Consider the following 458,500-nt stretch of genomic DNA (forward strand, 5'->3'; position numbering starts at 1 on the left):
GATGGGCCGCGCCGCGGTGCCGTCGGGCGCGTCGACGGGTTCGCGTGAAGCCATCGAACTGCGCGACGGCGAAACCGGCCGTTACGGCGGCAAGGGCGTGCTGAAGGCTGTCGAGCACATCAACACCGAAATCTCCGAAGCGATCATGGGCCTCGACGCTTCCGAGCAGGCTTTCCTCGACAAGACCCTGCTGGAACTCGACGGCACGGACAACAAGTCGCGCCTCGGCGCGAACGCGATGCTGGCCGTCTCGATGGCCGTCGCGAAGGCCGCCGCTGAAGAAGCCGGCCTGCCGCTGTACCGCTACTTCGGCGGCTCCGGCGCGATGCAGCTGCCGGTGCCGATGATGAACATCGTCAACGGCGGCGCGCACGCCAACAACAGCCTGGACATCCAGGAATTCATGATCGTGCCGGTCAGCCAGCCGACCTTCCGCGAAGCACTGCGCTGCGGCGCCGAAGTGTTCCACGCGCTGAAGAAGATCCTGTCGGACCGCGGCATGAGCACGGCAGTGGGCGACGAAGGCGGCTTCGCGCCGAACTTCGGCAGCAACGACGAATGCCTGTCGACCATCCTGCAAGCCATTGAGAAAGCCGGCTACCGCGCCGGTGAAGATGTGCTGCTCGCGCTCGACTGCGCAGCGAGCGAGTTCTACCACGACGGCAAGTACCAACTGGCCGGCGAAGGCCTGCAACTGTCGTCGACGGAATTCGCGGACTATCTCGCAAACCTGGCCGACAAGTTCCCGATCGTCTCGATCGAAGACGGCATGCACGAAAGCGACTGGGCCGGCTGGAAGACTCTGACCGACAAGCTCGGCAAGAAGGTGCAACTGGTAGGCGACGACCTGTTCGTCACCAACACGCGCATCCTGAAGGAAGGCATCGAGAAGGGTATCGCCAACTCGATCCTGATCAAGATCAACCAGATCGGTACGCTGACGGAAACTTTCGCGGCGATCGAAATGGCCAAGCGCGCCGGCTACACCGCGGTGATCTCGCACCGTTCGGGCGAAACCGAAGACTCGACGATCGCGGATATCGCGGTCGGCCTGAACGCCGGTCAGATCAAGACGGGTTCGCTGTCGCGTTCGGACCGCATCTCGAAGTACAACCAGTTGCTGCGCATCGAAGAAGACCTCGGTGATATCGCCAGCTACCCGGGCAAGTCGGCGTTCTACAATCTGCGCTAATGACTGGTTCGCTGGCGCTGACCGATGAGCCGGTTATCCTTCGTTTCTGATTGACCCCGCCGCCCTGCGTATAGCGCAGGGCGGCGTGTATTTATTGTGCTTACTTCATGCGGCTTGTCACTGCTGTCCTGATCGTTCTACTGGCGCTGATCCAGTACCCGCTCTGGTGGGGGCACGGCGGCTGGTTGCGCGTGCACGAGTTGCAGCAGCAACTCGCGCAGCAGGTGCAAAAAAACGCCGATTCGAAACTGCGTAACGAGCGCATTCAAGGCGAAGTGCAGGATTTGCAGAACGGCACGGCCGCTGTCGAAGAGCGCGCGCGTTATGAAATGGGTATGGTGAAGGACGGCGAAGTGTTCGTGCAGTTTGTCTCGCCGAACGCGCCGTTGCCGTCGGCGAACACGCCTTCGGTCACGACCTCCACGCGGGGCGAGATGTCGGCGGCGCCGCTGCATATGGTGCCGAATCCGGAGTCGCGCGCGAAGCCGGATCGCAAGCATGGTGGTAAGGCGGCTGCTGCGAAAGACAAGAAGCCTGCGCACTGAGCGTCGCCGTAGCACGACAACGGTTCAGATCGGCGGATGCAAAAAGGCACGGTGAGAACCGTGCCTTTTTCTTTGACCTCGTCCCGGCGCGACCAGGCGCGATTGCCGCCGCTCACCAGCCGTAATAGGACCCGTAGCCGACGCCGACGCCCGTACCCCAGCCGCGTCCCCATCCACCGCCGTAATAGCTGCCGTAGACGGTGACAGGCGGCGTGTAGTAACGCGACCACGCCTGCGCCGCGTTATCGGCTGCAATCGCCTGATTCTGCTCGGCCATCACCTGGCGGTCGATCGCGTCATAGCGCTGGCGTTCTTCAGGCGTCAGCGGTTGGGTGGCGGCCACGCCAGACTGGTCGGCGGGCAGCCGGCTATAAATCGGCGACGGGCCCGGCGGATCCATCATGCAACCCGCCAGCGCGCCACTCCCGATCAAAACAGCCAGCACAGTGACCGAGCGCGCACGGCGCAGCAGTGGGATCAACGAAGTAGGGTGGTTCATGTTCGATCTCCATCGGCCGGATGCCTAAGTAAATCATGCGCCGCGCGCACCGCCAATGACTCAACGCAATGATCAAAGATACTGCGCCGCCCGTGCCCTGAAAAGGCAGCGGGCGGCGCGGTATTTTTACTGCCGTGATACGGACGTGATGAGCCTCCGTTTCGCGCATGTCAAATGCGCGCCGAATGGCGGCTCGTTTAGTGCCGCTGTTCAGCCGCGGGCGTCACACCTTGTGAGAGCGCTTCGGCGACGAAAAGTTGCGCCACGTCGACCGGATCGAACTCGTAACGCTGATTGCAGAACTCGCAATGAATCTCGACATGGCCGCGCTCTTCGAGCACGCCGTCGACTTCCTCGCGGCCCAGCATCTTCAGCATGCCGCCGACTTTTTCGCGCGAACACGTGCACTCGAAGCGCGCCGTGGCCGGTTCAAAATGCTGGACGTTTTCCTGCCAGAAGAGGCGCCGGAAGATCGTCTCCGGTTCTTCCTTCAGCAGTTCGTCTTGTGACATCGTGCCGCCCAGCGTGCAGACGCGCTCCCACGTATCCGCGTCCAGATCGCCCGGATGGGGCACGATGCCGCCGTCGCCCGGCAGTTTTTGCAGCAGCATGCCGACCGCGCGCTCGGTGTTCGCCGCGAGCCACAGGCGCGTGTCGAGCTGCTCCGAGTGATGCATGTAATGCTCGAGCACTTCGGCCATCGAGTTGAGCGGGCCGTCCACGCCCGACAACGGCACGATACTTTGATACGGCTGCTGACCGGGCTGCTTGCTGGCCGGGTCGAGCGTGATCACGCAGCGGCCGTGGCCGCTCGCGTTCAGCAGGTCGACCATGCTGGCCGTCTCGCCGATTACCTTGTCCGCTTCGCCGGACAGCTTGGCGGTTGCGCGCATCGACAGATCGGAGCCGCATTGCACCACCAGCATCTTGACCGGGCCGTCACCGAAAATCTGCATGATGAGCGTGCCGTCGAACTTGAGATTCGCCGACAGCAGCGCGCACGCCGCCATCATTTCGCCCAGAACCGTGCGCACCGGCGCCGGATAGTCGCGGCGCGTCAGCACTTCCTGCCAGGTGTTGCGCAGGGAAACGATCTCGCCGCGCACCGGCGCCGCGCTGAACATGAATTTTTGCAACTGGTCGCTCACAACTTTTCCTCGGTCGAATGACGCAGCATGATGCCGCGCCGTGCGCGCCGCGCGCTCCGGCTGGTTAGCCGATGCGCACGAGCTGCGCCTTGTAATATTCGCGGCGCTCGGCATAGGTTGCAGCGCCGCGCTGCATGTTGGCGATATCCGTCTCGGTCAGTTCGCGCACCACCTTGGCGGGCGCGCCGAGAATCAGCGAATTGTCGGGAAAGACCTTGCCTTCGGTGACGACGGCGCCCGCTCCGACCAGACAGTTGCGGCCGATTACCGCTCCATTCAAGACCACGGCCTGAATTCCGATCAACGAACCTTCCTTGATCGTGCAGCCGTGCAGCATGACCTGATGACCGACTGTCACGTTTGGCTCGATCGTGAGCGGAAAACCGGGGTCGGTGTGCAGCACGGAATTTTCCTGCACGTTGCTGCCGGCGCCGATGGTGATCGGCTCGTTGTCGCCGCGAATCGTCGCGCCGAACCAGACGCTGGCGTTCTCCTCGAGCGTCACGTTGCCGATGATGCTCGCCGAATCCGCGACAAAGACGCTTTCATGGATGGTCGGGGCGGCTTCGCCAAGCTTGTAGATGGTCACGGTGTCTCCTCTTGATCGCTCGCTATGTGCGCAGGCTGGCGCGCCGAACTGGCTGGAACGTTTTGCCTTGCGGGCTGTTCCGCCTCGCTGGCGCCTCGGGCGCGTTGGATGGTCGAATCGGGTATTGTAAACGGTTGTGTGGTTCGGTCGCTTGGTCCGGCCGCAGGGCGCTCGCTTCGGGGCTGGGGTTGAGATCTGTATCGATGCGGTGCGGAGCGTTTCCTCGCTACCTAGCCGCGCTGCTATTCGAGTCGACGTTCACGCAATGGCTACGCGGCCGCGCCTGGACGGCCAATTCGGTGCTCAGGCGGCTGTTCGCGCGGCTGCGCCGTGGGACCGCCTCGACCTCCGCATGCTGCCGCGTCGTCTGCCGAAAGTTTTGTCGTTTCTGTTGGCCATGCCGTTTGTGGCTTTCTTTGCTGTTTCCTCGTCGATCCGTTTGCCATGATGTCCGCCGCACCGTCCGTTTCGCCTGATTCACCGGCCGCTGATCCCACGCGCCAAGCCCCTTGCGCGCGCGCCGCAGCGCTCGCCGCATTGCGCGAAGCCGATCCAGCCGCCAAGGCCGCTGCCGCCCGCGCGCTCTACGCCGCGGTGCTCGACGGCAGCATGACATGCGCCGCTCACGCCGAACTCGCCGAACCGTCCGGCCTGCCGGGCCGTCCCGCGCGCCCCGACCTGGTCGATCCACGCGGTCTGAAGCGACGCAGCATGCAAGCGCCACAAGGTCGCGCGGTTCTGCTGCATGCACTCGCGCACATCGAATTCAACGCCATCAATCTTGCGCTCGACGCGGTCTGGCGCTTCGCCGGCATGCCCGCCGCGTTCTACACCGACTGGCTCAAGGTCGCCGCCGAAGAGGCCTACCACTTCTCGTTGCTGAGCGCGCGCCTCGCGGAGTACGGCCACGTCTACGGCGATTTTCCCGCCCACGACGGCCTATGGGACATGTGCGAACGTACGCGCGGCGACGTGCTGGCGCGCATGGCGCTGGTGCCGCGCACGCTCGAAGCGCGCGGCCTCGATGCCTCGCCGCCGATCCGCGCGCGTCTGCTGCAGGCCGGCGATCAAGCGTCGGCGGCGATTCTCGACGTGATCCTGCGCGACGAAATCGGCCACGTGCTGATCGGCAACCGCTGGTTCCGCCATCTGTGCGACGCCGGTGGCCTCGACCCTCACGAGACTTACACGCGTCTCGCCGACCAGTATCACGCACCGAAATTGCGCGGACCGTTCAATTTCGAGGCGCGCCGCGACGCCGGTTTCGACGAAGCCGAACTGGCCGCCTTGGCGGGCTTGGACGCGCAGGAAGCGACGCCGCCTCCCGCCGGCGACTGAAACTTCCCTCGCCATCCGGTCCCGCGCATCAACGGGCTATCTCGTTATAATAGAACGACCATTCTTTTTTGGACGTGCCGTTCATGAACACTTCCCAGTCTGAATTCGTTGCCGTGCGCGGCATCCGTCTGCATGTGCGGCGGTGGGGCAATCCGGATGCGCCGACGCTCGTCATGCTGCACGGCTGGATGGACGTGGCCGCGTCGTTCCAGTTCGTCGTCGATGCGCTGGGCGGCGACTGGCAGGTACTGGCGCCGGACATGCGCGGTTTCGGTCTGTCGGACTGGCCGGTGGCCGAGCACGGCGGCGGCAACTACTGGATTCAGGACTATCTGGCCGATCTCGACGCCTTGCTCGACCACTACGCGCCGACCGGCGAAGTGAATCTGGTCGGCCACAGCATGGGGGCGAACATCGCCTGCGTGTATGCGGGCGTGCGGCCGGAGCGGGTGCGGCGGGTGGTCGATCTGGAAGGCTTCGGTCTGGCGCCGTCGCACTCGGCGCAAGCGCCCAAACGCCTGCGCAACTGGCTGGACGAATTGCGCGATCCGCCGCAATTGAAGCGCTACGCGTCGCTCGACGACGTCGCCGCGCGCCTGATCAAGACCAATCCGCGGCTCGACCCGCAGCGCGCGCGGTTTCTCGCGCAGCATTGGTCGAAGCCGGACGGCGAAGGGCGCTTCATGCTGCTCGCCGATCCCGCGCACAAGCTGCGCGGCCCGGCGCTGTACCGTCTCGACGAAGTGATGGCGACCTGGCGCCAGGTGAGCGCAAAGGTGTTGCACGTGGAGGCGGCCAACTCGCCGACGCTCGCGCAGATTGCCGGCGAAATTCCGCTCGACGAATTCAAGGCGCGTTTTCAGGCGTTCCCGGATTGGCGCGAAAAGATCATCGACGAAGCGGGGCACATGGTGCATCACGACCAGCCGGAGCAGGTGGCCGCGCTGATCGAGGGATTCTGCGCCTAGCGCTTTCGGACAGTTCGACGGTTTCCGACGCGGCGGCTTCCGCGCGTTCGTTACGAGATAGCTCTGCGTCCGCTTACTGCGTTGCAGTAAAATAAGTGCAGAACCTTTTCCAGACAACGATGAACGCCGACCTCCACTGTCACTCCACCGTTTCCGACGGCCAGTTCGCGCCGGCCGACGTCGCGCGCCGCGCGCATGCGGGCGGCGTGACGCTGTGGGCGCTGACCGATCACGACGAACTGGGCGGCCAGCACGAAGCGCGAACCACCGCCGAATCGCTCGGCATGGACTATCTGAGCGGCGTCGAAGTTTCGGTGACCTGGGCTTCGCGCACGGTGCACATCGTTGGGCTGGGCATCGATCCGACCAGTTCGATCCTGATCGACGGCCTCGCGCGTACGCGCAACGGCCGCGCCGCGCGGGCGGAGGCGATCGGCGAGCAACTCGCCACGCTCGGCATTCCCGACGCCTATCAGGGTGCGCTCAAATACGTGTCGAATCCGGACATGATTTCGCGCACGCATTTCGCGCGCTTCATGGTGGAAAGCGGCTACGCCAGTTCCACGCAGGACGTGTTCGGCCGCTTTCTCGGCGACGGCAAACCGGGCTATGTAGCGCACCGCTGGGCCAAACTGGCCGACGCGGTCGGCTGGATCCGGGCCGCCGGCGGTGAAGCGGTCATTGCGCATCCGGGCCGCTACGCCTATTCGCCAGTCGAATTCGACGCATTTTTCGCCGAATTCATCGATCTCGGCGGCAAAGCGATCGAGGTGGTGACGGGCAGCCACACGCCGGATCAGTACCGCGAATACGCCGATGTCGCGCGCCGTTTCGGTTTCGAGGCGTCGCGCGGGTCCGACTTCCACGCACCCGGCGAAGGCCGCGTCGATCTCGGCACGCTGCCGCCGCTGCCCGCCGATCTGAAACCCGTCTGGGAACGCTGGCTGTGACCGCGCCGTGCCGTCGCGGCACGTCATGCGCGACAACGGGCCGTGCGCCGCGTGGGCCTGGGTCCGATCTTCCGCGCGTTTTTCAGCCGCAATTCAATTTGCCGTCGACCCGCTTTCATCCGTGAACCAACGTTAGCCGCCATGTCCCAATACTTCCGGCTTCATCCTGATAACCCGCAGCCGCGCCTCGTCAAGCAGGCCGTGCAGATCATCAACGATGGCGGCGTGGTCGCGTTGCCGACGGACTCGAGCTACGCGCTCGCCTGCCATCTGGACGACAAGGACGCGGTCGAGCGTCTGCGGCGCATTCGTGGACTCGACGAGAAGCAATTGCTGTCGCTGCTGGTGCGCGACCTGTCGGAGCTCGCCAATTTCGCCATGGTGGACAACCGCCAGTACCGGCTGATCAAATCGGTGACGCCGGGGCCGTACGTGTTCGTCCTGCAAGCCACCAAGGAAGTGCCGCGGCGCCTGTCGCATCCCTCGCGCAAGACCATCGGCCTGCGCGTGCCGGACCACGCGATCACGCTGGCGATTCTCGAAGAACTCGGCCAGCCGCTGCTCGGCTCGACGCTGATCATGCCGGGCGAAACCCAGCCGTTGAACGACCCGGAGGAAATCCGTGAGCGCCTGGAAAAACAGCTGGATCTGGTGATCGACAGTGGTCCATGCGTGTGCGAGCCGTCCACGGTAATCGATCTGACCGGCTCGGAGCCGGTGCTGGTGCGGCCGGGGCGCGGTTCTCTCGCACCGTTCGGCCTCGCAGAGACGGCATGAGTGAAAGCGGACAGACGCACGCAATCGCGTTGTTACAATAACGAGCTATGGATTCTTCCCTGATACAGACCATTGCGGTGTACGCGCTGCCGGTGATTTTCGCCATCACGCTGCACGAAGCCGCCCATGGCTACGTCGCGCGCTGGCTTGGCGACAATACCGCCTACGTGCTCGGCCGCGTCTCCGTCAATCCGATGCGGCATATCGATCCGCTCGGCACGATCGCGATTCCCTTGTTGCTGTACTTCGCCACCAGCGGCGCGTTCATGTTCGGTTACGCCAAGCCGGTGCCGGTCGCCTTCGGCAACCTGCGCAATCCGCGCTGGGGCAGCCTGTGGGTTGCGGCGGCAGGTCCGGCCTGCAACTTCGTGCAGGCGGTGATCTGGGGGCTGTTCGGTGTCGCGCTTGCGGTGCTGAACGTCGACGAGCCGTTCTTCACCCGCATGGCGGGCGCGGGCGTCGGCGTGAATCTCGTGCTCGGCGTGCTCAACCTGTTTCCGCTGCCGCCGCTCGACGGCGGCCGAGTGCTGATGGCGCTGCTGCCGCCGCGGCAGTCCATCACGCTGTCGCGCCTCGAACCGTACGGGTTTTTCATCGTGATGGCGCTGGTCATGACGGGCACGCTCACGCGATACTGGCTGAACCCGCTGGTCACGATCGGCTACAGCGCGATCACCGCCATTCTGACTCCCCTTGTTTCGCTTTTTTAGATAACCATGTTCCCAGACCGTATCTTCTCCGGCATGCGGCCCACCGGGTCGTTGCACCTCGGCCACTATCACGGCGTGCTGAAAAACTGGGTGCGGCTGCAGTCCGAATACCCGTGTTTCTTTTGTGTGGTCGACTGGCACGCGCTGACGACGCACTACGAAACGCCCGAAGTGATCGAAAAGAACGTCTGGGACGTGCTGATCGACTGGCTGGCCTCCGGCATCGATCCGGCGCAGGCCACGCTGTTCATTCAGAGCAAGGTGCCGGAGCACGCCGAACTGGCGCTGCTGCTCGGCATGAGCACGCCGCTCGGCTGGCTCGAACGTGTGCCGACCTACAAGGAGCAGCAGGAGAAGCTGAAGGACAAGGATCTGTCCACTTACGGCTTCCTCGGTTATCCGGTGCTGATGGCGGCGGACATTTTGTTGTATCGCGGCTCGCTCGTGCCGGTTGGCGAAGACCAGGTGCCGCACGTTGAAATGACGCGCGAAATCGCGCGCCGCTTCAACTACCTGTACGGCCGCGAACCGGGTTTCGAGGAGAAGGCCAGCGACGCCGCGAAGAAGCTCGGCGGCAAGCGCGCCAAGCTCTATCACGAGTTGCGCAACGCCTACCAGCAGGAAGGCGACGACGAAGCGCTCGAACAGGCGCGTGCCATGTTGCAGGAATCGCAGAGCCTGTCGATGAACGACCGCGAGCGCCTGTTCGGCTACCTCGAAGGTTCGCGCAAGATCATTCTGGTCGAGCCGCAGGCCATGTTGACCGAAGCGTCGCGCATGCCGGGTCTCGACGGCCAGAAAATGTCGAAGTCGTACGGCAACACGATCGGCCTGCGCGAAGACGCGGAGACCATCACGAAGAAAGTGCGCACCATGCCGACCGATCCGGCCCGCGTGCGCCGCACCGATCCCGGCGACCCCGACAAGTGCCCGGTGTGGCAGCTCCATCAGGTCTACACGGACGAAGCCACCCACGAATGGGTGCAGAAGGGTTGCCGCACCGCGGGCATTGGGTGCCTCGAGTGCAAGCAGCCGGTGATCGAAGGCATTCTGCGCGAGCAGCAGCCCATGCTCGAGCGCGCGCAGAAGTACATGGATGATCCGTCGCTGTTGCGCGCGATCGTCGCCGACGGTTGCGACAAGGCCCGCAGGTTCGCCACGGAAACGATGCGCGACGTACGCGAAGCCATGGGGCTCTCATACAACTGACACAACTGACGAGCCGCGTCCATCTCATGAGTAGTCCCGCAACCTGCGCCGTGCATGGATTGGGCGAGCCGTCGCCGTGGGTGCGCGAATGGGCGCATCTGGTCGCGAAAGGCGGTCCCGTGCTCGATGTCGCGTCCGGCGCGGGAAGGCATGTGCGTTTCTTCGCGTCGCTAGGACATCCCGTCACCGCCATCGACCGCGACGCGGCGGCGCTCGACGCGCTGCGCGGTGAACCGCTCATCACTGCGCTCCAGGCCGACATCGAAAGCGCCGCGTGGCCTCTGCCCGCTGACGCAAGATTCGCCGCTGTCGTAGTGACGAACTATCTGCACCGGCCGCTCTTTCCGCAGCTTTTGCGCGCGCTCGCGCCCGGCGGCGTACTGGTTTACGAGACCTTCGCGCAAGGAAACGAAAGCGTCGGCAAACCCTCTAATCCGGCGTTTCTGCTGGCGCCCGGCGAGCTTCTCGACCGCGTGCGCGGCCAACTCCGGGTGGTCGCTTTTCAGGACGGTTTTCTCGCGCAGCCGCGCCCGGCCTACGTCCAGCGGATCTGCGCAATTCTGGAGGCGGAGCGCTCAGACGACCCCGCGCAGGCGGCATCTCCGCCTTGTTACGGGTTGGCTGGCTAATCCGCTACAATCGCGGTTTACCTGATCAAATTCATGGCGTTTCATGACTAACGGCAACCAAAGCAGCAAGCTCGGCAGCAACGACAGCGTTCAGATTCGCGGCAGCATTCCCGCCATCATCACCCCGATGCTCGAAGACGGCGGCCTCGATCTGCCGGCGTTTCGCAAACTGATCGACTGGCACATCGCGGAGGGCACCAACGCTCTCGTCGTGGTCGGCACGAGCGGCGAGTCGGCCACGCTGTCGGTCGAAGAACACGTGCTGATGGTCAAGACCGCGGTCGAGCACACAGCGGGCCGGATTCCGGTGATCGCGGGCTCGGGCGGCAACTCCACGACGGAAGCCATCGAACTCACCCAGCAGGCCAGGGAAGTCGGCGCCAACGCCACGCTCCAGGTCGTGCCGTACTACAACAAGCCGACGCAGGAAGGCATCTACCGCCACTTCGCGAAGATCGCCGAAACCGTCGATCTGCCGGTGATTCTGTACAACGTGCCGGGCCGCACCGTTGCCGACATGAGCAACGACACCATTCTGCGTTGCGCGCAGGTGCCGGGCATCATCGGTGTGAAGGAAGCGACCGGCAATATCGATCGCGCCGCGCATCTGATCAAGTCCGCGCCCGCGCATTTCGGCATCTACAGCGGCGACGATCCCACCGCGATCGCGCTGATGCTGCTCGGCGGCCACGGCAATATTTCGGTCACCGCGAACGTCGCGCCGCGCGCGATGAGCGAACTCTGCAAGGCCGCCCTGGCCTCAGACGCGAAGACCGCGCGTGAAATTCATCTGAAACTCCTGTCGTTGCATAAGAACCTGTTCATCGAATCGAATCCGATTCCGGCCAAATGGGCGCTGCAGCAACTGGGTCGTGTGCAGGGCGGAATCCGCCTGCCGCTCACGCCGCTCGACGCGCAATACCACGAAGTGGTGCGCGGCGCGTTGCGCGAAGCGGGCCTGCTGGGGTAGGCGGACAGCGTCCGCGGCACCCACAGCGCCAACCAAAGCCTGCCACCGGCACTCCCTTAACCGACGTCGATCCAGCCCGCGTTCCCGGCACACAGAACCAAGGCACCGCGTTCCAGCATCACGAAGGACCTCATGAAACGTTCCGCACTTTCCCTCCACGCAACCCGCATGGCGGCGCTGGCGCTTGCCCTCACGACGCTCGCCGGCTGTGACACGCTGAACGACTGGTTTGCTTCCGACCGCGTCAACTACAAGGGTGCGGGCAGCGCGCCGCCGCTCGCCGTTCCGAACGATTTGAGCACGACCAAGACCGAGGAGCGCTATGTCGCGCCGCCGGCCAATCTGGCGTTGGGCGGCGCGCAGACGCGCGCGGTGACGGCCGCCGGCAATGCGACCGAAGGCCAGCCGAACGCGCAGGATCCGCTCGGCATGCATATCGAACGTGACGGCGATCGCCGCTGGCTGGTCGTCGACGGCCGCTCGCCGGAACAACTCTGGCCGCAGTTGCAGGAGTTCTGGCAGGAAAACGGCTTCGCGCTCAAGACCGACGCGCCGGCCACCGGCATCATGACGACCGACTGGGCTGAAAACCGCGCCAACATTCCGGACGACTGGTTCCGCCGCACGGTCGGCAAGGTCATCGATTTCGCGTATTCGTCGGGCACCCGCGACAGCTTCCGCACGCTCGTCTCGCGTGCGCCGGGCGATACGACCGACATCTCCATCACGCACAGCGCCATGGAAGAAGTGTTGACGGGGCAGGACAAGACGTCGTCGCGTTGGGAAGAGCGCCCGCGCGATCCGGCGCTCGAGGCGCTGTTCCTTACGAAGCTGATGCAGAAGTTCGGCCTGACCGAAGCGCAATCGAAGCAACTGCTGACCGACGCGCGTACGGCTGTCGCGCCGGCCACGATCGACCAGAGCGCGGGTGCATCCACGCTCGACCTGCCGGAGTCGTTCGACCGCGCATGGCTGCGCGTGGGCCTCGCGCTCGACCGCACCAACTTCACGGTCGACAACCGCGATCGCGCGAAGGGCATCTACTACGTGCGCTATGCGGACTCGATGCAGGAGCTCAAAAAAGAAGGTCTGCTGGGCAAGCTGTTCTACAGCGGCAATTCGTCGAAGAAGCCGAGTCAGGAATTCCTCGTCAACGTGCGCTCGAAGGGCGACACGGTCACGCAGGTGGCGGTGCTGACGGCGAACGGGCAGGTCGACAATTCGTCGGACGCGCAGCGCATCGTGACGCTGCTGCACGCGCAACTGAACTAAGCGGACCGTGAGGTTCGCCAGTCTCGGAAGCGGCAGTGAGGGCAATGCGTTGCTGGTGGAAGCGCGAAGCGGCGCGACCACCACGCGCGTGCTGCTCGATTGCGGTTTTTCCGCCAGGGAAGTCGAGCGGCGGTTGACGCGGCTCGGCGCGAGCGTCGAAGGTCTCGACGCGATTCTAATTACGCATGAGCATAGCGACCACATTGGCAGCGCGCTGACGCTGGCGCGCAAGTGGTCGATTCCGTTGTACATGAGCTGGGGCACCGCCCGCGCGGTGGGCGCCGACGAGGCCGACGTCGACCTGCAAGTGCTGTGGGGCGACGAAGCGGTCGCGATCGGCGACCTCAGCATTCTTCCTTACACCGTTCCGCACGACGCCCGCGAGCCGCTGCAATACGTGCTCTCGAACGGCGCGAGCCGGCTTGGCGTACTGACGGATGTCGGCACGTCCACGCCGCATATCAGCTCAGTGCTGAGCGGTTGCGACGCGCTGGTGCTCGAATGCAATCACGACGTGCGGATGCTGGCGGGCAGCCGCTATCCGCAGTCGCTGAAGGCGCGCATCGGCGGCAATCATGGGCATTTGAACAACGACGCGGCGGCTGAAATTCTCGCTTCGCTCGACCGTTCGCGATTGCGCCATCTGGTTGCCGCACATCTGAGCCAGCAGAACAATCTGCCTGAATTGGCGCAGGCCGCTATAGCCGGTGTGCTAGGCGCGGCGCCGACGGAAGTGGTGGTGGCTTCGCAGGATGAGGGGTGTGCGTGGCTGAGCGTGTGATCCGCGTCTGACGCTTGACTCTCTTGCGCAGCAGACGCCGCGGAGTCATGAAAAAAGCCCATACCGATTGCTCGTTATGGGCTTTGTCTTTCAGGGCGGCGGGTTTCGAACGCCGCGCCCCGAATCAGGCTTAGTTGCGATTGCCGCCGAAGATGCCGAGCAGCGCCAGCAGGTTGACGAAAACGTTGTACAGATCCAGGTAGATCGCGAGCGTGGCGGTGATGTAGTTCGTTTCACCGCCGTTCACGACGCGCTGAACGTCGAACAGCATGTAGGCCGAGAAGATGACGATGGCCATGACCGACACCGTGAGCATCAGCGCCGGCAAATGCAGGAACACGTTCGCGACCGATGCGAGCAGCAGCACGATCACGCCCATGAACAGCCACTTGCCGAGCCCCGAAAAGTCGCGCTTGCTGACCGTGGCGATGGTTGCCATCGACGCGAAGATCACACCAGTGCCACCGAAGGCGAGCATGATCAACGACGGGCCGTTCGAAAAACCGAGCACGAAGCTCAGGATGCGCGACAGCATCAGGCCCATGAAGAACGTGAAGCCGAGTAGCACGAACACGCCGGCCGCGCTGTCTTTGGTCTTCTGGATGGCGAACATGAAGCCGAAGGCGATCGCGAAGAACGCCAGCATGCTCATGGCGGGACTCGTGGCGGCGAATAGCGAGAAGCCGGTGGTAAGGCCCACCCACGCGCCCAGCACTGTCGGAATCATGGACAGCGCGAGCAGCCAGTAGGTGTTCCGTAGCACGCGGTTACGCGTTTCGACCGTGCTGACCGCGCCATTGCGGCCAAAGCTATACGGATGATCGTTCATGGTCTCTCCTTACCTCAGAAGCGTGTTGCGTATGGTTGTGATGCGGGTTAAAGCGGGTTGTAGCGAGTCGTGCAGCGCCGGTGGGGTTTCCTGCCGCCGGCCGCGGCGCTCTCATCCCTAAGATTGGCGCGCGGGCAGGGAGTTTCAATGCCCTGAAAATACCCACACGGCTACGCTACCAGTAATCGGAAACTCCTGCTTGGAGTCTTTCAGCACTGTAAGGGTTCAATCGCAATCATACACGGGAACATGCTACAATAGCGGATTCATTTGAATCTGTAACCTCTTAATTTTTTGGAGTTTTTATGGCGATCGAACGCACCCTGTCGATTATCAAGCCGGACGCAGTGGCCAAGAACGTGATCGGCCAGATCTACAGTCGTTTCGAAAACGCTGGTCTGAAGATCGTGGCTTCGCGCATGGTTCACCTGTCGCGCGCCGACGCGGAGAAGTTCTACGCTGTGCACGCCGCACGTCCGTTCTTCAAGGACCTGGTCGAATTCATGATCTCGGGCCCGGTGGTCGTGCAAGCGCTGGAAGGCGAAAACGCCATCCTGAAGCACCGCGACCTGATGGGTGCAACAGACCCGAAGAAGGCGGAAAAGGGCACGATCCGCGCCGACTTCGCTGACAGCATCGACGCGAACGCAGTGCACGGTTCCGACGCTGCTGAAACGGCAGCAGTCGAAATCGCGTTCTTCTTCCCGCAAGTGAACGTCTACTCGCGTTAAGCAGAACTTGCCTCGCGCGATTCGTGCAGCCGACTGGTTTTATCGCACGAATCGCCCGGCAAAGTAGTAAGGTAAAAGCAGCAGGAATGGGCGCGAACGGCATTGCGTTCATGCAGCTTGTTGCATGAACGTAGTCTCGCACTGAAATGGCAGGATTCGATATGACGAGCAGTCCCACCGTCAACCTTCTCGACCTCGACGCCCAAGGGCTCGTCGCCTACTGCGGCAGCTTGGGCGAGAAGCCGTTTCGCGCCAAGCAGTTGCAGCGCTGGATTCACCAGTACAACGCTGCCGACTTCGACGGCATGACCGATCTCGCGAAGTCCTTGCGCGAAAAGCTCAAGGGGCGCGCCACGATCTCGATGCCGGGCATCGTCAGCGACAATATTTCTACCGACGGCACACGCAAGTGGCTGATCGACGTCGGCAACAGCAACGCGGTCGAAACCGTCTACATCCCCGAAGAAACGCGTGGCACGCTGTGCGTGTCGTCGCAGGCCGGGTGCGCGGTCAACTGCCGTTTCTGTTCGACCGGCAAACAGGGTTTCTCCCGCAATCTCACCACCGCCGAAATCATCGGCCAGTTGCGCATGGCCGAGTTCGCGCTGCGGGCGTCGCGCGGCGTCGATGGCGGCCGCGCCACGGGTGGCGACGGCAAGGGCGAGCGGGTCGTGACGAACGTCGTGATGATGGGCATGGGCGAGCCGCTGCTCAATTACGACGCGGTCGTGCCGGCCATGCGCCTGATGCTCGACGATAACGCCTATGGCCTGTCGCGCCGCCGTGTCACGCTGTCCACCTCGGGCGTCGTGCCCATGATGGACCGGCTCGGCGCCGATCTGCCGGTAGCGCTCGCGGTCTCCTTGCATGCGCCTAGCGATCCGCTGCGCGACATGCTGGTGCCGCTGAACAAGAAGTATCCGCTGCGCGAACTGATGGCGGCTTGCCAGCGCTATCTGAAGGTCGCACCGCGCGACTTCATTACGTTTGAATATTGCATGCTCGACGGGGTCAACGACAGCGAAGCGCAAGCGCGCGAATTGCTGGCGATCACGCGCGACGTGCCGTGCAAGTTCAACCTGATTCCGTTCAATCCGTTCCCCGAGTCGGGCCTCATCCGCTCGAAACCGGAACAGATCAAGCGGTTTGCACAAGTGCTGATGGACGCGGGCGTCGTCACCACGGTGCGTAAAACACGCGGCGATGATATCGACGCTGCCTGCGGTCAGCTGGCCGGCGCGGTGAAAGACCGCACCCGCCTCGCTGAGCGCACCGGGAAGGCAGCCAAGGTGATCGAGGTTCGCGCCGTGTAATCGCGCGGGGACGGCAGGGCGCCGGTGTCCGGAGAAAACTCCGCGAATGCACGACAACTTGCTGTGCCGGCGTCGATTGAAAAGAAAGTTTGCAGAAGCGATCGGAAGCGGCGCACAAGGCCGCACATTTTGTTATAAACGGTCTGCGATTCGGACGTGAGGCTTGAGCCCGTCCGGGTTGCACGAGTGAAAAAGAATCGACGCGAAAGGATTTGGGATGAGTGAGCCGCAGCACCCGCAGCCGCAGGACACAGACACGAACGAAAGCCATCCGGCGCCAGTCGCGCGGGCGGCGGTGCAGCCTGTTGTGCAGCCGGGCATGGATTCGTTGGCGGCGGTTGGCGCGCGCTTGACCCAATTGCGTGAATCGAAAGGCTGGACAATCGACGACGTGTCGGCGCGTCTGAAAGTGTCCGTCATCAAGTTGCGCGCGCTCGAATCGGGCGATATCAGCCACTTGCCGGATACGACCTTCGCGCTCGGCGTGGTGCGCAGTTACGCGAAAATGCTCGGTGCGGATCCCACGCCGTTCACGGCGGCGCTGCGCCGCGAAAAGGGTGTGCCCGCGCCGGACCTGTCGATGCCCGCGTCATCGGGCAGGGATTTGCCGCGCGGCAAGGTATCGCTCTCGCTGGGCGGCAGCGGGCAGAAGAGCCGCTCGTGGTTATGGGGCGTGGCGGCGGTGATCGTCGCGGTGATCGCGCTTGGCATGTGGCATACCAATGGCGGCGATTCGTCGGCTTGGCTGGCGCGCTTGAAAGCGAGCGCGAACGGCGCCACAGGCGGCTCGACCGGCGCATCGGGCGCGGTGGCGCAGGGCCAGTCGGCAGGTTCGGAAGCGGCTGCGGACGAGGCTGCTTCAGCGACGGACACGCAGACGGCGGCGGAGAATGCAGCGTCGGCTACGCCGATGCCCGCGCCGCTTGCCACGGGTGCGGCACCTTCGTCGGCGCCGGCAGTCACGGCAATGACCGCCGCGCCGAAGACGGGCTCACAAGCACCGGCTGTGGCAACGGCGCCGGGCGCGAGCGCACCGGCGGCTACGGTGATGCCGGCTGCAGGCCAGTCGATCGTCGCGTTGAGCGTCAAGCAGGATAGCTGGTTCAGCGTGCGTGGCAAAGATGGCAAGGAAGTGTTCTCCGGCCTCGTGCACGCAGGCGATACCAAGGCAGTAACGGGCGAAGCGCCGTTCAAGGTCACGCTCGGCAACAGGGCCGGCCTCGACTCGCTGACGCTCGATGGCCAGCCGGTCGATTCGTCGAAATATGCGGCGGCCAAAGGCAACGTGGCGCGTTTCGCGCTGCCTTGACAGATACGGTATGCGCCGCGGCCAACCGGTCCGCGGCGCTTTTTCAATTCAGGCGCGACGTCTTTTGTGTGGCGCATGCGGCGTAAATGGGTTTTTCGATGCAATCCGAAGCTCAATCCCAATCCAGTAGCAAGATCGTTTCAACCGAGCCGGTGTTCGGCGGCCACGCACCGCGGCGCAAGTCGCACGCGGTCGACGTCCGTTGGGGCGGCCAGCTCGTTACCATCGGCGGCGACGCACCCGTGCGCATCCAGTCGATGACCAACACGGACACCGCGGACGCCATCGGCACCGCGATCCAGATCAAGGAACTGGCGCAAGCCGGCTCGGAACTGGTCCGTATTACCGTGAACACGCCGGAAGCGGCCGCGGCCGTGCCGGCCGTGCGCGAGCAGCTCGACCGCATGGGCGTGTCGGTGCCGCTGGTCGGCGACTTCCATTACAACGGCCATCTGCTGTTGCGCGATTACCCCGCGTGCGCGGAGTCGCTGTCCAAGTACCGGATCAATCCAGGCAATGTGGGCCACGGCGCGAAACGCGACACGCAATTCGCGCAGATGATCGAAGCCGCGGCAAAGTACGACAAGCCGGTGCGGATCGGCGTGAACTGGGGCAGTCTCGATCAGGACCTACTCGCGAAGATGATGGACGAGAACGCCGCGCGTGCCACGCCGTGGGAAGCGCAAAGCGTGATGTACGAAGCACTCATCCAGTCGGCGATCGGCTCGGCGGAGCGGGCGGTCGAACTCGGCCTGTCGCGCAATCAGATCATTCTGTCGTGCAAGGTCAGCGGCGTGCAGGATCTGATCGCCGTGTACCGCGAACTTGCGCGCCGTTGCGACTTCGCGCTGCATCTCGGCTTGACCGAGGCGGGCATGGGTTCGAAGGGCATCGTGGCGTCGACCGCGGCGTTGTCTGTGTTGCTGCAGCAGGGCATCGGCGACACGATCCGCATTTCGCTCACGCCGGAACCGGGCGCCTCGCGTACCGGCGAAGTGATCGTCGGCCAGGAAATCCTGCAGACCATGGGTCTGCGCTCGTTCACGCCGATGGTGATCGCGTGCCCGGGTTGCGGCCGTACCACCAGCACGTTGTTCCAGGAACTCGCATCGCAAATCCAGACCTATCTGCGCACGCAGATGCCGGTGTGGCGCGATCAGTATCCTGGCGTCGAGAAGATGCATGTCGCGGTGATGGGCTGCATCGTCAACGGTCCGGGCGAGTCCAAGCAGGCGAATATCGGCATCAGCCTGCCGGGCTCGGGCGAGAACCCGGCCGCGCCGGTGTTCATCGACGGCGAGAAGGTCAAGACGCTGCGCGGCGACAACATCGCGCAAGAATTCCAGCAAATCGTGAGTGACTACGTCGAGCGCAGCTATGGCCGCGCCACGGTAGCCAACTAAATATCGGCTCTCGAAATACAGATGACTGAACAGAAGAAAAAGCTCGAAAAGCTCTCCGGCGTGAAGGGCATGAACGACATCCTTCCGCAGGAAGCCGGGCTGTGGGAATTTTTCGAAACGACCGTCAAGTCGATGCTGCGTTCGTACGGATACCAGAATATTCGCACGCCGATCATCGAGCATACGCAACTGTTCAAGCGCGGTATCGGCGAAGTGACCGACATCGTCGAGAAAGAGATGTACAGCTTTACCGACGCGTTGAACGGTGAAAATCTGACCATGCGCCCGGAAAACACGGCAGCGGTGGTGCGCGCGGCGATCGAACACAACATGCTGTACGACGGCCCGAAGCGCCTGTGGTACATCGGCCCGATGTTCCGTCACGAGCGTCCGCAGCGCGGCCGCTATCGCCAGTTTCATCAGGTCGGCGTGGAGGCGCTTGGCTTTGCCGGTCCGGACGCCGACGCTGAAATCATCATGATGTGCCAACGTCTGTGGGACGACCTCGGACTGATGGGCATCAAACTCGAAATCAACTCGCTGGGCCTCGCGGAAGAACGCGCGGCGCATCGTGTGGAATTGATCGCGCACCTCGAAAAGCACATGGACGTGCTCGACGAGGAAGCGAAACGCCGTCTCTACACGAACCCGCTGCGCGTGCTGGACACGAAGAATCCGGCCATGCAGGAAGTCGCGCAGAACGCGCCCAAGCTGATCGATTTTCTCGGTGAAGAATCGCGTGCGCACTTCGAAGGTTTGCAGCGCATTCTGAAGGCGAACAACATCCCGTTCACGATCAATCCGCGTCTCGTGCGCGGTCTCGATTACTACAATCTGACCGTGTTCGAATGGGTGACCGATAAGCTCGGCGCGCAAGGCACTGTCGCGGCGGGCGGCCGTTATGATCCGCTGATCGAACAGCTCGGCGGCAAGCCCACGGCGGCATGCGGTTGGGCAATGGGCGTCGAGCGCATTCTCGAATTGCTGAAGGAAGAGCAGCTCGTGCCGGAAGACGAAGGTTGCGACGTGTACGTGGTCCATCAGGGCGACGCGGCGCGCGAGCAGGCCTTCATCATCGCCGAGCGTCTGCGAGACACCGGCCTCGATGTAATCCTGCATTGTAGCGCCGACGGTCAAACGGCCAGCTTCAAATCGCAGATGAAGCGTGCCGACGCAAGCGGCGCCGCGTTCGCTGTGGTGCTCGGTGAAGACGAGATCGCCAACGGCACGGTCGGCGTGAAACCGCTGCGCGATACAAATGCTAACGGCGGTAAAAACGAGCAACAAAACGTGCCGGCCGAAGACTTGACCGAATTTCTAATCAATGCGATGGTTGCAACCGCCGAAGACGGCGACGACTGATCGCGATGTCGTCGAGCCGGTTGGGTGCCGATCGGGTTCGACACGCACACGTAGCAAGAAAGAGGAAATCGCCGGGCAATGAGTTACCACGACGAACAAGAATCGATTGAAAGTCTGAAGGCATGGTGGACGCAGTGGGGCAATGCAACCACATGGATCGTGCTGGTGGCACTGGTGGCCGCAGCCGGCTGGAACGGCTGGAATTTCTGGCAACGGCGCCAGGCGGCGGATGCCGCCGTGCTGTATGACCAGGTGCAGCAGGCCGTGGCGTCGGGCGACAAGGCGAAGATCACGCGCGTCGCCACCGACATGGAAGACAAGTTCAGCCGCACCGCGTATGCGCAAATGACCGCGCTGGGCGCCGCCAAGGCGCTGTACGCCGCGGGCGACGAGGCCGCCGCCAAGGCGCAACTGCAATGGACCATCGATCACGCGAAAGATGACGAGTTCAAGCAGATCGCCAAGCTGCGTCTCGCTTCGCTGCTGCTCGACGACAAGGCTTACGACCAGGGCCTCGCGTTGCTGGCCGAACCGCAGTCCGACGCGTTCAAAGGCATCGTGGCGAACGGCCGCGGCGATCTTCTCGCCGCTCAAGGCAAGCGCGACGATGCACGCGCGGCCTACAAGCTCGCGCTCGATTCGCTGTCGAAAAACGATAGCTCCGCACGCCAGTTGATTCAGTTCAAGCTGGACGCGCTGGGTGGCTGATCGCCGCATATGAGCGCCGCAATCGGCGCCGCGTGCAACGACCAACCGCTCTCCTTTAATTAATTTCCTGAATGCTTCGTCCACCGATGAATCTGCTGAAACGTTACGCTGTGCCCGTTGCCTGTGCGATGACCGTGTTCACCATGGCGGCTTGCTCATCCACGAAAGACGAGCGCCGCGTGCCCACGCCGCTCACCGAGTTCAAACCCGTGCTCGACGTGCAGCAGGCCTGGAAGGCAAGCGTCGGCAAGGCGGGCCGTTACCTGTTCTCGCCGGTCGCGGTGGGCAATGCGGTGTATGCGGCTGGCGCGAACGGTTCGGTTGCGAAGATCGACGCGCAGACCGGTCAGGACGTCTGGCGCGTCAAGCTCCACGACGACCTCTCGGCGGGTGTCGGCAGCGACGGCACGTTGACAGCAGTCGGCGGCCTGAAGGGCGACGTCTACGTGCTCGGCGCGGACGGCAAGCAACTCTGGACCGCCAAGGCGCCGGGCGAAATCATTTCGCCGCCGCTCGTCGGCAATGGCCTCGTGGTGGTGCGTACGGTCGACGGCCAGATCACCGCGTTCAACGCGCAAACCGGCGAGCAGAAGTGGAACTACCGCAATCGCGCGGTGCCGCTCAATTTGCGCGTGTCGTCGGGCATGACGTTCGCCGGCGACGCAGCCGTGCTGGCCGGGTTCCCTGGCGGCGCGTTTGCCGCGATCAACGTGCAGACGGGCGACAACTACTGGCAAACGCCGGTGTCCTATCCGAAGGGCGTGACGGAAGTCGAGCGCATCAACGACGTGACCGGACCGCCCACGCTGGTTGGTTCGGAAACCTGCGCGGTGACGTTCCAGGGCCAGATTGGCTGTTTCGACGCGAACTCGGGCCGTGCCGTTTGGGAGAAGGCGTTCTCGAGCACGAGCGGTCTGGCGCAGGATGAGCGCGCCGTGGTCGCGGCGGACGACTGGTCGGTAGTGTCGGCGTTCGACACCAACAGCGGTGCGCTGCTGTGGAAGAACGACAAGTTGAAGAATCGCGACCTGAGCGTGCCGTTCATTCTGGGTCACGCCGCCGTGCTGGGCGACTATCAGGGTTACGTGCACTTCCTGTCCCGCGACGACGGCACGCTCGTCGCGCGCGTGAAGACCGACGGCAGCCCGATTACGGCGGCACCGGTACTCGCCGGCGAAACGCTGGTGGTGCTCACGCACGACGGCGACCTGTACGGCTACCGCCCGCGCTAATCGCGCGCGGCAATCGCCGTCTGGCGTGCAGGCCGGCTTTGCCGGCCGCACGCGTTTTTGTAAGTGCTGGTGCTAGTTCGAGTTGACGTTGCAGGGCAGAGTAAGTAGAAGAATTACGCCGGGCTGGCTGGTCCGGCGAGTCGGATCAGACATGGCGTACGGCCCACGTGGCTATCGGTGAGTGCTTGCGGCACCACCCTCGGCGGCATCTTCGCCAATACCGCAGAGAATCGTATTCGAACCGGCGTGCGAGCCGTCGAGCAGTAAAGACTGAATCTGGCGGCCCGCTGGCGTCGCCCATACAGCCAAACCCCCGTCCGCCCGGGCGTGCATATTGACAGCACATCCGGGGCTGGCCGAATTCGTGATAATTTTCGTCAAACGCTGCCGTGTAGCGGCCGCATGGCGTCGCTACGCGGCCGGTCGATTTCGATCCCGCGTTTCACCGTGAACAACATCTGATGAAACCCGTTATTGCCCTCGTCGGGCGCCCCAATGTGGGGAAATCCACGCTATTCAACCGGCTCACGCGCACGCGCGACGCGCTGGTTGCCGACCTGCCCGGTCTCACGCGCGATCGCCATTACGGCGAAGGGCGAGCCGGCGATCGGCCGTATCTGGTCGTCGATACCGGCGGTTTCGAGCCGGTCGCGAAAGACGGCATCCTGCACGAAATGGCGCGTCAAACGCGTCAGGCGGTCGAGGAGTCGGACATCGTCGTGTTCATCGTCGACGGCCGCAATGGCCTCGCGCCGCAGGACAAGTCGATCGCCGACTATCTGCGCAAGGTCGGCCGGCCGATCTTCCTGGTCGTCAACAAGGCGGAGGGCATGAAGTACAGCAACGTCGCCGCCGACTTCTACGAGCTCGGCCTCGGCGACCCGCGCGCGATTTCCGCGGCGCATGGCGACGGCGTCACCGAAATGATCAACGAGGCGCTCGAAGTCGCCTACGCCGGCCAGCCCGAAGAAAGCGACGAAGAGAAGCAGACGCGCGGCGTGAAGATCGCGATCGTCGGCCGTCCGAATGTCGGCAAGTCGACGTTGATCAATGCGCTGGTGGGCGAAGAGCGCGTGATCGCATTCGACATGCCGGGCACCACGCGCGACTCGATCTACGTCGATTTCGAACGCGGCGGCAAGCCGTACACGCTGATCGACACCGCCGGTTTGCGCCGCCGCGGCAAGGTGTTCGAAGCGATCGAGAAATTCTCGGTGGTGAAGACGTTGCAGTCGATCTCCGACGCCAACGTCGTGATCCTGCTGCTCGACGCGCGCCAGGACATTTCGGAGCAGGACGCGCACATTGCCGGCTTCGTGGTGGAGCAGGGCCGTGCGCTGGTGGTCGGCGTGAACAAGTGGGACGGTCTCGATCCGCATGTGCGCGAGCGCACCAAAGCGGACCTCGAGCGCAAACTAAAATTTCTCGACTTCGCCAAATTCCACTTCATTTCCGCCGCGGAAAAAACCGGAATCGGCCCTTTGATGCGTTCGGTCGACGACGCCTACGCAGCCGCCATGGCCAAGCTGCCGACGCCGAAGCTCACGCGCGCGTTGATCGATGCCGTCGAATTCCAGCAGCCGCGCCGACGTGGTCCGGTGCGCCCGAAACTGCGTTACGCGCATCAGGGCGGACAGAATCCGCCGATCATCGTGATTCACGGCAACGCGCTCGACGCGATCACCGAAACGTACAAACGCTACCTGGAAAACCGCTTCCGGGAAACTTTCAAGCTGACTGGGACTCCATTGCGCATAGAGTTCAGATCGTCGACGAACCCTTACGCGGATAAAGGCTAATTCCAGGCTGAAACCCGCGTGTGTGCTGGCTTTGGCCGCCTGGCCAGGCCGCCCGCGCAAAAATGAAAATCGGCTATAGTGTAGCGTTGACGGTGGATCTCTTTTTCTTCCTCGTCAATTAAGTCAACCTGCAAAAAAATACGGAGTTTGCTATGAGCAACAAAGGGCAATTGTTACAAGACCCGTTTTTGAACGCACTGCGTAAAGAGCATGTGCCGGTGTCGATCTACCTGGTCAACGGCATCAAGCTTCAAGGGAACATCGAATCGTTCGACCAGTACGTCGTGTTGCTCCGGAATACGGTCACCCAGATGGTCTACAAGCACGCAATCTCGACAGTCGTGCCAGCCCGTCCGGTGAATTTCCACCCGGATTCTGAACAGTCCTAACCCCCGTCGCGGCCGGCGTAACGTCGCCCGTTGGCGATTACTCCCGGCCGCCTCATTTTGATACCCTCCAATTTGATCAATGCAGCGCTTGTCGGCATCGACTTCGGTAAGATCGATTTCGAAGCCAGTCTGGAAGAACTCAGCCTGCTCGCGCAAAGCGCGGGCGCGAATCCCTTAGTCACCCTCACGGGGCGCCGGTCCAGTCCCGACGCCAAGATGTTCGTCGGCAGCGGCAAGGCCGAAGAACTGCGTCTTGCGTGTGAGGCGAACGACATCGAACTCGTCATTTTCAATCACGCTCTGGCGCCTGCGCAGCAGCGCAATCTGGAGCAAGCGCTTAATCGGCGCGTGATCGATCGCACCAGTCTGATCCTCGACATTTTTGCGCAACGCGCCCGCAGCCATGAAGGCAAGCTGCAGGTGGAACTCGCGCAACTGCAGTATCTGTCGACGCGGCTAATCCGCGCATGGACCCACCTGGAGCGGCAAAAAGGCGGTATCGGCTTGCGCGGCCCTGGCGAAACGCAGCTCGAAACCGACCGTCGGTTGATCGGCGAGCGCATCAAGGCGCTCAAGACGCGGCTCGAGAAACTGCGTCGTCAGCACGGCACGCAGCGCCGCGCGCGCAGCCGCAATCAGACCATGTCGGTGTCGCTGGTCGGTTACACGAACGCGGGCAAGTCCACGCTTTTCAACGCGCTCACCAAGGCTCAGGCGTACGCCGCCGACCAGTTGTTCGCGACGCTCGATACCACCTCGCGGCGCGTCTATCTCGGCGACGAAGCGGGGCAGGTAGTGGTGTCGGATACGGTCGGTTTCATCCGCGAACTGCCTCACCAGCTGGTGGCGGCATTTCGCGCCACGCTCGAGGAAACCATTCACGCCGACCTGCTGCTGCACGTGGTCGATGCGTCGAGCGCGGTGCGTCTCGACCAGATCGATCAGGTGAACGAGGTATTGCACGCAATCGGTGCGGACACGATCCGCCAGGTGCTGGTCTTCAACAAGATCGACGCGGTGCCGGAGTTGGCGGCCCGTGGGGACGCGGTTGAAAGGGATGAGTATGGTAATATTTCGCGCGTCTTTTTGAGCGCGCGCACGGGGCAAGGGCTGGACACACTGCGCGCTGCCATCGCTGAAATCGCTACTGCCGAACCTCTTCCCGAAACGCTGGTCGATCTCTCGGAAGAAGACCGGTCGGCAGCACCACGCGACGACCGCAAGGTCCCAGAACTCGGGCACTGACCCGTTCCAATTGCACTGACCCGCTGTCTACTCTGGTGAACGAACACAGGTGAACGATTACAACGAGCGGAGTATCTGGCTGCGCATGCGCGCCATGCTGTCATTGAACGATCCGCGCTGGGGCCGGGGGGACGGCAATGGCGAGCGGCAACGTCCCAACGAGCCGAAGCGTCCGCCGACCAAAGACGGCGAGGGCCCGCCCGATCTCGACGAGATGTGGCGCGATTTCAACCGTCGTTTGAGCCGGGTGTTTGGCCGCAAGGGCGGCGGTGCGGGCGGCGGCCGTCCCGACAACGGTCGTAGCGCGCGCATCGGCGTGGGCATCGTGATCGGCGTGCTGCTGGCCATTTATCTCGGCAGCGGCGTGTTCGTCGTGCAGGACGGCCAGGCCGGCGTGGTGATGCAGTTCGGCAAGTATCGCTACACGGCGGGGCAGGGTGTGCACTGGCGTCTGCCGTATCCGTTCGAAGCGCACGAGCTCGTCAATATCGGCCAGATCCGTCAGGTGGAAGTCGGCCGTAACAACGTGGTGCGTCTCGCGAATGTGAAAGACGCCTCGATGCTCACGCACGACGCTGACATCGTCGACGTGCGCTTCGCCGTGCAATATCAGGTGAAGAAGCCGACCGACTATCTGTTTCGCAGCGTCGATCCCGATCAGGGCGTCATGCAGGCGGCCCAGGCGGCGGTGCGCAGCATCGTCGGCGCGCGCAGCACGAATGACATCCTCTATCAGGATCGCGAAACAATTCGCCAGCAACTCATGGCGGCGATCCAGCAATCTCTGGATGAATATCAGTCCGGCCTCGCCGTGACCGGTGTGACGATCCAGGGTGTGCAGGTGCCCGACCGGGTGCAGGCCGCATTCGACGACGCCGCCAAAGTCCGTCAGGAAAACGACCGCGCGAAACGCGATGCCGAAGCTTACGCCGCGGACCTTTTGCCGCGCGCGCAAGCCGACGTGGCGCGCCAGATCGACGAAGCGAAAACCTACAGCGACAAGACTGTGGCTCAGGCACAAGGCGACGCCGAGCGCTTCAAGCAGGTCTACGCGCAGTACTCGAAAGCGCCCGCCGTGGTTCGCGAGCGCCTGTACCTGGACACCATGCAGCAGATCTATTCGAATACGACCAAGGTGTATGTGGACAGCAAGAGCGGCAACAACGTGCTGTATCTGCCGCTCGACAAGCTCGTCGAGCAGACCCGCCAGCGGGTCGCCGACGCTGCCGCCGCCTCGGGTGCGGCCGCAGGCGCCGCGGCCGCTGCCGCGCCGCAAGCGGCGAGCAGTGCTGCGTCGCCTTTGTCCGCACCGTCTGCCTCCGCCACCAGCGCGGCGGCCTCGGCGCCTGCCGCCGCCGCCGCGCCGGCCAGCCAGGCCGCATCCGGCAGCGACCCGCTGCGTTCACGCGACTCCTTCCGCAGCCGTATGCGCGAAGACGACGTTCAATAAGGAGCGCACATCATGAACAAGATCATTGCGCTCGTCGTAGCTGTCGTCATCGTGTTGTTCGCCGCTTCGTCGATGGTGTTCGTCGTCGATCAGCGCCACATGGCCGTGCTGTCCTCGCATGGCGACGCGGCGCCGAGCCTGCTCGGCCCCGGCCTGCATGCGAAATTGCCGCCGCCGTTGCAAACGGTCACGCTGGTCGATAACCGCATCCAGTCGCTCGACGCACCGGACGAAGACCGTTACGTGACCTCCGACAAAATCGATCTGCTGGCCAACCCGGTTCTGAAATATCGCGTGACCGATCCGCTCAAGCTGCTCGCCGAAACCCGCGGTGATGCGCAGAGTCTGCCGGACCGGCTCGCGTTGCTGTCGCGCGGTGCGCTCGGCGAGGCGTTCGCGAAGGTCACGCTGTCCGACGCGCTTGCGCGGCAACAGGCCGTCGCCGACGAAGCGCGCGCCGCGATGGACAAGGCAGCGGCATCGCTCGGCGTGTCGGTGGTCGACGTGCAATTGACGCGCGTCGATTTCCCCGCGTCGATGGCGGACTCCGTCTACAAGCGCATGATCGCCGCGCGCCAGCAGGTCGCGGCCGACGAACGCGCGAAGGGCACCGCCGAAGCCGACAAGATCAGGCAGGACGCGATCGGCCAGCAACAGGCAATTCTCGCGGACGGTTATCGTCAGGCGCAGACCATCAAGGGCGAGGGCGATGCCAAGGCAGCGCAGATCGCCGCCGACGCTTACGGCAGCGACCCGCAGTTCTACCAGTTCTATCAAAGCATGCAGGCGTACAAGAACACCTTCAAGCCGGGCGACGTGATCGTCGTCGATCCGAGCAACGAGTTCTTCCGCTTCATGCGTAGCTCGACCGGCGGCGCAGCCCCGGACGCTTCCGCGGCTTCGCGCAAACCCTGATAACCGGAACGCCGCGGCATCCGCATCGCGGCGCTTTAATTCGCATGGATATAGCCGGCTCATTACTGCTCGCGATCGCGTTGATGCTGATTATCGAGGGAATGTTTCCCTTCGTTTTTCCGAGCGCCTGGAGCGACACGTTCCGTAAAATAGCGGAACGGCCGCCGCATCAGATTCGCGTTGGCGGCCTGATCGTGATGGTGCTCGGGCTGATCCTGCTGTTTATCGTGACTTGATGGGGCCTGGTGGCCGATGGCCTCGCGGTCCGGCGGCACGTGCGATCAACCGCGCAAATGTGATCAGCCGCGCTTGCCCGTAATCACCGCAGCCGGATGCGCCCCGCCGCCATGGTCCGCGGTGCTCTGAACGCCGCGTCGTGCATCGCCCCGCGGCCAAAAGCCGGATGCGGCGGTTGCAAGCAATCCAGACGCCCGCGATGGCCGCCAAAATCGAGCCGCCGCCCGCCATTCACTCTCACTTACCGGCGCACCCAGCCGCCGTGTTCAACGTCGTAGGACTGTATCGATGTCGACCTGGTTACTTCCCGAAAATATCGCCGACGTGCTGCCGTCGGAAGCCCGCAAGATCGAAGAACTGCGGCGTCATTTGCTGGACCGTTTCCGTTCGTACGGCTACGAGATGGTCATGCCGCCGTTGCTCGAATACATCGAGTCGCTGCTGACCGGCGGCGGCCACGATCTGAATCTGCGGACCTTCAAACTGGTCGATCAGCTGTCCGGGCGCACGCTCGGTCTGCGCGCGGACATCACGCCGCAGGTCGCGCGTATCGACGCGCATCTGCTGAATCGCCAGGGCGTGACGCGTCTTTGCTATGCGGGCAACGTTGCGCATACGCGTCCGCGCGGCCTGCATGCCACGCGCGAGCAGATCCAGATCGGCGCGGAAATCTACGGTCACGCGGGCCTCGAAGCGGACCTGGAAATCCAGCAACTGATGCTCGACGCGCTGCGTCTGGCCGGCCTCGCGAAAGTGCGCCTCGATCTGTGCCACGCGGGCGTGCTCGCGGCGCTGATCGAAGCCGAGCCGGCCGCGGCCGAACTCGGGCAGTCGCTTTACGACGCGCTGGCGGGCAAGGACGTGCCGCGTCTCGTCGAATTGACGGCGAACCTGACACCGGTGATCCGCGACGCCTTGCGCGCGCTGCCCACGCTGTACGGCGACGCGTCGGTGCTCGACGAAGCCCGCGCCCGCTTGCCGAACGCGCCGGCCATCGCCCGCGCGCTCGACGACCTCGCGTTCCTCGCAAGCCAGGTGGACGGCGCCGAAGTGATGATCGATCTCGCCGATCTGCGCGGCTATGCTTACCACAGCGGCGTGATGTTCTCGGCGTACGTGGACGGCGTGCCGAACGCGGTCGCGCGCGGCGGCCGTTACGACCACGTGGGCCAAGCGTATGGCCGTGCGCGCGCGGCAACCGGCTTTTCGCTCGATCTGCGCGAAGTGGCGCGAATTTCTCCGGTCGAAGCGCGCAGCAGCGCGATTCTCGCGCCGTGGCAGCACGACGAAGCACTGCGCGTGAGTGTCGCCGCGTTGCGCGATGCCGGCGAAGTCGTGATACAGGCGCTGCCCGGCCATGAACACGATCTTGACGAATTCGCATTCGACCGCGTGTTGGTCGAGCGCAACGGCAACTGGATCGTCGAAGCGCGCGCCTGAGCGCGTTCCGGCAGACCGGTGCGAGGGTGAACCTCGGCGCCTCTCAGACGGCATCGAACGTATCGTCAAAACGCGGTGCGGCCACCGGCCGCACTACTTTCGCAATACCCAACATAACGTGCATACCGTTGAGCGGAAACGGAAAAATTCGGAAGGTTCCGCGAACCTAGGTAGAATACGTTTTTAACCAGCTTACGAAACAACATGTCTGCCAGCGCAGTGAATGTGAACCCCGGGCGTAACGTCGTCGTCGTGGGAACCCAGTGGGGTGATGAAGGCAAGGGCAAGATCGTCGACTGGCTGACGGACCACGCCCAAGGCGTCGTTCGCTTTCAGGGCGGTCACAATGCCGGTCACACGCTTATTATCGGCGGCAAGAAAACCATCTTGCGTCTGATTCCGTCGGGCATCATGCATCCCGGCGTCGCGTGCTACATCGGCAATGGCGTCGTGTTGTCGCCGGAAGCACTGTTCAAGGAAATCGGCGAGCTCGAAGCCGCCGGGGTCGATGTCCAGAATCGCCTCTTCATTTCCGAAGCCACCACCCTGATCCTGCCGTATCACATCGCCATCGACCAGGGCCGCGAAGCGCGCCGTGGCGCGGGCAAGATCGGCACCACCGGCCGCGGCATCGGCCCGGCTTACGAAGACAAGGTCGCGCGCCGCGGTTTGCGCGTGCAAGACCTGTTCGAGCCGGAAACTTTCGCCGAACGTCTGCGTGAAAATCTCGATTATCACAACTTCGTGTTGACGCAATATCTGGGCGTCGCCGCTGTCGACTTCCAGCAAACGCTCGACACGATGCTCAGCTATGCCGACCGTCTGAAGCCGATGGTCACGGACGTGTCGCGCCGTCTGTACGACGCGAACGCGGCCGGCAGCAACCTGCTGTTCGAAGGCGCGCAAGGCACGCTGCTCGACATCGACCACGGCACGTATCCGTACGTCACGTCGAGCAACTGCGTGGCGGGTGCGGCCACGGCGGGCGCGGGCGTCGGTCCGCAAAAGCTGAACTACATTCTCGGCATCACCAAGGCGTACTGCACGCGCGTCGGTTCGGGCCCGTTCCCGAGCGAACTGTACGACGCGGATAACGCCGCCCGTCAGGAAGCGATCGGCCTCGAACTGGCTACCGTCGGCAAGGAATTCGGCTCGGTCACCGGCCGTCCGCGCCGCACGGGCTGGCTCGACGTCGCCGCGCTGCGCCGCTCGATCCAGATCAACGGCGTGTCGGGCCTGTGCATGACCAAGCTCGACGTGCTCGACGGTCTCGACGAAGTGAAGCTGTGCGTCGGCTACACGGTCGACGGCAACCATGTCGATCTGCTGCCGCGCGGCTCGTCGGAAGTCGCTCGTTGCGAGCCGGTGTACGAAACCTTCGCGGGCTGGAAGGAAAGCACCGTCGGCATCAAGGAATGGGACAAGCTGCCCGCGAATGCGCGCGCTTATTTGTCGCGTGTGCAGGAAGTCGCGGGCATTCCGATCGACATGGTGTCGACCGGTCCGGATCGCGACGAAACGATTCTGCTGCGTCATCCGTTCAAGGTTTAAGCCATGGTGCAAGGTGTACCCATGATTGCGATGAAAGATCCGCGCAACGACGACAAGAACCTCTGGGTCGGCTGGGACGAGTATCACCGGCTGATCGAAATGCTGGCGTTGCAGGTCCACGAGTCGGGCTGGAAGTTCGACAAGATTCTGTGCCTCGCGCGCGGCGGTTTGCGCGTCGGCGATCAGCTCTCGCGCATTTACGATCTGCCGTTGGCGATTCTCGCCACGAGTTCGTATCGTGAAGCGGCCGGCACGGAGCAGGGCGAACTCGACATCGCGCAATACATCACCATGACGCGCGGCGAGCTGCACGGCAACGTGCTGCTGGTTGACGACCTGGTCGACTCGGGCGTGACGCTTGCGCGTGTTCAGCAGCATCTGAAAGAGCGTTATCCGGCGATCACCGCGGTGCGTTCCGCGGTGCTCTGGTACAAGGGCTGCTCGAAGGTGAAGCCCGATTACCACGTGCAGTATCTGCCCACTAATCCGTGGATTCATCAGCCGTTCGAGGAATGGGACACGGTGCGTCCGCATAACCTCGGCGCGTGGATCAAGCGCGGCATGCAGCAAGCGCAGGAGTCGTCGGAGAAGTGATGCGCACTTCCGCGCCGAACGTGTTGCATCTTCGTCGCGCCGTACCCTGCGTATCTCGCAAAACGGAGCCCATTGGGCTCCGTTTTTTTATGTGCGGGCCATGCGCGCGCTTCGCAAACCGCGCATCGCCGGTGCCGGCAATGCCGCTCGCGCAGCAGACGCGCTTATATCGCAGTGCTACACTGCGCGGACCCATCACGTGGTGTATCCACAACAAGCCGGGCGGCGCCATGCTGGCAGTTTAGAATGGCGGTCGTTTTTCCGCTCAGGGAACGGATTTCCTCGCGTTTATGACAGATAACAATCACGTGCACAAACAGCCTCTGCCTTCCCTCGCTCTCGCCGCGATCGGAGTGGTGTTCGGCGATATCGGCACGAGCCCGTTGTACTCGCTGAAGGAAGCCTTCAGCCCCTCTCACGGCATTCCGCTGACCGATCAATCAATCCTGGGTGTGATCTCGCTGCTGTTCTGGGCGATCGTGATCGTGGTCGGCATCAAGTACGTGTTGTTCGTGATGCGCGCGGACAATAACGGCGAGGGCGGTGTGCTCGCGCTGATGGCGCTGGCGCTGCGCTCGCTCGACGAGAAGTCGAAAATGGCCGGCGTGCTGGTGATGCTCGGCATTTTCGGCGCCTGCATGTTCTATGGCGACGCGGTGATCACACCGGCCATCTCGGTGATCTCGGCAGTCGAGGGTCTGGAAATCGCCGCGCCGCATCTGTCTCATCTGGTGCTGCCGCTCACCATGGTGATCCTCGTGCTGCTGTTCTGGATTCAGCGGCACGGCACGGCGATGGTCGGCCGCCTGTTCGGTCCGATCATGGTGGTGTGGTTCGCGGTGCTCGCGGTACTCGGCCTGTGGCATATCCTGCAGTCACCGAACGTGATCCGCGCGCTGAACCCGTATTACGCGTACACCTTCATGGCCGCGCACGTGCTGCAAGCTTACGTGGTGCTCGGCTCGGTCGTACTGGTGCTGACCGGCGCCGAAGCGCTGTACGCCGACATGGGCCACTTCGGCGCCAAGCCGATCCGCATGGCGTGGTATTTCCTCGTGATGCCTTCGCTGGTGCTGAACTACTTCGGCCAGGGCGCGCTGCTGATGCACGATCCGAAGGCCATCGAAAATCCGTTCTTCCTGCTCGCGCCGGACTGGGCCTTGCTGCCGCTCGTCGTGCTCTCGACCGTGGCGACCGTGATCGCCTCGCAGGCCGTGATTTCCGGCGCTTATTCGCTCACGAGCCAGGCGATCCAGCTCGGCTACGTGCCGCGCATGAAGATCCTGCACACGTCGGAACTGGCGATCGGCCAGATCTATGTGCCGGTGGTGAACTGGATGCTGCTGTTCATCATTCTGTGCATCGTGATCGCCTTCAAGAGCTCGGACAATCTCGCGGCCGCGTACGGTATCGCGGTGACGGCCACCATGGTGATCACCACGATTCTCGCCTGCGTCGTGATGGTGAACGTGTGGAACTGGAACAAGCTGCTGGTGGCGCTGATCATCGGCGTGTTCATGACGGTCGATCTAGGATTTTTCGGCGCGAACCTGCTGAAAGTGGAAGAAGGCGGGTGGTTGCCGCTCGGCATTGGCGCGCTGCTGTTCTTCCTGCTGATGACCTGGTTCAAGGGCCGCATGATCGTCAAGGAACGCACGGCCGCGGACGGTATTCCGCTCATGCCGTTCCTGCAGGGCTTGCTTGCGCATCCGCCGCATCGCGTGTCGGGCACGGCGATCTATCTGACCGGCAGCGATTCGCTCGTGCCGGTGAGTCTGCTGCACAATCTGAAGCACAACAAGGTGCTGCATGAGCGCACCATCTTTCTGACCTTCGTGACGCGCGATATTCCGTACGTGAACGACTCGGAGCGTGTGACGGTCAAGGATATCGACGGCGGGTTGTATCTCGTCAAGGCGGCCTACGGCTTCAACGAAACGCCGGACGTGAAAGCTGTGTTGCTCGAAGTCGGACGTACCCGTGACATGACCTTCGAGATGATGGACACGTCGTTCTTCCTCGCGCGCGAAACGGTGGTGCCGACGCAGTTGCCGGGTATGTCGGTGTGGCGCGAACGTGTGTTCGCATGGATGCATCAGAATGCCGCGAAGCCGACGGACTTCTTTAGTATTCCGGCTAATCGGGTGGTGGAGTTGGGGACCAAGATCGAGATCTGAACTCAGCCGCTGATAGTCGAGCGCGTCACGCCCGAGGTGTAAAGAAAAAGCCCACGCAATGAATGCGTGGGCTTTTTCTTTGGCGCTGGAGCGAGCAATCGAGTGACCGGCACCGCGCGGTGCTCGACAAGCTCAACAAGCTCAACAAGCTCAACAAGCTCAACAAGCTCAACAAGCTCAACAAGCTCAACAAGCTCAACAAGCTCAACAAGCTCAACAAGCTCAACAAGCTCAACAAGCGCGCGAGCGAATCACGCGCCTCTAACGCAGCGAACTTACTTCTGCTTGAGCTTGGCGAATGCAGCCGCCATCGCGCCGCCCGCTTCCGGCTCACGCGAGCGCTGTTGCTGCGCGCCGCGTCCACCGCCGCCTGAACGGCCCGCGCCGCCGCGATCCTGCTGCGCGCCGCCGCCGCTGCGTGCGGCCGCCACACCGACCTCGTCGTCCATGCGCATCGTCAACGCGATACGTTGGCGTTTCACGTCCACTTCCAGCACCTTCACCTTGACGATCTGACCGGCCTTAACGACTTCGTGCGGGTCTTTGATGAACTTCGTCGACATAGCCGACACGTGCACGAGTCCATCCTGATGCACGCCGATATCGATGAACGCGCCAAATGCCGCCACGTTCGTCACGACGCCTTCGAGCACCATGCCCGGCGTCAAATCGCTGACCTTTTCGACGCCTTCACGGAACGTCGCGGTCTTGAACTCGGGACGCGGATCGCGGCCGGGCTTTTCGAGTTCGAGCAGAATATCGCGCACGGTCGGCAGGCCAAAACGATCGTCGACGAATTCCGCGGGCGAGAGGCCGCGCAACGCTTCGCGATTGCCCAGCACTTCGCCGACGTGCTTGCTGATTTTCGCCAGCATGCGTTCGACGACCGGATACGCTTCCGGGTGAACCGACGAGCGGTCGAGCGGATTCTCGCCGTTGTTGATGCGCAGGAACCCGGCGGCCTGCTCGAACGTCTTGTCGCCCAGACGCGGCACCTTGCGCAAATGCTCGCGCGACGGGAACGGACCGTTCGCATCGCGATAGTCGACGATATTGCGCGCCAACGTGGCGTTCAGACCCGACACGCGCGCGAGCAAGGCGACCGACGCCGTATTCGCATCCACGCCGACCGCGTTCACGCAGTCCTCGACCACGGCATCGAGCGAACGTGCCAATTCGCGCTGATTCACATCGTGCTGATACTGGCCGACGCCGATCGCTTTCGGCTCGATCTTCACCAACTCGGCGAGCGGGTCTTGCAGACGCCGCGCAATCGACACCGCGCCGCGCAGCGACACGTCCATGTCGGGGAATTCCTTCGCCGCAAGTTCGGAGGCGGAATACACCGACGCGCCCGCTTCGGACACGACGATCTTCTGCAACTTGAATTCCGGATGACGCGCAATCAGTTCGCTCGCGAGCTTGTCCGTTTCACGCGACGCCGTACCGTTGCCGATGCTGATCAATTCAGCCTGCGTCTGCGCGCAGATGCGCGCGAGTTTCGCGATCGAGCCGTCCCAGTCGCGGCGCGGTTCGTGCGGATAGATCACGTCGGTGGCGAGCACCTTGCCGGTGCGGTCGACCACGGCGACTTTCACCCCGGTGCGCATGCCGGGGTCAAGGCCGATCACGGCCTTCGGGCCAGCGGGCGCCGCCAGCAGCAGGTCTTTCAGATTGCGCGCGAACACGCGAATCGCCTCGTGCTCGGCTTCGTCGCGCAGATTGGTCAGCAGTTCGTTTTCGATATGCGGCTGAACCTTCACGCGCCAGCACCAGCGGCACACGTCGGAGAGCCACTTGTCGGCCGGACGGTTCTGATTCGCGATGCCGAAGTGGCGCGCAATCAGCGCTTCGCCCGGATGCGGCACCTGCGCGTCGAGTTCTTCGCCCAGCCCCAGCTTGACCATCAGCACGCCCGCATTGCGGCCGCGGAACAGCGCCAGCGCGCGATGCGACGGTACGGTGCGGATGGTTTCCGAGTAGTCGTAATAGTCGCGGAATTTCTCTTCTTCGGCGTGTTCCTTGCCTTCCACCACTTTCGACGACACCACGCCCTGGTTGAACAGGTAGTCGCGCAGCTTGCCGAGCAACTCGGCCGTTTCGCCGAACTGTTCCGAGAGAATGTCGCGCGCGCCGTCGAGTGCGGCCTTGAGGTCGGCGACGCCTTTCTCGGCGTCCACGTAAGCGGCGGCTTCGGTTTGCGGGTCGAGCAGGGGATTGGCCAGCAACGCGTCGGCGAGCGGCTGCAGGCCGGCTTCGCGGGCGATCTGCGCGCGCGTGCGGCGCTTCGGCTTATACGGGAGATACAGGTCTTCCAGCACCTGCTTGCTGTCGGCGCCTTCGATCGCGGTGCGCAGCTCGTCGGTGAGCTTGCCCTGTTCGTCGATGCTGGCGATGATCGCGGCGCGCCGGTCTTCCAGCTCGCGCAGATACAGCAGGCGTTCCTCGAGGTTGCGCAGTTGCGTGTCGTCGAGATTGTCGGTCACTTCCTTACGGTAGCGGGCGATGAACGGAACAGTCGCTCCTTCGTCGAGAAGTTGCACCGCGGCCGCGACCTGGCGCGGCTGGACGGACAGTTCGGCGGCGATGCGCTGTACGATCTTGAGTGCTACGGTTTCCGTCATAAGGTCTTGGTGTTCCTGCGGACTCAGTTCGGGGGCCGCGCGCTGACGCTACGTGAGGGCCACGTGAGGCACGTCGGGGCACGCCGGGCGTGCACGCTGCGACCAGGTTGCTGGAGCGGGGCATTTTGCCATAAATGCAAAAGGGCTCAACCGCAGGGTGATAGAATTTCGGGCATGTTCCGCTGACCCTCTACGACGTTGCCGATCTCCTTGTTCCTCAACCGCCTGGGCTCCCGCTTGGTCTCTCGCTTGTCACAACTGCCGCCGTTTTTGTCGCCGGGTCTGGCACCGGGTTCGCCACGTTCTTCGCTCTCTTCGCTCGTATCGGCGCCGCGCTCCGTGTTCGTCTCGCGTGGCGTGTTTTTAGCGTCGTGCGCTTCGTGCGTACTGGCCGTGGCGCTGGCGATGTCCACGCCGGCCATGGCGCAGTCCGTGACGCCGGCGAGCAATAGCGGCGCGCGGCCCGCAGGCGCTTTGACGCCGGCCGCCGCGTCGGGTGCGCAGGCCACGACGGCAAAAGGCCCCACGAACGCCGAGAGCACGGACAGCGCAGGGAACGCGGTAATGTCGGATAGCGACTTCGACGCGCGGCAAAAAGCCCTCGATCAACGCACCGAGGAGAACAACTACCGCTACGGCGTCGCGGAACACGACTGCTATAGCAAGTTCTTCGTCAACTATTGCCTGAACAAGGCGCGCGACAGCATGCGTACGGTGCAGGCCGATATTCGCAAGGAACAGCTCGCGCTCGACGGCGAACAGCGCACCCAGCGCGCTCGCGTGCGTGACGAACAGGCGGCGATCAAGCGCGCGCAGGACGAAGCGAGCGCGCCGCAACGTGCCGCCGACGACGCGCGCAACGCCCAGGCGTACGAAGACAAGCAGAAACAGCATCAGATCGATCAGGCGCAGCGCGCCGCCGAGGCGCCGCAGCGCAGCGCGAATGCGCAGGCCTATCAGGACAAGCTGCGTCAGCACGCGCTGGATCAGGCTCAGCGCGGCATCAGCCCGTCGCAGGCGGCAGCCAATCAGCAGGCGTACGATCAGAAGCAGGGCGACTTCCAGCGCAAGCTCGACGAGGCGCGTGCGCAAGGCGCGCAGAAGGCACAGGAGCGCGTGGAGAAGCAGCAGAGCTTCCAGAAGAAGCAGGCGGACGCCGCGCAGCACAAGGCCGACGTCGAGGCGCGTCAGAAGCAGGCGGCCGAGAAAGCCGAGCAGAAGCGTCAGGACGCGTTGAAACAGCAGCAAATCGAAGAGCAGCAAAAGCAGCAGCAACAACAGCAGTAAGCGTGCTGAAGAGGCCCTGAGCGAGCGTGGCAGGGCCGTAGCCGCCGTAACGCGTTTTAAGCCGGACAGCAACCTCAGGCATCGGGCCGTACACGCGGCTCGCGCCGTACACGAGAGGAGGCGAGCATGCGCGATCAACATCACGTCATCAACGCGGACACACTTCGCGACCGCATTCTGCAACTGGAATCGGAGCATAGTGGGCTCGATCGCTTGATCGACCGAATGTCGGATGAGCCCGGCATCGACGACTTCGAGTTGCAGCGCCTGAAAAAGCGCAAACTCAAAGTCAAGGACACCATCATCTTGCTGCAATTGCAGCTCGAACCGGACGCACGCGCCTGAGTTCGCGGCCTGGCAGGCGCCGGGCGCGCGCCGCGCGAGCCGGACTTTGCAGGAAACGCTTGCTTTGAATTCACCGCTTGAAACTTCATCCCGTGCCACGCCGGGCGACGCATCTGGAGCCGGTACTCCGGCGCCGCGTCCTGCCGCGTCAGCACTGAGCGCGTCGCTGAATCCACGCCGCGTCGCCGAACTGGACGAGATCTTCGCCGCCAATGGTTTGCTGGCCCGTCAGATCGACGGCTACCGCTCGCGCGCGTCGCAGATCGAAATGTCGCGCGCCGTGGCCGCCGCCATGGAAGCGTCGGGCCGCGCAATGCCCGAGCCCGCCATGTTCGAGGCGCAGAAGCGTCCGGCGCGGCGTCTGCAGGGGGCAGGGGCCGATGCCGCCGCCGAGGCCGCTGGGGACGCTGAGGGCGCCGATTCGGGCGGACTCGACGGCAGCGAAAACACGCTGATTGTCGAAGCCGGGACCGGCACCGGCAAGACCTATGCGTACCTGGTGCCGGCCATGCTGTGGGGCGGCAAGGTGATCGTCTCGACCGGCACGAAGCATTTGCAGGATCAGCTCTTTCAGCGCGACATTCCGACCGTGCGCGATGCGCTCGCGGTGCCGGTCTCGGTCGCTATGCTCAAGGGCCGGGCGAATTACCTGTGCCACTACTATCTGCAGCGCACCGCGGATAGCGGCCGTCTGCCGTCGCGCCAGGAAACCTCGTACCTGCAGGATATCGTGCGCTTCGCCAAGATCACGCGCACCGGCGACAAGGCCGAATTGGCGAGCGTGCCGGAAACGGCGGCGGTGTGGTCGATGGTCACGTCCACGCGCGAAAACTGTCTCGGCCAGGAGTGTCCGCATTACAAGGACTGCTTTGTAATGCAGGCGCGCCGCGAGGCGCAGCAGGCGGATATCGTGGTGGTGAATCACCATCTGTTTTTCGCCGACATCATGTTGCGCGATACGGGCATGGCCGAGTTGCTGCCCACCGCCAACACCGTGATCTTCGACGAAGCGCATCAGTTGCCCGAGACAGCCACGCTGTTTTTCGGCGAAACGCTTTCAACCACGCAGTTTCTCGAGCTCGCGCGCGATTCGGTGGCCGAAGGCTTGGGCCATGCCCGTGAGACGGTCGACTGGGTCAAGCTCGGCGCCACGCTCGAGCGCGCGGCGCGCGATGTGCGGCTCGCCTTCAAGGAAGACTCGGTGCGCTTGTCGATCGGCCAGTTGGCTGACGATCATCCGTTGTTCTCCGCGCTCGAAACGCTCGAAACCGAACTCGATGCATTGGCGTCCGCGCTGGCCGGTCAAGCCGAGCGCGCGGAATCGATCGGCGCGTGTCTGCGCCGCGCACGCGAGCTGCAAGGCGTGCTGGCCGGCTGGACCACGCCGCCCACGCCGACAGAGCGCGAAGCCGCTGACGGCGCCTCTACTGACGGCAAAACCGAGCGCGCCGATCCGAACGAAAAAGTGCGCTGGATCGAAGTCTTCTCGCATACCGTGCAGTTGCACGAAACGCCGTTGTCGGTCGCGCCGATTTTCGCGAAACAGCGTGCCGGTGTGCCGCGCGCGTGGATCTTCACGTCGGCCACGCTGTCGGTGCGCGGCGATTTCACGCACTACGCGGCGCAGATGGGCCTGAACGCCAAGCGCTCGATGACGCTGCCTAGTCCCTTCGACTATCCGACCCAAGGGCTACTCTACGTGCCGCGCAATTTGCCGCAACCATCTTCGCCGATGTTCACCGACGCCGTATTCGACGCCGCGTTGCCTGCGATCGAAGCATCGGGTGGCGGCGTCTTCATGTTGTGCACGACGCTGCGCGCGGTAGACCGCATCTCGGCCAAGCTGCGCGACACGATCGAAGCGCGCGGCTGGGACTATCCGCTGCTCGTACAGGGCGACGCGAGCCGCACGGAATTGCTGGATCGCTTCCGCTCATACGGCAACGCGATCCTGGTGGGCAGCCAGAGCTTCTGGGAAGGCGTGGACGTGCGCGGCGACGCTTTGTCGCTGGTGGTGATCGACAAGCTGCCGTTCGCGCCGCCCGACGATCCGGTGTTGTCAGCTCGACTCGAAGCGCTCACCAAGAAAGGCTTGAGCCCGTTCGCCGTGCATCAGTTGCCGCAGGCCGTCATCACCCTGAAGCAGGGCGCAGGCCGTCTGATTCGCGCTGAGACCGATCGTGGCGTGCTGATGATCTGCGACACACGACTCGTCGACAAACCGTATGGGCGCCGTATCTGGCAGAGCCTGCCGCCATTCAAACGCACGCGTGAGATCGAGGTAGTGCGCGAGTTTTTTGAAGAGAGCACCGCGCCGGCGCAAGAGGCCGATCAGGCTGATTAGAATCAGTGAATGCCGCTATAAAAAAGCGGCGCTTAAATGACAAAACGCCACGGATATGAATCCGTGGCGTTTTGCTTCACTGCCCGGAAAATCGCGATGATTTCCCGATGCAGTTTTCGCCCAGAGGCGAACCCTATGCGACAGCTTACTGGCTTGCGCCCGAAGCCGGAGCAGCAGCCGAGGCAGCAGCGTCCGAAGCAGCAGCGCCTGCGTCCGAAGCAGCGGTCGTAGCCGAAGCAGCAGCGTCGCTCGCAGCAGCAGCAGCACCCGAAGCAGCAGCAGCCGAATCCGAAGCAGCAGCAGCCGGTGCCGAAGCAGCAGCTGCGTCGCTAGCCGGGGCAGCGGCTTGGTCGTTGCTCTTGTTGCATGCAGCCAGTGCCACAGCTGCCAACAGGGATGCTACGAGGAGGGATTTCTTCATGATCACGTCCTTTTATGGTTTAAAGGTAAGCAACAGCGCAAAATAAAACCGGTAATGTGCTCCAACACCGACCTGGGCCGCTGGTGGAGAAGCTCTTTTGGCGAGCTCGAATCTTCCCTACGGCTTGGGCGGAAATTATATGCACTTTCGTACTGACAATCCATAAATCCGGGGTCAATACGTTGTCTTTCTCATACAAAATTTCACTGTACGGTATAGCAGGCAGGCAGAGTTACGCAAGCTCGCCCACTTGTATCCAGCCCGCACAATACCACTCGTGTAGCCGTGCTGTCACCGACGAATCGTGTGAGAGTGTTACAAAGCGTTTCGCACTCATGCAGCGGTGATTTGCGAGGTCAAACAACCACTTTTTCGCGCCTTCGAATGACGTTTCCTCTCCATTTACGAAGAAAAAACGGCGGTTGTACAACAAATTAGTCTTGCGGTCCAGCCGAATACCTGACTTCGAAGCCTGACTGATGAAACGGGCTTCATTAAGCGGCCTTTGCGGCGGATCAAAGACGACACTCGGCTTGGGTTCGCTGAGATACGTGCCAAGGAACGACGCAATATCCTGCTCATTCCATTTAATGCCAGCAAGGATTGCGCCAACCCTTTCGACCAACGCCGCGGGGAGCTCGGCCGGACGCTCCACGGCGGGTTGCTGCGGATCGCGATAAAGCCCGCCCGGCCGACCCGCCGAGTCGCCGCGCTCGGCCAGATGGTAGAGGAACTGGCCGGTCAATTCGCTCGCCGAAGGGGCGCGAAAACCGATCGAACAGGTCATGCATTCGCCTTCGGCGATGCCGTCGTGAGCGATGTGCGGCGGCAGGTAAAGCATGTCGCCGGGTTCGAGCAGCCACTCCTCTTCGGGCTGGAAATTCTGTAAAACTTTCAAAGGCAAGCCGGGTTGCAGTGTCAGATCTTTCTGCGCGCTAATGCGCCAACGGCGCTTGCCTTTTACTTGCAAAAGAAACACATCGTAGGAATCGAAGTGCGGACCTACGCCGCCGCCGTCGCTTGCGTAGGAAATCATCAAGTCGTCGAGACGCGCGTCCGGCACGAAGCGGAAACGGTCGAGCAGGGCGCGCGCGCGATCGTCGTGGAGATCGACGCCTTGCACGAGCAGCGTCCATGCGCGCTGCTTCACCGAAGGCAGTTCGTCAGGCGCGAACGGCCCGTGTTCGAGCTGCCATTTATTGCGGAAATGCGTGATCAGGCGCGCTTCGACTTCGTCCTGATCGGCCAGCTCGAAAAATTCGTCGCGTGAAAGCGGCGCCTCGACGTTCGGAATAGCCTGGCGAATCAAGAGCAGCTTTTTTTGCCAGTAGCGGCGCATGAATTGCGACGGCGTCAGGTTGCCGAGCAACGGTGTGGGCGTGTCTGACGAAGGCGGGAGAACCGGAACAGCCGGCTTTGAAGCCGGCGACGAATTCCGTGCCGAAGCTGCGTCGGCCGGGTGGTCAGTGGGCCGCTTGGGCATCGTATAATGTGAGTTGTATTCTGGAGAATCGAATGAAAATCGCAAAGAACACCGTCGTGTCGGTCGCTTACAAGCTGTCGGATGCGCAGGGCAATCTGATTGAAGAAAGCGACGAGCCGATGGTCTATCTGCACGGCGGCTATGATGGCACGTTCCCCAAGATCGAGGAAGAGCTCGACGGCCACGAGGCCGGCTTCGAGACCCAGATCCAGCTCGAGCCGCAAGACGCGTTCGGCGAGTACGACCCTGATCTCGTGAAGATCGAGCCGCGCAATCGCTTCCCGGAACCGCTCGAAGTCGGCATGCAATTCGAAGGCACGCCGGAAGAAGGCGACGAGGATCTCGACTCGCTCGTCTATGTGGTGACCGACGTCGCCGAAGACAAAGTCGTGCTCGACGGCAACCATCCGCTTGCCGGCATGGCGCTGCGTTTCGCGCTGACGGTGAAAGACGTGCGTCCGGCTACCGAAGACGAAATCCAGCACGAACACGCGCATGGCGCCGACGGCCTCGAAGTCCTCGACGAAGACGAGGACGACGAAGAAGAAGGCAAGTCAGGGCCCACGCTGCACTGAGCTTGCAGGCATGCCGGGCACGCTTGAAGAAGCGCCCGGCATGCGTGGCTGAGTGGCCGAAGCGGGCGGCGTCGACGTGGCCGGCCCGTAACCACCGCCACCCTGATCCGCCGGTATGCGCGGTTGCTGATCCAGTTGCGACTCTCCGGGCGTCTGCAACAGTGGCGGCAATTCCGAGGCGGGTCCGAGCGCCGGCACAGCCGGCATCGAAGCAGCCGGTTCATCGCGCGGCAACACGGGTTGCGCGGTGGGCATCGGTATTTGCTTCGGCACATCGCGCACACTTACGCGGAACGGCGGTTTTCTGCCGAAATCCGCGTCCACCTGAATCCACTGGTTGAGACGATCATGCGGCGCGAGCGCAACACGCGTGAGATTCGTCACCAGCATTCCTTTGTCATTGCGTAGCGGCTGATCGATCACGAAGCCGGCGCTTGCACGTTCGTCGTCGCAATGAATCACAAGCACCGGTCCGCGGAAAATCTGCGCGAGCTTCACGAGGCTGCGTTTGAATTCCAGAAAACCGTCGCGGCGGGTGTTGCGCGCAAAGCGCAGCCACGCGAAACGGTCGGGCCGTTCGTAACGCTCCGGGTCCGGATCGCCCTGGATGAACACGACGATCGCACGCGCGTCGCGGCGTTTCGCATATTCGCCGGCATGTTCCAGCCAGAATGCATTGGCGATCACGCGGTCTTCGAACTCGCCGTTGCGTCCGCCCGCGGTCAGATAGTGATTGTTCGGACTCGGCGCATTAAGGCCGACGAACACCGTATCGCCCACTTGCCAACGCACGTTCTCGCGATACGGACGAAAGCGCGAGACTTCGCTTTCACGCGTCAACCCGATCGGGTTCTGGCCCATCGAGGTGGCGTCGGCAAAGAGCGTTTGGCGCAACTGGTCGAGCCGTTCGGTCGGATCGAAGCCGCCCGCTTCGGCCGTGCCGCAATCGGCCCAGTCGTGCTGGCCGGGCATGAAAAAGAGGGCGGGCCGCGAGGTTTCGAGCAGCGCGTGGCGGCGTTCGTAAAGTGCGTCGCGGCAAGCCTCTTTCGCGCCCTTCAGATTGCCGTCGTACACGATGAACGACATGTCGCGCTCGCGGCTGATCGCTTCGATCAACCGCTGCGTGGGCGCTTCGTCGGCGACGCTCTGCATCGTATTGGCGATGACCGCGAAGGTGTAGCGTGAAGTGTCGGCGTACGCCGACGGCGCGAATCCTGACAACCCCGCGAACAGTCCCGCGAGCGGCACGCCGCCGCCCCAGAGTGTGAGGGCGAGGGTCAGCGCCGCGCGGAGTTTGCGCAGCCGCTGCGGGGGCTTGTGTGAGTCAATGATCCGCATCCGGCGCGGCGGCCAGTTCGTGCAATTCGTACAGCAGATCGAGTGCTTCGCGCGGCCGCAGATCGTTCGGATCGATGCCGCGCAGACGCTCGACGAGCTCCTGCATGCCAGGCGGCACCGCGGGCTCTGCCTTCGCATCGCGCTCGTCGTCCGCGTCTTCGAGCAGCATCGGCATGGGCGTGGCGAACAGATCGAGTTGCGGCGCGGGTTGCGCGGCCGACTGCTGTTCCAGATGCGCAAGATGCTTACGCGCCGCGCGAATCACCGCGTTCGGCACGCCGGCGAGTTGCGCGACCTGCAGCCCGTAGCTCTGATTCGCCGGACCTTCGCTGACCGCGTGCAAGAACACGATGCCGTGGCCATGCTCGACCGCCGACAAATGCACATTGGCCGCCTGCGGAAACTCCGCGGGCAACTGCGTCAACTCGAAGTAGTGCGTGGCAAATAGCGTATGGCAACCGTTGTGCGCGAGCAGATGCCGCGCAATGGCCCACGCCAGCGCGAGCCCATCGAACGTGGACGTGCCGCGGCCGATCTCATCCATCAGCACGAGACTTTGCGGCGTGGCGTCGTTTAGGATCGCGGCGGCTTCAGTCATCTCGACCATGAAGGTCGAGCGGCCGCCGGCGAGGTCGTCCGCCGCGCCGATGCGCGTGAAGATGCGGTCGATCGGCCCGAAGGCGGCGCGCCGCGCGGGCACATAACTGCCCACATAAGCGAGCAGCGCGATCAGCGCGGTCTGGCGCATGAAGGTCGATTTACCGCCCATGTTCGGGCCGGTGATCAGCAGCAGTTTGCGCTCGGGCGTGAGCGAGCAGTCGTTGGCGATGAACTGCTCGACCTGCGCCTCGACAACCGGATGCCGCCCCTGTTCGATTTCGATGCCAGCGTTTACCGAGAAGGTCGGCGCGACCCAATCGAGCGCGCGGGCGCGCTCGCCGAAGGCCGCCAGCAGATCGAGTTCGGCGAGCGCCGAGGCGACCCGCTGACAATCCGGGATGAAAGGCAGCAGCACCTGCAGCAGCGCGTCGTAGAGCGAGCGTTCGCGGGCGAGGGCGCGTTCCTGCGCGGACAGGGCTTTGTCCTCGAACGTTTTCAGTTCCGGCGTGATGTAGCGTTCGGCATTCTTCAGTGTCTGGCGGCGGCGATAGTCGTCGGGCACCTTGTCGGTCTGGCCGCGCGTGACTTCGATATAAAAGCCGTGCACCTTGTTGTATTCGACGCGCAGATTGCCGATGCCTGTGCGCGCGCGCTCGCGTGTCTCGAGGTCGATCAGGAACTGCCCGCAGTTCTCCGAAATATCGCGCAGTTCGTCCAGTTCCGCGTCGTAGCCGCGCGCGATCACGCCGCCGTCGCGCACCATGGCCGACGGTTCCTGCGCAACCGCACGCCTGAGCAGTTCCACGCAGGCTTGCGGCGGTTCCAGAGAAGCGTCGATGCGCGCCAGCGAATCCGCATTCGGCGCAACGGCTGCGAGTTGCGTGCGCAACTCGGGCAACGCGATGAAGGTATCGCGCAGACTCGATAGATCGCGAGGCCGCGCGGACAGCAGCGCGAGACGCCCGGTAATCCGCTCGATGTCCGAGATCTGCCGCAGCGCGCCGCGCAACGAATCGACGCTCGCGCCCGGCGGCGCGTCGAGCAAGGCGCCGATCGCCTGTTGACGCGCCTGCGCCACGGCCGATTCGCGCGGCGGATGATGCAGCCAGTGACGCAGCAGCCGGCTGCCCATGGTCGTGCAGCAAGTGTCGAGCAGCGAACACAGCGTGGGCGATTCGGTGCCGCGCAGTGTTTCCGTGAGTTCGAGGTTGCGGCGCGTGGCGGGGTCGAGGCCGATATATTCGGATTCGTATTCGACCTTCAGGCTGCGCACGTGACGCAACTGCTGACCTTGTGTGGCCGCGGCATACAGCAGCAGCGCGCCGGCCGCGCCGCATGCGCAGGTCAGCGAATGCGCACCGAAGCCGTCGAGGCCCGCCACTTCCAGCTGATCGCACAAGCGTTGCGTGCCCGAGGTGACGTCGAAGTGCCAGACCGGCACGCGGGTGAGGGCGCCCGCATTGACCGGCGGCGTCCAGCTTGCCGCGTCGCTGGGCGTGTCGGCCACCAGAATTTCCGCGGGACGAATGCGCTCGAGCGCAGCCGCCACCTGGTCGGGTGCGACTTCGGCGAGGCGCAACGCGCCGCTCGCCAGATTCAGCCATGCAAGGCCGACGCTGGTCGCCACGCCGCGCCGGTTATGCGCGACGCACATGGCCAGCAGATAGACATCGCTCTTGTCCGACAGGAGCGCTGCGTCCGTGAGCGTGCCGGGCGTGACCACGCGCACCACTTTGCGCTCGACCGGGCCCTTCGACGTGGCCGGGTCGCCGATCTGCTCGCAAATCGCGACGGATTCGCCAAGCTTCACGAGCTTGGCGAGATACTGTTCGACCGCGTGATGCGGCACGCCGGCCATCTTGATCGGATTGCCCGCCGACGCGCCACGCTGCGTGAGTGTCAGATCGAGCAGGCGCGCGGCTTTTTCCGCGTCTTCGAAAAAGAGTTCGTAGAAGTCGCCCATCCGGTAGAACACCAGCGTGCCCGGATGATCCGCTTTGATGCGCAGATACTGCTGCATCATTGGCGTGTGCTGTGCGACGTCGTTGGCCGCTGCGGTTTGAATGCCCATCCTCGGTATCTTCTTGCGTAAGCTGTTCAGGGCGTGAGTTTAACCTGCCGGCGCAGCGAGCGGACCCTGGCCGGATGGCCAATCTGAATAGTCACTCGGCATTGCAGACCCCGCGCGCGGCGGCAAATTCTGCGCGAGCCGCGCCGCTCCCGCCTCACCCGCAAAACCACGTCATTCTTCCACCATGGCCCGCATGTCCACTGTGCGTTCATTCACCGTGCTACGCCGCTTTGCAAGCCACATCATGAAGGTGATGAACGTGCCGAACACCACGATGATCCACTGCGCCGGCATCTTCGCCGTAAGCAGCAGCGCGTAGACGCCGAGCATCAGCAGCACGGCGAGGTTCTGGTTGAAATTCTGCACCGCGATCGAATGTCCCGCGGAGAGTAGCGTCGCGCCGCGATGCTGAAGAATCGCGTTCATCGGCACGATGAAAAAGCCCGATAGCGCGCCGAGCAGAATCATCAGCGGATAGGCGAGCAGAATGTAAAACGGCAGCACGTATGTGCCGATTCGAATGCCCGAGCCCGGCGGGAACAGATCCTTGTTGTAGAAGGCCATGGCGATCGCCACCGCGCCGGTCAGAATGCCGACCGGCAAGACGCGCAGCGATTTGCGCAACGGAATCAGCGCGGCCGCCGCCGCTGCGCCGACCGCGATGCCGAGACCCGTGACGCCTTGCATGACCGCCGCCTTCGAGAGCGACAGCCCGAGGTTCACGTTGGCCCACTTGAGCACCAGCAATTGCAGCGTGACCGCGCCGCCCCACATCAGGGTCGTCACCCACAGCGCGATCTGCGCGAGTTTGTCGGCCCACAGCACGTTGAAGCAATGATAGAAATCGCCGACCAGTTTTTTCGGTTCGCTCAGGCGACTTTCATAACGCGCGCCCGTGTCGGGAATGAAGATGTTGATCGCGGCGGCGATCGCATAGGTCACCATCGTCGCGAACATGGCGAGATCGGCGGAGGAACGGATCAGCGGCAGATGCGCGTGCGCGACGAATTTGTCGGCGAAGGTGCTGATCAACGCGCCGCCCACCATCGTGCCGACGATGGTCGACAGCACGGTGGCCGATTCGAGCCATGCGTTGGCCTTGACGAGTTTTTCCGCGGGCAGCAGTTCAGTGAGGATGCCGTATTTGGCCGGCGAATACGCGGCCGCGCCGAAGCCGACCACGCCGTAGGCAATCATCGGGTGAACGCCCGCGATCATCATCAGGCAGCCGCTCGCCTTCAACGCGTTGGAGATGAACATGACGTGCCGCTTTTGCATCGAGTCGGCGAAAGCGCCGACGAACGGCGCGAGCAGCACGTACGAAACGGTGAAGAAAATCTGCAGCAGCGGCGTGACCCAGGCGGCCGAGCGAATCACGGAGAGCAGCGCGATGGCCGCGATCAACAGTGCATTGTCCGCCAGCGACGAAACAAACTGCGCCGCGATGATTGTGTAGAAGCCTTTTTTCATGAAGCGGATTGGAAGCTGCGCGAGAAGTCAGGCGCAAAGCGGGGCGCAGCGAAAAACGCGCGAAACGCAGCCGGCAATGACGTGCGCCGGCGCGGCATCCCGCTTTGTAGCACGAACGCCCGCCGCATGCAGGCGCGCCAACGAAAAAGCGGCCGAAGCCGCTTTTTCATGTTCCGCTTGCTGGCGCCGCCCTCGCAGGGCTTATGCCGCTTGCTGACGCGTGCGGCTGTAGCGCGACAGGATCGGGATCATCTGCGCGTAGACCTTCGCGTTGCCCGCGACGATTTCGCCAACGTGCAGGAAATCCGAATCGCCCGTGTAGTTGCCGACCAGGCCGCCGGCTTCCGTGATCAGCAGGCTGCCCGCGGCAACGTCCCACGCATTCAGGCCTTGCTCGAAGAAACCGTCCATGCGGCCGGCGGCGACGTTCGCCAGATCGAGGGCGGCGGCGCCCGGACGGCGCAGGCCGGCGCAGGCTTCGGTCATTTCAGCGAACTGGCGGCCGTACGCTTCGAGGCCGTCTCTTTCGCGGAATGGGAAGCCGGTGCCGATCAGGCCGTCGGCCAGACGATCGCGCTTGGCCACGCGGATGCGGCGATCGTTGAGGAACGCGCCGCGGCCGCGCGAGGCGGTGAACAGGTCGTTGCGGGTCGGATCGTAGACCACGGCCTGCGTCACGATGCCCTTGTGAGCGAGCGCGATCGAGATGCAGTAGTACGGAAAACCGTGGATGAAATTGGTGGTGCCGTCGAGCGGATCGATGATCCACTGGTATTCGGACTCGTTATCCGACTTGCCGGATTCTTCGGCGAGGATCGCGTGATCGGGGTAGGCGGTCTTGAGCGTGTCGATGATCGCCGCTTCAGACGCTTTGTCGACCTCCGTGACGAAATCGTTGTGCTGTTTCTTGCTGACCTGAACCAGATCGAGATCGAGCGAAGCGCGGGTGATGATCTGCGAAGCGCGGCGCGCGGCTTTCACAGCGATATTGAGCATGGGATGCATGAGACTGGATCCTTGTGCCGGGGCAGCACGGCTGCTGGCCGGTAATTGAGCGCTAACCTGCGCTAATTGGGCGCCCTCTAAGAAGCGCGAAAACAGCACGGAACACTCGCCCGGTACAACCGGTGCGCATTCCGCCGACGGAGACGAATTGGATAAGAACGAGGCGTTCATGCAGTGCCGAACGGCAAAGCAGGGCGCGAATTCCGGTATTTTACCTGAGTCCGGACGCCGCGGCAGCGTTTGCGGGCCGGCGGCCAGCCTGATGAAGTTTTACGCGGCTCGGCCCGGCATTGGCAGGCGCATTGCCGTACGCATCGGCATGCGCATCTGCGCCGATTTCGGACCGCCAGCGGCGTTGGCGCTACCATACGCGTCTTTAGCTTGCAGAATTCCATTGTGGACCACACCCACCATTCCTCCGATCCTGCCGTAGCCGAACTGCGCGGCGGCTTCACCTCGACGCGCTTCGTGCTGGTCGAGCCGAGCCATCCGGGCAACGTCGGCGCTGCGGCGCGCGCGCTGAAAACCATGGGTTTCTCGCGACTCGTCCTTGTGTCGCCGCGCGTGCCGCACGTGCAAAGCGATCCTGAAGCCATCGCCATGGCAAGCGGTGCCGACGAAGTGCTGGCGTCCGCGCACGTTGTGCCGACCCTCGCCGATGCCTTGAGCGGCGTGCACTGGTCGATCGCGCTGACCGCGCGGCTGCGCGAATACGGGCCGCCGCAATGGACGCCGCGTGCCGCGGCCGGCATTGCGCGTGAACAGGCGGTGCATGGCGAGATCGCGCTGGTGTTCGGCAACGAGCGCACGGGTTTGTCGAACGAGGATGTCGAGCGCTGCAGCGCGCTTGCGCATATTCCCGCCAATCCGGCCTATAGTTCGCTCAATCTCGCGCAGGCCGTGCAGGTGCTGGCGTATGAACTGCGCACGATGTATCTGTCGGCCGAGAGCGGCGCCGCTGCGGTGCAAGCCGCGCCTCAGGCGGCAGCGGGCGATGGCGAGCCCGTCGGTGCGCGCGCCGCGAGCGACGAAATCGAAAGCATGTTCACGCATCTGGAAAGCGCGCTGGTCGCGCTCGGCTTTCTCGATCCGGCCAATCCGAAGAAGCTGATGTCGCGCCTGCGGCGTCTCTTTGCGCGCTCGGGTCTCGAGCGCGAGGAAGTGAATATCGTGCGCGGCATCGCCAAACACATTCTGTTGAAAAGCAAGTCCAAGGACGACGCGTCCTGAAGGCTGCGTGCCGTACCTGAACTGAATGCTTCCCCGTTAGCCGGCGACGACCCCGCCGGCAGCGTGGACTTCCGGCAGGTTTTCCGCAATCCCCCTACAATCCCCAAGACGTTCTAAGCAAAGCTGCCGCCGTGCTATGCGGCGAGCCACGCCGTCGTGCGCGCCAGGTTGCGCGTGCGGCGCTTTCTCCCACAACACAGTCCCTGCCATGTTCACGAGACTTCGCGAAGACATCGCCACGATCCGCGAGCGCGACCCCGCCGCCCGCAGCGCCTGGGAAGTCCTCACGTGTTATCCGGGTCTGCATGCGCTCGTGCTGCATCGGCTCGCGCACGCGTGCTGGCAGGCGAGGCGCCGCTGGCTCGCGCGTTTCATCTCGCAGATGGCGCGCTTCACGACTGGCATCGAAATCCATCCGGGCGCGACGCTCGGGCGGCGCGTGTTCATCGATCACGGCATGGGCGTGGTGATCGGCGAGACCGCGCAGATCGGCGACGACTGCACGATCTATCAGGGCGTCACGCTCGGCGGTACCTCGCTCACGCGAGGCGCCAAGCGGCATCCGACGCTCGAGCGCGGCGTGATCGTCGGCGCGGGCGCGAAGGTGCTCGGCGGCTTCACGATCGGCGCGGACGCGAAGATCGGCTCGAACGCGGTGGTGACCAAGCCCGTGCCGGCGCGCGGCACGGCGGTGGGCAATCCGGCGCGGATCATTGTGCCGGCGGCCGCGGTGGCTTCGGAAGCGGCGGCCAACGCCGGTTCCAACGGCGCCGCGCGCGACGGCAAACGCGCCGCCGCGAGCAGCGGCTTCTGCGCATACGGCATCACACCGAACGCGGACGATCCGGTGTCGCTGGCGATTCATGGGCTGATCGATCACGCCGCGACGCAAGCTAAACGCATCGACGAAATCGTCGATGCGCTGGAGCGGCTGGGTACCAGTCTCGAAGGACTGCAAGGAGCGGATGCTGCGTTGCTCGATCTGCGACGGTTGTCGGCGGCGATTGCAGGGAAAGTGGACGCGGTGGCAGCGGAGCGGTGAAAGTTATTCGTGTGCGCGCCGCCGAGGCCAGCGCTAACAGCGACGCTAAACGTGGCGGGGAGCGAGAGTAGCCATAACAACGCCGGCACGCGTGGCCCGGAGCAGTGCCGAACTACCTTGCGCACGTGATCCATCGACACGGGCGCAATCAACCGCCGCCACCTTCAACCCAACGGCAACGCCCGAATCCCTTCAGCGTCGATACGCAAATACCCGCCACGGCGCTCGCCGTGGTCGAGATCCCAATCCGGCAGAACCCAGCGCGTGCCGCCCGGCTCGCGATGCCGCGCCGGCCGGTGCGTGTGCCCATGGATGAGAGTCGCCGTTTTCGACGACTTGAATAACGCAGCCACCGCCGACGCCGTCACGTCGTACTTCGGCGAGACCGGCCGCGCGCGGCCTTGCTCGCTTTTCGAGCGCATGTTCTCAGCGAGCTTCTGACGCCAGCGCAACGGCCACGCGAGAAACAGCATCTGCGCGAAACGGTTGCGCGCAAAACGCCGGAACGTTTGATAGCCGCGATCCGCCGTGCACAAGGCATCGCCGTGCGCGAGCACGAGGCGCGTGCCGAATGCGGTGATCACGAAGGGATCGGGCAGCCAGATCGCGCCGGCTGCTTTCATGAAGCGCTTGCCCAGGAGAAAATCGCGGTTGCCGTGCATGATGTAGAGCGCGATGCCGCGCTCCGACAACGTATGCAGCAGCGCCGCCATGCGCTCGGCGAACGGCTCGACGAGCATATCGTCGCCGATCCAGTACTCGAACAGATCGCCGAGTATGAACACCGAATCTGCCTGTTCGGCCGTGAAGCGGATGAAATGCTCGAACGCGGCGACCGTGTGCGGGATCGCCTCGCTCAGATGAATATCGGAGAGGAAAAAAAACGGGCGTGCGGCGTGCGGGCGTTTGCCCTCGCCAGGCACGCCCGCGGCGACGCTTCGCAGCGGCGTTTCTTGCAGCATTGAAGGTGCCTGATATCAGTTCGAACGAATCGATGCTCGCTACGACACTTAGTCGACGATCACAGCCTTTTCGATCACCACGTCGTCCGCCGGCACGTCCTGATGGAAGCCCTTCGAACCCGTCTTGACCTTCTTGATCTTCTCGACGATGTCGAGGCCTTCGACCACCTTGCCGAACACGGCGTAACCCCAGCCTTGCGGCGTCGGCGACGAGTGGTTCAGGAAGTCGTTGTCGTTCACGTTGATGAAGAATTGCGCCGTGGCCGAGTGCGGGTCGTTCGTGCGCGCCATGGCGACCGAGCCGTTGACGTTCTTCAGACCGTTGTTTGCTTCATTCGTGATCGGCTCGCCCGTCGGCTTCTGCTTCATGCCGGGTTCGAAGCCGCCGCCCTGGATCATGAAGCCGTCGATCACGCGGTGGAACACCGTGTTGTCGTAGTGGCCGGCCTTCACGTAGTTGAGGAAGTTCTCAACCGACTTCGGCGCCTTCTCAGCGTCCAGTTCGAGTTTGATGACGCCGTGGTTCGTATGCAGTTCAACCATGATGGAATCCTTTGATGAACAGGGTGGGTAAAAGGCGCGGCAAGTCGTCACGATTTGTCATGATTTGACTTTCAGCCGCGCCGGGGCGTGGATTGAGCGCTGACGCTTTTCTCGTGCGCGCGCCTGACTATGGCGCGCTGGTCCTGCGATTACTTGCCGACGACCGTGGCCGACTCGATCACGACCGGCTTTTGCGGCACGTCGCCCATCGGGCCGCGCGAAGTGGTGGGCGTGCCTTCGATCTTCTTCACGACGTCCATGCCGCTCGTGACCTTGCCGAACACCGCGTAGCCGTTGCCGTCCGGATTCGGATAGTCGAGGCCGGCATTGTCCACCGTGTTGATGAAGAATTGCGCGGTGGCCGAATTCGGGTCGCTGGTGCGCGCCATGGCGAGCGTGCCCGTCATGTTCTTCAGACCGTTACGGCTTTCGAGCTGAATCGGCGCGCGCGTCGGCTTCTCCGCGAAGCTCTGCGTGTAGCCGCCGCCCTGGATCATGAAGCCACGAATCACGCGATGGAAAATCGTGCCGCTGTACTGGCCGGACTTCACGTAGTCGAGGAAGTTGGCGACCGTCTTTGGCGCCTTCTCAGGATACAACTCGACGCGGATGTCGCCTTCCGATGTCTTGAAGAGGACGGACGGATGCGCGGCTTGCGAACCGGACTGGGCAAATGCGGGAGCGTTTGCGATCAGGGCGGCGCTGCCGAGCGCCAACATCAACCATTTCATGAAGATCCTCAGGGTTGGAAAAAACGTATTGCGCGAAGCGTAATGGCTTTACTTCGACGGCGCCATGTAGGGCGGCATGGCAAGCGAGCCATTCGCGCCGCCGTACTGGAAGCTCGGCGTTTGCGTCATGTTCGAGGTGGCGCGGGCGGTGTAGTCGTCTTCCGTGCTGGCGGCCTGTTTCGCCTGGGCCGCGGTTCTGACCGGCGAGATGACTTTCTGAATGTCCGCGAGACGCTGCGTGGTGGTGGGGCTCACCTTGCCGAGGCTCTGCGCGCGGCGATAGGCCTCGTTGGCCATGCGCAGATACAGGTCGCCGAGATTCTCGTAGGCGAGGCCGTAGCCCGGGTTGACCTTGGTCGCCGTTTCGAGCGCGGCGCGCGCTTCGGCATATTGACCATGCTTCGCGTAAAGCGCGGCGAGGTTGTTATAAGGCTCGGGCAACTCGGGGTACGTCTGCGTGAGTTCGGTGAACGCGGCGATGGCTTCGTCGTCGCGATTCAGGTGGGCGAGCACCGTGCCGCGCTTGAATTTGGCTTGCGCGTCGCGCGGATTCGAGGCAATGCGCGCGTCGAGCTGGGTCAGCGAGGCCGCCCAGTTTTTCTGCGCGATCGACGCGTCGATTTCCGGCGTGTTGTCGCGCACGGCGGGGCCCTGCGGCAGCGTGGCGGTCTTCTGCGCAAAGGCGGCCGCGGCCGGCACGGCCGCGAGGGCGAGCGCCACGGTGACGCGCAAGGTGAGGGCCCGCGTGGCGCTACCGAAGGCCGTCGCGGCGAGGGTCGCAGCGCTGCGCGCGCGGCCGCTTGAAGGTTTCATAGGCTCAGGTCTGGATGTTATACTCCGACCCATTCTAACAAAAGGTCTGCGCGTTCCGTCGAACCGCAAACTGTCTTTTCGCCACTCGTGGTCGTCTCCGCCTTGATCGCAGCCTGACCGCCGCACCAGGTGCACCGGTTTTGCTGTATGCGACACGCCCGCCGTCCGGTTCCTGACTGGCGGGGCGCGCCGCGCATGAAACACATTGCGGATTTCTTTCGGCCCACGCACCGTTCTCTATGGAATCACTGCGCATCTACAACACGCTCGCGCGTGACAAGCAAACTTTCGTGCCGCTGCAAGAGGGCGTCGTGCGGATGTACGTCTGCGGGATGACCGTGTACGACTATTGTCACGTCGGTCATGCGCGGGTGATGGTCGTGTTCGACATCGTGCAGCGCTGGTTGCGCACGCTCGGCTACGACGTGACCTACGTGCGCAATATCACGGATATCGACGACAAGATCATCCGGCGCGCTGTGGAGAACGGCGAGACCATCAAGGCGCTGACCGATCGCTTCATCAACGCATTGCACGAAGACGCGGACGCGCTCGGCATCCAGCGGCCCGACCTCGAACCGCGCGCCACGGATTTCATTCCGCAGATGCTCGGCATGATCGAGCAGCTCGAGGCGAACGGCTACGCCTATCAGGCGAGCGACGGCGACGTGAACTATGCGGTGCGCAAGTTCGCGAACTACGGCAAGCTGTCGGGCAAGTCGCTCGAAGATCTGCGCGCGGGCGAACGCGTCGCGGCGAACGACGCAAAGCAGGACCCGCTCGACTTCGTGTTGTGGAAGCAGGCCAAGCCGGAAGAGCCCGCGGATACGGGCTGGGATTCGAAGTATGGGCGCGGCCGCCCCGGCTGGCATATCGAATGCTCGGCAATGGGCTGCACATTGCTCGGCGAACATTTCGACATTCACGGCGGCGGCCAGGACCTGCAGTTTCCGCACCATGAAAACGAAATAGCGCAAAGTGAAGCTGCTACCGGTCAAACCTTCGTTAATTTCTGGATGCACAACGGCTACGTACAGATCGACAATGAGAAGATGTCGAAGTCGTTGAACAACTTCTTTACGATCCGCGAAGTATTGGCGCAGTACGATGCCGAGGTTGTGCGTTTCTTTATCGCACGCGCGCATTACCGCTCGCCGTTGAACTACAGCGACGTGCATATCGACGACGCCCGCAACGCCCTCGCGCGTTTGTACACCGCGCTGAAAGACGTCACGCCGGACGCCGCCGAACTCGACTGGAACGAAGCGCATGCGCAGCGTTTCCAGGCAGCAATGAACGACGACTTCAACACGCCGGTTGCAGTGTCGGTGTTGTTCGAGTTGGCAACAGAAGTGAACCGCACGCGCGACCCCGCGCTGGCCCGTCAATTGCGCTCGCTGGGCGCGGTGATCGGACTGCTCGGCCGCGAGCCGCGTGCATACCTGCAGCAGGCAGCGGGGGCTGCAGCTGAGGGCGCGCTCGAGCCCGCCGCGATCGAAGCGAAGATCGCGGCGCGCGTGGCCGCCAAGCAGGCGAAGGACTATGCGGCAGCAGACCGGATCCGGGCCGAATTGCTCGAGGCCGGCGTTGCACTTGAAGACAAACCCGGCGGGTCGACCGAGTGGCGGCGCGTGTGAGCGCACCTCGACTTACCCTTTGATCGACTCGCCAGGCAGGAGGCAGGATGGCAACGGCCACGAAGACGCCGGCTAAACGAGCCGCGTCTCAAACAAACGCGCCAGCCGCGGCAAAGTCGACACGCACGTCGGCTCGCACGGGCGGCGGCGTGGTAGGGAAAGCATCGTCGAAAGTCGCCGGGGTGGCGGCCAAGACCGCAGCGGGCGCAGCGAAAAAAGCCGCCGCGAAGCGCGCGCTCAACGGCGCGTCGGCGCATGCGCCTGTCGTGAAGCGCGCGAAGCCGCCGCGTGCGAAGAGCAATGGCGCGTTGCCGGCAGAACTGGCCGGCGACGTGCAGGAACTCGCCCGCATCACCGTCGAGGGACACGAAGGCGAAGTCGTGCGCAAGACACGCGCGTCGACTAGCGCGGGCGGCGAAGCGGCGAGCACGAGCGAAGTCGCGGTGCCGGTGCAGATCGCGGGTCTCACGCCTGAAGTCACGCGTCCGGCCTATTGGGACAAGGCGTGTGCCGACCTCGTCAAGCGCGATCGCATTCTGAAGAAACTGATTCCGAAGTTCGGCCCGGTGCATCTGCTGAGTCGCGGCGATCCGTTCGTCACGCTCGCGCGGTCGGTGGTCGGGCAGCAGATTTCGGTCGCGTCCGCGCAAGCCGCCTGGGCGAAGGTCGAGGCCGCGTGTCCGAAGCTGGTGCCGCAGCAGTTCATCAAGCTAGGTCTTGAAAAGCTGACCACGTGCGGGTTGTCCAAGCGCAAAGCCGAATACGTGCTCGATCTCGCGCAGCATTTCGTTTCGGGCGCGCTGCACGTCGGCAAATGGACGTCGATGGAAGACGAGGCGGTGATCGCCGAACTCACGCAGATTCGCGGCATCGGCCGCTGGACGGCGGAGATGTTCCTGATCTTCAACCTGTCGCGCCCCGACGTCCTGCCGCTCGACGACCTGGGCCTGATTCGTGCGATCAGCGTCAACTACTTCAGTGGCGAACCTGTCACACGCAGCGAAGCGCGCGAAGTCGCCGCGAACTGGGAGCCGTGGCGCACCGTCGCCACCTGGTATATGTGGCGTAGTCTCGACCCGTTGCCGGTCGACTACTGAGAAAAAGAAACGGGACTATTCCAAAAGCTATCAATCGTTATGAATTGATAGTTGCGAGATGGTTTTGACATCGGCGCGCGCGGTTAGAATACGCGCTGCCGGTAAGTCCAAGGATTACAAACAATGAAGACCACGTTTCTGGATTTCGAACAGCCGATCGCTGAACTCGAAGCGAAGATCGAAGAATTGCGCTTCGTGCAGGACGATTCGGCCGTCGATATTTCGGAAGAGATCGAGCGGCTGTCCAAGAAGAGTCAACAGCTCACCAAAGATCTGTACGCGAACCTCACGCCGTGGCAGGTTTCGCAAATCGCCCGTCATCCGCAACGCCCGTACACGTTCGACTACGTGAACGAACTGTTCACCGATTTCCACGAACTGCATGGCGACCGCAACTATGCGGACGACCTGTCGATCGTCGGCGGCCTCGCGCGTTTCAACGGCCAGGCGTGCATGGTGATCGGCCATCAGAAGGGCCGCGATACCAAGGAGCGCGCGCTGCGCAACTTCGGCATGCCGCGTCCGGAAGGTTATCGCAAGGCTGAACGCCTGATGCGTCTTGCCGAAAAATTCGGCTTGCCGATTTTTACGTTTATCGACACACCGGGCGCGTACCCGGGCATCGGCGCGGAAGAGCGCGGCCAGTCGGAAGCGATCGGCCGCAATCTGTACGTGATGGCCGAGCTGAAGACGCCGCTGATCGCGACGATCATCGGCGAGGGCGGTTCGGGCGGCGCGTTGGCCATCGCGGTCGGCGACAGCGTCCTGATGCTGCAATTCTCGACCTATTCGGTGATCTCGCCGGAAGGCTGCGCGTCGATTCTGTGGAAGAGTGCCGCGAAAGCGCCGGAAGCCGCGGAAGCGCTCGGCCTGACCGCGCATCGTCTGAAGGCGCTCGGCCTGATCGATAAGATCGTCAACGAGCCGCTCGGTGGCGCGCATCGCGATCCGAAAGGCATGGCCGCCATGTTGCGCCGTGCGCTCGCCGACTCGCTGCGCCAGTTCCAGGGCATGAGCATCAACGACCTGCGTCAGCGTCGTTTCGAACGGCTCATGTCGTATGGCAAGTTCAAGGAAACGACGCCGGGTGCTTAAGCCCGCGCGCGTTCTCTTTCGCCTTCAGCGCTTAACGCGCTAGCGACGTGACTCTCACCGCCGAAACGCCAGCCGACCGCCTCGTACTTGAGGCGGTCGGCTTTTCTTTATCTACGCTTTCAGCTAACGCGCGTATCGCGGTCGCTTTCAGTGGCGGCGTCGATTCGAGTGTGCTGCTTGATGCCGTAGTGCGTGTCGCGGGCGCCTCGCGTTGTATTGCGTTGCACGTGCATCACGGGCTGAGCGCGCATGCCGATGCGTGGCTCGCGCACTGCGAGGCGTTCGCGCGGGAGCGTGGCGTCGAGTTCGCGGCCGAGCGCGTCGAGCTGTCGCGTGACGCGGGCGTGAGCGTCGAAGCCACCGCACGCGATGCGCGTTATCGCGCGCTGGACGAGATGTGCGCTTCCCGCGGCGTCGCCACGCTGTGGCTCGCGCAACACGCGGACGATCAGGCTGAGACTGTGTTGTTGCAATTGCTGCGCGGCGCCGGTCTCGCCGGACTTGCCGCGATGGCGCCGGAGTATTTGCCCGCGGGGGCGCTGGCCACACGCGTGCGGCCTTTGCTTCATCTGCTGCGCGCGCAGCTCGAACAATACGCTAGCGAGCGTGCGTTACGCTGGATCGACGATGAGTCGAACGCCGATACACGCTACGCGCGCAATGCATTGCGCCACGAAGTGACGCCGGCGCTGGCCGTCCACTTTCCGGGTTTTCGCGACGCGCTCGCGCGCACGGCGGCGCACGCGGCGTCGGCGCAGCGTTTGCTCGACGCGCTGGCGCGCATCGATATGCAAGAAGCGTCACGCGACGCAGGACGCGCTCTATCGCACGATGCATTGTTAGCATTCGACGACGACCGCGCGCTCAATCTTCTGCGTTACTGGATGCGTACGTTGGGCCTCGTCGCCGCATCGAGCGCCCGTCTTGGCGATGCGCTGCGTCAGTTGCGTGAGATCGGCGCGGCGGGCGAGGGTCATGGTCTGCGGATCGATCACGCGGGCCAGGCGTTGCGCAGCTATCGCGGCCTGGTCTATTGGGAAGCGGGAGACAGCAACGATCCCGCCGATGAAACCGCGCTCGCCGCGCGCGCGGTCAGCGAACTCGCGTGGCAAGGCGAGTCGATCTGGCGCTTGCCGCAATGGCGCGGCACGTTCGTATTCGCCGACGCCGACGCCGCAGTTGGCGAGGGCGGCGCAACGATTCCCGTGAGCGTTTTGCAACGTGCCATGTTGAGCGCGCGTTCGCGCAGCGGCGGCGAACGCATGCGCACGAGCGACGCGCCTCGCGCACCGAACCGCACGTTGAAAAACCTGTTCCAGGAGCGCGGTATTCCCGCGTGGAAGCGCGACGTGCCGCTGCTTTACATCGGCGGCGATCTGCTGTTCGTGCCAGGGCTTGGGGTCAATCGCGCAGTGTTGCCGGAGCCGATCGACGAGGCCGAATCACGTGTCAGGATCGTCTGGCGCGAGGATCTGCTGATCGCCTGACCGGCCGGTCGGACGCCTCGACTGTTCGTGCGGCGAATCCGGAAATAGGGCACAAATCTCACACGAAACAGCCCTTTGCAGCGCGTATTCAGCGCGATCCAATAGCCTTTCCAGCTTGTCTTTTTGCGCTCGATCGGGTACGTTAACTTGTTTGCCCGACCCGATTTCGCCTTCGCTTTTGTTGAATTAGTCGGTTTTCGATCGTGATCCGTCGTTTCCGGTAAGCCATCAGCGATCATTCCCGGGCAAATCCGCGCGTGCTGCACGCGTGCTGCATTTACGCCGCCACACACTCTGCCGTCGTTCACAAGACGTTGCGCTTCTGTGCTTTTGTGCGGTCGTCTCCAGCGCGCCAGCGCGGTTTCTCCTCCAGTTCAGAACGACAATGGCACTCATCGTACACAAATACGGCGGCACCTCGATGGGCTCGGTCGAGCGCATCAAGAACGTCGCCAAGCGCGTCGCGAAATGGCACAAGGCTGGCCACAAGATGGTCGTCGTGCCGTCGGCGATGTCCGGCGAAACCAACCGCTTGCTCGGTCTCGCGAAAGAAATCACGGGTCAGCCGAGCCCGCGCGAACTCGACATGATCGCCGCCACGGGCGAGCAGGTCAGCTCGGGCCTGCTCGCCATCGCGCTGCAGGAAGCCGGCGTCGACGCGGTCAGCTACGCCGGCTGGCAAGTGCCGGTCAAAACGGATAGCGCGTTCACGAAAGCGCGCATCAGCGACATCGACGGCGAGCGCGTGCTGCGCGATCTCGACGCGGGCAAGGTGGTGGTGATCACCGGCTTCCAGGGTATCGATCCCGACGGCCACATCACCACGCTCGGCCGCGGCGGTTCGGATACGTCGGCGGTCGCAGTCGCGGCCGCGTTGAAAGCCGATGAGTGCCTGATTTACACGGACGTCGACGGGGTCTACACGACCGACCCGCGCGTGGTGGAAGAAGCGCGCCGGCTCGACCGCGTGACGTTCGAAGAAATGCTGGAAATGGCAAGCCTGGGTTCGAAGGTGCTGCAGATCCGCTCGGTGGAATTCGCCGGCAAGTATCAGGTAAAGACGCGTGTGTTGTCGAGCCTGACCGATCCGCTGATGCCGCTCGACGCTGAAATGAAGTCGGGCACCCTGATTACTTTTGAAGAAGACGAGACCATGGAAAAAGCAGTCATCTCGGGCATCGCGTTTCAGCGCGACGAAGCTCGTATCGCCGTGATGGGTGTGCCCGACAAGCCGGGCATCGCGTATCAGATTCTCGGCCCGGTGGCGGACGCGAATATCGACGTCGACATGATCATCCAGAACCAGAGCGTGGAAGGCAAGACGGCGTTCACGTTCACGGTCGGCCGCGGCGACTATCAGCGCGCCATGGACATCCTCACGAGCCAGGTGAAGGGCCACGTGCAGGCCGAGCAGGTGCTGGGCGATCCGAAGGTGTCGAAGGTCTCGGTGGTGGGCGTCGGCATGCGCTCGCATGTGGGTATCGCGAGCACGATGTTCCGCACACTGTCGGAGGAGGGCATCAACATTCAGATGATCTCGACCTCCGAAATCAAGATCTCGGTGCTGATCGACGAGAAGTACATGGAGCTCGCCGTGCGCGCGCTGCATAAAGCGTTCGAACTGGATCAGGCGTAAGTAGCTTTGAATAAACGGGGCGTACAAGAGCGTCCCGTTTGTTTTGCGTGGCCGAGGTGAATAATTTGCGTCGCCAAAGACGAAACTGGCACAAAAACTGTCCGCCAGTCATTGACCTTCGCGGTTCGGCCCGCTATTATCTTGGCTTCGTCGCGCTGACTCCCTGCGCGACCGAAAGTTTGGGAGACGTGGCCGAGAGGTCGAAGGCACTCCCCTGCTAAGGGAGCATCTGGGCCAAAACCTGGATCGAGGGTTCGAATCCCTCCGTCTCCGCCAGAAGTGGTAGAGAGAACCCCGCAGAGTCTAGGCTCTGCGGGGTTTTGTTTTTTGGGGCGTTGCAGTTCGGGCGGATCAGTACGAAGACGGGTCGCTTTAACCTCGCTCATGAGCGCATGCACGATCCGGTCCTCCCGCAACCAACATTTAGCTCAGCTTGTAAATCGCCGCAGCCGTGTCATGCAGGAGTCTTCGCTGCTCCGCAACGGTGAATTTCGCGATCACCTCGAAGTACGCGCCATACAGTTTTTCGAAGCTGCAAGCTAGCTTGCTGATCGGCATATGACTGGCAAACATGCATCGATCGGGGCCAAAAACTTCAATGGTTTCGAGTATCCAGGACCGGACCTGAGCGACCGTCCAATGAATGCCGAAGATGCACTCCAGCCCGAATATTTTCACCGCCACATTGGAACACGCGCCCACCGCGATCATTTCACGTTTCCATGCTGTCTGGCCTTCGCTGGTCAGATCGAGTGGCCAACCCATGACGGGCAGCACGAACTGAATGTCCGGAAACGCCGTCGCCAGTGATGCAAGGTCGGGCAGTTGCGGCGCGAACATTTCCAGTTCGCAGATCAGACTACGCCCGCGCAGCGACGCAAGTCCATGTCGCCATGCCGAGTCCGACATGAGGTCCGGCCTCGGCGCATAGCGAAGCATTGGGTTCGTCGGATGCCAGCCCAGATGTTGGCGAACGCAACGGATTCGTTGCGCTGACGCATACGCTTCCAGCGTGGCCGGCAGATCAGGACTCGAAAAATCGACCAGAGCGATGATGCCGTTTGGGCGTCCTGTGGCGTTCGCAAGCTCTTGGGCCCAGCATGCTTCGTTCACCGGGTCGGTCGAAATAAATTCCGCCCAGACTGTGCCCACGACATTCAACGTGCTCGTGTCGCGCGCGTAGTCGTCGGGCAAGTAGATGCGGGGGAGCGCGCCGTAGTCGCCGACAAGCGCTTCGAAGCCTTCGCTGCGCGTCGCGAACACGGGGTAATGGAGGCGTCGGGCGTCGTAGAAGTGTTGGTGACAGTCAAGGATCGGCAAGGCGGCGCAGTCCATTGTCCAGGTCTCCGTACGAGAGCCAGCACTGAAGCACAGTGCTTGTCCGGCGAGGTTAGCACGACTCGCTTCTGCGGGTCTGCCATTGATTAATGCCCCTCCAGATCACTCTTAAAACGCGGGCCTTAACCCCAACCATTCCCACAAACTGCAACGGCCTCGATGACCGGGTAGTATTCTGCGAATCCGCGGCCGCCGCCACCGCGTTAAATCGCGCGCCGGCGAGGTTCGGCAGGGATAGATAGGTAACCGAATTATTAAAGCGCAACGTGGTGTCGGACGAGTCGACATCGCGTGGGTGCACGCCGGTCGCCCATGGCGCGGCGACCAACTGGAAGCAGGGCGTGGTTTGCCTGCAGGTCGAACTCGCTCGCCTGCAGGTTGCCCTCGCTCATGCGGAAGTTGGCGAGACCGCGCTCATTGCCGAGAAAGAGGACACGTTATCGACGACACACTACAACGTGAGTTGCGCAAATACCATGTGCCTGGCCGTGCCTATACACAGCATGCCGAACCCATCGCTGCATGAGCGCGCTGCGAGCAGAACCGTCCCGCATTGCGCCTTGCTCTGATTACCACGCCATGGCTTTTTCACCAAAACCCTATCCGATGTAACGAGACGTAACCTGGCGACCATCCGCGCGATGTTATGCATCAGTTATTACAAAGTTGAAATACGCGGTGCGGCGCCTTGCGCTATATTTCCGCCAACAACACATTCTTCCAAAGGGTGATCAATGAAGTCCGCTCGTCTTGTTCCACTTTTGATCGGGGTATTCGCGCTGGGCGCGTCGGGTGCTGCAATGGCCGGCGGCCTTAATGTGGGTGTCAACATTGGCATCCCGGCGCCGGTTTATGTTGCGCCGGCACCGGTCTACGCACCGCCTCCGCCGCCTCCGCCGCCGGTCGTCTATCAACCGGCACCCGTGTACTACGGCGGCCCGGCGATCGTGATCGGCTGGCACGGCGACCGCTACTGGGACGGCCGCCGCTACTGGGCGCGTGATGACTGGTACCGTCATCATCCCCCGGGCCATTACAACTACGGCCGCGACCACTACGACAATCATCGCGGCTGGCACTAAGCGTCCAGGCCGCGGTTGATCGAATCGCGAGCTCAAAGAAAAACCGCCCAAGTGGGCGGTTTTTTTATTGGGCTTCTGCGACAAGCCCGCAAAACGGGCCGCGAGTACGAAGCGCCACGCACTCACGCGGACGACTCGTCAGGATGCGTTTGCCAGCGAGGAAACCCATGGAATCTCCCGGTCGGATCGACGCGCCGCGCCCGTCGACGTCGTGCGCAACAGACGTGCGGATCGCGCGGGTTTATTGGGTAGAATTCTCTCACACTGCACTTGCCCACTCACCAACAAGGCCCCTATGACAACTGGCTCGCGACGGGTTCCAACGCCTCATGCACTCTGGTGCAGCGTGATTCATAGACCCTCGCGTGCCGGCCTCGCGATTGCGCCGCGTACATGGCGCTCCGCCAGCACCGCGATGATGTGCGGCGTGCTGGCCGTGGCTGGTCTTCTCATGGCGCCTCAGGCGCATGCGGTCTATGCGATCGCGCAATACGGCGAGCCGAAGTATCCGGCGGATTTCAAGCACTTCGACTACGTCAACCCGGATGCACCCAAGGGCGGCACGCTGGTGCTAGCCAATCCGAGCCGCCTTACCAGCTTCGACAAATTCAATCCTTTCACGCTGCGCGGCAATACGGCGCCGGGTGTCGACCTGATGTTCGAAAGCCTCACCGTCGGCAGCAGCGACGAAGTGGCGTCCGCCTACGGGCTGCTCGCTGACGACATCAGCATCGCGCCGGACGGCCTCTCGGTGACGTTCCACATCAATCCGCGCGCACGCTTTTCAAACGGCGATCCAGTCTCCGCCGACGACGTCAAGTTCTCGCTCGACACGCTGAAAAGCCCGCGGGCCGCGCCGCAATTCGCCTCGATCTTCGGCGAAATCACGCGCGCGGTGGTGGTCGATCCGCATACGATCCGCTTCGAGTTTCACCAGCGCAATCGCGAGTTGCCTCTTCTCGCAGGCGGCCTACCGGTGTTCTCGCGCAAGTGGGGGATGAAGCCGGACGGCAGCCGCATTCCATTCGACCAGCTCGCGTTCGAAAAACCGATCGGCAGCGGGCCTTATCTGATCGAGCAATACGACAACGGCCGCACCATCACCTATCGGCGCGATCCGAATTACTGGGGCGCGGCGCTGCCGGTGCGCGTCGGCATGAATAACTTCGATCGCATCGTCTACAAGCTGTATTCGGATAACACGGCGCGGCTTGAGGCGTTCAAGGCGGGCGAGTACGACGCACTGGTCGAGTACGTCGCGCGCAATTGGGTACGGCGTGACGTGGGCAAAAAATTCGACAGCGGCGAACTAATCAAACAGGTGTTTCCTCAACATAACGGCACCGGCATGCAGGGCTTCATGCTGAACACGCGGCGGCCCTTGTTTCAGGACGTGCGCGTGCGCAAGGCACTCGATCTCGCGCTCGACTTTCAATGGCTCAATCGCCAGTTGTTCTTCAATCAGTACACGCGTATCGACAGTTTCTTCGCCAACACCGATCTGCAGGCGAAGGGTCTGCCTTCGCCGGGCGAGTTGGCCTTGCTCGAACCGTGGCGCGCGAAGCTCGATCCGGCCGTGTTCGGGCCGCCGCCGAAGCAGCCGGACACCGACCCGCCCGGCTCGCTGCGCGCCAATCTGCTGGAGGCGCGCGCGCTGTTGCAGCAGGCCGGCTGGACCTACCGCGACGGCGCGTTGCGCAACGCCCGCGGCGAGCCGTTCCGCTTCGAGATTCTCGACGACTCCGGTTCGTCCGCGCAGATGGAGCCGATCGTCGCGACTTTCATCCGCAATCTGCAGAAGCTGGGCATCCAGGCCACGTTTCGCGTGTCGGATTTCGCGGTCTATCAAAAGCGTCTGGACGCCTTCGATTTCGACACCACCACGATCCGCATGCCGGATGTGCAGGTGCCCGGCTCCGAGCAGATCGAACGATTCGGCAGCAAGGCCGCCGATACGCAGGGTTCCGATAACATGATCGGGCTGAAGTCGCCTGTCGTGGATGCGATCCTGAATGCGCTCGTGCATGCGCAAACACGCGAGCAACTGATCGACGCGACGCACGCGCTCGACCGTGTGCTGATGCATGGCTACTATGTCGTGCCGCATTGGTACAGCGCCACGCATCGGGTGGCGTTCAAGCGCGGTCTTGCGTGGCCCAAAACGCTGCCCCTGTACTATTCGGCGGAAGGCTGGATTACGTCGATGTGGTGGTTCGCGCAGCCACCGTCGCAATCGCAGCCGCCGGCGCAACCTTAACCCCGCTGACGCCTCATTCATTCACCGCCTTCGCACCGGAAACACCGCCATGTGGAGCTACATCCTCAAACGCCTGCTGCTGATGATCCCGACCTTGCTCGGCGTGCTGACGCTGACCTTCGTCGTGATCCAGTTCGTTCCCGGTGGCCCGGTCGAGCAGATGCAGCACGAGTTGCGCAAAGGCGCGGAAAACGGCGCGCCGTTCGGTCTGCGCGCGCATAACGGCGTCGACGCGCAGCAGATCGCGCAACTCAAAGCGTTATACGGGTTTGATAAACCGCCGCTCGAACGCTATGTGCTGATGCTCAAGCGCTTCTCCACTTTCGATCTCGGTCAGAGTTATTTCCGTCATCAAAGCGTGTGGTCGCTGATCGTCTCCAAGCTGCCGGTCTCGATCAGCATCGGCTTATGGACGTTCTTTCTGACCTATCTGATATCGGTGCCGCTCGGCATTGCAAAGGCGGTGCGCAACGGCTCGCGCTTCGATGTCGCAACGAGCCTCGTCGTGCTGGTCGGCTACGCGATTCCGGGCTTCGTGCTGGGCGTGTTGCTGCTCGTGCTGTTCGGTGGCGGCACGTTTCTGCAGCTGTTTCCGCTGCGCAATCTTACTTCGGACAACTGGGCGCAACTAAGCGTAGCCGGCAAGATTCTCGACTATCTGTGGCATATCGCGTTGCCGATCACGGCCTCGGTGGTGGGCAGTTTCGCGGTCGTCACCATGCTGACGAAAAACGCTTTTCTCGATGAGATCCGCAAGCAATACGTGCTGACCGCGCGTGCCAAAGGGTTGTCTGAAAAGCGCGTGCTGTGGAAGCACGTGTTCCGCAATGCGCTGTTGCCGCTGATCGTCGGTTTTCCGGCTGCGTTTATCGGCGCGTTCTTTACCGGCAGTCTGCTGATCGAAACGCTGTTCTCGCTCGACGGCTTGGGGCTGCTGTCGTACGAATCGGTGGTGCGGCGCGATTACCCGGTCGTGCTCGGCACGCTGTATCTGTTCACGCTGATCGGACTCGCGACCAAGCTGATCTCCGACCTCTGCTATGTGTGGGTCGATCCCCGCATCCAATTCGAACAACTGGAGCGCTGATGAATCGAGCCCGTCTTTCCGCCGATGCGTCGGCGCGCACCGAACCGGCGCGCGCGTTCGTCTCGCCTTCGCCGGCGCGCCGCGTGTGGCAGCGTTTTCGGCAACAGCGTCTGGGCTACTGGAGCCTGATCGTGTTCGTGGTGGCATTCGCGGCGAGTCTGGCCGGACCGCTCTGGTCGAACGACAAACCGTTGGTGGTTCGCTACGAAGGCCACCTGTATTTTCCGATGTTCAAGACCTACGCCGAGACCACCTTCGGCGGCGACTTTCCGACGCCGGCCGATTATCTCGATCCGTATATCAAGCATCGTTTCGACGCGCCGGGTAATTTCGCGCTGTATCCGCCGAATCGCTACTACTACGACACGCTGAATTACTTTTCGAAGGCGCCAAACCCGGCGCCGCCGTCGCGCGACAACTGGCTCGGCACCGACGACCGCGGCCGCGACCTGTTCGCGCGTCTGCTCTACGGCTTCCGGGTGTCGGTGGAATTCGGACTCGTGCTGACGCTGATCGGCACGATACTCGGCATCGCGGCAGGCGCCGTGCAGGGTTATTTCGGAGGACGTACCGATATCGTCGGGCAGCGTCTGATCGAAATCTGGAGCGCCATGCCCGAGCTTTACCTGCTGATCATCTTTTCATCGATATTCGAGCCGGGCTTCATTCTGCTGATCGTGTTGCTCTCGCTGTTCGGCTGGATCGGCCTGTCGGACTACGTGCGCGCGGAGTTTCTGCGCAATCGCCACCAGGACTACGTGCGCGCGGCACGCGCGATGGGGCTGTCGAACTGGCAGATCATGTGGCGGCATGTGCTGCCCAATAGCCTCACGCCGGTGATCACCTTTCTGCCGTTTCGCATGAGCGGCGCCATTCTCGCGCTGACGAGCCTCGACTTTCTCGGCCTCGGCGTGCCGTCGCCGACGCCGAGCCTCGGCGAACTGCTCGCACAGGGCAAGGCGAATCTCGACGCGTGGTGGATTTCGCTGTCCACCTTCGGCGTGCTGGTGGCGATGCTGTTGCTGCTGACGTTCATGGGCGACGCGCTGCGCAATGCGCTCGATACCCGCATCTCCGATGCGATGCGCGCCGGAGGCAATCAATGAGCGAGAACTTGCAAAACACGGCGTCACAGACCACGCCGCCGCTGCTCGAACTGGACCATCTGCACGTGCGTTTCGGCGACACCGTCGCGGTGAGCGACGTCACGCTCGCGATCCAGCGCGGCGAACGCGTGGCGCTGGTCGGCGAATCGGGTTCGGGCAAGAGTGTGACCGCGCTGTCGATCCTGCGGCTGCTGAGCGACGCGCAGGTGAGGGGTTCGATCCGTTTCGACGGTGAGGACCTGCTCGGCAAAACCGAGCGCGAGATGCGCGGTATGCGCGGCTCGGACATCGCGATGATCTTTCAGGAGCCGATGACCGCGCTCAATCCGCTCTACACGGTCGGCGACCAGATCGCGGAAACCATCGTCGTGCATGACGGCGTGAGCGCAAACGAGGCGCGCAAGCGCGCCGTGGCGCTGCTGGGACGCACGGGCATCGCCGAACCGGGCAAGCGCGTGAACAGTTATCCGCATCAGCTTTCAGGCGGCCAGCGCCAGCGCGCGATGATCGCCATGGCGCTCGCGTGCCGGCCGCGTCTGCTGCTCGCCGACGAGCCGACCACGGCGCTCGACGTGACGATCCGCGCGCAGATTGTCGACCTGCTGCTGGAACTGCAACGCGACGAGGCGGAAAAACGCGGCATGGCCGTGCTGCTGATCACGCACGACCTGAACCTGGTGCGCCATTTCGCGCAACGCATCGCGGTGATGGAGAAGGGCGTTCTGGTGGAGAGCGGGCCGGTCGAGCAGGTGTTCGAGTCGCCGCAGCATCCGTACACGCAACGTCTGCTGGCGAGCCGCCCGCAACGCACGGTGGTGCCGGTGCTGCCGATTTCGCCGGTGCTGCTCGAAGCGCGCGAAATCTCGGTCGATTTCAAAACGAAGCTGCCGGGCTTCAGCGGCTGGTTCCGTTCGGGGCGGTTTCGGGCGGTGGCGGACGCCAACGTGTCCGTGCGCCAGGGCGAGACGCTCGGAATCGTCGGCGAATCGGGTTCGGGCAAGTCGACGCTGGCGATGGCCTTGCTCGGCCTGCAACGCACCGTGCACGGCGAGATCGAGTTTCAGGGCAGGGCGCTCGGCAGTTATCGCGGCGCCGAACAGACCGCCCTGCGGTCGAACATGCAGGTGGTCTTCCAGGATCCGTTCAGTTCGCTTTCGCCGCGCCAGACCATCGAGCGGATCGTCGGCGAAGGGCTCGCGCTGCACCGGCCGGCCATGACGCCGCAAGCACGCCGCGACAAGGTGATCTCGGTATTGCGCGAAGTCGGCCTCGACCGCACGGTGCTGCAACGCTATCCGCATGAATTTTCCGGCGGGCAGCGTCAGCGGATCGCGATTGCGCGCGCGCTGGTGCTCGAACCGCGCATCCTGATTCTCGACGAACCGACCAGTGCGCTCGATGTTTCCATTCAACAGCAGGTGCTGAAACTGCTCGCCGGGTTGCAACAGAAGTACAACCTTGGCTTTGTTTTTATTAGCCACGACTTAGCGGTCATCGGGGCAATGGCGCATCGTGTCGCGGTCATGCAAAACGGTTCGATCGTCGAAAGCGGCGAGGTTGAGGAGATTTTTTCGACACCCGCCCACCCGTACACTCGAAAGCTGCTGAAAGCAGCACTGGACTATTGATTTACCGCTTTTTCACCAATTGGGTGCGTGTCTCGATTGTATTTTTCTATTTCTTTTGACATGTGAATACTTACTGGCTAGTATCGACCAAACTTTTTTCCGTAGACCCCTGATTTTTAGGCAAAAAATACCGACCAATGCAGCACAGAAACCTAACCCAGGCTTGCACGCGCGTCGTCGCCGGGATGTTCATTGGCGTCTTGATGGCAGCAGCTCCCGGCGCGTTCGCCGACGAAGTAAGCAGTTTCAATCAGAATGCCTCATATTCGACCCTCAACGGGTCGAATTCTTTGTCCGCTCCCAGTTCGCAAACCGCCGTTCCAGCTAGCGACAGCGGCGCCAAATCGTTCCTCTCCGGCATGGCCGGCAAGGCGGGCGACGTGGTCGTCGGCGCGCTGAACATGATCGGCGTGCGCTACCGCTGGGGTGGCAACACCCCGGATTCGGGGCTCGATTGCAGCGGCTTCGTGCGCTACGTGTTTCAGGACACGCTCGGTATGGCGCTGCCGCGCCGCGCTGAGGAAATGAGCCGTGTCGGCGAAAAGGTGCGGGTGAGCGACCTGAAACCGGGCGATCTGGTGTTCTTCAACACCATGCGGCGCACGTTCTCGCACGTCGGCATCTATATCGGCGACAACAAGTTCGTGCACTCGCCCTCCACGGGCAGCACGATCCGTGTCGACGACATGGATGACGGCTACTGGGAAAAGCGCTTCACCGGCGCGCGTCGGATCGAGGCGTCGTATCAGGACGGCCAGGATCTGCGCAAGCGCGTGAACGCGACAATCGGCGGCAATCAGTAAGCGATTGAGTCGGCGGTTCCCGGCATAAAAAAGCCTGCTTCGTTCGAAGCAGGCTTTTTTTCGTTTGAGTGGCGCACGAACCCGCTTCGTGGGCCGCGCGCGGACGCTCAGGCCGCGGCCCGGCTCGCCGCCGCCAGCTTGCGTTGCAACTCCGGCATCATCTTCGCCACCGCTTCCTCGCCGGCCAGAATTGCCGCGTTGCGCTGCGAGAAATCACTGCCGCTCATGGCGGCCAGATTCGGGCGGATTACGACGTCGGCGTATTTGTCGAGTTCATAGGCCTTGATCGTCTGACCCATGATCGTGAAGGTCTGCATCAGCACGTCGAACGAACTGGCCGTCAGGCCGCTTTCCGGGCGCTGCGAGATATCCACGGCGATCACGAAGTCCGCGCCCATCTTGCGCGCGAACGACGCCGGCACCGGGCTCACCAGCCCGCCGTCCACATACTCGTGGCCGCCGATCTTCACCGGCTCGAAGATCGACGGTACGCTGCACGACGCACGCACCGCGATACCCGTATTGCCGCGCTGGAACAGGATCGGCTGGCCCGACCTCAAGTCGGTGGCGACCACGCCCAGCGGCTTGGCCATCTTCTCGATGGGACGATTGTTGAGCGTCGTGTTGAGGTAGTTCTGCAGCGCGACGCCTTGCAGAAAACCGCGCGTGCGAAACGGCATGGCCCAGTCGCTGATCGACGCTTCGTCCATGGTCAGGGCGAGCTTGTTCAATGCGAAGCCGTTCATGCCGGACGCGTACAGCGCGCCCACCACCGAACCCGCGCTGGTACCGGCCACCAGATCGATCTGGATATTGCGCGCCTCCAGCCCCTTGATTACGCCGATGTGCGCGAAGCCGCGCGCGGCGCCGCCGCCGAGCGCGAGCGCGACGCGCAACGGCCGCTGCGGCTTGTCGAGCGGCGGCGTGATGGTGGGCGTAACGGGCGTGGCGGCGACGGGCGCAGTGTCGGTTTTGCCGCCGGTCGTGGTGCAGGCGGCCAGCACCGCGGAGGCGGCGGCCAGTGAAAAGTTGCGGCGAGCGAGGCTAGGCGATGAGGGCTTCAACGAGTTCTCCAGCAACGGCGCGAGCAACGCGGTCGGCGTCGCTGGTGGCCGCGATCAGGCGGATAGTCAAACGGACGGCATCGCCGGCGGCGATTCCATGCGCTGTGGATCCATCTCCGGCCGCAGCGCGCGCACATCATAAAGCAAAGCTTCCGGCGAGCGGCGGCGCGGTAATGAAACGTTGCAGAGGAAGCCCTCGGACGCTGTTCGGCGCCGCGTGCACGGCGCACCTGGCCGTTCGGACGAGGGCAGGTAAGACGCTTCTCGAAGGTATAATTCGCCTCTCGCATTTCTTTCCTTCGTGCCCATGCACGGCGCTGTTTTGCCGAATGGGCGCGCTCCGCTGCCGCGCTTTGCGGGCGATGTCCGCCCCGAGCGCCGGCGCCTGTCTTCCGAGTAACCGCTAATGACCACCTCCGTTCGTACCCGTTTCGCACCGAGTCCCACCGGCTTCATCCACCTCGGCAACATTCGCTCCGCGCTTTATCCGTGGGCGTTCGCGCGCAAGATGAAAGGGACCTTCGTGCTGCGGATCGAGGACACCGACGTGGAGCGCTCCACCAGCGAATCCGTCGACGCCATTCTCGAAGGCATGGCGTGGCTCGGCCTCGATTTCGACGAAGGCCCGTTCTACCAGATGCAGCGCATGGACCGTTACCGCGAAGTGCTCAAACAGATGCAGGATGCGGGGCTGGTGTACCCGTGCTACATGTCGACGGAAGAACTCGACGCGCTCCGCGAACGTCAGCGCGAAGCCGGCGAAAAGCCGCGCTATGACGGCACGTGGCGTCCGGAGCCAGGCAAGGTTCTGCCGGAGCCGCCGGCTGGCGTGCAGCCGGTGCTGCGCTTCCGTAACCCGCTCACGGGTGTGGTGGCGTGGGACGACGCCGTGAAGGGCCGCATCGAGATCTCGAACGAAGAGCTCGACGACCTCGTGATCGCGCGTCCGGACGGCACGCCGACCTACAACTTCTGCGTGGTGGTGGACGATCTGGACATGCGCATCACGCACGTGATTCGCGGCGACGATCACGTCAACAATACGCCGCGGCAGATCAACATTCTGCGCGCGCTCGGCGGCGAGCCGCCGGTCTACGCGCACTTGCCGACCGTGCTGAACGAGCAGGGCGAGAAGATGAGCAAGCGTCACGGCGCGATGAGCGTGGTGGGTTATCGCGACGCCGGTTTCCTGCCGGAGGCGGTGGTCAACTATCTGGCGCGCCTCGGCTGGTCGCACGGCGACGCGGAAATCTTCTCGCGCGAACAGTTTGTGGAATGGTTCGATCTGGAGCATCTGGGCAAGTCCCCGGCCCAATACGACCACGACAAGCTGGCGTGGCTGAACGCGCACTACATCAAGGAAGCGGATAACGCACGTCTCGCGGAGCTGGCCAAGCCGTTTTTCGCCGAACTGAATATCGACGAAGCCGCGCTCGCCCAAGGCGCCGATCTGGCGGCGGTGGTGGGCCTGCTGAAGGATCGCGCGTCGACGGTGAAGGAAATCGCCGAGAACGCCGCGATGTTCTACCGCACGCCAGCGCCGGACGCCGAGTCCCTCGCGCAGCACGTGACCGACGTGGTGCGCCCGGCGCTCGCCGATCTGGCCGCCGCGCTCAAGACCGTGGAGTGGACCAAGGAAGCGATCGCCGCCGCCTTGAAGGCGACGCTCGGCGCACACAAGCTCAAGATGCCGCAACTGGCCATGCCGGTGCGTCTGCTGGTGGCGGGCACTACCCATACGCCGTCGATCGACAGCGTGCTGATGCTGTTCGGGCGTGATGTCGTCGTGGGCCGTATCGAAAAAGCGCTGGTCTGAGCGCGTTCGCGCGCGCCTTGAGCGGGATTGCATGCGGCTTCTGAAAAAAGTCGCATGCAATTGCTCAAAGGGTATTTACAAAGCGCAAATTGGCCTCTAGAATCTCGTTTCTGTTCTGCAAGGGGGGTATAGCTCAGCTGGGAGAGCGCTTGCATGGCATGCAAGAGGTCAGCGGTTCGATCCCGCTTACCTCCACCATCAGAGCAGAGTGAAGTTGTTCCGAAGTCTGGAACTTGTAGCAAAAAAGACTTCACAAACAGCGGTAACGTAGTTAGAATATCGGTCTTTGCTGCTGGCGGAGCAGAAGTTGGCGTGAGTTAGCAGCAAGATAAAGACAAATCTGAAAAGATTATGTCCCCTTCGTCTAGAGGCCTAGGACATCACCCTTTCACGGTGAGTACAGGGGTTCGAATCCCCTAGGGGACGCCAAACATCAGCGTCGCTTTAGTGTTCGATTTATTCGAGTAGTAAGCAGCGCAGCTTGCAGAGAGAAAACCAACGCTCGCAAGTCATTGATAGGCAAACTGGAGCGGTAGTTCAGTTGGTTAGAATACCGGCCTGTCACGCCGGGGGTCGCGGGTTCGAGTCCCGTCCGCTCCGCCAGACAAAGCCCGTTCATACGAACTTGAACGGGCTTTTTCATTAAAGGTGTAAGCAGTACGTTGTCCCCTTCGTCTAGAGGCCTAGGACATCACCCTTTCACGGTGAGTACAGGGGTTCGAATCCCCTAGGGGACGCCAGCACATCGGCGTCGTTCCGTTGGAAGTTTGAACGGTGCAGCGGTAACGCAGTGGTGAATGAGCCGGTCTCATCAGCCACAGTGCAAAAATCTGGAGCGGTAGTTCAGTTGGTTAGAATACCGGCCTGTCACGCCGGGGGTCGCGGGTTCGAGTCCCGTCCGCTCCGCCAGATTTGAGAAAGCCCACTTCGAAAGAAGTGGGCTTTTTTATTCCACTGTCCAGCACGCCTGGGTATGCTCGGGACAAACAGCCATTGCCAGCGCGCGCGGCCTGTTTTACCGTTGACCCGACTCTCCCTTGTCGCCCCGCCATGTTCGATCCCACCGAAGCGCCGTTACCGTTTCATCTGCGCAAAGCCAGCATGGACGATTTCGAGTTCGCCGAGGCGCTGACTCGCAACAACATGGGCGGTTACTACCGCCGCCATCATCTCGTCTGGCGTGGCGATCTGTTTCTCGGCAGCTGGCGCGAGTCGGAAAATTTCATTCTCGAAATGGACGGCACGCCGATCGGCGTGTTGCGCATCACGCAAGAGGGCGATTCGCTGCATATCCGCGACGTGCAGATTGCCGAAGGCCATCGTCGGCTCGGCGCCGGCACGTATCTGCTCGATGTCTCGCATCAGTGGGCGCGCGAGCGTGGCTTGCGGGAGTTGCAATTGCGTGTGTTCGTCGACAACCCTGCGGCCCGGCTCTATCAGCGCAAAGGCTACAAGCTGGCCGGGCCGCGTCTTGCGCAACTTGGTGCGATTCGCCATTTGGCGCGACGGGTTTGAGGCGTGCGGAACAGACGCGAGGTCTGCCGCGCGGGTGTTCCGCACGCTGGTTTTGATGCGTCGAGTTTGACCGGCGGGGCCTGAGGCACTGTGATTCATCCGCAGCGTTTGCGACGCCGAGCTGGGCACGCCGCGTCTGAAGCGCGCGCTTCACGCCGCGGTTTCACTCTCTCACTCACCGCCCAGTATCGCTCTGCGCATCCCCGCGATCCCGCGCAATTTCGTCGTCCAGTTCCGTATCGCGGTGCTCGCCATTCCCCGCCCGATGTTCCGAGCCACGCTCGATGAACGCGCGCGGACTTTCGCCGAAGGCACGGCGGAACATCGCGGAGAACGCGCTCTGACTTTGATAGCCCAGTTCCAATGCGACATGCGAAAGCGGCCGTCCCTGGCTCAAAAGCGGAATCGCGCGCGCCAGAATCGCCTGCTGGCGCCATTGCGAAAAACTCACGCCCAATTCCTGACGAAACAGGCGCGCAATCGTGCGCGTGCTGGCGCCCACGCTGGACGCCCATTGTTCGAGCGACTCGCCATGCGTCGGGTCCGCGATCACCGCTTCGCACAGCGCGCGCAGACGCTTTTCGTTAGGCATCGGCACCGAGAGCGGCAGCGGCTCCGAGCGGGTCAGTTCGTCGAGTGCGAGGGCGCCCAGCAACTGCTCGCGCGTAGCCGAGATGCCGGGCGTGTCAAGCGCGGCAATTACTTCGCGCAGCAGATCCGAGACTTCGACCACGCGTGGCGTATCGAGGCCGGCCGGCACGGTGCTTTCGGTGATGTAAAGCGTGCGCAGGAACGCGTCTTCGACGGCGACCACTTCGTGCGTCACGTGCGGCGGTACCCAGATTGCCCGCGAGGGCGGCACCATCCACGTCGTGCCGGTGGTCGCGACCCGCAGCACACCGCGCGACGCGTAAGCCACCTGCGCCCACGCATGCGTGTGACGCGCGATGCGCCAGCCCGAGGGCATCTGCCGCGAGCGCACACGGATCGGATGCGTTTCGTTCGGCTGGAACTCGGGCGGAATATCGGCGAAGCGCACGAGGCTCGACAGGTTTGAATCGGCGGACGAAGTCATGGTGAAAGTCGATCCCGATAACGGAACGCGGGCTCCCAAAAGCACGCCGAAAGCGCCGCAAGGCAAAACCCGTGCGGGCGGGCAAACCGCCGCGGGCTTCTCATTGTAGGTGTTGCAAGGGACAGGGCGTTGCATAATGTCCCGACTACCGGACCCGAGGAGAACGCCATGAGCTTTGCCACAGCCGACTTGTGCGACGCGCACGAGGACCAACTGGCGCTCGGCACGTTGCGCGTGCTCGAGCCGGTCTTCCACCTCTTCAGCCGCGCCGAGTGTTTCAGCGGTGAAGCGGTGACGCTGAAGGTCTTCGAAGACAATGCGCTGGTGCGGGCCACGCTCGAGGAGAAGGGCGCGGGCCGTGTGCTGGTGATCGACGGCGGCGGCAGCCTGCGTTGCGCGCTGGTCGGCGGCAACCTCGCGCAGCTCGCGGAACAGAACGGCTGGGCGGGCATCGTGCTGAACGGCTGCGTGCGCGATGCGCTCGAGCTCAACGAGGTGAACGTCGGCATTGCGGCTTTGACCACCTCGCCGCGGCGCGGCCAGAAGCTCGGCACCGGCGAGCGCGACGTGGCGGTGCAACTGCCCGGCGCACTGGTGCGTCCTGGCGAATGGATCTACGCGGATATCGACGGCGTGCTCGTGGCAAGCGCGGCGCTCAAATGAACTGAAGAACTGAACCGCAACCGCGCCTCGAACGCGAACAGACCCAGCAACACACCCCACTCAACCCTGTTTCAAGGAGAGCAAACGACGATGCAGACCGTCTTTGTATACGGCACATTGCGCGCCGGTGAAGTGAACGACATCCGGCACGCCGCGGCGCGCAACGAAATCGCCGCGCCCAATCTGCTCGGCACGGCCACGGTCCGTGGCCACCTGTTCGACTTCGGCTTGTATCCGGGCCTCGTGGTCGACGAAGCTGGCATCGACGTGATCGGCGACGTCTACGAGATCGACGACGAACTGGTCGCCGTGCTCGACGAAATCGAGGCGGTCTATCCGGGCGTCGAGGATCGTTTCCTCGCGCGCGAAGTGATGGTGAAAGTCGACGGCAACGTCGTGAACTGCCGCTTTTATCCGGTTGCGCCGAATGTGGTGAAGGGCTTGCCCGAAATCAAATCGGGCGACTGGATCGAGTACCGCAGCACGCGCTGATCAAAACGCATGACACGCGCATAAAAAAACGGCCCGGCAGGCATACGCCTGTCGGGCCGTCCGGTCGGTCAGCCTTGCGACTCAAGCCACTTCGCGCCGCGTGCTAAAGACGCGCGAAAGCGGGCTTGTTACTGCGTCGTCCGTAACCCATGCATCCACGAGGCCTGACGCCAGCCTCAAATTTCTTCGTACAGCGGCAGGGTGAGGAAGTCGGTGAACTGCTCCGACGTCGACATCTCTTCGAAGATCTGCGCGGCGCGCTCATACGGCTTGGTATCGCCGCCCACGGCCCGCTTCACCTTCTCGAGTTCCTGCGCCGACAACTCGCGCACCAGTTCCGCCGTCACTTTGCGGCCGTCTTCGAGCTTGCCCTTCGGCGAGCGAATCCATTGCCACACTTGCGAGCGCGAGATTTCCGCGGTGGCGGCGTCTTCCATCAGATTGTGAATCGGCACACAGCCATTGCCCGCAAGCCACGCGCCCAGGTAATGAATGCCGACGTTGATGTTGTTGCGCAAACCGCCTTCGGTGATCGGCGCTTCCGGACGGAAGTCGGTCAGGTCGGTGGCCGTGACGAGCACGTCGTCGCGTTGCTTGCCGATCTGGTTCGGCTTGTCGCCGAGCACCTTGACGAACTCTTCCATCGCGATCGGCACGAGGCCCGGATGCGCGACCCAACCGCCGTCGTAGCCATCGCCGGCATCGCGCGCCTTGTCCGAGCGCACGCCGCCCATCGCCTTTTCGTTCGCGGCGGGATCGTTCTTGATCGGAATCAGCGCGCTCATGCCGCCGATCGCCGGTGCATTGCGGCGATGGCAAGTCTTCAGCAACAGCAGCGCGTAGGCGCGCATGAACGGCGAGGTCATCGTGATCTGCGAGCGGTCGGCGAGGCAGAAGTCGCGATCGGCCTTGAACTTCTTGATCGCCGAAAAGATGTAGTCCCAGCGGCCGGCGTTCAGGCCCGAGCTATGTTCGCGCAGCTCGTACAGAATCTCGTCCATTTCGAAGGCGGCGACGATCGTCTCGATCAGCACCGTCGCGCGAATCGTGCCGCGCGGCACGCCGACCGCTTCCTGCGCGGCGACGAAAATATCGTTCCACAGACGCGCTTCGAGATGGCTCTCCATTTTCGGCAGATAGAAGTACGGGCCCGAGCCGCGCGCGATCAGTTCCTTCGCGTTGTGCACCATGAAGAGCGCGAAATCGAAGATGCCGCCCGACACGCGCTTGCCGTCCACCTTCACGTGCTTCTCGTCCAGATGCCAGCCGCGCGGACGCACGATCAGCGTGGCGACCTTGTCGTTCAGCGTGTACGACTTGCCGTTCTGTTCCAGCGAAATCGTGCGGCGCACCGCGTCCCTCAGATTGATATGGCCGGTGATCTGGTTATCCCAGCTCGGCGCATTCGAATCCTCGAAGTCGGTCATGTAGGAGTCCGCGCCGGAATTGAGCGCGTTGATGATCATCTTGCGCTCGACCGGACCGGTGATTTCCACGCGGCGGCATTGCAGATCCTGCGGCAGCGGCGCGATTTTCCAGTCGCCGTCACGCACGCTTTTCGTTTCGGCGAGAAAGTCGGGACGCTCGCCCGCGTCGAGGCGCTTCGTGCGTTCCGCGCGCGCCTGCAACAACTGCTGGCGGCGCGGCTCGAACGTGCGATGCAGCGCGGCGACGAGTTCGAGCGCTTCGCCCGTAAGAATCGCGTCATAGCCCGGCTTGATTTCAGCCGTGATTTCCATGCCCTGCGGCAACTGCAACGATGAATGCGAGGACTGCGGGCTTGCCATGTTTTCTCCTTGGTCGGTCAGATTGCAAAGATGCAAATGTTGAAATGCGGTTTGCCATGCGTCGCGTTATCCGTGGTAACCGTCATGCGCCAGGGCTGTGGCGCGTGCGGCTGCCGGCGCCGCTGCTGCGGCCGGACGACGCGGGGTTCTTCAGAAAAGCGAGCAGATCGGTCATGCCTCCGCCCGCGCCGTGCGGTGTGACGCCCAGTTCTTCGGCTGGCGCGTTGTGCCGGTTGAGCCAGAAAGTGGTGAAGCCGAACCACGTCGCGCCCGTCACGTCCCAACCGTTCGACGACACGAACACGATCTCGCGCGGCTGCGCGTCGAAGGCTTGCGTGCCGAGCGCGTAAGCGGCGGGCGAGGGTTTGTAGGCGCGCACGGCGTCGACGGAAAGAACGCGGTCGAACAGGCGCGTCATGCCGGCGCTCTTCACGGCGATGTCGAGCATTTGCGGATTGCCGTTCGAGAGAATCGCGAGAAGCGGGCGGGTTGCCGGTGCGCCGCCGCTTGCGGAAGATCCGTCGCGCAACTGGCGCAGCGCGGGCACGGCATCGGGGAAAGCGGAGAGGCACGCGTATTCGTCCATCAGACGCTTCTCGGCCGTGCGCCCCAGCGAGAGCTGAAGCTTTTTCGCGGCGAAGCGCAACGCGTCGAGCGTGATGTCCCAGAACGGCCGATAGTGCGCACCGGGTGCGTCCGCCGAATCGGCGAGCGTGCGCAGCTGCGTGTATTCGATCTGTTTTTGCCGCCACAACTGCGAGAGCGCGTCGCCGTGGCTGGGGAACATCTGCTCCGCGGCAGCGACCACCGAATGCACGTCGAAAAGCGTGCCGTAGGCGTCGAAAATCACTGCTTTAGGGGAGAGTGTCGTTGTGGCCGACATTGCCGTGCACTCCTGTCAGAGGTCAGGATGGATTGTATTAGTGACGCCGGGCGCTAAAAAAGAGGCTAAACATCACTTGATCTTTTACTTTCACCCACCTAATCTGACGCGCACCCACCACTTTCCCGCCCAGGCGCGGCGCCCATCGCCCATGGACCGTTTCAAGCAGATCGAGACTTTCGTGACCGTCGCGGCCAAAGGCAGCCTGTCCGCCGCGGCTTCGGCTGAAGGCGTCGCGCCGGCCATCATCGGACGGCGCATCGACGCGCTCGAAGAGCGCCTCGGCGTCAAATTGCTGGTGCGCACCACGCGCAAGATCACGCTGACTTTCGAAGGCTCGGCTTTTCTCGAAGACTGCCAGCGCATCATTCACGAGATGCAGAACGCCGAAGCCAGCGTGTCGGCGGGCGGCGTCAAGGCGAGCGGACATTTGCGGCTGTCGGCGCCGGCGGGTTTCGGGCGGCGCCATGTCGCGCCGCTGGTGCCGGCCTTCACGGTCGCGCATCCAGACGTGTCGATCACGCTCGACCTGTCCGACCGCCTCGTCGATCTGGTCAACGAGGGTTTTGACTGCGCGGTGCGTCTCGGCGAGCTGCCGGATTCGTCGCTGGTGTCGCTCAAGCTCGGCGAGAACCGCCGTGTGTGCGTGGCGTCGCCGTCGTATTTGAGCCGGCGCGGCGCGCCGCACAGCCTCGCCGATCTCGCGCATCACAATTGTCTCGCGCTCGGCGCGAGCGCCAACCAGCAACGCGGCTGGATGTTCCAGCAGGGCGACAAGGTTGTGTCGATCAAGGTGTCCGGCACGATGGAATGCTCGGACGGCGCGGTGCTCCACGAATGGTGTCTCGAAGGCTACGGACTCGCGTGGCGCTCGTGGTGGGAAGTCGGCACGGACATCGCGGCCGGACGGCTCGTCAGCGTGCTCGACGAATTCGCCGCGCCGCCCATCGGCATTCACGCGGTGTTTCCGCAGCGCCGTCATTTGCCGCTGCGGGTGCGACTGTTTCTGGATTTTCTCAAGCATACGTACGGGCACCCTGACTACTGGGGTTGAATGCGGCGGCCAGGCGCGCCGCTGATGGCATCGCCGCGAACAAGGGGTTTCCGATATGCGGACAGACCCTCAACGAATTCATACGCTCAATTCCGCGACCTACAATCGATTCAAGCGGCTTGAAAGCCGAGCCTCGTTGGACGCTGAGGCCGCGCTCTGCGCAGCCGGCGACGGAGGGCATCATGTTCAGGCACATTCTGGTTCCGACCGACGGTTCCGACCTGTCACGCAAGGCGATCGACGGCGCCATCGATCTCGCGCAAGCCGTCAATGCCCACGTGACCGCCTACGCGTGCCTGCCGCAATACCCGTACTCGCCGTTCTCCGACGTCGTGGTCGAACCGCCCTCGGAATTCCTGCAACGCAGCGAGCGTGAAGCGCGCGTGCATCTGCGCGAAGTGGAGATGGCGGCGCGCCGCGTCGGCGTCACGGTCGACAGCCGGACCAGCGTGCACCCGGCGCCGTATCTCGGCATCATCGAAGCAGCGGAGCAGGGCGGCTGCGATGTGATCTTCATGGCGTCGCATGGCCGCCGCGGTTTGGGCAGCCTGCTGATCGGCAGCGAAACGCAGCGCGTGCTCACGCATACGAAGATTCCGGTGATCGTGTACCGCTGAAATCGCGGGCGAAAAAAACGCGCCGGCGGTGAGGCCGGCGCGCGCTGTGTTCGCCGCACAATCCGTTGTGCTGGCTTTCTTTCCACTGCTGCTGCGAGCTCTCCCAAGTTCCGCTGCGAGACTTCGGCTGTCGAGTGCGGTTTGATTCCCGCCCCGACAGCCTTGCTCCTCCCTGTGACGGCGGCTCTTTCACCGAGCCGTTTAGACCGTCTATCTGCCTTGTTCCAGCGATCAGACCGCGCGGTTGCTTACGCGACCTTCTTGTCGAAGAACTGTTCGTCTTCCGTCGATCCGTGCAGCGCGGTCGTCGAAGCCTCGCGTTCGACCGTTTGCGTCACGGCGTCGAAGTAGCCGGTGCCGACTTCGCGTTGATGCTTGACCGCGGTGAAGCCCTTTTCGGCCGCGGCGAATTCAGCCTGCTGCATTTCGACGAAGGCCGTCATCTGGTTGCGGGCGTAGCCGTGCGCGAGGTTGAACATCGAGTAGTTCAGCGCGTGGAAGCCGGCCAGCGTGATGAACTGGAACTTGTAGCCCATTGCGCCGAGTTCGCGCTGGAACTTGGCGATGGTCGCGTCGTCCAGGTTCTTCTTCCAGTTGAACGACGGCGAGCAGTTGTACGACAGCAGCTGGTCCGGGTACTCCTTGTGGATCGCGTCGGCGAATTTCTTCGCGAACTCGAGGTCCGGCTTGCCGGTTTCGCACCAGATCATGTCGGCGTACGGCGCGTAGGCGAGGCCACGCGAGATCGCCTGTTCGAGACCCGGGTTGGTGCGGTAGAAACCTTCCACCGTGCGCTCGCCGGTCAGGAACGGCTTGTCGTTTTCGTCGATGTCCGACGTGATCAGGTCGGCGGCTTCCGCGTCGGTGCGCGCCAACAGCACGGTCGGCGTACCGGAGACGTCGGCGGCCAGACGCGCGGCCGTCAGCTTGGCGATGTTTTCACGCGTCGGCACGAGCACCTTGCCGCCCATGTGACCGCACTTCTTCACCGAAGCCAGTTGATCTTCGAAGTGCACGCCTGCGGCGCCCGCTTCGATCATCGCCTTCATCAGTTCGAACGCGTTCAGCACGCCGCCGAAGCCCGCTTCCGCATCCGCCACGATCGGCTGGAAATAGTCCACGTAGCCTTCGTCGCCCGGATTCTTGCCTTCCGACCACTGGATCTGGTCGGCGCGCGTCAGCGTGTTGTTGATGCGCTTCACGACGAGCGGCACCGAATTCGCCGGATACAGCGACTGGTCCGGGTACATTTCACCGGCGACGTTGGCGTCGCCCGCCACTTGCCAGCCCGACAGATAGATCGCCTTGAGGCCGGCCTTGACCTGCTGCATGGCCTGATTGCCGGTCAGCGCGCCGAGCGAGTTGACGAACGGCTCGTTGTTCACGCTTTCCCAGAGCTTTTCCGCACCGCGCTTGGCGAGCGTGTGCTCGACTTGCACCGAGCCGCGCAGACGGATCACGTCTTCCGCGGTGTAAGTGCGCTTCACGCCTTTCCAGCGCGGATCGGTTTCCCATTGCTGTTGGAGTTGCTTGACTTGTTCTTGACGGGACATGGTGTGCTCCTTGGTTGCCTGTATGAATGGGTGACTCTTTTCTTCGTCGAAGCGGCCAGCCGGTTGAGGCGTTTCGTTTCGTGAAGTCTTGTATAAGAGTCTAGGCAAATCGATGATCGCGCAACAGCCGCCCGAACGGCCTTTTTGAATATTTAATTATATTTAAAATCAATGAATTGCGTTGAGTGTTTCACATTAAGAAAAGACTTTTTCCATGTTGCAATAGGCCGTCTTGTGCCGTGCAGCACGATTTTTTACGACGCAAAAAAATTTTCCACATCGTGAAATTTGGGGCGCGCCGATCGAAGGGCGAAAAAAAACCGGCGCATGAGCACCGGTTTCTTTCGACTGACGAACGGCGCGAGGCCGTCCGGGTCTTTTCAAGCTGACTGCTGACAGTACTGCATAGGCGCCGCAACGGACCGAAGGCCCTGAAGCAGAGTGGGCCCGTCTCAGTACTTAGCTGCCGCGACGCGCCGTACGCGGGCCGTCGCTGCGGCGTGCGCCGTAGCCACCGTCGCGCGAGCCGCCGTAGCCTTCTCGCGAACCGCCGCCGAAGCCGCCGTCACGCGAACCGCCGCCAGCCGACTTGCCGGCCCAGCTGCTGCCATTGCCGCTGCCGCTGCGCGCACCACCGCTACCAGCCGGCTTGCCCGAACCGCTACCAAAGCGACGGCCACCGCCGTTGCCGCCGCCCGGACGGCCGCGGCCGCCAAAGCCAGGACGGCCGTTACCCGACGGAGCCGACTTGCGCGGCTCGAAGCCTTCGACGACATTGACCGGCAGCGGCGTACGCACGAAACGCTCGATGCGTTTCAACGCGCCTTGCTCGGCGTGATGCACGAGGCTCACCGCGATACCCGAGCGGCCAGCACGGCCGGTACGGCCGATGCGGTGCACGTAGTCTTCGGCGAACTTCGGCAGATCGTAGTTGAACACGTGCGTGATGCCCGGAATGTCGATACCGCGAGCGGCGACGTCCGTTGCCACCAGCACGCGCACACGGCGCTCGCGCAGCGCACGGATCGTGCGGTTACGTGCGCCTTGCGGCAGATCGCCGTGCAGGGCGGCCGATTCGAAACCGGCGTCGGCCAGACGGCCGGCCAGCTGGTCCGCGTCCATCTTGGTTGCCGTGAAGACGATCGCCTGGTCGAGGCCTTCGTCGCGCAGCAGATGGTCGAGCAGACGATCCTTGTGATCGCGGTCATCCACGTAATGGACGGTTTGCGCGATGTTGGTGCGCTGTTCCAGACGCTGAACGATCTCGATGCGTTCCGGATCCTTCAGCAGGCGGCCCGTCAGCGAGGTGATCTTGCCGTCGAGCGTGGCCGAGAACAGCATGGTTTGACGCGTAGCCGGCGTAGCGGCGACGATCGTTTCGATGTCTTCGATGAAGCCCATGTCGAGCATGCGGTCGGCTTCGTCGAGCACGAGGATCTGCAGTTGCGACAGATCGATGCGGCCGCGTTCCAGGTGATCGATCAAACGGCCCGGCGTGGCGACCAGGATTTCCGGGTTCTTGGCCAGCAGCATTAGCTGTTGACCGTAGGCGACGCCGCCCAGAATGCTGACGGTGCGCAGACGCTTGAGGTGCTTGCCGTACGTGGCGGCGGCGGTGGTGACCTGCATGGCGAGTTCGCGGGTCGGCGTCAGAACCAGCATGGTCGGACGGGCAACCGGTTGCGGACGACGCGTGCGGGCGCCATCAGCCGGACGCGGTTCACGCGGCTGGCTGGCTTGTGCTTTTTGCAGTTGCGAGAAACGCTCGATAGCGGGCAGCATGAACGCGGCGGTCTTGCCCGAACCGGTCGGGCTCGAGACCATCAGATCGCGGCCGGCGATGCCAGCCGGGATTGCGCGTTGCTGAACCGGAGTCGGGTTTTGATAACCAGCGGCGGTCAGCGCGGAGACGACATCCGCGGAGAGACCAAGCGACGCGAACGACGGGCCGCTCGGCGCCGCGGCTTCCGCGACGACGGCTTCCGGAGCGGCAGCAACGGCTGCGGCTTGTGCGGGTGCGTCGGCGAGACCGAGGGCTTGATCGGCGATGGCGTTCAACGGGCTGCTGGGGGTATTGCTCGAAGTCATGAGAATCCTTGGTAAATCCTTGGTACACACGGAATTAAAACGTCGGCGCCAATCGGCATACCCAAGTCGTCGGATTCAGCGAGCAAAGAAGCAGCGAGCAAATCGAAAAACGGGGGCAGCTCGCGACAATGAAGGCGAGCTTTTCGTTAGAAGCTGTATCGGATGCGACATGCCAACACGGCGTGCCGCCAGCCTGGGACATGATCGCCCGTAGGGGGCTAGGCAGGAGGGGACAGGTTCTAAACTGGATTGGAGCTAAACGCTACGAGGCGCTGCGCCGCAAAGGCCGCTAGAGGAAAGCCGGGCAAAGCAGTGAAGCGCAGGCAGCATTGTATAGCCTTTTGTTGCACTGCGCCACTATTAGGAGTTTTCCTGGCGGAAAAAATTGTGCCGGGTGCTGTTCGGGCGGCTTTGATGGACGGTTGCATCGGCCGGCCATCGCAGCGCCGGCGTGGCTCAGGCCGCTTCTCCGAAGCGCGGCGCGGGGCGGGAGCGGCCGATTGCAGCCGCCCACGTCGATCTGGGGCGAGTCAGGCCGACGCACCGCTCTTGAGCGATTCGACCAGTTCGACGTATTGCTGCTTCGCGGAGTCCTGCGCGGTGCCTTTGAGTGCGGCCCAGGCGTCGTATTTGTACTTGCCGACGATATCGGTGAAGCCGGGTTTGTCGCCCTGGACGTCGCCGCGAGTGGCCTGCTTGTAGAGCGCGTAGAGGCGCAGCAGCGTGAGATTGCCCGGACGCTCCGGCAGTTGCTGGACGTCTTCGTGGGCTTGGGTGAACTGGGTGTCGATGTCAGTCATTGTCGTTGTGCCCGCCAGGCGGGATCGGTATTGAACTCGGCCGACGATCATAACAACTGGATGCCGCCGCGGGGGCCGAGAGCTTATTCCAAACACCGGACGGCGCTCCGGCGCAAGGCGGACGGTCTCGGGCGCGTGGCGGATTGGTTTCGCGCAAGCTGTACCGCGTGTAGACGCAAGCCATATGCCCTTCGCGTGTGGCAAACCGCTTTCGCGCGACGCAAATCACTAGGCGCACGGCAAGTCGCTTTCCCTTGACCCCGGCCACTTTGGCTCCAGGCAAACCACCCCGGCGCGACCAAAGCATCCTTGACGCATGCCAAACCACATTTGCGCGCGCCGTGCCGATTACAATACGGTCCATGACTCAAACTGTGCTCCTCGCCCTCGATACCTCGACCGAATTCTGCTCGGTAGCGCTTCTGTCCGCCGCCGGCAATGCGGCCGGCGCGACACCTGAAGAGGCACGCGCCGAACCGCGCCTGTGGGTGCGCCACGAGCAAACCGGCGCGGTTTCCAGTACGCGCCTGCTGCCCGCCATCCGCGAACTTTTCGACGAAGCCGGCTTGACACTAGCGGACTGCGACGCCATCGCCTTCGGTTCCGGCCCGGGCTCGTTCACCGGGTTGCGCACCGCGACCGGCGTTGCCCAAGGGCTCGCGTTCGGACTGAATCTGCCGGTCGTGCCGGTCAGCACGCTGCTTGCCTGTGCCGAGAGCGCCCGTCTGCGCGATCCGTCGGCGACGCGCGTGCTAGCCGCGCTTGACGCCCGCATGGACGAAATCTATTGGGCCGACTACGCCTGGGACGACGCGCAAGGTGAATGGCGCACGCTGCAGGCGGCTTCGCTCGATGCGCCGGACCGGCTCGTTTTGCCCGACGTGCCGTTCACGCTGGCGGGCAATGCCGCCGCGGCCTTCGGCGCGCGGCTGCCCGCGCTCGCCGCGGCGCGCAGCGTCGATAGCGAAGCGTTGCCGCACGCCGTGCCGCTCGCGCACGCCGCGCTGCGCGCGTTGCGCGCTGGCCGCACGGTGCCCGCCGATCAGGCCGCGCCGGAATATGTGCGCGACAAGGTCGCCCAGACCACCGCCGAGCGGGTCGCCGAAAAAGCCGAAAAAGCGGCGAAAGCCGCCAGGGCCGAACAGGCTGCCCGACTCGCGCACGACGCAGCGCAAGGCGAGGGCCGGCAATGAGTGGCGTGCTGCTCGCGGACCGCTACATGTCGCCGATGACTGAAGGCGATCTGGACGAAGTCGCCGCCATCGAAAAAATCGCTTATGAGTTTCCATGGAGCCGGGGCAATTTCGGCGACTCGCTGCGCAATGGTTACTTTGGCGTCTGTCTGCGCCATGTCACGGGCACGCTGATCGGCTATTGCGTGCTGATGCCGGTCGTCGACGAAATGCACCTGCTCAATCTGTGCGTGACGCCCGCGGCGCAAGGCGCCGGCGCCGGGCTCGCGCTGCTGCGCGAAGCCGTGCGCATTACCCGCGCTGAAAAACTCGAGGGGCTGCTGCTGGAAGTGCGGCCGTCGAACCATCGGGCGATCCGGCTTTATGAGCGCTTCGGCTTTGCGTCGATTGGCCGGCGCAAAAACTATTATCCGGCGCGGCATCGCAGCCGGGAGGACGCCATCGTGATGCGTTTCTCGTTTGCCACGGAGGGCGCAGATGGCGCTGCATGAATCGGTTCTGGAAGAGTTTGGACTCACACCGCTGTGGGTGCGTCGCGGGATGGCGGCGGCGCCGCAGCCGGTTGCCGAACAACCGCAAGAGCAGGCTGCAGCCGTGGGCGGGCAGGGTACGGGCGGGCAGGCCGCGCCGGGTGTACATCGTGATGAGGCGCCTGGCCCAACGCCGTCACCGACGCAACCACCGACGCAAGCCCGGATGCAAGCATCGGTCGAGGCAAACCAGCCGCGGACACCGCAGTCAACGCGCCCCCAGCAACCCCGCAGTCCCCAGCCGCCGACATTCGACGCGCCACCCAACGACGATTTCGCATGGTTCGACGATCTGCCGACCCAAGCCCCCGCGGACGCGCGCCACGAAGCCCCCGCGGCGCCGGCAATCCACACGCTCGACTGGGACGCACTGAGCGAGCGCGTCGCCGCCTGCCAGCTTTGCCGTCTGTGCGAGAAGCGCACGAACACGGTATTCGGCGTCGGCGATCGCGGCGCTGACTGGATGCTGATCGGCGAAGCGCCGGGCGAGAACGAGGATCGTCTGGGCGAGCCGTTCGTCGGCCAGGCCGGCAAGCTGCTCGACAACATGCTGCGTTCGCTGACGCTCGCGCGCGACACCAACGTCTATATCGCCAACGTGATCAAGTGCCGGCCGCCCGGCAACCGCAATCCCGAACCGGACGAAGTCGCGCGTTGCGAGCCCTATCTGCAACGTCAGGTCGCGCTGGTCAAGCCGAAGCTGATCGTCGCGCTCGGCCGCTTCGCGGCGCAGAGTTTGCTGAAGACCGAGGCGAGCATTTCGTCGCTGCGCGGCCGCGTGCACGAATACGAAGGCGTGCCCGTGATCGTCACCTATCACCCGGCGTATCTGTTGCGCAGCCTGCCCGATAAGGCGAAGGCCTGGGCCGACCTATGCCTCGCCCGCGACACGTGGCGGGCGGCGGGCGGTGCGCCGTCGAACGCGTCGAAGTGACGGCCGGCGAGGATCCGGCGGCCGGCTCCGCGGCGGCGCCCGGCATCGATGCCGCGAGCCGCGCTACGCTGCTCGACACCTTGCACGACGCTGCCGTGCGCGATCTCGCCTGGCTGCTGCTGAGCGCCGATCTGTTGCGCCCGCAACCACCGGTCGGCGCGCTGGCGAATCCCTTCGACACGCTACAGGAAGCGCAGGCGACCCTTGACTGGCTGCGCGCGCTGGACGCCGCGCCCGAACCCTTGCATCAGGAGCTCGCGGCGATGCGCATCACGCGCCTCGGCCGCTATGCCGAGCGGCTGCTCGGCTGGTTCCTGCAACAGGGTCCGGCGGCGCGGCTGGTGGCGGCAGGCGTGCCGTTAAGGCGAGCGGGCGTCACGCTCGGCGAATGCGATTTTCTGGTGCGGACGCGGCAGGGCGCGCGGCTGCATTGGGAGCTGGCCGTGAAGTGCTATCTGCATGCCGGCGAAGAGGGCGCGCAGTTGCCCGCCCGGTTATCCGACTACGTCGGCCCGAATTTAAAAGACCGCTTCGACCTCAAGCTCGCGCATGTGCTGAATCACCAGTTGCCGTTGAGCGCGCGCGAGGAGTTTGCTTCGGTCGGCTACGCGGGTCCGTGGACGCCGCAGATGTTCATCAAAGGCTGGCTGTTTTACCGGCTTGGCGAGACGCCGCTCGATCCGGTCGAGCTCGATCCGGCGCATGGCCGCGGCTGGTGGGTGACACTGAGTGATTGGCCAGCGTTCGCGGCGGCGCATGCGCGGAAATGGCGGATATTGCCGCGGCTGGAGTGGCTGGCGCCGCGACGCCATACCTCTCTTGAAGTGCAGACCGCGGGACTCGCGTTCGTCGATGTGGAAACGCTCGCCGGGCAAACGTCGCATCAGCACGCACCGTCGATGGTCGCCGCGTTCGCCGAAGACAGCGTGGGCAATCTGGTAGAACGCTCGCGCGGCTTTATCGTGCCGGACGAGTGGCCGGAGTTGGCGCAAAGCTATGCGCGGCAATAGCGGTGGGTGAACGGGACAGAAGCTGGACAGAGCTAGAGGCGTGGGAAAGGCCAAGGCGCAGACCTGGGCGCAGGCTCGACGAACACAGCCTGTGGGCTGCGACGCACAAGACCCGTTTTCACTATCGATAAGAGCACTAAGGCCGGGCAACACCGCAAGCCCGCTACAACTCACAAGCGCCACACAACCATCGGCCAAGCCCCTTGGACCTGGCGAACGCAATAAGACCACTGCAGCACCCAGCCGCGCTCACCACCACCGATAAAAATGATGCACCGGCCCCACGCCGCCGCCGACGTCGAGCCGATCGCTCGCCTGCAGCGCGCCGGTCAAATACAGCTTCGCATCGGCGACCGCGCTCGCCAGATCCGCACGCTGCGGAATCAACGCCGCAATCGCCGACGACAGCGTGCAGCCCGTCCCATGCGTATTCTTCACCGGCACACGCGGGCCACCCAAACGAAGCGTGCCGCTGTCCTGCACCAGCCAATCCGGACTATCCGTCGCGCTCAAATGGCCGCCCTTCATCAGCACCGCGCGTGCGCCGAGCGCGCGCAGCGCTTCGCCTTGCTCGACCATGCCGGCTTCATCGGTCGCGGCTTGCACGCCGAGCAACGCGGCCGCTTCCGGCAGATTGGGCGTCAGCAGATCGGCGAGCGGCAGCAATTCGTCGCGCACCGCGGCGACCGCGTCCGGCAGCAGCAATGCGTGGTTGCTCTTCGAAATCATCACCGTGTCGAGCACGATGTGCTTCGGCTTGTGCCGGCGCAGCGCGTCGGCGACCGCGCGCGCGATCGGCGCGTTCGCCAGCATGCCGATCTTCACGGCGTCGATGCGGATGTCGTCGAACACCGCGTCGAGTTGCGCGGTAATGAAGCCGGGGTCCGGCGCGTGAATCGCGGTGACGCCACGCGTGTTTTGCGCGGTGAGCGCGGTGATCACGCTCGCGCCGTACGCGCCGAGCGCCGAGAAAGCCTTGAGGTCGGCCTGAATGCCGGCGCCGCCGCCGGAATCGGAACCGGCGATCGTCAGCACATTGGGAATCGGTTGAGTCATGGCAAAGCGAGGAAGGAGGAGGGCGCGGGCTGCGACGTGAGCGGATGGCCCGCCGCGGATCAGTGCTTGACTTCGCCGATCAGCGCGACCGAGTCGAACGCGCGCTGGTTGGCCTGGTGACGCCGCATCACGAACCACATCATCACGCAGACGAAAGTGCCGAACAGCACGATCACCGCCGTGACCGGCACGTCGAGCCACACCAGCACGGCATAGAGGCACAGCATGACGAGCACGGAGAGGTTTTCGTTGAAATTCTGCACGGCGATCGAGTGACCCGCCGACAGCAGCACGTGCCCGCGATGCTGCAGCAGCGCGTTCATCGGCACGACGAAAAAGCCCGACAGGCCGCCGACGATCATCAGGAAAATGTACGCGACGATCAGATAGCCCGGCACATGCAGGCGGCCGAAATAGATGCCCCAATGCGCGGGGAACAGGTCGCGCGTGTAGAACGCCATCAGCATCACGGCAATGCCCATCATGATGCCGACCGGCAGCACCGAGAGCGACTTCTTCAGCGGCACGCGCGAGGCCGCGAAAATCGCGCCGGCCGCCACGCCCACGGCCACCACCGCCTGCAGAATGGCCGCTTCGGAGAGCGACATGTTCAGCGACACCTCGGCCCATTTCAGCACGATGAATTGCAGCGTCGCGCCGGCGCCCCAGAAGAGCGTGGTGACGGCAAGCGAAATCTGGCCGAGCTTGTCGCGCCACAGCACGAGGAAACAGTCGGCGAAATCGGTGACGAGTTTGATCGGGCCGCGTTCCTGTTTCGGATAGCGCGCGCCGGTGTCGGGAATGCGCAGATTGAACAGCGCGGCGATAACGTAGATGGCCATGATGACCAGCATCGCGGCCTCGGCGGGCGTGTTGACCGAGGGAATGTGGTGCCGCAGGATCGGCGCGGCGATGTGCGGGCTGATGAGCGCCCCGCCGAGCACGGTGCCGAGAATGATCGAGCCGACGGTCGTGCCTTCGATCCAGCCATTCGCGGCGACCAGCCGGTCAGGCGGCAGCAGCTCGGTGAGAATGCCGTATTTGGCGGGCGAGTAGGCCGCCGCGCCGAAGCCGACGATGCCGTACGCAAGAAGCGGATGCGCGCCCACCAGCATCGTGATGCAACCGACCACCTTGATGGTATTGGTGATGAACATCACGCGTCCTTTCGGACGGGAGTCGGCGAAGGCGCCCACGAAGGCGGCGAGAACGACGTACGACAGCACAAAGAACAGCTTGAGCAGCGGCGTCATCCAGTTCGGGGCGTGAAGATCTTTCAGCAGTGCGATAGCAGCGATCAGAAGCGCATTGTCGGCCAGCGACGAAAAAAACTGCGCGGCCATGATGGTGTAAAAACCTTTTTTCATCTGATGCGATGCTGTCCTCGCTGCGGTCTGTCCGCCCCGGCCGCTGGTTGAGCGTCCGGGCTTATGCCGTTCGTCGAAATGGGTTGTGCGCACGGCTTTATATCATGAAAATAGATGGATTCGGACTAGCAGAATCCTTGATCGCACCGCCCAGCGGGCTACCGAGCGCTGAAAACGCCCTGTAAGCCGCTGATTCGCAAGCGTCTTTACGAAAATATCCCATGCCGCGCCCGCTCTCAGCCACGATTCATACCTCCGCTCTCGCCAATAATCTCGCCGTTGCCCGGCGCTATGCGCCGAAATCGAAAATCTGGGCCGTCGTCAAGGCCAACGCTTACGGGCACGGCCTTGCGCGCGTTTTTCCCGGCCTGCGCGCAACCGACGGCTTTGGGTTGCTGGACCTCGAAGAAGCCGTGAAGTTGCGTGAATTGGGCTGGGCCGGCCCGATTCTTCTGCTCGAAGGCTTCTTTCGTCCGACCGATATCGACGTGATCGACCGCTACAGCCTGACCACCGCGCTGCATTCGGACGAACAGCTGCGCATGCTCGAAATGGCGCGTCTGTCCAAACCGGTCAATATCCAGTTGAAGATGAACACCGGCATGAATCGCCTTGGTTACACGCCGGAGAAGTTCCGCGCCGCGTGGGAACGGGCGCGCGCTGCCCAAGGCGTCGGCCAGATCACGTTGATGACCCATTTCTCGGACGCCGACGGCGATCGCGGCGTGGACTATCAGGTGCAGGCGTTCGAGCGCGGCGCGCAAGGCATTGCCGGCGCGCGCAGCCTCGCCAACTCGGCGGCCACGTTGTGGCATCCGGCTACGCACTTCGACTGGGTGCGCCCGGGCATCATCATGTACGGCGCGTCGCCCTCCGGCGTCACGGCGGCGATCGAAGGCACCGGCCTGCAGCCCGCCATGACGCTCGCCTCGGAACTGATCGCCGTGCAGACGCTCAGCGAAGGCAATACGGTCGGCTACGGGTCGTCGTTCAAGGCGCGCGGGTCGATGCGCATCGGCGTGGTGGCGTGCGGCTATGCGGACGGCTATCCGCGCGTCGCGCCGGAAGGCACGCCGGTGATCGTCGACGGTGTGCGCACGCGGATCGTCGGGCGCGTCTCGATGGACATGCTCACCGTCGACCTGACGCCGGTGCCGACCGCCAACGTCGGCTCGCGCGTCGAACTGTGGGGCACCTCGCTTCCGATCGACGACGTCGCGCAGGCGTGCGGCACCATCGGCTATGAGCTGATGTGCGCCGTGGCGCCGCGCGTGCCGGTGCGGGCGGAGTAAGGGTCCGCGACCCGGGTACGTAACCTAGGCACGCAACCCGGGCGCCCGCCTGGCCTTGCAGCAAGCGTTTCAATCCAAGAACAGCAACACAGGCAATAACGCGTGGCAAAACCCAAAACGTTGTACATCTGCAGTGAATGCGGCGGGCAATCGCCGAAATGGGCCGGCCAGTGCCCCTCGTGCAATGCGTGGAACACGCTGGTCGAGTCGGTGGCGGAAGCGCCGTCCACACATCGCTTCCAGTCGCTCGCGAAGAGCGCGCCGGTGCGCCGTCTCGCCGATATCGAGGCATCCGATGTGCCGCGCTTTTCCACCGGCGTGAGCGAGTTCGACCGCGTGCTGGGCAGCGGTCTGGTGCCGGGCGGCGTGGTGCTGATCGGCGGCGATCCGGGCATCGGCAAATCGACGCTGCTGCTGCAATCGCTCGCGGAGATCGCCGCCGACAAACGCGCGCTTTATATCAGCGGCGAAGAGTCGGCTGCGCAAATTGCGTTGCGCGCGCAACGGCTTTCGTTGCTGGAGCCGGGCTCGAAGGCAAGCGAGCTGCAATTGCTGGCGGAGATCCAGCTCGAAAAAATTCAGGCGACGATCTCCGAGCAGCGGCCCGATGTCGCGGTGATCGACTCGATCCAGACGGTCTATTCCGACGCGCTGACTTCCGCGCCGGGTTCGGTCGCCCAGGTGCGCGAGTGCGCGGCGCAACTCACGCGCATTGCCAAGCAGTCGGGCACCACCATCATCATGGTCGGCCACGTGACCAAGGAAGGCGCGCTGGCCGGGCCGCGCGTGCTCGAACACATCGTCGACACGGTGTTGTACTTCGAGGGCGACACGCATTCCTCGTATCGTCTGGTGCGCGCGATCAAGAACCGTTTCGGCGCGGTCAACGAACTCGGCGTGTTTGCCATGACCGAGCGCGGCTTGCGCGGAGTGGCCAATCCGTCGGCGCTGTTTCTGTCGCAGCACGAGCAGTCGGTGCCGGGCTCATGCGTGCTGGTGACGCAGGAGGGCACGCGGCCGCTGCTGGTCGAAGTGCAGGCTCTCGTGGACTCGGCCAACGCGCCGAATCCGCGCCGTCTTGCGGTCGGCCTTGAGCAGAACCGGCTCGCCATGCTGCTGGCGGTGCTGCACCGGCATGCCGGCATCGCGTGTTTCGATCAGGATGTGTTCCTGAACGCGGTGGGCGGCGTGAAGATCACCGAGCCCGCCGCCGACCTGGCCGTGCTGCTCGCGATTCATTCGTCCATGCGTAACAAGCCGCTGCCCAAGGGGCTGGTGGTGTTCGGGGAAGTGGGCCTCGCCGGCGAGATCCGGCCGTCGCCGCGCGGTCAGGAGCGCCTGAAGGAAGCCGCCAAGCTGGGCTTTTCGGTCGCGGTGATTCCCAAGGCCAATGCGCCGAAACAGCCGATCGAAGGCTTACAGGTCGTTGCGGTCGAACGGATCGAACAGGCCATCGACCGGGTCCGCACGCTTGAGTAGACGGGGTTCGGGCGTTCCGCGGCGCCCGACGTTCCGTAATGGCCGGTAAATATCTCCATATTGGCTGTAACCTACCCGACATTCCTTTTTCCTAAGCTGCAAGGGTATGCATCCCTTCTGATGCCCGAAAAAGGATCGCGCCTTGAAACAGTCACATGAAACCGGAGCCGAACGGCCGATACAGGTGCGCGGCTGCCGCGTCTCCGCGCCTATTCATCAGCCATGGGGCGGCGCTTGCCGGATTGTCGAGTGGATCGACACGGCAGGGCAAATCTCCCGGCGGGTGGTGGCGGAAGACGCCACGGCCGCCGAAGTCCGCGCGACGATCAATCGTCATGTGGAAGGCCGCAAGCATGTGCTTTACGACGACGAAAAGACGCCGCGTCAGACGTTGCCGCGGCAGACGGTGGCGCGGCGGTAACGGCTCTGGAGCGTGGACCTGCGCGTGCGGGTTGGGTGATCGGTTTGTGCCCCGGTTGCCGGTCGTGTCACTTCAGGCCAATGCCACAAACGGTCCGATGTGGCCAACTCCGCCAATGCGGCTGGTGAGGCCGGCTGCGGCTAGCGGGAGCGAACGTGCTTTGTGTAAAGCGCCGGTTGCCGACGAGCCTCGGCCGCACGCAAAACTAATTCACCCGCGCGCTAGCTAATCAACCTGTCTTCCTCGTCTGCACCGTCTGCGCTTGCCGTCTCGCAAGCCTGGGGATTGAACAGCGGATGACGCGCGGCTTCCGCCGCCGTCAGCACCGGCGAGACACAGCAGTCGAGCGGCTCCAGCAGCAAAACCCATTCTTGCAGCGGACGCTTGCCGATCACATCAGCGAGTTCCTGCGTGAGCGCGGCGGCGTCCGGGCCGCCGATCGCCTGGCCGAGACTCCAATGTCGCGTGGCCCACTCGGGCCGGTCGAGCGCCATGCAGAGCGTCTCCCAGAACTTCAGTTCGAGTGCGCCGACCGCGAGCCAGCGGTTATCGAGCGTGCGGTACAGGTTGTAGCAGGGCACACCGCCGTTCAGCAGGCCGGCGCCGACGCCAGGCGCCGCGCCATCATTGGCGAGCGAGACCTGTGCCACCACGTTGTGCGCGTAGGTGACATGCGTCATGGAGACATCGACGAAGCGGCCCTCGCCGCCGCGCGAAACATGCCACAGCGCCGCGAGGATCTGCGTGACCGCGCTCAGCGCGCCGCCGAGCAGGTCGGCAATCTGGAAATTCGGCAGGATCGGCGCGCCGTCACGGCCCGCCAGTTGATCGAGCACGCCCGCATAGCCGATGTAGTTCAGATCGTGTCCGGCATGGTCGACGAACGGACCGCTCGCGCCGTATCCGCTGATTGCGCAGTAAACCAGCCGGGGATTGTGCGCGCGCAGCGTTTCGTAGCCGAGGCCCAGCCGCTCCATCACGCCGGGCCGGAAACTCTCGATCAGCACGTCCGCTTCCGCGGCGAGCGCGCACAGCACGTTGCGTCCCGCTTCGGACTTGAGGTCGAGGCGCGTTTCGCGCTTGCCGCGATTCACCAGCCGGTAAAACGCGCCGGGCCGCCCGGCCACGCGATCGCTCGACGATTGCATCATCGTGCGGGTGGGGTCGCCCGCGCCGGGCGCTTCGATCTTCAGCACGTCGGCGCCCAATTCGGCGAGCCGCAAGGCGGCGACCGGGCCCGGCAGCAGGCGCGTGAGGTCGAGCACGCGCAGGCCTTGCAGCGGGGGTGGCGTGGGGACTGCCGGCGAAGTGGCCGAAGCCGATGCGGGTGAAGCAGCCGAAGATTTGGCCCGTGATGCAGCCGAAGATGCTGTCCGTGAAGTACCCGGAGATGCGGCCGAAGGGGCAGCCGGACCCCTGGCCGAAGCCGTCGCCGATGACCCAGCCGACGCCCCAGGCATTGAGACCGATGATGTCGCGGATGACAAAGCCAAGCTCCCGTCGATGCCGGCGCGGACCTGCAACAGCGTGCCGCTAGCCGATTTGTTCGAGTTCCTCATGAGTCTCGAGCCATTTGGCTTCGAGCGCTTCGAGGCGCGCGTTCACATCTGCCTGACGGCGGATTGCCTCCGTCAGTTTGCTTTTCTGCTCGGGCTCGTAACTCGCCGGATCGACGACGAACGCATCGAGCGTCGCCTTCTCCGCGTTGAGCGCGTCCATTTCCTTTTCGATCTTGGTGATCCGGCTTTGCAACGGTTTTTTCAGATGCGCGAGCTTCTGACGCGTTTCCGCTTCGAGGCGCCGCTGTTCTTTGCGGTTCACGCCGGTGTCCGCGCCATCGCCGCCATTCGCGCCGCTCGAAGCCGCGCCCGCCTTGAGCGCCGCGCGCTGCTCAGCCGCATGCTGGAGCAGCCAGTCGCGATAGTCGTCGAGGTCGCCATCGAATTCCTGCAGTCGATGTTTCGCGACCAGCATGAATTGATCCGTGGTGGCGCGCAGCAGATGCCGGTCGTGCGACACCAGAATCAGCGTGCCTTCGAACTGCGCGAGCGCCATGGTCAGTGCGTGACGCGTTTCGAGATCCAGATGGTTGGTCGGTTCGTCGAGCAGCAGCAGGTTTGGCTTTTGCCAGATGATCAGCGCGAGCGCGAGGCGGGCCTTTTCGCCGCCGGAGAAAGGCGCGATCTTCGAGGTCGCCATCTCGCCAGAGAAATTGAAGCTGCCGAGGAAGTCGCGCAATTCCTGCTCGCGCGTGTCCGGTGCGAGACGCGCGAGATGCTGCAACGGGGTGTCGTCCGGACGCAGCGTTTCGAGCTGATGCTGCGCGAAGTAGCCGATGCGCAGCCCCTTGCCTTCGCGCACATGGCCGCCGAGCGCCTCGAGCGTGCCGGCAAGCGTCTTGATCAGCGTGGACTTGCCTTGGCCGTTCGCGCCGAGCAGCCCGATGCGCTGACCGTTCTGGATCGACAGCATGACGTGCTTGACGATCGGAATCTCGATGCTTTCATTGCCTTCGACGCGGTAGCCGCAGCGCACGTCTTCCATCACCATCATCGGGTTCGGGGCGGAATCGGGCGTGCGGAATTCGAACGTGAAAGGCGAGGACGCGTGCGCCGGCGCGATCAGTTCCATCTTTTCCAACGCCTTGACGCGGCTCTGCGCCTGGCGCGCCTTGGTGGCCTGGGCCTTGAAGCGGTTGATGTAGCTCTGCAAATGCTCGACCGTGCGCTGCTGTTTCTCGTACGCGCTTTGCTGCAGCGCGATCTGCTGCGCGCGCAGCACTTCGAATTGCGAGTAGTTGCCGCCGTAGCGCTTGATCTGCTGCTGCTCCAGATGCAGCGTGACATTGCAGACCGAATCGAGAAATTCGCGGTCGTGCGAGATCACGATCAGCGTGCCGGGATAACGGGCCAGCCAGTCTTCCAGCCAGACGATCGCGTCGAGATCCAGGTGGTTGGTCGGTTCGTCGAGCAGCAGCAGATCGGAGCGGCACATCAGCGCCTGCGCCAGATTCAACCGCATGCGCCAGCCGCCCGAGAAGCTGCTGACCGGCTCGCGGGTCTGGTCGAGCGTAAAGCCGAGGCCGAGCAGCAGGGCTTCGGCGCGCGCGGGCGCGGTGTAGCCGTCGGCGTCGGCGAACGCGGCGTGCGCTTCGCCTTCGGCCGCGCCGTCGTGCGCGGCGGAGGCGGCGGCGATCGCCGCTTCGATCGCGCGCAAGGCAGCGTCGCCGTCCAGCGTGTAGGCGAGGGCGGTCTTGTCCGCGGCGGGCGTTTCCTGCGCGACGTGGGCGATCTGCCAGTTCGGCGGGATCGAAAAATCGCCGCCGTCCGCATGCAATTCGCCGAGCAGCACGGCGAACAGCGTCGACTTGCCCGCGCCGTTCGCCCCCACAAGGCCGGCCTTCTCGCCGGGGTTGAGGGTGAACGTGGTGTTGTCGAAGAGCGGCTTGGTGCCGCGCGCGAGACTGAACTGGTTAAAGCGGATCACGAAGAGGCCGGCCGAAGAAAACCGCTATTTTAGACTGCCGGGACTGACACCGGGCGCTCAACGGGCATCGGCCATTCGGCCGACTGTAGCGCCGAGGCTTTTGGCATAGACTGACGGCTTTCACGGGGGGAGCACATGACATCGATCTATTCGTTTTCGGCACACACGTTGGGCGGCGAGGAAGTCAGCCTTGGGCAGTACGAGGGCAAGGTTCTGCTGATCGTCAACACGGCGAGCGAATGCGGGTTCACGCCGCAGTACGCGGGCTTGCAGAAGCTGTACGACACCTACGCCGCACGCGGGCTCGCGGTGCTCGGATTTCCCTGCAATCAGTTCGGCAAGCAGGAGCCGGGCGACGCCGCGCAGATCGGCAGCTTCTGCGAAAAGAACTACGGCGTGACGTTCCCGATGTTCGACAAGGTCGACGTGAACGGTGCGAACGCGCATCCGCTGTTCCGCTATCTGACGGGCGAGGCGCCCGGTCTGCTCGGGCTGGAAGCGATCAAGTGGAACTTCACCAAGTTCCTGATCGGCCGCGACGGCAACGTGGTGAAGCGCTATGCGCCGCTGACGAAGCCCGAGGCAATCACCGAGGACATCGAAAAACTGCTGTAAAGCGGCGGCTAGAGGATTGGCGAGAAGAGACGCGCCACATGCATGAGCACGCGTTTGAAGGCGGTTGCCGTGCGGTATTCATTGCGGTCGATTTCGCGCGATTCGGCGAAGTCGGCCAGCAGCATCGTTTCGACCTCTTTGGCGAAACCGCGGTCCACGGTCAGCACCATGATCTCGAAGTTCAGCCGGAACGAGCGGTTGTCGAGATTCGCGCTGCCGATTGCGGCGGCCGCGCTGTCGATCAGCACGACCTTCTGATGCAGGAAGCCCGGCTGGTAGCGGAAGATCCGGATTCCCGCGCGTAGCGAGTCGTACGCATACAGTTTCGAGGCGGCAAACACCACGAGGTGATCGCGCCGGCTCGGAATCAGAATGCGCACGTCCACGCCGCGCAGCGCCGCGAGCCGCAAGGCCGAGAACACCGCCTCGTCGGGGATCAGGTAGGGCGAGGTGATCCAGACTCGCTCGCGCGCCGCGTTGATCGCTTCGACGAAAAAGAGCGAGCAGGTCTCCTGCTTGTCCGCCGGACCGCTCGGCACGACGAGGCAGTGCATGTTGTGTCCCGCTGCGGACCCCGCGGCCGGAGCGGGCGGCAAGTCGAACTCGGGCAACTGCTGCGTGGCCCAGTGCCAGTCTTCCGTGAACACGAACTGGATGCTGGCGACCGCCGGTCCGCGCACCTCGATATGCGTATCGCGCCACGGCGAGAGCGGCGGCTTGCCGCCGAGATATTCCACGCCCACGTTGTGCCCGCCGACAAACGCGCGTTCGCCATCCACCGAAACGATCTTGCGGTGATTGCGGAAGTTCAGTTGCAGACGGTTGACGAAGCGGCGATTGGTGGCGAACGGATGCGTCTCCACGCCGCCCGCGCGCAGCGCCGCCACATAACGATGCGGCAGATCGAAGCTGCCGATGCTGTCGTACAGGAAGTACACGCGCACGCCTTGTTGCGCTTTCGCGATCAGCGCATCTTTGAGCATCTCGCCGAGCGCATCGTCGCGCACGATGAAGAACTGCACGATGATGTAGCGGCGCGCGTTCTCGATGGCGTCGAAGATAGCCTCGAAGGTGGCCGCGCCGTTTACCAGCGTGCGCACCGAGTTGCCGGGCAGAAACGGCATGCCGCCGAGGTGCGTGAGCGAATGCACGAGACGGCCGCCGAGTTCCAGCGTCGGCAGTCCCGCCGACGAAGCGCGCGTGTCCCACTCCGGCGGATGCGCGCGCGTGCGCAGCAGTTCGTTTTCGACGCGTCGTGCGTCCGCATAGCCGGCAAACTTGCTGCGGCCGAGGAACAGATACGGCACGAGCGTCAGATAAGGCATCGCGACCAGCGACACGGCCCACGCAATCGCACCTTGCGAAGTGCGCGTGTTGAGAATCGCGTGACATGCCGCGGCCACGCCGAGAATATGGCAGAGGGCGACCAGCGTGCCGATGTGAAGCAGGTCGAATTGCATAGGCAGGCGTTGGGTTGGCGAAGCGCTGCTTGGACCGGCGCTCGATGAGTGCCGGGCAGCTGACCGCGCTCATCTTACCGAACGTGCGTGCGTTTGGGGGGGGAATGGTCGGGCTGCGCTCGGACCTGGACGGCGAGAGCCTGAATCCGGCGTGGTCGACGTGGCAGCACATCTTTGCGTTTGCTTCGTCGAAGGCCGCGAGTTGGCCTTGGGTAGTCGGGTCAGGCTGTGCGCTCGAATGCGGCGCTCGTGAAGGCGCCTTTGCTCGGAAGCGCGAGACGCCTCGATTACGGGCGATTGCGAACGACCGGGAAAGCGGCTTCACTCCGACGCGGTGCGCGGGATATGACAGCCCGCTGCGCGCACCGCGTCCGGAAGAAGCGACAAGAACTCAAACCGGCAAATCGGCCGCCTGGATCAGGAACACGTTGTCGTCGCCGGCACTGGTCGAGAGCCAGACGAGATCGAGCCCGCCGAATGCCGCTTCCACGTGTTGCCGCTCGTTGCCGATTTCGACGACCAGCACGCCTTCGTCGGTCAGCCAGTTGCGCGCGTCGGCGATGATCCGGCGCACGATGTCCATGCCGTCGACGCCGCCCGCCAGCGCCATGTCCGGCTCGTGCTTGTATTCGGCCGGCAGATCCTGCATCGAAGCCGCGTTCACGTACGGCGGGTTGCTGATGATCACGTCGTAGCGGCGCTCGGCGAGCGGCGCGTACAGATCGCCTTCGAACAGGGCGATGCGGTCATCGAGCTTGTAGTCCGCGACGTTGCGCGCGGCGACTTCCAGCGCGGGCGCCGACAGATCCACGGCGTCGATATCCGCATTCGGGAACGCGTGCGCGGCGAGAATCGCGAGGCACCCGGAACCCGTGCACAACTCCAGCACGGCGCTCACCTGCTCGGGATCTTCCACGTAGGGCTGCAAACCGTCCTGCAGCAATTCGCCGATGAACGATCGCGGCACGATCACGCGCTCGTCCACGTGGAAGCGGAAGCCGTGCATCCAGGCTTCCTGCGTGATGTAGGCAGCCGGCACGCGTTCGGTGGCGCGGCGCTCGATCACGTTCAGCACGGCGTCGATTTCAGCCGCGGTGAGACGCGCGTCGAGAAACGGGTCCAGCAGATCGAGCGGCAGATGCAGCGTGTGCAGGACCAGATAGACGGCTTCGTCGTAGGCATTGGCCGAGCCGTGGCCGAACGACAGTTCGGCCTGGTTGAAACGCGAGACCGCGAAACGCAGCAGGTCGCGAACGGTGGAAAACGGGAGCGTCATCGCAATAGTCCTTGGTTCAGGCGATCAGTTGTTCGAGCACGCGGCGATACACGTTCTTCAGCGGCTCGATGTGTGCGACTTCGATATGTTCGTCGATCTTGTGGATGCTGGCGTTCAACGGGCCGAACTCGATCACCTGCTTGCAGATGCGCGCGATGAAACGGCCGTCCGAAGTGCCGCCGGTGGTGGACAGTTCGGTGTTCAGGCCGGTCTCGTCCTTGATGGCTTTGGCGAGCGCGTTGGACAGATCGCCACGCGGCGTGAGGAACGGCAAGCCGCTCACGGTCCATTGCAGATCGTAGTCGAGATCGTGCTTGTCGAGGATCGCATGCACGCGGGCTTGCAGACCTTCCACCGTGCTCGCCGTCGAGAAGCGGAAGTTGAACATCACGTCCGCATGGCCCGGAATCACGTTGGTCGCGCCGGTGCCGCTGTGAATGTTCGACACCTGCCACGTGGTGGGCGGGAAATATTCGTTGCCGTCGTCCCAGCGTTCGGCCACCAGTTCGGCCAGCGCGGGCGCGAGCAGATGCACCGGATTCTTCGCCAGATGCGGATAGGCGATATGGCCTTGCACGCCCTTGACGATCAGCTTGCCCGACATCGAACCGCGCCGGCCGTTCTTCACCATGTCGCCGAACTGCGCGCTCGAAGTCGGCTCGCCGACGATGCAATAGTCCATGCGCTCGCCGCGCGCCTGCAAAACTTCGACCACCTTCACGGTGCCGTCGGTGGCGGGGCCTTCTTCGTCGCTCGTGATCAGGAAGGCGATCGTGCCGCGGTGTGCCGGGTGCGCTGCGACGAATTCCTCGCTCGCCACCACGAAGCCGGCGATCGACGCTTTCATGTCCGCCGCGCCGCGGCCGTACAGCTTGCCGTCGCGATGGGTCGGCTCGAACGGCGCCGAGCGCCATTGTTCGAGCGGGCCGGTCGGCACCACGTCGGTATGGCCGGCGAACGCGAGCAGCTTGCCCGCGGTGCCGTCGACGCCGCGTTTGACGGCCCACAGGTTGGTCACGCCGTTCGATTCGATGGTCTCGTGCTCGAAGCCGAGCGCGGCGAGGCGCTCGATCAGGAGGCGCTGGCAATGCTGGTCGTCGGGCGTGACGGACGCGCGCGCGATCAGTTGTTCGGTAAGGGCGAGGGTGCCGGACATGGATTCGATACAGCCACTTTGAAATGAAAAAATGCCGGCTGGCGGTTGACCACCGCAGCCGGCAACAGCTTTTTGAGTCACGCGGCCGGGCCGCGTTTTACGACATGGGGCGACACATTCGGCGCATGCACTGAGACTCGCGCCGAACTGGCCGCCTGCCCAGCTATCGGCACTGCACGCCAAACCAGGCGAGTCGCGCCTTACCTGAACAAACAGCACTTTTCTCAGGCAAACAGCGCCGTGTACTCGTCCGCGGAAAAACCGAGCGATTTGACCCGCCCGTTGACCACCAGCACAGGCCGCTTGATCACCGACGGCTTGTGGATCATCAACGCGATCGCGCCCGGTTGCGTGTCCGCGGCCGCTTTCATGTCGTCGGACAGCGCGCGCCACGTGGTGCCGCGCCGGTTCAGCAAGGCGTCGAGCTTCACGTCTTTGAGCCAGTCCTGCACGAGCGGTTCGGTCACGCCGTGTTTCTTGAAGTCGTGGAACTCGAACTCGACGCCGTGCTCTTCCAGCCACACGCGGGCCTTCTTCACGGTGTCGCAGTTCGGGATGCCGTAGACGACGGTTTTGGTGCCGCGCGCCATCAGTCGCCTCGCAGCAGCTCGTTCAGGCCGACCTTCGCGCGCGTCTTGGCATCGACCTTCTTGACGATCACGGCGCAGTAGAGGCTATGCGTGCCGTCTTTCGACGGCAGATTGCCCGCCACCACCACCGAGCCCGCCGGAATGCGGCCGTACGTGACTTCGCCGGTTTCGCGGTCGTAAATCTTGGTGCTCTGGCCGAGGTACACGCCCATCGAGATCACCGAGTTTTCTTCGACGATCACGCCTTCCACGACTTCCGAACGCGCGCCGATAAAGCAGTTGTCTTCGATGATGACCGGGTTCGCCTGCAGCGGCTCCAGCACGCCACCGATACCCACGCCACCCGACAGGTGCACGTTCTTGCCGATCTGCGCGCACGAACCGACGGTGGCCCACGTGTCGACCATCGAGCCTTCGTCGACATACGCGCCGATGTTGGTGTACGACGGCATCAGCACGACGTTCTTCGCGATGAACGAGCCGCGGCGCGCGATGGCGGGCGGCACCACGCGGAAGCCGCCGGCGGCGAAGTCTTCAGCGGTGTAGTTGGCGAACTTCGAGGGCACCTTGTCGTAGAACTGGCTGTAACCGCCGGCCGGCATCGGCGCGTTGTCTTCCAGGCGGAACGACAGCAGCACGGCCTTCTTCAGCCACTGATTGACGACCCAGTCGCCATCCTTCTTTTCCGCGACGCGCAATGCGCCCTTGTCCAGTTGCTCGATGGCGTGGGCGACGGCTTCGCGCACGTCGGCCGGAGCGGCCTTCGGCGACAGTTCGGCGCGATTTTCCCAGGCGGTGTCAATGATCTGCTGAAGTTGTTGCGACATATGCGTGCTTTATCGAAGAGTTGAAATCGGAAGAGGGGATGCGGTGCGCGGGGTTGCGATCAACGACACTCAGCCCGCCAGCGCGCGGCAAAAATCGACGATTCGCTGCGCGCCCTGCGTGCATTCGTCGACGCCGGCGACGAGCGCCATGCGCACGAAATTGCGGCCGGGGTTCACGCCGTGCGCAGTGCGCGCGAGGAACGAGCCCGGCAGAACCGTCACATTATAGTCGGCGTAGAGGCGCTGGGCGAACTCGGTGTCCGTGAGGCCCGTGCGCGAGACGTCCGCCCACAGGTAGAACGCGGCGTCCGGCAGGCGCACGTCGAGCACCTCGGCGAGCATTGGCGTGACGGTGGAAAACTTCTGCACGTACTTCGCGCGGTTCTCGCGCACGTGCGCCTCGTCGTTCCAGGCCACGATGCTGGCACTCTGGAACACCGTCGACAAGGCCGCGCCGTGGTATGTCCGGTATAGCAGGAAGTCCTTCAGAATCGCCGCGTCGCCCGCGACGAAGCCCGAGCGCATACCCGGCACGTTCGAGCGCTTGGACAGGCTCGACAGCATGACGAGGCGCTCGAAACCGCGGCCGAGCTTGTGCGCCGCTTCCAGGCCGCCGAGCGGCGGATTGGCTTCGTCGAAATAGATTTCCGAGTAGCACTCGTCCGAGGCGATCACGAAGCCGTAGCGGTCCGACAGCGCGAACAGCTCGCGCCAGTCGTCGAGCGTGAGCACCGCGCCGGTCGGATTGCCCGGTGAGCAGACATACAGCAGCTGCGTGCGCGCCCAGATGTCGGCCGGCACCGCGGAGTAGTCGCAGGCGAAGTTGCGCGCCGGGTCGCTATTCACGAAGTACGGCTGCGCGCCGGCCAGGATCGCGGCGCCTTCGTAGATTTGGTAGAACGGGTTCGGACAGAGTACGATCGCAGGCTCGCCGTCAGCATTCTTTTTCGGGTCGAGCACGGTCTGGGCGAGCGCGAACAACGCCTCGCGCGAACCCGACACCGGCAGCACCTGGGTGGCCGGATCGACCGGCGGCAGGTTGTAGCGCCGCGTGACCCAATTCGCGATCGACTCGCGCAGCGCCGGCGATCCGATCGTGGCCGGATACGACGACAACCCGCCGAGCGAGGCCACCACGGCGTCACGGATCAATTCGGGCGTGGGATGTTTCGGCTCGCCGATGCCGAAGCTGATATGCGCGAGGCCGGCGGCCGGCGTGACGTCCGCGAAAAGCGCGCGCAGCTTTTCGAACGGGTAGGGCTGGAGGGAGTCGAGGAGCGGATTCACGGGGCGGATCGAGCCTGATCGAAGATGGGCGAGAGACGGATGCGGAAAAGATGCAGCGAAAGCGGGGCACGCGCCGGCGGCGGTAAAACGCGCAAAACACGCTGAACGGCCGGCAGCAGCGGCGAGCGGATGATTATAGCGTGGCGAGCCTGGCATGGCGGGCATACGGTGGCGTGGCGGTTTGCGGGTAAACATGGCACGGGCGGCGTCGCGCAGGCGATTCTCGGCTGGCCGGTGAAGGCAAGGTGAAGCGTTGGGCAGTTGAGCACATGAAGGACAGCGCGCCGTCGAGCAACGGCGCAACCCGCCAGGCGGCGCAGGCAATGCGCTGCAGCGGGAACGACGCGAGCCGCCGACGGTTCGCGCAAGAAGAAGCAGGAGCAGCAATGTACGCAGCAGTCTTGGAGACATCCGGACACAACAGGCGCAGGAGCGCCGCGGTCCACGGCCTGAGCGCCACCGGCGGCTTTGCGAGAAACGCCATAGTTCCCGGCCGGAACGCCACCAGCACCTCAGCGAGAAACGCAGCAGTCCTTGGCCGGAACGTCACTAGCGCCTTCGCCGGAAACGCTGGGGTCCTCAAACGCAACGTCTCAAGTGCTTGTGCGAGAAACGCCGCGGTTCTCGGCGCAAGCTTCATCAGCGCCCACGCAACAAGCATCGCGGTCCGCGACAGCCACACCCCGACCACCTCCGCAAGGAGCCCCGCACCATGACCAACTGGCTTCGCAATGGTTGGCCGACGCTCGCGATCATGCTCGGGGCCTCGGTATGGGGGATGATCTGGTACCCCTTGCGCATGCTGAACGCGCTCGGCGTGACCGGCACGGCGGCGAGCGCACTGACGAGCGGCGCCGGCTGTCTATTCGTGCTGCTGGTGCGCTATCGCGCGCTCAAAACCGTGCGCTGGCACTGGCTGCTGCCCGCTCTTGCGCTGGCGGCGGGCATCACCAACCTCGGCTTCGTGTGGGGCTCGATTCACGGCCAGGTGATGCGCGTGCTGCTGCTGTTCTATCTCACCCCCGCGTGGACCGCGCTTTTCGCGCACTTCATCCTGCATGAACGCTTGACCTGGGGCGGCGCGGCACTCGCCGCGCTGTCGCTGGCCGGCGCGATGACCATGCTCTGGTCACCGCAATTGGGCATTCCAGTGCCCGGCAATCTCGCCGAATGGGCGGGTCTCGCGGGCGGCATGGGCTTCGCCATGAGCAACGTGCTGATTCTCAAGACGAGCCGCGTGCTGCCGGACATGAAGCCGGAAATGCGCACCGCGACGATCTTCGGCGGCGCGGCGCTGTTCAGTGCCTGCGCCTCGCTGTTCGAGGCGATGCCCGCGCCGCCCACCGGCGCGCATCTCGGCACGGCCGTCTGGCTGGTGCTAGGACTCGGCTTTCTGCTGGCGTCGAACAATATGCTGGTGCAGTACGGGCTCGCGCGCGTGCCGGCCAATCGCGCATCGATCATCATGCTGTTCGAGATCGTGGTCACGGCGCTGTCCGCGTGGCTGTTCGCCGGCGAGACGCCCGGTCCGCGCGAATGGGCGGGCGGCGTGTGCATCGTGCTGGCTTCGGCGCTGTCCAGCTGGGTGCATCGGACCAAGGCTATGCCGCCCGATCCGGCCATTCAGGAGGCCAGTCTCGCCGACCAGCGCGATACCGGGCTCGACGACCGTAAGGACGGCAAAAACCGCCCACGCGCGATGGTATGATTGCCCCTCATTAGCCGGCGCATGCCTCACCGCATGAAGCCGGCACCCGAGGCGCGAGGGTTCGCGGGCCGTGTCGCTCTGTCGGCGAACGGCTGGCGCGGCCTTCACGAGCCACCTATTTTTTCCCTTTTCAAACAGCGAAATCGCCGTGCGTCTGACCTCGATCAAACTCGCTGGCTTCAAGTCATTCGTCGATCCCACGCATTTCCAGGTTCCGGGCCAGCTAGTCGGCGTGGTGGGACCGAACGGGTGCGGCAAGTCCAACATCATCGACGCCGTGCGCTGGGTGCTCGGCGAATCGCGCGCCTCCGAGCTGCGCGGCGAGTCGATGCAGGACGTGATCTTCAATGGCTCGACCGCGCGCAAGCCGGGTAGCCGCGCCAGCGTCGAACTCGTGTTCGACAACGCCGACGGCCGTGCCGCCGGCCAGTGGGGGCAGTATGCCGAAATCGCCGTGAAGCGCGTGCTCACGCGCGACGGCACCTCGAGCTACTACATCAACAATCTGCCGGCGCGCCGCCGCGACATTCAGGACATCTTCCTCGGCACCGGCCTCGGGCCGCGCGCGTACGCGATCATCGGGCAGGGCATGATCGCGCGCCTGATCGAGGCGAAACCGGAAGAGCTGCGCGTGTTCCTCGAAGAAGCCGCCGGCGTGTCGAAGTACAAGGAACGCCGTCGCGAGACTGAGAACCGTCTGCACGACACGCGGGAAAATCTGACGCGGGTCGAAGATATCGTTCGGGAACTCAGTTCGAATCTGGAGAAACTGGAAGCGCAGGCCGTGGTCGCCACGCGCTACAAGGAACTGCAGACCGACGGCGAAGAGAAGCAGCGCCTCCTGTGGCTGTTGCGCAAGAACGAAGCCGGCGGCGAGCAGGAACGCCAGCAACGCGCGATCGAACAGGCCCAGATCGATCTCGAAGCGCACACCGCGAAGCTGCGCGAAGTCGAAGCGCAACTCGAAACGCTGCGCGTCGCGCATTACTCCGCCAGCGACGCCATGCAAGGCGCGCAAGGCGCGCTCTACGAGGCGAATTCGGAAGTCAGCCGGCTCGAAGCCGAGATCAAGTTCATCGTCGAATCGCGCAATCGCGTGCAGGCGCAGATCGCCGCGCTGAACGCGCAGCGCGAGCAGTGGCAATCGCAAGCGCAAAAAGCGCAAGACGATCTCGAAGACGCCGAAGAACAACTGGCCGTCGCTGAAGAAAAAGCCGCGCTCGCCGAAGACGAAGCCGCCGCCAAGCACGACGCGATGCCCGCGCTCGAAGCGCGCTGGCGCGATGCGCAAACGGAGTTGAACGCCGAGCGCGGCGGTATCGCGCAGACCGAACAGGCGCTCAAGCTCGAAGCCGCGCATCAGCGTAATGCCGATCAGCAATTGCAGCAATTGCAGGCGCGTCATGAGCGGTTGAAGTCGGAAGCGGGTGGCCTCGACGCCCCCGACGAAGCGCAGCTCGAAGACTTGCGCATGCAACTCGCGGAGCATGAGGAAATCCTGCACGACGCGCAAACGCGTTTGTCCGACGCGCAGGAAACGCTGCCGCGCCTCGACGGCGAACGCCGCACCGCGCAGGAGCGCGTGCAGGCGGAAAGCGCCCAGATTCATCAGCTCGACGCGCGCCTTGCCGCCCTCAAGCAACTGCAGGAAAACGTCCAGACCGAAGGCAAGATCCAGCCGTGGCTCGAAAAGCACGAGTTGGGCAGCCTGCCGCGTCTGTGGAAGAAGCTGCATGTCGAAGCCGGCTGGGAAGCCGCGCTCGAGGCCGTGCTGCGCGAGCGGCTCGCCGCGCTGGAAGTGTCGAACCTCGACTGGGTCAAGGCCTTCGCCACCGACGCGCCGCCCGCCAAGCTCGCCTTCTATGCGCCGCCCGTCGCCGGTCAGCCCGCCGCCACGCCGCCCGCATTGCGGCCGCTGCTGTCGCTGGTGCGGATCGACGACGCGGGCATCCGCGCGGTGCTGAACGACTGGCTCGGGCTCGCATTCGTCGCCGACGACCTGCAGCAGGCGCTCGCCATGCGCTCGCAGTTGCCGGAAGGCGGCTCGCTCGTCGTCAAGGCGGGGCACGTGGTGACGCGCGTCGGCGTGCAACTGTATGCCGCCGATTCCGAGCAGGCCGGCATGCTGGCCCGTCAGCAGGAAATCGAAAATCTGGCGCGCCAGGTTCGCGCGCAAGCCTTGCTCGCCGACGAAGCAAAGGCCGCCGCGATCCGCGCCGAAGCCGCTCACACGCAAGCCGCCCAGCTGCTGACCGATGCGCGTCAGCAGGCGGAGCGCGCTACGCAGCGCGTGCACGCCCTGCAAATGGACGTGCTCAAACTCACCCAGGCGCACGAGCGTTACACCCAGCGCAGCACGCAGATTCGCGAGGAACTCGCGGAAATCACCGCGCAGATCGAAGAGCAGCGCGCCATGCGCGCGGAGTCGGAAGCGAACTTCGAGCGTCATGATGGCGAACTCGCCGAATTGCAGGCGCGTTTCGAAGATCATCAACTGGCCTTCGAGGCGCTCGACGAACAACTCACCGCCGCTCGCGGCGAGGCGCGCGATCTCGACCGTGCCGCCACCGACGCGCGCTTCGCGGCGCGCAACATGGCGAACCGCATCGACGAACTGAAGCGCAGCATTCAGGTCGCGCACGAGCAGAGCGAGCGTGTCGCGGCGTCGCTGGAAGATGCGCGCGCCGAGCTGGAAACCATCAACGAGCAGACCGCGCACACCGGCTTGCAGGACGCGCTCGACATTCGCGCCGTCAAGGAAGAAGCGCTGCACGCCGCGCGCCTCGAACTGGACGATCTCACCGCCAAGCTGCGCGCCGCCGACGAAACCCGTCTGACCGCCGAGCGCGCATTGCAGCCGCTGCGCGACCGCATCAACGAATTGCAATTGAAGGAACAGGCGGCGCGCCTGAACGGCGAGCAGTTCATCGAACAACTCGCCGCGGCCGGTGTCGACGAGGCGCAATTGCAGGCCAAGCTCACGCCGGACATGAAGCCGTCGTATCTGCAGGGCGAAGTCACGCGCATCAACAACGCCATCACTGCGCTCGGTCCGGTCAACATGGCCGCGCTCGACGAACTGAAGGCGGCGACCGAGCGCAAGACGTTCCTCGACGCGCAATCCACCGACCTGAACAGCGCGATCGAAACGCTCGAAGACGCCATCCGCAAGATCGACGCGGAAACGCGCACGCTCCTGCAAGGCACCTTCGACCAGGTGAACCATCATTTCGGCGAACTGTTCCCGCGTCTGTTTGGCGGCGGCCAGGCGAAGCTGATCATGACCGGCGACGAAATTCTCGACGCCGGCGTGCAGGTGATGGCGCAGCCGCCAGGCAAGAAGAATTCGACGATTCACCTGCTGTCGGGCGGCGAAAAAGCGCTGACGGCGACCGCGCTGGTGTTCGCGATGTTCCAGTTGAATCCCGCGCCGTTCTGTCTGCTGGACGAAGTGGACGCGCCGCTCGACGACGCCAACACGGAACGTTTCGCGAACCTCGTGCGGGCGATGTCGGACAAAACCCAGTTCCTGTTCATCTCGCACAACAAGATCGCAATGGAAATGGCGCAGCAGTTGATCGGCGTGACCATGCAGGAGCAGGGCGTGTCGCGGATCGTCGCGGTCGACATGGAATCCGCCGCTGGTTTCGCCCAGAATATCGTTTGAGTTTGATTTGAATTGAGCCTCGCGGGTGTCCGCGTTCAGCGCAGCGGCCGGTGGTCGCGCGACACGTGGAGCGGGCGCAGAGCCGCGCAGATAAAAGAATTGCTGATGGAGCATGCATGGACGAGTTGACACTCGGTTTGATCGGCGCGGGTGCCGTGGTGGTCGGGGGCGTGGTCGTGTACAACGCGTGGCAGAGCGCGAAGGTGCGCCGCAAGATGCCGCGGCCGATGCCGGCCGAAGCCGCCGAGAATCTCGCGCGGGACGATCAGGAGGAACAGAGCCCGTTCATCGAACCGGCCCGGCCGACCACGCGCCGTGAGCCGGTAGTGGGCGCCGAAGCCGCGGAGCAACCCGCGGCGGCGCGCGTCGAACCAACGTTCGGCGGCCAGGCGGCCGGCACGGCGCCGCTCGACACGGCGGCCGATATTCAGGCCGAGACGACCACACCGAACGGCTATCCGGAAGCCGAGGGCGTGGCCGAAGCCGAACGCGACGCGAGCGCCGAGAGCGCGCAAGTCCGCCAGTCCGGCGAACCCGTCGAACCGATTCTGCCCGCCGCCACGACGATCTCGTCGGCGCCGCCGGCTATCGTCGATCGCCGCATCGACTGCATCGTGCCGATCCGTTTGAACGGTCCGGTCGCGGGCGACAAGGTGATTCCGCTCGCGCAGCGTCTGCGCCGCGCGGGCAGCAAGCCGGTGCATATCGAGGGCAAGCTCGAAGGCGGCGCGTGGGAGCTGCTGCAAAACGGCGCACGCTACGAAGAACTGCGCGCGGCCGCGCAACTGGCCAATCGCAGCGGCGCCCTCAACGAACTGGAGTTTTCCGAGTTCGTGACCGGCGTGCAGCAGTTCGCCGACGCGCTGGATGCGTCGCCGGAATTCCCGGACATGCTCGAAACCGTGGCGATGGCGCGCGAGCTCGACGGCTTTGCCGCGCAGTGCGACGCGCAGTTGTCGATCAACGTGCTCTCCGATGGCGCGCCATGGTCGGCCAACTACGTGCAGGCGGTCGCGTCGCAAGACGGCCTGCTGCTTTCGCGCGACGGCACGCGTTTCGTCAAACTCGACTCGAAGCAAAGCCCGGTGTTCATGCTGCAATTCGGCGACACCAACTTCCTGCGCGACGACCTCACCTACAAGGGCGGCCAGATGATCACGCTGGTGCTCGACGTGCCGGTGGCCGATGAAGACATTCTGCCGTTCCGTCTGATGTGCGACTACGCGAAATCGTTGGCCGAGCGCATCGGCGGGCGGGTGGTCGACGACGGCCGCCGTCCGTTGCCGGAAACCGCACTGCTCGCCATCGAGAAACAGTTGATGACGCTCTACGCGAAGCTCGAACAGGCGGGCATTCCGGCAGGCTCGCCGGCCACGCGGCGGTTGTTCAGCCAGTAAAGTTTCTACGTTTTATCGTTATCTCCGACGGCCGCACGATGTGCGGCCGTCGTCGTTTCAGGCCGCGGCTTCATACTCTGCGTTCGACCGGGCGGACAACGCGCCTAAACTGGCCATTCGGCCGATGTAAAGGGGCACGCTTCCTGCGATAATCCAACGTCTGAACTTCACTGACGAACCTTCCGACAGCATGGCCCGAACCTCCGCCTCACATCCCGCAACCAGCGCCCCGGCAGAGCGTGCCGCGTGGCTGCGCGCGGAACTCGAACGCGCCAACTACGCGTACTACGTGCTCGACCAGCCGGACCTGCCCGACGCGGAATACGACAAGCTGTTCAAGGAGCTGGAGCGCATCGAAACGGAGCATCCGGATCTGATCGTGCCGGATTCGCCCACCCAGCGCGTGGGCGGCGAGGCGGCGAGCGGCTTCGAGCCGGTCGTGCACGACCAGCCCATGCTGTCGCTGAACAACGGTTTCGCCGACGAAGACATCGTCGCGTTCGACAAGCGCGTCGGCGACGCGCTCGGCAAGAACGCGAGCGAGCCGCCGGTGCCGGTCGACTATGCGGCCGAGCTGAAATTCGACGGCCTCGCCATCTCGCTGCGTTACGTCGACGGCGTGTTCGTGCAAGCCTCCACGCGCGGCGACGGCACGACCGGCGAGAACGTCACCGAAAACGTCCGTACGATTCGCTCCATTCCGCTCAAGCTGAAGGGCAAACGCGTGCCGCACGTGCTCGACGTGCGCGGCGAAGTGCTGATGTTCAAGCGCGATTTCGAGCGGCTGAACGAACGCCAGCGGGCCGCTGAACAGAAGGAATTCGCCAACCCGCGCAACGCCGCGGCGGGGAGTTTGCGGCAGCTCGATTCGAAGATCACCGCGCAGCGGCCGCTGTCGTTTTTTGCTTATGGCATTGGCGTGCTCGAAGGCTTGGAGATGCCGGCCACGCATAGCGAACTGCTCGACTGGTACAAGGAACTCGGCTTGCCCGTGAATAGCGAGCGGGCAGTGATGCAGGGCGCCGAGGGCTTGCTGGGCTTTTTCCACGGCGTCGGCGAGAAGCGCGAGAAGCTGCCGTATGACATCGACGGCGTGGTCTATAAGGTCAACCGGCGCGATGAGCAGGATGCGCTCGGCTTCGTGTCGCGCGCGCCGCGCTTCGCGTTGGCGCACAAATTCCCCGCGCAGGAAGCGCTGACCAAACTCGTCGCGATCGACGTGCAGGTCGGCCGGACCGGTGCGATTACGCCGGTGGCGCGGCTGGAGCCGGTGTTCGTCGGCGGCGCGACGGTCACGAATGCCACGCTGCACAACGAAGACGAAGTGCGCCGCAAGGATATCCGCATCGGCGACACGGTGATCGTGCGGCGCGCCGGCGACGTGATTCCCGAAGTGGTGAGCGCGCTGCTCGACCGGCGTCCTTCCGATGCCCGTGAATTCGTGATGCCCGCGCAGTGCCCGGTGTGCGGTTCGAGCATCGAGCGCCTGCCGGACGAGGCGATCGCGCGCTGTACCGGCGGCCTGTTTTGTCCCGCGCAACGCAAGCAGGCGCTCTGGCATTTCGCGCAGCGGCGCGCGCTGGATATCGACGGCCTCGGCGAAAAAATCATCGACCAGCTGGTCGAACAGAACCTCGTGCGCACGCCGGCCGATCTGTTCAACGTCGGTTTTGCGACGCTCGCCGAACTTGACCGCTTTGCCGAAAAGTCCGCGCAGAATCTGCTCGACTCGCTCGAAAAGGCCAAGCACACCACGTTGGCGCGCTTCATCTACGCGCTCGGCATCCGGCACGTGGGCGAATCCACGGCGAAAGATCTCGCCAAGCACTTCGGCTCGCTCGATCCGATCATGGACGCTTCGGTCGAAGCCTTGCTGGAAGTCAACGACGTAGGGCCGGTGGTCGCGGAATCGATCCATCAGTTCTTCGCCGAGGAGCACAACCGCACGGTGATCGAGCAGTTGCGCGCGCCGGGCAAGGTCACGTGGCCCGAAGGCCCGCCGGCGCCGAAGGCGCCGCAAGGCGTGCTGGCCGGCAAGACGGTCGTACTGACCGGCACCTTGCCTAGCCTTGCTCGCGAAGAGGCGAAGGAAATGCTGGAAGCGGCCGGCGCGAAAGTGGCCGGCTCCGTATCAAAGAAAACGGACTATGTGGTGGCGGGCGCCGACGCGGGCAGCAAGCTGGCGAAAGCTGAGGAACTCGGCGTTCCCGTACTCGACGAAGATGGTATGCGTAAGCTCCTGGAGGGGCAGTTATGATCCGCGAAATTCTCAAGATGGGCGATCCGCGCCTTTTGCGCATTGCCGATCCGGTCGATCACTTCGACACGCCCGAGCTGCATGAGCTCGTCAAAGACATGTTCGAGACCATGCACGACGCGAACGGCGCGGGCCTTGCCGCGCCGCAGATCGGCGTGAATCTGCAGGTGGTGATCTTCGGCTTCGGGCACAACGAGCGCTATCCGGACGCGCCGCCGGTGCCGGAAACGGTGCTGATCAATCCGACCATCACGCCGGTCTCGCTGGATATGGAAGAGGGCTGGGAGGGCTGCCTGTCCGTGCCGGGGCTGCGCGGCGCGGTGAGCCGCTTTTCGATGATCAAGTACCACGGCTTCGATCAGTACGGCAAGCCGATTGACCGTGTCGCCGAGGGCTTTCACGCGCGCGTCGTGCAGCACGAGTGCGATCACCTGATCGGCAAGCTGTATCCGATGCGGATCAACGACTTCGCGAAGTTCGGCTTCACGGAAGTGCTGTTTCCGGATATGGATCCTAATAGCGACGATTGAGGCGGCTTGTGCTGCTTCGGGCACTGCGGCGCTGGCATCTTCGGCCTGGCGCAGCGCAGGGATAAAAAAACCCACGCGAAATGCGTGGGTTTTTTGTTGAGGCGTCGGTCAGCCCGAAGCGGGTTTAGAACGACTCGTCCGGCGACAGATAACGCCATTGGCCCGGCGGCAGCGCCCCCAGCATCACACGGCCCATACGCACGCGCTTCAGGCCGATCACTTCGAGGCCGACCAGTTCGCACATGCGGCGAATCTGGCGCTTCTTGCCCTCGCGCAGCACGAAACGCAATTGCTCGCCGTTCTGCCAGTTTACTTGCGCGGGCTTCAGCGGCACGTCGTCGAGCGACAGGCCGTGGCATAGCAGTTCAAGGCTTTCGGGCGGGAAGTGGCTTTCGACGTCGGTGGTGTGCTCGCCGAAAGCCACGCGCACCAGATATTCCTTGTCGATCTCAGAATGACCGCCGATCAGTTGCTTGGCGATCCGGCCGTCTTGCGTCAGCACCAGCAGGCCCGTCGAATCGATGTCCAGGCGGCCGGCCGGCGCGAGCTGGCGCAAATGCGCGACGGAGAAGCGGATGTCCGCGTGATCACCTTCCCAGCGATTTTCCGGCGTGACCAGCGTGATGGCCGGCTGATAGCCGTCCTCCGCCTGACCTGAGACCAGGCCCACCGGCTTATGGATCAGCACCGTCACCTGGCTCATCTGCGCGGCCTCGGCGGCGGGGTCGATTTCGATGCGCTGGTCCGGACGGACTTTGGTGCCGAGCGTGTCGATGCGCTCGCCGTCCACCATCACCCAACCTTTCTCGATCCACTCGTCGGCTTCGCGGCGTGAGCACATGCCGAGTTCGGACATCAGCTTGGACAGGCGCAGCATGCCTGGCGCGTCTTCGTAATCGCGACGCGGCGTGCGCGGAGCGGCATCGATTTCGCTGTCGCGCTCGGCTCGGGCCGCGCCACGCGGCTTGTCGGCATGCGCGGGACGGTCGTCGCCGAAACGGCGGCCGGCGGCCGGCAGCGTCTTGTCGAAGCTGCGGGCCGGGCGCTCGCCACGCTCGGTGCGTTCATTGCGCTCAGCGCTGCGCGCCGGGCGGTCGCCGAATTCGCGTTTGGCCGGGGCGCGTTCGCCACGCTCGTCGCGCGGAGCGCGTGCCGGGCGGTCGGCGCGGTCGCTGAAGCCGGCTTTAACGGGCTTGGCGAAGCTGCGTTCGCCGCGTTCGGATGAACCGCGCTCGCCTTCGAAGCGGCGCGGCGCGCTATCGCTGCGCGGCCCGCGTTCGCCGCCGCGGCGGTCTTGCGGCGCGCCACGGTCGCTGCTGAAACGCGGACGGTCGGATGCGTCGCGGTCACGGCGTTCCGGCCGCTCGCCACGCGGACCGCCTTCCGACGGACGGCCTGCGCCCGGACGCGCTCCGCTGAACGGACGGCGTTCGCCGTCGTCGCGGCGCGGGGCGCGATCGCCGAAGCTGCGCGGTGCACGTTCGCTGCGATCCGTGCTGCCTTCGAAGCGACGGGGTGCGCGTTCTGCCCGGTCACCGGTTTCACGACGCAGCGCGCGGTCATTGCGGTCGGCCGTGCCTTCGAAACGGCGCGGTGCGCGCTCGCTGCGATCTGAACTGCTTTCAAAGCGACGTGGAGCACGTTCGGAACGATCGCCTGCGCCTTCGAACCGGCGCGGTGCGCGCTCGGTGCGATCACCACCGCCTTCGAACCGGCCCGGCGCCCGTTCACCACGATCGCCCGCGCCTTCAAACCGGCGCGGTGCGCGATCGGCGCGATCACCGCCGCCTTCGAACCGGCCCGGCGCCCGNNCGGTGCGCGCTCACCGCGATCACCACCGCCTTCGAACCGGCGGGGCGTCCGTTCACCACGATCGCCCGCGCCTTCGAAACGACGTGGCGCGCGATCGGTACGGTCGCCACCACCTTCAAACCGGCGCGGCGCGCGTTCCGCATCGTCCCGACGCGGGGCACGGTCGCCGCTTCCTTCAAACTTGCGCGGCGCCCGTTCTCCCTCGGCGCGGCGCGGCGCGCGTTCGCTACGCTCATCGCCGCCTTCAAACCGGCGCGGAGCACGCTCACCATCATCCCGGCGCGGAGCACGCTCGCCGCCGCCTTCGAACCGACGCGGCGGTCGGTCCGACGTCGCGCGCGGGGCGCCAGCGGCGTCCCGATCGCGCGAAAACGACCCTTCAGCCCTTGCAGGACGCGCACCGGCGGCCGGCTTGCCAGCAGCCGCCGGCCGCTTGCCGCCGCCGGTTGCGCCGGCGCGTTCACCTCGCGCCCCGCCAGGAGCCGGCGTCGCCGGCCTGGGTCCCGCCGGGCGCGTCGGCTTGCGCGCCGACGTGCTACCGGTACGGACAGGGGCGCGTTCGGACGAAGCCGGCCGCGGGTGCTTGGCTGTTAATTTGACTCGCATGAAATCTCACACTGCGATCGCGCGCAGCAGTTCGGTCTCGACCTGAATTTGCAGGCGGTTGTCCGACAGACCGTGTCCATCCAGCAGGAACACGTCTTCGACGCGTTCGCCGAGCGTATTGATCCGCGCCGAAGCGACGCCGACCCGATGCTCGGCCAGCACACGCGCGATCGAATAAAGAAGGCCTGGCCGGTCGTTCGCCGACACGGACAGGATGTAATATTGGCCGCGCTCGTCGGCCCGAAGATCAACGCGCGGGGTCACAGGGAAGGTCCGCGACAGCCGCGACAAACGGCCTTTCGACGGTCCCGGAAGCAGGGTGCCGTCACCGGTAAGGCGGGCGGTCAGTTCCTGTTCGACCAGATTGGCAATATCGCGATAATGCACGTCTTCTTCGGTATGCGCGACGAGGAAATTATCGAGCGCGTACCCGTGACGGGTCGTGCTGACCCGCGCATCGAGCACCGACAGGCCGTTGCGGTCGAAATACGCGCAAATGCCGGCGAACAGATCGGGCTGGTCCTTCACGTACACGAGCACCTGAAGCGCCTCGCCGATCGGCGACGGACGGGCCCGCACGATCGGCGTCGGCGTTTCAACGTGGCGGTAGAGCACACGTGTTTGCCACGCGATATCCGCCGCGTCATGCCGCAGGAAATAGCCGATGTCGAGCTTGTCCCACAGCGCCTTCTGCGCGCCTTCCGGCACGGTTTCGAGGCGCAGCAGCGCGAGCGCTTCTTCCTGACGCGACTTCAGCTCCGAATGCGCATCCGGCCGCGCGCCGCCGAGCACTGCGAGCGTGGCGCGGTACAGGTCTTCCAGCAGCTTGCCTTTCCACGTGTTCCAGACTTTCGGACTGGTGCCGCGAATGTCTGCGACGGTCAGCAGATAGAGCGCCGTGAGGCGTCGCTCGGTGCCGACCAGTTCGGCGAACCGCTTGATCACTTCCGGGTCGCTCGTGTCCTGCTTTTGCGCGACCTGGCTCATGGTCAGATGTTGCTGAACTAGCCACACGACCAGTTCGCCGTCTTCGCCCGTGATGCCGTGATTGCGGCAAAAGCGCCGCGCGTCGGCCATGCCGAGCGTGGAATGGTCACCGCCGCGGCCTTTGGCGATGTCGTGAAACAGTGCCGCGACGTATAGCACCCATGGCCGGTCGAAGTTGGCGATCAACTGGCTGCAGAACGGATATTCGTGCGCGTGTTCGGCCACCGCGAAGCGGCGCAGATTGCGCAGCACCATCAGAATGTGCTGGTCGACGGTGTAGACGTGATACAGATCGTGCTGCATCTGTCCGACGATGCGCCGGAAGTTCAGCAGGTAACGCCCCAGCACGCTGGTCTGGTTCATCAGGCGCAACGCATGGGTAATGCCGGCCGGCTGCTTCAGGATGGCCATGAAGAGCCGCCCGTTTTCCGGATCGCGGCGCCAGTGCTGGTCCATTACGTCGCGGGCGTTGTAGATCGCGCGCAGCGTGCGCGCCGACAGGCCTTTCACCCCGGGCGTCTGCTCGTACAGCAGGAAGGCCTCGAGAATCGCGTTCGGTTCGCGCTGGAACACGTCGTCGCTGGCGATTTCCAGCATGCCCTGCTTTTCGACGAAGCGGTCCGACAGCACGCGCGTAATGCCGCTCGTGCTGGGGAAGAGCTGCGCTTCGATGTTCTGGATCAGGATCGTGGCGAGCTGCGTGACCGCTTTGGCGGACCAGTAGTAGCGACGCATGAGCTGTTCGCTCGCGCGCTTGGTCGCGGTCGGCTTGTAGCCGAAGCTCTCGGCCACCGCCGTTTGCAGATCGAACACCATGATGTCCTGACGACGCCCGGCGATCACATGCAGCCGGGCTCGCAACGCTTTCAGGAAACTCTCGTTGCGGCGCAGTTCGCGCGCCTCGCGCTCGGTGATCAGGCCGCGTGCCTCGAGTTCACGCCAGCTGCTGCCGAAACCAGCCGCCTGGGTGATCCACAGGATCAGTTGCAGGTCGCGCAGGCCTCCCGGGCTTTCCTTGATATTGGGTTCGAGCGAGTAGGGCGTGTCCTGGAACTTCGCGTGGCGCTGGCGCATTTCCAGGACTTTGGCTTGGAAGAAGGCTTTTGGGTCAAGCGCCTCGCGGTAGCGCTTCGCGAAGTCGTCGAACAGCTCGGCGCTGCCGGTAATGCGCCGTGCCTCGAGCAGCGAGGTGCGCACCGTGACGTCGTTGGCGGCCTCTTCGAGACATTGCGACACGCTGCGCACGCTGCTGCCGAGCTCCAGCCCCAAATCCCAGGCGAGGCTGATAAAGCGTTCGATGCGCGCTTCGAGATGCTCGATCGGCGCGTCCGGCAGCAGGACCAGGATGTCGATGTCGGAATGCGGCGCCAGTTCGCCGCGCCCGTAACCGCCCACGGCCACTAGCGCCAGCTCGGGCGGCAGTTCGCAGGTGTTCCAGGCCGCGCGCAAGGAGTCGTCGGTGGCGCGCGCCAGCGAGGCCATCAACGCGTCGACGTTGGTGGCCGTCCGGAAGCGTTCCAGCAGTTGGGCTTTGGCCACTTTGTACTCCGCCTTGAGCGACGTGGCAGGGGATTGGGCGACGGCTGGAACACTACTCATTGGCAGGGAGGCGCAGAGGTGGGAAGCGGGTCAGGCCGTGGCCGCGACGACCGGCGGGCGCGCGGGCGTGCCGGCGGACACGGTCAGCACGTCGTAGCCGGTTTCGGTGACGAGGATGGTATGTTCCCACTGCGCCGACAGGCTGCGGTCTTTGGTTTTGACGGTCCACTGGTCCGGCATGGTGCGAATGTCGCGGCGGCCGGCGTTGATCATCGGTTCGATCGTGAAGATCATGCCGGTTTGCAGTTCGAGCCCGGTGCCGGGGCGGCCGTAGTGCAGGATTTGCGGGTCTTCGTGGAATACCGTGCCGATGCCGTGGCCGCAGTATTCGCGCACCACGCTGTAGCCCTGGCCTTCCGCATGTTTCTGGATCGCGTAGCCGATGTCGCCGAGATGCGCGCCCGGGCGCACCTGGTCGATGCCGAGCCACATGCATTCGAAGGTGGTCTGCACGAGCCGCTTCGCCATGATCGAGCCTTCGCCGACAATGAACATGCGGCTGGTGTCGCCGAAATAGCCTTCCTTGATGACGGTGACGTCGATATTGAGCGCGTCGCCGTTCTTCAGCGTCTTGTCGCCGGGAATGCCGTGGCAGATCACGTCGTTGACGGAAATGCAGGTGGCCTTCGGGTAGGGCGGATAACCGGGCGGCTGATAGTTCAGCGGCGCTGGCACCGTGCCCTGTTCCTTCAGCATGTATTCGTGACACAGACGGTCGAGTTCGCCGGTCGTGACGCCGGCGGTGACGAACGGAGTAATGTAGTCGAGCACTTCGCTCGCCAGTTTGCAGGCGACGCGCATCTGCGCGATATCGTGTTCGTTTTTGAGCGTAATAGCCATGAGTCGGGCCTGAAATGCGATTTATTGCAGGATTATCGCACCATATTTCCGCCGCCGCAGGCTTTTGCGACCGGGCCGGTGGCTTTCGCGGAGTCCCGTGCGGGCTCGTTCAAGGCGGTCGGCGCTCGCGCGGGTGCAACCCGCCGGTCATAAACAGGGCTACCGGGCAGGTTGAGTCGTGCCATAGTCGCGTGCTATAATCTTTGGCTAAGTCGATCTCTGTCTTGCATTATTTGTCCATTCGGGCAACAAAAGCGGCAGGATTGGCTTCTCATGGCGCCGGTTGCCTGCGCCATGAGGTAATGCAGAAGCGAAAGCAGAAGCATAAAAAAGGCAGCACAAGGCAACAAAGGCAGCAGACTCGCAAGCCGGCGCACCCAGGGTGTCCGTCGCGTTCAGCCAGAGAAGATGGCAGCGTGGCCGATACGGCAGCCGGCTTAAGACCCAACCCTCGCGGAGATTTTCATGGCAGTTACCATGCGTCAAATGCTGGAAGCCGGTGTCCACTTCGGTCACCAAACGCGCTTCTGGAACCCGAAGATGGCCCCCTTCATTTTCGGTCATCGCAACAAGATTCACATCATCAACCTCGAAAAGACGCTGCCGATGTACAACGACGCGCTGAAGTACGCGCGTCAACTGGCAGCCAATCGCGGCACGATCCTGTTCGTCGGCACGAAGCGTCAATCGCGCGACACGATCGCTGAAGAAGCACAACGCGCCGGCATGCCGTTCGTCAACGCGCGCTGGCTCGGCGGCATGCTGACCAACTTCAAGACGCTGAAGGTCTCGATCAAGCGCCTGAAGGACATGGAAGCAGCGCTGGAAGCAGGCGAAACCGAACGCATGAGCAAGAAGGAAGCGCTCCTGTTCGAACGCGAAATGGCCAAGCTGGTCAAGTCGATCGGCGGTGTGAAAGACATGGGCGGCATTCCGGACGCGATTTTCGTGGTCGACGTCGGCTACCACAAGATTGCCGTGACCGAAGCGAACAAGCTCGGCATTCCGGTTATCGCCGTGGTCGACACGAACCACTCGCCGGAAGGCATCGACTACGTGATCCCGGGTAACGACGACGCCTCGAAGGCTGTCGCTCTGTACACGGCTGGCGTGGCTGACGCGATCGTCGAAGGCCGTGCCAACGCGGTCAACGAAGTGGTGCAAGCTGCACGTGGTGGCGACGGCGACGAGTTCGTCGAGGTCAACTCGGAAGCGTAAAGCTGCCCCGTGTCCGGCAAAAAAGGGGGCTTTCTACAGGCCCCCTTTTTTTAAGCCGCGACATTGTAGTGGGGCGCTGCCGACAGTGTCCGAAGCAGCGCTCGAGGCGTTCTCCGTAAAAAATACGCGGAATGCTGAAACGAATTCTTGCCGCCGGCATCGAAGTCCGGGCGGCGTGTGACAGACGGAACTCAAGGAGCAAATGATGGCGGCAATTACCGCAAGCATGGTTGCAGAACTGCGCGCAAAGACCGACGCGCCGATGATGGAATGCAAGAAGGCGCTGACGGAAGCCGACGGCGACATGGCGCGCGCTGAAGAGCTGCTGCGCGTGAAGCTGGGCAACAAGGCCAGCAAGGCAGCATCGCGCGTGACGGCTGAAGGCGTGGTTGCCTCGTTCATCGGCGGCAACGCGGGTTCGCTGGTCGAGCTGAACTGCGAAACCGACTTCGTTTCGAAGAACGACGACTTCCTGGCTTTCTCGAAGCAGGTCGCCGAGCTGGTCGCCACGCAAAACCCGGCTGACGTCGCCGCGCTGGCGGCACTGCCGCTGGAAGGCTCGACGGTCGACGCAGTGCGTCTGGCACTGGTTGGCAAGATCGGTGAAAACCTGTCGATCCGCCGTTTCGTGCGCTTCGAAACCTCGAACAAGCTGGCAGCGTACCTGCACGGCACGCGTATCGGCGTGCTGGTCGAGTACACCGGCGCGGACGAGCAGGTCGGCAAGGACGTGGCAATGCACATCGCCGCGATGAAGCCGGTTTCGCTGTCGTCGGACGACGTGCCGGCGGACCTGATCGCCAAGGAACGCAGCATTGCTGAACAGAAGGCCGCCGAATCGGGCAAGCCGGCTGAAATCGTCGCCAAGATGGTCGACGGCAGCGTGCAGAAGTACCTGAAGGAAGTGTCGCTGCTGAACCAGACGTTCGTTAAAAACGACAAGCAGACGATCGAACAGATGCTGAAGGCTGGCAATTCGAGCGTGCAGAAGTTCGCGCTGTTCGTGGTCGGAGAAGGCATCGAGAAGAAGCAGGACGATTTCGCAGCTGAAGTCGCCGCGCAAGTCGCTGCTGCAAAGCAACAATAAGTATCACGTAAGCTTCACTGCAATATCGTTGTACCCGCGGCGGAGCAAGACTTTGCCGCGGTCGGCAGCGTCGCAAGGCTGCGCGCGGGTTGACCCTCGTGGCGCACGCCGCCAGCGAACTCCAGGGTTCGTCAATTTGGCGACGCTTGCCCGAATCAGCATTTCACCCCTACATTAGTCCCTTGTTGTTGCCCTGTTCTGCGCGATCTGGATACCTCTATGCCCACTGCCTATAAACGCGTCCTGCTCAAACTCTCCGGTGAAGCTCTGATGGGCGACGATGCCTTTGGCATCAACCGCGCGACCATCGAACGAATGGTGGCGGACGTGGCCGAAGTGGTCCGTCTCGGAACGCAGTTGGCCGTGGTGATCGGCGGCGGCAATATTTTCCGCGGCGTCGCGGGCGGCGCGGCGGGTATGGATCGCGCCACGGCCGACTACATGGGCATGCTGGCCACCATGATGAACGCGCTGGCGCTGCAGGATGCCATGCGCCACGCCGGCATCGAGGCGCGCGTGCAATCGGCGCTGCGCATGGATCAGGTGGTCGAACCGTACATCCGGCCCCGCGCGATTCGTCAGCTCGAAGAAGGCAAAGTCGTGATTTTCGCGGCCGGCACCGGCAACCCGTTCTTCACGACCGACACGGCCGCCGCACTGCGCGGCTCGGAAATCGGCGCGGAAGTCGTGCTGAAAGCAACCAAGGTAGACGGCGTTTATTCCGCCGACCCGAAGAAAGATCCGAGCGCGACGCGTTACACCACGATTAGCTTCGACGAGGCGATCGGCCGCAATCTGCAGGTAATGGACGCCACGGCGTTCGCGCTGTGCCGCGACCAGAAGCTGCCGATCCGGGTGTTTTCGATCGTCAAACCGGGCGCGCTCAAGCGCATCGTACAAGGTGATGACGAGGGTACCCTCGTCCACGTGTAAACTCTCGTTCACATAACGTGGGCTTTAGCGCGAGCCCGGGCCGCCGCATCTTGCGCGCGCTGGCCGGCTCGCACCGTTTTGAAGGTTCGGAGGTTTAAAAATGTCTGTGGCTGATATCAGGAAGGGCGCTGAACAAAAGATGCAGCGCTCCATCGACGCGTTCAAGAACGACCTGTCGAAGATCCGCACGGGCCGTGCACACACGGGCCTGCTCGATCACATCCAGTGCGATTACTACGGTTCGCCGGTGCCGATTTCGCAAGTCGCGAATCTGACGCTGATCGACGCGCGCACGATCGGCGTGCAGCCGTGGGAAAAGAAGATGGTGCAGGTCGTCGAAAAGGCGATCCGCGAATCGGACCTGGGTTTGAACCCGGCCACGCAAGGCGACGTGATCCGCGTGCCAATGCCCGCGCTGACCGAAGAACGCCGCCGCGAACTGACCAAAGTGGTCAAGAGCGAAGCGGAAACGGCCAAGGTGGCGGTGCGCAACTTGCGCCGTGACGCCAACGAGCAACTGAAGAAGCTCGTGAAAGACAAAGAAATTTCGGAAGACGACGAGCGTCGCGCGGGTGACGACGTTCAGAAGCTGACGGACAAGTTCGTCGCCGAGATCGACAAGCTCGTCGTGACGAAAGAAGCCGAGATCATGACGGTCTGAGGCCGGCCGGCTCAGCTGCTCACGTTCTCCACTTCTTTTATTTGCAGTCACTGTCCCGACGGCCATGACCTATACCAGCTCAACCGTGCGCGTGCCTGATGTCGCCGCGGTGCCGCGACATATCGCGATCATCATGGACGGCAACGGCCGTTGGGCCACCCAGCGGCGCTTGCCGCGCGTGGCGGGCCATACGCGCGGCGTCGACGCGGTGCGCGCGGCCGTCGAGGCGTGCGCCCGTCAGGGTGTCGAATATTTGACGCTGTTCGCCTTCAGCTCGGAAAACTGGCGCCGTCCGAACGAGGAAGTCTCGTTCCTGATGCGTCTGTTCGTAACCGCGCTGGAGCGCGAGATCGGCAAGCTGCATGCGAACGGTATCCGTTTGCGCGTGGTGGGCGATCTGGCGCGCTTCGATACGCGTATCCGCGACTTGATCAAGCGCGCGGAGACCAAGACCGCGCGCAATACCCGCCTCACGCTCACGATCGCCGCGAACTACGGCGGCCGCTGGGACATCATGCAGGCCACCCGCAAGCTCGCCGAACAGTCGGCGCTGGCGGGCAAGGCGGTCGAGGTGACCGAAGACTCGTTCGCCGAACACCTCTCCATGGCTTATGCGCCGGAGCCGGACCTCTTCATCCGCACCGGCGGCGAGCGCCGCGTCAGCAACTTCCTGCTGTGGCAGCTCGCCTACACCGAGTTCTACTTCACCGACACGTTCTGGCCGGACTTCGACGCCGACGCGCTCGGCCACGCCATCGCTTCGTACGCGGAGCGCGAACGCCGCTTCGGCCGCACCAGTGCTCAACTCGAGCCGCAATCGCAAAACGTCGATTCGCTTCCATGCTAAAAACCCGTGTCATCACGGCGATCATCCTGCTGGCAGTGTTCCTGCCGGTCACGTTGTTCGCACCCGTGGGCGCGTTCGGCGCGCTGATCGCTTTTGTCGTCGTGTTCGCCGCGTGGGAGTGGGCGCGCCTGCTCAAGCTGGGCGGCGCGGGCCCGGTCATTTACGCGCTGATCGCCGCAGTGGCGCTGGTGGCCAGCACGCGTCTCGGTACCGGCATCGAACAAGCCAGGCCGCTCTTTGAAGCGGCCGCCATTTTCTGGGTGATCGCCGGACCGTTCGTGCTGCTGCGCAAGCCCACGCTTGCGCAGGGCGTCTGGCGTCCCTTCCTGTTTCTCGCCGGCATTGTGGTATTCGTCGCGTGCTGGCATGCTCTCGTCGCCGCGCGCACGCAGGGCGTGCCGTTCGTGCTGTCGCTACTGCTGTTGGTATGGCTGGCCGATATCGGCGCATACTTCTCTGGAAAAGCGTTCGGAAAACACAAGCTGGCGCCTGCCATCAGTCCGGGAAAGACTTGGGAGGGCGCGATCGGCGGCTGGCTGGTGGTGATGATCGTCGCGGCGGCGGCGGTCTTTTTGCATGCGTTCGAGCCGACCCTGTATTCTGCGCTGCTGGCGCATTGGGGCGCCGTGCGCACGCTGCTCGCGCTGACCCTGCTGGTGGCATTCAGCGTGGTGGGCGACCTGTTCGAATCGATGATGAAACGCCAGGCCGGTGTGAAAGATTCAAGCGGCCTGTTGCCGGGGCACGGCGGCGTGCTCGACCGCATCGATGCCTTGTTGCCGGTGCTGCCGCTTGCCATGCTGCTGCTCGGCTAGAGAAAGAGATATGCAAAAACGTCTGACATTGCTCGGTTCCACGGGCTCGATTGGAGACAGCACGCTCGACGTCGTCGCGCGTCATCCCGAGCGCTTTTCGGTTTATGCGCTCACCGCGCATCGCAACGGCGACAAGCTCGTCGAGCAATGCCTGCGCTTTCAGCCTGAAGTCGCGGTGGTCGGCGACGCCGACACGGCCGCGAACGTCGCGGCGAAACTGCGCGAGGCGGGTTGCAAGACCGAGGTCACGTACGGACCGCAGGCGCTCGTCGACGTGTCGAAGAGCGACGGCTGCGATACGGTGGTAGCGGCTATCGTCGGTGCGGCCGGCCTCGCGCCGAGCCTTGCGGCCGCGCGCGCCGGCAAGCGCATCCTGCTCGCCAACAAGGAAGCGCTGGTCATGTCCGGCGCGATCTTCATGGACGCGGTGCGCGACAACGGCGCCGTGCTGCTGCCGGTCGACAGCGAACACAACGCGATTTTCCAATGCCTGCCGCGCGAAGCCGCGCTGCACGGCGGCGTCTCCAAGATCATTCTGACCGCGTCGGGCGGCCCGTTCCGCACGCGCGAGCCGGCCACGCTCGTCGACGTCACGCCGGACGAAGCCTGTAAGCACCCGAACTGGGTCATGGGCCGCAAGATTTCGGTCGACTCGGCCACTATGATGAACAAGGGCCTCGAAGTGATCGAGGCGCACTGGCTGTTCAATCTGCCGGGCGAGCGCATCGAGGTGCTGATTCATCCGCAAAGCGTGATCCATTCGATGGTGTCCTACGCCGACGGCTCGGTGCTCGCGCAACTCGGCAATCCCGACATGCGCACGCCGATCGCGCACGCGCTGGCGTTTCCGGATCGCGTCGATTCGGGCGTGGCGCAACTCGACCTGCTGCAGGTCGCGTCCCTTTCGTTCGAAAAGCCGGATTACACGCGCTTTCCGTGTCTGGCGCTGGCGGTGAAGGCGCTGGCCGAAGGCGGCCTGGCAAGCGCGGCACTGAACGCCGCAAACGAGATCGCGGTTGAAGCGTTCCTCGCGCGCCAGATCGGTTTCATGGCGATTGCCCAGGTGGTCGACGCCGTGCTCAACGCGTTGCCGAACCGCAGCGCACACGCGCTCGAAGACGTGATCGAAGCCGATGCCGCCGCGCGTCGCGCCGCTGCCGAATTCATCGCGCGTCTGCCCGACGGCGCCCGTCGCACGGAACGCGCCGTCCAGTGAGGCGCTCATGAATCTGCTGATCGAACTGCTCGCCTTCGCGGTCGCGATTGGCGTACTCGTGGTCGTCCACGAATATGGACACTACAGCGTGGCACGCCTGTGCGGCGTCAAGGTGCTGCGCTTTTCGATCGGCTTCGGCAAGCCGCTGTTCCAGTGGGTGAGTCCGAAGACGGGCACCGAATGGACCATTGCCGCGCTGCCGCTCGGCGGCTACGTGAAGATGCTCGACGAGCGCGAAACGGGCGCCGAACCGATTCCCGCCGAAGCACTGCCGCACGCGTTCAACCGGCAGTCCGTGTGGCGCCGTTTTGCGATTGTCGCGGCCGGTCCGGTCGCGAACTTCCTGCTGGCCATCGTGCTGTTCGCGCTCGTCTTCGCCACCGGCGTGACGGAGCCGGCGGCGGTGGTCGCGGCGCCGGCTCCGAATACGCCCGCGGCTGTTGCCGGCTTCGACGGCGGTGAAACGATCGTTGCCGTGCGTGCCGAGAACGCCGGCGAATCCGAGCCGGTGCGTTCGTGGTCCGACCTGCGCTGGAAACTCCTCGGTGCGGCATTCGATCACAAGCGTGTCGTGCTGAGTGCAAAAGACGCGCACGGGACCTCGGATTTCCAGCTCGATCTGCGCGGCCTCACGGAAAAAGATGTCGACGACGACTTCATGTCGCATCTCGGTTTCGAACCGGGCGGTGGCAAGCTGACGGTCGCGGGTGTGCAGCCGGGTAGCGCGGCGCAAAAGGCGGGTCTTGCCGCGGGCGATCGTCTGCGTGCCGTCGACGGTATTCCCACCGATAACGCCACGGCCTTCATCGCTTATGTAAAATCGCACGCCGGCAAAGCGGTTACGCTGCAGGTCGAGCGCGGCGGCAAGGCGGCGGGCAAGCTCGAAGACGTGAACATCGTGCCGCAGGCACAGCGCGATGAAACGACCGGGCAGCAGATCGGCCGCATCGGCGCGGAACTGGCCACGCAGGTGCCGTCGATCGACGTGCGTTACGGCCCGATTGAAAGCCTCCAGTTGGGTGCGCGCCGTACGTGGGATCTTGCGGTTTACTCGGTGCGCATGTTCGGCAGGATGATCGTAGGCGAGGCATCGCTGAAAAATCTTTCCGGTCCGGTCACGATCGCCGATTACGCAGGAAAGAGCGCACGTCTAGGTCCTTCTGCATTCCTGTCGTTCCTGGCCCTTGTCAGTATTAGCCTTGGTGTACTGAACCTGTTACCAATTCCGGTATTGGACGGGGGTCATCTGTTATATTATTTGGTTGAAGCTGTGACCGGTAAAGTTGTCTCCGATCGCTGGCAACTCGTTTTTCAGAGGGCGGGTCTCGCCTGCATCGTCGCATTGTCGGCGATCGCGCTGTTCAACGATCTGGCTCGTTTAATCCATTTTTAAAGTGTTCGGCGGCGTTCACGATGGCGACCGCCCGACCTGATGCAGCTATACACACTGGGGAAGCACGTTGTTTAAACCTCATCGCTTTGTTCCAAAGACGGTTATAGCCGCGGCATTCGCCGCGCATGGGCTGGTTGCTCACGCAACGACGCCCTTCGTGGTGCAAGACATCCGGATCGAGGGATTGCAACGCGTCGAACCTGGTACCGTGTTTGCCTATCTGCCCATCAAGCAAGGCGACACCTTCAGCGACGACAAGGCATCGGAGGCCATTCGCGCCCTGTATGCCACGGGCTTCTTCAACGACGTCAAGATCGCGACCGAAGGCAACGTCGTCATCGTGCAGGTGCTGGAACGTCCGGCCATCGGCACGATCGACTTCGCCGGCATTCATGAGTTCGACAAGGAAAACCTGACCAAGGCGCTGCGCGCCGTGGGTTTGTCGCAAGGCCGTTATTACGACAAGGCGCTGGTCGACAAGGCCGAACAGGAACTGAAGCGCCAGTATCTGACGCGCGGCTACTACGCCGCTGAAGTCACCACCACGATCACGCCGATCGACCGCAATCGCGTGTCGGTGCTGTTCGCGGTGGCCGAAGGTCCGAGCGCGAAGATCCGCCAGATCAACTTCATCGGCAACAAGGCGTTCAGCACGGGCACGCTGCGCGACGAAATGCAGTTGTCCACGCCGAACTGGTTCTCGTGGTACACGAAGAACGACCTGTACGCGAAAGACAAGCTGACCGGCGACCTCGAGAACGTCCGCTCTTACTACCTGAATCGCGGCTATCTCGAGTTCAACATCGAGTCGACCCAGGTGTCGATCACGCCGGACAAGAAGGACATGTATCTGACGGTCACGCTGCACGAAGGCGAGCCGTACACGATTTCGAATATCAAGCTGGCGGGCAATCTGCTCGACCGCGAGCCGGAGCTGGCCAAGCTTATCAAGATCAAACCGGGCGACCGCTTCTCGGCTGAAAAGCTGCAGGCCACGACCAAGGCTATCGTCGACAAGCTGGGCGAGTACGGCTACGCGTTCGCCACGGTCAACGCACAGCCGCAGATCGATCAGGCCAACCATAAGGTCGACCTGACGCTGCAGGTCGACCCGAGCCGCCGCGTCTATGTGCGCCGCATCAACGTGGTCGGCAATACGCGTACGCGTGACGAAGTGGTGCGCCGCGAAATGCGCCAGCTCGAAAGCTCGTGGTTCGATTCGAACCGCCTCGCGCTGTCGAAAGACCGGATCAACCGTCTCGGCTACTTCACTGATGTCGACGTGACCACGGTGCCCGTGGAAGGCACGCCGGACCAGGTCGATGTGGACGTCAAGGTGGCCGAAAAGCCGACCGGCGCGATCACGCTGGGTGCGGGCTTCTCGTCGACGGACAAGGTGGTGCTCTCGGCCGGCGTGTCGCAAGACAACGTGTTCGGTTCGGGCACGAGTCTCTCGGTGAACGTGAATACCGCCAAGACGTACCGTACATTGACGGTCACGCAGGTCGACCCGTACTTCACGGTCGACGGCATCAAGCGTATCACCGACGTCTACTACCGTACGTACCAGCCGCTGTACTACTCGACGGACTCGAGCTTCAAGATCGTCACGATCGGTGGCGATCTGAAGTTCGGTATTCCGTTTTCGGAAGTCGACACGGTGTACTTCGGTGCCGGCCTCGAGCAGAACCAGCTGGATGTCGACGCGAACACGCCGGCGTCCTACCGGCAGTACGTGCAGGACTTCGGCCGCGTGTCGAACAACGTGCCGATCACGGTAGGCTGGTCGCGCGACGCGCGTGACAGCGCGCTGGTGCCGAGCCGCGGCTACTTCGCGCAGGCCAACGCGGAATACGGTACGCCGATCGGCAGTACGCAGTACTACAAGGCCGACATCAACGCGCAGTACTATTACTCGTTTGCGCGCGGTTTCGTGCTCGGCTTTAACTTCCAGGGTGGCTACGGCAAGGGTATGGGCGGCAAGCCATATCCGATTTTCAAGAACTACTACGCCGGCGGTATCGGTTCGGTGCGTGGCTACGAGCCGAGTTCGCTGGGCCCGCGCGATGCAACGACGAACGACCCGATTGGCGGCTCGAAACTGCTCGTGGGTAACATCGAGTTGACGTTCCCGTTGCCTGGCACCGGTTACGATCGAACGCTGCGTGTGTTCACGTTCCTCGACGCCGGTAACGTCTGGGCGGATGCAAGCAGCGCCGCTACGTCGACCGGCGCGAACGGTCTGCGCTACGGCTACGGTATCGGCCTTGCATGGATTTCCCCTATCGGCCCGCTGAAACTGAGCCTGGGCTTCCCGCTTGTGAAGCACACCGGCGACCAGTACCAGAAATTCCAGTTCCAGATCGGGACGGCATTCTGATCGGGCGGCGGAAGGCGCCCGGCGGCCGGCCCGGCCAAACTACAGTATCGAGAGGATGACTTTGTTAACCGGTATGTTTTCGAAACGTGTGGCGTGCGCACTGGCGCTGGCAATGACCTTGGGTGTCGGGGTCGCGCATGGGCAGGAGGCGAGGATCGCGGCGGTGAATTCCGACCGCATCCTGCGCGAATCCGCTGCCGCGAAGGCCGCGCAGGTCAAACTCGAGGCCGAATTCGCCAAGCGTGACAAGGACCTTGCCGACATGGCGCAGAAGCTGAAGTCGATGTCCGATTCGCTCGACAAGAACGGTGCGTCCATGTCGCCCGCCGACCGCGCGCAGAAGCAGCGCGATCTGTCGCAACTGGACACGGACTTCCAGCGCAAGCAACGCGAGTTTCGCGAGGATCTGAATCAGCGCCGCAACGAAGAACTGGCGGCGGTGCTCGACCGCGCCAACAAGGTGATCAAGCAGATCGCCGAGGCGCAGCACTACGATCTGATCGTCCAGGAAGCGGTGTACGTGAGCCCGCGCATCGATATTACCGATCAGGTGCTCAAAGCCTTGGCGGCGTCGGGTAACTGAACGCGGGTGCCGGGCCGAAGGGCCCGATAGTCAATCAGGCGCGGTGGACTGAGCGCAGTAACCATCGACACAGGAGACAGGATAGGCATGGCATTTACGCTCGAGGACATCGTCCAGCGGTTCGGCGGTGAAGTAGTCGGAGACGGTTCGCAGCGCGTCGGCGGTCTCGCGCCGCTCGACCAGGCAGGTCCGGACCAGCTGGCGTTCCTCGCCAATCCGAAGTACCTGTCGCAGGTCGAAACGACCCGTGCGGGCGCGGTGTTGATCAACGCCGACGACCTCGCCAAGCTCGCTTCCCGCGAGAATCGTAACTTCATCGTCACGCCCAATCCGTACGCTTACTTCGCGCGCGTCGCGCAAACCTTCATCGACCTCGCTGCGCCCAAGGCGGCGCCTGGCGTACATCCGAGCGCGACCATCGACCCGTCGGCGCAGATCGCCGCGAGTGCGGTGATCGGCCCGCACGTCACGGTCGAGGCGGGCGCGGTGATCGGCGACAACGTGCGGCTCGACGCCAATGTCGTGATCGGCCGTGGCACGCGCATCGGCGCTGGTTCGCATCTTTATCCCAATGTCGCGGTGTATCACGGTTGCAAGCTCGCCGAGCGCGTCATCGTGCACGCGGGCGCAGTGATCGGCTCGGACGGTTTCGGCTTCGCGCCGGATTTCGTCGGCGAGGGTGAGGCGCGTACCGGCAGCTGGGTGAAGATTCCGCAGGTCGGCGGTGTGTCGATCGCGGCAGACGTCGAAATCGGCGCGAACACCACCATCGACCGTGGCGCCATGGCGGACACGATCATCGAAGAGTGCGTGAAGATCGATAACCTGGTGCAGATCGGCCACAACTGCAAAGTCGGCGCTTATACGGTGATTGCCGGCTGCGCGGGCATCGCGGGCAGCACGACTATTGGCCGCCATTGCATGATCGGCGGCGCGGTCGGGATCGCCGGGCATGTCACGCTGGCCGACTATGTGATCGTCACCGCCAAGTCGGGCGTCTCGAAGTCGCTGCTCAAGCCTGGTATGTACACCAGTGCCTTCCCGGCCGTGAACCATGCAGACTGGAACAAGAGCGCGGCGTTGCTGCGCAATATCGACAAACTCCGCGATCGTATCAAGGCGCTTGAAAACGCCGCAGCTGAGAAGCAGGGCGGCCCGGCAAGCAATTCCGCGGGCAGCAAAAGCTGAACCTCAGGGCAACTCGCAGGGCAATTGACTCAGCAGACTCAGCATTTCGCCGGCCAATTTGCCGGCACCGCGTAAAATGGCGGGCAAGCATCAGGAAGCAAAGTCGGTTGCCGTGACCGGGTGGCGCGGCCGCCGGGTCACGGCGAGCGCCGGCAGCACGCTTTACCAATCCACCTGCACCAGCATCCGCAGTCATCACCGCGCAGTCAATGCGTGAGCAGAAACACCATGAGCACCGAAAAAATCAATCTCGACATTCATAAGATTCTCACGCTGCTGCCACATCGTTACCCGATCCTGCTGGTCGACCGGGTGCTCGAACTCGAGCCGCACAAGTGCATCAAAGCGTTGAAGAACGTGTCGATCAACGAACCGTATTTCCAGGGTCACTTCCCGACGCGTCCAGTGATGCCGGGCGTGCTGATTCTCGAAGCGCTCGCGCAAACGGCGGCCCTGCTGACGTTTTCGGAAGAGCCGAGCGATCCGTCGAACACGCTGTACCTGTTCGTCGGCATCGACAACGCGCGCTTCAAGCGCGTGGTGGAACCGGGCGATCAGCTGATCCTGAACTGCACGTTCGAGCGTCACATGCGCGGCATCTGGAAGTTCAAGGCGCGCGCCGAAGTGGATGGCGTGGTGGCGGCGGAAGCCGACCTGATGTGCGCGGTGCGGCACACGGACAAGGACGCTTAAGCGCACTTGAGCGCACTTGAGCGCGAGGCGCTTGAGCCAGCGTCCGGGCGGTCGGCGGCGTCATGCGCGCGCCGGCCTCCCGCCAGACGCCCATCCAGACAACGCAACAGAATCAGAAGCGAGGACGCATGAGCAGGATTCATCCCACTGCGATCGTCGAACCGGGCGCACAACTCGACGAATCCGTCGAAGTCGGACCGTATGCCGTGATCGGCGCACATGTGACGATCGGCGCGCGGACCACGGTCGGTTCGCACAGCGTGATCGAAGGTCACACCACGCTCGGCGAAGACAACCGGATCGGCCACTACGCATCGGTCGGCGGCCGTCCGCAGGACATGAAGTACAAGGACGAGCCGACCCGGCTCGTGATCGGCAACCGCAACACGATCCGCGAATTCACCACGATCCACACCGGCACGATGCAGGACGCCGGCGTCACCACGCTCGGCGACGACAACTGGATCATGGCGTACGTGCACATCGGGCACGATTGCCACGTCGGCAGCAACGTCATTCTGTCGAGCAACGCGCAGATGGCCGGTCACGTGACGATCGGCGACCACGCGATCGTCGGTGGCATGTCGGGCGTGCATCAGTTCGTGCGCATCGGCGCGCATTCCATGCTGGGCGGCGCTTCGGCGCTGGTGCAGGATATTCCGCCCTTCGTGATCGCCGCCGGTAACAAGGCCGAACCGCACGGCATCAATGTGGAAGGTTTGCGCCGCCGCGGTTTCTCGCCGGACGCGATTTCGGCGCTGCGCGCAGCGTATCGCGTGCTGTACAAGAACGGTCTCTCGCTTGAAGAAGCGAAGGTGCAGTTGCGCGAACTCGCGACCGCGGGCGGCGACGGCGACGCGCCGGTGCAGACGCTGCTCGCGTTCGTCGAAGCGTCGCAACGCGGCATCATCCGCTAAGCGATGGCATTACAACCCAGTCCCTTGCGCGTCGCGATGGTGGCCGGCGAGCCGTCCGGCGATCTGCTGGCGGCCTCGCTCCTCGACGGCCTCATGAGCCGTCTGCCCGTCGGCACCCAGTACTACGGGATCGGCGGCGCACGCATGATCGCCACGGGCTTCGACGCCCACTTTCCGATGGAAAAGCTCTCGGTGCGCGGCTACGTCGAGGCGCTGAAGCACATTCCCGGCATTCTCGGCATTCGCAACGAACTGAAGCGGCAGTTGCTGGCTGAACCGCCGTCGGTGTTCGTCGGCGTGGATGCGCCCGATTTCAATTTCGGGCTCGAGCATCCGTTGCGCGAGGCCGGGATTCCGACCGTTCATTTCGTGTGTCCGTCCATCTGGGCGTGGCGCGGCGGCCGCATCAAGAAGATCGCCAAGGCGGTCGACCACATGCTGTGCGTGTTCCCGTTCGAAACGGCGCTACTGGAAAAAGCGGGCGTCGCGGCATCGTACGTGGGCCATCCGCTTGCAGACGAAATTCCGCTCGTGCCGGACACGCTCGGCGCGCGCCGGGCACTCGGTCTCGCGCAAGACGGTCCGATCATCGCGGTGCTGCCGGGCAGCCGGCGCTCGGAGATCGATCTGATCGGCCCGACGTTCTTCGCCGCGATGGAAATGATGCAGCACCAGGAGCCGAATCTGCGCTTCGTGATGCCGGCCGCTACGCCGGCGCTGCGCGACATGTTGCGGCCGCTGGTCGATTCGCACCCCGGCCTCGCGTTGACGATCACCGACGGCCAGGCGCAACTCGCCATGACCGCGGCCGACGCAATCCTCGTCAAGAGCGGCACCGTGACGCTCGAAGCCGCGCTGCTGAAAAAACCGATGGTGATCTCGTACAAGGTGCCCTGGCTGACCGGTCAGATCATGCGCCGGCAGGGTTATCTGCCGTATGTCGGGCTGCCGAATATTCTGGCGGGGCGCTTCGTGGTGCCGGAGATCCTGCAGCACTTCGCCACGCCGCAGGCGCTGGCGGAAGCGACGCTGAAACAGTTGCGCGACGAGACCAACCGGCGCACGCTGACGGAAATCTTCACGGAGATGCATCACGTGCTGAAGCAGAACACCGCGCAGCGTGCGGCGGAAGTCGTGGCGAGCGTCATCGAAAAGCGCAGGGGGCGGTCGTGACTGCGTCACGCGCGCCGCGCCGTAAAAGCGTCGCAGGAGCGTCGGCGCAACAGGTCGGCCTGAACTTCGAGACGCCGGATGACATCGTCTGCGGCGTCGACGAAGCAGGGCGCGGCCCGTTGGCCGGCCCGGTCGTGGCCGCTGCGGTGATTTTCGACCCGTCCAGGCCGATGATTCGCGGCCTCGACGACTCCAAAGTGTTGACAGCAAAAAAGCGCGACGAACTGTACGACAAGATCGTCGACCGCGCGCTCGCTTACTGCATCGCTTCGGCCACCGTCGAAGAAATCGATTCTCTGAATATCCTGCACGCCACCATGCTGGCCATGAAGCGTGCCGTCGAAGGCCTGTCCGTCGTGCCGACGCTCGTCAAGATCGACGGCAATCGCTGTCCGACATTGAGCGTGCGCAGCGAAGCGGTGATTGGCGGCGACGCGCTCGTCAAAAGCATTTCGGCGGCGTCGATTCTCGCCAAGGTCACGCGCGACCGGATGCTGCTCGAATTGCATCAGACGCATCCCGTCTACGGCTTCAACGCGCATGCCGGTTACGGCACGCCGCAGCATCTCAAGGCGCTGCGCGAACATGGACCTTGCGAGCATCATCGGCGCTCGTTCGCGCCGGTGCGTGAGGCGCATCTGCGCATGGGCACGGGCGTGCCGCTGCCGGCGGGTGAAGTGATCGTCGTGTCCGAAGTGATGTTCGACGACGACGCCTTCGGCGAACGCGGCAGCGCCGTCTGAGCTTCACACGAGCGCCTTCCAAGCGCTGCGTGTGACCCACTTTTCCTCATCCTCACTGTCTTCTTCGCTGCCTGTGAAAGCCATCACCTCGCGGGACAATCCGCTCTACAAGCGCCTGAAGGCATTGGCCGGCTCGACGCATCAACAGCGTAAAAGCGGCCACGCGCTGCTCGAAGGGTTTCATCTCGCGAGCGCCTATCTCGACGTCGCCGGGCAACCGGAAATGTGCATCGTCACCGATGGCGCACTGCGCCACGACGAAGCGCAGGCGATCGTTGCTCGTATCGAAGATCATCGTGTCGTGACGCTGCCGGATGCATTGTTCGGGCAGTTGTCGAATGTCGTGCACGGCGTCGGCATTTTGCTGCTGGTTGAAAAGCTCGATACGCCGCTGCCCGACACGGTCGCGCAAACCTGCCTCGTGCTCGACGGCGTACAGGACGCGGGCAACGTCGGCTCGATTCTGCGCAGCGCGGCCGCCGCCGGCATTCAGCAGGTGTTCTGCGCGCCGGGTACGGCGTACGCGTGGTCGTCGAAAGTCTTGCGCTCGGGCATGGGCGCGCACTTCCTGCTGCAGATTCACGAGGACGTGGAAACGCAAGCGCTGATCGAGCGACTCGCGGTGCCGATCGTGATCACGGACTCGCACGGCGCCGAGGCGATCTACGATTGCGACCTGAGCGGTCCGCTTGCGTGGGTGTTCGGCAACGAAGGCGCGGGCGTCTCGCAGATCTGGCGCGACAAAGTTTCGTTGCGGGTGACGATTCCCCAGCCGGGCGGCATGGAGTCGCTGAATGTGGCGGCCGCGGCGGCCGTGTGCGTATTCGAGCAGTGCCGGCAGCAACGCGGCCGTAGTTGACGCAGGAGACGTGCGCGCTCCGGCGTTCGTCAGCGCTGGAGCCTGTTTCAGGCTGCGGGGCTCAGATCGCGCTTAAGCGGTGGCTCGACGACCACACGCAAGTCCTCGCGCGTGCCGATGTTCAAGGCCGCCGGGCTCGCGCGACCCATACGCACAGGCTCAATAAGAAGGCCTATCCAGCTTGATTTCCTGCAGGATCGTCGTCGCGATCTCTTCGATCGACTTGTGCGTCGACGACAACCATTTGATCCCTTCACGCCGCATCATCGCTTCGGCTTCGTTGATTTCATAACGGCAATTCTCCGGCGCGGCGTACTTGCTGCCGGGCCGGCGCTCGTTGCGAATCTCCGAAAGCCGCTGCGGATCGATCGACAAACCGAACATTTTCTGCCGATGCGCCAGTAACGGCGTGGGCAATTTGCCGCGTTCGAAATCTTCCGGAATCAGCGGATAGTTGGCCGCTTTCACCCCATACTGCATGGCCAGATAGAGGCTCGTCGGCGTCTTGCCGCTGCGCGACACGCCGACCAGAATCACGTCGGCGTCGGCCAGGTTGCGGTTCGACTGGCCGTCGTCGTGAGCGAGCGAGAAGTTGATCGCCTCGATCCGGTTCTTGTATTCCTCGGTGTCGGCGTTCTGGTGGCCGCGGCCCATCGCGTGGCTCGACTTCAGTTCCAGTTCCTGTTCGAGCGGCTCGACGAAGGTCTGAAACATGTCCAGCACGAGCGCATTCGAGCCTTTGACGATCTGATTCGACGCGCTGTCCACCAGCGTGGTGAAGACGATCGGACGGCGGCCGTCCTGCACGATCGCTTCGTTGATCTTTTCGAGCGTGGCGTAAGCCTTCTCGGTCGAGTCGACGAAGGGCACGCGAACCAGGCGGAATTTCTGGTCGAACTGGGAGAGGATCGAATGCGCGAAAGTTTCGGCAGTGATCCCGGTACCGTCGGAGACGATGAATACGGTGGGCGGCATCAGTGGGGCTGGGGAACGTGAGCGAAAAAAAGCGCTCGAATGAAACATCGCTGTGCGAACGACGCTGCCCGGTGGCTGACCGGAAACTGCAGCGGCGTCCGACCAGCGCGCCGTGAGCACCGCAACTGCGCCCGGATGGCGGCGGGGCCTCGCAAAAGCCCGCTGGCCGGTCCGGGGCGCGATTCGAGGCGCAATTCTCGTCCGACTGTCACATTTTCAAAGTCGGCACGGTAGAATAGCGGCAACCTGTTGGATAAGCAATTGCAGGCGATTGGCGTCTAACTCACCGCGAACGGTCGTTCAACGCCTCGCTTTTGGCCGGTATTTTGGTCGTTAAGTTGCCGGAAACGTGGTGGATCGATCGGTAAATCCATCCATTCGCCTTCTTCCTCGCGCTTCGAGCGATTGCTTCTCCAACAGGTTGTGCAAGACGCGAGGTCACGCTCCCAATGGGCGTCTCGCGTTCGAGCCCACTTGCACAGCCGTGAATTTCTTTCACACTTAGGGGCTTGTATGACTAACGCAGTTACCGTCGCAAAGGATAAGGCGTATGTAGTTCCGTTTGAGCAGTTGCGGATGACCGACGTGGAAATCGTCGGTGGCAAGAACGCGTCGTTGGGCGAGATGATCAGTCAGCTCGCCGAAGCCGGCGTGCGCGTGCCGACTGGTTTCGCCACCACGGCGCTGGCTTTCCGCGACTTCCTGCAGCACAACAACCTGACCGAACGCATCGCCAAACGTCTCGAAACGCTCGACGTCGACGACGTGAAGTCGCTCGCCGAAGCGGGCAAGGAGATCCGCCAATGGATCGTCGACGCGCCGTTCCAGCCGCAACTGGAGGCGGATATCCGCGCGGGCTTCGACACCCTGCAAAACAGCTCGCCTGAAGAGCTGTCGTTTGCCGTGCGTTCGTCGGCAACGGCGGAAGACTTGCCGGACGCATCGTTCGCGGGTCAGCAGGAAAGCTACCTCAACGTGGTCGGCGTGGAAGACGTGCTCGATCGCATGAAGCACGTGTTCGCGTCGCTGTACAACGACCGCGCTATCTCCTATCGCGTCCACAAGGGCTTTACGCACGCTGAAGTCGCGTTGTCGGCGGGCGTGCAGCGCATGGTGCGCTCGGACGTCGGCGCGGCAGGCGTGATGTTCACGCTGGACACGGAATCGGGCTTCAAGGACGCCGTCTTCATCACATCGAGCTACGGTCTCGGCGAAACCGTGGTGCAAGGCGCGGTGAATCCGGACGAGTTCTACGTCTACAAGACCACGCTCGCGCAGGGCAAGTACCCGATCATCCGCCGCTCCATCGGCTCGAAGTTGATCAAGATGGAATTCACCAAGGCGGGCGAAGAAGGCCGCGTGAAGACCGTGGACGTCGCGCACGAGCAGCGCAACCGCTTCTCGATCACGGACGAAGACGTGATCGAACTGGCCAAATACGCCGTCATCATCGAAAAGCACTACGAGCGTCCGATGGACATCGAGTGGGGCAAGGACGGCCGCGACGGCAAGATCTTCATTCTGCAGGCGCGTCCGGAAACGGTGAAGAGCCAGGCGGCGGGCAAGGCCGAACAGCGCTTCAAGCTGAAGGGCCAATCGAACGTGCTGGCCACGGGCCGCGCAATCGGTCAGAAGATCGGTGCGGGTCCGGTGCGCGTGATTCACGATCCGTCGGAAATGGACCGCGTGCAGCCGGGCGACGTGCTGGTCGCCGACATGACCGACCCGAACTGGGAACCGGTCATGAAGCGTGCGTCGGCGATCGTCACGAACCGTGGCGGCCGTACCTGTCACGCGGCGATCATCGCGCGTGAGCTGGGCGTGCCGGCGGTGGTCGGCTGCGGCGACGCGACCGACGTGCTGAAGGAAGGCGCGCTGGTCACGGTATCGTGCGCGGAAGGCGACGAAGGCAGGATCTACGACGGCCTGCTGGAAACCGAAGTCACCGAAGTGCAGCGCGGCGAACTGCCGGCCATTCCGGTGAAGATCATGATGAACGTGGGCAACCCGCAGCTGGCCTTCGACTTCTCGCAACTGCCGAACGCAGGCGTGGGTCTGGCGCGGCTCGAGTTCATCATCAACAACAACATCGGCGTTCACCCGAAGGCGATTCTCGAGTACCCGAACATCGATCAGGACCTGAAGAAGGCCGTGGAAAGCGTCGCTCGCGGGCACGCTTCGCCGCGCGCGTTCTACGTCGACAAGCTGACCGAAGGCATCGCCACGATCGCGGCGGCGTTCTATCCGAAGCCCGTGATCGTGCGTCTGTCGGACTTCAAGTCGAACGAGTACAAGAAGCTGATCGGCGGTTCGCGCTACGAGCCGGACGAAGAAAACCCGATGCTGGGTTTCCGCGGCGCGTCGCGCTACATCGCGGACGATTTCGCCGAAGCGTTCCAGATGGAATGCATCGCGTTGAAGAAGGTGCGCGAAGAGATGGGCCTCGACAACGTCGAGATCATGGTGCCGTTCGTGCGTACGCTGAAGCAGGCGGAACGCGTAGTCGGGCTGCTGGCCAAGTACGGCCTGAAGCGCGGCGAGAATGGCCTGCGCCTGATCATGATGTGCGAAGTGCCGTCGAACGCGATTCTGGCTGAAGAATTCCTGCAATTCTTCGACGGTTTCTCGATCGGCTCGAACGACCTGACGCAGCTCACGCTCGGCCTCGACCGTGACTCCGGCATGGAACTGCTGGCGGTGGATTTCGACGAACGTGATCCGGCAATCAAGTTCCTGTTGAAGCGCGCGATCGACACGTGTCTGCGACTGGACAAGTACGTCGGTATTTGCGGCCAGGGCCCGTCGGATCATCCGGACTTCGCACAATGGCTGACCGATGAAGGCATCAAGTCGATCTCGCTGAATCCTGACACGATCGTCGAAACGTGGCAGCAACTGGCGAAGTCGGCGAAGCAGTAAGGCGAATGGCGTGCCGCTTCCTAAGCGGCATGCATAACGTGCGATGCGGTAGGTCAAGCGCGCGTCGAATGCACGTGAAACCGTGCTGTATCGCCCGTTTAACGCGCTTGCTTCGTGCTATAAACACCCCGGTAGATCCGGGGTGTTTTGCTTTGTGGAGGTCGACGTGGCGCCAGGTGGATTGTTCTGGTGGATCGGGGCGGGTGTGCTGGTCGTGCTGGAGTTGCTCAGCGGTACGTTCTATCTGCTGATGATCGCGCTGGGCTGTGTCGCGGCCGCACTCGCGCATCTCGCGGGCGCGCCAGCCGACGTGCAATTCGCCGTCGCGGCTGTGGTGGCGCTGGCGGCGGTGTTGCTGCTCCGGCGTTCGCGGTTCGGCCGCAGAACGCGCAAGGAGGCGTCGCGCAACCCGGACGTCAATCTCGACATCGGTCAAACGCTCGCTGTGCCGGCGTGGCACGAGCGGCGAGCGCGCGCCGATTATCGCGGCGCGGCATGGGACGTCGAACTGGCCGCGGGCGAGCCGGAAGACGCGCATCTCTACGAAATTACGGAGTTGCGAGGCAGTTGCCTCGTGGTCGTGGCGGCGCGTCGTTCAAACACCCGGGCCACCACGGCATGAGCACCGACTGGGCACACGCGCGTCACACACAACTATTCGAGCTACGGACCGGAGGGCAGTAATGGATTCGACCATCGTCGGGGCGGTGCTTCTGATCATCGTGATCGTACTGGCGGCGCAGACCATCAAGATCGTGCCGCAGCAGCATGCGTGGGTTCTGGAGCGGCTCGGCCGCTATCACCGTACGTTGACACCGGGGTTGAGCTTCGCGTTTCCGTTCGTCGACCGGATCGCCTATAAGCACATCCTAAAGGAAATTCCGCTCGAAGTGCCGAGCCAGGTCTGTATCACGCGCGACAACACGCAGTTGCAGGTGGACGGCGTGCTGTACTTTCAGGTCACCGACCCGATGAAAGCGTCGTACGGGTCGAGCAACTTCGTGTTCGCGATCACGCAGTTGTCGCAAACCACGCTACGCTCGGTGATCGGCAAACTCGAACTCGATAAAACGTTCGAGGAGCGCGACTTCATCAACCACAGCATCGTGTCCTCGCTCGATCAGGCCGCGACGAACTGGGGTGTGAAGGTGTTGCGCTACGAGATCAAGGATTTGACGCCGCCCAAGGAAATTCTCCACGCGATGCAGGCGCAGATTACCGCCGAGCGCGAGAAGCGCGCGCTGATCGCCGCTTCGGAAGGGCGCAAGCAGGAGCAGATCAACATCGCGTCCGGCGGCCGTGAGGCGGCGATTCAGAAGTCCGAAGGCGAGCGGCAGGCAGCGATCAATCAGGCGCAAGGGCAGGCGTCGGCGATTCTGGCCGTGGCCGAGGCCAACTCGCAGGCAATTCAGAAGATCGCGGCGGCGATTCAATCGAACGGCGGGATGGAAGCGGTGAACCTCAAGGTGGCCGAACAATATGTGAACGCGTTCGGCAATCTGGCGAAGCAGGGCACCACGCTGATCGTGCCGGGCAATCTCGCGGACATGAGTTCGATGATCGCGTCGGCGCTGACGATTGTGAATAAGGGGAAGGGCGTGAACGAGGTGCGTTGAACGGGCCGGCCGCCCTCGATGCGATGGCGGGAGCGGGCTTACAGGCAGCTCGTAACGTACTGGCCGTGCCGCTTGCGTTGAGCGCTTGACTGCGGCGACCGTATCGAAAGCACGGAAAGCACGGAAAGCACGGAAAGCACGGAAAGCACGGAAAGCACGGAAAGCACGGAAAGCACGGAAAGCACGGAAAGCACGGAAAGCACGGAAAGCACGGAACGCACGGAACGCGTCGCCCAACGCTTTCGCGTGCTTGCAAAGAAAAATGGCCCGCGGACTATACGGGCCATTTACCTTTCAGCGCTTGTGAAGCACGCTTCCTTGCCACATGCGAGCTAATCGCAGCGAACGATTGGCAGACGAAACGCGGCATATCAACACACCGCCCACCATCAACCGTCGATCAAACCAGGCCGCTCATCAAGTCGGCGAGCGCATCAACCGCGCCTTTTCACGTTCCCAATCGCGTTTCTTTTCGGTCTCGCGCTTGTCGTGCTGCTTCTTACCCTTGGCAAGGCCAATCTCGCATTTGACGCGGCCGCCCTTGTAGTGAAAATTCAGCGGCACGAGCGTGTAGCCGCGCTGCTCGACCTTGCCGATCAGTTTGCTGATCTCTTCGCTGTGCAACAGCAGCTTGCGCGTGCGCACCGGATCGGGATTGATATGGGTCGAGGCTTCGGGCAACGGGCTGATGTGCGTGCCGATCAGGAACAGTTCGTTATTCTTGATAACGACGTACCCTTCCTTGATCTGGCCGCGCCCGGCGCGCAGCGCCTTGACCTCCCATCCTTCGAGCACGAGCCCTGCTTCATAGCGTTCTTCGACCGAGTAGTCGTAGAAGGCTTTTCTGTTGTCGATAATGCTCATGAATGGAAAGTGCCCAACTCGTTTAAAATCACGATTTTAGCAAAGCGGGGCAAGGAAAGCCCGCTGCGCTCGTCCACCCTTGCCACGCGCTGTTCAATTTATGGCAGATGTCCAGAAAACCGTGTTGATCCGCCATTCGGCGGAACAGATGTTCGACCTCGTCACCGACGTCGCCGATTACCCCAACTTCCTGCCGTGGTGCGGGGGAGTCGAAATCCGCCGCCGGGACGAAACCGGCATGGAGGCGAAGATCGATATCAACTTCAAGGGCATCAAGCAGCACTTCGCCACGCGTAACAGCATGGAGCGGCCCACGCGCATCGATATGGAGTTCGCGGACGGCCCGTTTCGCAAGTTCACGGGCTTCTGGCGTTTTACGCCATTGCGCGCAGATGCCTGCAAGATCGAATTCGCGCTGCACTACGAATTCACCAACATCATTCTCGAAAAGATCATTGGGCCGGTGTTCAATCACATCGCCAACACCTTCGTCGAATCGTTCGTGAAGCGCGCCGATCAGCGCTACGGTAAGGCATGAGCGCGCGCCTGTCGATTGAAGTCTGTTATGCGTCGGCCGGCGAGCAGGCGCTGATCGCGCTTGAATTGCCCGCGGGCGCCACGTTGCAGCAGGCGCTGGACGCCAGCGGCATCTTGCGGCGGTTCCCGCAAATCGATCTGGGCACGCAGAAAGTGGGCGTGTTCGGCAAACTCAAGCCGCTCGACGCGGTGCTGGCCGACCATGACCGGGTCGAGATTTACCGGCCGCTGCTGGTCGATCCCAAGGTGTCGCGTCAGCGGCGCGTCGAGAAGACCCGCAAGGCAGGCTCGATCGAAGGGCGCCGCTGGCAGAACAAGGATTCGCGCTGATATTTGGGCGGGTCGGGTGCCTGGCGGGGAGTTCGCGGTTCGTGTTTCCGTCATTCGCGGCCTGGCGCGACGGCTGCCGGGGATTTCATGTCATTTCCCGGCAAGGCTCAGGACGTCGAAACCTGAGGCTTCTTCTTTAGCTTGACGCCGGGCGGCGCGGCATCGGCGGAATCGTCGTCCGCATGCTGGCGCACTGACCAGCACACGCCGGCCACCAGCAGCAGAATCGCCGCCAGTTCCAGCGGACGCGGCAGTCGCTGGTCATAGATGAACGCATAAAGCAGCGCGAACAGCGTCTCGAACACGATCATCTGGCCGGAGAGCGTCAGCGGCAGCCGTTTCGATGCGGCATTCCACAGCCCGTTGCCGAGCCACGATGCGCCGATCGCGAGCCCGAGATTAAGCATCCAGAAGGTGTGCCAGCGCCCGTCGGCCAGTTCGCCTTGCGGACCGCCCGCCGGCAGCACGGCGATCACGAGCCACAGCGCCGCGCCGAGCGCACCCGTCACCACGCCCCACAAGACTGACCACTCATTGCCGCTGAAATGCGTCTGGCGCTGCAGATAGCGGGCGTTTTCGACCGCGAACCACGTCCAGCATCCCAAGGCGCCCACCGCGCAGGCGAGCCCGATCAGCTTGGTGACCACGCTGACCTGCGTGCTGTCCGCCACCGTAAAGACATCGATGTTGATGCAGACGATGCCCGCCATCACCATCGCGAGCGGCCAGGCGAGGCGGGCGAGCGGCACCGCGCCGTGATCGCGGCGGCCCAGCAGCGTCACCGTGACGGGCAGCACGCCGACGATCAGCGACGACGGCGCGATGCCGATCAGGTGCACGGCGGCCGTCAGCAGCAGGTAGTAGAGGAGGTTGCCGGCCAAAGCCAGCTTCACCAATGCGCCGAGATCCTCGCGGGTCAGCCGTTTGACGAGCGAGCGCGCCATGGGCAGCGCGGCGGCCAGCGAGACGATGCCGTACATCGTGTAGCGGCCCGCGCTCAGAAGCAGCGGCGAAAAGTCCGGCAGCACGCGCGGCACCAGAAAAACCATGCCCCATAAGGCCCCGGCCATTACTCCATATGCCACACCGCGCTGCATCGACTGCCCCTGCAAAAAAACTGGAATGGTCGGCAGAATAGCCGGTTGGCGGGCCGGGCGTCTTGTTCGATTCTGCAATTCGAGTCGCCGCCACCCGGTTGCGCCCGAACGCGCAAACGAAACCCGATTGAACCCGAGGCGAACAGCCAAGCGAAATAGAGGGGCCCGATGGTGCGAAAAAAACCGCCGGAAATTCGCTAAGCTGCTGTTAGTGCAGTGAAAACCAGGGAGGTATCGCGTATAATTCGCTTTTGCGCCTATAGGATTTGCCATGCGTCTGATCCAAACAGCACTCACGTTCGATGACGTGCTCCTCGTCCCGGCTTTCTCCGATGTTCTGCCGCGCGACACCAGCCTCAAGACCCGGCTGACCCGCAACATTTCCCTGAATATGCCGCTCGTGTCCGCCGCCATGGACACCGTCACCGAAGCACGCCTCGCCATTGCGATGGCGCAAATGGGTGGCGTGGGCATCATCCACAAGAATCTCACCGCAGCCGAACAGGCGCGTGAAGTGGCCAAGGTCAAGCGCTTCGAATCGGGCGTGGTGCGTGATCCGATCACGGTGCCGCCGCAAATGAAAGTGCGCGACGTGATCGCACTGTCGCAGCAGCATGGCATTTCGGGCTTCCCGGTTGTCGAAGGCGCGCAACTGATCGGTATCGTCACGAACCGCGACCTGCGCTTCGAGGAGCGTCTGGACGAGCCGGTGCGCAACATCATGACGCCGCGCGAGCGCCTCGTCACCGTCAAGGAAGGCACGCCGCTCGCCGAAGCCAAGGCGCTGATGCACAGCCATCGCCTCGAACGCGTGCTGGTCATCAACGACGCATTTGAACTGCGCGGCCTGATGACCGTCAAGGACATCACCAAGCAGACCGAACACCCGGACGCCTGTAAAGACGAACACGGCAAGCTGCGCGCGGGCGCGGCGGTCGGTGTGGGCGCGGACAATGAAGAGCGCGTCGAACTGCTGGTGCAGGCGGGCGTCGACGTGATCGTCGTGGATACCGCGCACGGCCATAGCCAGGGCGTGCTCGAACGCGTCAAGTGGGTCAAGCAGAACTTCCCGCACGTCGAGGTGATCGGCGGCAACATCGCCACCGCGGCGGCCGCCAAGGCGCTCGTCGAATACGGCGCGGACGGCGTGAAGGTCGGTATCGGCCCGGGCTCGATCTGCACGACGCGGATCGTCGCCGGCGTGGGCGTGCCGCAGGTCACCGCGATCTCCAACGTGTCCGAAGCGCTGAAGGGCACGGGCGTGCCGGTCATCGCCGACGGCGGCGTGCGCTTCTCGGGCGACGTCAGCAAGGCGCTGGCAGCGGGCGCGAATGCCGTGATGATGGGCAGCATGTTCGCCGGCACCGAAGAAGCGCCGGGCGACGTGTTCCTGTATCAGGGCCGCCAGTACAAGTCTTACCGTGGCATGGGCTCGGTCGGCGCGATGAAGGACGGCGCGGCGGACCGCTACTTCCAGGACAACTCCGCGAACATCGACAAGCTTGTGCCGGAAGGTATCGAAGGCCGCGTCGCCTACAAGGGTTCGGTCAACGCCATCCTGTTCCAGCTGATCGGCGGCGTGCGCGCCAGCATGGGTTATTGCGGCTGCCGCACCATCGCCGAGATGAACGACAAGGCCGAGTTCGTGCAGATCACGGGCGCGGGCTTGCGCGAGTCGCACGTGCATGACGTGCAAATCACCAAGGAAGCGCCCAACTACCACGTGGACTAAACGCCAATGAAACCACTGCTGCGCGCTGTACTCATCCTCGATGCCTTGTTGTTGCTTGCGTTCGGCCTGCTGTTTCTGCTGACGCCGTGGACTTCGTTGTACAACGCGCTGCTTCTGGTGCAAACCCAGCCGGCTCTGGTCGGCCAGGGGTTTGGCGTGGCGCTGATCGGGCTGGCCTGGCTGGCCTTCCACGCGTCGATCGACGGTGCGCTGACCACCACCGTCGCCAAGGTGACCGGCCACGTGAACTGGTTGACCGGCGTGCTGATGCTGATCTGGCTGCTCGGTCTGCATACGCCGGCGCTGACCGGTTTCGGGCAGATCGTCGCGGTGCTGACGGGCGTGGTGCTGCTGATAATCGGTCTGGGCGGCGTGCGTCTGGCAGGAGCCGTACGGCGGCGTGAAAGAGTGCGGCTTGCTGAAGCCGCCGCTGCCGAGCGCGCCGAAAAGCAGGCTGCCAAAGACGCCGCGAAAAACGCGGCCAATCGGCGCGAGCCGGGCCATGTCACAGCGGGCTTTCCGGTTTATCACGCCGAGCCGGTCGTCGAGCCCGTCGTGCCGGTTACGCGACCTGTCCGTTCCGTGAGTCCCGTGGCAGGGGCGCCGCTTCATCCGGTGGTCGACGAAGCCAGTCTGACGCCGTCCGAACGCGCAGCGCGGGCAGAAGCCGCCGTCGCGCGAGACGAAGCCCGCAACGGCGCGGCCGACGCGCCTGGCGCGCCCCGGCCGCCGTTTCATGGTTGATGCGCCGCGCGCCACACCGTCCGCTGAAGCACCCGGATTCCGTTTGCGTGCGTCGTGGGCAAGCACCCGCGGCGCGGCCCGCGCCAACCCGCTGCATCGTTACGTTTCATGCTCGATCGTCCCCACGTGGACCGCTTTGAATTCAACGCCTCGCATCGCGCGCGGCATTCCGTATCCGCTCACTTTTGACTCCGTCCGCTGCCATGCATGACAAGATCCTGATCCTCGACTTCGGTTCGCAAGTCACCCAACTGATTGCACGTCGCGTTCGCGAAGCCAACGTGTATTCGGAAATTCATCCGTACGACGTCGATGCGTCGTTCATTCGCGACTTCGCGCCGAAGGGCGTGATCCTCTCCGGCGGCCCGAGCTCGGTCACCGAAACCGATACGCCGCGCGTGCCGCAAGCCGTGTTCGAACTCGGCGTGCCGGTGCTCGGCATCTGCTACGGCATGCAGGCCATGGCCGAGCAGCTCGGCGGCAAGGTCGATATCGGGCATCTGCGCGAGTTCGGTTATGCCGAAGTGCGCGCGCGCAATCACACGAGCCTGCTGGAAGGCATCAGCGACTTCACCACGCCGGAAGGTCACGGCATGCTGAAGGTGTGGATGAGCCACGGCGACAAGGTGCTGGAAATGCCGCCGGGCTTCGCGCTGATGGCGTCGACGGAATCGTGTCCGATTGCGGCCATGGCCGACGAAAAGCGCCATTTCTACGGCCTGCAATGGCACCCGGAAGTCACGCACACCGTGCAGGGCCGCGCCATGCTCGAACGTTTCGTGCTGCAGATTTGCGGCGCGCGGGCCGACTGGGAAATGGGCAACTATATCGACGAAGCCGTCGCGAAGATTCGCGATCAGGTCGGTAACGAGCACGTGATTCTGGGGCTGTCGGGTGGCGTGGATTCGTCGGTGGCCGCGGCGCTGTTGCATCGCGCGATCGGCGATCAACTGACCTGCGTGTTCGTCGATCACGGCCTGTTGCGTTTGAACGAAGCCGAGCAGGTGATGGCGACCTTCGCCGATCACCTGGGCGTGAAGGTGATTCACGTCGACGCCAGCGAAGTGTTTCTGCGCAAGCTGGCCGGTGTGACCGATCCGGAAGCGAAGCGCAAGATCATCGGCGCGGAATTCGTCGAAGTGTTCCAGGCTGAAGCCGGACGACTGACCGATGCGAAGTGGCTGGCGCAAGGCACGATCTATCCGGACGTGATCGAATCGGCTGGCAAGGGCAAGAAGGGCGCGCAGACTATCAAGAGCCACCACAACGTGGGCGGCCTGCCTGAGACGCTGAATCTGAAACTGCTCGAACCGCTTCGCGAACTGTTCAAGGACGAAGTGCGCGAACTCGGCGTCAAGCTCGGTTTGCCGCCGGCCATGGTGTACCGCCACCCGTTCCCGGGCCCGGGTCTGGGCGTACGGATTCTCGGCGAAGTGAAGCGCGATTTCGCGGATCTGCTGCGCCGCGCGGACGCGATTTTCATCGAGACGCTGCGCACTTTCATCGATAAGGAAACCGGCAAGTCCTGGTACGATCTGACGAGCCAGGCGTTTGCGGTGTTTCTGCCGGTGAAGAGCGTTGGGGTGATGGGCGACGGGCGGACTTACGAGTATGTCGTTGCGCTGCGTGCCGTGCAGACGCTGGACTTCATGACCGCGCATTGGGCGCATCTGCCGCATGAACTGCTGGGGCATGTGTCGAACCGGATCATTAATGAAGTGCGCGGGATTAACCGGGTGGTGTACGACATCTCGGGGAAACCGCCGGCTACGATTGAGTGGGAGTAATTCAGACTGCTCTGCAGTAGTCTGCAGAGCATCGAAATCCTCCTGCTTTTCCGCGCGGAATCGTGGATTTATTGCCTGGCGCGGTCTGATGGAGACCGACAATAGCTGGTCGCTACCGAAGGCACGTCTGACCGTATAGCGATTTGTTCTATTACGCCGCGAGCAATTTAACGTGACACTGCCGTTCTACGTGAATCCCAAGCCGCGCGCGCGGCTCACCCACTCGCGTGCCACGCATCCCCGCCGGGCGCTTGCGCCACCGGGAGATCACGACGAAACGACTGGATGGGGCGGCACGGTGAATTGAACGATGGCGCCACGGGGCAGGTTCGCGCTTGCCCACAATCGACCGCCATGCGCCTCGATGATAGAACGGCAGATTGACAGCCCCATCCCCAGGCCAGTGGGCTTCGTGGTGTAGAACGGCGCGAACACGCGCTCGGCGCTCTGCGGAGCGAAGCCCGGTCCCGAATCGCGCACTGTCACGAGCACGGAGCCGGCGTCGACTTTCACGGTGGTGATGAACAGGTGCCGTACGCCGTCGCTGACGTCGTTCATCGCCTCAAGCGCGTTGATGATCAGGTTGAGGAGAACCTGTTGCAGTTCGACACGATCGCCTTCAATGGACGGCAAGCCCTCCGCGAGCTGCGTCTCCACCGAAGCGCCGCTCCTCGCGGCTTCGCTGCGGGTCAGTTCGATCACCTCATGAATCGCTGCGTTGATGTCCACCCGTTCCTTGCGCGGCGGCGCCTTGCGGATCAGATCGCGGATGCGGTTGATCACGTCACCCGCACGGCTGCCGTCGTTGACGATACGCTCGAGCGCCTGCCGGGCCTCGCTCAGATCAGGAGGTCGCGCGCTTAGCCATAACAGCGCCGCGCCGGCGTTGGCCACCGTTGCGGCGATCGGTTGCTTGACTTCATGAGCGATCGACGCCGCAAGCTGGCCGACCGTGGCCACCCGGTTGGCGTGCGCGAATTCGGCCTGCACCTCGCGGTAGCGCCGCTCGTTCTGGCGAGCTTGTTCCTCCACGCGCTTGCGCTCGCTCAGGTCGAGTACGAAGGCGACGCCTTCCTCGCGGCCCGCTTCGAAAGTCGCCAACCCGACCATGACGGGCACACGGCTGCCGTCTTTCCTCACGTATTCCTTCTCGTAGGGCGGGGCGCGGCCCGTTTGCACAGCCTCCCCGAGAGCCTTCTCGCTGCCCTGAAGCCACTCCGGCGGCGTCAGGTCCCGCCAGCGTACGCGACCCGACACGAGATCTTCCCGCTCATACCCCACCATCCGAAGAAAGGCGTCGTTGGCCTCGAGAATGACACCGCCGGCATTCCAGACCAGGATGCCGATAATGTTGGCGTCGACGAGGCGGCGGATCTTCGCTTCGCGTTCCGCGAGGTCGCGATACAGATAAGCGTTCTCCAGCGAGATTGCCGCCTGCGAGGCCACCAGCTTTAGCACCGCGAGCCGGGCGGGGCTGAAGGCGCCGGCGGTCAGATTGTTTTCGAGGTAGAGCACGCCGGTGAGTTGCGCCCGATTCATCAAGGGCAGGCAAAGCACGGAGCGGGCGTGATGCCGACGGATATAGGAATCCGCGGCAAATGGCGAGTCGCTTGCGGCATCGTCGAGAATGATGTTCTCGCGGGTGCGAAGGGCGTGGTAGAGGATCGATTCCGGCAGCGACGCGGCACTTACGGGCATGTCGCGCACTTGCAACCGGGTTGCATCGCCGTCGGCCGTCGCCTCCGCGGCAATCCACTGTTCGCCGCTGTTCGACCGGATCAGCAGGCCACGCTGCGCGCCGGCCTGTTCGATGGCCGTCCGCATGATCATATCGATCAGCTTGTCCAGCACGATGTCGCCCGAAGCGGCCTGCGACACCTTGATCACGGTCGCGAGGTCGAGGCGTTCGACGGGCGTTGCGATCGTGGTGGTCGGACCTGGCGCGAGTTCCTCCGTTCGCAGGTACGGAAAGCGCTCCTCGAGTTGGCGCACCTTGCCGTCGGCGCGCCAACGCAGGTAGCCGTAGCGGGCCTCCTGCAGATAGAGACGCGCGATCCTTGCAAAACCGCGCGCCGAGTAAAACCGTGACGCGAGTTCATAGGCAAGCGCCTCGTTGTGGACAAAGCCGCTTTCCTGCGCCGAGCGGATGGCTTGCTCGTAAAGGTTTTCAGCATCGAGCACGCGGCCTTCGATTCGCGCCATCTCGGCACCGACCAGTTCGGCGCGGTTGGCGAAATTCTCCGGGCAGTTGGCGGCCCATATCCGAAGCTGCCGGTGATGTGCGGCGACTGCGTTCAGGTGTTGTGTTCGTTCGCCGCCCGGAACGGCGTCGCACCACGCGGCACGAGCCAGCGCGGCGTAAAAGTGAAACTCGGCTTCCTCGAGGAACGACGCCGAGGTCCAGAGCAGCTGTTGCGCCTTCGATGCGGCGTCCATGGCGACGGCATAGTCGCCGGCGAGATAGCGCGCCTGCAGTTTCCGGATCCAGTACAGGCACGCGGCGAGCGCGAGGGTCGGATTGTTCGACAGATGCTCTTCGATATGACGCTCACTGAACTGCCCGTCGTCGAGGCAGCCGAACGTCGGGGTCTGGCCGCGCAGCATCCGGATCAGCGCGAGTTGCGTGCTGATGAAGTCGATGACAAGACCGAACCGCACCTTCTCGGCGTACGCAAGGCCGCGCTCGGCTTCTCCTTGCGCCTCGGGTAGCGGGTCGCCGGCGAACAGCAGGTTCGAGTTGAGGTGTTGGCAGGTGTAGGCTCCATACGTGAGATCGCCGATCCGGTTGGCCGCTTCGAGCGCGCGGCGCAGCAGATTGCGGCAAACCCGCACGTGTTTCATCCAGCGCACCACGAATACCGCGAAGCAGTGATAGGTGCTCGCCTCGAAGCGTTTGAGGCCGCGCCGCTCGACCAGTTCGTAGCCGAGCTGGCCGAAGAGAAAGCCGGCCTGGTAGTCGCCGAATCGCGGCCCGGCGATCCGGCAGAGCATGATATAGGGCACACATGAAGCATCGCAATTGCCCCGTTCGAGGCTAAAACTGACCGCTTTGCAGATCGTCAGGGAAGCGAGATTCGCATCCGTCTGCACGGCCGGCGGCAGGAGCTTGCTCAGAACCTCGGCGGTCGCGAGGGAGGCAGGGTCCTGCATGAGCGGCAGGTCGATGAGGGCCTCGATGGCGCGCTTCCCAAGCTGTGAGCCGATGCGTTCGTATTCGCGTCGAACCGCCTCGTCGTCCGGATGGGGGGGCCATTCGAAGCCGACACGCCGCAAATAGTCGAGACACACGGCCACCGCGCGATCGCTCCGGTCGAGCGTGGTACAGACATCCGTATGCAGGCACGCCACGCTGGCCTGTTCGACCGTGGTGGCGGCCCGCTGCGACAGCGACGCCAGACGCTCGTCGGCGGTTGATAGCTGCCCGGTCAGAAATTCGCAGGCGGCCCGGTTCAATTCCAGCGCGAGGATGAGTTCATGCTGGCGCTCCCAGCAATCGTCGTCCAGTAATCCGATACCGGCGACCAGATAGGTGAGCGCCGAGCCATAGGCCGCCGACGCTTTGGCGCGTTGGGCGGCGAGCAGGTTGAATCCGGCCAGTCGCTCGCGTTCGTCGCGTGACGTGATCAGGGCCGCGCCGCGATTGAGCTGCCCGACGATTTCGAAGATCGCTTCCTCGCGGTTTTCCGCTGGCGTCTCTACGGCAAGCAGCCGGCCGATCCGCAGATGCGCCTGCGCGCGCGAGGCTGGCGGGATCAATGAATAGGCGGCTTCGTGAATCCGGTCGTGAGCAAACCGGTACGAGCCGCCCAGCCGCTCGACCAGTTCCTGGCAGACCGCCTCCCATAACGCCGCATGGAGCTGCGTCGGCTCCACGCCGAGAACGGTCGAGAGCGTCGTGATTTCGGCGATGTTGCCGAGACAGGCCAACTGCTGCAGCGCCTGCTGCGTTTGCCCCTGCAGCCGGCTCAGCTTGCCGACCATGAGATCCACGATGTTGTCGGTGTAACCCGTGGCATGGATGCGGCCGGGATCCCAGCGCCACTGTCCGGCGTCGTGGTCGAAGCTGAGTAGATCCCGTTCGGCCAGTGCATGCAGAAACTGGATCACAAAAAACGGATTGCCCGCGGTCTTCTCATGGACCAGTTGCGCCAAAGGCTCGATTCGCGCCGGCTCGCAGTGAAGTGCTTCGCCGATCAACTGGCTGACATGGGCACGGGCGAGCGGCGCGAGCGTGATCTGATTGATCCTGACGCCGGCGTTCCCGATTGCCTGGAGCTTGCCCGTCAGCGGATGCGTGGCATCGACCTCATTGTCGCGATAGGCGCCGACCAGCATCAGATATCGCAGCTCCGGGCGGATCAACAGATCCTCGAGCAAATCGAGCGTGGCCGCGTCGAGCCACTGCAGATCGTCGAGAAAGAGCGCCAGCGGATGTTCGGCACGGGCGAATACGCCGATAAAACGCCGGAACACCTGCATGAAGCGATGCTGCGCCTGCTGTGGCGCAAGGTCCGGGACGGGAGGCGGTTCGCCGATGATGAGCTTCAGCTCGGGAATGAGGTCGGTCATGAGCCCGGCGTTGACGTCCAGCGCCGCGAGCAACGCGTCGCGCCAACTCGCCAGTTCGGCGTCGCGCTTGCCGAGCAGCGGCCGCACGAGGCTTTGGAATGCCTGCACGAGCGTAGCATAGGGGATATCGCGCTTGTACTGGTCGAATTTGCCGGCCGCGAAGAGTCCCCGCGGCTGCACCAGCACCTTGTGCAGTTCATTGACGACCGAGGATTTGCCGATGCCGGAATAGCCGGTCACGAGCACCAGCTCCGGCACACCGCTGCCGACGATCCGGTCGAATGCGGCGACCAGTATCTCGACTTCGTGCTCCCGGCCGTACAGCTTCTCGGGAATGAGCAGCCGGTCGGGGGTGTCGTGCTCGCCGAGCGGAAAGTCATCGATGCGGCGCTGACGCTGCCAGTCGGCGAGACAGACCCGCAGATCGCGCTCGACCCCGGCGGCGGTCTGATAGCGCTCTTCGGCCGTCTTGGCGAGCAGCTTCATGACGATATGGGAAATCGCGGCGGGGACGGTCGCAAGCCGCGCGCTCGGCGCCACCGGCTTTCTCGCGATATGGCAGTGCACCCATTCAGTCGGGTCGGCGGCCATGAATGGCAGCGCGCCCGTCAGCATCTGGTAGAGCGTGACGCCGAGCGCGTAGAGGTCGCTGCGCGAATCGATCGAGCGGTTCATCCGGCCGGTCTGCTCGGGCGCCATGTAGGCCAGCGTGCCCGCGATGGTCTCGGGCGGCTCGGGCGCTTGCCGCTCGCGCGGCAGACGCGAAGCGAGGCCGAAGCCGGTGAGCCGCACGCGGCCGTCGGCGCAGTTCACCATGATATGAGTGGGCTTGAGATCCTTGTGGACGAGACCGCGCTGATGAAGCCGCCCCAGCGCCGCGGCAATCCCGACGGCGAGCCGCAAAGAATCTTCTATGTCCAGCGGCGCGCCTAGCAAGTGCGCAAGCGGGCCGCCGCCCGGATCCTCGAGTACGAGCAGTGTCCGGCCACCTTCGCGCATCAGCTCCAGCGGCCGCACGGCCCACGCACTATCGAGTTCGTCCTTGAGGCCAAACTCGTGAGCTAGTTGATCGGCGCTGTCGGGCCGGGGCTGTTCGGCGGCGGGCCGCGCAAGCAAGACGTCGCGTTCGCCGGCCTCGCCTGCGCGCCGTTCTCGACTGACGACTCGCTGGCCGTCATTCCACACAATCTGAAGGCTGTTATCCATCGGCATCCGAACCCTATGCAGCCGTTATCCGCCGCACCGTGTCAGCACGTTGCTGCCCAGGTGAAGTTCGTTCGCGAAAGCAGTGTACGGCACGACTGCCCTGTGATCGCCACGCTGGAGAGGCAGGCATTTCGCAGGATACACCTCGGCCGTCAGCATCAGGACCGGCAGAAGGGGCGCAGCGCGACCGGCGCTTCGAGACGGATGCCTATATGCGGCCGCGCCGGCAATGGATCGTGTTCCTGCTATAACTTTATTCTATTTTTCCCGCATAGCCCCCACAACATAAGCTGCCCTAAGTAGGCTCCGAGCGGCGGTGCAGTCGACCAGATGACAAGTACATGACGCGCTGCGTGTATGCCGCAAAAACTAATCGACCCGGAATGGTGGCGACGATGACACTCGGCAATGGCAAGGCATCCAGAGCATCGCTCAGGGTTCTGGTGGCGGCGCTGGCACTCACTGCGGGATTTGCGGCGCAGCCTGCGGCGCACGCGGTGGACGCTCACTTCGTGTTGGTCAGCCACGCACCGGATTCGGACACGTTCTGGAACACGATCAGAAACGCGATCGAGCAGGCCGATGAGGACTTCAACGTCGAGACCGACTACCGCAACCCGCCGAACGGCGATCTCGCGGACATGTCTCGCCTGATCGAGCAGTCGGCGGCGCGCAATTATGATGGCGTGATCACGACGATCGCCGACTTCGACGTGCTGAAGAGTTCCATCGAAAAGGTGACAGCGAAGAAGATCGCGCTCGTGACGATCAACTCCGGCACCAATGAACAAAGCGCGCAACTCGCCGCGATCATGCACATTGGTCAGCCCGAATATCTGGCGGGCAAGGCGGCCGGCGAGAAAGCCAGAGCCGCGGGCGTGAAGACGTTCCTGTGCGTGAACCACTTCGCGACCAATCCGGTTTCATTCGACCGTTGCCGTGGTTTCGCGGATGCGATCGGCGCCGACTACAAGACTTCCACGATCGACTCGGGCCAGGACCCGACCGAGATCCAATCGAAGGTCAGCGCCTATTTGCGCAACCATCCGAAAACGGATGCGATCCTCACGCTCGGGCCGCCGCCTGCGTCGGCGACGCTCAAGGCTATCGACCAGATGGGCATCGCGGGCAAGATTTTTTTCTGCACGTTCGATTTCTCCGACGAAATCGCAAAGGCCATTCGGGATGGGACGATTGCTTTCGCGATCGACCAGCAGCCCTATCTTCAGGGATATATGGCGGTGGCGGTCCTCGCGATCGCGAAGAAGGAGCACACCACCGACCCCGTCAAGATCCGCCAGGCGCTCAAAGAGAATGCGAAATTCAAAGCGCGGTTGGAGATGTACGGCCTCGAACCGTCGTATGGGCCGAAGAACATTCGCTCGGGACCGAGCTTCATTACAAAGGCCAATCTGGACAAAGTGGTGAAGTACGCGGGCCAGTACCGTTGATAGCGCGCTGGCTATCGCCTTGGGCTTTTTGTCTGCATAAAGGGCGGCAGGCCACGCCGGCGACAAGATGCGTGAGCAACGTCATGATCAGGGGGCGGCCCGTTGCGCATCTGTCGACCGCCGTTTATAGCTGCGCCGACTTACAGGTTGATGAGCGCCTGGTCGACTGTCTGTTGAGTCTTGATTGTCTGTGAATTCGCCTGGTAATTACGCTGCGCGGTTATCAGGTCGACCAGTTGGTGTGTCAAGTCAACGTTCGAGTCCTCCGTTTGTCCACCGAGGAGAACGCCGTGATTGGTCGAGCCGGGACTCGATACTTGCGCCGCGCCGGAATCTCCCGTTTGGGCATAGAGGTTGTTTCCCATGTTCGCAAGACCATTTGGATTGCTGAAGGTTGCGAGGGCGACCTGACCGAGCACTAGCGTGGCGCCGTTCGAATAAGATCCGGTCAACGTGCCGTCTTCACCTACGGAGAACGCCGTCAGTTGCCCCGAGCTATTGCCGTCCGGTAGCAGCTGGGTTACGCCATTCTTGCCGGCATATTGTGTCGTGCCAGTCAGGTTCAACGTCAGATTCTGGGTCGTGGCGCCGTTGTCCGCGGCGTTGGGAATGTTGAATGTCAGAGCGGATGCATTTGGTGACGTGAGATGGCCTGAAGTGTCGAACGTGATGGTGCCCATGCTTCCAGAAGGATTGGGGCCCACAGGTGCGGGTGGATTTCCGCTGGTTCCGTAGACGTCGTATGAACCGGTTGCCTTCTTTACGAAATAGACGTTAATGGATTGGCTCCCACCCAGCGAGTCATAGACCGACATGGGCTGGCCGTAGCTATAGCTGCTGGGATCGGATGGATTGAACGGGTTCGTCGAGACCGGATCCTGAGAGTCGAGGTTGAACGCAGCCGAAATGGTTTTTGTCGCCGTGGGCGGCAGGCTAGCGGACGAGACCATGATCGGCCCAACGCTGCCCGTATTCATTTTCCCGTCGGGTCCGGGGGAGTAACCCATCAATGGCAGTCCTTGAGCATTCTCAATTACCCCGCTTTTGTCGAGATGGAACACGCCATTGCGCGAGTAGACCAGGGCGCCGTTGTTGGACAGCTGGAAGAATCCATTTCCGTTTATCGCAATGTCCAGTGGCCGATCGGTCTTCGTAAACGTACCGTTACTGAAGTCCTGTTCGACCGTGGATAAGCGCGTGCCGATACCCACCTGGTTATTGGCCGCGGTCATCACCGCGTTGGCATACATGTCGGCGAACTGCGCCGTCGAGCTTTTGAACCCGACGGTGTTCGCATTCGCGATGTTATTGCCGATCACATCGAGGTCCGTCGAGGCCGCGGAGAGGCCGCTAAGGCCGGTTTGATAGCTCATGAGTCACCTCAGTATTGGGAAGCTTCGTTCAACGTGGGCGTTGCCGCGCAGCGGCGCCTTTCCGTGATCAGTATTCCGACACTTGTCACCGTCGGCGGACGAGGAATAAGCGGTGAACCTCCGCCATCGACACTAAAACGAATTTCAATCCGCGTGGATATGGGAAAGCCGTGCTCGGCGAGAGAAAAGCTCAGCGTCCGCGGCAGCTTCTGGCCGATGTACCTCAAGTCCAATAACCCTAGATGTCGGTTGCCATGTCCGTCGTAAAGGTAGCCCGTTGTTTTAATCGGGTAATTGGACATCGCGATGGTTGTGACGGAGAGACTGAGTGTGTCGATGATTCCGTCATTACTCTCCGTATCCGCCTCGAAGCATGGGCCGCGTAAATCGACATTCCATCGGTCCACGCAAAGCGGACGTGTGTCGAAACCTTCCCATATCGAACCGGAACAAGCCGAACCGATGAGTTTGATCGGCTCAGGCGCGCTGCCGTTGCAGTCGTATCTGGATACAGTACCGGAAGCGGGAAAAAACTGCGCTCGCATGCTTTGTTCTGTGTCGAAAAAATTGAAGCGCGATTGTTCAATGAACGCGGACGTTTCGGTTGCACGCATCGGTCTCTCGATTCGTGAGGGCGGGTCGCTAACCCAGACAATGACGGTATCTGCGATGGGCCATGTTGCGTCTGAGATGTTTGCGACACCTTCGCCTTTCTCGCACTTATTGCCGTGCCTCTGCATACATTCAGGCTGAGCAGTCTCATGGCACGCAATGCGTTGCTATGCTAGTACAACAACAGTTCGCAAGGGCACGTCGAACGGCTGCAAAACCTGAATGTTCGACCGCGAGGTGCGTCTCGCCAGGCGCTGTTTCCGCCTGCGTCTTTGACCAGCGCGACTTCCAGCTGAGCTCTCTAATGAGCAAAAAAGTGAATGGAATATTTTGATCGCCCGTTGGATTAATAAGACTCTATGGCCGCGGTGGCTACAGTAGGATACCGGCATGTGCTTGTCGCAAATTCCGTGCAATGTGCTTGCGAAGCTCTTGTCGCAATCAACGCCGAAAGCAGGCTTCACACACTTTTTCTCAACCACATTGGAGGGGTCGATGGCCGTGATTCCGTCGTTGTCGTCGTTTTATTCGAACTTCGTCAATCAGGAAGCGAATCATTCGAAGCAGCAGCATTCGGTCGCGGGAAGCAGTGGGCAGTTTTCAGTCGATGCCGGAGCCGGCGCGAATTTGATCAAGGATGCGCAGAGCGCATCGGTACAAAACGCTCGAGAAAATGCCGAGATCACGCAAGAGAATGCGGTTGCCATCAGCGAGTTGGAAAAAAAGGGCTTTACCCTGACGCTCGGATCTTTTGTGGCGAGCTACAAAAATGAGGTTATGGTCGAGACGGATCAAAACAGCGACGGCACGATCTCGTTGTCCGAGCTTGGGAAGCAAGTGGTTGCCGGCGGCGGGACGAATGCTCAGGCTGTCGCAATGTACAAAGCCATGGATGAAAACGGCGATGGTTCTGTTTCAGCGCGGGAACTGGAGGATAGTTTGCCCAATCCATTCAACACCGCTGACTTCGTTGACCAGATGAAAGCCAGGGTCGGGCAATTCCAGAAGAGCGCTGATCCGAACGGAAGTATGACCGTCTCGCCGCCGGAAAGCAGCCCGGTTTCGGTAGACGCGGGTCTGGTCCTTGGCAGTCTCGCAATGGAGCTGGATACTGGCAGCCGAGCATCAAACTCCGGCAGCGGTCGATGATTCACGAACGGGTCAACGGTACCGAATGCCATTGTCCGCAAGGGCATATGCCATTCACGCGCACAAGGCCGGCGTCGCGACGGACGCCCAGAGCAGAATTGCGCCGGCCGCGCAGAACCACGAATCCAGACTCACGCCGCGATCCCCTCCGTCGAAGGCCGGATTGCGGTGGCGTTAAATCCGCTGAGGCAATTGAGATCGAGTGCGCGGACCTGGGCGGCCATGAAGTCGATAAATACACGGGTGCGCGTCGGCAGGTGTTGTCGGTTCAGGTAACAGATGTAGTGGCCGCGATCGTCGGGCGCATATCCGGACAACGCCACGACGAGTTGTTTGGCAACAATGTGATTGCTGACCTGATAGCCGGCCATTTGCGCAATGCCGGAGCCCTGCAGAACCGCGTGCAAGACCAGATCGGCATCGTTGAATGTGAAATGGGCCGTAGGCAGGTATTTGCGCACACGCCCATCGACCTTGAACTCCCATTCGAACACCCGCCCGCTGGAGAAGCGGAAGTTGATGCAATCATGCCGGCATAGCTCTTCCAGCGTATGCGGCAGGCCGTGCGCCGCCGCGTAGGATGGTGCGGCGCAGAGCGCCATCTGCATCGGAATCAGCTGCCTCGCGATGATGCTCGAATCCTCGATGCGCCCATCGCGGAATGCAACGTCGATCCGTTCGGAGGTAAAGTCCGTCGGCCGGTCGTCGAGCAGCAGATCGATGGCGATGTCGGGGTAGGCCTTGACAAACTTTTCCAACAGCGGCGCTACCACTTTCCTTCCGAAGCCCACCGTCGAGCTGATGCGCACCAGGCCGCGAGGCGGTCCCTCGCGAAGCTCCAGCATGTCGTTCATCGCCTCCACGAGGTGCGAGACACCCTGGTGGCAGTTCTCGAAGAACCGCTGGCCTTCACGCGTCAGTTGCGTGTTGCGCGTGGTGCGCAGGAATAGCCGCGTACTCAACTGCGTTTCGAGCTTCTGGACGTTGCGGCTCACAGCCGATCTGCCTACGCCCAGACGTTCGCCGGCCTTGGCGAAGCTCCCTTCGCTCGCCACCGCCATGAATGCCATGATGCCCGTATAGCTCGCGGCGATACTGGTGGACAGCGCGTCAGCGCGATTCGGCAAACCGAGGCGAAGGCAACGGTCCGACGTGTCCGAATGATTCATTCTTTAACCCCAAAAAGAAATTCGATGCGACCTGAGTTCACGTGTTTTGTGGCGTGTGCGCCGTCGTCACACGGGTGTCAGGTTTTTTTTTAACTGATTTGGAATTGCGCGGATGGTGATACTGCGATTTCACTTTGTATGACGGGATTTGCAGAGTCTTATCGCCGCGTACAGGCGCAGACAAGTGCCTTTGAAAGAAAGCGAAGTGCCTCTCGCGACTCCGGGTCAGAAGAGGTTGCGCGAAGAAAAAACTAGATGAAGGACTGGGAACATCGCCTGATGAGTCAATGCAGGACGCATGTCTATGTACATGTCGTCACATTCTGGTTTAACTATACGAACGCGCGCAATTCCGTTACTGGAGATTCGCGCACATCGCAAGCAAGGTTTTGGAAGCGTTCATGTGACTGCTTTGACTTGGGTTCTCGCACGGAGATGCCTCTGGGAGAGAATACGTTTGGATCGCAAGGCCTTGCGGTAACGACGTGAAAAGGGCTCTTCGTCACGAGCGGTTCTCCAGACCTGCCGTAGCGGCATGTCAGGTCCGCGTCGAATGACATCACATGCTGCGTGATAAGCAGAAGTTGAGTAGATGCTGCTTCGGGCGACAGCGGCGCGCGATTGTTTGTTGTAAACATTCATCGCCGCTGCCGCGCCTGGCAACCCTGCATCCGCGAACTCGGCGCCGGAGATCAGCCAAAGGACGCTTGCGGGTTCCCCGCAGCCAATGCCTCATTGCGATTTGGCGCTGGCGGATAGATCCACTGCGTGTTGATGATCTGCTTACGCGCCTTGCCTTCGGTGTGCGTCAATTTGATCTGCCGATCCCAGCCTTCCGAATAGATAGCACCCCATTCGCCGAGGTCGAGGCAAGTGGCATAAAACGGCTGCCGGTATTCGAGAGTCGGAACGCCAATCAGGTCCGCGGCGACATTGTGTCCGCCGAATTGCCCCATCACGATAGCGTGCTGACAGGACATTAATGCGTATCGTCCGTCATCGTCGCACCGCGCTCGCGCCACATCACCCGCCACAAACACGTCGGGTGCTTGCGGCACGCGAAGATCCGAGGCCACCTCAACGCGTCCCAGCGAATCAAGATGCGAGGAAACCTGCGCAGCCAATGAACTGGCGCGCATGCCTCCCGCCCAGATCACGGTCTTGGCCTCGATATGCGCTCCCGATGCTGTGCGAGCCCCATCCACGTCAATCGACACCACGCCCGATCCAAGCACGGCCTCGACGCCGAGTGAGTCGAAGGCTTCAGATACGAACGGGCGGGGATTAGGTCCGAGGTCGGGGCCAATCTCCGGCTGAGAGCCGACAACGACGACCCTGATAGCGGCATCAGGGCCAAACAGCTTGCGCATTCGCGCAGGCAACTCGGTCGCGACCTCGATCCCCGTGAAGCCGCATCCCACCACGACAGCGGTGTTGCGGGCGGGTGAATCCGGCAGTTTCGCCAACTCTTCCAGGTGGTGTTCGAGTACGACGGCGTCCTCGATGCAATCGACGGAAAAGGCATGATCCGCAAGCCCCGGCACCGGCGGTCTGTTCAGTTTGCTGCCGCTTGTCAGCAGCAGCCGGTCGTACGCGAGCGTGCGCTCGTGCCCATTTGCGGCCACCACGCGCACGGTCTTGTCGGCGACGCTAATTTCGTCGACAACACCCTCGACAAAGCCCACACCGATGGCTTCAAGCAGCGGCAGCAGCGGAGCGGCCATCCGCGTGGGCTCGCTTTCGTACAGGCGTGGCCGGATCTGCAGTTCCGGCTTCGTTGAAATCAGGGTGATTTCAACGTCGCGGGACGATACTCTTGCAGCATCGAGTACGCGAGCCGCGCCTAGCGCACCCCACACGCCGGCGAAGCCGGCACCCACAATCAGAATCTTCTGCGACATGATTTGCCTCTATTGGAGAGTTGCGGATTCAACGACAAGTAGCGAACTCACGACAACCGATACTCTGCTTCGTTACGCATTGATCAATCACACTACGGTTCGGTGACGCATCGCCGGAATAACGCCAGTGCCCTACGAGGCGAACGCTTGCGGATCAAAAGCGCCGCTGCCCCAAAGCACTCACTTCTCTGGCACGAGAACGGGCGCGCCCTTGTCCTTCAAAAGAAGCACAATGAACTTCGCAGGTTTAGTCTGGCTTGCGTTGCGCCCGACCACGTGCACATCGTTCGGGCCTTCATAGAAGGTCTGTCCGGGCGTCAGCGTCACTTCCTTGCCGCCTTTGACCTGCATCACGATCGAACCCTCGAGAACATAAACGAACGCGTGCGCATGATGCCGGTGCACGGGATCGACCGAACCCGGCGGATAAGTCACGGTGATCATCACGGCTTCCTTGCCGGGATAATCGTCGAGCGGCTTATTGAACAGTGGGCTGACAACGGCTTCGGGAGCGGCGGCGCGAGCCGTGCCGACGAGCATGCCGGCGAGAGCCAGCACGGCGATAGCGGTGTTCTTCAGGGTGGACATGGTGTGCATTCCAAATGGCGCGAGCCGTGCGCGGGACGACGATGACGGAGACCGGAACACATCGAGCGCTCAGGCGAGATTCGCCTTGTCGGCCGAACCCGGCACGGCCTTGAACGCGATGCTCGCGCGATTCCACCCGTTGATCGCCATCACTTCGAACGTCAGGTCCGACAGTTCCTTCTCGGAGAACTGGGTGCGCACGTGCTGGTAGATATCGTCGGAAACGCCATGTTCGGCAAGCTTCGTCAGAGCTTCAGTCCACGCGAGCGCGGCGCGCTCACGCGGTGCGAAAAGCGTCGACTCGCGCCAGATCGCGACATGGTGCAGACGCAGTTCGCGCTCTCCGTGCAAGCGTGCTTCCTTCACGTGCATATCGACGCAAAAGCCGCAGCCGTTGATCTGTGACGCCCGCACCGAAACGAGGTCGCGGATCGACTCTTCGAGCACGCAGTCCTTCAGCTGATTGCTGAATTCGAGGAATTTCTTGAAGAGTTCCGGCGATTGCTGGATGTAGTTGATACGCTGGGTCATGAACATCTCCTGAACGACGACGGTAAATATCCACTGTTAGCGGATGTCGTAAGCGGCAGTGCGCCGCGTGGAGGTATCGTAGGCCGGCGCGGCGTAGCGCGCTAGACGTGCAAATGGGCTCACGGTGTTGCCCCTTTGGCACCAATCAAAAGCAGACGGGTGCGTACCGAAGAGCGCATTGATCGATGCGCCGGTCGAGATGCCAGCGAGCATCTCGCTGTTGGCGATGATGTCGCATAGGCGGCAGTGGCGACACCTGCGGTAGCGGTCGTAATACATAGCGGTCGGCGTCCACTGGTGCCCACGCGGAAACGGAGCGTGTCCCTATACGTATCTACCACCGCAGGAAGCCGGCACCTATGATTTCCACCATGGCAGCGCGGTGACTCAACGGAGTTGACGGGTCGTCGAGGTCGCTTGTGGAGAGCACTATGTTTCGTCTCGCACCTCTGTTGATGCTGGTCGGCTGGATCACGATATCCATGGTCATTGTCGGACTTGCCATCGCACTCTCATTCAGCGGCATTCTCTGAAGCCGGATCTGCGGCGCCGGAATCGCGAATCTTGCGTTACCAACGCTGTGTGACGACAAAGCGAATCTGCTCGCTGGTGGTACTGAATTCATTGCAGATACGACATGGGTGGTTCGTCATGGAAACCGCAGAGATTGATTGCCTTGCAACGTCGCCGGCGTCGGCCCGAACAAATGGCTGCATCGAGGTCGGCGCTCATCTCGTGAGTGAGCGGGAAGGCTATACGCACCATGGAATATATGCAGGGAATGGACTCGTCATTCACTACGGAGGCTTTCTTCAATCCGTCAAACGCCGGCCCGTTGAATATATTGCGCTGCGCGACTTTGCGGCGGGGAACGGGATAAAGATTCAGCCTGAACCGGACGCTGTTTATAGCGGAATCGAAGCGGTGGAGAGAGCCCAGTCCCGTCTCGGCGAAGACCGATATCGATTGTTGACCAATAACTGCGAACACTTCTGCACGTGGTGTGTGCTGGGCTCCGGGCGTAGTCAGCAGGTGCGTCGATGCCTGAGGAATCCATGGGCAGGTGTCAAGACGCTGTTTGCGCTGGCGGAAGACAGTTGCCGCGATTTCGCGGCGCCGGTTCTTCGGGATGTTCAGCGGCTAACGCGCGCCTTGTGTCGCCAGCTTCGCAGCGAGTGTGCCACGCGCTTTTCCACGCGGAACTTCTTACGCAACTATCTGATGGGCGAGAGAATGAGCATTCAGTCAAACGCGAGACGGCGTGCGTCAGGCGCAGCGAAACCGGCTCTGTCTTTGATATTCACGGCGGCGCTATCGGCTTGCGTGAACTATGCAGGCATCCACGGCGAAGCGAAAACGGCCGAGCCGCAGCAGTTCGCAACGCGGCAAAGCCTTCCCGCCGAGCAAGGCCATTGGCCTGCCGCCAATTGGGCTGACCAGTTTGGCGATGCGCAACTGAGCTTGCTGATCAACGAAGCATTGGGCAGCAACCCGACGCTCGACCAGGCGCGTGCCCGCGTGGCAGCCGCCTTTGCCTACACCGAGACGGAGAAGGCGAGCACGATGCCGCGTGTTGATGCCAGCTATTCACTCACTCGCGAACAGTTGTCGAATACGACGTTCCTGCCGCCTCCGTTTGGCGGCTCATGGCAGACGGAGAACAGGGGCGTGCTGGGCGCCTCCTTTGATCTCGATCTGTGGGGCAAGAACCGCGAAGCGCTGAAAGCGGCAATCTCGCAGTCTCAGGCGAGCCAGGCCGATGCGCAAGTCGTCAAGCTGACATTGACGACGTCGATTGCCCGCGTCTACAACCAGCTTGCGCGCCTGTACGTGCTGCGCGATATCGCGCGAACGGAAATCACGCAGCGCGAGCGGATCGACCGCATTACCGCAGGGCGGATTGCGACTGGTCTCGACACGGAAGTGGAGCGCAAGACAGCGCAAGCCAATCTTGCGACAAGTCGCGCCTCTTTGAAATCGCTCGACGGACGAATCCTCACGACGTGCTATCAGATCGCCGCGCTGCTTGGCGCGGGTCCGGATCGTGGTTTGCAGATTGCACGCCCAACGCTCGGCGCGGGCGACGAAGTGCGCCTGCCCGACAACCTGCCCGCTGATCTCGTGAGTCGCCGCCCGGAAATCGTGGCCGCGCGTTGGCGCATCGATGCGATGGCGCACGACGTGAAAGAAGCGAAAGCGGAGTTTTATCCCGACATCAACCTCAGTGCCGCAATCGGGCTCGATGCGTTCGGCTTCGGCCGCTTTCTGACGGCGGCGAGCCGCACGGCGTCGGTCGGTCCCGCCATTCACCTGCCGATCTTCGACGCAGGCGAATTGCGCGCGCAGCTAAAGGGCCGCTACGCCGAGTTTGATTATGCCGTCGCGGCCTATAACCAGACGCTCGTGACCGCGCTGAGCGAAGTCGCCACGCAACTTGCGGACATGCATTCGACGGATGCGCAACTCGTCGATGCGCAGACCGCGCAGGAAGCGGCCCGCCAAGCCGACGAACTCGCGCTTATTCAATACAAGGCCGGCCTCACGAATCAACTGACCGTTCTGAACGTCGACCTGAACGCACTGTCCGCCGATCAGGCCGTCGCGAATCTGCGCATGAACCGCCGGGATCAGCAGATTGCATTGGCGTCCGCGTTGGGCGGCGGTTTCGTCGACGAGCCGAACACAGCCGCCGCGGCGGCGCCGCGCGCCAATGCCTCGGCACCCGGCGCGCCGGTCCTTGCTGTGCGCTGAGCCGTTACCCACCGAATCCGCCTGGAGAATTGAAGTGAGCGAAACCAACACAACGGAGTGTCCCGAGGCCCGCGCGGCAGCCACGAAGCATGACGCCGCAACGGCAAAGGGTGCTGTCGAAAACGCACCCAATCCGCGCAAGCGCAAGGTGCTGCTCGCGCTGCTTGGCGTGGCTGTCGTCATGTCGGCGGCCGCCTATGGTGCTTACTACATGACCTATGCGCGCTATCACGAATCAACCGACGACGCATACGTCAGCGGCAATCTCGTGCAACTCACGCCGCAGGTCACGGGCACGGTCGTCGCGGTGAACGCCGACGATACGCAGATCGTAAGGGCCGGCGACCCGGTCGTCGCGCTCGACGTTGCCGACGCGAAGGTCGCGCTCGGCAACGCTGAAGCAAACCTGGGCCAAACCGTGCGGCAGGTGAGCAGCCTGTACGTGAACAACCATTTCTACGCCGCGAACGTGGCGCAGAAGCAATCCGATCTGGTCCGCGCGCAGGCCGATCTGCGGCGCCGCCTGGCCGTCGCCGATACGGGCGCCGTGTCGGCCGAGGATATCGCGCACAGCCGCGACGCCGTGACGGCCGCACAGGCCGCCCTCGACGCCGCGCGTCAACAGGCCGAAGCCAACCGCGCGCTGACCGATCTCACCACGATCGAACAGCATCCCAATGTGCAGGCCGCCGCGTCGAAAGTGCGCGACGCCTATCTCGGCTATGCGCGCAACACGTTACCCGCGCCCGTCACCGGCTATGTCGCGAAGCGTGCGGTGCAGGTCGGGCAGCGCGTGTCGCCGGGCATGCCGTTAATGGCGATCGTGCCGCTCGACGGCGTGTGGGTGGATGCGAACTATAAGGAAAACCAGTTGCGCAATATGCGCATCGGTCAACCTGTCACGCTGACGGCCGACGTGTACGGAGGCAAGGTCAAGTATCACGGCCGGGTGGTGGGGTTCTCCGCGGGCACGGGCAGCGCGTTTGCGAGCTTGCCTGCGCAGAATGCGACGGGAAACTGGATCAAGATTGTCCAGCGTCTGCCCGCGCGCATCCAGCTCGACCAGAAGGAACTCGAAGCGCATCCGCTGCGGATCGGCCTCTCGATGGATGTCGACGTGGATACCCGTGACAACACGGGCCCGCAGCTCGGCGCGGCGACGAAGACGTCGTATCGCACGGATGTGTTCGCCGAATACGGCGCGCAAGCCGATGCGGAGATCGAGAAGATCATCGCGCGAAACATCGTCCCGTTGCATGCGGGATCCACGGGCAACGTTGCATCGTCGATGCCATCCGCGAAGCGCGAGGCAGGCGACAGGAGCGGCACCAGACAGCGCGCGGGCTAGACGACACGCCGGAGCGCGTCTCGCCGCGGCGTTCCGGTTCATTCAGTAAGCTGGCGGGCCGCGCGACTACGCGGTCCTGTCGAAAACTTCGGACTGGGAACGAGATGAATCCCTCGACGCAACTTGCACCGCCGCCGCTGACAGGCGGCAAACTGGTTCTCGCGACACTCGCCGTCGCGCTCGCGACGTTCATGAACGTGCTCGATTCGTCCATTGCCAATGTGGCCATTCCAACCATCTCGGGCAATCTCGGTGTATCCGTCGACGAAGGCACATGGGTGATCACGTTATTCTCGGCGGCCAATGCCGTGGCGATTCCGCTGACGGGGTGGCTGACGCAGCGGGTTGGTCAGATCAGACTATTCGTGAGCGCGATCCTGTTGTTTGTATTCTCGTCGTGGCTGTGCGGCGTCGCGCCGAATTTGATCGTACTACTCGCCGCGCGCGTCTTGCAGGGCGCGGTCGCGGGCCCGCTGATTCCGCTCTCACAGGCCATTCTGCTCGGCTCGTATCCCAAGGAAAGAAGTTCTACGGCGCTTTCCCTCTGGGCGATGACGGCGACGGTCGGGCCGATTGCGGGTCCGGCGCTGGGCGGCTGGATTACCGACAGCTATAGCTGGTCGTGGATCTTCTATATCAACATTCCCGTGGGCCTGTTCGCCGCCGCCGTGACCTGGATGATCTATCGCGACCGCGATTCGCCGACGCGCAAGCTTCCCATCGACAAGGTGGGCCTGCTGTCACTGATCGCATGGGTCGCGTCGCTGCAGATCATGCTGGACAAGGGCAAGGATCTCGACTGGTTCAATTCGCCGGTGATCTGCGTGCTCGCTGTCGTTGCCGGCATCAGCTTCCTGTTCTTCCTGATCTGGGAATTCACGGAGAAGAATCCAATCGTGGAGCTGCGTCTTTTCGCAGGGCGCAATTTCCGTGGTGGCACGATTGCGATCTCGGTCGCGTACGCCGTATTCTTCTCGAACCTCGTGATCTTGCCCCAGTGGATTCAGGGCTATCTCGGCTATCGTTCGGTGGATGCGGGTCTCGTGACGGCGCCGCTTGGCATCTTCGCGGTGCTGCTCGCCCCCGTGATGGCGAAGATCATGCCGAAGTCCGACGCACGGGTACTCGCGACTCTGGCGTTCCTCGGTTTTGCGGGCGTGTTCTTCATGCGTTCGCATTACACGAGCAGCGTCGATCCCTACACCCTGGTGCTGCCGACGCTGTTGCAAGGCATTCCGATGGCACTCTTCTTTACGCCGCTCACCGCGATCATCCTGTCGGGGCTGTCGCCCGAGAAGATTCCGGCGGCCGCAGGCTTGTCCAATTTCGTGCGCGTGTTCGCGGGCGGCGTGGGCACGTCGTTGATCTCGACGGGCTGGAACGACCGTACGATTCTGCACCATGCACAACTCGCCGAACAGTCGAGCGTGAATAACCCCGGCTACACGAGCGCTATTGCGAACCTCCAGACGACATTAGGCGGCAGCATGGAGCAGGCCACGGCGTTTTTCGAACGTTCGCTGAATGCACAGGCCGCGATGCTCGGGCTGAACGATATTTTCTGGCTCTCTTCACTGATTTTCATCGTGATCATTCCGCTGGTCTGGCTGACGAGACCCGGCAAGGTCAATGGCGGCGCGGCGGCCGGCGCGCACTAACGGCTCTCGATCTGCTAGTGGGATTCGAGATGATCCGCGGAATTGCGCAACGCTTGGCCGAATCAGATGAGCGCCAACGGGTCGAGCGGCGCGGTTGTTGCCGGTAAAAAATCCTTGCAAAGGCGCGCCTGCAGATCGGCGCGCCCGACGTCGATTTCCACAATGTCACTCACTCCCATTTCGGCAATTTTCTTGTCTTCAACTTTTCATGCATCTAGGAAAATCATACAAGTTGTCCGAGTTTCTGGTCTGGACCAGAAGGCAGATCTACGCGCTGTTCCTGTGGGGATCGGTACCGGTTGTTCTTTATAAAGCCCTGGGGTTTTCGTGGCTGTCCGTACCGCTGAGTGTCGTTGTTCTGCTCGGTACGGCAACATCGTTCATAGTGGGTTTCAAGAACGTTCAGACCTACAATCGGGCGATGGAGGCGCAGCAGATCTGGACTTCGATCCTGAGCGCCAGCCGACTCTGGGGCGTCATAGCCCGGGATTTCCCCATGGATGCGGAGGTCTCGAAAGCACTGGTTAACCGCCATCTGGCATGGCTCACGGCACTGCGTTACGAGCTCAGGCAACCGCGTGTATGGGAAAGTGCGGACAAGCCATTCAACGCCGAGTACCAACGCTTCTATCGTATTCCCGAGCGCGCGGTGGCGATCCAGGATCTACTCCCGTTGTATCTGCCTCCTGAGGAGACAAAGCAGGTATTGTCGAGTGCGAATAAGCCCACGCAGGTTTTAAGTCTGCAAGGTGCGGCTATTAGCCGATTGCTTGCTTCCGGAAAAATCAGCGTTAGCTTCTACATGGAATTGGAAAGAACGCTCCGGGATCTGATCGACCAGCAAGCGAGCGCGGAGCGACTCAAGAACTTTCCTTATCCCCGCCAGTACGCAACCATCAATACATTGTTCGTGCGGTTTTTTTGTCTGCTTTTCCCGTTTGGCTTGCTTCAGGAGTTCAACAAACTTAACGACGGCGTGACCGGGTTCATGCACGGCAACATGGTTTGGCTCGTCGTGCCGTTCAGCGTGGTCGTTTCGTGGATGTACACCTCGCTCGAGCAGGTCGGGGACAGCACTGAAAACCCCTTTGAAGGAGGCGCCAATGACGTGCCGATTTCAATGCTTTGCCGGACTGTCGAACGCGAACTCAAGGAGATGCTCGGTGATGCGGAGATGGCTCCCATGCCGGACCACGAGACTACTGTCGTGCTCTAGATTCGACGTTAATGGAACTGCGGGGGGCGGTGTGCGTGCGTTTGGGGCACATCCGGATCGACCCTGAGTGGCTTTGCAACAGCCCGTGTTGGAATGCGAGGAGTACGGTCATGTTTAAACCGAGATCCAGACGAATCTTATGCAACGTCACGCGCGGGCTCGTATGTGCGCTGATGCTGACGGAAGTCGGAACACCAGCGAACGCGGTCACGGCGATGCGTGCGGTAGATATGGCGGCCTCCAATGTCGCCCAATCCGCGCCAGTTTGTCCGTTCGTAGGCGACGATCCCGTTGTCGTTCGGGATAGGGTGGTGAATCAGCATGCGCATGCCGGGCCGCCTTCCTTCGGCAACCGCGTTCTGCGCTTCGTCCACCTTCCTGTTGGTAATGATCGATCCCGTCACGACTCGACGGAGTCTGGACTGGCTGACGATTTCACGTTTGTCGTACCCGTCCGGTATGGAATACGGTATCAGGCGGACAAGCACCGGTTGACGGTCAACGTCGATTTGTCCGGTGACGACGATCCAGCAGACATTCTGATCAAAAGAACAGTAAGCGGACCAAGCGGCCGAAAGCTTGTGGTTGCACCCGAAGCGCGGGCCAAGGGGTTCATTCAGCAAGTCGACGTAATCGAACTCGAGTCTGACAAGAGTAAGAAGACCACGGTTCGCGGAAGCGTGACGCTCTCCCCGGCCGCGTACGCGGAAACGGAAGGGGAGTACGCGATTGTCATCATGGGACATATGGTGTCCCCGTATTTCAGCGACCGGATCGATCATCGAGATCCTACGGATGACGAACCAACTGATATCACGACCAGAACTTCCCGCTTATACGCTGATATCAGCGCCATCTGGCTGATAAACGCAAAGCGAAGCGTGGTGCTGTCGAAGACGCTGCATCTGTCGAAGTAGCTGGAACACGCAGCATCGCTCCAATGCGGATGATCGTTTCGTCACCGCGTGAATGGGTATGCGTGTCTCACTCGACACGGTGGTGCATTTTCCTGGTGTTGTCGATTGTTGCCGGTCCGGCAACATGATGATTTCGTTCACGGGGCTACTGGAGTTCGCCAACCGCGCCTACGATTTGTCCTGACAGCGGCCGAGAATTGACCTGTCGATACGCCGCACCTCACTAACCGGGACACGACCTATGACAGAAGAAGATATCCGCAAGAACGCGTTTGCGATGCCGGTGCACAATCCCGCCTATCCGCGTCCGCCGTTCCGTTTCGTCAATCGGGAATACTTCATCATCTCGTATGAGACGGATATGAATGCGCTTGAGGCTGTTGTTCCCGAGCCGCTGATGGTCGACAAGCCGATCGTTCATTACGAGTTCATTCGCATGCCGGATTCTTCGGGGTTTGGCGACTACACGGAAAGCGGCCAGGTCATTTCAGTTCTCGACGCGGATGGAAATCGCGCCAATTTTACGCACGCCATGTATCTGGATGACGAAGGTCCTATCGCCGGTGGGCGGGAAATCTGGGGATTTCCGAAGAAACTCGCTTCGCCCAAGCTGTGCGTCGACGGCAAGGACACGTTGCTCGGCACGCTCGACTATGGGACGCAGCGTATCGCGACAGGAACGATGGGCTACAAATATCGCGCACTCGATACAGCCGCGGAATGCCGCAAGCTTGCCGACACGCCGAACTATCTGCTCAAGGTCATTCCCCATGTCGACGGGTCGGTGAGAATTTGCGAGCTGGTGCGCTTCTTTTTACGCGATGTCGAGGTTGTCGGTGCGTGGGAAGGTCCGGCAGCGCTCGAACTCAATCCGCACGCACTTGCGTCGGTCGCCGATCTGCCGGTTCGCAGGGTTATCGGCGCACGTCACGTCATTGCTCATCTCACACTCGATGTGGGTGAGGTGGCCTATGACTATCTTGCTCCCGCGGAGTCGATGAAACTCGCGGTCAACCAGTAAAACGTTCACGGAGAGAATATGGCACTGAATGATAAGGTCGCGCTCGTTACGGGCGCGGCAAGCGGCATCGGCGAGCAGTGTGCACGAAAACTCGCGGCGGACGGCGCGACAGTCGTGATTGCGGATCTGAATCTGGTGAACGCGCAAAAGGTTGCTGAAGATATCGTAAGGACCGGTGCTAAAGCCATTGCTATCGGTATGGATGTGACCAGCGAAGAATCAGTCAATTCCGGTGTGGCTGAAACGGTGAGGCGGCTGGGCGGCCTCGACGTTCTCGTCTCGAATGCGGGCATTCAGATCGTCAATCGGATTGAAGAATATCCGTTTGCCGATTGGAAGAAGATGCTTGCGATTCACCTCGACGGCGCGTTTCTCACAACCAAAGCCGCTATCAGGCACATGTACGCCTCCAAAAAAGGCGGCGCGGTGATCTATATGGGCTCGGTACATTCGCACGAGGCGTCGCAGCTCAAGTCCGCCTACGTGACAGCCAAGCACGGGCTTCTCGGTCTCGCTCGCGTTGTCGCGAAGGAAGGCGGTCCGCATGGCGTGCGCGCGAATGTCGTATGTCCTGGCTTCGTCAGGACACCGCTGGTGGACAAGCAGATCCCCGAGCAGGCCAAGGCTCTGGGCATTTCCGAGCAACAGGTGGTGAGCGACGTCATGTTGAAAGACACCGTGGACGGCGAATTCACGTCGCTCGACGATGTCGCCAACACGGTTGCATTCCTGGCCGGCTTCGAGTCGAGCGCGCTCACCGGCCAATCGATCGTGGTCAGTCATGGCTGGTTCATGCAGTAAGGAGGCCCTCATGAATGCGAGCCAGCGTAACGAGCTATTGCAGCCTTCAAAACTGAAACTCCCCTCGTATGACGAAATCGGACTCGTGCTCCAGGGAGGCGGTGCCCTAGGTTCATATCAGGCCGGCGTATATGAAGGCCTGGCCGAATCCGGTGTCGAGCCCACTCGCATCTCGGGCATTTCCATTGGCGCACTGAACACGGCGATCATCGCTGGCAATGCACCCTCGGATCGAGTAGAGGCATTGCGCGGTTTCTGGAACACGATCAGTCAGCCGTCGGATTTCTTCTCGCATGCCGGCGCGCGCGTTCCGGCGTGGCCGGGGTTTGAAGACATAGGCCGCAGATGGTCAAGTGCGTGGGCTGCGACCCGTACCCTGCTGGAAGGTCAGGAGGGCTTCTTCTCACCGCGCGCGCACATGTCTTTGGCGCCGTTCGGCAAAAAGCGCCCCGATCAAATCAGCTATTACGATACGTCCGCATTGCGTGAAACGCTTCTGAGATACGCGAACTTCGATCGAATCAACAACGGCAACGTTCGCGTGTCCGTTGGCGCGGTCAACTTGCGAACGGGCAATCTTGTCTACTTCGATAATTCGGCAATGCGGTTGGCCCCGGAGCATTTCATTGCATCCGGTGCTCTGCCACCGGGTTTTCCGGCGGTCGAGATCGACGGAGAATTTTACTGGGACGGCGGACTTGTCTCCAACACGCCGCTCACCGAGATTATCAAGGAGAGTCAGCACAAGGACACACTCATCTTCCAGGTGGATCTATGGAGTTCTCGCGGCAAATTGCCCGGCGACTTTCTGGACGTCAGCGAGCGTACCAAAGACATTCAGTATTCGAGCCGTACAAGAGCAATTACCGCCTTTATGTCGCAGAAGCAGAAACACGCACAGATGATCAAGGCGCTGCTCGAGCACGTTCCAGAAAACATCCGGCTTGTCCACCCGTTGCTTCGCGAGGCGCAGCAAGTGGCGGACGGCGGCGCGGTAAACGTTGTACACCTGATCTACAAGAACAAGGCGTTCGAGGGGCATTACAAGGACTATGAGTTCAGCAAAGGTACGATGCGCGAGCACTGGGCGAGCGGTCTCGCGGACATCCGCCGGTCCTTCCGACATCCCGAGTGGTTCGATATTCCCAGCCACGAGACTGGTTTTGTCACGCGCGATGTTCACCGCTACCGGCAGGATCATGACGACCTCGCCGGCCCGGTGAAGGACATTGCGCCGCAATCAAAGAGGTTGGCCGAAAAAGAACTATCAGGTGCGAAGTAGCGCTTGTCGGATCTCGTCATGGGGCGTTCATTTTGACTCGTCATAAATACATGAGTCGAACGCCCAGACCTTGACGGGCAGGATGCCAGTCAGTGCCGGGCTCGCTTCGCGCAGCCCGATCCAGGCGAAGCGATGATCGATCGTCAAGACGGGTACAAGTAAGCCGGAAGGAGAGCATCATGTTGTCGCATGAACTGATCGCACGGTATGGCGTGCTAGTCGTATTCCTGAACGTTCTCGGTTCATCGCTTGGCCTGCCACTGCCTGTCATACCGACATTGATCACGGTTGGCGCAGGCATTGCCCTCAGTGCACACGGTGCGTCGCCCATGCTCCTGCATTTCGCGACAATAGTCGGCGCGGCTGTGGCTGGTGGCGTGCTGGGCGATCTGGTCTGGTTTCAGGGCGGTAAAAGGTACGGCGAAAGTACGCTTCACATGGTTTGCAAACTGTCGCTGTCGCGCGAAACCTGCGTCCGCAAAACGGAGCGCTTCTTTGGACGCTGGGGAGTTCGTGTGCTAATCGTTGCACGATTCCTGCCCGGCTTGTCGCTGGTTGCCGTGCCGCTATGCGGTGCGATGGCAGTCAGGTTGCGTTCTTTTATCCTCTACGATTGCGCCGGCGTTGCGCTGTGGGCTTCGGCTGGCTCGACCGTCGGCGCACTGTTTGCGTCGCAGATCGATGGTGTTTTCGCGTTGATCTCTCATTTCGGCTGGGATACGTTGCTCGTGGTTGGCGTCGTGCTGGTGCTCTATGTAGCGTATCGGTACGGCCGCAGAGTTCTGTTGGCAAAAGCGCTCGAGAAGGCGCGGATCAGCGTGGGCGAGTTACATGCTTTGCTGGCCAACAAGCCGCGACCCATCGTGTTCGATATCCGCTCTGCCGAGCGCAGGATGCTCGATCCGTTTGTCATTCCAGGTGCCGTGCTTGTTGACGAACGGAGACTTCAGCAGATTGTCGAGAACTATGGGGCAAACCGGACTCTCGTCATTTATTGCTCGTGTCCAAACGACGTGTCGGCGGCGTGGATGGCCAAGCGGTTGCGACGGGCCGGAGTCAAACTTGCATTGCCGCTTTCCGGTGGCATTGGTGCCTGGCGCGACGCGGGCTTCGACGTCGATCCGATGGTGGTGGAAAACGACACTGCCATTAGTGGAGAAGGGGAGAAGCTCTTCGCGCATTAGTTGTTTGGCCGCGAATCTATTTTGGTGTGCGCCGATTATCCGCGCTTGGAAAAGCGGCGGACCATATCGCGAATGCCGGCACGGGTGCGTCCAAGCGGTACAACCACTATGCCTCTATGACTCGCGTTTTCCATGTCAGACTACTTGCCGCGCCCGACTTGGCGGCAATTGGCAATCGCCGGGTTTTATATCGTACTCGGCTAGCTCCAGGCTGTGAGGCTCTTGGCTTAAAGCGCTTATATAGGGACCAGGTTCAACCGGCGTCACTGCTTTCTGTCGCGATTCCGCCATTCATTTTTTTCTCGATGCATCTCGTGCGGCGAAGTCCCATCGGCAAAGGCGAAGCCGTCGCCGGGTTCTTTCGCAAGGCACTACTCAAGCCGAATCCTCAGTTTTTTCGGTGGCTCGAGCCGCCAGAGACTTCGTTTCCTGTAATAGCATAGCGCCGAATTTGCGTTGAAGAAGTGAGTTTATTTTGATCGTGACCAGAGGCGCGGCAATGAGGCGGAAAAAAGCGAGCGTATCGCAACCAAGAAAGTCACCCAGCCAGGCTCGCTCTGCAAGCACACTCGAAACAGTGTTGGAAGCAACGGTGCAAGTCATTCTGCTAGACGGTCCAAAGAAGCTGACGACCACTCGAGTAGCCTATCGTGCCGGATTTTCTGTCGGCACCGTCTACCAGTATTACGCAAATAAAGATTCGCTCCTCTATGCCGTCGTGCAGCGACATTTGCAGCGAGTGGCAAATGCGGTCGAAGGCGCGTGTCTTGGGCTTCATCGATGTTCACTCGAGCGAATGGTGGCCGGCTTTGTCGACTCGTTCTTTACGGCATCGACGGCGCAGAATCTGGAGGCGAGAGCGTTCTACCTCGTCTGGCCGGAGCTGGATACCGGTGAGCTGGTTCAGGAGACGTATCGTCGACTCGAGTCGGCAACCATTGCGATGCTGGAGAGTTCGAGCCGCCTGGAAGGCGAGCAACTGCCGGTCGTTGCGTTCATGCTGACTTCAACATTACTGGGATCGACACGTCTTGCTTTTGAGCAGCACGCGTCGGATCACCTGATGCAGCTGCTTCGCAAGCAATTGACGACGATGTGCGGCGCTTACGTGTCATCGATAGCCTCAGGACAGTCTCCCCTGAGTAAATGCGGAAACGAGACCTGTGTGAGCGCTGCCGCGCCGGAAGAAAAGAGCATCGACGCAGCGCGTGTCGAGCTGAAAACACCAACGATGGTACAGACGCAATCCTGATGAGTGAGCATGCGACGCGTTGGCATGCCGGCCTCTATTGACCGCTGCATCGAAATTCTCAAAGTCTATCCGGAGCACCGTACGGCCTGACGTGGCGCGTCACGCACGCCGTCCTCCACGCACGTTCCTTTTGGCTGTCTGCCATATTCGCTTACCTGATCTAATCCAAGGGTAAACGCGAGCCGTTGTGCAAGCCAGCATTTTCCCGATTAACTGCAGGCGCCGTGGTCTAGGCATCTAGCCTGCTGCGGTGCTGTCGGCTCCGTCCTGCAGCGCAGCGGAGTTGCAAGACCATGGAATTTATTCGACTCGTTAGCGTTAATGCACACAGGGGCCGTGCTTTCATACGGGATTCGTATTGAAGAGCAAAACTAAATCATTACACTCTCAGGTGGGCGCGCAAGCAGAGAGAGGCGTTAAGGCTCTATTGATCGCCTGATACACGTTTCGCCTGGCGTCGATTGCCGCCTGGCTGATGCCCGTCCACTCCAGTTAGCGGCGCGACCTTCCCGACTCACAAGGAACCGAAATGCCTTCGGACCCGAATTCGAATTCGACAAAAAACGGCGGCGATGCATCCGTTGTCTACGTCATCGACGACGAGGAGCCCATGCGGCTTGCCTTGAGTGCGCTGCTGCGCTCGATCGGCCTGAGTGTCGAGACGTTCGCGTCATCGCGGGAGTTCCTCGCTTTTCCGAAGCACGGCGGACCGAGTTGTCTGATTCTCGATGTCAGACTGCGCGGCGAGAGCGGCCTCGCGTTTCAGCAGGAGCTGGCGGGGAGCGGGTTGCATATGCCGATCCTGTTCATCACTGCCCATGGCGATATCGAAATGACAGTCAAAGCGATGAAAGCCGGCGCGGTGGATTTCATTCCCAAGCCGTTTCGCAACCAGGACCTGATCGATGCTGTGGATCAAGCGCTCAAGCGCGACCGTGAACGGCTTGATGTCGAGCAGGCGAACGGTGCGCTGCGCGCTGCCTACGAGTCGCTTACGCCGAGGGAAAAAGAAGTGATGGGCTTCGTCGTGATGGGACTGATGAACAAGCAGATTGCATCGGAAATGCATCTTAGCGAAATTACCGTCAAGATCCACCGAGGGCAGGCGATGAAGAAAATGGCGGCACGCTCTGTCGCGGACCTCGTACGCAAGGCGGAAGCGCTGAAAAACGAACCGCGCGCCACACGATAGCTGGTTGAGTGTGCGGCGGCCCACCGAGGGCAAGCGTCACGCTTTGCCGCAAACTTGCGCCAGCCAACCTGTAATGGTGGTCGCATCCACCGGTTTTTCTAAAAACGCAGACGCACCGTTTGCGCGAGCTCGTGCCTCGAGTTCAGGGGTTGGGAATGCCGTCACGAAGATGATCGGCGGCGCACAGCCGCGCGCCAGCAGGCGCTCGTGCATTTCGACGCCGGACATGCCGGTCATTTGCACGTCACAAATCAGACAGGCGAGGCGGCCGAGGGCGTCCGCGGCTTGCAGAAAATCCTCCGCGGAAGCGAAAACGCACGTTGGCCAGCCCACCGCGCGAACGACGCTCGCGGTCGCGCAACGGACGGCCTCGTCGTCGTCGACGATGCAGACAACCGGGTTGGTATCCAAAGCTCAGACCTCGACTGTCGCGCGCGAGGCCGCCGGCTCGGCAGGCTTGCGCCGTGAATGCTTAATCGTTACAGACTAGCCCGGAAGCGGCCGGCGCCAAATCATACAGACGTATGGGGGGGGCGCCGCGTCTTGAATTCGGGTGCGCGCAAGCAACAGGCCCGCCCACGTTGCGCTGAAAAAAGTGTTGCGCCAGTCGCAGACTCATCGCGTTAGCGCGCATAGGCTTCAGGACAGCCTCAGGCCGCCATTCCCGCTGCCGATGGTCGGGTTGCTTCAGCGTTAAACCCGCTCAGGCAGTTCAGATCGAGCGCGCGGATCTGCTCGGTCATAAAGTCGATAAAAACACGGATTCGCGTGGGCAAGTGTCGTCGGCTCAGATAGCAGATGTAGTGCCCGCCATCGTCGGGCACGTGCCTCGCCAGTGCCACGACGAGCTCATTGGCGGCAATGTGGTCGCGGATCTGGTAGCTGGCCATCTGCGCAATGCCCGAGCCCTGCAGAACCGCGTGCAAGACCAGGTCGGCATCGTTCAACGTGAGGCGGGCGGTCGGCAGGTATTTGCGCACGTGGCCGTCCACCTTGAATTCCCATTCGAACACCCGCCCGCTGGAGAGTCGGAAGTTGATGCAATCGTGCTGGCACAACTCTTCCAGCGTTTGCGGCAGACCGTGCGCTGCCACGTAGGATGGTGCGGCGCAAAGTGCCATCTGCATCGGAATCAGCTGCTTGGCGATGATGCTCGAATCCTCGATGCGTCCACTGCGGAATGCCACGTCGATCTGCTCGGAGGCGAAGTCCATCGGCCGGTCATCGAGCAGCAGATCGACGGCGATGTCGGGATAGGCCTTGATAAACTGTTCCAGCAACGGTGCCACCACTTTTCTGCCGAAGCCCACCGTCGAACTGATGCGCACCAGGCCGCGAGGCGGTCCCTCGCGAAGCTCCAGCATGTCGTTCATGGCCTCCACGAGGTGCGAGACGCCCTGGTGGCAGTTCTCGAAGAACCGCTGGCCTTCACGCGTCAGTTGCGTGCTGCGCGTGGTGCGCAGGAACAGCCGCGTGCTCAACTGCGTTTCGAGCTTCTGGACGTTGCGGCTCACGGCCGATCTGCCGACGCCCAGACGTTCGCCGGCCTTGGCGAAACTGCCCTCGCTCGCCACCGCCATGAAGGCCATGATGCCCACGTAGCTCGCGGCAATACTGGTGGACAGCGCGTCAGCGCGATTCGGCAAGCCGATTCGAAAGCAGCGTTCCGATGTGTCCGATTGATTCATTTTGCTTTCCAAAAAGGAGAACTGATGCGGCCCGCTGTACCGTCCGCCGCGGCATTCCTGCTGCCGTCACGTGCGCTTCGGTGTCTCGGGCGCGACTGCAGGCTTCCTTTTAATGAAGGGGTTTGCAGCGTCGGATTGCGGACGCCGCTCTTCGTGCGAGACTGGAAGTGATTTCGGCGTGCAACACCAGGTTTTCGCACGACTACCAATCTATGCTCTGGGCAGGGCAAAAAACATTCAACAAACGGCTGGTTTTGTACCTACGAACAAGTGGGGACCCTATACCTGGATATGAGCCGTCGGACATATTTCTGACACAACCAGGCGCAGCAGCTCCGCAGCCTGGTATCGCCATTACGGCTGCTAAGAGTGTGAGGAATGAGGACTGTATGGGGCAGTGCCGAGCCGCCCTCGCATTGAGCAGTGATGACCGGTGAAGCCGGCACAGAACGGTGCTTGAAAACACGGTACGAAGCAGAATGACGAAGTGAAGCGGTGCACGAACGAAGTCACACCTTGCCATGACGATCCGCGCCAATTGTGATTGACGTCGAGCTAATGCGAAAACAGCAAGCCGGCAGATCCAATTGACGATCGGCGTTTGCAAGGCCCTTCGTGCAAGAAGCCCGGTCACGACGATGCCGGTCCGCGACCGGAACGCTCCGAAGGCCCCAGCGAAAGAAGCGCATGCGGAGTCAGTCAACAACGGTCACGATATTGACGGCTCCCTGTCTGGCCATTTTTGCATACGGACACAGGCGCTCGGCATTGCGAACCAGCTCTTCCACGCGCTGTCGCTCAACGCCCGGCATTCGGACCCGGATGTCGATGGCTAATGCATAGCCTCCATCGACCGGATCGCGACCGAACGAAACCTGCACCTCCACGGCAGTATTGCTGATCTCCATCGCGGCGCGACTTCCAAGCAAGTTCAGCGCCCCGTGAAAGCATGCTGCGAAGCCCGCGGCGAACAACTGTTCGGGGTTGGTCCCGGTGCCCGGTCCTCCCAGTTCATTGGGCAGCCGCAGATCCAGAACGAGATTTCCGTCATCTGACCGGGCCACGCCCGACGCGCGGCCGTGCCCCGTCTCGCCACCGGAAACGGTGACAGTCGTTGTGTACAGCGGCTCGAAATCCTGGCCGCGATACCGGTCGAGGAGGGAAAGCGGTGGTGGTTGCAGCTTGTTGTTGTCCATGATGTCTTCTCGAGATCGGTGACTCGCGTTCTACTGTCCGCCGCCCATTCGTCGAAACCTACGGTGTCAGCACTGAAAGATGGTCAGGACGGCATCATCTTCGAATCACGGCAACGTGCGTCATTTCATCCAGGTGTTCACGGACAGCGCGATGCGTGGGTGAATCTCCTGAGGATCCCTGAGCCAATAGTAGTCGAGCGCAAATCATGGCGATAGTGCCGACCGCGGACTCTCGGTGTTTCCGGATTGGCACCAATCCAAATCAGCAGATGAAAGCGGAATACCCTCGCGGTGGTTGCACGCCTAGGCAACCGCCGCTGCTCCCAGCAGATCCGCTTCAAAATTAGCAACCGTCACGGACGCCGATGCGTCACATCACCCCGGCTAGCCACAGCGCGACATTGACACAATATCGATGGGTGTCCCGCAGCGCGTGCGGCTGTTCCCGCATTCCTCTGCCAGGCGGTTCAGTGACGAAACATGGACAACCAAGTTCGGTGGCCCAGTTGTAGTCGGCGAAATGATGAAAGGTGCTTTGGGCGACCGCGGGGCCTCCGCGAATCGACGGTTCGAATGCGACAGCAAGATTGAAGAGTTTCCCCGTCACCTTGCTTTTGCCTTGTGCGATGACTCGAGCATCTTCGCCATCGGGCGCGCAGACGGCGCCCTCGTGGGGGTGAGCTGGCAGGAAGCGGATCGAGCCGGTTGGCGAGTCAGGGTCCGTCAATAGCGGATGCGCGGGGGCGACGATCGATACTTCCTGAAAGTCGCCGTTTGCTCCCGAGTGAAAATTGGGCCAGGAAATGTGCGTCGTGTACTGATCATCGATCATGCGTCTGGACCGGTCGGGATCCAGATTGCGCGTGTGAAAATGATGTGCTTTGCCCACTCCGCCCAGACTGCAGAGCGAGCTGCCCAGGTCCATGTGATCCCTGGTCGCCAGCAAGCCACGGCCGGCCTCCCGGAACCGTGTAATTCCCGCGCAGTCCTCGGAAGTCAGCCCGTCCCCTTCGTCGACGGCAAACAGCCACAGTTGATCGAATTCGCTCTCATCGAGTCGAGAAAGAATAGGGTCCGGCTGTCCGCGCGACTCGCGGTCCCGAGCCACGACGTTGAACCTCACCTGCTCCTTGGGATCTCGATAGGTCCGCAATAATTCGGTCAATAGGCTAAACCGGGCTATCGACCAGTCGTCGGCCGTAAACGGAATGGTCGTTTGGAGCAGGATTTGAATGGTACGCATGATGGCGGGTCAATTGAATCAATCACGTCAATCAATCAGGGAGCACTAGCGGCTGCTTAATGAGCATTGCCGTGGATGGCATCCACACACCTTGGGACGGCGCAGCAGCAACCTCGTGGCCGTCCCGCCGCAGAACGGTCATGACTTGTGAGCTTGCCAGGCCTCTACTGCCGATGACGACGATCTTCATAACTCGTTCTCTTGCATTGGCGATCGGGACGACCCCCGCATGTGCGTCTCGCCGACTCGATGTGTCCAGAGCATGCGCGATATACACGTCGATATCGTAGTGCGGATGTCGGATGTTGCGATAGTCTCGCGGACGGTCACATGGTGTTGCCCGCCCCGCACCAATCAACGACGAAACTCACCGCGGCCAGCGGGCCACTTATTCGAACAGCCTCACGGCCTATATTCGGAGCGGCGCCGTTGCGCCGGTCAGATTTGACGTTGCACTCACGACAACGTAGTGGTTCCCCGAATCGATCTTCCAGGCCGCACTGTTGATGGATAGCGTGGGAACATTCCCACTGACGTATCTCTCACGGAGGTTGATATGAGGTCGACATTCTGTCTTCGCACGACGCTTTGCTATTCGGCGTTCATTGCGATGATGCCGGCGATAGCGATCGCAGCGCCATTTACCGTCAAAGTCGATGATCTGAATCGCGGCCAGTTCGCGAACGAACAGGTGTACGGAGGATTCGGATGTCACGGAGCTAACGTATCGCCGCACATTTCATGGTCCAACGTTCCGCGGGGAACCAAAAGCATTGTTGTAACGATTCACGACGTCGACGCGCCGACAGAGGGGCTCGGATGGACTCACTGGCAAGTCGCGAACATACCGGCGTCGGAGTCGTCGCTTGAGAAGGGTGCTTCGGGCACGGCCAGCTTAATGCCGACCGGCGCCGTCGAAACGTTGACGGATTTTGGCGAGTCCAAATACGGCGGACCCTGTCCTCCTCAAGGAGAGTCGCATCGTTACGTCGTGACAGCATCTGCTCTCGCTGTCTCCCATATCGATGTGAGTTCGGCATCGAGCGCTGCGCTCGTCGCTTATCAGATGCATGGCAAGGTTCTCGGCAGGGCACAGTATGTTGCGAAATACCGTCGGCCGCCGGGCTGAGCAGAGTGAATGCAAACTGGCCTGAGCGCGCTCGGCGCATATTCGAGTAGACGTGGAAAACTATGGCAGCGCCCTTGAAAGTTCGCTCAAGTCAGCCCAACAATCGAGGGTGCCTTACTGCCAGGTGTATTTGGCGTTGGCTAGCAGCGTTCGCCCATTGCCGAATGCGCAGACCGAGTACGATTGGCAGCCGCTGATGTAGTGGCGGTCGAACAGGTTTGCCGCGTTCAGCATGAAACGCCAGTCGCGCATCTGATAGTGGAGTGCCGCGTCGTACAGCGTATAGCTTGCGACCGTCAGCGAGTTGTCCGGCGCCCCCGCGGACGCGCTCTGGTAGCGAATCCCACCGCCGATCCCGAAGCCCGCGAGCGCTCCTGTATGCCATGTCCAGTCGGTCCACAGCGACGCCATCTGGCGAGGGCGGGGAATGTCGACCGGCCAGTTGTTCAGCGACGCGTCGTTCGCCTTTACGTTTTTCACGTCCTGATAGACGTACGACGCGATAACGGACAACTCGCGCGTCACGTTTCCGACCGCGCTCAGTTCGATGCCGCGTGAGCGCACCTCTCCCGTCTGCACGGAAGACGTTCCCGTGGGATCGAGATTCGTCGGCGCCGGTGTCACGACGTTGGTCTGGTTGATCTGATAGACGGCTGCGCTCAGCATCAGGTTCTTGCCGGACGGCTGCCAGCGCAGGCCGGCCTCGATCTGCCTGCCGCGCGTCGGCTCGGGCAATCCACCGCCGAACATCTTCACACCGATAACCGGATTGAACGATGTCGAATAGCCGATGTATGGCGACAGTCCATAGTCGCCCTCGTACGTGAGGCCGACGCGTCCGGAAAACGCGCTGACATCCTGTTTCGTTTGCGTACCGGCCTCGTGGTCGTCCAGATGCGTGTCGACCCAATCCTCGCGGCCGCCGAACGTCAAGGTCCAGCGATTCCATTTGAGCTGGTCCTGCGCGTACACGCCGAACGTGTTCATCGTGGTGTACTGATCCTGGCGGCCGAGCGACGCGGGGCTCGAGAAGATCGCACTCGTGACCGGCGTGTAGACCGGATTGTAGATGTTCAGCTCGGGCGCCAACGCGAGCCACACGCTGTTGGTCGCCGTCTGCCGGTTGTACTGAAACCCGAGCAGCACGATATGCTCGAGCTGGCCGGAACCAAAGCGTGCCTGCGCGTTGTTGTCGATGTCGAAGCGGCTGTAGTTGGGCTGAAACAGCCCTGCATAACGTGTTATATCGGTCGTGCTGCCCTGGGCAAGACCGCCGCCAAAGACCGACGCGTCACTGAGAGAAAGATGCATCCAGCGCAGGTTCTGGCTTAACGTCCAGATGGAATCGAGATCGTGCGAGAACTGGTAGCCGAGGGACCACTGCTTCTTGCGGTAGTCATTGAATGTAGGGTCTCCCGTGTAGACGTCATGCGATAACTGCCCATTCGGGTTGGTCACTACCGTGCCGTGCGCGGGCAGGAAGTTATGCGAAATATCATTCCAGTCCTGCAGGTAGGTCGCCGTGAGCGTCAGCGAAGTGCCGGAATCCGGCCGCCAGCGAAACGACGGCGCAAGCGCGACGCGCTGGTCCGCATTCGGTCCGGTCACCGCGTTGCCATCGCGCGCGTCGCCAACGAAGCGATACGCGTACTTGCCATCGGCGTCGAGCCTGTCGCCGATGTCGAGCATGATCTGCTTGCGCGCATAGTTGCCGAACTGCACATCCGCCTCACGCACGCGCTCGCCGTCGGCTCGCCTGGTTTGCACGTCGACGATCGCGCCGGGATCTCCGGCCCCGTACAGAACCGATGTCGGCCCACGTAGCACCGTGATGCTGTCGATCGTGTACGGGTCGATACGCCAACTCGCGATGGGTGTTGTATTCGGCGCTTGCAATCCGTCGATGAACAAGGTGGGCGTAAAGCCGCGCAGCACCGCATACAGGTCTGTGCGGCTGTCGGATCCGAACGATGCGAAGCCTGGCACGTAGCGCAGCGCCTGGTTGAGGTCGGTTGCGCCAGTCATTTCGATCTGCTGCTCGGTGACGACGTTGATCGTTTGCGGAACTTCGGTGATCGGCGTGTCGGTCTTCGTGCCGGTCGCGGTGCGTTTGCCGACGAGCCCGACCGACGCCGCGTTCGCCGCGTCTTGCACTTTGATCTCCGACAGCGTGACCTCGGGTTTCACCTTGTCGTTCGCTGATTGTGCCACCTGTGCATACGCATGACCGGCTGTCGCCGCGCAAACCATCCCGTTCACTGCCACTGTGATCGCACGCTGCCTTGCCCCGGTTGTCCATACCATCTTCTGCTGCTCCATTTTCTTGGCAGCCTGCCCGGCCGACCCATTTGTCAAAGAGCGGCAGCCGTCCGGCCGCCGCCTCATTTTTCCGCGGTGAGCGTCGCACGCTTCAGTGGCGTGGCTCTGTTCGTTGAATTGCGCACGAGTGTTTCGGGGATACCGGCCGAAGTTGCACTGGCTTGAAAGCAGCCAGGGCTGCGTTAGCAGGCGCGTGAGCCTTCGTACGTTTCGTGCGGTGCGAGAGCACGAGCCTCGATGGCTGGGAAATCCAACGCTTCGAGGCAATGCCGCATGTCGGTCAGAAACGCGACGCAGGTGGGGTGAGCGTTGGTCATGTTGTCTATCCATCGCTCGATGTCAGTCAGGCGTCCGTTCTTCGCAAGAACGGCCAGTTCCCGGCGATCGCTTTCTGGAGGAACGGCAACGGCGAGCCCGTGTTTGCGTTGTGAGCGAACAGGAATTGAACCGCCAGAAGCGTGCTCTACGATGTTCGACTGCAGCGCATCCTCATCTGCCGCAGATGGAACGATGAGGTCGAAGGTAAACGAGGTGCCGCGATGCGGCGCACTTGACACGCGCAAGTCGCCGCCCATGGTGTTGACAATGCGCTGCGCGATAATCAGGCCAAGTCCCGTGCTGCCGTTCACAGCCTGTATCCGGCGAAAAGCCGCAAAGAGTTTCGACTGCGCTTCGATGTCGATGCCGATGCCGGTATCAGAGACTTCAAAACTCATGTGCCATTGACCGTCCTGCAGGCGCGTGCTCACCGTCATCGTGACGAAGCCGTCACGGGTGAACTTTGACGCGTTCGAGAGCAGGTTGAGCAGTACCTGTTGTAGCCGGCGGCCGTCGATCGTCAGTCGGCGTGGCAACGGCGTCAGTGCCTGATAGTTGAACTGGTTGTTCAACTGCGAGCAGAGGGCGAGCGCGTACTCTGCAATGTCATCGAGAAGTGCAGGCAGGTCGGTTGCGACCGGAGCGATCTCCAACGGCTGCAACTCGGTTTTCGCATACCCGACCAGTTCGTCGATCAGGCCGAGTTGATAGTTCACGCTGCGCTCGATTGCCAGGATCGGCTTAACCTGCTTCGAATCCGCTAGTTCCCGCAGCTGTCTGGCATAACCCGTGATCGTAGCAAGCGGCGCACGGAGGTCATGACTCACGTAGCCCAAGGTTTCGATCAGTTGCTGGTTTTTCTCCTCGGCGTACAGCAATGCTTCGTTCAACTCCAGTGTGCGCTGCGCAACCTGTTCGCGTAGGCGGTCGTGTTCGGTTCTTTGCCAGTCTGCGAGTGCAGTTCTTGCCGCTATTCGCTGCTTTCCGACGTGGTTTATCCACGCTGCAAGCACAATGAGGTTGGTGGCCAAACCAATGATTGCAACGACGGGGTTCGGATGAATGTCGGACTTCAACCAGGCGAGCGCCGTCGGCAAAGAGCCAAGCGTTTCGAGCATGCGCAACGCAAAGCTGAACAGCGAGAAGATCATGACGAGCAGCATGATCCGCGCGGTGGGAGTTGACTGACGCGCGAGGTGTGCGGCAATAATCACCGTGAAAACGCCGAACAGTGCATTGACATACACACCGACTTGCGCGAACACGAATAGATTGCCGAATGCGGCGCCTATCGCTGCGACACACTCAAGCAGCGCAAACCCGAACAGTATGTAGCGTGCGGGCAGGTTGGCTTGTTCACTGCGAGAGATGCGCAAGATGAATACGATGAACAGCAGGACGGCAGTACATCCGAGTACCGTCACACTTCTGGCGCTCCAGCCGGTCGCGAACGGCCACAGATAAATCTTCGTATAGCCGCGATCCGCGGCTTCGAACAGTGCTGTCATGGCGCACAGCGCGGCCAGTACAAGGAACGAAACACTGCGGGAAAAATAAGCGATGAGCAACGCGCACCATGCGAGGGCGAGCGTGCCGCCAATCAATCCGCCGTCCCAGAGCGCTGCGCGCATCTGCAGCGCGTCGTATGCCGCTGCGGAATACAGTTTCGGTTCGAGTGTGAGCGCAGTATCGCTGGCTGCCCGGATGAGAAAGAGGCGCTGTTCACCCGGAGCAAGCGTGAAGTTCATCAACCGATACCGCGCCGCAGAGGGCTGGGGCACTGAGCGAGCGGGATCGATGCCGGCATATGTCCAGTGGTTGCCGGACCGGGACCCGGTGTAAAAGTCTACTGTCAAAAGGCGCGCGTCCGGGAACACGAGCACGAGTGGAAGGGCTGTTGAGCCACTATTGCTCACCGACATGCGCAGCCACCATGCCGAACGGGTGAACCCTGGCGTGAATCGACTCCGCTCCATGGGACGGAAGCCTGGCGCGGACCCCGCGGACAGTGTGAGGATATCGTCCAGGTTCATCTTGCCCGAGACGTCTTCGAATACCTGCAGTTGATCCAGAGTGGGAACTTCTTGTGTCCGCGCGCCCGAGGTGTCGAGACCGATGGCCGACGAATGGGTGGTCCACCAGCTCAGACACAAGAACAATAAGCGAAGCCACCGGGTCGTCGTCATGATGTCGTCACTCTGCCTCGAGGGCGGATGCCACGGTGTCAGCCAGATCCCGGCTGCGAAATTCCTCCCGATAGCTCGACGGTGGCATACCGAATCGTTCGCGAAACGCAGTGGCAAAATTCGCGGCACTGGAAAAGCCGATTTCTTCGGCAATGCTGGCAATGCTCAATGACGTGCTGCTCAACAGCTTTTGTGCGATCCGCAGCCGTTCGTCCCGAAGATGCTCGAAGACTGTCTTGCCGAGGTTGTCCCTAAACGCACGCGACAGTCGTTTTTCATTGGTCCCCACCAGGCGCGCGAGTTGTTCGACCGTCGGCGCGTCGTTCAGCCTCTGCGACAAGTGCCGGACGGCCGCACGAACGATGACGCTGTTGCCCGTGAAGTCCGAGACGGACACTTCCTGATCGGCATACCGGTTGCCGCGTGTTCGGGCGAGGTGAACGCGAATCCGTGCGAGTACCTCGTCTGGCTCGAAAGGCTTCAATACGTAGTCCACGCCCCCGATTTCCAGCCCGTTGATCCGATCCTGAAGGTCTCCGGCAACGGTGAGGAATATGACTGGAATCCCAGAAGTGCGAGGGTCCGCGGCAAGCAGCCGGCAGGCGGCGAATCCATCCATGCGTGGCATCCGGACGTCCATCAGGATCAGATCGGGTGAGATCGCGAGGGCCCGCTGATAAGCCTGTGACCCGTCGAATCCGACGCTGATCCGGCACCCGGCGTTGCGCAGCACGTCGATTAGCAATCGAAGCTGATCCGGCTGGTCGTCTACCAGAAGTAGATGGGCGTCCGTGAGGGCACTGTTTCGGGGCGACATCGTGTAGGCGAAATGAGCTGACGGGTGAACTTCTGATTAACGGCGGCGAATCGCGCGGCTTGAGTTTCGCGAGGATCGGTCGCCATCTTAGTGCCGCGAAGAGTACCAGATTGTTAATTCAATTTAAATCGAGCGGTTTGCGCACGAATAGCAAAAGAATTTTCCCTCCGGCAAAGCATTTCGTCCCTCCGGCAAAACGATTGCCGCAATAACGCTGCACATAATTCCTCGCGGCCTTACACAAAATTGCCAACTAATACATTTGTAAGCATGGGCGCAGTGGCGTGTTTCCGGCGGTAGAGCGGGACGGAGACCGGATATGGATCCTTTCATTGACTATCAGACAAGCGAGAGCGGAACGTAATGAACAAGAGCCGATATAAGTTGATTTGGAATCGTCGAGTTGGCACGCTGGTCGCTGCAGCCGAGACGCAGCGCGGCGTGCAGGGCGAGCCGGGGCAAGCAGAAATGGGTAAGATCGCTATCCCACTGAAATCAAAGGCGGCGCTGGCAGTACTGACGGCAGCGATACTGCTGCCGGTGGGGCAGGCGTACGCAGATAACCTCGCTGTCGGTGGCGAAAACGCTGGTCAGACTGCGACCGTCGGGGGCGCCACGGCGCCCCCCGCGAGCACGGGCGGAGTGTTCCCCGCGGTCGCTGGTGCGGACGGTTCAAGCCAGAATACGGCTGTCGGCATAAATGTTTCGGCGCAAGGCGGTGCCGCGACGGCAGTGGGTGATACGGTCACAGCGAATGGCACGAATGCCACGGCGGTCGGCGCCAATTCGGTCGCAAATGGCACGAGAGCCGTTGCGATCGGCGGCGGGGCGACCACGACGACCGGCGACGCGACTGCAATCGGTGCTCTTGCACACACTACTTCTGAATTTTCAACGGCTGTCGGTACCAATAGTTCGGCCGCTGGCGGAACGGCGCTGGGTTTCCAGGCAAGTGCGAACGCGTCTGACGCTACGGCAGTCGGTGTGGATTCCGTTGCATCGGGGATCGGTAGCGTTGCCGTTTCCCGCGCACAGGCAACTGCCCAGAACGCAATCGCTATTGGCGAGAATGCCTCGGCAATTGCTGTGAATTCCGTAGCAGTCGGCCCGGCGGCGACGGCAAGCAATGTAGGTGCTTTGGCAGTAGGCCAAGGGGCGAACTCGAGCGGCCTCGTCTCAACCGCACTGGGTTTCGCAGCGACGGCAAGCGGCAACAGCGCGACGGCGCTCGGCGACGCAAGCTTGGCGAGCGGGGGATCGGCCATTGCAATTGGTCAGTCGACAACCGCATCCGCCCTCACTTCTGTCGCGGTCGGATTTAGTGCGAAGGCAACATCGGCCGACGCGATTGCGCTGGGCACTGTCGCACAAGCGACAGGCGCCAACTCAATTGCGATTGGTAACGCGGCGGTGGCTTCGACTGCAGACTCGACAGCGCTCGGTTCCGGTGCGGTCACCCGTGCGGCCACGAACGTGAGTAGCGTCACGCTGAACGGCGTCACCTTCGGTGGCTTCGCGGGGGCGGCGCCGACCGGCGTCGTGAGTATTGGCGCGGTCGGTCAGGAACATCAGTTGCAAAATGTCGCCGCCGGTCGAATCAGCGCCACCAGCACGGACGCGGTGAACGGCTCGCAGCTTTTCTCGATCGCTTCGCAGGTTTCGGCGCTCTCGACCAATCTGGCGTCGATCACCACTACGATCGACAAGATCTCGACATCCGGTTCGAATGGCACGGCCACTGACGATACCGGCACCGCAGTGGGCAAAAATTCGGTGGTGTCAGTTCCGAACGGAACCGCCGTGGGCAACGGTGCGAACGTTTCGGGTCAAGACGGTACGGCCATCGGCACGAACGCGACAGTCACGGCTGCACGCGCAACCGCCATCGGCACGAATTCCAAAGTCACGGGGACGGACTCGACTGCCATCGGCACCAACAGCCAAGCCACCGCGAATAATTCGGTTGCCTTGGGTGCAAATTCAGTCGCGGACCGGGACAACACGGTTTCGGTCGGTGCGCCGGGTGCTGAGCGTCAGATCACCAACGTTGCAGACGGTACGGCTCCGACGGACGCCGTCAACGTGCGACAGCTGAACAGCGCGATCAACAGCGTTCGCGATGACATGCAGAAATATCGCCGTGACGCGAGCGCTGGCACAGCGTCCGCAATCGCCATGGCGAATTTGCCGCAAGCTGTATTGCCGGGTGAGAAGGTGGTCGCACTCGCAGGCGGCAACTACGGTGGACAATCCGCAATGGCTGTCGGGCTGTCGGTCGCGACGCAGAAGTGGATGGTGAAAGGCTCCGTCACGACGGGCGTTTCGGGTCACGGTTCCGTGGGGGCGGGTGCCGGCGTCGGCTACCGCTGGTAAATAGCTCGACTGTGTTCCGCTGCTGCCGCCCTTGTGCCGCAGCAGCGGCAGACAGGCAAGGAATAGAGAACCTGCCAGGCCGGCCTCCCGAATGGATTTCTTTTTCCTTCTCCTTAACTGCCTGGCATTTTTTAATGCACGTTGCTACACGCAAATGGCGTTAAAAAAATAGAGAAATAATTGCAGTTTTCCTGAAATGGTTGTCAGGAAATCCTGACCATTTCCGGAGTCGCTAATCGAGTTAATGGAATCCATTTGTCAGGTTTGGAAATAACCGGATATCGTCAAAGGCTTTTTGTAGACAAATGAAAAGACCTATGAGAGAGTTCGCGCGAGCACTCATCTTTCCTTTTATTACACGACTCAAATAAAGGGAGCCGCCACATTCCATGCGAATAGCGCGCCGGCCTTCGTCTCACATAGTGCTCGATGCGTTGCGAGAAAGAAAAAGCGGTACGTGTAGCCGGCGCAAGACGACTTGTCATGCCACGAGCCGGCGAAACGTTGCAAGAGGCTACTGAGGGGACAGTATCGATGAGCATCGCAGTCGGAACAGAGTCGGGCGCTGCCACGGCTAAGCGACCACATCAGCCTGGCCGGCAATTGGTGCTCCGCCATGCGATTGCCTTTCCTTTGCGTCTCCCCTTCGGACCTTCATAAACCAGACATTCGTCAAGCGTCCGGGGAGCCAGTGCTTCGAAAACCGGCGCTCTGATCGATTTTCGATATTTACTTAGTCATGCGAATCGCATTGTCGGCGTGGGAATGCGCTCGTTCTAGGGATTCATGATTCGCCGGCGGTAAGAGGAGTTTGCCGCGGATCCAACGTCAAGGCGACGCGCGCCGAAGCTAGACCAATTAAACACGATAAGTAGGCATCCTGATTATGTGGGGTGCATATCCATGCTCGTACTTGTGAACTTCGAATTTCAATTAACTGGTGAGGCAACGACATGAACAGAGCATATCGGACCATCTGGAACAAGGCGCTAGGCGCCTTCGTAGCCGCGTCGGAGCTGGACACGTCGCGCGGCAAGGGAAAGTCGGGAGCGGCTGCTTCCGTATGCGACGCACGCGGCGGCGAGCGGGATGCCGCGGTGTCGCCCGGTTCGGGACCGCGTGTCGTCACCGTGCTGTTGCTAATGGGTTTTGGGGGATGGGGCGCGCAGGCGCAAGCGCAGTTGAGCTGCGCGTCGGCGCCCTATAACTTCTATAGTGGCAGCACGACGTGCGTGGGCTTGGCGTCCATGGCCTCTGGCGGCGGAGCCACCGCGGTAGGTTATGGCGCCAGCAGTACGGGCATTAATGCCTTGTCCCTTGGCTTTCAGGCCATTGCTAATGGTATCAACGCCATTTACGTGGGGGCGCGCGCTGCTCCGGGCACCGGCGCAACCTCGCAATCGGCGATTGGCATCGGTACGGATGTCACCGCCAGCGGATCGTCGGCTATCGGGATTGGCGTCGATGTCGTCTCGAGCGGGAATGTGTCCACTGCTGTCGGTCCGTTGGCGAAAGCAACCGGGGACAACAGCGTTGCAATGGGTTCGAGTGCCAACGCTGCCGCCTCGGGCGCGGTCGCATTGGGCAGCGGAGCCACCGGCTCCCAGACGAACGGCATAGCCGTTGGCTCGGGAGCCAGCGCCACCGGTGCAAACGCCCTTTATCTGGGCGCGCGCACCGCGGCGGGCACCGGTTCGACCGGAACGGCCTCCATCGCCATCGGCACCGATGTCACCTCGAATGCCGATTATGCGGCGGCGATTGGCTTCCAGGCCGTGGCAAGCGGACCCGCAGCCGTCGGAGTGGGCTATACCGCCGCTGCTTCCGGGACGCATGCTGTCGCTGTCGGTTTCCAGTCCATCGCCAGCGGTCTGAACGCCGTTTATCTCGGACCGCGCTCCGTCGCGGGCACGGGCGCAACGGCGGCGGGCGCGATTGGCGTTGGCACGGACGTGACTGCGTCCGGTCCCTCGTCGCTGGCCGCGGGCACCGTGTCCAAAGCCACGGCGCAGAATGCCGTGGCTTTGGGCGCGGGCGCCGCCGCCTCAGGGCTCAATGCTCTCGGAATGATGAACGGCTCAAAAGCCACCGGTGCCAATTCGATAGCGTTGGGGTCATCCGATACCGTCGCGGAAGGCGGCGCGTCGGCACCGGCGACGGTGGCAGGCGCCGCAGCGTCGGGCATTCGTGCGATTGCGATCGGTTCCGGCGCGAGCTCGGCTGGCTCGTCGTCCATCGCGATAGGCGACTCGGCGCTGACGGGCGCCAACGCAAATGCGCTTGCCATGGGCACCTCCGCAACGGCTAACGCGGCCAATGCTTCCGCCATCGGCAATGCCGCAAGTGCGCTCGCCGCCTCGACGGTTGCGATCGGCGACGGCAGCACAGTCGCTGCCGCAGCCGGCGCGGGTTCGTTCGCCGGCGGCCACAATTCGCAGGTACTCGGCGGGACGGGCGCAGTCGCGCTCGGTCAGGCGCAGACCGCGAGCGGCAACGGCGCGGTCGCGATCGGCGATCCCAATACCGCGACCGGCAATGGCGCGGTCGCCGTGGGCGCGAACAATACCGCCACGGGCGACGGCGCGATAGCGCAGGGCAACGGCAATACCGCCAACGGCCAAGGTGCGGTCGCGCTGGGCAACGCGAGCACCGCGAACGGCGCGAGCGCGCTGGCGTTGGGCGATTCAGCGTCGGCCAACCAGACCCATGCGATTGCACTCGGTGCCGGCGCATCGACCAGCAACGCGAACGACGTCGCATTGGGCGCGGGCAGTACGACCGCGGCGCCCCATACGGGCACTACTGCGCTTTACGGCGGCACCGCGGCCGGCATTGCGAACGCGGCGAATGGCGTGGTGTCGGTCGGCTCCACCGGCAAAGAGCGGCAACTGCAGAACGTGGCGGCCGGTGTCATTTCGGCTGCCAGCACCGACGCGATCAACGGCTCGCAACTGAATACGGTTGTCGCCGGCGTCAATAATCTCGGCGCGTCGACGGCCGGTACGTTGGGCGGCGGCGCCAGCTATAGCGCGACGACCGGCGATATCACCGGCTTTAGCCAGCCGGTCAACACCGTCAGCGCTACCGGAGCAGTAAGCGGACCCAACCCGCAGACGACGGTTGCCGGCGCGTTGACCGCGCTGAATACGAATATCGACAACACCGCCAATATCGCGGTCAAGTACGACGCGGCGGGCGGAACGAAGATCACGCTCGGTGCGACCGGCGGAGCGGGAGCCGGGTCTGCGGTGACTATCACCAACATGGCGCCGGCCGCATTGAATGCCACGAGCACGGATGCGGTGAATGGATCCCAGCTGTTTGCCACCAACCAGCAGGTGTCGACCAATACCACCGCGATTGCCAACATCAACAATGGCGGCGGGATCAAATATTTCCACACCAATTCGGTGTTGGCTGACAGTGTCCCCACCGGCACCGACGCAATCGCGGTGGGACCGGTCGCCAATGCGTACGGTAACGGTTCGATCGCCCAGGGCCTGAATGCGGTGGCCGGCGTAAATGGCGCACCCACGACAGCTAACGACATAGCGTTGGGCAACGGGGCTCAAGCCACGGGTGGCGACTCGATCGCTCAGGGCAGCGGGGCAATTGCGAACACGGCCGGCGCCATTGCGATCGGTCAGACGGCAACCGCCACCGGCGGCAAGGCGGTGTCGATCGGCGTGGGCAATACCGCCAGCGGTAACGGCGCGGTCGCCATCGGCGATCCGAACTCGGCGATCGGGACCGGTGCGATAACCATGGGCGCGAACAATACGTCCAACGGCCAGGGCGCGGTGGCGCTCGGCAATGCCAATATCGCAACCGGCCAGGGCGCCGTCGCGCTGGGCAATGCATCGCAAGCGAACAACGCGGGTTCGATCGCGTTCGGCGACGCCGCAACGGTGTCGGCCGCGGCGACGCAAGGCGTGGCGATCGGCTCGGGCGCCGCGGTCACCAACGCCGGTGCTGTAGCTCTGGGTGCGGGAAGCACGACAGCCGCCGCGGTGGGGACGCCAGGCGCGACGATCAATGGGACCGCGTACACGTTTGCCGGCACCACGCCGGCGAGCACGGTCAGCGTCGGCAAAGCGGGCGCCGAACGCACGGTGACGAATGTCGCCGCGGGCCAATTGAACTCGGCCAGTACCGACGCGGTGAACGGCTCGCAGTTGTACGCGACCGATCAGGCCGTCGACGCGCTTGCCACGACGGTGACCGCCAACAAGACGCACTACTACAGCGTCAACGACGGCGGCACGCAAGGCGCCAACTATGCCGACGACGGCGCCACCGGCGTCAACGCGCTGGCCGCGGGTGTCGGCGCTCTGGCTTCAGGCGTGAGCAGCACGGCGTTGGGCAATGGCGCGCAGGCGCTGGCGAACAACGCAACCGCATTCGGACTGCAAGCAACGGCTTCGGTTGTCGGCGGCGTGGCGATCGGCTCGGGATCGGTTTCGGATCGTACGGTTCTGCCCGGAGCGGGATCGATCGCCAACGGCTCCCACGCGATTCCGTTCAATACCTCCGACGAGACATTGCTTGGCGCAGTGTCCGTCGGCAGCAGCACGGCCTACCGGCAGTTGACCAACGTGGCCGACGGCACGCAGGCGCAAGATGCGGTCACCGTCAGGCAACTGGCGGGCGCACTGTCGTCGTTTTCAGTCACGGGCACGAACTATTTCCACGCCAATTCGACGGCGGCCGATTCGCTCGCCGTGGGCGCGGAGTCGATCGCAGTCGGACCGACGACCGTCGTCAACGGCGACAACGGCGTAGGTGTCGGCAACGGGGCGGTGGTCGATGCAACGGCGCCCGGCGGTGTTGCGATCGGCCAGCAATCGCATTCAGCCGCGGCTGACGCAATGGCGCTTGGCAGCGGCGCGGTCGCGAGCGGCGCGCAATCGGTTGCGCAGGGCGCCAACGCGAATGCCGCGAACCAGGGCGGCGTGGCGATCGGCTCCGGCGCGCAAAGCAGCGCTACCGACGCGGTAGCGCTAGGTGCCGGGGCCAGCTCGACGTTCGCCAATAGCGTGGCGCTGGGCAGCGGATCGACAACGGCCGCGGCGGTGGCGACACCGGGCGTCACCATCAACGGCACGGCCTACACCTACGCGGGTACGGCTCCGACCAGCACGGTCAGCGTGGGCAGCGCGGGTCACGAGCGCACGGTGACCAACGTGGCGGCGGGCCAGGTGAGCGGGACCAGCACCGACGCGGTGAACGGTTCGCAGTTGTATGCGACCGATCAGGCAGTCAGCAGTCTGTCCACAGCGGTAACTGCCAACAAGACGCACTACTACAGCGTCAACGACGGCGGTACTCAGAGTGCCAACTACGCCGACGACGGCGCCACCGGCTTCAACTCGCTTGCGGCGGGCGTGGCTGCCAGCGCAACCGGCGCTGGCAGCGCGGCGTTGGGTCAGGGCGCAGTGGCGAACAACGCCAACGCGGTCGCACTCGGCAGCGGTTCGACCACCGCCGCGGCAGTGGCAACGACTGGCGACACGATCAACGGCACGGCCTACACGTACGCGGGGACTGCCCCGACGAGCACCGTGAGCGTGGGCAGCGCGGGTCATGAGCGCACGGTGACCAACGTGGCGGCGGCCCGGGTGAGCGCAACCAGTACCGATGCAGTGAACGGTTCGCAGCTGTACGCGACGGATCAGGCTGTCGACAACCTCGCCGGTGTAGTCACGGCCAGCAAAACGCACTACTACAGCGTCAACGACGGCGGCACGCAGGGTGGCAACTACAACAACAATGGCGCCACGGGCGTCGATGCGCTGGCGGCGGGTGTGGGGGCGACGGCCGTCGGGGCGAGCAGCTTCGCCGGCGGCAACGGCGCTGCCGCGCAAGCGGACAATGCGCTTGCATTGGGCGCGCTGTCGAGCGCGTCGGTGGCTGGCGGAGTCGCGATCGGCTCGGGGTCCGTGTCCAATCGCGCGGTCCTGTCCGGTATCGGTTCAATTGCGAATGGCACCCATGCGATTCCCTTCAACACGTCTGATCAAACCTTGCTCGGCGCCGTGTCTTTCGGCAGCGCGGCCGGCAATACCTATCGCCAGTTGACCAACGTCGCGGACGGCACGCAGGCCCAGGACGCGGTCACGATCAGACAGCTTGCGGGCGCGCTCTCGTCGTTCGCTGTTTCCGGGCAGATGTACTTTCACGCGAATTCGACGGCGGCGGATTCGCTGGCGGTCGGCGCGCAGTCGATTGCCGTCGGACCGACCACCGTGGTCAACGGTGACAACGGCGTGGGCATCGGCAACGGCGCCGTCGTCGATGCCACGGCACCTGGCGGCGTCGCGATCGGCGAGAGCTCGAACGCGGCACAGGCCGATGCGATTGCGCTCGGCAGCGGCTCGGTCGCAAGTGGTGCGCAGTCGATCGCACAAGGCGCGAACGCAAAGGCCGCCAACGCGGGCGGCATTGCTATCGGCTCGGGGGCGCAAAGCAGCGCCATCGATGCGGTCGCGATGGGCCCGGGCGCGAGCGCGACAATGGCAAACAGCGTTGCGCTGGGCGCGGGATCGGTGACGACGATTGGCGCGTTGAGCAATTACATCGCGTATGGATTGAGCAGTCCGCAGTCGTCCGCGGGTGAGGTCAATATCGGCAATCGGCAGATCACCGGTGTGGCTGCCGGCAAGGCCGGAACCGATGCGGTGAACGTCTCGCAACTGGACGCGGTGTCGACCCGACTGACCACGCTGATCGACCAGCGGACCACCAACAACGGCGGCAGCTTCTCGTCCTCGCCCGGCACGCCGACGCCACCGTCGTCCACGGGTTCGAATTCGTCGGCGGGCGGCCAGGGCGCATCGGCATCCGCGTCGAATAGCACGGCGGTGGGCAACAGTTCGCAAGCCAGCGCGACGGGCGCGACCGCTGTCGGGGTTGGCGCGGCCGCGAGTGGGAATAACTCGGTGGCGCTGGGTTCCAATAGCACGGACGGAGGCCGCAGCAACGTGGTGTCCGTCGGCTCGCTTAACGATACGCGGCAGGTGGCGAATGTAGCCGCGGGAACGCAGGGGACGGACGCCGTCAACGTGGACCAGCTCAATGCCGGGCTCGCGCAGGCCAACGCGTATACCGACCAACGCGTGGACCAGTTGCAATCGGGCATCAACTCGGTCGCGCGCAATGCCTACTCCGGCATCGCCGCGGCGACCGCATTGACGATGATTCCGGAAGTCGACAAGGACAAGACGTTGTCATTCGGTATCGGCACAGCGGGCTTCCGTGGGTATCAGGCCGTGGCGCTGGGCGGAACCGCGCGTCTCACCGAGAACATCAAGATGAAAGCCGGCGTCGGCATGAGCCCTGGCGGCACAACCTTCGGAATGGGCGCGGCCATGCAATGGTAGTGCGCGGACGCCTTCGCTCAAGCGCGGACAACGTGATCGCGCGCCGCACCGGGCGTGCGAAAAATAATATGGAGAACACAATGAAGCAGATTTCCGGATGGAGTTTGTCACTGAGCCTGATTTTTCTTGCGGGATGTTCGAGTGCTTCCGGGCCGACGTTTAACGCCTATACGATCACGGCCGCGGACGGCGCGCGGCTTCATCAGGTCGAATGTCATGGAATATTCGAAGGACCGGCTACCTGTATGAAAGTGGCCCAGAGGATTTGTCAGGGAGAGCCGGTTCGGCCTGTGCAGAAAGTCGGACGCCTCCTGCCGGACAATGACCAGGCCGATGTCACGCGGCGGCTCACATTCGCGTGTGGTGACGCGCCGGATACCGCGGCTTCTGCGGACTCGCAGCAGGCCGCACCTGTGGCGCAAACGGTCGATGAATTCGTGCTGCAAAGCGATGCCCTGTTTGCTTTCGGACAGTCGAGCCGCGCTTCGATCTTACCGGGCGGAGCGGCTGCTCTTGACCGGGTCATCGCGCGTATCAGGCAGAGTCGCGGCGTTCAGTTCATTTCTGTCGTAGGTCACACCGACCGTCTTGGGCCTGAAACGGTCAACTACCCGTTGTCCCTCGCGCGTGCCCAGACAGTGAGGGAGTACATGATTGATCATGGACTGGACGGTGAGTTGATTCACGCAACGGGGGTGGGCTCCCGCAATGCAACGACGCAATGTCCGGACGGCGGCGGCAAGTCGCTCATCGCGTGCTTGCAACCGGACAGGCGGGTTTCCGTTGAAGTTCGCGCAGAGTGAGATAGCCCGGCGCCGAACGAACTCGCGATGACCGGGCGAACGCTACACTGCGTATTTTCGCCGACAACTTTGCCCGGAGGATGCGCATGGACCGCATGGCGACGATGGAAACTTTCGTGACGGTGGTCGATGCGGGTTCATTCTCTGCCGCCGCCCGTCGCCTGAAACTAGGTCAGCCGGCTGTCTCAAAGGCGGTCGCCCAATTGGAGGAACGTCTGGGCGCCCGCTTGCTATTGCGATCGACACGCGGTCTGGCGCCGACGGCTGCCGGGCAGCGGTTTTACGAGCACGCACTTAGAGCCATCCATGAGGCAGATCAAGCCGAACAGGCAGTGCGCGAGTCGTCCGATGGCTTGTCGGGGCAACTGCGCATAGGCGCGGCCGTGACCTTCGCCCGGCTGCACGTTTTGCCGGCGCTAAAGTCTTTCCTCGATCAACACCCCAATCTGAGCATCGACATCGTGCTCGACGACCGGTCCGTCGATTTGCTCGAAGAGGGCGTCGATGTCGCATTGCGTATGGGCACGCTGGACGACTCGAGCATGACCGCGCGTCGCATCGCGAACGGACGGCGGCTCGTAGTCGGCACGCCGTCATATTTCGCGCAAGCCGGACTTCCGCAAACACCTCTCGACCTCAGCCGGCATCAGGCGGTCGTCTATTCGTTGCGAGGCGGCGGTGAATCGTGGTTGTTCAGCCGCGATGACGGATCGGATTCAACCGTGATGTTGTCCGGCCGAATCAGCGTGAACGCAGCTGAAGGCATGCGCACGGCAGTGCTCGCTCACATGGGCCTTGCTGTCGCATCGGAATGGATGTTCGCACCTGAACTCGCGAATGGCACGGTGCAGGCCGTCCTGACTGACTGGACCTTGCCGACCATCGACGTGTGGGCAGTTTTTCCCGCCGGGCGTATGGCGACAACGAAAGCGCGGGCCTTCGTCGCGTTCGTCGCGCACATTCTCAATGAGGACGCATCCAGCGACAAGCCAATCGCCTAGCCCCAGTGCAGCCGGGTTCGATTGGCCTCGATCCGCTCCCTTGCCGCGGGAATAGGAGCTATTCCCCGGCCACGACTACCGTACGACGCCACCTGAGCGGAGGATACGCATCAACCAATGCATTGAAGATTGGCTCTGATACAGCGGTCTCTTTTGGCAGTTCATGCCGGAGGACCGATTCAAAACCTACCCGTTGAGGAAAACCATGACTCAAGCTCTGAAAGGCAAACTCGCCCTCGTTACCGGCGCTTCGCGCGGAATCGGTGCAGCCATTGCGGCACGTCTTGCGCGCGATGGTGCATCCGTCATCGTTCACTATGCGTCGAGTGCGCAACGCGCCGAAGCAGTCGTCAAGGAGATCCGCGATGCCGGCGGCGAGGCTGAAGCCGTGGGCGCCAACCTGTCGAAACCGGAAGGCGTCAGAAGCCTCATCGACTCGCTGAACGGCGCGTTCGGCGGCCGTTTCGAAGGGCGGCTAGACATCCTTGTCAACAACGCGGGCACGGTCGAATACGGGCCATTTCTCGATTCTTCGGAGAGCTCATACGACACGCACTTCAACCTGAATGTTCGTGCGCCGATCGAACTGGCAAAAGACGCGGCGGCGCGCATGGTCGCGGCGGGCTGGGGGCGCATCATCAACGTCGGCTCGGCCTTTGGCGAAGCCGCGCCACTGCCTGGCGTGACGCTCTATATCGCGTCGAAGTTCGCTCTCAGAGGCTTCACCCGCGGGCTCTCGCGTGAACTCGGCAAATACGGCGTGACCGTGAATGCTGTTCAGCCCGGTCCGATCGATACAGAACTTGCTCCGCAGCCCGGCACGGAAGATCACGCGACGATGACAAAGCTCGCGAGCGTCGGCCGTTTCGGCAAACCGGCGGAAATCGCTGCGGCCGTCGCCTATCTCGCCAGCCCCGAGGCAGGCTACACGACCGGCGAAAGCCTGACGGTCGACGGTGGATGGATTGCCTGAGGCGGGCCAGGAAAATCTGCAAGATTGCCGATCAGCGGGAAGAACTGCGCGTGGCACGTCTCGACCACTCGAGTGCTTTCTCGCTGCCTAGCGCCGCTGCGGCCCCAACATCCGGGTCAGCGCACGCGCCAGTTCTTTCACGACCGGGTCAGCGGTCGGGCGATGCAGGAGGGCGATATCCATGGTCTTGATCGGCGGAAGCCCGCTTTTCGGCGTCAAGACGACGTGTTCCGCCGTGACGGCGCGCGCGGGCAGGAGGCTGACGCCGAGACCGTCCGCAACCGCGGCCTGGATGCCGCTCAAACTCGAACTGATGAAACTGAGCCGCCAGCGGCGCCCGAGTGCTTCGATCGTGTTGATCATGTCGTCGCGATAAAGGCCGCGCGGCGGAAACGCGACGAGCGGAACGGGATCGAGCTGGATAGAAGGGTTCTTTACGCTGTCGATCCACCTCAATTGCTCGGGCCAGGTCGCGACGGCTTCACGGCTGTTACGCCGCTGTTTGACGATGGCAAGGTCGAGGTCGCCGCGATCGAAGCTAGCGCTCAAGTCGCGGCTCAAGCCACTGGTGACTTCCAGTTTCACTTGCGGATGCTTGCGGTTGAACGTGGCGAGCACATGCGTCGTCGGTCCGCCAACGAAGTCTTCCGGCACGCCGAACCGGACAGTCAGCCCCACGGTCGCGCCCGACAGCGCTTCGATCATTTCATCGTTGAGCGCGAGCATTCGGCGTGCGTATCCAAGCAGCGTTTCGCCGGCATCGGTTGGACGCACATCCCGGCTTCCGCGATCGAGAAGTTTATGCCCGGCCATGTCCTCCAGCCGCCGCACTTTCTGGCTAACCGTGGACTGGGTGGAGTGGAGCCGCGCGGACGCGGCGGTGAATGTGCCGCAGTCGGCGACCATGACGATCGCCTTGAGCAGATCCAGATCGAACAGCGGCCTACGCGTTTTTGCACTGTTTGCCATCGAGCTATCTGATTTCCGAATGTCCTCGCCGACTTGTATCACGCATGGGGCAGGCCGGCAATATTGCACCGCCCCAACGAACCGCAAGCCTACGTTTCGTTTACGGGGCATCCGTAAGGTAACCAAAGAATAGAAACGTGTTCTCGCCGCTATTCGATTTCCAACTGGCTATCAGTGGAACATTTCATTTTTGAATGCGAGGTTGTCTAGATAACATCGGTGAGTGGCGATGCGGTGCATCGACCCAACCCCAGCTTCTGATCGAGCGTTCACGTCCTTCGCGCAAGGTTCATATGAAACTCCGACTCCTCCTCGCCGCGCTGCCATTCATTGGCATGTACTCGGGCGGCACGCTCGCGGAGCATCTGCCGATGCTCTTCGGGATGCCGTTCCTGCTGTCATGGAACCTGATCTGGATGGCCGGCACGGCTGCCGTTCTCGCTTTCATCCTTTACCTCGACACCCGCGATGAAGCGATGAATGCCGCCAACCCGAACGGAGGCCGGCAATGAACGTGGCGCTAATCATCATCATCCTGTTCGCCGCGTTTGCACTGGGGATCGGACTGTTCGCCCGCCGCGGCAAGAAGCTGAGTCTCGAACAATGGGCAGTCGGCGGCCGCGGCTTCGGTTCGCTGCTTACCTTCCTGCTGATGGCCGGTGAAGCATTCTCGACTTTCACGTTTCTCGGCGCGAGCGGCTGGACCTACAGTAAAGGCATTCCTGCTTTCTACATTCTGTCGTACGGCTGCCTCGCGTACGTGATCGGCTACTGGATGCTGCCCGCCATCTGGCGCTATTCGAAAGAACGCGATCTGGTCTCGTTCGCCGACTATTTCGCGTCGCGCTACGAGAGCCGTAGCATTGGCGTGCTCGTATCCATCGTCGCCGTCTTCGCGATGGTATCGCTGCTGATCATCCAGTTGCGCGGGCTCGGCATCATCGTGTCGGAGATGTCGTACGGCACGATCCCGCCGGCCGTCGCGATCTGGATCAGCGCGATTCTGATGACGGTGTACATGACCGTGTCGGGTATTCACGGCTCCGCGAGCATCGCGGTGGTGAAGGACGTGCTGATCCTCGGGCTAGCCATTTTCCTCGGCCTCTATCTGCCGCTGCACTATTACGGCGGCATCGGCGCCATGTTCACGCGCATCAACGAGGTGCATCCCGAGCTGCTGCGAATGCCTGAACACGGCTTCAACCTGAGCTGGTACAACTCGACGATCCTGCTGACTTCTCTCGGCTACTACCTGTACCCGCACGGCTTTACGGCCGTCTATGTGGCCCGCGACGCGAAGGCGCTGCGCCGCAACGTGGTGATGATGCCGATCTATCAGGTGCTGATCGCCTTCCTGTTTCTCGTCGGCTTTGCCGCCACCCTGACGGTTCACGGGCTCGAGGGCGCGCAAACCGATCTGGCGCTGCTTCGTCTCGTCAAGCAGACGTTCGCGCCGTGGTTCGTCGGCATTGTGGGCGGCGCCGGGCTGCTCACCGCGCTCGTGCCGGGTTCGCTGATCATGCTCAACGCGTCGACGACGATCGCGCGCAACATCTATCGCGAAGGCTTCGCGCCGCGCGCCACGGAGCAGCAGGTCGCTCGCGTTGCTCGCATCGCGCTGCCGCTGTTCACGCTGGTGGTGGTCTACTTCACGCTGGTCGGCGGGGCCACCTTCGTTACGCTGGCGATCTTTTCGTCGAGCCTGCTCACGCAACTGCTTCCAATGCTCGCTTCGAGTTTCCTGAAACGCCCGTTCGGCACCCGCGAGGCCGCATTCGGAGGGATTGTCGCTGGCGCTAGCGTGCTAGCGCTCGTAAGCTGGCGGGGCGTGACCCTTGCGTCCCTGTTCCCCGGCGCACCGGCCACGTTGACGTCCATTAATCCCGGACTCGTGGCGCTATTCGCAAACGCGGGGGTTTTCATCGCGATCAGCGCCGTGCAGCGCGCAGTGCGGGCCCGTATGGCTACTTCAATCGAATCGACATGACTTCTTCTCATTCTTCTCTCGTCATTTCCAATGTGCGGCTGGCCGACGGCCAGACCGTGGTTGTGTCGATCGCCGACGGCCGCATCGCCGCTCTCGGCCCGGACCTCGCGCCGCGACCGGGCGCCGTTGTGGAAGACGGCGGCGGCGCGTTGCTGCTGCCTGGTTTCGTCGAAGGGCACACGCATATCGACAAAACCAACTGGGGCAGGCCGTGGTATCGCAACGAGGTCGGCGCGACGCTGCTCGACCGGATCAACAATGAGCGGCGCTGGCGCAAGGAGTCGGGTCACGACGCGGGCACGCAGTCGCTCGCGCTTGCGCGTGCCTTCGTGCAGGCGGGCACCACGCGCCTGCGTACACATGTGGACGTCGATACCGACGCGGGTTCGCGCTACCTCGAAGGTGTGCTGCAGACCCGGCAGACGATGCGCGACATGCTCGACATACAGATCGTGGCGTTTCCGCAGTCGGGCGTTTTGGGCCGTCCGGGAACGGATGAACTGTTGGAGCGCGCGCTCGCCGACGGCGCGGACGTGCTCGGCGCACTCGATCCGGCCTTGATCGACGGCGATCCGGTCGCGTCGCTGAATCTGACGTTCGCGCTCGCCGAGCGTTATCGCAAGCCGATCGATATCCATCTGCACGAGCCCGGCGAGGTCGGCGCGTTCAGCCTCAAACTGCTGCTCGATCGTGTCGAGGCGCTGGGCATGCATGGGCAGGTCGTGGTCAGCCACGGGTTCTGTCTGGGTGCATTGCCGGAGCGCGAACGCGACGTGCTGCTCGAACGGATTGCGCGTCTGAATGTGGCCCTCCTGACCTCGGCGCCGCCGTCACGTCCGGTTCCGCCATTGAAGCTCTGCCGGGAAAAAGGCATCACTATCTTTGGCGGCAACGACGGCATTCGCGATACCTGGTCGCCGTATGGCTCGCCCGACATGCTCGAACGCGCGATGTTGATCGGCCTGCGCTACGACATGCGCCGCGACGACGAACTGGCCATCGCATTCGACTGCGTCAGTGCAGCGGCGGCGCGCGGCTGCGGCTTTCACGACTACGGGCTGCATGCCGGCGCGAGGGCGGACCTCGTGCTGGTCGACGCGGAGACCGTCGCGCAAGCGGTGGTCGGCCGGCCCAGGCGCAAGCTGGTGGTGGCCAACGGGCGCATCGTCGCGCGCAATGGTGAACTGGTCGCGGCGGCGTAAGGTGACGGCTTCAGAAGGACGATGCACACGGAGAGGATTCGCGTATGGACAATCGTGAACGGGTCGATGTACTGATCAAAAACGGCTGTGTGATCACTGTCGATTCGCAGCGTCGTGTGATTGAAGATGGCGCAGTCGCGGTGAAGGGCGAGCGCATCGTCGCGGTCGGCGAGACGTCGGCGCTTGCGTCGCAATACTGCGCGGAGCGCGTGATCGACGCGCGCCGCAAGGCCGTGCTGCCTGGGTTGATCGATGCGCACGCGCACGCCGGCCATGCGATGCTCAGAACCATCGGCGGCGCGGACGGCGATGCGTGGACCGATGCGTGCGAGACGATTTACACGCGAGCGTCCGACGAAACATTCTGGGAAGTGGAGTCGCACCTGACGGCGCTCGAGCGTCTGAAGGCCGGCGTGACGACCGGCGTGTCTCTGCTTGGCGGAGGGAATTCGATCATGCGCGTCGATGATCCGGTGTACGCGCGGCGTCATTGCGACGCGGTGGTCAGAACCGGTACGCGCTCGATCGTGGCGGTCGGTCCGTCGCGTCCGCCCGCGCCGCGTGCCTATACCCGCTATACAGCGGACGGCAGCGTAACGCGGGACGTCGATTTCGACACCATGTATGAGGTTTGCAAAGAAATCGTCGACACGTGTCACGGCGACGCGAGTGGTCGCATCGGCATTGCGCTGACCTTGCCCGTTTATGCACCGGAGCACTACCCTGAGCAGGCCGCGTACGAGCAGGAATTTCGCGCGCAGGCCGGGCAGTACATGGCGCTTGCCCGCGAACGCGGGCTGCGCTTCACCCAGGACGGACATCGGGCCGGTACGCTCGCCTTCGCCCATCGCGAGCTGGGACTGCTGAACGAAACATCGTTCATGTCACACGCAATCGATTTGACGGACGACGACATCGCGGCCTGCGTCGAGACCGGTGCGTCGATCGTGCACAATCCCAGCGCGATCATGTCGATCATCGGACGCTGTCCGGTGCCGGAGTTGATCGACGCCGGGGTCAACGTGGCGATTGCCTCGGACGGCGCGGCCCCCGATCGCGGCTACGACATGTTCCGCCATATGTGGCAATGCATGCATTACCATCGCCGCCATTTCCGCGACCCGGACGTGCTGCCGCACGGCAAGGTTCTCGAAATGGTGACCATCGACGCCGCGCAGGCGCTGTCACTAGATGACAGCCTGGGGTCGCTCGAAGCCGGCAAGCTGGCCGACATCATTCTCGTCGACCTGTTCAAGCCGCACATGATGCCGATGAACATGCCGGTGTATCGCGTCACCTGCTTCGCCAATGCCGGCGACGTGTGCATGACGATGGTCGGCGGCAAGATCCTGATGGAGGAGGGCCGCGTGTCGACAGTCGATGAAGGCGAGATACTGGAGCGCGTCACCGCGGCCGCGGAACAGATGCTCGAGCGCAGCGGCTTGCGTCACCTGCTCGACACGCCGTCGACGCTTTGGCAGCGTAGCCATTACTAGCGTGCGCCGTTGTGCGCCGCTCTGCGTGAAGCGCTGGGGCCGGTTACGATCACTGGGCTATCGAATTCACATGACTTTGATCCCGGCTTCGACTGAGGGTTACTCGCGGCTCTTGACCTTTCCGCGCGCACGAAAACGAATTCTTTTCAAACCCTCACGAGCAGTTTGCCGATGTTGCCGCCTTCGAACAGGCTATTCAGCGCAGCAGGCAGTCGTTCGAATCCATCGACGAAAGTCTCCTTGAATACGATCTCACCGCTCTTAACCCAGGGCGCCACTTGCGCCACCATTTCGTCCATACGATTGGTGTAGTCTCTGGCCAGCACGCCCTGGATGGTGGCGCGCTGAAAGAGCATGTGCTGTAAAAATCGTGGGCCGACGTCCGGCGTGTCCAAACCACCGTCGTATTGACTGATCGCTCCGCAAATCACGATGCGGGCCCGGCGCTTGATAAGCGGGATCACGGCATCCGTGATCGGGCCGCCGACGTTGTCGAAATAAACGTCCACCCCGCCTGTGGCCTCGATCAGCGCGCTCGTCAAGTCTTCGTGCGTCTTGTGTTCCCGATAATCGACCGCGCGATCCAGCTTCAGTTCGTCGAGCAGGAATCGGCATTTGTCTGGACCACCGGCAATGCCCACGACCTTGCAGCCCGCCTTTTTCCCGAACTGTGCAACCAGCGAGCCGACCGCCCCGGCCGCGCCGGAAACAACCAGAGTGTCGCCAGGGCGCGGCCGGCCGGCTTCCATGAGACCAAACCACGCGATACGCCCCGGCATGCCGAGCACACCGAGTGCTGTGGAAACCGGCGCGCTTGCCGGATCGAGCTTGGTCAGTTCGCTCTGATGGCACCGCGCATATAGCTGCCAGCCCGAATAAGCCGACACCCAGTCGCCCTTGGCGAACAGCGGGCTGGCCGACTCGACTACTTCGCCCACGATACCGGAGCGTTGCACGATGCCGAGGGGATGCGGCACGTCATACGTATTGCGCTCGTGCTGCTGGATGCGAATGTACGGGTCCACGCTGATATACCGCGCGCGGACGATCACTTCGTTCTCTGCCAACGGTCCCGGGATTTCGCTTTCACGAAGCTCGTAGTGTTCCGATCCGACGCGACTCGTGGGACGTTTTACATAGAACCATTGGCGATTCGAATAGGGTGCGTTCATGGATTGGATTTCCGGAGCGAATTGCGATGCCGTGGGGACGAATCACTTGAGTCGCACGAAGCCGTTGCGATGTGGGTATGACGGATTCAGCGAGGCGAGACATTCGTGCGCCGATATTTTAGTTTTATGGACAGCCGCCGTCTAATCATAATTTGTCCGGCTTGGCAGTAGTTTTTCTACTGCTTTGTCGCGATCGCCTGGCTGTTGTCGCTGCTTTTGGTTCATATTGAGCCTGCGTGATCAGCCAGTCTCGCATTGCCCGAATAGTCTCCGAGTCGCGCCGGTCCTCGGGATAGACGACGTAATAGCCGAGTGAGAGATGCAACGCGAAATCGAAGAGGCGGCACAGTCGGCCGGCGGCGAGATCCCGTTCCACGAGTTGCTCGCTGGTCAGAGCGACGCCTTGGCCCGATATCGCGGCATCGATTGCAAGGGAGGACTGGCTGAATCGAGGACCCTTACTCGCATCGACATGTCCTCCCTCGTTCAGCGCTTCGAGAAATTCGGGCCACAGGTTATGCGAATCATGCAGCAAGACGTGACGCTTCAGATCGGACGGCTTTTTCAGTGGTCGTCTCGCGTCGGCCAATGAAGGGCTGCAGACCGCGTAGATATCGACCGGAAAGAGTGGATCGGCAGCTAGTCCCTTACCGAAAGGCGGCTTGCCGTGGCGGATCGCAATATCGACACCGTCGCCCTTAAAAGTCGAGAGTTGTTGATCCGCGATTACGCGCACTTCAATGGATGGATGGGCGTCCGTAAACATCGCCAGCCGTGGGATGAGCCATTTCGACGCAAATGAAGGCGTCGTGCTGACCGTCAAACTCGATGCCCGGTGCGTGAGCGCTTCTGTTGCGTTCGCGATGATCGTCAGCGCGCGCTGCACCGATGAGAAGTAAATCGAACCATTCACAGTTAGCGCGAGCCCGCGTGGTAGGCGATCGAACAACTGATGTCCAAGAACAACTTCGAGATTGCGCACCTGTTGAGCAATCGCACCCTGAGTGACACCTATTTCCTCTGCAGCGACACGAAAGTTGAGATGACGAGCGGCGGCTTCGAATGCCCGCAACGCGTTGAGAGGGGGAAGGCGCGACATCTTGGTTGGGGACGGCATACAGAGGAAAACTACAGTCTTGGAGTAAGCGGTGATTCGACGCGATCGGCGCCTGGACGCGCTAAGTTAGCACATCGTGGTCCCGAACGTTGCTATTGCAATACCGAAACACATAGTTTCGCCAGCCGTTCGTCGAGCGAGCGGCCCTGAACGTCGATCTGGGCGCTGTGGAACTGGCTGAGTTGGGTCGACGGCTTATCGTATTCGATCGTCGTACCGCCCTGTGCGTTTTCGTAGACCATGATACGCAATGGCGCGTACAGTCCCGCCGCCATATTGACGCTGGTCATTTCGGTCGCGGTGAGAATATTGCCGGTGAAATACTCGGTGCCGTTCCTGCGCTGTCCTTTCAGCACGAGCCAGTCTCCGTGCAGACCAATGTAATGAATCACAAGACCGTCGTTGCCGGCGGCTTTCTGAAGGGCGGCACGCAATTCGCCGACCTTGTCCTGCTTCAGTAGCGTGCGGATATGATCGTCGAGTCGGCCGAGACGGCTCTCCAGATCCTGTTTGACGGCAGCGTAGGGTTTGCTGGAAGAGACGGTCACGTGATCGATAATCGTCTTTGTTTCCGATACCTCGACGGTCGCCGCGACCGCTTGCGTACAGAACACGTTCATGCTGATCGCGGCAGTCGCCGCCATAGACAATGCAACTCGTGAAGCAGTAGTACGTAAGTTAATCACTGTTGTCTCCTTGTTGGACAAATAGGTAGAGTGAGTGCGTTTTCTCGCGTCAGTGTTCCGACGCGGCTTCCGCGCCAAGGCCGCTTAGCATTCGAAGTTGCTGGGCGTCAAAGGAAGCGTCGGCGGCATTCTGGCGGGTCGTGACCGATCCGATCCAGCCCGCGATGAAGCCCACCGGAATGCTGAACAGACCGGGATTCGAGAGCCAGAAAGGCGGAGCGGAATCCTTGAAGATGATGCCTTTCGCGCCAATGACGGCCGGCCCCAGCAGTACGAGCCCAATCGAGGAAAGGGTGCCGGCGAGCACCGCGGCTACAGCGCCGCGATCCGTGAAACGCCGCCAGTACATCGAGAAGAGAATGACGGGCAAGTTTGCGCTGGCCGCAATGGCGAACGCGAGCCCTACGAGAAACGCGACATTGAACGTCTTGACGAGCAGCGCGAGCCCCATCGCGGCGATACCAAAGACTATCGTGGCGATCTTCGCGATCACGACCTGCCGGCGCTCCTTGTCGCGAGACGCCGAGAAGAGCTGGCCGAAGATGTCGTGAGAGATGGTCGAGGCCGAAGAAATCATGATGCCGGAGACGACCGCAAGGATTGTCGCGAAAGCAATGGCCGACACGCAGGCGAGCAGAAGTTCGCCGCCGGCAGAACCCGCACCCCCGCCGAGTGTCGTGGCGAGTAGCGTAATGGCGCTATTTCCCGAACTATGTGTGGCGAGAATCGCCGCAGGTCCTACGATTGCGGCGGCGGAAAATCCGAGCACGATCATCATTACCGCAAAAGACGTCATCACGATCAGGCCGATTTTCGCGGACTTTCGCGCCGCGACGGCGGACGGCACCGTGTAAAACCGGGTCATGACGTGCGGCAGTCCTGCTGTGCCCAACGCCAGGGCGAGCGTGAGCGATAGCGTATCCAGCGGATCCTTGAAGTAGCCGCCCGGCACGAAGTACTGCGCCGGATGCAACGACGAGAGGCGTGCCTTATTGAACAGCGCACCCACGTCGAAGGAAAAATGCGCGAGAGCGAGCAGCACGAGCACCGCGCCGGCAGTCCAGACGAGCACGGCCTTGACGATCTGCACGTAAGTCGCGGCCACCATTCCGCCGAACAGTACATACGCGATCATGAGTATGCCGATCAGCACGATTGCGGCGTTGGTGCCGATCGGTAGTAGCAGACTCGCCAGTGCGCCGCCGCCGACGAGTTGCGCGAGTAGATAGGCTAACGAAATGATCAGCGAAGAAACCGATGTGGCTGCTCGCACGCCGCGGCTGCGCAAACGCAGTGCGACCACATCGGAAAGGGTGTATTTGCCGCAGTTTCTGACCGGTTCGGCGACGATCAGCATGATCATGATCCATCCGGCGATAAAGCCGACCTGATACACGATGCCGTCGAATCCGAACAGTGAAACGAGTCCCGTCACACCGAGAAACGAGCCGGCGGACATAAAGTCTCCCGCCAGCGCGAGGCCGTTCTGAAACGGCGACAGATTGCGGCCGGCTACGAAAAATCCGGAGGTTCCGCGCGATCGGCGAGCGCTCCATCCGGTGAGAATGAGGCTGAGTCCGATAAATCCCACGAAAGCGATGATTCGAAGCCCGCCGTGACTGATCAGATTATTCATGGCGATCACCGTTCAATTGTGCAAACGCGCTGTGAAGCAGTTCGGCCGCTTTCGGGTCGTAGACTCGCTCTGCCCATGCGCAGTAGCCCCAGAAGGTAGCGATCGTTAGCGCGAATTGAACGACTACCGCGAGCAGCCCAAGATTGAGCTCGCCGTAGACGGATAGGGACATCGCGCCAGGAAACTCCAGTACTGCGATCAACAGGCCGAAATAGATTCCCAGTGAGGCATAAAGCAATGACCACACGAAGCGGTTCCGGAACTTTGCGAGCGCTCGCGTCTTCTCTTCGAGAGACAAGCCGGATGATCTGACTTTTGTCACGTTTTGCCTCTCGAACTCCGCGTTGATTGATTCCATCGATTGCATGTCGGGTCTCCTCCGTGATGGTGTTCATGACAGACAGCTGAAGCGGCGAATCGCTAGCGCTTTGCCGGCAAAACTTCTCCGCGGCTCTCTCCAAAGCCGATTCGAGCAAAGCCTGCTTTCTCACAGTGGCCGCGCAGAATAATGGCGTCGCCATCCTCTACGTACCCGCGCTTTTCGCCGGTATTCAGCGTGGCCGGTTCGCTTGCGTTGCGTGCAAGTTCCATCAGCGCGCCTGCTTCCGATTTCTCCGGACCCGAAATGGTGCCGCTGCCAAGCAGGTCTCCTGCGCGCAGATTGCAGCCGCCCACGGCGTGATGCGCGACCATCTGAGCGATGCTCCAGTACTGATGTCTGAAACTCGTGCGTGAGAGTTGCGCGGCCGGGAGATTCCCGGCTCTATGGCGAGAAGTTTCTATGCAGACTTCCAGCTGGATATCGATCGCGCCCGTCGTGCTATTGCGGTCGGAATCCAGATAAGGCAGCGGCTTTCCGTCGGTGTGCGGACGGGGCAGAGGTAGCCTGAACGGCGCCAGCGCCTCCATGGTCACGATCCACGGCGAGATCGTGGTGGCAAAATTCTTGGCCAGAAACGGCCCTAGCGGCTGCATTTCCCACGCCTGAATATCGCGAGCGGACCAGTCGTTGAGCAGACATAGCCCGAATACATGACTGTCGGCATGATCCAGATCGATCGGCTCGCCAGCCGCATTGCCTTGCCCAATGTAAATGCCGAGTTCGAGTTCGTAGTCCAGCTTGCGCGACGGCGAGAAGATTGGTGCATCTTCGCCTGGAAGCATGATTTGGCCCGCGGGGCGCCGGAACCGCTGGCCACTGAGCCCGATGCTAGAAACCCGGCCGTGGTACGCAATGGGGATCGATTTGAAGTTGGCGCCCACGCCGCTCAGGCCGAGTAGCTTGCTGATGTTGGTCGCGTGATGAATCGACGTATAGAAATCCGTGTAATCGCCGATCTGCGCAGGCAGGCCGTATTCCATTTCCGATTGCGGGATCAGACACGCCTCGAGCGCCGCGCGATCGTCCGAGGGGGCTCGCTCGTGGAGCGCTGCAAATAGCGCGTGTCGTACAGCGCGCCATGCGGACGGACCCATCGAGAAGAACTCGTTGAGCACGGGCTGAGCGCACGCCTGCGCAGCCTGGCCCGCAATGCCATTGAGACTGGCACGAGACGCCCAGGCCGCCATGTCGATCACCTGGTCGCCGATTGCGACCGCACCGCGGAACGCCTCATCGGAATGCTTTCTGCGGAAAACCGAAAACGGCAAGTTCTGGATTGGAAAGTCACACGCCGGTGCATTGGCGGACTCGACCCAACTGCGCGCAGCGGGATCATGCGTCTGATTCAGTGTGTGTTGCATGTTCGTCTCGATTCATTCGGTTAAAGCGCGAGCCGCTCGCGTCATGGCGGCGACGGTCAGTCGAACGGATGCGTGGGGCTGAGCCTGCTGAGAAGGATTCCGCGCTCCTGCAAATCCCGAATGAACGCCGCGCTGAGCTTGCGTTCGGAGAGCACTTCGGCGTTATGCTCGCCCTGGAAAGCTGGGCTGCCCGGCTGCGGTAACTCAGATTCGCTGAAATGCCACGGCGCGCCGGGCATGCGTGTCGTGCCGCCTGATCTGTCGTCGACATCGACTAGCGCACCCCATTCCTGCACCCACTCGGAATTGGCGAACTCGTTGACGCTCCGGACCACGCCGATAGCCAGTCCCGCTTCGCTGACTTGCGTCTGGAGCTGATCCAGGTCGTTGAACGTGAGAAGCCAGGCGCGCACTTCGGCCAGCAGATCTGCAATGTTTCGCCGCCGCAAAAGCGCCGTGCCGAAGCGGGGATCGCTCAGCAAATCGTTGCGACGCATCATCGCGCAGTAGCGCGAAAACATCGGCGTGTAGATCGGGCTGCCTGCGATGGTGAGTTGGCGTCCATCGGGCAAATCGAAGATGTGCGAATCGGGCGCCGAGAGAATGATTGGTTCGCCATCCGTATCGATTTCCGACAGTTGTGCGCCCACGCGTTCGTTCACCGATAGCATGGTGGCCGCCATCGAGACGTCGACGTGTTGCCCCTCGCCGGTACGCGCACGATGTTGAAGCGCGGCCAGAATCCCGATCACGCCATGAAGGCCGGTGTACATGTCGGCGTGGCTGCATGCGTCGTTGCGGACTTCGGTGAGCGCAGCGCCGAAATGGTGCTGGACGATGTCGGTCAGTCCCGACTCGGCTTGCACGGTCGGCGCGAACGCGGGACGATTGCGCCATGAAGTCGATTGTCCGTAGCCGCTCAAAGACGCGTAGATCACAGACGGGTTGAAAGCGCGCACCTGTTCATAGCCGAGTCCAAACCGGTCCAACGTGCCCGGGCGAAAATTCTCGACGATGATGTCCGCGTCCCGGCACATGTCGACCATGATCGCGCGTGCCTCGGGGAAGTTGAGATCGAGGCTCACGTTGCGCTTGCCGGCGTTCTGCTGCACGTAATACAGCGACATGTCGCCGATATGCGGCATGCTCACGCGGCCGATATCGCCGGAGGGTGGTTCGATCTTGGTCACGGTGGCGCCGAGATCGAGGAGCGTTTTGGTGCAATGCGGTCCAGCCAGTACTCGCGTGAAATCGATCACGCGAATACCTTCGAGCGGTGCGGACATGATCAATCTCCCTTGAATTCGGCGGTGGCGGGCCCGGTCGAAAAGAACGAAGCGAAACCGCGTTCGCGATCGCCCGTCTGCCAGATCAGGTTGTTAAGGTTGATCTGTTCGAGGTCCGCGCTGCGCACGCCGCCGTTGGCAGCGAGGTTCGCCTGCTGCTTGATGCCGTGGAGAACTTTGGTAGGGCCTGCCGCTAGTTGCCGGGCGAACGACATGGCGGCGGTCTGGAGTTCGGCTTCGGGCACGACGTGATTGATGATTCCCCAGCGCTCGAATGCTTCCGCCGCGTGCCGCCGTCCGATCAGTGCGATTTCCTTGGCGCGAACAATGCCCGCTCTCTGTACGAGTCGTTGCGTGCCGCCGAGCAGCGGAATAAGACCAACGATGTTCTCGACCTGGCCGAAGTACGCCGTGTCCGCGGCGACGATCATGTCGCACGTGAGCGCAAGTTCGAGGCCGCCGCCGAGCGCGGCGCCGTGAACGGCGGCGAGTGTCGGGACCGGCGCGTTTTCCAGCACGTCGAGAAACTCGAGGAATTGATCGGCGTTGTGCTGGATTGCCGTTTTGCCATCGGTAAATGAGTTCATTTCCGCGCCGGCGGAAAAGTGCCGCATGTCGCTCTTGAGCAGGATCGCGCGCGCGCCATCGTCGACCACGCCGTGATACGCGGCGAGCAGATCCGCGATCATCGCATCGTCGATCAGGTTGTGCGGCGGCTTGGCTAACGAAACGATTCCGACGGCGCCATCCATTTCAATCTTTACTGTGGTCATGGTTTTCTCTGCAATGTGCGATAGGCGAGGCAAAGGCCGCTGGCATCAGTCAGCGTGTTGCGTCGCGGCGTGGACGGGACCGATTGCGCCATCCACGATTGCAAGACGCGCGCCGATCAGGGTTGTCACTACTGTTGGGGTGGGTTGAATTGAGGGCTTCATGGCTTGTCTCCATCTGTTTTTCGGCATGCGCCGTTGATGGTTACTATCTCAGTGAGATGATTGAGCGGCAACGTCCAACCCTGCCAATTGCCGTGTCAAACTGTGCCAAACGCGCAAGACGAAGATTGGAAAAATATGCGAGCATGTTGGCAACTGGAGCGAGACATACCGTGCGACCACCTAAAATCATCACGCCATTGCATCCGGATCTCGACGCGCCGACGCAGAGTCTTCTCGGCCTGGCCGCGCTCGCCGCCGAACTCGCCGCCGAGGGCGTTTCGGTCAATAAACTGTTCGCGAATACGGGCGTCCATGCGAACCAGTTGGAGGATTCGCATGCGAGAATCTCGCATCGTCAGCGCCTCGCCATTTATCGAAACGCTCAACGGCTTGCAACACGAGCCGATGTTGGCTTGCTTGCGGGTGCGCGTCAGAGGATCAGCGACTTCGGCATATATGGCTATGCCATGGTCAGCAGCACGACCTTTGGAGACGCCCTGAAATTCAGCGTCGAAAATGTCAGGATGGCCGGCGCGGTTTTGCAGATCAGCTATTCCACGGAGGGAGACACCGGCATTCTGCGCAGCCACGGACTCGCATCGCTCGGCGACATGTTGCCGTTTGTCGCCGAATTCTGGCGAAGCTCGATGACCGTGTTATTCAGCCGCGTGCTGGAAGCGCCTTTTCCGTCGAAGCGCATGGTCATGGCATATCCGGCGCCGCCGCATTGGCGGAATTACGAAAGAATGTTTGACTGTCCTGTGGAATTCGGCGCGGATACGATGGAGTGGCATTTCGACGTGCATGTACTGGACCGTCCGTGTCCAAATGCGAATCCAATTACTGCGCAAATCTGCCAGCAATTGTGCGATCGCATTCTTGAAGAACGCGACGGCATTCCCGAACTTCCGCGCCAGATCCGCATGGCCTGCCTTAACGCACCGGGCGTGTTTCCATCCGCCGAGAAGATGGCCGCCCAACTCGGCATGTCGGTGCGAACTTTGCATCGACGTCTGGCCGACGACAACTACTCGTATCAAACCTTGCTGAACGATGTGCGCCGGTCGCTCGCCATCGAGTTTCTGGAGAACACGCGGCTTCCTATCGATCAGGTTGCCGAACGCATTGGATTTTCGGACGCGGCGAGCTTTCGCCGGTCATTCAGGAAGTGGACTGGAAACTCCCCCAGTCTTTATCGGAAGGGAATGGACAAGGATGGGTGACGGGAGTGGCGCGTCGATTATCCGGTCCAGTTGCAGACCTTAAACGCGTCGGTCAGAATTGGCGTCAATGTGCCCAAGCTAAGATTGCAAGTCGCACTCCGCCGTCGGAGCCGCCCCTGAATCCAAAAGAAAACATGAGACGACTATTCCTTGCTTCGCTCGCAGCCATCTCCTTCGCGACCTCTGTCCATGCGCAGAGCAACGCGGCTGGCCCGCTCGCCACGCCTTCGGGCGCACTGGAATTCGTGCGCGCCGACCGCGAATTCGTGGGGATGCTCGATAAGGAAGTATTCGATCGCTTCGGCGCGAACGCGCTCACGCATTTTGACGAGGTCGGTAACGTAAGCGACACCGTCACGCGCACGCTCGTGCAGACTAATGCCGGTCCGGTGCTGTACGACTTTCGCCATCGTCCGCCACTCGTGCAGCGCTCGGGTCAGCGCATGACGGTCAAGCGCGTGTTCTGGCAAGGCGATGAAGTCGTGATGCAAAGCTCGCAAGGCTGGTTCAGATTCAAAGGCGGCGTGCTGACGAAGCTGCAGTCGTCTACGACAACTTACCATTGATTGCGCGGGCGGCTTGCGCCCATGCCGGCGATAGATATCGCGAAGCAGCGCGACCCGCTGTTTTCTTAGTGCCGTACCCGGCTCCCATGCAGCCAGTTGATGCTTGCGAAGAGCAGCACGGCGAACACGATCAGCATCGTCGCCACGGCGAGGATCGAAGGATCGATCGAGTCGCGAATCCCGCTCCACATCTGCCGCGGCACCGTTCTTTGATCCGGGCCTCCAATGAACAGAATGACGATGACTTCGTCGAACGAGGTCGCGAAAGCGAAGACGCTGCCGGTTGCAACCGCTGGCGTGATGAGCGGTAAGGTCACGCGCCTGAATGTGATCCAGGGCGTCGCCCCGAGTCCGGAGGCTGCGCGCAGCAGGCTCTGATCGAACGATAGCAGCGATGCCGTCACGGTGATCACGACGAACGGCGTGCCGAGCGCCGCATGCGCGAGCACCACACCGGGGTACGAGTTCACGAGACCGAGCGGCGCGAAGATCAGATAGAAGCCCGCGGCCACAACCACGATAGGCACGATCATCGGCGAGATGAGGATCGGCATGATCAGCGAGCGCAGCGGAAACTGCGTGCGCGAAATGCCCAAGGCGGCCAGCGTGCCGAGACACGTGGCGATCAGCGTCGACGCCGCGCCGATGCCGATGCTGTTCAGCAGCGAACGCTGCCAGTCCGCGCTCGTGAGCGCTTGCTCATACCAGCGCAGCGAAAAGCCCTGCAACGGGTAGGAGAAGTACGAGCCCGAATTGAACGAGAGCGGAATGATCGCGAGAATCGGCGCGATCAGGAAGAACAGCACAAGCGCTGTATGCAGCCGTACCCAGCGCACGGCGACGCGTTCCGTCAGCACCTTATTGCGTTGTTCTTGCATGTCGTTCCCTGGTCGTATCAGCGTGTTTAACCGAAGCGCAAGCGGTCGATGCCGACGATGCGGTTGAACAGGAAATAGAAAATCGCCGTGAAGATCACGAGATACGCCGAGAGCGCACCGGCGAGGCCCCAGTTGAGTTGCGTGTTGGTCTGAATGGCAATGAGCTGGCTGATCATCTCGTCGCCGGCGCCGCCGAGCAGCGCGGGTGTGATGTAGTAGCCGAGCGCGAGCACGAACACGAGAAAGCAGCCCGCTCCCACGCCGGGCAGCGTCTGCGGAATGTAGATCCGCACGAATGCGGTGAACGGGTGCGCGCCGAGCGATTGCGCGGCGCGCACGTACACCGGCGATACGCTCTTCATCACCGAATAGATCGCGAGAATCATGTACGGCAGCAATACGTGCGTCATGCCGATGAGCACGCCCGCGCGGTTGAAGACGAGCGGCAGCGGATGCGTAGTGAGTCCGAGACCCATCAGCAGGCTGTTGATGACGCCGCCCGGTTGCAGCAGAACGTACCACGCGGTTGTGCGCACGAGCAGCGAGGTCCAGAACGGCACGATCACGAAGAGCATCAGACGGTTGCTGCTTTTTGCGGGCAGGTTCGCTAGCAGCCACGCGACCGGGTAGCCGAGCACGAGGCACAGCAGCGTGACTGTGGCGCTGATCGAGATCGTGCGCGCGAACGCCTGCCGGTAGACCGACGCGTTGTCCGGCACGAACGCGACCGCGCCTTGCGGTGTCACATGCGCATCGACGGCCGCTAGCAGATAGTCGGGCGTCGGCGACGAGGCGGCGCGCTTCAGCAAGCGCCAGATTTCCGGCGAATCCCAGCGCGGGTCGAGCTCGATGAGCGCCGGTTTCCATGCGGGCGGCGCGTCGGCGGGCAACTGGCGCGCGGTGCGCATCAACAGGCTGCGGAACTCGGCCTGATCGAAGTTCAGCCGCCGCGCGACCGTGCCGAGCTGGCCGCTTTGCTGCGCCTCCCTGAGCCCCGCGGCGAGCAGACCGAACATACGCTCGTCCGGCACGCCGCGGCCGTCCCAGGAATCGAGCGCGCGTGTGAGCGCGGGCATGCTGTCGGGCACTTCGTGGTTCTGTACGCTGCGCGCGAGGAGGAGCGCGATCGGCGCGATGAACGTCGACAGCAGAAACACGATCAGCGGCAGCGCGAGCAACAGCGCCTGCACCGATGCGTGGCGGCGCGCCTTTTCAAACGACGCGCGGCCGTCGGCTCTCGTCGGAGAGCCCGGGGCCGTGGCGCGGGCCGAAGCGGGCATGTGAGTAGTCAAGTCGGGCTCTCGTCGGACGGTTGTATTACTGCGTCAGCCACACCTGGAAGCGCTTGTTGATCTGGTCCGCGTTGTCGGCCCAGAAGTTCGCGTTGATCTGCAAGGCGCGCTTGAAGTTGTCGGGCGCGGTCGGCAGATCGGCGAGGCGTTGCTTGTCGATCAGCGCGATCGCGTCCTTGCGCGGCGGCGCGTAGGCGATGTACTTCGACAGATCCGCATACGCCTTCGGCTGCGAAGCGGAGGCGATGAACTTTGCGGCGGCATCGGCGTGCTTCGCGCCCGTCGGAACGGCCCACCAGTCGAAGTCGTAGACCTGCGCGTCCCACACGGTCTTGAACGGCTTGTTCTCCTTCTTCGCGGCGTCGGAAATGCGGCCGTTGTAGGCCTGCGTCATCACGACCGCGCCGTCCGCGAGCAACTGCGGCGCCTGGGCACCCGACTCCCACCACACGATGTTCGGCTTGATCGTGTCGAGCTTCTTGAACGCGCGATCCACGCCGGCAGGTGTCCCGAGCACTTTGTAGACATCCTTGGGATCGACGCCGTCCGCAATCAGCGCCCATTCCATCGTTACTTTCGGCGACTTGCGCAGGCCGCGCTTGCCCGGGAATTTCTGCAGATCGAAGAAGTCGTTGACGGTGGTCGGGGCGGTCTTGAGCTTGCTCGCGTCGTATGCGTAGACCGTGGACCAGACCATGCTCGCCACCGCGCAATCGCTGATCGTGCCGGGAATGAAGTCGCTCGTCTTGCCGATCGTCTTCTTGTCGAACTTCTGCAGAAGGCCTTCGTCGCACGCGGTGATCGCGTCGTTCGTTTCGAGGTCGATCAGATCCCACGTGGTGTTCTTCGCCTGCTCCATCGCGGAGAGCTTCGCGAGGCCGCCGTCATACGATTCGGTCGAGAAGCCGATGCCGGTGGCCTGGGTGAACGGTTCGAAATAGGCCTTTTTTGCCGCCGCTTCGTATGCACCGCCGAAGGTCACGACGGAAAGCGTCTCCGCTGCCTGGGCGGTCACGGTGGTCAAAGCGGCTGCGGCAAGTACTGCGAGTGCGACGTTTTGTGTTTTGACGAGAGTGCGCATTTTAGTTGGCTCCTGCAGGTGCGGTCGTGATGATGGAGGGTGAGAGCGGGGTCGATGCGGGGATCACGGGCGCGCTGCGCGGCGCGCTCATCGCGAGAATCTTGCAGTCGTCGTGGCGCCATGCGATTTCGATCTCGCTGCCGGGCGAAGGCAGCGCATGGCGCTGCGTATTGGGCACTTTCACGACGAAGGAATCGCGCGAGCCGAGCGCGAGGTGCACGCGGTGATGATCGCCGCAATACACCAGTTCCTGGACATGCGCGCACACCACGTTGCTGTGTTCGTCGACTTGCGCGCCTTCGGCGCTCGGGATATGCGCGCGCTCGGGGCGCAACGCGAGCATCGCTTCGTCGCCGGCGCGCAGGCCGGGTTCGCTGCGGCCGCGAATGACGCTGCCGTCGGACAGCGCGAGCGTCGCCCAGTCCTCGCCCACACTGACCACGCGGCCGGTCAAGCCGTTGTTCTCGCCGACGAAGTTCGCGACGAAGGCGTTCTGTGCGTTCTCGTAGAGTTCGCTCGGCGTGGCGGCCTGCTGAATCCGGCCATCGGAGAATACGGCGACGCGGTCCGACATGGTCAGCGCTTCGGCCTGATCGTGCGTCACGTACACGATCGTGAGCGACAACTCGCGATGCAAACGCATGATTTCGTATTGCATGGTTTCGCGCAGGCGCTTGTCGAGCGCGCCGAGCGGTTCGTCCATCAGCACGACGCTCGGCTCGAACACGAGAGCGCGCGCGAGCGCCACGCGCTGCTGCTGTCCGCCTGAGAGTTGCGCGGGACGCCGGTTCGCCAGATGCGGCAGTTCGATCATTTCAAGCGCGCGCTGCACGCGCTTTTTCTGCTCGGCACGGCTCACGCGCCGCACGGATAGCGGAAACGCTACGTTCTCCGCAATCGTCAGATGGGGAAACAGCGCGTAGTTCTGAAACACCATGCCGATGTCACGCTGATGCGGCGGCTTGTCGTCGAGCCGCCGGCCGTCGAGGCGAATCTCGCCGTGCGTGGGCGATTCGAATCCCGCGAGCATCATGAGCGTGGTCGTCTTGCCCGAGCCGGACGGGCCGAGCAGCGACAGGAATTCTCCCTTGCGCACGTCGAGGTTCAAGTCGTCGACGACGTATTGGGCGCCGTCGTACGATTTGCTCACGCCCGAGAACGAAATGAAGGAAGGGTTTGACATCGTGATCGCGTCCTGTCGATGGTGCGTCGTAATCAATGCGTGCCGGTCTGCGCGGCGCCGATCTTGCCGGCGATATAGCGCGCGAAGTCATAGTTGGGACGCTCGAGCGGGCTCAGGTGACCAGGCTTCGCGAGCGGCGCATGCACGCCGCGGAACACGGCTTCCACGCCGCGTTTGTCTTCCGCGTTCACTTCATCGAGCAGCTTCTTCAGCGTAGTCATATGGGCGTTGGCCTCGGGATCGGCGATGAACTCCGGTGCAAGGCCGCCGCCGAAGCGGATATGCACATGCTCCACGCCTTGCGGCTGCAGCACGAGATACCAGAAGTAACCCGGCGTGAGCGTGACGAGATGCGTCGGGTAGATTGCAAGCAGCGCCGTGGTCTTGCGCCAGTGTCCCGTGAGGCGCGTGTTCGCCGGATGCGCGTTGCCGATGGGCAAGGACGCTTCCTTGGTGATCCAGTGGTAATTGAAGGCGGGATAGCCCGGCGGGCATTCCATTTCCTCGAGCCGCGAATGCGGCCCTACCGTCGCGCGATGCAGCATGGGCAGGTGATAGCTTTCCATGAAGTTTTCCGCGAGGATCTTCCAGTTCGTGTTCCACACGTGCTCTTCATGGAAGGTCTCGATATAGTCCGACATACCGTATGCGCCGATCAGCTCGTTCAGTTCGGCGAGCTGCGTGCGAACGGGCGGCGCGTGTTCGTCGAGCGTCACGTAGATCCAGCCTTGCCATTCTTCACAGCGCACGCTAGGTAACCGATAGCTTTCCTTGCAGAAGCTCTCCTGCCGATCCATGAGTGGTGCGCCTTGCAGCGCGCCGTCCAGCGAATAGTTCCAGGCGTGATATGGGCAGACGATTCGACGCACGTTGCCGCGTCCTTCGAGCAGCACCGACATGCGATGCAGGCACACGTTCGACATCGCCTTGAGTTGCATCTGTTCGTCGCGCAATACGACGACAGGTTGCGCGCCGATGCGCGCCGTCATGTAGTCGCCAGGCGCCTTGAGCGCACTGGCGCGGCCGACGCATTGCCATTCGCGCTCGAATATAGCGCGCTCTTCCAGTGTGAGAAATTCGGGCGACGTATAGACGCCGGGCGGCATCGCATGCGCATCGCCGAATGGCCGTTCGCAACCCGCTTGCAGTTCGTCGACAAGTGCTTGCACTGCGATCGTGCTTGCCGGGTTGGCCATGGTGTCCCCCTTGATTCGTCACGGTGAGAGCGCGTCAACGCGAGGCTTGTACGGCGTGGCGCTCAACATGGACACCAATCTATCAAGCCAAATTGCAAGCCAAAATATTGTTTTCAGATACAAAGCAAAGCTTTTGCCTATGCAGCGTGCGCGCGCTTGACGCAGACAATCGCGCCTTCGTCATCATGCGTCGAAATGCAGCTTCTGGATATAGGTCTCGCAGAACGACGCGAAGCGATGCACAACCTGGCGCGGCTTCATGGTGCGCGATTGCGCGATGCCGAGCATCGTCGCATTGACGCTGTCTTTGAAACGCTTAATGACGAACTCTTCACCATCCACGGTGCGATTCGATTTGAGCGGAAAGTTCAGCAGGCTATAGCCCAGACCGTTGGCCACCATGCCGCGCACGACTTCCGGCTGCGAGGAACGAAACGCGGGCACGGGACGGCTGCCGACCGCATCGAAGAGTGCGGCGAAGTACTCGCGGCTGTGCGGCAGATCAAGCATCACATACGGTTCGGGCAGGAGGTCCGCGAGCGATACCTTGCGAGCGCGCGCCAGACGATGCGTCCTCGGCAGGATCGCATAAGGCGGCAGCGAGAGCAGCGGCGTGAAGGCGATGTCGTCAGTCAGGTCTAGGCTGTAGGTGAGGGCAATGTCGAGCGAGCCGTCGTGCAGGCCGCGCAACAGGCCGTCCTGATGCGCCTCAACCGTGCGAAACGAGATGCCCGCGTGTTCGTCGATGAATCGGCTGATGAGTCGCGGCATTAGCGGTGGCGCGAGCGACACCATGCAGCCGAGTGTGATGGCGCCGGTCATGCCGCCGTCCATTTCCTTCGCGGTGGTCTGCAACTCCTCCGCAAACTTCAGCAGGTTGCGCGCTTGCCCGAGCAGATCGCGTCCGGCTTGTGTGAGCGACAGGCCGCTCGCGTGATGCCGGATGAACAGCTGTACGCCGAACGACACTTCGAGATCCGCGAGCGCCGTCGAGATCGACGGCTGTGAGATGTGCAGGCGTTTCGCGGCGGCGGTGAAGGACAGTACTTCCGCGGTGACCACGAAATAGCGCAACTGACGCAACGAGTAGCGCAACGGGTGACTCTCCATCGACGACGCTCCGTGTTTCAGGTCTGTATTGCGCGGCATTGTGCAGCGGTCAAAAAGCCTTGCATAGGTAAATCCGATGCGATGCATTTTTTAAATATATTTTTCAAATTCTGAATGGGCGCGTAGATTTTCACGAGAGACAAACAGACGAGACAGCCGGACCAGGCGACAACGCACCGCCGCAAAACACTGCCGGGTCCGCAGCGATCGCGGGCGCTTAAAGCCGCGACGCCGCGATCGAATCGAAATATCCGCCTCTTTTAGAAGGACACAGCCATGACAGTGGAAACAACGTCAATCGACACGCTCGTAGTCGGCGCCGGTCAGGCCGGCGTCGCCATCAGCGAACATCTGAGCAAGCTTGGCGTGCCGCATCTCGTGCTGGAACGCGCCCGTATCGCCGAGCGCTGGCGCACGGGACGCTGGGATTCGCTGGTTGCCAATGGCCCCGCGTGGCACGATCGTTTTCCCAATCTCGAGTTCGCGGACTTCGACCCGAACGCATTCGCTTCGAAGGAGCAGGTCGCGGATTATTTCGTCGCCTATGCGAAGAAATTCGAAGCGCCGATCCGCACCGGCGTGGAAGTGAAGCAGGTGGTGCGCAATGCTGAGCGGCAGGGCTTCACCGTCGAAACCTCGGAAGGCACGATTGAGGCCAATCGTGTCGTGGTCGCAACCGGGCCATTCCAGCGCGCGGTCATTCCGCCCATCGCGCCGCAAGATCCGGATCTCACGCAGATTCATTCCGCCGACTATCGCAATCCTGATCAATTGCCCGAAGGGGGCGTACTGGTGGTGGGTGCGGGCTCGTCGGGCGTGCAGATCGCGGACGAGTTGCAACGTGCGGGCAAGCGCGTTTATCTGTCGGTCGGCGCGCACGATCGTCCGCCGCGCGCCTATCGCGGCCGCGACTTTTGCTGGTGGCTCGGCGTGCTCGGCGAATGGGATGCCGAGGTCATGAAGCCGGGCAGGGAGCACGTCACGATTGCGGTGAGCGGTTCGCGCGGCGGCCATACAGTGGACTTCCGCCGTCTCGCGAATCAGGGCATCACGCTGGTGGGTCTGACGAAATCGTTCGATGACGGCGTGGTGACCTTCGAAGCGGATCTCGCGGAGAACATCGCGCGCGGCGACGAAAACTATCTGTCGCTGCTCGACGCCGCTGACGCCTACGCCGAGCGCAACGGTCTCGATCTTCCCGAAGAACCCGAAGCGCGCGTCATTCCCGCGGATCCGGAATGCGTGGCGCACCCGTTGCACGATCTCGATCTGGCGAAAGCCGGCGTGACGTCGATTGTCTGGGCGACCGGCTATGCCGTCGATTTCAGCTGGTTGAACGTCAACGCGTTCGATGAAAAGGGTAAGCCGAAACATCAGCGTGGCGTATCGAAAGAGCCTGGCGTTTATTTCCTCGGTCTGCCCTGGCTGTCGCGCCGAGGCTCCGCATTCATCTGGGGCGTGTGGCACGACGCGAAGCACATTGCCGATCACATCGTCACGCAGCGCAAATACGCGGCTTATTACGGCGACGCGCAACAGCAGTCGCAGAGCCGCAGCGAGGAAAGCGTTGAAAACACCTCCGCCGGTTCGCGCGTCCACAAAGTCAGCGAGATGGGCGTGAGTTGATACGTACGCCTGTCTAATCCGCGATCCATTTCCTCCTAACATTCAGGTGCATTGATGAACCAGCCTACGCATACCCGTATCCGCATGTTCAACACGAAGGACACGTATCCGAACCAGACGCTCGACAACGATCTTTGCCAGGCCGTGCGCGCCGGCAACACGGTTTACGTGCGCGGTCAGGTGGGTACGGACTTCGACGGCCGCCTGGTCGGCATCGGCGATCCACGCGCCCAGGCCGAGCAGGCGATGAAGAACGTCAAACAGTTGCTGGAAGAAGCAGGCAGCGACCTGTCTCACATCGTCAAGACGACGACGTTCCTGACCGACGTCCGCTATCGCGAGCCGGTCTATCAGGAAGTCGGAAAGTGGTTGAAGGGCGTGTTTCCTATTTCGACCGGCCTGGTGGTGGTCGCGTTGGGTCAGCCGCAGTGGTTGATGGAGATCGACGTTGTCGCGGTCGTTCCGGACGGATGGACGCCGCCGCAAGCCTAAGGAGCGGGACATGACATTTTCAATCGTCGGACGTTGCCCCGAAACCGGGCAGCTTGGAATCGCGATCAGTTCGTCCAGCATCGCGGTGGGCGCCCGGTGCCCGTGGCTGCGCGCGGGAGTGGGGGCCGTCGCGACGCAAAACGTCACGCTGCCCGCGCTAGGGCCGCGGATTCTCGATCTGCTGGAGCACGAGCAGATCGATCCCGCCGCGGCATTGGAACGGGCGCTTGGCGCGAGCGAGTGGAGCGAGTACCGCCAGGTCACCGTGATCGATGCGCAAGGCCGCACGGCGTTCTTTAGCGGCAAGGAAGCGCTGGGCACGTATCAGGCCGCCGCCGGCAAGCAGTGTGTGGCGGCAGGCAACATGCTCGCGGGCGTCGAAGTGATCGAAGCCATGCTTCCGGCGTTCGAGCAGGCAGCGGGCACGCTTGCCGATCGATTGCTCGCGGGCATGCATGCCGCGATGGCCGCGGGCGGCGAAGCAGGGCCCGTGCATTCGGCGGCGCTCAGGATCGTGAGCGACGTGAGCTGGCCGATCGTCGATTTGCGGGTCGATTGGGCGGATGACGACCCCATCGGCCAGCTCGACGGTCTGTGGCAAGCGTATCGGCCGCAGATGCAGGACTATCTGACCCGGGCGTTGAACCCGACCGCCGCGCCGAGCTACGGAGTGCCTGGCAATGAATGACCGCTCCAGCCGCGCGCTGCTCGAACGGCTGATCGGCTTCGCCACGGTCAGCCGCGACTCCAATCTCGAGATGATCGAATTCATCCGGGGGTACCTCGATGAACTCGGTGTCGAGAGCGAGCTGTTCTACAACACCGAGCGCACCAAGGCGAATCTGTTCGCGACCATCGGCCCGCGTGAGGGCGGCGGCATCGTGCTGTCCGGCCATACCGACGTGGTGCCCGTCGAGGGCCAGGCATGGACCGTCGATCCGTTCCGTCTCACCGAGCGCGACGGGCGGCTATATGGCCGCGGCGCGGCCGACATGAAGGGCTATATCGCTTCGGTGCTGGCGGCGGTGCCCGGGCTGCGCGAGCGCGAATTGAAGCTGCCGGTGCACCTCGCTTTTTCGTATGACGAAGAAGTCGGATGCCTCGGAGTGCGGCCCATGCTGGCCGAATTGGCGCAGCGTGCGCACAAGCCGGCGCTGTGCCTGATCGGCGAGCCGACTGAACTCAAGCCGGTGCTGGGGCATAAGGGCAAGCTGGCGATGCGCTGTCAGGTGAAAGGCGCGCCTTGCCATTCGGCTTATGCGCCGTATGGCGTCAACGCCATCCAATACGCGGCGCGGATGATCGGCCGCCTGGAAGAGATCGGCGAGCAGCTGGCGCAGCCCGAACATCATGACGAGCGATTCGATCCGCCGTTCTCGACCGTGCAGACGGGCGTGGTCAATGGCGGCCGTGCGCTCAACATCGTGCCGGCCGAATGCGAGTTCGACTTCGAAGTGCGCGCGCTGCCTGGCTTCGACGCCAGCCGGGTAGCCGATGAGTTGCAGACCTACGCCCAGGATGAGTTGCTACCGAAGATGCGCGCAGTGAAGGCCGATACCGACATCCGCTTTCAATCTCTGTCCGCCTATCCGGGATTGGCCACGTCTCCCGACAGCGAAGCGGCGCGTCTTCTGGCGCTGCTCAGCGGATCTACCGAGTACGGCACGGTTGCTTTCGGCACCGAGGGCGGCCTCTTCGATGAGGCGGGCATTCCAACCGTGGTCTGCGGACCCGGCAGCATGGACCAGGGGCATAAGCCGGACGAATTCGTCACCGTGGCGCAATTGCGCGAATGCGATGCGATGCTGGCTCGGCTGGCGGAGTACGTTTCGGCCGCGTCCTGAGACGAGTGCATCAGGGACGCATCAAACCGGAATAAAGCGCTAAAGCGCCAACTCCGGTCGGCCGCTTTGCATGGGACCGGAGTAAGCGCTAAAGCGCTAACTCCGGTCGACATAAACAGAAGGAGACGAACTTGAATACTTCGGAACATAATGCCCCGGCATTGATCGAAAAACACACCATCGGTTATGTGCCGCCCGAAGATCGCCATGGCAAGGTGCGTGATCTGTTCACGCTATGGTTCGGCGGAAATATCGCTCCGTTGCCCATCGTCACCGGCGCGCTCGGCGTGCAGATCTTCCACTTGAACTTGCTGTGGGGCATCGTGGCAATCGTCGTCGGTCAGGCCGTCGGTGGTGTGCTGATGGCGTTGCATTCGGCGCAGGGTCCGCAAATGGGCATCCCGCAGATGATTCAGAGCCGCGCGCAGTTCGGTTCATGGGGCGCGCTGCTGGTCACGGTGATCGCAGGTGTCATGTACGTGGGGTTCTTCGCATCCAATATCGTGCTCGCAGGGAAGTCTCTTCATGGCATCGAAAAGGGTATTCCGGTTCCTGTGGGCATCGTGATCGGCGCGCTGGGCTCGGGGCTGATCGGCATCGTCGGTTACCGGATAATCCACATCCTGAATCGCATCGGGACCTGGGTACTCGGAATCGGCATCATCATCGGATTCGGCTATATCCTCACGCATATCGCGACAGACGACTTCCTGACGCGCGGCGGATTCAACATTGCCGGCTGGCTTGCGACCGTTTCGCTGTCGGCGCTCTGGCAAATCGCTTTCGCGCCGTACGTGTCCGACTATTCGCGCTATCTGCCGGCGAACGTGCGTGTCGCGTCGACGTTCTGGGCGACCTATCTCGGCTGCACGATCGGCTCGACGCTCGCGTTCGTCTTCGGCGCGGTCGCCGTGCTGGCGGTGGCGCCCGGCGCCGATGCGATGGACGCCGTCAAGCAGGCCACCGGACCGCTCGGGCTGCCGATGCTCGTGCTCTTCCTGCTGAGCGTGATCAGCCATAACGCGCTGAACCTTTATGGCGCGGTGCTCGCGGCCATCACGTCGCTGCAGACCTTCGCCTATCGCTGGATTCCCACGGCGAAAGCGCGGGCCGTGCTGTCGATCGCGATTTTGCTCGCCTGCTGCTATGGCGCGATCGGCGCATCGACGAATTTCGTCGGCAACCTGGTCGATCTCGTGCTCGCGTTGCTGGTCGTGCTGGTGCCGTGGACCGCGATCAATCTGATCGACTTCTATGTAATCCACAAAGGCAAATACGACATCCAGTCGATCTTCCAGGTGGACGGCGGCATCTACGGCCGCTTCAATCCACAGGCGTTGATTGCCTACGGGATCGGCATCGTCGTGCAGATTCCATTTATGAACACGCCGATGTATGCGGGTCCGGTGCCGAAATATCTCGACGGTGCGGATCTCTCCTGGGTTATCGGACTGCTGCTGACTTCGCCGCTGTATTACTGGCTCGCCTCGCGCGATACAGACTATCGGCGCAGACAAACGGCTGCCGGTGTTACCGGTTGTGCGGCGAGACAGTCGTGACTGTTGATGTGCCTGCGCATCGGAGAGGCGATACAAATGAAAAGAGGGCCTCTTCGACGCCAATGTGAAATCTGGCCCACGAGGCCGTAGCAACCGAGCACAGCGAATTGGCGTTTGCCGCACAGCGGCGCCAGTTCGCACGCGAGCGTCCAGATCGTGCTTTTGAGCGACACGTACTGATTACGTGTTTGCCACGACCCGACTCCCACCCGCATAGCCGTCGGCCACACGACGACACTTCGTCCCATCCTCGTCCCTCGAAGTCCGCTGAAACGCCCGTCAAACAAGGCTTGCTGAAATGTGGCATGGACTCTGCATGACATAGCGTCCAGCCGTAGCACGACCCGCCCATTCATCCGACCCGGATGTCCCGCACCGGATGCGCGCCTGGAACCCAGCTATCGCGCCCCGTTCGCGCCGATACGCACTCGACCAGCCCGCCGGCCGGAGGACACGTTGTTCATCTTGTTCATCTATCTATACCCGTTGTTGAGAAAGGCGCTTGACCGTGCTGAACATAATCGTCGTGACGCGTACCTCGCGTCCGCCGGCGATATGGGCGAACTCGAACGCCGCATGCATTGGACGGAGATCGACCGTTGAACCTGACCGTTGATGCAGCAAAAAATAACACGCCCTTTATCGAACAGTCTGGACGCCTGGACATGCGCGCCGGTGTTTCGATCATAGCCAGCCGCCCGCGCCGCGCCGATAGTGAGGACTTCTGCGCTCCGACATCCGTGCGCCCAACTCCGAGTTCGTGACCCCCCATGAATAACACTCTCAAATCGCAAGCCTTCTCGTCCGCGACGTCGGTGATCGCACTGCATTGCTCCGGCTCTGGAGCGGCCCAATGGCGCAAGCTCGGCGAAGCGCTCGGCCCGCGCCATGCGTTCGTCGCGCCCGAGCACTACGGCTGCGATAGCACGGGCCCGTGGAACGGCGAGCGCGCCTTCACACTCGCCGACGAGGCCGCGCGGACCATCGGCATCATCGACGCCTCGCGTGGCAAGGTGCATCTCGTCGGCCATTCGTATGGCGGCGGCGTGGCGTTGCGCGCGGCCGTCGAACGCCCGGAGCGCATCGCGAGCATTACGCTCTACGAGCCCTCGGCGTTCCATCTGCTGAAGGTGATGGGCGCCCACGGCGCGCACGCGCTTGCGGAGATCATCGATATCTCAAAGCGCACCGCCGATGGCGTGACTTGTGGCGACTATCGGGGCGCGGCGGCTTCGTTCGTCGATTACTGGGGCGGCCGGGGCGCGTGGGAAGCACTGCGACCCTCGGCACAGGCGGCGCTCACGCGTTGGGCGCCGAAGGCGCCGCTCGACTTCCGCGCGCTGCTCGACGAGCGCACGCCCGTCAGCGCCTACATGGGCCTTCGTGTTCCGGCGCTGATCATGCGCGGCCAGCACGCGCCCATCCCGACTCGCGCGATCGCCGAGCGGCTGCCGATGTTGTTGCCGGCGGCGCGTCTCGCAATCGTCGAGGGTGCGGGACACATGGGGCCGCTCACGCACGTTGAAAGCGTCAACGCGATGATCGTGCGGCATATCGCCGAAGCGGACGCGACGGCCTTCGAGGACAAAGCGCCGCTGTGCACCGATTAGATCTGGTTGGAACGCGTCTGCTTTTTCGTCTGGGCGCGCAACCACGCGTCCGAAAGCCGGGCGATGTTCTTGCGCGGTTCAAGCGCGTGCACGTGCGCTTGATCAGTTCCGCGACGCGGTCAGCATCCGCAGTTGCTCCAGCAGCTTCACTGCCGGGCCGGGCAAAATCCCCTGCCGCCGCCGGAAGGCCGTCAACGTGCGCCGTCCCACCACGCCGGCAATCGGCAGCGTATCGAACACGCCGGCTGCGGCCTCGGTGTCGTACATCGGCGTGGCCATCCAGCTCAGAAATCCCGCGCGCGTTACCAGGCTTTTGAGTACGGTGATCGAGCGCGTCTCGACCGCGATCGGCGGCATGCCGAAGCCGAGCTCCGCCAACACCTGTTGCATGTGCTCGAACGGACCCGTGCCGCGTGGCGGCACGCACCATCGCTGATCGAGCGTGTCGGCAAGGCACAAGTTTGCCTTGCGCCGCAGCGGATGATCGAGCGCGGCGACCACGTAACTCGTGTCTTCCCACCGGCAATCGGTAATCGCCGTGATCTCGTCGGTGTCGGGCACGGCCATGCTGAGCGCGAGGTCGATTTCGTGCTTCATCAGACTATCGGCAAGCCGATCCCACACACCCTCCATGATCTCCACGCGCAGATTCGGCCAGCGCGCGAGCACGCCGCTCACCGCGAGCGGCAGCACGAGCGTGGCGATGCTCGCCACCGCACCGACGCGTATCGTTCCCTTGGCGAGACCGCGCATGGCGTCGATTTCCTCGCGCGCGTGCTCGGCTTCGCGTTGCAACAGCGCGGCATGAGGCAACAGCGCGCTGCCGATCGCAGTCAGCTGCATGCCCTTCGAGTGCCGTTCGAACAGCGGCGCACCGACCTGATCTTCGAGCCGTTTGATGGTGCGGCTCAGCGCCGGCTGCGTGACGTGCAGCACTTCCGCCGCGCGGCCAAGACTGCCGCTCGCGACGATGGTTGCAAATGCATGTAATTGCTGGAGGTTGAAGGTCATGCTTAAAAGTAATGTCTTTTCCCCGAAAAAGCAATTTCCAGGCAACGTGGAGCTTCCGATAATGAGCCCTCAAGTAACGGCGCTCATCGACAGGAAAGAGGTATGACCAGCAACGCGCCCGTTCAGACGCATCGGGAACTTCGTCTGGGGCGGCAAGGCCGATAGCACGCTGATGCCCGCCACGCTGCCCGATCGAGCCGCTTGCGCGCTCACATACTGACGATGCAGCGTGACCACCGGAACATGACGACAACGACGCGTCGAGACACGCGCGGCTGCGAGATCGCGCGGACAAAACAGGAGACAGCTTCATGACGAGTTATGTACCGCCGGCCAACGCGGTGAGCACGGCAGGCGCCGCCGATACGCCATTCACCGGCCATCAGGCAGGTCTCGAAGAGGTTGGCCATGCGGTCGATATCGGCCGCACGCTCGACGAAGGGCCTTACACCGCAATGCAGAAAATCGTGGTGTTGCTCGCGGCGTTGTCGATCGTGCTGGACGGTTTCGACAGCCAGTTGATCGGTTTCGCGATTCCGGTGTTGATCAAGGAGTGGGGCGTCACGCGGGCCGCGTTCGCGCCGGTGGTGGCGGCCGGTCTGATCGGCATGGGTCTCGGCAGCGCCTGCGCCGGGCTGCTGGCGGATCGTTTCGGCCGGCGCTGGGCGGTGATCGGCAGCGTTTTGGTGTTCGGCGCGGCAACCTGCGGCATCTGCTTCGCGCCGGACATCGTGACGATCGCGCTGCTGCGTTTCATTGCCGGCCTCGGCATCGGCGGAGCGTTGCCCAGTTCCACGACCATGACCGCCGAATTCACGCCGGCTCGTCGCCGCACGCTGGCGGTCACCGCAACGATCGTGTGCGTTCCGCTCGGCGGCATGGTGGCGGGGCTGTTCGCGCACGAGATTCTGCCCGCCTACGGATGGCGCGGGCTGTTCCTGGTGGGCGGCGTGCTGCCGCTCGCGCTCGGCATCCTGCTGTTGTTCACGTTGCCCGAGTCGCCGCGTTTTCTCGCGCGGCGCCCGCGGCGATGGCCTGAACTCGAACGCCTGCTCGGCCGGATGTCGCGGCCGGTAGCGAGCGGCTGTGTATTCGCCGACGCACGCGAGCAGGCCGCCGAAAAACATAACGGTTTCACCGCGCTGTTCCGTGACGGCCTCGCGCGCGACACGGTGGCAATCTGGGTCGCGTTCTGCCTGTGCCTGCTGGCGGTCTACAGCGCCTTCAGCTGGCTGCCGACGATGCTCAGCACGCAAGGCCTGTCCGTCGCGGTTGCGGGCGCGGGACTGACCGCGTACAACCTGGGCGGCGTGATAGGCGCGTTGCTGTGCGCGGTCGTGATCGCGCGCGGCGGTTCACGACGGCCGCTGATTCTCTGCAGCGCGGGCGGCGCGGCGAGTGCCTTGCTGCTGCTCGGCGTGAATATTTCCGAGCACACTGGCTTGCTGATCTTCGGTCTCGGCGTGCATGGCCTGTTCGTCAACGCGGTCCAGTCGACGATGTTTGCGCTGTGCGCCTATGTTTATCCGACCCGTGTGCGGGCAACCGGCACCGCATCGGCGCTCGCCTTCGGCCGGCTCGGTGCGATTGCGAGTGCATTCGCCGGCGCGGTGGTGATCACGGCCGGGGGCGCTTCCTCGTACCTGTGGATGCTCGGCATCGCAATGGCGATCGTGATGATCGCGTTGATGGTCGTCAAGCGTCATATTCCCAGGCCCGGCGTTTGACGAAGCCGGTCCGCAAGGGCGCGGCGAGCGGACGCGACCCACGCTTCTTCGCCATCTGAAGCAGTCAACTTTCCAGCGTTGATGGGCGGCTTGTACAGCGCCCGGCCTCGTCACGCCTGTCATTAGTATCGCTACATAAAGATTTACGCATGACGTGCGCGTGGCTCGCTGCGCGCGGACGCATGAATTCATACGAGACCCTCATCAAGGACACGTGGAGACCATGAAATACCAACTCGCATTGGGCAGTGTGTTGTTCGGGATCAGCGCTTCATCGTTCGCGCAGAGCAGTGTGACGTTGTACGGGATCATCGATACCGGCATCGAACTGGTGACGCATGCCGACGCGGCGGGCGATCGCGTCGTGCGCATGCCGGGCATTACCGGCGAATTGCCGTCGCGTTGGGGCATTCGCGGCAAGGAGGGGCTCGGCGGTGGTCTGTCCGCGGTATTCGTGCTGGAAAGCGGCTTCAATACGAAGAGCGGCACGCTTAACCAGGGCGGCCGACTTTTTGGGCGGCAGGCCTATGTCGGGCTGGAGAGTCCGTATGGCACACTGACTTTCGGGCGGCAGTACACGATGACCTACTGGGCGATCCTGGATGCCGATCTGCTCGGCCCGGACATTTATGGCGGCACCGGATCGTTCGATCAGTACATGCCGAGCGCACGCAGCGACAACACGATCGCGTACAAAAGCAACTGGTCTGGCTTCACGTTCGGCGCGACGTATTCGTTCGGTCGCGATTCTGCGGGCACCGGTAATTCGCCGGGACAGGGCACGTGCACGGGCTCGATTCCGGGCAGTTCGCAAAGCTGCCGCGAATGGTCGGCCATGTTGCGTTACGACATGAACGGCTATGGCGTCGCGGGCGCCTACGACGAACAACGCGGCGGCCCGGGCGCGGCGGCGAACCTGTACGACGGCACGGCGCCCTTCGCCCTGACGAACTCAGGCGACAAGGACGTGCGGATGCAACTCAACGGCTACGGGCGCGTCGGTCCGGTAAGGCTCGGCGCGGGCTGGCTCGGCCGGCACGTGGAAACGGTGGCGCCCGCTTTGCCGGACGTCCGCTCGAATCTGTACTACGTGACGGCGGCGTATAACGTGACGCCTGCGTTTATCGTCGACGGTGGCGTATATCGCATCGTCAATCGGGCCGACGACACGCGCGGCACGATCACCGCGCTGCGCACCACCTATCTGCTCTCGAAGCGCTCCGCGGTCTACCTGCAGGGCGCCTATCTGTTCAACAGTGCCCATGCCGCGTACACCGTGAGTCAGGGCGGCGGAGGCACTACGCCGGCGCCGGGAATGGGGCAACTGGGTGTCATGGCAGGCATCCGCCACTCGTTCTGAAGAATAATCAGGTCCTGTCTATGACAATCCGGAGAAGTCGATCACTACCGGTGTTCGCCTCTCGCGACGCGGAGGCGATATGCGTGATAGACCGCTGCGCGAAGTGGCTGATCGACGAGATGCGCACGGAGCTGGCATTGGGGCACTTACTCGATAATAAAAAAACATTCAAATTGCTGAGTTATTTATACAGGATTCGAATCGCCGGAATATAAATGGAGCACAGACTTTTCTCGTTTCGTTCACATTGAGCCGCGATTATTCTCGCTGAGCGTCTTGCCAAGCCTGGCGTGGCTTGCTTCATAACCGGTTTCATGCGTGGGGACGCATGGCATTAGTTTCCTCAGACAAAACGATCGTCCTTTTTTATTTTCATCAAAAACAATAAACTTTTTTCGCGGTTTGTCGTTATAGCATTGCGCGACCTGAAAACGGCCGGCCCGTCATTTCATTTGAAAGAGCCAGGAATCGTGCTGGCGTCGTCGAGTGTGCTGCCGAAATGTCGTGAACATTCGGTGCACTGAGAGACTCGCGTTCGCCTGTGCAGTGTGAAAACGAACCATGGATCGAACAATCTACGCCACGAAAAGCACCAGATCCTCCCGCCACGCGCTAGTTCTGGTGCCCGCGCTGACCGTCCTGGTCCTCGGCATACTGTGGGTCACCATACTGTTGCGCCTGCAGGTCGAGAAGGCTTCCGTGATGCGCGACACGCGCGTGGCGGCCCGCACGCTGGCCGATGCTTTGGAAACCCATACGCTGAAGACCGTCCACGATGTCGACGAGATCGCGTTGCTGGTCAAATACGGTTACGAACGTACGCCGCAAAGCTTCGACCTGGCAGCGTACCGGGCATACGGATTGATTACTGCGGACACGGCCCTGCAGGTCACCATTGCGGGCGCCGACGGCCGCGTGATTACATCGACTTTGCCATTTACGGGTACGGTCGATCTCAAGGACCGGGAACATTTCCGGGTCCACCTGTCCCCTCAAAACATCGGACTCTTCATCAGCCAGCCGGTGATTGGACGTATTTCCAGGCAGTGGTCCATTCAGGCAACCCGGCGTATCGACCGTCCCGACGGCAGTTTCGGCGGAGTCGTGATCGTCTCGGAAGACCCGGCGTACCTGACCGACGGCTTCTACAATAATGCTGCGCTGGGCGAGCGCGGCATGATTGCCGTTTTGTCCGGTCGTGGTTTCATGGTGTCGCGTCGTGCGGGCAATTCGCCGAGCCGCTCTGGCGAGGCGCTGCCGAGCAGCTATGTGCCGCTCGGCAAGACGGGGCTGGCCGACTTCGTCGATCCGATCGATCACGTCGAACGTGTTGTGGCAAGCCGCCATCTCGAGAAATATGGTTTGACGGTCGTCGCCGGTCTTTCTGTGGATGAGGCGCTGGACGATTACTTCAGGATGCGCCGCGTGTATGTGACGATGGCCTCGACCATCACGTTGATGCTCGCCGCGCTATCGGCCTGGATTACTGCTCTGATCGTCAAACTCCTCAACGGCAAGGAAGAATTGCGGCGTCTTTCTCAAACGGACCGGCTGACGGATTTGCCGAACCGCGGCAAGATCGTGGACCTGCTCGACGAGGCGATCGCGGCGCCGGGTGCAGTCGGAAAAGTCGCTGTCGTTTTTGTCGATCTGGATAACTTCAAGGCGCTCAACGATACGTACGGCCACCAGTGCGGCGACGAGATTCTGGCCTTGGTGGCGGCGCGCCTGCACGCTACCGTACAGGCGCGTGGTGTAGTGGGACGCCTCGGCGGAGATGAATTCCTGGTTGTACTCGAAGTTCACGCTATAACCGGTGTAGTCGGGCAGATGGTCGTTGAATTGACGGCTGCTCTCCAGGCTCCCCTGATTTCACGCTGGGGGGTCGAAGCGGTCGGTGCGAGCTTTGGTATGGCTATTCTGGAAGCGGGCGAGGACTCCAATGAACTCATCAGGAAGGCCGACTTCGCGATGTACCAGGCCAAGAATCGCGATCCAGCTTGTCGAATAGACTCCAATACAGACCGCGTTCTTGCCGGATGAGCCTTTCATTGAGCGGAGCAAGAGAGGCAGCCTAGTTGACCGGCTCATCGGTCGGAGAGGGCGATTCATCGTCGGCGCGGTTTTGCGGACAAGCCAGTTAGAGCGGGGCGCCGGGATAGATCGCCATCCTAATCGATGCTTATCTGCCTTGAAGCAGCATGCCTGGCTTAGCGGGCGAGCCGGCGGCCACCGGAAATCACGGCGACATCGCGCGCTTCGACGCTACGCCAACGAGTTCGCCAGAGCGCGCAGAGTCTGGCTCGGCTCGTCTTCGATAGGCGAACCGTGCGACACGAGAATGCGTTTCAGCGACTGAAGCTCCGCCCATTCCAGAAGCTGGGCGCGCAGCGCCTCTTTATCCGCGACCAGTATCAACTTCACCGGCTTCGGAATATGCGGTTCATTGCCCGCGAATCCCATCATGCGCAGAAACCAGCCGCCGAATCCGGATTCATGGCGAATGTTGCCGACGAGATCGTTCAGCACCAACGTCGTGCCGTTCGGCGTGCGTATGACGAGTGCTGCCTCATGGCCACGCGTTCCAGGCACCGTCACGAACTGCACGTTCGGATCGCCGAAGCCTGGGTCCGTCGTGTCGACGTGCACCGCTTCTTCCACCTTGGTCCGCGAGCCTTCGGGCGCGACGACCTGCATCAAGGGGTAGCGCTCTTTCCAGATTTTCGCGTCCAGTCGATGATGGTCGTTGGGCACCACCAGAAAGGCGGGACGTCCGTAATCTTCGAGCGCTTGCATCTCGTCTTCATCGAGCGCGATGGCGCTGAATATCACCAGTCGCGAATCGTTCAAACGAGCCACGGTCATGCGGCGGGGAAGGTCGGTGAGCGGCATGTGGAGTTCGCCGGTCACGGTAAGAATGTTTTCGTCCACTTCCGTGAGCTTGCCGTGCGGCAAGACTTTCCACTGCTGAAAAGGCTTGGTCATGGTCGGGCTCCTTGTCTGAAGACGGTCGCTGTAAATAGGCAGTGTGCGCGCAAATAGAGAACGGTCAAGCGGACGATGTGAGCGACGCTCTTTTGCGAACCTGCGATTGCAAGCGAACTATTCGGCAATTCCGTTCGTCGCCTGGCTCCAGGTGCGATGTACACTTTCCTGCAGGGGCATTCCACGGTTTAACGACCGGGTAGAACACGCAGGATCATCAATGAAAAGAATCTACGGGTACAAAGGCTTTGAGGTCACCGTGGAGCTGGAGCCGGTTTGGGAGACCGCGGGCAGCGTGACGCTGTTGCCTCCGCGCGGCTTCGTCGCGGTCGTGCAGGTCAGAACGATGGGTGCCGTGGGCGCCACGCGCCCCGTGGTCGCGCCGATTCGCCTCGGCGCGACCATCCAGCAGCCGTTCCCGACCCAGGCCGAGGCGCTCATGGCCGGGTATAGCGCGGGGCAGCGCGTAGTGGACGATACGTTCGCGCGCTGACGATAGTGTGTGGACGAAAAAAAGCCGCAGCAATCGCTGCGGCCGGAACACACACGCCGCGCATGAGGCGCTGGCGTTGGATCTATCCTACACAATCGCGTTTCCGAAGCAATCAGGTGTCTCGTCTGAATATTGACGCGCGACCGCATTGCGGCATCCGCCGTGGCACGGGCCTGGACGGTCGCTGACGCGGGCGTTGCGCAACGGCCACACGGTTGCTCGTCCAGATCAGGCCACCGTATCTGGGTTATCTGGCCGGGACCTTCGCCGGACTTTCGTTCTGCCGGGTCAACGAACCAGGGTCGGTCATCGCGAGGTGATCTTCGCGCGCGTCGATCCACTCGATTGCCCATTGCCGCGCGACCTCGATTGCCTCGTCTTCGGTTTCGAACCATGCAAGATTGCGCTCGATGTGCATTTCAGTGTCCACATCGTCGTCAAGTGATGTTCTGATGATCCTCGCATGCGCGAAGAACTGACCAAGCGAGAAATCCGGGGTTGCGTCAATGACCCAGCCGCCGTACTCGTACTTCATGTTGCCTCCGATACCTGCTAACCGAGATTCGAACAGACAAAGCATGGATTCATCGGGTTGTCTTCGCTAAACCTCCACGGTTGAATGGCCGACTTTAAGGGCGGCCGGGCAGCGCGCAGCCTGGCCATTCCCGGCGCCTTATTGTTATAGATCAAGATCATTCGTGGTCGAGCTGGCCGCGCGAAAAAACGGGGCACCGCGGCGTGCACAAGCTATCTGTGAGACTTGTCGGCGGTACTTCTGGTTCTGGAAAAGACGCCGGGTCTTCAAAAAATTCAACCCGCCAAAACCGGCGAGCTTCTTAAGCGTGCTATGGCTGGCCGCACGTAGCACGATCGCGCGGCGGCACTCAGACACGCAGGCAGTTCAATTGTCGTCCGACCTGCTCGGCAGATGCTCGTGCGGCACCGGTTCCGCTGCTGCGGCATCGGGAACATCGGGCTTGGTGCGTGGCGCAGATTCAGTAGCCGGCGACCGGCTGCCCGGCGTTACGCCGCGGACTGGGTGGTCTGGAATTCCTGGCCGGTGAGTGGGGCGTGTGGGCGGGGTTGAAGGCATGATTTCCTCCTACGCAAACGTGACCAGCAACATCCATCATACCTCCGTCGACGACGAAGAACATGTCCGCCGGGGCAAGTATTTTGGCGGCCATCGGCCGAACGAGAGATGGCTGATTTGGACGCTGAATGCTCGCGAGCGCTAGCCTTCGGTTTTATCCGGCAATGCGCCGCCAAATGCTTCCGCTGTAATAAATGTTTCGCAATTTTGGGGTAATCATAACGACCACGCCGCGACTTATAAATATTCAATTCAAATATAAATCGACCAATAGCTTTCGGCAAATCCAGGTCGTTAAGTAAGTGAGCTATTAAAACAACAATATGTGAAATGAATCGATGAAAGCCTTGCTGGTAGGAGGTGACGGCAATGACGTGGGCAAATTGGAAAACCTGCGCGTCGGAATCCGTTATAAAAAGAAAACCGCTCGGCGCAAAAAAAGCATTTCACATATTGCGTTCAAAAATTGAACGGTTATGATGGCGTCTCCGTGATTCGATCTCTCGCATGATCGATTTACAGAGGGGCGGCAGGAAGAATTGCCGGCAGTCACGCAGGAGAGGTAATTCGTACTCTCCGCGTAGAGAGACTAAATCGAGGAGACGCAATGTTGAGTCCCCATGAATTCGCTACCTTGATGCTCATCAAGAGCGCACCGGACCAGATCGAACTGGATCGCGCCGAACTGGACACGCTGCTCGAGCGGCAACTTATCTCGCTGGAAAAATTTGCGTCAGGACGCCCGCGTGCTCACCTTACGAGCGACGGCGATTCCATTCTCAAAGCGGTCGCCCGGATGCGCTAGAGATTCGCGGCGCGCGCCTCCCGGCGAGCGCGCCGAAGACACAGTCATGAACGCAGCGGCGTGGCTGCGGGTTGATTTGCAGTGCCTGTTGATGTAACGACCGTCGAAGTTCTCGCGACGCATTCTGCCTGACAGGCGTCCTTGCGCTTCGATTTATCCACCATCGCGATCCGTCGCAACACACCCGTCAGATCGGGGGTTTCGTGCACCGGATCGAATTTGAGGAATTCAACCATGGCTCTATCGAGTCCCGACCAGGCCGCTGTCGTAAAGGCCAACCTCGACGCATTTTTCGGGTTGACCGGAAAGATCTTTGAAGGCGCGGAGAAACTGGCTGCGCTTAACCTGCAGGTCGTCAGGTCCACGCTGGCCGAGGCGCAGGAGAATATGACGAAGGCCCCCGGCACGACGGACCCGCTGCAGTGGTTCGCGCTGCAGTCAGGCCTCACCGGGCCTTTCGCTGAGAAATCGCTGTCGTACGGCCGCCAGGTGTTCGATATCGCATCGACTACGCAGGCGGAACTCACGCAATTCGCCCAGGCGCAGTACGAACGGCTCAACGCACGTGTGCAGGCATTCGTCGAGGAAGCGGCGAAGAATGCGCCGGCGGGTTCCGAAGCCGCGATCGCCGCGTGGAAGTCCGCGATCAGCGCCACGACCACGCTGTACGAAACGCTGCAGAAAACCGGGCAACAGGCCGTGCAGGCCGCCGAAAGTAATTTCAACTCGGTCACAGCCACGGCGTCGAAGGCCGCGCGACGGGCCGAGCAGGTTCCCGTAGCCGCTGGCGCGAAGGGATAAGGCCGACGCGGGCAGCGATGCCCGCGTTGCCGTTCTTACTCTATATGAAGGAATACTGAGGGAGAGGCGCAAACCGGTTTTCCAGTACATCAAGTTCTTGACTGAATGCAGTGTGGCTTCGGATATCTACGAAGCCAATTTTTGCGAGGACGATTCGATGGCAAAGCAGATCGCTGTGGTGACGGGCGGAATGGGCGGACTTGGTGAAGCAATCAGCATCAAGCTGCATGACGCCGGATATGCGGTCGTGGTCACCTGTTCGCCGGCCAACACTGGCGCGAACGAGTGGCTCGCACGCATGGAAGCGCAGGGACGGCAGTTCCGCGCATACGCGGTCGATGTCGCCGACTACGACTCGTGCGGCAGATGCGCGGCGCAGATCGCTGCCGAAGTCGGCCCGGTCGACATCCTGATCAATAACGCCGGCATCACGCGCGACGCGAGCTTCAAGAAGCTCGACAAGATCAATTGGGACGCGGTAATCCGAACCAACCTCGACTCGGTGTTCAACATGACCAAGCCGGTGTGCGACAGCATGGTCGAGCGGGGCTGGGGCCGCATCATCAATGTGTCGTCGATCATCGGCTCCAAGGGCGGCTTCGGCCAGACCAACTATGCGGCGGCGAAGGCCGGCATGCACGGCTTCACGAAATCGCTGGCGCTAGAGGTGGCGAAGAAAGGTGTTACCGTCAACACGATCTCGCCAGGTTATATCGCAACGAAGATGGTGATGGCGGTGCCCGAGGAAATCCGCGAGACGAAGATCATTCCGCAGATTCCGGTCGGCCGGCTCGGACAGCCCGACGAAGTCGCCGCGCTCGTGCTGTACCTGTGTTCGCGCGAAGCCGGTTTCGTGACCGGAGCCAACATTGCGATCAATGGCGGGCAACACCTGCAATGAAGCGGATAGTCAGCAACGGAGGTTCCGATGAATGAAGCAGTGGCAATCGTCGTAGGTTCATTCGTGATGGCGACCGCAGCCGTATTCGTCGCCGCTCACTATCACCAGGAGCAAATGCGTCGGAAGCGGCTCAGGCAGATGGGTCACCATCACTACTGGCCGCATTGGCGCAGCGCCAGGCATTGAGCACCACTACCGCGTCAGCGGCGCGGTGACGCGGCCACGGATTCCGCTGGTCCTCTCGACCAGCGGAATTTCCTTGAACCAGCGCAATGAATGCATTTTGCTCGTAACGCAACACGTCTACGCCTAATCCTCTTCCACGCGCGCCATCCTGCATAGCCGGTCACGAATCCGGATCGGAATTCTGCCGCAAACACACCAGTCTTCGTTTTCAGATCATGTTTTCTGGCGTTTTCCGCGCTATCGTGATGCATGGTAAGAGCAGCCCCCGTGACAGCGAGCCGCTGCACAACGAGGGGAGAAGCACGGTGCATGATGATCTGGCGGCGTCGCGCGAAACGATGGTCGAGCGGCAACTGATTGCGCGCGGCATCGCGGAGCCGCGCATTCTGAACGCGATGCGGCGCGTGCCGCGCGAGGCCTTTCTGAGTCCCGATCTGCGCGCGTGGGCTTATGCGGACGCAGCGCTTCCGATCGAGGCCGGCCAGACCATCACCCAACCGTTCATGGTCGCGCGGATGTTGCAGGCGGCGCGGCTCACGCCGGAAGACCGTGTGCTCGAGATCGGCACGGGTTCCGGCTACGCGGCGGCCGTGCTCGCGGAAATAGTTGCACGCGTCGATACGGTCGAGCGTCATCCGCAATTGGCTGAGAGCGCGATGGATCGTCTACGCGCGCTCGGTTACGACAACGTGAACGTCCACACCGCTGACGGCACGCTCGGGCTGCCGGCGCGTGCGCCGTTCGATGCAATCGTCGCCACCGCGTCCGGTCCAGGCGTGCCACCCGCGTGGAGCGCGCAACTCGAAATCGGCGGCCGGATCGTGATGCCGGTGGGTCCGGATCCGGACCATCAGCGGCTGATCCGGCTCACTCGCGACAGCAGCACGACCTACCACGAGGAAATGCTCGATCTCGTGCGTTTTGTGCCGTTGATTGGTGCTCAGGGCTGGGGTGACGTGGCGGGGCGGTAAATGGATGCCGGCGTAAGCGTCAACCGACGCTCGCCCCAGGCATTCGTCGGGCGGCCGGTGTCGGCAGGGAAGTTTTTACGCCTGTGCTAATGCACACGGACAAAAGTACGCGTCGAGCGCCCACGGGAGCGCGACCAGCCGGCCCACCATCGCCGCGAGTGAATCGGGCGACACCGCCGTGAACGTTATCGTCATTTCCTCGTAGCAGTGACGGCGGTCGACACGGATCCTGACGTGGTCCGCCTGTGGCGCCTCGCAGCCGAGAACTTGCCACGCGGCAACGACCCTCAGATGTCCTGCCTTTGCGCGTACGGTGAGCCGGTAACGATCATGCTGCCCCGGGGTGCTGTTTCCAACCGCCATCTCTTTCGTGGCGGGATCGTCCGGTGGCACTGCGATTTGCTCGTCGGTCGATTGCATTCTGAACTCCGAATGACCCAGTCGTGCGGGGCAGGGGCTTGAGCCGCTCGGCCGCTCGCAGGACGTTCACTGTATGAGTACCGTTATAGTCCGCAAGGTCACCGAACGTTAGGACTGTGCGCCGGAATCGGCGACGGTCTGTGTGCCAGGGGCCGCTGAATCTCTTGCCGATACTATGGTTTGGCGTGTCTTTGCCATGATGCGATTGCTCACTCGGGGAGAAGGGCAACCATCGACCCCTTAGCGGTTTATAGAAGAAACACGCGTAAGCGCGAATTTTTACGCTGCAGTGCAACTCGAGCAAGGCATCGGACGCCGCGTGATCGGCGCCACTCTCGCGACACATCGATGTGATCAGTCACAATCCCCACCATCAAGCATTGACGTCGCTAACGGCTGACGCGGCAACACCGCCATGTGTCCAGAGCCATGCGGGTATGGGCTTTGCTCGCCCTCACACTGCCGTTCTTTTTACGCAGCCGACTCACAGCCACACCGGCTCGCATCGCCGCACGCCATCTATTGCGCGCTGGGGCGACCATCTTTTACGGAGAAACGCAGCATGGACAACGATCTCGAAGCCCGCATTCGTACCCGGGCGTATCAGCTCTGGCAAAACGATCCGTCGCCGGATAACAACGCGGAAAAGCACTGGGAGGAAGCGCGCCGACAGATCGAAGCCGAGGGCGACGATTCGCCCGACAGCCCTGATCCGAGCGTCGATCAATCGGCGGAACGGGAGCGAGGCGGACGCAGCGCGCCGGAAGAGCAGCTGCAGGACGTAGCTGGCGATAATGCGAATGCGGCAAATCGAGAGAAGCGGTAGCGCCGTCGCTGCCGTGGCTTTCGGGGCGCACGGCTCGCGAATGCTGCTCGCTGGGTGATCGGACTATCCGAACTGCGTTGCGAGCGTCGACGGGATCACGTCGCGTTGACGCGGCTCGCGTGCGAGCAATTAACGCCGCACACTCGCCGCCTCCAATGTCAGTTTCACATCGTCCGTTTTGTAAGGGCGCTTCAATGTGCAGCGTTCAAGCGAGCCTTGACGTCCGCCGCGTTACCGTCTTTCGGCGTTTGACATAGCGAAGCCGTGACCTCCGCGCCGAAAAGAAAAACGATGGCGCAGAAATATAGCCACATCATCAACACAGCGAGCGAACCTGCTGCGCCGAATGCGCCCGCCGTCCCAGCGTGCGCGAGATAGAAACCGAACAGATGCCTGCCCACGGTGAACAGCAACGCCGCGATGGCCCCGCCGATCAATGCGGAACGAAAGTTGACCCGCTTGTCGGGGAGCCACTTGATCAGCGCACCGAGTCCGAACGTCAGTATCACGAGGCCGAAAATAGATTGCACGACGTCGGCGACGACGCTGAGCGTCGAGCTGCCGAAAACGGCGCTGCCGGCCGTCTGTAACGCGGCGTCGAGGACCAGCGAGACCACCAGCAGAAAACTGAGTCCCATGAGCAGGCCGAGCGAGACGAGTCGCGCCCGGATCACCCACGCGAGGCCGGCGAGGCCGTTAGGTGATTTCGCCGCAAAGACGACATCGAGTTCGTGAGCCTGCGTTGCGTCGCTGATATTCCATGCTGTTCTCCCGCCGGCTCGTCGCCTTCAGTGTCTTCGGGCCGAGCAATTTCCGAGCCGCCGGGACCTCGGATACACCTGTCTTGTCGGGGCCTAATGCAATTCGAGCCACATCGGCTGATGATCCGAGGCCTCGCTGTGCGCATCGACCTCGCAAGCCGCAATGCGCGATGTCAGGTCCTCGGTGACGAAAATGAAATCGCAGGCGAATGGACCCTCCGGCCACTGTTCGTGGTCATATACACCCGCAGTCGGGGCACGCGGCGCGCGAGGGTGCGCGCTGGCCCACGCATCGATAAAACGCGGGGCATCGCCAATCGGTTCAAGCATCCTGCAGTACGCGCTGCTTTCGAAGGCACTGTTAAAGTCACCACAGACAACCGCGCTCATAGGTCGCGCAGTGTCGGAAAACGGGCTGTCGATTTTTTCGGCCTTGGCGGGCGCTCGCGCGTGATCGCACGCTTCCCTGTGCAGTTCGCGCAACCTGGTGAGTTGCGCAAGCCTCTGCTTCTCCGAATAGAACTCGAGGTGCGTGGAGATCACCCGAACTGCACCGATATCGGTATCGATCACTGCTTCGAGCGCCACTCTCATCATCGACGGTTTGGCGGGATCCGCAGGCCAGGGCAGGGAGTGGCGCAACACCTGCCTGACGGGCAAGCGCGTCACGATCGCATTGCCGAATTGACGCCGATGGCGGCTCGCGCCGAGCGCCGGAAGATCGGCGCCCACTGCGTCGAGCACCGTGAACTGCGGAAGCAGCGCGGCCAGTTCGGCGAATTGATCGGCGGATGGCCCGCCGGCCAAACCGCCCAATGCCGGGTCCTCATGAAAACCGCGCGTGACTTCCTGCACGCAGAGGACGTCGAAATCGCACAACGCGCGCGCTTCGCGCACGATGCGGGCGAGGTCGACCCGGCCGTCCACGCCGCGTCCCCATTGAACATTCCAATCGACGAGTTTCATGACGGTGGGTTCTCCATTCGGCTTACACGGGCTGGTTTGTCTTGGATAGAGACTAGCCATCTGTGTCCGGACCGAGGTAGCCGGGCAGTCCCAGCGCCGCGTCGGTCTTTGCCAGCCTGATCGCTTCGTCCACTAGCGCGGCGAATTTCTCGTCACTGTCCGGTCGCGGCAGATTCGAGCGGAAGAAGTCGGCCCAACGGAATTCTTCCAACGGGACATTGGTTTTCTCGTAACCCCCGGCGTCGCGAACTGCCGCCGCGAGGCTGCGGTACTCGTCATCGAGCAGCGCCCAGATGTGTTCGGGCAAATCGGAAAACGGCCGACGTCTGCCTTCCGCGTCGAACGGGTACGTCCACCGTTCGTTTTCCATGCTGAGCCAGAATGAAGCCTGCGAATAAGAGCAAAGATCCCGCACCAGAACGATCGGTACGGACTTGACGCCCACGTGCCAGAGCGCGGCGGCCACGTGATGATGGTCGATCGCAAACGGCGTGTCGCCGGGACCGTAGACGACGGGTATCGGTTTCTCAGCGATGGCCATCTCCAGATCGTGCCCGCTCAGCGCTTTGTATTGCCTGATTTTCTCGCGGACCTCCCGCGCGCCGTGCGTCAGTTGGGTGGGACGCAGGCGTTCGATTTTTAGTGTGGTCATGCCGTCTCCCATGCAAAAAGCGGTTGGCCAGAGCCGGTGCTGCTTCAGTTCGTACGCAAGATGCATGCCGCTGTGAATAGCGGCAGGGTGCGCCAGGCCTGTGCCTTGCTCCGAGGGAGATCATGGTGCTGTCGGATAGCAGGCACTGCATCCTTCCACGCATCGCACGTTTGCAGGTCCTCAAAACCGATCATGTCAGAAGACAAACCGAAGATCCGTACCCGCGGCAGCACGCAGTCCGATCCTGATGTCGAGCGCGACCAGCAACCGGCGACTTTAGACGACTGCCGCCGTTGCCCGCTATGGCGCAATGCGACACAAGCGGTGCCCGGCGAAGGGCCGAAACATGCCGCCATCATGTTGATCGGCGAACAGCCGGGTGACGCCGAAGACTTGCAGGGCAGACCGTTCGTCGGACCGGCGGGAGCACTGCTCGATAAAGCGCTCGAAGAGGCCGGGCTGGCGCGCAAGAAAGTCTATGTGACGAACGCCGTCAAACATTTCAAGTGGACGCCGCGCGGCAAGCGTCGCTTGCACAAATCGCCGGGACAGCGGGAGATCGAAGCGTGCGGATACTGGCTCGAACGGGAACTCCGGAGTACAGGCGCGCTCGTGATCGTTGCGTTAGGCGCGACCGCGCTGAAGGCGGTGCTGGACGATTCGCACGCCCGGCTGCAGGACGCGCTCGGCCAAACGATCGAGCATGGCGAGCGGACGGTTGTTGCGACGTATCATCCGTCGTTCGCGTTGCGCGCGCCTGACCCCGCCACACGGCAGCGCGTGTATGACGAAATTGTCGCGGCCCTTCAACACGCGCACAAGCTGAGCGGTAAGCGCGGACGATCATCGAGCTGATGCTTGCGGTCCACGCTGAAAGCTGCCTTCCGCTTACGCCGCCGAATGCACTGCTTGTAAGCCGAGCCGTTCAATCAACCGCTGCGCGTCGAAGGGCGCATGTGTTTTGGCGTCGTTGTCGAAATAGCAGTACACGTCGCGCCGCGCGCGAGCCGGTGGATGACTATGCGGCGCGATCAGCCGCGCGTCCGTCGGCTGCGAACCGCGGCGCCATGCGTCGATCCGGGCGGCCCAGTCGTCAAGCGCTTCGTCCACGTATTCGCCGGAATACCGCGATTCGGTGCCGTGCAAGCGGATGTAAACGAAGTCAGCGGTAACGTCTTCCGCCGGCGGCCACGATTCGGTCGAGTCGGAGACAACCAGCGCGGTGTCGTACTGTCTGAGCAACGCGATGAAGGCAGGGTTCATAAGATTGGCATGCATGGCAGGACTGAATGCAGACGACGCGAGCAACCAGTGTTCCCGTAATAGGCCGCGTGTGCCAAAGTTCAGATCAAGACGTTTGAACGTCTGACAGCGAAGCGATCAGCAACGAACTCTCAGGGAGTAAGAAGTCGTGCCGAAAACCTCTGCATCCACTGCGTTTGGAATTTTCGAGCGGGTGGTCGTTAGCCTTTACGACGGCGGCGTTCTGTCGCCGGCGGTGCTGGAGCGCGTCATTGGCGCGTTCGCGCAGGCGGACGCCGACTGGCAAGGCAACCCGCGAGTCCGTTCCGTCGACGGCCGCTCGCTGCATGAAATCGTCGTGCGGACAATGCTTCCGGGCGATGATCTGCAGTCGGCTTCGATATCGTTTATGACGGTGATCGAACATATCGCGCAAGTCGCGCATTCGGCTGGCGCTGCGAGCGAAACTGCCAAAGAGGCTGAACCGCGGCGCGCCAGAAGCAGAAAAACCGCCGGCGCCGATGAAGACGAAGTCGAAGACGCCAACGCGGATGAACTGCTGGCGCAATTGTCCGGCAGCACACAATCAGGTAAGCGACGTCGTTCGAACAAAAACGACAGGCCGGCCGGGTCGGGCACCTTCAATCCGTTTCTGAATGCGGCGCTACCGCGAACGAAGAAGTCGTGACAGCCTGCGCGAAGCACAGGGGGCGGACCAAGGCAGCGTAGAGATCCACTGGCGCGTTACGGGCGAGGCGCACGAGCAGAGCGGCACGCAACGCCCGCCAAATACGCCGGATGAGACCGGGTTGCATGCACATTTTCAGGTAGTATTTGTGCGCGGTGATCTTCAACATCGATTAGAACAAGTCATGCATTTGGCGCGAGAACTCCTGGAGGATCCGCCATGAATACGAAGCAGGGTAAAAAAGTGCATCTCGATGCTGCTGCATCGCATCACGAGCAGGCTGCGCGCTTTCATCGGGAGGCATCGCAGTACTACGAGGCGGCCAAAAATTACGATCACGCCGCGCATCAGGCCGTGTTGGCGCAAGGCCATGCATTGTATGCCGTCGAGGAGTCCAATCTCGCCGCCAAACATACAGGCGCTCCATTGACGGCAGGCTCCGTCGATAGCGGCCTGACTGCCGCGCAACATCATGCAGCGGCTTCCGAACTTCATGGCCAGGCGGCGCAACATCTGCGGCGCGCGGCAAAAGTTTTCGATGAAGATCGCAGCGCTGTCGCCCATGAAACTCAGGTGGGATTTTCTCTTGCGTCACGGGCGCTCGCGCATGGCAACGAAGCGGCCAAACAATATGTCGCGTCGCTGCGGGAAAAATAGGAAGCCGGTGCATGGACGACGACGTACTTGCCTTTAACGGGCTGCGCCCGCGATTGCAGAAGATCGCGTATCGAATGCTGGGCTCCGTTGCGGAGGCCGAAGATATCGTGCAGGACGTCTGGCTGCGTTGGCATGCAACAGCCCGTGAAGCCATCGACAACGCGGAGGCGTGGCTGGTCGCGGTCACGACGCGGATGTCCATCGACCGGCTGCGCGCGGCGAAGATTCAACGCGAACACTACGCGGGCATCTGGTTGCCCGAACCGGAGATGACCGATTTCCCGGCTACGCCGGAGGAGGCCACGGAGCGCGCCGACGACGTCTCCGTTGCTTTTCTGGTGCTGCTCGAGCGCCTTACGCCTGAAGCCCGGGCGGCGTTCCTGCTGCGCGAGGTATTCGACGCCGACTATGACGAAGTCGCACGAGCCATCGGCAAGACGGAGGCGGCGTGCCGCCAGCTGGTAAGCCGTGCAAAAGCGCAGCTGCGCGACGAACGTCCGCGCTCCGACGTACCGCGCGAGACGCATCTGCGCTTGCTGCGAACATTCGTGCAGGCGCTGCAGCTCGGCGACTTTCACGCGATCAACGCATTGCTGGCCGAAGACGCAAAGCTGATCGGCGACGGCGGCGGCAAAGTCCAGAGCTTCCCGGAGCCGATGCTGGGCGGCCAGCGCATCGCGCAACTGTTCTACGCGTCGTCCCGGCGTTATGGCGACGAACTCAGCGTCAAGCTCGTGGTGCTCAACGGCCAATGGGCGCTGCTGCGGTTTATCGAAGGCGAACTCGAATCGGCACAGTCGTTCGAAACGGACGGCGAGCGCATCGTCCGTATTCATGTGCAGCGCAACCCTGACAAGCTCGCGCGCATCGCGGCGGCACACGCCAACGGCTGAACGCCGGTCTCTCCCCTGCACGGCGGCGGCTCGGCGCGCGATTGGTGCCGCGCGGACAACATGGTGAGCGCATCCGCAGGCCTACCATGACATCCCGCGCCCGCCTACGATGACTTTGTGCGGCTCAGTGCCGCGAACGGCACCCGCAAGGCGGGGTGGCCACTCATCGTCGCCAGGAGAAAACATGACGCAGCGTATCAACTATGTGCAGCAATCGCCGGAACTGTTCAAGAAGTTTTTCGAACTCAGCAATCTGCTGAAAGACAGCGCAATCGAAGAATCGATCCGTGACCTGGTGTCGATCCGGGCGTCGCAGCTCAACGGCTGTGGATTCTGTCTGGACATGCACGTGAAGGAAGCACGCCTGCACGGCGAGCGCGAATTGCGCGTCCATCACCTCGCGACGTGGCGCGAGTCGACGCTTTTCGCGCCGCGCGAACGCGCCGCGCTGGCGTGGACGGAAGTGCTGACCCGGCTTCCCGAGCACGGCGTGCCCGACGAGCTCTACGAGCGCGTGCGCACCCAGTTCTCCGAAAAGGAACTCTCGGACCTGACGTTCGAAGTGATGGCGATCAATGGATGGAACCGCGCGAACGTCGCGTTCAAGACGGTGCCGGGTTCGTCCGACAAGGCATTCGGCCTAGACAAGGCGAACCTCGTCTGAGCAGACGCGTTTCATCTTTGTCCAGTTCAGGCCCGCGCGAGCGGGCCGCGTTACTCTGGGACACACTATCATGCTTCGTTTGGGAAATACGGCTCTGGCCGCGCTCGTCGTCGTGAGCGCGTCGTTGAGCGTGGCCCGCGCCGAGGCGCCCGCCGCCATCGTCACGCCGTTGATGACACAGCCTCTTGACGACTATCCGGGCAAGGAAGCCCTGATGATCAGCGTCGAGTACCCGCCGGGTGCCGCCGACCCTGTTCATAGGCATCATGCGCACGGGTTTATCTATGTGCTGGAAGGATCGATCGTGATGCAGGTCAAGGGCGGCAAGGAAGTCACGCTGACACCCGGACAGACCTTCTATGAAGGTCCAAACGATGTCCACACGGTCGGACGCAACGCGAGCCAGACAAAGCCGGCCAGGTTCCTCGTGCTACTGCTGAAGGATAAGGGCGCGCCGGTTCTGGTTCCGGAGAAATAGCGCCTTTGCGCGCCGCCTTCGTTTAAAAAATCGCGGACCGTGTCACAAACGGCAGCGCTGATACGTCTAGTCGCTATGGACTTCACGAACCGCGCTTCCATGTCAGACGACCCATCACGCCGCCGCACCGCCGGCGCCGCCGACCCGTTCGCAAGCAGTTTCGCGACCAGCTACGCCGGCGTCGTTTCTTTTCTCGCCGTTGCCAACGAAGGCAGTTTTGCCCGCGCGGGCGATCGCCTCGGCATCGGGCGGTCCTCCGTTAGCCGCAACGTGCAGAAACTGGAGGCTCTGCTCGACGCGCGCCTGTTTCTGCGCACCACGCGCAGCACGTCGTTGACGCGCGAGGGCGAGTTGTTCTACGAGAACTGTCAGCCTGGCATCGAGCGCATCGCCCAGGCGCTGGAAGACATGCGGGAGCTGCGCAACGGGCCGCCGCGCGGCCATCTGCGCATCGTCTCGGCACCGGGCTTCGGCCGCAAGATCGTCGCGCCGCTGCTGCGAGGCTTTCACACGCGCTATCCCGAGATCGCCCTCGAACTGCTGCTGAACGATCGACCCGCCGACTTCACGACCGACCGGGTCGACGTATCGTTTCACGACGGGCGTCTGGAGGACAGCGGGATCGTGGCGCGCCAGTTGATTCCGATGCAGATGCTGGTGTGCGCGTCGCCGGCTTATGCACGAAGAAACGGGCTGCCACGGCATATCGATGAACTGGCGGATCATCGCTGCATCAACTTCCTGGCCGCGTCCGGCCGCATCAGTGAATGGGAGTTCAAGGTGAACGGCCTCCCGCAGCGGCGCCAGCCCGTTGCACAGCACACGTTCAACGACCCAGATCTGATCGTGCAGGCGGTGCTGGACGGGCTGGGCATCGCGCAGTTGCCCGCATATCAGGTATGCGACCTGCTGGCCGGCGGGCAGTTGCTCAGTTGTCTCGCGCAGCACGCGCCGGAAGATGGCGGCCACTACCTCTGCTATCTCAGCCGCAAGCAGCTTCCCGCACGGGTCCGCGTGTTCGTCGATTACATGACCGAGCACACGCGCGCGCTCGACCTGCAGTGTCTGACCACGATGACAACGCAATCGCCGTTAGCGACGCTCGCGTGACCGCATCTGGACGGCCTGGCGTCGATTGATGCGCTTCATGCAACACGGTGCGTCCCGCTGGGGCTCTACCGCGTGACGCGGTGCGTACCTACCATGTTTTCTGTACGGACGGCGGGTGAATCGCGGCACGTCCGGCGAAGCACCGGCATATTCATCCGCTCCGCATGTATCGCTTGTATCGCCTTGTATCGTTCGCGACGCGATGCAAAGCCGGAGTCGAACAACTGGCGGCGGCGCGAGAGCCACACGCCGCCTCATGGAGAAACATTGTGAAGATCGTCGTGATCGGTGGCACGGGACTCATCGGCAGTAAGGTCGTCAGGAATCTTCGCGCGCGCGGTCATGCGGTCGTTGCCGCGTCGCCCGCATCGGGCGTGAACACAATCACTGGCGAAGGTCTGAACGAGGCGTTGACGGGCGCGAATGTCGTGGTCGATCTGGCCAATTCGCCGTCGTTCGAAGACGCCGCCGTGCTCGAATTCTTCGAGACAGCCGGACGCAATCTGTTGGCGGCGGAGATTGCCGCGGGTGTGCAGCATCATGTCGCGCTCTCCGTCGTCGGCACCGGGCGGCTCGCGGAAAGCGGCTACTTTCGCGGCAAGATCGCGCAGGAAAAGCTGATCCGCGAATCGGGCGTGCCGTACACGATCGTTCATTCGACCCAGTTCTTCGAGTTTCTCGGCGGCATCGTGCAAGCGGGTAGCGACGGCCAGACCATACGGCTGTCTCCTGCATTCTTCCAGCCGATTGCGTCCGACGATGTGGCGGCAGCCGTCGCGGACTTTGCCGCCGGCGAACCGCGCAACGGCATCGCGGAGATCGCGGGCCCGGAACGCGTTCGGCTTGCCGGCATGGTGCAGCGTTTCCTCCTTGCGACTCACGATTCGCGCAAGATCGTCGAAGACCCGCAAGCCCGCTACTTCGGCGCAAAGCTGCAGGACGACACGCTCGTGCCGGGAGCAAATCCGCGTCTGGGCGCGCTGAACTTCGAGGCGTGGTTCGCCCAGACCCAGGCCGCGAAGTAAGCCACGAGCCGCCGAGGCGTGCCATGACCCGCTTGCGTCCACCGCCGCTGACACTGCTCGACAAGTATCACGGGCGAGATCCCCAAACGCTGTATTCGACCACCGTCACCGTAACAGGCGGCGACACGGGTCACGGTCGCGCGTCAGGCATCGCCCGTTCCGACGACGGCAATCTCGTCGTCCACTTGCGATTGCCGCAGGCACTGGGCGGGCCTGGCGGCGGCACGAATCCGGAGCAGCTATTCGCGGCCGGTTACGCGGCCTGCTTTCATGGCGCGCTGAGCCTGCTTGCGGCACGGGCGAGCATTCCGATTCCCGGTGCCTCGGTGCAAGTCACCGTCGATTTTGGCCGCGACCCGGTGGACGGTCTGTTCATCCTGACCGCGGAGACCCATATCCGTCTGCCCGGTGTCGAACGGGTCGTCGCCGAGGAACTGGTTCGCAACACCGAACGGTTTTGCCCTTATACGAAGATGGCGCGGCAGGGAATCGGGAATGTCGTCGCGCTGGTGAAGGAGGACGATACTGCGGAGCCGTAGCGTCGCGTGAGTCTTCGTTGTGAGCCGATTTTGGTTGACGGGGATTTGTTGATTTGTTGACCCGGACGGTTCGATAGATCGAATGACCTGAAGTAGCCATGCGCATTTGTTTCCAGATACAACGCCCGCTTGACCTGGCAACGTTCCAGCAGGAATGGATTCAGCGGTCTAACAGCGCGGAAGAGGGCGTTGCGGCGTCATCTGTCGTTCACTGCTGTTTCTTTGTGGTCGGTGTGGCGGATTCGGCCAGCTCACGCGCCCGGATAAGCGCGTTGCTGATTTCGGCCAATACTCTGTCGCGGTCCGCATCGGTTTGCTGCCGTAACGCGAACGACGGATGATAGGTGGCGATGCCCCAGCCGTCTGCCACCCTGAACGGTGCGTCGAGACGGTCTCTCAGGCTGACCTTCTCGTGCAGCAAGGCGGTGAGCGCGGTAGCGCCAAGCGTGACGATCACCGCCGGGCGCACTGTGTGCAGCTCCCTTTCGAGCCAGTAAGAACACGCTTCGATCTCACGCTGTCCCGGCGTCTTGTGCAACCTGCGCTTGCCGCGCGGTTCCCATTTGAAATGCTTCACCGCGTTGGTCAGATAAACCTGCTCGCGCGACAGGCCGGCGCGCGTGATCGCGGTCTCCAGTAATTGCCCCGCCGGCCCGACGAACGGCTGACCACTCAGATCCTCCTGGTCGCCGGGTTGCTCGCCGATCAGCATGATGCGCGCGTCGCTCGGCCCTGAACTCCCGACCGCTTGCGTCGCATGGCGCCACAGGTCGCAGCGCCGGCAGGTATCGAGCGACGAGGGTTGCTCGCGGGCCGGTTGCGCCATGTCCGCTTCGACCGGAATGGTTTTGCCGCCCAGCGCGCCGACGCCGCTCGCCTGCGCCACGCGGCGCGCGCCGCTTTTCGCTTCACTGATCATGGCGGGGATGAGATGACCCTCCGGCAAGCCTTTCCAGAAGCGTACCGGCATGTGCTGTTCGAGCGCCGCTTCGTTCAGCCGCGCCGGATTGAACGTGCTGCGGTAGTAGGCGAGCCATAGCGCCTCGGCTTCGTCCGCGCTATCGCAACGATGTTCGCCGGGCAACGCGTGGCGCTGCTCCAGATGCAGTTGCTCGCCGTCCCAGAAAGCCGCGCCGCGCGGCGTGGTGATCATCCAGGTCGCGCGTCCCATGCGTTGCGAGAAGTGTTCCGCGGCCCACGCCAGCACATCATGCTCGGGCTCGTACCAGGCGAGATATTCGGGTGTCCGCGCCGTCGATGCCGACGCCTGCGCCTGCTTGCGAAACCGCACGTAAGCGATCATGTCGTGCTTGGCGCGCCGCACGCTTTTGGCCATGCGATAGAGGCGTGCACCATCTTCGTCCGCCGGCGAGGCGACCGCGCGATCGCCATGGTGCCAGCGCCACAAGACCTTGTACAAAAACGCCCAGCGCTGTGATTCGCGGAACAGCGCGGCATCTTGCAAGAGCGCCGCCAGCTCCTTCGAAACACGCACGGCGGTGGAGCGAGGCTCCGCATCCTCGGACGTCGTGCCATAGTCGAACAGCGCCTGCCCTTGCGGTGACTCACGTTCCTGCTTGACGCGCCATTCAATCGCCTCCGGTGCCAGGCCTCCGGCTAGAGCGCCGAGCGATGCGGCGCGCCAGGCGACGAAATGGTCTTCGATAACAATGGAACGCATGGCGACGTTTCACAACAACGCCAGTTGCACCGGCGGCGCCAACACCCGGCGCAAGCGGGCCGACGACGTGTCATGCAGCGCCGCGCGATAGTCTTGCGTCACGACGAACGGCTTGATCTTTTCCAGCGGACAACGCAGCCGCACGAGATCCTCGTAGCGCACGCGGCGCGAACGCCGTAACTCGACCAGGCGTTTCGCATTGCGCATGCCGATGCCCGGCACGCGCGCGATCATGCGCAGCGGCGCGCGGTTCAGGTCGACTGGAAACTGGTCGCGATGCGCCAACGCCCACGCAAGCTTCGGGTCGATGTCGAGCGACAGGTTGCCGGGTTGTTCGAACAGTTCGTCCGCGCTGAAGCCGTAGCCGCGCATCAGGAAATCGGCCTGATACAGCCGGTGTTCGCGTAACAACGGCGGCGCTTGAGCGGGCAATGCGGATGGGCTGTCGGGAATCGGGCTGAAGGCGGAGTAGTAGACGCGCTTGAGCTTGTACGCTCCGTAGAGCGTAGCGGCGGTCTGCAAGATCGTGCTGTCGTTCGTCTGATCCGCGCCGACGATCATCTGCGTGCTCTGGCCCGCGGGCGTGAATTTCGGCGCCTTGGCGTCGCTATGCGCTTCTTCCTGCGCAAGGCGGATCGAGCCCATGGCGAGCTTGATGGTGCGGACGTTCTTTTCCGGCGCGAGCCGCGCGAGGCTGCTGTCCGTAGGCAGTTCGATGTTCACGCTCAAACGGTCGGCATGACGCCCGGCTTGCGCAATCAACTGCGGATCGGCATCGGGAATCGTCTTCAGATGAACATAGCCGCGAAACTGATGATCCTCGCGCAGCGACTGCGCGACGCGCACGAGCTGTTCCATCGTGTAGTTGGACGACCGAATGATTCCGGAACTCAGAAACAGTCCGTCGATGTAATTGCGCCGGTAGAAATCCAGCGTCAGCTCGACGACTTCCTCGGGCGTGAAGCGCGCGCGCGGCACGTTGCTCGAGCGCCGGTTGACGCAATACTGGCAGTCATACAAACAGAAATTGGTGAGCAGGATCTTCAACAGCGAGACGCAACGCCCGTCCGGCGTGAAACTGTGGCAAATACCCGCGCCGGTGCTGGCGCCCAGACCGGCAATGCCGCGCGAGCCGCGTTTGGGCGCGCCGCTGCTTGCGCATGACGCGTCGTACTTCGCGGCGTCGGCCAATACTTCCAGCTTTTTGAGCAGTTCCACGTTGCCACCGATACTGTATGAATGTACAGTATCGTACGTGGAGAGACGTGACTGCAAGCGGTTTTTTTAATGGGTAAGCGGGCGTTGGCTTCGGGGGCGCATCCGGCGAACGAGCGGGGCGCAAGCGCTGCAGCGGAAATGGGCGCGTGCGGGATTGCGCTGCATTTTTTGCTTGTAATGCGGCGCTATCTCAAGAGTAACGACCGGTTTGATAAAAGGCGATTGTGGAACCTCGCACAGTCGGGCGGTCTGCATAGATCAGATACGCGGGTGAGCCCGCACAATGAACGGAGATTCATCGACATGCCGGCTTTATCCGGTCAGGAACGCCATGCCTGAACAACTCTGGCTGCCTGGTCTTGAGGCGCCGCCAACGCTAACAGACGGCCTGTTCTTCGCCGTCTTTCCCGATGCGACCACAGCGGCCGGCATCTCGAAGCTCGCGCAAAAGCTTTGCGGCGAGACGCGCTCGCGGAGCAAGCCGCTTGCTGCGGGCCGTCTACATGTGACCTTGCATCACCTGGGAAATTTCGCGGGTGGTTTGCCGCAAGAGCGAGTCGATGCGGCGATGCAGGCGGCCGCGTCGATCGGAATGGAGCCGTTTAGCGTCGAATTCGACACGGCGGTCAGCTTTGCGTCGAAACCGCGACCGGGACCGCTGGTGCTGGGTGGAGGCGAGGGCGTCGCTGGCCTGCACGTGCTGCACGACGCCTTGGGCCGTGCGCTGCAAAGCGCCGGCTTTGGGGACCGCGCGGTTTCATCCGCGGCGCACTACACGCCGCATGTCACGCTAGCGTACGGGGTGCCGTGGGGCGCGGCACGTCCCGTCGAGCCGGTTTGCTGGAACGTGCGTGAGTTTGCGTTGATGCACAGTTTGCTCGGGCGTACGCGGCATGTCGCGTTGGCTCGCTGGACTTTGGCTGGCGCCGAATCATCGCGCGCGTTGTCTGGGTGAGGGCGGCGTGTCGAAGGACGGCGAGCTAGAACCGCATGCCGGTCGCGCAACCGCCTGCAAAGCCGCCACCGCTTCCGCCCGCGCCACCGCAGAACACGCCACAACCGGATAGCGCGAGCGTTATGGTGATGGCGGCCAGCGTCGCGCGTAGCCACCGTTTTGGAATGCGTTCGCCTGCATGCACGAGGCCCACGGCGGGATGCGGATCGATGCGGGCGTCGAAAGCGGTGACGGCGTGGTTGCGGCTTGAATTGATCATTCGGAGTTTCATAACGTTGGTGGCGTTGGTGGCGTTGGTGGCGTTGGTGGCGTTGGTGGCGTTGGTGAGCGACGAGCGAAGGCGCGGGAGCATCATTCGATGAAAGTGTTTTGTCAGGTTTTGTCGCAGAACAGAGGTCGACACGCAGAGCGGCGAAAACCCGGCCGCGAATCGCTGAGGCTAGCGCTCGACTGTCTGTCCTCAAATACGCGGAATCTGAAAACGTAGGAGGTTTCGTCGGTTCGAGAAGCGGAACGATCGTGCGCGCCCTGATAGAATGCTTGGGCCGCAACGTAGTGGATTGCAGATGAGATTGCTTGATGCATTAGTCGAACAGCGTATTGCCGCCGCCGCCGCGCGAGGCGAATTCGACGAGTTACCGGGCGCGGGCGCGCCGCTGTCCCTGGACGACGATGCTCTGGTCCCCCAGGAAGTGCGCGTCGCCAACCGGATTTTGAAGAATGCGGGCTTTGTGCCGCCCGCTGTCGAGCAGTTGCGCGCGTTGCGCGACCTGCAAGCGGAGTTGAATGCCGTGAGCGACCGGGCTACCCGTTGCCGTCTCCAGGCGCGCATGCTGGCGCTCGATATGGCACTTGAATCGTTGCGTGGCGGTCCGCTGGTTCTGCCGCGCGAATACTGCCGGCGCATTGCCGAGCGCCTATCCGAGCGCGCGGGCAACCTTGATACGGCAGACGCGGGTTCGCAGTGAGCGAGCCGCTTGCCCACTCCACCGTACCGGACTCAGACTCTGGCGAGTCTCACGCCGCGCTGAATGCGCTGGGTTCCCAACGCTCAGTGAGCAGCGTCGCTGATGAATTGGCGGCGACCGATTTGAGCGCCGCCGCCGCCTCGGCGGGTTCAGATCTCGCCCTTGGCAAACCGCCCGCATCTTGCACCGTCCCCGAAGTCTCGGAGCGCGATCGCCGTTTCATGGCGCTCGCGCAAGCCGCCGCCGAAGAAGCGCGCGCCGCCGGCGAAGTGCCCGTTGGCGCGGTCCTCGTGCGCGGCGAAGAAGTCATTGCAACCGGTTTCAATCATCCGATCGGCGGGCACGACCCGTCGGCGCATGCGGAAATGGCCGCGTTGCGCGCTGCGGCGCAAGCCGTCGAGAACTACCGTTTGCCGGGCTGCGAACTTTATGTGACGCTCGAGCCGTGCCTGATGTGTGCCGGCGCGATCATGCATGCGCGCATCGCGCGAGTCGTGTTCGGGGCGCGCGATCCGAAAACTGGCGCGTGCGGCAGCGTGGTCGACGCCTTCGCGAATCCGCAGTTGAATCATCACACCACGGTGATCGGCGGCGTGCTCGAAAACGAATGTGGCGCCGCGCTCAAATCGTTCTTTGCCGAACGGCGGCGCGCGAGCCGCGAAGCACGCGCGGCGGCACGCGCCGACGCAGCCGGCGTGCCGGGCAGCATCGAACCGGGCCCGGCCGGGTCGCTCTAAAACAACAACGTCCAACAAGGTCTTGCCAATGACCGTCCATCGCACCATCCAACTGATTGCGCCGTCCGGGTATCCGCATGATCCCGAGGTGCTGCATCGCGCGTTGCAGCGCTTCCATATGCAGGGGCATCGCGTGGAGGGCGTGGAAACGACGAAGCGTCGCTACCAGCGCTTCGCCGGCACCGATGGCGAGCGCGCGGCCGATCTGAACCGGCTCGCCGATCCGTCGCGTAAGTTGCCGGACATCGTGCTGGCCGTGCGCGGCGGCTATGGCGCGGTGCGCATCCTGCACGGACTCGACTACGATGGATTGCAACGGCGGCTGACCGATCAGCCGATCGCGCTGGTCGGTCACAGCGATTTCACCGCGATCCAGCTTGCGCTGCTGGCACGCGCGGGCGTGAAGACTTTCGGCGGCCCGATGGTGATGAGCGACTTCGGAGCGGAAGATCTGAGCGAATTCACCATGCAACACTTCTGGTCGGCGGTGACGAAGCCGACCATGACGATCTCGAACAACACGCCGCAAGCGCAGCCGGTCGACGTCTCGGGCATGTTGTGGGGCGGCAATCTGGCGGTGCTGACGTCGCTGATCGGCACGCCGTACATGCCGCCGGTGCAGGGCGGCATCCTGTTTGTCGAGGACGTCAACGAGCAAGCGTTTCGCATCGAGCGGATGATCTATCAGTTGCACCTGTCCGGCATTCTTGCGCAGCAGCAGGCGCTGGTGCTGGGCGATTTCTCGGGCGCCAAACCCTATGAATACGACAATGGCTACGACCTGCACGCAATGATCGAGCAGGTGAGGTCGGTGATCGGCATTCCGGTCGTCAGCGGGCTGCAATTCGGGCATGTCCGCAACATGCTGACGCTGCCGGTGGGCGCTGACGCGCATCTCGTCGCCGACACACATGGGTTCAAACTAAGCTTGTCGGGCTATCCTTACCTCGCCTGAACTGGCGGAGCAAGGAGGCGGGCGGCTGTCCGTCTTCTTTTTGCCCTTTACAACGCAACTAACGGTCAGTTTTTGTGACGTACTTGCCAGCGGAAGGATCGTGAAGGTCCCCCGATTTTGTTGACAAAACAAGCCGCCAATAGACGGCCGCTGCCTCACTTAATTAAACTCTTGCCGAGACAGCACAGGCCACACGCGCCATGCGAGCGGTATATCAGTTAAGGCTCACCCCGAAGATTGTCGAAATTCATGGCAAAAATTGTTGACAATTTTTATGTCCATCCTATGATGACCAACATACCGAGACGAACATCATGTCCGACACAGACTCCGCCGCCGCGAATAGTTCGAAACCCGAAGCAATCACCGAGCGCATCCGCGCGGCGATCCTCGAGCATCGGCTCGCGCCGGGCGCCAAGTTGACAGAAGCCCAGTTGTGCGAAGTATTCGGTGTGAAGCGCGGCCCGATCCGGCAGGCGCTGGCGCAGTTGGCCACCGACCACCTCGTCGATCTCGAACCGAATCGCGGGGCGTTCGTGGCAAGTCCGTCGCTGCAAGAAGTGCACGAAGTGTTCGAGATGCGCCGCATCATCGAGCTTGCGGTGGTCGAAAAGATCTGCAGCGGCCACGGCATGCGGCGGTTGAAGAGCATCGGCAGCATGATCGGCCGGGAACGCAAAGCGTTCGAAACACGTGATTTTCCGGCGTGGATTCGTCTATCGGGCGAGTTTCACACCGAGTTGGCGGGACTCACGGGCAACGCCGTGTTATGCGACTGCCTGAACGGACTGGTGGCGCGCTCCACGCTAATTTCCGCGCTGTACGAGTCGCTCGGACGCAGCCCATGCTCGTTCGAGGACCACGAAGCGATTCTCGCCGCGCTCGACGCCGGCGATGCCAAAGAGGCGGCGGCATTGATGTCGCGCCATTTGCAAAGCGTCGAGTTGAAGATGCTGGACCGCCCCGCACGTGGCGCGGCCGATCTGCATGAAGTGTTCGGCGCTTTCAACGGTGCAGCCAGAGATTCATCGAAGACCAAGTCCGCGCCAGGCTGAGGCACGCGGCCGGCGTGCGCCCGTTGCCGGTGCGCGCCGCACTGAATTGAACTGAACGAATCAAGCGTTGCAAGGCGGCTCGGCGCGAGCGCTGCCGGCTTGTGCACGCCTGTCCGCCGCCGGGCGACGGACCTCGGGTAATAACGCATCGCCGGACTTCGCGGCTGCTGGCGGTGCGATAACCACAAGTACTTCAAGTACGGAGACATCCGCGGCACGGCCGGACAGACGCGCCAGGACCCTCGATTCAGACGGACGAGGAGGCGCGAATGGCATGGCCGATGCAACGTCCTTCGATTCGCTATCGACGGTCCCTATTCCAAGGAGGAATCATGGCTCAGTTCAGTGCAGCGCCCGGCAATCCCGCAATTTCCACTTATGCAGACGACGGCGCATCCAGCGAACCGTCCATGCCCGCAGGCTACAGCGACCGCCTCTACAACGAAGACCTCGCGCCGTTACGGCATCAAACCTGGGGCGCGTACAACATCTTTGCTTTCTGGATGTCGGACGTGCACAGCGTCGGCGGCTACGTATTCGCGGGCAGTCTGTTCGCGCTCGGCCTGACGAGCTGGCAGGTGCTGATCGCGCTGCTGGTCGGCATCACGATCGTCAACCTGTTGTGCAACCTGATCGCCAAGCCGAGCCAGGCGAACGGCGTGCCGTATCCGGTGGCGTGCCGCGCGACCTTCGGCGTGCTCGGCGCTAATATTCCCGCGGTGATTCGCGGCCTGATCGCGGTCGCGTGGTACGGCATCCAGACTTATCTGGCGTCGAGCGCGCTGGTGATCGTCGTGTTGAAGTTCGTCCCACAATTACTGCCTTACGCCGACGTTCATCACCACGGCTTCCTCGGGCTTTCGACGCTCGGCTGGACCGGTTTCATGCTGCTGTGGGTTTTGCAGGCGCTCGTGTTCTGGCACGGCATGGAGACCATCAAGAAGTTCATCGACTTCGCCGGCCCCGCCGTCTATGTGGTGATGTTCATTCTCGCGGGCTACATGGTGTATCGCGCAGGGTGGCGCAACATCGGCATCAACCTGGGCGGCGTCAAATATCACGGCATGCAGGTCGTGCCGGTGATGATCACGGCGATCTCGCTGGTGGTGTCGTACTTCTCCGGACCGATGCTGAATTTCGGTGACTTCTCGCGCTACGGCAAGAGCTTCCGCAGCGTGCAGCGCGGCAACTTCTGGGGCCTGCCGGTCAACTTTCTGGCCTTCTCGCTGGTGACGGTGATCACGACCGCGGCCACGCTGCCGGTGTTCGGTGAACTGATCACCGACCCGGTCGAAACCGTCGGCCGTATCGACTATCCGACCGCGGTGATTCTCGGCGCGCTGACTTTCACGATCGCGACTATCGGCATCAACATCGTCGCGAATTTCGTTTCGCCGGCTTTCGACTTTTCCAACGTTGCGCCGCGCCTCATTAGCTGGCGCATGGGCGGCATGCTCGCGGCAGTGGCGTCGATTTTCATCACGCCGTGGAATCTGTTCAACAACCCGGCCGTGATCCACTACACGCTCGACGTGCTCGGCAGTTTCATCGGACCGTTGTACGGTGTCCTGATCGTCGACTACTTCCTCGTGAAGCGTCAGAAGATCGTTCTCGACGATCTGTACACCGTTTCGCCGACGGGTTCTTACTGGTATCGCAACGGCGTCAACTACCGGGCGGTCGCCGCGTTGCTGCCGGCTGCCGTGATCGCGGTAGTCTGCGTGATGGTGCCCGCGCTCGACGGCATGGCGAATTTCTCGTGGTTTATCGGCGCAGGCCTCGCTGCGTTGTTCTATCGTGTTCTTGCACGCTGAATTTTGCGGACGCAACAGGAGTCGATATGCGTATCAAACTGATCAATCCGAACACGACCCAGCGCATGACGGACGCAATGGGCCGCTGCGCGCGCGACGTCGCCGCGCCGGGCACCGAAGTCATCGCGGTGAATCCGACCATGGGACCACCGTCGATCGAAGGCTATTACGATGAAGCGCTCGCCACGCCGGGCTTGCTCGCCGAAGTCGCCGCCGGTGAGCGCGAAGGCTGCGACGGCTACGTGATCGCCTGCTTCGGCGACCCAGGCCTGTACGCAGCGCGCGAGCTGGCGCGTGGCCCGGTGATCGGCATTGCCGAGGCGGCGATGCACGCGGCCAGCGTGCTGGCGCCGGGCTTCTCGGTGGTGACCACGCTGGCGCGCACGTGCGGCATGGCGTGGCACCTGGCCGAGCGCTACGGCATGAAGCGCTTTTGCCGCAACGTGCGCGCCACCGACGTCGCCGTGCTCGACCTCGACAAGCCTGGCTCGGCGGCGCGCCGCATCATCCTCGACGAATGCCGGCGTGCGCTCGCGGAAGACGGTTCGGACGCGATCGTGCTCGGCTGTGCGGGCATGGCCGAGTTGTGCGCGGAGATCGAAGACGCGCTCGGCGCGCCGGTGATCGAAGGCGTGACGGCGGCTGTGAAGTGGACCGAGGCGCTGGTCGCGCTGCGTCTTTCGACGGCCAAACGCGGCGATTACGCGCGGCCGCTGGCCAAGCGCTACGACGGCGCGCTGGCGCCCTTCAGTCCGACCGGCACCGATCCGAATCCGCGTGCCGCGCGCGGCGTTACCGTCGTTTCCGCCGCAAATACGCCGGAAAACGCAGGAACGGCCGATTTATTGCGGGTAAACACTACGGAATCGGGGTCGCACATACATTCAGTCTGACACGCACTATCTGCCCGGGTGTATGGGCGCACCCGGGTGTTTTCGCTACACTGGTCCAACTCGGCGCGGGCTGCCTGAACGGCTTTTTTCTGCTGCTGTCCGTGCTCTTTCTGGCGCGGTTTCGCTAGCGCCCGCATGAGTCATCTGCATGCCGCACGCAAACTCAAGCACAAGCTCATGTGCATGCCATATGAGTTCCACGCGAATTTTACGTACCGTCACCACGCATTCGTCAAACCATGCCACTCGACCCGAACTACCCACGCGATCTGATCGGCTACGGCCGCCACCCGGTGCAGGCAAACTGGCCGGGTCGAGCGCGTGTCGCGGTGCAATTCGTTCTGAACTACGAAGAGGGCGGTGAAAACTGCGTGCTGCACGGCGATCCCGGCTCGGAGCAGTTTCTGTCGGAAATCGTCGGCGCCGCGTCTTTCCCGGCGCGTCACATGAGCATGGAGTCGATCTACGAATACGGTTCGCGCGCGGGCGTCTGGCGCATTCTGCGCGAATTCGAGAAGCGCAAGCTGCCGCTCACGGTGTTCGGCGTCGGCATGGCGGTCGAACGGCATCCGGAACTGGCGCGTGCCTTCGTCGAACTCGGGCACGAGATTGCCTGCCACGGTTATCGCTGGATTCACTATCAGGACATGGCGCCGGAGAAAGAAGCGGAGCACATGCGTCTCGGCATGGAAGCGATCGAGCGCGTGACGGGCGAGCGTCCGCTCGGCTGGTACACCGGCCGCGACAGTCCCAACACGCGGCGCCTCGTCGCTGAATACGGCGGTTTCCTGTACGACTCGGATTATTACGGCGACGATCTGCCGTTCTGGATGGACGTGGACGTGACTGGCGGCGCGAAAGTGCCGCAACTGATCGTGCCTTACACGCTCGACACCAACGACATGCGCTTTGCGAGCCCGCAAGGCTTCAACACCGCGGACCACTTCTTCACATACCTGCGCGACGCATTCGACGTACTCTACGAAGAAGGCGACGAAGCGCCGAAGATGCTCTCCATCGGCATGCACTGCCGTCTGCTCGGACGCCCTGGGCGTTTCCGCGCGCTGCAACGTTTCCTCGATCATATCGAACAGCACGATCGCGTGTGGGTGACGCGGCGCGTCGATATTGCGCGCCATTGGCGCGACCATCATCCTTATCAACAAAACAACCGCGGGGCTGCGGCATGAAGGCGATGCAATACACTCTGGACCAACTCAACAGCACCTCGACCGACGCGTTCGTGGCAGCGCTGTCGGGCATTTTCGAGCACTCGCCGTGGGTCGCGGAAATCGCCGCGCAGCAACGGCCTTTCGCCAGCATCGACGAACTGCATCGCAAGATGTCGAATATCGTCGAGACTTCAGGCGAAGAGAAGCAATTGGCGTTGATCAACGCCCACCCGGAGCTCGCCGGCAAGGCAGCGGTGCGCGGCGAATTGACCGCCGAATCCACGCGTGAGCAGAGCGGCGCCGGCCTCGCGCAATGCACGCAGGAAGAGTTCGACAGACTGCTAGCGCTGAACGCCGCCTATCGCGAGAAATTCGGTTTTCCGTTCATTCTCGCCGTGCGCGGGTATGACCGCCACGGCATCATCGCCAACTTCGAGGCGCGCGTGAACAATAGCCGCGCCGATGAACTTCGCGCGAGCCTCGATCAGATCTACCGCATCGCACGTTTCCGGCTCGACGACCTGATCGACGCGTAAGGTTTTACCGACTGCGCGTCGCTGGACTCGAACCGAAACGTTTTTTCAGCACTGACTAACATTAAGGAAGACAAAGATGGCACTCCCAATTCTCGACCCCAACGCACCGGAATTCACGCGCCGCTATGTGAATCTGGCGGACCCGCGCCTGGGCGCGCAGGCGCTCGAGGCCAGCGACGATTTCTTCGCACCGAAGGAACGCATGCTGAATCCGGAGCCGGCCGTCTTCATTCCGGGCAAGTACGACGACAACGGCAAGTGGATGGACGGCTGGGAAACGCGCCGCAAGCGCGCCAACGGCTATGACTGGTGCGTCGTGAAACTGGCGCGGCCGGGCGTGATCAAGGGTCTCGATCTCGACACGAGCCATTTCACGGGCAACTTCCCGCCGGCGGCTTCGGTGGAAGCCGCGCGCGTGGTGGACGGCACGCCGAACCAGTCGACGCAATGGACCGAAATCGTGCCCTCGACCACGTTGCAAGGCAATAGCCACCACTACCACGAAGTCAGCGACGCGAACGCGTACACGCATCTTCGCGTGAACATTTATCCGGACGGCGGCATCGCGCGTCTGCGTGTGTATGGTCAACCGCAAGTCGATTGGGCCGGCGCGAGCCGCACGGAGCAGTTCGATCTGGCGGCGATGGAAAACGGCGCGTATCTGGTCGCGGCGAACAACCAGCACTTCGGCGCAGCGTCGACGATCCTGATGCCGGGCCGTGGCGTGAACATGGGCGACGGCTGGGAAACGCGCCGCCGTCGCGAACCGGGCAACGACTGGGCGATCGTCGCACTGGCGCAGCCGGGCGTGATCAAGAAGATCGAAGTCGATACGGCGCACTTCAAGGGCAACTTTCCGGACCGCTGCTCGATTCAGGCCGCGTACGTGACGGGCGGCACGGACAGCTCGCTGATCACCCAGGCCATGTTCTGGCCGGTGCTGCTCGGCGAACAGAAGCTGAAGATGGACAACCAGCACTATTTCGAAAGCGAAATCGCGGCGCTGGGTCCGGTGACGCACGTGCGCTTTAACATCATTCCGGACGGCGGCGTATCGCGTCTGCGTTTGTGGGGCACGCTCGCATCATGAAAACGCTCGCGATCGAACCGTTGACGAAAGAAGCGTTCGCCGCGTTCGGCGACGTGATCGAACTCGAAGGCGCGAAGCAGATTCCGATCAACCTCGGCACGACGATCCGCTTTCACGATCTCGCGAAAGTGGACGTCACTGACGAGAACGGCCGCACGCTCGTCAACCTGTTTCGCGGACAGCCACGCACGCTGCCGTTCGAAGTGAAGATGCTCGAGCGGCATCCGCTCGGCAGCCAGGCGTTCGTGCCGCTGAACGACAAGCCGTATCTGGTGGTCGTGGCGCCGGCGGGCGAGCTGGACACGTCGAAGATTCGCGCGTTCGTGACGAGCGGCTGGCAGGGCGTGAACTATGCGAAGGGCGTCTGGCACCATCCGCTGATCGCGTTGGGCGACGTGAGCGACTTTATCGTCGTCGATCGTGGCGGCGATGGACTTAATCTCAATGAGCAGGATCTCGTGGAGTCGTTGTGGCTCACTGAAGATGCGTTGAGCGCGGTCGTTGCTTGAGTATTTTGCTTTAATGTAGTGTTCAGGTCGACGTGAAGAAGCCCACAGCATGATGAGTGCTGTGGGTTTTTGTTTTGGTGGATGTATTGCGGTCGTTGAGCTTTTAGTCTGCGCGCGGCGGACTTCAGGTCGTGGCCCATTGCCCGGGCCAAGCCCGCGAATACTCTCATATCGTCACTCGCGAGCGATTCCGCGCGCAAGAGGGTTACTGATTTGTAGCTTTCCTAGGCGCCAATTTGGCAGGCGCCAGGTTTATTGAATCTCCCAAGGCAACGACTACGGATTTTTTTGCAGCCCTTGGGCAACAAAACGATTTGAATCTTTTTGACCCATTCGACCTCACCACCGCCAAACAAAAAAGCGGGCTTCCCGCTCGCGCGAAAAGCCCGCTTTCTTTGCTTTATCCATCGCCAGGCCGGGTACCACGCCCGGCCCGATGATCACTTCACTGCGCCGCCCTGAAACCACGCGGCGATCTTCATCCGCTCGTCGTCCGTCATGTGCGTCACGTTGCCGAGCGGCATGGCCTTCAGCGTCACGGCTTGCTGATAGATTCGCTGCGCGTTCTGCGAGATTTCATCCGGCGTATCCAGCAGCACGCCGGCCGGCGCGCTGCCCATCATCGTCGGATGCGCGGAGTGGCATGCCACGCAGCGCTGTTGCAGCACCGGCGCGATATCGGCCACGCGGACCACCGGCGCGTTCGCAGCTTGCGCTTGCGGCACGACGGGCTTCGGCATCGTCCAGAAGAGGGCGCCGAACATCAGCGCGATGCCCACTAGCGGCAAATACCACAACACCTGGCCACGGTGACGCATCACGAAGAACTGACGGATCAGCGCGCCGGCCAGCATGATGACCAGCAACACGGCCCAGTTGTACGGATGCGTGTAGGTCATCGCGTAGTGGTTCGACAGCATCGCGAACACCACCGGCAGCGTGAAATACGTGTTGTGCACCGAGCGTTGCTTGCCGCGCTTGCCGTAGATCGGGTTCGGCGTCTCGCCCTTGAGCATCGCGTCGACCATCTTGCGCTGGCCCGGAATGATCACGAAGAACACGTTGGCCGACATGATCGTGGCCAGCATCGCGCCCATGATCAGGTACGCCGCGCGGCCCGCGAAGATATGGCAAGCGAGCCACGCCGCGATCAGCACATACACGCCGACGCAGATGCCGAGCACCTTGTCCTTGTTGCCGAGAATGCGGCACAGCGAGTCGTACACGATCCAGCCGGCGGCGAGGAAGCCGAGCGCCGAGGCGACGGCGACCACCGGTCCCATATCCAGCACGTTCTTGTCGATCAGGTACGTGCTCGGCGAGAACAGATACAGCACGGTAAAGAGACCGAAGCCCGACAGCCAGGTGGTGTACGACGGCCACTTCGACCAGTGCAGATCGTCCGGCATTTCCGGCGGCGCGACGGTGTACTTCTGCATGTTGTAGAAGCCGCCGCCGTGCACGTGCCACAGTTCGCCGAACACGCCGCGCCTGCGCTGGTTCGGGTCCGTTGGCGGTTTCAGGCTGTTGTCGAGCGCGACGAAATAAAACGATTCGCCGATCCATGCAATCGCGGCGATGACGTGAAACCAGCGAATCGCCAGATTCAACCAGTCTGTGATAAAGCCTTCCATGAAACTCCTCCACTTCTGATTCGTTGTACACGCAGCGACGTTATGTGCCTTCTGAACCCGGCTGACGGGTCGTTGGCAGGGCAGCACGTCGTTGCGCAGACTGCGGGGTGAAGACGCGATGCGCTCAGTTCGCACAGCGCCGTTTTTTATTGGCTCGTTCCGTTGCTCGGATTAGGTTCGAAGCGGGGCGAGTCGCGTGCGTTCGATTGCGTTCCGCGGGTGCTCGCCTGGGTCTCCCTGAGCATCTGCGCAATGCAATCGAGCGCGATCGTCATGCTGCGCGAACTCGACTTTGCTTCCTCCAACCTTTTTCCAGCACTTCGCGGCAGATGTCTCCTTAGCTGCCGCGATACGTGCTGTACGACCAAGGTGACACGAGCAGCGGCACGTGATAGTGCGCACCGGCATCGGCCACGCCGAAGCGCAAGACGACGCGATCGACGAAGCGCGGCTCCGGCACCTTCGTGCCGATCGACGCGAAGTAGTCGCCGGCGCCGAATACGAGTTCGTATTCGCCCGCGACTAGCGCATCGCCTTCGAGCAGCGGCTGGTCGCAACGGCCGTCGTCATTGGTGGTGGTGGTTTTGAGCGCGCGGCGCGTGTCGCCTGAGAGCGCGAAGAGTTCGACCTTGATGCCCGCGCCGGGACGGCCGTTCGCGGTGTCGAGCACATGGGTAGTGAGCTTTCCCATTCGCAATTTTCCTTGTGTGAATGCGAGGTTTCGGCGGCAGCCCGATCCAGATACGTTTGCGGCGGATTGAGGCTCCACGTCAGTGGCTACATACCCGTCGGCGAATTGAAGCGAGCGCCGTGACAGCCATTGTAAAAAGGATGTTCCGTCCAGCGCGCGAGAGATAGGAAAGATAATAGCTGGCGCATGACGGACAGCCTGCCGAAAGCCGCAAAGACTCGATTCCTTCAACTATTACAGCGCAATTGCCTTACCGGCGGATCGTACCGGCGCCAAAAAAGACCCACTATATCGACGGCCTGAAGTTGGGTATCGCATTGGCGTGAGTTGCCAGCATTATTTTGGCCGTCGAAGGTTACGCCTGTGCGTTGCAGCAAACACGAACCGACGACGATTCAGCCGCGGCGCACACCCCGAAGACGGCGGAAGCACGCTGGGTAACCGGGCCAACGGCGTTCGACGGGACGCGGCGGCACGGCAGCGCCGTCACATCGCGTTCGAACGGCTTTGCACGGAAGCAATGAAGCGGAGAAACGAATGACGATGGAACAAGCGCCTAATCAAACGAATAAGCCCAAAAAAACGATGCTGGTGAAGCACGCGGATGTGCTGGTCACGATGGACGGCGCCCGGCGCGAACTGCGCGACGGTGGCCTGTATATCGAGGACAACCGCATCGTCGCGGTCGGACCGACGGCGGATCTGCCGCAAACCGCCGACGAAGTGCTGGACATGCGCGGGCATCTGGTGATTCCGGGCCTGGTGAACACGCACCACCACATGTATCAGAGCCTCACGCGCGCGATTCCCGCCGCGCAGAACGCCGAATTGTTCGGCTGGCTCACCAACCTCTACAAGGTGTGGGCGAACCTCACGCCGGAGATGATCGAAGTTTCGACGCTGACCGCAATGGCCGAGCTGTTGCTTTCCGGCTGCACGACTTCGAGCGACCATCTGTATATCTATCCGAACGGCAGCCGCCTCGACGACAGCATCGCCGCGGCGCGCCGGATCGGCATGCGTTTTCACGCGGCGCGCGGCAGCATGAGCGTGGGGCGGAAAGACGGCGGCTTGCCGCCGGATTCGGTGGTCGAGCGTGAAGCGGACATTCTGAAGGACACGCAGCGCCTGATCGAGACGTACCATGACGAAGGACGTTACGCGATGCTGCGCGTGGTGGTCGCGCCATGCTCGCCGTTCTCGGTGAGCCGCGATCTGATGCGTGAGTCGGCGGTGATGGCGCGGCAGTATGGTGTGTCGATGCACACGCATCTGGCGGAGAACGTCAACGACATCGCGTATAGCCGCGAAAAGTTCGGCATGACGCCGGCGGAGTACGCGGAAGACCTCGGCTGGGTCGGTCACGACGTATGGCATGCGCACTGCGTGCAACTCGACGACGCGGGCATCGACCTGTTCGCGCGCACCGGCACCGGCGTCGCGCATTGCCCGTGTTCGAACATGCGGCTCGCGTCGGGAATCGCGCCGGTGAAGCGCATGCGTTTGGCCGGTGTGCCGGTGGGCTTGGGCGTCGACGGTTCGGCGTCGAATGACGGTGCGCAGATGATCGCCGAAGTGCGCCAGGCTTTGTTGCTGCAGCGAGTGGGTTTCGGGCCCGACGCAATGACCGCGCGCGAGGCATTGGAAATCGCGACGCTCGGCGGCGCGAAGGTACTCAATCGCGACGACATCGGCGCATTGGCGCCCGGCATGGCAGCGGATTTCGTGTCGTTCGATCTGCGTCAGCCGCTTTTTGCCGGCGCGCTGCATGACCCGGTCGCGGCGCTCGTGTTCTGCGCGCCGTCGCAGGTGAGCTATAGCGTGATCGGCGGCAGGGTGGTCGTGAAAGAAGGGCAGTTGACGACGCTTGAACTCGGACCGGTCATTGAGCAACACAACCAGTTGGCGAAGACGCTTTACGAAGCGGCGGCGTAACAGAAGGAGCGGGTTATCGGCGAGCGCCGATAACCCGCAAAGCAAAGAAAAAACTCAAGGCTTGTCGATCAGCGTCTTGGTCGCTTCGGCGACCAGGCTGCGCAACCAGCGCACTTCATCGGAGTAATGCACGCGCTCGTGCCACAGCTGGTAGTACTGCATCGGCGGGAAATCGAGCGGCGCGGGCACGACCGTGAGCGGCAGGAACTTGGCGTAGTAATCGGCAAAGAGACGCGTCGTCGTGAAGATCAGATCGGACTTGATCAGCACGTATGGCGCCAGATTGAAGTACGGCAACGTCACGACCACATGGCGCTTGAGCCGCTCGCGCGCGAGATGCACGTCGATCGCGCCGCGCTGGCCCACCGAATAGGGAGTAGGCGCGAGATGCGGAGCGTTCAGGTACTGGTCGAGCGTGAGACCGCCGCGTTTGGCGAACGGATGCGTGTTGCTCATCAGGCAGACGATCTGATCGACGAACAGGTTCGACAGGTGCAGCTGCTCCGGCGGCTCCGGCCAGTTGCCGACCACGATGTCGAGCTTGCCGTCTTCGAGCGCGAGTTCGTAGTCGAAGGCCGGCCCGAGCGAGTGAAACTCGAGCGTCGCATTCGGCGCGGCCTGACGAAAGCGTTCGACCACCGTCGGCACGAACAGCACGTTCAGGTAGTCCGGACAGCCGATCCGGTAGCAACGGATGGACGTGGCCGGATCGAAGTTGTGCTGCTGGAACTTGATGCGTTCGATCTCGCGCAGCGCGTTCTGCACCGGTTCGAGCAGGCGCAGGCCGTACTCCGTGGGCACCATGCCGGATTTGCCGCGCACCAGCAGCGGGTCGCCGGTGATGTCGCGCAAGCGGCGCAGCGCCGCGCTGATGGCGGGTTGCGATTGGTTCAGTTTGACGGCCGCGCGCGTGACGCTGCGTTCCATCAACAGGGTGTGCAAGACGCGTAACAGGTACGTATCGATCGCCTCGCGTTGCTGACTCATGACTTCTCCGAAATATATGTTCTGGCTGATCGAACGGGCGTGGGGGTATATGACTTTTAATATGAACGCGAGGCCACGTCAAGAGTGGGATACCCGCAGAGCGCGCTACGGCGCGGGTTTGCGGGAATTTTGGCGGCTCGACTGAGTGGGTCGAATTAGGTATTGTCATCCGGTTGTGGTGACGGATCGCCAGCCGGCAAGGTGGGCGGACGCGCTGTAACCGGCAGTCACTGACGTACTACGGAAACACATGAGCGACTCTTCTTATAGCGACGGCGCCGCCGCGCAGCCGGCAGACAGGCCGGAACAGGCGGCGCCCCGGTTGATGCTCCAAGGCATCACCAAACAATATCCGGCCGTGCGAGCCAACGACGACGTCACGTTGATCGTCGCGCCGGGCGAAATCCATGCCGTGCTCGGCGAGAACGGCGCCGGCAAAAGCACGCTGATGAAAATCATCTACGGCGCGGTGCGGCCCGACGCCGGCGAGATCCGTTGGGAAGGCCAGACGGTCGAGATCGCCAATCCGGCGGCGGCGCGCAAGCTGGGCATCGGCATGGTGTTCCAGCACTTTTCGCTGTTCGAGACGCTCACGGTCGGCGAAAACATCGCGCTCGCGCTCGACGAACCTTTCGATCTGAAGACGCTGGCGAGGCGCATCCGCGAAGTCTCCGCCGACTACGGCCTCGATATCGATCCGCAGCGTCACGTGCACAGCCTGACCGTGGGCGAGCGGCAACGCGTCGAGATCGTGCGCTGTCTGCTGCAGAACCCGCGCTTGCTGATCATGGACGAGCCGACTTCGGTGCTGACACCGCAAGCGGTCCGCAAGCTCTTCGAGACGCTGCGCCGGCTCGCCGCCGAAGGCTGCAGCATCCTCTATATCAGCCACAAGCTCGACGAAATCCAGGAACTGTGCGACACCGCGACGGTGATGCGCGGCGGCCGCGTGACGGGCCACGTCAAGCCGAAGGGCGAAACACATGCGTCGCTCGCGCAGTTGATGGTCGGTCATTCGCTGCCGGATTACACGCGCCGCGAACACAATCCGGGCGCCGTGCTGCTCGATGTGAAGCAACTCTCGGTGGAAAGCGACGACCCGTTCGGCACCTCGCTGCGCGACGTGTCGTTCGGCGTGCATGCGGGCGAAATCTTCGGCATCGCGGGCGTCTCGGGCAATGGCCAGGCGGAACTGCTGTCGGCCTTGTCGGGCGAAAAGCGCGGCGTGCGCGCCGACTCGGTCACGATTTGCGGCAAGGCGGCCGGGCGATTGGGCGCAGGCGGGCGGCGCGCGCTCGGCTTCGGCTTCGTGCCGGAAGAACGGCTCGGGCGCGGCGCGGTGCCGGCCATGACGCTGTCGGAAAACGCGCTGCTCACCGCGCATCGTCAGCAGATGGTGAGCTCGGGCTGGATCAAGGCCGGTGCGATGCGCGCATTCGCGAAGCGCTGCATCGAGGCCTTCGACGTGCGCTGCGGCGGCTACGAAGCGCTCGCGCAAAGTCTGTCGGGCGGCAATTTGCAGAAATACATCATGGGCCGCGAGATTCTGCAGGCGCCCAAGGTGCTGGTGGTCGCGCAGCCGACCTGGGGCGTCGACGTCGGCGCGGCGTCCTTTATTCGCCAGCAGTTGCTCGATCTGTCGGCGCGCGGCGTGGCGATTCTGGTGATCTCGGAGGAGTTAGAAGAGTTGTTCGACATCTGCGATCGCATTGCGGTGCTCGCAGGCGGCAGACTCTCGCCGGTGCGCGCCACGGGGGCGACCAACGCCGAGGAAATCGGCCGCTGGATGGCGGGCCTGTTCGGCGACCGCGAGGGCTCGGCGCCTTCGGCGGAACAGCCGGCGCATGCCTGAGCGGGCATTTATCTCGCGAATACGTATGACGTCGCCCGGCATCAGAACGAGAACCCAATAAATCACACGCTACCCATGATTCTTCCGTATCGACTCGAAGCACGCACGACGCCCTCGCGCACCATGCAGCTCGCCGTGCCGCTGATCGCCGCGTTGCTCACGCTCGCGATCGGCTTTCTGATCTTCAGCCTTGTGGGCCGCGATCCGTTGCAAGCCATGCACGCGTTTTTCATCGAGCCGCTGTCCAGCGTGAACGGCTGGTCCGAGCTGCTGCTGAAGGCCTCGCCGTTGTGCCTGATCGGCCTCGGTCTTGCCATCGGCTACCGCGCCAACGTGTGGAACATCGGCGCCGAAGGGCAGATGCTGCTCGGCGGCATCGCCGCAAGCGGCGTCGCGATCTATTTCGATCAAGCCACCGGCTGGTGGATTCTGCCGACCATGATGATCGCCGGCATGCTCGGCGGCATGGCGTGGGCGGCGATTCCTGCGCTCCTCAAAAGCCGCTTCAACACCAACGAGATTCTCGTCAGCCTGATGCTCACGTACGTGGCCACGCAGTTGCTGATCTACCTGGTGAGCGGGCCGTGGCGCGACCCGCAAGGCATGAACTTCCCGCTCTCGGAGATGTTCAGCGGCGACGCGCTCTATCCGACTTTCTCCGGCGACTGGCACATCAAATGGCTGCGCGGCACGCGTCTGAACGCGTCGGTGTTCGTCACGCTGATCGCGATTCCGCTCGTGTGGATTTTCATGCGCAAGAGCTTCGCGGGCTACCGCATGAACGTCGGCGGTCTCGCGCCGCTCGCCGCGCGCTACGCCGGGTTCTCCGACAAGAAGACCATCTGGACCTCGCTGCTGATCAGCGGCGGCCTCGCGGGTCTCGCCGGCATGGGCGAGATCTCCGGCCCGATCGGTCAGTTGCAGGCTACGTGGTCGCCGGGTTACGGCTTCACGGCAATCATCGTCGTGTTCGTGGGGCGCTTGCATCCGCTCGGCATCGTGCTCGCGAGCCTGCTGATGGCGCTGCTGTATCTCGGCGGCGAAGCCGTGCAAACCTCGATGCAGTTGCCGCAGGCGCTTTCCGGCGTGTTCCAGGGCCTGTTGCTGTTCTGCCTGCTGGGCGCCGACCTGTTCGTGAACTACCGCGTGCGCCGACGTACGCTGGCCGCCCAGGCTCACTGACTCGCCTACTGCTTATCGCTCACTGATTTTTGCGCCGGATCCAAATGGACATTCAACAAGCCAGCTCGCTTACGTCGAGCGCCGTCACCGCCGCGATTCCGCTGATGTTCGCGGGCGCCGGCGAACTCGTCACCGAAAAATCGGGCGTTCTCAACCTCGGCGTCGAAGGCATGATGCTGATGGGCGCGGTGACCGGCTATGCGGTCACCGCGATCACCGGCAGCCCGTGGCTCGGCGTGCTCGCCGCGATCGGCGCCGGTCTCGCCATGTCGCTGCTGTTCGCGTTTCTTACGCTCACCATGCTCGCCAATCAGGTCGCCACCGGTCTCTCGCTGACGATCTTCGGCATCGGTCTGTCGGCTTATGTCGGCAAGCCGTACACGTCGGCGGCGGTGCGCGCGACCATCGACACGTGGACGATTCCCGGCCTTTCGAAGATTCCCGTGCTCGGTCCCGCGTTCTTCAGCCTCACGCCGCTCGATTACCTCGCGTTCCTGATGTTCGCGGCGATCGGCTGGTTCCTGTACCGCACGCGCGCGGGCCTGGTGCTGCGCTCAGTCGGCGAATCGCCGCAGGTCGCGCACTCGGTCGGTTTTCCGGTGATCGGCGTGCGTTACGGCGCGGTGGCGTTCGGCGGCGGCATGGCCGGGCTTGCGGGCGGCTACTACTCGATCGTCAATCTGCACTTGTGGCAGGAGCAGCTCACGTCCGGCCGCGGCTGGATCGCGCTCGCGCTGGTCGTGTTCGCGACGTGGCGCCCGGGGCGTCTGCTGATCGGCGCGCTGCTGTTCGGCGCCGTGACCGGCCTGCAGTTCTACGCGCAGGCGATCGGCGTGCCGGTGCCGACGCAATTCCTCGCGATGCTGCCGTACGTCGCGACGGTCGTCGTGCTGGTGCTGATCTCGCGCAATCCGAACACGATCCGTCTGAATGCGCCGGCATCGCTGGGCAAACCGTTTTTCTCGGCGGGCTGACCGACCATCGACTCCGCTTTTCCAATCATTCGATAAACACGACAGGAGAAAACATGAAGAGAAGAAATCTGCTGACCGCTTGCGCCTGGGGCGCGGCCTCGCTGGCGCTCGCTGCCGCGGTGACTGCGCCGCTCGCGCAAAGCGCGCAGGCCGCCGATGCGCCGGGCGTCGCGTTCGTCTACCTGGGCAATCCGGGCGATGCCGGCTGGACCTTCGCGCACGATCAGGGCTCGAAGGAAGTGGAAGCGAAGTTCGGCAACAAGATCAAGATCACGCGCATCGAAAACGTGCCGGAATCGGCCGACTCCGAGCGCGTGTTCCGCGATCTGGCGAACAAGGGCAACAAGATCATCATCGGTTCGAGTTTTGGCTATCAGGACTTCGAACTGAAGGTCGCGAAGGATTTCCCGGACACCGTGTTCCTGCACGCAACCGGCTACAAGAAGGCGCCGAACTTCGGCACCTATGATGTGCGCATGTACCAGGGCGCGTATCTCGCCGGCGTTGCCGCGGGCTATGTGACGAAGACCAACACGCTCGGCTTCGTGGCGTCGGTGCCGATTCCCGAAGTGATCCGCAACATCAACGCGTACACGCTCGGCGCGCGTTCGGTGAATCCGAAGGTGCACACCAAGGTCATCTGGATCAACAGCTGGTTCGATCCGGGCAAGGAAAAGCAGGCGGCTGAAACGCTGATCGGCCAGGGCGCCGACGTGCTGCTGCAAAACACCGATTCGAGCGCCACGCTCGCCACGGCATCGGCCAAGCACGTGCACGCGTTCGGCTGGGATTCGGACATGAAGAAGTTCGGTCCCGACGCGCACCTCGGTTCGGTGGTCGCGCACTGGGGCGTGTATTACAACGCGGCGATCCAGCAGGTGCTGGACGGCAAGTGGAAAAACGATCCGGTGTGGTGGGGCATTCCGCAGAAGGCCGTCAATCTCGAGGATCTGAACACGTCCGCCATCTCGGCTGACGCGCAGAAGCAGGTTGCGGCGAAGCGTGACGAACTGGCGGGCGGCAAGTGGGATGTATTCACGGGACCGCTGAAGGATCAGTCCGGCGCAGTGAAGGTGCCGGCCGGCAAGACGCTGACCGATCCGGAGTTGCAACGCCTGAACTGGTATGTGGAAGGCGTGGACGGCACGCTGCCGAAGTAACGTCGTCAACAGGCCGACCAGGCGGCGGTCTCGGCAACCGCTGCTTTGAGGAGCTGCGTCCAGTGCGGACGCAGCTTTCTTTCGCCTTGGAGTTTTAGCGCGCTCGCGCTGACGGCCAGGCTTTCTGCGCGTCAGTCGATGCGCAAGCCGACCTTGATCGTCACCTGCCAGTAAGCCACCTTGTCGTTCTCGATCTGGCCCCGCGTTTCAGTCACTTCGAACCAGTGCAGATTGCGCAGCGTCTTCGACGCTTTCGTGATTGCCGTGCTGATGGCGTCGTCGATCGATTTGGTCGACGAGCCGGTCAGTTCGATCTGTTTGTAGACGTGGTCGGACATGGACTTCCTCCTTTGATCTTCGTTGGTGTTCAAAAAGTATAGGCAACGAGAGCGCCGCGAACGGCCTCGTGTGAGGGAGTCATGTCGCACATGCCGTGCCCGGTATGCCGTGGCGAGGCGCCGCCGTTATCATGTCCGCGCAACTCAATCTGATATCCGACGAGGTTCGAAGTGGAAATTGGTTTTTGCGGTCCCGGTTTGATGGGCGCACCGATGATCCGGCATCTGCTGCGCGCGGGGCATACCGTGCATGTCTGGAATCGTACGCGGGCGAAAGCCGAAGCGTTGGTGGCGGACGGCGCTCGAGTGGTCGACACGCCGCGCGAACTCGCCGCGCGGTGTGAGGCCGTGCTGCTGTGCGTCGCGGATGCAGCGGCGGTGGAGGAGACCGTGTTCGGCGCTTCCGGCCTTCTTGGCGCCGATCCGGCCGTATCGGACCGGTTGCGCTGGATCGTCGATCACTCCAGCATCCCGCCGGCCGCGACGCGCGCATTCGCGCAGCGCGCGGCGGCGCTGACGGCGGTTCGCGCGGTTGGGAGTGTGGACGGGGGCGCGGGTGTGGGCGAAAGCGCGGGTATAGGCGAAGACGCAGGTACGGGCGACAGCGCAGGTGCAGGTGCAGTAAGGAACGCAGGCGCGGACCCATACACTGACGCTCGCAAGAACACGGAGGCCAGCGCGAACCCAAACCCGTTCGAAAGCGCGGCCCCCGGCAGCATCAGCTGGATCGACGCGCCGGTTTCAGGCGGCGTGGCCGGCGCCACCGCCGGCACGCTGGCAGTCATGGCGGGCGGCGCCGCGGCGGACGTCGAGGCCGTCAAGCCGTTGCTCGGCGCCTACGCGTCGCGTGTCACGCACATGGGCGACGTCGGCGCGGGCCAGACTGCCAAGCTGTGCAATCAGACCATCGTCACCGCGACGCTCGCGGCGATCGCCGAAGCGGTGAGCCTCGCGCAGCGCAGCGGTCTCGACGCTTCCCGGTTGACGGAAGGACTGGCAGGCGGCTGGGCCGATTCGGTGCTGCTGCAGACCTTCGTGCCGCGCATGACCCAAACCGGCCTCGCGCCGATCGGCGCGTTGCGGACCTTTCAGAAGGACATCGACACGGTGGCGGCGACCGCGTACGAGACGGGCACGCCGATGCCGGTGTCGTCGACGGTCCAGCAATTGTTGCGGCTCGGTGCGGCGATGGGGCTCGGCGAGGCCGATCTGTCCGCCTTCATCGACGTTTTGCAGACCCCGCGCGGCGTCCCAACCCGGTAGCGCGACGGGCGCGCGGGTTGAATTCGCGATAACCTGCTAAAATATTGGGTTTTTCGCCGATATCACATTCAAAGGGACGCGCCGTGCTGTCTACCGCCAATATCACCATGCAATTCGGGCCAAAGCCCCTCTTCGAGAATATCTCGGTCAAATTCGGGGGAGGGAACCGCTATGGCCTGATTGGTGCGAACGGCTGCGGCAAGTCCACTTTCATGAAGATCCTGGGCAGCGACCTGGAGCCGAGTTCGGGCAACGTCATGCTCGAACCGAACATCCGCCTCGGTAAATTGCGCCAGGATCAGTTCGCGTACGAAGACGTGCGCGTGCTCGACGTGGTGATGATGGGTCACGCCGAAATGTGGGCTGCCATGACCGAGCGCGACGCGATCTACGCGAACCCCGACGCGACGGACGACGACTACATGCACGCCGCCGAACTCGAAGCGAAGTTCGCCGAATACGACGGCTACACCGCCGAAGCGCGCGCGGGCGAGTTGCTGCTCGGCATCGGCATCGCGATCGAGGACCACAACGGCCCGATGAGCAACGTGGCGCCGGGCTGGAAACTGCGCGTGCTGCTCGCGCAGGCGCTGTTTTCGAAGCCGGACGTGCTGCTGCTCGACGAGCCGACCAACAACCTGGACATCAACTCGATCCGTTGGCTGGAAGACGTGCTCAACCAGTACAACTCGACGATGATCATCATCTCGCACGATCGACACTTCCTGAACCAGGTCTGCACGCACATGGCCGACATGGACTATGGCACGCTGAAGGTCTATCCGGGCAATTACGACGACTACATGCTGGCGAGCACGCAGGCGCGCGAGCGTCAGCAGAACGCCAACGCGAAGGCGAAGGAACGCGTGGCCGACCTGCAGGACTTCGTGCGCCGCTTCTCGGCGAACAAGTCGAAGGCGCGTCAGGCTACCAGCCGTCTGAAGATGATCGACAAGATCAAGATCGAGGAATTCAAGCCGTCGTCGCGGCAGAACCCGTTCATCCGCTTCGAGTACGAGAAGAAGCTGCACAACATCGCGGTGGTGGCCGAGAAGATCTCGAAGAAGTACGAACGCCAGATTTTCAACGACTTCAGCATCAGCGTGCAGCCGGGCGAGCGCATCGCGATCATCGGCGAAAACGGTGCGGGCAAGACCACGCTGCTGCGCTCGCTGCTCGGCAAGCTGACGCTCGATCACGGCACGGTAAAGTGGGCCGAAAACGCGAACGTCGGTTACATGCCGCAGGACACGTACGAAGAGTTTCCGGACGACGTCACGCTGATGGACTGGATCGACGGCTATCGTCAGGAAGGCGACGACGAGCAAATGGTGCGCGGCACGCTCGGCCGGCTGCTGTTCAATGCCGACGACATCCGCAAGTCGGTCAAGGTGCTCTCCGGTGGTGAGAAGGGCCGCATGATCTGGGGCAAGCTCATGCTGGGCCGTCACAATGTGCTGCTGATGGATGAGCCGACCAACCACATGGACATGGAATCGATCGAGTCGCTGCAGATCGCGCTCGACAAGTTCGACGGCACGCTGATTTTCGTGTCGCACGATCGCGAGTTCGTGAGCGGTCTTGCCAATCGGGTTATCGAAGTGAAGACGAATGGCACGCTGAACGACTTTGGTGGCAATTACGAAGACTTCCTGTTGAGTCAGGGCGTGCAGTAAGCACGGTTGAACTCCACGCCGCGATCACGTCGCAGCTCAAAGCCCGCTTCTCCGAAGCGGCCTTTTTTCATGACGCACGCATAGCCTCCGGCCTTCTCCAGCCTGCACTCAAATCCATGCAGTTCAAAGCGTGATTCGACTGACCGGCATCAATAGAAGGGCACACATGACCGGACACTTGCCCACTCATTGACCTGAAGCAACGCACCCTGCGCCCGACCGACGATTATCGTCGTTTCGATAATCCGCCAACGGGCCAGTCATGCTCACCTCTCATTCTTTCCCACCGCTCGTCATTCGCGGCCGCTCGTTACTGCCGATCGTGCAAGGCGGCATGGGCGTCGGTATTTCGGCGCACCGGCTGGCCGGTAGCGTCGCTCGCGAAGGCGCGCTGGGCACCATCGCCAGTATCGACCTGCGGCATCATCATCGCGATCTGATGGAGCGCTGCCGCGAGTCGCCTGACCGCGCGACGCTCGAAGAAGCCAATCTCACCGCGCTGGCTCGCGAAATCCATTCTGCCAAGTCGCTGAGCGAAGGCCGCGGCATGATCGCAGTCAACGTGATGAAAGCGGTCAGCGCACAAGCCGACTACGTGCGCGTCGCATGCGAGAGCGGCGCCGATGCGATCGTCATGGGCGCGGGCTTGCCGCTCGATCTGCCGGACATGACCCAAGGCCACGACATCGCGCTGATTCCGATTCTGTCGGACAGCCGCGGCGTCGCGCTCGTGCTGAAGAAGTGGATGAAAAAAGGCCGTCTGCCCGACGCGGTCGTGATCGAACATCCGGCGCATGCGGGCGGCCATCTCGGCGTCAACAACCTGGCCGATCAACACGACGGGCGCTTCGATTTCTTGCGCATCATCGAGGAACTCGACGCTGTATTCGCCTCGCTCGGTCTGAACCGTCAGGACGTGCCGTTGATCGTCGCGGGTGGCATCAACAGTCATGAGGCCGTGCGCGCACTGCTGAACGCGGGCGCCAGCGGCGTGCAACTCGGCACGCCGTTCGCCGTCACCGAGGAAGGCGACGCGCATCCGAATTTCAAGCGCGTACTGGCTGAAGCCACGCCGGAAGACATCGTCGAATTCGTCAGCGTGACGGGACTGCCCGCGCGCGCCGTGAAAACGCCGTGGCTGATGCGCTATCTGCGGCATGAAACGAAGATCCGCGAAAAAACCGGCGCGCTCAAACATATCTGCCCGACCGCGCTCGAATGTCTCAGCGCATGCGGCTGGCGCGATGGTATCGAGAAGTTCGGCCACTTCTGCATCGACACGCGGCTCGCGGCCGCATTGCGCGGCGACGTGGCGAACGGTTTGTTCTTTCGCGGCCGCGAAGCGTTGCCGTTCGGCACGGCGATTCGCAGCGTGCACGACCTGCTCGAACTGCTGTTGACGGGCGCGACGCGACCGGCTGTCGCAGGCCGCTGGGCTTTCTCGCTGGGTTGATACGCGTCAACCTGACGCGCGACGAGAACTTCGACAATCCCCGCATGCAAACAAACAAAGCGGGGAAGCACATGAAGCACTCATTCAGAAACAGAAAAAGAAGCAAATTCGGAACCGCCGCTATCGCAGCGAGCCTGCTGTTCACGGGCGCGCTTGTGGCGCAGGCGCATGCCGCCGGCGACGACGCGATGAGCGGCATTCACGCCGGCGATGTATTGGTGCGATTGCGCGCCATCAGCATCATGCCGAACGTGAGCACGACCCAATCGCTGAGCGCGCTAAACGTCGGCGTGAATAACGCGATCGTGCCGGAACTGGATCTGACGTACATGATCCGCGACAACCTCGGCGTCGAGTTGATTCTCGGCACGTCGCGGCATCAGGTGACTTCGAACCTCGGCGGCCTCGGCGGCGTGAACGTGTTGCCGCCCACGCTGCTGTTGCAATATCACTTCAATCACGCGGGCCGCATTCGTCCGTATGTCGGCGCGGGTCTGAACTACACGCTGTTCTACAACAACGGTCTGAACGCGGGCGGCCAGCCGATCTCGATCACCAATCACAGCTGGGGACCGGCGTTGCAGGCCGGTGTCGACGTGCAGGTCACCAAATCCCTGTTCGTCAACGCGGACATCAAGAAAATCTGGATGCATACGGATGCCTCGCTCGGCGGGCAGCCGCTGGGCCGCTTGAGCATCGATCCGGTGGTGGTCGGCCTGGGTGTCGGGATGCGCTTCTGATTGCATCAGGCGACACAAGCCGGGAGGCAAATCTACAGCTTGTCGTTCGCAAACCGCATCGCCGTGCCTTCCTGCTCGATGCGAACCCATACGGCGCGCTTTTCCTCGTCGCTCAGGAAAACCCAGTTGGACACTTCGGCGGCGGTGCGGCCACAGCCTTTGCAGACGTCGTCGAACAGCGTGGAACAGACGCCGATGCACGGGCTGTCGGGAAGATCGTGGAGATTCGAGGCCATCGGAAACCTTGGGGCGGAGAAGCGAAGTTCCGCTATGTTAGCCGATGCGTGCCCTGCACCTCGCCGTGCGCCGCCGTCATGGCCGCGGCTCGCGCACGGTTGGCAGCATGCGCCGCATGTTTTCGACGCCACCTTCGACGCGCAAAATTGCCCGCGCACATCGACATCAGCGCGCGATGCTGTAACCGATCCGCGCTATCCAGTGCTGACGGTTGTTGTAGTCGAGCAGGTCTTCACCATAGCCGTTGAAATAGCCCACCCACACGTAGCCGCCCCACGCGCTGCCCAGCAGTTTGGCGAGCGGATAGGTGAATTGCGAATCCACGCTGCCGTACCAGTGCCTGGTGCCCTTGCGCAGCGTGGTCGCGAGTTGCCAGCCGTCCGGGCTGCCGTATTTGACCAGCAAGTCCACGTAGCCGCGATAGTCGGCGATATCGGGGTTGCTGCTCGTGCCGACGTAGTAATAGAACTTCGGCGACACGGTCAGGTGGTTGGCGCTCAGATCGCCGAATTCCCAGGTCGGCCGGATAAACGGCATGTTGATGCTGCGCGAGTCCGCGCCAGCCTTGCCGTTCGATTCGTGCGCCACGCCGGCCGCGAAACCCATGCGCGTGAAGAATGGGCTCTGCCAGCCGGTGTCCGGCACGTAGTAGAACAATTGCGGCGAGTAGCTCGTGTCGCGGAACGGGCGCGAGTCGGCGGACAGATCCCAGATCGAGGTTTGCGTGTACGCGAAGTACAGGTTGTCGAGGAAGGCTTTGGAGCGCAGATCGTCCGGTATCAGAATGCGGTATTTGAAGCTCAGTTGCAGCCGCGCGTTGGTATCGCCGTTGTGGCCGAAGGCGATGTACATCGGATCGTAATAGGAGAGGTGCGAGAGCACTCCGCGTCCGGTGGTCGCGAGCGAATCGCCGGGCGGCGCGATGGCGTCGCCGGTCGGGCCGCCGACTACCGCCGCCGTCGCGGCGGCTTGAGCGGGCGTGGTCGCCTGGCTCTCCGCGCGTTCCGCCTGGGCAATCGCGTCCTGTTGCGGCCCGCGATTGATCGCGACGAGCGCCGGCGACGCATCGAAGCCCGCCGGGTCGATGCGCACCTCGCCACGCGCCGACTGCGGCCAGGGCGCCGAGAAACGCACCTTGCGGAACTGGCCGGGTCTCAAATGCAGCGTGTCGGCCACGCCGGGCTCGCGCTTCAGATCGAGCGGCTGCGGCGACTGTTCGCCCGCGCTCAGCGTCACGCGGATGGTCGGCGGGACGGCGATGGTCAGGGGTTTGGCGTCGTCGGCGGAGTAGAGCAGCGTGATCTGCAGCGGCTCGTTGGCCGCGGCCACGCGAGCGGGCTGCAGCATCGCGACCGTCGCGCGCGCCTCGCTGGACAGCGCAGCGCACACGACCAGCGTGGCGAGCAACGTGACGCGGGAGAAGCGCGCCATGAGTTGACGGAACTCAGGGAAGGCGTTGCGGGCAAGGTGGTCGGTTGAGGCGTCAAAGCGCATGGGGCTGTCGTCCTGGAGCAAGGGCCGCGAGCGGACCGGGCGCGGCAGGTATCGAATGACGACACCCGCAATGCTCGCCGGATCGATCTCGCAAAAGCGCTGAAGGGCGCAAAAATGTGCACGGAAACGGCTGCCGCAGACAAAACCCGGCAGCCGCGATGAAACGGGCCGCATGACCGACGTGCCGCGAAAGCGGGCGGCGTCGCCGGTCATGGCGGGATACTCAGAGAATACTTACAAAGTCGCTTCAGTTACAGCCGGTCGAAAACAGCCGTTCAACTACCGAGCGCCAGTTGCCACAACAACGCGCCGTTGAGCATGATGATGAACGCGGCGGACAGCCACGCGAGCACGAGCGGCACGCCGCGCACGCGCCAGCCGCGCATGAGCGTGGCGTCCGACGTAAAGCGGATCAACGGCACGACCGCGAGCGGCAATTGCAGGCTCAGCACCACCTGGCTTGCCACCAGCAATTGATTGGAACCGTGCTGGCCGAACAGCGCGACCGCGAAGAGCGCCGGCCCGATCGCCAGCGCGCGGGTCAGCAGGGCGCGCTTCCAGCGCGGCAGGCGGATGCGCAGAAAGCCTTCCATGACCGCCTGGCCCGCCAGCGTGCCGGTGACGGTCGCGCTCAGTCCGCAGGCGAGCAGCGCCGCGGCGAACAGAATGCCGGCCCAATGTGTGCCGACGAGCGGTGCGATCAGACGGTGGGCATCCGCGAGATCGGTCACGTCGCGATGGCCGCTCACATAGAACACGGCGGCGGCCACGATCAGCAGCGCCGCATTGATCACGAAAGCAAACGACAGCGAACCGAAAGTGTCCAGATTGACCACGTGCAGCGCGACCTTGATCTGCGCGTCGCTGCCGTCGGGCGCGTGATGCTTGACGAGCGCCGAGTGCAGATAGAGGTTGTGCGGCATCACCGTCGCGCCGACGATGCCCGCCGCGAGCCACACCATGCCCGCGTTGCGCAGCAACTCGACGCTCGGCACGGTGCCGGCAAGCGCCGCGTGCCAGTCCGGCCGCGCCAGCGCGAGCTGGACCACGAAGCACAGGCCGACGAAGCCGATCAGCGCCGCGATCACCGCTTCCAGTTTGCGGCCTTTCTGCTGGAGCGCGAGCAGCGCGAAGGTGCAGACCGCCGACATCAGCACCCCCACCGTGAGCGACACGCCGAGTAGCAATTGCAATGCGACGGCGCTGCCGACCACTTCGGCGACATCGCACGCGATGATCGCCACCTCGCTGGTCAGCCACAGGAACAGGGTGCCGCGACGGCCCGTGCGTTCGCGGCAGACTTGCGCGAGATCGCGCCCGGTCACGACGCCCAGGCGCGAGGACAGCCACTGCAGCAGCATCGCCATCAGGCTCGACAGCAGCACCATGCCGAGCAGGCGGTAGCCGTAGCCCGCGCCGGCGCCGAGCGCGGTTGCCCAGTTGCCCGGATCGATATAGCCGACCGCGATCAACGCACCCGCGCCGACGAACGAGAACCAGTGCGGCGGACGTGCGTTCCCATCGGCCGGTAGACGCCGGCGGCGGTTGGGACGCAATGCGAACGGATTTGTGTTCATCGATGCCTGAGGTTCAAGACTGCATCCTCTTGCAAGCCACGTGCCCGCTGCGCGCGCAGCGGGCGGCGCGCCGACGCTGGGACGCCGGGAGGGCGGGATACGGCAATGCGATTTGCGGCGCGTCGTCGCTCGGCCCGTGAGAGCCTTTGAGAGCTATTGTGCACCGTCGAACGCTACGCGGCTTGTGTGCGCTTCGACCTTAGCCGTCCGGCATCGAAGTCGCGGAATACGGCCGTGGGCCCCACCGTTTGCGCGAACGCAGCGCGCCCCGCACAGCGCCAATTTGACAACCGGATAACAGCGCGTCGGAGCGGGTGTTTTTTTCGGGTGGACACGCGCGCATAACCCGCTAAAATTGCGGCCAATTTTCCAACGGTACGGCTTGCGCTGTACCGTTTGCGCGACAGCCTGGCAATTTTTTTGGAGCGCGCAATAATTGATGGTACTTTTCGGGTTTTTCAGGGGAGCCGCAGGCGCAGTGCCTCGGCGCTGGTGAGGACGGCCGGCAACGGGCCGGTCAGGATCGGAGAACGGAATGAAAAGACGGGTAGTGGGGCAAGTGGCGGCGCTGGTCTTGTGCGCGGCGCCGTGGTTGACGGCTGCTGCGAAAGATACGCAGCTCAACGTGTATAACTGGTCCGATTACATCGCCAAGGACACCATTCCGAACTTCACCAAGCAGACCGGCGTCCAGGTCAAGTACGACAACTACGACAGCGACGACACGCTGCAAGCCAAGCTGCTCACCGGCAACTCCGGCTACGACATCGTCGTGCCGACCAGCAATTACGCCGGCAAGCAGATCGCCGCCGGCATCTTCGCGCCGCTCGACAAATCGAAGCTGCCGAACCTGAAGTACCTCGATCCTTCGCTGATGGCGCTCGTCGCCGGCGCCGATCCGGGCAACAAGTTCACGGTGCCCTGGGCATACGGCACGACGGGCCTCGGCTACAACGTCACCAAGGCGCAGCAGATTCTCGGCAAGAACGTGCCGCTCGATAGCTGGGACGTGCTCTTCAAGCCGGAAAACATTTCGAAGCTGAAGGCTTGCGGCGTGTCCGTGCTCGACGCGCCGGACCAGATGTTCGCCGCCGCGCTGCATTACATCGGTAAAGATCCGATGAGCACGAACCCGGCGGACTACCGCGCCGCGCTCGAGATGATGAAGAAGATCCGCCCGTACATCACGCAGTTCAACTCGTCGGGCTATATCAACGACCTGGTCGGCGGCGACGTGTGCTTCGCGTACGGCTGGTCGGGCGACGTCGTGATCGCCAAGCATCGCGCGGTTGAGGCGAAGAAGCCTTACAAGGTTGAATACTACATTCCGAAGGGCGGCGCGCCGGTATGGTTCGACGTGATGGCGATTCCGAAGGACGCGAAGAACAAGGAAGCCGCGCTCGAGTGGATCAACTACATCGAAACGCCGCAGGTTCATGCCGCGATCACCAACGCCGTCTACTACCCGAGCGCCAACCTCGAAGCGCGCAAGTACGTGGACAAGGACGTGGCGAACGATCCGGCCGTGTATCCGCCGCCTGAAGTCATCAAGACCCTGTTCCTGCTGAAGCCGCTGCCGCCGGAAATCCAGCGGCTGCAAACGCGGCTGTGGACTGAGTTCAAGTCCGGCCGCTGACCCGCGGCCAGAGTGAACAGGTAAGCATCATCAAGAAGCCCTCGGTGTTCACCGGGGGCTTTGTTCGTCAAACGCCGGAGTCAAGCATTGTGATGAGTAGTGACCAGTCGGGCGCGCTGGCAGGGGCCGTCGCGCCGTCCCCGAGCCTGAATACCGTTACGGGCGACGCCACGGACAACTTCGTCCAGGTCGTCGATGTCGTGAAGAAGTTCGGCGAGACCGTGGCGGTCAAAGGCGTCAACCTGTCGGTGAAGAAGGGCGAGCTGTTCGCGCTGCTCGGCAGTTCCGGTTGCGGCAAGTCGACCTTGCTGCGCATGATGGCCGGGCTCGAAAGCGTGAGCTCGGGCAAGATTTTGATCGACGGTGAAGACCTCGCGCAATTGCCGCCATATCGCCGGCCGGTCAACATGATGTTCCAGTCGTACGCGCTGTTTCCGCACATGACGGTGGAAGGAAACGTCGCCTTCGGTCTGAAGCAGGAAGGCGTGCCGAAGGCCGAACTGAAGGACCGCGTGCAGACCGCGCTCGAACTCGTGCAGATGGGGCGCTTCGCGAAGCGCAAGCCGAACCAGCTTTCCGGTGGTCAACAGCAGCGTGTGGCGCTCGCGCGTTCGCTGGTCAAGCGGCCCAAGCTGCTGCTGCTCGACGAGCCGATGTCCGCGCTCGACAAGCAGATCCGTCAGCGCACCCAGATCGAGCTGGTCAACATTCTCGACAAGGTCGGCGTGACGTGCATGATGGTGACGCACGATCAGGAAGAGGCGATGACCATGGCGGGCCGCCTTGCCGTGATGAGCGAAGGCGAGATCGTGCAGCTCGGCACGCCGCACGAAGTGTACGAGTATCCGAATAGCCGTTTCTCGGCCGAGTTCATCGGCTCGACGAATCTGTTCGAAGGCCATACGGTTGAAGACGAGCCCGATCACGTGTTTATCGAAACGCCGGACCTGCCGTGCCGCCTGTATGTGAGCCACGGCATCACCGGTCCGCTCGGCATGCCGGTGACGATTTCGGTGCGCCCCGAGCGCATCGCGTTGACGCGCAAACCGCCTGAGGGCGCCTACAACTGGGGCAAGGGCGTCGTCACGAATATCGCCTACATGGGCGGCTATTCGCTTTATCACGTGAAGCTCGACGCCGGCAAAACCGTGATCGCGAACGTGACCAGCCTCGCGCTGACCGAGATCGATCCGCCTACGTGGGGCGACGAAGTGTACGTGCGCTGGAGCGCATCGGCCGGTGTGGTGCTGACCTCATGAAGCGCTCGTTCAATTCCTTCGCCACGTGGCCGGTGCGGCGATTCAACCTGACCGGCCGCACCGCGGTGGTGGCCGGCCCGTTTATCTGGTTGCTGCTGTTTTTCCTCGTGCCGTTCCTGCTGGTCGTAAAGATCAGCTTCGCCGATTTGCAACTCGGCATTCCGCCGTACACGGAGTTGACCAACTTCGCGGAAGGCGCGATTCACATCACTCTGGATCTGTCGCATTACGCGTTTCTGCTGACCGACAGTCTGTACTTCGCGACTTACGTGAATTCCGTGGTGGTCGCGGCGATCTCGACGCTATTGTGTCTGCTGATCGGCTATCCGATGGCGTATTACATCGCGCGTTCGAATCCGGGCAGCCGCAATCTGCTGATGATGGCCGTGATGCTGCCGTTCTGGACGTCGTTTCTGATTCGCGTGTATGCGTGGATCGGGATTCTGAAGAACAACGGTTTGCTGAATAACTTTTTGATGTCGATCGGACTGATTCACTCGCCGATCGAGTTGTATCACACGAATACTGCCGTTTATATCGGCATGGTCTATTCGTATCTGCCGTTCCTTGTCATGCCGCTGTACGCGCATCTGGTGAAGATGGACATGACATTGCTGGAAGCCGCTTACGACCTCGGCGCGAAGCCGTGGAGGGCGTTCTGGCAGATCACGTTGCCGCTCTCGAAGAACGGCATTATCGCCGGCTGTTTGCTGGTGTTCATCCCGGCGGTGGGCGAGTACGTGATTCCCGAATTGCTGGGCGGCGCGAATACGCTGATGATCGGCCGCGTGATGTGGAATGAGTTCTTCGACAATGCCGATTGGCCGATGGCGTCCGCCGTGACGTGCGCAATGGTCTTGTTGTTATTGGTGCCGATGGCGTTTTTCCAGTACGCGCAGGCGAAGGCGATGGAGGAAAGGCGCTGATGAAACCGAACCGGATTTTGCAGTTGATCGCTTTGGGGATCGGTTTTCTGTTTCTGTACATACCGATCGTGAGTCTGATTGTGTATTCATTCAACGAATCGCAACTCGTTACGGTGTGGACGCGGTTTTCGACGCGCTGGTATGCGGCCTTGCTGCAGGATGACGAGTTGATCGCAGCGGCGTGGTTGTCGTTGCGGGTGGCTTTGTTGACGGCGTTTGCTTCTGTTGTCATTGGCACGTGGGCGGGTTTCGTGCTCGCGCGGATGGGGCGGTTTCGCGGCTTCACCTTATATACGGGGATGATCAATGCGCCGTTGGTGATTCCAGAGGTGATTCAGGGGATTTCGCTGCTGCTGCTGTTCATCGAAATGGCGAAGTGGTTGGGGTGGCCGGCCGGACGTGGCATTTTCACGATCTGGATCGGGCACGTGATGCTGTGTATTTCTTATGTGGCGATCATCGTGCAGTCGCGGGTGAAGGAATTGCATCCTTCGCTCGAAGAGGCGGCGCTGGATCTTGGGGCTACGCCGTTGCGCGTGTTTTTCTTTATTACGTTGCCGTTGATTTCTCAGGCGCTCGTTTCCGGGTGGCTGCTGTCGTTCACCTTGTCGATCGATGATCTGGTGCTGTCGGCGTTTTTGTCTGGGCCTGGGTCGACTACTTTGCCGCTCGTTGTTTTCTCGCGTGTTCGATTGGGGTTGAATCCGGAGATGAATGCGCTGGCTACGCTCTTTATTGCCGTGGTTACGGTTGGGGTGGTGGCGGCTAATTATTTTATGCAGCGGGCGGAGAGGAAACGGGCGGTGATGGCGGTTTGATTTTTTGGGTTTTGGTGGGGGTTGGCTTTGCGTTTTGGCCTTCCCTCAAACCCGATACCCAATCCGAATCCCGCCCCAATGCCGCCCACCGACAAAAACCGGCGCGGACGCATCCTTCATCAACACGAACTCGCCGCCACCCATATCCCGCCGATACGTCTGCAATAAAAACCGCTTCGTATGTGAAGCCGCGGCAATCCCGGTCCGATCATCGAACATCCGCCGATTCCGGCAATTCGCCGTATTCCAGACCACGTCGTCATCACGCTGAGGCAACGAAAACTTCAGATTGTGCGTCGGCAAATAACCCCGCAAATCGACTGCCGCGCAAAACGCGACACGCGGATCAAGGCCAAGCAGAGGCTCCTGAATAGCCGGCAAAACACGGTCGGTCAACGCGGTAAATCGCGTCAAAAACTGCGGCGGATTACTCCCGGCCACCGGCACATAATGCCGGTCAAACAGATCCTCAATCGACACTTCACCACGCGCCACCGCCGTTTCGAATGCCTTGCTCACGGCGGCCGCCGCTCGCTGCACGGCCTCGATAAAACGCGTGTCCGCCGTTTCCACACCCGTCGCGGCGGTCAGTTCGATCAAAGTCTCGGACACACCGAGCAAATTCCCCAAGCGATCCTTCGCCTGCACGAAGTTCTCGCTCGAATCCTCGACGCCGCTCGCCATTTCCAGCACCTGCGCCTCGAGTCCGTCGCACTGCGATTCGATCTCGCCGGTCAGCACGGCGATCTGGCCCGCCTCGTCATTCAGATGCGCGATCGCATCGCCGGTTGCATGCACGACCTCGCCGATCTTGCGCGTGCCTTCGCGCACGCGGTGCGCCCGCGCGGTGTTCACGGATCCCTCGCTGATCAGCTGCTCGGTCTGTTGCGTGAGTTGCGCCAGCGTCGTCTCGATCTGGCCGGTGGCCTGCGCGGTCTTCGCCGAGAGGTTCTTCACTTCGGCCGCGACGACCGCGAAACTTTTGCCGGAGTCGCCGGCGCGCGCAGCTTCGATCGCGGCATTCAGCGCCAGCAGATGAGTCTGACGCGCGATCAGCGAAATCTCCTCGGAGACGCGGCTCACGTGCGCCAGCGCGCTGCGCAGCGCGCCGATCTGGCTTTCGATGACGGTCACGCCTTCCACGAGTCCATGAATGTCGGCGAGCGACGCTTCGAGCGTTTGCTGCGAGTCCTGCACGCCGGTCGCGGCTTCGGCGGATACGTGGCTCATTTTCCGTGCGGCCGCGGCAATGCGATGATTGCCCGCGAGCGTCTGCGCGGCCGATTCGCGCAACGCGCGGCATACTTGCGCCTGGTGTTGCACGCGCGCGGCCACTTCCTCGACGTGGCCCGATACGTCGCAGATCTCGATGCCCAGTTTGCCGGCTTGCGCGGCAATATCGCCGACGACCGTGTGGGAACGGGCGGAACGGCGAAAGCTGAAACGCGTCATGCTCGTCTCCCATGCAATCTGTTTTCGACTGGCGCGCTCAGCGCATTCAATCGGCGAATCACCCAACGCGTCTGCAGCGTCTCCTCGACGCCTTTACGGCAATCTTTCAAGCGACTTGATACGGGGTATCCCGCAGTCGTTATGATGTGCGGTCCAACTGCGATCAAAACCCTTATCCGCAGACCTTTCCGTTTCTTACCGGTAATTCATGATCGACTCGTTCGCACGCGTTTCGGGCTGGCAACAGCTCTATCATCTGTGGGAGCTGATCGTCATGCTCTGCAAGTTTCTCTGGGGACTGTTGCGTCTGCTGGGCGGCGGCTGAACGCGCCGGCGAATCGACGCAGTGCGCGGGAAAGGGCAGATCGGTTTCGCGTGTGGCACGCACGCGCGAAACTTCGACCAAGTGAATGGAAAAGCGGGGAGAAGGAATCCAGCTCAGACCGGCGCGTGACGCGTGTCGTCGTCAGCGGGCACACTCACTCGGCGCGTGCCGAGAAAAGTGCGCAGATCGGCCATCACGCGCTCGGGCGCTTCTTCCATCGGAATATGGCCGAGCCCCGGATACATGACCGACTTCGCGCCCGGAATGCGGCTCGCGAATTCGGCGGCGTGCGCGGTCGGTATCCATCGATCCTTCGCGCCCCATAGCACGAGCGTCGGCACGTCGAGCGTCTTCAGCACCTCAGTGTCGACATCTTTGAAGTCGAGCGTGGGTACCATCTTGCCGATTGCCGTGCGCGTGCCTTCGCCGTGGAAGAACTCGACGTAGCGCCGCAGCGTCACCGCATCGATCTTGCGCGGATCGCCATACACGTTTCGCACTGCGCTTTTGACGATGACCTCGGGCAGCCACCACGGCGAACTGATCCGCACCAGCGCGCTGTTGAACAGGCCGATGTAAATCGGCAGTTTCATCGGAAAGCCCGCCGAGTCGATCAGCACGAGCCGTTCAACCGCATCGCGATGCCGCACCGCATAGTCCCACGCAATCAGCCCGCCGAGCGAATTGCCCATGAAGGTCGCGCGCGAGATGCCGAGCGCCTGCAAGAACGTGTCGATGAAACGCCGATAGGTCGGCAGATTCATCGTTTCGATTGCGCCGCTGCTGGAGCGCAGCGGTCCCGTCACGCCGAACGGCGGCAGGTCGAGGCGGATCACGCGATGCTCGCGCTTGAGTTCGTCGGCGACGCGATTCCAGGTGTGCAGCGAAGACGCGAAGCCGTGGATCATCACGATGATGTCGCCGCTGCCTTCGTCGACGTAATGCACGTCGGCGCCCATGATCTTCACGAAACTGGAGCCGCTTTGCGTGTAGCGCCGGCGCAATTCGTCGCGCGGCACGCTGGTAATGCCGAGCCGCGCGGCGAGCGAGCGCGGCGGCAGCGTGGATGTCGAGGCGGGCGTGCTGGAGTCGATGCTTGCCATGTTTGTTATCTCCCTTGTCGTTCGATTTCTGGTTCGCGTGGCTTTGAAGCGGATTGCATCAGCGGCGTCGTGTTCTCCTAAGTTGTCAGCCGCCGTTCACTGCGTCACGGCGTCAGGGCGCGAAACGATAGTCGTGCGCACGCGCGCGGCGCGTGCGTTTGCGAAAGCTGAAGCTGAAGCCCGGCCATAACGCGGTCACTTTGCCGCTGCGAGTCTGATAGTAGCTACGACATCCGCTCGCCCACACAGAGTGCTGCATATCCTTCTGCAAGCGCGTGTTGAAGTCGCGCTGCACATCGGGCCGCAGATTCATCGTGCGTGCCTTGCGGCGACGCAGTACGCGCAGGCAATCGGCGATGTACTGCACTTGCGACTCGATCATGTAGAGCAGCGAGTTGTGGCCGAGGCCCGTATTCGGGCCGACGATCATGAAGAAGTTCGGAAAGTTCGCCACGCTGACACCGAGGTAGGCTTCCGGCCCATCGCGCAGCCACTGAGTGCTGAGATCCGCGCCGTCGATGCCGGTCACTTCGAACGGCGCGCGGACGTCGTTGACCTGGAAACCCGTGCCGCAAATGATGGCGTCGGCGGCGCGATGCACGCCGTCTTCGGTCACGATGCCGTCGGCGACGATCTCGCGGATGCGGCTCGTCACCACGTCGACATTCGGCTGGCTGAGCGCGGGATAGTAGTCGCTCGAAAGCAGCACGCGCTTGCAGCCGAACCGGTAGTTCGGCGTGAGCTTGGCGCGCAGTTCCGGATCTTTGACGCGTCGTTCGAGGTAGCTCAGGCCGAACTTCATCGGCACCTTCAGCAGTTCCGGATTGACGACGAACGCGATGGCGCGCGATTCGAGCTGCCAGTAAATCGCGCTGCGCAAGAAGCGCTGCGTGAACGGCAGATGCTCGAACAGCCAGCGGGCGCGGGCGTCGATCGGCTTGTCGGGCTTGGGCATGACCCACGGCGCGGTGCGCTGGAACAGATCGAGATGCGCGACGCGCGGCTGGATTTTCGGCACGAACTGGGCCGCGCTCGCGCCCGTGCCGATCACCGTGACGCGTTTGCCTTCGAGCGGATAGGCATGGTCCCAGCGCGCGGAATGAAACAGTTTGCCTTCGAAGCGTTCGAGCCCGGCGATCTGCGGCATGGCCGGGCGCGACAGCGGACCGCTTGCGGCGATCACGACATCGGCCTCGATGGTCTCTCGCACGCCGTTCACATCGATGTCGACATGCCAGACCTGGCGCGCTTCGTCGAAACGCGCCGCGGCCACGCGCGCATTGCAACGCACGTAACGCTCTACGTCGTATTTGCGGGCGCAGTGCTTCAGATAGGCGAAGATTTCCGCCTGGCCGCCGAACGCGCGCGACCACGCCGGATTGGGCTCGAACGAAAACGAATAGAGATGCGAGGGCACGTCGCAGGCCGCGCCGGGATAGGTGTTGTCGCGCCACGTGCCGCCGATATCGCCGGCCGCCTCGTAAATCGTGAACGACGTGATGCCCATTCGCTGCAAGCGAATCGCCATGCCGATGCCGGCAAAGCCGCCCCCGACAATCGCGATGCGCGGCGCGGCAGGCGGGGCAGATGAGGCAGGCGTCACGGCGGTCTCCGGCATGGGCGAGTTTCAGGCGTCTACATGTGTCTACTGCGGCATAACGCGCAGGGTAGACAACTGTGCACCTGGCGTCAAGATCGTTTAGAGTACGGCTATTAAACGCGCCTGGCGCGCACCGATTGAAAACACATGACATCCGTACCGGACGCGGCCGCCGCCGCCGAACACGGCGTTGCCGCCGGGCAGGAATTGCCGGCCGGCAAGCGCAAACTGATCGAAGCCGCATTGCGCTTGACGGCAAGCGGCCGTAGTTTTACGAGCTTGGGTTTGCGCGAACTGGCGCGCGAGGCCGGACTCAATCCCAACACCTTCTACCGTCATTTCGACACGCTCGACGACCTTGCGCGCGAAGCCGTCGAATCGGTGAGCCGCCGTTTGCGGCCGATGCTGCGGCGTGAGCGCTGGCTCGCCGCGCACGACGAGCCGCATAGCGTGCCGCGTCGCGCCTGCGTCGCGTTCTTTGCGTTCGCGCTGGAAAACCGCGCCGCGTTTCTGAGCGCGCTCGCGGAATATCATGGTACCTCGCCGGCATTGCGCGAGGCCGTGCGTGCGAATCTGCACGAGGTGTCGGCGGAAATGGCCGACGACGTCGTTCAACTGACATTGATGCCGACACTTTCGCGTGAAACCGTCGACGAAGTCTGCACGCAGATCGTGCTGCAACTCTTTCATCTCTCAGGCGAATATATCGATGCGGACGACACGCGCCGCACTGCGCTGATCGCATATGCGGAGCGCTTCATTGTCAGACTGTTCGCGGGTTCGGTGCTGCTGGCGCAGCATGAGCCCGTCAGTGACCTAATGCCAATGCGGGCGTGAAGCCGCAGAAACGAATCGCCATAACAAAACAGGCTCCGTAAAGGAGCCTGTTTCCGTGACGCATGCTGGTGCGGCCTGATTTGACTTCAGCCGCGCGGCGAAGCTCAGGTGTTGTCGTTCCAGTCGCCGGAGTCGTCGCTGCTGCCGAGATCGACGCCGCCGCCGTTGTCGTTCCAGTCGTTCGAACCCTGACCGAAGTCGAGGCCGCCGCCATTGCCGCCGTCGTTGCCGCGACGGCGCGCTTCGTCGTCGACGATCACGTCGCGCTCCACCACGCGCTCACGTCCGGAATTCAGCGCTTCGCCAAGCAGCACGCCGGTCAGCAGGCCGCCCATGCCGCCGCCGAAACCACCGCCGCCTTGCTGCACGATAACCTGCGGCTGTTGCTGATACGGACCTTGCTGCGGATAGGGCGCTTGCGGCGGATTACCGAAACGTTCGGCTTCCCGCGCATACGGCGACTGTTGCTGCGCGCCGGCGGCCGGAGCGGCATACGGATCGGGCCGGCCCTCGAGGCGCGCGCGCATGCTGCCGAGCCGTTGCTCGAGTTCGTCGAGCTGATACGGCGGCAGCGGATTCTTGCTGTTCGACAGCGTTTCAACGAGGCCGCGCAACTGGTCTTCGGTGGCTTCGACTTCCTTCTCCAGCGCCTCGTGACCTTGCACGGTGGAAAGCTTCACGTCGAGCTTGAGCGAACGTACGGTGTTGAGCATCTCCGTGGCGCGCTTGAGTTGCACGCGACGCTCGTCGTCGGCGCGCGTATCGCCTTGCGCGCGGGCGCGCCGCAAGGTCCAGCGCAGCACCAGCGCGATCACGCCGACAAGGACAAGAATGCCGATCCACATGCCCATGCCCGGACCATGCCGTTGCGGCGCTTGCTGCGCGATGGCCGACTGTTGCTGCACGGACGGCGCGGTTTGCTGCTGCGCAAACGGGTTGGGCGCGCGGCTGGTCGTGTTGCCGCCCGCGGCGCCTGCGCGTTCCGCGTCCTTGCGAATGCGCGCTTCGGTCTGCGCGAAGCGGGTCGGATCGGTGAAGCGGATCTGCGGGTCGAGTGTCTTGGCCTGTTGCACCTGGGCGAGCGCGTCGGCGGAACGGCCCTCGCGGTCGAGCACCTGGGCATACAGATAGTGCGCGCGCGCATTGTTCGGATGCGCCTGCAGCACTTCGCTCAGGCCGGCGTCGGCCTGTTGCCAGTTGCCTTGCGACATGGCCGATTCGATCTGCTGAACGGTGGGCACGGCGAACGCCGCGGCCGACACGAACAGCAATGAGGCAAACGCGGTTGCAAGAAATTTTTTCATTTGCGGACCGGGCGCGTTGCGCCCGTCTCCTTCAGTCGATTCCGGCGTCTCACACGAAGGCCGCCGGTTTGTACTGCTGCCGACGCAATTACTGGGCCGGCGTATTGATCTGCTTCTTCAATGCTTCGAGACGATCTTCGACGGACGGGCCGCGGTTCAGATCCGCGAGCTTGTCGTCGAGCGCCTTGCCGCTCTTCACGTCGGCCGAATTCAGGCGGGCGTCCGAACGGGCATTCGACAGCGCGACCTTGTCTTCGAGCTTCTGAAAATCTTCCGACAGATTCTTGCCGCCGATGCCGCCCAACGCCGTGGCCGCCACGTCTTTCGCCTGAGCGATCTGCTGCTTGGCTTGCAGAATGTTCGAACGCGCGTTCAGGTCGTTGCGACGCGTGCGCATGTCGTCGATCTGACTCTTGAGCTGCGCCACCGACGGTTCCAGCGTAGTCAGTTCCTTGGCGAGCGCATCGCGTTCGGCTTCGGCCGTGGCTTGCGCGCCGAGGGCTTCGCGCGCGAGTGCTTCGTCGCCGGATTGCAGCGCGCGCTTCGCGCCGTCTTCGTATTTCTTCGCCTTGTCCGCGGCAACATCGCGCTTGCTTTGCTGCGTGGCCACTTGCGCCTGAATCTCGATCAGCGAGTTCTCGGCTTTGGCGATGCTCTCATCGAGCTCACGCACGATCTGGCGCGAGTCGCGCGACGGATCTTGCACGGAGTCGGCTGCGTCGTTCAGGAGACCTTTAAGCGTGCGGGAAATGCTGTCGAAAAGCGACATGAAAACCTCCAAAGAATGTAAACGGCGCTGAATGATCCCGCGCGCTCAACTGCATTCAACTGCTACTTTACGCCGCTGCACGCGAAGCTGCGCAACGTTCGGACCGGAGTTCGGGGCGCGCGCGCCGATTGCAATAACGGTGACGTAAATTGTTCGATTCGAATATCGAGCGGCAAACAGCTCAAAGGTTAAATCGCGCGACGCGTCATTCAGCCGCTCGCGGATATTACACCACGGGCTCTCTTAAAACCGACTTAAAGGGCGCGATGACAAATTAGCCAACTTTGCGCGCGGCAAGTGTCGCTGGCGTGGATAGGCGCGGTGCGCGTGCGTCTGCTTTGCGTCTATCGTTGCTCGTGTCTGAGCATGGCTGGACATGTAGGGCAGCCGTGCATTCAATGACATAAAAGACGTGCAAGCCGAGCGTATTTTCAATGCGCAACAAGCCGCCTTTAATCGCTGGATGAATACCAAGCTTGCAATGCCGAAAGCTCGCGCATTTTGAGTGACGCCAATGTAACGATATGCAACGCGCCGACGCGCGTTGTGCGTCGCGCGATATGCATCGCTAAGTTCGTTACGCGAAACGGCCGCCTTTCGTGCTGGGATCGCCGAGCGGATCATCGTCGTCGCGCGGGGTGTCGACGCGTGGGCGTTTCAGCACGCTGCGCAGTTGCGCTTCCGTATCCGTCCGAAGTGTTGATCCTTCCGCCGATGCCGCTTCGGCTGCTGCCACGCGCGCGACGGCTTCAGCGGTTGCCGCGGCTTCCTCGTCGATGCCGGCGGCGAGGGCGGCGGCAAGACCGGCCGGCAACAACGGCGCGGGCTCTGCCTGCTCGGCTGCTGCGCCCGGTAATGTACCCGTCGATGCGCCTGGCGCAGGCGCATTGGCCCCCGCCGCGCCATCCGTGGACGCGCCGGTTGTGCTGTCGCCGTGCGTTTGCAAAGCCGGCGGCAATGCGGCGCGCGCATGCCGTGTGCCGCGCGCGACCCGTTGCAACGCGGCGTCGAGCGCGTCCGGCGCGCGGGGCGCGCGCAAACGGTCGACGATGCTGGCCGCTTTCACCTGTTCACTGGTCGCGCCGAAACTGAGGACCGCGCGCCGCATCAGCTCGCTGACGCTGATGCCCATATTCTCGGCGGTGGTGGTGATCGCGCGTTTCTGCGCGGTCGTGACGAATACGACGATGCGTTCGCTGGGCTTATTCATAGTCGGCTCGCATACTTGTTGGCATGGGCGGTTCAAAGCGGGCATTTGGCGGACGCCGCGGCGCGCGCACGTGTTAGCGCGCGCCGAGTCCATCATATGACGAGTTGCCCCGATGCGGAACGGGCGCGACATGAAAATCCCGTGACATCAATGAGTTGTAGCGTTTGCGGGCGGCTTGTCCACAGGCCTTTCAACATTTTCTGTGAATAACTCCAACCGCGCGGGAAAGCGCTCGTAGCACCGCCAGAAACTACAGACTCCTTTCGCGCGAAGGGAATTCTTACAAAAAAACTAACTTGGACCGCGCTTGATTTCTTTTAGAATGCGCTGTTACGTTGCGCCGGACTCGATCCGGGCGTGCCGTGCGGCCGGCCGGGGGCAAAGGGCCGCGCGGTGGTTTGCGCCTCAGGCTACGATGCTCGATCACGATCCATGCGCGCGCCATGAGCGCGTGCAGAAAGGCGTTCAGTCATGCGCCCACTATTCCAGTCATGCCAATCATCAAACGACCGCATTCATCCAATTCTCCGTCTGGTGAAGACCGGGACTCCTACCAACGCACGCCAGGACGCAATGCAGCTTCGCGCGATGCCGAGGCCGGCCGCCGTTCCCTCGGCGCGACGCTCGTCATCTGGTTCGCCAGCTTGCTCGCGACCATCGCGGTGGTGGGCGCGCTGATCGTCGGCTATGCGCTCGTGGTGATGGGGCCGCAACTGCCGTCGCTCGACGCGCTGACCGACTATCGTCCGAAGGTGCCGCTGCGGGTCTATACGGCGGACCACGTGCTGATCGGCGAATTCGGCGAGGAGCGGCGCTCGCTCGTGCGCTTCCAGGACATCCCCGATCAGATGAAGAAAGCCGTGCTCGCGATCGAAGACTATCGCTTCTACGAGCACGGCGGCGTCGACTTCATCGGCATTCTGCGGGCGGGTGTCTCCGACCTCTCGCATGGCGGCGCCTCGCAGGGCGCGAGCACGATCACCATGCAGGTGGCGCGCAACTTCTTCCTCTCCAGTGAGAAGACCTACACGCGCAAGATCTACGAAATGCTGCTCGCGTACAAGATCGAGCGCGCGCTGACCAAAGATCAGATTCTCGAGCTGTACATGAACCAGATCTATCTGGGCGAACGCGCTTATGGTTTCGCCGCGGCCGCGCGCGTGTACTTCGGCAAGGATCTGAAGGACATCACGCTGGCGGAATCGGCGATGCTGGCCGGATTGCCGAAGGCGCCGTCCGCGTATAACCCGGTGGTCAATCCGAAGCGCGCGAAGATCCGTCAGGAGTACATTCTGCGGCGCATGCTCGAACTGAAATACATCAGCCAGGATCAGTACGATCAGGCCGTGAAGGAAGAGATTCACACCAAGAATCCGGGCAACGAATATAGCGTGCACGCCGAGTACATCGCCGAAATGGTCCGGCAGATGATGTACGCGCAGTACAAGGACGAAACCTATACGCGCGGCCTGAACGTCACCACCACGATCGACTCCGCCGACCAGGACGCCGCTTATCGCGCGGTGCGCAAGGGCGTGATGGATTACGAGCGGCGCCATGGCTATCGCGGGCCGGAAGGTTTCGTGCAACTGCCCGCGCCGGGCGACGACCGCGACCAGACTATCGACGACGCGCTCACCGATCACCCCGACAACGGCGAGATCATCGCCGCCGTGGTGACGGACGCGGGTCCGAAGCAGGTCAAGGCGCAACTCGTGGACGGCACGCAGGTGACGATCAGCGGCGACGGTCTGCGTTTTGCCGCCGGCGCATTGAGCGCGCGCGCCACGGCCGCCACGAAGATCAAGGCCGGCTCGATTGTGCGCCTGATCGCGGACGACAAGGGCAACTGGCAGATCACGCAACTGCCGCAAGTGGAAGGCGCGTTGGTGTCGCTCACGCCGCAGGACGGCGCGATTCGCGCGCTGGTGGGCGGCTTCGACTTCAACAAGAACAAGTTCAACCACGTCACGCAGGCGTGGCGTCAGCCGGGTTCGAGCTTCAAGCCGTTCATCTATTCGGCTGCGCTCGACAAGGGTCTCGGACCGGCCACGATCATCAACGACGCGCCGTTGTATTTCCCGTCGAGCACGCCTGGCGGCGACGCGTGGGAGCCGAAGGACGACGATCAGCCGGACGGTCCGATGCCGCTGCGTCTCGCGTTGCAGAAGTCGAAGAACCTCGTGTCGATCCGCATTCTGTCGTTCATCGGCACCAAGTACGCGCAAGACTTCGTCACGCAGCGTTTCGGTTTCGACGCCGACAAGACCCCGCCGTATCTGCCGATGGCGCTCGGTGCGGGCCTTGTCACGCCATTGCAGTCGGCGGGTGCGTATTCGGTGTTCGCGAACGGCGGCTTCCGGATCAATCCGTATCTGATCAACGAGGTCACGGACGCGCGCGGCCAACCGCTCTCCAAGGCGCAGCCGCTGACGGCCGGGCGCGATGCGCCGCGTACGCTGGAACCGCGTAACGCGTACATCATGAACAGTCTGCTGCATTCGGTGGCCACGGCCGGCACGGGCGCGGGCACCAACGCGCTGCATCGTACCGACTTGCAGGGCAAGACAGGCACGACCAACGACGCGAAAGATGGCTGGTTTGCCGGTTATCAGCAGTCGCTCGTGGCGGTGGCGTGGATGGGCTACGACCAGCCGAAGAGCCTCGGCAGCCGCGAATTCGGCGCGCAACTGGCATTGCCGATCTGGGTGGAATACATGCAGCGCGCGCTGCGCGGGGTGCCGCAAAGCGAACCGGCGCAACCGGACGGCGTGACTTCCGTCGACGGTGAACTGTTCTATACGGATATGACGCCGGGCAATGGCTTCGTCGCCAGCATCGGACTGGACTCGGCGAATCCGACCGCCGGCGTGAGCGATGCGGTCGGCGGCGTCGGCCCTGCGGGTATGACGCCGCCGGCGGTGCCGCCGCCGAGTGTCTCGTCGAACGAGAAGAAGCAGATCCTGGATCTGTTCGAATCGAACAAGCCGTGATGCACTCCAAGGGCCTTCCCTTGGAGTGCGGCGAGTGGGCGCGGACCGTTCGAATCTTGCGGCCGCGCACGCAGGCAAGTTTTTGAAAGAACGGGAAACCGCCGCCCGGACGGCATGCGCGCCGTTCGTCGGGTGGTGCGACCAGCGGAATCTGTGTTCGCCACGCGCGATGTGTTTTAATCACGCCGGCGGTGCTTTCTCAAGGGTCCTAAAGGACGCCTGATCCCTAGACGGTTTCTCGGCCTCCAGCACCACTGCGTCTCGCCGCGAGTGAGGCGTCCATTCTCGAACCCCCGCGCCGCGCGAGACCCGGTATGACGCGCGCGCATGTCACTTCGTCCGCTGGCAATGCAGAGTGCCGCGGCCGGCGTGTTTGCCATCCAGCATCCACCGGGTCCCGCCTTGTGAAAAGTCGAATCCTGATCTGTCTGATGACAGGTCTGCTGCGCGCGTTTGCCTTTTTGCCGTATAGCCTTGTCGCGCGAATCGGCACCGGCATCGGCGCTTTGCTGTACCGAATTCCGAGCACGCGGCGGCGCGTCGTGCATACCAACCTGAAACTGTGTTTTCCGGATATGAGCGACGAGGCACGCGAGCGTCTGGCGCGCGCGCACTTTTGTCACGTAATCCGCAGCTATGTTGAGCGCGGGCCGCAATGGTTCGGCAATGCGCAGGCGCTGGCGCGACTCGTCGAAGTGGAGAGCGCGATCGATCTGTCCGACATGGAAGGGAAGCCGACGATTTTCGTGGGCTTTCATTTCGTCGGTATCGAGGCGGGCTGCATGATGTACTCGACGCGGCATCCGGTCGCGTCTCTCTATACGCCGATGTCGAATCTCCTGCTCGACGCGATGGCCAAGCGACAGCGCGGCCGCTTCGGCACGGAGATGATTCCGCGCAGCGATAGCGTGCGGCGCGCGTTACGCGCGTTGCGTGACGGCAAGCCGGTGATGCTGGCCGCGGACATGGACTTCGGCTTGCGCGATTCGGTGTTCGTGCCGTTTTTCGGCGTGCCGGCCTGCACACTGACCTCCGTCTCGCGGATGGCGCGCGCGGCGAATGCACGGGTGGTGCCGTTCGTGACGGAAGTGCTGCCGGATTATCGCGGCTACAAGCTCACGATTTTCGACGCGTTGAGCGATTTCCCGTCCGACGATGCAACGGTCGACGCACGGCGCATTACCGAGTTTCTCGAGACGCAGGTGAGGCGGATTCCTGATCAATATTATTGGGTGCATAAGCGGTTTAAGAATCGGCCGGCGGGGGAGGCGGGGGTTTATTGATGTGGGTACGTGTCAAACGGGTCTGCGGGTGAATGTGGTGCAGGGTCAAGTACTTAGGTAGGATCTCCTGGCGTTATCAACAGCCCTGTCAACACAATCTGTGGACAAGCGGCAGCGCCGCCAGTCATTCCCTCAGTGCCCAACGCCGCTGCATCCACCTGCACCTCGCGTAACAAACCCATTCGGGTCAAGCACTTAAGCGGGTAGCCCTGGAGTTATCAACAACCCTGTCAACATAAACTGGGGATAACGTTGAGGCATCCCAGGATCTTCGTTCAGTGGAAGAGTCATCGTTCCGCGCCCGCTGGTTCATTCCGTACCGCCCGCACGAATCTCCGTGCGTTCAATGAGTTAGCCCGCTTGTCAGATAGTTTTCAACAGGCTCATCAACAAAAAGTGGGGATAAGTTGCCACGGCTCGATACGGAATCCCAGGTTTGCTATTCGGAGATGCCCGCGTTCGCAGCAGGAATCGCGGATGCCGAAGCCGAAGCCGACGCCGCAGTCGAAGCGGACGCGAAATCCGTCGCCGTCCCCACCGGCGGATTCCCCATCGCCTGAAACAACGCCGCCGTGTCCGTCAAACGCGCGCTCATATAACGGATCTCATCAAGCTGCGCGTTGCGGAACTGCTGCTCGCTCGACCGTGCTGATGCAACCGGCAACGCCCCCAATCGATAACGCCCCGAGCTCTCATCAAAGATCCCTTGCGCCGAGCGCGCCGCAATGTCCGCAGCGTCCAACGCCTGCGAATCGTGCTCGAGCGCGGCGAGCGTATCGGCGACATTCTGGAACGCGGCCAACACCGTCTGTTTGTACTGCGAGACCGTGGCATCGTAGGTATCGACAGCCGCGCGCCGTTGCGCGAACAGGGCGCCGCCATGAAACAGCGGCTGCGACAGCGACGCGCCAATGCTCCAGATCGCGCCCGCGCCGGAGAGCGCCACCGGCCAGCTAAAGCCGCCTTGTCCCATCGACGCGCTCAGCGACAGGCTCGGGAACATCTGCGCTGTGGCGACGCCGACATCAGCCGCGGCAGCCTTCAAAGCGGCATCGGCGGCCTGGATGTCGGGGCGCGCGCGCAGCAGCTCCGACGGCACCACCACGGGCACCTGTTCAGGCACACGCAATTGCGCGAGTTCAAGATCGTCCGGCGCCGCATCCGGCGTGCGGCCCAGCAGCACCGCCAACGCGTGCCGCGTGCTCAGCCATTGCTGCTTCAGCCCCGGCAAACTCGCCGACAGACTGGCCGCGCTTTGCTGCGCGCTCAACTGATCGGCATGCGAAACGGCGCCCAATGCATAGCGCCGCTGTGTGTCGCGGGCCTGATCGTTGGCGATCGTCACGAGCCGTTCGGTCGTCTCGATCTGCGCATGCAGCGCGGCGCTCGTGATCGCGGCGGTCACGATGTTGGCGGCCAGCGCGCGGCGCGCGGCGTCGAACTGATACGCCTGAACGTTGACGCGCGCCGCGAGCGCGGCGTCGGCCAGACGCGCGGCGCCGAACAGGTCGAACGTATAGTGCGCTTGCAATTGACCGACGAAGATGTTGTAGAGAAACGTGTTCGGTCCAGCCTCGGGGATTGCCAGCGCGCGATTGCGGGTCGCCTGGCCGCCGAGGTCGACGGTCGGCAGCATCGAACTGCCGATCTGCGCGCGCAACTGCTCACGCGCGGCGGCGAGGCTCTTGTCGGTCGCGGCGAGCGTCGGGCTGTTGCGCAGGCCTTCATCGACAAGCGCGTTCAGCGCGTCCGACCGATACAGCTTCCACCATTCGGGCACCGGCTTCGCGCCGACCACGAACTGTTGGGTGACGCCTTGCGCGGGCACGGTTTGCGCCGGCTGCGCCTGTGCGCCGTAGTGGGCCGGTTGCGGCATCGCGGGCGGCTCGCCGCTCGGCCCGAACGAGCAGGCGGCGAGCGCGCATGCCATGCCGGTGAGGGCGGCGCGGCGCGAGTATCGGGAGAAGATGAAAGTGGCCATGCTCAATTCCCCGTATGCTTCGGACCGGACGTCTGCGGCTCGCGTTCATCGGCACGCACGCGAAACGACACGGCGTACAGCGCGGGCAGATAGAACAGCGTGAGGATGGTGGCGCTCGTAATGCCGCCCATCAGCGCGGTCGCCATCGGGCCGAAGAAGTTCGAGCGCAATAGCGGAATCAGCGCGAGCACGGCCGCCGCCGCGGTCAGCGTGATCGGCCGGAAGCGCCGCACGGTCGCGCCGACTATCGCATCGAAACGCTTATGTCCCGACGCAATGTCCTGTTCGATCTGATCGACCAGAATCACCGAGTTGCGCATGATGATGCCGAACATCGCGATCACGCCGAGCATCGCGACAAAGCCGAACGGCTGGCCGAACAGCAGCAGCGTGAGTACCACGCCGATCAGCCCGAGCGGCGCGGTCAGCACGACCATCAGCACGCGCGCGAAGCTTTGCAGCTGGATCATCAGGAGCGTGAGCACGGCGATGATCATGATCGGCATCTGCGCATTGATCGAGGTCTGGCCTTTGCCGCTTTCCTCGACCGAGCCGCCGATTTCGATCCGGTAGCCGACCGGCAGGGTCGCGCGAATCGGGCCCAGCGCCTTGTCCACCGCATGCGTGACGTCGATGCCTTGCGCGTCCGGCGCGACGTCGGACTGCACGGTGAGGGTCGGCTGACGGTCGCGTTCCCAGATCACGCCGTATTCGAGGTCGTTGCGCAAATGGCCGAGCGTGCCGAGCGGCACGGGACCGTTTGGCGTGGGCATCGCCAGCGTGACGAGTTGCGCGGGGTCGACGCGCTCCGCTTTCGGCGCACGCAGATCGACGCTGATCAGTTTGTCGCGTTCGCGATACTGCGTGACGGTGTAGCCGGAGAGCGTCATCGCGAGGAAGCTCGAAATGTCGTCGGAGCTGACGCCCAGTTCGCGCGCTTTCTTCTGATCGACTTCGAAGCGCACCGAGCGTTCGGCGGGTTCGTCCCAATCGAACTGGACGTTGCGGGTGCCGCGGTCCGCGCGCAGGGTCGCGGCGACGCGCTCGGCGATCGAACGCACGGTGGCGATGTCGTCGCCGCTCACACGGAACTGCACCGGATAGCCGACGGGCGGCCCGTTCTCAAGGCGCGACAGGCGCGTGCGAATCGCCGGGAAGTTGTTGCGCAATTCCGGTTCGAGCCATTGCGCGAGTTTTTCGCGATCCTTCACCGACTTCGCCGTGATCACGAATTGCGCGAAATTGGGCTGCGGCAATTGCTGATCGAGCGGCAAGTAGAAACGCGGCGCGCCGGTGCCCACGAAGTCGACCGTATGATCGATTTCCGGGCGGCCCACCAGCGCTTTTTCCAGCCGCTGAGCCTGGCGCAGCGTGGCTTCGAACGACGCGCCTTCGGGCAGGCGCACGTCCACCAGCAACTCGGGACGGTCCGAACTCGGGAAGAACTGCTGCGGCACCAGCGTGAAACCCGTCATTGCCAGCGCGAACAGCGCGACCGTAATCGCCAGCACGACGAAGCGCCGCTCGATGCACCAGCCTATCCAGCCGCGCAGGCGGCGGTAGAAACGCGTGTCGTAGATGTCGTGCTCATGATCGTCGGGCAAATGCGCTTCGTGCGCCTCGCGTTTGCGCTCGGGCAGCAGGTGATAGCCGAGTAGCGGAATCAGCACGACCGCGGCGAGCCACGAGGCGATCAGCGCAATCGCCGACACTTCGAAAATCGAGCGCGTGTATTCGCCGGTGCTCGACTTGGCCAGTGCGATCGGCAGAAAACCGGAGACGGTGACGAGCGTGCCGGTCAGCATCGGAAAAGCGGTGCTGGTGTACGCATAGGCCGCGGCGCGCGTGCGGTTCCAGCCTTGCTCCAGCTTCACCGACATCATCTCGACGGCGATGATCGCGTCGTCGACGAGCAGTCCGAGCGCGAGCACCAGTGTGCCGAGCGACACCTTGTGCAGGCCGATGTCGAACAGATACATGCACAACGCGGTGACGGCGAGCACCACCGGGATCGAGATCACGACCACCATGCCGGTGCGCACGCCGAGCGAGATCAGGCTCACCACCAGCACGATCGCCACCGCTTCGGCGACGGCTTCGAGAAAGTCGTCGACCGAACGCGCGACCGCGTCCGGCATGCTCGACACTTCGACCAGTTGCAGGCCGGCGGGCAGCGCCTTTCGCAACTGCGCCATCTGCTGATCGAGTGCCTTGCCGAGGCGGATCACGTCGCCGCCCGGCTGCATCGTCACGCCGATGCCGAGCACGGCCTTGCCGCCGGCGCGCATTTGCGTGACGACGGGGTCGTCGTAGCCGCGTTTGATCGTAGCGATATCGCCGAGACGGAACGAGCGGTTGTTGATGCGGATCAGCGTGTCGGCGAGCGCGTTGACGTCTTTGAACTGGCCGGTGGGGCGCACGAACACGCGGTCGTCGGTGGCGGTCAGCGTGCCGGCTTGTGAGACGCTGTTCTGCGAGTTGATCGCCTGGCCGAGTTGCTGCGGCGAGATGCCGAGACGCGTGAGTTGCGTGTTGGCGATCTCGATGTAAATGTGCTGGTCCGGATCGCCGAAATAATCCACCTTGCCGACGCCCGGCACGCGCAGCAGCACCGTGCGCAACTGGTCAGCGTAGTCGTGCAGTTGCGCGGGAGAGAAGCCGTCGCCTTCGAGCGTGTAGATGTTGGTGTAGACGTCGCCGAACTCGTCGTTGAAGAACGGGCCTTGAATGCCTTGCGGCAGCGTCGCCGCAATATCGCCGACTTTCTTGCGGACCTGATACCAGGTCTCAGGCACGTCCTTGACCGGCGCCGAGTCCTTCATCGAGAAGAACATCAGCGATTCGCCGGGGCGCGAGTAGCTGCGCACGAAATCGATGGCGGGCGTCTCCTGCAATTTGCGGCCGATGCGGTCCGTCACCTGTTCCTGCACCTGGCGCGCGGTGGCGCCCGGCCAGAAGGTGCGGATCACCATCACACGGAAGGTGAACGGCGGATCTTCGGATTGCGCGAGCCGCGTATAGGCGAGGATGCCGAAAGCGGTCGCGAGGGCGATGAGGAAAACCACCAGCGCCTGATGGCGCAGCGCCCATGCGGACAGGTTGAAGCGTCCTTCTTCGTGCGGCGTGCTCATGAAGCGAAGTCCTCGGGATGCAGCGGCGCGATCGCGCGGACTTTTTCGCCGGCCGTCACCGTATGCACGCCTTGCAGCACGACGCGTTCGCCGTCCTTGAGACCTTGACCGATTGCCACGGTGCGTTCGTTGTAGCGCGTGACCGTTACGCGGCGCAGTTCCAGCGCGTTATCCGCGGCGCGCACGATCCACACGGCGGGCTGCGTGCCGTCATGGAACAGCGCCGTGGCGGGTACGGTGAACGACCCGTGCTGACCGGCCGAGGCGCTGGCTGGCGCGGCGAGTTCGATATCCGCGGTCATGCCGAGGCGCACGTCCGGGCCGGGATTGTCGAGCGTGAGTTTGGCGCGATAGGTGCGGCTTTGCGGGTCGGCGGCGGGCGACAGTTCGCGCACGCGCGCGGTAAATTTGCGCGCCGGCAACGCGGCGAGCGTGACGTTGGCGGTTTGCCCGACCGAGAGCGCAGCGAGCGCGCTTTCCGGCACGTCGCACACCACGTCGATGTCGCCGCTCCACGCGAGGTTGTAGACGGCCTGGCCCGCGGAGACGTTCTGGCCCGTGTCGGCCTGTTCGGCGGTGATCACGCCGGCGTGATCGGCGGCGAGCGTGGTGTATTGCAACTGGTCGTTCGACAACGCAGCCTGCTGCGCGGCCTGATCGCGCTGCGCGAGCGCGGATGCGTACGCATTGGTGGTCTGTTCGAGTTGCGCGGGCGCGATCAGGTTCTCTTTGGCCTGCGCCTGATCGCGATCGAGTTGCTGCTTCGCATAGACGAGAGCGTGCTGCGCGGCGGCGAGTTGCGCCTGCGCGCTCGCGGCGTTCTTTTGCTGATCGGCCGGATCGAGGCGGGCGACGATCTGCCCGTTCTTCACCACATCGCCGAGACGCACGCGCCGCTCGACGATCTTGCCGCCGACGCGAAACGACAGAGGCGTCGAATAACGCGCCTGCACCTCGCCGGGCAAGGAAGCCGCCTGCGCGGCGCTGCCGTCAGCATGCACGGCGACGGCCACCACCGGACGCGGCTCGGGCGCCGCGGCTTCCTTCTTCGAACACGCGGCCAGCATGACGACGCCGGCCAGAACCAGCACGAATGCGGCGCGCCGCAGGTGCGCGCGATGACGAAACGGATGGGACTGCGGACGCATCGTGGACGATGCGGGAAGACCGGGACGCTTCACAATTACCCCAACTGGAGACAGCGAACGAACAGGGCAAGCCGCAGCGGCCCGCCAGCGAAGACGCGCCGGCCGTTTCATGCAATTGGCATACGCGACTGATTCGGAATGACGGAGTGCATTCTAATACACACCTGTATCTGAATGTTAGGGTGAATTCGAATTCTTTTCAGTGCTAGACTTGCGGCCATGAAACGGCAACGACTGACACGCGAGCAGAGCAAGGACCAGACGCGCGAGCGTCTGCTCGACGCTGCGCAAGCAATTTTTATGAAGAAAGGGTTTGTCGCGGCGAGTGTCGAAGACATCGCTGCGGCGGCGGGCTATACGCGTGGCGCGTTCTATTCGAATTTCGGCAGCAAGAGCGAGTTGTTTCTCGAACTACTGCGGCGCGACCACGAGGTCATGCAGGCAGGGCTGCAGGCTATTTTCGCGAACGCGGCATCGCGTGAGGAAATGGAAGAGCGCGTGCTGCGCTATTACAGCAACCTGCATCGCGAGAACAAGTGTTTCCTGCTGTGGGCGGAGGCGAAGCTGCTCGCGGTGCGCGACGGCCGCTTCCGGATTCGCTTCAACGCATTCATGCACGACAAGCTCGAGCAATTGTGCGTGTACATTCGCGAGTTTTCGGCGCGGGTCGGCACGCCGATGCTGATGCAGCCGGAGACGCTGGCGATCGGCCTGATGAGCTTGTGCGACGGCTTGCAGTTCTTCTACACGGTCGACCCGCAGAACGTGCCGGCGGAGAGAGTTGAAGCGGTGCTGGCGGGATTTTTCGCGCGCGTGGTGTTCGGGCGCGATGCGTAAGCGCGTTGGCGCGCGCGATCAGTTGGTGGGCAACTGCGTGCAGGCGTCGGCAACCGGCGTGGCGCACGCGTACGAATACTGACCGCTGTAGCGCAACACTTCTTCGCCAACGTGCAGGACCACCTTGATGTCCGGGCAGCGCTCATAAGCGATGAATGCCGAACAGGCCGCGGCGGACCAGCAGACCAGCGAGAACGCGATTTTTTCGAGAAGCTGAAAACGGTGTGTCATGGCGGTTTGAATGCGATTGATTTCTTTCGGACGCCATGTTACCAGAATACTAGGGTTTATACCTAGTCAAAATCCGCAATAAAGATCGCAATCAAGCGCGTGATCAGCGCAAAAGCGCAGCTCGCCAGCGTGACGCGAGCGCTTCGCAAACCTGTCCGGATTGTCATGTTCAGGTCAGGGTTGGGACATGATCGGGTCGATACAATCGGATCGTTGGGCAAATCCGCGCGCGCCTTGCCGCGCGGGTCGACACAGGCGCGAGGGGTGCGCCGGCCCGGCTTTACCGAGGCAGGAGTCGTCCCATGAACCAATTGCAGTCGATGCGCGTATTCGTCAAAGTGGCCGACCTCGGCAGTTTCGTCGGCGCGGCCGGCGCGCTGGATCTTTCCACGGCGGTCGTCACGCGCCACGTCGCCGACCTCGAAGCGCGCCTCGGCACGCGCCTGCTCAATCGCACCACGCGCCGGCTCTCGCTGACCGAGTCCGGCACGACCTATCTGGAGCGCGTGCGCCACATTCTCGACGACCTGGAGGGCGTGGAGCAGATGGTGGTGGCGCGCAATCACGAGCCGGTCGGCACCTTGCGCATCGTCGCGCCGGTGGTGTTTGGGCTGCATAGCCTCGCCCCAGTGGTGCAGTCTTATGCCGCGCGTTATCCGGATGTGGTGCCGGACGTCACGCTCGCGGATCGCCATGTCGATCTGGTGGAAGAGGGCTTCGACGTCGGCATTTTCGTCGCGCGGCACATGCGCAGCGCGAGCATCGTGACGCGACGGCTCACTACCGGCTACATGACGGTGTGCGCGACGCCCGCTTATCTGGCGCAGCACGGCACGCCGACGCGGCCCGAGCATCTGCTCTCGCATCCTTGTCTGAGCCGGCCGTCGGAGCAGGGCGGCGAGGAGCGCGTGTTCACCGGACCGGACGGCGAAGTCCGCGTGCGTCCCACGAATGCGATCGTCGCGAACAATACGGAGATGCTCAGGCAGTTCGCGTTGCTGGGCATGGGCGTGGCGATGCTGCCGAGCTATCTGATCGGTCGCGACCTCGCGTCCGGGCGGCTGGTGCCGCTGCTGCGCGAGTATCGTTTGCCGCAGATCGAAGTCACGATCGCCTATCCGAGCCGCCTGCATTTGCCGGCGAAGGTGCGCACGTTCATCGATCACCTCGTCGAATATTTCCAGCAGCCTGCGCAGCAGACGCGCGATCCGCGCGCGGTGACGCCGGCGCGTTCCGGGAACGGGGTGGCGGAGATTGCAGCGGATATCGACGACCTGTCGGTGCCGGAATTGACGGCCGACGCAGGGCGTTCCTTGCACAAGGCCGCGCGCTCGCGGATCCCGGCTTCGTCGCCGTTTTGATGGCGAGTGCGAGCGGATATCAAAGCTGGAAAGCTCGGCGTTAGAACGTGCTCTTCGCGGTTCGTTTCCACGTGACGCGCCGAGCCTTCAGGCGCGCCTGCAAAGCCGCGCTGGCAACTCGACTCACTCAAATCCAGACGTCGTTCGCCGCCGTCCGTTCGCTGGTTTCCTCGCCGGTGTTCTTCACGCCGCGCGGCTCGATCAGCAGCAGCTTCACTTCACGTTCGGCGTACGGCTTATGCTCGATGCCCTTCGGCACCACGAACATTTCCCCCGCAGAAATCAGCACGAAACCATCGCGCATGTCGATGCGCAATTGCCCCTCGATCACGATGAACGTCTCATCGGTGTCGGCGTGCTCGTGCCAGATGAAATCTCCTTCGATTCGCACGAGCTTGAACTGATAGTCGTTCATTTCGGCGACCACGCGTGCTTGCCACTGGTCGTTGAAGAGCCCCAGTTTCTGCGCGAAATTGATGGCCTGATAGGGCCGTTGAGTGACCTGAACGTCGGACATCGCAGTGCTCCTCCTGAGCGGTTGTGTCAGGCAGGAGCGTACGGCGTAAGCGGGATGCGGGTCTTGAACGTTTGTGCGCGCGTCTTCGCTCAGCGCGCGCCGGCTGAGGGCGAGCCGGCCGAACGCGAGCCGAGCATCTTCAGCCACTGCGCCGGTGCGACGCCCCAGGCTTGCTTGAAGTGCCGCGTCATGTGGCTCTGATCGGCGAAGCCGCTCGCCGCCGAGGCGTCGGCAAGCGACACGCCCTTGAGCACTAGTTGCCGCACGAGATCGAGTCGCCGCATGGTCAGATAGCGATGCGGACTGGTGCCGAACAGCACGCGAAAATCCCGCGACAGACTCCAGCGGTCGCGGCCCGCCGCGGCTGCGAGTTCATCGAGAGTGACGGCGCGATCGAGCGACGCCTGCAGATAGTCGCGCGCCAGCGTCGCCGCGCGGTAATCCACCGGACGCGGTGTGTCGGGCGCGCCCGACACCGTGTCGAGCGCAACGGCCAGATCGTAGAGCGCGCTGTCCTGTTCGAGCGGATCGATAGCGCTGTCCATCGCGCGCAGCAGGCTTTGCGTGGCGGCGAACAGGCGCGGATCGTTCGACAGCCCGCCTTCCAGAAACGGCAGCGGCTTGCCGCCGAGCGCCTGCTGGAACAGCGCCGGATCGACATAGATCATGCGGTAATGGAAACCGTCGCCGGTGCCGGCCTGGCCGTCGTGCGGTTCGTCGGGATGCAGCACCATCGTGCCGCCCGGCAAGCTGTTGCGGGTGCTGCCGCGATAGCGAAAACTCTGCACGCCGGACAGCGTGCGGCCGATCGCATAGGTATCGTGGCGATGCATCGCGTAGCCGGCCTGACGGAAGAACGCCTCGATCCGTTCGATGCCGCTCGCGCCGGAAGTTTGCGGCGAGCGATAGATCCAGTCGGAACCGCGCTTGTTCTGGGCGGACGACAGGGTACGCGAAGGGGAAGACGGCTGGGAACGCGACAGCGATGAAGCCGGTTCGTCGCTCATCCGCTGAGGCCCGGGCCGTAATTGCCGCTGATGTAGCGCGTCACGGAGGCCACGTCGGCGTAATCCTGTTCCGGCAGGCCGTCGAGCATCGACAGCACTTCGTTGCTCGCGCCGGCTTCGCGCGCGGCGTCGACCAGCGCGTCCTTGTAAGTCGGAAACTGGACTTCGCTCAGAAGATCGCTGATCTGCAGGTCGATCGATTCGCCGGGAATAGCCGATGCGGTCATGCAAACGCTCCTGTTATTACGGTTCGAGGTGATGATGACGTGAGTGGTGCCGCTGAATTGCCGCTGAACGAAACATCGGAGGCCGCGTTATTCGCCGCATACCGCTCGAGAAACTGCACAGGCGCTAGCCATCATCGCTGCTTCAGGGCTGCGAAGTCTCACGCGTACGACCGGCGCGCGCTTGGGTACATGCCGGCGTCAGGTCTGCAAATGCTCGTTCTGCCCGCTGAAGCTTCGATCGAGATGCCGCGATTTGGGCAGCGCGATATGTTGCCATTGTTGCGGACTATTATCCGTGGCGGCAACATCTGGCGCCGCCGGGGCGACGGGTGCTGCGTTGGCGCGTTCGGCGAGACTATTGGCGTTCGTGCTGTCCGGCGCGGTGTGAACCGGCGCGGCGAAACACGAGGCTGACAGCGTCACCATGGTCAACAGTGTCGAGGTTTTCATCCCGACCTCCTAAGCTCATGCGGCGCTGACAGTTGAGCAAGCGCTGTGCCGTCCCCGCGTCGAAAGGACGGCGCATGCTCCGCGCGGTGTGGCCGAGGTGTTGCGATCGGCGGCTAACGCGCATCTTCCATCTTATGCGCGCAAATTCTTCTGAGCGCGCATGTTTGCGGCAAAACCGTATTGTCGATTTCAGATGATGGCAGAAACGCGGCAACAGCGCAGCAGCGTCATCGCGAACGGTCGTGCGTGGGCGATGTTGCAGTGCGGCGGACGCGCTTCAACGCAGCACGTCGAAGCGCGTCCACGGCCACGAAGGCCGATCGCGCATATAGCCGTTGAGCCAGTTCCACTGCGGATGCCGCTTCATGAATGCCTGCGCGTCGAACGGCCGCCCGCAAGGGTGGCCCCAGCGCGCGCTGAACGCCATCTCGCGCGCCATTTCACTGTCGACCACTTTGCCGTCGTTGGCGCCCCACGGATTGAACGGCCCGTGATCGGTGCCGCCGAAGCGTGCGTCGTCCAGTTCCAGGTGCCCGCAGATGGTGCGCGAGCACGGGTTGTCGTTACGGTCGAGGTAGACGTCGTGATGATCGGCGATCATCTCCTTGGCCAGCTCCACATCTATCCTGCCGCGATGCATTTCCTCGAGCTGCATGAAGCGCAAGCGCCGCGCGCCGTTCTTGCGCACGTCCGTATAGTCTTCGCCTTCGCCGAGGCATTCCTGGTTGCGGATTTTCAGGTCGGTCGCGGTGTTATAGCCGCTGTAAAAACCGTCTTTGGTGCTCTCGAAACCGGAGAAATGCAGGCCGAGTTCGTAGCGCGCAATCTCGCCGGTCTTGGCGTCGCCCAGCAGCCAGCTGTTCGCATAGCCGCCGTTATTGGCGATCGCGAACATTTCGCACCATTCGCCGATGCTGTTCGCATACTGCGACGCGCGCCGCGAGCGATAGAACTCGGGTGCGCCCGCCGCGTTGTAGCCGGCGAAGTTGGAGATCGTGGTTTCCGTCACCATTAGCCCGGCGGCGGTGACCCAGAAATCCGTGAGACTGGAAATGCATCCGGGCAAGCCTTGCATGAGGATGCGGTTGCCCTGGTCGGGCACGATGTCGAAGATCACGTTGAATGCGTCGCCGGCGGCGTAGCGGTCCCACGAATTGTGCGCCATCACGATGCGGCCGTCGCGCGTGGCGCGGCCGGTGGCGATGAACGCGCTGCAGTGGTGGCCGCGCCGTCCGCGCCACGGCTTCACGCCGAGGTTCGGCTGCTTCTGCGACGCGTGGGCCGGCCACCAGCTTTGCAGCAGATCCATGTAGCCGTTCCACGCCAGCACTTCGGCGAACGGCAGCTTCGCGCCGTCGGCGATGCCCTGGATTTCGTCGGCGAATTCGGTGTCGAGTTTGTTGGCGAACTGCGAAACCGCGGCGTTGACGAAGGTGTCGAAATCTTCGCCGGTGTCCCACTTCGCGAGGTAGCGGGCGGTGTGGATCGCGTTGCGGATTTCATTGGCGAGCAACTGGCCGTGCTGCTCGCCGCGATCGTACGGTTCGCCTTCGATATGCAGGAAAATCCAGCCTGCCTGGTCGCGGCGCGCGGCATCGAGGGACGGTTCGCTCATCTTCGCTCCGATCGAAGGGCGGGCGTCTCGGCGCGCCCATTCTGGCGTAACGCGCGCTGTCGGCGTGCGCCGCAGCGGTCTGTCCATTGTAGAGAATTTGCCGCGCTTTGCACGGGCCCCAAAGAGACCGCGGGCGCGGCCTGGCGGCGCATTGAGCGCGGCGCCTAACGCGTCGGATTCATGCGGAAATAGGCGTCGAGCAGCGAGGTTTTATAGACCACGCCGGCGAGCGTGGGATGCGCGGCGCTTTCGACCACCGGCAGGCGTTCACCCTGAAACGCGAGAAAGTGCTGCAAGGCTACGCCGAGCGGCATGTCCGGCGTGAGCACGTCGAAATGCGGCTGCAAATAGTTCGCCGCGGTCTTCGCGGAGGTGTCGCTGCCGTCGAGCAGATCCGACGTGATGTCCTTCAAGGCGACCACGCCCAGAAACGCGCCGGACTCGTTCGCCACGTAGAGATACTTCACCGGATATTCGAGGAAAACGCGTGTCATGTCGTGCACGGTGGCGTTGGGCGGCACGACGGTTTCGGCGGGGCGGATCAGCTCGCGCATCTGCGTGGCGCGCAGTCGCGAGCGCTCCTGTTCCTCGTGATTGCGGCGCAGCGTGATTTCGTACATGGAGTTCTTGCCGATCGCGCGCGACACGAAATAGGCGACCACGCACGAGAGCATCAGCGGCAGCACGACCTGATAGCTGAGCGTCATCTCGAAGATCATCAGGATCGCCATCAGCGGCGCCTGGGTCGCGCCCGCCAGAAACGCGCCCATGCCGACCATCGCGTACGCGAACGGCGCCGAGGTGCCGTGCGGCCACAGCGCATGCATGCCCAGGCCGAACAGCGAGCCGACTACCGCGCCGACGAACAGCGTCGGCGTGAACACCCCGCCGACCGCGCCGGAGCCCGCCGTCGCCGCCGTGGCGACGATCTTGAACACCAGCACGAGGACGAGCGCGGTCCACGTCCACGGCGAATGCAGAATCGAGTTGACGACGCTGTAGCCGTTGCCCCACACCTCGGGCGTCCAGACCGACAGAATGCCGACCACCAGGCCGCCGAGCGCGAGCCTCACGGGCAGCGGCACCGGCAGTTTGCGAAAGCTTTGCTTCGACAGGTCGAGGAGCCGCAGAAACTGCGGCGCGGCCGCGCCGCACAGCGCGCCGAGCGCGACGAACAGCAGCACCTCGAGGCCGGCCACCGGCGGAAACACCGGCATTTCGTACGGCGGCTTGTAGCCGGCGAATTCACGCATCGTGATGTTGGCGACCACCGCCGACACCACCACGGGCCCGAAGCTCTCCATTGCGATCGAGCCGAGCACGATCTCGGTGACGAAAAACGCGCCCGCGATCGGCGCGCTGTACGCGGAAGTGATCCCGGCCGCCGCGCCGCAGGCCACCAGCAGGCGCAGCCGCGGCGGATCGAAATGCACCCAGCGTCCGATCAGCGAACCGGCGAGCGCCGCGAGTTGCACCATCGGACCTTCGCGGCCAATCGACCCGCCGCTCGAAATCGTAAACAGCGACGACACGCTGCGCCACATGCTCAGCTTGACAGGCACCACGCCGTCGCCGATCGCGACCGCCTCCATGTAGTCGATGTGATTGCATTTGTCCTCGTAACGCCGCGCGATCAGCAGAAGGAAGCCTGCGATCAGGCCACCAGCCGCGGGCAGCCAGATCCGCACGGTCCACGGCAGGCCGCGCGCCATTTCGACGAAACTGCCGGACTTGCCGACGATCGCGAATTGCAGCAGCGCGATGGCTTCGCGAAAGGCAATGGTCGCGAAGGCGCCCGCGACGCCGACCACGACCGACCAGATCAGCATCGTGTGGGCGTCGGAGAGACGGAACAGATTTTGGGCGCGGGTGCGCAGCTTCAGCAGGAATGAAAGCACGTCGACGGTACGGGTCGTGAAAGTGGGTTGAACAGCGCGCACGGTAACAGCATCGCGCCCGCTTTGGACGGCGGGCGCGAAACGTCGGGTGAACGCGGGAAGAAGGCGCGGCTCAAGCCGCCGCCTTGTCGAGTTCCGGGTAGTGCCGGAAGATGCAGGCCTCGTTGTGTTCGATGCGCCGCTCGGATTGCAGATACGCAGCGATGTTCGGCCGCTCGATCACCGCGTCGTGCAAGGCGGCAAGGCGTGGGTAGTGTTCGCCGAAACGCTTGAGCGCGCGGGGAAACGCGTACAGCAGGCCGTCGATCAGCTGGAACATCGACAGGTCGACGTAAGTGAGCGTGTCGCCCACCATGAACTGATCGCCGGCCGGATTCTGTTTGAGCACGCGCTCGAAGTACGACATGAACTTCGGAATGCGGTTGTCGATGAAGTCGTGTGCGCGCACCAGGGCGGCGTCTTTCTGGTCTTCGTAGTAAAGCGCGCTGGCGAGCGGGTGATGCGTGTCGTGCGCCTCGGTGACCATGTCCCCGATGGTCAGCTGCAGGCCGTTGGCCACATAGCGCAGGCTCTCCACCGAGGATGCGAGGTTCAGCCGCGGGCCGAGATAGAAGAGGATGTTGGCGGTCTGCGCGATCACCAGATCGCCGTCTTTCAGAAACGGCGGCGCGAACGGCGGATACGGCTCGTCCTTGCTTTTCATCACCGACATCATCGTCTTGGTGCCCAGGCCTTCCGATGCTTCGCCGCGTGCCACTTCCACGTAGTCGGCGCCGGCTTCTTCCAGCGCGAGCCGCACGAATTCGCCGCGGCCTTGCAGGCCGTCCCAGTAGTAAAGTTCCAGGCTCATCGATCGATCCTCATTCCGATTGCATTGACACAGACGCGAAGACGGCGCGCCAGGCGGAGCGCAGGAGCGGGCCGCAGGAGTGGGCCGCAGGAGTGGGCCGCATAAGCATGCTGCATGAGCTGACAACGTCAGCGACCAGTATGCCGCGCGAGCGGGCAGATTGGGTCTCCAGAATGCGCAAAACCCCGCACGCGGCGGGGTGGGTTCGAAGGCAAGGGCGGCTTAGCCGAACAGGTGCTGGACAGTCCATGTAATTCCGAGCCCGCCGGCAATCAGCCACACATACAGGATGAAGCCGGTGGTCAGCGCGCGCGGGCCGGCCTGACGGATCTGCGCAATACGCGTTTCGATGCCGAGCGCGGTCATGGCCATGGTCAACGCGAAGGTGTCCAGCGTGTTGAGCGTGCTGGTCGCGGCTTCCGGCAGCACATGCAGCGAGTTGATCACGACGAAAGCAAGAAAGCCGAGCGCGAACCAGGGAATCGCCAGCTTGCGCGGCGCGTTGCCGTGGGCGCCGGCCGCGGCCGAATCGCGCCGCGCCGAGCGGTTCACCCACATGCCAACCACCAGTAGCACCGGCACCAGCAACATCACGCGGGTCATCTTCACAATGGTGGCGATGTGCGTCGCTTCAGGGCTCACGTTGCTGGCCGCGCCGACCACCTGCGCCACTTCATGGATCGTGCCGCCGAAAAACAGGCCCGCGCCGACCGTGTCCAGGTGCAGCCAGCCTGCCTTGAAGAGAACGGGGTAAAGGAACATGGAGAGCGTGCCGAACAGCACCACGCTGCCCACGGCCATCGCGCTTTTATGCGGTTTCGATTGCAGCGTCGATTCGAAGGCGAGCACGGCGGCGGCGCCGCAGATCGCGCTGCCCGCAGCGGTCAGCAAGGCGGTGTCGCGGTCGAGCTTCATGATTTTCATGCCGGCCCACGTGCCGATCACGAGCGTGCTGACCACGATCAGAACCGACTCCGCGAGGCCGGGCACGCCGACCTGAGCGATTTCTTGCAGGCTCACGCGCAGCCCGAAGAAGGCCACGGCGATGCGCAGTAACTTGCGCGCCGAAAAATTGACGCCAGCCGCCCAGCTGGCGGGCATGCCGTCGCGCAGCGCGTTGCCGTAAATGGCGCCGGCGACGATGCCGACGATCAGCGGGCTCAAGCCCAACCCGGCGATGGCGGGAATCGCCGCGATGCGCGTAACGGCGGCGGCAAACAGCGCGACGAACAGAACGCCGTTGAGTTGCCCGCGGGTGGAAAACCCGGCGGGCGTCGTACTTGCGGCGGTGAGATGAGCGGTGGACATGGAGCAGCCCTTTTCTGTAACTGACGAAGATTCGATGGGGCTAATCCTAAATTAGAGATATCGATATGAAAAATCGTGATTTAGAATGTAAGGTATCGTCTCAGCCGATACTTCGACCTCCATGACCCCGGATCAACTTATAACTTTCGCTGCCGTCGCCGAGCATCGCAACATTAGCCGGGCGGCGGTGGCGCTGCATTTGTCGCAGCCCGCCGTGTCCGGTCAACTACGGCAGTTGCAGGACGAATTCGGCGAGCCGCTGTATCAGCGTGACGGCCGCGGCGTGCGGCTCACGCCCGCAGGCGAGCAGCTCGCCAGCTACGCCACGCGCCTGCGCGACACCTGGCGGCAGGCGCATGCATACCGCGATGCCTTGCGCGGCCTGGAGCAGGGCACTTTGCGCATCGGGGCGAGCACTACGCCCGCGAGCTATCTGCTGCCGTATCTGATCGCCGACTTCCATCGCCGCTATCCGGACGTGACGCTGCATACGGCGGACGGCAACACCACGGAGATCGTCGGCGCGCTCGATTCAGTAGACATCGCGATGATCGAGGGGCCGGTCGGCGTGGATCTGCCGCCGGACACAGCGGTGCACTCGTGGCGCGAGGACGAGATCGTCGCGATCATGCCGCGTACGCATCCGTTGGCGCAGTCGGCGGAGTTGGCGGAAGTGGGCGAGGGCGGCCAGGCGGGGCTCGCGGCTTTCGGCGAATATCCGCTGGTATTGCGCGAGGCGGGCTCGGGCGTGCGGCAGATCGTCGAGCGGGCGTTCGCGCGGGCCGGCGTGCCGATGCGCGTGGCGCTGGAGATCGCCGGCGTCGAAGGCGTGAAAGAAGCAGTGCGCGCGGGCATGGGCATCGGCTTTGTGTCGGCAATGTCGATGCGGCATGAGGACCGCGCGCTCTGTCTGCTGTCGCTCAGCCCAGAGCCGCTCACGCGGCGCCTGTCGATTCTGGTGCCGCATGCGAGCGCGCCGTCGCGGGTGGTGGAACAGTTTCTCGCGTTGTGTCTCGCGGACGAGCCTTGAGTACTCGGCGGGGGGCGGTCGGCGCGCCGCGCGCGGATGCGTTAGCGTAGAACGCGTCACGGTCCGGCGTGTAGACCGCTACGGTGGCGTGTCGCGCAGAGAGTTGCGTCGCGATTTGCGCCGCGAGTCTTCGCTAGTGCCATTAGACCCGCGCCGGCCGCCGGATAAATTTTCCCGGTTGAGAGCCGCCAATTGACCAACCCTGCCCGCAAATCCCGCACCGTGCCAACCGCGCCTGGGGATTTCCACTATGGTGCATGACGGCGCCCTCGGCGCATTATTCGAGCATCGGAAGCGCCTCGGCGCTTTTTTTCGAAGTGCATTTGGAACCGGTTCCAAATGCCGATCACGAGACAGATTTGAGTAAATTCGACATGGCTGATGCAGTGGACGTGGTGATCGTCGCAAGCGCATTCGGGATGGACGCGGTCCTCACGGACGGTCATCTGAAGTGGGCGCAGGCGACCAAACAGGCCGGCGCGGCGGGTTTCGAAGTGCGCCGCGAACTGTTCGCCGACCAAACCGACGCCGCGCCGCACAACCTGCGCGAACTCGGCAGGCAAATCGCGGAACTGGGCTTGTGGTCCGTGTATTCCACGCCGGCTTCGCTGTACACGGCGCAGGGCAAGCTCGACGCCGAAGCGTTGCGCCTCTCGATCGAAGAAGCGCTCGCGCTCGGTGCGCGTTTCGTGAAGTTGCAGCTCGGCGGTTTCGCCGCCGACGCCAATGCCGCCGTCATCGCCGATCACATGCGCTGCGCGGAACTGCGCCTCGTCGTCGAAAACGGGCAGCTGGCCGAGGGCGGTTCGCTCGCGCAGTTCACCGGCCTGTTCGACGCGTTGGCGCGGGAAGGCCATGCCGATGTGCTCGGCATGACCTTCGACATCGGCAACTGGGCCTGGCGCGAGGTGATGCCGCTCGACGCGGCTGCGCCGCTGGCGGCGCATGTGGACTACATCCATTGCAAGACTACGGTGGGCGAGGGCGCACGACGCTTTCCCGCCGCCCCGGCCGCCGACGATGCGCAGTTCGCCGCGGTCCTCGACAAACTGCCGCGTCATGTGCCGCGCGGCATCGAGTTTCCGTTCGATACGAGCCGTACCGATGAGGACGCGGCGCATTACGTCGCGTGGCTGGCCGCCGCGTGAGCGGCATGTGGAACCTGAGAGAGAGCGGCGGCACCGGGAAAAGTACGCGGCAACAAGCACGCGGCAAACGGGTCGCAGCGATGGAGAGCTGCAAACGGAAAGCTGCAAACGGAAGGCCGCTAACGGAAAGTAGCGAACGGCAAGCTGCAAACGGAAAGTAGCAAACGGACAACATGAATGGTGTGCGCAAAGCGGTAGGCCCAAACGACACGCTGCCAACCTGACGCTGCAAACCGTAAGCGGCAACCTCTACGCAAAACACGCAAAACACGCAGCAAAAGGATCCCGCAGGAGCCAAGCATGACCAGGACAACCACAGCACTCGATGTCATCACCTACGGCGAAGCCATGGCCATGTTCGTGGCCGCCGAAACCGGCCCGCTCGCGGGTGTCGGGCAGTTCACGAAGCGCGTCGCCGGCGCCGATCTGAACGTGTCGATCGGTTTGTCGCGCCTCGGCTTCAAGGTCGGCTGGATGAGCCGCGTCGGCAACGATTCGTTCGGCCAATACGTGCGCGACACGTTGACGAAAGAGGGCATCGATCAGGGTTGCGTCACGACCGACGAGCGCTATCCGACCGGCTTCCAGCTCAAGTCGAAAAACGACGACGGCAGCGACCCGGCGATCGAGTACTTCCGCAAGGGTTCGGCGGCGAGCCATCTCTCGCTGGCCGACTATGCGGCCGACTACGTGCTGCAAGCCCGTCACCTGCATCTGACCGGCGTAGCGCCCGCGATTTCGGCGAGCTCGCGCGAACTCGCGTTTCACCTGGCGCGCGAAATGCGTGCCACCGGCAAGACGATTTCGTTCGACCCTAACCTGCGTCCGACGCTGTGGCCGTCGCGCGCCGCGATGGTCGAAGGTCTGAATGCGCTCGCCGCGCTGGCCGACTGGGTGCTGCCCGGTATCGGCGAAGGGGAGATTCTGACCGGCTACACGCAGCCGGAGGACATCGCGAAGTTCTATCTGGAGAAAGGCGCGCGCGGCGTGATCATCAAGTTGGGCGCGCAGGGCGCGTACTTCCGCACTGCCGACGATGCCGCCGTGATCGCCGGTCAGCCGGTTGCGAAAGTCGTGGACACGGTTGGCGCGGGCGATGGTTTCGCCGTCGGCGTGGTCAGCGCTTTGCTCGAAGGCAAGTCGCTGCCGGAAGCGGTGTCGCGCGGCAACCGCATCGGCGCGCTGGCGATTCAGGTGATCGGCGATTCGGAAGGGTTGCCGAGCCGCGCCGAACTCGACGCGTTGGAAGCGGCGCAAGCGCAGTCCGCCGCGGCCGCGGCCTGACGACCGAAAGGACCGAAAGGCCCCACGCGGCTCGCAACACCGCAAGCCGCGTTCAGCCAGGCCGCTTCGATAACAGCAAGAGCGCTCGAACAGAGCGCCCCAAGACCGTCCATCATTGTTTCGGGAAGCCGTCCAAGGAGACACCCCATGACCTCATCGCTTGCGATTCGCCGTTGGTGGACGATCATGCCGATCGTATTCATCACCTACAGCCTCGCTTATCTGGATCGCGCGAACTACGGTTTCGCGTCGGCCGCCGGCATCAACCAGGATCTCGGCATCAGCAAGGGACTGTCGTCGCTGATCGGCGCGCTGTTCTTCCTCGGTTATTTCTTCTTCCAGATTCCCGGCGCGATCTACGCGGAACGCCGCAGCGTCAAGAAGCTGGTGTTCTGGAGCCTGGTTCTGTGGGGCGCTTGCGCGTCGCTCACCGGCATGGTCAGCAACATTCCATCGCTGATGGTGATCCGCTTCGTGCTCGGCGTGGTCGAAGCCGCGGTGATGCCGGCCATGCTGATTTTCATCAGCAACTGGTTCACCAAAAGCGAACGCTCGCGCGCCAACACGTTTCTGATTCTCGGCAATCCGGTGACGGTGCTGTGGATGTCGGTGGTGTCGGGCTATCTGGTGCATTCGTTCGGCTGGCGTCACATGTTTATCGCCGAAGGCGCGCCCGCGATTCTCTGGGCCGTGTGCTGGTGGTTCATCGTGAAGGACAAGCCGCAACAGGTCTCGTGGCTCACGCAACAGCAGAAGGACGACCTCGCCGAAACGCTGCGCGCCGAGCAGGCCGCGATCAAGCCGGTGCGCAACTACAGCGACGCGTTCAAAACGCCCGCGGTGATCAAGCTGTGCGCGCAATATTTCTGCTGGAGCATCGGCGTGTATGGTTTCGTGCTGTGGCTGCCATCCATCTTGAAGAACGGTTCGACGCTCGGCATGGTCGAAACCGGCTGGCTCTCGGCGCTGCCTTATCTTGCCGCGACCATCGCGATGCTTGCAGCTTCGTGGGCATCGGATAAACTCAACCGCCGCAAGGTATTCGTGTGGCCGTTCCTGCTGGTCGGCGCGGTCGCGTTCGCGGCTTCGTACGCGCTCGGCTCCACGCATTTCTGGCTCTCGTATGCCTTGCTGGTGATCGCCGGGGCCGCGATGTACGCGCCGTATGGCCCGTTCTTCGCGATCGTGCCGGAACTGTTGCCGAAGAACGTCGCGGGCGGCGCGATGGCGCTGATCAACAGCATGGGCGCGCTCGGTTCGTTCGTCGGCTCGTATGTGGTCGGCTATCTGAACGGCGCGACCGGTTCGCCCGCCGCGTCGTATGCATTCATGAGCGTGGCGCTCGTCGCCGCCGTGATTCTGACGCTGATCGTCAAACCGCAGCAGCAGGAAACCGGCAATGCGGCCACCGCACGCCACCCCGTCGCAAGGAAAATAAGCTGATGAAGAAGATCGTCGCCTGGAAGTCGTTGCCCGAAGATGTGCTCGCCTATCTGCAACAGCATGCGCAAGTCGTGCAGGTCGATGCCACGCAGCACGACGCTTTCGTGGCCGCGCTGAAAGACGCGGACGGCGGCATCGGCTCGAGCGTGAAGATCACGCCGGCGATGCTCGACGGCGCGACGCGGCTCAAGGCGCTCTCGACCATCTCGGTGGGCTTCGACCAGTTCGACGTGGCCGATCTCACGCGCCGCGGCATCGTGCTCGCACACACGCCGGACGTGCTGACCGAGTCCACCGCGGACACGGTGTTCTCGCTGATTCTCGCCTCGGCGCGGCGCGTGGTCGAACTCGCCGAATGGGTGAAGGCGGGGCACTGGCAGCACAGTATCGGACCGGCATTGTTCGGCGTCGACGTGCAGGGCAAGACGCTCGGCATCGTCGGGCTCGGGCGGATCGGCGGCGCGGTGGCGCGGCGCGCGGCGCTCGGCTTCAACATGAAGGTGCTGTACACCAACCGCAGCGCGAACCCGCAGGCCGAAGAGGCATACGGCGCGCGGCGCGTCGAGCTGGCGGAACTGCTCGCCACCGCGGATTTTGTCTGCCTGCAAGTGCCTTTGACGCCGGAAACGAAGCATCTGATCGGCGCGGCCGAGTTGAAGTCGATGAAGAAAAGCGCGATCCTGATCAACGCCTCGCGCGGCGCGACCGTCGACGAAAAGGCGCTGATCGAGGCGCTGCAGAATGGCACGATCCACGGCGCCGGTCTCGACGTGTTCGAGACCGAGCCGCTGCCGGCCGACTCGCCGCTGCTGAAGCTGGTGAACGTGGTCGCGCTGCCGCATATCGGTTCGGCGACCCACGAAACCCGTCACGCGATGGCGCGTAATGCGGCGGAAAACCTGGTCGCCGCGCTCGACGGCACGCTGACCAGCAATATCGTCAACCGCGAAGTGCTTTCCAAATGAGCCTATCGATGAGGAGCCGATGAGCACCACGCCGCAGGCCGCGCCGCGCCGCGCCACGATCACCGACGTCGCGCGCGAAGCCGGCACCGGCAAGACCAGCATCTCGCGCTATCTGAACGGCGAGATGAGCGTGCTGTCGCCGGAACTGCGCGCGCGCATCGAGGCCGCGATCGCGCGCCTCGACTATCAGCCGAACCAGATGGCGCGCGGCCTGAAGCGCGGCCGCAACCGCCTGATCGGCATGCTGCTCGCCGACCTCACGAATCCCTACACGGTCGAAGTGCTGCAAGGCGTGGAAGCGGCGTGCCATGCGCTCGGGCTGATGCCGCTGATCTGTCACGCGGCGAACGAAGTCGAGATGGAGCGGCGCTATCTGCAACTGCTCACCACGTACCGGGTGGAAGGCGTCATCGTCAACGCGCTCGGCGTGCGCGAGGAAACGCTGCGGCCGGTGGGCGGCGGCGGGATTCCGGCGGTGCTGGTGGACCGATCGGTGGATGGGCTCGTCACGGATATGGTCGGGCTCGACAACCGGGCGGCGGCTGAACTCGGTACGCGGCATCTGCTGGACAACGGTTTCGACGATATCTGGTTCGTGGTTCAGCCTTTCGAGCAGGTCAGTTCGCGGCAACTGCGCGAAGCGGCGTTTCGTGAGGCGATGAGTGCTCAAGGCAAGCAACGCGGCAGGAGCGCGGCGCGCGGCCACACGCTCGTGCTTAACCTCGCGGACGCGGACGAGGTGGCGCGCAGCCTCGCCGAACTGGACCGCGCGATCGACACAGCCGCTCAAGCGAGCGACGATGCCGCCGCCACGGGCAACGCCGCGCGCCTCGCCCTGTTCGCGGCGAACGCGCCCGTCGCGCTATGCCTCGCCTTGCATCTGAAAGCTCGCTATGGCGCCGACTGGCAAGCCCGCGTCGCGCTCCTTTCCATCGACGACCCCGACTGGGCCGAACTGACCGGCGTCACCACGATCCGCCAGCCGACCTACGAGATCGGCTACCGCGCGGTCGAGTTCCTGCACGAACGCATCGAAGGCGTTCAGACCGTCGCGCGCGACTGTCTTTTGCCGGGCGAATTGATCGTCCGCGCCTCCACTTTGCGCTGAATTCGCGCCGATCTGCGATCATTCGGGCTGCGGCGCGCAGCGGGTGCGCGCCGGACATCGCAAGGAAACTCATGGTTGTTGCACCGCTTACCCTCTCGAGCCTCGCCCTCGCGACGCTGCTCGTCGCCGCTTTACCCTTCCTGATCTACCGCCGTCTGCGCCGGCCGCTCGCGCTCAAGCCGCGTGACGCCATCACCGGCATCGCCGTGTTCGCGCTGTTCGCCATGGTGATCGAGCGCGCGCTGAACGACTACGTGCTGCATCGGAACGAAGCGACCGCGAACTTCCTGTCGAATCCGCTCGCCTTCGTGGTGTACGGCGCGCTGGCCGCGGGTATTTGCGAGGAAGTGGGGCGCTTCATCGGCATGCGGCTGCTGCTCAGGCGGGCGGCGGCGAAGGCCGGTTCCACGTCGCTCGCGGCGGGCACGAACGACGGCACCGCGCTGACCTACGGCCTCGGCCACGGCGGCGCCGAAGCATGGCTCGTCGGCGTGCTGGTGCAGATTCAATGGATACTGTTCGCGGTCTTCGAAAACCGGGGCCAACTGGACGGCTACCTGAGCAATCTGCCGACCGATTCGTTGATGCGCATTCACCTCATTCTCGCCAGCCTGACGCCGCAGACGGCGGGCATTTTCGCGCTCGAACGAGTGGCCGCGCTGGTGTTCCAGATCGGCTTGTCGGTGTTGATGTGGCGCGGCTTGCGGGCCGGCTGGCGCGGCATACTGCCGCTCGCGATCGGGTTGCATGCGCTGGTGGATGTGCCTGCGGCGATGTTTCAGGCGCAGCTCGTGCCGCTTGCGGCGGTGGACGCCTTGTATGCAGTAGGCGCGGTGATCGTAGCGGGGTTGTTGTTCCGGGCGTACCGGCGTCCCGCGGTGGCCGCTTGAGGGCCGCTTTGTGCGCGCGTGGCGATGGCATGAAGACCGCGTGAAGACCGCGCGAAGGCTGCTTGAAAACCATGCAATAGGCGCGTGACGGCCGCTCGATGGCCGCTTTACGCACGTGCGACGACCACGCGATAGCTACGCGATAGCCAGGTAATAGCCGCATGCCGGTCGCTCGATGGCGCGCATGAAACGCGCTCCGTCCTGAGCCGTCGACGTTCTCTACAATCGGCCTCTTTCAAGGCCACCCATTCGGCACACTTCAATGGAAGAAGCTTACCAATACGACTGCGCCAATCCCGAGTTCGAGGAACTGGCGCGCGTCATCAGCGATCTGTTTCCCGAGCAGACGCAGTTCATCCAGCGCGCCGCGGAAGACGGCACGCCGACACTGGCGATTCACTGGGTGGCAATGCGTTTCGGCTCTACCGCTCGCCGTATCGTGATGACCGTGGTGATCAGCCCGGCCGCGTTGGCGCGTTACCGCGCGTTGCCGGCGCGGTTGCGCGGCCGCAGTTTCGCGGTGCTGCGCGCGTATGTGGAAGCGAGCATCGGCTCGCTCGAAGAACAGTATGCGAATGGCGAGGCGGTGCCGCGCGATGTCACCGTGGATCTCGGCGACGAGTTCGCTTGATGCCCGTGCGCAACCGGCTCAATCGGCGAGCCGGTAGACCTTGGCGAAACGGGCTGCCTGCACCACGCCGTAGTCGCCCGGCGCGTATTGCATGACCCAGTCGCCGGCCACGCCGCGCAGCACGTCGCCGCCGTTTGCCGAGCGCGCAAGCGTGAACGCCTCGTGCATCTGTCTGGCCAGCACGACGGCGGGGCGGTTGCGGTACGCGCCGGCTTCGCCGTGCGCGACGGCGGCGTCGGCGGGAACGTATTTGGCGTCGAAGCGGGCGCGCGAGACGACCCAGCGGTCTCCCGTCGAGCCGGTGATCAGCGCGTCGCCGCGGACATAGCGGTTGGGGCCTTCGAGGCTCATCAGTTCGCCTTCGGCGGCGGCGAATTCGACGCTGACCGTTTCGTCTTTGACGACGCGGCAGGCGTTAGCGTCTTGACTCAGGTCGAGATTTTTCAGTTCGGTCATGAAGCGGGCAGGTGTGGAGAGTTTGACGGCCGCGCCGGACTTGAAGTCTTCGGGCCGCGTACGACTCGCATCATGCCAGATGCATCTGGCGACCGGTTTCTTCTGCGATCGATGGCGGCGCGGATCATCTGTTTGCCGCGCGGAATTGCCAAGGCGGGATGAGGCGAACCGGCGTGTGGACTGCGGGAAAATTTGACGTGCGGCATGCGTGAGGGCGAGCCTCTGCCGCACATGGCAAAAAATATCCGCCGCGCGCAGCGTGATAACCGACACTGCGCGCAAGCGGTTTTTTACACTTACGGCTTCACCGTGGCGTCGCTTGCCGGAGCAGGCGCGGCCTTGCCGCTTCTACCCTTGCCCTTGCCATGATGACCATGCCCTTCCATGCCGCCCGGCTGATGGAAGGTCACATCAGCCAGCTTCTTCTGTTCCGGCGAGAAGCTGTTGTACAGCGGATCGAACGCATCGACGAGCTTCTTCATGCCGTCCGCATGCGCTTGCGCGATCGTCGCGTATTGCTTCATGTCGTCGAGCGCCGTCACGTTGGTGGCGGCCCGGCGTTGCTGGAATAGTTGGCCCATCGTCTGGCCGTTGCCGCGCATCACGTCGGCGAATGCGTTCCACTGCGATTCCTGCGCCGAGGTGATCTTCAGTTGCGAATGCAGGTAGGCGATGCGGTCTTCGACGTTGCGCTCATGGCCGGTCTTGCCTGCGGGTGCGGAAGCGGCGCTCACCGGTGCCGACGCCGGCGCGGAAGTTTGTGCGAACGCGCCGCTCATGGCGACTGCGGTGGCCAGCATTACCAGTGCTTTTTTCATCGAAACTCCTGATGTCTATTCGAATTGGGACAAGGCTTGCGAGCGAGCGGCCCGTGGTGCGTCAGTCATGCGCGAGTCATGACGATGCACGGCGGCCGGCTGCCCACTTTGCCGTCGCCGCTATTAGTATCACGATATCCCTACAATGCGGCTCTTATGCGACAAACGCTTACAACCGAAACGAACAGGAAATAGCGGGTGGACAAATTCGTCAGCATGGAAATCTTCGTCGCCGTGGTGGAGGCGGGCAGCCTGACGGCGGCGGCCGAGCGCTTCGACATTTCGTCGGCGATGGTGGGCAAGCATATCCGTTCGCTCGAAACGCGGCTCGCCACGCGGCTGTTGACGCGCACCACGCGCCGGCAAAGTCTGACGGAGATCGGCCGGCAGTATTACGAGCAATGCCGGCGCATTCTGGCCGACGTGAGAGAGGCCGAGTCGCTCGCCGAGGCGATGGCCGCCGCGCCGCGTGGCGTGCTCAAGGTGACGGTGCCGCTCACCTACGGCGTGGAAGTCTTCTCCCCGGCGATGACCGAGTTCCTCACCGCATGGCCCGACATCACGCTCGAACTCGATCTGTCGAACCGTATCATCGACCTGGTGGAAGAGGGCTTCGACGCGTCGGTGCGCATTGGCCACTTGCCGGATTCGAGTTTCGTGGCGCGGCCGTTGAAGCCTTACCGGATGCGCGCGTGCGCGTCGCCCGCGTATCTGGCGCGCGCCGGCACGCCGCGCACGCCGGAGGATCTGGTGCATCACGAGTGCCTGGGGTTCCTGCATTGGGGCCGCGAAGGTTTGTGGCGCCTCGGCGGCGACAACGCGGGCGAATGCCAGCTGCGTGCCGGGCGGTTTCGCGCGAACAACGGCCAGGCGCTCAAGGTAGCCGCGTTGCATGGCTTCGGGCTGGTGTTGCAGCCGGAGGCGCTGCTGGCGAGAGAGATTGCCAGCGGCGAACTGGTGTCGGTGCTGGAAGATTATTTGCCCGATGGCGCGCCGGTCCATCTGCTGTATCCGCGCGATCGCCGCGCCACGCCCAAGCTCACCAGCTTTATCGATTTCGTGGTCGAACGGTTCGGTGTATGAGCCTGGCGGCGCGAGCGATGCCGTGATGCGCGCAACGCCTGCCATTTCGTGACTTCTCATGCTTTTTCACCCGGCGTGTTGTTGGCAATCCACCAGCCGACTCCCCCATTTGCCGATAAAGACGCGCGATAATCCGCCTCACCTGAGCCATTTCCTTTCCCCTCGATGAGACCTCCGCGCCTCGACCAACTCGACGACCTCGACCGCAACCTCGTTGCGCTGCTGCAAGCGAACGCTCGCGAAAGCGTCGCCAACCTCGCTCGCCAGCTCGGCGTGGCGCGCACCACGGTGATCGCGCGCATCGCGCGGCTCGAACGCAGCAACGTGATCGCCGGATACAGCGTGCGCCTTGGCCAGGACGTGCTCGACTCGAGCATCGTGGCTTATGTCGGCATCATCATCGCGCCGAAGCATGGGCCTGCTGTGCAGAAACGCCTCGGCAAGATGCCCGAGGTGCAGTTGCTGTGCGCGGTGAGCGGCGAGTTCGATTACGTTGCGTGGCTGCGTGCCGATTCGCCTGATCGCCTGAACGATCTGCTCGATCAGATCGGCGAACTGGAAGGCGTGGAGCGGACCACGACTTCGATCATTCTGGCGCGCAAGATCGATCGCGGCATGGTGTGAGCGCCGCCTGACGTTTACCCCATTTTTATACTTTTTCGACATATTGACTGACTGGTTCGTCATAACGTCGAACCTCATGGTCATACCGCAGCATTTTGCGCGTATGAACTGTTTTTGCTTCTCCCTAAACTGTTGCTGAAGGGTACAGCCCGCCGGGCGCCGCGCCACGAGCGCAGCGCACTTCCCAAAGCTGGAGACAGCACACAATAATCAGGAGAAGCGCATGAAAGTAGCCATCGTTGGCGCAGGTTTGATCGGTCACACCATCGCCCACATGTTGCGCGAGACCGGCGACTACGACGTCGTCGCATTCGACCGCGACCAGCACGCGCTCGACAAACTCGCCGCCCAGGGCATTCCGACCCACCGCGTGGATTCCGCCGATGCCGCCGCGCTGCGGGCGGCAGTGCAAGGCTTCGACGCGCTCATCAACGCGCTGCCGTATTACCTCGCGGTGAACGTCGCCTCGGCGGCCAAGGGCGCGGGCGTGCATTACTTCGATCTGACGGAAGACGTGCGCGCCACGCACGCGATCCGCGCGATCGCCGACGACGCCGATCACGCATTCATGCCGCAGTGCGGTCTCGCGCCGGGCTTCATCGGCATCGCCGCGCACGAACTGGCGAACCGCTTCACGGAGATCCGCGATGTCAAGATGCGCGTGGGCGCGCTGCCGGAATTCCCGACCAACGCGCTGAAGTACAACCTGACGTGGAGCGTCGACGGTCTGATCAACGAGTACTGCCAGCCGTGCGAAGCGATTCGCGACAGCCGCACGCAGTGGGTGCAGCCGCTCGAAGGCCTCGAACATTTCTCGCTCGACGGCACCGAATACGAAGCCTTCAACACTTCAGGCGGTCTCGGCACGCTGTGCGAAACATTGGCGGGCCGGGTCGAGTCGCTCGACTACAAGTCGGTGCGCTATCCGGGCCACCGCAACCTGATGCAGTTCCTGCTCGAAGACCTGCGTCTTGCCAGCGACCGCGACACGCTCAAGACCATCATGCGCCGTTCGGTGCCCTCCACGGCGCAAGACGTGGTGCTGGTGTTCATCACGGTGAGCGGCATGCGCGACGGTCAACTGGTGCAGGAAGTCTTCACTCGCAAGATCTTCGCGAAGACGGTGTGCGGCGTGCCGATGAGCGCGATCCAGATCACCACGGCCGGCGCGATGTGCGCGGTGCTCGATCTGTTCCGCGAACAGAAGCTGCCGCAGAAGGGTTTCGTGCGCCAGGAGCAGGTGTCGCTGCGCGACTTCCTTGCGAACCGCTTCGGCCAGTTGTACGAAGGGCAGGCGCTGGAGACGATGGCGACGGTCTGAAGGATCGGCACCGAAGGCCGTGCATTAACGTGGCAACGCGCATGAAATGTTGCCGCGAGCAGCCAGGAAGGCTTCGCAGAGAGCCGAGGAAACGCCCCGATAATCTCGGGGCGTTTTCGTTTTTATCGATGCCGACGCTGCGCTACACAGGCACCGGCGGCATGAGCGTCGCCGCCGGCGGCTCGCCGACGATGCGCGCGAGCAGGGCTTCATAATCCGCCGAGGTGGGCGCGGTATTGTCGAACATCAACAGGTCGTCGCGGATATCGCCGCTGGGCTCGAAACGGCGCTGCCGATATTCGTCCCAGTGCGCAAGCTTGTACGCGTCGTTCGGATTGGCGCGCGCCAGGATCCGCTGACGCGCCGTCTCTTCCGGCGTAAAGACCCACACGACGCGCAGCGTCACGTCCGCACTGACTCCGAGCCACGCACGATCGAACAGACGCCGCTCGCGTACTTCGCGCGAGAGCGGCCCGACCACGAGCGCGCTGATGCCGAGTTCGAGATTGTCGCGGGCGGTATCGAGCAGGCCGCGATATTCGGGGTCGCGCAGATGCTGCAGGAACAGCGGGCTGTCGCGGTCGTTCGAGTCGCCGGTCAGCATGGCCATGGCGGCCGCGCTGTAGCCGCCGTAGAGCGTGTCTTTATCGAGCAGGCAGAAGGGCGTCGCGCTCGCTTTCATCAGCGGGCCGTGCAGTTTCTTCGCGAGCGTGGTCTTGCCGGTGCCCGCGTGACCGCAGATGAAAACCAGATGAGTCACGACGGCGCGTCCTCGGGTGTGGCGGGTACGGCGCCGGCGCGTTGCGGGTCACGCGTGAACTTGTCGCCAGCCTCCAGCCACATCACGTTGATGATGCCGAAGCCCAACGCCACGCCGATGCCGAGAATCCAGGTGAAATACCACATTGCAGTCTCCTTGGTCGTATGTCGGACGAGGCCGGACCTGAAGCGTTGCGCATTGCCGTCAGAGCGATGGCGAGATGCCGACGGTGTGAAGGTATGAGCCGGAAGCGAGGGTAAATCCGCAACGCGGACCTTGCACGCGGCGGCCCACGGAACCGTCCTTTGCAGCGATCATGAAGAAGAACTCGGCGCCGTGCAAGAGGCCGCAGGGTCGGCCGTTCGGCCAGGCTGGCAGAACGGGCGCGCGTTGCTATGATGCATGGCAAGGGTCGGGCAGCAGCAAAGGGTAGCGGTGGGCAGCAGCAATCAGGACGGCCAGGCATCGTTCCGCATCCCGATCAGAAAGAAGACACCCACGAGCAGGACCAAAACCAACAACACGGGAGACCAGCATGCCGACGCGTCCGGACCACCACGGCCAAGCCGCCCTGGCCGCATTGGCGAAGCTGGGCGCGCTTGCCGCGCTAAGTCTTGCCGTGCTCGCCGGCTGCGCCTCGACGCCCGCCGAGCCGGTTCCGTTCAAGCCGGTGCCGGCCGCGCGCATCGTCCAGCCCGGCTACACGGAGCCGGGCGCGGGGCTGGTCGCGGTGGACGTGCGCCGTGAGCGTTCCCGCGACGTGATCGTCCGGTTTCGCGACGCGCTGGTCTATATCGACGGCGAGCAGGTCACTGATCTGATGAACGGCGAGCACGTGGTCTTTTATCTCAGCCCGGGCGTGCATCGTATCGGCGTGTCGACGCAGTTCGATCCGGTCGTCGAAATGCGCTTCACGGTCACGACCGATACACGCTACACGAACCGCGCGTCGGTCACGTTCGGCGACGATCACCGCATCGCGCTGCGCCGGGTCGCGCAATAGAAGCGATAGAAGCGATAAACGCAATAAAAATGCTCCGCCTCCCGGGCGTCGCGCAGCCTCGGCCGCGAGGCTTAACAATTCGATACATGGCCTTCACGCATAGCCCTTAACATGGCGGCTAACGCAAATTCGTTCATGCAGCGCCGCCGCCAGGCTTACGTATCGTAAGCGTTTGGCCGGTCTGTTCCGTTTTCAAGGTAATCCAACATGCTGATCAATTGCGCCGCCTATCAGGACGGCCGGAAGCTGGCAGACATCGACATCGATAGCATCAGCGACTACGTGGCGCGGCCCGAGTGTTTCGTCTGGGTGGCGCTGAAGGACCCGGGCCCGGGCGAGCTGGCCGTGATGAAACACGAGTTCGGCCTGCACGAACTCGCGATCGAAGATGCGCAGAACGGCCATCAGCGTCCCAAGATCGAGGAGTACGGCGAGTCGCTGTTCGCCGTGATGCACACGGTGGAAATGGACGAAGAGGGCGAACTGCTGATCGGCGAAGTCGACGTGTTCGTCGGCGCCAATTATGTGCTGTCGGTGCGGCGCGGCACCCGTGCCGGCTTTCAGAACGTGCGCGCCCGCTGCGAGCGCGAGCCGCAACTGCTCAAGGAAGGTTCGGCGTTCGTGCTGTATGCGCTCGCCGACGACATCGTCGATCGCTATTTCCCGATCGTCGAGGCCATGAACACCGAGATCGAAGCGCTCGAAGACCGCATTTTCGATCGCAACAATTCGGCGGCGTCGCGCGCGATCATCCAGGATCTGTATTCCCTGAAGCGGCGCCTCGTGATCCTGCAGCACCATATCGCGCCGTTGCAGGAAGCCATCAGCAAACTGACGGGCGGCCGCATTCCGAGCATCTGCGAAGGCATGCAGGCGTACTTCCGCGATGTCTACGATCATCTCGACCGGATCGTGAGGATCATCGACGGGCGGCGCGAAATGGTCGTCACCGCCGTGCAGGTCAACCTCGGCATGATTTCGCTGGCCGAGAGCGAGGTGACCAAGCGGCTCGGTTCGTTCGCGGCGCTGTTCGCGGTGCCGACCATGATCGCCGGCATCTACGGGATGAATTTCCAGAGCATCCCCGAGCTGCACTACCAGTACGGCTATCCGATCTGTCTGCTGGTCATGCTGAGCGTCGACCTCGTGCTGTACTGGCGCTTCCGCAAGGCCGGCTGGCTCTAATGCGGGCAGGTCGGCGCGGGGCGAAGTTTCTCGGTGCCGCTTCGCGCTTGCATCGCGCGCAATAAAAGTCCAGCATAGGCGGCCCGCCGGCCTGCGATCTTGCAACCGGCGGTCAATTCGCCACGCACGGACCAAGCGAGGAATCTTGCCAGACGCCACCTGCCGGCGCGCCAAACCAGCGCGCCGCTCCGATTCGACGAGGCGCACATCTGCGCTGCGCGGCGCCACGTGCCGATGCACTGCAACACCGCGCATCGTTGACAATCAGAATAGACTGCGCTGAGAATGGGCCTCGCAAACGTTTGCGCACTAATTAAAAATAAGGCTCCGTCGCGAGCCTGACAGACCCTTGGAGATATGCATGAGCCAACGCATTCGCCGCCGCATCCTGACGGCCGCCGTCCTCGCTACCGCTTCCGCCGCCTTGCCGTTTTCCTCCGCTTACGCGCAGAGCGCGCCCGCTCATAAGCCGAAGGTCGCGCTGGTGATGAAGTCGCTCGCCAACGAGTTCTTCCTCACGATGGAGACCGGCGCGAAGGACTATCAGAAGCACAATCCGTCGCAATTCGACCTGATCACCAACGGCATCAAGGACGAGACCGATACGGCGAACCAGATCCGCATCGTCGAGCAGATGATCGTGTCGAAGGTCGACGCGATCGTGCTGGCGCCGGCTGACTCGAAGGCACTGGTGCCGGTCGTCAAGAAAGCGGTGGACGCGGGCATCATCGTCGTGAACATCGACAACCGGCTCGACCCGGAAGTGCTCAAGTCGAAAGACCTGAACGTGCCGTTCGTCGGCCCGGATAACCGCAAGGGCGCGCAGAAGGTCGGCGACTACCTGGCGAAGAAGCTGAAGGCGGGCGACGAGGTCGGCATCATCGAAGGCGTGTCGACCACCACCAACGCGCAGCAGCGCACCGCGGGCTTCAAGGACGCGATGCAGACGGTCGGCGCCAAAGTCGTCTCGGTGCAATCGGGTGAATGGGAAATCGACAAGGGCAACGCGGTGGCGTCGGCCATGCTCAACGAATACCCGAATCTGAAGGCGCTCCTCGCCGGCAACGACAACATGGCGATCGGCGCGGTCTCGGCCGTGCGCGCGGCGGGCAAGCAAGGCAAGGTGCTGGTGGTCGGCTACGACAACATCAACGCGATCAAGCCGATGCTCAAGGACGGCCGCGTGCTCGCCACCGCGGATCAGTACGCCGCCAAGCAGGCCGTGTTCGGCATCGATACCGCGCTGAAGGCGCTCAGCGGACACAAGAAGCAGGCCGAACTCTCCGGCGTGGTGGAAACGCCGTGCGATCTGGTCACGAAGTAAGCATCGCCCGGTCAATGCCGGGGTAAGTCGGGCACGCGGATTTGCGGCGCCGTTTCATGCTTCATGCTTGGCCTGCGCTCGCAAACCCGCGTCTATTCAACAAACGCTCAAGAAACCTGCCGCGCCGCCGTTAATTCCAGAGGTAAGCGTCATGACGGTGCCGCGCGACGGGAGGCTGCGTGGCTGTTAGCGCCTGCGCATTCCGCGCATTGGGCCGGCATGACACGGGGCGCGAGGGGCGCAACTTCATTCGAGCGCATCGCATGAGGTCGCGGCTGCCGCCCCGGAACCAGGATTGCGATGGATTCAACCGATCACGACGCCGTGCCTGCCGTCCTGTCTGTCAGCGGCATCGGCAAGACCTACGCCGAACCGGTGCTCGCCGACATTTCGCTGTCGTTGCGCGCCGGCGAGGTATTGGCGCTGACGGGCGAGAACGGCGCGGGCAAGAGTACGCTGTCCAAAATCATCGGCGGGCTGGTGGATCCGACCGCCGGCACGATGCAGCTGGGCGGCGTACCCTATGCGCCGGCGAGCCGCACCCTGGCCGAGGCGCTCGGTGTGCGCATGGTGATGCAGGAGCTGAATCTGCTGCCGACCTTGTCGGTGGCCGAAAATCTGTTCCTGAACCGCTTGCCGCGGGCCGGCGCGTTCAGCTTCGGCTGGATCGACCGGCGCAAGCTGCGCGAGGACGCGCGTCACGCGATGGCGCAGGTCGGGCTCGACGCGATCGATCCGGACACGCTGGTCGGCGAGCTCGGCATCGGCCATCAGCAGATGGTGGAGATCGCGCGCAATCTGATCGACGACTGCCGCGTGCTGATCCTCGACGAGCCGACCGCGATGCTGACCGCGCGCGAAGTCGATCTGCTGTTCGAACAGATCGACCGGTTGAAGGCGCGCGGCGTGGCGCTCGTCTACATCTCGCACCGGCTCGAAGAGCTCGCGCGGGTGGCCGAGCAGATCGCCGTGCTGCGCGACGGGCGGCTGGTGCATGTCGACGCGATGGCCAACCTGACCAGCGACGAAATCGTCACATGGATGGTCGGCCGGGAACTCGGCGAGCGGATCGATCTGGGCGTGCGCAACATCGGCGCGCCGCTGTTGAAAGTGGACCGGCTCACGCGCGGCAAGGTGGTCCGCGAGGTGTCGTTCGAAGTGCGCGCGGGGGAAATTTTCGGCATCAGCGGGCTGATCGGCGCGGGCCGCACGGAGTTGATGCGGCTGATCTACGGCGCGGATCCGAAGGATAGCGGTACCGTTTCGCTGGCGGCAACGCCTGGCGCGCCGCCCACGCCGGTGCACATCGCCTCGCCCGCGGACGCGGTGCGCGCGGGCATCGCGCTCATCACCGAGGACCGTAAAGGCGAAGGCTTGCTGCTGCCGCAGCCGATCGCGGCCAACGTGTCGCTTGGCAATATCGGCAGCGTCGCGCGGCACGGCATCGTCGATGCGAAGCGGGAGAACGCGCTGGCGCAGACGCAAATCGCGGCGATGCGGATCCGCACGTCGGGGCCGGGGCAGATTGTCGGCGAACTGTCGGGCGGCAACCAGCAGAAGGTGGTGATCGGCCGCTGGCTGGCGCGCGATTGCCGTGTGCTGTTATTCGACGAACCCACGCGCGGCATCGACGTCGGCGCGAAGTTCGATATTTATGGCCTGATGGGTGCGCTGGCCCGTGAAGGGCGCGCGCTCGTCGTGGTGTCGAGCGACCTGCGTGAGCTCATGCTGATCTGCGACCGGATCGGCGTGATGTCCGCGGGCAGCATGACGGGTGTGTTCGAGCGCGATAACTGGTCGCAGGATGCGTTGCTGGCCGCGGCTTTCGCCGGCTATCGCAGCCGCGAAGCGTTGCTGCACGCCGCCCCCGACACCAGCGAAGCAGGGAGTGCGTCATGAACGATCAACCGTTGCGGGAAGCGTCGGGCGACAAGCCGGGAACAGGCAGCGGCACCGTCACGCCGCCGGCCGATCCGTCGGCGCCGCTCGCGAGCGGCAAACCGGCCGGCACGCGGCTGGGCTTTTCGAATTACCTCGGGCTCGCCGGCGCGTTGCTGGGGATGATCGTGCTGTTCTCGCTGCTGAGTTCGCACTTTCTGACCTACGACACGTTCAGCACGATCGCCAACCAGATTCCGGATCTGGTGGTGATGTCGGTGGGGATGACCTTCGTGCTGATCATCGCCGGGATCGATCTGTCGGTGGGGTCGGTGCTGGCGCTGGGCGCGTCGGTGGTGAGCGTGGCCGCGCTGAAGTGGGGCTGGGGCGCATTGCCGTCGGCAGTGCTCGGCGTTGCCGCGGCGGCGCTGACCGGCACCGTCACCGGCGCGGTGACGGTGGGCTGGCGGATTCCGTCGTTCATCGTCTCGCTCGGCGTGCTGGAAGCGGCGCGCGGCATGGCGTATCAGATGACGAATTCGCGCACCGCCTATATCGGCGACGCATTCGATTTTCTGTCTAACCCGATCGCGCTCGGCATCTCGCCGGCGTTCCTGATCGCGGTAGCGGTGATGGTCATCGCGCAACTGGTGCTCACGCGTACGGTGTTCGGCCGCTATCTGGTCGGCATCGGCACCAACGAGGAAGCGGTGCGGCTCGCGGGCGTCAATCCGCGGCCGTACAAGGTGATCGTGTTCGCGCTGATGGGCGCGCTCTCGGGGCTGGCCGCGCTGTTCCAGATTTCGCGTCTGGAAGCGGCCGATCCGAACGCGGGCCAGGGCGTGGAACTGCAGGTGATCGCGGCCGTGGTGATCGGCGGCACGAGCCTGATGGGGGGGCGCGGCTCGGTGATCAGCACTTTTTTCGGCGTGTTGATCATTTCCGTGCTGGCGGCCGGCCTCGCGCAGATCGGCGCGAACGAGCCGACCAAGCGCATGATCACCGGCGCGGTGATCGTGGTGGCGGTGGTGCTGGATACGTATCGCAGCCGCCGCAAGCGGGCCTGACCGGTGATGGTCGCCGTCAGTCAGCCGGCAGAGTAACGCAAGCGGGGCGGTCACGGCGTCATGAGCGGTAAAGCGTAAGAATTCATGGATTGGGTCGGTCTTCGATGAGACGTCCGGTGGGTCGCCAGGTGGCGCGGCCGGCGGGTAAAACAGGCGGGAGAGCAACAGGTTATGGCGACGATCAAGGATGTAGCGGCTGCGGCAGGCGTGTCGTTCACGACGGTATCGCACGTGGTGAACAACTCGCGGCCGGTGTCGGCGGACGTGCGCGCGAAGGTCGAGCACGCGATCCGTCAGCTCCACTATGTTCCGTCGGCGGTGGCCCGCTCGCTGAAGGCGCGAGCCACGGCGACCATCGGGCTGGTCGTGCCGAACGCCACGAACCCGTATTTCGCGGAACTGGCGCGCGGCATCGAGGACGGTTGTTCGCGCAACGGCTATTGCGTGTTCTTCTGCAATTCCGACGACGATCCGGCCAAGCAGCGTAACTACCTGCGCGTGCTGCAGGAAAAGCGCATCGACGGCCTGATCGTCGCGTCCGCCGGCGACGACGCCGTGCTCGCGCAGACGCTCGCCGACTCGCACGAGCCGCTGGTCATTCTGGATCGCAACATCGAAGGGCTGAACGCGGATCTGGTGCAGATCGACCACGAGAAGGGCGGCTATCTGGCAACCCGGCATCTGCTCGAACTGGGGCATGTAAGGATCGGCTGCATCACTGGGCCCGTTCAGACGGCGGTCAGCGCGATGCGCGTGCACGGCTTTATCCGCGCGATGACGGAGCGCGGCATTGAGATTCCGCCCGACGCGATCGTGGAGAGCGATTTTTCGGGCACCGGCGGCCACCGCGCGGCCGCGCAACTGTTCGACACGATCAGGCCAACGGCGATTTTTGCCGGCAACGACATGATGGGCATCGGCGCGTTGCGCGCCGCCGCGGAACGCAATATCAGCGTGCCGCGCGACTGCTCGATCATCGGTTTCGACGATATCGAACTGGGGCGTTTCACCTATCCGGCGCTCTCGACCGTCGGGCAATCCGTGCGCGCGCTCGGTGATATGGCCGCGCAGACACTGATCGAGCGGATCGCCGGGACCTCGTCGGGCACGCCACGCGCGCCGGGCCGCCGGCGCGTGGTGTCGCCGCGGCTGATCGTGCGCGAATCCACCGCCACCTGGGCCGGCGCGGCCAAACGCGATCTGGCCGCCTGACTGGATACGATGCGCGGATTTCAAACGCGCATTTGCGGCTAGCGGGCTGGTTGCTCGCACGAAGCGATTCATTGGGCGCAACACGCCGCCTTCGATTTTTACCGGCTAGCGGGCCGCTGAACACTTCGGCGCCCCCGCAGGCGCTGTTCAATGCGGCGCTGGAATGGCGCGCATGGTCTCGGCGCTGAACCGTATTTCGGCGCTTGCCCTTGCCGCACCCGGAAAGCGAGCGCCCGGATTCAACCTTGCGGCGCCCGCTATCGGCGCGCCGAATCCAGACCTGCGACAAAATGCCGTCGGCACACTGCCAACCGTCGCAATAGCACGGCGTCGCTCACGGCCGACCCTCGGCCAAAGCCGCGCCCGTTCTGCCTCAACGGCCGCGTATCCCCACTCTGTCAGCGTCTTGTAATTTATTCTGTTGCTTACCGCGTCTTTCCTCCTACCATATAAATTCTTCAAGTGAGCGGTCGCCCTGCCGTAAACAAAACTATTAGAGCGCGCCGTCAAAAACGCGCCACGATGCAGACGCCACACGCCAAACCGCGCTGCGGACGCAGCCTCTCATTTTGTCAAGCACAGGAACAAGCATGTTGAACAAGGGCATTTCGATCAAGGCGCGGATTGGCCTCACGATGGCTTTTCTCGCCGCGCTGCTCGTCGCCACCGGCGTATTCGGTCTGTTCGGCATGAGCCGTTCGAATGACGCCTATAAGGACACGTTCACGAACGCCATGCCGGGCGCGGTCGATATCGGCAACGCCGAGCTTTTCGCCGCGCGCGAGCGGCTCGCGCTCGATCGCGCGGCGTTCATGATCGGCACGCCGGAAGTGGCGGCGACGCTCGAGCGCGCGCGCGGCATGCGCGCCACGTCCGACACGTGGTGGAAGAAGTACATGGACCTGCCGCGCGAGCCGGAGGAGGACCGCCTCGCGCAAGACGTCGTCTCCAAACGCGAGGCGCTGCATCAGCAGATGGACGCCTTCGCGACGATCGTCGCCGCGAGCGACTCGCCCAAACTGGTCGACGGCGCCAAGCGTCTGCAAGTCGCCTACAACGACCTCGCCAATACCGACGACGTGCTGCGCAAATACCAGTTCACGTCGGCGAGAGAGGGCTACGATTCCGCGCAAAGCAGCTTCGGCGTGTTCCGCATGGTCAGCATGAGCGCCTTGCTGATCGGCGTGCTGGCGGCGGTGATCTCGTACCTGACGCTAAGCCGCGCGATCGCCCGGCCGCTCGATGCCGCCCTCGGCCATTTCGACGCGATTGCGGCGGGCGATCTGCGCCGCCCCGTCGTCGTGACTTCGCGCGACGAAATGGGGCAGTTGCTCGAGGGCATCGCCAAAATGCAGCGCAGTCTCACCGAAACGGTGCGTACGGTGCGCAGCGGCAGTGAATCGATTGCGACGGCCACGCGCCAGATCGCGGCCGGCAATATCGACCTGTCCTCGCGTACCGAAGAGCAGGCGTCGGCGCTGCAGGAAACCGCGTCGAGCATGGAAGAGCTGACCGGCACGGTCAAGCAGAATGCCGACAACGCCCGCCAGGCGAGTTCGCTGGCGGCCAATGCGTCGGAGATCGCCAACAAGGGTAGTGCGGTGGTCGGCCAGGTGGTCGGCACGATGGGCGACATCAATCAAAGCTCGGCCAAGATCGCCGACATTATTTCGATCATCGAAGGGATTGCGTTTCAGACCAACATCCTCGCCCTGAACGCGGCCGTGGAAGCGGCGCGGGCCGGCGAGGAAGGGCGCGGCTTCGCGGTCGTGGCCGGTGAAGTGCGCAGCCTCGCGCAGCGTTCGTCGGCGGCGGCGAAGGAAATCAAGGAACTGATCGACACCTCGGTGGAGCGCGTGCAGTCGGGCTCGGCGCTGGTCGACGAAGCCGGCCGCACCATGACTGAGATCATCGGCGCGGTGCAGCGCGTGACCGACATCATGGGCGAAATCGCCGCGGCATCGGAGGAGCAGAGCAGCGGCATCGATCAGGTGGCGCGCGCCGTCACGCAGATGGACGAAGTCACGCAGCAGAACGCCGCACTGGTCGAAGAAGCGGCGGCCGCGGCGTCGTCGCTCGAAGATCAGGCCGGCAAACTGCGTACCGCGGTGGCCGTGTTCCAACTCGAAGAAAGCGGTTACAAGGCGCCCGTGAGTACGCCGCCCAAGCGCGCGTCGACGCCGCTGCGTTCGGTCGTCGCGCGCAAGGTCTCGCACACTCGCGTTGCGCAGCCCGCACCGCACGCGGCGCACGCCGCGGTTGCGACGAACGCACCGGCCGTGGCGGCACAGGCCGCCGCCGCGACGACACGCACGCCTGCTAAAGCGACCGCCAGTGTGGGCGGCGATCAGGATTGGGAAACGTTCTGAGCGCAAGGCGGTTGCAACATTCATTCCCGGCGTCGCAGCCAATCCCATTAGATGGGTAGGCGCTGGGAAAGAACACGCCGCCTCGCTTGAAAAGACCGCGATTGCACAGGCATTCGCGGTCTTTTTTTATGGCGTGCGCATTAAGTAACGTTTGCGGCCTCAGTCGGCACCCTGGCGAGCGCCATGATCCGGTACATTGACGGACGCACCGAAGCAACTGTGCCCGATGAACGCTGCCCGGCATGGTGTGCGGCAAGCGCCGGTGGCCCTTTGGCCCGCCGCGTGCCTGCGCCGCTTTCGACAGCCGCAATGCATGGCCTGACGCATAGCCCAACGCATGGCCCGACGCATGGCCACGCCCCACCAGCACGCCCCAACCAACCGCTCAATGCGCCAGCCACAAAGGACCGACATGACGCCATACGACCTCGCGAACCGCCTCGTCGAAGCACGCCGGCAGCATCGCCCGATCGATGCGCCCGCACCCGACAGCCTGCCGCCCGACGCGGCAACCGCCTACGCGATCCAGCAGGCGGTCATCGCAGGTCTCGGCGACTCGACCGGCGCCTGGAAGATCGGCGCCAAAGCGCCGGGCGCCGCGGCCGCGGGCGCGCCGATTCCGGCCTCGCTGGTGCTTCGATCGCCGGCGCGTGTCGCGCATGCCGGCTTCTTCAGGGTGCTGGTCGAGCTGGAAATCGCCTTCCGTTTCGCCGAGGCGATCGAACCGCGCGGCCGGGCCTATGCGCGCGACGAGGTGCTCTCGAAGGTCGGCGTCGTCTTGCCGGCCATCGAGATCGTCGATAGCCGCTTCACCGAGTGGCCGAATGTCGCGCCGCTCGCGCAACTCGCCGACGCCCAGAACAACGGTGCGTTGATCACCGGGCACCCGGTCGCTTATGCCGGGCTCGCGCGCGCCTTCGACTTCGTGTCACCGGAACTGGAACTGAGCTTCGACGGCGCTTCGCTGCTGCCGGAAGCCACCGGCAATCCGGCCGGCGACCCGCGCGAACTGCTGGTGTGGTTCGTCAACCATTGCGCCGCCATGGGCATTACGATCGAGCCCGAGTGGACTATCACCACCGGTTCGTACGTCGGCGCACACAGGCTTGACCAACCGGGCATCGTGCGCGGGCACATCGACGGCATTGGGGAAGTGGAGATTGAACTGACCTGAAAAAAACCGTGCTTGTAACGACGCGCTTGTGACGACCGCTTGTAACAACACATTACGAAGCTTCATCAAAACGGCTGCCTGAGGGTGGCCGTTTTACATTCCGTGCATCTGTGCCTGCGGCTTCACCGTATACACCTATTAAAGCGAGACATGGCGAGGTCGTCATCCAGTTATACACGCGGCTAACCATGCTCGCGGCGCGGTTAATGCGCACACGTGCCGCACGGTGATTCATGACACGCCATGAAAATGACGCGGAACAAAACCGTTCATGAGTTGACGAACCGCATGAAGCTGCACGGACTTTGCTTAAGCGTGAGACGGCATGAGACACGCACATGAAGCGCACATGAACATGTAACAGACCCGTGTCGCTGTAGACCGAACGTGCTCGTCGCGCGTTGAGGAAAAAGCAGCCGGACACAGAAAGCGTGTAGACGTCCGCGCTTTTAGCAACAAAGTGTGCGTGTGCAGACATGCCGTCCGATATTGCAGTGGGATCGTTCGATGAACGTAACGGCTGGTGCAAGAGAGTGTTACGGAGTAATGCGGGACACTTCGATGAGCATCGAGCAGCATTGCAGCAGAGTGCTGACGAGGCTGCGGGGCAAGTAGAAGGGCAGCAACGTGTAACCGCAATTGCTGCGGTATGAGCGCAAGATTGTAGGTGGTCGAAACTTTGTTTCCAAGTGAGGAATGTTGGGAGGCGAATACGGCGCGATTTTCGCAACGTAGTTCGTGAAAAAAAATTTAAAAGGGTTTAGGATGAATTCGAGCGATGTCGTTTCCGAATAGCGCGCCGCGCACGACATCGGTCTAGACTTCGGCGAGGAGGTAGCATGGATATCTACAGCAGTTTCGCGACCCGCTTCGAGAAAACGCGAGAAGATGAGCTCTCGCTCGAGGAGTATCTCGCGCTCTGCAAAGACAATCCCGCCGCGTACGCCACGGCTGGCGAACGCATGTTAACGGCGATCGGGGAGCCGGAACAGATCGACACTCGTAACGATCCGCGCATGTCGCGCATCTTCGCGAACAAGGTCATCAAGGTATACCCCGCATTCCGTGAGTTCTACGGAATGGAGGAGGTGATCGAGCAGGTGGTCGCCTACTTCCGCCACTCGGCCCAGGGGCTCGAAGAAAAGAAGCAGATCCTGTATCTGTTGGGCCCGGTCGGTGGCGGTAAATCATCTATCGCGGAACGTCTCAAGCAGCTCATGGAACGCGTGCCGTTCTATTCGATCAAGGGCTCGCCCGTGAACGAGTCGCCTCTCGGTCTGTTCGACTACGAGGAAGATGGCCCGATTCTCGAAGAACAATATGGCATTCCACGCCGCTACCTGAAAAGCATTCTTAGCCCGTGGGCGGTCAAGCGCCTGCACGAATTCAATGGCGACATCCGCAAGTTCCGCGTGGTGCGCCGCTACCCGTCGATCCTTCGCCAGATCGGTATCGCTAAAACCGAGCCGGGCGACGAGAACAATCAGGACATTTCGTCGCTGGTCGGTAAGGTCGACATCCGCAAGCTCGAACAGTACGCACAAGACGACGCGGACGCCTACAGCTACTCCGGTGGCTTGTGTCTCGCCAATCAGGGCCTGCTCGAGTTCGTCGAAATGTTCAAGGCGCCGATCAAGGTGCTGCACCCGCTGCTTACCGCCACCCAGGAAGGCAACTTCAAGGGCACGGAAGGCTTCGGTGCGATCCCGTTCGACGGCGTGATTCTGGCTCACTCGAACGAGTCCGAATGGAAGGCGTTCCGCAACAACCGCAACAACGAAGCACTGCTCGACCGGATCTTCGTGGTGAAGGTGCCTTACTGCCTGCGCTACGGTGAAGAGGTCAAGATCTACGAGAAGCTGCTGCGTAATTCGTCGCTGGCGAATGCGGTCTGCGCGCCGGGCACGCTGAAGATGATGGCGCAGATGTCGGTGCTCACGCGCTTGCAGGAGCCGGAGAATTCGAGTCTGTTCTCGAAGATGCAGGTGTACGACGGCGAGAATCTCAAGGACACCGATCCGAAAGCCAAGTCTTATCAGGAGTACCGCGATTTCGCGGGCGTGGATGAAGGGATGACCGGCGTGTCGACCCGCTTCGCGTTCAAGATCATGTCGCGTGTATTCAACTTCGACTCGACCGAGGTCGCGGCCAATCCGGTGCACCTGATGTACGTGCTCGAACAGCAGATCGAACGCGAGCAGTTCCCACCGGAAACCGAGCAGAAGTATCTGTCGTTCATCAAAGACGTGCTCGCTTCGCGCTACGCCGAATTCATCGGCAAGGAGATTCAGACTGCGTATCTGGAGTCGTATTCCGAGTACGGTCAGAACATCTTCGATCGCTATGTGACGTACGCTGACTTCTGGATTCAGGATCAGGAGTTCCGCGACCACGACACCGGCGAGAGTTTCGACCGCGCGGCGCTGAACGCCGAACTGGAGAAGATCGAAAAGCCGGCGGGCATCAGCAACCCGAAGGACTTCCGCAACGAGATCGTGAACTTCGTGCTGCGCGCGCGTGCTGCCAATGGCGGGAAGAATCCGGCATGGGTCAGCTACGAGAAGCTGCGCGTCGTGATCGAAAAGAAAATGTTCTCGAACACGGAGGAATTGCTGCCGGTGATTTCGTTCAACGCCAAGGGCTCGGCGGAGGAACAACGCAAGCACGAAGACTTCGTCAATCGCATGGTGACGAAGGGCTATACGCCGAAGCAGGTGCGCTTGCTGTGTGACTGGTATCTGCGCGTGCGCAAGTCGTCATGATGCGTATTGCGTGCCGCCCGCGCGGTCCGACCGCGCGGGCACCCTGCGAGGCGCAAGCTGCATGGACATAGCGTTGCCTTGGGCGGCTACGTCTCGCAAACGCGATATTACAGCGGGAGACCGGGCGTGCTTCATCAAATTATCGACCGCAGGTTAGCAGGCAAGAACAAAAGCATTGCGAATCGCGAACGTTTTTTGCGTCGCGTTAAGAACTATATTCGTCGCGCCGTTTCGGAAGCCGTGCGCGACCGCAGCATTAAGGACATTCAGAACACCCAGAGCATCACCATCCCGCGCAAGGACATTGCCGAACCGTCGTTCCGGCATGGCCCCGGCGGCAAGCGGGAAATGGTGCATCCGGGCAATTCCGATTACATCCGCGGCGACAAGATCCAGCGCCCGCAAGGGGGCGGCGGCGGAGGCGGGGGCAATCAGGCCAGCAATGAAGGCGAGGGTCAGGATGACTTCGTGTTCGAACTGAGCCGCGAAGAATTCATGCAGTATTTCTTCGACGATCTCGAACTGCCGCGTCTCGTCAAAACCCATCTGCTTGCCGTGCCGACGTGGAAAAGCATCCGCGCGGGCTGGGCTGCCGAAGGCACGCCGAACAACATCGACGTGGTCCGTTCGCTGCGCAGCGCGCTCGGCCGCCGCATCGCGCTCGGTGCGCCGCTCGTCAACCAGCTGCACGAGATGGAACGGCAACTGGAGGTCATGAAAGCCGATCCCGACGATCGTCGCGAAGAAATCAAACTGCTCGAAGAGGAGATTCACCATTTGCGCGGCCGCATCTGGCGGATTCCGTTTATCGATCCGTTCGATCTGCGCTACGTGAACCGTGTGAAGCAGCCCACGCCTTCCAGCCAGGCCGTGATGTTCTGTCTGATGGATGTGTCCGGTTCCATGGACGAGCAGCGCAAGGACCTCGCCAAGCGTTTCTTCATCCTGCTGTATCTGTTCCTCAAGCGTAACTACGAGAAGATCGAAGTGGTGTTCATTCGTCACCACACGCGCGCCGAAGAGGTCGACGAAGACACGTTCTTCCATTCGACCGAAAGCGGCGGCACGGTGGTGTCGAGCGCACTGGAGCTGATGCAAAAGGTGATGGACGAGCGTTATTCGCCGACTGAATGGAATATTTACGGCGCTCAGGCGTCGGACGGCGACAACTGGACCGACGACTCGCCGAAGTGCCGCAAGATACTCTCGGATGACATCCTGGAGAAGGTGCGCTATTTTGCGTATATTCAGGTGACGCCGGAAGAACAGAATCTGTGGCTGGAGTATGCGCAACTGGCCTTGAGCCAGCCGCACATGGCGATGAAGAAAGTCGAGACCGCGGCCGACATTTATCCGGTGTTTCGCGAGTTGTTCGAAAAGCAGGCGGCGAATTCATGACGAACGAGCACCTGCACAACGAAGCGCGCGGCGAGCCGGAGAACGGCGCGCCGGAGCGCGGGAAAGGCGTGCCGCAGCAGCAACAGTCGGGGCATGCCGAGGCAAGGGCGGACGATACCGGAACCGCCGCAGCCGGAGCAGTCCACACCGCTGCAGCACGGGGACACACCGGAACGCCCACTCAGGGGCAAAGGGAAGTCCGTATGAACGTAGCCGATAGACGGCCTCTGCCGTGCCCGTCCGACTGGACCTTCGAATTGATCGAAGAGTACGACTCGCATATTGCCCGTGTTGCAGAGCAATATGAACTCGACGTGTATCCGATCCAGCTCGAACTCATCAGCGCCGAACAGATGATGGATGCGTACGCGTCCGTCGGCATGCCGGTGAACTACCGTCACTGGTCGTTCGGCAAACACTTTCTCTCCACCGAAAAAAGCTACCGTCGCGGGCAGATGGGGCTCGCGTACGAGATTGTCATCAATTCGAACCCCTGCATCGCGTATCTGATGGAAGAGAACACGATGACGATGCAGGCGCTCGTCATCGCCCACGCGGCCTATGGCCACAACTCGTTCTTCAAGGGCAACTATCTGTTCAGGCTGTGGACGGATGCGCACGCGATCATCGACTACCTCGTGTACGCGAAGAATTACATCGCGGAGTGCGAGGAGCGTTTCGGGCTCGACCGGGTCGAGGAACTGCTCGATTCCTGCCACGCGTTGATGAACTATGGCGTGGACCGTTACAAGCGGCCGCAGAAGCTGTCGCTGCAAAAGGAGTTTGCGGCACGCCGTGAACGCGAGGCCTATCTGCAGTCGCAGGTGAACGAACTGTGGCGCACCTTGCCGACCCGGCATACGCCGTTGCCGGAGGAAGTCGAGGAGCGCTATCCGCCGGAGCCGCAGGAAAACCTGCTGTATTTCGCGGAGAAAAACGCGCCGCTGCTGGAGCCGTGGGAGCGGGAGGTGATCCGCATCGTGCGCAAGGTCGGCCAGTATTTCTATCCGCAACGGCAGACCCAGGTGATGAACGAAGGCTGGGCGACCTTCTGGCACTACACCCTGCTCAACACCATGTACAACCAGGGCAAGCTGGAAGACGGCTTCATGATGGAGTTTCTCCATTCGCACAGCAACGTGGTCTATCAGCCGCCGGTCACGAAGCCGTACTACAGCGGCATCAATCCGTACGCGCTCGGTTTTTCGATGATGAGCGACATTCGCCGCATCTGCGAAACGCCCACGGAAGAAGATCGCAAGTGGTTCCCGGAACTGGCGGGCAGTCCGTGGCTTGCGGCCATGCACTACGCGATGCGCAACTTCAAGGACGAGAGTTTCGTCGCGCAGTATCTGTCGCCGCATCTGATCCGCGAAATGCGCCTCTTCTCGGTGCTCGACGACGACATGCGCGACGCGCTCGAAGTCTCGGCGATTCACGACGACAGCGGCTATCAGTACGTGCGTCAGGCGTTGTCGCGACAGTACGACATGCATCACCGCGAGCCGAATATTCAGGTGTGGGCGGTGAATACGCGTGGCGACCGGAGTTTGACGTTGCGGCACTTCATGAGCGACAACCGGCATCTCTCCGGCGATAGCGACGAAGTGCTCAAGCACATGGCGCGGCTGTGGCAGTTCGACGTGTATCTGGAAAGCGTCGATGAGAATGGCACGGTCCGCAAGCGCTACGAGTGCCGCTATGTGCCGCCGGCAGTGAGAGTGTGACCGGCGGATTGCAGCATGACGCGCCAGATACGGTGCGATAGACGAAAGCCAGCTCCTATTCGAGCTGGCTTTTTCTTATGTGCGATGCGGCAGATTCAGACACGAGCGCGGCTGCGCGACAACTTAGCTCCTTAACTGCCCGAACAAAGCTCCAACTCTTCCTTGCGATTCTGTAAAATTAGCCCGGACGGGATAAACGCTCCCGTGCACGCGATCTGAAGGCGTGCGCCACCACGGTGACCGCCGTTTAATTACAAGGATAGAGACAAGCATGACCGACCTAACCGACCAAACCGTGGCCTCGGCTCACGACACCCGGCGCCGAATCTTCGCGATCGTTGGCGCTTCATCGGGCAATCTCGTCGAGTGGTTCGACTTTTACGTGTATTCGTTCTGCGCGCTGTACTTCGCGCCGGCGTTCTTCCCGAGCGGTAACACCACCACGCAGTTGCTCAACACGGCGGGCGTGTTCGCCGCCGGCTTCCTGATGCGTCCGATCGGCGGCTGGTTCTTCGGCCGCCTCGCCGACAAGCACGGCCGCCGCACCGCGATGATGGTGTCGGTGTTCATGATGTGCGGCGGTTCGCTCGTGATCGCCGTGCTGCCCACCTACGCGCAGATCGGCGCGCTGGCGCCGGCGCTGCTGCTGGTCGCGCGGCTGTTCCAGGGCTTGTCGGTGGGCGGTGAGTACGGCACCAGCGCGACCTACATGAGTGAGGTCGCGCTCAAGGGCCGGCGCGGTTTCTTCGCGTCGTTCCAGTACGTCACGCTGATCGGCGGGCAGTTGTGCGCGCTGCTGGTGCTGGTGGTGCTGCAACAAACGCTCTCCAACGATGAGCTGAAAGCATGGGGCTGGCGCGTGCCGTTCGCGATCGGCGCGGTCGCCGCATTGGTCGCGCTGTATCTGCGTAAATCGCTCGACGAAACCACCACCGCCGAGACCCGTCAGCGCAAGGAAGCCGGCACGCTGCGCGGCCTGTGGCTGCACAAAGGCGCGTTCATGACGGTGCTCGGTTTCACGGCCGGCGGCTCGCTGATTTTCTACACGTTCACCACCTACATGCAAAAGTACCTGGTCAACACGGCCGGCATGCACGCCAAGACGGCCAGCAACGTGATGACCGCGGCGCTCTTCGTCTACATGGTGATGCAGCCGGCGTTCGGCGCATTGTCGGACCGCATCGGCCGCCGTCGTTCCATGCTGTTCTTCGGCTTCTTCGCGACCATTGGCACCGTGCCGCTGCTGCACGCGCTTAAAGACGTGACGAGCCCGTATGCGGCCTTCGGTCTGGTCGTGGTGGCGCTGGCGATCGTCAGTTTCTATACGTCGATCAGCGGCCTGATCAAAGCGGAAATGTTCCCGCCGGAAGTGCGTGCGCTCGGCGTGGGACTTTCGTACGCGGTGGCGAATGCGATCTTCGGCGGCTCGGCGGAGTACGTCGCGCTGTGGCTGAAGTCGGTCGGCAACGAGTCGATTTTTTACTGGTACGTGACCGCGCTGTGCGCGATTGCCGGCATCGTTTCGCTGCGGATGCGCGATCCGTCGAAAGAAGGGTATCTGCGTCTGGAGCCTTGAGGCTCTGAATCGAGGCCCGCTCGCTCGTGAAGTACGTTCGGGCGATGCGTGAGAACGGCGGTCCGGGGCAACCCTGGCCGCCGTGCTTTTATGCGCGTGAGCGGCGATGCAAACCCACAGCGCATCATGGCTAGGGCGCATGCTCACGCCACGACGATCTCCGTGCCCAACGCGTGCAGCAGATCGCGCAGCGTCTCGGCCTGCGCCATTTTTGCGTCGCTGCGTAAATGAATCTGCAGCGCTCGCCCCGCGATGCCGTCGACGGGTTGCGCGAGCCATAACTCCACAGCGAGGCCCAATCCCTCGGGCCGGTTGACGACGACGGGTTCGATCACACGCGGCTTGAAACAGGCACTGTCGGACATGCGAGTCACCTCGGGACTGATGATGGTTCGCTTTCATCGTAGTCAGTGCGCCACGCCGGACCAAGCAACAAATCCGCGTTTGCTTAGCATGGGATGCTTAGCATAAAACACGCTGATTGCTGAAGGCTTGCGCGCGTCGCGCGTCGCGCGTCGCGCGCCGGCGGCGGCGCGTCAGACCGGTTCCGAACGATCGCTTACCAGTTCGGAGACGAGTTCCTTCACCACGGCGGCCGGCTCCGCGGCCACAACGGGCGCGGCCGCCGCGACGGCCTGCTGAGGAGCGCTCAGCGCGCCACGCGCGAGCGTCAGAAGATGATAGTAAAGCCGCGTGCTCAAGCCGTAGTTGTACGCGAACAGATGCGTGAAGGCGACCTTGAACCCGTCAAGCACCTGGCTGTTTCTGGCGTGAACCGACACCACGATCGGCGCGAGCCGGCGTAACGCCAGTTTGCGCGACGGTTCCAGCTGCGCCGGCAACTGCAACGCCTTGACGAACGCATACGCGCTGACCGTCGCCGCGACCGCCGTGCCGCGCGTGCTATGCGAGATCGAGCTTGCCGTCTTTCGATACACCGAGACATAGTCGTGCAGATAGAACACCTCGCGCGCCGCAAGACAGAGTTCGGTGCCGAATACGAAGTCGCAGCACACGCCGTATTCTTCCCGGTAGCCAATCCGCTGCACGAGTTCGGCGTTGGCCATCCAGCCGTTATTCGGAAACATCTGGATCAGACCGATTCGGCCCGGCTGCGACTGCAGGCCTTCGGCGTCCTTCGTGCGCCGGAATGCGGCGTTGAGCTTCGCGCTCGCCGCGAAGTCGATGGCACCGCCGTGATCGGCTTCGTACTGGTCGCCGAATGCCACATCGAGTTGCGGGTGGCGCAGCCATAGCGACACGAGCTTTTCGACGCCGTCCGTGGTGAGCAGGTCGTCGTCGTGGATCAGCAGGATCTTGTCGCCGCTCGCGCGCTCGAACAGGCTCGCGACATTGCGCGCCTGGCCGAGCGCCGGCTGATTTTTTACATAGCGCACGCGTGGTTCGTGCGCGTAACGGGCTGCGATCAACCGCTCAGTGCGCGCGTCCTTCGAGTCATCGCCGATCACGATCTCCAGATCGTCGTAGCTCTGCGCGAGACACGAGTCGATGCACGTTGCGATCAGCTCAGGGCGATCGCAGGTCGGCAGACAGATGGACACGTGGGGGCGTTGAGGGGGAGTCGAGGAGATGGACATGAGCGTCGCCTTTGTTATCTGTTGAGGGGCGGCAGCTGGTCCGCTTGGCGCACACGTCGCTGCAAGCAGAAAAATAGTCCATCACGCGGAAAAAATAATCGGTAAAAAACAGGAAGAAATGTTTGGCTTATGAAAGCCACCAGAAGGGAAAAATTTATGCGGCTTCGCTCGCGAAAAGCAGCAAAGCCGCTCCTGGATTGGCGCTGAATATTTCAGCCGACAGGCGGCTCGCCCTCGCCGGGCTTCTTGCCCGGATTATCCGATGGCGCCTGATCGCGCCCTTCGTCGTCGCGTTTGGGCAGCTTGCTCTTCTCGTTGTCGCTGTGCGCGGCTGGCTGCGGATGCTCGATATCGGCCGGTTTGTTCTTGGCCTGTTCTTTGGTTTCGCTCATGATCCTCTCCTGGTTGGATGACATGAGCAGTGCAGCAATCGGCAGACCCGGGCTCCTGCCTCATGTTCTGATCGGGGTTGGCCATCGTGCTGCGCGCACTGACAAACAAAGCCTTGACCCGTTCCCCTATTCAGCGCACCGTGCAAGGAGCACCCTACCTCCCGGGAGTACGACATGTCCCTCAACTTCCCGAATCCCAGCCGCAGCTACGACGCCTCCCATCACTGCGTGAATTTCTGGGGCTACGACAATGCGCGCGAGATCGCTTTTGCCGTCAACCGGTCGGTGATTTCGAATCTGAGCCCGAGCGTGGGCTCCGACGAACCAGCGGTGCTTGCCGCGTTCGACCAGCATCGCGAGCAGATTCTCACGCTCGCGCGCGGTCTGTACATTGGCGGCCCACAGAACCGTTACACGATTTCCTGAGGCGGCGCGGCGCGTTCTGGCGATGCGCGGACGTCGCCGAACACGGCCTCAAGCCGCCGTTTCGCGCGGCGCGCCGCCTGTCAGCGACACGATGAAATCGTAAAACGCCCGCACTTTCGCCGGCGGATGATGCCGCGAAGGATAGAGCGCATACAGCGGATAAACCTCGTCGCCCCAATCGGAAAATAGCTCGACGAGCTTTCCGCTCGCCATCAACGACTCGGTGCCGAGCGAGAGAATCTGCGCGACGCCCTGGCCCGCCGTGCAAACGCTGTGCAGGGTGCCCACGTCGTTCACGGTCAACCGACCCTGCGGCGCGATCACGATTTTCTTGCGGCCGCGATGAAATTCCCAACTGAACGGGTAGCCCGTGAGCGGATCGCGAAACTTGATGCAGACATGCTTGCCGCTTTCGAGTTCGGCGGGAGTCGCCGGGTGCCCGTGCTTCTTCAGGTACGACGGCGCGGCCACCGTGAGAATCCGCGTATCCAATAGTTTGCGCGCGATCAGCGTCGACACCGGCGGATCGCCGAAACGGATCGCGAGATCGAAGCCGTCGCCGACCAGATCGCCCGTCTGGTCGCGGGTGATCAGTTCGAGTTGCAGATCGGGATGCCTGTCGATAAAACTGCCCAGCCGCGGCCCGAGTACGAGGCGCGAAAAGAACGGGTCCATGTTCACGCGCAAACGTCCGCGCACGGCGGTCGCGCCCTGCGCGGCGGAAGCCGCCGCTTCTTCGAGTCCGCCCAGCAGCGGCACGATCTGTTCGTAGAAACGCCGGCCTTCGTCGGTCAGCGTAACGGAACGCGTGGTGCGGTCGAAGAGCCGGATGCCCAGACGCGCTTCGAGCCGCGCGACCGAACGGCTCACCCCGGATTGCGACATGTCGAGCGCTTCTCCGGCTGCCGCAAAACTCCCGCAATCGACAATCGCCGTCAAGACGCCCATGCCGTTCAGCATGCGCTCGTCGAATGGCATGTGATAGTCCTTGTTATTCGTTAATGCGTGACATGCTAACGCGAAAGCCCGTTTGAATTCACGCGCGGGCTCCGGGAAACGCCGCCTGGTAAGGTGCACGAATGATGTCGTGTCATGAGTGGCATGACAGCCAGGCTATCTCGTCAGTCGAGCGGCGGGCGTTAATCTGTTGGCGTTCGCCCGAAGCACCAAGACATGTGATTCTCGTCATGCGTCGGGCATATTCACGCTGAAGAAGGAACACATCCCGTGTCGCGAATTTTTATTACCGGTTCCGCCGATGGTCTCGGTCAAATGGCTGCGCGTCTGCTCGTCGAGGCCGGCCATCAGGTGTTGTCGAATGCGCTGGAGCCGGGTTGGGTGGCGACGAAATGGGTGGTCCCGGTGCACCGGACGATTTGCAGGCCGCGCCGAAAACTCAGGTATGGCTCGCCGTCAGCGACGGCCGGCGGCCACCGTCAGCGGCGTGTACTTCTATCGCATGAAGCGTTGCGAGACCCACCCGGCCGTGCGTGACGTCGCCGTCCAGTAGCGTTTGATCGAGGCGTGCGCGGGATTTTCCGGCATCTGCTTGCCGGACTGACGTGACGCAAGGCCTGGATCAGCGTCCCGCGCCCTGCGTCGCTGGCCCGCGCACCGGGCGCGAGGCAGGTGTTTCGTCGAGGTGACGAAACACCCACGCCGACACCAGCGTGATCAAGCCGACGCACACGAAGGCGAGCCGAAAACCGAGCGCCGCCGATCCGATTTGCGCCGAGAAAAGATTCACCAGTCCGCCGCCGATCGACACGCCCAGCCCGATGGCCAGCATCTGCACCATCGAAAAAAGGCTGTTGCCGCTGCCGGCATCTTCATGCGAGAGGTCTTTGAGCGTGACGCTGTTCATCGCCGCGAACTGCATGGAGTTGGCCGCGCCGAACACGGCCAGAATCGCGATCTCGACCACGAGCGGCGTGCCGCGCGTAATCAGTGCGAACGCAACGATCGACGAACCGACGACGATCGTATTGACCAGCAGGAAGGTGTCGTAGCCATAACGTCGCACGAGCGGCGCGATCCAGCGTTTGGCGACGGTGCCGGCGAGAGCGGCGGGCAGCATCATCAGACCGGAATGCAGCGGCGAGTAGCCCAGTTGCAATTGCAGCAGCAAGGGCACGAGAAACGGCACGGCGCTCGAACCGATGCGGCACACCAGATTGCCGATCAGGCCGACGCTGAAGTTCGGCTCGCGAAAGAGCGATAGCTTGAAGAGCGGATTCACGCGGCGTCTTGCATGCGGGATGTAGGCCAGCGCGCTTATTGCGGCGAGCGCGAACAGCGCCACCGACCATGCCGCGCGATGCGTGGGCATCGGCGAGTCGACGGCGAGCGAGAACGCGATCATGCACAACGAGAGCAACCCGCAGCCGACGAAGTCGAACGGCGGCGCCTTTGCTTCGCCATGCGACGGCAAGAAGCGCTGCACCGCGTACAGACCCACGGCGCCGATCGGCACGTTGATCAGGAAAATCCAGTGCCATGTGATCGCCTGAACGAACCAGCCGCCGAGCGTCGGCCCGGCGATCGGCCCGAGTTGCCCTGCCACCGAAATGAACGCGAGCGCCGCGACGTACTGGTCGCCCGTGACGCTGCGCAGGACGGCGAGCCGCCCGATCGGCAGCAGCATCGAGCCACCCACGCCTTGCAGCACGCGCGCCATCACCAGTTGGCCGAGCGTATGCGCGCTCGCGCAGCAGATCGAGCCGAGCACGAACACGAGAATAGCGGCGAAGTAGACGCGCCGTGTGCCGAAGCGGTCGGCGAGCCAGCCCGAGGCGGGCGTGAGCATCGCCATGGTCAGCGTGTAGGCGACCACGATCGGCTGCATCGCGAGCGGCGCCACGTGCAGGCTGTTCGCAATCGACGGCAGCGCGGTGTTGACGATCGTCGTGTCGAGCGACTGCATGAAAAAGCCGGCGGCGACGATCCAGAGCAGAGCGGTCTGGGAAGAATCCTTGGTCATCTTTTGACGGAGCGGCGGGGCGGCGGCATTGGGTGGCCACGCCAGCTCCGAGCATTCAGTGGAGCGATTCCGTCATCATATTGACATCCTCGTCAATCGGGAACCCCACTAGGGATGGTAACTGTTATCGACTTTGCCGATGAGCAGCGCGACAATGCTCCATGCTCAATCCCATCTGGCTCAAGACCTTTTCGACCGTCGCGGCCTGCCACAGCTTCACCGAGGCGGGGCGGCGGCTCGATCTGACGCAATCGAGCGTCAGCGAACACATCCGGCGGCTCGAGCAGAGCGTGGGCCGCCGTCTTTTCGTGCGCGACACCCATTCGCTCGCGATGACGCCCGACGGCGAAGCCATGCTCGCGCACGCCAGCGTGATTCTGCAGGCGCTCGCGCGGGCCGAATCGCAGTTTCGCGCGCCGCGTCTGAAAGGCCGCGTGCGGCTCGGTTCCTCGGACGACGTCGCGCTCGGCCCGTTGCCCACGGTGCTGGCGGCGTTTCGCGACGCGCATCCGGATGTCGAACTGGAAATCACCATCGGCATGACCGGCAAGCTGTATGAACTGCTCGACGCGGGCGTGATCGACCTGCTGGTCGGCAAGCGGCGTCTCGGCGACCGGCGCGGCGTGCCGCTCTTCACCGGGCGGCTGGAGTGGCTGGCGCGCGCCGGCACGCTGGTCGATCTGAGCCAGCCGTTGCCGCTGATTCTGGTCGCCGAACCGAGCGTGACGCGCGCGGTCGTGCTCGACGCGCTCGCCGAGGCGGGATTCAGCTGGCAACTGGTGTGCACGAGCAGCAGCCACGCGGGTTGCATCGCGGCGGCGCGCGGCGGGCTCGGCATTACGGTACGTCCGCAGTATCTGGCGGCGCGGGGTCTCGCGGCGCCCTTGAACATGGCGAGTCTGCCGACGCTGCCGTCGGTGGAATTCATCGCGCTGGCGGGGAAACGGCTCAGCAGGCCGGCGGGCACGCTATTGCAATTGCTGCATGACAGCGATCTGCGCGGGTCGTGGATCGGGGAATAGCGGCCAGGCGTGAGGTGTGAGGAGCCATGCCAGTTGTGTGTGTCATATAGCTAGGATTCCAGAATAACCCGCAGCGGCGTGCCGCTATCTGGTGGTTCGTCGATCGGAATCTATAGAAGCCGGCTAGCGGCGCCCACCGGCGAAACAGGCACGTCGCGGCCTGTTGCGCGTTTACCGCGTCCGCGAAATTTTGTTTTTTCACCGGAAGGCGAATCGTTATACTTTCCACATACGGTTCAGTGTTCCATATAAGGAACAATTAATCGATCACGTGCGCGGGGGCCGTACGTCATAAGCCAGAGCGCCAGAACCAGCCAGAGCGATAAAAACCACGATGACCAAGAATCTGACCATCAATCTTCGGATCGCGATCACCATCGCGTTTCTCGGCGTGCTGCTGATCGCCACCGGCGTGCTTGGCATTCTCGGCATGCGTGAAAGCAACTCGGCGCAGCGCGACGCCTACACGGTGCATTTCGCGTCCGTCGTCGCGCTCGGCAAATCGGGCACGGCCATGTCGCGGGCGCGTTTCGGGCTTGACTGGGCGATGAGCAATCCGCGCTCCCCGCAACTGAATGCGCAACTCGAACGCGCGCGCATGCTGCTTGGCGATTCGGATAAATGGTGGAACAGCTTTCGCGATCTGCCGAAAACGCCCGAACTGCAACGCCTCACCGACGACCTCGACGCGAAGCGCACCGCCGTGCGCCGCGACGGCATCGACAAACTGATCGAGGCGATCCGCACGGGCGACGCGAGCTGGATGGACGAAAGCCGCGCGAACCGTTTGATCGGCCTTTACACGGCGATGAACGCGAGCCAGGGCGCGCTGGAGGACTATCTGAACCAGCAGGCGAGCGACGCCAGCGAGCGGTCCGCCGCGCTCTTTCATACGCTGCTGGCCGCGTGCATCGGCAGCACGCTGCTGGGGCTGACGGTTGCGTTCATCAGTTGGCGCACGCTGCGCCGCGCGATCATGGCGCCGCTGAACGACGCCTTGCGCCAGTTCGACGCGATCGCCGCCGGCGAACTGACGACCCGCGTGCCGATTCGTTCGAACGACGAAATGGCGACACTCTTGCGCGGCGTCGCGTCGATGCAGGACAAGCTCGGCGCCACGGTCACCACGGTGCGAGCCGGCTCGCATTCGATCGCGTCGTCGACGCAGCAGATCGCCGCCGGCAATCTCGATCTCTCGCAACGCACCGAGGAACAGGCGGCATCGCTCGAAGAAACCGCGGCGGCGATGGAGCAGCTCACGTCGACCGTGCAACTGAACGCGGAGAACGCGCATCACGCGAGCGAACTCGCGTCGCGTGCTTCGGAGATGGCCGCGCGCGGGCGCACTTCAGTCGGCAGCATGGTGGAGACGATGCGCGTGATTCACGCGGGTTCGTCGAAAATGACCGGCATCATTACCGCGATCGAAGGCATTGCGTTTCAGACCAATATTCTCGCGCTGAACGCGGCGGTCGAAGCGGCGCGCGCGGGCGAGGAAGGGCGAGGTTTCGCGGTAGTGGCGGGCGAGGTGCGCAGTCTCGCGCAGCGTTCGGCGGCGGCCGCGAAGGAAATCGGCACGCTGATCGCGGAGTCGACTTCGCGCGTCGAGAGCGGCGCGGGGCTGGTCAATGAAGCGGGCGAGACGATGCAGGAAATCGAAGCCGCGATCGACCGCGTGGCGCGAATCGTCGGCGAGATTGCGGCGGCTTCGAAAGAGCAGAGCGAGGGCATCAGGCAGGTGAGCCTCGCCGTCACGCAGATGGACGAGGTCACCCAACATAATGCGGCGCTGGTCGAGGAGAGCGCGGCGACCGCGAACTCGCTCGCGGATCAGGCGCGGCAATTGAGCGAATTGACCGCGGCCTTCAAAGTCGCGAGCGATGCGGCGCAGCGCGAACCTGCTTTCTAACTCAACTTAGTCGATGTGCCTTTGAGCGCGTGGCGCTCAGGCCGGCAGCTTGCGGAACGAAATCGCGAAGCGGTTCCATGCGTTGATCGCGGAGACCAGCAGCGTGAGATCGACCAGTTCCTCGTCGCTGAAGTGCGGGCGCACGGCTTCCCATACAGCGTCGGGCACGTGCTCCTGCGATACCAGCGTCAGCGCTTCCGTCCATTCGAGCGCGGCGCGTTCGCGATCCGTGAAGAACGGCGTTTCACGCCAGACCACCACGGTGGCCAGGCGGCGATCGGTTTCGCCGCCCTTGCGGGCGTCGGTGGTGTGCATATCGACGCAGTACGCGCAGCCGTTGATCTGCGAGGCGCGCAGACGAACCAGTTCGGTCAGCGATTTTTCGAGCGCCGATTTGCCGATGCGTTCTTCAACGCCGATCAGGGCCTTGATCGCGGCGGGGTTGGCTTTGTAGAAGTCGAGACGTTGTTCCATGATTCACTCCTGAGTCGGGTTGGACGCATTCCGTGATGCGATGAGTGAAGATTAGGCGCTTGACTGGTTCTGGGAAATAACCGATTTCGGCTATTTTTAGGTAACCACTTCGAACCGGCGGCGACAAACGCGTGAGCTGAGCCGAGCGTCCTTACCGGTGGTAATGGCATCGTTGCCGGCCATCGGCTGATTCGGTATGGTGGGTCATTCACCCATCTATTTATCCGAAGAGATTGCGCATGACTTCCGCTGCAGACCAACAACCGCCGCCGATCCGCACCGATGTCCTGATCGTCGGCGCCGGCCCCGTGGGGCTTTTCGCCGCTTTCGAGGCGGGCGTGATCGGCCTGTCCTGCCAGATCGTCGACGGGCTCGACAAGGTTGGCGGCCAGTGCATCGAGCTCTATCCGGACAAACCGATCTACGACATTCCCGCGATTGCGTCGTGCACCGCGCGTGAGCTGGTCGAGCGGCTGCTGGCGCAATGCAAGCCTTTCGATCCGCCTATCCATCTCGAACAGCGGGTCGAGTCGGTCGAACAAAACGACGCTGGACGCTGGACGGTACGCACCGATCGCGGCCTCGTGTTCGATGTCGCGGCGATCCTGCTCGCCGCCGGCAACGGCGCATTCGTGCCGCAGAAGCTGGCGCTTGCCGAAGCCGTGCCGCTGGAGTCGCGTCATGTGCACTACAGCGTGCCGCGTCTCGCTGACTTCGCCGACAAGGTCGTGGTCGTGGCCGGCGGCGGCGATTCCGCGCTCGACTGGGCGCTGGCGCTGCGCAAGGTCGCGCGCCGGGTGACGCTGGTGCACCGGCGCAGCGGTTTCAGTGCGGCCGATTCGAGTGTGGCGTCGATGCGGCGCGCGGTCGAGGCGGGCGAGATGGACTTTATCGTCGGTGCGATTGCGGGGCTCGACGTCGAAGGCGATGCATTGAAATCGATCACGTTGCGACATATCGAGGGCGAGACGCAACTCGCGGCCGAGCATCTCGTCGCGCTCTATGGACTGGTTGCCGATCTCGGGCCGATCGCGCAATGGGGGCTATCGATTCACGCCGGGCGCGTCGATGTGGATACGTCGAATTACGAGAGCTCGCGGCCCGGCATCTTCGCGGTGGGCGACATCGCCAATTATCCGAACAAGCAGAAGCTGATTCTGTCGGGTTTTCATGAGGCGTCGCTGGCGCTGCGCCGCGCGTACTCGTACGCTTATCCGGACAAAAAGCGCGTGCATGTGCATTCCAGCTACGACGCAAAGCTGGCGGAAAAGGTCAGCGCCGCCGGGTGATTATCTTGCGGAGATATCGAGTCCCTGATTGATCGAGCCGGTAGTGATCCGCAGGTCACTACCGGCTCTTTTCTACACGCCGTTATTTCCCGGCGGGTTGACTCGCGGCCGCGGCCGCGCTGGCTTCTTTGTCCTTCTTCTTGGCCTCGTGATGGCCGATCGCGCAGCCGGCCGCCGCGCCCGCTACGCCGTGGTCACCCGCGACGTGGCCGGCCACGCCGCCCACGACCGCGCCTTTCGTACAGCCCTCGGCTTGCGCGGCGGTGCAGGTGAGTGCCAGCGCGGCAGCGAGAGCAAGGGTGGTGAATGCCTGTTTCAATTGCGACTCCTGTTATTTGATGATGGTGCGATCAGGGAGTAGCAATTGCGGGGCCCGGCGATCCAGCCGGCGCTTTTCTCGACGCGAACGCTGGCGCCGGGCCTTTCTTGCGGACCTCAGGTGAAACCATAGGCGAAGCAGGCGGTGATTGGCGGTGTATGCTTTTGGCCGTAGACCTTATTCTTGACCACAATGAAACAGCTCGATGTCCCTTCCGCAGGCGAAAACGACAAGTCCGCCACAGTCCCGGATTCGGCCCACCCGAGCGCGGCTGTCGAGATCGATTACTGGGCGCTGCTGCAGGCAATCGAAGACTATGCGATCTTTCTGCTCGATCCGACGGGACGGATCGTGAGTTGCAATGCCGGCGGCCACAAGCTGACGGGCTACTCGGACCAGGAGATCGTCGGCGAGCACTTTTCGCGCTTCTATACCGAGGAGGCCGTGGCGCGCGACTGGCCCGCCTACGAACTGCAGCAGGCGTCGCTGACCGGCCGCTTCGAGGACACAGGTTGGCGTAAGCGCAAAGACGGCTCGACCTTCTGGTCGAATGTCGTGATCACGTCGATGCGCAACGACGCGGGCATACTCACCGGCTTTGCCAAGATCACGCGTGATCTGAGCGCGCAACGCGAGTACGTCGAAGCGCTGCGTCAAAGCGAAGAGCGTTTCCGTTTGCTGGTCGACTGCGTCAAGGACTACGCGATCTTCATGCTCGATCCGCAAGGCTACGTGGTGAGCTGGAATTCGGGCGCCGCGCGCATCAAAGGCTATACGCGCGAGGAAATCGTCGGCCGGCATTTCTCGACCTTCTACGTGCCCGAGGAAGCGGCGGCGGGCAAGCCCGCGCGCGAACTGGCGATCGCCCGGCAGCTCGGCCACGTCGAAGACGAAGGCTGGCGCGTGCGCAAGGACGGCACGACCTTCTGGGCCAACGTCGTCATCACCGCGGTGCATGACGAATCGAACCGGCTGCGCGGCTTCGCCAAGGTCACGCGCGACCTGACCGAGCGGCGTCAACGTGAAGAACTGGAACGTTCGGGCGAACGCATGCGCCAGTTTCTCGCGACCCTCGCCCATGAATTGCGCAATCCGCTGGCGCCGGTCCGCAACGCGATCGGCGTGATGCAACTCGAAACCGGCGTGAGTCCCACGCTGGCGCGGTCGCGCGACCTGATCGACCGTCAGGTCACGCACCTCACGCGCCTCGTCGACGATCTGCTCGACGTCGGCCGCATCATGTCGAACAAGGTTGAGTTGCGCCTTGGCCGTGTCGATCTGGCCGAGGTCATGGCGCGCGCGATCGAGGCGGCCCGGCCGTTTACGGATGCGCACGAGCAGCGGATCGTCCAGCATATGCCCGACGACCCGGTGATCGTGCGCGGCGACATGACGCGCATCGTGCAGGTGTTGCAGAACCTCTTGCACAACGCCGCGAAATTCTCGCCGGTCGGCAGCGCCATCGAGGTCGCGGCGCGCATCGACTACCACATGGCCGTGCTCGAAGTGCGCGATGCGGGTTGCGGCATTCCGGTGCGCTCGCTCGACAGGATCTTCGAGCTGTTCGCTCAGGAAAAGGACGGGCAGAATTCCGGCGAGGGCGGTCTCGGCATCGGCCTCACGTTGTGCAAGTCGCTCGTCGAGCTGCACGGCGGCAGCATTATCGCGAGCAGCGAAGGGCCGGGCTGCGGCAGCACCTTCACGCTGAGTCTGCCGCTGGCCGCCGCGCTGCCCGAGGCGACGGGCGATGAGGCGAACGCGGCGAACACCGAAGTCGGGCCGCTGCGCATTCTGCTGGTCGACGACAACTGCGATTCGGCCGACAGTCTCGCCATGCTGCTCGAACTCAAAGGCCACGAAGTGCGCATTGCCTACGAGGGCGAGCAGGCGGTGCAGGTCGCGCCGCGCTTCGTGCCTCACCTCGCGGTAATCGACATTGCGATGCCGAAGATGGACGGCTACGCGACCATCGCGGCGCTGCGCGCGATGCCCGAACTTGCCCATACCCTGTACGCCGCCATGACCGGCTTCGGCCACGCGAGCGATCGTGAGCGTACCCGCGAAGCCGGTTTCCATGCGCATCTCGTGAAGCCGGTTGGACTCGATCTGTTCGATGCTCTGCTGGCCGACGTGGAAGCGCGGCGCAGCGGACGCGGTCCCGGTTAGCCCTTCGACCGGGGCACGCTTCCGTCATACCAGCGCGGTGTGACGGCTTGGGTGCATCGGTATTCCTGATTCCTGAAGAAAAGTGGTGCGTGTCCCGGCGTTCGCCGCCGGAGGCACGCCGCTTGCTGAAGATCTTTCGTGCGCGGCGGCCTTCGAGAACCGCCGCCAATCGATCGAACAGCTTCAGGGAGGCACGATGCTCGATACGCGTGATCGTGCGGCCGGCGTCAATGCGCGGCCGCCGCAAAGCTCCGCCATGACCGCGTCCCGCAATTTCTATGCAGCCGCGAGCGGCGCCCGGAACGACGCGCAACCTGCCGGGTCGCTTGAAAAATTTCTGCGTGACACGCCTTTCGATCCCAACGACTCCGCCGCGCTCGGCGCCGTGTTGCGCGCGCTGGTCAAACGCGGCTTTGACCGCGCGCCTTTTTTGCCCTTGCCCGGCCACGGCGAGACGCTCGCGCGCTGGCGCAGCCTCGCTGCGGTGGCCGCATGCGATCTCGGACTCGTCAAGCTGTTCGAAGGACACACGGATGCGCTCGCGATTCTCGCCGAGCTTCACGGCCCCACGCCGCCCGCGGATAGCCGCTGGGGTGTCTGGGCTGCCGAGCCGCCCGATGCGCGCGTGCAGGCGCTCAAAGTAGGAATCCGAAGCGACGGCGCAGACCTTCGTCTCACCGGCACCAAAGCCTGGTGCTCAGGCGCGCGCGTCGTCACCCATGCGCTCGTTACCGCATGGTTGGACGATGAGCCGGTGCTGGCGGCCGTCGCAATGAATCAGCCGTCCATCTCGATCGACACGTCGAAGTGGCAAGCGGTCGGCATGCAGGCCACGGCAAGCGCCGACGTGAGTTTCGATCACGCAGCGGCGACACTCGTGGGCGGCGCGCATGGCTATGTAAAGCGTCCCGGCTTCTGGCACGGCGGCGCCGGTATCGCCGCGTGCTGGTATGGGGCCGCCGCGCAGATCGGCCGGATGCTGCGCGACGCGTGCACGCAGCGCGTGGATCCGCATCGGCTTGCTCATCTCGGCGCGGTAGAGGTGGCATTGGCGGCCGCGGCCGCGGTATTGCGCGAGACCGCCGCGCATATCGACGCCAATCCGCTAGCCGACTCGCAACGCGAGACCATGCGCGCGCGCCTCGTGGTGGAAGAGGCCTCGACTGCCGTAATGAATCACGCGACGCGTACGCTGGGCGCCGGCCCGTTGTGTCGCAACGCGCGCTTCGCGCGTGCGCTGGCGGATCTGCCGGTGTTCCTGCGGCAGAGCCACGCGGAGCGCGATCTCGCCGCGCTCGGCGAACTGATCGCAGCGGCGCAAGCCGCCGACGGCCGCGACGATGCTGACGCCGGAGGTGCACCGTGGACGCTCTGACGCCATGCACGGAGGGCCGCTGACATGAGCTCACCGGCTACCTACTTCGATGAACTCTATCGACACAGCGACGATCCGTGGAAGCTGCGCGAAGGCTGGTACGAGAGCCGCAAGCGTGCGTTGACGCTCGCGTTGCTGCCGCGTCCGCACTACCAGAACGCCTTCGAACCCGGCTGCGCGAATGGCGAACTGACCGTTGAGCTGGCGAAGCGCTGCGAGATGCTGCTCGCGGCGGACCTGCACGAGCGCGCGGTGGAACTGGCGCGCGAGCGCGTCGCCGGCATGGCGCACGTGCGTGTCGAACAGCGCACGGTGCCGCGTGAATGGCCGACCGAGGCCGGCCCATTCGATCTGATCGTCATCAGCGAGTTCGCGTACTACCTCGATTCGGCCGAGCTCGAAACGCTGGCTTCACGGATCGCCGCCTCGCTCACCACGGACGGCACGCTGCTCGCCTGTCATTGGCGCCGGCCCTTCGCCGAAGCGCTCGAATCCGCCGACGCCGCGCATGCGCTATTCGATGCGCGCTGCGGCCTCACGCGTCTCGCGCATCACGATGAAGCCGATCTGCTGATCGATGTCTGGTCGCGCGACGCACGCTCGGTCGCGCAACGCGAGGGGCTCCTATGATCGGCGTGATCGTTCCGGCGCATAACGAAGAGGCGTTGCTCGCGCCTTGTCTCGCTGCCTTGATCGCTGCTTCGCGCCACGAGGATCTGGCGGGCGAAACGGTGCGCATCGTGGTCGTGCTCGATGCATGCGACGACTTCACCGGCGCGATCGCGCGAGCCTACGGCGTCGAGACGCTCACGCTGAAGGCGCGCAATGTCGGCATCGCGCGCGCGACCGGTGCGGACTTCCTGCTCGCGGACGGCGCGCGCTGGCTCGCGTTCACCGACGCGGACAGCCGCGTCTCGTCGGGCTGGCTGGTCGCGCAGCTTTCGCTGGATGCGGACGCGGTGTGCGGCTCGATTGCCGTCGACGACTGGACCGCGCATCCGCACAGCGTGCGCGAATATTTCCGCAAGACTTACGTGGATGCCGACGGTCATCGTCACATTCACGGTGCGAACCTCGGCGTGTCGGCCGACGCCTACCGGCGCGCGGGCGGCTTTCCGCCGCTCAAATGCAGCGAGGATGTCGCGCTGGTCGACCGGCTCATCGCGATCGGCGCGCGCATCGCATGGAGCGCGGCGCCGCGCGTCATTACGAGCGCGCGCGCGGCGGCTCGCGCCCGGGGCGGCTTCGGCGATACGCTTGCTTCGTGGGCGGCCGCCGGATAGCGGTCGGCGCTCGCTGTCAAAGGAGGGCGGCATGATGGAAGCGACCTTGCTGCTATTCGGTCAAGGCAGGACGCTCGACCCGCTGCAGATGGCCATGCGCGCGATCGTCGTGTTTCTGATCGCGCTGGTGCTGATCCGGATTTCGGGCCGGCGCTCGTTCGGACAACGCTCGCCGTTCGATCTGGTGGTGGTGATCCTGCTCGGCGCGACATTGAGCCGGGCCATCGTCGGCGCGTCGCCGTTTATCGCCACGGTGGCGGCATCGTTCATCATCGTCATCTGTCACCGGGCGCTGGCGTGGGCGTGCATGCGCTCGCGCGCGCTGGAGCGGCTGGTGGGCGGCGTCGAGCGCGAGGTGTTCAGCAACGGCAAGTTCAACGCGCGCGAGATGGACGCCGCGCTGATCAGCCGAACCGACGTTCAGGAAAGCGTGCGGCAGAAAACCGGCTCACGTTCGATGGAAAACGTGGCCGCGGCGATTCTCGAACGCAACGGCGAAGTGAGCGTGATCCGCAAAGAGGCGTGAGTCGAACGGGTCAGCCCCGGCCGCCGCGCGCGATTTCCTCGCCGGCGCCTTGCGGCATGCGCAGCGTGACCGGAATCGACGCGAACGAGCAGAGCCCGACCACCAGAAACGCCGGCCAGAAATCCGACCATGTGATGCCCGGATGCCCATGCAGCACGCGCGAAATCTGCAGCACGATGCCGCCGATCGTCACGCCGAGGCCGAGCGACATCTGCTGCACGACGCTGCCGAGACTCGTGGCGCGGCCTACGTCGCGGGTCGCGATTTCCGCGTAAGTGAGCGAGTTCAGACTCGTGAATTGCAGCGCCGGGAAGAAGCCGCCGAGCAACACGACCACCCAGATGATCCAGGTCGGCGTGCCGGGGAAAAACAGTCCGCAGGCCGCGATCGAAAGTCCCGACAACGCGGCGTTGACGACCAGCACTGAACGGAAACCGAAACGATGCAGCACGCTCGAGGCGACCGTGCGCATGAACATGCCGCCGAACGCGGACGCGCAGGTGATCAGGCCGGATTCGAAGGCGCTCATGCCGTGACCTTCCTGCAGCATCAGCGGCAACAGGAACGGCAGTGCGCCGAGACCGATCCGGAACAATGAACCGCCGAGCACGCTTGCCTGGAACGTCGGCACCTTGAAAAAGCGCAGGTCCAGCAACGGCAGCGGGACGCGCTGCGCGTAGGCGACATAGCCCGCGAGCAGAACCGCGCCGCATGCGCACATGCCGAACGCGTCGCGATTCGAAATCAGTTCGCCGCCGACCAGCGACAGCCCGAGCAGAAGCAGCACCGCACCCGCCGCCGACAGAAAAAAACCGATCCAGTCGAGCGGCCCGGGATCCGGCTCGCGCGTGTTGGCGATGTGCTTGTTGGTCAGATAGATGCCGAGAATGCCGATCGGCACGTTGATGAAGAAAATCAGACGCCAGTGCAGATAGGTCGTGATGAAGCCGCCGAGCAACGGCCCCGCGGCGGGGCCGAGCATCGCGGGGACGCTCAGATAGTTCATCGCGCGGATGAAGTCCGCCTTGTGCACGACCCGGAAGATGATGATCCGCCCGACCGGCACCATCATCGCGCCGCCCACGCCCTGCGCGAAACGCGCGAGCGTGAAGGTGGCGAGAGAATTCGAGGCCGCGCACAGCAGCGAACCGGTCACGAAGATGCCGATCGCCGTGCGGAAGATCGTGCGCGCGCCGAACCGGTCGGCGAGCCAGCCGCACACGGGGATGAACACGCCGAGTCCCAGCACGTAGCTCGTCACCGCGATTTTCAGGGTGACCGGATCGCGCCCGAAGTCGCGCGCCATGGCGGGCAGCGCGGTCACGATCACATTGGCATCGACGCTTTCCATGAACATCGCGCACGCGACGATCAAGGGCGCAATCAGGGCTTTCTGGACGGCAGTCATGAAGGCGGGATGCCGCGAACGGTAGCGGGCAAAGGGGTCATTATTGCACCTGTACGGTGCGGATTGTTAACAGCGCGGCAGCCGATATCACCCTTTTTAAGACTGGGACGGCCGCGCTTGTAACCGTCAGGCAGAGGTCCACGGTTTTATTGATATTTGTTGCAGTGCGGCAGGAGATGGCTATAATCGGGTTATTGCCTAGGTATAAACCCTATATAGGAGTCCGCCATGAACACCGCTTCCAACGCTTCCGCCGTCCGCGCTACTGTCGCCGCCAACAACACGTTCCTCGGCAAGCTGCGCGCCCTGGCTCTGCATGCACTGAACCTGCATCTGCAAAACTGCGCCGTGATCGCGGAAGCGCATCGCCGTCCGGAGTAAGACGAAGGCCGCGCCGCATGCGCTGACCGGTAGAGCGGGGCGCGGACATGTGCAGCGAGCGCTGCGCGATCCGCTTCCTCCGTCATTCGAATCTCGTTGCAGCGGTCACACGCGCGTAATTCGCGCCTTTGAGCGGCTCTCGTGACGCCGCTCGAGTTCCAATCTCGTACGGCATCGGACCGTACGTCGTAGCCGGTTCAGTCGCGGGCGCGGCTCGACACCGTCACTGCGCTCTTGCGTTCCCTGGTCGCTCGCGTGGCCAGCGCGCTCATCAACAGCGCCATCGACACCAATCCGACCAGATACACGCCCGCCATCATCCAATCCTGTTCCGCCATTTTCATTCTCCTTCGAGTACCGAATTCACCCGGCAAGTGCGCCGCGTTTCACTAAGCTATTGCTCTCGATTACGGCACGCGGAGAGAAAATCTTGATGCTGTGCTTCAACGCTTCGCGCGATACGGCATGCGCATGCAATCGACGCAACGTCGAATCTTCATTCGCAGCGCGCAAATAGCGTTTAAACTTCAGCCCCCTGTCAGCTATCAGGCGCGCCTCAATCGCGCCGCAATCGGCAATATCGACCGCTTATTCACGCAAATCGCCGTGGCGCGCCGCGCGGCGCTGTCAGATCCAATGGCGTTATCAGGTTAAACCCCCGCAATACGGCTGACGCTGTCAACCTTTTTACCTCTGTGCCGTTATCCATTTGTAATCGCCATTAACCGGCGATGCCGCGGCAGACGATCCGTCGTCGCAACAGCTCCAGGCAAGGCCCAGCATTGACCATGTTCCATCGATATAACTATAAATTCGACCGGCTAGGCGCGATGTTCGACCGGGCATCGAAAACGCTCGGCAACCGGGGACTTCTCTCGCCCCTGCTCGCGCTTGGAATTGGCGCGTTGCTGCTGGTCGTCTTGCAACACCTCTCGCAAGCAGTCGACTATCGCTCGGTGATGCGCGAGTTGCGTCGACTGACGGCCGGCGAATGGAGCGCCGCGCTCGGCGCCACCGCACTTAGCTACGTGGCGCTGGTCGGCCGCGATGCCGTTGGTTTGCGCTATCTGGGCGCGGCCGTGCCGCGTGTGGCGTTGTGGATCGGCGCAACGGCGGGCTCGGCGCTCGGCAACGCCACCGGTTTCGGCGCGCTGACCGGCGGCGCCGTGCGCGCGCGCGTTTATGGCGTGGCGAGCGTCACGCCCGCGCAGATCGGCCGCATGACGGTGTTCACGAGTGTGTCGCTCGCGCTCGCACTGGTGCTGATGACGGCGCTCGGCATGGTCGGCGTGGCCGGCACGCTCGCGCCGATGCTGCATCTCGAACCGGTCACGTTGCGTTGGATCGGCATGGCGCTGCTCGCCGCGCTCGCATTGGCGGCGGCCGCCTGCCGCGACGAAACGCGCCAGGTGCGCACGCGCTGGCAGTGGCTTTCGTTCGATATCCCGGCACGCCGCGACCTGCTCGCGCAAGTGGCCCTGGCGGTGCTCGACGTGGTGGCCGCCGGCCTCGCCTTATGGGCGCTGCTGCCGCATGCGGACGTGAGCTTCGTGACCTTCATCACGGTGTACGCCGCGGCCATGCTGCTCGGCATGATCGGCCACACGCCCGGTGGCGTCGGCGTGTTCGAAGCGGCGATGGTGTTCACGCTGAACGGCAGCGTGCAAACGCATCAGATGGTTGCGGCCTTGCTCGCGTATCGCGCGATTTACTTCGGTGTCCCGTTGATCGTCTCGGCCGCGCTGCTCGCCGGTTTCGAAGGCCGCGCGCTGAAAAGCCGTTTGCCGCTGCAGCATGCCGCTGCGGCGTCGAAGCTCGCGCCGCTGTTTCTGAGTCTCGTCACCTTTGTGGTCGGCGGCATGCTGGTGATTTCCAGCGCGACGCCCGCGTTCTGGCAACGCATTCACATGCTGCGCAACGTGCTGCCGCTGTGGGTGCTCGAAAGTTCGCAGATGCTCTGCAGCGTGCTCGGTGTGCTGCTGCTGTTCGTCGCGCGTGGTTTGCTGCGGCGCCTGGACGCCGCGTGGTGGATGACGCTTCTGCTGGCGGTGCTGAGTCTCGCGTTGTCGCTGACCAAAGGTCTCGCGTTCGTGGAAGCCGGTGTGCTGGGCATGCTGGTCGTGTTGCTGCTGTCCACGCGCAGGCGTTTTAACCGTCATTCGTCGCTGTTCGCGGAGCGCTTTACGGCGGGCTGGCTGGTGTCGGTCGCAATGGTGCTGATGCTGGCCACATGGGTCATGCTGTTTGCTTTCCGCGACGTGCCGTACACGCGCGACCTGTGGTGGCAATTCGCCTTCGACGAACGCGCGCCGCGTGCATTGCGCGCGACGCTGGCCGCCAGCCTGTTCGCTGCGACGTTCTCGTTCTGGCAGTTGCTGCGTCCCGCGCCGGGGCGCTTCGTCAAACCGGCGCCGCAAGATCTGCACGACGCGGCGCGCATCGTACGCGCGCAGGAACGCAGCGACGCCGGTCTCGCGCTGATGGGCGACAAGAGCTTCCTGTTCTCCGAGTCGCGCAAGGCTTTCCTGATGTACGCGAAATACGGCCGCACGTGGGCCGCTTTGCACGATCCGGTGGGACCGCGCGAAGAGTGGGCCGGTCTGATCGGCAAGTTCGTCGCGCTAGCGCACACGCACGGCGGGCGCGCTGCGTTCTACCAGGTGCGGGCCAACGCATTGCCGCTGTACCTCGACGCCGGCCTCACGCTGATGAAGCTCGGCGAGGAAGCGCACGTCGTGCTCGACGATTTCGACCTGAAGGGCTCGCATCGCGCGCATCTTCGCTATGCGTTAAAGCGTGGCGAGCGCGATGGCTTCGCCGTCGAAGTGATCGATCAGGCGAACGTGCCGGCTTCGCTCGACACGTTGCGCGAGATTTCCGACGGTTGGCTCGACAGCCGCGACGCGCGCGAAAAGAGCTTCTCGGTCGCCGCCTTCACGGACGAATACCTCGCCGCGCAATCGGTGATGCTGGTGCGCCAGAACGGCGCGCCCGCCGCCTTCGTCACTTTCATGACGACCGACATGAACACCGAGGCGACCGTCGGCGTAATGCGTCACGTGGAAAGCGCGTCGCCGTATGCGATGGAATATCTCTTCACGCAGTTGGCGCTGCATCTGAAGCAGGCGGGTTTCCGCTCGCTCAGTCTTGGCATCGCGCCGCTCTCCGGCATGCAGCCCACGCCGCTGGCGTCGCGCTGGCACCGGTTCGCCGGCATCGTATGGCGCTTCGGCGGCCGTTTCTATAACTTCCGCGGACTGCGTGCTTTCAAGAGCAAGTTCCAGCCGCATTGGGAGCCGCGCTATCTCGCGGCGTCGGGTTCGGTCGGCGTGTTCTTCACGCTCGCGGACCTGTCATTGCTGGCAGGAGGCCGGCGTTCATGACATTGCATTCGTTGTTCAAGCTCGCTCTCGCAGCGAGCCTCGTGACCGGTGGCGCGTTCGCGCACGCGGCAACCACCACGGTGCCCGGCGGCCGTTATGGCGACGTCACCGTCACTCAGCCGATGGGTCCCGGTCCGTTACGCGGCTTCGTGGTGCTGTACTCGCAAGCGAGCGGCTGGAGCGCGGCGGATCAGCAGAGCGCCGATGCGCTCGCCAAGGCCGGTGCGTTGACCGTCGGAGTCGACACGGCTCGCTACGCCGCCAATCTGGCCGCGAAGAAAGAGGCCTGCCACCAACTGGTGGGCGATGCGGAAGCGTTGAGCCATCAGCTCGAACGGCAATCGAAGTCGAGCCATTATTTCGCGCCGATCGTCGCGGGCACGGGGCAGGGCGCCACGCTCGCCATGCATGTACTCGAACAGGCGCCGTCGAATACGATTGCCGGCGCGGTCGCGGTGGATGCCGAGCACACGCTCGATGCACGCTTTCAGCCTTGCCCGCCGGACCCGACGATTATCCGCGACAAGGTGCCGGGTTTCGTCGAAAAGGCGGCTACGGGTAACGCCGATCGCGCGCGCCTCGTCGCGTTGCTCACGCCGCATTTGCAGGCCGTGTCGACGAGCGACGACGACGTCTCCGATCTGCCGCTCATCGAATTGCCGGCGGCGCATCCGAACGGCCTGATGGCGATCGTGATTTCCGGCGATGGCGGCTGGCGCGATCTCGACAAGACGATCGCGCAGGCTTTGCAAAAAGACGGCGTCTCCGTGATCGGTTGGGACAGCTTGCGGTATTTCTGGAGCGAGAAGCCGCCCGCGCAAACCAGCCGCGACCTCGCGCGCGTGATGCAAACCTACGGCGCGCGCTGGAATGCGCAGCATATCGCGCTCGTCGGCTATTCGTTCGGCGCGGATGTGATGCCGTTCGCCTATAACCGTCTGCCGGAAGCGTTGCGCGCGAAGGTCTCGCTGATCGCGCTGCTCGGCTTCGCGCCCGATGCCGATTTTCAGATTCGCGTGGGCGGATGGCTCGGCATGCCGGCAAGCGACAAGGCGTTGAAGGTCCAGCCGGAATTGACGCGTGTGCCGCCCGCCATCGTGCAATGTTTCTACGGCGAGAACGAGAAGGACACCTTGTGTCCGACGCTGACCAAAACCGGCATCGAAGTGATTCGCACGTCTGGCGATCATCACTTTGGCGGCGATTACAACGCGCTTGAAAAGCGCATTCTTGGCGCGTTCAGGAAGCAGAGCGGGGTGCATTGATCGTCGCATCGTGCAGACTCGGCGTCGTCGTCACGATGCTGTTTATGACTGCGGGTAAGCGTGGCGGCGAGCCCGCGTCGCATCCATGCGGAGAACTCGCCGCGACGAGCATGGCAATTAACGGGGATTGACAAAGCGTCTCAAGTCAACGAAGATCGAACGCATGAACTGCCTCCACATCCGTATTGCGCTGATTATTAGCATCATTCATCGAATGGTGGGTTAGCGCGCGTCGGATAGCAGTGACACATAACCCGCCCCACGAGGCGGGTTTTTTTATGTCCGCTTGCAGCCTGCCTCCTGGTGAACTCTCTGCTGATTCGTCCTTGCCGCACAGGAGCTTGCCTTGTCGTTACACCAACTCAAACAGATGGCGGAAGCCGCCGATAGCGTCGCGCTGCGCCACGACTACCTGAAAAAAACCCTGACCGCGCGCGTCTACGACGTGGCCCGCGAGACCGAACTCGAACGCGCGCCGAATCTGTCAGCGCGTCTGCGCAATCCGGTCTATCTGAAGCGCGAGGACAACCAGCCGGTGTTCTCGTTCAAGGTGCGCGGCGCGTACAACAAGATGGCGCATATTCCTGCTGAAGCGTTGGAACGTGGCGTGATTACGGCGTCGGCGGGTAATCATGCGCAGGGCGTGGCGCTGTCGGCGGCGCGTATGGGCGTGAAGGCCATCATCGTGGTGCCGGTCACGACTCCGCAAGTGAAGGTCGACGCGGTGCGCGCGCACGGCGGCCCGACCGTCGAAGTGGTGCAGTTCGGCGAGTCGTATAGCGATGCTTACGGTCACGCGGTAAAGCTGCAGGAAGAGCGCGGCCTGACCTTCGTGCATCCGTTCGACGATCCGTATGTGATCGCCGGCCAGGGTACGGTCGCGATGGAGATTCTCAGCCAGCATCAGGGGCCGATTCACGCGATCTTCGTGCCGATCGGCGGCGGTGGACTGGCGGCGGGCGTGGCTGCGTACGTGAAATCCGTGCGCCCCGAGATCAAGGTGATCGGCGTGCAGACGGACGATTCGTGCGCGATGGCGGCGTCCCTGAAAGCCGGTGAGCGGGTCACGTTGAATGAGGTCGGTCTGTTCTCGGACGGCACCGCGGTGAAGTTGGTCGGCGAAGAAACCTTCCGCCTGTGCAGCGAATATCTCGACGACGTGCTGCTCGTGAACACCGACGCGCTCTGCGCCGCCATCAAGGACGTCTTCCAGGACACCCGCAGCGTGCTGGAGCCCGCGGGCTCTCTGGCCGTGGCCGGCGCCAAGCAGTATGCGGAGCGCGAAGGCATCGAGAACCAGACGCTGATCGCGATCACGTCGGGCGCGAACATGAACTTCGACCGCATGCGCTTCGTGGCCGAGCGCGCCGAAGTCGGCGAAGCGCGCGAAGCGGTGTTCGCCGTGACGATCCCCGAGGAGCGCGGCAGTTTCCGGCGCTTCTGCGAACTGGTCGGCACACGCAGCGTCACCGAATTCAACTACCGTATTGCGGATGCGAACTCCGCCCATATTTTCGTGGGCGTGCAGATCAGGAATCGCAGCGAGTCCGCGCAGATCGCGGGCGCGTTCGAAGCGCACGGCTTCGCCACTGTGGATCTCACGTTCGACGAACTCTCCAAGCAGCACATCCGCTACATGGTCGGCGGCCGCTCGCCGTTGGCACACGACGAACGTCTGTTCCGTTTCGAGTTTCCCGAGCGGCCGGGCGCGCTGATGAAGTTCCTCTCGTCGATGGCGCCGAACTGGAATATCAGCCTGTTCCACTATCGCAACCAGGGCGCGGACTACAGCTCGATTCTGGTCGGCATCCAGGTGCCGGACAGCGAGAACGCGGCGTTCAACAAGTTTCTTGCCACGCTCGGCTATCCGAACTGGGAAGAGACGCAGAATCCGGTGTATCGACTGTTCCTCGCTTCGTAGCGTGGCTCGGTGTTTACCTTGATCCCGTGGAATACAACCTGAAGGATGAGTCGTCGAGCGAATGGGCCACAAGCCCCGTCTGGACGGCGTTAGGGCCCGACTGCGCCTACCGGCTGCACGCGCCCGACCACGACTTCTATCTTTAAATTAGATACGGCCTATCCGCCATATCGCGTTGCGCGATACCGTACGTGATCGTCACACTGAGCGCAAATCTAACGCCGCATTCAGGAGACAACTCATGCGTACCCAAGTTGGCATCATCGGTGCCGGGCCTGCGGGCCTGCTGCTTTCCCATCTTCTCCACTTGCGCGGCATCGACTCAGTCGTACTCGAGTCGCGCAGTCGCGATCAGATCGAATCCACCATCCGCGCCGGCGTGCTCGAGCAAGGCACGATGGACCTGTTGACCGAAGCCGGCGTCGGCGCACGGATGAAAGCGGAGGGCGCGCTGCATCACGGCTTCGAGCTGGCTTTCGAAGGCAAGCGGCGCCGCATCGATCTGACCGGACTCACGGGACACTCGATCACGGTCTACGCGCAGCACGAAGTGATCAAGGATCTCGTCGCGGCGCGCGTGGCCGACGACGGCAAGCTGCGTTTCGGCGTCTCGGAGACGTCGATTCACGGCATCGATACCGACACGCCGTCGATCCACTATCGCCACGAAGGCGAAGCGTACGAATTGCAGTGCGACTTCGTGATCGGCTGCGACGGTTCGCAAGGCGTATCACGTGCATCGATTCCCCACGCGTTGCGCAGGGATTTCGAACGCGTGTACCCGTTCGGTTGGTTCGGTATCCTGTGCGAAGGGCCGCCGTCGTCGGACGAATTGATCTACGCGCGCCACGAGCGCGGCTTCGCGCTGATCAGCACGCGCTCGCCCAATGTGCAGCGCATGTATTTCCAGTGCGATCCGAAGGATTCCGTCGAGAACTGGTCCGACGACCGCATCTGGGCAGAACTGCATGCACGAGTCGACTCGCATGACGGCCAGCAGATCGTCGACGGCGAGATCTTTCAGAAGAACATTGTCGGCATGCGCAGTTTCGTATCGAACACCATGCAACATGGCCGGCTGTTTCTCGCAGGCGACGCGGCTCATATCGTGCCGCCCACCGGCGCGAAGGGTATGAATCTGGCGGTGGCCGACGTGCGCGTGCTGACCGAGGCGCTGAATGCGTTCTACGTAGAGAATCGCATGGATCTGCTCGACGGTTACAGCGCAACAGCGCTCAAACGCATCTGGCGCGCCGAGCATTTCTCGTACTGGATGACCAGCATGATGCACCGTATCGAAGGCGCGTCGCCTTTCGAGCAGCAGCTTCAGGTGGCCGAACTGGAATACGTGACGACGTCGCGCGCGGCGGCCACCGCGATGGCGGAAAACTACGTCGGCATCGCAGGCGCTCAGGCGTGAACGGGCAGGGCGCCTGGCCGGATTGACACAAGCAAACGCCTTCGAAAACTATTCATAGGGACGCACCTCGCGCTGTCATTTTGCCAGGGTAAGCTGTGCCTTTGGTGCGTTCTCAATATAGGGGCAGAGGTCAATGCGGCGTGTGATATTCAACCAGAAGGGCGGTGTGGGAAAATCGACCATCGTATGCAACCTGGCGGCCATCAACGCCAGCGAGAACTTGCGTACGCTGGTCATCGATCTGGACCCGCAAGGCAACTCCAGCCAGTATCTTCTCGGCAAGCAGGCCAGCGATCTCAAGCCCAATGTCGCGGACTTCTTCGAAACGGCTTTGAGCTTCAGTTTCCGGCCGACACCGGCCTCGACGTTCATCCACCCCACGCCGTTCGAGAACCTTCATGTGATGCCCTCGCATCCGGATCTCGACACGCTGCACGGCAAACTCGAATCGCGCTACAAGATCTACAAGCTGCGCGACGCGTTGAACGAACTGGATGAGTACGACGCGATCTACATCGACACACCACCGGCGCTGAATTTCTATACCCGCTCAGCGCTGATCGCGGTGGAACGCTGCCTGATTCCGTTCGACTGCGACGACTTCTCCCGTCGCGCGCTGTACACGCTGCTCGACAACGTCAAGGAAATTCAGCAGGACCATAATCCCGGACTGGAAGTCGAAGGAATCGTGATCAACCAGTTTCAGCCGCGCGCAAGTCTGCCGCTTCAGCTGGTCGAGGAACTGATCGGCGAGGGCTTGCCTGTGCTGGAGTCGCGACTGTCCACGTCCGTGAAGATTCGCGAGTCGCACCAGTACGCGAAGCCGATGATTCACTTCGATCCCCGTCACAAGCTCGCTCAGGAATTCGTGGCGTTGCATCGGGAATTGATCGACTAGTGGGCGCCGTGGTGCCACGTCATCGAGGCGAATCTGCCGCTAGCCAAACACCCGTTTTGCGTGGATGCCGAGGCCGGTAGCCACGCTCGCTAGCGGATCGCCAAATACGAGTTCGGTTTCGGGAAACGCGCCCGCAATGGCGCGGGTCAAGGAGGTGAGTCCCGTCGATCCGCCGGTGAAATAGACGGCATCGACCTTGCACGCGGCGATGCCGGCCAGCCGCGCCGTCTCCCGCGCGGCGTGAACGATCCGCGTGCGTTCCTCGCGCGTGGCGTCGACGAGTTGCTGTTCGTCGAAAGCGACGCTCAGGCCCGGCTCGATCGGGTCGATCTCGATTAGCGTGTCGCCGCCAGCCGCAATCGCGATCTTTGCCCGTTCCGCACTCGCGGCGAGCGCATGGCCGAGCCGCCGGTCCACTACTCGCATCAGCCGGTCATGATGAAGCGGGTTCCGGTACAGATGGCGCATGAGCCGCAGCTCGGTTTGCCGCTTGGGCGAGTAGAGCGAGTTGATCAGATGCCACGTCGCCAGATCGAAATAGGCGCGATTCGGTATTTCACGTCCTTCCTTGTCCAGGCTGCGGTAACCGGCCTCTCGCAGAATCGCGGCGAGTTCGACCCGCCGGTCGACATCCGTTCCCGCGACATGCACACCGTGATGCGCAAGCACGTCGTCCTTGCGATCCATCCTCGACATTCGCTGCGGACCCACCCGCACCAGTGAGAAGTCCGACGTGCCTCCGCCGATGTCGGCGACCAGCACGACTTTTTCTTCTCCGAGCCGCGATTCGTAATCGAAGGCCGCGGCGAGCGGCTCGTACTGGAATTCGAGGTAGCGAAAACCCATCGAGCGGGCGGACGCTTCGAGCTGTCGTTGCGCGCGGGCGTCGGCGGCCGGGTCGTCGTCGACGAAAAACACCGGACGGCCGAGCACCGCGCGATCGATCGGCGCGCCGAGACGCGTTTGCGCGCAGCCCTTCAGATGCCCGACGAACATAGCGATCACGTCGAGATACGCGATTGCCGATCCGTCGCCCAAGGCTGTGCTGGATTCCGCGATGCCCGTCCCGAGAATGCTTTTGATGGCGCGCATCAGGCGGCCGTCGAAACCGTCGACGTAGGCCGACAGTGCGGCGCGTCCGAATGCGTGAGTGTGGTCGTCGCTGTTGAAGAAGATGGCCGTCGGCAGGGTGGCGGCGCCTTTTTCAACGGAAACGAGTGCGATGCGGTCGCGATCCGGGACCGCAATGGCTGAATTTGAAGTGCCGAAATCTATTGCGCAGTAAGCCATATCGATGCCGAGTGTCAGGAAAACCCTGGGTCTGTAAAATGTTGACATTTATCATAAAACCTTCGACACTCCGTTTCAAGTTGTGACGCATCGGCGGAACCTGCTCTGGCGGCGGGTTGCGTCGCCGGAACGTGGAAGTGCGGAATTCGGCTGTAAGGCAGTTGAAGGTGGAAGTTCGAGGACAGCGGTGGAGGCCGAAACCCGAATCGAGAAATTCCTTTCAATCCGATATAAAAATTAGGAGACTTAAGTGAACACCCACAAGGCTCAGAAGCTGATATGCGCCGTAGCACTAGGAGGGTTGGCTGGCGCGGCCCACGCGCAGAGCAGCGTGACTCTTTATGGATTGATCGACGCCGGCATCAGCTACGTCAATCATGCGCAGAACGCCTCCGGCGGCAGTTCGAGCCTGGTCAAGTTCGACGACGGTATCAACGGCGGCAACCGCTGGGGTTTGAAGGGCGCGGAAGATCTCGGCGGCGGTTATAAGGCCATTTTCACGTTGGAAAATGGCTTCGGTCTTGCCGACGGTTCGATCAGCCAGGGCGGCGCGCTGTTCGGCCGGCAGGCTTTCGTGGGCATATCCAAAAGCGGCGCGGGCTCGTTCACGATGGGCCGTCAGTATCCGTTCTCGCACGATTATCTGAACCGCTATTCGACCGGCGGCCTCACTGCCGGCGACGCTTACGCTTATCACATCGACACGCTCGATCTGCTGACCTCGGTGCGGATCAACAACTCGGTGAAATTCGACAGCGTGCGCATGTACGGCTTCAAGGTCGGCGCCATGTACGGCTTTTCGAATGCGGCGGGCGAGTTCGGCGGTTCGAACGGCGACAACGGCAAGGGCGGCTCGTCCCGGACCTACAGCTTCGGCGTCGACTACAAGAATGGGCCGTTCAGCATGGGCTTCGCCTATACGGACATCACGTATCCGTTGCAGGAAGTGCCGCCGCTCAAACTGACGCTCGCCAATCTGGATCCGCTCGGCGAACGGGATTTGCGCAGCTTGGGTCTCGGCGCCAAATATCAGTTCGGCAAGGTACTCGGCTACGCGCTGTGGACCAACACCCGGCTCGAGAACCTGGATCACACGGCCGCCACGCTGAACATTTACGAAGGCGGCGTGGTGTATCAGGTCACCGCGCCGCTGGAGGCCGCGCTGGGCTACACGCGTACGCAGGTTCGAGGGTCGTCGACGGGCACGTGGAACCAGATCAACAGCAGTGTCGAGTATTCGCTGAGCAAGCGCACCAGCGTGTATGCGCTCGCCATTTATCAGAAGGCGTCCGGCAACAACGACGGTGTGCCGGTTCAGGCAATGATCGGCAAATCGACGAGCTACTTCGGCAACTCGGGCAGCGATGCGCAGAACCAGCTGGCTTTCCGGATCGGGATGCGGCATCGGTTTTGAGGGCCCGGCGCACGAGCATGTCGTACGTCGGCGGATGGATCTGACCTGAAAATGTCAGTGAGATGGCAAACGTGTCAGGCCCGCTGCAAGGGCGTTTCGCAGGGATGAGGTCGTGAAAAGTAAAGTGTTGACATTTTTCAGGGTGCCACATAGACTCGTTTTCATGGAAACTGATCACATATCCCCAACCGTCTCCCTGGCTGATTTCCGGGCGCATACATTGACCGGCGTCGTGCAGCATGAGATCGAGCGAATGATTCTGAGCGGCGAGTTGAAGCCGGGGCAACGGCTCAACGAGAAGGCCGTCGCGGACAAGCTGTCGGTGAGCCGCGGGCCGGTGCGCGAGGCGTGCCGCGCGCTTGCCGAACTCGGCCTCGTGTATCTGATCCCGCAGCGTGGCGTGTTCATTCAGCGTGTCACGCGTGACGATGCGATTGAAGTCTACGATCTGCGCGCGGGACTCACTGCATTGTCGGCGTCGTTGCTCGCACCACTCCTGACCGATGACATGGCGACCCAGCTCGACGCCTATGTCGACGAAATGCAGGAAGCCGCGCAGAAAGGCGATTTTTCGCGCTTCGATCCGTTGAACCTCGAGTTTCACGATTACATCGTGCGATCGACGGGCAACTCGCGATTGATCAAGCTGTATCGCGGCTTCGTCAAGGAATTCCATCTGTTCCGCGTGCATGGAATGGTTCAGCGTGGCGCGTTGCTGCAGTCGAATGAAGAGCACCGCGAGATCGTCAACGCGCTGAAATCCCGTAATGCCAGCCTGAGCTACGAGATGAGTTTCAGTCACGTGTCGAAGGGCAAGGAGCGCATGCTCGTCGCGTTGGACGGCATGGTGAAATCCGGCGAAGAAGCGGTAGCGCCGCCCGCCACGGATCAGATCGCCTAACGAGCGAGCCACAGAAAAACCGAGGTAGGACCGCGTTCGAAGAGCGCGGATTGATGGGCGCCCAACGTTGAGTCGGGTGCACGATCATTAGTTTGCACTACGAATGACGTAATGATATTTCAGCTTGTTTTAAGCACTATTCCCCAGTTTCTATACCAGCCTACGGCGCTTTACTTCTATGCTTGAACTATCGCTGGCTTGTCAGATTACCGACCGCACACGTGCGCTGCTCGACGGAAAGGTCGCGATCGACGGATGCAAGATCAACTTCGTGAATGGGCCCGCCGAGGAACTCTTTCAACGCGCATTCCGTCATGACGAATTCGATATCTCGGAGTTGTCGCTCGGCACGCATCTGTTGACCACCGCGCGTGGGCAAACCAGTTATATCGGCGTGCCGGTGTTTCTGTCGCGCTCGTTCCGTCATTCGGCGATCTATATCCGCAACGATCGCGGTATCGATTCTCCGCAGGCGCTAAAGGGCCGCCGCATCGGCGTGCCCGACTTCCAGCAGACGGCGGGCATCTGGGTGCGCGGCATGCTCGCGGACGAATACGGTGTGAGCAGCTGCGACGTGCAATGGGTGATCGGCGGCCTGGAGCAGGCGGGCCGGGAGGCGCGCGTACCCTACAACCTGTCTTCCGCGATTCAGGTGGAACCGATCGCCGCGGACCAGACACTCGCGCGTCTGCTCGACAAAGGCGAAATTGATGCACTGATCGCGCCGAAGCCGCCATCGTGCTTCGGCCGCAATGAACACGTGCAGCGGCTCTTTCCCGCTTTCCGCGAAAACGAGGAAGCGTGGTTTCGCAAAACACGGCTGTTCCCGCCCATGCACATGGTCGGCATTCGCCGCTCGCTCGTCGAACAGCATCCGTGGTTGCCGGTCAACGTGTTTGCCGCGTTCAGGAAGTCGCGCGATATCGCCCTCAGCGAACTCGCGATCACCGACACGTTGCGCGTAATGCATCCGTGGATCACATCCGAATACGAGTGCGTCAAATCGCTGATGGGCGACGACTACTGGCGCTACGGTCTGAAAGAGAACCGTCTCGACCTCGATACGTTGCAGCGTTATGCGAAAAGCGACGGCCTGATTCAGGACGAGGTGCCGATGGAGAAACTCTTCGCCGCCAGCACCTTCGACGCATTCAATTTTTAAACCGCAATAGAGCACCATAAATAGGAGACGAAAGTGAAGAGGAGGCTTGAGACATCGAGTGTCGCGCGAGGCATCTGTGTTGCGTTGCTTGCAGCGTGCGCGACGCTCGCCAATGCCGCGGACGCATGGCAGCCCCGGCGCCCGATCGAAATCGTCGTGCCGAGCGCGCCCGGCGGCGGACTCGATCTGGTCGCGCGCACGTTGCAGAGCGTGATTCAGCAGGAGAAGCTCTCGCCCAAACCCGTGACGGTCATCAACCGTCCGGGCGGTGGCGGCACGGTGAGCATTGCGTACATCAATTCACACGAAGCCGACGGCCACTTCGTCACGGTCCAGGCGCTGCCGCTGATCACCAACCGGATCACGGGCCTTTCCACGGTAGGCATCGACGATGTGACGCCGCTCGCCGTATTCGTCACTGAACAGGTGGTGTTCTCCGTGCCGGGCAATTCGCCGATCAAGTCGGGCAGCGATCTCGTGCAGATGCTCAAGAAAGACCCGACCAGCGTCACGCTTGGCGTGTCGAGTTCGCCCGGCGGCCAGAGTCACGACGCCGCGGCCTTGGTAATGAAGGGCGCCGGCCAGGATCCGAAGAAGATCAAGGTCGTGTTCTTCGACTCCGGCGGTGAAGCGTTGACCGCGCTGATGGGCGGCCACGTGACCGCGGCGGCGACGCCCGCCGGTGTGGTGCTGGGACCGAGCAAATCGGGCAGCGTGCGCATGATCGCGATTCCCGGCGGCGCGCGTCAAGGCGGCGAACTCGCGAACGTGCCGACGTGGAAAGAGCAGGGCATCAATGTGGACTTCACGACCTGGCGCGTGCTGGTCGGCCCGAAGAACATGACGCCCGCCGAAATAGCGTGGTGGGACAACGTATTGCAGAAGGCCACCGCATCGCCGGAATGGGCGGTCGCCGTGAAGCGCAATCTCTGGACCGCCGACTACAAGAACAGCACTCAGACCCGTGCTTTCCTTCAGGGCGAGCGCAATCGCCTGACCCCTCTGCTTGGCGAACTTGGCATCGCGAAGTAGCGAATCTTTCTTTTAACCCGCAGTACCTATCGACATGGAGATCCATATGTCACGCATCGTTCACCTCGCAGTCAAGGTCGACGACCTCGAGCAGGCCACCCGTTTCTATACCGAAGTGTTCGGCTTCACGGAAGTGAAGACCGGCCGCAATCGCGAACATATCTCGCGCCACATGACCGACGGTCACATCGACTTCACGCTGATGAAGTACGACAGCGAAGACTCGCACGAAGCGCAGATTGCCGGCGCAGGTCCGCGTTTGCACCACTGGGGCGTGACGGTCGACGACCAGGAAGCCGCCGCTGAAAAGATCAGGCAGTACGGTGGTGAGATTCTTTCGGCAAAGGGCGAGGGTGCGCTGAAGTTCCGTGCGCCGGACGGCACGATCGCCGAAGTGGTGAAGCCGGGCCGCTACAACGAGAAGTGATTCGGCGCTGTCGTTGCTGACAGGTAGAGCAGCGCACGGGGACAACCCGGCGCAAGCGGATCAACGAGCACGACTACGCGAGTCCCACGCGGACTGGGCGAACCTGAGAGGATCACCGAGGTTGGCGATCCTCTCGGGAGTCGAACTCTGGAGGAGACATGAAAAGCATCAGAAGCGACGTATGGCTCGCATTCTGCGTGATGGCGCTCGCCGTCGTGTACCTGTACATGGATATGCGTCTGCCGGAAGTCCGGCTGAGCGACCCGCTCGGGCCTAAGGCGTTTCCGGCTCTCGTCGGTGTGGGACTGATCGCCTCGGCAGTCGTTCTTCTACTCGAAGGGCGTGGCAAGGCGCATGCGAAAGCGGCCGAACCGCCTCCCGCACAAACAGCGGCCGACGCAGAACCCGTGCTCGTGGACCATGCCGTACCGGAGCCGAAACAGCGTCCGTTCATTCTGATCAGCATGGTGATCTGGACTGCCATCTATTACCTGTGTTTCGAGCCTGTGGGCTACGTACTCTCGACCTCGGTCTTTCTGTTTGGCTTGCTCAGCTATTTCAACCGCCGGCGCCACAAAACCAATCTAGCCATCGCGCTCGGCGTGACCGTGGTTTTCGATCTGCTGTTTTCCCAGCTTCTCGGCGTTCCGGTGCCGACCGGCCTTCTCCCATTCTGAGGCGTTCGCATCATGGACAGTCTGCATGGCATTCTGCACGGACTCGCGGTTGCCGCGACGCCGATGCATCTCATGTATACGCTTTTCGGCGTTTTTATCGGCACGATGATCAGCCATTTGCCGGGCATCGGCCCGTCGGCGGGAATCGCGTTGCTGATTCCGGTGACCTTCGGCATGGATCCGATTTCCGCGCTCATGATGCTTACCGGCATTTACTACGGTTGCATGTACGGCGGCGCGGTCACGGCCATCCTGCTCAACACGCCGGGCGATGCCGCCGCGGTGATGACGGTGCTCGACGGCTATCCACTGGCGCGAAAAGGCCGAGCGGCTGCGACGCTGGCAATTGCCGCCGTCAGCTCGTTCATGGCCGGCATGATGGGTGTCACCGCGCTGGCGTTCGTGGCGGCGCCGCTCGCTGCCGTCGCGCTGCATTTCGGACCTACTGAATATTTCGCGCTGATCTGCTTCGCGCTGTCCACAGTCGGCGCGCTGACCGGCGATTCGTTGGGCAAAGGCATGATGGCGGTGTTCATGGGACTCGGTCTCGCGACCGTGGGCATCGACCTGCAAAGCGGGGTGCCGCGCTTTACGCTCGGCCTCACGCAGTTGCAGGATCGCGTGAACTTTCTGGTTGTAGTGGTCGGCCTGTTTGCCATTGCCGAAGTCAGCCGGATGGTGGAAGGCACGCTCGGCGGCACGCTGCATACGGTGCGTGTCGAAGGCAAGCTGTGGTTCACTCGCGCGGAATGGCGGCGCGCGCGGCCCGCGATCTTCCGCGGCTCGGCGGTCGGCTTTCTCTGCGGCGCGGCGCCGGGCCTCGGCGGCACGCTCGCGGCCATGCTCTCGTATGTGCTGGAAAAGAAGGTCTCGAAGCATCCCGAAGAGTTCGGCCATGGTGCCATTGAAGGTGTCGCCGCGCCGGAAGCCGCCACCAACGCGGACACGTGCGGCGCATTTGTGCATCTGCTGGCGCTCGGCGTGCCGGGTTCGGGCGCGACAGCGGTGATCATGGGCGCGTTCATCATGTACGGCATCCAGCCGGGCCCGATGCTTTTTCACACGCAACCGGATCTGGTGTGGGGGCTTATCGCGAGCATGTACGTCGGCAACATCATGCTGTTGCTGCTCAATCTGCCGCTCGTGGGTATTCTGTCGCGCATTCTGTACGTGCCGTCCGGCGTGCTGCTGTGTCTGATTCTGGTGATTGCATCGGCGGGCGTGTATTCGTTCAGTAACGATGTGTTCGATCTGTTCCTCGCACTGTTCTTCGGCATTGTCGGCTACGCGTTTCGCAAGTTCGACATTCCCAAGGCGCCGCTGCTTTTCGGCCTGATTCTGGGCCATACGCTCGAGCAGTCGTTCCGTCAGGCATTGACGATTTCGAATGGCGATCCGAGCGTGTTTCTTCGCAGTCCGATTGCCGCGAGTCTGCTCGGTTGTGCCGCCGTCAGCGTCGGGGCGTCGGTCTGGAGCCGTCGGAGGAAGTCGTCGAAGCTGGTGCGCGAAGTGGAGGAGCAGGTTGCCGCCGCGCATCGGCTGGCGAACGAGCGGCATTGAGTTTTATCCGAGGCTTACCTTGTGCATGCAGCACTCATCGCTGCCTGCGCCGCGATATGACACAGCAGAAGGAAAGTCCGCATGCAATCAATATCCGGGCGCAAACCGGGCGACGTAACGCTGCTGGAAATTCTTCTGCTCTTCGCGCGGGTCGGACTGACGAGTTTCGGCGGCGGTCTATCCGCCTGGATATACCGCGAGGTGGTCACGCAACGAGGATGGCTGGAAGAAGACGAATTCCTCGGCGCCCTCACGCTCGGCCAGATCCTGCCCGGCTCGAACGTGATCAATCTGTCGATCTATGTCGGCTACCGCATGAAAGGCGCGATCGGCAGCACGGTGGCAGTGTCCGCGCTACTGGTGCCACCGATGGTCGTCATCGTCCTGCTCGCCACGGTGTTTCATCAGTTCGCGCAACTCGCATGGCTGCATGAGTTTCTCGAAGGCGTCGCCGCGGCGGCGATCGGCATGACCGCGTCGGTGGGCTTTCGTACCGCGCGCTCGCTGCTCACGGCGCAACGCTGGCCGCTCGCGATGATCGTCGTAGTGTTCGTCGCAGTCGGCGTATTGCGCTGGCCGCTCGTGCCGGTCGCGATCGTGACGGGAGCCGCTGGTCTGTACGTTGCGCAGAGGAGCCGCCAAGGTGCGCAATAACATCTATCTGCAACTCATCGCCGTATTCGCGCCTTTGTCGCTACTGTCGCTGGGCGGCGGACAAAGTATCGTCGCCGATATCAACCAGCAGGCAGTGACGATCCACGGCTGGGTGACGCAAGCCGAATTCGTCGACCTGTTCGCGATTTCGCGCGCGGCGCCTGGACCGGGCGCATTGCTGACCACCTTGATCGGCTGGAAGGCGTCGGGCCTTCCCGGCGCGGTGATAGCGTCGCTCGCGCTGTTCGTGCCGTCTTCGGCGCTCGCCTACGGGGCGACACTCGCATGGACGCGGCACAAGCAGCATCCCTGGCATCGGACGGCGGAGCAGGGCCTTGCTCCGATCGCGACCGGGCTGATACTCGCCGGCGCATTTTCCGTGCTGCGCGCTTCTTCTTCGACGTGGACGATCTGGGCGCTCGCGGCCATCGCGTTGAGCATTTTTCTTGCGCGGCCGAAGATGAATCCCCTGATCGTTCTGTTCGCCGCGGGACTTGTGAATGTGATAATCGGCCACGTTCTCTAGCTAACGAGGTATGGCAATGCAGGTCTATGGCAGACGCAATTCGATCAACGTGCAGAAAGTGCTGTGGTGTCTCGCTGAACTGGGTTTCGAAGAAGGCCGGGAGTTTTCGCGGATCGACGCGGGACTGGAGTACGGCGTGATCGACACGCCGGAATATCGTGCGCGCAATCCGAATGGCCTGGTGCCGACGCTCGTCGACGGCGACACGGTGTTGTGGGAGTCGAATACGATTGTCCGCTATCTGGCCGCGAAATATGACGCGCAGGCGCTCTTGCCGTCCGAACCGGCTGCGCGTGCCGACGTCGAGCGCTGGATGGACTGGCAACTCGGCACGCTGTGGGCGACGTTGCGCGTCACGTTTCTGGGGCTCACGCGTGTGCCGGAGGCGCAACGCGATTACGACGCCATCGCGCGTTCATATCGTGAATCAACGCGGCTTCTGGGCATCGTGGACGCGATCCTCGAAAAGCACGACTACCTCGCGCAGGATCGCTTTACGGTGGCCGATATCGGCGTCGGCCTCGCGGCGCATCGCTGGGTGCAACTGGCTGAGCGGTTCCCGGACACGTTGGGGGCGCCGCAGCCGTTGGCTTCGCTGGATCGATGGCTTCGAGCGATCAAGGCGAGGCCGGCGTTTTCCGTGGCGGTCGCTTAATGGGGTGATCTACGCGGGACCTGACCGCCACTGTGCGCGCCACGCAGAACAGTCTCTCGATTGCTGTTGGAGAAACGGCGAATTTCAGTCAAATGAAAATTTGAAAAGCACTCACTGAACAGCCGTTTTTCATTGTAGTGGCAGCAGCAACAGTGAATTCAGGATTAGCGGATTTATCCCGCCGCGCTCGCCACCTACACTCTTTCTACCGCTGTAACGACAGCCCTTGCCGCAGCGCGTAGAAAGACAATCTCTGGAGGTGGTTTCATGAAGTCGCTCATTCAAGCCGTTGCTATCGCCGTTGTTCTCGCCGCGCCGGTAGCCTCGTTCGCCCAGTCGTCCAATGACCCCGCATCGCAAGGCGCGCAAACGCAAGCTGCGGGCCGTCAGGATTCGGCCCAGGTCAATAATAGTGGATACGGTTCAGCCAGCGTCGGCACGTGGCAGGCAGGTCAAGGTAGCGATACGACGATCAGCTCGTATTCGCCGCCGATTCGCAACGTGCGTTAAGCATTTCAAGAAGCGCGCGGCGAGCCTGTCACCGCGCGCGAGACCGACTCTCTTCTTCTATGGCGTGCGCAACAGTGTCATCTCGTTGTGCAGCAGCGCCAGCAAATCATCATCGCTAGGCCGCGTGCCCCAATGCCGCGCGCCCGCCACTGACGCAATCGCGATCCACGAGTGCGGTGGAAACCATTCGCGCAACAGTGCGCCGTCCTGACGCAAACACAATTGACCGGTCTGTTCGCTGTATTCGGCGCAGATCAGCGTGTCGTTGATGTGCGCGGTGACTCGTCTCGGATCGCTGCGTAGCAAATCGTCGCTCCTGCAGAACATGTGGCGCGAATGCGTGCGCGGCACGGCCGCGTCGTCGACGCGGCCGCGGCCTACGCATCAATGATCGCCGTGGCCGTGATCGCGATCGTCGCCATGACCATGCCAGCCGTTATCGTGACCGCGCCAGTCGCCGTGCGGCCCACGCGCTTCATGCCATTCGCGTCCGCCGTGATGACGCTCTTCCCACTCGCGCCGTTCCCAGTAGCGGTTGCCGTCGTAATAGCGCTCGCCGTACCAGCCGGGACTCACGACGACCACCGGCGGAGCCGGAGCATAGACCGGCGGGGGCGGCGGAGCGTACACGGGTTCTGGCGCATAAACGACGCCCGGAACGCCGATGTTCACGCCCACATCGACGTGGGCCAGCGCGACCGACGACGCGCCGATTCCGAGACCCGCGACGATCGCCATGGACAGCCAGCGGTTTTGTGATTGCTTCATGTTTTATTTCCGGCTTCTACGAGGGTGGGTGGAAAGTCCTGCGCGACTCGCGTTCAATAGCGATCGTGATAGTGATTGTGGTAGCCGCCTTCCGGAACCACGATGCAACCGCCCAGTGCACTGCCGAGCGTGACGGCCAGAATGACCAGCGCGAAAATTCTTTTCATGACATTGCTCCTGTTTCTCTGTGACCCGAACTCTACTGAGCCGCGGTATTTCCGGTGTGTTTGTGTGTAACAGGACGTGTCGATTGCGTGCATGCGGGCAACGCGTGCGGCGTGTGAATAGCGTGCTTGAATGTCCAGGGAGGAGAGGGGCGACGCGAGCGGCGGCAAGTGCAAGCCATTGAACGGATTGTGTAAAAGACGGATTCGCCGAGCGTTTCGCGCATGCCGCGGCGCGTGTCGTTGCGGCTATGCCGTGCAGATACATTCGGTTGCAGACTAACTGCGCCGATCTGCATTCCTGGCCGATTTATCGCGCTGACGCCACGTGCGCATACGTTCGCGCGATACGCGAGCGTCGATAGCGAACATGAACGACAGCGCCGTGACGATATCGGCGTCATCGCATCCGCACGCGATCCTTATGCCGTCGCGAGTGATAAGCACATGAGAAACAAGTGTTTTACGCGCGCCGCCGGGACTGGTTAGATCGCTGCATCGGCTGAGCGTCAGCCGCTTCAGTTCAATCGCATTCGTGCCGGTCAGCGCCGGCCTCTCTCGTTTCCGATCGTCCTCACACCAGGAGTGGCATAGCATGTCGAATCTGAGTCTCGCGACGTCCAACGCACTGGACATTCATCCCGTCACTGGCCGCATCGGCGCGGAAATTCGCGGCGTGCGGCTGTCGAGCCAACTCGAAGCGGCCACCGTCGAAGCGATTCGCGCGGCTCTGATACGTCACAAGGTGATCTTTTTCCGTGGCCAGACGCACTTGCAGGATGCCGATCAGGAAGCCTTCGCCAGGCTGCTCGGCGAGCCGGTTTCGCATCCCACGGTGCCGGTGGTGGACGGCACGGACTATCTGCTCGAACTCGACTCGCATCGCGGCGGCCGCGCCAATTCATGGCACACGGACGTGACTTTCGTCGACGCTTATCCGCAGGCGTCGATCCTGCGCGGCGTAACGATTCCGGAAGTGGGCGGCGACACGGTGTGGGCCAACACGGCCACCGCGTACGACGATCTGCCGCCGCCGCTCAAAGTGCTCGCCGAGCAACTCTGGGCCGTGCACAGCAACGACTACGACTACGCGAATCACACCAGCGTCGGCGAGCGCGGCCGCGACGTCGAAGCGATCAGGCGTCACCGCGAGGCGTTCGTGTCGACGCGTTACGAAACCGAGCATCCGGTTGTGCGCGTGCATCCCGAGTCCGGCGAAAAGACGCTGATTCTCGGGCATTTCGTGAAGAGTTTCGTGGGTCTCGTGCCGAGCGCGTCGGCGCATCTGCTGGAGCTGCTGCAAGGCTACGTGACGCGTCACGAGAACATCGTGCGCTGGCGCTGGCAGGCCGGCGACGTTGCGATCTGGGACAACCGCGCGACCCAGCACTACGCCGTCAACGATTACGGCGACGCGCACCGCGTGGTGCGCCGCGTGACGCTGAAGGGAGACGTGCCGGTGAGTGTGGACGGCCGCCGCAGTTTTACGCGCAGCGTGCAGCCCAACCCGCCGGCGAAGGCGGCCTGACGGCCTGAGGATCTAACGTTCAGCCCGGCTCGGCGGCGATCTGTTCCGGCGCCGTCGTTTCGCGATAACCGAGCCGCGTCGAGATCGCGAGGCCCGACTTCCTGAGCAGCGCGACGTAGTGCGACTTCGTGTCGGCGCCGCAGCGCATGGTCGGAAACGAAATCGACAGGCCCGCGATTACGCGGCCGAAGCGGTCGAACACCGGCACCGCGAGACACCGCAGGCCTTCCTCCTGTTCCTCGTTGTCTTCGCCGTAACCTTGCTCGCGCACGTGCGGCAGAATGTTCAGCACGGCCTCGGCGGAGGAGAGCGTCTTCTGCGTCGACTTGCGGAATTCGACGTGCGAGAGCACTTCGCGCGCGTCGGCCGGATCCATCCACGCCAGCAACACCTTGCCGATCGCCGTGCTGTGCAGCGGATTGCGCCGGCCGATGCGCGACTGCATGCGCAGCCCGTAGTCCGCATCGATCTTGTGAATGTAGATGATGGCGTCTTCGTCGAATGCGCCGAGGTGCACCGCCTCGCGCGTCGCTTCGCCGATGCGGCGCATTTCCACGTCCGCCTCGCGCACCAGATCGACACTTTCCAGCGCCTTCGCGCCGAGTTCGAACAGGCGGATGGTCAACCGGTAGCGCTCGGTTTCCACTTCTTGCGTCACGTACCCGAGCGCCTTCAGCGTCTGGATCACGCGGTGCACGGTGGTCTTCGACATGCCGAGCCGTTGCGACAGTTCGCTGATGCCGATCTGTCCGCTGTCGCCGATCGCGCCGAGAATCGCGAAGACGCGGCCAATGGACGAGGCCGATTCGCCCTTGTCGCCGCAGTCGGCGTTCTCCGCGTCTTGCGCCTGTGCGGTGCCGTCGTCCTTGCGCTGTTTGCCTGTCGATGCCATTTCCGTGTTCCCTGTCTATCCGTTCCCACAACGTTCCCGCAACTTTGCCGCGCTTGCCGATGCTCCGGCGAGGCGCCGAGAGCATACCGCGTCCGGCGCCGGCTGCCGAGTCAGCGCGCGAGCCAGCCGCCGTCTACCGCCAGTGTATGCCCATGCACGTAGTCCGAAGCGGGTGACGCGAGGAACACCACCGGTCCCGCGAGATCGCCCGGCGTGCCCCAGCGGGCGGCTGGAATGCGGCTGAGAATCTCGTCGTTGCGCTGGGCGTCGCCGCGCAGCGCGGCGGTGTTCGCGGTCGCCATGTAGCCGGGCGCAATAGCGTTGACGTTGATGCCTTGAGCGGCCCATTCGTTCGCGAGCAGCCGCGTCAGACCCAGCACGCCGCTTTTCGACGCCGTGTAGGACGCAACGCGGATGCCGCCCTGGAACGACAGCATCGACGCGACATTGATGATCTTGCCGCCGCCTTGCTGCTTGACGAACTGCCGCGCGGCGGCCTGCGAGAGAAAGAACAGGCTCTTCAGATTGACGTCCACCACGGCGTCCCAGTCGGCTTCGGTGAAATCGAGCGCGTCCTCGCGGCGGATGATGCCCGCGTTGTTCACCAGCACGTCGACGCGGCCGAACGCTTCGAGCGCGGCGCGCACGATGTCCTCGACCGGCGCGATCGAGCCGAGATCGGCGCGCACGTCCGCGAAGCGGCGTCCGCATGCTTCGACGCGCGCCGCAGTGTCGCCGGCGTCGGCGCGGCTCACGCCGACGATGTCGCAACCCGCTGCGGCAAGCGCGACGGCCATGCCGGCGCCGAGGCCCGTATTGCTGCCGGTGACGATGGCGACGCGGCCGGAAAGATCAAAGGGATTCACGATGTTCAAGCCCATGTCGTGCAGTCGTGGTTGCTGATGTGGAAAGGGCTGCGCATCAACGCAAATCCCGCACTGCGATGTGATCCATATCGCCGAACACCTGGTTTTCGCCGACCATGCCCCAGATGAACGTGTACGCCCGCGTGCCGACGCCGGAGTGAATCGACCAGCTCGGCGAAATCACCGCCTGCTCGTTGTGCACGAGAATATGCCGCGTCTCGTTCGGCTCGCCCATCATGTGAAAGACGGCGGCGTCGTCGGCGATATTGAAATAGAAATACACCTCCATGCGGCGTTCGTGCGTATGGCACGGCATGGTGTTCCACAGGCTGCCCGGTTCGAGTTTCGTCATGCCCATGGAAAGCTGGCAGGTGGGCAGCACTTCGGGAACGATGAACTTGTAGATGGTGCGGCGGTTGCTCGTGGCGGGGTCTCCGAGCGTTTGCGGCGAGGCTTGCGCAAGCGAGATCGTGCGAGTCGGATACGACGTGTGGGCGGGCGCGCAGTTCAGGTAAAACCTGGCGGGACGCGCGGCGTCGTCGCTGCCGAAGGCGATGGCTTGCGTGCCTTGGCCGATGTAGATCGCCTCTTCGTTGCGCACCGTGTGGCGCGTGCCGTCCACGTCGACCCAGCCGTCGCCGCCGATGTTGATCGCACCGAGTTCGCGCCGCTCCAGCAGATAGCTCACGCCGATCGACTTGCCGAGCGAACCGGGCACCTCGACCGCGCGCGCCACCGGCATCGCGCCGCCGACGATGATCCGGTCGATATGGCTATAGGTCAGCTTTAGCGCATCGCGCTCGAACACCTGATCGACCAGAAACGCCTTGCGCAGCCCCTCGGTATCGAGCGTCTTCGCGTAGTCGCTATTGATGGCCTGTCTCACTTCCATTGTTCTTCCTCCGCTGGGGTTGTGGGCTCGACTGTAGCGCAGAAATGCAGTTTCGGAACAGTGGTCCGGAAATTTTGCGACGCGACAGCATGGCTAGCAAGGATTTCAAAGAACACAGGGGTAAACGATGAGCGAGATTTCTAGCAGAAACGGAACAGCGTTCCTTTCGCGATGCTATATTGCGCCGAAAGGGAGCAGCCCGGCGTGAGAACGGGACATTACCCAGGGTGAATTACCCAATAACTGGACGCGAAGTCCATGGAGGAGGCATGAAGCTCAAGAAGGCCATCGACCGCATTCCTGGCGGCCTGATGTTGGTGCCGTTGCTGCTCGGCGCCTGCGTCCACACATTTGCGCCGGGCGCGGGCAAGTACTTCGGCTCGTTCACCAATGGCTTGATCTCCGGCACCGTGCCGATTCTGGCGGTGTGGTTCTTCTGCATGGGCGCGACCATCGATCTGCGGGCGACCGGCACGGTGCTGCGCAAGTCGGGCACGTTGCTGGTGACGAAAATGCTCGTGGCGTGGATCGCGACGATCATCGCGTCGCACTTCATTCCAATCGACGGCGTCAAGGCCGGGCTCTTCGCGGGCCTCTCGGTGCTGGCGATCACGACGTCGATGGACATGACCAACGGCGGCCTCTACGCGGCCGTGATGCAGCAATACGGCACCAAAGAAGAGGCGGGCGCGTTCGTGCTGATGTCGATCGAATCGGGGCCGCTCGTCAGCATGATCATTCTCGGCGCAACCGGTGTGGCGTTCTTCGAGCCGCGTCTGTTCATCGGCGCGGTGCTGCCGTTTCTGGTCGGCTTCACGCTGGGCAACCTGGACGGCGAACTGCGCGAATTCTTCGGCCGATGCGTGCATCCGCTGATTCCGTTCTTCGGCTTTGCGCTCGGTAACGGCATCGACCTCAGCGTGATCGTGAAAAGCGGCCTGCCGGGGATTGTGCTGGGTCTCGGCGTGATCGTCGTGACGGGCATTCCGCTGATTTTCGCGGACCGCTGGATCGCCGGCGGCAATGGCGCGGCGGGGCTGGCGGCTTCGTCGACGGCGGGAGCCGCGGTGGCGAATCCGGCGATCATCGGCGAGATGATTCCGAGCTTCAAGCCGCTGGTGCCGGCCGCCACCGCGATGGTCGCGACGGCGTGTCTCGTGACCGCGATTCTGGTGCCGATCCTCACGGCGATGTGGGTGCGCCGGCATCATGCGCGCAATCCGTTACGCGAGGAGTTCGCGGCGGCTGCGGCAGGCAATGCGCCGCCGCTGAATGAACGGGACGTGCATGTGTAGAGCAGGGTGACGGCGGCTCGCTTGCGCGCTTCTATTTGTGAGGCGCAAGCGGGCCGCACGCTGATGGCTTCGTTATCGCGCCAGCTTCGCCTCGAGCATCGCCTTCACTTCACTCCATTCCTCATCGATGATGCTAAAGCGCACCGAGTTGCGCTTACGCCCATCCGGCATGATGCGTTCATGCCGGACCACGCCTTCCTGTTTCGCGCCGATGCGCAGAATCGCCGCGCGCGATTTCTCGTTGAGTTCGTCGGTGGTGAATTGCACGCGCACGCATTGCATGGTTTCGAACGCGTGGCGCAGCAGCAGGTACTTCGCTTCGGTATTCACCGCCGAGCGTTGCACCGATTCGCTCAGCCACGTGTGGCCGATTTCGAGCTTGCGATTCGCGCGGTCGATCTTCCAGAAGCGCGTGCTGCCGACCAGCGCGCCGGTGTCGCGCCGCACGATCACGAACGGCATCACGGTGCCGGCTTCGCGGCCTTCGAGCGCGGTGGCGATATAACTGTCGATGCCGCTGGCTCCGGGCACCACGGTCAGCTTCATTTTCCACAATTGCCCGTCCGCGGCGGCGTCGAGCAAACCTTGCGCGTGTTGTCGCTGAAGCGGCTGCAGTTCCACGGTCTTGCCGGTCAGCGTGGGTTGCATGAGTCGTCGGTCGATATCGTTCATGGCAATAAAAAGGGTCCGCGAATCGATGACTCACGGACCCTGTACGGTGCTGTAAAAAGAGGCGACCGGTAAGCCGCCTCTGTCCGTCTTAGACCGACATCACCGATACCGCCTTGGTGACCAGATAGCCTTCCATCGCTTCCGGACCGCCTTCCGAACCGTAGCCCGAATCCTTCACGCCGCCGAACGGCATTTCCGGCGACGGCGTAGCCGGCTGGTTGATCCACAGCATGCCGACTTCGAGTTGCTGCGACAGCAGATGCACGTTGGTGAACGACTTGGTGAACGCATAGCCCGCCAGACCGAACGGCAGACGGTTCGCTTCGGCGATCGCTTCCTCCAGCTTGTCGAAGCCGCGGATCGCGGCGATCGGACCGAACGGCTCGTTATTGAACACGTCCGATTCGAGCGACACGTTGGTCAGCACGGTCGGCGCAAAGAAGTTGCCTTCCGAGCCCACGCGCTCGCCGCCGGTTTCGACCTTGGCGCCGGTCTTGCGCGCGTCGTCGAGCACCTTGCTCATTGCCGTGAGACGGCGTGCGTTGGCGAGCGGGCCGAGCGTGGTGCCCTCGGCGAGGCCGTCGCCCAGCTTCAGTCCTTCAGCGTGCTTGACCAGCGCCGCGGCGAATTCTTCGCGAATGCTGTTGTGCACGAGGAAACGCGTCGGCGAGATGCAGACCTGGCCGGCATTGCGGAACTTCGCGCCGCCCGCGGCCTTCACGGCGAGCGCCACGTCGGCGTCTTCGGCCACGATCACCGGCGCATGACCGCCCAGTTCCATCGTCGCGCGCTTCATGTGCGTGCCGGCCAGTGCTGCCAGTTGCTTGCCCACCGGCGTCGAGCCGGTGAAAGTGACTTTGCGGATCACCGGATGCGGAATCAGGTAGCTCGAAATCTCGGCCGGGTCGCCGAACACCAGGCCGACCGTGCCCGCCGGCACGCCGGCTTCGACGAAAGCCTGCAGGAGCGCCGCCGGCGAAGCCGGGGTTTCTTCCGGCGCCTTGACGAGGAACGAGCAGCCGCATGCGAGCGCGGCGCTCAGCTTGCGCACGACCTGGTTGACCGGGAAGTTCCACGGCGTGAAGGCGGCGACCGGGCCGATCGGCTCCTTCAGCACCAGTTGCTGCGCCGCCAGATTGCGCGACGGCACGACGCGGCCGTAGACACGGCGACCTTCGTCGGCGAACCATTCGATGATGTCCGCCGCCGCCAGCACTTCGACGCGGGCTTCGGCGAACGGCTTGCCTTGCTCCAGCGTCATCAGGCGGCCGATGTCCGAGGCGCGCTCGCGCACGAGAGCGGCGGCCTTGCGCATGGTCGTGGCGCGTTCGTTGGCCGGCACCTTGCGCCAGGCTTCGAAGCCGCGTTGCGCGGCGGCCAGCGCGCGGTCCAGATCGGCGATGCCGGCGTGCGCCACTTTGCCGATGGCCTTGCCGGTAGCAGGATTGATGACGTCGAGGGTCTTGCCGCTGGCGGCGTCGCACCACTCGCCGTTAATCAGAAGTCGGGTATCGGTATAGCTCGAGGTTGCCATGCTGGGGTTCCTGTGTAGGGGAAAACGACAAGGCCGCGCGCTCATGAAACATCGGGCTGAATCTGCGCGGGCCCTGGATGGACTGCCGATAACCAAACAGTTTATCTGATTGGACGGAATCGCACCGGCGGGCCGCCAGCTCGTGGCACGAGGCACGGCGCTTGCGACGCGGCTGTCGCGGCGGCGAAAAACCGGGCGAAGCAGCGCCGCGCAAAGAAGCGTAGAGTCGAGCGGCGGAGGCAGAATCCGGCGCACACCCGCGGCGGCGGGCGAAGCTCGGCGAATGCAGCCCAATCAACCCAGATGCACAGAGGAAACGACATGCCAACCGGTACAGTGAAATGGTTTAACGACGCGAAAGGTTTTGGCTTCATCACCCCCGACGACGGCGGCGAAGATCTGTTCGCGCACTTCTCGGAGATCCGCTCCGAAGGTTTCAAGTCCTTGCAGGAAAACCAGAAGGTCAGCTTTGAAATCAAGCAGGGGCCGAAGGGCAAGCAGGCGGCGGATATCAAGCCGGTCTGACGTCATGGCCGGTTCGCGCGCGCAACGCGTGCGGCCGGCCATCATTGCGTGCGATTCACACATAAAAAAGCGCCTCGTTCACACGCGTGACATGAAGCGCCGCTAGCGGGATCTTGCCCGCTCGATCCTCTCGACCGCACCCATTTCGCCGCCTGTTTCGAAGCATATGGAACAGCGCCGCCGGCATTGTCAGCACCCGCATTTTCCTTAAGGTTTCCTTCAGCTTTGCTCCGTAGTATTTGCGCGATTCCCCGCCTCCCGGCGGGCAATAGTTCCGATAGTTTGTCGACAGAGAACTGAAAGCGCCGATTCAAGGCTTGCTGGAGCATCCATGAAAACCCTGTTCTTGCAGGCGCCGTCGTATGACGGCTTCGATGGTGGCGCGGGTTCGCGCTATCAGGCCAAGCGTGAAGTCCGCTCGTTCTGGTATCCGACGTGGCTCGCGCAACCCGCCGCGCTCGTGCCCGATAGCCGCGTGCTCGACGCGCCCGCCGACGGCCTGTCGGTCGAGGCCTCGCTCGACATCGCGCAGCACTACGAGCTGGTGGTGATCCACACCAGCACGCCGTCCTTCCCCACCGACGCGCTGTTCGCCGAAGACCTGAAAAAACGCAAGCCGTCGCTGCTGATCGGCATGGTCGGCGCGAAGGTCGCGGTCGATCCGCACAATTCGCTGACCGCGAGCGAGGCGATCGATTTCGTGTGCCGTGAGGAGTTCGACTTCACCTGCCAGGAAGTCGCACAAGGCAAGCCGTTCGCGCAAATCAAAGGTCTCAGCTACCGCAACCGCGACGGCTCGATCGAGCACAACGAAGCGCGCCCGATTCTCGAGAACATGGACGAACTGCCGTTCGTCGCTCCCGTGTACAAGCGCGATCTGAAGATCGACAACTACTTCATCGGCTATCTGAAGCATCCGTACGTGTCGATCTACACGGGCCGCGGCTGCCGTTCCAAGTGCACCTTCTGCCTGTGGCCGCAAACCGTGGGTGGCCATCGCTACCGCACGCGTTCGGTGGAGAACGTGCTGGCGGAAGTGAAGTGGATTCGCGACAACATGCCTGAAGTCAAGGAGATCATGTTCGACGACGACACCTTCACCGACTTCAAGCCGCGCGTCGAGGAAATCGCCCGCGGTCTGGGCAAGCTCGGCGTGACGTGGTCGTGCAACGCCAAGGCGAACGTGCCGTACGCGACGCTCAAGATCATGAAGGAAAACGGCCTGCGCCTGCTGCTGGTCGGCTACGAATCCGGCGACGACCAGATCCTGCTGAACATCAAGAAGGGTCTGCGCACCGACATCGCGCGCCGCTTCAGCAACGATTGCCGCACGCTCGGCATCAAGATTCACGGCACTTTCATTCTCGGTTTGCCGGGCGAAACGCAGGACACGATCCAGAAGACGATCGAGTACGCCAAGGAGATCAATCCGCACACGATCCAGGTGTCGCTCGCCGCGCCTTATCCGGGCACGACGCTCTACAACCAGGCGGTCGAAAACGGCTGGCTCGAAGAGAACAAGGTGATCAATCTCGTGAGCAAGGAAGGCGTGCAGTTGGCCGCGATCGGCTATCCGCATCTGTCGCGCGACGAGATCTACCATCAGCTCGAAAACTTCTACAAGCGTTTCTATTTCCGCCCGTCGAAAATCTGGGAAATCCTGCGTGAGATGTTGACGAGCTGGGACATGATGAAACGGCGCTTGCGTGAAGGCGTCGAATTCTTCCGTTTCCTGCGCGCCCACGAGGCGTGAGCGCCGCGCACCTGCTCGCCGTCACGCTGGGCTATGCGTGCGCGGCGGGGGCGATTTTCGGCGTCGGCTACACCGTGCTCGCCGGCGCGTTGATCGGCCGGTTCTTCGCGCGAGCGGTGTCCGAGCCGACCGCCTTTCCGCCGGTCACGATCGTCAAGCCGCTGCACGGCAACGAGTGGGCGTTGCTCGCCAATCTGTCGAGCTTTTGCCGCCAGGATTATCCTGGACCCGTGCAATTCCTGTTCGGCGTGCACGACTCGGCCGACCCCGCGCTGCAAACCGTCGACGACCTGCGCCGTCTCTATCCCGACGCGGACATCACCGTGGTGGCCGACGCGCGCCTGTACGGCCCGAACCGCAAGATCAGCAATATCCTCAACATGCTGCCGCAAGCGCGCCATGACGTGCTCGTGTTCGCCGACAGCGACGTGAGCGTCGGCGTGGACTATCTGCGCAATGTGATCGGCGAGTTGCAGAAGCCGGGCGTGGGGCTCGTCACCTGCGCGTATCGCGGACAGCCCGATCCGGGCTTCTGGCCGCGCCTGTCGGCGAAGGCGACCAACTATCAGTTCCTGCCGGGTGTCGTGACCGGTCTCGCGCTCGGTCTCGCGCGCCCGTGTTTCGGGCAGACCATCGTGATGCGGCGCGATACGCTCGAAAAGATCGGCGGTTTCACACCGTTCGTGCGGCATCTGGCCGAGGACCATGCGATCGGCGAGGCGGTGCGCCTGCTCGGCGAGAAGGTCGTGATTCCGCCGTTCACGATTTCGCATGCGTGCGTCGAATCGAGCGCGGCGCAACTGATCGCGCATGAACTGCGCTGGAGCCGCACCATTCGCCGTATCGACCCGCTCGGCCATCTCGGCTCCGCGCTGGTTCATCCGTTCGCGTTCGCGCTGCTCGCCGTGGTCTTTGCCGCCGGCGCATGGTGGGCGTGGTCGCTCGCACTGGCCGCCATGGGCGCGCGGCTTGCCTTGAAACTGCTGTCCGATCGCGCGTTGAAACAGGCGCATCGCGATCTGTGGCTGCTGCCGTTCTGGGATATCGTATCGTTTGCGATTTTTGTCGCGAGCTTCTGGTCGTCGCGCGTGATCTGGCGAGGCTTCAGCTTCAAGGTGGACGGCGACGGCCTGTTGTCGGCGGCACAGGACGAATGAACGGCAGCACGGAACGGCCATGATGCGCGGGTTTTTTAAAGCAGCGGTTAAAAGCAGGGCGATACGCGTCGGGCGTGCGTACGAGGTGCGCGCGTGATGAAGCATCTCGGCCGCATCGCCGCGTTAGCCGGCTTGCTGGCGTCGCTCTGGCTCGTCTGGCATGACAACCCCGGCGCCGTGCTCGGCGCGCTGCGCGCGGCCGGCGCGGGACTGCTGCTCGCCGCGCTCGCGCACGTGCTGCCGATGCTCGCCAATGCCTGCGACTGGCGTTCGCTGATTCGCGGCGCGAACCGGCCCGGTCTCGTCAATATGCTGCACCTCGTGTGGGTGCGCGAATCGGTGAATAGCATGCTGCCGGTGGCGCGTATTGGCGGCGAAGTGGTCTCGTTTCGCATGCTCAAGCGTTGGGGCGTGCGGCCGTCCACGGCGGTGGGCAGCATCGTCGTCGACATGCAGCTTACGGTGATCAGCCAGTTGCTCTTCACCATGGTCGGCATCGGCTTTCTGTTCGCGCATGCGCATTCCGATACGCTGCGGCTCGCCGGACAACTGGCGTGGGGCGTGGTGGCGCTCACGCCGCTCCTGGTGCTGTTCGCGCTCGTGCAGCACGCGAGTCCGTTCGAGCGCATGACCCGCGCACTCAATCATCTGACGAGCGGCAAGCTCGCCGCATTGGTCGGGCAGTCGGCGCAGATCGATCAGGCCATCAAGCTGATCTGGCGGCGGCGTGGCGTGGTGCTGCGTTATCTGTTCTTCTGGCAACCGCTGCAGTGCTTTCTCACCTCGCTGGAAATCTGGCTGGCGCTGCACTTTCTCGGCGTGCAGGTCACGCTCGTGGAAGCGGTGGTGATCGAATCGCTGATCCAGGCGATCAGCAGTGCCGCGTTCTTCGTGCCGGGCGGTCTCGGCGTGCAGGAGGGCGGCTTCATTCTGATCGGCGGCGCGCTGGGCCTCGATCCTTCCACCTGTCTCGCGCTGGCCGGCGCACGCCGGATTCGCGATCTCGTGATGTTCGTGCCGGGTCTGATTGCGTGGCAGTTCGCGGAGTCGTCGAACCGGGCACCGGAGCGCGCGTTCGAGCGCGCGCCTTAGAGACGAACGGCGCGCGGCCGCCAAGGCGCCACGGTTCGCGACACATGGGCCGCGTTGACGCGAGAAAGCGCGTCCTCACGAACGAGACGCACCGCCGCGCCGCCGCTTGCGCATTCTCCTCAGCTCGCCTGCGCATAAGCCGGAAACGACACCTCGACCGCGAGCCCGCGCTCGCCGATGCCTTTACCCAGATGCAGGCTCGCGCCGAAGTGCTCCGCGATCCGCGCGACGATCGACAGACCCAGCCCGCTGCCGGTGGCCTGATTGCCGGTCGCGCGAAAGAAACGATTCGTCAGACGGTCGAGGTCGCCCGGCTCGACACCGGGGCCGTCGTCGCGCACGGTCACCTGCACGCGGTCCCGCGCGTGCTGCACCGCCACTTCGATGCTGCCGCCGGCGTGCCCGTACTTGATCGCGTTGTCGAGCAGATTGTCGAGCAGGATGCCAATCAGCACGGGCTCCGCGTCGATCTCGGCGCGCAGGTCGCCGAGCAGCGTCACGTGAATGTCTTTCTGCTGCGCGTTGCGCTCGTTGGCGAGCAGCGCGTCTTTGGCCACCGTTGCGGGCTTGAGCGGCGCGGTCGAGATTTTTTCATGCACGTCCAGACGCGCGAGCAGCAGCAATTGCTCCGCGAGCCGCGCGCTGCGATCGACGCCTTGCACCACGCGCTCCATTGCCAGCCGCTGGCGCGCCGTGTCCGTTTCCGCCAGCGCGACTTGCGCCTGCACCTTGATCGCGGCCAGCGGCGTTTTCAGTTCATGCGCGGCGTCGGCGGTAAACGCGCGTTCGCGCTCCAGCGAATGCAGCAGACGCGAGAGCAGCAGATTGATCGCATCGACGAGCGGGCGTACCTCGGTGGGCGCGCGGCCGATGTCGACCGGTTCCAGCCGGTTCACGTCGCGCGCACGAATGGCGCGCGAGAGCAGCCTGAGCGGCGCCAGACTCCAGCCGATGCTGAACCACACCAGCACCGCCAGCACCGGCAGCGCGACCAGCGTAGGGCGCGCGATGCGGCTCGCGACGCCGCTCACCAGGTCGCTGCGCGTATTGGCCGGTTCGAAGACGCGCACCGTGTGGCCGAGCGCGGTGCCGCGCAAGGTGAACGAGTGATACATCTGGCCGCCGAGCGTGATGTCCTGCGTGCCGCTCACCGCCGGCACCGGCAGATCCCAGGCCTTGAGTTCGCGCAATTGCGGACTGCCCGCCAGCACCGCGCCGTTCGGGCCGCGCACCTGGAACAGCGCATCGCGCGGCAGCGCGTCGTCGTCGTCGCTGTCGTTGGCGCCCGGCTCGCCGCCTTTTTCTTCCTCGCGCACGTCGATGCGCGCGTTGGCGAGCGTGGTCAGATTGGGCTGATCGAGCAGGGCGAGAATCTGGGCGAGTTCCGCGAGACGCGCCTCTTCCCATTCGGCGACTTCGCGGGTGGCCTGACGATAGCTCGACACCAGCGCAATGCCCCAGACCAGCGCGATGCTGGTGAGAACCAGCAGCACGAGACGCCGGCGAATGGAGGCGCCCATCATTCTTTCTCCACCACGTAGCCGATATTGCGCACTGTCTTGATCAGCTTGGCGCCGAGTTTCTTGCGCAGATTGGACACGTGCACTTCGATCGCGTTGCTCTCGATTTCTTCCTGCCAGCCATACAGGCTTTCTTCGAGCCGCGAGCGCGACTGGGGAATTCCCTGGTTGGTCAGCAACTGCAGCAGGATCGCCCATTCGCGCGAAGTGAGCGGCACGCGCGTCGTGCCTACTTCGACGGTTTGCGCGATCGGGTTGACCGTCAGGTCCTGATAGCGGATCTGCTCGACGCTGCGGCCCTGCGCGCGGCGCAACAGGGCCCGGCAGCGGGCGATCAGTTCGGTCAGATCGAAGGGCTTGCCGAGATAGTCGTCGGCGCCCGCTTCGAGGCCGCCGACACGGTCGACCACCGTGCCGCGCGCGGTCAGCACCAGCACCGGCACGTCCTTGCCCGAATCGCGCAGCCGTTTCAGCAGCTCCATCCCCGATACGCGGGGCAGGCCGAGATCGAGCAGCACCAGCGCGTAGGCGGTGGTGTCGAGCGCGAGACCCGCTTTGTGGCCGTCGCGCGCCCAGTCGACCGTGAAGCCCGCCTGACGCAGTCCGGCTTCGATGCCGCAGCCGATCAGATCGTCGTCTTCTACGAGGAGTACACGCATGAGTCCGTTATTTCCGTTCGATGTTTCATTGCACGGCAGCCGCGCTATTCAGGCAAGCGCGCAACTGTAATCCGAAGTTTAACCACGCTATTCATCACCCGCTTTATACGCTTTCTTCCTTAAGGTTTCCTTCAGCTTGGATCGCTACTATCGCCCCTCAACAGGTCACGAGACCCAGTCATGAAGCCAGCCACCGTCGACATGCTGCGCGCCCACCTGATGGTGGCCTCGCTCACCGCCATGGGCGCCGAGGTGCTCGCGTGCCTCGTGCTGCTGGTCCTGCCGGTTTCGCAGAGCGCCTTCAGCTCCATGCCGTTCCGGCTGCTCGCCGTTGCCGTGATTCTCGGCGGTGTGATCGTGACGCGCCAGTTCGCGCATGCCGCCTTCGAACTCGCGCTGCAGGGCCAATTTGCCACGGGAGCGAGCCGGCAATCGCGACCGGTCGCGATCGCCGTGGATTGTCCGCGGCGCTGGCTCGTGATTCTTCATCTGCGCCTGACCGGCAGGGCGTTCGTGCTGGCCGGGCACTGACGGAACCGGGCGATGGCGGCGCACGCAGTGACGGCATGTCAATGGGTCCTGCTGGCCGTCTGCTCGAGCGCGTCGCTGTACGCGCTGCTGGCGGCCGTCGCGATGCCGTTTTTTGGCGCGCGCCGCGGCACGGCAAGTCGCGCCGCTTATTTCACCTCGCACGTTTCGCAACCGCAGCAGCAGCCCCAACCGCATCGCTTCGCGCGGGTCGGCGTCAGCGTACTCAAGCCGCTGTGCGGCGCGGAGCCGCGTCTGTACGAGAATCTGCGGACCTTTTGCGAGCAGCGTCATGAGCATTTTCAACTCGTGCTCGGCGTGTCGTCACCGGACGATCCCGCGATTGCCGTGGTGCGCCGTCTGCAGGCCGCCTATCCCTTGCACGATATCGAACTCGCGATCGACACGCGCGTGCACGGCAGCAATCTCAAGGTCAGCAATCTGATCAACATGGCGGCGCGGGCCCGCCATGACGTGATCGTGATTGCGGATAGCGACATCGCCGTCGAAGCCGATTATCTCGACAGCGTGGCCGCGCCGCTCGCGGATCCGCGCGTGGGCGTGGTCACGTGTCTCTACGTGGCGCGCGGCATCGGCGGCTTCTGGCCGCGCGTGGGCGCGCTTTTTATCAACGAGTGGTTCGCGCCGTCGGTGCGGGTCGCGCACGCGGCCGGCTCGCGCCGCTTCGGCTTTGGTGCGACGCTTGCGTTGCGGCGCGCGACGCTCGAACGCATCGGCGGTTTCGAGGCGCTGAAAAACTGTCTCGCGGACGACTACTGGCTGGCCGAACACGTGCGCGCCCTCGGCCTGCAAACCGTGCTCTCGCGCGTGATGGTGGCCACCGACGTGATCGAGCCGACGTTTGCAGCTTTGTGGCAACGCGAGACCCGCTGGCTGCGTACGATCCGCTCGGTGAATGCGCCGGGTTTCGCGTTTCTCTTCATTACCTTTCCCACGCCCTGGCTCGTGGCCGGCGCGTGGCTCGGCGCCGGTCTCGCGGCCACTTCGTCGGATGCGGTGCACGCGTGGGCCGCGTTCACGAGTGCGACCGGAGCCGCCGCGGGTCTCGCCGCGCGTCTGTTGATGCATCTGCGCTCGGCGCGTCGTGAGCGCACCTTCTGGCGCGATCTGCCGCTGGTGCCGTTGCGTGATACGTTGCTGGCCTTGCAGTGGTGCGCCGCCGTGTTCGGCTCGCATGTGACGTGGCGCGGCGCGCGCGTGCCCGTCCAGGTTTCGCGGGCTTCGACATCGAAGGCCGCGCGCGACGGTGCGTTGAACGTGATGGATGTGATGGAGGCGTCGGATGGCGGCTAAGCCACGCGCATTGATCGTGACTGCCGACGATTTCGGTCTGCACGCGCGAGTCAATCTGGCAGTTGAGCGAGCGCATCGCGACGGCGTGCTGACTGCCGCGAGCCTGATGATCGGCGCACCCGCCGCGCGCGACGCGGTGGCGCGCGCCCGCGCGTTGCCGAGCTTGCGTGTCGGCCTGCATCTGGTGCTGGCCGACGGCGACGCGGTCTTGCCGCGCGCGGGCATTGCGGCCTTGCTCGACGAGCATGGCCGCTTCGGCGACAACATGGTGCGCGACGGCGTGCGGTTTTTCTTCTTGCCGCATGTGCGCAAGCAGCTTGCGCGGGAAATTCGCGCGCAGTTCGATGCCTTTGCGCAGACCGGTTTGACGCTCGATCATGTCAACACGCACAAGCATTTTCATTTGCATCCCACGGTGCTCGGGCTGATTCTGGAGATTGGCCGCGAGTATGGAATGAAGGCGATGCGCTTGCCATTCGAAGCGAATGCGCCGCTGTGGTTGCGGCCGTGGATCGCGCAGGTCAAGGCGCGCCTGGATCGCGCCGGCATCGCGCATAACGATTACGTGGTGGGGATCGCGCATAGCGGGCGGATGGACGAGGCGGCGTGGCTGGCGGCGCTCGCCGATCTGCCCCATGGAGTGGGCGAGATTTACTGCCATCCCGCGGTGGCGGGGGAGCGGGCGTTGAGCGACGGGATGAAAACGTACCGGCACGAAGATGAATTGCACGCGTTGTTGTCGCCGAAGGTTGCGATGGCGATTCGTGCGGCGGGGCTCCGGGTTGGCGGGTTTGGGGATGTGCTGAAGCTGTAGTTCTCCCGCCGCATGAACAGTGAACAGTGAACTGAGTCCGGAGCGCACCCGCGGCGAGCCGCAAGCGCACAGACCGGACAGGCCACGCGGGCCGTGAATCTCAACTAAATCGCTTCCTTCTTCATCAACAACTTCAACAGTACCGGCAGCAACAGCAACACCAGCGGCAACTGCACAATCAGGCCGGAAATAATCGCAATCGCCAGCGGCTGCTGCATCGCCGAACCTTGCCCCAGTGCAAAAGCCAGCGGCAACAGCGCCAGAATCGCGGCAATCGTCGTCATCGCGATCGGGCGCAGACGATTGCGCCCGGCGCTCAGGATCGCTTCCTCGAACGGCATCTCCTCGTCCCGCACGAGCCCCTGCAATTCCGACACATAAAAAATCGCCACCTCGGTCACGATGCCGATGATCATCGTCATCCCCATCATGGCGGAAATGTTCAGCTCGATGCCGGTGATCCATAAGCCGATGAACACCGCGCCCGCCGCGAGCAACGGCATCGCCATGACGGCCAGCGCGACGCGAAAGCGCTCGTAGAGAAACAGCAGCAAGCCGAACACCAGCGCAATCGCCGCGCCGAACACGCTCAGCAGCCCCTTGAACGCAATCTGCTGCTGCTGATACAGGCCGCCCAATTCGTAGTACACGCCACTGGGCAACAGGCTCTTGTCGCTGAGCGTCTTCTGCACGTCAGCGATCGTCGAGCCCAGATCGCGGCCGTCGATGCGCGCGGTCACCGCCACCATCCGTTTGAGATTGTCGCGGCTGATCTCCGGCTGGCCGGTCACCGTCACCTGATCTGCGACGCGATCGAGCGCGAACAGATGGCCGTCGGGCGCGCGAATCTGCAACTGTCCCAGTTGCGTATCCGTGAGCTTCATCGCGCCAGCTACACGCACGCGCACGCCGACCGTTTTCGGCCCGCTCTGGAATTGCGTGGCCACATTGCCTTCCACCATATCGGATACGGCCTGCGCGATCGCCTGCGGGTCCATGCCTTCGGCCGCCGCCGCTTCCGGGCGGATGTGCAATTCGAGGGCGTCGCCGGCCGGATTGATGCCGTCGTTCACATCCACCACGCCCTGAATCTTGCCGATTTGCGCCGCCACCTTGCGCGCGGTCGTCGCGAGCGTGTTCGGGTCGTCGGAATAGATCTTGATCTGGACTGGTTGCGGCACCGCCGTGAGATCGCCGATCAGATCCTCCATCAACTGCGCGAGTTCGATGCTCACGCCGGGCACCTGAGTCTCGACCTTCGAGCGAATTTCTTCCATCACGGTGTCGATCGGCTCGCGCTTGCCTGACTTCAGCCGCACGAAGAAGTCGCCCTTGTTGGGCTCGTTCAGGTCGCCGCCGAGACCGGCGCCGGTGCGCCGCGAATAGGTCGCGACATTCGGATTCGCGCGGACGATGCCTTCGATCTGCTTCATCAACCGATCGGTCTCGGTCACCGACGTGCCCGGTTCGGTGTGGTAATCGAGCACGAATCCGCCTTCGTCCATGCTCGGCATGAAACCGCTGCCCACGCGCGTGAACGCGAACGCGGCCACCACGATCAGCGGCAGCAGGCCCACAAGCACGAGCACAGGCCGCGCGGCGACGCGCTCGACCAGAAACGCGTAGCGCCGGTTCATCCACGCGGCGAAGCGGGTTTCCTGATGTTCCTCGGCGTCTTTCGGTTTCAGCCAGCGGTCGCACAGAATCGGCACCGCGAGCCACGTGACGAGAAACGAAATGAACAGCGCGCTCGCCATGGTGACGGAGAGCGCCTTGAAGAACGCGCCCGTTACACCGGATAGAAATGCCAACGGCACGAAAATGATCAGCGTCGCCGCCGACGACCCCGCCAGCGGCCGCGTGAATTCGAGCGCCGCCGCCATCACGCGGCCATGAAAAGCGCGCGCGCCGCCTTCGCGCATGCGCCGCACGATGTGTTCGATCATCACGATCGCGTCGTCGATCACGAGACCGACGGCGGCGGCCATGCCGCCGAGCGTCATGATGTTAAAGCCCATGCCGAACACGTCGAGCAGCAGAATCGTCGCGGCCATCACCACGGGCACCAGCGCAACGGCGATCGCGGTGATCTTCCAGTTGCGCAGAAAGGCGAACAGCGTCAGCGCCGCCAGCACCACGCCGATCATGATCGCGTCGCGTACGCTGGTGGCCGAGGCGATCACCAGTTCGCTCTGGTCGTACCAGTTCGAAAGATGCACGCCGGCCGGCATCTGGTGCTGGAAGTCCGCGAGCTTCGCGCGGATCGCTTTGGTCATCGCCACGCTGTTCGCGCCCGGCTGCTGATACACGTTGATGAGCACGGCGTCCTGGCCGTCGGCGGTGACGCGCATCCATTGCGGCACCACGCCCTGGCGTACGGTCGCGATGTCGCCGAGGCGAATTTGTGCCGCGCCGCTGGCCGACACCACGACGTTGCGCAGTTCGTCGAGCCGAGTAATGGTGGTGTTGGCGATCACGAGGTAGAGCTTGTAGTGATCCTCGATGCGGCCGTTCGCCATCAGCACATTGCTCGCGCCGATCGCTTTCGACACGTCGGCGAGCGAGAGCTTGTACGCGGCCAGCCGCGCGGGATCGATCGCGACTTCGAACTCGTCCTGCGCGCCGCCCGTCACGTCCACACGCGCCACGCCTTCCACCGAAGACAGCAACGGCCGCATCTGGAACTGCGCGAGATCGTGCAGCGCGGAGAGCGATTGCTGCTGCGAAGTCAGGCTGTACGCCAGCACCGGAAACACGGTCGGGTCCATACGCCGCACTTGCATCGAGGTGCCTTGCGGCAGCGTCGCGAGAATCTCGCTGATGGCCGACTGCGCCTGCAAGGTGGCTTGCGCCATGTCGGTGCCCCAGTCGAAGTTGATCGAGATTTCCGCCGCGCCGCGGCTCGTCGTCGATTCGACGTCGCGCACGTTCGGCACGCGCCGCAGCGCTTCTTCGACCGGCATCGTGACAAGCGTGGCCATCTGTTCGGCGGGGCGGTCGCCCGCGTCGAGCGAAACGACCGCGCGCGGAAACGCGACGTTCGGGAACAGCGAGATCGGCAGGCGGAACGCGGTCAGTGCGCCCGCTATCGCCAGCAGCGCGATCACGAACAGCAGCGAGCGGCGGTGCTTCTGCATCCATTGACCGAAATTCATCGCGGCGCGCCTCCGCTGGTGCGCACCGCCATGCCGTCCTTCAACTCATAGTTGCCGCTGACCACGAGGCCTTGCGCCGCATCGAGCGCGCCATCCACGCCGTAGCGCTCGCCGTTCTCGACCTGCATGGTCACCGCCACGCGGCGCGCCTTGTTCTGCGGCGCGATCTGGAACACGTAGGCGCCTTTGTCGTCTTTCAGCACGGCGGCGCGCGGCACGATCCAGTGCGTGCCGTTGCGGGTCGCGATGTCGGCGCTCACGCGCGTGCCGGGAATGAAGGCCGTCTGACCAAGCGGCACGTTCGCACCGACGTCCACAAGTTGGCTCTGCTGATCGACCGAGGCGCCCACCAATGCCACGTGGCCGTTCGCCGAAGTCTTTGCGAGCGACGTGGACAGGCCGTGCAACGTGACGATGTCGCCGGCGTGGATCGCGGCGGCATCAGCGGGCTCGACGCCGAGCATCACGTTGGCGCGCGCGTCCTTGCCGCTGCCGCCGGCGAGTTGCAGGATCGCCGTGCCGGGTTGGACTTGGTCGCCCTGAGCGGCCGAAACTTGCAGCACGACGCCGTCGTTCGGCGCGGTGATGAGCTTGTTGCCGTTCGCCACGCCGGTCTGGTTCTGTGCGGCGAGCGCCTGCTGCGCGTCGTCGGCGGCCTTGCGGGCGGCGGCGAGTTGCGATTGGGTGGCGAGCCCCTTGTCATACAGCGATTGCGTGCGCGCCAGCTCGCCTTGGGCGAGCGTCACGGCGCTTTTCGCCTGGGTGGCCGCGAGCACGGCAGCGGGGTCGGCCTGCACGGTGAAAAGCGGCGCGCCACGCGTCACGGTTTGCCCCGGCTGCACGCGCATCTGCACGATACGCGCGGTGTACGGCAGATTGACGGTGGTGAGGTTCGACGCGGACGCGGCGACGATGCCATAGGCCCGCACCGGCTGCGCGATCTCGGCGCGCTGTACGCGCACGGTTTGCACGGCGACCACGGGTTGATCGGCGGCGTCGGCGGCGGGCGTTGCGGCGCTGGCCGTATGAGCACCGGCGCATAGCAGCGCGGCGCAGGCGATAGCAATCGCACCAGCGCCAAGGCGCGGCCGCAGCGCTGAAATCAGGCTATTTGGCATGAGTGTCGGTGAAGGTGAGAGCGGTGGAGTAAGCGTCGGGAATCGCGCTGCCGAGCAGCGCCTGCAAGCCCACGCGTTGTTCGGCGAGCGACTCGCGCAAGGTCGCGGCGTCGATCTGTTTGGTGAGCGCGCCGCTCTGCGCGTCGGTGTAAGCGCCGAGCGCGAGGTTGTGTTCCGCGTAGGCCGCAGCGGCGTGCTGGGCGGCAACGTCCGCCTCGGGTAAGGCGGCTTCGGTCTGCTGCAACTGCCGCGTAAGGATTGCGTTGTCCGTGCGCAGATGCGCGACGTCGGCATAGGCGCCGTTCAGGCGCGTTTGATATTCGTCGCGCAAACGCTGGCGGGTCGCCTGCTCGATCGCGACGTTGCCCTGGTTGCGGTTGAAGATCGGCAGGCTGAGGTTGATCTGGAAACCGCTCGTATAAATGTTCGACGTATCGCGTGCCCGCACGAAGCCCACCGACAGACTCGGGAACTGGCTGAGAATCGCGGCGCGATATTTCTGCTCCTGCGCCTCGTAGCCCGCTTGCAGCGCGATCAGATCCGGGCGGCGTCGAGGCAGGCCGGCGAGTGCGGCATCGAGGGTCGTGTCGGAGAGCGGTGCGACGTTTTCGCCTGCGGTGAGTTGCAGTTGCACCTCGGGCGAGACGCCGAGCAGCGCGTTCAGATCGTGGTGCGTTTGCTCGGCTGCGCGTTCGGCATCGGTGTACTGCTTGCGGGCGTCGCTATAGGCGGTGAGGGCGGCGGCGAGCGTATCGTCGGTGAGATTGCCGTCGCGGCGCGCTTCGGCCATGCGTTCGTAGCGCGTGCGCGCCAGATCGCGCTGGCGCTGCAAAAGCGGCAGCGTGTCCTGCTGAAAGCGCGTCTTGATGAACAATTGCCGCGCTTGCGCGACGATCTGCCATTCCTGCCACAGCAGGCCGAGATCGGTCTTCGCCACGGTGGCGTCGGCGGATTGTTGGTTGGCGCTCCGCAGCACGATCGCCATCACGTCCATGCTCAAGCCGTAGCTGAACGCGCGCGTGGTGCCGATCTGGCCGGGGTAATCGCTTGCTATGCTCAGTTGCGGGTCCGGCAGCAGACCCGCCGAATACGCCTGAGCGCGGGCGATGCCGAGGTCGTCGCGAGCCAGCTTGAGGTCGGGATTGTTGGCGACCGCGAGCATCGCGACCTCGTCGATATCGAGCCCGTCGGACGGGTCGAAGCGATGCGCGGCTAGTTCCGGCAGCGGCATGGTCGACGAATCGATGCGGATGCGTTCGAGCGAACGGGCGGAGGTGGACGTATCCTCCGGCGCGAGCGGCTCGCGGTGGTACCACGTGCAGCCGCCCATCAGCAGCGCGCAAAGCGGCACGAGAGCGCGCAGCTGTGCGTGAGGTCGCGGCGCGGGTTTGATCGCTGGCCTTGCGGCTGAAGCAAACATGGACGCGACCGCTGATATAACCGCTCGCGCGGCCTTGATAACGGGCAAAATCCGGCTCCTGAATGAAGAGTTAGGCATCCGCAAAGGGATGCCGAAATACAGGAGGCGATTCTGCTGATGGACTGCTTAAGACATGCTTAACGCCAATTTAAGCGTCCCCTCAGCGTCCCTTCAGCAAAACCTAAGCAAGCCATAAGGAAGCGTTAAGCTACCGGGCGGGACAATGCCGGAGCCAACAAGGGAGAGGAGAGACCATGCGTCTGCTACTGGTCGAAGACGACGACATGATTGCGGAAACGGTATTGGGCGCGATGCGCCGCTCCGGCTACGCGATCGACTGGGCCGAAGACGGCCGCGCGGCGGAGCTGTCGCTGGGCAACGGCGTGTACGACCTCGTGCTGCTCGATCTTGGCTTGCCGAAGAAGGACGGCATCGACGTCCTCAACGCCTATCGCAAGAACGGCGGCGCCGCGCCGGTCATCATCCTGACGGCTCGCGACGCCGTCGACGAACGCATTCGCGGCCTCGACGCCGGCGCCGACGACTATCTGATCAAGCCGTTCGACCTCGACGAACTGGCCGCGCGCGTGCGTGCGCTGCTCAGACGCCGCACCGGCCAGAAGCAGCCGGTCTACGCGCACGGCGAGCTCACGCTCGACCCCGCCGCGCACGAGGTCACCAAGTCCGGCGAAGCGCTGCCGCTCGTGCCGCGCGAATTCGCGCTGCTGCAGGCGCTGATCGAAGAGCCCACGCGCGTGTTCACCAAGGCCGAGCTCGAAGAGAAGCTGTACGGCTGGGGCGAGGAAGTGGGCAGCAATACCATCGAAGTGCACGTGCACAGTTTGCGGCGCAAGATCGGCGGGGACCAGGTGGTGACCGTGCGCGGCGTGGGTTACCGTCTGAAGAGGTGCTGATGACGTCGATTCGCCGCTGGCTGCTGGGCTGGCTGATCTTCGGTCTGGCGGCTGCCTCGGGCGTGGCCGGCTACGGCATCTTCCACACCGCGCGTGAGGAAGCGAGCGAACTGTTCGACTTCGAACTGCGCACGATCGCACTGTCGCTGCCGTCCAATCTCGCCGGCGCGGGCGACGGCGAACATCGCGACCCCGACCTCGGCGGTCTGGCCGACGACCGGGTCGTCATCGAAATCTGGGACGGCGCCGGCAAGCTGATCTATCACTCGCTGCAGGCGCCGGTGTTCGAGCGCCAGCCCGCGGGCTACAACACGGTGGAGCGCGGCGAGTATCACTGGCGCACCTTCGCCGTGCAGCAGGGGGAACGCTATATTCAGGTGGCGCAACCCATTTCCGTACGCGAAGACCTCGCGATGCAACTCGCGCTGCACACGCTCTGGCCGCTCGGCGTGCTGGTGCCGGTGACAATCGTGCTGGTCCTGCTGGTGGTGGCGCGCGGGCTGGCGCCGATCGGCGGGCTCTCCCGCGCGCTGTCCACCCGTACGATGGATTCGCTGGAACCGTTGCGCCTGGACGGCAGTGTGCCGGTCGAGATCAAGCCGCTGGTCGAAGCGCTCAACGATCTGCTGCAGCGCTTGCACACGGCGTCGCAGGCGCAACGCACGTTCATCGCCGATGCCGCGCACGAATTGCGCTCGCCGCTCGCCGCATTGAAGCTGCAATTGCAGGCCGCTTCGCGCGACGGTTCGTTAAAGGGCGAAGGGCAAACGCTCGAACGCGTCGAAGGGCGCGTCAACCGCATCATTCATCTGGTGCAGCAACTGCTGACGCTGGCGCGCGAAGACGCGCATCCGGTCACGTCGATGGTGCCGGTCAGCCTGCGCCGGATCGGCGAGCAGGCGGTGGGCGATTTTTCGCTGCTGGCGGAAACGAAAGAGATCGACATCGGCCTGGAGTGCGAGGGCGCGCGCACGGAGGGCGATGCTTATACCGTGCTGGCCGAACCGCATGGCATGAGCGTGCTGCTGGGCAATCTGATTAACAACGCGATCCGGCATACGCCGCGCGGCGGCCGTGTCGATGTGATCCTCAGGCGTGACGGTACGCGCGTCGGCTTCGAAGTCGCCGATACCGGCTCGGGCATTCCGCAGGCCGAACTCGAACGGGTCTTCGACCGTTTCTATCGCGGCGAAGAGGCGCAAGGCGAGGGCAGCGGTCTCGGGCTCGCGATCGTATCGCGCATTGCCGAGCGGCATCAGCTGGATCTGTCGCTGCGCAACAACGAAGGACAGCCCGGCTTGCGGGTGTCCGTGTCCGGTCTGAAGGCGCACGACGCCGGCGCGCCGGTGGCCCTCAAAACCTGACGGTGTTCAATTCGCGCCGCCACGTTCAAGCGCTGCGTTCGTTGCTGGACGAAAGCGCTGCACGTGCATCGTTCGGCTCATCACCGGACGGCACGCCCAGCGTTGCGTCGAGTTCAGACGCGCTCGATACCTTGCGCAACTCGTCGGCGATGATCGACACGAGCGCATCCGCCGCGGCGCTCAACGGGCGTCGCGGATGGCTCACACACACGATATGCCGCACGATGCGCGGCGCGAGAATCGGATAGGCGCGCAGGCTGCCCCGGCGCACCGCGCGCTGCACGGCGATACGCGGCAGAATGGTCGCGAAACGGGTGGTTTCCACCAGCTTTACGATCGTGCTCAACACGTCGATCTCGAAGCGCGGCGCGAGCAGCACGTCTTCATGCTGGGCCGCCGTATCGAGCACACCACGCAAGCCGTGACGCTTGGTCGGCAGCACCAGTTCCAGTTCCGGCAGTTGCGCGAGGTCAACGGCGTGCGGCAACTCGGGGCCGTACTCCGCGCCCGTCACTAGCACCATTTCCTCGTCGAGCAAGGGCTGCGCGTCGAGTGAGAGACGCGCGCGCGGTTTGTTGATCAGCGCCGCGTCGAGCTGGCCGCCCGCCACCCAGTCGATGAAGGTCGCGCTATAGCCGTCCGCCACGGTCACTTCGACATGGGGATAACGCGCGTGAAAACGCGACAGCGCATCGGCCAGCACGCTTTCCGTCACCGATGCGATCAGTCCGATCGACACATGGCCGGTCACCACCTCGTCGCGCTGCACGAGTTGCTGACGGGCGTGCGCAAGATCGCGCATGATCGGCAGAAAGAGCCGGTACATCAGCCGGCCCGCGGCTGTCGGCGCCATGCCGTGCGCGTTGCGCTCGAAGAGCTGCTGGTGCAGTTCGTCCTCGAGTTTGGCGATCTGCATGCTGAGCGCGGGCTGCACGATGTTCAGGCGTTTCGCCGCCCGCGTGACCGAACCGTCCTCGAAGAGCGCGATGAAATACTGGATTTGCCTGAGGTCCATGTTGGTATGAATAAAACATCAGCAAACGTAATGAGAGTGGCGCGCCGTATCAGGTAAAGCCAGGAACCGCGTTCCACGAATGCTCTGCAGCCTGCCTCCGGTTCCGCAGAGTGCGCCGCAAGCCGCGCGGTGTCTATTGATATCCTGCCTACAATTGGCTGTCATTGGTGCTAACACGCATATCATCAGGAATGATTCGACGCATCAATAATCAGTATTAGAAGTTATACGCCGATCTCGTTACGCTTCCATCATCAACTGGCTGTCCGCTTCGGACATGAAGCCGGGGCACGGATGGAGACGTAGATGAATACTCGCGATGCCGTATCGCACGGTAACTTCCAACTGACGTGGGGCCGCCCGTCCGGCGCGCTCACGCTGCGTGACTGGCTGGCGCATCTGGCCCGCACGGACCGCGTGGCCACCATCGACCAACCGGCGGCGCTCGAACACGAACTTGCCGCGATTGCCAGGCGCCTCGACGGCACGCAAGCCGCGTTCTTCACCAAACCGGGCGGACACGACGTGCCGGTGGTCAGCGGTTTCATGTCGCGCCGCGCCTGGATCGCCGAAGCGATGGGCGTGGCCGAGGCCGATCTGCTGACGCGTTTTCGCGACGCGGCCGATCAGCCGATTCCCTCGCAGGAAATTTCACGCGCCGAAGCCGCCTGCCAGCAGGTCGTGCATACCGGCGGCATCGATCTTCACAAGCTGCTGCCGATTCCCACTCACAGTGAACACGACAACGGGCCGTACATCACCGCGGGTCTCGTGATCGCGCGCAATCCGCGTACCGGCGTGCAGAACGTGTCGATCAACCGCATTCAGGTGCATGGGCCCGACCGCATGGCGATCCTGCTGCTGCCGCGCCACTTGTATGCGTTTCAGAAAGCTGCGGAAGAGGCGGGCGATGCGCTCGACGTCGCTATCGCGATCGGCGTCGATCCGCTGACGATGCTCGCCTCGCAAGCCATTTCCCCAATCGATTCGGACGAACTGGAAATCGCCGGCGCGCTGCATGGTGCGCCGCTGCCGGTGGTCAAATGCGTGAGCAACGGCGTGCATGTACCCGCCTTCGCCGAGATCGTGATCGAAGGGCGCATTCTGCCCAACGTGCGCGAACTGGAAGGCCCGTTCGGCGAATTCCCCAAGTACTACAGCGCGCAGGAAGCGCGTGAAGTGATCGAAGTCACCGTGGTGACGCATCGCGAGAAGCCGATCTTTCATACGATCGTGCCAGCGGAAATGGAGCATCTGCTGCTTGGCGCGATTCCGCGCGAGGCGACTCTGCTCGCGCATCTGCAACGTAGTCATCCTAACGTAAAGGACGTGCATCTCTCCGTGGGCGGCGTGTGCCGCTATCACTTGTGGGTGCAGTTCGAGAAGAAGCGCGAAGGCGAAGCGAAGAACGTGATTCTGTGCGCGTTCGGCGCGCACTACGACATCAAGCAGGTAGTCGTGGTCGACACCGATGTGGACGTGCACGATCCCGCCGAAATCGAATGGGCTATCGCCACGCGCTTCCAGGCCGATCGCGATCTGGTCGTGATCGAAGGCGCGCAAGGTTCGCCGCTCGATCCGTCCACCACCGTCGGTCAGCCGGAAGACGCGCCGCCGCATTTGCAGGGCGTGAGCGCGAAGATGGGACTCGACGCCACCCGGCCGGTGGTGTATGCGTCGCACGTGTTCACGCGGGTGCGCATTCCGGGCCAGGACACGGTCAATCTCGACGAACTCGTCGCCGCCGACAACACCGCGTTCGACAGCTATCTGGGTGGCGCGCATGGCTGAGCACGCGCACAAGCCTCAGCGCATCGTCGTCGGCATTTCCGGCGCGAGCGGCGCGGTGATCGGCGTGCGTCTGCTGGCGGCCTTGCGCCGCCTCGGCACGCACGAGACACATCTGATCGTATCGGCCTCCGGCGTGCTCACGGCGGCGCAGGAACTCGGCATGACGCGCAGCGATCTGGAGCGTCTTGCGGATGTTGTCTACAACGTGCGCGACATCGGCGCGGCGGTGGCGAGCGGTTCGTTCATCACGGCGGGCATGGTGATCGCGCCGTGCTCGATGAAGACGCTCGCCGGCGTGGCCAACGGTTTCGCCGACAACCTGCTTGCCCGCGCCGCCGATGTCATGCTCAAGGAGCGCCGCCGCATCGTGCTGGTCGCGCGCGAAACGCCGCTCAATCTCGCGCATCTGCGCAACATGACCTCCGTAACGGAGATGGGCGGGATCGTGATGCCGCCGGTGCCTGCCTTCTACGCGCATCCCAAGACGATCGAGGACGTGGTCGATCACACGGTAGGGCGCATTCTCGATCTGTTCGCGATCGAGCATCGCGAGATCGCGCAGCGCTGGAGCGGGCTCGCTGACGAATTCACGCAGCGCCGCTCGGGAGCGGACGAATGAATCAGCGCGACTTGCTTCACCCAGGCGACGCGGCGACGCATGAACGCCCCGCTGAGGCAGCGTTGGAAAATCGCCCGCAACGGCATCTCGGCCGTCCGATGGAGCGTCTGGAGGATCCCGCGATTCTCACCGGCCGCGGCCGTTACGGCGACGACATCGGCGTTCGTCCGGGCACGCTGCACGCCGCCATACTGCGCTCGCCGCACGCGCATGCGGAACTGGTGTCGATCGACACCGATGCCGCGTCGAAACTGCCCGGTGTCCGCGCGATCCTGACACGCGACGACCTGCGCGCATGGTCCAGGCCGTTCGTGGTCGGCGTGAAATCGCCGATGGAACAGTGGGCGCTCGCGATGGACCGCGTGCGCTATGTCGGCGAACCGGTGGCGGTGGTGCTGGCGCAATCGCGCGCGATAGCCGAAGACGGTCTCGATCTGCTCAAGGTCGAGTACGCGACGCTCGATCCGGTCACATCGATCGAGCAGGCGGCGAGCGACGAGTCGCCGGTCTTGCACGAAAAAGTGGGCAGCAACGTGATCAGCGACCGGCACTTCCGCTACGGCGAGCCGGAAGCCGCGTTCGAGAAGGCGCCGCATCGCGTGAAACTGGTCGCGCATTATCCTCGCAACACCTGCGCGCCGATCGAATGCGGCGTGGTGATCGCGGAGTATCTGGCAGGCGACGAAGGCTACGACGTCACGTCGAATTTCATGGGACCGTTCTCGCTGCACGCGGTGATGGCGATGGCGCTCAACGTGCCCGCCAACCGTCTGCGTCACAAGGCGCCGCGCGATTCGGGCGGCAGCTTCGGCGTGAAGCAGGCGGTGTTTCCGTACGTCGTGCTGATGTGCCTCGCCTCGCGCAAGGCGGGCGCTCCGGTGAAATGGGTCGAGGACCGGCTCGAACATCTGAGCGCGGCGACCTCCGCGACTGCGCGCCTCTCGACGCTCGAAGCCGCCGTGGAAAGCGACGGCCGCATCACCGCGCTCTCCTACGATCAACTCGAAGATTGCGGCGGCTATCTGCGCGCGCCGGAACCGGCCACGTTCTATCGCATGCATGGCTGCCTGACCGGCGCGTATGCGATCGATAACCTGCTCGTGCGCAACCGCGTCGTGCTGACCAACAAGACGCCGACGGGTCTGGTGCGCGGCTTCGGCGGTCCGCAGGTGTACTTCGCGCTCGAACGGCTGATGCAGCGCATCGCGCTCGAACTGAAACTCGATGTGCTCGACGTGTACCGCCGCAATTTCGTCGCCGCCGATGCGTTCCCCTATCGCGCCGCAGCCGGCGCGCTGCTCGACTCGGGCAACTATCAGGAAGCGCTGCGCCGCGCGCTGGCCGAAGGCGGTTACGACGAACTGCGCGCGCGGCGCGACGCGGCACGCAAGGAAGGGCGGCTGTACGGAATCGGCTTTGCGGCGATCGTCGAACCGTCGGTGTCGAACATGGGCTACATCACGACCGTGATGCCCGCCGAGGCGCGCAAGAAAGCCGGGCCGAAGAGCGGCGCGATCGCCAGCGCGACCGTGAGCGTCGATTTGCTCGGTGGCGTAGTGGTGACGATTGCATCGACGCCCGCGGGCCAGGGACACATGACGGTGTGCGCGCAAGTGGTCGCGGACGTGCTCGGCGTATCGCCGCAAGATGTCGTTGTCAATGTCGAATTCGATACGCACAAGGACGCGTGGTCGGTGGCGGCGGGTAATTATTCCAGCCGCTTTGCCGGCGCGGTGGCGGGCACGGTGCATCTCGCGGTCGTGCGCGTGCGCGACAAGATCGCGCGCATCGTGTCGAAGCAGATGGGCTGCGCGCCCGACGATATCCGCTTCGAAGAAGGCCGCATTTTTGCAAAGGGCGCCGAGGATCGCGCGCAGCCATTTGGCCGCGTCGCCGCCAATGCGCCGCATTGGGCGCCCGCGCTGTTGCCCGAAGGCGAAGAGCCCGGCCTGCGCGAGACCGTGTTCTGGAATCCGCCGAACATGGCCCCGCCGGATGAGAACGATCGTGTCAACACGTCGGCGGCCTACGGATTTGCTTTCGACATGTGCGGCGTCGAAGTGGATCGCGGCACCGGCCGCGTACGGATCGACCGCTACGTCACCGCGCACGACGCCGGCACGCTGCTGAACCCCGCGCTTGCCGACGGGCAGATTCGCGGCGCGTTCGCGCAAGGACTCGGCGCGGCGTTGATGGAGGAGTTTCGTTACGGCCCGGACGGCAGCTTCCAGTCGGGCACGCTTGCGGACTATCTGATGCCGACCACCTGCGAAGTGCCCGATCCGGTGATCGTGCATCTGGAAACGCCGTCGCCGTTCACGCCGCTCGGCGCGAAGGGCCTCGGCGAAGGCAACAACATGAGCACGCCGCCGTGCATCGCGAATGCGGTGGCGGATGCGCTTGGCGTGGACGATATCCGCTTGCCGCTGACGCCTTCGAAGGTGATGGCGCTGATCGGCATCGACGATCCGGAGCCGTCGCGTCCTGAGTTCCGTGAAGCGCCCGCCGCCAAACCGGCGACGCCGGGTAGCGGCAAGGCGCTCACCGCGCAAGGCAGCGTCGACCTGCCGGCGTCGCCGGAAGCGATTTTTGCCGTGCTGCTCGATCCGAATGCGCTCGCCAAGGTGATTCCCGGCTGCCACGCGCTCGAAGCCGAAGGCACGAACCAGTATCGCGCGGACGTGACGGTCGGCGTCGGCATGATCAAGGCGCGCTTCGAAGCGAAGATCGGCCTCTCGGAAATCGACGCGCCGCATCGGTTGCGTTTGGCGGGCGCGGGCATGTCGTCGCTCGGCAGCGCACGCGGCAGCGGACTCGTCGAACTGACGCCGATCGAAACCGGTACGCGTCTTTCCTACGATTACGAAGCCCAGGTGTCGGGCAAGGTCGCGGCAGTCGGCGGACGCATGCTCGAAGGCGCGGCCAAGGTCGTGTTGCGGCAACTGTTCGAATCGCTCGGACGGCAGGCAGCGGGCAAGCCGGTTCACACCGGCGGCTCGTGGCTCTCGCGCCTCCTGGCCCGTTTCAGGAGACAGGCATGAAACCCGCGCCGTTCGATTATCTGCGCGCCATGACGACGCAGCATGCGCTCGACGCGCTCGCGCACAGCGGCGAGGACGCCCGCGTGCTGGCCGGCGGTCAATCGTTGATGGCGGTGCTGAACATGCGGCTCGCGCAGCCGCGCATGCTGATCGATATCTCGCGCACCGACGAGTTGAACTCGGTGCGCGCCGATCACAAGGCCGGCTTGCTGACAGTCGGCGCGGCGGCGACGCAAGGCAGCGTCGAGTGGCGCGAAACGCTGCGCGACGAAGTGCCGTTACTGGCGATGGCGTTCCCGCACATCTCGCACTTCCAGATCCGCAATCGCGGCACGGTGTGCGGCTCGGTGGCGCATGCCGACCCGAGCGCGGAACTGCCGCTGGTGCTGGCCGCGCTCGGCGGCGACGTGCTGCTGCGCTCGAAAAAGAAACACCGCGTGCTGCCGGCCAGCGAGTTTTTTCAAGGCATGTTGATGACCGCGCGCGAGCCGGACGAACTCGTCGAAGCCGTGCGTTTTCCGCTCAAGCGGCCAGGCGAACGCTACGGCTTCACGGAATTCTCCGCGCGCCACGGCGACTTCGCGATGGTCGCCTGCGCGGCCGTCGTGACGAGCGATTCGATCCGCCTCGCGGTGGGCGGCGTCGCGGACCGGCCGGTGGTCGAGCAATGGCCGCGTCTGCGTGACGAGGACCTGCGCGGCGCATTGAACGATTTGAGCTGGAAGCTGGGCGCGCAGGACGACGCGCATATCAGCGCGGCGTACCGCCGGCATCTGGTCCGGCAACTGGGATGGCGCGTGATCGAGGAGGCGAAGTGAGCAACACATCGAACGGCAACGTCGTGCACGTGATGCGGCAGGGCGAACGGCAATGCGTCACGCTGACGCTCAACGGCCGCGAACGCAGCGGTTATTGCGAGCCGCGCGAGCTGCTGTCGGATTTCATCCGTCACGAATTGGGCGCGACCGGCACGCACGTCGGCTGCGAGCACGGCGTGTGCGGGGCGTGCACGGTGCACGTGGACGGCGTGGCGGGACGCTCGTGCCTGATGCTGGCGGTGCAGGCCGATGGCCGCCGCATCGACACCGTGGAGGGACTCTCGCCCGACATGCAACTCGGCGATCTGCAGCAGGCGTTCCAGCGCCATCACGCGTTGCAGTGCGGCTTCTGCACGGCCGGGATACTGATGTCGTGCGCGGACTATCTGCGGCGCGTGCCCGATCCGAGCGAAGCGCAAGTGCGCGACATGCTCTCGGGCCATCTGTGCCGCTGTACGGGCTATACGCCGATCGTCGCCGCGGTGCTCGACGTGGCGGCACGGCGCCGGCAAGGCAACACGGCGAGTGAAACCGTGGAGGCCGCTCATGCTTGACCTCGGCCGAACTTTTTTACAGAGCGTGGAACGCAGCCCTAATGCGCTCGCTCTCGTCGACGGTGAACTGACGCTGACGTACGCGCAGTGGCACCGCCTCATCGTGAAGGTGGCCGAAGGTCTGCGCGGTCTGGGTCTCGCACATGGCGACCGCTTGCTGGTGGTGCTGCAAAACCGCTGGGAAATGGCAACATTGCATTGGGCCTGCCAGTTCGCGGGCGTGGTGATCGTGCCGCTGAACTGGCGCGCGAAGCCCGATGAACTCGACTACTGCGTGACCGACGCCGGCGTGAAAGCCATCGTGTACGAACCGGTGTGTGCCGATGCCGTCGCGCAGAGTCCGGCAGCGCAACGTCTGCCGCGTATCGGTCTCGACGACGTGCAAGGCCGCACCGCAAGCTTCGAAACGCTGATGGCCCAGAGCACGCCGGACGCGCTGAACGCCGGGCACACCTGCGCGAATGCCGACGACTACTCGCTGATTCTCTACACCTCGGGCACCACCGGCAAGGCGAAAGGCGTGCCGCGCCGTCATCGGCATGAACGCGCCGCCGCGCTCGCGCATGTCGCGCAGAATCTGTACGGCCACGGCGAACGCACACTCGGCGTGATGCCGCTTTATCACACCATGGGCGTGCGCTCGCTGCTCTCGATGGCGCTGGTGGACGGCCTGTTCGTCTGCGTGCGCCGCTGGAATGCGCGCTTCGCACTCGATGCGATCGCGCGGCACAAGCTCACCTGCCTCTATCTGGTGCCGACGCTGTATCACGATCTGCTGGCCGATGCGGCTTTCACCGCGACGGATACGTTTACCGTGAAGAAGCTCGGGTTCGCCGGCGCGCCGATGAACGATGGTTTGCTCAAGCGCCTCTCGGCGGCGTTCGAACCGGACCTGTTCGTCAATCACTATGGCTCGTCCGAGGTCTACACCTTCAGTATCGATCAGGATGCCACACGAAAGCCGGGCAGCGCGGGACGCGCGGGTATCAATACGCGCTTGCGCGTGGTCAGGCTCGACGCCCATACGCCCGAAGACCTGGCGAAAGTGGGCGAGGAAGGCCAGATCATCGCCGACCTGCTCGGCGACGAAGCCTTCGAAGGCTACTGGAACCGTCCCGACGCGAACGCCAAATCGTTGCGCGACGGCTGGTACTTCACGGGCGACACCGGTTTCTTCGACGCCGAAGGCGATCTGTACGTGTCGGGCCGCGTCGACGACATGATCATCAGCGGCGGCGAGAACATTTCGCCGGTCGATATCGAGTCGGTGCTGTCGCTGCATCCCGCGGTCGACGAGGTTGCGGTGGCCGGCGTGAAGGACGAGCGCTGGGGCCAGCGCGTGGTCGCCTTCGTCAAACGCCGCACGTACGTCGACGCCGACGCGCTCGACGCGCACTGCCGCACCTCCGACCTCGTGAACTTCAAGCGTCCACGCGAATACGTGTTCGTCGACGACATACCCAAGTCGCCGGTCGGCAAGATTCTGCGCCGCAAGCTGTCCGCCGGCGAGTATCAGCGCGACACCCACGGCGAAGCCATTGCACCTCATACCGAAACCACCAAGGAGTAACTCATGACCGATTTGACCCACCGCGGCCAGAGCCTGCTGCAGGACCTCGACGGCTTTTCCATCGAGATCGACGCGCAACGCGAGCGGGCCGACATCATCCTGCACCGGCCGCCGCTGAACGTGATTTCGATGCACGCGCGCGATCAACTGCGCGCCGCCTTCGAGGCGCTCGACGAAGACCCGCGCGTGCGCGTGATCGTGGTGCGCGGCAAGGGCGAACATTTTTCGAGCGGCGGCGACATCAAGGGCTTTCTCGAAGCATCGCCGGAAACCGTGTCGAAGCTCGCCTGGAACATCGCCGCGCCCGCGCGTTGCTCGAAGCCGGTGATCGCCGCCAATCGCGGCTTCTGTTTTGGCGTGGGCTTCGAACTGTCGCTCGCGTGCGATTTCCGCATTGCCACCGACACCACGTTCTACGCGCTGCCGGAACAGAAGCTCGGGCAGATTCCGGGTTCGGGCGGCTCGGCCCGTTTGCAGCAGATGGTCGGCATCGGCCGCACCAAGGACATCGTGATGCGCTCGCGCCGCATTCCGGGCAAGCAGGCTTATGAATGGGGCATCGCGGTCGAATGCGTGGCCGACTCCGAACTCGAAGCGACGACCGACGCGCTGGTGGATGAATTGCGCGCGTTCTCGCCGCTCGCGCAACGCACCGCGAAGAAGCTGCTCAACGATACCGAGGACGCGCCGCTGTCGATCGCGATCGAACTCGAAGGACACTGCTACAGCCGTTTGCGCACCTCCGATGATTTCCGCGAAGGCGTCGAGGCGTTTCACGGTAAGCGCAAGCCGGTGTTTCGCGGCAGTTGAGGCGAACGCCGGGCAAGAGCGAAGCGACATAACGAATGCAGGCGGCACACACCTTGCCGATCGGAATGCATCTGGCCGGAGCTGAAGGCAAGCACCACGCGCAACGCCGCGCCTCGTGTCTACGAGCAGGGCCGGGTGATGGGCGGCGGGTCGAGCATCAACGTGTAGTGGGCCAATCGCGGCCTTGCAGGATCAGAACGCTGAATTCGGCGACGGCTATTTTCCCGGCACGTTTTCCAATCTCGACGGCTCACCGCGGCTTCGCCATAAGGTTTCTTAACACCACCAAGAGCACGCGCAAGAGAACGTGCCTTAAAACGGGGACGATCGAGAGACGACCCGCAGATAGTCAAGGAGATGACGATGTCGGTAGCAGCGCAAAATGGCGCCGCCTTGCCCGCGGTTGACCAGCGGCAAGTGATGGGTGCGGTAATGGCCTCGTGCCTCGGCTGGGCACTGGATCTGTTCGATCTGTTCGTGTTGCTGTTCGTCGCGCCGGTGGTCGGGCGGCTGTTCTTTCCGTCCGAGCACGCGATGCTCTCGCTCGCGGCGGTGTATGCGTCGTTTGCCGTGACGTTGCTGATGCGCCCGCTGGGTTCGGCATGGTTCGGCTCGTACGCGGACCGGCATGGACGCAAGGGCGCGATGATCATCGCCGTGGTCGGCGTGGGCATCTCGACGGCCGGCTTCGGTTTGCTGCCGACCGTCGCGCAGGTGGGGCTCGTCGCGCCGATCCTGTTCCTCGTGCTGCGGCTCGTGCAGGGCGTGTTCGTGGGCGGGGTGGTGGCGTCGACGCATACCATCGGCACCGAATCGGTCGCGCCAAAATATCGCGGCGCGGTGTCGGGGCTGATCGGCGGCGGAGGCGCGGGGCTCGGCGCGCTGCTCGCCTCGCTCACGTATCTGGCGATGTCGGCGCTATTCCCCGGCGCGGCGTTCGATGTCTGGGGCTGGCGCTGCATGTTCTTCACCGGCATCATCAGCTCGGTGCTCGGCCTGTTCGTCTTCAGCAGTCTCGAAGAGTCGCCGCTGTGGAAAAAGCTCGCCGCCGAAAAAGCCGCCAAGGCCGCCGCGCAGAAGCTCGACACGCCGGTCGAAATCGTGCGCTCGCCGGTGCGCACGCTGTTTTCCCGCGACTATCGCTCGATTCTGTTCGTCAACCTGCTGCTGACCATCGGCGGCGGTAGCGGCTATTACCTGACCTCGGGCTATCTGCCCACCTTCCTCAAGGTGGTCAGCCACGCCCCGAATGGCGCCGCGGCGGCGATCCTGCTGATCTGCAGCGTGGCGGTGGTGATCGCGTCCGTGGCGGCGGGGCATCTGAGCACCTTCATCGGGCGCAAGAGCGCTTTCGTCTGGCTCGGCCTGATTCGCCTGTTCGCGTTGCCCGCGCTGTTCCTGCTGCTGCCCACCGCGCAGAGCATCACCATGATCGGCGTCTACGCGGTGATTCTCAGCGCGCTCGGCAGCGCGGGCTATGCGCCGATCCTGATTTTCCTGAACGAACGCTTCCCGACCGCGATCCGCGCGACCGGCACCGGGCTCTCATGGAACATCGGCTTTGCGATCGGCGGAATGATGCCGACCGCCGTCTCGCTGGTGGCGAAAGACGCGAGCGAGTTGCCGATGACGCTGGCGATCTTCGTCGGGGCGATCAGCGTGATTTTCCTGATCGGCGCGTTTGTGGTGCCGGAAACGCGCGGCCGGCTGGAGCAGGGCGCGGTGCGCGAGCCGGTTTAGTTTGCGGAAGGGTCGGCGGGCACGCCCGTCGTCACGCGCCGGATCTCCTCGCCGATGATCTCGATCAGCGCGTGCGCCGCGGGCCCGATCGGCCGCTTCGGATGGCTCACGCGGATGATGTGCCGCACGATCGGCGGCGACGTGATGGTGCGCGCGCACAGCACGCCTTCGTCGACCTTGCCCTGAACCACCACGCGCGGCAGGATCGTCGCGACGCTGCTCTGTTCGACGAACTGCACGATGGTGTTCAGCAGATCGATCTCGAACTTCGGTTTGATGACCACGTCGGCGGCCAGCAGCGCCGCGTCCAGCGCGCCGCGCAGGCCGTTGCGGCGGGTCGGCAGCACCAGTTCGATGCCGCCGAGTTGCGCGGAATCGACCGCCGGCGGCAGCTCGGGGCCTAGCGCGGCACTGGTCACCAGCACCATTTCCTCGTCGACCAGCGGCACCATGTCGAGCGTGAGGCGCCCGCGCGGCTTGTTGATGATGGCCGCATCCAGCCGGCCCGCTTCGACCGCGTCGATCAGCTGCGCGCTGAATCCGTCGGCGACCGACACTTCGACCTGCGGGAACATCGCGTTGAACCTGGCGAGCGACTCCGGCAGCACGCTTTCCGCCTCCGAGGACACCATGCCGAGCGACACGCGCCCCGTCACGATCGCGTCCTGCCGGCTCAACTGGTCGCGAGCCCGCTCGATATCGCGCATGATCGGCGTGTACAGGCGATACATCTGGCGCGCCGCGTCGGTCGGCGTCATGCCGTGCGGGCCGCGTTCAAAGAGTTTCTGGCGCAATTCGGTTTCGAGCTTCGAAATCTGCATGCTGAGCGCGGGTTGGACGATATTGAGCCGTTTCGCCGCGCGCGTGACGGAGCCGTCTTCGAAAAGCGCGATGAAATACTGGATTTGCTTGAGGTCCATGAAGCCAGCGTGCGGAGGCGGGAAGGGGAAAAGATGGCGGAAAGCGCCGCAAACACCGAGTTTAAACGCACCGCGCCGGGCCGACGGGCGAGCCTGCGTGCGGGCCCGCGCGGCGTCGTCACGAACGTGTTTCTTTACGCTGCTACAATCTCGTCTTTCTCGATCGATTGTGCGCTATGGGTTTCGAACAACTCGCTGAACTGAAGAAGCAATTGGCCGCGGCTCGCCGCGAGGCTGCGCCTGCCGCGAAGTCCGGCGCCAAGCCTGCTTCGAAGGACGCATCCAAGCCGGCCAAGGACGTTCCCAGGCCCGTTGCCAAGGATGCGGCCAAGCCGGGCGCGAGGCCTGCCCGCAAGCCCGCGCCGCCGCGCCGTGCCACGCCCGCAGCCGCAGCCGACGCCAAACCGGCGGTGGAGGCGAAGCCGGTGGACCCGGTGGTGAAGTCGATCGGGCGGCTGCAGAAGCGCTTCCCCATTGCCTTCCCCAAGAATCCGGCGCCCAAGCTGCCGCTCAAGGTCGGTATTTTCGAAGACCTCGTGGTGCATGCCAAGGATCTGTCGCTGAGCGAAGCCGAACTGCGCGACGCGATCAAGACGTGGTGCCGTGGCAGCCGCTACTGGAAATCTCTGGTGGAAGGCGCGGCGCGCGTCGATCTGACGGGCGCCGAGGCCGGTAAGGTCACGGCACAGGAAGCCGCCGGTGCGCAGCGTCTGCAGGCGCATCGCGCGGGCAAGGGTGCGGCGAAGGCGGCAGCCGGTGCGGCGAATGCAAGCGCGGATGCAAACGTGGATGCAGGCGCGAACGCGACCGGCGAGGCCAGCGCGCAAGCGGCGGCTGAGGTAGTCACGCAAGTCTCCGCCGAGACAGCCGCGCAGCCGAACGCTGAAGCCGCCGCGCAAACCACCGCCGAAACGGCGAATGCGCCGGCCGAAACCGCCACGGCTTCGCAGGATGGCGAAGCGGGCAAGGCGTAGGCCGAACTCCCCGGCACCCGCGAAGCGTAAAACCCGTCACGCCACCTAGGCGTGGCTGCCTTGCCGCGACGCAGCCGCCAGCCGGCTGCGCACGAAGCCGACGTGTTCGCGCAGCACATAGAACGCGTCGGCGTAAGCGAGCGGCATGCGCAGCCGATTCAACGAATCCTCGATTTGATCCAACTCCGCGAAGAGCCGCTTGCGCTCCTCGTCGGTCGAATCGGCGAGCGCGTCGCGTTCGATCGCAATCAGCGAACCATAGTAGCGATAGATGCGCGAGCGCACCCGCCAGCGGTACAGCGCGGGAATCAGGCGCATGGCCGGGAACAGCAGCACGGCCATCGGCAGCAGCAGAACCAGCGTACGGTCGCCGATGCTCGCCAGCCAGAACGGCAGCGTGCGGTACAGAAAGCTCTTGCCCGTCTTGTAGTAACGCTGCGCGTCCTCGCTGATCTGATATTCGCGCGCGACCGGACTCGGAAATTCTCCCGCCCGCTGCAACAGCCCCGGCATGCCGTGCACTTCCTGCGCCGCCTCGATCAGCAGATCGGAGATGGCCGGATGAAGCGTGGTGCGGGCCACCAGCTCGACGGTCGGGCTGATCAAATGCACCGTTTCCGGCGGAATCCGGCGCTTCAGATCCAGCACGCCGGCCGGCAGGTCGATCTGGTCCAGATAGGGAAAGAGACGCGTATAGGCGCTCGCCTCCGCGAAGTTCATCACCGACACGCCGGGCACTTTGAGCAGGCGCAGCATCAGGCCGCGCGTGGCCGAGTCGCCGTTCAGGATCGCCGCGTCCACCTCGCCCGCCACCAGCTGGGTGGCGGCCTGCAGGCCGTCGCTCGGGACCAGCGTGGTGTCGCCGCCCGGCTCGATGCCGTTCGCATCCAGCAGTTTGAGCGCCAGCATGCGCGTGCCGCTGCCTTCGCGGCCCACGGCGATCCGTTTGCCTTCCAGTTGCGAAAGCTGAGTCAAGCCCGAGCCGCGATAGAACACCACCACCGGAATATAGAAAACGCTGCCGAGCGACATCAGCGACGTGGTGTCGAGGCCGTCGGCCACGCCGCCTTGCACGAGCGCGACGTCGACGCGCTGCTTCGGGTCCAGCAGACGTTGCAGGTTCTGCACGGAGCCGTCGGATTCCAACACATTCAGCTTGATGCCGTTGCGGGCGAGGATTTTCCGGTACTGCTCGGCGGCGACGAAAAACGAGCTGTCATGCGGCCCGGCGCTCAGGGTGATCGTCCTGGGCGGCGCCGGATCGATCAGCCAGACCACCAGCGTGACCATCAGGATGATGACCGTCGCCACCACGACATACAGCAGGGTATGGTCGCGCCACTCGGCATGCGGCTCTTCGCCGGGAAATTGCGGGGGACGCGGGCGCTGCGTTTTCATGGACACTCCGTGCCGGGAGCCGGGATGAAACTCATTGTCCACCGTCCGTGGCGGGTTTGCCGTCGGCAGTTTGCTCTATTGACCGTGGCATAATCCGCGACAGCTTCCCCATCGTGTCGCCGGGCGCATCGTGAGTCGTTTCTATCGGAAGATCGGCAGTTGGCTGGGATTGTTCGCGATCCTGATGGCCACGCTCGCGCCGACGATCTCGCACATGCTCGCCGCGCACGCCGACGAAAGCGCCATGTCGGACGAGCATTGCGATATGCCGTCGATGGCGTCCATGGGGTCGATGGACTCCATGCGCAAGGACATGCCCGACGTGTCGTCGGCCGCGTCGAACGCGCCCGATCAGGCGGCCGGCAAACACGCGGACCACACCGCCACGTCCGGCGGCGACGCCTGCGGTTATTGCAGCCTGCTCGCTCACATGCCGGCCGTGCCGAGCGTCGAGGCGCTGTTCGTCGTCACCGTCCGCGCTCTGCAGCATACCGTCGCGACCCGCTTCGAAAGCGTGCGCCGCGTCGAGCCGCTGACCTTCGCCCAACCCCGCGCCCCTCCGTTCGCATCCTGATTCGAGTCACCACGGCGCGATGCATCGAATGCATCGCGGCTGCCGCCGCACGTCCCTGCCGACTGTGCGCGCCGGCATTGTCACGACCCATGAAACAGGATCGATCATGCGTATCCTCTCAACGCCCCGCGCGCAGCCGCTGCGCTCGGCGGCGCTTCTCGCCGCAGCCGCCGGCGTCTTGCTGTGCGCGCCGACGCTCGCCGGCGCCCACGCGATCGCGGGCAACCGCGTTTTCCCAGCGACGATGGCCGTCGACGACCCCGGCGTCGGCGACGAAGCCAACCTCCAGTTTGGCCATCAACGCGTGCCTGGCGACGACGGCGATCAGAGCATCAACACCTTCGACTTCGAGTACGACAAGCTGATCACGCCGCGGCTCGCGGTGTCCGTCGACGGCACGTACGCGATGCAGAACAACCCGCGGGCGCGCGGTTTCGACAACTTCGGGGTCGGCCTGAAGTACCTGCTGTACGTCAACGACGCGCACGAGTTCATGACCTCGGTCGGCGTGAATGCTGAACTCGGAGGCACGGGCAGCCGCGCAATCGCCGACAACTTCTCGACGATCTCGCCGACCATCTATGCCGGCAAGGGCATGGGCGATCTGCCCGACTCGCTGGCGTATCTGCGGCCGCTCGCCATCACCGGCGAAGCGGGACCGGCGCTGACCACCGGCGCGGGACAGCCGAACGCCTTCAACTACGGCTTCACCGTGCAATACAGCTTGCCGTATCTGCAGCAGCATGTGCGCGATGTCGGGCTGCCGCAGCCGTTCGCCAATCTGATTCCGCTGGTGGAAATTCCGTTGTCCCGCAGCCAGGGGCAGACGACCGGCACGGTCAATCCGGGCTTCATCTGGATCAACCGTTATGGGCAGTTCGGCGTGGAGGCGCAAATTCCGATCAATCGTGCGAGCGGCTCGCATGTGGGCATTCTGGTCCAGGCGCATATCTTCTTCGACGACGTGGCACCGGCCACGATCGGCAAACCGCTGTTCCAGTAAAGCAGGAGAGTGATGATGAATGACACGATGAAACATCCGCGTTCGCGTGGCACACACGCCGTGGCGAAACTGGCGGCGCTGTTCGCCGGCCTTGCATTCGCCAGCGCGGCTTTCGCGCACGTGTTCCCGCAGAAGCAGGAGCCTGGAGCCGGCGCGACGGTGGCGTCACCCGCGCAGGTGCGGGTGATGTTCGACGGCCCGCTCGAAGCGGCGTTCAGTTCTCTGACGGTGACCGACGCGAGCGGCAAGCAGGTCAACACGGAGAAGGCCACGGTCGATGAACATCAACGCGCATTGATCACCGTGCTGTTGCCGACGCTCGCGGCCGGTCACTATACGGTGCACTGGGTGGCCGTGGCGTCGGACGGGCATCGCACCCATGGCGACTATGCGTTCAATGTGAAGTAGCTGAGGCGGTGATGCGCCGCGTCATCCATCGGGCGATGGCGCGGACGTGCTCTGACTGTCGCCCGCGCCGCCGCTGTGCGTGATCAATGCGAGGCCACTCGTTTGATGCGATGGAAGTTGCGATCGAAGTAGATCAACCCGTCGCCATCGCTGCGCACGCTGATACGTGTGGTCTTCACGAACATCACCGAGTGCGAGCCGACTTCCTTCAGGTCGACGATCTCGCCTTGCAGACTCGCCAGCGCGTCGCGCAGGACCGGCACGCCGCGCGTGCCTTCATCCCAGATCGGCCAGCCGAAGCGTTCTTCCATCGGCACCTGGGTCATGCCCGCGAAGTGGCGCGCGAGCAGTTCGTGCTCGCCGGGCAGCACGTTCACGCAAACATGCCGATTGCTCTGGAAAGTCGCGTGCATCGCGCTCGACCGGTTCAGGCAGACGAGCAGCGTGGGCGGCGCATCGGTGACGGAGCACACGGCGCTTGCGGTCACGCCGCAACGTCCATGCGGGCCGGCTGTCGTGATCACGTTCACGGCGGCGCCGAGGTGCGCCATGGCTTGACGGAATTGCTGCTTGACGTCGATATGAGCTTCGGTGTCGGGAGTCGCGTGTGGAGTCGGCGTCATCGTTCAGATTCCTCGGGCAGGTGTCGAGTGGTTTGATTCAAGCGTACTCAATCGCCATGCGGAAAAAAATCCGCGCGAGCGGCAGGCGTCCAGGCATGTTTCCCAGTGCATCTAAAGCTTTCCCCAATGCGTGATCGAGCATTGGACGCATGGACCATGATTAATGCGTCTTTCAGGGTAACTATCGCTTTGCAGCGCTTTTCCCGCTGGTTATGATGGACCGGTTAGTACGCGTCGAATCGCATCTACAACGGCCACCATGTCCCAGCCTTCGCCATCCGTCACGTCACTTGCACCGATCGTCTACATCGTCGACGACGACAGCGGCATGCGCACGTCGCTCGCGTGGCTGCTCGAATCGGTTGGCGTGAAGTCGGCGGGTTTCGCCAATGCGAGCGAGTTTCTCCGCGCATTCGATGCGGACGTGCCTGCCTGTCTCGTGCTCGATGTGCGCATGCCGGAGCAAAGCGGCTTCGACGTGCAAGCGGAATTGAATCGCCAGGGCGTCACGTTGCCGATCATTTTTGTGAGCGGCCACGGCGATATTCCGATGTCGGTGCGCGCGCTGCAAAACGGCGCGATCGATTTCGTCGAGAAACCGTATAACTCGCAGCAGACGCTGGACCGCGTGCAAAGCGCGTTGAAGCTTGCGGCACAACGTCACGTAGCGGGCCAGAAGCAGCGCGAGTTGCGCAAGCGGATCGAGTCGTTGACCGCGCGTGAAAAAGAAGTGCTGCGCGGCGTGATCGACGGTAAAGGCAGCAAGCGCATTGCCAGCGATCTGTCGATCAGCGTGAAGACCGTCGACGTGCATCGCGCGAGCATCAAGGACAAGCTCGGCGCGGCGTCGATCGCGATGCTGGTGCGCGAAGTGATGGCGGTGTGGGATCAGGATGCGAACACGGGCGGCATGCAGGGTTGATGCATGCCGCTGTGGTGTTGTCGCGCGTCAGCGTGCGCAACCGCAACCACAACCGCAACAGCGTCAGCGCATGAAGAGTCCGCCGTTCACATCCCAGCACGCGCCGTTCGCGAAGTAGGCATTTTCCGCAGCGAGCATGACGGCGACATCGGCGACATAATCCGCCGAGCCCAGACGTCCTGCGGGAATGTTCGCGATCACCGCCTTCAGTTTGTCGGGCGCGACGCTTTCGTGCACGATCGGCAGATCCATCGGTCCAGGCGAAATGGCGTTGACGGTCACACCCGCCGCGCCGAGATCGCGCGCAAAAACCTTAGTGAGCGTGATCACACCGCCTTTCGCGGCGGCATAATGCGCGCCGGTTGCGGAGCCGCCATTCTGTCCCGCGAGCGACGCGATATTGACGATGCGGCCCGCGCCCACATCGGCGAAATGCTGGCCGAACACCTGGCAGCCGAACAGCACGCTGCGCAAGTTGACGTTGATGACCTGATCGAATTGCTCGGCGGTAATGTCCATCACGGAGACGACTTTGGACGCGCCCGCGTTATTCACCAACGCGTCGATACGCCCCCAACGCTGCAGGATCGCGTCGCGCGCCGCAGCGAAGGCGGCTTTCGCGGTGACGTCGAGATTCAGCGCGAACGCAGTGGAACCGTCGGCGCTCAGATCGCGCGCGAGCGCATCCGCGGCATCGAACGCGACATCGCCGATGGCGACCGCGTAACCCGCCGCATGAAAGCGCGTGGCGATCGCGGCGCCCAAACCGCGCGCGGCGCCGGTGACAAGAACGACTCTCTTCTGCATTGCATCCACTCCACTTCGAAATAACGGCCGCTGTTCGAGCGGCCCGAGGCATGGCGCAAGCGAATCAAGCGGCAAGGGCGGCTTCGAAACGCGCAGCGATCGCGCACACCTGTTCATCCTGGCCCTTGCGCCCGACAATCTGCAAACCTGCCTTGAGCGGCGATCCGCCAATCGGCAACGGCAAACTCAGCGCGGGATGGCCGCTCAGATTGAACGGCCGGATCAGCGACGACATGGCGATCACCGAAGTGCCGCTGCGGGCCTGTTCAAGTGTGATCGGCAGAGCGGGCAGCGTGGGCAGAATCAGCACGTCGACGTTGTCGAGCGCGTGGTCGACCGCTGCGGTGAAGTCGCGGCGCACCTGTTCTGCCGCGTCGAGTTGCGCGGCGGTGGTGTTGGCCGCGGCACGCAGGCGCGCGTCGAGATCCGCGCCGAGTTTGCCGCTTGCCACCAGATGGCCGAACGCGCGCGAGGTCTCGACATTGATGACGGCGAGGCCCGCGTCGAAGGCTGCGGCGAGGCCTGCAAGCGGCAGCGTGTGCGCGACACAACCTGCCTTGTCGGCCGCGCGTGTCACGGCTTCGAGGATTTCAGTCGCGGCCTCGGCCTGCACGATACCGACCTTGCACGCGCCTTGCCACGCGTGCGCGGCGTTCGCATCGAAGTTAGCGGTGATGGCCTGCATCGCGGCGACGAGCGTGCGCATGTCGCGTGCAAACGGACCGACACAATCGAGCGTGGATTCTCGCGGCGCCACACCGAGTCGCGACACGCGCCCGAACGTGGGCTTCAATCCGATCACGCCGCAGCATGCGGCGGGGCCGCGAATCGAGCCGCCGGTGTCGGTGCCGAGCGCGGCGTCGGCGAGTTTCAATCCGACCGCCGCCGCCGAGCCGCTCGACGACCCGCCCGGAATGCGCGCAGCGTCTTGCGGATTCTGCGGCGTGCCGGTGTAATCGTTGATACCGGTCATGCCGAATGCCAGCTCATGCATGTTCGCTTTGCCGACGATGTGCCAGCCGGAAGCGATCAAACGTTCGACAACCTCCGCATGCTGTTGCGCGGGCGGCGTATCGGCGAGCGCGCGGCTCGCTGCGGTGGTGGCGTAACCGGCGATATCGATCGTGTCCTTGATCGCGATGCTCGGGCCGGCGCCGCCTATCGACAGCGTCTGGATAAACTCGTTCATGGATGCGGTTTCCTTGCGTTGACCTGCCACGGCGCGTCGAACAGACGCTCCGTGCGAAAGTGCGTGATGAGCCAGTCGCGGCCGTTATCGGCGGGAGCGAAATCCACTTCGAGGCGCGCCGAAATCAGTTCGGCCGGCGCATCGACATAACCCGAGGCTTGCAGCATGATCCAGCGGCCTTTCGCGCTAGCGCCCTGAACGTGGATGGTTTCCGACGTGAGGAAGTGCACGTTCACCGAGAAATGCGGTGAGGGCGGCAGGTAGCGCGTGAGCATCGCGAGAATATCAGCGTGGCCTGTCAGGCGGCCGAACTTGTTCGCGTACTGTGGGCCGATGCCTTCCCAGATCGCGTCCGCGCGGAACAGAGCCGCGAGTGTCTCGCCTTCGATCACGCCGGACGGCACGTCGCATAGCGCCATATAGCGCGCCATCGTACGGCGCACGGCTGATTCGGCTTCGAGCGCGGCAAGCCGTTCGGTCAACGTGGCAAGCGTGTCCTGGTTCGCGTTCATTGCATCGTTCCCATACGCTCAAGCGGCATTGGCATGTTGCGGCGGCACTTGCAGCGCGCGTCCGACACGCGCTTCGATCTTGCCATAGCGCCACAGGTTGTATTCACCCACCGGCGTGGTGCGATACAGATTGCACACGGCGACAGTCGTGTCGAAATCGCGCACGTCGGCCATGATGTAGAAGGTCCACGGCGAGTTGTCCGCATGGCCCACGGTGAGACGGTCGTCGTCCATGATGCCGAGCACCTTGACGCCATCCATCGACTGGATCGCGGCCAGCATCTTGCCGTAAGCCTGCCAGACTACGCCGATCTGTTCGCGCGGCAGGTCGAAGAAATTCTGCGTGACGCCGCAGCAGAACAGAACACGCAGCGGCAGCGTTGAAGTATCGGACATGAGATGTTGCTCCTTGCAATCCTGGTTGTGCGGATAGTGATTGATCAGAAAACGGCTTACAGGTAGCCCGGAATCGGCGGCACGCCGACGAACACCGCGCCCGCGCCGTCATAGTTGCCTTCGCCGAGAAACGCGTGCTGCGTGACGACCATCGAGTCGCGCATCAGACGCTGCAACGGATGCGAGCGATAAATCGCCATCGTGCCGCCGAGCCGGTAGGCGCGCTGCACGACGTCGGCGCCTTCGCGGGCGATCTGCGTCGCCGAAAGACGCAGCAGGCTCACTTGATCCGCCGTGACGGGATTGCCAGCGAGGATCGATTGCCAGACCTGGTTGGTGGTGTCGTAGAAGAATGCGCGCGCCGAGCGCAATTGCGCCTCGGCTTTCGCAAGTTCGATGCGGTAGTACGCGCGGTCGGCGAGTTGCGGCGCGCCTGTAGTCGTCTTGCGGCCGCCGGCCATGTGGTTCGCGACGTCGAGCGCGGCGCGCGCGAGGCCGAGGTTGACCACCGCGAGCACCTGCGCGGCGTAGGCGATGGTGGGGTAGCGATACAACGGCTCGTCCACGCAAGGTTCGCCGCCACGCACGAAGGTCCAGTCGTCCGCAACGAACTGGTCGGAGACGCGCAGATCGTGACTGCCGGTGCCCTGCATGCCGACCACGTCCCAGTTCTCGACGATCTCCACCTGATGCGCACGGAACACTGCCGTGCGCGGTTTGCCGCCCGCGCCTGGAGCGCCTGGAGCACCTACGCCGATGCCTACGCCGAGCCAGTCCGCGCCTTTGCAGCCGCTCGCGAATTTCCACGTGCCCTTCACGCGCCAGCCGCCTTCAGCCTGCTGTGCAGGCTGTACCGGGAAGAGTCCGGCCGCGAACACCTGGTCGGGGCCGTCGGCATAGATTTCCGCTTGCCTATGCAGCGGCAGCGCTGCCAGGTAGACGTTGGCCGAGCCGAAGCTTGCAACCCACGCCGCCGAACCGTCCGCCACCGCAATGCGCTCGATCATGTCTAGAAACAGGGCGGGTGCCAGCGCGTCGCCGCCGAACCGCCGCGGCGTGGCCGCGCGATATACGCCCGCACGCTTGAGCTTCGCGATCACGTCACGCGGCACATGCGAAAGGCGGTCGAATTCATCGCGGCGCGCGGCGATCTCGGCGATGACTTCGTCGAGCGGCAGGCGCGCGGCATTCGACGTGTTCGATTGTTCGGCAGCAACGGCGGCGGTGTCGGACATGGTGAGGTATCTCCTTGATTCGTTATCGACTGGAATTCGCGGCAAGTTGGACCGGAAACGGTGAGCCGCGCAGATTCGAACCAGTCTAGAAATGCAAAAAGAACGCTTCAATTGGGACGCGAGGCGCCGTTTTAGGTAATGCTCCGGGGTCGTCTAAAGATTTCTTCAGACGCGCAACACGCGCACCGGTGTTATGTTTCTGTCCATACGTGATCGAACCTGTGTGCCGTACTCCCCGATGAATTTCCCCGCCGAAGAAGATTTCCACCGCCTGCTCGACGCACTCACGCTGTGCGTGCTGCTGCACGACGCCGAAACCAAGGCGATCGTGTGGGCCAATCGTGCGGCCTGCGAGGCGCTTGGCTTCACGCTCGCCGAATTGCTGCCGCTCAAGGCGAAGGACATGACGCGGCCGGTGCCGAAATACCGCCGCGAGATCGGCGTCGGCGCGATGGACCGTTCGATCACCGAAGGCCCGCAGATGTACGAGTGGTGTTACCGCTCGCGCACCGGTGCCGACATGTTGTCCGAGGCTATCGCCACTTACGTGCCGCTGCGCGAGCGCTCGGTGGTGATGGTGCAGTTCCGCGACATCAGCGTCGAAGACACGCTCAAGCAAACGCTGCGCCGTTACGAATCGCGGCTGCGCGAATTCATGCAGGATCTCGGTGAAGGCGTCGCGGTGCTGACACCCACGGGCGAAGTGGAGTTCGTCAGCGAATCCGGCCGGCGCGTGCTCGGTCTGGAAGAGGGCGCGCCGCTGGGCGACCTGCTCGACTATTGCAGCGAGCCGGACCGCGAGCGTCTCTTGGAGCAACTCGCGAACGCGCCGCGGATTCAACCGTCGGCGCCGCAGCGTTATCGCATCATGCGTCGCGACGGCACGCCGGGCTGGTTGAGCATCACGTGCCGGCGTATCGAGATTGAAAACGACCTGAATGGCAGGCTGCTGCACTTTCGCGACGTGACGGACGAAGTCGCCGTCGAAGAAGCGCGCCGCAATGAAGCGCGTCTGCTCGAGTACGCCGGACGTTACAACGCGATGGGGGAAATGGCGACCGCCATTGCTCATGAGCTGAGCCAGCCGCTTGCCGCCGTGCGCAACTTCATCGAAGGCTCGATCCGGCGGCTCGCGCAATCCGCTTCGATCGACGACGCCGTATGGGGTCTGCGCAGCGCCGATCGTCAGGCCGAGCATGCGGCGTTGATCATCAAGAGCGTGCGCGATTACATCGTCAAGCGCGAGCCGAGCGAGACGCATGCGGATCTGCGCGAGGTGCTCGCCGACGTGGCGTATTTCATCGAGTTGCGCGCGCGCGAGGCGGGCGTGACGCTCACGATCGAGCAGGCGGCGCAGCCGCTGCCTGTGTATGTCGAGCGCGTATTGATCGGCCAGGTAGTGTTGAATCTGGCCTTCAATGCGATCGAAGCGCTTGGAGACGGGACAAACAGGAGCGCGATCTCGGAAAGCCGCGAGCTTCGCCTCGTCACGCAGTTGCGCGGCAAATACGCAATCGTCCAGGTCATCGACAACGGCCCAGGCGTTCCCGCCGATGCGCACGGCCGCCTGTTCGACGGCTTCTCTTCGTCGAAAGCGGGCGGCAACGGCATCGGACTTTCGCTGTGCAAGAACATCGTCACGCGACACGGCGGCGAGATCCGGGCAAAGCCGGCGCAGCACGGCGGGCTCGAATGCAGTTTCTCGCTGCCACTCGCCGCCGCGCCGGCCGCTTGATTGCAACGTGTCAATCATGCGTGGTGCTGGTGTTGCGTGGAATGGTCACGAGCGTGAGCGCGGTAATCACGCCGAAGCCGATCAGCATCAGCGCGACCGGCCACGGCGCGCGCACTTGCGCATACAGCGCGGTAGCGACGAGCGGCGCGAGTCCGCCGGAGAAAACCGAAGCGATCTCGTGGCCGAGCGCCATGCCCGAGTAACGCACTTCAGTGGGGAACAGTTCGCCCATCAACGCGGGTTGTGTGCCGATCATCGCCGCGTGGCAGAAGGGCAGGCCGAGCACGAGCGAGAGGAACACCAGCATCGGTTGATGCGTGTCGATCAGCCAGAAGGCGGGAAACGCGATTACCACCAGCCCGAGCGCGCCGATCATATACACGGGCCGCCGTCCGATTACATCCGATAGACGTCCCCACAACACGATCGTCACGAGTTCGAGCAGCATGGCGACCATCACGCCGCCGAGCATCACCGAAACGGGCACGCCGATCGTCTTGCCGTACACGAGCACGAACGAAAGGAAGATATATGTCCCGCCGTTTTCGGCGACGCGCAGCCCCATGGCTTGCAAGACCTGCTTCGGATGATTGCGCAGCACCGTCAGCACCGGCATGTGCTTCGGTTTGGCGGCGGTGAAGTCGCGGCTCTCCGGCAAGCGCCGGCGAATGTACACGCCGACGCCGAAAATCAGCACGCTTGCCAGAAACGGCACGCGCCAGCCCCAAGACATGAAGCTTTCCACCGGCAAGCGCTGCACCAGATAGAATGCGGCCGCCGACAACACGAAGCCACCCGCCACCCCCAACTGGCTGAACGCCGCATAGTAGCCGCGACGATTGGCCGGCGCGCTCTCGCTGATCAGCAGCACGCCGCCGCCCCATTCACCGCCTGACGCGATGCCTTGCACGACCCGCAAACACACGAGCGCGGCAGGCGCGAGAAAGCCGACTTGCGAGAACGTGGGCAACAGGCCGATGCCGAAGGTGGCCACGCCCATCATCATCAGTGTGATGACGAGCGCGCGCTTGCGGCCATGCCGGTCGCCGATATGGCCGAACACGATACCGCCCAGCGGCCGCGCGAGGAAACCGATCGCGAAGCCCGCGAAAGCGGCCAGCGTGCCCAGCAGCGGATCGCCGTGCAGCGGAAAGAACAATGGGCCGAAGATCAGTGCAGCGGCCGTGCCGTACAGAAAAAAGTCGTACCACTCCAGCGCATTGCCGAGCACGGAGGCGATGATGATCCGCCGCAAGGTTCGCGAGGTGGCCGGCGCAGCGGATACAGGTGGCGATCCGGCCGTGGGAGAAAACGTGTCGTTTTGCATCTGCGTGCCCGTTGGTTCGCGTTGACTAAAAGAAAAGGCGCTAGCGCCCGAGTGCTTTCGCTGTCTGCCCGCCGATGCCGAAATCGGTGTTCGGAATGTCCTTGATCATCACGCGGGCGGCATCGAGCGGCGTGTCGAGCAGGTCCGCGCCGGTCTTGCTGAGCGCGGCGATCAGGGCTTCCTTTTGCGCGGGCGTGCGGCCCGCGATCAGGATCGCCACGATGGTGAGCAGCGGCGCTCGAACATTCGCATTGCTCACGCCGCCCAAACCGAAATCGTGCGACGGCAGTTCGCTCAGCAGAATCCGCACCGATTCAGCGGGCGCGCCGATTGCCGCGACGGTAGCCTTCGTGAGAGCCGCGATCAATTGCGCCTTGCGCGCCGGCCAATGACCGTCCGGCAAATAGACTTCAAGTGTGGGCATTGCTGCGCTCTAAAGTTCGAGAATCGAAAAAGATCAAAGCAGGAAGCCGATCGCGCTCAACGCTTCGGTCGAATCGATCAGACGGATCACCTTCTGCGCGATGCGCGGCTCGCCGCTTGCAAAACTGATGCGATGCGTGAGGTCCGCGGCAAACAGCGTCGACTTGCCGCGTTTATAGGCGACGATGACCTGCGCCGAATTCACGGTAACCTCGTCGCTGGCGTCGCTCGTGAGCGTGAAGCGCGACACGGTGCGCACGGTGCGCGCAGAGTCAGTGGCCGATGCCGAATAGCCGGACGTCATGCGTTGCACGCGTTTTTCGCGCATGTCCTGATCGTCGTACGCGTAGTTCAGCGTGGCGGCGAAGTCGGTGGTGTCGTGATCGATCGGCACCACGTAGAAGCCCGCCGGGTCCCACAGCGTGAGCCACTCGCGATAGTCCTTGCGGTCCAGCAGCTCGGCTTCGCGCCAGATGAGTTCGATCGCGCCGGCAAAAGTCTTCTGCGAAAACAGCGTGTTTCTGTCGTCCATCATGCTTGCTCCATCATCGTGCGCCATTGCGCGTACGCTTCGCGCATGCCGGTTTCGTCGGTGGCGTGGGCGGTCTTTTCGCCGTTGGGCGCGGTGCTTTCGCGATTCAGGCCACGGTTGACGAGAATCGGCAGATCGGGGCCGGCTTGCGAGCCGCGCTGCACGCGCTCCCACGCTTCGGCGTCGTCCGGACTGCCGAAACCGAACGGACCCTGGAAGTGTTCGTGGATGCGCAGGCGCACGCGGTTCGCTTCCTCGGGGCCGCCGTCCATCGCAAGGGCGACGTGGCGGATCTCGGTCTCGTTCGCGGAAATGGGCCGCAGTACGCGGAAAAACGCCATCGACAGCGCGAGGTTCGGAAACAGATTCAGGTTGAAGCCGACGCCCATCAACGAGCGCACGATGCGGCGCACTTCCTCAGGCGCGTGATCCTTAGCGAGCGAAGCGGCCAGTTCTTCGAAGCGTTCGGGAATCGGCGCGCCGTCGTCTTTGTCCAGATCGACGATTTCCGGCACCAGCACCGCGAGGCTGTGGCCGTTGCCGAGCGAGCGGCAGAAGGCCTGGTCGCTGGTCATGAAGCTCGTGATCGCGGCGGCAGTTTCGTCGTCGATCGATTTCATCCAGGACTTGTGGACCACTGGGAAGTGATACAGGTCGGTGGTGTTCTCGAGCTGGATCTTCCAGTTGCCGTTGAAGCGGAAACGGTGTTCGCCGTTGGCCTTGATCGGATAGCCCGCGCCTTGCTTCATGAACAGATCGATCCACGGCTTGGCGCCGCCGAGGAAATCTTCCAGCGGCTCGATCTCCTGATTGAAGCTCGCGAAGATCAGGCCTTGATAGATACCTACGCGCAGACTGGCGAGCGGCAGTTCGGTTTTGTCGACCACACCTTCATAACCGTCGCCGTACGGCAGCGCGCGCAAGGCGCCGTCGAGGCCGTAAGTCCAGCTGTGATACGGGCACGTGAAGCCTTTCGCGTTGCCCTTGTGCTGTTCGCAGACGGTCGCGCCGCGATGACGGCAACGGTTCTGCAAGACGTTGACCGCGCCGCTCTTGTCGCGCACCACGATCACCGGTTGACGGCCGATCGTGGTGGTGCGGAAGTCGCCCGGATTCGGCAGTTCGCTTTCGTGCGCGACCCAGATCCACGTCTTGTAGAAAATGCGCTCGAGTTCCGCTTCGAAGACGGCCGGGTCGTAGTACAGCGACGGGGCCACGCGGTCGGACTGCGCGCGCTGATACAACGCGCTCGCATCGACGGTCTGATATGAGGATTCGCTCATGGCTTGTGTAATTGGGGGTGGTCGATGAAGCGAAGTCTCGTCGACCCGTTGATATGCGTCAAATTGATCTAAAATGAAATATAAAATCAATCGCATGGATATCTCGATGAACTCACTGGACCACGTCGACCTCAATTTGCTGCGCGTTTTTCAGGCGATCGTCGAGGAGCGCAGCCTGACTCGCGCGGGCGAGCGGCTGGCGCTTTCGCAGCCGGCCATCAGCTATTCGCTGGGGCGTTTGCGCACACTGTTCGACGATCCGCTTTTCATCCGCACGCGCGCCGGCATGCAGCCCACGCCGATCGCGCTGGAACTGTCGACTATCGTGTCCCGCGCGCTCGACACCGTGCGCGAAGCACTGCGTTACGCGGAGCATTTCGACCCGGCGGTGAGCACGCGCACGTTCCGGCTGTCGTTATCGGACGCGGGCGAGCTGGCCTATCTGCCGCCGATTTGCGAGGCTTTGCACCGGCAAGCGCCGCGCGTGAGGCTGCGTATCGAGCCGCTGCCGGTCGAGGAAATGGAAGACGCACTGCGCGCGAGCCGGCTCGATTTCGCCATCGGCAATCTGCCCACGCTGACCGCGCGCACGCGGCATCAGGCGCTGTTCGAAGAGACGTACGTGTGTATGACGAGGAAGCGGCGCGGCTTGCCGCGCACGAAGGAGCTGAGTCTGAAGGCGTTTCTGGATGCGTCGCACGTGCAGATCACATCGGTCGAGCACAGCCACCACGCGCTCGACGACGAATTCCGCACGCAAGGCGTCGGCCGTCATATTGCGCTGGAACTACCGCATTTCGTGGCGTTGCCGAGTGTGCTGGCCGTCACCGATCTGTTCGCCACGCTGCCGCGGCGTCTCGCGCACATTTTCAATCGCGACGGCGGCTTTCAGATCTACGAACTGCCCGTGACCTTGCCGATCGCGGCGGTCACGATGCACTGGCACGAGCATTTCGATCAGGACGAGGGCAACGTGTGGCTGCGCAATCTGATGGCGGATATCGTGAGGCGCTTCGACGAGAAGTGACGAGGCCAGGCTCTCGGCATTTCAGGTCTTCTTGAACAGGTCTCGCGCGATCGAACACAGCAACGTGGTGGTCGGCGATTCGTCCTGCAAGCGGCGGCTCATGATGATCGGCGAAGCGACGCTGGCCGCCGGAATCGGCCGGTACACCACGCCATGCGCGCGCAAACCCTCCACGCTTTCCGGCACGAGACACACGCCTACTTGCGCCGCCACCAGGCCCAACGCGGTCTGCAATTCCCGCACTTCATGAATCGCCTTCGGCTCCAACGCATGATCGTGCATGGCCGATAGCTGCTGGTCGGCATAGCTCGGCCGCGGTGTACTCGGGTAGACGATCAAGGTTTCCTCGGCTAGCGCCGCCAGCGTCAGCGGCTTCTTTTGTCGCGCGAGCGGATGGTCTTGCGGCAACGCGGCAATCATTTTTTCTTCCAGAAGCACCTCGCGCGCGAGTTGGGCGTCGTCGAAACGCAGGCGGCCGAAGCCCACGTCGATGCGACCGCCTTTGAGCGCCGCGAGCTGTTCGATCGTGAACATTTCAATCAGCGACAGCTCGATATGCGGCGCGGCCTCGCGAAACGCGCGGATCACGGCGGGCAGCGCGCCATACAGCGTCGACGGCACGAAGCCGATCACCACGCGCTCGGCCAGTTGCGCGAGGCGCCGCGTGAGCGGGGCGAGTTCGTCTGCTTCGTCGACGAGCCGCTTGGCCTGTGTATAGAAAATCCGGCCGGCTTCGGTGAGCCGCAACGGCCGCGAGCCGCGCTCGAACAGCGCCAACCCGACGCTTTCCTCGATCTGCTGGATCTGGCGGCTGAGCGGCGGCTGCGTCATGTGGAGGCGCTGGGCGGCCCGCGTGATGTTCATTTCTTCGGCGACCGCGATGAAATAGCGGAGTTGGCGAAGTTCCATGCATACCCCTACGGTATGGAAGTAGTCGGAATCGGTGTTGGACTGCTTCGCGGGTTGTTTCTACTATGGGGGCTCCAGGTCAGGCAGTTCAGGAGGGCAACGAATGATAGCAACACCCGTGAAGATCGAGAGTGTGGAGACGATTCTCGTCGACGTACCGACGATCCGTCCGCACCGCCTCTCGGTCGCAACGATGAACTGCCAGACGCTGGTGCTGGTGCGCATCCGTTGCGCCGACGGGTTGACCGGCGTGGGCGAGGGCACCACGATCGGCGGCCTCGCGTACGGCGAGGAAAGCCCGGAAAGTATCAAGGTCAATATCGACACCTATTTCGCGCCGTTGCTCAAAGGCATGGACGCGACGCGTCCGGGCGCCGCGATGGCGAAACTGCGCGAACTGTTTCAAGGCAACCGCTTTGCGAAGTCCGCGCTGGAAACGGCGTTGTTCGATGCGCAGGCACAGCGCCTCGGTGTGCCGTTGTCGGAATTGTTCGGCGGCCGGGTGCGCGATTCCGTGGAGGTGGCGTGGACGCTCGCAAGCGGCGATACGCAACGCGATATCGACGAAGCCGAGCAGGTGTACGAGGCGAAGCGCCATCGCGTGCTCAAGCTGAAGATCGGCACGCGCGCTGTTGCCGACGACGTCGCGCATGTCGTCGCGATCCAGAAAGCGGTGCAAGGACGCGGCGAAGTGCGCGTTGACGTGAACCAGGCATGGAGCGAAGCGGAGGCGATCTGGGCCGCGCGGCGTTTCGCCGATGCGGGCGTGACGCTGATCGAGCAGCCCATCGCCGCGGAGAATCGCGCGGGTCTCAAGCGTCTGACCGACCTCGCGCTGGTGCCGATCATGGCCGACGAAGCGCTGCACGGTCCGGCCGATGCGTTCGCCGTCGCCAGCGCGCGCGCCGCCGATGTGTTCGCCGTAAAGATCGCGCAATCCGGCGGCCTCGTGGGCGCCGCGCACGTGGCGGCCATCGCGTCGGCCGCGAACATCGATCTGTACGGCGGCACGATGCTCGAAGGCGCGGTGGGCACGATTGCTTCCGCGCAACTCTTCAGCACCTTCGGCGAGTTGAAGTGGGGCACGGAACTGTTCGGCCCTTTGCTGCTGACCGAAGAGATTCTCACCGAACCGTTGCGCTACGAGAATTTCGCGCTGCATCTGCCTGAAGGTCCGGGTCTTGGCATCACGCTCGACTGGGACAAGATCGACCGCCTGCGGCGCGATACGCGCAGAGGCGCCAGCGTTACCACTAATTGAAGAAACGAAGCATCGAAGCACTGAAGGCTCATCCGTTAGCCATCCAGAACATCAATCGAAGGAGATACCCCATGAACAAGCAAGCAATCGACGCGCTGCTCAACAAGATCAACAACAGCGCCACCAGCGAAGGCAATCCGCGCACCAAACAGATCGTCAACCGGATCGTGCAGGATCTGTTCTATACGATCGAAGATCTCGACGTGCAGCCCGCCGAATTCTGGACCGCGCTGAATTATCTCGGCGACGCCGGCAAGAGCGGCGAACTCGGTCTGCTGGCCGCGGGCCTGGGTTTCGAGCATTTTCTCGATCTGCGTCTGGATGAAGCGGAGGCGAAGGCCGGCATTGAAGGCGGCACGCCGCGCACGATCGAAGGTCCGTTGTACGTGGCCGGCGCGCCGCTCTCCGACGGACATGCGCGACTTGACGACGGCACCGATCCGGGCCAAACGCTGGTCATGCGCGGCCGTGTGCTCGGCGAAGACGGCAAACCGCTCGCTCATGCGCTCGTCGAAGTGTGGCACGCGAACCATCTGGGCAACTACTCGTACTTCGACAAATCGCAGCCGGCCTTCAATCTGCGCCGCTCGATCCGTACCGACGCCGAAGGCAAATACAGCTTCCGCAGCGTGGTGCCGGTCGGCTATAGCGTGCCGCCGCAAGGCCAGACGCAATTGCTGCTCGATCAACTCGGCCGGCATGGGCATCGTCCGGCGCATATTCACTTCTTCATTTCCGCGCCGGGTTTCCGCAAGCTGACCACGCAGATCAACATCGACGGCGATCCGTATCTGTGGGACGACTTCGCCTTCGCTACGCGCGACGGCCTCGTGCCGGCGGTCAAGCAGGCTGAAGGCGCCGACGGCAAACCGTATGGCGTGGACGGCAATTTCGCGCTGATCGATTTCGACTTCACGCTGTTCAAGGAGCGCGACAACCTGCCGGACGCCGAAGTGGAACGTCTGCGCGCCGAAGCCTGATGCTGCGTTCGCAGGGCTAAAGCCGGGCGTTCAACAGAAAACGCCCTGACGTATCGCACGAATCTGTCAGCCCTGGTTGCGCGGCGCGATTGGCCGGGCCGCCGGGGTTTTTTATTACCGATCAGAGAGGAGAGCAAGCATGCTGTTTCACGTCGAGATGACCGTTCACCTGCCGGCCGATATGGATGCCGAACGCGCAGCGCGCCTGAAGGCCGATGAGAAAGCGATGTCGCAAAGGCTGCAACAGGAGGGCGTGTGGCGGCATCTGTGGCGCATTGCCGGCCGTTACGCGAATATCAGCGTGTTTGACGTAGAGAGCCCCGCGCATCTGCACGACGTGCTGAGCCAGTTGCCGCTGTTTCCGTATATGGATGTCGAAGTGCGCGCGCTGTGCCGGCATGCGTCGTCGATTCGCGACGACGACCGGTAAGGAAAGGCGCATGTGAAAGGTGCTGCGAATGCAGCACCTCGTGGAGTGTTCTAAAGATCCAACACCAGCACGGGCGATGTAGCGCGTGAAATGCAGCAGCAGATCACCTTGCCGCTCGCGCGTTCCGCTTTGCTCAGGCAATGGTCGCGATGCTCGGGCGTGCCGCTCACCACGTCGACCATGCACGTGCCGCATACGCCTTCGCCGCACGACGTATCCACTTCGATGCCGATCGACGCCAGTGCCGCGACGATGGTCGTGTCCTTGTCCACACGCACCGTCGCGCCGCTGCTCGCGATCCGCACGTCGAAGGTATCGAGCGCGGCCGATTCGGCACTGATCGAAGCCGGCTCAGCCGCAAAGCGTTCGAGATGAATCGCCTCGGACGCAAGGCGCGTTTCGCCGATCGTCACGACGCGTTCCATGAAAGGCGCCGGCCCGCAGGTGTAAACGTGCGTGCCTTCGCGCGCGTTCGCGAGACAATCGCCGAGCACCGAGTCGAGTTGCTCGCGCGCGACGCCGAAGTGCAGCTTCACATAATCGCTGAACGGCGCGCGTGAAAGCAGCGGCAAGAACGCTGCGTGCTCCGCGCTGCGCGCGAAATAATGCAACACGAAGCGCTCTTGTTGCTTGAGCAGACGGTACGCCATGCTTAGCAGCGGCGTCACACCGATACCCGCGGCGATCAGCACATGTTCTTCCGCGCCCGGCGCGAGCTGGAACAGATTGCGCGGGGCGCCGATGGTCAATTTGCTGCCGACCGTGACATCGTCATGCAGCGAGCGCGAGCCGCCGCGTGACGTGTCTTCGCGCTTCACGGCGAACAGGTGCGCGTCGCGCTGGTCCGGGTCGCCGCACAACGAATATTGCCGCGTGACGCCGGATGGTCCGGTCACGTCGATGTGAGCGCCGGGTTCGTAATGATCGAACGGTTGCCCGTCCAGTCGCGAGACGCTGAACGAGCGCACGCCATGCGCTTCGTCGCAAACGCTATCGACGCGCACGTTGAAGGTGGTTCTTTCCATGAGCTTGCCGGCAAAAAAAGTGGCGGACGGCGCATGCAGCGAGTCGCATGCGGTTGTGCGTCAAGGATAAGAAACCGTGCTAAATCAGGCAAATCGATTAAAAATATGCAGTTAGATAAACTGCGCTGATAATAGTGCGGCGCAAGCATTCCAGACGGAATGTTCAAATCCCCGCCAGATGCCGCACCAGCGCCTTTTCCGGCCGCGGCATCGCGTTCAGATCGCGCATGCAGATCAGCAACTGGCGCGCCGCCCAGCTATCGGTCAGCTCGATCGTGCGGATGCCGGGCGTGCCGCGATAGCGCTTCGCCGCCGTGGCCGGCACGATACCGACGCCGGCGCCTTGCTCGACCATGCAGCAGATGGCGTCGAACGTCCGCACGTGGGTGCGGAAGCTGAGAGGCTGGCCGGCCAGCAGTGCTCGCTCGCCAAGATAGGCCTGCAACGCGCTGTCCGCGCTCAGCCCGATGAATTCCCGCTCCGCCACTTCCGCGAGCGTCGTGCGGCGCACTGCGGCAAGTGGATCGTCGCGGCTCGTGATCAGCACGAGTTTGTCGATGGCGAAGGGGAAGGTCTGCAGCGCGCCGTGATCGACCGCATCGGAGATGATGCCGATTTCAGCCGCGCCGGTCAGCACCGCCTTGACCGTTTCGCTGCTCTGACGCTCCTTCAAATCGATCTGCACGTTGGGGTAATCGCGCAGAAACAGGCCGATCGCGGAGGGCAGGAACTCGGTGATGGCCGCCGTGTTGGTCCACAACCGTATGCACGCTTTGCGGCCTTCCTGATGCTCGCCCAGTTCGCCCTGCATGCGCTCGATCTGCCCGAGCACGAGCCGCGCGTGATGCGCGAGCGTGTCGCCGGTCGGCGTGGATTCGACACCACGGCGGCCGCGTTCGAGCAGCGGCATGCCGAGCGCGTCTTCCATGCCGCGCAGCCGGGCGCTCGCCGACGGCAGCGACATGTTCGCGCGCGCCGCGCCGTGGGTGATGCTGCCGGTTTCGAGGATATGCAGAAAGAGGCGTAGGTCGATGAGGTCGAAGCGCATGGAAGACGGATCGTGATGGGTGTGAAAGCGGGTGGGATTCAGCGAGGGTCACAGCCTTAGCCCCAGCCTAAGTCACGGTAAGTATCTTACGCATTGTGGCCGCGCTTGCGGCGATTGAAAATTGCCGGCATCACTTCAACAACAAGCTCCCAATGATCTCTTCGTTTGCGATGCGTGCGGGCGTGGTCGCCGCGACTTTCGTGCTTGCCGGCTTCGTCAAGGGGGTGACCGGCATGGGACTGCCGACTGTCGCCATGGGCGTGCTCGGCACGCTGATGCTGCCCGCGCAGGCCGCCGCCATGCTGCTGTTGCCGTCGTTCGTGACGAACGTCTGGCAACTGTTCGCGGGGCCGAGCGTGCGGGCGCTGCTCAAACGTTTGTGGCCGATGATGCTCGGCATCGTCGCCGGCACTGTCGGGGCCGCGTCGTTCATTGCGGGCGGGGGCGGCGAATGGGCCGTGGTCGGACTCGGCGCCGCCTTGACGCTCTACGCCGTGGCGGGTTTGCTGGCATGGCGCTTTTCAGTGCCGGCGCGGCATGAGCGCTGGTTGTCGCCGGCGATCGGCGCGGTGACCGGCCTCGTCGCCGGCGGCACTGGCGTGTTCGTCGTGCCGGCCGTACCGTATCTGCAAGGGCTGGCGTTGAAGAAAGAAGATCTGGTGCAGGCGCTCGGCCTGTCGTTCACGGTGTCGACCATCGCGCTGGCAATCGGGCTCACTAGGGAGCACGCGTTCGCCGCCGGCGATCTGGGCGAATCGCTATTCGCCGTGGTGCCGGCGCTGCTCGGCATGTGGATCGGACAGCACGTGCGCGGACGCATCGGCGCGGACACGTTCAAACGCTGGTTCTTTGTCTGTCTGCTTGGACTGGGTATTCAATTAATGGCACGAGCATTCGTTTAATCAGGCAGTGGTGGAACGAATGTGGAAGGAGCGATATCGTGTGGCACGTTATTCTGGATACACTCGGCGCGCTGGCGGTACTGGCCAGCGTGGCCGCGCAAATCATGTTGCTGCGTAAGTGCTGAATTCACTGCGTGGCAGGCTGCGTCACAGGTTTTGACGGAGCCGTTCCTGATAGAGCGACCCCGCTGCCGGCTCAGAACGGCTTGGTCGGCAGATACTTTCCGTCGAGTGTGATCACGGCACGCTGACCGCCTTCCGGATCGTCGGCCTTCTCGCGCTCGACATCGGCATCGCATTCGACGACACGAACACGCCGGACATCGAAACGCAAAACCTGTTCGTCGAAGCGTTGGCGATGGTGGTCGGCAAGGCGCATCCGCATGCGAGAAACGCCGACGCTTCGAACCGCCTACACTGACATGGGGAAGCACTGTTCGCTCTGATGAGCGTGCTTACCCGTGCTTTCCCATTCGCACTGGCGGTTAACACCGCTGGTCGCATCGAGCCTTCGAGCTATCCGCGTCACCTGTCTTCCGATTGTTCGTCTCAACCGACGTATCTATTCGCCTTCAGCCGCTTTATCCGCGCGGCCGACGTAACTACATTGTCACCAGTGTCAGCGCCAGTGCATTTCCACCGCAGCCCGCGAATCCTCGCGACAGCGTCGGCGCCAATCCCATCTATAGGAATCGATCATGAGCAAGCTCACAGGTAAAGTTGCAGTCGTAACCGGTGCATCGAAAGGTATCGGCGCGGCGATCGCCAAGGCACTGGCTGCGCAAGGCGCTTCAGTGGTGGTGAACTACGCGTCGAGCAAAGCCGGCGCGGACAGCGTGGTCGAGGCGATCACCGCTGCCGGCGGCAAAGCCGTGGCTGTTGCCGGCGACGTGTCCAAAGCCGCGGACGCGCAAGGCATCATCGATACGGCAGTGGAAACGTATGGCCGTCTCGACATTCTCGTCAACAACTCGGGCGTGTATGAATTCGCGCCGATCGAAGAGATCACCGAAGAGCATTTCCATAAGCACTTCAACGTGAACGTGCTGGGTCTGCTGTTGACCACGCAGGCAGCGGTCAAGCATCTCGGCGAAGGCGCGAGCATCGTCAATATCAGTTCGGTGGTGAGCCGCATCACGCCGCCGGGCAGCGCGGTCTATACCGCCACGAAGGGCGCTGTCGACGGCATCACCGGCGTGCTGGCACGTGAGCTTGGCCCGCGCAAGATCCGCGTCAATTCGGTGAACCCGGGCATGGTCGCCACGGAAGGCACGCACACCGGCGGCATCCTTGGCTCCGACTTCGAAACGTGGGCCGTCAGCACGACGCCGCTCGGCCGTATCGGCCAGCCTGACGATATCGCCGATGTGGTCGCCTTCCTCGCTTCCGACGACGCACGCTGGCTGACCGGCGAAAGCCTGATCGCTAGCGGCGGATCGCGCTAAGCGGTTCGGTGTGAAGGGATGTAGCATGGCCGCATAACGCTACGCCACAATCGCAACACCAGAACGAAACGAAAGAAAAGCCGCCCGCAGGCATCGCCTGCCGGGCGGCTTGCCGTTTTATTCAGCCGGAGCAGCGTGAACTGGTTCGTCGTGTAATGCCGCAGCCGGCTTCCCCAACTCCACCGCGAACAACGCGTCCAGCAGATTCGACCCCGGCCGCTCGGCGAGCCGCGTCAGCGATTCGATCATCTGCACCCGGCAGTCCTGTAGTGGAATCATCCTGATCCGCCGCGATTCGTTGAATTCGGCGCGCGCGATGACCCCGACACCCATGCCTTGCGCGACTGCCTCTTCGAGCGCCTCGCGGCCGTCCACGTACATCACCGGTTCCACTTGCAGCGACTCGCGCACCAGTTCGATTTCGAGCAACTGCTGCGTGACGGATTGCGACTCGCGGAAAATCATCGGCTGCTGCACCAGTTCGGCGTAGCTCAGCTTGCGTTTCTTCGCCACCGGATAGCTCGCCGGCACCATCGCCACCAGCGGATCGCGCCGCAGTACGCGCGCCTCCAGGCGGCTGTGCACTTGCGGCGCGGCGGTAATGGCCGCGTCGACGGCGCTGGAGAGCACACGTTGCATGCAGTCCGCGGCGTTGGCGATGGACAGCGTCACGACGATGCCCGGATGCAGCTTGCGAAACGCGCCGATCAGCGCGACCGCCAGGTCGGGCGCGTCCGCGGCCAGCGACAGCGAGCCGGATTCGAGCCCGCCCGCCGATTCGAGCAATTGACGCGCGTCGCGCTCGCAACCAAGCATTTGCCGCGTCACGCTGAAGAGGCGCAGGCCGAGTTCGGTGGTTTCGACGCCGCGCGGCCCGCGTTCGAACAGTTTGACGCCGTAATCCTGTTCCAGCCGCCGCACGTGATCCGACACGGCCGGCTGCGTGAGCGAGAGCGCCTGCGCCGCTTTGGAAAACCCGCCATGTTCCGCGACCGCATGAAACGCCCGCAATTGCGCGTATTGCATGAGTGCCCCGCCAGCCTATAAGTTATTGCGATAAGAGCATCGATTATATCGATTTTACCGATGGCACACGTTTCTGTACTGTGTAAGTCACCAAACCAGCGATATCGGAGATTCCGAACATGGACAGCGTGATCGACCGTTCCCCAGCCGCGAACGCCGCGGGATCTTCCGCCGTAACGTGCGCGGCGCCGGCCAGCGGCGAGCCGTATCTGTTGACACCCGGGCCGCTCACCACGGCGTTCTCGACCAAGGAAGCGATGCTGCGCGACTGGGGTTCGTGGGACGGCGATTTCCGCGCGATGACAGCGCTACTGCGCAGCAGCTTGCTGGAGATTGCCGGCGACACGGCGGGCGAATACGACTGCGTGCCGCTGCAAGGCAGCGGCAGCTATTGCGTCGAAGCGATGCTCGGCAGCCTGATTCCACGTGACGGCCACGCGCTCGTGCTGGCCAACGGCGCGTACGGCAAGCGCATCGCGACCACGCTCGGCTATCTCGGCCGCGCCTTTACGCTGCTCGACAAGGGCGACTACCTGCCGCCGCGCGGCGCTGAAATCGAGCACATGCTGGACGCCGATCCACGCATCACGCACGTGGTCGCCGTGCATTGCGAAACCAGCTCGGGGATTCTGAACCCGCTCGAAGAGATCGCCGCCGCCACCGCGAAGAAGGGTCGCAAGCTGCTGATCGATTCGATGAGCGCCTTCGGCGCGGTGCCGC

At 63.1% G+C, this 458,500-nt stretch carries 401 protein-coding genes, 6 tRNA genes and 5 pseudogenes (2 of these 412 cut by a window edge); 260 read left to right on the forward strand and 152 right to left on the reverse strand.

Annotated elements, in window-relative coordinates:
- Together eno and ftsB are read left to right on the forward strand one after the other, a co-directional pair.
- Positions 1-1,192 carry the 3' portion of a phosphopyruvate hydratase gene (eno, locus tag ACFSNN_RS21365; RefSeq protein WP_012433549.1) on the forward strand. 92 nt of this gene lie to the left of the window's left edge, so the window shows 1,192 of its 1,284 coding nt (coding positions 93-1,284); the start codon falls outside the window, past its left edge; it ends in the stop codon at positions 1,190-1,192.
- A gap of 107 nt (positions 1,193-1,299) precedes the next feature.
- Complete coding sequence (gene ftsB / locus ACFSNN_RS21370; protein WP_134455634.1) at positions 1,300-1,737, forward strand: cell division protein FtsB; 438 nt, start codon at positions 1,300-1,302, stop codon at positions 1,735-1,737.
- Positions 1,738-1,849: 112 nt separating this feature from the next.
- On the opposite strand, the gene ACFSNN_RS21375 is transcribed toward ftsB, so the two are convergent.
- The 3 genes from ACFSNN_RS21375 to ACFSNN_RS21385 all read right to left on the reverse strand — a co-directional run bounded on the left by ACFSNN_RS21375 (position 1,850) and on the right by ACFSNN_RS21385 (position 3,973).
- Complete coding sequence (locus tag ACFSNN_RS21375; protein ID WP_134455635.1) at positions 1,850-2,236, reverse strand: hypothetical protein; 387 nt, start codon at positions 2,234-2,236, stop codon at positions 1,850-1,852.
- Between the two features lie 197 nt (positions 2,237-2,433).
- Positions 2,434-3,384 (reverse strand): Hsp33 family molecular chaperone HslO, encoded by a 951-nt coding sequence (gene hslO / locus ACFSNN_RS21380; RefSeq protein WP_134455636.1) that lies wholly within the window; start codon positions 3,382-3,384, stop codon positions 2,434-2,436.
- Positions 3,385-3,448: 64 nt separating this feature from the next.
- Positions 3,449-3,973 carry a gamma carbonic anhydrase family protein gene (locus tag ACFSNN_RS21385; protein WP_012433545.1) on the reverse strand — a complete coding sequence of 175 codons (525 nt, stop codon included), beginning with the start codon at positions 3,971-3,973 and terminating at the stop codon, positions 3,449-3,451.
- Between the two features lie 444 nt (positions 3,974-4,417).
- Here ACFSNN_RS21385 and ACFSNN_RS21390 point away from each other — a divergent pair, with 444 nt between their 5' ends.
- The 10 genes from ACFSNN_RS21390 to ACFSNN_RS21435 all read left to right on the forward strand — a co-directional run bounded on the left by ACFSNN_RS21390 (position 4,418) and on the right by ACFSNN_RS21435 (position 13,577).
- The gene (locus ACFSNN_RS21390) at positions 4,418-5,311 is read left to right on the forward strand and encodes a ferritin-like domain-containing protein (RefSeq protein WP_134455637.1); all 894 of its coding nucleotides are present in this window, start codon (positions 4,418-4,420) and stop codon (positions 5,309-5,311) included.
- An 83-nt stretch (positions 5,312-5,394) separates the two neighbouring features.
- Positions 5,395-6,279, forward strand: coding sequence for an alpha/beta fold hydrolase (locus tag ACFSNN_RS21395; protein WP_134455638.1), 885 nt, complete (start codon positions 5,395-5,397; stop codon positions 6,277-6,279).
- 119 nt (positions 6,280-6,398) lie between these two features.
- Positions 6,399-7,229, forward strand: a complete 831-nt coding sequence (locus tag ACFSNN_RS21400; protein WP_134455639.1) for a 3',5'-nucleoside bisphosphate phosphatase — start codon at positions 6,399-6,401, stop codon at positions 7,227-7,229.
- A gap of 141 nt (positions 7,230-7,370) precedes the next feature.
- A complete protein-coding gene (locus ACFSNN_RS21405) occupies positions 7,371-8,006 on the forward strand; it encodes an L-threonylcarbamoyladenylate synthase (protein WP_134455640.1) in 636 nt (211 codons plus the stop codon).
- Between the two features lie 47 nt (positions 8,007-8,053).
- Entirely contained in the window at positions 8,054-8,716 is a 663-nt protein-coding gene (locus tag ACFSNN_RS21410; RefSeq protein ID WP_012433540.1) for a site-2 protease family protein, read from the forward strand.
- A gap of 6 nt (positions 8,717-8,722) precedes the next feature.
- Positions 8,723-9,925, forward strand: coding sequence for a tryptophan--tRNA ligase (locus ACFSNN_RS21415; protein ID WP_134455641.1), 1,203 nt, complete (start codon positions 8,723-8,725; stop codon positions 9,923-9,925).
- A 26-nt stretch (positions 9,926-9,951) separates the two neighbouring features.
- Complete coding sequence (locus ACFSNN_RS21420) at positions 9,952-10,554, forward strand: class I SAM-dependent methyltransferase (protein ID WP_134455642.1); 603 nt, start codon at positions 9,952-9,954, stop codon at positions 10,552-10,554.
- A gap of 43 nt (positions 10,555-10,597) precedes the next feature.
- Positions 10,598-11,524: a 4-hydroxy-tetrahydrodipicolinate synthase gene (gene dapA, locus ACFSNN_RS21425; protein ID WP_134455643.1), complete on the forward strand. Its 927-nt coding sequence runs from the start codon at positions 10,598-10,600 to the stop codon at positions 11,522-11,524.
- A 132-nt stretch (positions 11,525-11,656) separates the two neighbouring features.
- The gene (bamC, locus tag ACFSNN_RS21430) at positions 11,657-12,796 is read left to right on the forward strand and encodes an outer membrane protein assembly factor BamC (RefSeq protein ID WP_134455644.1); all 1,140 of its coding nucleotides are present in this window, start codon (positions 11,657-11,659) and stop codon (positions 12,794-12,796) included.
- Between the two features lie 7 nt (positions 12,797-12,803).
- Positions 12,804-13,577: an MBL fold metallo-hydrolase gene (locus ACFSNN_RS21435; protein ID WP_134455645.1), complete on the forward strand. Its 774-nt coding sequence runs from the start codon at positions 12,804-12,806 to the stop codon at positions 13,575-13,577.
- Positions 13,578-13,707: 130 nt separating this feature from the next.
- Here the strand turns inward: ACFSNN_RS21435 and ACFSNN_RS21440 are convergent, their stop codons facing one another.
- Positions 13,708-14,406 (reverse strand): Bax inhibitor-1/YccA family protein, encoded by a 699-nt coding sequence (locus tag ACFSNN_RS21440; RefSeq protein ID WP_012433534.1) that lies wholly within the window; start codon positions 14,404-14,406, stop codon positions 13,708-13,710.
- Positions 14,407-14,711: 305 nt separating this feature from the next.
- Between ACFSNN_RS21440 and ndk the strand changes: the two genes are divergently transcribed.
- The 18 genes from ndk to ACFSNN_RS21530 all read left to right on the forward strand — a co-directional run bounded on the left by ndk (position 14,712) and on the right by ACFSNN_RS21530 (position 34,635).
- Complete coding sequence (gene ndk / locus ACFSNN_RS21445; RefSeq protein ID WP_134455646.1) at positions 14,712-15,137, forward strand: nucleoside-diphosphate kinase; 426 nt, start codon at positions 14,712-14,714, stop codon at positions 15,135-15,137.
- Positions 15,138-15,298: 161 nt separating this feature from the next.
- Positions 15,299-16,450, forward strand: coding sequence for a dual-specificity RNA methyltransferase RlmN (gene rlmN, locus ACFSNN_RS21450; RefSeq protein ID WP_134455647.1), 1,152 nt, complete (start codon positions 15,299-15,301; stop codon positions 16,448-16,450).
- Between the two features lie 217 nt (positions 16,451-16,667).
- Positions 16,668-17,759, forward strand: a complete 1,092-nt coding sequence (locus ACFSNN_RS21455) for a RodZ domain-containing protein (protein ID WP_134455648.1) — start codon at positions 16,668-16,670, stop codon at positions 17,757-17,759.
- Positions 17,760-17,845: 86 nt separating this feature from the next.
- Positions 17,846-19,162 carry a flavodoxin-dependent (E)-4-hydroxy-3-methylbut-2-enyl-diphosphate synthase gene (gene ispG, locus ACFSNN_RS21460; RefSeq protein ID WP_134455649.1) on the forward strand — a complete coding sequence of 439 codons (1,317 nt, stop codon included), beginning with the start codon at positions 17,846-17,848 and terminating at the stop codon, positions 19,160-19,162.
- A 21-nt stretch (positions 19,163-19,183) separates the two neighbouring features.
- Positions 19,184-20,524: a histidine--tRNA ligase gene (gene hisS, locus ACFSNN_RS21465; protein ID WP_134455650.1), complete on the forward strand. Its 1,341-nt coding sequence runs from the start codon at positions 19,184-19,186 to the stop codon at positions 20,522-20,524.
- Between the two features lie 78 nt (positions 20,525-20,602).
- Positions 20,603-21,232: a YfgM family protein gene (locus tag ACFSNN_RS21470; protein WP_134455651.1), complete on the forward strand. Its 630-nt coding sequence runs from the start codon at positions 20,603-20,605 to the stop codon at positions 21,230-21,232.
- Between the two features lie 86 nt (positions 21,233-21,318).
- Positions 21,319-22,464 carry an outer membrane protein assembly factor BamB gene (gene bamB / locus ACFSNN_RS21475; protein ID WP_134455652.1) on the forward strand — a complete coding sequence of 382 codons (1,146 nt, stop codon included), beginning with the start codon at positions 21,319-21,321 and terminating at the stop codon, positions 22,462-22,464.
- A gap of 461 nt (positions 22,465-22,925) precedes the next feature.
- Positions 22,926-24,263, forward strand: coding sequence for a ribosome biogenesis GTPase Der (der, locus tag ACFSNN_RS21480; RefSeq protein ID WP_012433526.1), 1,338 nt, complete (start codon positions 22,926-22,928; stop codon positions 24,261-24,263).
- Positions 24,264-24,415: 152 nt separating this feature from the next.
- Positions 24,416-24,652 (forward strand): RNA chaperone Hfq, encoded by a 237-nt coding sequence (gene hfq, locus ACFSNN_RS21485; RefSeq protein WP_006051315.1) that lies wholly within the window; start codon positions 24,416-24,418, stop codon positions 24,650-24,652.
- Positions 24,653-24,682: 30 nt separating this feature from the next.
- Entirely contained in the window at positions 24,683-25,897 is a 1,215-nt protein-coding gene (gene hflX / locus ACFSNN_RS21490; protein ID WP_208949455.1) for a GTPase HflX, read from the forward strand.
- Positions 25,898-25,946: 49 nt separating this feature from the next.
- The gene (hflK, locus tag ACFSNN_RS21495) at positions 25,947-27,347 is read left to right on the forward strand and encodes an FtsH protease activity modulator HflK (RefSeq protein WP_377689226.1); all 1,401 of its coding nucleotides are present in this window, start codon (positions 25,947-25,949) and stop codon (positions 27,345-27,347) included.
- Between the two features lie 12 nt (positions 27,348-27,359).
- Positions 27,360-28,262, forward strand: coding sequence for a protease modulator HflC (hflC, locus tag ACFSNN_RS21500; protein ID WP_134455653.1), 903 nt, complete (start codon positions 27,360-27,362; stop codon positions 28,260-28,262).
- Between the two features lie 44 nt (positions 28,263-28,306).
- Positions 28,307-28,498, forward strand: coding sequence for a DUF2065 domain-containing protein (locus tag ACFSNN_RS21505; protein WP_012433522.1), 192 nt, complete (start codon positions 28,307-28,309; stop codon positions 28,496-28,498).
- Between the two features lie 289 nt (positions 28,499-28,787).
- Positions 28,788-29,939: an ATP phosphoribosyltransferase regulatory subunit gene (locus ACFSNN_RS21510; RefSeq protein ID WP_134455654.1), complete on the forward strand. Its 1,152-nt coding sequence runs from the start codon at positions 28,788-28,790 to the stop codon at positions 29,937-29,939.
- A gap of 204 nt (positions 29,940-30,143) precedes the next feature.
- Positions 30,144-31,490, forward strand: a complete 1,347-nt coding sequence (locus ACFSNN_RS21515) for an adenylosuccinate synthase (RefSeq protein WP_012433520.1) — start codon at positions 30,144-30,146, stop codon at positions 31,488-31,490.
- A 3-nt stretch (positions 31,491-31,493) separates the two neighbouring features.
- A complete protein-coding gene (locus ACFSNN_RS21520) occupies positions 31,494-32,084 on the forward strand; it encodes a phosphoribosyltransferase (RefSeq protein WP_012433519.1) in 591 nt (196 codons plus the stop codon).
- A gap of 290 nt (positions 32,085-32,374) precedes the next feature.
- The gene (locus ACFSNN_RS21525; RefSeq protein ID WP_012433518.1) at positions 32,375-34,261 is read left to right on the forward strand and encodes a potassium transporter Kup; all 1,887 of its coding nucleotides are present in this window, start codon (positions 32,375-32,377) and stop codon (positions 34,259-34,261) included.
- 119 nt (positions 34,262-34,380) lie between these two features.
- Positions 34,381-34,635, forward strand: coding sequence for a hypothetical protein (locus ACFSNN_RS21530; protein ID WP_377779192.1), 255 nt, complete (start codon positions 34,381-34,383; stop codon positions 34,633-34,635).
- Here ACFSNN_RS21530 and ACFSNN_RS21535 read toward each other — a convergent pair.
- Positions 34,537-36,885, reverse strand: coding sequence for a Tex family protein (locus ACFSNN_RS21535; protein ID WP_134455656.1), 2,349 nt, complete (start codon positions 36,883-36,885; stop codon positions 34,537-34,539). The two genes, ACFSNN_RS21530 and ACFSNN_RS21535, sit on opposite strands and share 99 nt — an antisense overlap.
- 146 nt (positions 36,886-37,031) lie before the next feature.
- Positions 37,032-37,307, reverse strand: coding sequence for a hypothetical protein (locus ACFSNN_RS21540; protein WP_166799197.1), 276 nt, complete (start codon positions 37,305-37,307; stop codon positions 37,032-37,034).
- Between ACFSNN_RS21540 and ACFSNN_RS21545 the strand changes: the two genes are divergently transcribed.
- The 3 genes from ACFSNN_RS21545 to ACFSNN_RS21555 all read left to right on the forward strand — a co-directional run bounded on the left by ACFSNN_RS21545 (position 37,291) and on the right by ACFSNN_RS21555 (position 40,861).
- Positions 37,291-38,172 (forward strand): hypothetical protein, encoded by an 882-nt coding sequence (locus ACFSNN_RS21545; protein WP_244322718.1) that lies wholly within the window; start codon positions 37,291-37,293, stop codon positions 38,170-38,172. The two genes, ACFSNN_RS21540 and ACFSNN_RS21545, sit on opposite strands and share 17 nt — an antisense overlap.
- A 126-nt stretch (positions 38,173-38,298) precedes the next feature.
- Positions 38,299-38,517 carry a DUF465 domain-containing protein gene (locus tag ACFSNN_RS21550; RefSeq protein ID WP_007181361.1) on the forward strand — a complete coding sequence of 73 codons (219 nt, stop codon included), beginning with the start codon at positions 38,299-38,301 and terminating at the stop codon, positions 38,515-38,517.
- Positions 38,518-38,581: 64 nt separating this feature from the next.
- On the forward strand, positions 38,582-40,861 hold the full coding sequence (locus tag ACFSNN_RS21555) for an ATP-dependent DNA helicase (RefSeq protein ID WP_134455657.1): 2,280 nt from the start codon (positions 38,582-38,584) through the stop codon (positions 40,859-40,861).
- Positions 40,862-41,006: 145 nt separating this feature from the next.
- Here the strand turns inward: ACFSNN_RS21555 and ACFSNN_RS21560 are convergent, their stop codons facing one another.
- Both ACFSNN_RS21560 and ACFSNN_RS21565 read right to left on the reverse strand, forming a co-directional pair.
- Positions 41,007-41,282 (reverse strand): hypothetical protein, encoded by a 276-nt coding sequence (locus ACFSNN_RS21560; protein WP_083772052.1) that lies wholly within the window; start codon positions 41,280-41,282, stop codon positions 41,007-41,009.
- A gap of 232 nt (positions 41,283-41,514) precedes the next feature.
- The gene (locus ACFSNN_RS21565) at positions 41,515-42,765 is read right to left on the reverse strand and encodes a cupin domain-containing protein (RefSeq protein ID WP_134455658.1); all 1,251 of its coding nucleotides are present in this window, start codon (positions 42,763-42,765) and stop codon (positions 41,515-41,517) included.
- A gap of 32 nt (positions 42,766-42,797) precedes the next feature.
- Here ACFSNN_RS21565 and ACFSNN_RS21570 point away from each other — a divergent pair, with 32 nt between their 5' ends.
- Positions 42,798-43,340, forward strand: coding sequence for an FKBP-type peptidyl-prolyl cis-trans isomerase (locus tag ACFSNN_RS21570; protein ID WP_012433513.1), 543 nt, complete (start codon positions 42,798-42,800; stop codon positions 43,338-43,340).
- Here ACFSNN_RS21570 and ACFSNN_RS21575 read toward each other — a convergent pair.
- The 4 genes from ACFSNN_RS21575 to ACFSNN_RS21590 all read right to left on the reverse strand — a co-directional run bounded on the left by ACFSNN_RS21575 (position 43,320) and on the right by ACFSNN_RS21590 (position 49,824).
- Positions 43,320-44,678 carry a hypothetical protein gene (locus ACFSNN_RS21575; RefSeq protein WP_134455659.1) on the reverse strand — a complete coding sequence of 453 codons (1,359 nt, stop codon included), beginning with the start codon at positions 44,676-44,678 and terminating at the stop codon, positions 43,320-43,322. The genes ACFSNN_RS21570 and ACFSNN_RS21575 overlap by 21 nt on opposite strands.
- Positions 44,665-47,349 (reverse strand): DNA mismatch repair protein MutS, encoded by a 2,685-nt coding sequence (gene mutS, locus ACFSNN_RS21580; RefSeq protein ID WP_134455660.1) that lies wholly within the window; start codon positions 47,347-47,349, stop codon positions 44,665-44,667. Before mutS ends, ACFSNN_RS21575 begins: the two co-directional genes overlap by 14 nt.
- Positions 47,350-47,520: 171 nt before the next feature.
- Positions 47,521-48,819 carry a lysophospholipid transporter LplT gene (gene lplT / locus ACFSNN_RS21585; protein ID WP_134455661.1) on the reverse strand — a complete coding sequence of 433 codons (1,299 nt, stop codon included), beginning with the start codon at positions 48,817-48,819 and terminating at the stop codon, positions 47,521-47,523.
- Between the two features lie 201 nt (positions 48,820-49,020).
- Positions 49,021-49,824, reverse strand: coding sequence for an inositol monophosphatase family protein (locus ACFSNN_RS21590; RefSeq protein ID WP_134455662.1), 804 nt, complete (start codon positions 49,822-49,824; stop codon positions 49,021-49,023).
- A gap of 396 nt (positions 49,825-50,220) precedes the next feature.
- Between ACFSNN_RS21590 and ACFSNN_RS21595 the strand changes: the two genes are divergently transcribed.
- On the forward strand, positions 50,221-51,054 hold the full coding sequence (locus ACFSNN_RS21595) for an RNA methyltransferase (RefSeq protein ID WP_134458772.1): 834 nt from the start codon (positions 50,221-50,223) through the stop codon (positions 51,052-51,054).
- Positions 51,055-51,262: 208 nt separating this feature from the next.
- Entirely contained in the window at positions 51,263-52,096 is an 834-nt protein-coding gene (gene cysE / locus ACFSNN_RS21600) for a serine O-acetyltransferase (RefSeq protein WP_134455663.1), read from the forward strand.
- A gap of 164 nt (positions 52,097-52,260) precedes the next feature.
- Here the strand turns inward: cysE and ACFSNN_RS21605 are convergent, their stop codons facing one another.
- The 4 genes from ACFSNN_RS21605 to ACFSNN_RS21620 all read right to left on the reverse strand — a co-directional run bounded on the left by ACFSNN_RS21605 (position 52,261) and on the right by ACFSNN_RS21620 (position 55,145).
- Complete coding sequence (locus tag ACFSNN_RS21605) at positions 52,261-53,058, reverse strand: UDP-2,3-diacylglucosamine diphosphatase (protein ID WP_134455664.1); 798 nt, start codon at positions 53,056-53,058, stop codon at positions 52,261-52,263.
- 48 nt (positions 53,059-53,106) lie between these two features.
- Entirely contained in the window at positions 53,107-53,601 is a 495-nt protein-coding gene (locus ACFSNN_RS21610; RefSeq protein ID WP_012433504.1) for a peptidylprolyl isomerase, read from the reverse strand.
- 149 nt (positions 53,602-53,750) lie between these two features.
- Positions 53,751-54,332 (reverse strand): peptidylprolyl isomerase, encoded by a 582-nt coding sequence (locus ACFSNN_RS21615; protein ID WP_134455665.1) that lies wholly within the window; start codon positions 54,330-54,332, stop codon positions 53,751-53,753.
- Positions 54,333-54,380: 48 nt separating this feature from the next.
- The gene (locus ACFSNN_RS21620) at positions 54,381-55,145 is read right to left on the reverse strand and encodes a tetratricopeptide repeat protein (protein ID WP_134455666.1); all 765 of its coding nucleotides are present in this window, start codon (positions 55,143-55,145) and stop codon (positions 54,381-54,383) included.
- A 239-nt stretch (positions 55,146-55,384) separates the two neighbouring features.
- Between ACFSNN_RS21620 and cysS the strand changes: the two genes are divergently transcribed.
- From cysS to ACFSNN_RS21650, 6 genes are all read left to right on the forward strand, one after another.
- On the forward strand, positions 55,385-56,782 hold the full coding sequence (gene cysS / locus ACFSNN_RS21625) for a cysteine--tRNA ligase (RefSeq protein ID WP_134455667.1): 1,398 nt from the start codon (positions 55,385-55,387) through the stop codon (positions 56,780-56,782).
- A gap of 47 nt (positions 56,783-56,829) precedes the next feature.
- On the forward strand, positions 56,830-57,879 hold the full coding sequence (locus ACFSNN_RS21630; RefSeq protein ID WP_134455668.1) for a DNA-3-methyladenine glycosylase family protein: 1,050 nt from the start codon (positions 56,830-56,832) through the stop codon (positions 57,877-57,879).
- A 123-nt stretch (positions 57,880-58,002) separates the two neighbouring features.
- Positions 58,003-58,974: an acetyl-CoA carboxylase carboxyltransferase subunit alpha gene (locus ACFSNN_RS21635; RefSeq protein ID WP_007181378.1), complete on the forward strand. Its 972-nt coding sequence runs from the start codon at positions 58,003-58,005 to the stop codon at positions 58,972-58,974.
- A 47-nt stretch (positions 58,975-59,021) separates the two neighbouring features.
- The gene (tilS, locus tag ACFSNN_RS21640) at positions 59,022-60,461 is read left to right on the forward strand and encodes a tRNA lysidine(34) synthetase TilS (RefSeq protein WP_134455669.1); all 1,440 of its coding nucleotides are present in this window, start codon (positions 59,022-59,024) and stop codon (positions 60,459-60,461) included.
- A gap of 385 nt (positions 60,462-60,846) precedes the next feature.
- Positions 60,847-62,097 carry an aspartate kinase gene (locus ACFSNN_RS21645; protein WP_134455670.1) on the forward strand — a complete coding sequence of 417 codons (1,251 nt, stop codon included), beginning with the start codon at positions 60,847-60,849 and terminating at the stop codon, positions 62,095-62,097.
- A 182-nt stretch (positions 62,098-62,279) separates the two neighbouring features.
- Positions 62,280-62,373: transfer RNA gene (locus ACFSNN_RS21650), tRNA-Ser, on the forward strand.
- 147 nt (positions 62,374-62,520) lie between these two features.
- Here the strand turns inward: ACFSNN_RS21650 and ACFSNN_RS21655 are convergent.
- Positions 62,521-63,432 (reverse strand): amidohydrolase family protein, encoded by a 912-nt coding sequence (locus ACFSNN_RS21655; protein ID WP_134455671.1) that lies wholly within the window; start codon positions 63,430-63,432, stop codon positions 62,521-62,523.
- A 737-nt stretch (positions 63,433-64,169) separates the two neighbouring features.
- Here ACFSNN_RS21655 and ACFSNN_RS21660 point away from each other — a divergent pair.
- From ACFSNN_RS21660 to ACFSNN_RS21685, 6 genes are all read left to right on the forward strand, one after another.
- Positions 64,170-64,517 (forward strand): hypothetical protein, encoded by a 348-nt coding sequence (locus tag ACFSNN_RS21660; protein ID WP_134455673.1) that lies wholly within the window; start codon positions 64,170-64,172, stop codon positions 64,515-64,517.
- A gap of 415 nt (positions 64,518-64,932) precedes the next feature.
- Entirely contained in the window at positions 64,933-66,774 is a 1,842-nt protein-coding gene (locus ACFSNN_RS21665) for an extracellular solute-binding protein (RefSeq protein ID WP_134458774.1), read from the forward strand.
- A gap of 49 nt (positions 66,775-66,823) precedes the next feature.
- The gene (locus ACFSNN_RS21670) at positions 66,824-67,861 is read left to right on the forward strand and encodes a microcin C ABC transporter permease YejB (protein WP_106313406.1); all 1,038 of its coding nucleotides are present in this window, start codon (positions 66,824-66,826) and stop codon (positions 67,859-67,861) included.
- Positions 67,861-68,967, forward strand: coding sequence for an ABC transporter permease (locus ACFSNN_RS21675; RefSeq protein ID WP_134455674.1), 1,107 nt, complete (start codon positions 67,861-67,863; stop codon positions 68,965-68,967). Before ACFSNN_RS21670 ends, ACFSNN_RS21675 begins: the two co-directional genes overlap by 1 nt.
- Positions 68,964-70,595: an ABC transporter ATP-binding protein gene (locus tag ACFSNN_RS21680; protein WP_134455675.1), complete on the forward strand. Its 1,632-nt coding sequence runs from the start codon at positions 68,964-68,966 to the stop codon at positions 70,593-70,595. The genes ACFSNN_RS21675 and ACFSNN_RS21680 overlap by 4 nt, the downstream gene beginning before the upstream one ends.
- A 137-nt stretch (positions 70,596-70,732) precedes the next feature.
- Positions 70,733-71,398 (forward strand): C40 family peptidase, encoded by a 666-nt coding sequence (locus ACFSNN_RS21685; protein WP_134455676.1) that lies wholly within the window; start codon positions 70,733-70,735, stop codon positions 71,396-71,398.
- Positions 71,399-71,505: 107 nt separating this feature from the next.
- Here the strand turns inward: ACFSNN_RS21685 and ACFSNN_RS21690 are convergent, their stop codons facing one another.
- Positions 71,506-72,462: a patatin-like phospholipase family protein gene (locus ACFSNN_RS21690; protein ID WP_134455677.1), complete on the reverse strand. Its 957-nt coding sequence runs from the start codon at positions 72,460-72,462 to the stop codon at positions 71,506-71,508.
- A 406-nt stretch (positions 72,463-72,868) separates the two neighbouring features.
- On the opposite strand from ACFSNN_RS21690, the gene gltX reads away from it, so the two are divergent.
- From gltX to ACFSNN_RS21725, 7 genes are all read left to right on the forward strand, one after another.
- On the forward strand, positions 72,869-74,278 hold the full coding sequence (gene gltX / locus ACFSNN_RS21695; protein ID WP_134455678.1) for a glutamate--tRNA ligase: 1,410 nt from the start codon (positions 72,869-72,871) through the stop codon (positions 74,276-74,278).
- A 122-nt stretch (positions 74,279-74,400) separates the two neighbouring features.
- Positions 74,401-74,476: transfer RNA gene (locus ACFSNN_RS21700), tRNA-Ala, on the forward strand.
- Between the two features lie 155 nt (positions 74,477-74,631).
- A tRNA-Glu gene (locus ACFSNN_RS21705) sits at positions 74,632-74,707 on the forward strand.
- Positions 74,708-74,804: 97 nt separating this feature from the next.
- Positions 74,805-74,881, forward strand: a tRNA-Asp gene (locus ACFSNN_RS21710).
- Between the two features lie 61 nt (positions 74,882-74,942).
- Positions 74,943-75,018 (forward strand) — tRNA-Glu (locus ACFSNN_RS21715).
- A 92-nt stretch (positions 75,019-75,110) separates the two neighbouring features.
- Positions 75,111-75,187: transfer RNA gene (locus tag ACFSNN_RS21720), tRNA-Asp, on the forward strand.
- A gap of 141 nt (positions 75,188-75,328) precedes the next feature.
- Positions 75,329-75,793 (forward strand): GNAT family N-acetyltransferase, encoded by a 465-nt coding sequence (locus ACFSNN_RS21725; RefSeq protein WP_012433487.1) that lies wholly within the window; start codon positions 75,329-75,331, stop codon positions 75,791-75,793.
- A 175-nt stretch (positions 75,794-75,968) separates the two neighbouring features.
- On the opposite strand, the gene ACFSNN_RS21730 is transcribed toward ACFSNN_RS21725, so the two are convergent.
- Positions 75,969-76,868 carry an AraC family transcriptional regulator gene (locus ACFSNN_RS21730; protein WP_134455679.1) on the reverse strand — a complete coding sequence of 300 codons (900 nt, stop codon included), beginning with the start codon at positions 76,866-76,868 and terminating at the stop codon, positions 75,969-75,971.
- 168 nt (positions 76,869-77,036) lie between these two features.
- On the opposite strand from ACFSNN_RS21730, the gene rraA reads away from it, so the two are divergent.
- Positions 77,037-77,531, forward strand: coding sequence for a ribonuclease E activity regulator RraA (gene rraA, locus ACFSNN_RS21735; RefSeq protein WP_134455680.1), 495 nt, complete (start codon positions 77,037-77,039; stop codon positions 77,529-77,531).
- 90 nt (positions 77,532-77,621) lie between these two features.
- Entirely contained in the window at positions 77,622-78,023 is a 402-nt protein-coding gene (locus tag ACFSNN_RS21740; protein ID WP_134455681.1) for a gamma-glutamylcyclotransferase family protein, read from the forward strand.
- 176 nt (positions 78,024-78,199) lie between these two features.
- Here ACFSNN_RS21740 and aceB read toward each other — a convergent pair whose 3' ends face one another.
- The gene (gene aceB, locus ACFSNN_RS21745; RefSeq protein WP_134455682.1) at positions 78,200-79,810 is read right to left on the reverse strand and encodes a malate synthase A; all 1,611 of its coding nucleotides are present in this window, start codon (positions 79,808-79,810) and stop codon (positions 78,200-78,202) included.
- Between the two features lie 82 nt (positions 79,811-79,892).
- A complete protein-coding gene (locus tag ACFSNN_RS21750) occupies positions 79,893-80,693 on the reverse strand; it encodes a haloacid dehalogenase type II (RefSeq protein WP_134455683.1) in 801 nt (266 codons plus the stop codon).
- Positions 80,694-80,844: 151 nt separating this feature from the next.
- Here ACFSNN_RS21750 and ACFSNN_RS21755 point away from each other — a divergent pair, with 151 nt between their 5' ends.
- The gene (locus ACFSNN_RS21755) at positions 80,845-81,747 is read left to right on the forward strand and encodes a LysR family transcriptional regulator (protein WP_106279585.1); all 903 of its coding nucleotides are present in this window, start codon (positions 80,845-80,847) and stop codon (positions 81,745-81,747) included.
- Positions 81,748-81,929: 182 nt separating this feature from the next.
- The gene (locus ACFSNN_RS21760; RefSeq protein ID WP_012433480.1) at positions 81,930-82,364 is read left to right on the forward strand and encodes a universal stress protein; all 435 of its coding nucleotides are present in this window, start codon (positions 81,930-81,932) and stop codon (positions 82,362-82,364) included.
- A gap of 248 nt (positions 82,365-82,612) precedes the next feature.
- On the opposite strand, the gene aceA is transcribed toward ACFSNN_RS21760, so the two are convergent.
- The 3 genes from aceA to ACFSNN_RS21775 form a co-directional block, all read right to left on the reverse strand.
- Entirely contained in the window at positions 82,613-83,917 is a 1,305-nt protein-coding gene (gene aceA / locus ACFSNN_RS21765; protein WP_134455684.1) for an isocitrate lyase, read from the reverse strand.
- Between the two features lie 459 nt (positions 83,918-84,376).
- On the reverse strand, positions 84,377-86,005 hold the full coding sequence (locus tag ACFSNN_RS21770) for a DEAD/DEAH box helicase (protein WP_134455686.1): 1,629 nt from the start codon (positions 86,003-86,005) through the stop codon (positions 84,377-84,379).
- Positions 86,006-86,535: 530 nt separating this feature from the next.
- Entirely contained in the window at positions 86,536-86,805 is a 270-nt protein-coding gene (locus ACFSNN_RS21775) for an acyl-CoA-binding protein (RefSeq protein ID WP_134455687.1), read from the reverse strand.
- A gap of 362 nt (positions 86,806-87,167) precedes the next feature.
- Here ACFSNN_RS21775 and tsaB point away from each other — a divergent pair, with 362 nt between their 5' ends.
- Genes tsaB through ACFSNN_RS21795 form a run of 4 tightly spaced genes read left to right on the forward strand, consistent with a single transcriptional unit; the run spans position 87,168 to position 90,472 of the window.
- Positions 87,168-87,998 (forward strand): tRNA (adenosine(37)-N6)-threonylcarbamoyltransferase complex dimerization subunit type 1 TsaB, encoded by an 831-nt coding sequence (tsaB, locus tag ACFSNN_RS21780; protein WP_134455688.1) that lies wholly within the window; start codon positions 87,168-87,170, stop codon positions 87,996-87,998.
- Positions 87,995-88,489: a ribosomal protein S18-alanine N-acetyltransferase gene (rimI, locus tag ACFSNN_RS21785; protein ID WP_012433475.1), complete on the forward strand. Its 495-nt coding sequence runs from the start codon at positions 87,995-87,997 to the stop codon at positions 88,487-88,489. The genes tsaB and rimI overlap by 4 nt, the downstream gene beginning before the upstream one ends.
- Complete coding sequence (locus ACFSNN_RS21790; RefSeq protein ID WP_134455689.1) at positions 88,476-89,462, forward strand: uracil-DNA glycosylase; 987 nt, start codon at positions 88,476-88,478, stop codon at positions 89,460-89,462. The genes rimI and ACFSNN_RS21790 overlap by 14 nt, the downstream gene beginning before the upstream one ends.
- Positions 89,459-90,472: a DUF1853 family protein gene (locus tag ACFSNN_RS21795; RefSeq protein WP_134458776.1), complete on the forward strand. Its 1,014-nt coding sequence runs from the start codon at positions 89,459-89,461 to the stop codon at positions 90,470-90,472. Before ACFSNN_RS21790 ends, ACFSNN_RS21795 begins: the two co-directional genes overlap by 4 nt.
- A gap of 249 nt (positions 90,473-90,721) precedes the next feature.
- Here ACFSNN_RS21795 and thiD read toward each other — a convergent pair whose 3' ends face one another.
- Positions 90,722-91,528 (reverse strand): bifunctional hydroxymethylpyrimidine kinase/phosphomethylpyrimidine kinase, encoded by an 807-nt coding sequence (gene thiD / locus ACFSNN_RS21800; protein ID WP_134455690.1) that lies wholly within the window; start codon positions 91,526-91,528, stop codon positions 90,722-90,724.
- A 59-nt stretch (positions 91,529-91,587) separates the two neighbouring features.
- Complete coding sequence (gene lplT / locus ACFSNN_RS21805) at positions 91,588-92,895, reverse strand: lysophospholipid transporter LplT (RefSeq protein ID WP_134455691.1); 1,308 nt, start codon at positions 92,893-92,895, stop codon at positions 91,588-91,590.
- A 221-nt stretch (positions 92,896-93,116) separates the two neighbouring features.
- Here lplT (ACFSNN_RS21805) and alr point away from each other — a divergent pair, with 221 nt between their 5' ends.
- From alr to ACFSNN_RS21820, 3 genes are all read left to right on the forward strand, one after another.
- The gene (alr, locus tag ACFSNN_RS21810) at positions 93,117-94,187 is read left to right on the forward strand and encodes an alanine racemase (RefSeq protein ID WP_134455692.1); all 1,071 of its coding nucleotides are present in this window, start codon (positions 93,117-93,119) and stop codon (positions 94,185-94,187) included.
- A gap of 102 nt (positions 94,188-94,289) precedes the next feature.
- Entirely contained in the window at positions 94,290-95,666 is a 1,377-nt protein-coding gene (gene radA / locus ACFSNN_RS21815) for a DNA repair protein RadA (protein ID WP_134455693.1), read from the forward strand.
- Between the two features lie 142 nt (positions 95,667-95,808).
- The gene (locus ACFSNN_RS21820; protein ID WP_134455694.1) at positions 95,809-96,087 is read left to right on the forward strand and encodes a DUF2866 domain-containing protein; all 279 of its coding nucleotides are present in this window, start codon (positions 95,809-95,811) and stop codon (positions 96,085-96,087) included.
- Positions 96,088-96,308: 221 nt separating this feature from the next.
- On the opposite strand, the gene ACFSNN_RS21825 is transcribed toward ACFSNN_RS21820, so the two are convergent.
- Positions 96,309-97,367: a CaiB/BaiF CoA transferase family protein gene (locus ACFSNN_RS21825; RefSeq protein ID WP_134458778.1), complete on the reverse strand. Its 1,059-nt coding sequence runs from the start codon at positions 97,365-97,367 to the stop codon at positions 96,309-96,311.
- A 253-nt stretch (positions 97,368-97,620) separates the two neighbouring features.
- Entirely contained in the window at positions 97,621-99,573 is a 1,953-nt protein-coding gene (locus tag ACFSNN_RS21830; protein ID WP_134455695.1) for an ATP-binding cassette domain-containing protein, read from the reverse strand.
- 135 nt (positions 99,574-99,708) lie between these two features.
- On the opposite strand from ACFSNN_RS21830, the gene ACFSNN_RS21835 reads away from it, so the two are divergent.
- On the forward strand, positions 99,709-100,188 hold the full coding sequence (locus tag ACFSNN_RS21835; RefSeq protein ID WP_134455696.1) for a glutathione peroxidase: 480 nt from the start codon (positions 99,709-99,711) through the stop codon (positions 100,186-100,188).
- 8 nt (positions 100,189-100,196) lie between these two features.
- Here ACFSNN_RS21835 and cls read toward each other — a convergent pair whose 3' ends face one another.
- The 6 genes from cls to dapC form a co-directional block, all read right to left on the reverse strand.
- Positions 100,197-101,648, reverse strand: coding sequence for a cardiolipin synthase (gene cls / locus ACFSNN_RS21840; protein WP_134455697.1), 1,452 nt, complete (start codon positions 101,646-101,648; stop codon positions 100,197-100,199).
- 391 nt (positions 101,649-102,039) lie between these two features.
- On the reverse strand, positions 102,040-102,924 hold the full coding sequence (gene prmB, locus ACFSNN_RS21845) for a 50S ribosomal protein L3 N(5)-glutamine methyltransferase (protein WP_134455698.1): 885 nt from the start codon (positions 102,922-102,924) through the stop codon (positions 102,040-102,042).
- A gap of 16 nt (positions 102,925-102,940) precedes the next feature.
- Positions 102,941-104,080: a succinyl-diaminopimelate desuccinylase gene (gene dapE, locus ACFSNN_RS21850; protein ID WP_134455699.1), complete on the reverse strand. Its 1,140-nt coding sequence runs from the start codon at positions 104,078-104,080 to the stop codon at positions 102,941-102,943.
- 224 nt (positions 104,081-104,304) lie between these two features.
- Entirely contained in the window at positions 104,305-104,670 is a 366-nt protein-coding gene (locus ACFSNN_RS21855) for an ArsC family reductase (protein WP_106313381.1), read from the reverse strand.
- Entirely contained in the window at positions 104,670-105,497 is an 828-nt protein-coding gene (gene dapD, locus ACFSNN_RS21860) for a 2,3,4,5-tetrahydropyridine-2,6-dicarboxylate N-succinyltransferase (RefSeq protein WP_134455700.1), read from the reverse strand. The genes ACFSNN_RS21855 and dapD overlap by 1 nt, the downstream gene beginning before the upstream one ends.
- A 69-nt stretch (positions 105,498-105,566) precedes the next feature.
- Positions 105,567-106,784 carry a succinyldiaminopimelate transaminase gene (gene dapC, locus ACFSNN_RS21865; RefSeq protein ID WP_134455701.1) on the reverse strand — a complete coding sequence of 406 codons (1,218 nt, stop codon included), beginning with the start codon at positions 106,782-106,784 and terminating at the stop codon, positions 105,567-105,569.
- 712 nt (positions 106,785-107,496) lie between these two features.
- Between dapC and ACFSNN_RS21870 the strand changes: the two genes are divergently transcribed.
- The 5 genes from ACFSNN_RS21870 (at position 107,497) to def (ending at position 116,343) form a co-directional block, all read left to right on the forward strand.
- A complete protein-coding gene (locus ACFSNN_RS21870) occupies positions 107,497-108,492 on the forward strand; it encodes a DMT family transporter (RefSeq protein ID WP_134455703.1) in 996 nt (331 codons plus the stop codon).
- A 148-nt stretch (positions 108,493-108,640) separates the two neighbouring features.
- Entirely contained in the window at positions 108,641-112,159 is a 3,519-nt protein-coding gene (smc, locus tag ACFSNN_RS21875; protein WP_134455704.1) for a chromosome segregation protein SMC, read from the forward strand.
- A 116-nt stretch (positions 112,160-112,275) separates the two neighbouring features.
- Positions 112,276-113,556 (forward strand): cell division protein ZipA C-terminal FtsZ-binding domain-containing protein, encoded by a 1,281-nt coding sequence (locus ACFSNN_RS21880; protein WP_134455705.1) that lies wholly within the window; start codon positions 112,276-112,278, stop codon positions 113,554-113,556.
- Between the two features lie 190 nt (positions 113,557-113,746).
- Positions 113,747-115,813, forward strand: coding sequence for an NAD-dependent DNA ligase LigA (gene ligA, locus ACFSNN_RS21885; protein WP_134455706.1), 2,067 nt, complete (start codon positions 113,747-113,749; stop codon positions 115,811-115,813).
- Positions 115,810-116,343 (forward strand): peptide deformylase, encoded by a 534-nt coding sequence (def, locus tag ACFSNN_RS21890; RefSeq protein ID WP_012433453.1) that lies wholly within the window; start codon positions 115,810-115,812, stop codon positions 116,341-116,343. Before ligA ends, def begins: the two co-directional genes overlap by 4 nt.
- A 124-nt stretch (positions 116,344-116,467) precedes the next feature.
- Here the strand turns inward: def and ACFSNN_RS41370 are convergent.
- From ACFSNN_RS41370 to map, 4 genes and pseudogenes are all read right to left on the reverse strand, one after another.
- Positions 116,468-117,223 (reverse strand): annotated as a pseudogene (locus ACFSNN_RS41370) (pseudouridine synthase); the annotation flags it as partial.
- Positions 117,199-118,125 carry a hypothetical protein gene (locus tag ACFSNN_RS41375; protein ID WP_409348786.1) on the reverse strand — a complete coding sequence of 309 codons (927 nt, stop codon included), beginning with the start codon at positions 118,123-118,125 and terminating at the stop codon, positions 117,199-117,201. The gene ACFSNN_RS41375 and the pseudogene ACFSNN_RS41370, both read right to left, overlap by 25 nt.
- Before the next feature lie 642 nt (positions 118,126-118,767).
- Positions 118,768-121,347, reverse strand: a complete 2,580-nt coding sequence (locus tag ACFSNN_RS21900) for a [protein-PII] uridylyltransferase (protein WP_134455708.1) — start codon at positions 121,345-121,347, stop codon at positions 118,768-118,770.
- Positions 121,348-121,377: 30 nt separating this feature from the next.
- Positions 121,378-122,187 (reverse strand): type I methionyl aminopeptidase, encoded by an 810-nt coding sequence (gene map / locus ACFSNN_RS21905; RefSeq protein WP_134455709.1) that lies wholly within the window; start codon positions 122,185-122,187, stop codon positions 121,378-121,380.
- A gap of 465 nt (positions 122,188-122,652) precedes the next feature.
- Between map and rpsB the strand changes: the two genes are divergently transcribed.
- The 16 genes from rpsB to ACFSNN_RS21985 all read left to right on the forward strand — a co-directional run bounded on the left by rpsB (position 122,653) and on the right by ACFSNN_RS21985 (position 138,893).
- The gene (gene rpsB, locus ACFSNN_RS21910) at positions 122,653-123,405 is read left to right on the forward strand and encodes a 30S ribosomal protein S2 (RefSeq protein ID WP_012433448.1); all 753 of its coding nucleotides are present in this window, start codon (positions 122,653-122,655) and stop codon (positions 123,403-123,405) included.
- A 205-nt stretch (positions 123,406-123,610) separates the two neighbouring features.
- The gene (gene tsf / locus ACFSNN_RS21915; protein ID WP_134455710.1) at positions 123,611-124,492 is read left to right on the forward strand and encodes a translation elongation factor Ts; all 882 of its coding nucleotides are present in this window, start codon (positions 123,611-123,613) and stop codon (positions 124,490-124,492) included.
- Positions 124,493-124,711: 219 nt separating this feature from the next.
- Positions 124,712-125,425, forward strand: a complete 714-nt coding sequence (gene pyrH / locus ACFSNN_RS21920; RefSeq protein ID WP_012433446.1) for a UMP kinase — start codon at positions 124,712-124,714, stop codon at positions 125,423-125,425.
- A gap of 100 nt (positions 125,426-125,525) precedes the next feature.
- Positions 125,526-126,086: a ribosome recycling factor gene (frr, locus tag ACFSNN_RS21925; protein WP_012433445.1), complete on the forward strand. Its 561-nt coding sequence runs from the start codon at positions 125,526-125,528 to the stop codon at positions 126,084-126,086.
- 64 nt (positions 126,087-126,150) lie between these two features.
- Positions 126,151-126,933 (forward strand): polyprenyl diphosphate synthase, encoded by a 783-nt coding sequence (gene uppS / locus ACFSNN_RS21930; protein ID WP_106279635.1) that lies wholly within the window; start codon positions 126,151-126,153, stop codon positions 126,931-126,933.
- Entirely contained in the window at positions 126,927-127,748 is an 822-nt protein-coding gene (locus ACFSNN_RS21935; RefSeq protein ID WP_134455711.1) for a phosphatidate cytidylyltransferase, read from the forward strand. The genes uppS and ACFSNN_RS21935 overlap by 7 nt, the downstream gene beginning before the upstream one ends.
- Positions 127,749-127,758: 10 nt before the next feature.
- Entirely contained in the window at positions 127,759-128,964 is a 1,206-nt protein-coding gene (locus tag ACFSNN_RS21940; protein WP_134455712.1) for a 1-deoxy-D-xylulose-5-phosphate reductoisomerase, read from the forward strand.
- A 7-nt stretch (positions 128,965-128,971) separates the two neighbouring features.
- Positions 128,972-130,357 (forward strand): RIP metalloprotease RseP, encoded by a 1,386-nt coding sequence (gene rseP, locus ACFSNN_RS21945; protein ID WP_134455713.1) that lies wholly within the window; start codon positions 128,972-128,974, stop codon positions 130,355-130,357.
- A 67-nt stretch (positions 130,358-130,424) separates the two neighbouring features.
- Positions 130,425-132,737: an outer membrane protein assembly factor BamA gene (gene bamA / locus ACFSNN_RS21950; RefSeq protein ID WP_012433440.1), complete on the forward strand. Its 2,313-nt coding sequence runs from the start codon at positions 130,425-130,427 to the stop codon at positions 132,735-132,737.
- A gap of 61 nt (positions 132,738-132,798) precedes the next feature.
- The gene (locus ACFSNN_RS21955) at positions 132,799-133,320 is read left to right on the forward strand and encodes an OmpH/Skp family outer membrane protein (protein WP_181916899.1); all 522 of its coding nucleotides are present in this window, start codon (positions 132,799-132,801) and stop codon (positions 133,318-133,320) included.
- An 87-nt stretch (positions 133,321-133,407) separates the two neighbouring features.
- Entirely contained in the window at positions 133,408-134,508 is a 1,101-nt protein-coding gene (gene lpxD / locus ACFSNN_RS21960; protein ID WP_134455714.1) for a UDP-3-O-(3-hydroxymyristoyl)glucosamine N-acyltransferase, read from the forward strand.
- Between the two features lie 228 nt (positions 134,509-134,736).
- Positions 134,737-135,201, forward strand: coding sequence for a 3-hydroxyacyl-ACP dehydratase FabZ (fabZ, locus tag ACFSNN_RS21965; protein WP_012433437.1), 465 nt, complete (start codon positions 134,737-134,739; stop codon positions 135,199-135,201).
- A gap of 128 nt (positions 135,202-135,329) precedes the next feature.
- Positions 135,330-136,118 carry an acyl-ACP--UDP-N-acetylglucosamine O-acyltransferase gene (gene lpxA, locus ACFSNN_RS21970; RefSeq protein WP_012433436.1) on the forward strand — a complete coding sequence of 263 codons (789 nt, stop codon included), beginning with the start codon at positions 135,330-135,332 and terminating at the stop codon, positions 136,116-136,118.
- A gap of 3 nt (positions 136,119-136,121) precedes the next feature.
- A complete protein-coding gene (lpxB, locus tag ACFSNN_RS21975; protein WP_134455715.1) occupies positions 136,122-137,291 on the forward strand; it encodes a lipid-A-disaccharide synthase in 1,170 nt (389 codons plus the stop codon).
- Positions 137,288-138,034 (forward strand): ribonuclease HII, encoded by a 747-nt coding sequence (gene rnhB / locus ACFSNN_RS21980; RefSeq protein WP_134455716.1) that lies wholly within the window; start codon positions 137,288-137,290, stop codon positions 138,032-138,034. Before lpxB ends, rnhB begins: the two co-directional genes overlap by 4 nt.
- A 73-nt stretch (positions 138,035-138,107) precedes the next feature.
- Entirely contained in the window at positions 138,108-138,893 is a 786-nt protein-coding gene (locus ACFSNN_RS21985; RefSeq protein ID WP_134458780.1) for a TrmH family RNA methyltransferase, read from the forward strand.
- A 159-nt stretch (positions 138,894-139,052) separates the two neighbouring features.
- Here the strand turns inward: ACFSNN_RS21985 and ppsR are convergent, their stop codons facing one another.
- Positions 139,053-139,868: a posphoenolpyruvate synthetase regulatory kinase/phosphorylase PpsR gene (ppsR, locus tag ACFSNN_RS21990; RefSeq protein WP_012433432.1), complete on the reverse strand. Its 816-nt coding sequence runs from the start codon at positions 139,866-139,868 to the stop codon at positions 139,053-139,055.
- A 513-nt stretch (positions 139,869-140,381) separates the two neighbouring features.
- On the opposite strand from ppsR, the gene ppsA reads away from it, so the two are divergent.
- From ppsA to ACFSNN_RS22005, 3 genes are all read left to right on the forward strand, one after another.
- Entirely contained in the window at positions 140,382-142,787 is a 2,406-nt protein-coding gene (gene ppsA, locus ACFSNN_RS21995; RefSeq protein WP_134455717.1) for a phosphoenolpyruvate synthase, read from the forward strand.
- A 166-nt stretch (positions 142,788-142,953) separates the two neighbouring features.
- Positions 142,954-143,409, forward strand: coding sequence for an NfeD family protein (locus ACFSNN_RS22000; RefSeq protein ID WP_134455718.1), 456 nt, complete (start codon positions 142,954-142,956; stop codon positions 143,407-143,409).
- A gap of 61 nt (positions 143,410-143,470) precedes the next feature.
- Positions 143,471-144,403, forward strand: coding sequence for an SPFH domain-containing protein (locus ACFSNN_RS22005; RefSeq protein ID WP_134455719.1), 933 nt, complete (start codon positions 143,471-143,473; stop codon positions 144,401-144,403).
- A 417-nt stretch (positions 144,404-144,820) separates the two neighbouring features.
- Here the strand turns inward: ACFSNN_RS22005 and smpB are convergent, their stop codons facing one another.
- Positions 144,821-145,267, reverse strand: coding sequence for an SsrA-binding protein SmpB (smpB, locus tag ACFSNN_RS22010; RefSeq protein WP_012433428.1), 447 nt, complete (start codon positions 145,265-145,267; stop codon positions 144,821-144,823).
- Positions 145,268-145,367: 100 nt separating this feature from the next.
- On the opposite strand from smpB, the gene ACFSNN_RS22015 reads away from it, so the two are divergent.
- Together ACFSNN_RS22015 and ACFSNN_RS22020 are read left to right on the forward strand one after the other, a co-directional pair.
- Positions 145,368-145,805, forward strand: coding sequence for a type II toxin-antitoxin system RatA family toxin (locus tag ACFSNN_RS22015; RefSeq protein ID WP_012433427.1), 438 nt, complete (start codon positions 145,368-145,370; stop codon positions 145,803-145,805).
- A complete protein-coding gene (locus tag ACFSNN_RS22020) occupies positions 145,802-146,134 on the forward strand; it encodes an RnfH family protein (RefSeq protein WP_134455720.1) in 333 nt (110 codons plus the stop codon). The genes ACFSNN_RS22015 and ACFSNN_RS22020 overlap by 4 nt, the downstream gene beginning before the upstream one ends.
- A gap of 107 nt (positions 146,135-146,241) precedes the next feature.
- Here the strand turns inward: ACFSNN_RS22020 and ACFSNN_RS22025 are convergent, their stop codons facing one another.
- Positions 146,242-147,231: a DMT family transporter gene (locus ACFSNN_RS22025; RefSeq protein WP_134455721.1), complete on the reverse strand. Its 990-nt coding sequence runs from the start codon at positions 147,229-147,231 to the stop codon at positions 146,242-146,244.
- 271 nt (positions 147,232-147,502) lie between these two features.
- On the opposite strand from ACFSNN_RS22025, the gene guaB reads away from it, so the two are divergent.
- The 3 genes from guaB (at position 147,503) to guaA (ending at position 151,494) form a co-directional block, all read left to right on the forward strand.
- Complete coding sequence (guaB, locus tag ACFSNN_RS22030) at positions 147,503-148,963, forward strand: IMP dehydrogenase (protein WP_012433424.1); 1,461 nt, start codon at positions 147,503-147,505, stop codon at positions 148,961-148,963.
- A gap of 6 nt (positions 148,964-148,969) precedes the next feature.
- Entirely contained in the window at positions 148,970-149,707 is a 738-nt protein-coding gene (locus tag ACFSNN_RS22035; RefSeq protein ID WP_134455722.1) for a hypothetical protein, read from the forward strand.
- A 203-nt stretch (positions 149,708-149,910) separates the two neighbouring features.
- Complete coding sequence (gene guaA, locus ACFSNN_RS22040; protein ID WP_134455723.1) at positions 149,911-151,494, forward strand: glutamine-hydrolyzing GMP synthase; 1,584 nt, start codon at positions 149,911-149,913, stop codon at positions 151,492-151,494.
- 267 nt (positions 151,495-151,761) lie between these two features.
- Here guaA and ACFSNN_RS22045 read toward each other — a convergent pair whose 3' ends face one another.
- Positions 151,762-157,269 carry a trifunctional serine/threonine-protein kinase/ATP-binding protein/sensor histidine kinase gene (locus ACFSNN_RS22045; RefSeq protein WP_377689998.1) on the reverse strand — a complete coding sequence of 1,836 codons (5,508 nt, stop codon included), beginning with the start codon at positions 157,267-157,269 and terminating at the stop codon, positions 151,762-151,764.
- Between the two features lie 395 nt (positions 157,270-157,664).
- Between ACFSNN_RS22045 and ACFSNN_RS22050 the strand changes: the two genes are divergently transcribed.
- On the forward strand, positions 157,665-158,720 hold the full coding sequence (locus ACFSNN_RS22050) for a sugar ABC transporter substrate-binding protein (protein WP_134455724.1): 1,056 nt from the start codon (positions 157,665-157,667) through the stop codon (positions 158,718-158,720).
- Positions 158,721-158,860: 140 nt separating this feature from the next.
- On the opposite strand, the gene flgE is transcribed toward ACFSNN_RS22050, so the two are convergent.
- Positions 158,861-160,093, reverse strand: coding sequence for a flagellar hook protein FlgE (gene flgE / locus ACFSNN_RS22055; protein WP_134455725.1), 1,233 nt, complete (start codon positions 160,091-160,093; stop codon positions 158,861-158,863).
- A gap of 8 nt (positions 160,094-160,101) precedes the next feature.
- Entirely contained in the window at positions 160,102-160,707 is a 606-nt protein-coding gene (locus tag ACFSNN_RS22060; protein WP_134455726.1) for a hypothetical protein, read from the reverse strand.
- A 493-nt stretch (positions 160,708-161,200) separates the two neighbouring features.
- Here ACFSNN_RS22060 and ACFSNN_RS22065 point away from each other — a divergent pair, with 493 nt between their 5' ends.
- Entirely contained in the window at positions 161,201-161,854 is a 654-nt protein-coding gene (locus ACFSNN_RS22065) for an EF-hand domain-containing protein (protein WP_377690001.1), read from the forward strand.
- 131 nt (positions 161,855-161,985) lie between these two features.
- Here ACFSNN_RS22065 and ACFSNN_RS22070 read toward each other — a convergent pair whose 3' ends face one another.
- The 5 genes from ACFSNN_RS22070 to ACFSNN_RS22090 form a co-directional block, all read right to left on the reverse strand.
- The gene (locus tag ACFSNN_RS22070; RefSeq protein ID WP_134455728.1) at positions 161,986-163,023 is read right to left on the reverse strand and encodes a LysR family transcriptional regulator; all 1,038 of its coding nucleotides are present in this window, start codon (positions 163,021-163,023) and stop codon (positions 161,986-161,988) included.
- Positions 163,024-163,715: 692 nt separating this feature from the next.
- Entirely contained in the window at positions 163,716-164,924 is a 1,209-nt protein-coding gene (locus tag ACFSNN_RS22075; RefSeq protein WP_134455729.1) for an NAD(P)/FAD-dependent oxidoreductase, read from the reverse strand.
- Positions 164,925-165,104: 180 nt separating this feature from the next.
- Entirely contained in the window at positions 165,105-165,512 is a 408-nt protein-coding gene (locus tag ACFSNN_RS22080; protein ID WP_134455730.1) for a cupin domain-containing protein, read from the reverse strand.
- 69 nt (positions 165,513-165,581) lie between these two features.
- Positions 165,582-166,043 carry a carboxymuconolactone decarboxylase family protein gene (locus ACFSNN_RS22085; protein WP_134455731.1) on the reverse strand — a complete coding sequence of 154 codons (462 nt, stop codon included), beginning with the start codon at positions 166,041-166,043 and terminating at the stop codon, positions 165,582-165,584.
- A 36-nt stretch (positions 166,044-166,079) separates the two neighbouring features.
- Complete coding sequence (locus ACFSNN_RS22090; protein WP_134455732.1) at positions 166,080-166,322, reverse strand: hypothetical protein; 243 nt, start codon at positions 166,320-166,322, stop codon at positions 166,080-166,082.
- 372 nt (positions 166,323-166,694) lie between these two features.
- Here ACFSNN_RS22090 and ACFSNN_RS22095 point away from each other — a divergent pair, with 372 nt between their 5' ends.
- The 11 genes from ACFSNN_RS22095 to ACFSNN_RS22145 all read left to right on the forward strand — a co-directional run bounded on the left by ACFSNN_RS22095 (position 166,695) and on the right by ACFSNN_RS22145 (position 180,665).
- Positions 166,695-168,794 (forward strand): efflux transporter outer membrane subunit, encoded by a 2,100-nt coding sequence (locus tag ACFSNN_RS22095; protein WP_134455733.1) that lies wholly within the window; start codon positions 166,695-166,697, stop codon positions 168,792-168,794.
- A gap of 34 nt (positions 168,795-168,828) precedes the next feature.
- Positions 168,829-170,142, forward strand: coding sequence for an HlyD/EmrA/EmrK family protein (locus ACFSNN_RS22100; protein ID WP_134455734.1), 1,314 nt, complete (start codon positions 168,829-168,831; stop codon positions 170,140-170,142).
- 104 nt (positions 170,143-170,246) lie between these two features.
- On the forward strand, positions 170,247-171,800 hold the full coding sequence (locus ACFSNN_RS22105) for a DHA2 family efflux MFS transporter permease subunit (protein ID WP_134455735.1): 1,554 nt from the start codon (positions 170,247-170,249) through the stop codon (positions 171,798-171,800).
- Between the two features lie 208 nt (positions 171,801-172,008).
- Positions 172,009-173,016, forward strand: coding sequence for a bestrophin family protein (locus ACFSNN_RS22110; protein WP_134455736.1), 1,008 nt, complete (start codon positions 172,009-172,011; stop codon positions 173,014-173,016).
- A 110-nt stretch (positions 173,017-173,126) separates the two neighbouring features.
- Positions 173,127-173,933, forward strand: coding sequence for a hypothetical protein (locus ACFSNN_RS22115; protein WP_134455737.1), 807 nt, complete (start codon positions 173,127-173,129; stop codon positions 173,931-173,933).
- A gap of 241 nt (positions 173,934-174,174) precedes the next feature.
- Complete coding sequence (locus tag ACFSNN_RS22120) at positions 174,175-174,954, forward strand: acetoacetate decarboxylase (protein ID WP_134455738.1); 780 nt, start codon at positions 174,175-174,177, stop codon at positions 174,952-174,954.
- Positions 174,955-174,972: 18 nt separating this feature from the next.
- Positions 174,973-175,755 (forward strand): 3-hydroxybutyrate dehydrogenase, encoded by a 783-nt coding sequence (locus tag ACFSNN_RS22125; RefSeq protein ID WP_134455739.1) that lies wholly within the window; start codon positions 174,973-174,975, stop codon positions 175,753-175,755.
- 10 nt (positions 175,756-175,765) lie between these two features.
- Entirely contained in the window at positions 175,766-177,037 is a 1,272-nt protein-coding gene (locus tag ACFSNN_RS22130; RefSeq protein WP_134455740.1) for a DUF3734 domain-containing protein, read from the forward strand.
- Positions 177,038-177,216: 179 nt separating this feature from the next.
- Positions 177,217-178,221: a DedA family protein/thiosulfate sulfurtransferase GlpE gene (locus ACFSNN_RS22135; RefSeq protein ID WP_134455741.1), complete on the forward strand. Its 1,005-nt coding sequence runs from the start codon at positions 177,217-177,219 to the stop codon at positions 178,219-178,221.
- Between the two features lie 592 nt (positions 178,222-178,813).
- Positions 178,814-179,473 (forward strand): TetR/AcrR family transcriptional regulator, encoded by a 660-nt coding sequence (locus ACFSNN_RS22140; RefSeq protein ID WP_208949456.1) that lies wholly within the window; start codon positions 178,814-178,816, stop codon positions 179,471-179,473.
- 529 nt (positions 179,474-180,002) lie between these two features.
- Positions 180,003-180,665 carry a response regulator transcription factor gene (locus ACFSNN_RS22145; RefSeq protein WP_134455743.1) on the forward strand — a complete coding sequence of 221 codons (663 nt, stop codon included), beginning with the start codon at positions 180,003-180,005 and terminating at the stop codon, positions 180,663-180,665.
- Positions 180,666-180,701: 36 nt separating this feature from the next.
- Here the strand turns inward: ACFSNN_RS22145 and ACFSNN_RS22150 are convergent, their stop codons facing one another.
- The 4 genes from ACFSNN_RS22150 to ACFSNN_RS22165 all read right to left on the reverse strand — a co-directional run bounded on the left by ACFSNN_RS22150 (position 180,702) and on the right by ACFSNN_RS22165 (position 184,792).
- Positions 180,702-181,076: a response regulator transcription factor gene (locus ACFSNN_RS22150; RefSeq protein ID WP_134455744.1), complete on the reverse strand. Its 375-nt coding sequence runs from the start codon at positions 181,074-181,076 to the stop codon at positions 180,702-180,704.
- 239 nt (positions 181,077-181,315) lie between these two features.
- Positions 181,316-182,353 carry a LysR family transcriptional regulator gene (locus ACFSNN_RS22155; RefSeq protein WP_134455745.1) on the reverse strand — a complete coding sequence of 346 codons (1,038 nt, stop codon included), beginning with the start codon at positions 182,351-182,353 and terminating at the stop codon, positions 181,316-181,318.
- 695 nt (positions 182,354-183,048) lie between these two features.
- The gene (locus ACFSNN_RS22160; RefSeq protein ID WP_134455746.1) at positions 183,049-183,549 is read right to left on the reverse strand and encodes an Ohr family peroxiredoxin; all 501 of its coding nucleotides are present in this window, start codon (positions 183,547-183,549) and stop codon (positions 183,049-183,051) included.
- Between the two features lie 370 nt (positions 183,550-183,919).
- The gene (locus ACFSNN_RS22165; RefSeq protein ID WP_134455747.1) at positions 183,920-184,792 is read right to left on the reverse strand and encodes a hypothetical protein; all 873 of its coding nucleotides are present in this window, start codon (positions 184,790-184,792) and stop codon (positions 183,920-183,922) included.
- A 556-nt stretch (positions 184,793-185,348) separates the two neighbouring features.
- Between ACFSNN_RS22165 and ACFSNN_RS22170 the strand changes: the two genes are divergently transcribed.
- Positions 185,349-185,921, forward strand: coding sequence for a YbhB/YbcL family Raf kinase inhibitor-like protein (locus ACFSNN_RS22170; protein ID WP_134455748.1), 573 nt, complete (start codon positions 185,349-185,351; stop codon positions 185,919-185,921).
- Positions 185,922-186,035: 114 nt separating this feature from the next.
- On the opposite strand, the gene ACFSNN_RS22175 is transcribed toward ACFSNN_RS22170, so the two are convergent.
- The 3 genes from ACFSNN_RS22175 to ACFSNN_RS22185 form a co-directional block, all read right to left on the reverse strand.
- Positions 186,036-188,225, reverse strand: coding sequence for a TonB-dependent siderophore receptor (locus ACFSNN_RS22175; protein ID WP_134455749.1), 2,190 nt, complete (start codon positions 188,223-188,225; stop codon positions 186,036-186,038).
- A 197-nt stretch (positions 188,226-188,422) separates the two neighbouring features.
- Entirely contained in the window at positions 188,423-190,744 is a 2,322-nt protein-coding gene (locus ACFSNN_RS22180) for a sensor histidine kinase (RefSeq protein WP_134458782.1), read from the reverse strand.
- Positions 190,745-190,751: 7 nt separating this feature from the next.
- Positions 190,752-191,561 carry a response regulator transcription factor gene (locus ACFSNN_RS22185; RefSeq protein WP_134455750.1) on the reverse strand — a complete coding sequence of 270 codons (810 nt, stop codon included), beginning with the start codon at positions 191,559-191,561 and terminating at the stop codon, positions 190,752-190,754.
- A gap of 363 nt (positions 191,562-191,924) precedes the next feature.
- Between ACFSNN_RS22185 and ACFSNN_RS22190 the strand changes: the two genes are divergently transcribed.
- The 5 genes from ACFSNN_RS22190 to ACFSNN_RS22210 all read left to right on the forward strand — a co-directional run bounded on the left by ACFSNN_RS22190 (position 191,925) and on the right by ACFSNN_RS22210 (position 204,090).
- On the forward strand, positions 191,925-193,934 hold the full coding sequence (locus ACFSNN_RS22190; RefSeq protein ID WP_134455751.1) for a YadA family autotransporter adhesin: 2,010 nt from the start codon (positions 191,925-191,927) through the stop codon (positions 193,932-193,934).
- 953 nt (positions 193,935-194,887) lie between these two features.
- Positions 194,888-201,313: an ESPR-type extended signal peptide-containing protein gene (locus ACFSNN_RS22195; RefSeq protein ID WP_134455752.1), complete on the forward strand. Its 6,426-nt coding sequence runs from the start codon at positions 194,888-194,890 to the stop codon at positions 201,311-201,313.
- An 80-nt stretch (positions 201,314-201,393) separates the two neighbouring features.
- Positions 201,394-202,116 (forward strand): OmpA family protein, encoded by a 723-nt coding sequence (locus tag ACFSNN_RS22200; protein ID WP_134455753.1) that lies wholly within the window; start codon positions 201,394-201,396, stop codon positions 202,114-202,116.
- 86 nt (positions 202,117-202,202) lie between these two features.
- Positions 202,203-203,117 carry a LysR family transcriptional regulator gene (locus ACFSNN_RS22205; protein ID WP_134455754.1) on the forward strand — a complete coding sequence of 305 codons (915 nt, stop codon included), beginning with the start codon at positions 202,203-202,205 and terminating at the stop codon, positions 203,115-203,117.
- A 205-nt stretch (positions 203,118-203,322) separates the two neighbouring features.
- Entirely contained in the window at positions 203,323-204,090 is a 768-nt protein-coding gene (locus ACFSNN_RS22210) for an SDR family NAD(P)-dependent oxidoreductase (RefSeq protein ID WP_134455755.1), read from the forward strand.
- A gap of 87 nt (positions 204,091-204,177) precedes the next feature.
- Here the strand turns inward: ACFSNN_RS22210 and ACFSNN_RS22215 are convergent, their stop codons facing one another.
- Positions 204,178-205,059: a LysR family transcriptional regulator gene (locus ACFSNN_RS22215; RefSeq protein WP_134455756.1), complete on the reverse strand. Its 882-nt coding sequence runs from the start codon at positions 205,057-205,059 to the stop codon at positions 204,178-204,180.
- 293 nt (positions 205,060-205,352) lie between these two features.
- On the opposite strand from ACFSNN_RS22215, the gene ACFSNN_RS22220 reads away from it, so the two are divergent.
- From ACFSNN_RS22220 to ACFSNN_RS22235, 4 genes are read left to right on the forward strand one after another with little or no spacing between them, the layout of a single operon-like run.
- Positions 205,353-205,571 carry a DUF3311 domain-containing protein gene (locus tag ACFSNN_RS22220; RefSeq protein WP_134455757.1) on the forward strand — a complete coding sequence of 73 codons (219 nt, stop codon included), beginning with the start codon at positions 205,353-205,355 and terminating at the stop codon, positions 205,569-205,571.
- Positions 205,568-207,046, forward strand: coding sequence for a sodium:solute symporter family protein (locus ACFSNN_RS22225; RefSeq protein ID WP_134455758.1), 1,479 nt, complete (start codon positions 205,568-205,570; stop codon positions 207,044-207,046). The genes ACFSNN_RS22220 and ACFSNN_RS22225 overlap by 4 nt, the downstream gene beginning before the upstream one ends.
- Entirely contained in the window at positions 207,043-208,248 is a 1,206-nt protein-coding gene (locus tag ACFSNN_RS22230) for an amidohydrolase family protein (protein ID WP_134455759.1), read from the forward strand. The genes ACFSNN_RS22225 and ACFSNN_RS22230 overlap by 4 nt, the downstream gene beginning before the upstream one ends.
- 44 nt (positions 208,249-208,292) lie before the next feature.
- Positions 208,293-209,744 (forward strand): amidohydrolase family protein, encoded by a 1,452-nt coding sequence (locus tag ACFSNN_RS22235; RefSeq protein ID WP_134455760.1) that lies wholly within the window; start codon positions 208,293-208,295, stop codon positions 209,742-209,744.
- 146 nt (positions 209,745-209,890) lie between these two features.
- Here ACFSNN_RS22235 and ACFSNN_RS22240 read toward each other — a convergent pair whose 3' ends face one another.
- The 8 genes from ACFSNN_RS22240 to ACFSNN_RS22275 all read right to left on the reverse strand — a co-directional run bounded on the left by ACFSNN_RS22240 (position 209,891) and on the right by ACFSNN_RS22275 (position 218,157).
- Positions 209,891-210,916: an NADP-dependent oxidoreductase gene (locus ACFSNN_RS22240; RefSeq protein ID WP_134455761.1), complete on the reverse strand. Its 1,026-nt coding sequence runs from the start codon at positions 210,914-210,916 to the stop codon at positions 209,891-209,893.
- 145 nt (positions 210,917-211,061) lie between these two features.
- On the reverse strand, positions 211,062-212,015 hold the full coding sequence (gcvA, locus tag ACFSNN_RS22245) for a transcriptional regulator GcvA (protein ID WP_244322721.1): 954 nt from the start codon (positions 212,013-212,015) through the stop codon (positions 211,062-211,064).
- A gap of 110 nt (positions 212,016-212,125) precedes the next feature.
- The gene (locus tag ACFSNN_RS22250) at positions 212,126-212,677 is read right to left on the reverse strand and encodes a DUF302 domain-containing protein (protein WP_244322722.1); all 552 of its coding nucleotides are present in this window, start codon (positions 212,675-212,677) and stop codon (positions 212,126-212,128) included.
- A 91-nt stretch (positions 212,678-212,768) separates the two neighbouring features.
- Entirely contained in the window at positions 212,769-214,355 is a 1,587-nt protein-coding gene (locus tag ACFSNN_RS22255) for a solute symporter family protein (protein WP_134455763.1), read from the reverse strand.
- Complete coding sequence (locus ACFSNN_RS22260) at positions 214,348-214,722, reverse strand: DUF485 domain-containing protein (RefSeq protein ID WP_134455764.1); 375 nt, start codon at positions 214,720-214,722, stop codon at positions 214,348-214,350. Before ACFSNN_RS22260 ends, ACFSNN_RS22255 begins: the two co-directional genes overlap by 8 nt.
- Before the next feature lie 53 nt (positions 214,723-214,775).
- Entirely contained in the window at positions 214,776-216,098 is a 1,323-nt protein-coding gene (fahA, locus tag ACFSNN_RS22265; RefSeq protein WP_134455765.1) for a fumarylacetoacetase, read from the reverse strand.
- A 56-nt stretch (positions 216,099-216,154) separates the two neighbouring features.
- Positions 216,155-217,384 carry a CaiB/BaiF CoA transferase family protein gene (locus ACFSNN_RS22270; protein ID WP_134455766.1) on the reverse strand — a complete coding sequence of 410 codons (1,230 nt, stop codon included), beginning with the start codon at positions 217,382-217,384 and terminating at the stop codon, positions 216,155-216,157.
- A 2-nt stretch (positions 217,385-217,386) separates the two neighbouring features.
- Complete coding sequence (locus tag ACFSNN_RS22275) at positions 217,387-218,157, reverse strand: enoyl-CoA hydratase/isomerase family protein (protein ID WP_134455767.1); 771 nt, start codon at positions 218,155-218,157, stop codon at positions 217,387-217,389.
- A gap of 122 nt (positions 218,158-218,279) precedes the next feature.
- On the opposite strand from ACFSNN_RS22275, the gene ACFSNN_RS22280 reads away from it, so the two are divergent.
- Both ACFSNN_RS22280 and ACFSNN_RS22285 read left to right on the forward strand, forming a co-directional pair.
- Positions 218,280-219,542 carry an AraC family transcriptional regulator gene (locus tag ACFSNN_RS22280; protein ID WP_244322723.1) on the forward strand — a complete coding sequence of 421 codons (1,263 nt, stop codon included), beginning with the start codon at positions 218,280-218,282 and terminating at the stop codon, positions 219,540-219,542.
- A 134-nt stretch (positions 219,543-219,676) separates the two neighbouring features.
- Complete coding sequence (locus ACFSNN_RS22285; protein WP_134455768.1) at positions 219,677-220,108, forward strand: hypothetical protein; 432 nt, start codon at positions 219,677-219,679, stop codon at positions 220,106-220,108.
- Positions 220,109-220,173: 65 nt separating this feature from the next.
- On the opposite strand, the gene ACFSNN_RS22290 is transcribed toward ACFSNN_RS22285, so the two are convergent.
- The 6 genes from ACFSNN_RS22290 to ACFSNN_RS22315 all read right to left on the reverse strand — a co-directional run bounded on the left by ACFSNN_RS22290 (position 220,174) and on the right by ACFSNN_RS22315 (position 226,848).
- Positions 220,174-220,986, reverse strand: a complete 813-nt coding sequence (locus ACFSNN_RS22290; RefSeq protein ID WP_134455769.1) for an ABC transporter permease — start codon at positions 220,984-220,986, stop codon at positions 220,174-220,176.
- Positions 220,987-221,012: 26 nt separating this feature from the next.
- Positions 221,013-222,266, reverse strand: coding sequence for an ABC transporter permease (locus tag ACFSNN_RS22295; protein ID WP_134458788.1), 1,254 nt, complete (start codon positions 222,264-222,266; stop codon positions 221,013-221,015).
- Positions 222,267-222,303: 37 nt separating this feature from the next.
- Positions 222,304-223,359 carry an ABC transporter substrate-binding protein gene (locus ACFSNN_RS22300; protein ID WP_134455770.1) on the reverse strand — a complete coding sequence of 352 codons (1,056 nt, stop codon included), beginning with the start codon at positions 223,357-223,359 and terminating at the stop codon, positions 222,304-222,306.
- A gap of 1 nt (position 223,360) precedes the next feature.
- A complete protein-coding gene (locus ACFSNN_RS22305; RefSeq protein WP_134455771.1) occupies positions 223,361-224,542 on the reverse strand; it encodes an ABC transporter ATP-binding protein in 1,182 nt (393 codons plus the stop codon).
- A 32-nt stretch (positions 224,543-224,574) separates the two neighbouring features.
- Positions 224,575-225,738: an aromatic ring-hydroxylating oxygenase subunit alpha gene (locus ACFSNN_RS22310; RefSeq protein WP_134455772.1), complete on the reverse strand. Its 1,164-nt coding sequence runs from the start codon at positions 225,736-225,738 to the stop codon at positions 224,575-224,577.
- A 183-nt stretch (positions 225,739-225,921) separates the two neighbouring features.
- Positions 225,922-226,848, reverse strand: a complete 927-nt coding sequence (locus ACFSNN_RS22315; protein WP_134455773.1) for a LysR family transcriptional regulator — start codon at positions 226,846-226,848, stop codon at positions 225,922-225,924.
- A 276-nt stretch (positions 226,849-227,124) separates the two neighbouring features.
- Between ACFSNN_RS22315 and ACFSNN_RS22320 the strand changes: the two genes are divergently transcribed.
- The 7 genes from ACFSNN_RS22320 to ACFSNN_RS22350 all read left to right on the forward strand — a co-directional run bounded on the left by ACFSNN_RS22320 (position 227,125) and on the right by ACFSNN_RS22350 (position 233,979).
- Positions 227,125-228,474: a flavin-containing monooxygenase gene (locus ACFSNN_RS22320; RefSeq protein WP_134455774.1), complete on the forward strand. Its 1,350-nt coding sequence runs from the start codon at positions 227,125-227,127 to the stop codon at positions 228,472-228,474.
- Positions 228,475-228,528: 54 nt separating this feature from the next.
- On the forward strand, positions 228,529-228,966 hold the full coding sequence (locus ACFSNN_RS22325) for a RidA family protein (protein WP_134455775.1): 438 nt from the start codon (positions 228,529-228,531) through the stop codon (positions 228,964-228,966).
- Positions 228,967-228,976: 10 nt separating this feature from the next.
- The gene (locus tag ACFSNN_RS22330; RefSeq protein ID WP_134455776.1) at positions 228,977-229,654 is read left to right on the forward strand and encodes a DUF1028 domain-containing protein; all 678 of its coding nucleotides are present in this window, start codon (positions 228,977-228,979) and stop codon (positions 229,652-229,654) included.
- A complete protein-coding gene (gene argE, locus ACFSNN_RS22335; protein WP_134455777.1) occupies positions 229,647-230,810 on the forward strand; it encodes an acetylornithine deacetylase in 1,164 nt (387 codons plus the stop codon). Before ACFSNN_RS22330 ends, argE begins: the two co-directional genes overlap by 8 nt.
- A 131-nt stretch (positions 230,811-230,941) precedes the next feature.
- On the forward strand, positions 230,942-232,369 hold the full coding sequence (locus ACFSNN_RS22340) for a purine-cytosine permease family protein (protein WP_134455778.1): 1,428 nt from the start codon (positions 230,942-230,944) through the stop codon (positions 232,367-232,369).
- A 300-nt stretch (positions 232,370-232,669) separates the two neighbouring features.
- A complete protein-coding gene (locus ACFSNN_RS22345) occupies positions 232,670-232,972 on the forward strand; it encodes a DUF3563 family protein (protein ID WP_244322724.1) in 303 nt (100 codons plus the stop codon).
- Between the two features lie 167 nt (positions 232,973-233,139).
- Positions 233,140-233,979 carry an alpha/beta fold hydrolase gene (locus ACFSNN_RS22350; protein ID WP_134455780.1) on the forward strand — a complete coding sequence of 280 codons (840 nt, stop codon included), beginning with the start codon at positions 233,140-233,142 and terminating at the stop codon, positions 233,977-233,979.
- A gap of 102 nt (positions 233,980-234,081) precedes the next feature.
- On the opposite strand, the gene ACFSNN_RS22355 is transcribed toward ACFSNN_RS22350, so the two are convergent.
- Positions 234,082-234,990, reverse strand: coding sequence for a LysR family transcriptional regulator (locus ACFSNN_RS22355; RefSeq protein ID WP_134455781.1), 909 nt, complete (start codon positions 234,988-234,990; stop codon positions 234,082-234,084).
- Between the two features lie 455 nt (positions 234,991-235,445).
- Here ACFSNN_RS22355 and ACFSNN_RS22360 point away from each other — a divergent pair, with 455 nt between their 5' ends.
- The 3 genes from ACFSNN_RS22360 (at position 235,446) to ACFSNN_RS22370 (ending at position 240,120) form a co-directional block, all read left to right on the forward strand.
- The gene (locus ACFSNN_RS22360; RefSeq protein WP_244322838.1) at positions 235,446-236,717 is read left to right on the forward strand and encodes an MFS transporter; all 1,272 of its coding nucleotides are present in this window, start codon (positions 235,446-235,448) and stop codon (positions 236,715-236,717) included.
- Positions 236,718-236,940: 223 nt separating this feature from the next.
- Positions 236,941-238,077: a porin gene (locus tag ACFSNN_RS22365; protein ID WP_134455783.1), complete on the forward strand. Its 1,137-nt coding sequence runs from the start codon at positions 236,941-236,943 to the stop codon at positions 238,075-238,077.
- Between the two features lie 561 nt (positions 238,078-238,638).
- Entirely contained in the window at positions 238,639-240,120 is a 1,482-nt protein-coding gene (locus ACFSNN_RS22370; RefSeq protein WP_377689109.1) for a GGDEF domain-containing protein, read from the forward strand.
- A 222-nt stretch (positions 240,121-240,342) separates the two neighbouring features.
- On the opposite strand, the gene ACFSNN_RS22375 is transcribed toward ACFSNN_RS22370, so the two are convergent.
- Positions 240,343-241,062 carry a hypothetical protein gene (locus ACFSNN_RS22375; RefSeq protein ID WP_134455784.1) on the reverse strand — a complete coding sequence of 240 codons (720 nt, stop codon included), beginning with the start codon at positions 241,060-241,062 and terminating at the stop codon, positions 240,343-240,345.
- Positions 241,063-241,282: 220 nt separating this feature from the next.
- Here ACFSNN_RS22375 and ACFSNN_RS22380 point away from each other — a divergent pair, with 220 nt between their 5' ends.
- On the forward strand, positions 241,283-241,555 hold the full coding sequence (locus ACFSNN_RS22380; protein WP_132374139.1) for a hypothetical protein: 273 nt from the start codon (positions 241,283-241,285) through the stop codon (positions 241,553-241,555).
- 247 nt (positions 241,556-241,802) lie between these two features.
- Here the strand turns inward: ACFSNN_RS22380 and ACFSNN_RS22385 are convergent, their stop codons facing one another.
- Complete coding sequence (locus ACFSNN_RS22385) at positions 241,803-242,090, reverse strand: hypothetical protein (RefSeq protein ID WP_134455785.1); 288 nt, start codon at positions 242,088-242,090, stop codon at positions 241,803-241,805.
- An 896-nt stretch (positions 242,091-242,986) separates the two neighbouring features.
- Here ACFSNN_RS22385 and ACFSNN_RS22390 point away from each other — a divergent pair.
- The gene (locus ACFSNN_RS22390; protein WP_279631098.1) at positions 242,987-243,118 is read left to right on the forward strand and encodes a hypothetical protein; all 132 of its coding nucleotides are present in this window, start codon (positions 242,987-242,989) and stop codon (positions 243,116-243,118) included.
- A gap of 137 nt (positions 243,119-243,255) precedes the next feature.
- Positions 243,256-243,453: a hypothetical protein gene (locus ACFSNN_RS22395; protein ID WP_134455787.1), complete on the forward strand. Its 198-nt coding sequence runs from the start codon at positions 243,256-243,258 to the stop codon at positions 243,451-243,453.
- Between the two features lie 44 nt (positions 243,454-243,497).
- On the opposite strand, the gene ACFSNN_RS22400 is transcribed toward ACFSNN_RS22395, so the two are convergent.
- Complete coding sequence (locus ACFSNN_RS22400) at positions 243,498-243,689, reverse strand: hypothetical protein (protein ID WP_134455788.1); 192 nt, start codon at positions 243,687-243,689, stop codon at positions 243,498-243,500.
- Between ACFSNN_RS22400 and phaP the strand changes: the two genes are divergently transcribed.
- The 4 genes from phaP to ACFSNN_RS22420 all read left to right on the forward strand — a co-directional run bounded on the left by phaP (position 243,688) and on the right by ACFSNN_RS22420 (position 246,312).
- The gene (gene phaP / locus ACFSNN_RS22405) at positions 243,688-244,254 is read left to right on the forward strand and encodes a TIGR01841 family phasin (RefSeq protein ID WP_134455789.1); all 567 of its coding nucleotides are present in this window, start codon (positions 243,688-243,690) and stop codon (positions 244,252-244,254) included. The genes ACFSNN_RS22400 and phaP overlap by 2 nt on opposite strands.
- A gap of 157 nt (positions 244,255-244,411) precedes the next feature.
- Positions 244,412-245,155: an acetoacetyl-CoA reductase gene (phbB, locus tag ACFSNN_RS22410; protein WP_134455790.1), complete on the forward strand. Its 744-nt coding sequence runs from the start codon at positions 244,412-244,414 to the stop codon at positions 245,153-245,155.
- A gap of 27 nt (positions 245,156-245,182) precedes the next feature.
- Entirely contained in the window at positions 245,183-245,341 is a 159-nt protein-coding gene (locus ACFSNN_RS22415) for a hypothetical protein (RefSeq protein ID WP_166799213.1), read from the forward strand.
- Positions 245,342-245,646: 305 nt separating this feature from the next.
- Entirely contained in the window at positions 245,647-246,312 is a 666-nt protein-coding gene (locus ACFSNN_RS22420) for a protein-L-isoaspartate(D-aspartate) O-methyltransferase (protein ID WP_134455791.1), read from the forward strand.
- Positions 246,313-246,387: 75 nt separating this feature from the next.
- Here the strand turns inward: ACFSNN_RS22420 and ACFSNN_RS22425 are convergent, their stop codons facing one another.
- Positions 246,388-246,732, reverse strand: a complete 345-nt coding sequence (locus ACFSNN_RS22425; RefSeq protein WP_134455792.1) for a hypothetical protein — start codon at positions 246,730-246,732, stop codon at positions 246,388-246,390.
- A gap of 562 nt (positions 246,733-247,294) precedes the next feature.
- Here ACFSNN_RS22425 and ACFSNN_RS22430 point away from each other — a divergent pair.
- Entirely contained in the window at positions 247,295-247,558 is a 264-nt protein-coding gene (locus ACFSNN_RS22430; RefSeq protein ID WP_134455793.1) for a DUF2934 domain-containing protein, read from the forward strand.
- Positions 247,559-247,749: 191 nt separating this feature from the next.
- On the opposite strand, the pseudogene ACFSNN_RS22435 reads toward ACFSNN_RS22430, so the two are convergent.
- The 3 genes and pseudogenes from ACFSNN_RS22435 to ACFSNN_RS22445 all read right to left on the reverse strand — a co-directional run.
- A pseudogene (locus ACFSNN_RS22435) lies at positions 247,750-248,286 on the reverse strand (YihY/virulence factor BrkB family protein); the annotation flags it as partial.
- 126 nt (positions 248,287-248,412) lie between these two features.
- Positions 248,413-249,285 (reverse strand): endonuclease/exonuclease/phosphatase family protein, encoded by an 873-nt coding sequence (locus ACFSNN_RS22440; RefSeq protein WP_134455794.1) that lies wholly within the window; start codon positions 249,283-249,285, stop codon positions 248,413-248,415.
- 52 nt (positions 249,286-249,337) lie between these two features.
- Entirely contained in the window at positions 249,338-249,937 is a 600-nt protein-coding gene (locus ACFSNN_RS22445) for a ParB-like protein (RefSeq protein WP_134455795.1), read from the reverse strand.
- 192 nt (positions 249,938-250,129) lie between these two features.
- Between ACFSNN_RS22445 and ACFSNN_RS22450 the strand changes: the two genes are divergently transcribed.
- Entirely contained in the window at positions 250,130-250,792 is a 663-nt protein-coding gene (locus ACFSNN_RS22450) for a UdgX family uracil-DNA binding protein (protein WP_134455796.1), read from the forward strand.
- 33 nt (positions 250,793-250,825) lie between these two features.
- On the opposite strand, the pseudogene ACFSNN_RS22455 reads toward ACFSNN_RS22450, so the two are convergent.
- Positions 250,826-251,212 (reverse strand): annotated as a pseudogene (locus ACFSNN_RS22455) (DUF72 domain-containing protein); the annotation flags it as partial.
- A gap of 136 nt (positions 251,213-251,348) precedes the next feature.
- Here ACFSNN_RS22455 and ACFSNN_RS22460 point away from each other — a divergent pair.
- The 8 genes from ACFSNN_RS22460 (at position 251,349) to ACFSNN_RS22495 (ending at position 257,233) form a co-directional block, all read left to right on the forward strand.
- The gene (locus ACFSNN_RS22460) at positions 251,349-251,867 is read left to right on the forward strand and encodes a hypothetical protein (protein ID WP_134455797.1); all 519 of its coding nucleotides are present in this window, start codon (positions 251,349-251,351) and stop codon (positions 251,865-251,867) included.
- 219 nt (positions 251,868-252,086) lie between these two features.
- Complete coding sequence (locus ACFSNN_RS22465; protein ID WP_134455798.1) at positions 252,087-252,524, forward strand: hypothetical protein; 438 nt, start codon at positions 252,087-252,089, stop codon at positions 252,522-252,524.
- Between the two features lie 11 nt (positions 252,525-252,535).
- Positions 252,536-253,417, forward strand: a complete 882-nt coding sequence (locus ACFSNN_RS22470; RefSeq protein ID WP_134455799.1) for an RNA polymerase sigma-70 factor — start codon at positions 252,536-252,538, stop codon at positions 253,415-253,417.
- 184 nt (positions 253,418-253,601) lie between these two features.
- Positions 253,602-254,081, forward strand: coding sequence for a carboxymuconolactone decarboxylase family protein (locus ACFSNN_RS22475; protein WP_134455800.1), 480 nt, complete (start codon positions 253,602-253,604; stop codon positions 254,079-254,081).
- A gap of 70 nt (positions 254,082-254,151) precedes the next feature.
- The gene (locus tag ACFSNN_RS22480) at positions 254,152-254,559 is read left to right on the forward strand and encodes a cupin domain-containing protein (protein WP_134455801.1); all 408 of its coding nucleotides are present in this window, start codon (positions 254,152-254,154) and stop codon (positions 254,557-254,559) included.
- 99 nt (positions 254,560-254,658) lie between these two features.
- A complete protein-coding gene (locus tag ACFSNN_RS22485) occupies positions 254,659-255,669 on the forward strand; it encodes a LysR family transcriptional regulator (protein ID WP_244322726.1) in 1,011 nt (336 codons plus the stop codon).
- 269 nt (positions 255,670-255,938) lie between these two features.
- Positions 255,939-256,694 (forward strand): SDR family oxidoreductase, encoded by a 756-nt coding sequence (locus ACFSNN_RS22490; protein WP_134455803.1) that lies wholly within the window; start codon positions 255,939-255,941, stop codon positions 256,692-256,694.
- A gap of 23 nt (positions 256,695-256,717) precedes the next feature.
- Entirely contained in the window at positions 256,718-257,233 is a 516-nt protein-coding gene (locus ACFSNN_RS22495) for an Ohr family peroxiredoxin (RefSeq protein ID WP_134455804.1), read from the forward strand.
- A 208-nt stretch (positions 257,234-257,441) separates the two neighbouring features.
- On the opposite strand, the gene ACFSNN_RS22500 is transcribed toward ACFSNN_RS22495, so the two are convergent.
- A complete protein-coding gene (locus ACFSNN_RS22500; protein WP_134455805.1) occupies positions 257,442-258,914 on the reverse strand; it encodes a UdgX family uracil-DNA binding protein in 1,473 nt (490 codons plus the stop codon).
- Between the two features lie 9 nt (positions 258,915-258,923).
- A complete protein-coding gene (locus ACFSNN_RS22505) occupies positions 258,924-260,132 on the reverse strand; it encodes a putative DNA modification/repair radical SAM protein (RefSeq protein WP_134455806.1) in 1,209 nt (402 codons plus the stop codon).
- A gap of 331 nt (positions 260,133-260,463) precedes the next feature.
- Here ACFSNN_RS22505 and ACFSNN_RS22510 point away from each other — a divergent pair, with 331 nt between their 5' ends.
- Positions 260,464-261,087, forward strand: coding sequence for a 2'-5' RNA ligase family protein (locus ACFSNN_RS22510; protein ID WP_134455807.1), 624 nt, complete (start codon positions 260,464-260,466; stop codon positions 261,085-261,087).
- Positions 261,088-261,112: 25 nt separating this feature from the next.
- Here ACFSNN_RS22510 and ACFSNN_RS22515 read toward each other — a convergent pair whose 3' ends face one another.
- Positions 261,113-261,442, reverse strand: coding sequence for a hypothetical protein (locus ACFSNN_RS22515; RefSeq protein ID WP_134455808.1), 330 nt, complete (start codon positions 261,440-261,442; stop codon positions 261,113-261,115).
- A 211-nt stretch (positions 261,443-261,653) separates the two neighbouring features.
- On the opposite strand from ACFSNN_RS22515, the gene ACFSNN_RS22520 reads away from it, so the two are divergent.
- From ACFSNN_RS22520 to ACFSNN_RS22565, 10 genes are all read left to right on the forward strand, one after another.
- The gene (locus tag ACFSNN_RS22520) at positions 261,654-262,055 is read left to right on the forward strand and encodes a DnaJ family domain-containing protein (RefSeq protein WP_012433331.1); all 402 of its coding nucleotides are present in this window, start codon (positions 261,654-261,656) and stop codon (positions 262,053-262,055) included.
- An 86-nt stretch (positions 262,056-262,141) separates the two neighbouring features.
- The gene (tadA, locus tag ACFSNN_RS22525) at positions 262,142-262,792 is read left to right on the forward strand and encodes a tRNA adenosine(34) deaminase TadA (protein WP_244322727.1); all 651 of its coding nucleotides are present in this window, start codon (positions 262,142-262,144) and stop codon (positions 262,790-262,792) included.
- 28 nt (positions 262,793-262,820) lie between these two features.
- Positions 262,821-263,747 (forward strand): muramoyltetrapeptide carboxypeptidase, encoded by a 927-nt coding sequence (gene ldcA / locus ACFSNN_RS22530; RefSeq protein ID WP_134455810.1) that lies wholly within the window; start codon positions 262,821-262,823, stop codon positions 263,745-263,747.
- Between the two features lie 314 nt (positions 263,748-264,061).
- Positions 264,062-264,802, forward strand: coding sequence for a GntR family transcriptional regulator (locus ACFSNN_RS22535; protein ID WP_134455811.1), 741 nt, complete (start codon positions 264,062-264,064; stop codon positions 264,800-264,802).
- 332 nt (positions 264,803-265,134) lie between these two features.
- A complete protein-coding gene (locus ACFSNN_RS22540) occupies positions 265,135-266,616 on the forward strand; it encodes an NCS1 family nucleobase:cation symporter-1 (RefSeq protein WP_134455812.1) in 1,482 nt (493 codons plus the stop codon).
- A gap of 26 nt (positions 266,617-266,642) precedes the next feature.
- Positions 266,643-267,509 (forward strand): aspartate/glutamate racemase family protein, encoded by an 867-nt coding sequence (locus ACFSNN_RS22545; RefSeq protein ID WP_134455813.1) that lies wholly within the window; start codon positions 266,643-266,645, stop codon positions 267,507-267,509.
- A 239-nt stretch (positions 267,510-267,748) separates the two neighbouring features.
- On the forward strand, positions 267,749-268,699 hold the full coding sequence (puuE, locus tag ACFSNN_RS22550; RefSeq protein ID WP_134455814.1) for an allantoinase PuuE: 951 nt from the start codon (positions 267,749-267,751) through the stop codon (positions 268,697-268,699).
- Positions 268,696-269,217, forward strand: a complete 522-nt coding sequence (gene uraD, locus ACFSNN_RS22555) for a 2-oxo-4-hydroxy-4-carboxy-5-ureidoimidazoline decarboxylase (protein ID WP_134455815.1) — start codon at positions 268,696-268,698, stop codon at positions 269,215-269,217. The genes puuE and uraD overlap by 4 nt, the downstream gene beginning before the upstream one ends.
- 76 nt (positions 269,218-269,293) lie before the next feature.
- Positions 269,294-270,307: an allantoicase gene (alc, locus tag ACFSNN_RS22560; RefSeq protein ID WP_116141865.1), complete on the forward strand. Its 1,014-nt coding sequence runs from the start codon at positions 269,294-269,296 to the stop codon at positions 270,305-270,307.
- Positions 270,304-270,816, forward strand: a complete 513-nt coding sequence (locus ACFSNN_RS22565) for an ureidoglycolate lyase (protein WP_134455816.1) — start codon at positions 270,304-270,306, stop codon at positions 270,814-270,816. The genes alc and ACFSNN_RS22565 overlap by 4 nt, the downstream gene beginning before the upstream one ends.
- Positions 270,817-271,256: 440 nt before the next feature.
- On the opposite strand, the gene ACFSNN_RS22570 is transcribed toward ACFSNN_RS22565, so the two are convergent.
- Positions 271,257-272,450 carry a urate hydroxylase PuuD gene (locus ACFSNN_RS22570; protein WP_012433321.1) on the reverse strand — a complete coding sequence of 398 codons (1,194 nt, stop codon included), beginning with the start codon at positions 272,448-272,450 and terminating at the stop codon, positions 271,257-271,259.
- A 337-nt stretch (positions 272,451-272,787) separates the two neighbouring features.
- On the reverse strand, positions 272,788-273,141 hold the full coding sequence (uraH, locus tag ACFSNN_RS22575; RefSeq protein ID WP_012433320.1) for a hydroxyisourate hydrolase: 354 nt from the start codon (positions 273,139-273,141) through the stop codon (positions 272,788-272,790).
- A 537-nt stretch (positions 273,142-273,678) separates the two neighbouring features.
- On the opposite strand from uraH, the gene ACFSNN_RS22580 reads away from it, so the two are divergent.
- Positions 273,679-275,076 carry an 8-oxoguanine deaminase gene (locus ACFSNN_RS22580; protein WP_134455817.1) on the forward strand — a complete coding sequence of 466 codons (1,398 nt, stop codon included), beginning with the start codon at positions 273,679-273,681 and terminating at the stop codon, positions 275,074-275,076.
- A gap of 54 nt (positions 275,077-275,130) precedes the next feature.
- On the opposite strand, the gene ACFSNN_RS22585 is transcribed toward ACFSNN_RS22580, so the two are convergent.
- Positions 275,131-276,063: a LysR substrate-binding domain-containing protein gene (locus ACFSNN_RS22585; RefSeq protein WP_074764203.1), complete on the reverse strand. Its 933-nt coding sequence runs from the start codon at positions 276,061-276,063 to the stop codon at positions 275,131-275,133.
- 250 nt (positions 276,064-276,313) lie between these two features.
- Between ACFSNN_RS22585 and ACFSNN_RS22590 the strand changes: the two genes are divergently transcribed.
- The 4 genes from ACFSNN_RS22590 (at position 276,314) to ACFSNN_RS22605 (ending at position 281,231) form a co-directional block, all read left to right on the forward strand.
- Entirely contained in the window at positions 276,314-277,915 is a 1,602-nt protein-coding gene (locus ACFSNN_RS22590; RefSeq protein WP_134455818.1) for an ABC transporter ATP-binding protein, read from the forward strand.
- A gap of 75 nt (positions 277,916-277,990) precedes the next feature.
- Positions 277,991-279,097: an ABC transporter permease gene (locus tag ACFSNN_RS22595; protein WP_134455819.1), complete on the forward strand. Its 1,107-nt coding sequence runs from the start codon at positions 277,991-277,993 to the stop codon at positions 279,095-279,097.
- 44 nt (positions 279,098-279,141) lie between these two features.
- Complete coding sequence (locus ACFSNN_RS22600; RefSeq protein WP_134455820.1) at positions 279,142-280,071, forward strand: ABC transporter permease; 930 nt, start codon at positions 279,142-279,144, stop codon at positions 280,069-280,071.
- A gap of 53 nt (positions 280,072-280,124) precedes the next feature.
- Complete coding sequence (locus tag ACFSNN_RS22605) at positions 280,125-281,231, forward strand: BMP family ABC transporter substrate-binding protein (protein WP_134455821.1); 1,107 nt, start codon at positions 280,125-280,127, stop codon at positions 281,229-281,231.
- A gap of 131 nt (positions 281,232-281,362) precedes the next feature.
- Here ACFSNN_RS22605 and ACFSNN_RS22610 read toward each other — a convergent pair whose 3' ends face one another.
- The gene (locus tag ACFSNN_RS22610; protein ID WP_134455822.1) at positions 281,363-281,569 is read right to left on the reverse strand and encodes a dodecin; all 207 of its coding nucleotides are present in this window, start codon (positions 281,567-281,569) and stop codon (positions 281,363-281,365) included.
- Between the two features lie 171 nt (positions 281,570-281,740).
- Here ACFSNN_RS22610 and ACFSNN_RS22615 point away from each other — a divergent pair, with 171 nt between their 5' ends.
- The 4 genes from ACFSNN_RS22615 to ACFSNN_RS22630 all read left to right on the forward strand — a co-directional run bounded on the left by ACFSNN_RS22615 (position 281,741) and on the right by ACFSNN_RS22630 (position 286,701).
- The gene (locus ACFSNN_RS22615; RefSeq protein WP_134455823.1) at positions 281,741-282,832 is read left to right on the forward strand and encodes an NAD(P)-dependent oxidoreductase; all 1,092 of its coding nucleotides are present in this window, start codon (positions 281,741-281,743) and stop codon (positions 282,830-282,832) included.
- A gap of 83 nt (positions 282,833-282,915) precedes the next feature.
- Entirely contained in the window at positions 282,916-284,508 is a 1,593-nt protein-coding gene (locus ACFSNN_RS22620; protein WP_134455824.1) for an ABC-F family ATPase, read from the forward strand.
- A gap of 262 nt (positions 284,509-284,770) precedes the next feature.
- Positions 284,771-285,961, forward strand: coding sequence for an NAD(P)H-dependent flavin oxidoreductase (locus tag ACFSNN_RS22625; RefSeq protein WP_134455825.1), 1,191 nt, complete (start codon positions 284,771-284,773; stop codon positions 285,959-285,961).
- A 71-nt stretch (positions 285,962-286,032) separates the two neighbouring features.
- Positions 286,033-286,701, forward strand: coding sequence for an OmpW/AlkL family protein (locus ACFSNN_RS22630; protein WP_134455826.1), 669 nt, complete (start codon positions 286,033-286,035; stop codon positions 286,699-286,701).
- 32 nt (positions 286,702-286,733) lie between these two features.
- Here the strand turns inward: ACFSNN_RS22630 and ACFSNN_RS22635 are convergent, their stop codons facing one another.
- The 3 genes from ACFSNN_RS22635 to ACFSNN_RS22645 form a co-directional block, all read right to left on the reverse strand.
- Positions 286,734-286,937 (reverse strand): DUF1289 domain-containing protein, encoded by a 204-nt coding sequence (locus ACFSNN_RS22635; protein ID WP_134455827.1) that lies wholly within the window; start codon positions 286,935-286,937, stop codon positions 286,734-286,736.
- Positions 286,938-287,103: 166 nt separating this feature from the next.
- Positions 287,104-288,432 (reverse strand): phospholipase A, encoded by a 1,329-nt coding sequence (locus ACFSNN_RS22640; RefSeq protein ID WP_134458790.1) that lies wholly within the window; start codon positions 288,430-288,432, stop codon positions 287,104-287,106.
- Positions 288,433-288,707: 275 nt separating this feature from the next.
- On the reverse strand, positions 288,708-290,009 hold the full coding sequence (locus ACFSNN_RS22645; RefSeq protein WP_134455828.1) for an Nramp family divalent metal transporter: 1,302 nt from the start codon (positions 290,007-290,009) through the stop codon (positions 288,708-288,710).
- A 535-nt stretch (positions 290,010-290,544) separates the two neighbouring features.
- Between ACFSNN_RS22645 and ACFSNN_RS22650 the strand changes: the two genes are divergently transcribed.
- The 4 genes from ACFSNN_RS22650 (at position 290,545) to ACFSNN_RS22665 (ending at position 294,648) form a co-directional block, all read left to right on the forward strand.
- A complete protein-coding gene (locus tag ACFSNN_RS22650; protein ID WP_106285588.1) occupies positions 290,545-291,645 on the forward strand; it encodes a polyamine ABC transporter substrate-binding protein in 1,101 nt (366 codons plus the stop codon).
- A 92-nt stretch (positions 291,646-291,737) separates the two neighbouring features.
- A complete protein-coding gene (locus ACFSNN_RS22655; protein ID WP_166799214.1) occupies positions 291,738-292,904 on the forward strand; it encodes an ABC transporter ATP-binding protein in 1,167 nt (388 codons plus the stop codon).
- Positions 292,901-293,830, forward strand: a complete 930-nt coding sequence (locus ACFSNN_RS22660) for an ABC transporter permease subunit (protein ID WP_134455829.1) — start codon at positions 292,901-292,903, stop codon at positions 293,828-293,830. Before ACFSNN_RS22655 ends, ACFSNN_RS22660 begins: the two co-directional genes overlap by 4 nt.
- On the forward strand, positions 293,830-294,648 hold the full coding sequence (locus ACFSNN_RS22665) for an ABC transporter permease subunit (RefSeq protein ID WP_012433302.1): 819 nt from the start codon (positions 293,830-293,832) through the stop codon (positions 294,646-294,648). The genes ACFSNN_RS22660 and ACFSNN_RS22665 overlap by 1 nt, the downstream gene beginning before the upstream one ends.
- Positions 294,649-294,693: 45 nt before the next feature.
- Here the strand turns inward: ACFSNN_RS22665 and ACFSNN_RS22670 are convergent, their stop codons facing one another.
- The 3 genes from ACFSNN_RS22670 to ACFSNN_RS22680 all read right to left on the reverse strand — a co-directional run bounded on the left by ACFSNN_RS22670 (position 294,694) and on the right by ACFSNN_RS22680 (position 299,146).
- Entirely contained in the window at positions 294,694-296,100 is a 1,407-nt protein-coding gene (locus ACFSNN_RS22670; RefSeq protein WP_134455830.1) for a methyl-accepting chemotaxis protein, read from the reverse strand.
- Positions 296,101-296,538: 438 nt separating this feature from the next.
- Positions 296,539-297,528, reverse strand: coding sequence for an alpha/beta fold hydrolase (locus ACFSNN_RS22675; protein ID WP_134455831.1), 990 nt, complete (start codon positions 297,526-297,528; stop codon positions 296,539-296,541).
- A 112-nt stretch (positions 297,529-297,640) separates the two neighbouring features.
- Positions 297,641-299,146 carry a flavin-containing monooxygenase gene (locus tag ACFSNN_RS22680; RefSeq protein ID WP_377747217.1) on the reverse strand — a complete coding sequence of 502 codons (1,506 nt, stop codon included), beginning with the start codon at positions 299,144-299,146 and terminating at the stop codon, positions 297,641-297,643.
- A 129-nt stretch (positions 299,147-299,275) separates the two neighbouring features.
- Here ACFSNN_RS22680 and ACFSNN_RS22685 point away from each other — a divergent pair, with 129 nt between their 5' ends.
- Positions 299,276-299,965 carry a TetR family transcriptional regulator gene (locus ACFSNN_RS22685; protein ID WP_208949457.1) on the forward strand — a complete coding sequence of 230 codons (690 nt, stop codon included), beginning with the start codon at positions 299,276-299,278 and terminating at the stop codon, positions 299,963-299,965.
- 104 nt (positions 299,966-300,069) lie between these two features.
- On the opposite strand, the gene ACFSNN_RS22690 is transcribed toward ACFSNN_RS22685, so the two are convergent.
- The 3 genes from ACFSNN_RS22690 to ACFSNN_RS22700 all read right to left on the reverse strand — a co-directional run bounded on the left by ACFSNN_RS22690 (position 300,070) and on the right by ACFSNN_RS22700 (position 303,248).
- On the reverse strand, positions 300,070-301,269 hold the full coding sequence (locus tag ACFSNN_RS22690; protein ID WP_134455833.1) for a tetratricopeptide repeat protein: 1,200 nt from the start codon (positions 301,267-301,269) through the stop codon (positions 300,070-300,072).
- 88 nt (positions 301,270-301,357) lie between these two features.
- Entirely contained in the window at positions 301,358-302,038 is a 681-nt protein-coding gene (locus ACFSNN_RS22695) for a PspA/IM30 family protein (RefSeq protein WP_134455834.1), read from the reverse strand.
- A gap of 577 nt (positions 302,039-302,615) precedes the next feature.
- Positions 302,616-303,248: a hypothetical protein gene (locus ACFSNN_RS22700; protein ID WP_134455835.1), complete on the reverse strand. Its 633-nt coding sequence runs from the start codon at positions 303,246-303,248 to the stop codon at positions 302,616-302,618.
- A 491-nt stretch (positions 303,249-303,739) separates the two neighbouring features.
- On the opposite strand from ACFSNN_RS22700, the gene ACFSNN_RS22705 reads away from it, so the two are divergent.
- Complete coding sequence (locus tag ACFSNN_RS22705) at positions 303,740-306,241, forward strand: penicillin-binding protein 1A (RefSeq protein ID WP_134455836.1); 2,502 nt, start codon at positions 303,740-303,742, stop codon at positions 306,239-306,241.
- A 404-nt stretch (positions 306,242-306,645) separates the two neighbouring features.
- Positions 306,646-307,524 carry a lipid A biosynthesis lauroyl acyltransferase gene (locus ACFSNN_RS22710; protein WP_377747219.1) on the forward strand — a complete coding sequence of 293 codons (879 nt, stop codon included), beginning with the start codon at positions 306,646-306,648 and terminating at the stop codon, positions 307,522-307,524.
- Positions 307,525-307,963: 439 nt separating this feature from the next.
- On the opposite strand, the gene ACFSNN_RS22715 is transcribed toward ACFSNN_RS22710, so the two are convergent.
- The 3 genes from ACFSNN_RS22715 to ACFSNN_RS22725 are packed head-to-tail and all read right to left on the reverse strand — an operon-like array spanning position 307,964 to position 313,784.
- Positions 307,964-309,505 (reverse strand): efflux transporter outer membrane subunit, encoded by a 1,542-nt coding sequence (locus tag ACFSNN_RS22715; RefSeq protein WP_134455837.1) that lies wholly within the window; start codon positions 309,503-309,505, stop codon positions 307,964-307,966.
- Between the two features lie 2 nt (positions 309,506-309,507).
- Positions 309,508-312,636 carry an efflux RND transporter permease subunit gene (locus tag ACFSNN_RS22720; RefSeq protein ID WP_377747223.1) on the reverse strand — a complete coding sequence of 1,043 codons (3,129 nt, stop codon included), beginning with the start codon at positions 312,634-312,636 and terminating at the stop codon, positions 309,508-309,510.
- A complete protein-coding gene (locus tag ACFSNN_RS22725) occupies positions 312,633-313,784 on the reverse strand; it encodes an efflux RND transporter periplasmic adaptor subunit (protein WP_134455838.1) in 1,152 nt (383 codons plus the stop codon). Before ACFSNN_RS22725 ends, ACFSNN_RS22720 begins: the two co-directional genes overlap by 4 nt.
- A gap of 219 nt (positions 313,785-314,003) precedes the next feature.
- Here ACFSNN_RS22725 and ACFSNN_RS22730 point away from each other — a divergent pair, with 219 nt between their 5' ends.
- Positions 314,004-314,621 (forward strand): TetR/AcrR family transcriptional regulator, encoded by a 618-nt coding sequence (locus ACFSNN_RS22730; protein ID WP_134455839.1) that lies wholly within the window; start codon positions 314,004-314,006, stop codon positions 314,619-314,621.
- Between the two features lie 18 nt (positions 314,622-314,639).
- Here the strand turns inward: ACFSNN_RS22730 and ACFSNN_RS22735 are convergent, their stop codons facing one another.
- Positions 314,640-314,852, reverse strand: a complete 213-nt coding sequence (locus tag ACFSNN_RS22735; protein WP_012433287.1) for a hypothetical protein — start codon at positions 314,850-314,852, stop codon at positions 314,640-314,642.
- 302 nt (positions 314,853-315,154) lie between these two features.
- On the opposite strand from ACFSNN_RS22735, the gene ACFSNN_RS22740 reads away from it, so the two are divergent.
- Positions 315,155-316,213 carry a LysR family transcriptional regulator gene (locus ACFSNN_RS22740; RefSeq protein WP_134455840.1) on the forward strand — a complete coding sequence of 353 codons (1,059 nt, stop codon included), beginning with the start codon at positions 315,155-315,157 and terminating at the stop codon, positions 316,211-316,213.
- Between the two features lie 127 nt (positions 316,214-316,340).
- On the opposite strand, the gene ACFSNN_RS22745 is transcribed toward ACFSNN_RS22740, so the two are convergent.
- The 8 genes from ACFSNN_RS22745 to ACFSNN_RS22780 form a co-directional block, all read right to left on the reverse strand.
- A complete protein-coding gene (locus ACFSNN_RS22745; protein ID WP_134455841.1) occupies positions 316,341-316,730 on the reverse strand; it encodes a cupin domain-containing protein in 390 nt (129 codons plus the stop codon).
- An 89-nt stretch (positions 316,731-316,819) separates the two neighbouring features.
- A complete protein-coding gene (locus ACFSNN_RS22750) occupies positions 316,820-317,737 on the reverse strand; it encodes an AraC family transcriptional regulator (RefSeq protein WP_208949458.1) in 918 nt (305 codons plus the stop codon).
- On the reverse strand, positions 317,734-317,964 hold the full coding sequence (locus ACFSNN_RS22755) for a DUF2795 domain-containing protein (protein ID WP_134455842.1): 231 nt from the start codon (positions 317,962-317,964) through the stop codon (positions 317,734-317,736). Before ACFSNN_RS22755 ends, ACFSNN_RS22750 begins: the two co-directional genes overlap by 4 nt.
- Positions 317,965-318,162: 198 nt before the next feature.
- A complete protein-coding gene (locus ACFSNN_RS22760; protein ID WP_012433282.1) occupies positions 318,163-318,414 on the reverse strand; it encodes a hypothetical protein in 252 nt (83 codons plus the stop codon).
- Positions 318,415-318,691: 277 nt separating this feature from the next.
- Entirely contained in the window at positions 318,692-320,029 is a 1,338-nt protein-coding gene (locus ACFSNN_RS22765) for a C45 family autoproteolytic acyltransferase/hydolase (RefSeq protein WP_134455843.1), read from the reverse strand.
- 164 nt (positions 320,030-320,193) lie between these two features.
- Entirely contained in the window at positions 320,194-321,927 is a 1,734-nt protein-coding gene (locus tag ACFSNN_RS22770; protein ID WP_134458798.1) for a ClcB-like voltage-gated chloride channel protein, read from the reverse strand.
- Between the two features lie 112 nt (positions 321,928-322,039).
- Positions 322,040-322,777, reverse strand: a complete 738-nt coding sequence (locus tag ACFSNN_RS22775; protein ID WP_377747224.1) for a glutathione S-transferase — start codon at positions 322,775-322,777, stop codon at positions 322,040-322,042.
- A gap of 222 nt (positions 322,778-322,999) precedes the next feature.
- Positions 323,000-324,085 carry a YeiH family protein gene (locus ACFSNN_RS22780; protein WP_134455844.1) on the reverse strand — a complete coding sequence of 362 codons (1,086 nt, stop codon included), beginning with the start codon at positions 324,083-324,085 and terminating at the stop codon, positions 323,000-323,002.
- A 121-nt stretch (positions 324,086-324,206) separates the two neighbouring features.
- Here ACFSNN_RS22780 and ACFSNN_RS22785 point away from each other — a divergent pair, with 121 nt between their 5' ends.
- The 8 genes from ACFSNN_RS22785 to ACFSNN_RS22820 all read left to right on the forward strand — a co-directional run bounded on the left by ACFSNN_RS22785 (position 324,207) and on the right by ACFSNN_RS22820 (position 332,584).
- Complete coding sequence (locus tag ACFSNN_RS22785; RefSeq protein WP_134455845.1) at positions 324,207-325,115, forward strand: LysR family transcriptional regulator; 909 nt, start codon at positions 324,207-324,209, stop codon at positions 325,113-325,115.
- Between the two features lie 374 nt (positions 325,116-325,489).
- On the forward strand, positions 325,490-326,263 hold the full coding sequence (locus tag ACFSNN_RS22790) for a TIM barrel protein (RefSeq protein WP_134458800.1): 774 nt from the start codon (positions 325,490-325,492) through the stop codon (positions 326,261-326,263).
- Positions 326,264-326,563: 300 nt separating this feature from the next.
- Positions 326,564-327,547 carry a sugar kinase gene (locus tag ACFSNN_RS22795; RefSeq protein ID WP_134455846.1) on the forward strand — a complete coding sequence of 328 codons (984 nt, stop codon included), beginning with the start codon at positions 326,564-326,566 and terminating at the stop codon, positions 327,545-327,547.
- Positions 327,548-327,694: 147 nt separating this feature from the next.
- Positions 327,695-328,990 carry an MFS transporter gene (locus tag ACFSNN_RS22800; protein WP_134455847.1) on the forward strand — a complete coding sequence of 432 codons (1,296 nt, stop codon included), beginning with the start codon at positions 327,695-327,697 and terminating at the stop codon, positions 328,988-328,990.
- Complete coding sequence (locus ACFSNN_RS22805) at positions 328,990-329,955, forward strand: 2-hydroxyacid dehydrogenase (protein WP_134455848.1); 966 nt, start codon at positions 328,990-328,992, stop codon at positions 329,953-329,955. Before ACFSNN_RS22800 ends, ACFSNN_RS22805 begins: the two co-directional genes overlap by 1 nt.
- 19 nt (positions 329,956-329,974) lie before the next feature.
- Positions 329,975-331,063, forward strand: a complete 1,089-nt coding sequence (locus tag ACFSNN_RS22810) for a LacI family DNA-binding transcriptional regulator (protein ID WP_134455849.1) — start codon at positions 329,975-329,977, stop codon at positions 331,061-331,063.
- Between the two features lie 71 nt (positions 331,064-331,134).
- Entirely contained in the window at positions 331,135-331,953 is an 819-nt protein-coding gene (locus ACFSNN_RS22815; RefSeq protein WP_134455850.1) for a YhfC family intramembrane metalloprotease, read from the forward strand.
- Positions 331,954-332,215: 262 nt separating this feature from the next.
- Positions 332,216-332,584 (forward strand): DUF3022 domain-containing protein, encoded by a 369-nt coding sequence (locus tag ACFSNN_RS22820; protein ID WP_134455851.1) that lies wholly within the window; start codon positions 332,216-332,218, stop codon positions 332,582-332,584.
- 18 nt (positions 332,585-332,602) lie between these two features.
- On the opposite strand, the gene ACFSNN_RS22825 is transcribed toward ACFSNN_RS22820, so the two are convergent.
- Positions 332,603-333,040 (reverse strand): PGDYG domain-containing protein, encoded by a 438-nt coding sequence (locus ACFSNN_RS22825; protein WP_134455852.1) that lies wholly within the window; start codon positions 333,038-333,040, stop codon positions 332,603-332,605.
- Positions 333,041-333,336: 296 nt separating this feature from the next.
- Positions 333,337-333,858 carry a Spy/CpxP family protein refolding chaperone gene (locus ACFSNN_RS22830; protein ID WP_134455853.1) on the reverse strand — a complete coding sequence of 174 codons (522 nt, stop codon included), beginning with the start codon at positions 333,856-333,858 and terminating at the stop codon, positions 333,337-333,339.
- Positions 333,859-334,056: 198 nt separating this feature from the next.
- Between ACFSNN_RS22830 and ACFSNN_RS22835 the strand changes: the two genes are divergently transcribed.
- The 3 genes from ACFSNN_RS22835 (at position 334,057) to ACFSNN_RS22845 (ending at position 336,886) form a co-directional block, all read left to right on the forward strand.
- Positions 334,057-334,941, forward strand: coding sequence for a LysR family transcriptional regulator (locus ACFSNN_RS22835; RefSeq protein ID WP_134455854.1), 885 nt, complete (start codon positions 334,057-334,059; stop codon positions 334,939-334,941).
- 165 nt (positions 334,942-335,106) lie between these two features.
- Positions 335,107-335,565, forward strand: a complete 459-nt coding sequence (locus tag ACFSNN_RS22840) for an Lrp/AsnC family transcriptional regulator (protein ID WP_012433266.1) — start codon at positions 335,107-335,109, stop codon at positions 335,563-335,565.
- Positions 335,566-335,788: 223 nt separating this feature from the next.
- Complete coding sequence (locus ACFSNN_RS22845) at positions 335,789-336,886, forward strand: saccharopine dehydrogenase family protein (protein WP_134455855.1); 1,098 nt, start codon at positions 335,789-335,791, stop codon at positions 336,884-336,886.
- A gap of 142 nt (positions 336,887-337,028) precedes the next feature.
- On the opposite strand, the gene ACFSNN_RS22850 is transcribed toward ACFSNN_RS22845, so the two are convergent.
- Both ACFSNN_RS22850 and cydX read right to left on the reverse strand, forming a co-directional pair.
- On the reverse strand, positions 337,029-337,646 hold the full coding sequence (locus tag ACFSNN_RS22850) for a P-loop nucleotide/nucleoside kinase family protein (RefSeq protein ID WP_134455856.1): 618 nt from the start codon (positions 337,644-337,646) through the stop codon (positions 337,029-337,031).
- Positions 337,643-337,792, reverse strand: a complete 150-nt coding sequence (cydX, locus tag ACFSNN_RS22855; protein ID WP_106313749.1) for a cytochrome bd-I oxidase subunit CydX — start codon at positions 337,790-337,792, stop codon at positions 337,643-337,645. The genes ACFSNN_RS22850 and cydX overlap by 4 nt, the downstream gene beginning before the upstream one ends.
- A 389-nt stretch (positions 337,793-338,181) precedes the next feature.
- Between cydX and ACFSNN_RS22860 the strand changes: the two genes are divergently transcribed.
- The 12 genes from ACFSNN_RS22860 (at position 338,182) to ACFSNN_RS22915 (ending at position 356,321) form a co-directional block, all read left to right on the forward strand.
- Positions 338,182-338,649 carry a hypothetical protein gene (locus tag ACFSNN_RS22860; protein ID WP_134455857.1) on the forward strand — a complete coding sequence of 156 codons (468 nt, stop codon included), beginning with the start codon at positions 338,182-338,184 and terminating at the stop codon, positions 338,647-338,649.
- 207 nt (positions 338,650-338,856) lie between these two features.
- Positions 338,857-339,834, forward strand: a complete 978-nt coding sequence (gene corA / locus ACFSNN_RS22865) for a magnesium/cobalt transporter CorA (protein ID WP_134455858.1) — start codon at positions 338,857-338,859, stop codon at positions 339,832-339,834.
- Positions 339,835-340,195: 361 nt separating this feature from the next.
- Positions 340,196-341,158: a sugar ABC transporter substrate-binding protein gene (locus tag ACFSNN_RS22870; RefSeq protein ID WP_134455859.1), complete on the forward strand. Its 963-nt coding sequence runs from the start codon at positions 340,196-340,198 to the stop codon at positions 341,156-341,158.
- A 300-nt stretch (positions 341,159-341,458) separates the two neighbouring features.
- Complete coding sequence (locus ACFSNN_RS22875; protein ID WP_134455860.1) at positions 341,459-343,057, forward strand: sugar ABC transporter ATP-binding protein; 1,599 nt, start codon at positions 341,459-341,461, stop codon at positions 343,055-343,057.
- Complete coding sequence (locus tag ACFSNN_RS22880; RefSeq protein WP_134455861.1) at positions 343,054-344,103, forward strand: ABC transporter permease; 1,050 nt, start codon at positions 343,054-343,056, stop codon at positions 344,101-344,103. Before ACFSNN_RS22875 ends, ACFSNN_RS22880 begins: the two co-directional genes overlap by 4 nt.
- A 171-nt stretch (positions 344,104-344,274) precedes the next feature.
- On the forward strand, positions 344,275-345,315 hold the full coding sequence (locus ACFSNN_RS22885; RefSeq protein WP_134455862.1) for a LacI family DNA-binding transcriptional regulator: 1,041 nt from the start codon (positions 344,275-344,277) through the stop codon (positions 345,313-345,315).
- A gap of 590 nt (positions 345,316-345,905) precedes the next feature.
- Positions 345,906-347,684, forward strand: coding sequence for a methyl-accepting chemotaxis protein (locus ACFSNN_RS22890; protein WP_134455863.1), 1,779 nt, complete (start codon positions 345,906-345,908; stop codon positions 347,682-347,684).
- A gap of 412 nt (positions 347,685-348,096) precedes the next feature.
- The gene (locus ACFSNN_RS22895; RefSeq protein ID WP_134455864.1) at positions 348,097-348,858 is read left to right on the forward strand and encodes a hydratase; all 762 of its coding nucleotides are present in this window, start codon (positions 348,097-348,099) and stop codon (positions 348,856-348,858) included.
- An 839-nt stretch (positions 348,859-349,697) separates the two neighbouring features.
- A complete protein-coding gene (locus ACFSNN_RS22900) occupies positions 349,698-351,620 on the forward strand; it encodes a PrkA family serine protein kinase (protein WP_132374241.1) in 1,923 nt (640 codons plus the stop codon).
- Positions 351,621-351,746: 126 nt separating this feature from the next.
- Entirely contained in the window at positions 351,747-353,018 is a 1,272-nt protein-coding gene (locus ACFSNN_RS22905; protein ID WP_012433253.1) for a YeaH/YhbH family protein, read from the forward strand.
- Positions 353,015-354,745, forward strand: a complete 1,731-nt coding sequence (locus tag ACFSNN_RS22910) for a SpoVR family protein (protein ID WP_134455866.1) — start codon at positions 353,015-353,017, stop codon at positions 354,743-354,745. Before ACFSNN_RS22905 ends, ACFSNN_RS22910 begins: the two co-directional genes overlap by 4 nt.
- Positions 354,746-355,016: 271 nt before the next feature.
- Positions 355,017-356,321: an MFS family transporter gene (locus ACFSNN_RS22915; protein ID WP_012433251.1), complete on the forward strand. Its 1,305-nt coding sequence runs from the start codon at positions 355,017-355,019 to the stop codon at positions 356,319-356,321.
- Positions 356,322-356,464: 143 nt separating this feature from the next.
- Here ACFSNN_RS22915 and ACFSNN_RS22920 read toward each other — a convergent pair whose 3' ends face one another.
- From ACFSNN_RS22920 to ACFSNN_RS22930, 3 genes are all read right to left on the reverse strand, one after another.
- Positions 356,465-356,686, reverse strand: a complete 222-nt coding sequence (locus ACFSNN_RS22920) for a hypothetical protein (protein WP_134455867.1) — start codon at positions 356,684-356,686, stop codon at positions 356,465-356,467.
- A 171-nt stretch (positions 356,687-356,857) separates the two neighbouring features.
- Complete coding sequence (locus tag ACFSNN_RS22925) at positions 356,858-357,919, reverse strand: glycosyltransferase family 2 protein (protein ID WP_134455868.1); 1,062 nt, start codon at positions 357,917-357,919, stop codon at positions 356,858-356,860.
- Positions 357,920-358,131: 212 nt separating this feature from the next.
- Positions 358,132-358,311, reverse strand: a complete 180-nt coding sequence (locus tag ACFSNN_RS22930) for a hypothetical protein (RefSeq protein WP_134455869.1) — start codon at positions 358,309-358,311, stop codon at positions 358,132-358,134.
- 174 nt (positions 358,312-358,485) lie between these two features.
- Here ACFSNN_RS22930 and ACFSNN_RS22935 point away from each other — a divergent pair, with 174 nt between their 5' ends.
- On the forward strand, positions 358,486-358,737 hold the full coding sequence (locus tag ACFSNN_RS22935) for a DUF1488 family protein (protein WP_012433247.1): 252 nt from the start codon (positions 358,486-358,488) through the stop codon (positions 358,735-358,737).
- Between the two features lie 48 nt (positions 358,738-358,785).
- Here ACFSNN_RS22935 and ACFSNN_RS22940 read toward each other — a convergent pair whose 3' ends face one another.
- Complete coding sequence (locus ACFSNN_RS22940) at positions 358,786-359,715, reverse strand: LysR family transcriptional regulator (RefSeq protein WP_134455870.1); 930 nt, start codon at positions 359,713-359,715, stop codon at positions 358,786-358,788.
- Positions 359,716-360,316: 601 nt separating this feature from the next.
- The gene (locus tag ACFSNN_RS22945) at positions 360,317-361,717 is read right to left on the reverse strand and encodes a DHA2 family efflux MFS transporter permease subunit (protein WP_134455871.1); all 1,401 of its coding nucleotides are present in this window, start codon (positions 361,715-361,717) and stop codon (positions 360,317-360,319) included.
- A 161-nt stretch (positions 361,718-361,878) separates the two neighbouring features.
- Here ACFSNN_RS22945 and ACFSNN_RS22950 point away from each other — a divergent pair, with 161 nt between their 5' ends.
- Entirely contained in the window at positions 361,879-362,739 is an 861-nt protein-coding gene (locus tag ACFSNN_RS22950) for a LysR family transcriptional regulator (protein ID WP_134455872.1), read from the forward strand.
- Between the two features lie 334 nt (positions 362,740-363,073).
- Positions 363,074-364,648, forward strand: a complete 1,575-nt coding sequence (locus ACFSNN_RS22955; RefSeq protein WP_134455873.1) for a methyl-accepting chemotaxis protein — start codon at positions 363,074-363,076, stop codon at positions 364,646-364,648.
- 36 nt (positions 364,649-364,684) lie between these two features.
- Here the strand turns inward: ACFSNN_RS22955 and ACFSNN_RS22960 are convergent, their stop codons facing one another.
- Positions 364,685-365,122 carry a carboxymuconolactone decarboxylase family protein gene (locus ACFSNN_RS22960; RefSeq protein ID WP_134455874.1) on the reverse strand — a complete coding sequence of 146 codons (438 nt, stop codon included), beginning with the start codon at positions 365,120-365,122 and terminating at the stop codon, positions 364,685-364,687.
- Positions 365,123-365,361: 239 nt separating this feature from the next.
- On the opposite strand from ACFSNN_RS22960, the gene ACFSNN_RS22965 reads away from it, so the two are divergent.
- Positions 365,362-366,411: an NAD(P)/FAD-dependent oxidoreductase gene (locus tag ACFSNN_RS22965; RefSeq protein ID WP_134455875.1), complete on the forward strand. Its 1,050-nt coding sequence runs from the start codon at positions 365,362-365,364 to the stop codon at positions 366,409-366,411.
- Positions 366,412-366,493: 82 nt separating this feature from the next.
- Here the strand turns inward: ACFSNN_RS22965 and ACFSNN_RS22970 are convergent, their stop codons facing one another.
- Positions 366,494-366,730, reverse strand: coding sequence for a hypothetical protein (locus ACFSNN_RS22970; protein ID WP_134455876.1), 237 nt, complete (start codon positions 366,728-366,730; stop codon positions 366,494-366,496).
- A 192-nt stretch (positions 366,731-366,922) separates the two neighbouring features.
- Here ACFSNN_RS22970 and ACFSNN_RS22975 point away from each other — a divergent pair, with 192 nt between their 5' ends.
- The 5 genes from ACFSNN_RS22975 to ACFSNN_RS22995 all read left to right on the forward strand — a co-directional run bounded on the left by ACFSNN_RS22975 (position 366,923) and on the right by ACFSNN_RS22995 (position 372,080).
- Complete coding sequence (locus ACFSNN_RS22975; RefSeq protein ID WP_134458802.1) at positions 366,923-368,896, forward strand: PAS domain-containing hybrid sensor histidine kinase/response regulator; 1,974 nt, start codon at positions 366,923-366,925, stop codon at positions 368,894-368,896.
- Between the two features lie 196 nt (positions 368,897-369,092).
- On the forward strand, positions 369,093-370,271 hold the full coding sequence (locus ACFSNN_RS22980; protein WP_134458804.1) for an acyl-CoA/acyl-ACP dehydrogenase: 1,179 nt from the start codon (positions 369,093-369,095) through the stop codon (positions 370,269-370,271).
- A 24-nt stretch (positions 370,272-370,295) separates the two neighbouring features.
- The gene (locus tag ACFSNN_RS22985) at positions 370,296-370,901 is read left to right on the forward strand and encodes an SAM-dependent methyltransferase (RefSeq protein WP_134455877.1); all 606 of its coding nucleotides are present in this window, start codon (positions 370,296-370,298) and stop codon (positions 370,899-370,901) included.
- Positions 370,898-371,554, forward strand: coding sequence for a glycosyltransferase family 2 protein (locus tag ACFSNN_RS22990; protein WP_134455878.1), 657 nt, complete (start codon positions 370,898-370,900; stop codon positions 371,552-371,554). Before ACFSNN_RS22985 ends, ACFSNN_RS22990 begins: the two co-directional genes overlap by 4 nt.
- A 31-nt stretch (positions 371,555-371,585) precedes the next feature.
- Positions 371,586-372,080 carry a DUF421 domain-containing protein gene (locus tag ACFSNN_RS22995; RefSeq protein WP_134455879.1) on the forward strand — a complete coding sequence of 165 codons (495 nt, stop codon included), beginning with the start codon at positions 371,586-371,588 and terminating at the stop codon, positions 372,078-372,080.
- A gap of 10 nt (positions 372,081-372,090) precedes the next feature.
- On the opposite strand, the gene ACFSNN_RS23000 is transcribed toward ACFSNN_RS22995, so the two are convergent.
- Complete coding sequence (locus tag ACFSNN_RS23000; RefSeq protein WP_134455880.1) at positions 372,091-373,488, reverse strand: MFS transporter; 1,398 nt, start codon at positions 373,486-373,488, stop codon at positions 372,091-372,093.
- Positions 373,489-373,716: 228 nt separating this feature from the next.
- Here ACFSNN_RS23000 and ACFSNN_RS23005 point away from each other — a divergent pair, with 228 nt between their 5' ends.
- Positions 373,717-373,869 (forward strand): hypothetical protein, encoded by a 153-nt coding sequence (locus ACFSNN_RS23005; RefSeq protein ID WP_166799215.1) that lies wholly within the window; start codon positions 373,717-373,719, stop codon positions 373,867-373,869.
- Positions 373,870-374,066: 197 nt separating this feature from the next.
- Here the strand turns inward: ACFSNN_RS23005 and ACFSNN_RS23010 are convergent, their stop codons facing one another.
- Positions 374,067-374,207 (reverse strand): hypothetical protein, encoded by a 141-nt coding sequence (locus tag ACFSNN_RS23010; RefSeq protein ID WP_166799216.1) that lies wholly within the window; start codon positions 374,205-374,207, stop codon positions 374,067-374,069.
- A 133-nt stretch (positions 374,208-374,340) separates the two neighbouring features.
- On the opposite strand from ACFSNN_RS23010, the gene ACFSNN_RS23015 reads away from it, so the two are divergent.
- The 6 genes from ACFSNN_RS23015 to ACFSNN_RS23040 all read left to right on the forward strand — a co-directional run bounded on the left by ACFSNN_RS23015 (position 374,341) and on the right by ACFSNN_RS23040 (position 382,756).
- The gene (locus ACFSNN_RS23015) at positions 374,341-374,523 is read left to right on the forward strand and encodes a hypothetical protein (RefSeq protein ID WP_134455881.1); all 183 of its coding nucleotides are present in this window, start codon (positions 374,341-374,343) and stop codon (positions 374,521-374,523) included.
- A 176-nt stretch (positions 374,524-374,699) separates the two neighbouring features.
- Positions 374,700-377,252: a bifunctional lysylphosphatidylglycerol flippase/synthetase MprF gene (gene mprF, locus ACFSNN_RS23020; RefSeq protein WP_244322841.1), complete on the forward strand. Its 2,553-nt coding sequence runs from the start codon at positions 374,700-374,702 to the stop codon at positions 377,250-377,252.
- Positions 377,249-378,517 (forward strand): virulence factor family protein, encoded by a 1,269-nt coding sequence (locus ACFSNN_RS23025; protein ID WP_134455883.1) that lies wholly within the window; start codon positions 377,249-377,251, stop codon positions 378,515-378,517. The genes mprF and ACFSNN_RS23025 overlap by 4 nt, the downstream gene beginning before the upstream one ends.
- A gap of 370 nt (positions 378,518-378,887) precedes the next feature.
- Positions 378,888-380,438 (forward strand): threonine ammonia-lyase, biosynthetic, encoded by a 1,551-nt coding sequence (gene ilvA, locus ACFSNN_RS23030; RefSeq protein ID WP_134458805.1) that lies wholly within the window; start codon positions 378,888-378,890, stop codon positions 380,436-380,438.
- 241 nt (positions 380,439-380,679) lie between these two features.
- The gene (locus tag ACFSNN_RS23035; RefSeq protein WP_134455884.1) at positions 380,680-381,858 is read left to right on the forward strand and encodes a 4-hydroxybenzoate 3-monooxygenase; all 1,179 of its coding nucleotides are present in this window, start codon (positions 380,680-380,682) and stop codon (positions 381,856-381,858) included.
- Between the two features lie 133 nt (positions 381,859-381,991).
- Complete coding sequence (locus ACFSNN_RS23040) at positions 381,992-382,756, forward strand: ParA family protein (protein ID WP_134455885.1); 765 nt, start codon at positions 381,992-381,994, stop codon at positions 382,754-382,756.
- Positions 382,757-382,795: 39 nt separating this feature from the next.
- Here the strand turns inward: ACFSNN_RS23040 and ACFSNN_RS23045 are convergent, their stop codons facing one another.
- Positions 382,796-384,046 carry an Hsp70 family protein gene (locus ACFSNN_RS23045; protein WP_134458806.1) on the reverse strand — a complete coding sequence of 417 codons (1,251 nt, stop codon included), beginning with the start codon at positions 384,044-384,046 and terminating at the stop codon, positions 382,796-382,798.
- 250 nt (positions 384,047-384,296) lie between these two features.
- Here ACFSNN_RS23045 and ACFSNN_RS23050 point away from each other — a divergent pair, with 250 nt between their 5' ends.
- The 11 genes from ACFSNN_RS23050 (at position 384,297) to ACFSNN_RS23100 (ending at position 393,564) form a co-directional block, all read left to right on the forward strand.
- On the forward strand, positions 384,297-385,460 hold the full coding sequence (locus ACFSNN_RS23050) for a porin (protein ID WP_134455886.1): 1,164 nt from the start codon (positions 384,297-384,299) through the stop codon (positions 385,458-385,460).
- 163 nt (positions 385,461-385,623) lie between these two features.
- A complete protein-coding gene (locus ACFSNN_RS23055; protein WP_012433223.1) occupies positions 385,624-386,361 on the forward strand; it encodes a GntR family transcriptional regulator in 738 nt (245 codons plus the stop codon).
- 178 nt (positions 386,362-386,539) lie between these two features.
- Complete coding sequence (locus ACFSNN_RS23060; protein WP_134455887.1) at positions 386,540-387,523, forward strand: ABC transporter substrate-binding protein; 984 nt, start codon at positions 386,540-386,542, stop codon at positions 387,521-387,523.
- A 33-nt stretch (positions 387,524-387,556) separates the two neighbouring features.
- On the forward strand, positions 387,557-388,555 hold the full coding sequence (locus ACFSNN_RS23065; RefSeq protein WP_134455888.1) for a tripartite tricarboxylate transporter substrate binding protein: 999 nt from the start codon (positions 387,557-387,559) through the stop codon (positions 388,553-388,555).
- 46 nt (positions 388,556-388,601) lie between these two features.
- On the forward strand, positions 388,602-388,982 hold the full coding sequence (locus tag ACFSNN_RS23070) for a VOC family protein (RefSeq protein WP_012433220.1): 381 nt from the start codon (positions 388,602-388,604) through the stop codon (positions 388,980-388,982).
- A gap of 158 nt (positions 388,983-389,140) precedes the next feature.
- On the forward strand, positions 389,141-389,659 hold the full coding sequence (locus tag ACFSNN_RS23075; protein WP_134455889.1) for a tripartite tricarboxylate transporter TctB family protein: 519 nt from the start codon (positions 389,141-389,143) through the stop codon (positions 389,657-389,659).
- 12 nt (positions 389,660-389,671) lie between these two features.
- On the forward strand, positions 389,672-391,219 hold the full coding sequence (locus ACFSNN_RS23080; RefSeq protein WP_134455890.1) for a tripartite tricarboxylate transporter permease: 1,548 nt from the start codon (positions 389,672-389,674) through the stop codon (positions 391,217-391,219).
- An 81-nt stretch (positions 391,220-391,300) separates the two neighbouring features.
- A complete protein-coding gene (locus ACFSNN_RS23085) occupies positions 391,301-391,873 on the forward strand; it encodes a chromate transporter (protein ID WP_134455891.1) in 573 nt (190 codons plus the stop codon).
- Entirely contained in the window at positions 391,863-392,399 is a 537-nt protein-coding gene (locus ACFSNN_RS23090; RefSeq protein ID WP_134455892.1) for a chromate transporter, read from the forward strand. Before ACFSNN_RS23085 ends, ACFSNN_RS23090 begins: the two co-directional genes overlap by 11 nt.
- A gap of 16 nt (positions 392,400-392,415) precedes the next feature.
- Positions 392,416-393,054 (forward strand): glutathione S-transferase family protein, encoded by a 639-nt coding sequence (locus ACFSNN_RS23095; RefSeq protein WP_134455893.1) that lies wholly within the window; start codon positions 392,416-392,418, stop codon positions 393,052-393,054.
- A 267-nt stretch (positions 393,055-393,321) separates the two neighbouring features.
- Entirely contained in the window at positions 393,322-393,564 is a 243-nt protein-coding gene (locus tag ACFSNN_RS23100; protein ID WP_134455894.1) for a hypothetical protein, read from the forward strand.
- A 57-nt stretch (positions 393,565-393,621) separates the two neighbouring features.
- Here the strand turns inward: ACFSNN_RS23100 and ACFSNN_RS23105 are convergent, their stop codons facing one another.
- Both ACFSNN_RS23105 and ACFSNN_RS23110 read right to left on the reverse strand, forming a co-directional pair.
- A complete protein-coding gene (locus ACFSNN_RS23105) occupies positions 393,622-393,870 on the reverse strand; it encodes a hypothetical protein (RefSeq protein WP_106314263.1) in 249 nt (82 codons plus the stop codon).
- A gap of 78 nt (positions 393,871-393,948) precedes the next feature.
- Positions 393,949-394,332, reverse strand: coding sequence for a hypothetical protein (locus ACFSNN_RS23110; RefSeq protein WP_134455895.1), 384 nt, complete (start codon positions 394,330-394,332; stop codon positions 393,949-393,951).
- Between the two features lie 759 nt (positions 394,333-395,091).
- Between ACFSNN_RS23110 and ACFSNN_RS23115 the strand changes: the two genes are divergently transcribed.
- On the forward strand, positions 395,092-396,024 hold the full coding sequence (locus tag ACFSNN_RS23115) for a TauD/TfdA dioxygenase family protein (RefSeq protein WP_134455896.1): 933 nt from the start codon (positions 395,092-395,094) through the stop codon (positions 396,022-396,024).
- 19 nt (positions 396,025-396,043) lie between these two features.
- On the opposite strand, the gene kdgR is transcribed toward ACFSNN_RS23115, so the two are convergent.
- The 3 genes from kdgR to kduI all read right to left on the reverse strand — a co-directional run bounded on the left by kdgR (position 396,044) and on the right by kduI (position 398,674).
- Positions 396,044-396,916, reverse strand: coding sequence for a DNA-binding transcriptional regulator KdgR (gene kdgR / locus ACFSNN_RS23120; protein ID WP_134455897.1), 873 nt, complete (start codon positions 396,914-396,916; stop codon positions 396,044-396,046).
- Between the two features lie 110 nt (positions 396,917-397,026).
- Complete coding sequence (gene kduD / locus ACFSNN_RS23125) at positions 397,027-397,797, reverse strand: 2-dehydro-3-deoxy-D-gluconate 5-dehydrogenase KduD (RefSeq protein WP_134455898.1); 771 nt, start codon at positions 397,795-397,797, stop codon at positions 397,027-397,029.
- 40 nt (positions 397,798-397,837) lie between these two features.
- Positions 397,838-398,674 (reverse strand): 5-dehydro-4-deoxy-D-glucuronate isomerase, encoded by an 837-nt coding sequence (kduI, locus tag ACFSNN_RS23130; RefSeq protein WP_134455899.1) that lies wholly within the window; start codon positions 398,672-398,674, stop codon positions 397,838-397,840.
- A gap of 269 nt (positions 398,675-398,943) precedes the next feature.
- Between kduI and kdgT the strand changes: the two genes are divergently transcribed.
- The gene (gene kdgT, locus ACFSNN_RS23135; RefSeq protein ID WP_134455900.1) at positions 398,944-399,969 is read left to right on the forward strand and encodes a 2-keto-3-deoxygluconate transporter; all 1,026 of its coding nucleotides are present in this window, start codon (positions 398,944-398,946) and stop codon (positions 399,967-399,969) included.
- A gap of 72 nt (positions 399,970-400,041) precedes the next feature.
- On the opposite strand, the gene ACFSNN_RS23140 is transcribed toward kdgT, so the two are convergent.
- Entirely contained in the window at positions 400,042-400,641 is a 600-nt protein-coding gene (locus ACFSNN_RS23140) for a GNAT family N-acetyltransferase (RefSeq protein ID WP_134455901.1), read from the reverse strand.
- A gap of 88 nt (positions 400,642-400,729) precedes the next feature.
- The gene (locus ACFSNN_RS23145) at positions 400,730-402,175 is read right to left on the reverse strand and encodes an NAD-dependent succinate-semialdehyde dehydrogenase (protein ID WP_134455902.1); all 1,446 of its coding nucleotides are present in this window, start codon (positions 402,173-402,175) and stop codon (positions 400,730-400,732) included.
- Between the two features lie 321 nt (positions 402,176-402,496).
- On the opposite strand from ACFSNN_RS23145, the gene ACFSNN_RS23150 reads away from it, so the two are divergent.
- From ACFSNN_RS23150 to ACFSNN_RS23165, 4 genes are all read left to right on the forward strand, one after another.
- Positions 402,497-402,700, forward strand: coding sequence for a cold-shock protein (locus ACFSNN_RS23150; RefSeq protein ID WP_007181784.1), 204 nt, complete (start codon positions 402,497-402,499; stop codon positions 402,698-402,700).
- Positions 402,701-403,031: 331 nt separating this feature from the next.
- The gene (hpnJ, locus tag ACFSNN_RS23155; RefSeq protein ID WP_134455903.1) at positions 403,032-404,453 is read left to right on the forward strand and encodes a hopanoid biosynthesis associated radical SAM protein HpnJ; all 1,422 of its coding nucleotides are present in this window, start codon (positions 403,032-403,034) and stop codon (positions 404,451-404,453) included.
- Complete coding sequence (gene hpnI, locus ACFSNN_RS23160) at positions 404,450-405,610, forward strand: bacteriohopanetetrol glucosamine biosynthesis glycosyltransferase HpnI (RefSeq protein WP_134455904.1); 1,161 nt, start codon at positions 404,450-404,452, stop codon at positions 405,608-405,610. The genes hpnJ and hpnI (ACFSNN_RS23160) overlap by 4 nt, the downstream gene beginning before the upstream one ends.
- Before the next feature lie 96 nt (positions 405,611-405,706).
- Positions 405,707-406,702 (forward strand): lysylphosphatidylglycerol synthase domain-containing protein, encoded by a 996-nt coding sequence (locus ACFSNN_RS23165; protein WP_134458808.1) that lies wholly within the window; start codon positions 405,707-405,709, stop codon positions 406,700-406,702.
- Positions 406,703-406,821: 119 nt separating this feature from the next.
- On the opposite strand, the gene ACFSNN_RS23170 is transcribed toward ACFSNN_RS23165, so the two are convergent.
- Positions 406,822-408,225 carry an ATP-binding protein gene (locus ACFSNN_RS23170; protein ID WP_134455905.1) on the reverse strand — a complete coding sequence of 468 codons (1,404 nt, stop codon included), beginning with the start codon at positions 408,223-408,225 and terminating at the stop codon, positions 406,822-406,824.
- Positions 408,222-408,881 (reverse strand): response regulator, encoded by a 660-nt coding sequence (locus ACFSNN_RS23175; protein WP_134455906.1) that lies wholly within the window; start codon positions 408,879-408,881, stop codon positions 408,222-408,224. The genes ACFSNN_RS23170 and ACFSNN_RS23175 overlap by 4 nt, the downstream gene beginning before the upstream one ends.
- A gap of 180 nt (positions 408,882-409,061) precedes the next feature.
- Here ACFSNN_RS23175 and ACFSNN_RS23180 point away from each other — a divergent pair, with 180 nt between their 5' ends.
- Genes ACFSNN_RS23180 through hpnK form a run of 3 tightly spaced genes read left to right on the forward strand, consistent with a single transcriptional unit; the run spans position 409,062 to position 411,537 of the window.
- On the forward strand, positions 409,062-409,412 hold the full coding sequence (locus ACFSNN_RS23180) for a hypothetical protein (protein ID WP_134455907.1): 351 nt from the start codon (positions 409,062-409,064) through the stop codon (positions 409,410-409,412).
- A 12-nt stretch (positions 409,413-409,424) separates the two neighbouring features.
- Entirely contained in the window at positions 409,425-410,723 is a 1,299-nt protein-coding gene (hpnI, locus tag ACFSNN_RS23185) for a bacteriohopanetetrol glucosamine biosynthesis glycosyltransferase HpnI (protein WP_134455908.1), read from the forward strand.
- Entirely contained in the window at positions 410,713-411,537 is an 825-nt protein-coding gene (gene hpnK / locus ACFSNN_RS23190; protein WP_134455909.1) for a hopanoid biosynthesis-associated protein HpnK, read from the forward strand. Before hpnI (ACFSNN_RS23185) ends, hpnK begins: the two co-directional genes overlap by 11 nt.
- Positions 411,538-411,641: 104 nt before the next feature.
- On the opposite strand, the gene ACFSNN_RS23195 is transcribed toward hpnK, so the two are convergent.
- Genes ACFSNN_RS23195 through ACFSNN_RS23205 form a run of 3 tightly spaced genes read right to left on the reverse strand, consistent with a single transcriptional unit; the run spans position 411,642 to position 417,230 of the window.
- Positions 411,642-414,692, reverse strand: a complete 3,051-nt coding sequence (locus ACFSNN_RS23195; protein ID WP_134455910.1) for an efflux RND transporter permease subunit — start codon at positions 414,690-414,692, stop codon at positions 411,642-411,644.
- A complete protein-coding gene (locus tag ACFSNN_RS23200) occupies positions 414,689-415,810 on the reverse strand; it encodes an efflux RND transporter periplasmic adaptor subunit (protein WP_134455911.1) in 1,122 nt (373 codons plus the stop codon). The genes ACFSNN_RS23195 and ACFSNN_RS23200 overlap by 4 nt, the downstream gene beginning before the upstream one ends.
- The gene (locus ACFSNN_RS23205; RefSeq protein WP_134455912.1) at positions 415,800-417,230 is read right to left on the reverse strand and encodes a TolC family protein; all 1,431 of its coding nucleotides are present in this window, start codon (positions 417,228-417,230) and stop codon (positions 415,800-415,802) included. The genes ACFSNN_RS23200 and ACFSNN_RS23205 overlap by 11 nt, the downstream gene beginning before the upstream one ends.
- 254 nt (positions 417,231-417,484) lie before the next feature.
- On the opposite strand from ACFSNN_RS23205, the gene ACFSNN_RS23210 reads away from it, so the two are divergent.
- The gene (locus tag ACFSNN_RS23210) at positions 417,485-418,144 is read left to right on the forward strand and encodes a response regulator (protein WP_134455913.1); all 660 of its coding nucleotides are present in this window, start codon (positions 417,485-417,487) and stop codon (positions 418,142-418,144) included.
- On the forward strand, positions 418,144-419,508 hold the full coding sequence (locus ACFSNN_RS23215) for a sensor histidine kinase (RefSeq protein ID WP_134455914.1): 1,365 nt from the start codon (positions 418,144-418,146) through the stop codon (positions 419,506-419,508). The genes ACFSNN_RS23210 and ACFSNN_RS23215 overlap by 1 nt, the downstream gene beginning before the upstream one ends.
- Positions 419,509-419,533: 25 nt before the next feature.
- Here the strand turns inward: ACFSNN_RS23215 and ACFSNN_RS23220 are convergent, their stop codons facing one another.
- Complete coding sequence (locus tag ACFSNN_RS23220; protein ID WP_134455915.1) at positions 419,534-420,523, reverse strand: LysR family transcriptional regulator; 990 nt, start codon at positions 420,521-420,523, stop codon at positions 419,534-419,536.
- A gap of 306 nt (positions 420,524-420,829) precedes the next feature.
- Here ACFSNN_RS23220 and ACFSNN_RS23225 point away from each other — a divergent pair, with 306 nt between their 5' ends.
- The 9 genes and pseudogenes from ACFSNN_RS23225 (at position 420,830) to ACFSNN_RS23265 (ending at position 431,466) form a co-directional block, all read left to right on the forward strand.
- Positions 420,830-422,314: a UbiD family decarboxylase gene (locus ACFSNN_RS23225; protein ID WP_134455916.1), complete on the forward strand. Its 1,485-nt coding sequence runs from the start codon at positions 420,830-420,832 to the stop codon at positions 422,312-422,314.
- Entirely contained in the window at positions 422,307-422,933 is a 627-nt protein-coding gene (locus tag ACFSNN_RS23230) for a UbiX family flavin prenyltransferase (RefSeq protein WP_134455917.1), read from the forward strand. The genes ACFSNN_RS23225 and ACFSNN_RS23230 overlap by 8 nt, the downstream gene beginning before the upstream one ends.
- Positions 422,930-425,974 (forward strand): xanthine dehydrogenase family protein molybdopterin-binding subunit, encoded by a 3,045-nt coding sequence (locus ACFSNN_RS23235; RefSeq protein WP_134455918.1) that lies wholly within the window; start codon positions 422,930-422,932, stop codon positions 425,972-425,974. Before ACFSNN_RS23230 ends, ACFSNN_RS23235 begins: the two co-directional genes overlap by 4 nt.
- Positions 425,971-426,792 carry an FAD binding domain-containing protein gene (locus ACFSNN_RS23240; RefSeq protein ID WP_134455919.1) on the forward strand — a complete coding sequence of 274 codons (822 nt, stop codon included), beginning with the start codon at positions 425,971-425,973 and terminating at the stop codon, positions 426,790-426,792. Before ACFSNN_RS23235 ends, ACFSNN_RS23240 begins: the two co-directional genes overlap by 4 nt.
- Before the next feature lie 32 nt (positions 426,793-426,824).
- On the forward strand, positions 426,825-427,346 hold the full coding sequence (locus ACFSNN_RS23245; protein ID WP_377688914.1) for a (2Fe-2S)-binding protein: 522 nt from the start codon (positions 426,825-426,827) through the stop codon (positions 427,344-427,346).
- Positions 427,339-428,916: an AMP-binding protein gene (locus ACFSNN_RS23250; RefSeq protein ID WP_134455921.1), complete on the forward strand. Its 1,578-nt coding sequence runs from the start codon at positions 427,339-427,341 to the stop codon at positions 428,914-428,916. The genes ACFSNN_RS23245 and ACFSNN_RS23250 overlap by 8 nt, the downstream gene beginning before the upstream one ends.
- Positions 428,917-428,919: 3 nt before the next feature.
- Positions 428,920-429,726 (forward strand): enoyl-CoA hydratase/isomerase family protein, encoded by an 807-nt coding sequence (locus tag ACFSNN_RS23255; protein WP_134455922.1) that lies wholly within the window; start codon positions 428,920-428,922, stop codon positions 429,724-429,726.
- A gap of 54 nt (positions 429,727-429,780) precedes the next feature.
- Positions 429,781-429,973: pseudogene (locus ACFSNN_RS23260) on the forward strand (hypothetical protein); the annotation flags it as partial.
- 116 nt (positions 429,974-430,089) lie between these two features.
- On the forward strand, positions 430,090-431,466 hold the full coding sequence (locus ACFSNN_RS23265; RefSeq protein ID WP_134455923.1) for an MFS transporter: 1,377 nt from the start codon (positions 430,090-430,092) through the stop codon (positions 431,464-431,466).
- Here ACFSNN_RS23265 and ACFSNN_RS23270 read toward each other — a convergent pair.
- A complete protein-coding gene (locus tag ACFSNN_RS23270) occupies positions 431,463-432,386 on the reverse strand; it encodes a LysR family transcriptional regulator (protein ID WP_134455924.1) in 924 nt (307 codons plus the stop codon). The two genes, ACFSNN_RS23265 and ACFSNN_RS23270, sit on opposite strands and share 4 nt — an antisense overlap.
- A gap of 176 nt (positions 432,387-432,562) precedes the next feature.
- Here ACFSNN_RS23270 and ACFSNN_RS23275 point away from each other — a divergent pair, with 176 nt between their 5' ends.
- Positions 432,563-433,360: a ProQ/FinO family protein gene (locus ACFSNN_RS23275; RefSeq protein WP_134455925.1), complete on the forward strand. Its 798-nt coding sequence runs from the start codon at positions 432,563-432,565 to the stop codon at positions 433,358-433,360.
- Between the two features lie 45 nt (positions 433,361-433,405).
- Here ACFSNN_RS23275 and ACFSNN_RS23280 read toward each other — a convergent pair whose 3' ends face one another.
- Positions 433,406-434,758, reverse strand: coding sequence for a TAXI family TRAP transporter solute-binding subunit (locus ACFSNN_RS23280; protein ID WP_134455926.1), 1,353 nt, complete (start codon positions 434,756-434,758; stop codon positions 433,406-433,408).
- 130 nt (positions 434,759-434,888) lie between these two features.
- Here ACFSNN_RS23280 and ACFSNN_RS23285 point away from each other — a divergent pair, with 130 nt between their 5' ends.
- From ACFSNN_RS23285 to ACFSNN_RS23295, 3 genes are all read left to right on the forward strand, one after another.
- Positions 434,889-435,332 (forward strand): DUF2946 domain-containing protein, encoded by a 444-nt coding sequence (locus tag ACFSNN_RS23285; RefSeq protein WP_408901744.1) that lies wholly within the window; start codon positions 434,889-434,891, stop codon positions 435,330-435,332.
- A gap of 106 nt (positions 435,333-435,438) precedes the next feature.
- The gene (locus ACFSNN_RS23290) at positions 435,439-436,335 is read left to right on the forward strand and encodes a hypothetical protein (RefSeq protein WP_134455928.1); all 897 of its coding nucleotides are present in this window, start codon (positions 435,439-435,441) and stop codon (positions 436,333-436,335) included.
- Between the two features lie 15 nt (positions 436,336-436,350).
- A complete protein-coding gene (locus ACFSNN_RS23295; RefSeq protein WP_134458810.1) occupies positions 436,351-436,743 on the forward strand; it encodes a copper resistance CopC family protein in 393 nt (130 codons plus the stop codon).
- 83 nt (positions 436,744-436,826) lie between these two features.
- On the opposite strand, the gene hpaC is transcribed toward ACFSNN_RS23295, so the two are convergent.
- Complete coding sequence (gene hpaC / locus ACFSNN_RS23300) at positions 436,827-437,366, reverse strand: 4-hydroxyphenylacetate 3-monooxygenase, reductase component (protein WP_134455929.1); 540 nt, start codon at positions 437,364-437,366, stop codon at positions 436,827-436,829.
- 259 nt (positions 437,367-437,625) lie between these two features.
- Here hpaC and ACFSNN_RS23305 point away from each other — a divergent pair, with 259 nt between their 5' ends.
- On the forward strand, positions 437,626-438,288 hold the full coding sequence (locus tag ACFSNN_RS23305) for a response regulator transcription factor (RefSeq protein WP_134455930.1): 663 nt from the start codon (positions 437,626-437,628) through the stop codon (positions 438,286-438,288).
- Between the two features lie 63 nt (positions 438,289-438,351).
- On the opposite strand, the gene ACFSNN_RS23310 is transcribed toward ACFSNN_RS23305, so the two are convergent.
- The 5 genes from ACFSNN_RS23310 to ACFSNN_RS23330 all read right to left on the reverse strand — a co-directional run bounded on the left by ACFSNN_RS23310 (position 438,352) and on the right by ACFSNN_RS23330 (position 442,427).
- Entirely contained in the window at positions 438,352-439,095 is a 744-nt protein-coding gene (locus ACFSNN_RS23310; protein ID WP_134455931.1) for an SDR family NAD(P)-dependent oxidoreductase, read from the reverse strand.
- 64 nt (positions 439,096-439,159) lie between these two features.
- Positions 439,160-440,284: an amidase gene (locus ACFSNN_RS23315; protein ID WP_134455932.1), complete on the reverse strand. Its 1,125-nt coding sequence runs from the start codon at positions 440,282-440,284 to the stop codon at positions 439,160-439,162.
- Positions 440,281-440,796, reverse strand: coding sequence for a nuclear transport factor 2 family protein (locus ACFSNN_RS23320; RefSeq protein ID WP_134455933.1), 516 nt, complete (start codon positions 440,794-440,796; stop codon positions 440,281-440,283). Before ACFSNN_RS23320 ends, ACFSNN_RS23315 begins: the two co-directional genes overlap by 4 nt.
- Positions 440,797-440,814: 18 nt before the next feature.
- Positions 440,815-441,192, reverse strand: coding sequence for a hypothetical protein (locus tag ACFSNN_RS23325; RefSeq protein WP_134455934.1), 378 nt, complete (start codon positions 441,190-441,192; stop codon positions 440,815-440,817).
- Between the two features lie 56 nt (positions 441,193-441,248).
- Positions 441,249-442,427, reverse strand: a complete 1,179-nt coding sequence (locus ACFSNN_RS23330) for an acyl-CoA dehydrogenase family protein (RefSeq protein WP_134455935.1) — start codon at positions 442,425-442,427, stop codon at positions 441,249-441,251.
- 238 nt (positions 442,428-442,665) lie between these two features.
- On the opposite strand from ACFSNN_RS23330, the gene ACFSNN_RS23335 reads away from it, so the two are divergent.
- Complete coding sequence (locus tag ACFSNN_RS23335; RefSeq protein WP_134455936.1) at positions 442,666-444,162, forward strand: PAS domain-containing sensor histidine kinase; 1,497 nt, start codon at positions 442,666-442,668, stop codon at positions 444,160-444,162.
- A gap of 10 nt (positions 444,163-444,172) precedes the next feature.
- Here ACFSNN_RS23335 and ACFSNN_RS23340 read toward each other — a convergent pair whose 3' ends face one another.
- From ACFSNN_RS23340 to ACFSNN_RS23355, 4 genes are read right to left on the reverse strand one after another with little or no spacing between them, the layout of a single operon-like run.
- Entirely contained in the window at positions 444,173-445,489 is a 1,317-nt protein-coding gene (locus tag ACFSNN_RS23340) for an MFS transporter (RefSeq protein ID WP_134455937.1), read from the reverse strand.
- A gap of 40 nt (positions 445,490-445,529) precedes the next feature.
- Positions 445,530-445,913 (reverse strand): tautomerase family protein, encoded by a 384-nt coding sequence (locus ACFSNN_RS23345; protein ID WP_134455938.1) that lies wholly within the window; start codon positions 445,911-445,913, stop codon positions 445,530-445,532.
- A gap of 33 nt (positions 445,914-445,946) precedes the next feature.
- Complete coding sequence (locus ACFSNN_RS23350; protein ID WP_134455939.1) at positions 445,947-446,447, reverse strand: aromatic-ring-hydroxylating dioxygenase subunit beta; 501 nt, start codon at positions 446,445-446,447, stop codon at positions 445,947-445,949.
- On the reverse strand, positions 446,444-447,727 hold the full coding sequence (locus ACFSNN_RS23355; protein ID WP_134455940.1) for an aromatic ring-hydroxylating oxygenase subunit alpha: 1,284 nt from the start codon (positions 447,725-447,727) through the stop codon (positions 446,444-446,446). The genes ACFSNN_RS23350 and ACFSNN_RS23355 overlap by 4 nt, the downstream gene beginning before the upstream one ends.
- A 106-nt stretch (positions 447,728-447,833) precedes the next feature.
- On the opposite strand from ACFSNN_RS23355, the gene ACFSNN_RS23360 reads away from it, so the two are divergent.
- Entirely contained in the window at positions 447,834-448,754 is a 921-nt protein-coding gene (locus ACFSNN_RS23360; protein ID WP_134455941.1) for a LysR family transcriptional regulator, read from the forward strand.
- A gap of 21 nt (positions 448,755-448,775) precedes the next feature.
- Here ACFSNN_RS23360 and ACFSNN_RS23365 read toward each other — a convergent pair whose 3' ends face one another.
- Complete coding sequence (locus tag ACFSNN_RS23365; RefSeq protein WP_134455942.1) at positions 448,776-449,663, reverse strand: LysR family transcriptional regulator; 888 nt, start codon at positions 449,661-449,663, stop codon at positions 448,776-448,778.
- Between the two features lie 103 nt (positions 449,664-449,766).
- Between ACFSNN_RS23365 and ACFSNN_RS23370 the strand changes: the two genes are divergently transcribed.
- The 3 genes from ACFSNN_RS23370 (at position 449,767) to catC (ending at position 452,334) form a co-directional block, all read left to right on the forward strand.
- Positions 449,767-450,924, forward strand: coding sequence for a muconate/chloromuconate family cycloisomerase (locus tag ACFSNN_RS23370; RefSeq protein ID WP_134455943.1), 1,158 nt, complete (start codon positions 449,767-449,769; stop codon positions 450,922-450,924).
- Between the two features lie 71 nt (positions 450,925-450,995).
- Entirely contained in the window at positions 450,996-451,904 is a 909-nt protein-coding gene (gene catA, locus ACFSNN_RS23375; protein WP_134455944.1) for a catechol 1,2-dioxygenase, read from the forward strand.
- Between the two features lie 139 nt (positions 451,905-452,043).
- A complete protein-coding gene (catC, locus tag ACFSNN_RS23380; protein ID WP_012433151.1) occupies positions 452,044-452,334 on the forward strand; it encodes a muconolactone Delta-isomerase in 291 nt (96 codons plus the stop codon).
- A 50-nt stretch (positions 452,335-452,384) separates the two neighbouring features.
- Here the strand turns inward: catC and ACFSNN_RS23385 are convergent, their stop codons facing one another.
- Both ACFSNN_RS23385 and ACFSNN_RS23390 read right to left on the reverse strand, forming a co-directional pair.
- Positions 452,385-453,359 (reverse strand): PDR/VanB family oxidoreductase, encoded by a 975-nt coding sequence (locus ACFSNN_RS23385; protein WP_134455945.1) that lies wholly within the window; start codon positions 453,357-453,359, stop codon positions 452,385-452,387.
- A 163-nt stretch (positions 453,360-453,522) separates the two neighbouring features.
- Complete coding sequence (locus ACFSNN_RS23390) at positions 453,523-454,407, reverse strand: LysR family transcriptional regulator (protein WP_134455946.1); 885 nt, start codon at positions 454,405-454,407, stop codon at positions 453,523-453,525.
- A gap of 152 nt (positions 454,408-454,559) precedes the next feature.
- On the opposite strand from ACFSNN_RS23390, the gene ACFSNN_RS23395 reads away from it, so the two are divergent.
- Complete coding sequence (locus tag ACFSNN_RS23395; protein ID WP_244322728.1) at positions 454,560-455,309, forward strand: sulfite exporter TauE/SafE family protein; 750 nt, start codon at positions 454,560-454,562, stop codon at positions 455,307-455,309.
- 196 nt (positions 455,310-455,505) lie between these two features.
- Here the strand turns inward: ACFSNN_RS23395 and ACFSNN_RS23400 are convergent.
- Positions 455,506-455,586 (reverse strand): annotated as a pseudogene (locus tag ACFSNN_RS23400) (cyanase); the annotation flags it as partial.
- A 421-nt stretch (positions 455,587-456,007) separates the two neighbouring features.
- Here ACFSNN_RS23400 and ACFSNN_RS23405 point away from each other — a divergent pair.
- Positions 456,008-456,754 carry a glucose 1-dehydrogenase gene (locus ACFSNN_RS23405; protein ID WP_134455947.1) on the forward strand — a complete coding sequence of 249 codons (747 nt, stop codon included), beginning with the start codon at positions 456,008-456,010 and terminating at the stop codon, positions 456,752-456,754.
- A gap of 117 nt (positions 456,755-456,871) precedes the next feature.
- On the opposite strand, the gene ACFSNN_RS23410 is transcribed toward ACFSNN_RS23405, so the two are convergent.
- Positions 456,872-457,780 carry a LysR substrate-binding domain-containing protein gene (locus tag ACFSNN_RS23410; RefSeq protein ID WP_134455948.1) on the reverse strand — a complete coding sequence of 303 codons (909 nt, stop codon included), beginning with the start codon at positions 457,778-457,780 and terminating at the stop codon, positions 456,872-456,874.
- A 119-nt stretch (positions 457,781-457,899) separates the two neighbouring features.
- On the opposite strand from ACFSNN_RS23410, the gene ACFSNN_RS23415 reads away from it, so the two are divergent.
- Positions 457,900-458,500 carry the 5' portion of a 2-aminoethylphosphonate--pyruvate transaminase gene (locus ACFSNN_RS23415; RefSeq protein WP_166799217.1) on the forward strand. The gene runs 632 nt beyond the window's last position, so only the first 601 of its 1,233 coding nucleotides appear in the window; its start codon is at positions 457,900-457,902; the stop codon falls past the right edge of the window.

The organism is Paraburkholderia dipogonis (assembly GCF_042680985.1).
GTDB classification, from domain to species: domain Bacteria; phylum Pseudomonadota; class Gammaproteobacteria; order Burkholderiales; family Burkholderiaceae; genus Paraburkholderia; species Paraburkholderia phytofirmans.

What these genes read in the sequence shown, in the direction of transcription:
- ACFSNN_RS22200 (WP_134455753.1), top strand. Translation starts at nt 201,394, where the DNA reads ATGAAGCAGATTTCCGGATGGAGTTTGTCACTGAGCCTGATTTTTCTT.
- ACFSNN_RS22625 (WP_134455825.1), top strand. Translation starts at nt 284,771, where the DNA reads ATGCTCACCTCTCATTCTTTCCCACCGCTCGTCATTCGCGGCCGCTCG.
- ACFSNN_RS22170 (WP_134455748.1), top strand. Translation starts at nt 185,349, where the DNA reads ATGAGGTCGACATTCTGTCTTCGCACGACGCTTTGCTATTCGGCGTTC.
- ACFSNN_RS22635 (WP_134455827.1), bottom strand. Translation starts at nt 286,937, where the DNA reads ATGGCCTCGAATCTCCACGATCTTCCCGACAGCCCGTGCATCGGCGTC.
- aceB (WP_134455682.1), bottom strand. Translation starts at nt 79,810, where the DNA reads ATGGCAAGCCCGCAGTCCTCGCATTCATCGTTGCAGTTGCCGCAGGGC.
- ACFSNN_RS23180 (WP_134455907.1), top strand. Translation starts at nt 409,062, where the DNA reads ATGAAGCCAGCCACCGTCGACATGCTGCGCGCCCACCTGATGGTGGCC.
- ACFSNN_RS22290 (WP_134455769.1), bottom strand. Translation starts at nt 220,986, where the DNA reads ATGCAAGAACAACGCAATAAGGTGCTGACGGAACGCGTCGCCGTGCGC.
- ACFSNN_RS21630 (WP_134455668.1), top strand. Translation starts at nt 56,830, where the DNA reads ATGGCAACGGCCACGAAGACGCCGGCTAAACGAGCCGCGTCTCAAACA.
- ACFSNN_RS23000 (WP_134455880.1), bottom strand. Translation starts at nt 373,488, where the DNA reads ATGACTGCCGTCCAGAAAGCCCTGATTGCGCCCTTGATCGTCGCGTGC.
- ACFSNN_RS22945 (WP_134455871.1), bottom strand. Translation starts at nt 361,717, where the DNA reads ATGACCAAGGATTCTTCCCAGACCGCTCTGCTCTGGATCGTCGCCGCC.
- ACFSNN_RS21510 (WP_134455654.1), top strand. Translation starts at nt 28,788, where the DNA reads ATGTCGACCTGGTTACTTCCCGAAAATATCGCCGACGTGCTGCCGTCG.
- ACFSNN_RS22325 (WP_134455775.1), top strand. Translation starts at nt 228,529, where the DNA reads ATGAACCAGCCTACGCATACCCGTATCCGCATGTTCAACACGAAGGAC.
- ACFSNN_RS22300 (WP_134455770.1), bottom strand. Translation starts at nt 223,359, where the DNA reads ATGCGCACTCTCGTCAAAACACAAAACGTCGCACTCGCAGTACTTGCC.
- puuE (WP_134455814.1), top strand. Translation starts at nt 267,749, where the DNA reads ATGCCACTCGACCCGAACTACCCACGCGATCTGATCGGCTACGGCCGC.
- ACFSNN_RS21390 (WP_134455637.1), top strand. Translation starts at nt 4,418, where the DNA reads ATGATGTCCGCCGCACCGTCCGTTTCGCCTGATTCACCGGCCGCTGAT.
- ACFSNN_RS22015 (WP_012433427.1), top strand. Translation starts at nt 145,368, where the DNA reads ATGGCAGATGTCCAGAAAACCGTGTTGATCCGCCATTCGGCGGAACAG.
- ACFSNN_RS22045 (WP_377689998.1), bottom strand. Translation starts at nt 157,269, where the DNA reads ATGGATAACAGCCTTCAGATTGTGTGGAATGACGGCCAGCGAGTCGTC.
- ACFSNN_RS23070 (WP_012433220.1), top strand. Translation starts at nt 388,602, where the DNA reads ATGTCACGCATCGTTCACCTCGCAGTCAAGGTCGACGACCTCGAGCAG.
- ACFSNN_RS22745 (WP_134455841.1), bottom strand. Translation starts at nt 316,730, where the DNA reads ATGTCCGACGTTCAGGTCACTCAACGGCCCTATCAGGCCATCAATTTC.
- ACFSNN_RS23305 (WP_134455930.1), top strand. Translation starts at nt 437,626, where the DNA reads ATGTCCCAGCCTTCGCCATCCGTCACGTCACTTGCACCGATCGTCTAC.
- ACFSNN_RS22255 (WP_134455763.1), bottom strand. Translation starts at nt 214,355, where the DNA reads ATGAATAATCTGATCAGTCACGGCGGGCTTCGAATCATCGCTTTCGTG.
- aceA (WP_134455684.1), bottom strand. Translation starts at nt 83,917, where the DNA reads ATGTCCCGTCAAGAACAAGTCAAGCAACTCCAACAGCAATGGGAAACC.
- guaB (WP_012433424.1), top strand. Translation starts at nt 147,503, where the DNA reads ATGCGTCTGATCCAAACAGCACTCACGTTCGATGACGTGCTCCTCGTC.
- ldcA (WP_134455810.1), top strand. Translation starts at nt 262,821, where the DNA reads ATGACCGTCCATCGCACCATCCAACTGATTGCGCCGTCCGGGTATCCG.
- gltX (WP_134455678.1), top strand. Translation starts at nt 72,869, where the DNA reads ATGACCACCTCCGTTCGTACCCGTTTCGCACCGAGTCCCACCGGCTTC.
- ACFSNN_RS22430 (WP_134455793.1), top strand. Translation starts at nt 247,295, where the DNA reads ATGGACAACGATCTCGAAGCCCGCATTCGTACCCGGGCGTATCAGCTC.
- ACFSNN_RS23140 (WP_134455901.1), bottom strand. Translation starts at nt 400,641, where the DNA reads ATGAACGATATCGACCGACGACTCATGCAACCCACGCTGACCGGCAAG.
- ACFSNN_RS21415 (WP_134455641.1), top strand. Translation starts at nt 8,723, where the DNA reads ATGTTCCCAGACCGTATCTTCTCCGGCATGCGGCCCACCGGGTCGTTG.
- mutS (WP_134455660.1), bottom strand. Translation starts at nt 47,349, where the DNA reads ATGGGCATTCAAACCGCAGCGGCCAACGACGTCGCACAGCACACGCCA.
- ACFSNN_RS23345 (WP_134455938.1), bottom strand. Translation starts at nt 445,913, where the DNA reads ATGCCCACACTTGAAGTCTATTTGCCGGACGGTCATTGGCCGGCGCGC.
- alc (WP_116141865.1), top strand. Translation starts at nt 269,294, where the DNA reads ATGGCACTCCCAATTCTCGACCCCAACGCACCGGAATTCACGCGCCGC.
- hpnK (WP_134455909.1), top strand. Translation starts at nt 410,713, where the DNA reads ATGGCGGCTAAGCCACGCGCATTGATCGTGACTGCCGACGATTTCGGT.
- frr (WP_012433445.1), top strand. Translation starts at nt 125,526, where the DNA reads ATGTCTGTGGCTGATATCAGGAAGGGCGCTGAACAAAAGATGCAGCGC.
- bamC (WP_134455644.1), top strand. Translation starts at nt 11,657, where the DNA reads ATGAAACGTTCCGCACTTTCCCTCCACGCAACCCGCATGGCGGCGCTG.
- fabZ (WP_012433437.1), top strand. Translation starts at nt 134,737, where the DNA reads ATGAGCACCGAAAAAATCAATCTCGACATTCATAAGATTCTCACGCTG.
- ACFSNN_RS22520 (WP_012433331.1), top strand. Translation starts at nt 261,654, where the DNA reads ATGAGATTGCTTGATGCATTAGTCGAACAGCGTATTGCCGCCGCCGCC.
- ACFSNN_RS23165 (WP_134458808.1), top strand. Translation starts at nt 405,707, where the DNA reads ATGAAGCATCTCGGCCGCATCGCCGCGTTAGCCGGCTTGCTGGCGTCG.
- ACFSNN_RS22590 (WP_134455818.1), top strand. Translation starts at nt 276,314, where the DNA reads ATGAGCGACTCTTCTTATAGCGACGGCGCCGCCGCGCAGCCGGCAGAC.
- ACFSNN_RS22080 (WP_134455730.1), bottom strand. Translation starts at nt 165,512, where the DNA reads ATGTCCACCCTGAAGAACACCGCTATCGCCGTGCTGGCTCTCGCCGGC.
- ACFSNN_RS23255 (WP_134455922.1), top strand. Translation starts at nt 428,920, where the DNA reads ATGACCGATTTGACCCACCGCGGCCAGAGCCTGCTGCAGGACCTCGAC.
- ACFSNN_RS21575 (WP_134455659.1), bottom strand. Translation starts at nt 44,678, where the DNA reads ATGCGGATCATTGACTCACACAAGCCCCCGCAGCGGCTGCGCAAACTC.
- ACFSNN_RS22120 (WP_134455738.1), top strand. Translation starts at nt 174,175, where the DNA reads ATGACAGAAGAAGATATCCGCAAGAACGCGTTTGCGATGCCGGTGCAC.
- argE (WP_134455777.1), top strand. Translation starts at nt 229,647, where the DNA reads ATGAATGACCGCTCCAGCCGCGCGCTGCTCGAACGGCTGATCGGCTTC.
- ACFSNN_RS22355 (WP_134455781.1), bottom strand. Translation starts at nt 234,990, where the DNA reads ATGACCTTCAACCTCCAGCAATTACATGCATTTGCAACCATCGTCGCG.
- uraH (WP_012433320.1), bottom strand. Translation starts at nt 273,141, where the DNA reads ATGGGAAAGCTCACTACCCATGTGCTCGACACCGCGAACGGCCGTCCC.
- ACFSNN_RS21790 (WP_134455689.1), top strand. Translation starts at nt 88,476, where the DNA reads ATGGCGCTGCATGAATCGGTTCTGGAAGAGTTTGGACTCACACCGCTG.
- ACFSNN_RS23315 (WP_134455932.1), bottom strand. Translation starts at nt 440,284, where the DNA reads ATGAACGAGTTTATCCAGACGCTGTCGATAGGCGGCGCCGGCCCGAGC.
- ACFSNN_RS21395 (WP_134455638.1), top strand. Translation starts at nt 5,395, where the DNA reads ATGAACACTTCCCAGTCTGAATTCGTTGCCGTGCGCGGCATCCGTCTG.
- ACFSNN_RS22115 (WP_134455737.1), top strand. Translation starts at nt 173,127, where the DNA reads ATGTTTAAACCGAGATCCAGACGAATCTTATGCAACGTCACGCGCGGG.
- ACFSNN_RS22695 (WP_134455834.1), bottom strand. Translation starts at nt 302,038, where the DNA reads ATGTCGCTTTTCGACAGCATTTCCCGCACGCTTAAAGGTCTCCTGAAC.
- ACFSNN_RS22110 (WP_134455736.1), top strand. Translation starts at nt 172,009, where the DNA reads ATGCATCTAGGAAAATCATACAAGTTGTCCGAGTTTCTGGTCTGGACC.
- ACFSNN_RS21670 (WP_106313406.1), top strand. Translation starts at nt 66,824, where the DNA reads ATGTGGAGCTACATCCTCAAACGCCTGCTGCTGATGATCCCGACCTTG.
- ACFSNN_RS22190 (WP_134455751.1), top strand. Translation starts at nt 191,925, where the DNA reads ATGAACAAGAGCCGATATAAGTTGATTTGGAATCGTCGAGTTGGCACG.
- ACFSNN_RS22050 (WP_134455724.1), top strand. Translation starts at nt 157,665, where the DNA reads ATGACACTCGGCAATGGCAAGGCATCCAGAGCATCGCTCAGGGTTCTG.
- ACFSNN_RS23150 (WP_007181784.1), top strand. Translation starts at nt 402,497, where the DNA reads ATGCCAACCGGTACAGTGAAATGGTTTAACGACGCGAAAGGTTTTGGC.
- ACFSNN_RS22750 (WP_208949458.1), bottom strand. Translation starts at nt 317,737, where the DNA reads ATGAGCGACGAACCGGCTTCATCGCTGTCGCGTTCCCAGCCGTCTTCC.
- ACFSNN_RS22425 (WP_134455792.1), bottom strand. Translation starts at nt 246,732, where the DNA reads ATGCAATCGACCGACGAGCAAATCGCAGTGCCACCGGACGATCCCGCC.
- phaP (WP_134455789.1), top strand. Translation starts at nt 243,688, where the DNA reads ATGGCTCTATCGAGTCCCGACCAGGCCGCTGTCGTAAAGGCCAACCTC.
- ACFSNN_RS22305 (WP_134455771.1), bottom strand. Translation starts at nt 224,542, where the DNA reads ATGTCAAACCCTTCCTTCATTTCGTTCTCGGGCGTGAGCAAATCGTAC.
- ACFSNN_RS21645 (WP_134455670.1), top strand. Translation starts at nt 60,847, where the DNA reads ATGGCACTCATCGTACACAAATACGGCGGCACCTCGATGGGCTCGGTC.
- ACFSNN_RS21730 (WP_134455679.1), bottom strand. Translation starts at nt 76,868, where the DNA reads ATGACTTCGTCCGCCGATTCAAACCTGTCGAGCCTCGTGCGCTTCGCC.
- ACFSNN_RS23295 (WP_134458810.1), top strand. Translation starts at nt 436,351, where the DNA reads ATGAATGACACGATGAAACATCCGCGTTCGCGTGGCACACACGCCGTG.
- ACFSNN_RS22350 (WP_134455780.1), top strand. Translation starts at nt 233,140, where the DNA reads ATGAATAACACTCTCAAATCGCAAGCCTTCTCGTCCGCGACGTCGGTG.
- ACFSNN_RS21410 (WP_012433540.1), top strand. Translation starts at nt 8,054, where the DNA reads ATGGATTCTTCCCTGATACAGACCATTGCGGTGTACGCGCTGCCGGTG.
- ACFSNN_RS22320 (WP_134455774.1), top strand. Translation starts at nt 227,125, where the DNA reads ATGACAGTGGAAACAACGTCAATCGACACGCTCGTAGTCGGCGCCGGT.
- hpnJ (WP_134455903.1), top strand. Translation starts at nt 403,032, where the DNA reads ATGAAAACCCTGTTCTTGCAGGCGCCGTCGTATGACGGCTTCGATGGT.
- ACFSNN_RS21615 (WP_134455665.1), bottom strand. Translation starts at nt 54,332, where the DNA reads ATGAAATGGTTGATGTTGGCGCTCGGCAGCGCCGCCCTGATCGCAAAC.
- ACFSNN_RS23010 (WP_166799216.1), bottom strand. Translation starts at nt 374,207, where the DNA reads ATGGCGGAACAGGATTGGATGATGGCGGGCGTGTATCTGGTCGGATTG.
- ACFSNN_RS22950 (WP_134455872.1), top strand. Translation starts at nt 361,879, where the DNA reads ATGCTCAATCCCATCTGGCTCAAGACCTTTTCGACCGTCGCGGCCTGC.
- ACFSNN_RS23200 (WP_134455911.1), bottom strand. Translation starts at nt 415,810, where the DNA reads ATGCCAAATAGCCTGATTTCAGCGCTGCGGCCGCGCCTTGGCGCTGGT.
- ACFSNN_RS22535 (WP_134455811.1), top strand. Translation starts at nt 264,062, where the DNA reads ATGTCCGACACAGACTCCGCCGCCGCGAATAGTTCGAAACCCGAAGCA.
- ACFSNN_RS22500 (WP_134455805.1), bottom strand. Translation starts at nt 258,914, where the DNA reads ATGCGTTCCATTGTTATCGAAGACCATTTCGTCGCCTGGCGCGCCGCA.
- ACFSNN_RS23080 (WP_134455890.1), top strand. Translation starts at nt 389,672, where the DNA reads ATGGACAGTCTGCATGGCATTCTGCACGGACTCGCGGTTGCCGCGACG.
- ACFSNN_RS22765 (WP_134455843.1), bottom strand. Translation starts at nt 320,029, where the DNA reads ATGAGCGAACCGTCCCTCGATGCCGCGCGCCGCGACCAGGCAGGCTGG.
- ACFSNN_RS21610 (WP_012433504.1), bottom strand. Translation starts at nt 53,601, where the DNA reads ATGGTTGAACTGCATACGAACCACGGCGTCATCAAACTCGAACTGGAC.
- rpsB (WP_012433448.1), top strand. Translation starts at nt 122,653, where the DNA reads ATGGCAGTTACCATGCGTCAAATGCTGGAAGCCGGTGTCCACTTCGGT.
- guaA (WP_134455723.1), top strand. Translation starts at nt 149,911, where the DNA reads ATGCATGACAAGATCCTGATCCTCGACTTCGGTTCGCAAGTCACCCAA.
- ACFSNN_RS22725 (WP_134455838.1), bottom strand. Translation starts at nt 313,784, where the DNA reads ATGCGTCCGCAGTCCCATCCGTTTCGTCATCGCGCGCACCTGCGGCGC.
- ACFSNN_RS23250 (WP_134455921.1), top strand. Translation starts at nt 427,339, where the DNA reads ATGCTTGACCTCGGCCGAACTTTTTTACAGAGCGTGGAACGCAGCCCT.
- ACFSNN_RS22155 (WP_134455745.1), bottom strand. Translation starts at nt 182,353, where the DNA reads ATGAATCAATCGGACACATCGGAACGCTGCTTTCGAATCGGCTTGCCG.
- ACFSNN_RS22210 (WP_134455755.1), top strand. Translation starts at nt 203,323, where the DNA reads ATGACTCAAGCTCTGAAAGGCAAACTCGCCCTCGTTACCGGCGCTTCG.
- ppsR (WP_012433432.1), bottom strand. Translation starts at nt 139,868, where the DNA reads ATGCCGCCCACCGTATTCATCGTCTCCGACGGTACCGGGATCACTGCC.
- lpxD (WP_134455714.1), top strand. Translation starts at nt 133,408, where the DNA reads ATGGCATTTACGCTCGAGGACATCGTCCAGCGGTTCGGCGGTGAAGTA.
- ACFSNN_RS23290 (WP_134455928.1), top strand. Translation starts at nt 435,439, where the DNA reads ATGCGTATCCTCTCAACGCCCCGCGCGCAGCCGCTGCGCTCGGCGGCG.
- ACFSNN_RS23355 (WP_134455940.1), bottom strand. Translation starts at nt 447,727, where the DNA reads ATGAGCGAATCCTCATATCAGACCGTCGATGCGAGCGCGTTGTATCAG.
- ACFSNN_RS23325 (WP_134455934.1), bottom strand. Translation starts at nt 441,192, where the DNA reads ATGTCCGATACTTCAACGCTGCCGCTGCGTGTTCTGTTCTGCTGCGGC.
- ftsB (WP_134455634.1), top strand. Translation starts at nt 1,300, where the DNA reads ATGCGGCTTGTCACTGCTGTCCTGATCGTTCTACTGGCGCTGATCCAG.
- ACFSNN_RS22065 (WP_377690001.1), top strand. Translation starts at nt 161,201, where the DNA reads ATGGCCGTGATTCCGTCGTTGTCGTCGTTTTATTCGAACTTCGTCAAT.
- ACFSNN_RS22230 (WP_134455759.1), top strand. Translation starts at nt 207,043, where the DNA reads ATGACTTCTTCTCATTCTTCTCTCGTCATTTCCAATGTGCGGCTGGCC.
- ACFSNN_RS23270 (WP_134455924.1), bottom strand. Translation starts at nt 432,386, where the DNA reads ATGGACCTCAAGCAAATCCAGTATTTCATCGCGCTTTTCGAAGACGGC.
- ACFSNN_RS22135 (WP_134455741.1), top strand. Translation starts at nt 177,217, where the DNA reads ATGTTGTCGCATGAACTGATCGCACGGTATGGCGTGCTAGTCGTATTC.
- ACFSNN_RS22365 (WP_134455783.1), top strand. Translation starts at nt 236,941, where the DNA reads ATGAAATACCAACTCGCATTGGGCAGTGTGTTGTTCGGGATCAGCGCT.
- ACFSNN_RS21520 (WP_012433519.1), top strand. Translation starts at nt 31,494, where the DNA reads ATGGTGCAAGGTGTACCCATGATTGCGATGAAAGATCCGCGCAACGAC.
- ACFSNN_RS22645 (WP_134455828.1), bottom strand. Translation starts at nt 290,009, where the DNA reads ATGAACACAAATCCGTTCGCATTGCGTCCCAACCGCCGCCGGCGTCTA.
- kduD (WP_134455898.1), bottom strand. Translation starts at nt 397,797, where the DNA reads ATGGGCTTGAACATCGTGAATCCCTTTGATCTTTCCGGCCGCGTCGCC.
- ACFSNN_RS23170 (WP_134455905.1), bottom strand. Translation starts at nt 408,225, where the DNA reads ATGATGGGCGCCTCCATTCGCCGGCGTCTCGTGCTGCTGGTTCTCACC.
- catC (WP_012433151.1), top strand. Translation starts at nt 452,044, where the DNA reads ATGCTGTTTCACGTCGAGATGACCGTTCACCTGCCGGCCGATATGGAT.
- ACFSNN_RS22370 (WP_377689109.1), top strand. Translation starts at nt 238,639, where the DNA reads ATGGATCGAACAATCTACGCCACGAAAAGCACCAGATCCTCCCGCCAC.
- ACFSNN_RS23100 (WP_134455894.1), top strand. Translation starts at nt 393,322, where the DNA reads ATGAAGTCGCTCATTCAAGCCGTTGCTATCGCCGTTGTTCTCGCCGCG.
- rimI (WP_012433475.1), top strand. Translation starts at nt 87,995, where the DNA reads ATGAGTGGCGTGCTGCTCGCGGACCGCTACATGTCGCCGATGACTGAA.
- ACFSNN_RS22775 (WP_377747224.1), bottom strand. Translation starts at nt 322,777, where the DNA reads ATGAGCCTGGAACTTTACTACTGGGACGGCCTGCAAGGCCGCGGCGAA.
- ACFSNN_RS22735 (WP_012433287.1), bottom strand. Translation starts at nt 314,852, where the DNA reads ATGACACACCGTTTTCAGCTTCTCGAAAAAATCGCGTTCTCGCTGGTC.
- phbB (WP_134455790.1), top strand. Translation starts at nt 244,412, where the DNA reads ATGGCAAAGCAGATCGCTGTGGTGACGGGCGGAATGGGCGGACTTGGT.
- prmB (WP_134455698.1), bottom strand. Translation starts at nt 102,924, where the DNA reads ATGACGCTCCCGTTTTCCACCGTTCGCGACCTGCTGCGTTTCGCGGTC.
- ACFSNN_RS23015 (WP_134455881.1), top strand. Translation starts at nt 374,341, where the DNA reads ATGCAATCGACGCAACGTCGAATCTTCATTCGCAGCGCGCAAATAGCG.
- ACFSNN_RS22240 (WP_134455761.1), bottom strand. Translation starts at nt 210,916, where the DNA reads ATGAACGCACCCTATTCGAATCGCCAATGGTTCTATGTAAAACGTCCC.
- ACFSNN_RS22935 (WP_012433247.1), top strand. Translation starts at nt 358,486, where the DNA reads ATGTCCCTCAACTTCCCGAATCCCAGCCGCAGCTACGACGCCTCCCAT.
- ACFSNN_RS23405 (WP_134455947.1), top strand. Translation starts at nt 456,008, where the DNA reads ATGAGCAAGCTCACAGGTAAAGTTGCAGTCGTAACCGGTGCATCGAAA.
- ACFSNN_RS21665 (WP_134458774.1), top strand. Translation starts at nt 64,933, where the DNA reads ATGATGTGCGGCGTGCTGGCCGTGGCTGGTCTTCTCATGGCGCCTCAG.
- ACFSNN_RS22270 (WP_134455766.1), bottom strand. Translation starts at nt 217,384, where the DNA reads ATGTCCGCACCGCTCGAAGGTATTCGCGTGATCGATTTCACGCGAGTA.
- ACFSNN_RS22980 (WP_134458804.1), top strand. Translation starts at nt 369,093, where the DNA reads ATGCTCGATACGCGTGATCGTGCGGCCGGCGTCAATGCGCGGCCGCCG.
- ACFSNN_RS21545 (WP_244322718.1), top strand. Translation starts at nt 37,291, where the DNA reads ATGTCCACGCCGGCCATGGCGCAGTCCGTGACGCCGGCGAGCAATAGC.
- ACFSNN_RS22680 (WP_377747217.1), bottom strand. Translation starts at nt 299,146, where the DNA reads ATGCCGGAGACCGCCGTGACGCCTGCCTCATCTGCCCCGCCTGCCGCG.
- map (WP_134455709.1), bottom strand. Translation starts at nt 122,187, where the DNA reads ATGGCTATTACGCTCAAAAACGAACACGATATCGCGCAGATGCGCGTC.
- ACFSNN_RS22025 (WP_134455721.1), bottom strand. Translation starts at nt 147,231, where the DNA reads ATGCAGCGCGGTGTGGCATATGGAGTAATGGCCGGGGCCTTATGGGGC.
- ACFSNN_RS22675 (WP_134455831.1), bottom strand. Translation starts at nt 297,528, where the DNA reads ATGGCAAGCATCGACTCCAGCACGCCCGCCTCGACATCCACGCTGCCG.
- ACFSNN_RS23225 (WP_134455916.1), top strand. Translation starts at nt 420,830, where the DNA reads ATGAATACTCGCGATGCCGTATCGCACGGTAACTTCCAACTGACGTGG.
- ACFSNN_RS23360 (WP_134455941.1), top strand. Translation starts at nt 447,834, where the DNA reads ATGAACTCACTGGACCACGTCGACCTCAATTTGCTGCGCGTTTTTCAG.
- ACFSNN_RS22160 (WP_134455746.1), bottom strand. Translation starts at nt 183,549, where the DNA reads ATGGACAACAACAAGCTGCAACCACCACCGCTTTCCCTCCTCGACCGG.
- ACFSNN_RS22650 (WP_106285588.1), top strand. Translation starts at nt 290,545, where the DNA reads ATGAAAAGACGGGTAGTGGGGCAAGTGGCGGCGCTGGTCTTGTGCGCG.
- ACFSNN_RS22495 (WP_134455804.1), top strand. Translation starts at nt 256,718, where the DNA reads ATGACCCGCTTGCGTCCACCGCCGCTGACACTGCTCGACAAGTATCAC.
- ACFSNN_RS21835 (WP_134455696.1), top strand. Translation starts at nt 99,709, where the DNA reads ATGACATCGATCTATTCGTTTTCGGCACACACGTTGGGCGGCGAGGAA.
- ACFSNN_RS22510 (WP_134455807.1), top strand. Translation starts at nt 260,464, where the DNA reads ATGCCTGAACAACTCTGGCTGCCTGGTCTTGAGGCGCCGCCAACGCTA.
- hpaC (WP_134455929.1), bottom strand. Translation starts at nt 437,366, where the DNA reads ATGACGCCGACTCCACACGCGACTCCCGACACCGAAGCTCATATCGAC.
- ACFSNN_RS21420 (WP_134455642.1), top strand. Translation starts at nt 9,952, where the DNA reads ATGAGTAGTCCCGCAACCTGCGCCGTGCATGGATTGGGCGAGCCGTCG.
- ACFSNN_RS22700 (WP_134455835.1), bottom strand. Translation starts at nt 303,248, where the DNA reads ATGAATAAGCCCAGCGAACGCATCGTCGTATTCGTCACGACCGCGCAG.
- smpB (WP_012433428.1), bottom strand. Translation starts at nt 145,267, where the DNA reads ATGAGCATTATCGACAACAGAAAAGCCTTCTACGACTACTCGGTCGAA.
- ACFSNN_RS21400 (WP_134455639.1), top strand. Translation starts at nt 6,399, where the DNA reads ATGAACGCCGACCTCCACTGTCACTCCACCGTTTCCGACGGCCAGTTC.
- ACFSNN_RS22440 (WP_134455794.1), bottom strand. Translation starts at nt 249,285, where the DNA reads ATGAAACTCGTCGATTGGAATGTTCAATGGGGACGCGGCGTGGACGGC.
- kduI (WP_134455899.1), bottom strand. Translation starts at nt 398,674, where the DNA reads ATGGAAGTGAGACAGGCCATCAATAGCGACTACGCGAAGACGCTCGAT.
- ndk (WP_134455646.1), top strand. Translation starts at nt 14,712, where the DNA reads ATGGCGATCGAACGCACCCTGTCGATTATCAAGCCGGACGCAGTGGCC.
- ACFSNN_RS22105 (WP_134455735.1), top strand. Translation starts at nt 170,247, where the DNA reads ATGAATCCCTCGACGCAACTTGCACCGCCGCCGCTGACAGGCGGCAAA.
- ACFSNN_RS22035 (WP_134455722.1), top strand. Translation starts at nt 148,970, where the DNA reads ATGAAACCACTGCTGCGCGCTGTACTCATCCTCGATGCCTTGTTGTTG.
- ACFSNN_RS22400 (WP_134455788.1), bottom strand. Translation starts at nt 243,689, where the DNA reads ATGGTTGAATTCCTCAAATTCGATCCGGTGCACGAAACCCCCGATCTG.
- ACFSNN_RS22475 (WP_134455800.1), top strand. Translation starts at nt 253,602, where the DNA reads ATGACGCAGCGTATCAACTATGTGCAGCAATCGCCGGAACTGTTCAAG.
- ACFSNN_RS22585 (WP_074764203.1), bottom strand. Translation starts at nt 276,063, where the DNA reads ATGAGTCAGCAACGCGAGGCGATCGATACGTACCTGTTACGCGTCTTG.
- ACFSNN_RS21635 (WP_007181378.1), top strand. Translation starts at nt 58,003, where the DNA reads ATGAAGACCACGTTTCTGGATTTCGAACAGCCGATCGCTGAACTCGAA.
- ACFSNN_RS22085 (WP_134455731.1), bottom strand. Translation starts at nt 166,043, where the DNA reads ATGACCCAGCGTATCAACTACATCCAGCAATCGCCGGAACTCTTCAAG.
- hfq (WP_006051315.1), top strand. Translation starts at nt 24,416, where the DNA reads ATGAGCAACAAAGGGCAATTGTTACAAGACCCGTTTTTGAACGCACTG.
- ACFSNN_RS23110 (WP_134455895.1), bottom strand. Translation starts at nt 394,332, where the DNA reads ATGAAGCAATCACAAAACCGCTGGCTGTCCATGGCGATCGTCGCGGGT.
- ACFSNN_RS22360 (WP_244322838.1), top strand. Translation starts at nt 235,446, where the DNA reads ATGCAGAAAATCGTGGTGTTGCTCGCGGCGTTGTCGATCGTGCTGGAC.
- ACFSNN_RS22595 (WP_134455819.1), top strand. Translation starts at nt 277,991, where the DNA reads ATGATTCTTCCGTATCGACTCGAAGCACGCACGACGCCCTCGCGCACC.
- rseP (WP_134455713.1), top strand. Translation starts at nt 128,972, where the DNA reads ATGAATCTGCTGATCGAACTGCTCGCCTTCGCGGTCGCGATTGGCGTA.
- ACFSNN_RS21775 (WP_134455687.1), bottom strand. Translation starts at nt 86,805, where the DNA reads ATGACTGACATCGACACCCAGTTCACCCAAGCCCACGAAGACGTCCAG.
- ACFSNN_RS22705 (WP_134455836.1), top strand. Translation starts at nt 303,740, where the DNA reads ATGCCAATCATCAAACGACCGCATTCATCCAATTCTCCGTCTGGTGAA.
- fahA (WP_134455765.1), bottom strand. Translation starts at nt 216,098, where the DNA reads ATGCAACACACACTGAATCAGACGCATGATCCCGCTGCGCGCAGTTGG.
- ACFSNN_RS22485 (WP_244322726.1), top strand. Translation starts at nt 254,659, where the DNA reads ATGTCAGACGACCCATCACGCCGCCGCACCGCCGGCGCCGCCGACCCG.
- ACFSNN_RS23045 (WP_134458806.1), bottom strand. Translation starts at nt 384,046, where the DNA reads ATGGCTTACTGCGCAATAGATTTCGGCACTTCAAATTCAGCCATTGCG.
- ACFSNN_RS23025 (WP_134455883.1), top strand. Translation starts at nt 377,249, where the DNA reads ATGACATTGCATTCGTTGTTCAAGCTCGCTCTCGCAGCGAGCCTCGTG.
- lpxB (WP_134455715.1), top strand. Translation starts at nt 136,122, where the DNA reads ATGGCATTACAACCCAGTCCCTTGCGCGTCGCGATGGTGGCCGGCGAG.
- ACFSNN_RS23310 (WP_134455931.1), bottom strand. Translation starts at nt 439,095, where the DNA reads ATGCAGAAGAGAGTCGTTCTTGTCACCGGCGCCGCGCGCGGTTTGGGC.
- ACFSNN_RS21375 (WP_134455635.1), bottom strand. Translation starts at nt 2,236, where the DNA reads ATGAACCACCCTACTTCGTTGATCCCACTGCTGCGCCGTGCGCGCTCG.
- rraA (WP_134455680.1), top strand. Translation starts at nt 77,037, where the DNA reads ATGAGCTTTGCCACAGCCGACTTGTGCGACGCGCACGAGGACCAACTG.
- ACFSNN_RS22665 (WP_012433302.1), top strand. Translation starts at nt 293,830, where the DNA reads ATGAAACCGAACCGGATTTTGCAGTTGATCGCTTTGGGGATCGGTTTT.
- ispG (WP_134455649.1), top strand. Translation starts at nt 17,846, where the DNA reads ATGGGTTTTTCGATGCAATCCGAAGCTCAATCCCAATCCAGTAGCAAG.
- ACFSNN_RS22830 (WP_134455853.1), bottom strand. Translation starts at nt 333,858, where the DNA reads ATGAAAAAAGCACTGGTAATGCTGGCCACCGCAGTCGCCATGAGCGGC.
- ACFSNN_RS22880 (WP_134455861.1), top strand. Translation starts at nt 343,054, where the DNA reads ATGAACGATCAACCGTTGCGGGAAGCGTCGGGCGACAAGCCGGGAACA.
- ACFSNN_RS21685 (WP_134455676.1), top strand. Translation starts at nt 70,733, where the DNA reads ATGCAGCACAGAAACCTAACCCAGGCTTGCACGCGCGTCGTCGCCGGG.
- ACFSNN_RS23230 (WP_134455917.1), top strand. Translation starts at nt 422,307, where the DNA reads ATGGCTGAGCACGCGCACAAGCCTCAGCGCATCGTCGTCGGCATTTCC.
- ACFSNN_RS23240 (WP_134455919.1), top strand. Translation starts at nt 425,971, where the DNA reads ATGAAACCCGCGCCGTTCGATTATCTGCGCGCCATGACGACGCAGCAT.
- ACFSNN_RS23215 (WP_134455914.1), top strand. Translation starts at nt 418,144, where the DNA reads ATGACGTCGATTCGCCGCTGGCTGCTGGGCTGGCTGATCTTCGGTCTG.
- ACFSNN_RS23055 (WP_012433223.1), top strand. Translation starts at nt 385,624, where the DNA reads ATGGAAACTGATCACATATCCCCAACCGTCTCCCTGGCTGATTTCCGG.
- lplT (WP_134455661.1), bottom strand. Translation starts at nt 48,819, where the DNA reads ATGAAAAAAGGCTTCTACACAATCATCGCGGCGCAGTTTGTTTCGTCG.
- ACFSNN_RS23390 (WP_134455946.1), bottom strand. Translation starts at nt 454,407, where the DNA reads ATGCGCTTCGACCTCATCGACCTACGCCTCTTTCTGCATATCCTCGAA.
- ACFSNN_RS21405 (WP_134455640.1), top strand. Translation starts at nt 7,371, where the DNA reads ATGTCCCAATACTTCCGGCTTCATCCTGATAACCCGCAGCCGCGCCTC.
- ACFSNN_RS22995 (WP_134455879.1), top strand. Translation starts at nt 371,586, where the DNA reads ATGATGGAAGCGACCTTGCTGCTATTCGGTCAAGGCAGGACGCTCGAC.
- uraD (WP_134455815.1), top strand. Translation starts at nt 268,696, where the DNA reads ATGAAGGCGATGCAATACACTCTGGACCAACTCAACAGCACCTCGACC.
- ACFSNN_RS22090 (WP_134455732.1), bottom strand. Translation starts at nt 166,322, where the DNA reads ATGTATTACGACCGCTACCGCAGGTGTCGCCACTGCCGCCTATGCGAC.
- ACFSNN_RS21515 (WP_012433520.1), top strand. Translation starts at nt 30,144, where the DNA reads ATGTCTGCCAGCGCAGTGAATGTGAACCCCGGGCGTAACGTCGTCGTC.
- ACFSNN_RS21680 (WP_134455675.1), top strand. Translation starts at nt 68,964, where the DNA reads ATGAGCGAGAACTTGCAAAACACGGCGTCACAGACCACGCCGCCGCTG.
- ACFSNN_RS21470 (WP_134455651.1), top strand. Translation starts at nt 20,603, where the DNA reads ATGAGTTACCACGACGAACAAGAATCGATTGAAAGTCTGAAGGCATGG.
- ACFSNN_RS21760 (WP_012433480.1), top strand. Translation starts at nt 81,930, where the DNA reads ATGTTCAGGCACATTCTGGTTCCGACCGACGGTTCCGACCTGTCACGC.
- ACFSNN_RS22825 (WP_134455852.1), bottom strand. Translation starts at nt 333,040, where the DNA reads ATGACCGAACTGAAAAATCTCGACCTGAGTCAAGACGCTAACGCCTGC.
- ACFSNN_RS22885 (WP_134455862.1), top strand. Translation starts at nt 344,275, where the DNA reads ATGGCGACGATCAAGGATGTAGCGGCTGCGGCAGGCGTGTCGTTCACG.
- ACFSNN_RS22670 (WP_134455830.1), bottom strand. Translation starts at nt 296,100, where the DNA reads ATGACGCGTTTCAGCTTTCGCCGTTCCGCCCGTTCCCACACGGTCGTC.
- ACFSNN_RS22790 (WP_134458800.1), top strand. Translation starts at nt 325,490, where the DNA reads ATGGCTGATGCAGTGGACGTGGTGATCGTCGCAAGCGCATTCGGGATG.
- ACFSNN_RS22415 (WP_166799213.1), top strand. Translation starts at nt 245,183, where the DNA reads ATGAATGAAGCAGTGGCAATCGTCGTAGGTTCATTCGTGATGGCGACC.
- ppsA (WP_134455717.1), top strand. Translation starts at nt 140,382, where the DNA reads ATGACTAACGCAGTTACCGTCGCAAAGGATAAGGCGTATGTAGTTCCG.
- dapE (WP_134455699.1), bottom strand. Translation starts at nt 104,080, where the DNA reads ATGTCCGGCACCCTCGCCCTTACCGAACAACTGATCGCGCGCGCGTCC.
- ACFSNN_RS21935 (WP_134455711.1), top strand. Translation starts at nt 126,927, where the DNA reads ATGCTAAAAACCCGTGTCATCACGGCGATCATCCTGCTGGCAGTGTTC.
- ACFSNN_RS22395 (WP_134455787.1), top strand. Translation starts at nt 243,256, where the DNA reads ATGTTGAGTCCCCATGAATTCGCTACCTTGATGCTCATCAAGAGCGCA.
- ACFSNN_RS22915 (WP_012433251.1), top strand. Translation starts at nt 355,017, where the DNA reads ATGACCGACCTAACCGACCAAACCGTGGCCTCGGCTCACGACACCCGG.
- ACFSNN_RS22570 (WP_012433321.1), bottom strand. Translation starts at nt 272,450, where the DNA reads ATGGAAGGCTTTATCACAGACTGGTTGAATCTGGCGATTCGCTGGTTT.
- alr (WP_134455692.1), top strand. Translation starts at nt 93,117, where the DNA reads ATGCCGCGCCCGCTCTCAGCCACGATTCATACCTCCGCTCTCGCCAAT.
- ACFSNN_RS23085 (WP_134455891.1), top strand. Translation starts at nt 391,301, where the DNA reads ATGCAATCAATATCCGGGCGCAAACCGGGCGACGTAACGCTGCTGGAA.
- ACFSNN_RS23280 (WP_134455926.1), bottom strand. Translation starts at nt 434,758, where the DNA reads ATGAAAACGCAGCGCCCGCGTCCCCCGCAATTTCCCGGCGAAGAGCCG.
- ACFSNN_RS22540 (WP_134455812.1), top strand. Translation starts at nt 265,135, where the DNA reads ATGGCTCAGTTCAGTGCAGCGCCCGGCAATCCCGCAATTTCCACTTAT.
- ACFSNN_RS22895 (WP_134455864.1), top strand. Translation starts at nt 348,097, where the DNA reads ATGACGCCATACGACCTCGCGAACCGCCTCGTCGAAGCACGCCGGCAG.
- ACFSNN_RS21590 (WP_134455662.1), bottom strand. Translation starts at nt 49,824, where the DNA reads ATGCATCCCATGCTCAATATCGCTGTGAAAGCCGCGCGCCGCGCTTCG.
- ACFSNN_RS22785 (WP_134455845.1), top strand. Translation starts at nt 324,207, where the DNA reads ATGACCCCGGATCAACTTATAACTTTCGCTGCCGTCGCCGAGCATCGC.
- ACFSNN_RS21770 (WP_134455686.1), bottom strand. Translation starts at nt 86,005, where the DNA reads ATGACTTCGAGCAATACCCCCAGCAGCCCGTTGAACGCCATCGCCGAT.
- ACFSNN_RS22070 (WP_134455728.1), bottom strand. Translation starts at nt 163,023, where the DNA reads ATGAATCATTCGGACACGTCGGACCGTTGCCTTCGCCTCGGTTTGCCG.
- ACFSNN_RS22870 (WP_134455859.1), top strand. Translation starts at nt 340,196, where the DNA reads ATGAGCCAACGCATTCGCCGCCGCATCCTGACGGCCGCCGTCCTCGCT.
- ACFSNN_RS23245 (WP_377688914.1), top strand. Translation starts at nt 426,825, where the DNA reads ATGCGGCAGGGCGAACGGCAATGCGTCACGCTGACGCTCAACGGCCGC.
- ACFSNN_RS22990 (WP_134455878.1), top strand. Translation starts at nt 370,898, where the DNA reads ATGATCGGCGTGATCGTTCCGGCGCATAACGAAGAGGCGTTGCTCGCG.
- ACFSNN_RS22810 (WP_134455849.1), top strand. Translation starts at nt 329,975, where the DNA reads ATGAGCACCACGCCGCAGGCCGCGCCGCGCCGCGCCACGATCACCGAC.
- cydX (WP_106313749.1), bottom strand. Translation starts at nt 337,792, where the DNA reads ATGTGGTATTTCACCTGGATTCTCGGCATCGGCGTGGCGTTGGGCTTC.
- ACFSNN_RS22875 (WP_134455860.1), top strand. Translation starts at nt 341,459, where the DNA reads ATGGATTCAACCGATCACGACGCCGTGCCTGCCGTCCTGTCTGTCAGC.
- ACFSNN_RS22975 (WP_134458802.1), top strand. Translation starts at nt 366,923, where the DNA reads ATGAAACAGCTCGATGTCCCTTCCGCAGGCGAAAACGACAAGTCCGCC.
- ACFSNN_RS23320 (WP_134455933.1), bottom strand. Translation starts at nt 440,796, where the DNA reads ATGAACGCGAACCAGGACACGCTTGCCACGTTGACCGAACGGCTTGCC.
- ACFSNN_RS23075 (WP_134455889.1), top strand. Translation starts at nt 389,141, where the DNA reads ATGAAAAGCATCAGAAGCGACGTATGGCTCGCATTCTGCGTGATGGCG.
- ACFSNN_RS21440 (WP_012433534.1), bottom strand. Translation starts at nt 14,406, where the DNA reads ATGAACGATCATCCGTATAGCTTTGGCCGCAATGGCGCGGTCAGCACG.
- ACFSNN_RS21660 (WP_134455673.1), top strand. Translation starts at nt 64,170, where the DNA reads ATGAAGTCCGCTCGTCTTGTTCCACTTTTGATCGGGGTATTCGCGCTG.
- ACFSNN_RS22655 (WP_166799214.1), top strand. Translation starts at nt 291,738, where the DNA reads ATGAGTAGTGACCAGTCGGGCGCGCTGGCAGGGGCCGTCGCGCCGTCC.
- ACFSNN_RS22145 (WP_134455743.1), top strand. Translation starts at nt 180,003, where the DNA reads ATGCCTTCGGACCCGAATTCGAATTCGACAAAAAACGGCGGCGATGCA.
- ACFSNN_RS22250 (WP_244322722.1), bottom strand. Translation starts at nt 212,677, where the DNA reads ATGGCGGCGACTGCCGCGATCAGCATGAACGTGTTCTGTACGCAAGCG.
- ACFSNN_RS21525 (WP_012433518.1), top strand. Translation starts at nt 32,375, where the DNA reads ATGACAGATAACAATCACGTGCACAAACAGCCTCTGCCTTCCCTCGCT.
- ACFSNN_RS22840 (WP_012433266.1), top strand. Translation starts at nt 335,107, where the DNA reads ATGAGACCTCCGCGCCTCGACCAACTCGACGACCTCGACCGCAACCTC.
- ACFSNN_RS21740 (WP_134455681.1), top strand. Translation starts at nt 77,622, where the DNA reads ATGCAGACCGTCTTTGTATACGGCACATTGCGCGCCGGTGAAGTGAAC.
- ACFSNN_RS22205 (WP_134455754.1), top strand. Translation starts at nt 202,203, where the DNA reads ATGGACCGCATGGCGACGATGGAAACTTTCGTGACGGTGGTCGATGCG.
- ACFSNN_RS21880 (WP_134455705.1), top strand. Translation starts at nt 112,276, where the DNA reads ATGGACGAGTTGACACTCGGTTTGATCGGCGCGGGTGCCGTGGTGGTC.
- ACFSNN_RS22275 (WP_134455767.1), bottom strand. Translation starts at nt 218,157, where the DNA reads ATGACCACAGTAAAGATTGAAATGGATGGCGCCGTCGGAATCGTTTCG.
- ACFSNN_RS22480 (WP_134455801.1), top strand. Translation starts at nt 254,152, where the DNA reads ATGCTTCGTTTGGGAAATACGGCTCTGGCCGCGCTCGTCGTCGTGAGC.
- ACFSNN_RS22900 (WP_132374241.1), top strand. Translation starts at nt 349,698, where the DNA reads ATGGATATCTACAGCAGTTTCGCGACCCGCTTCGAGAAAACGCGAGAA.
- ACFSNN_RS21675 (WP_134455674.1), top strand. Translation starts at nt 67,861, where the DNA reads ATGAATCGAGCCCGTCTTTCCGCCGATGCGTCGGCGCGCACCGAACCG.
- ACFSNN_RS22910 (WP_134455866.1), top strand. Translation starts at nt 353,015, where the DNA reads ATGACGAACGAGCACCTGCACAACGAAGCGCGCGGCGAGCCGGAGAAC.
- ACFSNN_RS22920 (WP_134455867.1), bottom strand. Translation starts at nt 356,686, where the DNA reads ATGTCCGACAGTGCCTGTTTCAAGCCGCGTGTGATCGAACCCGTCGTC.
- ACFSNN_RS22660 (WP_134455829.1), top strand. Translation starts at nt 292,901, where the DNA reads ATGAAGCGCTCGTTCAATTCCTTCGCCACGTGGCCGGTGCGGCGATTC.
- ACFSNN_RS23385 (WP_134455945.1), bottom strand. Translation starts at nt 453,359, where the DNA reads ATGGAAAGAACCACCTTCAACGTGCGCGTCGATAGCGTTTGCGACGAA.
- mprF (WP_244322841.1), top strand. Translation starts at nt 374,700, where the DNA reads ATGTTCGACCGGGCATCGAAAACGCTCGGCAACCGGGGACTTCTCTCG.
- cysS (WP_134455667.1), top strand. Translation starts at nt 55,385, where the DNA reads ATGGAATCACTGCGCATCTACAACACGCTCGCGCGTGACAAGCAAACT.
- hpnI (WP_134455908.1), top strand. Translation starts at nt 409,425, where the DNA reads ATGGCGGCGCACGCAGTGACGGCATGTCAATGGGTCCTGCTGGCCGTC.
- ACFSNN_RS22690 (WP_134455833.1), bottom strand. Translation starts at nt 301,269, where the DNA reads ATGAAAAAATTTCTTGCAACCGCGTTTGCCTCATTGCTGTTCGTGTCG.
- ACFSNN_RS22380 (WP_132374139.1), top strand. Translation starts at nt 241,283, where the DNA reads ATGAAAAGAATCTACGGGTACAAAGGCTTTGAGGTCACCGTGGAGCTG.
- corA (WP_134455858.1), top strand. Translation starts at nt 338,857, where the DNA reads ATGCTGATCAATTGCGCCGCCTATCAGGACGGCCGGAAGCTGGCAGAC.
- ACFSNN_RS22925 (WP_134455868.1), bottom strand. Translation starts at nt 357,919, where the DNA reads ATGTCCATCTCCTCGACTCCCCCTCAACGCCCCCACGTGTCCATCTGT.
- ACFSNN_RS22720 (WP_377747223.1), bottom strand. Translation starts at nt 312,636, where the DNA reads ATGAGCACGCCGCACGAAGAAGGACGCTTCAACCTGTCCGCATGGGCG.
- lplT (WP_134455691.1), bottom strand. Translation starts at nt 92,895, where the DNA reads ATGAAAAAAGGTTTTTACACCATCATGGCCGCGCAGTTTTTTTCGTCG.
- ACFSNN_RS23370 (WP_134455943.1), top strand. Translation starts at nt 449,767, where the DNA reads ATGATAGCAACACCCGTGAAGATCGAGAGTGTGGAGACGATTCTCGTC.
- ACFSNN_RS23205 (WP_134455912.1), bottom strand. Translation starts at nt 417,230, where the DNA reads ATGTTTGCTTCAGCCGCAAGGCCAGCGATCAAACCCGCGCCGCGACCT.
- ACFSNN_RS21570 (WP_012433513.1), top strand. Translation starts at nt 42,798, where the DNA reads ATGAAAATCGCAAAGAACACCGTCGTGTCGGTCGCTTACAAGCTGTCG.
- ACFSNN_RS23040 (WP_134455885.1), top strand. Translation starts at nt 381,992, where the DNA reads ATGCGGCGTGTGATATTCAACCAGAAGGGCGGTGTGGGAAAATCGACC.
- ACFSNN_RS23035 (WP_134455884.1), top strand. Translation starts at nt 380,680, where the DNA reads ATGCGTACCCAAGTTGGCATCATCGGTGCCGGGCCTGCGGGCCTGCTG.
- ACFSNN_RS22755 (WP_134455842.1), bottom strand. Translation starts at nt 317,964, where the DNA reads ATGACCGCATCGGCTATTCCCGGCGAATCGATCGACCTGCAGATCAGC.
- ACFSNN_RS22215 (WP_134455756.1), bottom strand. Translation starts at nt 205,059, where the DNA reads ATGGCAAACAGTGCAAAAACGCGTAGGCCGCTGTTCGATCTGGATCTG.
- ACFSNN_RS21550 (WP_007181361.1), top strand. Translation starts at nt 38,299, where the DNA reads ATGCGCGATCAACATCACGTCATCAACGCGGACACACTTCGCGACCGC.
- ACFSNN_RS22610 (WP_134455822.1), bottom strand. Translation starts at nt 281,569, where the DNA reads ATGTCCGACCACGTCTACAAACAGATCGAACTGACCGGCTCGTCGACC.
- ACFSNN_RS23060 (WP_134455887.1), top strand. Translation starts at nt 386,540, where the DNA reads ATGCTTGAACTATCGCTGGCTTGTCAGATTACCGACCGCACACGTGCG.
- ACFSNN_RS22515 (WP_134455808.1), bottom strand. Translation starts at nt 261,442, where the DNA reads ATGATGCTCCCGCGCCTTCGCTCGTCGCTCACCAACGCCACCAACGCC.
- ACFSNN_RS22940 (WP_134455870.1), bottom strand. Translation starts at nt 359,715, where the DNA reads ATGCCATTCGACGAGCGCATGCTGAACGGCATGGGCGTCTTGACGGCG.
- ACFSNN_RS22180 (WP_134458782.1), bottom strand. Translation starts at nt 190,744, where the DNA reads ATGACGACGACCCGGTGGCTTCGCTTATTGTTCTTGTGTCTGAGCTGG.
- ACFSNN_RS22600 (WP_134455820.1), top strand. Translation starts at nt 279,142, where the DNA reads ATGGACATTCAACAAGCCAGCTCGCTTACGTCGAGCGCCGTCACCGCC.
- ACFSNN_RS22125 (WP_134455739.1), top strand. Translation starts at nt 174,973, where the DNA reads ATGGCACTGAATGATAAGGTCGCGCTCGTTACGGGCGCGGCAAGCGGC.
- ACFSNN_RS22445 (WP_134455795.1), bottom strand. Translation starts at nt 249,937, where the DNA reads ATGACCACACTAAAAATCGAACGCCTGCGTCCCACCCAACTGACGCAC.
- ACFSNN_RS23210 (WP_134455913.1), top strand. Translation starts at nt 417,485, where the DNA reads ATGCGTCTGCTACTGGTCGAAGACGACGACATGATTGCGGAAACGGTA.
- hisS (WP_134455650.1), top strand. Translation starts at nt 19,184, where the DNA reads ATGACTGAACAGAAGAAAAAGCTCGAAAAGCTCTCCGGCGTGAAGGGC.
- ACFSNN_RS22640 (WP_134458790.1), bottom strand. Translation starts at nt 288,432, where the DNA reads ATGCGCTTTGACGCCTCAACCGACCACCTTGCCCGCAACGCCTTCCCT.
- dapA (WP_134455643.1), top strand. Translation starts at nt 10,598, where the DNA reads ATGACTAACGGCAACCAAAGCAGCAAGCTCGGCAGCAACGACAGCGTT.
- ACFSNN_RS22730 (WP_134455839.1), top strand. Translation starts at nt 314,004, where the DNA reads ATGAAACGGCAACGACTGACACGCGAGCAGAGCAAGGACCAGACGCGC.
- ACFSNN_RS23275 (WP_134455925.1), top strand. Translation starts at nt 432,563, where the DNA reads ATGGGTTTCGAACAACTCGCTGAACTGAAGAAGCAATTGGCCGCGGCT.
- ACFSNN_RS22235 (WP_134455760.1), top strand. Translation starts at nt 208,293, where the DNA reads ATGGACAATCGTGAACGGGTCGATGTACTGATCAAAAACGGCTGTGTG.
- cysE (WP_134455663.1), top strand. Translation starts at nt 51,263, where the DNA reads ATGTTCACGAGACTTCGCGAAGACATCGCCACGATCCGCGAGCGCGAC.
- ACFSNN_RS22740 (WP_134455840.1), top strand. Translation starts at nt 315,155, where the DNA reads ATGAACCAATTGCAGTCGATGCGCGTATTCGTCAAAGTGGCCGACCTC.
- ACFSNN_RS23095 (WP_134455893.1), top strand. Translation starts at nt 392,416, where the DNA reads ATGCAGGTCTATGGCAGACGCAATTCGATCAACGTGCAGAAAGTGCTG.
- ACFSNN_RS22295 (WP_134458788.1), bottom strand. Translation starts at nt 222,266, where the DNA reads ATGCCCGCTTCGGCCCGCGCCACGGCCCCGGGCTCTCCGACGAGAGCC.
- ACFSNN_RS22285 (WP_134455768.1), top strand. Translation starts at nt 219,677, where the DNA reads ATGAGACGACTATTCCTTGCTTCGCTCGCAGCCATCTCCTTCGCGACC.
- dapD (WP_134455700.1), bottom strand. Translation starts at nt 105,497, where the DNA reads ATGTCGCAACAACTTCAGCAGATCATTGACACCGCCTGGGAAAATCGC.
- ACFSNN_RS22605 (WP_134455821.1), top strand. Translation starts at nt 280,125, where the DNA reads ATGAAGAGAAGAAATCTGCTGACCGCTTGCGCCTGGGGCGCGGCCTCG.
- ACFSNN_RS22165 (WP_134455747.1), bottom strand. Translation starts at nt 184,792, where the DNA reads ATGCGTACCATTCAAATCCTGCTCCAAACGACCATTCCGTTTACGGCC.
- ACFSNN_RS21750 (WP_134455683.1), bottom strand. Translation starts at nt 80,693, where the DNA reads ATGTCGGCCACAACGACACTCTCCCCTAAAGCAGTGATTTTCGACGCC.
- thiD (WP_134455690.1), bottom strand. Translation starts at nt 91,528, where the DNA reads ATGACTCAACCGATTCCCAATGTGCTGACGATCGCCGGTTCCGATTCC.
- ACFSNN_RS22470 (WP_134455799.1), top strand. Translation starts at nt 252,536, where the DNA reads ATGGACGACGACGTACTTGCCTTTAACGGGCTGCGCCCGCGATTGCAG.
- kdgR (WP_134455897.1), bottom strand. Translation starts at nt 396,916, where the DNA reads ATGGCATCGACAGGCAAACAGCGCAAGGACGACGGCACCGCACAGGCG.
- ACFSNN_RS22760 (WP_012433282.1), bottom strand. Translation starts at nt 318,414, where the DNA reads ATGAAAACCTCGACACTGTTGACCATGGTGACGCTGTCAGCCTCGTGT.
- catA (WP_134455944.1), top strand. Translation starts at nt 450,996, where the DNA reads ATGAACAAGCAAGCAATCGACGCGCTGCTCAACAAGATCAACAACAGC.
- ACFSNN_RS22330 (WP_134455776.1), top strand. Translation starts at nt 228,977, where the DNA reads ATGACATTTTCAATCGTCGGACGTTGCCCCGAAACCGGGCAGCTTGGA.
- ACFSNN_RS22685 (WP_208949457.1), top strand. Translation starts at nt 299,276, where the DNA reads ATGACATCCGTACCGGACGCGGCCGCCGCCGCCGAACACGGCGTTGCC.
- ACFSNN_RS22375 (WP_134455784.1), bottom strand. Translation starts at nt 241,062, where the DNA reads ATGACCAAGCCTTTTCAGCAGTGGAAAGTCTTGCCGCACGGCAAGCTC.
- ACFSNN_RS23335 (WP_134455936.1), top strand. Translation starts at nt 442,666, where the DNA reads ATGAATTTCCCCGCCGAAGAAGATTTCCACCGCCTGCTCGACGCACTC.
- ACFSNN_RS21855 (WP_106313381.1), bottom strand. Translation starts at nt 104,670, where the DNA reads ATGGCGCGCGGCACCAAAACCGTCGTCTACGGCATCCCGAACTGCGAC.
- ACFSNN_RS23220 (WP_134455915.1), bottom strand. Translation starts at nt 420,523, where the DNA reads ATGGACCTCAGGCAAATCCAGTATTTCATCGCGCTCTTCGAGGACGGT.
- ACFSNN_RS22060 (WP_134455726.1), bottom strand. Translation starts at nt 160,707, where the DNA reads ATGCGTGCAACCGAAACGTCCGCGTTCATTGAACAATCGCGCTTCAAT.
- ACFSNN_RS21940 (WP_134455712.1), top strand. Translation starts at nt 127,759, where the DNA reads ATGCAAAAACGTCTGACATTGCTCGGTTCCACGGGCTCGATTGGAGAC.
- ACFSNN_RS23350 (WP_134455939.1), bottom strand. Translation starts at nt 446,447, where the DNA reads ATGATGGACGACAGAAACACGCTGTTTTCGCAGAAGACTTTTGCCGGC.
- ACFSNN_RS23175 (WP_134455906.1), bottom strand. Translation starts at nt 408,881, where the DNA reads ATGCGTGTACTCCTCGTAGAAGACGACGATCTGATCGGCTGCGGCATC.
- ACFSNN_RS23195 (WP_134455910.1), bottom strand. Translation starts at nt 414,692, where the DNA reads ATGAATTTCGGTCAATGGATGCAGAAGCACCGCCGCTCGCTGCTGTTC.
- bamB (WP_134455652.1), top strand. Translation starts at nt 21,319, where the DNA reads ATGAATCTGCTGAAACGTTACGCTGTGCCCGTTGCCTGTGCGATGACC.
- ACFSNN_RS21540 (WP_166799197.1), bottom strand. Translation starts at nt 37,307, where the DNA reads ATGGCCGGCGTGGACATCGCCAGCGCCACGGCCAGTACGCACGAAGCG.
- ACFSNN_RS22005 (WP_134455719.1), top strand. Translation starts at nt 143,471, where the DNA reads ATGGATTCGACCATCGTCGGGGCGGTGCTTCTGATCATCGTGATCGTA.
- ACFSNN_RS21605 (WP_134455664.1), bottom strand. Translation starts at nt 53,058, where the DNA reads ATGCTGCAAGAAACGCCGCTGCGAAGCGTCGCCGCGGGCGTGCCTGGC.
- ACFSNN_RS21725 (WP_012433487.1), top strand. Translation starts at nt 75,329, where the DNA reads ATGTTCGATCCCACCGAAGCGCCGTTACCGTTTCATCTGCGCAAAGCC.
- ACFSNN_RS23340 (WP_134455937.1), bottom strand. Translation starts at nt 445,489, where the DNA reads ATGCAAAACGACACGTTTTCTCCCACGGCCGGATCGCCACCTGTATCC.
- ACFSNN_RS22465 (WP_134455798.1), top strand. Translation starts at nt 252,087, where the DNA reads ATGAATACGAAGCAGGGTAAAAAAGTGCATCTCGATGCTGCTGCATCG.
- ACFSNN_RS22390 (WP_279631098.1), top strand. Translation starts at nt 242,987, where the DNA reads ATGAAAGCCTTGCTGGTAGGAGGTGACGGCAATGACGTGGGCAAATTG.
- ACFSNN_RS22860 (WP_134455857.1), top strand. Translation starts at nt 338,182, where the DNA reads ATGCCGACGCGTCCGGACCACCACGGCCAAGCCGCCCTGGCCGCATTG.
- ACFSNN_RS22820 (WP_134455851.1), top strand. Translation starts at nt 332,216, where the DNA reads ATGGAAGAAGCTTACCAATACGACTGCGCCAATCCCGAGTTCGAGGAA.
- ACFSNN_RS22780 (WP_134455844.1), bottom strand. Translation starts at nt 324,085, where the DNA reads ATGTCCACCGCTCATCTCACCGCCGCAAGTACGACGCCCGCCGGGTTT.
- ACFSNN_RS23005 (WP_166799215.1), top strand. Translation starts at nt 373,717, where the DNA reads ATGAACACCGCTTCCAACGCTTCCGCCGTCCGCGCTACTGTCGCCGCC.
- ACFSNN_RS22845 (WP_134455855.1), top strand. Translation starts at nt 335,789, where the DNA reads ATGAAAGTAGCCATCGTTGGCGCAGGTTTGATCGGTCACACCATCGCC.
- ACFSNN_RS22130 (WP_134455740.1), top strand. Translation starts at nt 175,766, where the DNA reads ATGAATGCGAGCCAGCGTAACGAGCTATTGCAGCCTTCAAAACTGAAA.
- ACFSNN_RS21755 (WP_106279585.1), top strand. Translation starts at nt 80,845, where the DNA reads ATGGACCGTTTCAAGCAGATCGAGACTTTCGTGACCGTCGCGGCCAAA.
- ACFSNN_RS23235 (WP_134455918.1), top strand. Translation starts at nt 422,930, where the DNA reads ATGAATCAGCGCGACTTGCTTCACCCAGGCGACGCGGCGACGCATGAA.
- cls (WP_134455697.1), bottom strand. Translation starts at nt 101,648, where the DNA reads ATGCAATTCGACCTGCTTCACATCGGCACGCTGGTCGCCCTCTGCCAT.
- tsaB (WP_134455688.1), top strand. Translation starts at nt 87,168, where the DNA reads ATGACTCAAACTGTGCTCCTCGCCCTCGATACCTCGACCGAATTCTGC.
- ACFSNN_RS23395 (WP_244322728.1), top strand. Translation starts at nt 454,560, where the DNA reads ATGATCTCTTCGTTTGCGATGCGTGCGGGCGTGGTCGCCGCGACTTTC.
- tsf (WP_134455710.1), top strand. Translation starts at nt 123,611, where the DNA reads ATGGCGGCAATTACCGCAAGCATGGTTGCAGAACTGCGCGCAAAGACC.
- rlmN (WP_134455647.1), top strand. Translation starts at nt 15,299, where the DNA reads ATGACGAGCAGTCCCACCGTCAACCTTCTCGACCTCGACGCCCAAGGG.
- der (WP_012433526.1), top strand. Translation starts at nt 22,926, where the DNA reads ATGAAACCCGTTATTGCCCTCGTCGGGCGCCCCAATGTGGGGAAATCC.
- uppS (WP_106279635.1), top strand. Translation starts at nt 126,151, where the DNA reads ATGACCTATACCAGCTCAACCGTGCGCGTGCCTGATGTCGCCGCGGTG.
- ACFSNN_RS23365 (WP_134455942.1), bottom strand. Translation starts at nt 449,663, where the DNA reads ATGGAACTTCGCCAACTCCGCTATTTCATCGCGGTCGCCGAAGAAATG.
- ACFSNN_RS21655 (WP_134455671.1), bottom strand. Translation starts at nt 63,432, where the DNA reads ATGGACTGCGCCGCCTTGCCGATCCTTGACTGTCACCAACACTTCTAC.
- ACFSNN_RS23145 (WP_134455902.1), bottom strand. Translation starts at nt 402,175, where the DNA reads ATGGCAACCTCGAGCTATACCGATACCCGACTTCTGATTAACGGCGAG.
- ACFSNN_RS21560 (WP_083772052.1), bottom strand. Translation starts at nt 41,282, where the DNA reads ATGAAGAAATCCCTCCTCGTAGCATCCCTGTTGGCAGCTGTGGCACTG.
- ACFSNN_RS22075 (WP_134455729.1), bottom strand. Translation starts at nt 164,924, where the DNA reads ATGTCGCAGAAGATTCTGATTGTGGGTGCCGGCTTCGCCGGCGTGTGG.
- ACFSNN_RS23115 (WP_134455896.1), top strand. Translation starts at nt 395,092, where the DNA reads ATGTCGAATCTGAGTCTCGCGACGTCCAACGCACTGGACATTCATCCC.
- ligA (WP_134455706.1), top strand. Translation starts at nt 113,747, where the DNA reads ATGGCCCGAACCTCCGCCTCACATCCCGCAACCAGCGCCCCGGCAGAG.
- ACFSNN_RS21900 (WP_134455708.1), bottom strand. Translation starts at nt 121,347, where the DNA reads ATGAGTAGTGTTCCAGCCGTCGCCCAATCCCCTGCCACGTCGCTCAAG.
- ACFSNN_RS22890 (WP_134455863.1), top strand. Translation starts at nt 345,906, where the DNA reads ATGTTGAACAAGGGCATTTCGATCAAGGCGCGGATTGGCCTCACGATG.
- ACFSNN_RS23265 (WP_134455923.1), top strand. Translation starts at nt 430,090, where the DNA reads ATGTCGGTAGCAGCGCAAAATGGCGCCGCCTTGCCCGCGGTTGACCAG.
- kdgT (WP_134455900.1), top strand. Translation starts at nt 398,944, where the DNA reads ATGAAGCTCAAGAAGGCCATCGACCGCATTCCTGGCGGCCTGATGTTG.
- ACFSNN_RS22260 (WP_134455764.1), bottom strand. Translation starts at nt 214,722, where the DNA reads ATGCAATCGATGGAATCAATCAACGCGGAGTTCGAGAGGCAAAACGTG.
- ACFSNN_RS22800 (WP_134455847.1), top strand. Translation starts at nt 327,695, where the DNA reads ATGACCTCATCGCTTGCGATTCGCCGTTGGTGGACGATCATGCCGATC.
- ACFSNN_RS22385 (WP_134455785.1), bottom strand. Translation starts at nt 242,090, where the DNA reads ATGAAGTACGAGTACGGCGGCTGGGTCATTGACGCAACCCCGGATTTC.
- ACFSNN_RS22955 (WP_134455873.1), top strand. Translation starts at nt 363,074, where the DNA reads ATGACCAAGAATCTGACCATCAATCTTCGGATCGCGATCACCATCGCG.
- ACFSNN_RS21455 (WP_134455648.1), top strand. Translation starts at nt 16,668, where the DNA reads ATGAGTGAGCCGCAGCACCCGCAGCCGCAGGACACAGACACGAACGAA.
- ACFSNN_RS21565 (WP_134455658.1), bottom strand. Translation starts at nt 42,765, where the DNA reads ATGCCCAAGCGGCCCACTGACCACCCGGCCGACGCAGCTTCGGCACGG.
- ACFSNN_RS22220 (WP_134455757.1), top strand. Translation starts at nt 205,353, where the DNA reads ATGAAACTCCGACTCCTCCTCGCCGCGCTGCCATTCATTGGCATGTAC.
- ACFSNN_RS22715 (WP_134455837.1), bottom strand. Translation starts at nt 309,505, where the DNA reads ATGGCCACTTTCATCTTCTCCCGATACTCGCGCCGCGCCGCCCTCACC.
- ACFSNN_RS22565 (WP_134455816.1), top strand. Translation starts at nt 270,304, where the DNA reads ATGAAAACGCTCGCGATCGAACCGTTGACGAAAGAAGCGTTCGCCGCG.
- ACFSNN_RS22795 (WP_134455846.1), top strand. Translation starts at nt 326,564, where the DNA reads ATGACCAGGACAACCACAGCACTCGATGTCATCACCTACGGCGAAGCC.
- ACFSNN_RS22545 (WP_134455813.1), top strand. Translation starts at nt 266,643, where the DNA reads ATGCGTATCAAACTGATCAATCCGAACACGACCCAGCGCATGACGGAC.
- ACFSNN_RS22805 (WP_134455848.1), top strand. Translation starts at nt 328,990, where the DNA reads ATGAAGAAGATCGTCGCCTGGAAGTCGTTGCCCGAAGATGTGCTCGCC.
- ACFSNN_RS21535 (WP_134455656.1), bottom strand. Translation starts at nt 36,885, where the DNA reads ATGACGGAAACCGTAGCACTCAAGATCGTACAGCGCATCGCCGCCGAA.
- ACFSNN_RS22095 (WP_134455733.1), top strand. Translation starts at nt 166,695, where the DNA reads ATGGAAACCGCAGAGATTGATTGCCTTGCAACGTCGCCGGCGTCGGCC.
- ACFSNN_RS22930 (WP_134455869.1), bottom strand. Translation starts at nt 358,311, where the DNA reads ATGAGCGAAACCAAAGAACAGGCCAAGAACAAACCGGCCGATATCGAG.
- lpxA (WP_012433436.1), top strand. Translation starts at nt 135,330, where the DNA reads ATGAGCAGGATTCATCCCACTGCGATCGTCGAACCGGGCGCACAACTC.
- ACFSNN_RS21505 (WP_012433522.1), top strand. Translation starts at nt 28,307, where the DNA reads ATGGATATAGCCGGCTCATTACTGCTCGCGATCGCGTTGATGCTGATT.
- ACFSNN_RS22985 (WP_134455877.1), top strand. Translation starts at nt 370,296, where the DNA reads ATGAGCTCACCGGCTACCTACTTCGATGAACTCTATCGACACAGCGAC.
- ACFSNN_RS23330 (WP_134455935.1), bottom strand. Translation starts at nt 442,427, where the DNA reads ATGTCCGACACCGCCGCCGTTGCTGCCGAACAATCGAACACGTCGAAT.
- ACFSNN_RS22960 (WP_134455874.1), bottom strand. Translation starts at nt 365,122, where the DNA reads ATGGAACAACGTCTCGACTTCTACAAAGCCAACCCCGCCGCGATCAAG.
- ACFSNN_RS23410 (WP_134455948.1), bottom strand. Translation starts at nt 457,780, where the DNA reads ATGCAATACGCGCAATTGCGGGCGTTTCATGCGGTCGCGGAACATGGC.
- ACFSNN_RS22020 (WP_134455720.1), top strand. Translation starts at nt 145,802, where the DNA reads ATGAGCGCGCGCCTGTCGATTGAAGTCTGTTATGCGTCGGCCGGCGAG.
- flgE (WP_134455725.1), bottom strand. Translation starts at nt 160,093, where the DNA reads ATGAGCTATCAAACCGGCCTTAGCGGCCTCTCCGCGGCCTCGACGGAC.
- def (WP_012433453.1), top strand. Translation starts at nt 115,810, where the DNA reads ATGATCCGCGAAATTCTCAAGATGGGCGATCCGCGCCTTTTGCGCATT.
- ACFSNN_RS22315 (WP_134455773.1), bottom strand. Translation starts at nt 226,848, where the DNA reads ATGGAGAGTCACCCGTTGCGCTACTCGTTGCGTCAGTTGCGCTATTTC.
- ACFSNN_RS22580 (WP_134455817.1), top strand. Translation starts at nt 273,679, where the DNA reads ATGACGATGGAACAAGCGCCTAATCAAACGAATAAGCCCAAAAAAACG.
- ACFSNN_RS22195 (WP_134455752.1), top strand. Translation starts at nt 194,888, where the DNA reads ATGAACAGAGCATATCGGACCATCTGGAACAAGGCGCTAGGCGCCTTC.
- ACFSNN_RS22630 (WP_134455826.1), top strand. Translation starts at nt 286,033, where the DNA reads ATGAAGCACTCATTCAGAAACAGAAAAAGAAGCAAATTCGGAACCGCC.
- ACFSNN_RS22965 (WP_134455875.1), top strand. Translation starts at nt 365,362, where the DNA reads ATGACTTCCGCTGCAGACCAACAACCGCCGCCGATCCGCACCGATGTC.
- ACFSNN_RS22185 (WP_134455750.1), bottom strand. Translation starts at nt 191,561, where the DNA reads ATGTCGCCCCGAAACAGTGCCCTCACGGACGCCCATCTACTTCTGGTA.
- ACFSNN_RS22310 (WP_134455772.1), bottom strand. Translation starts at nt 225,738, where the DNA reads ATGGCCAACCCGGCAAGCACGATCGCAGTGCAAGCACTTGTCGACGAA.
- ACFSNN_RS22175 (WP_134455749.1), bottom strand. Translation starts at nt 188,225, where the DNA reads ATGGTATGGACAACCGGGGCAAGGCAGCGTGCGATCACAGTGGCAGTG.
- ilvA (WP_134458805.1), top strand. Translation starts at nt 378,888, where the DNA reads ATGGCGGAAGCCGCCGATAGCGTCGCGCTGCGCCACGACTACCTGAAA.
- ACFSNN_RS21870 (WP_134455703.1), top strand. Translation starts at nt 107,497, where the DNA reads ATGACCAACTGGCTTCGCAATGGTTGGCCGACGCTCGCGATCATGCTC.
- pyrH (WP_012433446.1), top strand. Translation starts at nt 124,712, where the DNA reads ATGCCCACTGCCTATAAACGCGTCCTGCTCAAACTCTCCGGTGAAGCT.
- ACFSNN_RS22815 (WP_134455850.1), top strand. Translation starts at nt 331,135, where the DNA reads ATGGTTGTTGCACCGCTTACCCTCTCGAGCCTCGCCCTCGCGACGCTG.
- ACFSNN_RS22450 (WP_134455796.1), top strand. Translation starts at nt 250,130, where the DNA reads ATGTCAGAAGACAAACCGAAGATCCGTACCCGCGGCAGCACGCAGTCC.
- hflC (WP_134455653.1), top strand. Translation starts at nt 27,360, where the DNA reads ATGAACAAGATCATTGCGCTCGTCGTAGCTGTCGTCATCGTGTTGTTC.
- ACFSNN_RS21620 (WP_134455666.1), bottom strand. Translation starts at nt 55,145, where the DNA reads ATGAAACCTTCAAGCGGCCGCGCGCGCAGCGCTGCGACCCTCGCCGCG.
- gcvA (WP_244322721.1), bottom strand. Translation starts at nt 212,015, where the DNA reads ATGTCGCGCCTTCCCCCTCTCAACGCGTTGCGGGCATTCGAAGCCGCC.
- ACFSNN_RS22225 (WP_134455758.1), top strand. Translation starts at nt 205,568, where the DNA reads ATGAACGTGGCGCTAATCATCATCATCCTGTTCGCCGCGTTTGCACTG.